The organism is Sphingomonas sp. GW821-FHT10C01 (assembly GCF_059415525.1).
The window spans coordinates 1,515,528-1,971,017 of sequence record NZ_JBWKNK010000001.1 but is presented as its reverse complement, the minus strand read 5'-3'; the positions used below and the strand labels follow the sequence as shown (position 1 = coordinate 1,971,017).

Below are 455,490 nucleotides of genomic sequence, written 5' to 3'. Positions count from 1 at the left end.
CATCGTCGACGATGACCCACATGCGTTCGGCGGCCCACTCGGCGGTTTCGTGGGGATATTCGAAGATGAGCTTGACGAGGTCCCCCTTGCCGAAAGCCGAGATCTCAGCAGCGCCCGGAAGGAAAAAGGTGTAGGGCGCATCTTTCGCGATTGGACGTGGATCGACCAGATCATAGGGCAGCGCGTGAATCATGCCCGCCGATCGTAGTGAGCGCGTCGCAAGCGGCAAGCGTCCTCTTTCGGACGCTGTCCTCGGGCGCGTGAAGCCGTCGGCCGAATTTATTACAAGCTCGAACGTCTGCAATGGGGTCGTAAGCAGACGCTCGACAAACCCTTCCAATGTTGGATTTCGTCTGATCTACCCTTGTCGATGGATCGACCACCTGTCCTCAAGCCGATACCCCGCCGCGTCGGTGGCGCAGCAGTGGCGGGTGGCCGGCGCGCAACCGGCGCGTGCGTGTCGCGTCAGTGGCGCGCGGACGGCGCGTCAGTGGCGCACAGGTGCGGCGAACCCGGCGCAAACGCGGCGCGTTTCCGTCCTGTTACCGGCGCGTCCAAGAAAAACCGCTGTTTTCTGTCAACTCTGTCAACTGGTCCGGCAGCAGACGGCAAATGAAGCATATGCCAAAGTGTAAAAATGGAGCGTGCATCCCTTCACTTTGGCGCGCGGTCTCACTCCGCCGCTTCGGCGACCGCCTCGAAATCGGCCTCGGCCAGGAAGCGTTCGGCATCGAGTGCCGCCATGCAGCCGGTGCCCGCCGCGGTGATCGCCTGGCGATAGACCTTGTCCATCACGTCGCCGCACGCGAACACGCCGGGCACGCTGGTGCGCGTGGTGCCGGTCTCGACCTCGATATAGCTGTCGCTGTCGAGCTTCAAATGGCCGCGGAACAGTTCGGTGGCCGGATGATGGCCGATCGCGACGAAGCCGCCCTCGACATCGATGTCGGACAGTTCGCCGGTCACCGTGTCCTTGAGCTTGAGGCCGACCAGCCCCTCGGGATCGCCGCCGCCGACGAACTCGACGACTTCCTTGTTCCACAGCGTCTTGATCTTGGGATTGGCGAACAGCCGCTGCTGCAGGATCTTTTCCGCGCGCAGGCTGTCGCGGCGGTGAATCAGCGTCACGTCATGGCTGTGGTTGGTCAGGTACAGCGCTTCCTCGACCGCGGTGTTGCCGCCGCCGATCACCGCGACCTTCTTGCCGCGATAGAAGAAGCCGTCACAGGTCGCGCACGCGGACGCGCCCTTCCCCTTCATCGCCTCTTCGCTGTCCAGGCCCAGCCACTTGGCCTGGGCGCCCGTCGCGATCACCAGCGTATCGCCCAGGTACACGGTGCCGCTGTCGCCGACCATGCGGAACGGGCGCTGGGTCAGGTCGACCTCGACGATCGTGTCGTACAGCATCTGCGCGCCGACATGCTCGGCCTGCGCCTGCATTTCGCCCATCAGCCAAGGACCCTGGATCACCTCGCGGAAGCCGGGATAATTCTCGACATCGGTGGTGGTCATCAGCTGCCCGCCCGGCTGGATGCCTTGCACCACGATCGGCGCCAGGCCGGCGCGCGCGCCATAGATGGCGGCGGAAAGCCCGGCGGGGCCGGAACCGAGGATCAGCATGCGGGTCGAGTGAGTGGCGGTCATCTTGTGTCCTGTAGGCCCCGAAATGGCGGTGGCGATACCGCATCTAGGGGAACGGCATCGCCTTTCGCAACATGGGTGGCGTCATGCCGCGTACCAGCAAAGTGATTCTGTTGTGGACGAAAGCCGGTTGAAGCGGTCCGCCGCTTGGGCGAAGCTGGCAGCATGATGATCCGCCGCACCCTGCTCGCCGCCGCCTTGCTGGCCCCGCTGACCGCCCTTGCCCAGAGTGTGCCGCCGCCGCCCGTCACCCCGGCGATCGTGGAGTCGACACCCAAACCGGCGACCCAGAAGGTGGCGATCGAGACCAGCCTCGGCCGTATCGTGCTCGAGCTGGAGACCGCGCGCGCGCCGATCACCGCGCGCAATTTCCTGCGCTATGTCGACCAGAAACGGCTCGACGGCATCGGTTTCTATCGATCGGTGAAGGTCGCGGACAAATTCGGCTTCGTCCAGTTCGGGGTCGAGGGAAACCCCAAGCGTATCCTCCCCCCGATCGCGCACGAGCCGACGACCAAGACCGGCGTCAAGCATGTCGATGGCGCCATCTCCACCGCCCGTCTGGCGCCGGGCACTGGGCGCGGGGAGTTCACGATCAGCGTCGGTGACCAGACCTCGCTCGACGCCAATCCCTCGGCGCCGGGCGACAATCTCGGCTATGCGGCGTTCGGCAAGGTGATCGAGGGAATGGACGTCGTCTGGAAGATTCTCGACGCCCCCACCTCGCCCACCGCTGGGGAGGGCGTGATGAAGGGGTCGATGCTGGCTCCGAAGATCAAGATACTGAGCGTGAAGCGACTACCCTAGCCGCTATTTGCCCTTGGCGGCGTCCGCGGCGCGCAGGATGCGCAGGACATTGCCCGACCAGATCTTGGCGATATCCGCCTCAGAATAGCCCGCGGCAACCAGCCGTTCGGTGACCTTGGGCAGCGCGGTGATGTCCTCGAACCCGCGCGCACCGCCGCCGCCATCCCAGTCGGCGCCCATGCAGACATGATCGGGGCCCGCGACCTTGAGCAGATAGAGCAGGTTGGTCATGAAATTCTCGAAGTCGGTGTCCTGAACCGGTGCCACCTTGTCCAGCGCCCGCACCTCGGCCACGAGCTTCGCCTGGTCCACCGGCGACAGCGTGCCGATCTTATCGACCAGCGCCGACAGCCGGTTGCGCTCGTCGGTGTAGGTCATCTTGGTCAGGAACACGCTGTTCATGCACACGGCCCCGCCCTTCGCCGCGAGCTGGCGGATACGGTCGTCGTCGATGTTGCGGTTGTGCCCCCACAGCGCCTTGGGACCGGAGTGCGAGAGGATGATCGGCGCCTTCGAAAGCTCGAGCAGCTGGTCGAACGTCGCGTCCGACGAGTGACTGCCGTCGATGACCATGCCGAGGCGATTCATCTCCACGACCCACTGTTTGCCCAGTGGCGACAGACCCTTCCACGTCCCCTGCCCCGTGGCGCTGTCTGCGAACTGGTTGTCCTTGGAATGCACCGGCCCCGCCATCCGCACGCCGCCGTCGTAGAAGGTCTTCAACAGCGACAGGTCCTCACCCAGCGGATAGCTGTTCTCGATGCTGATGAACCCGAAGCGCAGCCCAGCCTTGTCAGCGCGGATCGCCTGGTCGGCGGTCGTCACCAACTCGATCCGATTGGGATAGGCGCCAAGCGTCTTCTGGATCTCACCCAGCCGCTTGAACGCGAACGCCTTGGCGTCGGCAAAGCCCTGGGGCGTAACCTCCTTCTGGGCGGTGTAGATGACGAACATCCCGCCATCGAGCGCACCGCTGTCCATCCGCCCCAGATCGACCTGCGCCAGGTCGGTCTCCCAGGCGTGGCGGTCGCCGAACTTCCAGTTGGGGTTGGAGAACCAGACCGGCGTGTCGAGATGAGTGTCGAGCGTCAGCAGCCGCTGATGCAGCGTCGGCGCGGGCCCGGCCTCACGCGGCTTCGCCTGCGGCGTCGAACAGGAGGCGGCGGCAAGGGCGAGCAAAGGCAGGCTGATCAAACGCATCGAAGGCTCCATCCACTGGGAAGTGGACGGAACCTATCGAATACGCGCCTCAATACAAGGCGATGGAAGGGCAAGTCCTACTGGACGGGCTTGACGTCCAGCCCCGTCCACTTGGCGGCAAAGGCCCAGAGGTCGGAGGTTTCCTGGATGATCTTATCCGTCGGCTTGCCGGTACCATGGCCCGCGCGGGTCTCAATCCGCACCAGATGCGGCTTGGGACCGATGTCCGCCGCCTGCAGGGCCGCCGTGTACTTGAACGTATGGCCGGGCACGACGCGATCGTCAGTGTCCGCGGTGGTCGCCAGGATCGCCGGATAGGTCTTGCCCGAGGCGATGTTGTGGTACGGCGAATAGGTCCGCAGCACCTTCCACTCCGCTTCCTTCGACGGGTGGCCGTAATCGTCCACCCAATAGCGGCCAGCGGTCCAGCGATCGAAGCGCAGCATGTCCATCACGCCGACGGCAGGCAGCGCCGCCGCAAACAGGTCGGGCCGCTGGTTCACCACCGCGCCGACCAGCATGCCGCCGTTCGAGCCGCCCTGGATGGCAAGGCCATCCTTCTTGGTGATGCCCTGCGCGATCAGATATTCGCCGGCGCCGATGAAGTCGTCGAAGCTGTTCTGCTTGTTGGCGAGACGACCGCCATTGTGCCATGCCTTGCCATATTCGCCGCCGCCGCGAATGTTGGCGAGGACGAACACGCCACCCTGCTCCATCCAGGCGAGACGCGAGGCCGAGAAGGCCGGGCCGTAGCTGACATTGAACCCGCCATAGCCCCACAGCAGGGTCGGCGCAGGACCGGTCACATCCTTCCGCTTGACGATGAACATCGGCACCTTGGTGCCGTCCTTCGACGTGTAGAAGCGCTGTTCGACGCCGTATTTGTTCGGATCGAACGCGACCTTGGGCTGCGCCCATGCAGTCGCCTTGCCAGTCTTCACGTCGTAGCGATAGACGGTCGGCGGCGTGTTGAAGCTGGTGAAGGCGTAGAAGGCCTCGTTCGAATCCGGATCGCCGCTGAAGCCGGAGACCGCACCGATTCCCGGCGTCGCGACCTTGCCCAGCAGCTTGCCGTCGAGCGAGTAGCGGCGCAGTTCGTCCTTGGCATCAACCAGATAGCTGGCGAATAGCTGACCGCCGACGATGCCGGCCCCCTCGAGCGTCGCCGAATCCTCGGGAATCAGGTCGGTTGCGACCGGATTCGCCGACGCGATGTCCATCGACACCAGCTTGAGCTTCGGCGCGCCCTTGTTGGTCGTCCAGAAGAAGCGCGTGCCGATATTGCCGGCGAGGCTCCAGTTATTCTCCAGCCCCGCGATCAGCTTGCGCGGCTTGGCGCCCGGGGTCTTGAGGTCGATCAGTGTGATCTCATAGCGATCATCGGTGCCTTCGGTGGTGGTAATAACCAGCCAGCTGCCGTCGTCGGTGATCTGCGCGAAATGGCCCCGCTTCGGCGTTTCCGGAGTCGAATAGATCAGCCGGTCAGCGCTCTGCGGCGTGCCGATCTTGTGGAAATAGACCGCCTGGTTCTCGTTGAGCTGCTGGAACGCCTGACCTTCGACGGGCGCGGGGAAGCGGGAATAATAGAAGCCCGAGCCGTCCTTCGCCCAGGTAAGCGCGCTGAACTTCATCCACTTGACCTCGTCGTCCAGCGTCTTGCCGGTGGCGACGTCGAGCACCTTGACCGTGCGCCAGTCGCTGCCGCCGTCCTGAATGCCATAGACCAGCAGCTTGCCGTCCTCGGACGGCACCCATTCGGACAGCGCGGTCGCGCCGTCCTTGGCCCAGCCATTGGGATCGATCAGCACGCGGCCGGGGCCATCGACGCTGTCGCGAACCCAAAGCACCGCCTGGTTCTGGAGGCCGGTATTGTGGCTGTAGAAATAGCGGCTGCCCTTGTGCTTCGGCACGCCGAACCGCTCATAGTCGTACAGCTGCTTGATGCGGGCACGGAAGACGTCGCGGCCCGGCAGCGACGCGAGATAGGCATCGGTCAGCTTGTTCTGCGCCTCGACCCATGCCGCGACTTCCTTGTCGTTGCGCACGTCGTTCTCGAGCCAGCGATAGGGGTCGGCGATCTTCTGACCAAAGCTCTCGTCGGTCACGTCGACACGCTTGGTTTCGGGATAGGCGATCGGGGCAGGCATCGTGCTGGTCGACTCCGGGCTGGCATGAACGATGGGGGCTGCGAACAGCAGCGGAAGGGCGATCAGCGACGCGCGGCGCATTGGTATCTCCTGAAACGGGAACCGCGGCACCCTATTCCGACGGTGGCGCTGGTCAAGCACGCCGGTTGACGAACTTGACGCAAATGCGGGGATTTTCGGCGAACGCACCTGCGACGCGACAGGTTCGCGACCACGACGCGACACCCAGGCGCCACCGGCGCGCCGGAAACGGACAGCAGCGCGACACGCACGCGACCTGAGGATGACGGGTTCGGACAGATACGCGACGGGATCAGACCATTACGCGACCGCGACACGGCGGGTTCGCGACGGCATCGCACCCGCGTGGGGGTGAAGGAGTGAATGGCAGACCGGTTCATCGCACAGGATAAACCAGATGAATTCCTACATTGAAAGGGAGAGAGTTCAGTGCCTTCAGACAAGACCGCCGAGCCCGGTCGTCCAGCTGGCCCAGCCCACGACCAGCAGCGGCAAGGCGGCGAAGCCGATCGCCACCGCATTGCCCGCACTGTTGCCCGCCTTCGAACGCATCTCAACCTCCGGTGCGAGGAACCATCCTCGCCATCCTGCCGCAGAGATAGGAAGTCGTTGCGGTTTCGAAAGGTTCAGCAATTCTTTCGAGGCAAAAATACCCGCTTTGCACATCGCAAAAGGGCGGCCGCACCGGAGTGCGACCGCCCTTTCGATTTGGCTTGTGAGCGCGGATCAGGCCGCTTCGTCGAAGTCCTCGTCGTTCAGCACCGGACCCGAATCCTGGCCCTTGGCCGAGACGTCGCGATCGACGAACTCGATGATCGCCATCGGCGCCGCGTCCGAAGCGCGCGGACCAGCCTTGATGATGCGGGTATAGCCGCCGTTGCGGTCGGCATAGCGCGCGGCCAGAACGTCGAACAGCTTCACCAGCTGCGCGTCGTCGAGGAGACGAGCATGCGCGAGACGGCGGTTCGAAAGGCCGCCCTTCTTCGCCAGCGTCACCAGCTTCTCGACGTAGGGACGCAGTTCCTTCGCCTTGGCGACGGTGGTGGTGATCTGCTCGTGCTTGATCAACGCGGCCGACATGTTGCGGAACAGCGCGGCGCGATGGGCCGAGGTACGCTGAAGCTTACGACCGCCGTACTTATGGCGCATGGGTATTTCCTTTCAGTTCGTTCGGGGGCCGTATCAGGTACCCCGGACCAGGCAGCACTTGGGGTGGCTGCCGATAACCCATCTCTTCGGAGCCGGCCCGCCGCGGCAAAGCCGCGGCGTCGGACGGGTTCTGCGACCCGCCGGCCAGGCTGGTTTCGTCTCCGGCGCAGCATCGCTGCGCCGGTGCGAAATCAGCCCATGATCTCCTGCTCGAGCTTCTTGGCCATCTCTTCGATGTTCTCAGGCGGCCAGCCCGGGATTTCCATGCCGAGGCGCAGACCCATCGACGACAGCACTTCCTTGATTTCGTTCAGCGACTTGCGGCCGAAATTCGGGGTGCGCAGCATCTCGGCTTCGGTCTTCTGGACCAGATCGCCGATGTAGATGATGTTGTCGTTCTTGAGGCAGTTGGCCGAACGGACCGACAGCTCGAGCTCGTCCACCTTCTTGAGAAGGTAGCGGTTGATCGTCGCGGTGTCGCCCGAGCCACCTTCCGACGCGGCCGGAGCGGCCACGCCGATCGGCGCCGAACGGGTAACGGCCGAATCGTCGAAGTGAACGAACAGCGCCAGCTGGTCCTGCAGAATGCGCGCGGCATAGGCCACGGCGTCCTCAGGAGTCACGGTGCCGTCGGTCTCGACAGAGAGGCTGAGCTTGTCGTAGTCAAGCTCCTGCCCGACGCGGGTGTTCTCGACCTTGTAGCTCACCTGACGGACCGGCGAGTAAAGCGCGTCGACCGGGATCAGACCGATCGGCGCATCGGCCGGACGGTTCGCGGCGGCGGGGACATAGCCCTTACCGGTGTCCGCGACGAGTTCCATGTTGAGCGTCGCGCCATCGTCGAGGTGACACAGCACCAGATCGGGGTTCATCACTTCGATGTCGCCCGAAACGGCGATGTCACCGGCCTTGACTTCGGCCGGGCCGGTCGCGCTGAGCTGGAGGCGCTTGGCGCCCTCGCCCTGCATCTTGAGCGCGATCTGCTTCACGTTGAGCACGAGATCGGTCACGTCCTCACGCACGCCGGCGAGCGACGAGAATTCGTGAAGCACGTTCTCGATCTTGATCGAGGTCACCGCCGCGCCCTGGAGCGACGAGAGCAGCACGCGGCGCAGCGCGTTGCCGAGCGTCAGGCCGAAACCGCGCTCCAGCGGCTCAGCGACAAAGGTCGCCTTCCGCTTGCCGTCACCGCCCTTTTTCTCAAGGCCGTTCGGCTTCTTCAGTTCCTGCCAGTTCTTTGCGTTGACAGACACAGGCTTCCCCTGGGTTGGGCAGGACGGGGCTATCCTGCCAGGATTGGAGCCGCCTCCAGCCCGGATCCGGCATCCCGAATCCGCGGCGGAGGCGGAAAGTCAAATCAGACGCGACGACGCTTGCTGGGGCGAACGCCGTTGTGCGGGATCGAGGTCACGTCGCGGATCGACGTGATCTGGAAACCAACCGCCTGCAGCGCGCGCAGCGCCGACTCACGGCCCGAACCCGGACCCTTGACCTCGACCTCGAGCGTGCGGACGCCGTGCTCGGCAGCCTTGCGGCCCGCGTCTTCAGCGGCGACCTGGGCGGCGTACGGGGTCGACTTGCGCGACCCCTTGAAGCCCATCATGCCAGCCGACGACCAGCTGATCGCGTTGCCCTGCGCGTCCGTGATCGTGATCATGGTGTTGTTGAAGCTGGCGTTCACATGGGCGACGCCGGCGGTGATGTTCTTGCGCTCGCGACGGCGAAGACGCTGTGGTGCTTGTGCCATTATTCAGTAATCCTTCGAATCTGCGAAGAAAGGCGGGCCGCCGGTCAAGCGGCCCAGCGACTTACTTCTTCTTACCAGCGATCGGCTTCGCCTTGCCCTTGCGGGTGCGCGCATTGGTATGCGTGCGCTGGCCGCGAACGGGCAGACCCTTGCGATGACGCAGGCCGCGATAGCAGGCCAGGTCCATCAGGCGCTTGATGTTCATCGCGGTTTCGCGGCGAAGATCGCCCTCGACGGTGTAGGCGCCGTCGATGGTCTCGCGGATCTGAAGTACTTCCTGGTCCGACAGGTCCTGCACGCGACGCTCGGCGGCGATGCCCAGCTTCGTCGTGATTTCCTTGGCCTTCGCGGGGCCGATGCCGTGGATATACTGAAGCGCGATCAGTACGCGCTTGTTCGTCGGGAGGTTAACACCCGCAATACGTGCCATGAATCTTGTTCTCCCAGCTCCACGGGGCGTGCATGGCAGCAAACCCCATCTCGTAGCGTTGACCCGAAACGCAGTCGCGCGGCACACGCTCTAAAGCGCTGCCGGTCGAACGGGTTTCGGAAGATGCGCGACATATGCAGTCGCACCCGGACTGTCAAGCACCGGTGCGATGCGCGCTGGAATAGGCCTCGTATATAGTAAACGGGGCCGCGGGCCAAGGATGGTATCGCGATCAATCGGCGGGCAGCAGGATCGACGCGACAAGCCCCGGCGCGTTGTCGCTCAGATCGAGTCGCCCGCCGTGGAGCCGGGCGACGCTGTCGACCAGGGAAAGGCCGAGTCCGGCTCCCGGACGGCCGCGTGCGGCGTCGAGCCGACCGAAACGCGCAATCGCCTCGGCGCGCTCGCCCACGGCAATGCCCGGCCCGCGATCGGCGACCGCGAGGGCGATCTCGCCGCCGGGCGTCCGGGCGAGGCGCAGCGTAATAACGGTGCCGGGCGCATATTTGAGCGCATTGTCGATCAGGTTCGCCAGCGCCTGCGACAGCAGCTCGCGATGGACCGGGAGGCTGCCGAGCGGTTGCGCGGGCAACGCAACGTCCAGCACGCCCCCCGCCTCCTCCGCGACGGGCGCATAGAGGTCGCCCAGCTCGCCAAGCATCGCCGCGAGGTCGACTCGCTGAAAGGTCGCGGCGCCGCCGGCCTCTGCGCGCGAGATTTCGAGCAGGGTGCTCAGCATCCTCAGCATGATGTCCGCTTCGGCCAGGACGCCGGCGATCGCGGCGTCCCGCTGAGCCGGATCGCCACTCGTCGCCGCCTGCTCGGCCCGGCTGCGTAGTCGCATCAAGGGTGAGCGGAGGTCATGGCCGACGCTGTCGGTGACCACCCGCAGCTCACTGACCAGCCGCTCGATCCGTTCGAGCATGCCGTCGACCCGTGCGCCGAGCCGGTCGAACGCGTCCCCGCGCGCAGGCCGCAATCCCACGCGGCGCGACATATCGCCCGCGGCGGCGCCCTCGACCACCTGCGCGATCCGGTCGACACGGCGGGCGACATAGCGGCTAAGGATCACCCCGCCCGCGATGCCGAGCAGGACCGCCGCCGCGATGGCCCAGAACAGCGCGCGCTCGATCGCCCGCTGGGTCCGCTCCCAATCGTTGAGCAGGCGTCCGGCGACCAGATAGTCACGGCCGAGCGGGCGCAGTTCAACCCCGGCCTCGCTCTGCGACCAGGGATCGCCGCTGCCGATCGCACCGATCTCGAATCCCGGCCGCAACGGACGGGCGAGCCGGTCCGGGCCGACGCCGACCCGCCGTCTGCCCTGCGCATCGACGACCGCCGCGACCAGCGAATTGTCGGGATCGTCGGCACTGATCTCGGCGATGGCGGCGTCCAGCGCGCGGATTCCCCCGGTACGATAGACCGACGCGAGCGTGTCGGTCTGCTGCGCGGCATCGCGACGCAGCACGCCGATCGCGTCCTCATGTGTTTGCTGCCAGATCAGCGCGGCGAGCGCGATCGCGGTGGCGATCGATAGCAATGCCGCCAGCGCCGCGATCCGCACCGTGATCGGCAGGCGGTTCACCGCTCGATGGCCAGCCGATAGCCCGCGCCGCGCACCGTATGCAGGATCGGTGGCTCCATCCCCTCCTCCAGCTTGCGCCGGAGCCGGCCCATATGAACATCGACGACGTTCGATCCCGGATCGAAATGATAGTTCCAGACCTTTTCGAGCATCATCGTCCGCGTCACGACCTGGCCGGCGTTGCGCGCGAGATATTCCAGCAAGGCGAACTCGCGCCCGCCGATCGCGAGCTGGTGCCCCTGCCGGGTGACGGTGCGCGCGATCAGGTCGACCTCGAGGTCGCCGACCACCAGCCGGGACTGTGCCGTGCCAGCAGATGCCGCCGGGCCCGCTCGCCGCAGCAACGCACTCACGCGCGCGAGCAGCTCGGAGAAGGCGAATGGCTTGGGGAGATAGTCGTCGGCGCCGGCGTCGAGCCCCGCGATACGATCGTCAACGGTGCCGAGCGCCGACAGGACCAGCACCGGCGTCCCGACACCCGCAGCGCGGATCGCTGCGATCATCGCCAGCCCGTCGAGCCCCGGCAGCATGCGATCCGCGACGATCGCGTCGAACAGGCCGTCACTGGCCAGGAACAGCCCGTCGCGCCCGTCGCCCGTCTGCTCGACGGTGAAGCCCGCCTCGGCCAGCCCCTTGGCGACATAGGTCGCGGTGGCGGCATCGTCCTCGACGATCAGGATCTTTCGGGTCATCGTGCGCCTCGCCTTGCCGGGAAGCTAATCATGCGGAAAGCCGGCGGAAAGGGGGTTCCGCCGGCTTTCGACAAGGTTAGGGAAGACGGATCGTCCGGGCTTACGACGCCTTCTTCGCCTTGTGCGGCTTCTTCGCCTTGACCTGCTTGTGAACCTTGACCGACTTCTCGGCCTTGGGCGCGGCGGTAGGCGTGCTGGCCATCGCGAGCGTCGGGGCGGCGATCAGCGACAGGGCAACGGCAGGGAGCAGGAGTTTGCGCATAGCTTGAGATCCACTCGTTTGCGGGAGAGGCATTGCGCCTCGCCCTGCCCCCGCTTCTAGACCCCGCTACCCGTCGTGGCGGTGACGGGCAGATGAAAACTTCTTCATCTTGCGGCCTCGGCCGCCGCCTTCAGCCCCGGCATCTGCGCGCCGATCACCCCGTCCACGGCGCTGACGAAACCGGCGAGTCCGGACGGGTGATAGCCGCCGACGACATAGGTCACCGTCAGCTCGGTCCCCTGCCCCACCGGCTTGAGCGCGAAAGTCATCGTCGCGTTCACCGCGCCGCTCTGCAGCGGACCGAACGCGCCGGAGATACGCAGCGCCTTGCCGCGTACGGCATAGATGGTGCGGCCATGCTCGACGCCACCGCCGGGCAACTTCTCGCACCAGCAGCCACCGGGGTTGGTATCCCAGCTGATGTTGGCGCTGTCGCCCGAGTAGGTGTGGTCCTTGCTCCACCATAGCGACGGTTTGGCAACGGTATCCCACACCTTCTCCGGTGGTGCCGCGATGGCCAGCTTGTGCGTCGAGACGAACCCGCCCGGATCGGACTTGGTCACTTCGCCCGCCGCCGGCCATCCCGCCAGTACTGCCGCCGCCACGATCATCTTGCGCATTGTTCCGCCCTCCTCCCAGAAAGGCTGATCCTGCGGCGATGCCCCGTCAAATCATTTCGCGGACGCATCCTTCTTCGCGGTGCTGCGGTCGAGAAAGTCGAGGATCGTCTTCCAAAGATGGACGCTGACGCCCGGCCCGCCGACCTTGTGGGTCTGGCCGGGGTAGAGCATCACCTCGAACGGCACCGCCGCGCCCTGCAGCTTCGACATCATCACCGTCGAATGCTCCAGCACGACATTGTCGTCGGCCATGCCGTGGATCAGCAGCAGCGGATCGCTGATCTTCGTGGCGTCGGCGACGGTGTTGGCCTTGTCATAGGCGCCCTGCACCTTGCGCGGATCGCCCATGTAGCGCTCGGTATAATGGGTGTCGTACAGTTCCCACTTGCTCACCGGCGCGCCCGAGACGCCCGCCGCGAAGGTGCCCGGCGCGGCCTGGAGCATCTTGAGCGTCATATAGCCGCCATAGGACCAGCCATAGGTGGTGATCTTGGCCGGATCGACGAAGTCGAGCGTCTTCAGATACGCGGCGCCGGCGAGCTGGTCCTGAACCTCGACCCCGCCCATCGCCTGGAAGAGGTGATCCTCGAACGCCTTGCCACGGTTGGCCGCGCCGCGATTGTCGAGCACGAACCAGATATAGCCGCGATCGACGATATATTGCTGGAGCGCGCCGCCCCATTGGCGGCTGACCTGCTGTGAATGCGGGCCGCCATAATGCTGGAAGAACACCGGGTATTTCTTGCCCGGCTCCAGCTTGGGCGTGATCATCTCCCAATGCAGGACGGTGCCGTCGGCGGCCTTGATCGTCCCAAACTGCTTGGCGCGATGCGCGGCGAGATAGGGCGCATAGGGGTGATCGCCCGCGACCTTGTTCTCATTGACCCAGGCCAGGCGCTTGCCGGCCGCGTCGGTCAGCATCACCTGGGTCGGTTGATCGCCTTTCGAACGGGTGACGACGATGCGGCTCGCCGTGTCATTGGTCTTGGCGGCGTACCAGAAGCCCGGCTCACTGATCCGCGTGATCGCGCCGGGCTTGTTCAGGTCCAGCGTGTAGAGGTGCCGTTCGAGCACCCCGTCCTTGTTGCCGAGGAAGGTCACCCGCCCCTTCGCCTCGTCCACCCCGACCAGTTCGGCGACTTCCCAGTCGCCCTTGGTCAGCTGGGTCCAGTTGCCGTCCTTGAAGCGATAGAGATGGCCATGGCCGTCACGCTCGGACCACCAGATCAGGCTGCCGTCCTTGAGCGGGCGATAGGCGTCGGACAAATTGACCCAGCTGCGTTCGCCCGATTTTTCGCTGAACAGGATGCGCGACGTGCCGGTGGCGGGATCGACCGCAAGCATGTCGAGCACGCTCTGCGCGCGGTTCTGGCGCTGGACCAGCAGCGTCTTGCCGTCGGACGTCCAGTCGACACGGGCGAGATAGATATCGGTCTCGGTGCCGAGATCAACCTTCACCTTGCCGCTGCCGTCGGGGTTGATGACGTAGAGGTCGACCAGCACGTTGGCGGTGCCCGCCTTGGGATAGCGCTGGTCGTAGACTCGCGTCCCTTCCGCGCCGATCGCCGCGCGGCTGACGATGCCGACCGGCGTCTCGTCGAACCGCTGGACGGCGATACGCTTGTCGTCGGGCGACCACCAGTAACCGGTGCGGCGTCCCATCTCTTCCTGCGCGACGAACTCCGCCTCGCCGAAATAGACATTGCCCTTGCCCTCGGTCGTCGCCTTGCTCTCCGCGCCAGTGACGAGGTTGAGCACCACGAGGTTCTGGTCGCGAACATAGGAGGCGAAATGGCCGCCAGGGCTGATCTCGGGGTTCAGCTCCCCCGCCTCGCTCTTGGTCAACCGCCGCACATCGCCGGCCAGCGTCGCGAGGTAGAGGTCGCCGTCGAGCGGCACCAGGACCGACTTGCCATCCGGCGCCCAATCATAGGCGACGATCCCCCGCGTCCCGCCGACGCGCGCGCGCTCGCGCTGCATCTTCTCCGCTTCGGACAGTTCGGCGCCGGTACCGACCTTCTTGCTGTCGACCAGCATCCGCCATTCGCCCGATGTGGTGTCCATCGCCCACAGGTCATAGCGGTCGCGGTCCTCGGCGCGGTTGCGCAACACCGTTACATATTTGCCATCAGGCGAAAGTTTCAGTGTGCGCGGATTGCTGCCGGCAAGGTCGGGGCTGGCGAAGACGCGTTCCAGCGTCAGCTTCTGGGGTACCGCCTGTTGCGCTTCAGCCGGCATCGCCCACACGCCCGCCATCATCACACCCGCCAGCCATCGCTTCATCAAACCTCTCCGGAACAAGGGGTCGCTTATTGCGGAGCGTTCACGAGCGGTAAAGCGCCATGGCTGTTGAAGCGAAAACGGTTTGGGGAAATACCCCTTCACGGAACGGACGCGTAACAGTGCGAGTTGTCGCACGGTCCAGTATAACAAGGGAACGATCATGAAGCAGCGAATGACCAAAGGCGTCGCTACCCTGGCTCTCTTTGCAACGGTGTTCACACCGATCGCGGTCGCCGCGCAGGAGAATGACCTGCAGGGTATCCGATCGAGCCGGGGCGACTCCGAATTGCAGCGGCGCGGCTACAAGCTTGAGAAACGGTCGGGCGATTCGCAGTTCTGGTGGAATTCGCGCACCGACACCTGCATCCGCGTGAATGTGTGGCGGGGCCAGTATGAGTCGATCTCGAGCGCTTCCAAGTCCGATTGCGGCAAGGGTGGTCCCTCGGCCGGCGTCGTGGTCGGCGCGGCGGTCGCGATCGGCCTGATCGCGGCGTTGGCGAGCAAGAAGGACAAGGGTCCCGACTATAAGCGCGGCTACGACGACGGCCTGAACGGCAACCCCTATGATCGTAACGGCAACGACCGCTATCGCGAAGGCTATCAGGCCGGCGAGACCGAGGCGCAGAAGCGTCCCGATCCGCAACGCGATCCCGACTACAAGCGTGGCTATGACGATGGCCTCTACGGCAGAAATTATGACCGCCGGGGCAACGACCGCTATCGTGAAGGCTATCAAGCCGGTCAGAACGACGCGCGTCGCCCCGACCCCCAGCGCGACCCCGACTATAAGCGCGGCTATGACGACGGTCTCTACGGCAGAAACTATGACCGTCGCGGCAACGACCGCTATCGTGAAGGCTATCAGGCCGGCCAGAACGACGCGCGCCGACCCGATCCCCAGCGCGACCCAGAATACAAGCGCGGTTATGATGACGGTCTGTACGGCCAGACCTATGACCGCCGCGGCAACGACCGTTACCGCGAAGGGTATCAGGCCGGTCAGAATGACGCGCGCAACCGCCCGGATGACCGCAACTCGCTTCGCAATGTGCCGCAGGTCTCGCGCGACGCCTGCGCCCGCCGCGCCGACGACGACCTGAATGCGCGTCGCGGGACGAGCGTTCCGGTCAGCGCCCGCGAGCTCAACCGCAACGAGTGGGAAGTCGTGGTCGAGACCGGGCGCGAGCGTTCGCGCTGCACGGTCGATTCGCGCGGTTATGTGCGCAACCTGACCGCCTATTGACCCGGCTCGGGCCGCGCTTCGGACAACACGAAGCGCGGCCCGGGACCGTTGGCGGCCATCCGGTCGCCCGGATTGTACAGCCCACATGTCTTGAGCGACAGGCAGCCGCAGCCGATGCAGCTGTCCAGCGTCTCGCGCGTCCGCTCAAGCAGTGCGATGCGCCGGTCGATCTCGGCGCGGAAATGGCGGCTGATCCGTTCCCAGTCCGCCTGGGTCGGCGTGCGCCCATGGGGCAATTCCGCCAGTTCGGCGGCGATCTCCTCGATCTTCAGCCCGAGCTTCTGCGCGATCAGCGCGAAGGACAGACGGCGAATGTCCGATCGCAAGAAGCGGCGCTGGTTGCCGCTGGTGCGGATCGGCGACACCAGCCCCCGCTCCTCGTAGAAGCGGATCGCAGAGACCGACAGGCCGGTCCGCGCCGCCAGATCGCCAATCGTCAGCAGATCGCATCCACGCATGTCCGGCCCTCGAAACTTTGTGCTTGATCTCAACTTAAGTTGAGGTTGTACCGGGGACGGGCAATCACGCAACCGCAAAGGATATGTGGATGTCCGGCCCGATCATCGAACACGTCAACCTCACCGTCACCAACCCCGCCCGCACCGCAGAGCTGATGGAGCGGCTGTTCGGCTGGCACATCCGCTGGGAAGGTCCAGCACGCGACGGAGGCACCTCCATCCATGTCGGGGACGAACGCTTCTACATCGCCCTTTACGCGCCCCCGGGTGAACCGGAGGCGCGGTTTCCGAAAGGCGCGCCGCTCAATCATGTCGGCATCCTCGTCCGCGATCTCGACGCGATCGAGGACAAGGTCACGGAGGCCGGGCTGAAACCGTTCGCGCATGGCGACTATTCGCCCGGCCGCCGCTTCTACTTCCTCGACTATGACGGAATCGAGTTCGAGATCGTCTCCTATGGCTGAGGCCTAGGCCCCGCGCGGCAGCGGGTTGGCGCAGAGACTGAGCATCCGGTTCGCGATTTCGCGCTCGCCCATCACCACCTCGCCCGCGCCCGCAGCTTCGAGATGCTCGACCTCGGCATCCGAATGGGCGCGCGCGACGATCGCGATGTCGGGGCGGATCTTGCGGACCCCCTCGACCACCGCGCCGCCCTCGAACCCCTCGGGGATGGCGATCAGCAGCTTGCTCGCCCGTTCGATCCCGGCCGCCTCCAGCGCGGCGGGGTCGAGCGCGTTACCGCGCACGACGTTCAATCCGCCTTCCTTGGCCTCCTTGGCGGTATCGGCCTGATCCTCGATCAGGATGAACGCCCGGCCCCGCGCCTTCAGGTCACGCGCGATCAGCTTGCCGACGCGGCCATAGCCGATCAGCACGACATGGTCCTGCAGGTCGCCCGTATTGGCGGGCATCTCGACCGGATCGGTCTTTTCCTGCCGCTTAGGCACGCACCAGTTGAACAGGAACGGGTTGATGAAGATCGACAGCAGCGCACCCGCGAGGATCAGGTCGCGGCCCGCCGGCGGCAGGATCGCAAGGCTGGTGCCGAGCGTGGCGAGGATGAACGAGAATTCGCCGATCTGCGCCAGGCTCGCCGCCGCGGTGATCGCAGTGCGGTGGTTATGCTTGAGCGCGCGGACGATCAGATACGCCGCAACCGACTTGCCGAACACGATGATCAGCACCGTGGCGACCAGCGCCAGCGGCTGCGTGACCACGATCTGCGGATTGAACAACATGCCGACCGAGACGAAGAACAGCACCGCGAACGCGTCGCGCAACGGCAGCGTCTCCTCGGTCGCCTGACGGCTGAGCGGGGTCTCGCCCAGGATCATGCCGGCGAAGAAGGCGCCGAGCGCGAACGACACGTCGAATACGACCGCGGCACCAAAGGCGACGCCGAGCGCGATAGCGAGCACCGCCAAGCGGAACAGCTCGCGCGAACCGGTGTTGACCACCCAGTGCAGCGCCCAGGGGATCACCCGGCGGCCCACCACCAGCATCACGAAGAGGAAGCCGGTGATCTTGAACGCAGTCTGCGCCAGCGGCACCAGCAGCGCCGACCAAGTCGCGGGGGCATCGCCCTTCATCACCTCGGCGAGCGCGGGCAGCAGCACCAGCGCCAGCACCATCACCAGATCCTCGACGATCAGCCAGCCGACCGCGATGCGTCCGCGTTCGGTGTCGACGATGCCGAAACTCTGGAGCGCGCGCAGCAGCACCACGGTGCTGGCGACCGAGAGGGCGAGGCCGAAGACGAAGCCAGCGAGCGGATCCCAGCCCATCGTCCAGGACAAGCCCATGCCCATCAGCGTGGCGACCGCGATCTGGCCGATCGCGCCGGGGACCGCGACATTCTTCACCGACAACAGGTCGCGCAGCGAGAAGTGCAGGCCGACGCCGAACATCAGCAGGATCACGCCGATCTCGGCGAGCTCCGCGGCAAGGTCGCCGTCGCCGACAAAGCCTGGGGTGTGCGGACCGACAAGGATCCCCGCGAGCAGATAGCCCGCGATGGGCGAAACCTTCAGCCGATGGGCGACCGATCCCATGATGAAGGCGATAACGAGGCCGGCGACGATCGTGGCGATGAGCGGCGTATGATGCATAGGCAAAAATGTCCCTGTTTAGTGCCCGGGCCGTCAATGCGGCCCGGGTAACGGCTCACTACTCGGTCGTTGCGCCGACCAGTGCCGCGGCGATCGCGGCGCTACCGGCAATCCCGCTCCAGATCGCGGGTGCAAACCACCAGGGCGGCCGTTTGTTGCGTGGCGTTTCCATGACGTGTCTCCCAATGTCGCCGCCCGCGAGGGCGGGTTGGCTAGGGGGAAGTCAGGAAAGCGGCGGACCACGCGGACTGCCGTCCAGAACAGGGGGTAACGACAGCACAGGCGCCATCGCCAATGGTTCGGGAGAGGGAGGAAGGCCGTATTCGGGTGCCGCGGAAATGGCGGGCAGCGGTGCGATGGCGATCGTATCGCCCTGCCCGCTTGCCGGCTCATCGTCGCGGCGGATCGCCTCAGCCTGCTCCAGTGGCTGGGCGCGGCTGGGCTTGAGCGCGACCGCAGTGGTCGCGGGGTTGAATGCGGAGCCGAGCGCCGTGGTGCGCGGCACCCCAGCGAACATCAGTGAGGAGAGCAGCGCGGTAACGAGCGCCAGCCAGATCGACGCGAACTTGAGCGGCAACCGGGGCCGCTGCGTCTTCGCTGTCAGGATCATGCGGTTCGCCACAAGGCGAAAATAATGCGACTCGCCCGAAATTCAACGCACCGAAACGAAACGGGGCGCGGAAGTCATCACTTCCGCGCCCCGCGCTGTTCGTCTGGCGACGCGGCTTACTCGGCCGCGGCGACTTCCTTCGACGGGCGCGGATCGCGGCGCTCGGCGATGCGGGCCGACTTGCCGGTGCGGCCACGCAGGTAATAGAGCTTCGCACGACGCACGACGCCGCGACGGACGACTTCGATGCTGTCGATGTTCGGCGAATAGAGCGGGAAGACGCGCTCGACGCCCTCACCGAACGAAATCTTGCGAACGGTGAAGTTGCTGCCCATGCCCTTGTTGGCGCGGGCGATGCAGACGCCTTCATAGTTCTGAACGCGGGTGCGCTCGCCTTCGACGACCTTCACGCCGACCTTCAGCGTGTCGCCGGGGCGGAAATCGGGGATCTTCTTGTCGGCCAGGAACTTCGCGACGTTCTCGGCCTCGATCTGCTGGATGAGGTTCATCTCATTCGTCCTTCTTTTGCCGCGCGCCAGAGGGAGACTGGACCCGAGCGCCCTCATGGCGCTCCCAAAGATCCGGCCTCCTTAGCCGTGTATCGATCTCTGCCTGTTGCTTTCGCCAGGCCGCGATCTTCGCATGATCCCCCGATCGCAGCACTTGCGGGATCGTGCGCCCTTCCCATTCGACGGGCCGGGTGTACTGCGGATATTCGAGCAAGCCGCTTTCGAAGCTTTCCTCGACCCCGCTGGAAGGCGCGCCCATTACGCCGGGAAGCAGGCGAATGCAAGCGTCAAGCAGGACCAGTGCCCCCATCTCCCCGCCCGAGAGGATATAGTCGCCGATCGACACCGGCTCGATGCCGCGCGCCTCGAACAGGCGCTCGTCGAAGCCTTCGAACCGGCCGCACAGGATCGACACCCCTGGACCCGCCGCCAGTTCGCGCACGCGCTCCTGGGTCAGCGGCGCGCCGCGCGGGGTCATCGCCAGCATCGGGCGGACATAGCCGACGCTGTCGCAGGCGGCGGCGAGGATATCCGCCTTGAGCACCATCCCGGCCCCGCCGCCCGCCGGCGTGTCATCGACCGTGCGATGCTTGTCGGTGGCAAAATCGCGGATCTGGACGGTGTCGAGCGACCACTTCTCCTCCGTGAGCGCGCGCCCGGCGATCGAGGTGCCGAGCGGCCCCGGAAACATCTCCGGATAGAGGGTCAAAACGGTTGCGGCGAAGCTCATTGCGTCAAATGGTCCAGTCTTCGATGCGAAGCCCGGGCACATCCCGGAAGTCGCGAACATTGTGCGTCACCAGCGTTGCGCCCAGCGCCAGTGCATGCGCGGCGATCAGCCGGTCGAACTTGCCCCGCGCTTTCCGTGCCGCGGGGAAACGCTGCGCGGCAGCCGTGTCGAACGGCAGCACGCTTTCGGCAAAAGCGTCCGCCGAGGCAAGCCCGCCCAGCGCCAGTTCGGCGAACGAAATGGCGGAGATCGCGACTCCCTCTTCCCGCGTCGCCCGCAGCGCGACGCGGCAGCCGGGATCGCGCAGGATGCGGATGCAGATATCCGTATCCAGCAGGAACCGCGTCATTGCCGCGCCCTTACTTCCCCGGCTGCGGCGCGAAGCGCAGCGCCTGGATCGTCGGCGGGTTGGTCGGCGCCAGCAGGATCTGGCCGTCGAGCTTGCCCTTCTCGCAGTTCCAGCGGAAGTTGGCCGTCATGTACCCCTGCGGTCGCAGCGGTTCGGCGGTTGCGCAGGTGCCGACGATGTCCTTGATCCGCGCGAATTCCCTCGCCCAATTCTCCGCCGAGCGATCCATCAGGAAATTCATCGCGAGCCTGCCGTCGAGCGGCTTGAGATCAACCGCGGCATAGGCGGCACGGGCAGCGTCCTGCATCTCGCTGAGCACGGGCCGCAACGGGCCGCTTTGCCGCGTTACGGCATCGGCCTTCGCCAGCGCCCAGAGCGACTGCCATACCGGCAATGACGGCCCCTGATAGGTCCGGTTGGCGAATCCGAAGGCGGCGACGCCGCTTTCCGGCGCGAGCACCACGAAGCTGCCATAGCCCGGATAGCCCCCGCCATGCGCCAGCGTCAGGCCAAGGTCGCAATCGGGGGTGACGCGGAAGCCCATGCCATAGGCGCCGGCATGGACGCATTTGTCGTCCGGTCCAGCACCGGGCCGTGGCGTGATCCGCACGAAGTTCAGCCCCTGCGCCATCTCGCGCACCGTCGCGCGCTTGACCGGTCCGATCCCGGGTCCATCACGCGCCGGCCAGGCCGAAAGCAGGAAACCGACCCATTTCGCATAGTCGTTGGCGGTCGTGACGAGGCCACCCATCGCGCCGAACGCACCGTCGCGCATCCGCGGTTCCTCGACCCAGCGTTCATTCTCCCAGCGATAGCCGACCGCGAGCTTGTCGTTAGGCACTTCGCTCACCTCATAGGTCGAGGCGGTCATGCCGAGCGGGCGCAGGATCGTGTCACGGATATAGGCTTGATAGGGCTTGCCCGAGACGTTGGAGACGATGCGGCCGAGTAGAGCGTAGCCGAAATTGGAATATTCGTGGCGGCTTTGCGTCGGAAGCCCCCATGGCACGCCCGCCGCGATCATCCTGGTGAATTCGACCTCGGTCAGCACCTGCTGGCGGTCGCCCCACGGATCATCGGTAACGAAGCCGCCGACATGCTGGAGCAGATCACGGATGCGGATGCGCGGGCTGTCGCTGGTGGGATATTTCCAGCCGCGCATCTCGGGAACGTGCTTTTCGGCGAGATCGTCGAGCGACAGCTTGCCGTCATCGCGCAGCTTTAGGATGGCGAGCGCGGTGAACGCCTTGCTCATCGATGCGATGCGGAAGCGCGTGTCCATCATCACCGGCGCGCCACCGATCGTCTGCACACCCTGCGTCGAGGACAGGACGATTTTGCCGTCCTTCACCACGGCATAGACCAGACCCGGCACAGGCGTACGTTCCTGGAACTTCGCGAACGCATCTCCGACCTCGGCAATCGCGGCGGGCGGAAGCTGCGGCGCGGTCTGCGCGGCGGCGGGCAGCGCGACGGATGCGGCAAGAATGGAGAGCGGACGGATCAGGCGGTTCATCATCCGCCGAGGCAACCAGAGAAACTCCGATTCTGGAAGCGAAAATCAGCCGTTGCGGCCGCTGCGCAGCGCCTCGGCCCAATCCTCTCGCCCCTCGCGCTCAGCCTTGGAAGCAGCGGAAAGGTGATCATAGGGGATGGCGCACAGCTCGACCGTGGTGCCGCTCACCAGCGCGTAGCGGGCAAGCCGATCGCCATTCTCGACCGAATAGAAGGCTGGATGGTCGTCGGTATAGGCCTGAAGGCCGACGCTGCCGGGGTTGGCGAGGGTGCGGCCATCCGCGAGCATCACGACGCGTGCGACATGGGTATGGCCGCACAGGATCACCGGAGCCGCGGCGCCATCAAGACGCGTCTCGATCTCGGCGTCGGATGCATCGCGCAGGCCGATGCCTGCGACGCTGTGGATCAGATGCTCGACATCGCTGCGCGGGCTGCCGTGGACGCAAAGAATATCCCCCATTTTCGTCATCCCGGCCACCGTGCCGGGATCCACATCGCCACGAGCGATGCCATCGAGGCTCAAGCGCAGCGCCTGCGGGACCGTGGATCCCGGCACGGTGGCCGGGATGACGGTAAGCGCTTCAGGCTGATCGGCTAGCCAGGCGAGATGCGCATCGCTGAGGCATCCTCGAGCAAACCGGTCGGAAGCGTTCATCCGCTCCAGCGAATGCGTGAGCAATTGCCGCTCGTGATTGCCCGCAATCGTCGGCCAGCCCTCCCGCATCAGCAGATCGGCGGTCTCGGCCGGCCAGAGCGGCCCCGAAAGACTGTCGCCCAGATTGACGAAGCCGGTCGCTCCGGCGTTGCGCGCATCCGCGATGACCGCTTCGAGCGCGGGAAGGTTTCCGTGGATGTCGGAGAGGATCGCCAGCATGCGCCGGCTATTCCGCCCAGCCGTCGGCGACGGTCAGCGTCGCCGCGTCCCAGCGCGGAACCGCGGCGGGCCGCATCGGGATCATGAAGCGCTTCGCCCCCTGATTCTCGACCGGGGTCCGTTCGATCTCGACCACGTCGCCCGCGCCGAAATTCTCGACCGAAACGACGGTGCCGATCGCGTCCCCACCCTCGGAAACCGCGGCGAGCCCGATCAGATCGGCATGATAATATTCGCCCTCGCCCAGTTCCGGCAACGCGGTGCGCGGCACGGAAAGCTCGGTGCCGCGCATCTTCTCCGCGGCGGTCCGGTCGGCGATTTCGGCGAAACGGGCGATGGCGCCATTATTGCCATGACGCACCGATTTGAGCGTCAACGCACCGCCGTTGAAACTGCGGTGCGCGGACAGGTCATCGGCGAAGACCTTGAGACGGACCTCCCCCGTCACACCGTGCGCGCCGATGATGACGGCGAGCGTGACGGGGGCGTCCTTAACCAAGGGTCAGCCCTCAGCCTTTTCCTCGGTCGCGTCCGAAGCCGGAGCTCCCTCGGCGAGCGCTTCGACGACCTGCTCGGCTTCGGCGGTCGGCTCTTCGGTCGCGGCTTCGACTTCGGCGGCGACGACTTCGACGGCCTCGGCCTGAGCTTCCTCGACGGCTTCGGGCTCGGGCGCCGGAGCGGCAGCGGCGGCAGCGGCCTCAGCCTTTGCTTCCGCAGCGGCTTCCTCGGCGGCCTTCAGCTTCTCGGCGCGCTCTTCAGCGCGCTCGACGGCCTTCTCGCCCGGCTTGCCCTTGTTCGGGTTGTTCTTGGCTGCGCGCTCCTTGACGCCGGTGACGTCGAGGAAACGGGCGACGCGGTCGGTCGGCTGCGCGCCGACGCTCAGCCAATGCTTCGCGCGGTCGGTGTCGAGCTTGATGCGGTCCGCATTGTCCTTGGCGAGAAGCGGGTTGTAGGTACCGATCTTCTCGATGAACTTGCCGTCACGCGGGCTGCGCGCATCGGCAACGACGATGCGGTAATAAGGGCGCTTCTTCGAACCGCCACGCGACAGACGCATGCTGAGTGCCATTGGTAATCTTCCTTCTTAAAAGTCTGAAACTAAATTACTTCTTCTTGTTCAAAAGCTTTGCCAGGTCCGGCGGGATCTCACCGCCAGGCAGGCCGGGGATGCCGCCGCCAGGTCCACCCAGCTTGCCCATCATCTCACCCATCTGCGGGCCGCCCAGCGCGTTGCCGAGACCGCCCATGCCACCCTTGCCGAGCATCCCGAGCATACCCTTGAGGCCGCCCATCTTCTTGATGCGCTTCATCGCGGTGGACATTTCGAGGTGCATCTTGAGCAGCTTGTTCACGTCCTGAACGGTCGTGCCCGACCCCTTGGCGATGCGGATCTTGCGCTTGGCGTTGATCAGCTCGGGCTTGGTGCGCTCCTTGGGCGTCATCGACGTGATCATCGCATCCATGCGGAGCAGGATACGCTCGTCGACCGCGCCATTGGCCATCGCCTGCTGCGCCTTCTTCATGCCGGGAATCATCCCGGCCAGCGCGCCAAGGCCGCCCATGCGGCGCATCTGCGCGAGCTGGCCGCGCAGGTCGTTCATGTCGAACTGGCCCTTGGCCAGCCGTGCCGCCATCTTCTCGGCGTCTTCCTGCTCGATCGCCTGAGCGGCCTTCTCGACCAGCGAGACGACGTCGCCCATGCCGAGGATACGGCCGGCGACACGCTGCGGGTGGAAGGGCTCGATCGCGTCGAGCTTTTCGCCGACGCCGGCGAACTTGATCGGCTTGCCGGTGACGGCGCGCATCGACAGCGCGGCACCGCCACGGGCGTCGCCGTCCATGCGGGTGAGCACGACGCCGGTGAGCGCCACCTGATCGCCGAAGCTCTGCGCGACATTGACAGCGTCCTGGCCGGTCAGGCTGTCGACGACGAGCAGGATTTCCTGCGGCTTGGAGATGTCGGCGACCGCCTTCATCTCATCCATCAGCTGCTGGTCGACGTGCAGGCGGCCGGCGGTGTCGAGCATCAGCACGTCGAAGCCCTGGAGCTTCGCGGCCTGGAGCGCGCGGCGGGCGATGTCGACCGGCTGCTGCCCCGCGACGATCGGGAGCGTCGCACCCTCGATCTGCGTGCCAAGTACGGCAAGCTGTTCCTGCGCGGCCGGGCGATTGACGTCGAGCGACGCCATCATCACCTTCTTGCCCTGCTTCTTCAGCAGCTTCGCGATCTTGGCGGTGGTGGTGGTCTTACCCGAACCCTGCAGACCGACCATCATCACGACGGCGGGCGGGGTAACGTCGAGCGCGAGTTCGGCCGTATCCGGCCCGAGCATCGCGATCAGCGCGTCATTGACGATCTTGACGACCTGCTGCCCCGGCGTGACCGAACGCAGCACCTTTTCGCCGACCGCCTGCTCAGTGACCGTTTCGACGAATTGACGTGCGACCGGGAGTGCGACGTCGGCCTCGAGCAGCGCGATACGCACTTCGCGCATCGCGGTCCGCACATCGGCTTCGGTCAGTGCGCCACGGCCCTTGAGACGGTCGAATACGCCGCCAAGCCGCTCGCTCAGACTATCGAACACTCGCTTCTCCTTACATCCCAGGTCCGAAACGCATAAAACGCCGGCGGACGAAACCTCGTCAGCCAGCGTGCCCTTGGGCAACATGCGTCGCGTTCCTGGGAACGGTCGAGGGCGCGCTTAGCTGGAAACGAAGATAGGTGCAACCTCTCCTCACTTTAACTCCATCTATACCCTCAAGGTGGAATATCCCGCGATTACCAGGGGTGGGAGCTTTGCCGGCATGGCGCTGGATCTCGACAACAAGGACGAACTGAGGGGCGCAGCGCCCGGCGCCGATTTGATCACCGGGGCGATCAGCGTCGCCGCGATCCTGATGTTCGTCGGCACCGGCAGCTCGGTGTTGTCCAAGACGCTCAAACACTATTTCGAGGGCGGCGCGCCAGCGGATCGAACGCTGGTGATCGCGCTGCTGCTCAACGTCGCGCTGATCCTGTTCGGCTGGCGCCGCCACACCGCGCTGCGCCAGGAAGTCCGCATTCGCGCCGCCGCCGAAGAGCGCGCGCACATCTTGGCGAGTCGCGATCCGCTGACCGGATTCCTCAACCGCCGCAGCCTGAACGAAGAAGGCGCGGCGATGTTCGTGCGCGCCAACCATCGGCGCAAGGCGATGGCGCTGATGATCGTCGACCTCGATCACTTCAAGACGATCAACGACATGCATGGCCATGCGGTCGGCGACGCCCTGCTACGCGCCGTCGCGGGTGAAATCGCCACCGCAATGCCCCCGGTCGCCCTCACCGCCCGCCTGGGTGGCGATGAATTCGCCTGTGGCTTCCTGTTCGATCCGGCGCATCCCGAGACGGTCGAGCGGATTGCCGAGAAGCTGGTGGCGCGCCTGTCGCAGCCGATCGAAGCCGACGGGTTCCGGCTCCATATCAGCTGCTCGGTCGGCGTCGCGCGATCGGATTTTGACTGCCAGAGCATCGATGCCCTGCTGCGCTCCGCCGATATCGCGATGTATGTCGCGAAGAAGTCGGGGCGTAACCGCTATGCGTGGTTCGACCAGTCGATGGAACGCGAACTGCAGACGCGGAACGAGCTGGAATCGGGCCTGCGCGCCGCGATCCCGCGCGGCGAGATCGTCCCCTATTTCGAGCAGCAGATCGATCTAGCCACCGGCAAGCTCTATGGTTTCGAAGTTCTGGCACGCTGGGAGCACCCTACACGCGGCCTGATCAGTCCCGACCTGTTCATCCCGATCGCCGAGGAAACCGGCATGATCGCCGATATGTCGCTGTCGATCATGCACCAGGCGTTCACCGCCGCGCGCGACTGGGATCCCTCACTCAACCTGTCGGTCAACATCTCGCCCTGGCAGCTGCGCGACGCGTGGCTGGCGCAGAAGATCATCAAGGTACTGACCGAGACCGGCTTCCCCGCCCACCGGCTGGAGCTGGAGATCACCGAAAGCGCGCTGTTCGAGAATCTGGCGCTGGCCCAGTCGATCGTCGGCAGCCTCAAGAACCAGGGCGCCAGTCTGGCGCTCGACGATTTTGGAACGGGCTATTCGTCGTTGGCGCACCTGCGCGCCCTGCCCTTCGACCGGATCAAGATCGACAAGAGCTTCGTCATCTCATTGAACGAAAGCGCGGACTCCGCCGCGATCGTCAACGCGATCGTCAGCCTTGGCGAGAGCCTGAACCTGCCGATCACCGCCGAAGGAGTCGAAGACGCGGCGATCGAAGCGCGGCTGAAGGCGCTGGGCTGTGCCAAGGCGCAGGGCTGGTATTATGGCAAGCCGCTTTCCGTGGCCGGCGCGCGGCGCCTGCTCGCGGAGAAGCGCCTGCTGGTGGCGCATGACGAGCAACGGCCATCGGCGACGGTGACCCCCATCGTCGCGGATAGCGGGCGCCGCGCCGGCTAAGCCCTCTTCTCCCTGCCGCCGCCCTGTTCTAGAAGCCGAAAGGCACAGCCGGAGGGCGGAAGCGATGGGGATCGATCGACGCGTGATACTGACGGCACTGGCCAGCGGCGCCGGTGGGTTTCTCGCGATCCGCGGGCTCACGGCAGGACCGCGTCCGCCACAACCCGCGGCGAGACCCGATCTCTATAATTGCGAAGGGTGCGAAGCCGTGGGCGAGCGTCCGGCGCGCGCGCTGTCCGCGACCGTCGACCTAGCAGCGCCCACCGAACCCGGCGAGCGCATGATCCTGACCGGTCGAGTGCTGACGGCGGATGGCGCAGCCCCTGCCCCAGGCGTCGTGATCTATGCCCATCACACCAATAATGCCGGTCTCTATGCGAACGGATCGAACGAAAGCATGTGGAGCCGCCGTCACGGGCGGCTGCGCGGCTGGGCACGCACGGGAGCGGACGGGCGCTACACCTTTCGCACGATCAAGCCGGCGGTCTATCCCGACCGGTCGATGCCCGCCCATGTTCACCTGTTCATCGGTGAACCCGGCCGGCGGCCCTATTATATCGACGATGTGGTATTCGATGGCGAGTTCGGGGTCACTGCCGCCTATCGCAAGGCATGCGAATTACGCGGCGGGAGCGGGATCGTAAGGCTCGAACGGACCAAAGACGGGATGCTGCTCGCGCGCCGTGATATCCGGCTCGAGTCGCACCCGGCCTGATCACCAGCGCCCGTTACCAGCCCGCGTCGGGGCGCTTCAGATAGTCCAGCTCTGCGGGAGTCGAGATCCGCCCCAGCGCGACGTTGCGGCTGGGGAAACGACCGAACTGCTCGATCACCACCGCGTGCTCCATCGCGAACCGCAGATTTTCGGGCCGGCCCAGCGCGGTGAACTTGCGCAGGCACAGCCGCTGCGCCTCAGCATCCTCGGCATGCATCAGCGGCATGTAGAGGAAAGCGGCGCGCTCGGGCGGCAAATCTTCGTCCCAATGCTTGCCGATCGCCTCCAGCGTCAGCGACAGTGCCAGCTTGTCGGCGGCATAGGCCTTACCCGACCCCCGATGGATGTTGCGGCTGAACTGATCGAGCACGATCACCGCGGCGAGAAGATTGTCCCGCCGATCGCGCCAACCCGCCGCGCCGCTCGCCATCAGCAGATCGTGCAGGCGGGAGAAGCGCGTGCGAATGGCCGCGTCGACGGCATCGTCCTTCGCGAAATGCTGTTCAGGCGTGAGTTCGCCGAACCAGAAGCCGAGTACCGCATTGGCCTCGTCATGGACTTCGCCGTCCGCCAGCCCTAGATCGCCGCTCATGTCGTCCTCCATTACCGGACCAGAGGTAATCAGCCTGGGTTGCAGGCTCAACCTTGCTGAAAGCGAAACGATCCGGGCGTTGCTTGGGTCCGAGGATGTTGTCGTCGTGAATAGTTGCGCGGTGACCAACGAGGCCGTGCGCCAGACCCGCAAGGCGATCCGCCAGGCGCGGCGCGCGCGCCCGGAGGCAAAACTCGTGGTGACCGGATGCGCGGCGCAGATCGACCCCGAAAGCTTCGGCGACATGCCCGAGGTGGACCGGGTGATCGGCAATGCCGAGAAACTGATGCCGGCGGCCTGGGCTTCGGGCGAGGCCGCCCTGGTGCAGGACATCATGGCGGTGCGCCAGACCGCACCGCATCTGGCCGCGAGCTTCTCTGCCCATGCGCGCGCCTTTGTCGAGGTGCAGAACGGATGCGACCATCGCTGCACCTTCTGCGCCATTCCCTATGGCCGCGGGAACAGCCGGTCGGTGCCGGCGGGCGCGGTGGTGGAGCGGGTGCAGAGCCTGGTCGCGGCCGGGCATCGCGAGGTGGTGCTGACCGGTGTGGATCTGACGAGCTATGGCCCCGATCTGCCCGGCGCCCCGACGCTGGGAATGCTGGTCGAACGGGTGCTGGCGCATAGCGATGTCGCGCGGCTGCGGCTCTCCTCGCTCGACGGGATCGAGATCGACGACCGGCTGTTCGCGCTGCTGACGCAGGAGACGCGGGTGATGCCGCATGTCCATCTTTCGCTTCAGGCGGGCGACGACATGGTACTCAAGCGGATGAAGCGGCGGCATTCCCGCGCGCAGTCGCTGGAGCTCGTGGCGCGCCTCAAGGCGGCGCGGTCGGAGATCGCGGTCGGGGCGGACCTGATCGCGGGCTTCCCGACCGAGGACGAGGCGATGTTCGCCAACACACTGGCGCTGATCGACGATTGCGACATCGTCCACGCCCATATCTTCCCTTACTCCCCGCGCGACGGCACCCCTGCGGCACGGATGCCGCAGGTCGCGCCGGGCGTCACCAAGGCGCGGGCGGCGGCGTTGCGCGAACGGGCGGCGGTCCGGCGCGCGGCCTGGCTGGACTCCCTCGTCGGAACGCGTCAGTCGATTCTGGTGGAACGGCCGGGCGATCGGGGCCATGCGGGCAATTTCGCGGAAGTACTGCTTCCGCCACAGGAAGTCGGGACAATCGCGAACGTGAAGATCAAGACGGTACAGGACGGCAAGCTGATCGGGGTCGCTGCATGAGCGGGCCTTCGTGGCGCGAGCGGCTGCTCGGAGGGTTCAAGAAGACGTCCGACAAGCTGGTTGGCAACCTTGCCGGCCTGGGCGCCGCGCGGCTGGACGACGCGACGCTCGACGAGATCGAGGAAGCGCTGATCGCCAGCGACCTGGGCCCCGGCACCGCAGCGCGCATCCGCAACCGGCTGGCGGACGGGCAATATGAGCGCGGCATGGAGGATCTGGGCATCCGCCTGGTCGTCGCCGAGGAGATCGAGAAGGCGCTGGTCCCCGTCGCGAAGCCGCTGACCACCGACAAGGCGCGGCCGCAGGTGATCCTGGTGATCGGCGTCAATGGATCGGGCAAGACCACGACCATCGCAAAGCTGGCCGCGATCCTGAAGGATCAGGGGCTGAAGGTGATGCTGGCGGCGGGCGACACGTTCCGCGCGGCCGCGATCGGCCAGCTCAAGACCTGGGCCGAGCGGGTCGGCGTGCCGATCATTGCCGGCGCAGAGGGCGGCGACGCGGCCGGAATCGCATTCGAGGCGCTGAAACAGGCGACCGACCAGCGCGCCGACGTGCTGATCGTCGATACCGCCGGGCGGCTGCAGAACAAGCGCGAACTGATGGACGAGCTGGCGAAGATCCGCCGCGTGCTCGGCCGCATCGATCCGGGCGCGCCGCACGATGTGGTGCTGGTGCTCGACGCGACCACCGGCCAGAACGCGCTGAGCCAGATCGAAGTGTTCAAGGAAGTCGCGGGCGTCACCGGCATGGTGATGACCAAACTCGACGGCACCGCGCGCGGCGGCGTGCTGGTCGCGGCGGCGGAGAAATACGGCCTGCCCATCCACGCGATCGGCGTCGGCGAGAAGGTCGACGACCTGCGCGGCTTCGATCCGAACGAGGTCGCCCGGATCATCGCCGGGGTCGAGGCGTTCAACAAAGGCTAGACCTTCATTCGGGCCAACCCCGGACTCGACCCGGGGAAGATCCGCACCCTCAACTTGCCCTTCGACAAGCTCAGGGCGAACGGTAGACTGAGTGTATGACCTCCAACGAATCCTCGACCACGAAACCCGCCCCTGCCCCCGGCCTCCGCATGCTGATCGATTTCGGTCCGCTGGCGGTGTTTTTTGCCGTGAACAGCCTGATGGGCGGGCCGCAGCTTGCGCGAATGATGGCGGCGACCGCCGCCTTCATGGTCGCGATCTTCATCGCGATCGGCATTTCGCTGTGGAAGACCAAGCATGTTTCCCCGATGCTGTGGATCTCGGGCGCGCTGGTGCTGGTGTTCGGTGGGCTGACCCTGTGGTTCCACGACGAGACTTTCATCAAGGTGAAGCCGACCATCGTCTATTCGATGTTCGCTGCGGTGCTGGCCTATGGCCTGATCACCAGGAAGCCGCTGCTGCAGATGCTGCTCGAAAGCGCCTATCCGGGGCTGACCGCCAAGGGCTGGCGGTTGCTGACGATCAACTGGACGGTGTTCTTCGTCGTGATGGCGGTACTGAACGAGATCGTATGGCGCACGCAGAGCTGGGACTTCTGGGTCGGCTTCAAGCTGTGGGGCGTGGTGCCGCTCACCCTGATCTTCGCGATGGGCAATATCCCGATGCTGCTGCGCCACGGCCTGACGACCGACCGCGAGATCGTCGACAAGGCGCTGCCGCCGGAACAATAAACGCCACGGGACGGGCAAGAAAAAGGGCCGCGGTTCGGATGAACCGCGGCCCTTTTCGTTTACGCCGTGAGGCGATCAGCCGTTCTGGTCGGCCCGGCTCACGCCTTCACCGTCGAGGTTCGCCGCGACGAAATCCCAGTCGATGATCTTGGTGATCGCATCGAGATAGCCCGGACGCGCGTTGCGATAGTCGATGTAATAGGCGTGCTCCCACACGTCGATCGTCAGCAGCGGCTTGTAATCATAGACGACGGGGGTATCGGCGTCGTGGAGCGAGGTCACCTTGATCTCGCCATCCTCGAGTACCAGCCAGCCCCAACCGTTGGAGAAGTGATTGGTCGCTTCGGCAACCAGCTTCTTCACCAGCTCTTCCTTCGAGCCGAAGGTCTTCTCGATCAGCTCGGCGAGCTTGCCGGTCGGCTCCTTGGGCTCAGGCGTCAGGCCGAACCAGTAGAAGCTGTGGTTCCAGATCTGCGCCGAGTTGTTGAACAGCGCCTTGTCGCCGGTTTCCTTGGCGTGACGGATCACCTCGGAGAGCTTCTTCCCCTCAAGACCCTTGTCCGCGACAAAGCCGTTGGTCTTGTCGACATAGGCCTTGTGATGCTTGCCATAATGGAAATCGAGCGTCTCGGCCGAGATGGTCGGCGCGAGCGCGTCCTTGGCGTACGGCAGCGTGGGCAGTTCAAAAGCCATGGGAGACCCTCCTTGTTCTGGTGTCGCGCCCGCCTAACGCATCAGCGGGAGCTTCGCCGCACAAATTTTTCTCGATACGCCATCGAAATGGGCGATCAGTGGTGAAGCCACGCCCAGATGGGGTTGGCGGGATCGGACAGCAGCTTCACGGTGAGCGCGATCGACATGAGGACGAGCAACGGGCGGACGCCCTTGCCGCCATAGCGCATCGCCAATCGCGCGCCGATCTGGTTGCCGACGATGTTCGCGGCGGCCATGCCGAGGCCGATCATCCACAACACCTTACCCCCCGCGATCATCGCGAGCAGCCCGGCGACGTTGGTAGCGAAGTTGAGGAACTTCGCATTCGCGATCGCGCGGACGAGGCCAAGGCCGGCGAGCGCGACCATCATGGTGGTCAGGAAAGATCCGGCGCCAGGCCCGAAGAAACCGTCATAGAAGCCGAGCACCACCGACACCGCCGTGATCCCTATCGTACCAAGGCGGGCATGGCGGTCGGCCTCCCCCATCGGCGGGGCCAGGAGGAAGTAGATAGCCATCAGGATCAGCAGGATCGGAACGAAGGCGGTGAGGAAGCCGGGATCGACCCGCTGGACGGTATAGGCGCCCAGCGCAGATCCCAGGAACGCCCCCGCCGCGGGCATCGCGAAACGGCGCAGATCGAGATGCCCGCCGCGCCAATAGGCGATGCAGGCGGAGGCGGTGCCGAACGCGCTCTGGAGTTTGTTGGTGGCGATCGCCGCGACCGGCGGAACACCCACCGCCATCAACGCCGGAATGGTGAGCAGTCCGCCGCCGCCCGCCATCGCATCGATCGTGCCCGCGACAAACGCTACGGCAATGAGAAAGGCGACGATCTCGGCGGTGATCTCCATGCCGGGGGCGATAGGCCGCCCCTGCCCCGCATGGCAACCCGGCTAACCGCCAGCGTTGAGCAGTTCGTGACGCTTGAGCGCATGGCGGAGCTGATCGTAGCTCAACCCCAGCGCTTCGGCGGTCGAACGCTGGTTGAAGCGGTTCTCAGCCAGCGCGCGGCTGAGCAATTCGCGTTCGAAGCGGTTGACGCGGCTCTTGAAGTCGCCGGCAAAGTCGTCGTCGCGGCGCGGCAGCGGTCCCGGCTCCTCCGTGGTGAGCTGCACCGGCGCGGCATTGCCAGGAATGCCGTGCGGCATCGGCGCGGGACGATAGGGCGAGGCGAAAGGATCGATCTGGATCGCGTCGACCGGGCCATAGCCGTCCCAGCGATAGACCGCGCGCTCAACCACATTACGCAATTCGCGGACGTTGCCGGGCCAGCTATGATTGGTCAGCGCGTCGAGTGCGGTGGGCCCGAACCCCTCCCAATCCTTGCCGATCTCCGACGACATGCGCCGGCCGAAGAACTCGGCGAGAACCAGGATATCGCCCGCGCGCGCGCGCAGCGGCGGCAGAGTCACCACTTCGAAACTCAAGCGATCCAGCAAGTCGGCGCGGAAGGTGCCCCTTTCCACCCGTTCGGGCAGATGTTCGTTGGTCGCGGCGACGATGCGGACATCGACCTGGATCGGGCGCGAGGCACCGATCCGGGTGATCTCGCCATATTCGACCGCGCGAAGCAGGCGATCCTGCGCGGCCATGCTGAGCGTCCCGAGTTCGTCGAGGAACAGCGTGCCGCCATCCGCCTCCTCGAACCGGCCGGCCCGTCCCTTGGTCGCGCCGGTAAAGGAGCCGGCTTCATGCCCGAACAGCTCGGCTTCGATCAGCGTCTCGGGCAGTGCGGCGCAGTTCATCACCACCAGCGGCTGATCCCAGCGCGGCGACAGGCGATGAAGGCGCTCGGCCACCAGTTCCTTGCCGGTCCCGCGCTCCCCGATCACCAGTACCGGGCGATCGAGCGCGGCCGCTCGCGAAGCAAGCTCCAGCGCATCGAGAAACGCGCCGGATTGGCCAATCACCTGGGTCGTACGCTCCATATCCGAACCATTGGGGTATTTTCCCAACACTTGGCAATAGGGCAATTGCAACAGATCGCCGAAATGCTTTAAAAATGGCGGATTTCCGGGACTTTTCGGACTTGGCACGCACCCTGCAGTATACCATGCATGCCGCAGCGAGCGGCCAACAGATCAAGGGATGGAACGACAATGTACAAGGGCAAGAACAGCTTTCGCACCACGATGGCGGCGCTGGTATGTACCCTGGTCGTGAGCACCACCTGCCTCGCCAGCGTGGTCGGCCCCGCCGCCACCGCGACGGCAAATGTTTCCACTCAGGCCACGGTCTGAGCGGTCCCGCCGGGCGGGTAACCCCTAGCCCGCCCGGCGGCACGAAGTTTCAAGGAGCAAGTTGAAGATGGGCATTTTCTCTCGCACCCGCGATATCATCGCAGCCAACATGACCGACCTTCTCGACAAGGCGGAAGATCCGGCGAAGATGATCCGCATGATCATCCTCGAGATGGAGGAGACCCTGGTCGAGGTTCGCGCCAGCGCGGCGCGCACCATCGCCGACCAGAAGGAAATGCGGCGTCATATCGCGAAGCTGGAGAACCTGCAGGCGAGCTGGACCGAGAAGGCCGAGCTGGCGCTGAGCAAGGATCGTGAGGACCTGGCCAAGGCAGCACTGGTTGAACGTCAGAAGGCATTTGACATGTGCGACCAGCTGGGCGCCGAGATTTCGGTGCTGGATGATGCGCTGCGCGCCTCGGAAGAGGATATCGCCAAGCTGCAGACCAAACTGCGCGATGCCCGTGCCCGCCAGAACGCGATCACGACCCGCCTGGAAAGCGCCAACAACCGCGTCAAGCTGCGCGAGATGACCCACGGTTCGAAGGTGAGCGAGGCGTTCAGTCGCTTCGACCTGCTCGAGCGCCGCGTCGACTTCGCCGAAGGCCGCGCCGATGCGCTGACGCTGGGCGCGCCGAAGAAGTCGCTGGAGGAAGAGATTGCCGAGCTGCAATCGGCCGAGAAGGTCGATGCCGAGCTGGCCGCGCTCAAAGCGCGCCTGAACAAGGAGGGCTGAGCCGATGGAAGAGGTCCTGGTCCCGATCGTCATCGTCGGCATGCTCTTCATCGGCATGCCCTGGGTGATCCTTCATTACGTCACCAAGTGGAAGCAAGCGAAGACGCTGACCGGCGAAGACGAAAACCTGCTCGACGAGTTGCACTATACGGCCCGTCGCCTCGAGGACCGCCTCATGACGATCGAGCGGATCATCGCCGCCGACAATCCCGAGTTCCGCGTTCGCGGGCCTGAGTTGCCCCCGGCTCGCGAACTCCCCGACTATGAACGCGCACGGAGGAACTGAGAGATGTCTGCAAGCCGCACGCAACTCTATCGCGACAAGGTCAACGGCAAGTGGCTGGGCGTTTGCGAGGGTCTCGGTGAGTATACCGGCGTCGACCCGCTCTGGATCCGCCTGGGCTTCCTCGCCCTGCTGGTCGCTACCTTCCCGCTGATGTTCTTCGTCTACATCGGCCTGGCGATGGTCACCTCGCCCAAGCCGATCGGCCTCTACCACAATGATGAGGACGCGAAATTCTGGCAGGGCGTGCGAGCCAATCCGCGCCGTTCGACCCAGGAAGTCCGCTCCAAGCTGCGCGACATCGACCGCCGCATGGCCGACATCGAAACCTTTTACACGAGCCGCAACACGCAGCTCGCCGATGAGATCGAGCGCCTGCGCTGAGCCGCGGCGTTCAACAGGAGGGCATGAACGATGAACTGGGGTGGACCGAGTTTCGTCATCGCGATCATCGCGATCTCGACCATCGGCTGGCTCGTATCGACCTGGATCCGTGCGAAGCATGGCTATCCGATCGAGAATGAGTGGAGTGGCACGACCACCAAGGCGGATCCCGCCGCCGACCGCAAGATCGAGCTGCTGACGAACGAGAATGAGCGGCTGACGGGCCAGATCGGCCGGCTGGAGGAGCGGATCGCCGTGCTGGAACGCATCGCCACCGACCCCGCCGAACGCACCGCCCGCGAGATCGACTCGCTGCGCTGAAACCAGAACAGAATTCAGGAAACGAACAATGGACCAGCAGTTTATTCAGCCCTTCATCGTCCTGGGCGCGATCATGGGTGTTCTGGGTATCGGTGGCTGGGTGGTCACCACCTGGCTCCGCATCAAGCATGGCTATCCGCTCGATGGTGCCTGGGGGCAGGCGGTCTACCCGAAGAAGAATGAAGAGGCGATGGAGCGGATCAAGCTGCTGACCGGCGAGAACGCCCAGCTCCGCGCCGAGCTCGGTTCGATCAAGGACCGTCTGGCGAATGTCGAGCGCATCGTCACCGACGGCAGTGTAGCCTTGGATCGCGAGATCGAAGCGCTCCGCGTCACCAGCAAGAATTGAAGAGGCCAGGAACATGCCGACCAGTGTGCTCATCTTCTTCATGATCGTCGTGGGCATCCCGGTGATCGGCGGAATCGGCTCCAGCATGTTCGCACGCTGGCTGAAGCATAAGGAAAAGATGACCGAAGCACTTAACGCCCAGACCGCCGAGAAGGCCGCGCAATATGCGGCGCATACCGAGCGGCTGGAGCAGCGTGTGCGGGTGCTGGAGCGGATCGCGACCGACAAGGGTCTCGACCTCTCCGACGAGATCGAACGGCTGCGCGACCAGCGGCCGGTGAATTGAACAACTGACTGAACCAACCCCCGAGTATTAGGGAGTAAGAGCAATGTTGATCGGGTTCTTCGCGGTACTGGGAGTGATCGGCGCGATCGGCGTCACCCTCTCCGAAATGCGCGACCGCCCCGTCCGCCGTGCCGAGAAACTGGCGCGCGAACAGGCAAACGTAGTGAACTGAAACAACGCCGGACAACGGCACCGAAGCCAAGAGGAGGCTTTGAATGAATCCGTTTGAGATGGTGATCGGGATCGTGCTGATCGTGACGATCGGCAGCGTCATCCGGGCCAAGATGGGCGTGCGGAAGGACAAATGGGGCAATGAGCGCCACGTCAATGACGGCGCGAGTGCCGCCGAAGCCCGCCGCCTGCAGGAAGAGGTGCGTACGCTGAAGGACCGGATTTCCGTTCTGGAACGCGTGATCACCGACAATCACAGCGCAACTAACCTCGACCGCGAGATCGAGAAGCTGCGCGACGGCCGAAACTGAACCCAACGCGTCTTATGGAGGGCGTGATGAGTGATCCTAATTTCTACCTTGTCATGGCGACCGCAGGCCTTGCCGGCCTGGGCATGATCACCGCGGCGAGCCTTGCCGGATGGCGCGGCTGGCTGTCACTGAAGCGGCAAGAGCTGAGCCTGGCTCATACCGGCGACGTCCACCAGCCGGCGCCGAGCAACGCCGGGGCGCGGATCGAGATCGCAGATCTCAAGGAGCGTATCCGCAAGCTCGAGGCGATCGCCGCCGGCGTCGATCTGTAATGCGTAATCGGGAGCGCCCTTGCGGCGCTCCCGGACAGCACCGAGTCAGTGTCCGACGTGGTGCTTCCCGAGGAAGCGCACGGCATCCGCGTAAAGGCGGGCCTGGACATCATCTTCGAACTGGCCATGACCGCCGCCGGGCACGATGTGGAATTCGGACGGCACCGCCGCACGGTCCAGCGCTTCCTTCAACAGCGTCGACGACTGGATTGGCACGACATCGTCGGCGTCACCATGTACGATGAACACCGGCGGCTGCCCCTTGTGTACCAGTGTCAGCGGCGACATCCGTGCCGCCAGCGTAGCGGCATCCGCCCCCTCTCCGATCCATTTGGTGATCGACGGACTGTGCCACGCGCCAACCGATTCTGGACGCAGATCGCTCGGCCCATAGAAATCGATGATCGCAGACGCGCGCGGCACCGCCCCGCAAGCGGGCAGGTCGATATCCGACTTCGTCCCCATCATCCCGGCCAGCAGCGCCAGATGCGCGCCCGCGCTGCTGCCCATCACCACGACCCGACGCGGATCCAGCCGGTATCGGTCCGCCTCACGCGCAACCCAGGCCATGGCGCAGCGCGCGTCCTGCACCGCGGCGGGCGCCTTCGCGGTGCCCGAAAGCCGATATTGCACGCTGACCACCGCGTAGCCCGCCTCGACGAAGCGCTTGAATCCGGTCCAGCTCTTCGGCCGTTCACCGCGTGCCCAGCCGCCGCCATGCAGGAAGACCAGCACCGGCGCCCGCCCCTTCCCGGCCGGACGATGCAGATCGAGATGCACCGGACCGGTCGCATGGGTCGCATAGACGATGTCGGTGGTGCTGGTGACCGCTGCGGGCGCAACTGTCGGGGTTTTCGCGATGGCCGTTCCGGGCAATGCGAGCAGAAGCGCCCATGCCGTCACTCCCAATCGCCGCCGCGCTGTTGCCATGCCACTCTCCTGTACGTGTCGGCGTCCACAATGCCGGGCTGGCACAGCGACGCAACCCCGCTATAGGCGCGGCCATGTCGAACCTTGACGATATCCGCGACGAATATGAGTTTCTCGATGCCGACGATCGCTATCGCCTGCTGATCGACCTTGGTCGGGCGCTCGAGCCGATGCCCGACGCGCTCAAGACCGATGCGACGCTGGTGCGCGGCTGCTCGGCGGCGGTGTGGGTTTATCCGACGGTCCGCGACGATGGCGCGCTCCACTTCCTGGCTGACAGCAACGCCGCGATCACCAAGGGAATCATCGCGCTGGTGCTGCTCGCGGTACAGGACCGCGCCCCAGCGGGCATCCTGGCGACGAATATCGAGGAAGCGCTGGCGCCGTTCGACCTGCGCAATCAGCTCAGCTCGAACCGGACCCAGGGGATTCCCAACATGATCGCGCTGATCCGCGCGACCGCCGAGCGCTACGTCTAGGGATAGAGGCCCGCGGCGCGGGCAACATCGTCGAGGTCCGCGCCCTCAGGCACGATCAGCCATTCGCGGCTGGCGCTGCCATTGACCATCGTTACCGCCCCGCGCGGACAGACGCCCAGGCATTTGACGTCGATCACACCGGCTTCGGCCTTGCGCCCTTTCTTCAGGCCCAAATGCTTGCGGAGCGCCTTGCCCAACGGCTGTTTGCCCTTGGGGCCGAAACCGCCATCGAGCTTCTTCGAGCATTTGGCGCAGACCAGAACCGCGTTCGACCAGTTCGAGCGGATATGCGTCTTCAATCAGGCCGCCATTGGCGGCGCTCTTCGGCGGCCCGCAACACCTCATACGCCGTCTGGATGGCTTGGAAGCGCTTTGCAGCCTCGGCATCGTTCGGGCGGATATCGGGATGGTTTTCCTTCGCCAGCCGGCGCCATGCTCCGCGCACGCCTTCGAAATCGGCGTCCGGATCGAGCTCGAGTACGTCCAGCGCGCGCATCTCATCACGCGACCGGCTGCCGTCGCCGGGTCCTGCCCAGGCATTGTGACGGCTCGCGGTGAAACCGTCGGCGGTACGACGCTCATCGGCCTCACGTTTGGCCGCTTCCTCGGCGGTCAGACCCTCGAAATAGTTCCAGTTGCGGTTGTACTCGGCGGCATGGGTCTCGCAGAAATACCAGCGCTCAGGGCTGTTGGGCGATTTGGGCGCCGGGCGATCGCCGGGTTCCTTGCACCCTTCCCGGTCGCACAGGCGCACGCGCACGGCCTCGCGTTCGGACCCGTAGGGCCGCCAGCGGGGGAAGCCCCAATCCATCGAACGTGTCGAACGCGCCATCGCCCGCCAGATAGGCGCGAACGCCGCACATTTCCAGCATTGTGACACCTGAATCGCGAAGCGCGACTAGAGTGCTTGACGCTCCCTTCAGCCCCCTGTAATGCGCCGCTTCCCGCTTATACGGCCCCTTCGTCTAGCGGTCAGGACGTCGCCCTCTCACGGCGAAAACACGAGTTCGATTCTCGTAGGGGTCACCAGCGTTTTCACGCGCCTGGGAAGCGAAGCGGGCCATGTGGCCCGCCCGCAGCGTCTCTCAAATGAATGAGCAGCCAGGCCTATCGCGGCCGCAGCTGCGACGCGAAATCCCGGCTCGGCACGCCAAGCCGAACCGTGTCGTTCACCGCCGCGCGCATCCTGTCGAACGTCGCGCGTAACTCGGCGGTATCGAACTGATCGGCACGCACACTATAGCGACGCGGAAGCAGGTCGAACCCGGCATACATGCTGAGCCAGCTCGGATCCTGGAAGCTCTCCCACTCGTACCGTACCAATTCGCCCTGGGCGCGCCAGGCGTCGATCTTGAGCTGCAGTTCCTCAGGCAATTCCATCGACCGCATCCGGTCCCACATCGGCTCACCCTCACGGCGGTTCAGGCAATAATGGAGCAGCAGAAAGTCGCGGATACGCTCGAACTCAAGCCGCGACTGACGGTCGAATACCGCCGATAGCGCCGGATCGAAATCGCGGTCCGGGAATAGCCGGACAAGCCGTTCAAGGCCCGACTGAATCAGCGTGATGCTGGTCGATTCGAGCGGCTCCAGAAATCCGCCGGCCAGCCCGATCGCGACCACATTGCCCCGCCAAAAGCTTTCGCGATGCCCCGGGGTGAAGCGGATACGGCGCGCCTCTCCCATCACGGGTCCTTCGATATTGGCCCGCAATACCGCCTCGGCTTCATCATCGCTGATATAGTCTGAACAATAGACATAGCCGTTGCCGATCCGGTTCTGCAGCGGGATATGCCATTGCCACCCCGCCTGACGGGCGGTCGATGTCGTCACGGGGCGGTACGCGTTGACCGGCTCGCACCCCAAGGCGATCGCGCGATCGCAAGGCAGCCAGTTGCGCCAGTCGATATACGGCACCCCTAGCGCCTCACCGATCAGCAGGCCGCGAAAGCCCGAACAGTCGATCCACAGATCAGCAGCCACGCTGCGGCCATCGGCAAGCCGCACCGCGCGCACCTGGCCCGTGTCCGGCACCTGCTCGACGCCCTCGATCCGGCTGTCGATATGGGTGACACCCAGCGACAGTGAGAGGTCGCGGAGCACAGCAGCGAACTTCGACGCATCGAAATGCAGCGCGAAGTCAAAGACGCCGAGGTCGCTGCCCGGTTGTTCGGGAGGGGCCAGGAACTTGCCCTGCTCCGAGAGCTGAGTGCACAGGCAATAATCCGCCAACGACAGGTTATGGCCTGCCGCGCGCAACTTCAGCCAATATTGATGGAACGGCACGCCACGGGCCGACATGCCGTAGAGGCCGAACGGGTGATAGAAGCGATGCCCCGGCTCGGCCCAGTCCGCGAAATGGATGCCGAGCTTGATCGTTCCCTCGGTCGATTCAAGTACCTGGGCATCGGTGAGTCCGACCGTCGCCAGAAAGTCGCGGATCGCCGGAACCGTCGCTTCACCGACGCCGACGGTTCCAATCTCTGAACTGTCGATCAGGGTGATGTCGAGATTGGCGTGGCCCAGCATGCGGGCAAGATAGCTGGCGGCCATCCATCCGGCCGTTCCACCACCGACGATCGCGATACTGCGGATCGCCCGCCCCTGATCCACCGACTGCTCCATCACCACATTCTCCCCTCGTTTCTATTTTCTACCTCACCCCAACAAAAAACGCCCGCCGAACGCGCTGCGATCGGCGGGCAGTGAGGAGTCAGTTCAAGCGATCAGAACTTGGCGCGGACACCCGCGACGAAGCGACGCTCATAGATGTTGTCCCAACCGATCTGGTCTTCCCAGGTCAGGTAGTAGCGCTCTTTCTCGCCGGTCAGGTTGGACGCCTGCCCATAGAGCGTGAAGTTGTCGGTCACGTCATACGACACCGACGCGTCGAAATAGTTGGTCGCGCGCTGGTAAACCGACAGCCCGCGAATACCACTCCAGTTCTGGCTGTTCAGACGCTTCGAGCGATAGTTGTAGGCGATACGGGCCGAGAACGGACCGGATTCATACCACAGCGCAAGGTTTGCCTGATGCTTCGAGTTGTCCTGGAACGGCTGCTTGTTGCCAGCCAGATCCAAGGCACCCGCGTCGCTGAGCGACAGGGTATAGTTGGCGTCGATACCGAAGCCACCCAGGAACCCATTGACCCCGTAATCGGTCAGAGACTGACGCGCCGAGACTTCGATCCCCTTGAGCGTACCACCGGCACCCTGGACAATCGTGTTGACCGGCAGCGCCGTGTTGCGGACGACGCCGTCATTGTCCGGGATATCGCTGCGCAGGATGGTCGAGGCGACGATGAACTTATCCACCTTGAGGTAGAATGCGCCAATCGCCAGCATGCTGGAACGACCGGTGTAGAGCTCAAGGCTGGCCTCGAAATTGCTCGACCGCCACGGATCCAGGTTCGGGTTGCCGCGCTGCTGTGCCGACTGGGCACGGAAGATCGGCGGGTTGACCGAGGTATCGATCGCGTAGCCGACGTTCAGACCGCCACCCCACTGGATGAAGTCGAGCAGAGTCATCGACTTCGAGTAGGCCGCACGGAACTTCAGCTTCTCGCTCAGCTCGAACGTGATGTTCAAGGCCGGCAGGTAGTCGGTGAACTCGCGCTTGACGGTGAGATCGCCCGCATCGACGCCACCCACACCATAAGGCTGCGGCACACCGACGATGTTCTGACGCACGTTGAACTTGGTGTTGATCACGCGGAGACCCGCATTGGCGCGGAACGGCAATCCAGCAAACTCACCCTCACCGCTGACCTGCGCATAACCGGAAATCTGGCGCAGGTTCATGGCGAACGAGTCCGCCGGGTTCACGATGTTCTTGTTGCCCGGGTAGAACTTGTTCTGGAACGCCTCGGCATCGTCCATGGCTCGCGGGTCGAGAACCCAGATCGCCGGAACGCCTGCTGCGGGCGGCGAGTACTGCTTCACCTGGCCACCAAAGATCGCGTCGGTACCCGGACGCGGGAAGCCCGCAGTGTAGGCGTCACCAGCCGCGTTACGGACACCGCAGTTCGCGTTGTTCAGGTTGACGTCGAACGCCTTCCACTTGACCAAACAGCCGGCTGCCGGATTCCCCGGATTGTCCTTGTTGCCGGCATAGTAAGGCGAGACACGATCGAACACGAACTGCTCGACCGAACGCTCGCTGTAGCGGCCACCAGCGCTGATCTCGAGGCCGCCATCCGACTTCCATTTGAGGTCGCCACGGAGCGTCCAGATATCGCCTTCGCGGCTGTCATTGCCTTCCGACGAGATCGTCTTCAGCGCGTAGCGGCTCAGGTCCTTGGTCTGGTTCACGAAGTTCGTCGGGAAGACGAAGCCCAGTGCCCCGCTCGAATAGTCGACCGTCGCCTTCTGGCTGTAGACGCGATAGCCGCCCGGATTGAAGGCGCGATTGCCGCCCATGCTTGCCGGATAATATCCGACGCCCGAATAGGCCCACTGGAAGCCGTCGGTCATGTTGAGCTGCAGGTAGCTCTGGTCGAGATCGCGGCTGGCCTTGCCATAGGTTCCGCGGATCGTCGCCGTCAGGTTCTCGCCATTATCATAATCGAGCTGCAGGTTGTAGTTCTGCGATTCCGACTTGATGCGGAAGGTTTCCGCATAGCTGTCGAAGTTCGGCATGTCGTATTCGTAGGTCTGGACGGTGTGGATATCATACACACGCCCGCCGATCGCAGCGCTCTTGGCACCCGTGTTGCGCGACTTAGTCGGCTTATAGGGCGACGACATCCAGTTCACGTTCTGGAACTGGAAGCCCGCAGCGCGGTCATACTGGGTCTGCTTGGTGTAGAACGCGTCCGCCGTCAGCTTCAGCGAATCGCTGATTTCGAACTGAAGCGACAGGTTGCCACCGATACGTTCACGCGAAGTGATGCGGTTCCAGACCGTATGCGACTGGGCGGTGATGAACGCGTCATTCGCGTCGCCATCTCCGTTTACGTCGAAACCGATGATGGTGCCCGCCGCATTCCGCACCGGCGTACCGCGGCTGACGCCGCCATTGCCGATGGCAAAGTCGCCCTGATTCTGCGGCACTTCCGCCTGCTGGTCAGCGCTCAGACCTTCTTCGCTGAGACCCACGCCATAGCTCTGGATACCGCGATAGCTGTTGGACAGATCGACCTTGCTGTAGGCGGCCGAGAGGAGAAGGCCGAAGCGACCCGAATTGTAGGAGATCAGGCCGTTGAACGCCGGATTCCACTTCTTCGTCTTGTCACCATATTGCGCTTCAGCAGCAGCCGACACGGTCCATCCGGTAGGCAGGCTAAACGGACGGCGCGTCAGCAGATCGACGGTGCCCGAAAGACCGGCCTGCTGCAGCGAAGCGGTCGGCGACTTGTAGACGGTCGCGCCAGCGAACAACTGCGACGGAATGTCGGTGAAGTTCGGCTGGACGGTCGTGACCGAGTTGGCGCCAAGGAATTCTTCGCCGTTGAGGAGAGTGGTGACCTGCGGAAGGCCGCGGATGTTGATCTGGCCACCCTCACCCGCGTCACGGCGGATCTGAATGCCAGGAATGCGCTGAAGCGAATCGGAGATGGTGCGGTCAGGCAGCTTGCCGATATCTTCAGCGCTGATCGCGTCGACGACGCTGTCCGCTTCACGCTTCACGTCGATCGCGCGCGCCTGCGACGCACGGATACCGGTGACAAGAATCTCTTCTTCCTGACCGACCGCTGCGCCTGCAGCCGCATCCGCGGCGGCAGCCTGCTGCGCCTGCGCGATGCCGGGGACGCAGAGCGCTGCGGCTGATACCGCCGCAAGCAACACCGTCCGCGCACCAACCTTATGACTGGACATTTCCCTCTCCCTGTTCCGCGGCAGACCCATGTCGCCGCACTGCCGCACAACATACGCGCACGGTCAGAACCCAATTCAATACATTTATGAGACCAATAGTCAACTTGTATGGTACCAGAAAAACGCTCTTCCGATTGCGGTCAGCGCCGAACCGTTACGGGTTCGCTGGGCTCAATATTCCCGGCCCGGAACCTCGCTTCGAAACGCCTCGATCGCGCCGCGATCCTGCAGCGTGACAAAGACGGTTCGGCCATCCTTTCCGCCGAATGCGATATTGCTCGGCAAGCGGCCTTTCAGGCGCACCTCTCGCCGAAGCGAGCCATCGGGAGTCAGGATCGCCACGATCCCGCCACCATGACGGGTGACGTGCAGATTCCCGTCGCGATCACAGCGCATCCCGTCAAGGCCGTGCTCGGGGAAACTTGCGAAGAGGCGCTTGCCCGAGAGCGCGCCATTCGCGTCGATGTCATAGACCCAGATGCGGCGCTGCACGCTTTCGCCTACATAGAGGCGACGGCCGTCTGGGCTGACCTCGATCCCGTTGGCCGTACCCATTCCGTCTTCCAGGATCCGCGCATTGCCCTGCCGGTCGATTCGCCAGATTCGCCCGCCGCCATTCTTCCAATCGGGATCGCTCGCATAGATCGTCCCGTCGGGCGCGAGCGCAATGTCGTTGGGCTGATGGGCGCCTGGCAGATCGGCGTGAACCGACACGCCCCCCACTTTGCTCACCGCGAGAATACGATGCCCCTTATAGTCGGCGACCAGCATCCGACCGTCGGCGGTGAAGCGAATACCGTTGCCTATGCTCCCGGTCGGCAGAGTGGCGAACAGTCGAGCCAAACCGAGACCGTTGCGCCCCGCGACCACCCGGCCGATCGTGCCCTCGCGCGCGAAATTGACGACATAGAGCGCCCCGTCGGGACCGCTTGCGGGTCCCTCGATCCCCGAGGTGAACACGCCGTCCACGACATAATCGCGCGCCAGATAGTCACCATGCGCGGAGCGATTCGTGGCTACACAGCCCGCTAGCAGGAGCGTTCCCGCCAGCACCAGACCCGCGCGCATCACAGCACCGCACTCAGTGCCAGCGTCAGCAACAGCGCGACGATCGAGATCAATGTCTCGCACACCGTCCAGGTCTTGAAGGTCTGCGACAGGGTCAGGTTGAAATAGGTCTTCACCAGCCAGAAGCCGCCGTCATTGACGTGCGACAGGATCAGCGATCCCGCCCCCGTCGCCAGCACCAGCAGTTCCGGCGAAACCCCACTCCCGGCAGCGACCGGCGCGACAATTCCAGCCGCGGTCGCCATCGCCACCGTCGCCGATCCGGTCGCGATGCGCATCATCGCCGCGACCAGCCAGGCGAGCACCAGCAGCGGCACCTCCACCGACTGGGCCATCCCGACCACCGAGGTCGAGATCCCCGCCTCCATCAGGATCTTGCCGAAGCCCGCGCCCGCGCCGACGATCAGCGTGATCAGCGCGGTCGGCGCCAGACAGTCCTCGAGGAAGCGACCGATCTTCTCACGGTTGAACCCCCGCGCGCTGCCGAAGGTGAAGAAGCTCAGCAAAAGCCCCGCCAGCAAGGCGGTAACCGGGTGTCCGGAGAAGCGGATCGCGTCGTTGACGAGAGTCCCCTTTGCCGCGAACAAGTCCGCCCAGCTTCCCACCAACATCAACGCGACCGGCAACAGGATCGTCGCGACCGTAATTCCGAACCCCGGCAATTCGCGCGTGTCGTCCATCTTCCGTTCGGTCAGCGCCTCCGCCATCGGGTTCACACCCTCGACCTTGACATAGCGGTCAATCAGCGTGGCGAAGACCGGTCCGGCAAGCGCCGCCGTCGGGATACCGACAATCAGCGCATAGAGCACGGTGAGGCCGATGTCTGCCTTGTACGCGCCGACCGCGAGCAGCGCCGCAGGATGCGGCGGGATGAGGCCGTGGACCACCGAAAGCCCCGCGACCATCGGGATGCCGACTTTCAGGATCGACGTACCTGTCCGCATCGCCACCGTAAACACGATCGGCATGAGCAGCACGAAGCCGACCTCAAAGAACACCGGCAGACCGACGAGGAACGCCGCGGCCATCATCGCCCAGTGCACGCGCGACGGGCCGAACCAGCCGATCATTGTCTGGGCGATGCGTTCGGCGCCGCCCGACTCCGCCATCAGCTTGCCCATCATCGTGCCAAGGCCGACGACGAGCGCGATGTGGCCGAGCGCGTTGCCGACGCCAGCCTCGTAAATGACCAGCAGTTTGTCGAGCGGCAGTCCCGCCGCAGCGCCCAATGCCAGCGAGGTGACCAGCAATGCGATGAACGGATTGAGCTTCAACCGCGCGATCAGGAAGATCAGCCCCCCGACCGACGCGAGGCCGAGCAGAACGAGGAAGACCTCCCGGCTCATCGCGCGGCCTTCTCGCGCAGCTGGACCGACTTGATCGTCCAGAGCGGGTTGTTGCCGTTGCCGGTGAAGGTCATGCACAGGTCCTGCGCACCCTTTTGCGGCGCCACTGACACCGTCAAGCGAGTGAGCGCCGGGCTCGTCGCCCGTGCGAGTGAGACCCAGCCGATCCGCTCACCTTTGCACCCCGCCCGAATCTCGAACTCGCCCGCCGGCGTCTCGGGCTTGCCGCGCGGCGCGATGGGCCGGCCGTTGTTGAGCTGGAAGTTGTAGGGCACCTGCCCGACCTCGACCTCGACCGCCGTCACCGCATCCATCGGGGCGGCTTCATAGGTCCAGCACGGCTCGAGAATGTTGACGAGGAAGTCGGCGCGCGGCCCCTCGGCGGGCGCGTCATCGATCAGCGCGAGCGAGTGCGAGGCGCTGCATGCCTTGAGTTCGCGGTCGTCGCGGCGCAGCACGGCGGCGCGATCATAGCGTCTGTCCACCGCACCGGGCAATTGCTTGCCGCCACGGAACGCAACCGCGCGCAACCGGGTGGGGAACGCCACCTCGACCGGACCGGCATAGAGGCGCGACTTCGCATCCGGCGCACTGCCGTCGGTCGTGTAGCGGATCTCCGACTTGACCTGCGTCGCCAGCTCGACCGTCGCGCTCTTCGCGGCGACCGAGCGGACGCGGGCGGAGGGAATGAACGCGCTCTCCGCGGGCTTCAGCCCCATCGCCTTGACGCGATCGATCTGCGGGATCAGCCGGTCGACGAACCCCTCGAAATCGCGCCCCTTGCCCAGCCAGGCAACCTCGGCCAGCGCCGACAGCCGCGGGAAGATCATGTACGCCGCGCGCTCGTCGCCGCGGATATGCTCGCTGAACATGGTCGACTGGATGCCAAGGATGTGCCGCTGCTGATCGGCGGTCAGCGACGGGGGTAGCGGATCGAATTTGTAAATATCCTCCAGCGTGTTGGGCTTGCCGCGTCCCGGCCCTTCCGCGGCAGTGCTACCCTGGACATGATCGAAATAGAGATCGGGCGACGGCGCGAGGACGGTGTCGTGCCCGGCCTGCGCCGCGAGGACAGCGCCCTTGATCCCGCGCCACGACATCACCGTCGCATTGGGTGCAAGGCCGCCATCGATAATCTCGTCCCAGCCGATCAGTTTGCGACCACGCGCGGTGAGCAGTTTCTCGACCCGCTTCATGAACCAGGATTGCACCGCATGCGCGTCAGCCAGACCCAACTCGCGCATCCGCTTCTGCACCGCCGGGGCGCGTTCCCACTCGGTCGCCACGACTTCGTCCCCGCCGACATGGATATAGGCGGACGGGAACAGCTCGGTCACTTCGGCGAAGATGTCATCGAGGAAGGTGAAGGTCGGCTCCTCGATATTGAACAGCCACGTATAGACACCCCAATCCGAGTGGATCCCGTCGGGCACCCGGCCGCTATTGCCAAGCTCGGGATAGGCGCGGATCACCGACAGCACATGGCCGGGCATCTCGATTTCCGGCACCACGGTGATGTTGCGTGCTGCAGCATAGGCGACGATGTCGCGGATCTGCGCCTTGGTGTAGAAGCCACCGGTACGCGGCAGAGCCGGGGCGCCGGGCGCGCTCGCCGGAATGCGCCAGGCGCCGACCTCGGTCAGCTTGGGATATTTGTCGATCTCGATCCGCCAGCCCTGATCGTCAACCAGATGCCAGTGCAGTGTGTTGAGCTTGTGCGCCGCCATCGCGTCGATCAGCTTCTTGACGAATTCGGGCGACTGGAAGTGGCGCGCGCTGTCGAGCATGAACCCGCGCCATTTGAAGCGCGGCGCGTCCGAAACCGTGATCGCCGGAACCTGGCCACCAGGCGCCGTCGCCAACTGCCACAAGGTGACGGCACCATGGAACAGGCCGGCATCGTCGCTGGCGCTGATAACCGCACCGGTCGGCGAACTGGTCAGGCGATAACCTTCCTTCGGCAGACCGGCGACACGCTCGAACAGGACGGTCGGCGCGCCAGCCTTGGCCTTGGCCGGAAGCCCCAGCCCCTCCCTGAGCCAGAGCGCGGCCTTCTCGGCACCGGCGTCACCCGACGGCGTATGGATCGCCAGGCCATCGGCGATGCTGAAGCCCTTGCCGGTCGTTGATACTTCGAGTGGCTCGGGCAGCAGCGGCAGTGCCTGTTGCGCAAATGCCGGTGCGGTCAGCGCGATCGCCGAGACGGCCCCCGCAAGAATGTTCCGCGCACAAAACCATGCCGCCATGACTCACCTCTCCCTATACATAACATATCCAATCTAATACCTTTCGTGCATAAACCGCGTGGTATCGGGCACGAAACGACACCGGATCGGGCGTTCTGCGCAGCTTTCTAAGCATGAAATCCGCATTTTGCTAGCACCTTGGTATAAATTGGTTATGCTGTTTGCGTGACCAAAAACCCGCGCGACGATCAATACGCGCGGCCATTCGGGAGATGTGAAGGGATGCGTGCAGGCACCGGCGACGATCCGGTCATCGTCAAGTTCGAGTTCAACGAGGTGGTCGTTCCCGCCAAGCCGGGAATCATCAATTCCGAAACGCTGGCCAAGCCACTGCATATGCTGCCCGTCGCGGGGAAGGCGGCGTGGAGCGTCCAGTTCGATGCGCTGCCCAAGCTGGTCGTGCGGATGACGCTGGCCAACGGCGTGGTCGCGCTCGGTGAATTCTATCGCGATCACGAATGGTCGCGGATCGAAGCGATCAGCCAGGGCTTGCTCGGCGTCAACATCGCGGACCTGACGCTGCAGGATCTGCCGTTGCCGCTGGTGCGCGAGTTCGACGGGTTCGAACTGGCGATCTGGGACGGCTGGGCAAAGACATTGGGCGTTCCGCTACACCGCCTGCTCGGCGGACCAGTGCGCGACCGTGTGCTCTGCCATGCCTGGTCGAGCCACCGCACGCTCGACGAGGTCGGTCCCTGGGTCCGCGCCTATCAGGAGCAGGGCTATCAGGGCATCAAGCTGAAGGCCGATCTGGAGGACGATGTCGTCGGCATCTGTGAGCAGATCGCGTCGCACGCGCCGGGCATGAAGGTGGTGTTCGACCCCAATCAGCGTTGGGAGAATATGGCGTCGGCCAAGCTGCGTATCCGTGGCCTGGAGCAGGTCGGCAACGTCCAGCTGCTCGAGGATCCGATCCCGAAATGGATGATCCCCGACTATGCGGATCTATGCCGCTTCTCGTCGATCCCGATCACGCAGCACATCGCCCTGCCCTATATCTATCAGGGCCAACGCGTTCACGACATCATCGCGCTGATCCAGCAGCGCGCGGCCGACGGCTTCAACTTCAACGCCGGCCTTGCCAAGTTCGCGCAGCTCAACGCCATCGCAGAAGCCGCCAACCTCTATTGCTTCCACGGATCCGAGGTCGATCTCGGCATCCTCGAGGCGATGTATCTCCACCAGTCGATCGCGGCCAAGAGCTGCGTCTGGTCGAGCGACATCTTCGGGCGATTGATCCGCGAGCATGACCTGCTCGAAACACCACTCCACTTCGAGCCGCCTTACGCTTTCGTGCCCGAAGGGCCGGGTCTGGGCGTCTCGCTCGATGCAGCAGCATTGGAACGCTACGGCGTCCGTCACGAGGTTTACGCATGAGCAGCATCATCCCGGTCCCGTCGGAACAACATGTCACCGCCGGCCCCTATTCCCCCGTCCTCAAGATCAGCCGCGACGCCGATCTTGTCCTGATCTCCGGCCAGGCGCCGCTCAATCTGGCGGGCGAGGTGATCGGCGACACGATCGAGGAACAGGCGCGCGTCACGCTGGAGAATTGCGCCAAGCAGCTCGCCGCCGCGGGCGCGGACTTCTCCAACGTGTTCAAGGTGAATGTCTATCTGACTGACCTGGCCGACTGGCCGCGGTTCAACACCGTCTATCGCGAGATGATGCCCCAGCCCTTCCCGGCGCGAACCGCGATCGGCTGCGCGCTGCTCGACGAATTCCAGGTCGAAATCGAGATGTGGGCGGCGCTGCCGTGAAGTGGGAACAACTCACCAGTCCCAAGCTGGACGCGGTCGACCGCAACACCCCGGTGGTGCTCAACATCGGCGCGATCGAGCAGCATGGCCCGCACCTCCCGCTCGTCACCGACGCGCTGATTGGTCGCCACTTCACCGACCGGATCGACGCCGAGCTAGGCGACAAGGTGCTGATCCTGCCGCAGATTTCCGTCTGCTGTTCGCGGCATCACATGATGTTCGCGGGCACGCTGACCGTGCGGCACGAGACCTTCCTCGCCTATATCACCGATCTGCTGAGCGCGGTCGCGGCACATGGTTTCCGCAACATCGTGATCTTCAACAGCCATGGCGGCAACCTCGCCATCGGTCAGGTCGTACTCGAATCCTTCGGCAACGATCACCCCGAGGTCGAGCTGTTCATGCTGACCTGGTGGAAGATCGCCGCCGAGGAGCTTGCGAAGATCCAGGAGACCGAGTTCGGCGGCGTCGGCCATGCCTGCGAGTTCGAGACCTCATTGGTGCAGATCATCGCGCCGGAACTGGTCGAGATCGACACGGCGGTCGATCAGTTGCCGGTCCATGGCTTCCACTGGGCTGCAGCGGATCTGCTCAACGCGGGCCGTGCGGCACATCATCGCACGATGCATCAGCTGACCGCCGGAACCGGGGTTTCGGGCTGCCCGTCCAAGGCTTCGCCCGGCAAGGGCCAGGCCATCTCGGACGTGGTCACGCACGCCGCCATTTCGATGATCGAAGACATCCGTGAAGCGGGCGCTCGTCGTAGCTGACCGCGAACCCGGCGCCGGCGGCGGGGCTGCCACCGGCGCCGGACACCCCTGCCGTTTCCCACCCTTGCCGCCCGGCGTGCGTCCTGCCATACGCCCCGCCCCGCCGCGCGCCGTGCCGGTGGTCACCAGAACCGGCAAAGGAACCGCGCGTGGACAGCGCCACCCGCCCGAGCGCGCTCGGCCTCGATTTCGGCACGACCAATACCGTCGTCGCATTGGCCGACGGCCAAGGTGATTCGCGGCTGATCGAGTTTGCCGGAGACGCGGTGTTCCGCACCGCGCTGTGCTTCTGGGAGGAAGAGCGCGGCTGGAACGGCATCGCGCACGAGGCGGGGCCCTGGGCGATCGAGGAATTCCTCCAGTCGCCGCTCGACAGCCGCTTTGTGCAGTCGTTCAAGAGCGTTGCCGCCAGCCCGCTGTTCGAGCGCGCGCAGATCTTCGGCAAGCCGTTCCGGTTCGAGGACCTTGGGCAGAAGTTCCTGAGCAAGCTGGTGGCCCATGCCGACGGCGCACTCGACGATCGCCCGCGCCGCGTGATCGTCGGCCGTCCGGTCGAATATGCCGGCGCCCGCCCCGATCCCGCACTCGCTCGTCAGCGCTATGACGCGATGCTCAAAGGGTTCGGAGTCGAGCTCCACTATGTCTATGAGCCCCTCGGCGCTGCCTATAGCTATGCGTCGCGGCTGACCGAACCGGCGACGATCCTGGTCGCGGACTTTGGCGGCGGCACCACCGACTTTTCGATCGTCCGGGTCGCTGAACCGGGGGCGACCAGGCGCTGCGAGCCGCTCGGCTCATCGGGCATCGGCATTGCCGGTGACCGGTTCGACCAGCGCATCGTCGATCATCTGGTGCTACCGTTGCTGGGCAAGGGCGGCGAGTACCGCTCGTTCGGCAAGCTGCTGCCGATTCCAGGCGGCTACTTCACTGAATTCGCCGACTGGTCGCGCCTAGCGCTGATGCGCAATCGCCGCACGCTTGAGGAACTGCGCCGGCTCCAGCGCGATGCGATCGATCCTGAGCCGATCGGCCGGATGATCGCGCTGATCGAGCACGAACAGGGCTTTCCGCTCTATGATGCGGTGGGCAGACTCAAGCGCGCGCTGTCCAGCCAAGCCGAAGCGGAGTTCCGCTTCGAAGGCGGCGACGTCACTATTATCGAAACCGTGCACCGCGCCGCGTTCGAGCACTGGATCGCCGACGACCTCCGCCGGATCGAGGCCGCACTGGACATCGCGCTGGATCAGGCGGCGATGTCGCCGGACCGGATCGACCGCGTGTTCCTGACCGGCGGCTCGTCGCTGATCCCGGCGATCCGCGCACTGTTCGAACGCCGCTTCGGCGGTGAGCGGATCGCGACCGGGGGCGAGCTTACCTCGATCGCGCACGGACTGGCGCTGATCGGCGAACAGGACAATCTCGACCAGTGGGTGGCGTAACCCGCTAGAGCCGCTCAACGATGGTAACGTTGGCGATGCCACCGCCTTCGCACATCGTCTGCAGGCCGTAGCGAGCGCCCCGCGCCCGCAGCGCATGAAGAAGCGTCGACATCAGCTTGGTCCCGGTGCCGCCGAGCGGGTGACCGAGCGCGATCGCGCCGCCATTGACGTTGAGCTTCGCCGGATCACCGCCCAGCGCCTGTAACCAGGCCATCGGCACCGACGCGAAGGCCTCGTTGACCTCGAACAGATCGATCTCGTCCAGCTTCAGCCCCGACCTTTCCAGCGCGCGCTGGGTCGCGCGGATCGGCTCCTCGAGCATGATCACCGGATCACCCGCGGTAACGGTGAGATTGACGATGCGCGCGATCGGGTTGAGCCTAAAACGCTTCACCGCATCGGCGCTGGCTACCAGCGTGCCCGAGGCGCCGTCGGTCATCTGGCTGGCATTCGCGGCGGTGATCGAGCCGCCCTCGATCAGCGTCTTGACCGACGCCATCCCCTCCATCGTCGCGTCGAAACGCACGCCCTCATCCTGCGAGAACGGACCGTTCGCGGTTTCGACCGGGACGATCTCGGCCGCGAACATGCCGGCTTCGATCGCCGCGGCTGCCTTGCGGTGACTGTCGAGCGCAAAGGCATCCATCGCCTCCCGGCTGAATCCATATTTGTCGGCGATCATCTGCGCGCCGACGAACTGGCTGAACCCCGACACGCCGTAGCGGTCGCGGATGCTCTGCGGCCACGGCCCCTCGCCGATCCCGGCCTGTTGATGCAGCGTGAAGTTGGAGCCCATCGGCACCCGCGTCATGCTCTCCGTCCCGGCCGCGATCACCAGATCCTGCGTCCCCGACATCACCGCCTGCGCGGCGAAGTGCAGCGCCTGTTGCGATGAGCCGCATTGGCGGTCGATCGTCACCGCCGGTACGCTATCGGGCAGCTTCGAGGCGAGGACGAGGTTGCGGCCGAAAGCGAAGGCCTGTTCCCCCGCCTGGCTGACGCAACCGACGATCACGTCGTCGATCGACGCCGGATCGACGCCTGTACGATCGACCAGTGCATTCAGGATCGTCGCGCCGAGGTCGGCGGGATGGATGCCGACCAGCGCACCCTTGCGTGCGCGACCGCCTGCTGTGCGAAGGGCTTCGACAATAAAAGCTTCGGCCATGGTGAACGGACTCCAAGGAAATCAGGCCGGCACCACACGGCACTGGCGACGACGATAGGCCATATGCGGGGCCGTCCTGTCCAGACGTCCGACCGTACCCGATCGTCAAATTGTTGGCTTCGCGCAACAATATCGGCGTGATAGCGTTTCCCCGGCACCATCCCGTCGAGGAGACCCGATATGCAGAAGCCGTTGATGCTCGCTGCCGCCGCCCTGTGCATCGTCGCACCGGCGGTCGCCCAGACGCCGACCCGCAACGAACGCGTGCAGTTCGAACGCGGCGCCGATTCACAGGCGGTTCGCGGAACGATCCGCGGCTACGCCACAGTCGACTACATCGTTGGGGCCCGCGCTGGGCAGACGCTGCGGGTCAGCATGCGCTCCAACAATAGGTCGGCCTATTTCAACGTGATCGCACCCGGTGCGCAAAGCGCGATGTTCGTGGGCTCCAATGGCGGCAACAGCTTCAACGGGCGGCTTCCGCAAACGGGCGATTATCGCGTCCGCGTCTATCTGATGCGCAACGCCGCGCGACGCGGCGAGAGCGCAACCTACTCGCTCGATATCGGGGTGAGTGGCCAGATGGGTGGAGGTCCCAGCGGCCCAGGCGGCGTCGGGTCGGGCCGACCGATCTCGGCGGGCAATATGGGCGCCTATTGTCGCGGGGAAGCGGCCGGACTCTATGGCCTGCGCCCCGCCTATGTCCGCATAGGGCGCCTGACCGCCACACCGGGCGGCGGCACCCGGATCGATGGGACCGCGGACAAGGGCCGCGAGGGGATCAAGCGCTTCCGCTGCCGCTTCGACGCGCGCAACCGCTTCATCGAGGTGAGGCCGCTCGACCGCGACGGCGAGTGACCACGCTGCGCTAGGGGGTGCGCGCCGCGGCCTGGCGGGCAAGAATCAGTGCGCCCTCTAGACCCGCATGTTCGAGCGCGGCGGGCCGGATGAAGTCCGGCTCGCCAGCGGCGTGCCCCACGCCATAGCCGCCCAGCGCGGTGCGCATCCGCTCCCCCGCCGCGTCGCGCAATCCCCGTACATCCATCACCCCGCCGCCCACGACGATCCTGTGGGGTGACCAAGCGAGCACGATCGTTGCGAAGAACTGGCCGAGATAATCGGCAACCCCAGCAAAATCGGCGGGAGAGTCCGCGAGCGCCTTTCCACCGAGACGGCGTTGCAACGCAGGGCCAGCCGCCATCCCCTCGACGCAACTCGCGTGGAAGGGGCAGGCGCTGGGTGTTTGATCGCCTTCACACCGCAGCACGGGGACATGGCCCATTTCGGGGTGCAGCGCCCCCGTCAACGTCCGCCCGTCCCGCGCCAGTCCAGCCCCAATGCCGGTGCCGACGGTGACATAGGCGAGGCTGGCACATCCCTGCCCCGCCCCGGTGGCAGCCTCGGCGAGCGCTGCGGCATTGACGTCGGTATCGACCGCGACCGGCACGCCCAGCGCGCGTTCGAGCGCAGCGCGCAGATTGGCTCCGGTCCAGCCAAGCTTGGGGGTTGCCAGCACCTCTCCGTAATTGGCGGCGCCGGGATCGACGACGATAGGGCCGAACGCTGCGATCCCCACACCCGCTAGTGGGGTATGCCCGGCGAAGGCGAGCAGTTCCGCCTCCGCCGCGTCTGGCGTGGTCGTGGCCCAGCGTTGTTCGGCCACGATCGCATCGCCCTGTATGAGCCGCGCCAACAGCTTGGTGCCGCCGGTCTCGATCACCAGCCAGGTTCGCATGTCGTTCATGCGCGTCAGCCTATCCGGCCAATGCGGTCTGCGCGAGCATCCATATGCCGATGGCGAGGAACATGAGGGCAGCGCCGATTCGGACGGTGCGGAGCGGCACGCGCTTGACCAGCTCGTTGCCCAGGAACACCGCCGGGACGTTGGCGATCATCATGCCCAGCGTGGTGCCCGCAGTGACCCAGCCGACCTCGGCAAAGCGGGCGCCGAGCGCGATGGTCGCGACCTGGGTTTTGTCGCCCATTTCGACCAGGAAGAAGGCGATGACGGTGGTGACGAAGGCACCGAACTTCGCAGGCTTGTCCTCCAGATCATCGAGCTTGTCCGGGATCAGGGTCCAGGCCGCCATGGCAATGAAGGAGGCCGCGATCAGGTAGCGGAACCACGCGCCTTCAAGCCAGGCCGCCGCCTGCTGGCCCACCAGCGCAGCAAGGAAATGGTTGGCGAGCGTCGCGACGAGGATGCCGAGGATGATCGGTACCGGCCGCTTGAACCGAGTCGCGAGCACGATCGCGAGCAGTTGGGTCTTGTCGCCGATCTCGGCGAGCGCGACCAGCGCGGTGGAGGTGAGGAAGGCTTCCAAGACAGGTCTCCGGGCCGGGCGGTACGAATTCCAACGACACCATACCCTCCCGCCCGGCCTGAACGGAAAGCATGGCGCCATTGGTCTCGCCCGAACGGGACCGAAGTCCCCGCTCCCTTCGCGCCATGGTCTCTCGACCAAGTATGTTGACGCGGAGGCCCGTCCGAAGACGGCTGGCTACTCCCCAGATGACTGTGGCGGCCTCTACCCGCTTCACCGGCGGAACGCAAGTTGCCCTGCCCCGCCGCTTCGTGGCATACATACCGTAACCACGAAAAATGGAGAGGGTATCATGGCCACTGCCGCCGCCGAGACCAGCCGCGTCATGACCGACGCCGAATGGGAGGCGCGCCAGCAGCTCGCCTCCGCCTATCGTGTATTCGACATGCTCGGCTGGTCGGAGATGATCTACAACCACATCACGCTGAAAGTGCCGGGCGAAGACAATACCTTCCTGATCAACCCGTTCGGACTGCATTTCAGTGAGGTGAAGGCGTCGAACCTGGTCAAGATCGACATTGACGGCAACAAGGTCGACGGTAGCCCCTACCTCGTCAACCGCGCCGGCTTCGTCCAGCATTCGGTGTTTCACCGCAACCTGCCTGACGTGCATTGCATCATGCACACCCACACCACCGCCGGGATGGCAGTGAGCAGCCTGGAGGGCGGGTTGCAACCGATCAACTTCTACGCCTGCAACTTCGCGGGGCAGATCGCCTACCATGATTTCGAAGGCGTGACGGTGCGCGACGAAGAAGGCGAACGGCTGATCGAGAATCTGGGCGACAAGCGGATGCTGCTGCTGCGCAACCACGGCATCGTCGCGATGGGGCGTACCCTGCCCGAAGCCTTCGTCAAACATTGGGCGCTGCAACGCGCCTGCGAGATCCAGCTCGCAACCCTGTCGATGGGCAAGCCGCTGCGCGTCTCCGACGAGGTGGTCGCGGTGCACCAGCGCGACCTGCACATGGCGCAGGCATCGATCGCGCCCGGCGCGGCCGACTTCGCCGCGATGGTTCGGCTGGTCGACCGCATCGACAAGAGCTGGCGCGAATGACCAAATACCTCATATCCTTCCCCGCCGAGGCCATGCAGGTTTCCGACGCGGAGCTTCCGGCCGTGTCGATCGACTCGCATGCGGTGATCGAGGAGGCCAAGGCTGCGGGCGTCTATGTGTTCGGCGGGGGGATCGATGAGAGCGTCGCGCCGCTGCGGGTATCCGGCGACGGATCGGTGTCGAGCGAGACCTATTCTGGCAGCCGACTCAATGGCGGGTTCCTGGTGCTGGAGGTGCCGACGCGCGACGAGGCGGTCGAATGGGCGCGCCGGATCGCGGTCGCGTGCCGCTGCGCGCAGGAGTTGCGTGAATTCGGATACGATCCGGCGAGCTAGGACGCCATTGCAGCGCTAGACTGTCCGCACAAAATCCCGGATCAGGCTCAGCACCTTGTCGGGCATCTCGCGGTGCGGCATATGGTGGCAGTCCTTAAGGATCACCGCGCGGCCGCCGGCGAGCGCGGCGATGCGTTCGGGGTGCGCGTTCGAGCCATATTCGTCATGATCGCCATGCATCGCCAGCACAGGACAGCGTAGCCGGCGAAGCTCGTCGTCCAGCGACCAGGTTGCAAAGGCGGGCGTCCGCCAGGTCTCGATCCACGCGTCGAGCACCCAGCGCGCCTTGTCGCCATGATATCGGGCGACGCGCTCGACCTGGCCTTCCGACTGGAACGCGATCCGCGCCGCCTCGATACCCGCAAGCGTGCGGTCCTCGGTAAAGGCCTGTGCCGCGAGCGTGATCACCGCATCGGTTTCGATGAGGAATGCCGCGCCACTGGCAAGGGCCATGCCGCCGCCGACGCTGTGGCCGAACAGGACCATGTGATCGATCGCGAACGCGTCGCGGATATGGGCAAGGCCCGACTGCGCCTCATCCTGCACGAAATCGCGCTGGAGCGCGCCCGGGTGCGTGTCCGACTTCCCGAAGCCGAGCCGGTCATAGGCGATTACGTTCCGGCCGGTCGCCACGGCAAGCTGCGCGGGAAAGTCGCGCCATTGTTCGACCGACCCGAGACTATCATGAAACAGGATGAACGGCGCGAGGCTGCCGACCGCCGCCGCTTTCCATTCGCGGGCAAAGAGGCGACCGGCAGGGGTCCAGACATAGCTGTCAGAAGATGATGGGAGATCCATACCGAACGCATTCATACCGTTACTGTCGGGGAGAACAGGCCGCGGCCAATCCCGGAGCGACGGCCACTACTCAACCTTCGTGAGCAGTGCGAGAGCGTATCGACCTGATCTTGCGGCTGCGTGGCGCTGCCGGGACCTGCGCTGCGCCGCCGGAGGTTGGCCGAATGAGAGCTGAGAAGCCGATCTGCTCGATCAGGATCGAAAACAAGAGAGGGAAATGATTGTCTGGGCACCCCGACTTTCACGCCCGTATAACATTACGAATAAACCAGCATCTATTCTTATCAAGAGTGCGAACGCCCTTGATTAATTCCACAAACCACTCACACTTCTCAATCAAGATTCGATCTTGAAAAGGAGATGGAAATGAGAAGAACTTCCATTTTGGTTGCATTTGCACTCGCAACGACGGCGATCGCTTCAACACCCGCACTTGCCCAAACATCCAGCGCAGACGAATACGCCGAAGCACAATGCGGCAACGGCGGATACGTGGATAAAGGGTACCTATCCTATGAGGAATGCTATGATGCCGCTGTCCAATATTATTATTATATAACCGCTGGCGGTGGTGGCGGTGGCGGTGGCGGTGGCGGTGGCACTGACCCCGGCGGCGGCGGCGGCACCTGGATTCCCGATCTCGGCGGTGTGCGCGGATGCGCTTCGCGCCTGAAGTGCTACGACATCGAGGGTGAAGAGCAAAACGAAGCCCCACCGCCCTGAGGCGGTTGGCGAGACAGACTAACAGCGCTCCGCTACGCTCAGGCAGTCGGCGAGAAATCCTCGCCACGGCCAGAGCGTAGCGGGCGTGCCAGCTATTCCGCCTTCGCGACCTTCACCAGTAGCGCGTCGACATGGACCTGCGCGCCGGCGACGGCGTTGAGGGCTTCGATCGTGCCGTCGAACGGGGCGGTGAGCGCCTGTTCCATCTTCATCGCCTCGAGCACGAGCAGCTTCTGGCCCGCGGTGACCGCCTGGCCTTCGGTGACCTCGACCGAAACGATGCGCCCGGGCATCGGAGCGAGGATCGAGCCGTCGCCTGCCGCGGCACCCGCGGCGCCGTCGGTGCGGTCGGCACTCACCCGGAAGGTCGCGCCGCCATGGACCAGCAGCGCCGCGCCATCGCGTTCGTGATGATAGAAGTGCGACGCGATCTCGCCATGATCGGCCTTGAACACCACCCGCTCACCATTCACGCTGACCGCACGGGCGGTTGCAGGCGCACGGTTAAGACGGAAGCCCTCGAGGCCATGCGCCATGAGCAGCGTGTCGTCGGGCATGTCCTGCTCGAGCCAGTAGATCGCGCGCGTGAGATCGGCGGCGGTGGGAAGCGGGTCGATCGTCAATTCCTCGCCCCGGCGCTCGATCAAGCCGGTGTCGAGCTGCGCGCGAGCGAAGCTGTCGTCGCCGAGCAGGCGGAACAGGAAGCCGGCATTGGTGCGAACCGGCCAGACGGTGAGGTAGCTCAGCTCGGAGCGCAGCAGCGCGATCGCCTCCTCGCGCGTGTCGCTGTGGACGATCAGCTTGGCGATCATCGGATCGTAGAAGGGCGAGATCGTCGAACCCGCCTCGACGCCGGTATCGACGCGTGCATTGACCGAGAAATCGAGCACCTCGAGCTTGCCCGTGCTGGGCAGGAAACCGCGCGCGGTATCCTCGGCATAGAGCCGCGCCTCGATCGCATGGCCGTTGATCGAAAGCTGCTCCTGCCGCAGCGGGATCGGTTCACCACTGGCGACCCGGAGCTGCCATTCGACTAGGTCGACACCGGTGATCGCCTCGGTCACCGGATGCTCGACCTGAAGCCGCGTGTTCATTTCCATGAACCAGATGCGGTCGGCGTGGAGACCCTGCGACGCGTCGGCGATGAACTCAATCGTGCCGGCGCCGACATAGTTCACGGCACGTGCGGCCTTCACCGCCGCCTCGCACACCGCGAAGCGCGCCGACTTGTCCATGCCGGGTGCGGGCGCTTCCTCGATCACTTTCTGGTGGCGGCGCTGCATCGAGCAGTCGCGCTCGAACAGATGGACGATGTTGCCATGGGTATCGCCGAACACCTGCACCTCGATATGGCGCGGGGCGAGGATGTATTTCTCGATCAGCACGCGATCGTCGCCGAAGGAGGAAGCCGCCTCGCGCTGGCAGCTGACGAGGGCGTCGGCAAAATCCGCTGCGGCGACGACGCGACGCATGCCCTTGCCGCCGCCGCCCGCGACCGCCTTGATCAGCACGGGGTAGCCGATCTTGTCGGCCTCGCGCTGGAGGCGGTCGAGCGACTGGTCCTCACCGAGATAACCGGGGGTAACGGGGACGCGGGCGTCCTGCATCAGCTTCTTGGCGGCGTCCTTGAGGCCCATGGCGCGGATGCTGTCGGGATGCGGCCCGACCCAGATCAGCCCGGCGGTGACGACCGCCTCGGCGAACTCGGCATTCTCGGAGAGGAAACCGTAGCCGGGGTGGATCGCCTCGGCCCCGGTCTCCTTCGCGGCGGCGATGATGCGTTCGCCGACAAGGTAGGATTCGCGCGCCTGCGAGCCGCCGATATGCACCGCCTGATCGGCGCTGCGAACGTGGAGCGCGCTGGCGTCAGCGTCGGAGTAGACCGCGACGGTGCGGATGCCGAGCTTCCGCGCGGTGCGGATGATTCGGCAGGCGATCTCGCCACGATTGGCGATGAGGAGGGACTGGATCATGGCTTGCTTCCTGCTGGTACGCCGCATGTCGGGGGCCAGACTTCGCGGCTCCCGGGCTTGAGATCGGTCAGGTAGATTTCGCCAGAGCGGTCTTGCGATGCCTGGGCGAAGAGCAGTTTTTCCGCACCGGGCGAGAGTAGCGGGCCAACCTGAAAGACGTCGGCACACGCGGGTATGCGGCCGACTTCGCGCCATTCCCCGTCCTGCTTGCGGAAGTGATAGAGGTGCGATCGGCCGCCGCGATCGGCAACCAGGATCAGCGTGTTGCCGTCGCGCGAGACCTCCGCCTCATATTCGTTGGCGGCGGTGCTGACGGGCCCGCCGAGGTTGCGGACTCGCCACGCGCCGGCCTTTTGCTGCGCAACATAGATGTCGCTCTGGCCGTGCCCGCCGGCACGCGAGGAACCGAAATAGAGGTTGCCGGCGGCGTCGATGCGCGGAAGTAGCTCGGACTGGGGCGAGTTGACGGGTGCGGGCAAGCGCACAGGTGCGGCGAAGCTGCCGTCCGCTTCGCGCACCGCGTGATAGATGTCGAAATCCTCGCCCTTCGGATCGTGGCGGGTCGAGACGAAATAGACGCCGTTACCGTCAGGGGTGTAGCCCGCGTCGGCGTCGAAGGTGCCGGCGGGACCGGCGAAGGACGGCGGGGCGGGCTTGCTCCACGCGCCATCGACGCAGCGCGACATCAGCAGGTGCCAGCCGCGGAAGCCGGCATCGGCCGCAAGGTAGATCAGCTCGCGGCCGTCGGGGGAGAAGGCCGGACTGGCCTCGTACCCCGGCGTGGAGATGGCGTCGGGCGTCCAGCGCACGGGGCCTTGCGGCGCGGAGGCACCGGTGAGCAACAGCGCGGCCGCGGCGAGGCCCTTCCCCACGATCATTTCGCCGCCACCGCTTCGATTTCAAGCAGCCAGGCGGAGTCGTAGATGTCGCAGACGATCACGGTGAGCGCGGGCGTGTGGTCGCCAAGGATCTCGCGGCGGATCGCGGAATTTTCCTCACGATAGGCGCGATCGCTCAGGAAGGTGGTGACCTTGACGAGGTTGGAAAGGCTCATGTCTGCCGTGGCAAGCTGCGCTCCGATGTTGCGCCAGACGAGGCGGCATTGCGCGGCGAAATCGCAAGGGACCTCGCCGGCGGTATCGACCGGGATCTGGCCGCTGACGAACAGCAGCGACGCGCCCGGCTCGACCAACATCGCCTGGGCATAGCTGCCGCCGGGTTGCGGGGCGTCGGGGGCGCTGATGGGAGTCATGAGCGCGTCCAGAATCGAATGACACTCACAGCTGCACACCTCCCCAAAGGCCGAGTACAGCGGTGATCGCGAGCAAGTAGCTTGCCGGAAAGCGATGGATCGCGATGCGAGCCTTGATCGTGACCGCGACACTGGTGATGGAAATGCACGCGGCAAGAATCGAGCACAGGATAACCGCATCGCGATGCACCAGTTCAGCCGCGCCGCACGCGAAGAGCGCGGTCAACACCGCGAGCCAGACGGTGCAAACATGCCAAGTAAAATAGTTCAGCCAGATCGTCGCCTTGGGCAACACGCTGGAGGCCAGCAATGGCCGCGCGGCGAAACGACCGCCTACGAATGTGTACACGCAAAAGCTAACCGCCGTCGTCAGCGTAGCACCGATGAGAGCGGTTTTAGCCATCATCACATCCGGAACACGCCGAAGCGGGCTCCCTCCTCCACCGGCGCGTTGAGCGTCGCCGCAAAGGCCAGCCCCAGCACGTCGCGGGTCTGGGCGGGGTCGATAATGCCGTCGTCCCACAGGCGTGCGGTGGCGTGCCAGGGGTTGCCCTCGTCCTCGTACTTCTGGCGGATCGGCGCCTTGAAGGTTTCGGCCTGCTCGGGCGTCCAGCTGTCGGCATCGCGGTGGACGGTGGCGAGGACCGAGGCGGCCTGTTCACCGCCCATGACGCTGATGCGGCTGTTGGGCCAGCTGAACAGGAAGCGCGGCGAATAGGCGCGGCCGCACATGCCGTAATTGCCGGCGCCGAAGCTGCCGCCGATCAGCACGGTGATCTTGGGCACGCTGGCGGTGGCGACAGCGGTGACGAGCTTGGCGCCATGCTTGGCGATGCCCTCCGCCTCGTACTTGCCGCCGACCATGAAACCCGAGATGTTCTGGAGGAACAGCAGCGGGATGCGCCGCTGGCAGGCGAGCTCGATGAAGTGGGCGCCCTTGACCGCGCTCTCGCTGAACAGCACGCCGTTATTGGCGAGGATCGCGACCGGCATGCCCCAGATATGCGCGAAGCCGCAGACCAAGGTGGAGCCGTAGAGCGCCTTGAACTCGTGGAATTCCGAGCCGTCGACGAGGCGTGCGATCACTTCATGCACGTCATAGGGCGCGCGGACGTCGGTGGGGACGATGCCGTACAACTCGTCGGCGTCGAACTTGGGCGGGCGCGGGTCGAGGATCGCGACGTCCGGCGTGCGGTCGCGCGGCAGGTGGCTGACGATGTCGCGGACGATGGTCAGCGCATGCTCGTCATTCTCTGCGACATGATCGACCACGCCCGACTTGCGGCCATGCAGGTCGCCGCCGCCGAGGTCCTCCGCAGAGATCTCCTCGCCCGTGGCGGCCTTCACCAGCGGCGGGCCGGCGAGAAAGATCGTGCCCTGATTGCGCACGATCACGCTTTCATCCGACATCGCCGGCACATACGCGCCGCCCGCGGTGCAACTGCCCATCACACAGGCGATCTGCGGAATGCCCTTGGCCGACATGTTGGCCTGGTTGAAGAAGATGCGGCCGAAATGCTCCTTGTCAGGGAATACCTCCGCCTGATGCGGCAGGTTCGCGCCGCCGCTGTCGACGAGATAGATGCACGGCAACCGGTTGGCCTCGGCGATCTCCTGCGCGCGGAGATGCTTCTTGACCGTCATCGGGTAATAGGTGCCGCCCTTCACCGTCGCGTCGTTGCAGACGATCATGACCTGGCGGCCCGAGACGCGGCCGATCCCCGCGATCATGCCGGCGCCGGGGACCTCGCCCTCATACATGTCGCACGCGACGAGCTGGCCGATCTCGAGGAAGGGCGAACCCGGGTCGAGCAACCGCTCTACGCGCTCGCGCGGGAGCAGCTTGCCGCGCGACGTATGGCGCTCGCGCGACTTCTCGTTGCCGCCCAGCGCAGCCTGCGCGACATCGGCATGGAGCCGCTCCACCAGCGCGCGATTGTGCGCAGCATTGGTGCGGAAGCCCGCGTCGTCGGGCGACAGTGCGGACTTGAGGACCGGCGCGCTCATGCTGTTCTCTCCGTAATCAACATTATCATTCAGTCTCTGGGCAATTCGCGGATCTCGACGGTCCCGCCCGCTTCGTAGACAGGATTGCCTTCCAGAAGCGCCGCTGCGGATTCGGCGCTGTCCGCAGTGACCTTGATATAGCCCACCAAATGCGCCGAGACGCCGGCCGCATCGGCACCTTTGCGATAACTTCGCCCCGGCCCGATCGAACTTCCGCCCTGCAGCGCCCCGGCCTGCCGCAAGCGCGACAGATAGGCATCCCAAGCGCCCTCGCCGGCCGACGCATCATCGTGCATCAACAGAAGATATTCCGAACTCATCTTGTCACCCCACCGCAACGCCAGCACGGTGCCAGCGGAGATCCTTCATGACGACCATCCTGCTACTCATCGCATCCAACATCCTGATGACGATCGCCTGGTATTGGCATCTGGGCAAAGACGGGCTTGAAAAGCCGTTGCTCACCGTCATCCTGATCTCCTGGGCCATTGCCGGGGCTGAATATTGCTTCGCCGTGCCCGCTAACCGCGTCGGGTATCTGGCGGGCTGGACTCCCGGCCAGCTCAAGATCACGCAAGAGGCGATCGCGCTCATCGTGTTCGGGGTGTTCATGGTGGCGGTGCTAGGTGAGGCGCTCCACTGGCGCCACGCCGCAGCGTTTGTATGCATCATGGGCGGCGTCGCCTTCCTGTTCGTCGGGAAGTGACTCACGCCACCGTATCCACCGGCAGCCAGCGGTCCCGCATCCACGCCTCGGCGGCGGCGGTCACCCGTTCAGGATAGTCCGACAGCTCCGGCCCGACCAGCGGCAGCCCGAATTCGGCGACGGTCGTACGGATACCCTCGGCATCGATCGCACGTCCCGCGGCGCGGGCGTGACGCGCGATCTCCATCTCCTGCCCCCAGAAATAGACTGTGCCAGCCGCGACATTGGCCTGCATCCGCCGCACTTCCTCGACCCGGCCGTCGCTGACGAGCGGGAGCCAGATATCGGCCATGAGGATATCGACCGGCGCTTCCGGACGCCATTCCAGCGCATCGCCGGAGACGATCCGCACCTTGTCTCCCAATCCGCCCGGAAGCCGGCCAAACAGGTCGAGATCGCGATGGAGCGCAATGACTTCGGGATCGCGCTCGACCACCGTCACCGCGGTCACGCTCTCACGCAGCGCACTCGCCGCCGCCGCCCAGCCCATGCCGAGCCCGAACACCGCGACATGGCCATGGGCATGCTGCACGCCGATCGCCTGGCTCTCTAGCTCCATCGGAGACATCGACATCCAGGTTTCGCCATCGCGGACCAGCGCACGCAGCGACGTAACGAGGGCCGGCGGACTCCAATAGCCGCGCGTCAGAACCATTTCAGGGGGCAGCAGCGACCAGCTGCCGTGACTGACCGGGCGATACAATTCCTCGAACAGCTCGGTGCCGAGCCCCAGCATGGGATCGATAGGCGACGCGTCCGCGATCATGCCGCGCCGATCAGTTCGCGACCGATCAGCATGCGGCGTATCTCGTTGGTGCCGGCACCGATGTCGAGCAGCTTTGCGTCGCGCAGGAAACGCTCGACCGGCCAGTCCTTGGTATAGCCGGCACCGCCCAGTGCCTGAACCGCTTCGCCCGCGACCTTGAAGGCATTCTCGCTGGCCAGCAGGATGGCGCCCGCAGCGTCGAAGCGCGTGGTCTTGCCCGCGTCGCACGCCTGCGCGACGGCATAGACATAGGCCCGAGCCGAATTGAGCGCGACGTACATGTCGGCGACCTTGGCCTGCATCAGCTGGAAGCTGCCGATCGCCTGACCGAACTGCTTGCGCTCACGCAGATAGGGCAGGACGACATCGAGGCACGCCTGCATGATGCCGAGCTGAATGCCGGCGAGGACGGTACGCTCATAATCGAGGCCGGACATGAGGACGCCGACACCACCGTTGAGCGGACCCATGACGTTTTCTTCCGGCACTTCGCAATCGTCGAACACCAGTTCGGCGGTGGGTGAACCACGCATGCCCATCTTGTCGATCTTCTGCCCGATGCTGAAGCCGGGCATATCCTTCTCGATCAGGAAGGTGGTGATGCCGCGCGAGCCTTCGCCGGTCTTGGCATAGACGACGAGCGTGTCGGCATGGGCCGCGTTGGTGATCCAGAATTTGGTGCCGTTGAGGACGTAGCGGTCGCCCTTGTGCTCGGCGCGCAGCTTCATGCTGACGACGTCCGACCCCGCGCCCGCTTCGGACATGGCGAGGCTGCCGACATGTTCGCCCGAAATCAGCTTGGGCAGATACTTCGCCTTCTGCGCGGGCGATGCCCAGCGGCTGATCTGGTTGACGCAAAGGTTCGAATGCGCGCCGTAGCTAAGACCGATCGAGGCCGAAGCGCGCGACACCTCCTCACAAGCGATGACATGTTCGAGATAGCCAAGGCCAAGGCCGCCGAACTCCTCGTCCACGGTGATGCCATGCAGGCCGAGCTCGCCCATCGCGGTCCACAGCTCGTCACGGGGAAACCAGTCATCGGCGTCGATCTTCGCGGCGAGCGGCTCGATTCGCTCCTTCGCGAAACGCTGGGTGGTGTCGCGGATCATCTCCGCGGTCTCGCTCAGCGCGAAATCCATCTGGGGCAGGCTCATTCAGCTCTCCTGGGACTTTTGCGGTACTCTAGCGACGGAATGCGCCAGAGAAAAATTGAAAGGCGGCGCGGAACAGCATAGATGATATCTATGATAGACCGCTATCTTCTGCGCTATTTCCTTGCCGTTATCGATAGCGGTACATTCACCGCCGCCGCCGCACAGGCCAATGTCTCGCAGCCCACGCTCTCCGCCGGAATCGCCAAGCTCGAACGCGAGGCCGGCGCAAAGTTGTTTCGCCGTAACAGCCAACGCGTCGAGCTTACCGAGGCGGGCGCCCGCTTCGCGGTGCACGCGCGACGGATCGAGCGCGAATTCAACCTGGCACAGGCGTCGATCGACGGATTGGCCCCGGGCGGCACGCTGCGTCTGGGGGTACTGAACACGGTCGCCAGCGCGGAACTGGCCGCCTTCGCCACGCTGGCGGCGCGCGCGGCACCCGAACTTGCTATCGAACTGGTCGAGGGCAATGCGGCGGCGCTGACGCAGCATCTGTCACGCGGGCGAATCGATCTGGCGCTGACCGCGTCGCATGGCGAACCGGGCGCTGAAATGGAGCCACTGCGTACCGAGTCCTACGTCCTCGCCCTCCCAGCCTCGCATCCACTGGCCGGCGAGGCTGCGGTGCCCGGCGAGGCGCTGGCCGGCGAGACGATGATCGTCCGCCGCAATTGCGAGGCGCTGTCGGAGACCAGCCGCTACTTTACCCGGCGTGGCATCCGCCCCTTCTTCGCGCTGCGCACCACCAATGACGACCGCGCGCTGGAGATGGTCGCGGCGGGCCTGGGCGCGACGGTGATTCCGGAGTCGCATCGACACCCCGGGGTCGCGAGTCCAGCACTGTCCGGCTTCGCGATCACGCGCACACTTGCGCTGGCCTGGGGCGACGATACCGCTGCGATCCGCGAGGCGGCAACGGCACTGACGGATACGCTGCGCGGCCAATTCGGGGGCTGACAGGCGACGACGCGGCGCTATGTGAAGCGCGAAACAAGGGAGAGCAGGACATGGCCGGGCGCTATTTCGACGAGTGGCAGGTGGGCGACCGGATCGTGCACGACCTGCGCCGCACGGTTACAGAGACGGACAATTTGCTCGTCTCCACCCTCACCCATAATCCGCAACCGCTACACCTTGACGCGGAATATGCCGGCGCGACCGAATTCGGACGCATCGTCGTCAACGGCACCTTCACCTTCGCACTGCTGATCGGCATTTCGGTGAGCGACACCACGCTCGGCACGCTGGTCGCGAACCTCGGCTATGACGAAGTTCGGATGCCCAAGCCGGTCTTCATCGGCGACACGCTGCGCGCGGAAACCGAAGTCGTCGCGCTGCGACCGTCCAAGTCACGCCCCGGTCAAGGCATCGCCACCTTCCGTCATACGATGCTGAATCAGCACGGCGACTCGGTGTGCGCCTGCCTCCGCAGCGCCTTGTTACATGGACGAAGCTGAAAAGGACTTCTCCGAAACTAAAGTTAACCCGGCTCACGGTTAAGATACCCTGCTACCCGAAACGATAATTCGTTAACCGAATCGGCGTATGTACACTCCTGTAAACAAGGAGCAGTACTATGCACCTGGTTTCAGAACGACGCGGCACTGCGATAATCGAATTCGCGCTCCTGCTGCCTGTGCTTATAGCGTTGCTGACTGGGATGATCTGCTACGGCCTTTACTTTGGCGCGGCGCACTCTGTTCAACAATTGGCGGCGGATGCCGCACGACATAGTATCGCCGGCGAGACATTGGTCGAACGCCAGACGATGGTGACTGACTTCGTCAATACCAATGGCCCCTCTTACTTCCTGGTCAAACCGGAACGACTGAGCGAGGTCAGCACGACGACGCAGGCGGGCGGGCGGCTAAGGGTACGCATTTCCTACAACGCAACTTGGCTGCCAATCTTCGGCTTCTCCAACCTCGTGCCGTTGCCGCCAGCGACAATCACCCGCGACTGCGTGATCCTTGGGACCGCGACATGAGCCATTCGATCTGGCGCGACCGCGACGCATCCACCACGATGCTGGTCGCCGCGGCCTTCCCCTTCCTGCTCGCGGCGACCGCCGCGGCAGTGGATGTCGGCGCGGTCGCGTTGGAGAAGCGGAGGATGCAAGGCGCGGTCGATGCCGCCGCCCTCTCCGCCGCCCAGGACCTCGCCACGGCCGACGCCCGTGCCCGCAACGTGCTCAACGCCAATCACGCGGACTCGCCGGCGGCGGCGCAGGTCGCAACCGGGACGATCGCGGGTACCGGCGACTCACGGACCTTCACGACGAACGCGTCGGGCGAGGCGGTGCGGGTCACCGCGACCTACCCCAATCCCAGCTATTTCCTGCGCGCGCTCGGGCTGCGTTTCAACGACTCGCAGGTCAGTGCCGTCGCCAGCCGCCGCAATCTGGGCGCGATCTCGATCGGATCGTCGCTGGCGACGTTCGACAATGGGGTGGTCAACAACCTGACTCGCGGCCTCACCGGATCGAGCGTCGGCCTGTCGCTGCTCAGCTATCAGGGATTGGCGAGCGTCGACCTCAACCTGTTCAGCTTCCTCGATGCGGTCGCGGTGCGCGGCAATCTGGGCGTCATGACCTATGATCAGCTGCTCACCCAGAATATCGAGCTACCGGTTCTGCTGCGCGCGCTCGACGATGTGAGTGGGGGCCCAGGCCTGGGCGCGGTCGCCGCCGGGATCACCGGCACGCCGAAATCGATCCGACTGGGCGATTTGATCGGCCTTGACCTCGCCAATGCGGGAAACACGGGAAGCGCCGGCGCGGCGGCCCTGCTTGCCAAGGTCCGGGCGAGCGACCTGCTCGGCGCGATGCTGTCGGTCGCCAATCGCGGCAATATCCTCAACCTCGACCTGGGCACGAGCATCCCCGGTCTCGCCTCGCTGCGTGCCGAAATCAAGATCGGCGAGGCGATGCAGTCGAGTCCGTGGATGGTGATCAACGATCAGGGCGGAGTCGAGGTGAGCACCTCGCAGGCGCGCATCAATCTGATCGCCGAGGTCGGACCTCTGCTGGGCCTGGGCGTCAAGGTGCCGCTGGCGGTGGAACTGGCGTCGGCCCGCGCGATCCTGGATGCCGTGCCCTGCGCCCCACGCGACACCGCCGCGGCGCGCGCGCGCGGTGGAGTGGCGAAGCTCGCCATCACCGACCTTCCCGTCACCAGCGCGATCCCCGCAACCGCGGCCGCCCTGCCCCCCGCGCCGCTGATCCGCGCGCTGCTGATCTCGGTCGATGCCAAGGCGCTCGGCTCGCTCGAGGCATCCAACTGGCAGAATATCTCCTTCACCAAGGCCGAGATCGCCGCGCATCAGGCCAAGACGGTCGCGACGACCGACGGCGTCTCGACGCTGCTCGCCACCACGCTAGGCTCGGCCCAGATCGACGTGACGCTGCTTGGCGCGCTGAATCTGGGTATCGGCCTGCCCGGCCAAAGCCAGATCGCAGCGCGGTTGTTGTCAGTCGCCCCGGCGCTGGAGACGGCCTTGTTCCAGCTGCTCGGTGTCGCGGGCCTCAGCATCGGCAACGCACATGTCCGGGTCGACGGCTATCGCTGCGGCAAACCCGTGCTGATGGTATGAGCAAGGACGGGCAGACCGACGGAGTCAACAGCATCTATCCGTGCGACATCCGTTACTTTCGAGATCGCGCGCGCGAGGAACGGCGACATATCCGTCACGCGGATACAGAACCCGGCAAGCGGGTCCATGCCGAGATGGCCGAGCATTACGAACTGGTCGCCACCTTGCTTGAAGAGAAGGCGGGCCTGGTTCCCCATACGATCGGATCGTCGCTGCGGCGGGTGTTTCAACGATTGCTGGGCTGAGCGGGGTTGGGTTTCGCATCGCAACCACGCTAGGGTGCGGATCACATGACCCGCTTCACCGTCAACAACCAGCCCGTCCAGTACAAGCTCGACGCAAGCACGCCGCTGCTGTGGGCGCTGCGCGACGCATCGAATCTCACCGGCGCCAAATATGGCTGCGGGACCGGCGACTGCGGCGCATGCACCGTCGATATCGACGGCGCGGCGGTGCGATCCTGCCAGGTCACCATCGGCGCGATCGAGGGCAGCTTCGTCACCACGATCGAGGGGCTGGCAGAGAATCGCGCGCATCCGGTGCAGCGCGCATTCCTGGCCGCGAATGTCGGACAATGCGGCTATTGCATCCCCGGCATGGTGATGGCGGCGTCCGCATTGCTGCGGAAAAACCGCAACCCCTCGGATGAGGATGTTGCCGCGGCGATTACCAATCTCTGCCGCTGCGGCGTCTACCCCCGCCTGATCGAGGCGGTGGGCCGTGCTGCGCGGCTGGCGCGCGGCGAGGAGGATAGCGGACCGGAAGAGCAGAACGAGCAGGCGACCACGGTCGAGGAATGAATCCTTTCGCAATGCTGTCAGCGCAATTCAGACATGTGTCAGCCGACTCGGGGCATTAGCGGGTTATTCTGAACGCCGGCGCTCTGCCGGAGCGGAGGACCGAAATGAAGAAGTTTGTTCTGGCCGCGCTGATCGGTGCGACCATCCTGACCCCGACCATGGCGATCGCGCAGGAGCGCGGCCAGTGGCGTGGCCGTGGCGGCGGCGAGATGCGCGAACAGCGCCAGCCGGGCGTCGAACGCCCGATGCAGCAGCAGCGCGACGCCTTCCGGGCGCAGCGTGAGCAACAGCGCGAGCAGTTCCGCGCCCAGCGCGAACAGCAGCCGCAGTTCCAGCGTCCGGAACGGCCGGATCGACCGGACTTCCAGCGACCCGATCGCCCCGAGCGCCCTCAGATCCAGCGTCCAGAGCGGCCGGAAGGCACATCTCCGCAGTGGCGCCAGCGCCCTGACGGCGGCCAGGATTGGCGCCGCGACCGTGGCGAGGATCGTCGCGACTGGCAGCGCGATCGCGACAACCGCGGTCGCGACTGGCAGCGGAATCGCAACGACAACCGCCGGGACTGGCAGCGCGATCGTCGCGATGATCGCCGCGACTGGCGGGACGACCGGCGCAACGGCGATTGGCGTAACCGGGGCGGCAGCTGGAACCGCGGTTGGCGGCAGGATCGCCGCTATGACTGGAGCGACTATCGCGCCCGCAACCGGAACATCTACCGGCTGCCGCGCTACTACGCACCGCGTGGGTACAATTATGGCTATCAGCGCTTTTCGATCGGCCTGACGCTGGGCGCCATGCTGTTCTCGTCAAACTACTGGATCAACGATCCGTACGAGTATCGCCTGCCCCCGGCGGACGGCCCATATCGCTGGGTGCGCTACTATAACGACGCGCTGCTGGTGGATATCTACACCGGCGAAGTGGTGGACGTCGAATACGACATCTTCTGGTAAGATCGTCGACAAGCGTCACGCAGGGAGGCCCGGCCGGCAACGGCCGGGCCTCTTGCGTTTCACTGCGCCCTCGGCAAGTTGCAGGCCATGAGCATCTTCGCGAGACCGAAACCGAAACAGGGCGGTGCATCGATCGCACGCGCACGCGCCAGCCAACAAATCACCGCACGCCTTGAAGCCAACCCCGCGCTTCGCAAGGCGAAGGTCGATGCGGCGCAGATCTATTATTATCCCGGATTCCTGAGCGACGACGAGTGCGACACGCTGATCCGACTGATCGACATCAACCGCCGCCCGTCGACCCTGCTTGCGGCATCGGACGATCCCAATTTCCGCACCAGCGAGAGCTGCGACCTCGACCGCTGGTCATCCGATGTGCGCCCCATCGACGAGCGGATGGCCAGCCTGCTGGGCCTTCCCCCCGAAAATGGCGAAACGATGCAGGGCCAGCGTTACGCGCCCGGCCAGCAGTTCCGCCCGCATTATGACTGGTTCAGCGAGAATCAGGATTATTGGGAAGCGATGAAGGCATCCGGCGGCCAGCGCACCTGGACGACGATGATCTACCTCAACGATGTCGAGGAAGGCGGCGCGACCTGGTTCCCCCAGGCGGGCATTCGCGTGACGCCCAAACGTGGGCTGCTGCTCGCCTGGAACAACATGAAGCCCGACGGCGCGCCGAACCCGGCGACGCTGCATGAGGGCAGCCCGGTGGTGAAAGGCACCAAGTACATCATCACCAAATGGTTCCGGGAGCATGCCTGGATCAACATGCCGATCAAGACATACTGATTGGGTTGCGGCGCTAGCCAACCCAGAATCTAGAGCAGCATCCCATCGCCGCCGCTGCGGAGCGCGAGCACGCGGCCGATCGTGTCGAACAACGCATCCATCGCCACCGGCTTGAACAGCACCTCATCCGCGCCGGCGGTCAGACAACGCTCACGTAGATCGACGGCAGTGTCGGCAGTGACGACGATAATCGGAAGTTCCGCCTTGGCGTCGCCGCGCGCGCGGATACGTTCAATTGCCTCGATCCCGTCCATGCCCGGCATGCGCAGATCGACCAGCACGACGTCGAAATCCTCCGCGCCGATCTTCCGCAGCCCTTCCTCGGCATGCTCCGCCTCTTCCATCGACGCGCCAGCCACGTCGAGCATGTCGCGAACGACACGGCGGTTCATCGGATCGTCTTCGATAAACAGGATATTCATGTGCGGGCTGTGCCCATCTCGTTGGCGTCGCGAGGTGAGGATATCATATGTGTGCTATCGTCTTAAGCCGCTTGTGACACAAGCCGGGTTGCGGTGGATGACGTACTATTTTCTGCACGTCCGGCAACCAGCGCCTCGATCAGCGCGGCCCCCGCAACGGGCTTTGAAACAATCGTGCTCGCGCCCGCTTCTGAGAGCGTAGTGAGCATCGCCTCGTCGGGCTTGACCCACAGGATCGCGACCCGCGCGCCCTTGTCCTTTGCGGCAGCGGCCAATGTGGAAAAGACCGCGACCGCATCCTCCCCTGCCGCCTTGAGCGTGGCTTCCTCGGCGAGGAGCAGAACGGGGCCGGCGCCGGTCAACATGCCAAGTGCCTCGTCCGGAGTTGCTGCGAACTGGACCGCAGCAAAATGGGGTTCGAGCAGGGTGCGCAGCATACCGCGGGCGATCGGATTGCGATCGAGAACCACCACCGCTTCCCCCGGACCATCCGCCGCCCCGGCACCATCGGGCGCCGCCGCCTCGATCAGCGGCAGATCGACGGTGAAGGTCGCTCCCTCCCCTTCAACGCTCGCGACCGAGACGTCGCCGTCCAGCGCACGCGCAAGGTTGCGGACGATCGCGAGACCGAGGCCGGTGCCGCCGAATTTACGCGTGGTGCCGGCATCCACCTGACGGAAGGATTCGAAGATCTCTTCGTGTTTCTCGACCGGGATGCCGATGCCGCTGTCCGATACCGCGATGCGGAGCCGACCGTCTGCCGCATCGGCCTTGACCGCCACCGTACCCTTCTCGGTGAACTTGAGCGCGTTCGACAGCAGGTTGAACAGCAGCTGCCGAAGCCTTCCCGCATCGGTTTCAACCCAGAGTGGGGCGCCGTTCATTTCGAGCGAGAATTCGAGTCCCTTGCCGCGCGCCTGTTCCTCCCACATGCGCGTCACGTCCTTGAGCATCGCATGCAGATCGGTCGCGACAAGCTCGACAGAGAGGTTACCGGTCTCCATCTTTGCGACGTCGAGGATATCGTCGACCAGCGCGCGCATCGTCATGCCCGCGCCATGGACGATCCCGAGACGGTCGCGTGCCTGGGCCGGCATCGACGGGTCCCGCAGCATGATCTGGGTCATGCCGAGGATGCCGTTGAGCGGCGTGCGGATTTCATGGCTGGTGGTCGCGAGGAATTCGGTCTTCGCCTTCAGCGCCTTTTCGAGCGCTACGTTGGTCTGGCCGAGTTCGACGTTCGCCGCACGCACTTGGTTGCGGCTGCGGCGGATCGTGAACAGGCCGATGCTGAGCAGCGTAATGATGATCAGTGTCGCGCTGCCGACCCCGAACAACAGGGTGCGCTGGAATTCGGCCTCGCGCCGTGCCTCATCAGCCTTGAGGTTGGCGATACGCAGTTCCTGGTTCGCGTAATCGAACCGCGCCGCCATCAGTGCCGAGCTAGTGCCCGTCGCGAGCGTTGCCGCCTCTTCGTTCATCGCACTGACACGCTCGAGGTGCGGCAATGCCTTTGCCGGCTCGCCCATCGCGCTGTAGATTTCATAGGCGGCGCGATGCGCGTCCCGAAAGGCAATCGGGGTCTTCGCGATGTCCATGCCCGCGAACGTCTGCTCAATCAGACTGCGCGCCCGCGCAAAATGCTTGCGCTGAAAGGCCGCGATCGCACCGGTCGTCAGAAGGCGCGGATCAGCCCGCCTTCCGCTCCGCGCCGCAATCGTCAAACCTTCCTGAATGGCGACTTCGGCCGCATCGATCTTCTTCTGATCGACCAGCGAGCGGGCCAGGTTGGCAAGGATAAGCGGGAGCAGCTGATCGCTCCTCAGTTGTCGCGCAACGGCCAGGGCTCGGCGATACTGCGCTTCTGCTTCGGGCAACCGGTCCAGGCGCAGCAAGACGTTTCCGCGGTTGTTGTACAGGAAGAGCTGAAGCTGCGGATCCCCCTGGTAGACCTCGGATGCCTGCTTGAAATACTTATCGGCGCTGTCCAGGTCATTGGCCTGAGTATAGAGCGTGGCGATGGTTTGCAGCGCGATCGACTGACTGCGTTTCTCACCCACCGCGGTGAAGATATTGAATGCTTCCTGCAAAGACGCCAACGCCTCTGCGGGGCGGCTCTGCTCTTGCTGCACGCCAGCGCGCGCGAGGAGAAGGTCGCCGCGCAACTTGCTCGGCTCGGGATAGGCGCTGATCAGCTTGAGCGCTCGCGTGATCCGGGGAGCAGCCGCGCCCGCATTGCGTGAGCGGATCAATGCTTCGCTCTGCAGCCACAACGCGGTTGCGGTTGCGATCGCCTTTGCACGCGGATCGGAGATCGTGCCCGCACGGCGCTCCGCGTCGCCCGCCAGCTTCAGCGCCTCGCCAGGTTCGGCGATCATCGCAGCCTTGGCGCGATCGATCAGCGTGTCAGCGGCGCTCTGTTGCGCGAATGCCGGGGTCGAAAGCCCCAGCATCATGGCTCCGGCGAGGGCGAGAAGGCGGCGCATCAACCGCTCTTGCGCCAGAAGCCCTCCGGACGGGCGAAGGTCGGCCGGATCGCGGACGCGGCCTTGTGCCCTTCCTCGTCGAGGAAGCGGATAAACGCGTCCAGCGCCACGGGACGGCTGATCAGGAAACCCTGGACCATGTCGCAGCCCATCACGCTGAGCAGCGCCAGCGCGGCCGGGGTCTCCACCCCCTCGGCCGTCACTTCCATCTCCAGCGCGTGGGCAAGGTCGATGGTCGAGCGGACGATCAGCGGATCGCGGTTGCTGCTGGTCAGCTGCATCACGAACATCTTGTCGATCTTGAGCTCGGTCGCGGGAAGCTGCTTCAGATAGGCGAGCGACGAAAGGCCAGCGCCATAATCGTCGATCGCCAGCGGAATGCCGATCTCGGAGAAGGACTGAAGATGACGGATCGCGCTGTCGGGGTCCCTGATCACCGCGGTCTCGGTGATCTCGAACCCGATCTTGGCACCCGTTTCGCGGATGATCCGGCATGCCTCTGTCACGAACGCGCTGTCGGCGAGAAGGACTCCCGAAATGTTGATGAACACGGGCATGTCGTGCCCATGCGCCGCCAGGATACGCTGATCCGCAATCACCTGACGCAGCGTCCAAAGAGTCAGCCCGGCGATCTCGCCGCCTTCTTCCGCCGCGGAGATGAAGTCGCCGGGTAGGATCAAGCCGCGTACCGGGTGGCGCCAGCGCACTAGCGCCTCAGCGCCAGTGACGGCTTCCTTCCGGACATGGACCTTGGGCTGATATTGCAGGAACAGCTGGCCGGAGGCGATCGCACGCGGCAGCTCGCGGATCAGCGCCAGCCGGTCGAAGGCGACATCGGTCTGCGACAGATCGAGCATTACCACCCGCGATTCGGTCCGTGCCTGTGCCAGCGCGGATTCGGCGGCCTCGGTCAGACGCACCTCGTCATCTTCAATCGCCGGTGCTGCCGCGACACCCCAACGCAGCTGAATCACATGGCGTTCTCCGTCGAGATCGACGGTCCGGGTAAACTCCCGGGCAAGCCGCTCGACGACAGCGGTCGCCGATTCCGCCGAGTCGGCTTCGAACGAAAGTTCGAGCAGCGACCGGCCCGCAGGCGCGAGACGGACATCAGGTTCGAGCCGCGCGATATGGTCGGCGAGATCGCGCACCAGCGTATCGGCTCGCGGACGTCCGAGATGCCGGCGGAGCGATTGGAAATTGGCGATCTCACACAGGGAGAGCGCGCGCCAAAGGCCGCTCGGCGCCCCCTTGCCCGTCTCGATTCGCGAGACAGGTGAATGGCTATGCGAGAGAGTAGCCGGCACCAGCGCATCGAGCGTGGCCGGAAGCCCAGACGACAAGATCTCCCCCGCCTCGGAGGACGAGATCGTGGCAGCAGCGGGGTCGACACGCTCAGACATCGGATCCGCGAATAACCCCTACTCTTGAAGGAACTCTTAAGGACGAAACGACCGCCACAGGGGGCCGCTTTGTCCTCCGCTGTCATGAATTCTTGATTTAGAGTAAATTTTCTATTAATCATTCGAGAGTGCGCTCCATGCGCACGATGGGAGAAAATGAATGTTCGAGTTCCTGCTTCGGGACAGCTACGGCGAAGATCTTCGTCCCTGGTGACCCCGGATAGCCCGGGTGGGCGGCGCCGCGGATGGTCCGCGACCCTCGACCCGTCCGGGCTCTCTTCTCTTTGATGATAGTGCCGACAGCGATGCGCGCGTTCTTAAGAAGCGCGCTTTTTTTGTGCCCCGCCCCCGGGAGCCGTACGCCCCTCCCGGATCACCGCCATTTGCCACGCCCGGTAGAATGAGGACCAGCGGGAGCATCCCGACTCATATGTCGGACACTCGACACCAGCTGAGCAGATCTCGGTCCGCAAGCCCGTTCCTTCGCGTTCGAACATGACGTGGCCAATATGGACAAGCTTGCGAGTGGGGCCATACGCGGCCCCACCTATCGCGGAAGGCTAGTCCACCAACCTCACACTCATCGGGTTCGACAGACCACGGCAGGAAGGGCACGGCTGGCCGAATTCACCTGTCCCAATCCTGAAAGATGCGGCGTTTAATGACGTCCATCCAATGTAAGGATTTGCGTACATGAACATCCTTCAGCTTGCGCGCTGTGCGCTTGGCCAGCACCAGCGAGACCGTTCGACCGTGACAGTCGGGGCATTTTGTCACAGCGGCCGCTGCAAGGGATGCGGGGTATCGATGGTCAAGGACGCGACCGGTTGGCATCGCATACGCGGTCCCGCAAGCTGATCGGCGCCCCGCTCTCGCCTCAAGCGGCCTAAACTTTATCTAGATCGCAGCCGCCGGTTCGTGTGACTAAGTCGGCGGCCATGCAGTCGCTTACCCATCTTGCCCGGCTAGAGGCCGAGAGCATCCATATTCTGCGCGAGGTTGTCGCCGAGGCGGAGCATCCCGTGATGCTCTATTCGATCGGCAAGGACAGCGCGGTGATGCTCCACCTCGCCAAGAAGGCCTTCTACCCTGCCCCACCCCCCTTCCCGCTGCTCCATGTCGATACGACCTGGAAGTTCCGCGACATGTACGCGCTGCGCGACAAGGCGGCGCATGACGCGGGGATGGAATTGCTGGTCCACCGCAACCCCGAAGCCGAGGCACGCGGGATCAACCCGTTCGACCATGGCGGGCTCCACACCGATATGTGGAAGACCGAGGGCCTGAAACAGGCGCTCGACCACTATGGCTTCGACGCGGCGTTCGGCGGCGCGCGGCGGGACGAGGAGAAGAGCCGCGCCAAAGAGCGGGTGTTCAGCTTCCGCTCCGCCAGCCATCGCTGGGATCCCAAGGCGCAGCGGCCCGAACTGTGGCGGCTCTATAATGCGAAGAAGGCAACGGGCGAGAGCATCCGCGTCTTCCCGCTCTCCAACTGGACCGAGCTCGACATCTGGCAATATATCCGCGCCGAGAATATCGAGATCGTCCCCCTCTATTTCGCAGCGCCGCGCCCCACCGTGGTTCGCGGCGGGCTGACGCTGATGGTCGATGACGACCGCTTCCCGCTGGACGGCGAAGTACCGGTCGAACGATCGATCCGCTTCCGCACGCTGGGCTGCTACCCGCTGACCGGCGCAGTGGAGAGCGAGGCCGCGACGCTCGACGAGGTGATCCAGGAGATGCTGCTGACCACCACCAGCGAGCGCCAAGGTCGCGCAATCGATCACGATCAGGCCGCATCGATGGAGAAGAAGAAGCAGGAGGGCTATTTCTGATGACCTCCAGCTATCGCCCCGACGCGCTGATCGCGTCCGATATCGGTGCCTATCTGGCGCAGCACCAGTCCAAGTCGCTACTCCGCTTCATCACCTGCGGATCGGTCGACGACGGCAAATCCACGCTGATCGGCAGGCTCCTCTACGACAGCAAGATGATCTTCGAAGATCAGCTTGCGGCACTTGAGGCCGACAGCAAGCGCGTTGGCACCCAGGGACAGGAGATCGACTTCGCGCTGCTGGTCGATGGCCTCGCCGCCGAACGCGAACAGGGCATCACGATCGATGTCGCCTATCGCTTCTTCGCGACCGAGAAACGCAAATTCATCGTCGCCGATACGCCGGGCCACGAGCAATATACCCGCAACATGGTGACCGGCGCCTCGACCGCCGATCTCGCGGTGATCCTGATCGACGCGCGCAAGGGTGTGCTGACCCAGACGCGGCGGCACAGCTTCCTCGCCCATTTGATCGGCATCCGCCACATCGTGCTGGCCGTGAACAAGATGGACCTGGTTGGATATGATCAGGCGAAGTTCAACGACATCGTCGCCGACTATCGCGAGTTCGCGACAAGCATCGGCATCGACGACTTCACTGCGATCCCGATCTCGGGCTTCAAGGGCGACAACATTACCGCGGCGAGCGTCAATACGCCCTGGTACACCGGCCCCGCGCTGATCGCGCATCTCGAGGAGGTGCCGGTCGGCGACGACGGCACAGACCGTCCGTTCCGGATGCCGGTGCAATGGGTCAACCGCCCCAATCTCGACTTCCGCGGCTTTGCCGGGACGGTCGCGAGCGGGACGATCAAGCCGGGCGACACGGTGCGCATCCTGCCCTCGGGCCGGACCAGCAGCGTTGCGCGTATCGTCACCTTTGACGGCGACCTGGCCGAAGCCGGGCGCGACCAGTCGGTCACGCTGACGCTAACCGACGAGATCGACTGCTCGCGCGGCGACATGATCGTCGCGGCGGGCGATCCGCCCGAAGTCGCCGACCAGTTCGGCGCGACAATCGTATGGATGGACCAGCAACCGCTGCTGCCAGGCCGCAGCTACTGGCTCAAGCTCGCCACACAGACGGTAAGCGCGACGATCCGTGAGCCAGAGCACGCGATCGACGTCAACACGCTGGCCAAGCTCTCGACCAAGACGCTTGCACTCAACGATATCGGCGTCGCCGAAATCGCGACCGACCGCGGCGTCGTATTCGAACCCTATGCCGATGGCCGCGCGAGTCCGAACCGCGACTTGGGTGGCTTCATCCTGATCGACAAGATCACCAACGCCACCGTCGCGGCGGGGATGATCGACCGAGCCCTGCGTCGCGCGCAGAATGTGCATTGGCAGGCGGTCGAGATCACGCGCGAGGCGCATGCCGCGCAAAAGGGGCAGAACTCGCGCCTGCTGTGGTTCACCGGCCTATCCGGATCGGGCAAGTCGACCATCGCCAACCTGGTCGAGAAGAAGCTGCACGCCATGGGCAAGCACAGCTTCCTGCTCGACGGCGACAATATTCGCCACGGCCTCAACCGCGATCTAGATTTCACGGACGCCGGCCGGGTCGAGAATATCCGCCGCGTTGGCGAAGTCGCGAAACTAATGACCGATGCGGGCCTGATCGTGCTCACAGCATTCATCTCACCCTTCCGTGCCGAACGCGAAATGGTGCGTAACATGATTCCCGAAGGCGAGTTCTTCGAGATCCATATCGATACCCCTATCGAGGAGGCCGAACGCCGCGACGTGAAAGGTCTCTACAAAAAGGCGCGAGCTGGGGAGATCGCGAACTTCACTGGCATCTCAAGTCCATATGAGGCACCTTTGAATCCTGAAATCCATATCGACACCACACGAACAAGTCCGGAGGAAGCTGCGGAATTGATCATCGAATCCATTCTGGGTATCTGGTCTCCGATCTTGTGACGTGTATGTCAGCTGTATTTGCATTTGGAGTTGAGCCTTGGGGGAATTGGAGGTTCGCGAGTGGATCGCTTTCGGGATCGTCGCCGCTCTCGTTGTTGGCACGGCCGCTGCGGGGCTCGTTTACCGCCACCGTGCGCACTGGCGAAGGCTACGCATGGCCGGGAATTCTGAAGCCAAGCGGCGCGAACTACAGCGCCGCCGCTGAACTTGCTTCCAACACCGTAAGTGCCTCCTGCGCATGAACGACGCGACGCTGGCGCGTGAAATCGCCGAAGCAGCGGGCAAGCTGCTTCTCCATATTCAGTCGGTTGGCGCCGATGGAGCCCGCGGCGATCATGATGCCAACCAACTGATTCTCGACATGTTGCGTAGCGCACGGCCGGATGACCCGATCCTGTCGGAAGAGTCGGCGGACGATTCGCTTCGTTTGGCCTCGCGCCGTGTATGGATCATCGATCCGCTGGACGGGACGCGTGAGTTCGCGGAAGGTCGTGAGGATTGGGCGGTCCATGTCGCGCTCGCCATCGACGGTGTCGCCGCAGTCGGTGCGGTCGCGTTGCCCAGGCGTCGCATCACGCTGTCGAGCGATTCGCCCCCCCCTCTCGCTCCAGCCGCGATTCCGCCGCGGATGCTGGTCAGTCGTACGCGTCCTAGCGCGCTGTGCGCCGCCGTATCAGGCGCGCTGCGAGCCGATACGATCGGCATGGGTTCAGCCGGCGCCAAGGCGATGGCGGTGGTGATGGGCGAAGCCGAGATCTACCTTCATTCGGGTGGCCAACATCAGTGGGACAATTGTGCGCCGGTCGCGGTGGCGCTGGCGGCCGGGCTGCATGCCTCACGCATCGATGGCTCACCGATCGTCTACAACCAGCCCGAATCGAGCATTCCGGACGTGCTGATCTGTCGCCGCGACCTGGCTGAATCCGTCCTCGAACTAGTTGCCAGACACGAACTCTGATGAATGATTGATTCGATGCGACTCGCGGATTCAGCACGAGTCGCGCTTTGACGAAGGTTACCAGATAAGGTAAACAGCCCGTTGGCAAGGGGGCTGAATGACGACCGATTTCTGGTTCGTGACCGCGATGGGTTTCAGCTTTGCTGCCTATGCGGTCTATCTGCTCGGGCTGCGACGGGAAATCGTCCAGCCCAACCGCGCGTCATGGCTGATCTGGAGCGCATCGGCGGCAGTCGAGGCCGCGACCTATCACGCAGTCAATCCCGGATCGCCGCAAAGCTGGGTCTTCCTGCTCTCCGCCGCCTGTTGCGTTGTCGTGACGCTCGCGCTGTGGCGCCGGTCGAACTGGGCGCAGCCCAACACCATCGAATCGCTGTGCATGGCCGCATGCCTGGTCGCGCTGATCCTGTGGGTCGCATTCCGGGAGACCTTCTGGGCGCACATGCTGGTTGTCGCCGCCGTCCCGATCAGCTTCTGGCCGACCTGGGCCAGCGTGTGGAAGGATCGCAGCCGCGAGCGGTCACCGGCCTGGGGACTGTGGACACTGGGCGACTTGGCCACGCTGCTGGTCGCGGCGCGCGCGGGCGGTACCGGCGTGGACGAGCTGGCGTACATCTTTGTCGAGCTTGCCTGCCATGCCAGCATCTGGTTCATGATCGGTCTGGCGACGATCAACCCGCTGCGCTCGCTCGGCTGGACACGCGGCAACTTCCTGATCCTCGACCGCTACCGTCCCAACCGCAATCTGTTCGCGGTCGGCGACAACCATCTGGGCAAGGCGGTCTATGCTCGATGCCGCTTCGCCGAGGGAGCGGAACTGATGCGCTTCACCGGTCGCCGTTTCCACGTCACCCAGGTGCCAAGCCTGATGCGCGGCAGCGAGGATCGCTTCGTTCAGGTGACACCCGACCATTATATGGGCCCGTCGGGGCAACTCGACGATCTGGTCAATCATAGTTGCGACCCCAATGCCGGGCTGCGCTTTACCGAGGATGGCGTGATCCTGGTCGCGATCAAGAACATCGCATCCGGCGATGAGATCAGCTGGGACTATTCCACCACATTGGCACAATCGAACTGGCATATGATCTGCCAGTGCAGGTCGGAAGGATGCCGCCGCGTGATCGGCAATTTCGACACGCTCGATCCGGCCGCGCAGGAATTCTTCCGCGCCCGCAACCTCGTCGCGCCGTATCTGCGGCGGAAGGACGAACTGGCGCCGCCCAAGCGGGTTGGCTGGGGTCGCTAGGGTCGAAACCCTAGGCAGCGATCCCCGGCTTGACCGCATCCGACGCCTGTAGCGTCAGGATCGCGCGGGCACCGGTCCCCTTGCCGTCGCTGCGCAGCGCCATGCTGCCACCCATCGCCACCATCGAATTGGCGCACCAGTGCAAGCCGAGCCCACCCATCTTGCTTTCGCGGGTGGAGAAGCCACGCTGGAACAGTTTCGCCGCAGTTTCGGGATCAAAGCCCTCGCCATCGTCACGGATGACGATATCGACCTTACCGTCATGCTCGCGGATCGTGACCGAGATGCTGCCATTGTCACGCCCTGTGGCGGTGATCGCCTCCGCCGCGTTGGCGAAGAGGTTGCCGATCACCTGGCTCAGCAGCACCCGGTTCGCCATCGCCCATTGCGGCCGCGACGGGAAGTGGAAGGCGATCGAGCTGCCGCCCGAATAGCGCGCGATTGTGGCATTGCGCGCGACGATGTCGGTGACATCGCAAGTGTCGACGGGCGGCCGCTCATGTGCCTGTTCCTGCTGCCTGCCGATAATCTCGAGCACATTCTGCAGCGCGTCGCGGCCAATCGCCATCTGTTCGCCGCGCTCGCCGCGCGCGCGCGCCTCATTCTCGAAAGCGGCGGCAAGAAAGGCGACGAGCTTCTGCCGGCGCGCCGACGGAACCTCCCCGTCAACCAGTTCGCCCAGCGCGCGATCGATCAACGCGCGATCGGCGACCGGCACCTGCGCCAGCCCCTGGCTAAGCACGGTACTGACCGGGTTCAGCGCGTTGCGCACATTGTGCATCACCGCGACCGCACTCTCGGACTGGCCGAGCTTGAAGGACTGCGCCTCCACCTGCTCGCGCAGATCCTTGAGCTGGCTCAGCATCGCGTTGAAGTTGGTGACCAAGCTGCCGATCTCGTCGCCACGCGGCCTTTCGGTCAGCGGCACCAGGTCGCCCGAACGGCGCACCACACCCATATGCCGTTCGACCCGGTGGAGCGGTTGAAGCACCAGCCGCGCGATCATCAGGCTGAGCACCGCCATCACCACGAGCAGCAGCAGCACCGTGCCGCCGACCGCGAACAACAGCATGTTGCGTCCCAATGCCGAAAGGTCACGTGGAACCTGATAGACGGCGCTTGCCACGGGCACCCCGCCAGGGCCGCGAATGGGCACGGCAACGGCGAGGCCTTCCTCATGGCGCGTCACCGTCGCATCGGGAACCGGATGCGGGACGTCGAGTTGCGCCTTGACCTGCAATAGCGTCGACAGCTGTTTCGAAGTGATCAGGCGCGCCATCACCACATTGCCGCGCGGCTGGCCCGTGCCGTCGGTACGGCGCACATGCGCGATGCCGATCGCGGCGATCTGGTCGCCCAGGCGGACATAGAAGCTGGCGGAATTATCCTTGGCCAGAGCTTTCCGAAAATCAATCCGGCCTATCGCCTCGAGTAAGCGAGCACGCATCGCGGGCACATCGTGGCCCCTTTCGATATCGAGCCAGCGGGCGATCACGACTTTGCCCTGCGGCGTCACATAGGCCATGCCATTGACGCCGAGGTTGATCATCGCGGACGTCGCGAAACTATCCTCTTCGAACGCCTTGTTGGGCGTCCCCATATAATCGTAGCTCTCGCTCCAGTCGCCATAGTCGCGCACCGACGCCTCGACCTTGGACGCGTATTCGGTAAGCGCGGCACGGGTGCGTTCGACATGCCCGTCCACCGCTGCCTGTTCGAGCTGATCGAAGCCAGGCGTGATCACAAGCGCGAGCAACAATGTCACCGCGCCCGCACCCAGCAGCGCCACGCCGGTCAGGATCGCGACCAGCTTGGCGCCAAGCGAAACGGGAATGCGCCGTCGCAGCCGCGCATAGGCAATGCGCCAACGCAGCATCAACCGTGGGTGCCGTTGCCCGGCACCACCGCTTTGGGTTCCACGGTCTCGACCTCTTCGGATACCATGAACCGTTCATGCGCGAGTTCGGTAGCGAGATCGGCCTCAAGCGGCCGCGCAAGGTAATAGCCCTGATAGTGGCTGCATCCGGCAACCTGGAGCGCCGCGAGATGGGCGTCGGTCTCGACTCCTTCGGCGACCACTTCCAACCCCAGTGCACGACCGAGATGGATGATCGAGTGGACGATCGCCGCGCTCTCGCGCTCCTTGCCCATGCCGTCGATGAAACTGCGGTCGATCTTCAGGCAGTCGAGCGCGAACTTGCGGATGTTGTAGAGTGAGGAATAACCGGTGCCGAAGTCGTCCAGCGCGATGCGGAACCCCATCTGGCGCAGGCGGTACAGCGTGTCCGCCGCACGCTCGGCATTGTCGAAGATTGCGGTCTCCGTGATCTCGATCTGAAGTCGGCGCGGCTCGATGCCGGCGCGCTGCACGCGCTCGACGACATGGCCGACGAAATTCTGACGGCGGAACTGGCGCGGGCTGAAATTCACCGAGACATATTGCCCCGGCCATTGCTGAAGCATCTTGAGCGCCTCATCGAGCACCCAGTCGCCCAGTTCGTGGATCAGGTTCGATTCCTCGGCGATCGGGATGAACAGACCAGGTGAGATATGGCCATATTCGGGGCTGTTCCAGCGCAGCAAAGCCTCGAACGCGACCACTTCCAGTCCGTCTCGCGCGACGATCGGCTGATAAACCAGGCGAAGCTCGCCATTAGCGATCGCCTGAGAAAGCCCTCCTTCGATCTGGCGACGGAAGCGGATCGATTCGTCCATGCTCTCGTCGAACAGACGCACTACGCCCCGGCCCGACTTCTTGGATTCGTTGAGCGCCAGATCGGCACGACGCATCACGTCGATCGGATCGTGCTGCATCCCCGGCTGCACAATGACCAGCCCGGCCGATGCCGACCCCTGCACCGAATGACCGAACACGGTGAATGTCGTCGAACAGGCAAGTAGCAGCCGTTCGACCGCCATCACCGCTTCGTCTTCACCAGTCACCTTCATCAGCACCGCGAACTCGTCGCCGCCCAGCCGGGCGACAAAGCCGCCCTCGGGCACCGACTCTTGCACGACGCCGCAAACCATGCGGATCAGTTCGTCGCCCGCGAGGTGGCCGAAGGTGTCATTGACCAACTTGAACCGGTCGAGATCCATCATCGCCATCGCGAAGACGTCGGGTCCGCGCACGTGATCGGTCAGCGCACGCATGAAGGCGAGCCGGTTGGGCGCGTCGGTGAGGCTGTCGTGGTTAGCGAGGTGCGTCGCCTTGCTCTCGTTGGCTGCCAGCTCGGCCTTTTGCTCCTTGAGCAATGCCATCGCCGCCGCGAGCGCGCGATCGGCTTCCCAGCGCTGGCTCAGCGCGGTGGCGGTCTGCACGACTTCCTCCGCCTGGAACGGCTTGGCGATGTAGAAGATCTTGTCCGCTGGCCCCGCAGCACGACTGATCTCAAGCGGCGAGAAATCGGAGAATCCGGTGACGATGACGATATTGATATCCGGATCGAGCGCGCGGATCCGCTTTGCGGTCTCCTTGCCGTCGATCCCGGGCGGCATCCGCACGTCGATGAACGCGACCGCGAACCGCTCGCCGCGGGCAAGCCCGACCGCGACCTCCTCGACGCCCTCGGCGCCCTGCATGCAATGGATGGTGTCGAAACCGGCCGGCGTATCGACGGCCGAAGCGGGGGCATCGTCGCCGCCGAACAGCTCCGCCGCCATCGTGTCGAGCGCATTGTCGGCTCCCCCGCCAGCGCGCTTGAAGCACTGGCGATAGGATTCATGCATCCCCGGCTCATCGTCCACGATCAGAATGCGCAAAGCCTGCTCCCCTTCATCACCTTGCGATGGGGTAACCACACAGGGTTAAGGGGCGGTAAAAGGGTTAACACACCTAACGGTCCGCATCGCAGGCGCCCGCCTTCCGATCTGTTGCAGCGTCACCTTCCTGCAACACTTGCCGCCGATCCGCACATGAGAACGTTCTCAATTCCAGAATGGCTACCAACGACGAATGAAACCGGTTACATTTTTCAGGCGAAGAACATAAGAGCGCGCCGTCGAGTCGTTTCGAGTCGCGAGACGCCGACAAAGGTAAACGTTGTCACGTTAGTGTAACCATAGGGGGGATGCAGTGAATTCAGCACATATCGCCAAGGCTGGCCTTGTCCGTCGTTCGCGGGTTCGCGCCGTCGCGGTCGCGCTCGCCTGGACCAGCGGCACAGCGGCGCTCGCGGTCGGAGTCACCGCCCCCGCCCATGCGCAGGTCTCGTCGTCGCTGCGCGGCACGGTGAAAGCCGAAGGCGGCGTCAGCCAAGTCACGATCGTCAACGTCGATACCGGCTTTACCCGCGTCAGCACGCCGACCGCCGATGGCCGCTACCAGTTCGCCTCACTCCCCCCCGGCAATTACCGGCTCGAGGTGACGACCCCCAACGGTGTGCGCAACACCGACGAGTTCCCGCTCGCGGTCGCGCAGAACGCCGTGTTCGATTTCGATCTGTCGACGCCCGATGCAGCCAGCCCCGCCGACGGCGGTGAGGTCATCGTCACCGGCAGCCGGATCCGTTCGATGCAGGGTGGCGAAGTCGGCACGACGATCACCCCGCGCCTGATCGAGCAGCTGCCGCAGAACAACCGCAACTTCCTGGCCTTTGCCGACCTCGCGCCGGGCGTTCAGTTCATCACCAACGGCAGCGACCAGTCACGCCTGCAGGGCGGTGCGCAGAACTCCAACTCGGTCAACATCTTCATCGATGGCATCGGCCAGAAGGACTATGTCCTGAAGAACGGCATCACCGGCCAGGATTCCACCCAGGGCAACCCCTTCCCGCAGTCGGCGATCGGCGAGTATCGGGTCATCAGCTCGAACTACAAGGCGGAGTTCGACCAGGTCAGCTCGGTCGCGATCACCGCGGTGACCAAATCGGGCACCAACGAGTTCAAGGGATCGGGCTTCGTCGATTTCACGAACCAGGATCTGCGGGACGCGCGTCCAATCGAGTTCATGCCCGCCAACGCGACCGGCAAGGTGCGAACCCGGGATTTGCAGTTCGGCGGCACGCTGGGCGGCCCGATCGTCAAGGACCTGCTGCACTTCTTCGTGGCCTATGAAGGCAAGCGCCGCATCACGCCGCGCGATGTCACGCTTCCCGCGACGCTGAGCTCGGCCCGCCCCCTGATCCCCGCCGACCTCGCCGCGAACTACGGCGCGTACAACGAAGAGTTCAACGAGAACCTGTATTTCGGCAAGATCAACTTCACCCCGAGCGACCGCGACCTGTTCGAACTTTCGGGCAAGTATCGCGACGAGTCGGGCGAGACGTTCAACAGCGGTATCGCCGCCTATGAGACGCGCACGGTCGCTCGTGTGAAGGAAATTCGCGGCCTCGCCCGCTGGGAGCATACCGCCGACAGCTGGGTCAACGACTTCAAGGTCGCCTATGAAGACGTCGAGTGGAACCCGCGTCCATTTACGGAAGCGAACCGCAACGTCTATCGCGTCCGCATTCCCGACCCGGCCCGGCCCGGCTCCTTCCTCGACGGCAACATCCTGGAGACCGGTGGCGGCACCAACTTCCAGAACAAGGGCCAGAAGGGCTGGCAGATCTCGAACGACCTCACCTACACGGGACTTGAAGGCCATACCATCAAGGCCGGCGTCAAGGCGAAGTGGGTGACGCTCAACTCGCTGACGCGCAACGGCTTCAACCCGACGTTCCGCTACTTCACGCCGCTGGGCGCGTCGACGCTCAATACGACGCTGCCGTACCAGATGACCTTCCAGGCGCTGACGGGCAGCTTCACCGACGCGCAGATCAGCTCGGAGAACTTCCAGCTCGGCCTGTACGTGCAGGATGACTGGGACGTCACCGATCGCCTGACCGTCAACCTCGGCCTGCGCTGGGATTACGAGCGCACTCCGGCGTTCCTGAACTATGTCCACTCGGCGGCGCAGGTCGCGGCGGTGAGCCCGGCCAACTACCCGAACCTCAACGGCGCCAACTACAAGATCAGCGACTACATCTCGACCGGCAAGGAGCGTAAGGCGTTCACCGGCGCCTGGCAGCCGCGCATCGGCTTCAACTACAAGCTCGACGAAGCCGGCCGCTTCGCGATCTTCGGCGGTTTCGGTCGCTCTTACGACCGCACGCAGTTCGACTTCATCCAGCAGGAACTGGCACAGGGCCAGGCGGCAAACCGTACGTTCAACTTCAACGTCCCGGGCGATACGGTGAACGTGTGTGCGCCGAGCGTGACCTGCATCCCCTACAGCGCCAACTATCAGACGGCAGCTGGGCGCGCCGCGCTGATCGCGGGCCTGCCGGCGGGCGCGGGGCGTGAGCTGCGCTTCATCAAGAACGACATCAAGATGCCGTACTCCGACCAGTACAGCCTGGGTGTGCGCGGCAACTTCGACCTGCTCGATGTGGAAATCGGCTATTCGCATGTGAAGAGCCGCGACGGCTTCGTCTACATGCTGGGCAACCGCCGTCCGGGCGGCCTGTTCTTCCCGGCGACCGGCGCACCCGACGCACCGTTCACCTTCACGCCAGCACCGTTCGGGTCGATCATCATCGGCGACAACGGGCTGTCGACCAACGCCGACACTGCCTTCCTGAAGCTCATCAAGCGCTACACCAAGGCATCGCCCTGGAGCATCGACGCCACCTATACCTATACCAAGGCGAATGAGAACCGGCAGTTCGGCGAGACCTTCGCACTCGATTACGAGGACATCAGCGACTACCCCTTCCGTCCATCGGCGGGCGTGCGCAGCCATCGCTTCGTGATGGCGGGCACGGTTGATGTGCCGGGCGGCATCACGCTCGCGACCAAGTTCCAGATCGCCTCCCCGATCTGGCTGAAGCGCTTCGTGACGACGCCGGGCGTCGGCACGCCGGGCACGAAGGACGTCGTCGCGATCCAGGCGAACGGCAATGGCGACCGCTGGGGCTATCGCCAGATGGACCTGTCCGCGACCAAGGAGCTGAAGCTGGGCCTGCTGAACGATGACACGCGGATCTGGGTGCGCGTCGACATCATCAACCTGTTCAACGACTATAACTATAACGGCTTCAACGCCACGACCGGTCTACGCGATCCGAACAACTACAACATCGACGGTCCGCCGCGCACCGTGAAGCTGTCGACCGGCTTCTCCTTCTAATCACCCACCCCTTTCAGGGCGTGCGGCCGGGTACTCCCCGCCCGCACGCCCTTTTCTTTGCGCGCATGAGGTCACCATCGGCCGGCCACGCGTCATAGATGGCCAGAGAGGTGTCTGTAGGCATGGCGACGCCCAAAGCGCAGGCTTGGCGTTCACGCCCTCCCCGTCCGCTCCAGGGCTAATTCAGAGATATATAGGGTGCGCAGGCCGGTTTCCGGCGCGCCGCGCGCGCATTTCCATGCCTCGCGCCAGAAGCAACAAAGCCCCGCCGGGTCCTAAGACCTGGCGGGGCTTTGAGTGGCGCGCCCGGAACGATTCGAACGTCCGACCCTCAGATTCGTAGTCTGATGCTCTATCCAGCTGAGCTACGGGCGCACTGTGGAGGGGCGCAGATAGAAGCGCTTTTCGGTAAAGGCAACCCCGTTGCGCACAGTTTCTTCGCGGCATAGAAAAAACCTGATGCGACGCACCATTCCCCACTCCGCGCTGGCCCTTCCCCTGGGGTTGCTGGCCGCCTGTACCTCCACCACCACCGATGGGAGCTACCCCTCACTGCTGCCCCGCCCGATCGAGAGCCGCAACGATGCGGAGCCGGCTCGCCCCGATCCGGTGGCGATCCCCGATTCCACGCTAGACGCACGCATCAGCCAAAGGCGTGAGGCCGCCGCCGCCGCCGCCAAGCGCTTTCAGACCGCTATCGGTATCGCCGAATCGCGCGTCGCGGTCGCCCGTGGCGTTCCGGTGGGCAGCGAAGCCTGGGTCGCCGCACAGACCGCACTCGCCGATCTGGACGCGATCCGTGGCGAGACCGTCCAGCTGGTCACCGATCTGGAAGAGGAAGCCAGCGCGCGTGCGCTGGCGGGCAGCCCCGCCTACCCAGCGCTCAACGCCGCGATCGACGCGATCGCTCATCAGGCGCTCACCCAGGCCGATCGCGCCAAGACGCTTGAGGGCGCACTCGCGGGCTAAATCCGCAGCGCCGGGGAAACCCTGTGTTGGCGAATCGTTGTTTGACCGTCGTGCCCGGCGCGGCGACAGTCCGCACGGTTTTCCGATACAGGGGAGTATTGCCAATGCGTCTCGTCCTCGCCGCCTTCGCGGCTACCATCGCCATCGCCACGCCGATCGTCGCCCAGCAGATGCAGTTGCCGGGATCGAAGAACAAAGCCGCGATCACCGGCGGCAGCTACACCGTCGATCCGGGGCACACGCTGGTCCGCTGGGAAGTCGATCACTTCGGCTTCACCCCCTATTGGGGGCTGTTCGGCGGTATCACCGGCACCGCGACCTTCGACACGGCGAATCCCGCCGCTTCGAAGGTCGACATCACCATTCCGGTGTCGAAGGTGATCACCGCCAATGAAGGGCTGACCGCCCATCTGCTGCGTCCCGGCAAGGATGGCGGCAAGCCCGACTTCTTCGGCGCCGCCGCAGCCGATGCCAAGTTCGTCTCCACCCGTGTGGTCATCGACGAGGATGGCGACGAGGCCAAGGTGACCGGCAACCTCACGCTGAACGGCGTGACCAAGGCCGTAACGCTCGACGTTGACTTCTATGGCGCTGGCAAGACCCCGCCGCAGATGGGTGGCAAGGAGAATGTCGGGTTCGAGGCTGAGGCGACGATCCGCCGCAGCGATTTTGGCATCAACTATGCCCTCCCGCTGGTCAGCGACGAGGTCGACCTCAAGATCGCTGCGGCCTTCGTCAAATAGGTCAGACGGTCTCGCGCGCCGACACCAGATTGAGGAACGGCGCGCGGACCTCCTCGGAAGCATTGGCCATCATCCGCCGAACGCGCTGATCATGCACATCGGCGAGCCCGTCCGCGGTCCTGTGCGCCATCACCCAATAGCCGAACTCGCGCCGCTTCACCGTCCGTTCGACGATCGTCACGATTGCGCGATGCCTGGTATCGGCGTGGATCCGTGCATAACAGGCGTCCACCGCCTCATCGTCGCCCTCGACAACCTGCAGGAAGCGTTGGCCATCGGTCCACAACAGGCCGGTGATCCCATCCAAAGCGTTGTTATGCCGCGACTGTTCGAGGATGCCGGTGACATCCGCCGGTTGCCCATCAAGCCGCGCGTTGACGCTGGCATAGAGAATTTGCTTCATCTTTCAGGAACTTGCACTGCGGAAGCCGGGCTTGCAACCACTCAAGATGAAACCGCCTCACCATGAGCACGCCCGCTCTGGACATTTCCTGTCCGCACGGTCTATCTGCGGCTCCAGATGTTGCGCACGCTTCGCCTTCGCCTGCTTCGACTTACGCGCCCTTAGGCGCGTGCATTTTGCGTGGCCGCAGCGCCGCGCACACGGCCTAAGGGCAAACCGAACCCCGACCGCCACGACTATCGAAGCGAGATTCGCAAATGTTGCGCGACCCCAGCGTCAAATACCGCCCCTTTCCCCCGATCGCCCTGCCCGACCGGCAATGGCCGTCACGGACGATCACGCGTGCGCCGCGCTGGCTGTCTACCGACATGCGCGACGGCAATCAGGCGCTGATCGATCCAATGGACGCGGAGAAGAAGACTCGCTTCTTTGACCTGATCTGCCGTGTCGGCATCAAGGAGATCGAAGTCGGCTTTCCCAGCGCGGGCGCGACCGAGTTCGACTTCATCTCCGGCCTCGTCCGCGACAATCGCATCCCCGACGATGTGACGGTGCAGGTACTGACCCAGGCCCGGCGTGACCTCATCGACACGACGTTCGAGAGCCTGCGCGGCGCGAAGACCGGCATCGTCCATGTCTACAACGCCGTCTCGCCAGCCTGGCGCAAGATCGTGTTTGGCATGGACCGCGCGGAGGTGAAGCAGATCGCGATCGACGCGGCGAAGCTGCTGCGCGACAACGCCGCCGCCCAGCCCGACACCGATTGGCATTTCCAGTACTCGCCCGAGACCTTCTCGACCGCCGAGATCGACTTCTCGGTCGAGGTTTGCGCAGCGGTGATGGACGTGCTGCAGCCCACGGTCGAGCGTCCGATCATCTTCAACCTGCCCGCGACGGTTGAGTGCGCCACGCCCAACATCTATGCCGACCAGATCGAGTATTTCTGCCGCAACATCCCCAACCGCGATGCGGTGGTGGTGTCGCTGCATACGCATAACGACCGCGGCACCGGAGTCGCGGCTGCCGAGCTGGGCATGATGGCCGGTGCCGACCGGGTCGAGGGCTGCCTGCTCGGCAATGGCGAGCGTACCGGCAATTGCGACCTCGTGACCGTTGCGATGAATATGTACACGCAGGGTGTCGATCCGGGCCTCGATTTTTCCGACATCGACGAGATCGTGAAGACGGTGGAATATTGCACCAACATCCCGGTCCACCCGCGTACGCCCTATGCCGGGGACCTGGTCTTCACCGCCTTCTCGGGTAGCCATCAGGACGCGATCAAGAAGGGCTTCGCCGCGCAGGACGCGCGCAACGACCAGATCTGGGAAGTGCCCTACCTCCCGATCGACCCCGCCGATCTCGGCCGCAGCTATGAGGCGGTGATCCGCGTCAACTCGCAGTCGGGCAAGGGCGGGGTCGCCTGGGTGCTCGAACAGGACAAGGGCCTGAAACTCCCCAAGCGCTTGCAGGCCGATTTCAGCCGCCACGTCCAACGCGTCGCCGACGAGAGCAGCCGCGAGTTGAACGCACAGGATATCTGGGCGACCTTCGTTCAAACCTATCGCCTCGAACATCCGCAACGCTTCACCCTGGGCGCCTATGACGAGACGCGCGCGACCAACGGCGAGCGGATCTTCGCCGGCGTGATCGAGGTCGATGGCGTGCAGCAGTCGGTGAGCGGCCGCGGCAACGGCCTGATCTCCAGCGTCGTCGCGGCGATGCGCGAGGGCTTCGGCGTCGACCTCGACATCGCCGACTATGCTGAGCACGCCATCGGTCATGGTACCGGCGTGCAGGCGGCCGCCTATGTCGAATGCCGCACCGCCGACGGACGAACCGTCTGGGGTGTCGGCATCGACGAGGACGTCGCCACCGCCAGCGTCCGCGCGGTGCTCAGCGCCGCGGGTGCGGTTGAGTAACTCAGCTCGTCACCCCGGCCTTGTGCCGGGGTCCACCGCGCGGCAAATGCTGCGCTCCAGGTTTCAGGGCATTGTCTGCCCAGCCGTGGCCGCCGGCACAAGGCCGGGGTGACGGTGGAAATATTAGGACTGAAGATGCAGCGCTCTCCCCTCGCCCCGCTCGGTTTCCCCTACCTCCCCCCGATCGAAGGCGTCACGCTGCGTATCGCGCGCGCCCGCTACAAGACGTGGGACCGCTGCGACCTGACCTTCGTCACGCTCGATGAGGGCACCAGCGTCGCGGGCGTAACCACCACCAGCAAATGCCCCTCGCCGGAAGTCGAGTGGTGCCGCGAGGCGCTGGTGCTGGGCAAAGCGCGCGCGCTGGTGGTGAACGCGGGTAACAGCAACGCCTTCACCGGCAATCGCGGTCGCGCGGCGGTCGAGGCGATCGCGGCGCGGGTCGCGGGGCATCTGGCCTGCCAGCCTTCGGACGTGTTCGTCTCTTCGACCGGGGTGATCGGCGTACCGCTCCCGATCGACAAGGCCGAGGCCGGGCTCGATGCCGCCTTCGCCGCCGCACCGTGCGGCTGGGAGGATGTCGCCAAGACCATCGGCACCACCGACACGTTCGAGAAGGGCGCGGTCACCACCGCTGTGGTCGGCGGCAAGACGGTGAGCCTCGTCGGCGTCATCAAGGGCAGCGGGATGATCGCGCCCGACATGGCGACCATGCTCGGCTATGTCTTCACCGACGCGGCGGTCGATCCCGCCTTCCTGCAGCGCGCATTGTCCGAAGCCAACATGCGCAGCTTCTCGTGCATCACGGTCGACAGCGACACCTCGACCAGCGACACCGTCCTAGCTTTCGCCACCGGTGCAGCGGGCAACGCGCCGCTGACGAATGACGAAAGCGACGGCGCCGACGCCTTCCGCGCGGCCCTGTCCGACCTGTGCCTCCGCCTAGCCCATCTGGTCGTGCGCGACGGCGAGGGCGCGTCGAAATTCATCCGCATCGATGTCGAGGGCGCCGAGAGCGACGTCAGCGCACACCGCATCGCGCTCAGCATCGCCAACTCACCGCTGGTCAAGACCGCGATCGCGGGCGAGGACGCCAATTGGGGCCGCATCGTCATGGCCGTGGGCAAGGCCGGCGAACCCGCCGACCGCGACCGGCTGGGTATCACCTTTGGCGGCGTACAGGTTGCATCCGGCGGTCTCGCGGTCGAGGGCTATGACGAAGCCCCGGTCGCGGCGCATCTGAAGGGCGAGGAAATCGAAATCGGCGTCGATCTGGGCCTGGGCGAGGGCCGCGCGACGGTGTGGACCTGCGACCTGACGCATGGCTATATCTCGATCAACGCGGATTATCGCAGCTGAAGCCAGTGGCTACCTGAACCTAGGATAAGCCTGCCGTCGCCACGGGTTCAGACCCAACGGCGTACCCAGAGTCGTCGCCCGTCCCAGGACGGGCATGATCATGGAGAGCAGACATGCGAATCTTGATTCTTGCCGCGACGCTGGGCGCCAGCGTGCTCGCGACCACCGCCCCGGCCAACGCGCAATATTACGGCTCCAGGCACCGTGAGGTCCGCCAGGAGCAACGCGAGTGCCAGCGCGAACTGCGCCACGCCCGCAACCGCTACGAATATCGCCGCGAGCTGCGCGAATGCCGCCGTGAGATTTCACGAGCTCGCGCCGGCTATCGCGATCATGACCGCTGGAATCGCTGGGATGATCGCCGCGACCGTCACTGGCGCGACCGCCATGATCGGTACGATCGCGATGACCGCTACGGTCGCCGCTACTGACGGCTGAAACGAAGACGGGCGGGGCCGCAACGGCTCCGCCCGTTCTCATCTCGATACAGCGAGAAAACGGGGCCAGATTACCGGCCCCGCGAATGTTCAAACGACGCTTTCGATCCACGCCTTGAGCTTGGACTTGGTCGAGATGTCCTGGATTCCCACCTGCTGCGCGATCTTCTGTCCGTCCTTATAGACGAACAAGGTCGGGATGCCACGAATGCCGAGGCTGCCCGGCGTATCCGGATTTTCCTCGATGTTGAGCTTGGTGATCGTCACCTTGTCGGCCAGCTCCTCGGCCAGCTCTTCCAGGCTCGGCCCGATGATCTTGCACGGCCCGCACCACTCGGCCCAGAAATCGACGAGGACGGGCTTGTCCGACTGAAGAACGTCGGCTTCGAAACTTGCATCGGTTACGGCCTTGGCCATTTCAAAATCTCCTTTGTGTTGGCGATAACCTAGGGAGGCGCCCTCGCCCCCTCAAGCGTTTCAGATCAAGCTTTGCTCCGCCACGACGAAGCCGGGCTTGTGCGTGGCGAGAAGATCTTTCGGCAGCGCATAGAGCACCGGTCCGGCCGTGTAGAGCAGGCCCGCGACCACCTGTCGTCCCGGAAAGACCACTTCCAGCGCCGCGACATAGGCGGCCATCTGGCGGACATGATAGGGCGGCACGGCGTCGAGCGTTTCCGGCGCGCGGCGACCGGTCTTGAAATCGATAACCAGGACGCTGTCGTCGGTCACGAGCAGCCGATCGGCGGTGCCCGACACGACGTGACCGCCAGCGAGCACGGCCGCTATCGGCGCCTCGGCCAGCGCCTCCGGCCCGAACAACTCCGCGAAATCCGGATCAGAGATCACGCCCAGCGCGGCGGCGGCCAGCTCAACACGCATTGCAGGATCGGAAACGCCTCCTGCCCCCGTCAACCAGCGTTCGGCAACCTCAGCGCGCCGTCCGGGCACAACAGCCGGTAGGCGTTCCAGCAATGCGTGGATCAGCCTGCCCCGCTCCGCCGCCGCGCGCAGTGCCGGTCCGGGCGGCGGATCGCTGACCAGATCGTCCCCCAGCGACGATGGCGCAAGCGGACGCGGCGGACGCGCCTCGACCGGCGCAGACCGCGTCGCCCACGCCGGCAGCTCCGCCACGGCACCGGTCACCACAGCGTCACGCGGCTTGCGTGCCACCGGCGGCTGCGGACGGATGCCTGTGAAGGTACGCTCGTCCTCGCCCTCTGCCACGCCCAGCGCGTCGAACGCCGCACGCGAGGCCGCATACCAGCTCGCCCCCGGGGCCTCGCCCTTGGCCTTGGGGCCCAGCGCACCCGCGATCACCAGCCGCTCCTCGGCCCGCGTCGCGGCAACGTAGAACAGCCGCCAATGCTCCTCCAGCTCGCGCGCATCGACCAGTGCCACCGCTTCATCTACTGGCCCGCCACGCTCGGTCCTGCCAGGACGGAACACCGGGATCGGCGCGCCGTCATGCGCTTCGGGCGACCACTTCACGAAATCGCCGCGATTGCCGCCCTGCGGATCGGCGGTGGCGTCGGCCAGGATCACCAACGGCGCCTGAAGCCCCTTGGCGCCATGCGCGGTCATCACCCGCACCGCGTCCTGCGGTTGCGCGGCGTCGCGCACGATCTCGACGTCCCCCCGGTCGAACCAGTCGAGGAAGCGCTGAAGCGTCGGCGTCGCCAGCCCCTCGAAGCCCAAAGCGGCGGTCACTAGCTCCTCGACCGGGTCGAGCGCCTCCTTGCCCAGCCGCCGCAGCAATTTGCGCCGCCCGTCCATCTCGCCCGACAGAATCGTCTCGAGGAACCGGTGCGGCGTCATCAGGTCGGCGCGCGCGAGCAGACCGTAGAGCGGCGCAAGGCGTTCGTCCGGCTGAGTGGCGCGCAAATGCCGCCACAGACTTCCGCGCTCCCGCAAGGCCGCGTGCATCAGCTCGTCCTGGCTCCAGCCGATCAGCGGCGACACCAGCAGCGACGCGAGCGACAAGTCATCGTCCGGCTGGAGCGCGAAGCGCACAGCGGCAAGCAGATCCTGCACCGCCAGCGGCGCGTTGAGCCGCAGCCGGTCGACGCCCGCTACCGGCACTCCCTCGGCATGCAGCCGTGCCACCAGCAAGGAGGCAAGCTCGCCGCGCCGCTTGACCAGGATCATCACATCCTCGGGCCGCAGCGTCCGCCCTTTGCTCTCCAGTTCGAGCGTGCCGATCCAACCCTTGATCTGCCGCGCGACGCGATTGGCCACCTCACGCGTCGCGTCGTCGACCCAGCCTTCCTCGTCCTCGGGATCGCCGCCCGCGACCACCGGTGGCCACAGCATGACGGTGCCCGGTCCTGCAACGCGGCTGGCGTGAGGTTCCGCCTCAGCAAATTCGCCCATCCCAGGCACAGGAAGGGCAGCAATAGCAGCGTCGACAAATTCCAGAATAGGAGCAGTCGATCGGAACGAATGGACGAGAGACAAGGTGTGAAGCGGATTTAGAACAACATTCGGATCGTCGGGATCATCGGGTTTTGTATTACCCAGTCGTTCGAAATGCCGATGCGCCAGCGCAAAGTTGAACGGATCGGTTCCCTGGAAGCCGAAGATCGCCTGCTTGTAGTCACCAACGGTGAACAGCGTTCGAAGCTCACCCGGCTTAGCGCCATCGCCTGCGAAGAACTCGTCCGCAATCGCCCGAACAATTTCCCATTGTGACCAGTTCGTATCCTGCGCCTCATCGATCAGCACATGGCTGGTCGCCTGGTCGAGCTTGAAGCGAATCCAGTCGCCCATGCCCGGCTGATCGAGCAGCGCGACCGTCTTGCCGATCAGGTCGTCGAAATCGACGGCCCCGGCGCGGCGCTTGGCGGTCTGATAGGCTGCGGCATATTCACGCCCCGCGGTCAGCCCCTGCGCGAGCAGATCGGCGTAGCCCGCGCGCGCGATCATCCCGACGACCGCGATACAAGCCTCACCCAGCTCGGCGGCCAGGACTTCGTAATCCGGGTCGATCGCGGCGAGTTTGGGCGACACCTTCTTGGGCTCATCCTTGGCGGTCAGTACGATCTTGCGCAGGTCGCCGAGCATCGCGACGCGCGCCGCCGGCTCAGCCGCCAGCCATGCTCCCGCAACCGCCGCATTCTCCTGCCCCGTCGCAGTAGCCCATGCATGATTGGCGTCCGCGATCCGTCGCAGTCCTTCGACATCGAACGCGTCGTCGGCGCACCAGCGCGCGGCCTCCTCCAGCACATCGCCCTGCGGCAGATCCATCACCCGCCGCAGCCAGGGCTGCACCCCGGACGGCAATGCCGCCATCGCATCGGGCGCCTTGGCACAGGCGTGGAGGAACGCTTCCGCCCTGCCCTCACCCAGCCTCAAGCTTAGCGCACCGACCGCATCGATCAGCCCGTCGCGCCCCTCGCGTCCTGCATCCGCCAGCATCGCCGCCAGCGTATCGCGCGCGAGCGCGGTCTCTTCGCGCGCCTCCAGCGGCCGAAAGCCCGGCGTCAGCCCCGCCTCGACCGGGAAGGCGGAGAGCAGGGTCTGGCAGAAGCTGTGGATCGTCTGGATGCGCAGACCCCCGCCCGGGGCATCCAGCACCTTGGCGAACAGCGTGCGGGCAAGTGCGATCCGGGTATCGTCGGCGTCCTCGCCCAGAGCCTCCAGATCCTTGAACACCTCCATGCGCGGCGCACGCACCCAATGCGCCAGCCGCCCGCTCACCCGCGCCGCCATCTCCGCCGCGCCCGCTTTGGTGAAGGTCAGGCACAGGATCGCGCCGGGATCTATCCCGCGCAGCAACAGCCGGAACACGCGCGCCGCCAGCACTTGGGTCTTGCCCGTCCCGGCAGAGGCGGACAACCACACGCTCGCACCCGGGCTGGACGCCGCCGCCTGATTGCCCGCCAGCGGGGGTAGCGCGCCGGTGCTAACGCCGCTCACGGCCATACCATTCGTCGCGGCGCATCAGCTGATCGTAATCGGCATAGGGCGCATATTCGGGGTGCAGCTTGGCGGTGAAGGGCGCATCTCCGGTCAGATAGGCGCGCGCCGTCTCGGTGAAATTCTCGGCTACCGTGGGCACGAACTCGTCAGGGAGCATCTTGCCATATTTGCCCGCAGTATCGACCGGCGACTGGACATAGCCGAACTCGCCGCCCTTGCGTGCCAGCGACCAATATTCAAACGCGCTCGCCCGGCCGGAAATACCTTGAAACCCGCCACGCTCGGCGATCAGGCCGAGAAGCCCAAGCTGAAGGCTGTACCCTGCGCGCACCGCCTTCGTACTGGGCGGCTGGCCGGTCTTGTAGTCGACCACGCCCAGCGTACCGTCGCCCATCGCGTCGATGCGGTCGAACTTGCCCTTGAGCGTCACGCCCGCGAAGTCGATCGCGCCCTCCTGCTCCACCGCCAGCACACGCCGCTGGGGTCGGGCTTCGATCTCGCGCACGATCCAGCGCACCGCCTCGATCAGTCGAGGCTGCCATAGCGCGCGCATCATCGGATGCGCCTGGGCGAGCATGCCCAGTACGCGCGGCTCGAGCGCCGTGGGTTCACAGGCGTCGAGCTTCGCCCATTTCTCCAGCACATCGTGTACCGCAGTTCCACGCCACGCAGCGCTGGGATCGGCATCGACCGGATCGAGCTGGCGCAGCCGCAGCATGCGTTTGGCGTAAAAGGCGTAGGGATCAGCCTTGAGTCTGTCGACATCGGTGACTGGGATCGTGCGCGGCCGGATCGCGGCGGGCGGGCATGGCTCGGGCCGCGTTGCGGGCTCATATGCCCCCGGATCGTCGATCGCGCGTGCCCAGACCTCCAGCGCGTCCGCGCGATCCAGCCCGCCCGACAGCGCCTCCAGCCGCAGCCAGAAGCGCGAGGCGATCGTCGGGGACCCCGCGTCGCGCTTCGCCCGCGTCAACACCACCTGGCGCGCGCCAAGCCCCATCGCCAGATCATGCGCAGACAAGCCGATCCGCCGCTCGAGCCCCGGTAGCCCCAGATCGCTGCGGATACGCGGCGCCAGCCACGGGTCGGGCGCGGGAATCCCCGGCCAGACACCCTCGTTCAGCCCGCCCAGCACCAGCAGGTCGGCGGTCTGCAACCGCGCCTCGATCAGACCGTAGATGGCAAGCCGCGGATGCCCGCCCTGGGGCGGGCGCACCGCGATCTCGTCCATCAACGTGCGCAGCATCGCGGCCAGGCTTTCTGGTTCGACCAGCGCCGGGCCGTGCGCAGCCTCGCGCTCCAGGTCGTCGAGCAGCGCCGCCGCCGCACGTCCGTCGGCACGTGCCCATAGCCCGTCACCACATAGCGCCGTCGCGGTCTCGCGGAGCTGCGCCAGCAAAGCGGTCAATGGTGCCGCGCCGCCCGCATAGAGCGCTTCGAGTGGGACCAGCATAGGCGACACGTCCCGCCACCAGCCGAGCGCCGAGCGCCGGACGTGCGCGTCATAGCCCTCGTCATTCGCCAGATGCGTCTCGATCCCGGCCAGCCCCGCTGCCGGACGTGGGCCACGCAGCGCCATGTCGAGCGTCCTCGCTCCCTCCAGCCATGCCAGCCGATCCTCGCCCGCCCCGACCAGCGGGTGCTTGAGCAGCGCGAGCAGCGCGAGCGGCGCGAAGGCCTGCGCGCCCGCCTCTGCCAATGCGAGCAACAAGGTTCCGGGCGGCAGGCTGGCGAGCGCCACGCCCGCGGAATCGTCGATCGCCAGGCCCCAGCGCGCGCAATGCGCGGCCACCCGCTTCGCCAGCGCCCGGTCTGGCGTCACGAGCGCAGCGGTCCGACCTTCGGTCTCCAGCGCCTCGCGCAGTGCCAGCGCGATCGCCTGTGCTTCCTCTGCCGGGGTCGCGACTTCGAGTGCGCGCACTTCGGCGAGTCGGCGTTCGGCGGCGGGCAGATCGCTCCAGCCCTTGGTCAGTTCGGCCGGCATCATCGCACTGGCGATCGCCTTGCTGCGCGCGGGCGGTGCGTCCAGCTCGGTTGCGACGCGCCATGGCTCGATCTCGCCACGCTGCACGCCCATCCGGTCGATCAGCAGCTTCAGGTGGAATTGCGGATGAGTCTCCAGCGAACGCTTACGCCGGCCGGTCACCGGGTCCGCCTCGAACGGCCCCAGCATCCCCCACTCCGCATCACCCATCGCCAGATCGACCCCGGGGAAGACCACCATCCCGCCCGGTAAACCTGCGACAACCCGCAACAGCCGCGCGATCGCGGGGGCCGACGTCGTGATGCCCGCCGCGCAGATGAAGCGATCGGGTGGATCCCGCCGCCACCACGCCGAAACCCGGTCGAGCAGCCGGTTGCGCCGTTCCGCCAGATCGATCCGGCCAAACCTTTCAAGCTCCTGCGGCCATTTGCCCAATGCGATCTCGAACAAATCGAGCGAGCGTTGCCAATGTTCGGACAGTTCCCCCACCGCCACATCGCGCATCCGCCGAGGATCGATTTCCTCGATCAGCAACTGATCGAGCGTGCGTCCAAGGTCGCCTGCGAGCCGCACCGCCTCCGCCGCATCGATTCCCGGCTGCCCGGCCTGAACCAGTCGAGCAAGGATCAGCCGTCGCTGAAGCGGGTCAACAGCGGGCGGAACCGGGTCTTCATCGTCCGCCGGATCGAGGAACGGCCCCGCCGCCTCATCCAGCTCCGGGTCACCCATCGCCACCAACCGGGGCAGTAGCAGCCCGCCCCCGCTCGCACGGACGAACGCATCGGTGATCGCCTTCTTCGCGCGGTTGGTCGGCACCAGCACGATCCCGCGCGCCAGTCGCAGCGGATCGCCGCCGAAGCGACGGATCAACCCTTGTGCAAGTGCGTCGGCAAAGGCCCGGTGCGGCGGGATGGAGTAGAGGTGGAGGCCGCGCCCCTCACCCATCCGCCAGCACCGCTTCGGTCGCAGCAATGGCTGGCGGTGAGCCGACGTCGAACCACAGCCCCTGATGCACCACGCCATAGGCGCGGCCCGCTTCGATCGCACGTTCCCAGAACAAATTGGTCGAGAACGGCCCCTCGGGCCAGTCGCGGATCACCCGCGGCGAGAGAATCTGGACGCCGGTATAGACGAAGGGCGCGAGCCGCCCCGGGGCGCGGCGGCGAGTGATCTTGCCGAACGCGTCGATATGGAAATCGCCATTGCCGGGATGGCAATGCGCGCGGGCCAGCGGGACAAGCAGCAACAGCGCGTCCATCGTCTCATCGTCCCACGCCGCCGCGAGCTGGCGGATCGCGTCGATCGGGCCATCGATCCACAGATTGTCGCTGTTGACGCACAGGAACGGCTGATCGCCCAGCAGCTCGCGTGCTTGCACCAGCCCGCCGCCGGTTTCCATCAGCTGCTTGCGCTCGTCGGAGACGACGACCTCGACGTCCTTGATCCGGTGCGTGACATGCGCTTCCAGCGCATCGGCCAGATAATGGACGTTGACCACCGCACGCTTGACCCCGGCGCTGCGCAGCCGGTCGAACGCATGATCGATCAACGGCTTGCCCGCGACCTCGATCAACGGCTTGGGGCGCGTCGCGGTCAGCGGACGCATCCGCTTGCCCAGACCCGCCGCCATCACCATCGCCGTTTCCGGTACCGCCGCATTGGGCACCGGACGCAACGCGAGCGTCTTCTTTGTCGTCACGCGGTCACCGTCATCGGATCGCCGCGCAGATGCGCGGGAATATTGGCGTCGAACCACGCGGCGACCGGCGCCAGCGCGGAGTGCTTGAGATCACGCTCCAGATAGCCCCAGACACGCGGGCACAGGCTGGGATAGCGCGGCTTGCCGTCGCGCCTCCACAGGCGCGTGAAGATACCGATGATCTTCGCGTTCCGCTGGGCGCCCAGCACATGATAGGCGTCGAAGAAGCGTTCATCGGCGCCGGTGATCCGGCGATAGCGGTCCAACAAGGCGGCTTCCAGGTCCGGGTGTACGTCGCGTCGCGCATCCTGCAGCAACGAGACGAGATCATAGGCGGGATGGCCCGCCAGCGCATCCTGGAAGTCGAGCAGGCCGAAGGTTTCGCTGCCCTCGATCAGCATCAGATTTTCGGCGTGATAGTCGCGCAATACCGTCACCGGAGTCCCGTCGAGCACCGGCGCCAGCACGGCATCCCACGCCGCGACATAGCCGTCGATATCGACGTCCAGCTCCACGGCCGGGCAATACCATTCGGTCAGCAGCGCCGCTTCGCGCTGATAGACGTCGCGATCATAGGGGCCAACCTCGGCCGCCGCATGGTCGCGCAGGCGGACCAGCACGTCGATCGCCGCTTCGTAGAGGCGAAGCTCGCTCTCGGGCGCGGCATCGACGGTCTCGCGCAGCCGCGCATCGCCAAAATCCTCGATCAGCACCAGGCCGGTATCAAGGTCCTCGCCATAGATGCGCGGCGCGGCGAACCCACGTCCAACCAGCCAGCGGGCGACATCGATGAACGGTCGCGGATCTTCATGCGGCGGCGGCGCATCCATCAGGATCGCGCTGCGCCCGGGCGCCTGCACCCGGAAATAGCGGCGGAACGACGCGTCACCGGCCAGCGGCAGGATCTCTCCATCCCCCCAGCCCAGCTCGTCCAGAAAATACGGCGCCCGTGCGGGCGGATTCATGTCGGGAACCATCGGTCCTTCCATGACGCGGGCACCTGCGCTGTCAAGCCGCGCGCGCCATCCGGCTCGATCGTCAGGGTGAGCCACAGCGCATCGTTCCACGCGGATGCCGGCAACCGCTCGGGCCATTCGACGATCAGCAGCGAATCATAGCGCGCATCGTCCAGCCCCAGTTCCTCGGTCTCGTTCGGATCGTCGATGCGGTAGAGGTCGACATGCAGCACCGGAAACCGCACTTCGGGCGGGGCATAGGGCTGAACGATCGCGAAGCTCGGCGACGGCGCCTCCCCTTCCAGCCCCAGCGCGGCGAGCAGCCCGCGCGCGATGCTGGTCTTGCCCGCACCCAACTGCCCCGACAACGCGATCACGTCGCCCGGCTGGGCGAGTGCCGCCAGCCGCGCGCCCAGCGCTTCGCTCGCAGCCGCATCCGCCAACCGGATCATCCGCGCGGCAGCTCCACGATCACCATCGTCCCCTGCCCCGGTTCAGAGACCAGCTCGATCGTGCCGCCATGCGCCTCGACGAACTGCTTGGCGAGCGGCAGGCCCAGGCCCAGCGCGCGATCGCCGTTGCGGCTGATCCCCGGCTGCGCAAAGCGCTCGAACGCCTTGTCGGCCAGCTTCTTGGCCATGCCCGGCCCATTGTCCGAAACGACGATCCGCGCGCCCTTCGGGGTTCCGTCGATGTGCAGAAGGACGCGGCCCTTGTCGGGCGTATTCGCGATCGCGTTGCGCAGCAGATGTTCGATCGTCTGACGGATACGCCGTGCATCGCCCAGTGTCGTCCCGGCGCTGCCCTGCACCTCCACCGCCAGCTCGATCCGCTTGGCCTGCGCTGCCGGCGCGACCGCTTCGGCCGCCGCACCCGCGGTCAGCTCCAGATCGACCGTCCCGCGCGCCACCCCGTCATCCTCGCGGGTGAGGTCGAGAACATCGTCGACCAGTGCGCCCAGCCGCTCGACCGACGACAGGATCGCCTCGGTATATTCGCTTCCGCTCTGCGACAGGTCGCCCGCATAGCCACCATGCAGCATCTCCGCGAACCCCTGGATCGAGGTGAGCGGCGTGCGCAGTTCGTAGCTCATGTTCGCGACAAAGGCGGTCTTGACCCGGTCCGCTGTCTGAAGCGCGTCGTTACGCTCGCGCAGCGCGTTCTCGACGCGGCGTCGGTCCGAAACGTCGAGCATCGTGAACAGCGCGTTGCCGTCGGGCAACGGCACCGCTGCAACCTCGAAGAAGCGCCCATCCTTGAACTCGATCGTCGCGCCGCGCTGTTGCCGTTCGATCGTCGCGGCGCGGATCAGTTCGCCCATCAGCACGGCGCGGCCCGGATTGGCGAGCAGGCTGCCCGCCTGCTTCGCCAACGCATCGACACGCGGGTGGCTGGCGACATAGGCTTCGTCAAAGCCCCAGAGCTGACGGAAGCGGTTGTTCCACAATTGCAGCCGCCCGTCGGCGGTGAACACGCCCAGCGCTTCGAACAGATTGTCAAAGGTCGCGGTACGCACGCGCAGCAGCGTGTCGCGCGCACTGGCAAGCTGAACCTGCTCGGTCAGATCCTCAAAGATCACCAGCAGCCCGCCCTCGGGCAGCGGCTGGGCGACGACGCGCAGATGGTTGCCGCCCGCCAGCGCCCAATTCTCTTCACGCGCGGCATCAGCGCGGAACCAGTCGCGCCGCTCAGCCTTCCAGCCCGGGAAGTCGCGCACCACCGGCAACCGGTTCGCCTCGCGCATCCGCTCGAGCACGCGTTCGAACTCGGGCTTGTCGGCCAGCCATTCGTTGCGCATCGCGAACATGCGCCGGAAGGGCTGGTTGCAGAACACCAGGCTGCGATCGGCCGAGAACTGCGCCACACCCGCCGAAAGCCGATCGAACGTCTCGCGCTGCGCATCGTCGGCGCGCTTGATCCCGGCGCGCGCGCGTTCCAGTTCCTCGACATCGACCGCGAAGCCCGCGACGCCGCCGGTGGGCAGCGGCACGTCGTGGATATGGAGCATCCGCCGCGCGCCCGCGATCGTCGCGGGCAGCTTGACCATTCTGGGCCGCCCTGCTTCCCGCGCCTTGGCCGGGCTGGCCAGCGGCCCACCCGGCGCGGCCGCATCGACCAGTTCGATCCCGGCCTTGACCACCGCTTCGGCATCCTTGCCGTTGACCGCGGCGACATAGGCGCTGTTGACCATCGCCAGCCGCAGGTCGCGGTCGCGATACCACATCGGCATCGGCGCCGACTGGATCAGGCCGGTAAGCGATTCGAACGCCTCGCGATAGCGCGACGCGGTATCGGACAGGCGAGCCACCTCTTCCTGTGCCTCGGTGGCGTCGAACACCCACAGCACGACCCCGCCGGGCGCACGCACAGCGTCGGGCGCGCGCTGACCGATCACCAACAGCGTCCGCGACGATCCACGCGCGCGCACCGTCGCCCGGAACGGACGGGCGGCCCGTTGCGCGGCAGCAATATCCTGTTCCAACGCAGCGGCTTCCACGCGCTCGAACACCGCTTCATTGCCGGTGATCTCGGACAAATGCGTGGGCACGGCCTCCAGGCCCAGCAGATCGGCGAGCTTGTCGCCCAGTTCGACGCGTCCGTCGGCGCGCACCACCATCGTCTGCGCGGGAGCGCTGGCGGCCAGCGCATCGGCGCGCCGATGCGCATCGAGCACATCGGCGGCCCGCGACCGCGCGCGCAACCCCACGAACAGCATCGCCGCGCCCGTCAGGACGAGCAGCGCGACGACCGCGCCGGCGGTGACCGCCGCAGCGTTGGAGAGTTCGATCACCGCGTCGCGCCGTTCTTCATCCTACGGCTCTTAGGACATGCTTTCGCGCCCGCAAACCCGGACGGCGAAACAGAAGCGCGCTCGCGCCCGGTCGACACAAAAAAGGGGCCGGAACAGGTCCGGCCCCCAGATTTCACGGTGTCGTCTTGGCTCAGAACACCTTGGCCTTGACGCCCAGGAAGAACGAGCGGCCCACGGCGCTGATCGGATAGCCGCTGGCGCCCACATCTGGCTTGGTGTCGAACAGGTTGTTGACACCGGCATAGATGTTGAAACGCTCATCGACATCATAGCCGATAAACATCTCGTGCTCCCACTTCTCCTTGTACCAGATGTAGCCGGCCGGCACGTAATCGGGGTTCGCCGCTTCCTGCTCGCGGGTGACGCGGCGGGTCTTGGAGAACCAGTTGATCCCGTAGTTCAGCGTCAGCGGCCCCTTGGTCCAGGTCAGATCGAAATTGGCGGTGTACTTCGGCGCGGGGCGTAGCGACGAGTCCATTTCGTTCTCGGGATCCGCACCGAGGGTAGGTACGAACGTGAGCTTGTTCAGATAGTTGCCGTTCAGCCGGATATTGAAGGTTCCGGCATTCTCGAACGGCGTGAAGCGATAGGCGAGCGAGACGTCGAGACCAGCGGTCTCGTACGCGGCGACGTTCGCCGGGACGATCGAATAGTTGTTGATATAGCCGTTCGAACCACGCGAAATCAGTCCGCAATAGACGTTGGTCAGCGTCGGCTGATCGACGCACAGATCGACAATGTCCTGAGCGGTCGAATAGCGGATCGCCTGGGTCAGGCGAATGTCATACCAGTCGGCGGTGATCGACAGACCCGGAATGAAGGACGGGCGCAGCACGACGCCGGCCGTCCATGTCCTTGCCGTTTCTTCCTGCAGGTTCGGGTTACCGCCCTGAAGGCCGAGCAGGCTGCTGTTCTGCGGCGAGGTGAAGTCGTTCGCGGGGTTGAACGCCGCCTGCTGCGCGGGCGACAAACCGGCGGCGGTCAGCGCCGCCCTACAATTGGCTGCGCGGTACTGCGTGCCTTCCGCCAGCCGGTCCGGACCGCATGGGTCGGTGATGAACTCATAAGTGCCGCCCTGCGGTGCGAACAATTCGTTGATGTTCGGCGCGCGCACCGCCTCCGAATAGGTTCCGCGGAACGTGATGTCGCGCACCGGCGAATAGCTGCCGTTGACGTTCCACGTCGTCGTCGTGCCGATCGTCGAATAGTCCGACAGACGGACCGCGGCGCCGACCGACAGATTCTCCGCGAACGGCATATTGGCCAGGATCGGCAAATTGATCTCGCCGAAGATTTCCTTGACGTCGAAGCTGCCCTTGCTGACGGGCGACTGCGAGCTGTCCATCAGCTGCCCGTTCAGCGTCAGATCCGACGGGATGTAATGGCTCTTCTCCTTGCGATATTCCGCGCCGATCGCGAAACCGACCGGTCCGCCGGGCAGCTTGAAGAACGAACCGGTATCGCCCGAAATCGCGGCCGACACGACATGCTGCTGAAGACGGGCCCAGTCGCTATGATCGACCGTGACGAAATCCAGGGCAGCCTGCGACGGCGAACCATTGCCGAGCATGTTGATCGGAACGCACTGGCCCTTCGCGAAGGTCTTCGGTGCGCCGTTGTAGACGGGCTGGCCACCGTAATTCGCGCCACGGATCGTGGTTTCGCCAGGCAGGTTAATCCGGCAGGTGATGTTGCCGTTGACGTCCCGAACCGCATCCAGCGCCGCATAATAGCGCTCGGTGATACGGTCGTTCAGGTTGGTCGCCCTCTGCGTCGACTGACCAAAGACATAGGAGATGTCATAGCGCAGGTTCGATCCCAGCTCGCCCTTCGCGCCGACGACGGTCCGGAACAGCTCGCGCTCCATCGCCGAACCGCGAATTCCCAAGTCGAAATTGTCGCGGGTCATGACGGCGCCATTCGCGGCGGTGGCCGCACCGAAACGCTGGATCAGATAGGCGTTGTCGGAAAACAGCTCGGTCAGGAAGTCATAGGTCGGCTGCGAATCCGTGAACGCCTTTGAACGGACATACTTGCCTTCGGCATAGAGTTCGAACGCCGGGCTGAACTCATAGCGACCCATGACGTTGGCGATGTGGCGGCGGATATAGGGCGTATAGTCGCCATAATAGCTCTCGCGCGGGGTGCTCGACCCGCCCCGCGTGAACGAGGAGCCTGGAAGCAGGGCACCACGGTCGTAGATGCCGCCTTCGCCGGTACGATCGGGAACCCCGTCGCCGTCAAAGTCGATCGCGCCACCCATCGAGCTATCGGCCCAGCGCAGATCGGTGAACAACAGGCGATCCGGGACATTGGGATCGTCCGTCGCGCTGCCGGGTGCGCCATCGTTCGGGTTGCGCACGAACGCATAGGACGGGCCGGTCAGACCATAATTCAGACGCCGACGCTGGCTGAACTGGTCGGTTTCCTGGAATTCGTAGGAAGCGGTGATATTGCCGCGTCCATCGGCGAAGTTCTTGCCGAGGGTGACCGCGATGAAGCGCTCCCCCGCGTCGCCGCGCTGCGAAATATCGTTCTGCGCGCGCAGCCGCAGGCCGTCGAAATCCTTCTTGAGGACGAAGTTGACCACGCCCGAAACGCCGTCGGCGCCATAGATCGCCGAAGCGCCGCCGGTCAGGATGTCGATCTTCTCGACCAGGTCGGTGGGAATGGTGTTGATGTCGACCGCGGCGGTACCTGGGTAGCCGGCGACGTGACGACGCCCATCGACCAGCACCAGCGTGCGATCGGTGCCCAGATTGCGAAGATTCAGGTTGTTGACGCCCACGTTCTGCGAACCGCCAAGCAGCGCCGAGCCGGCTGCCTTGATGCCCGTCTGCGAGCCGAGCAGCGCGGGAGTCTCGGCAAGAAAGTCGGTCAGGTTAGTCTTGCCCGACTGCTCGATCGCCTCACCCGACACCACCTGAACCGGGTTCGGAAGCGCCAGTTCGGGGCGCGCGATACGCGAGCCGGTGATCACCACGGTCTCGCTGGGATCGGCTTCCGCGGTCGCCGCGTCCTGCGCGAATGCCGGAACGGCGCCCGCCAGAACGATCGCGGTGAACGAAGCGGCGAGACGATAGCCAGCCTTACGGGAGTGGAGCGAACTCATACCTGATCCCTTTTTGTGATTTGCCCTCAATGGTCTTGGATGCGCCCAACCGGTTGCATCGCGCAACCCTATGTTACCGTTTTCGGACAGAGTGTTGCGTTGGCACAACACGTGCCAGCATCCCCCTTCCCAACTGGTAAATAGCAGACATGAAAAAAGGCGCGTCCGGTGCCGGACGCGCCCTCTTCATTTCGACAGTCGCACTTTGTCGACTGTTGCGGACCTTAGTAGCGGTAGTGATCCGGCTTGAACGGACCTTCAACCGGCACGCCGATATAGTCGGCCTGCTTCTGGCTGAGCTTGGTCAGCTTCACGCCAAGCTTCTCGAGGTGCAGCTCGGCGACCTTCTCGTCGAGGTGCTTCGGGAGGACGAACACGTCGTTCGCGTACTCGCCGCCCTTGGTCCACAGTTCGATCTGCGCCAGCACCTGGTTGGTGAAGGACGAAGACATCACGAACGACGGGTGGCCGGTCGCGTTGCCCAAGTTCACCAGGCGGCCCTTCGACAGGATGATGATCTGCTTGCCGTCCGGGAATTCGACCAGGTCGACCTGCGGCTTCACTTCGGTCCACTTGTAGTTCGACAGGGCGGCGATCTGGATCTCGCTGTCGAAGTGGCCGATGTTGCACACGATGGCCATGTTCTTCATGCCCTTCATGTGCTCCGCGGTGATCACATCGGCATTGCCGGTCGCGGTGCAGAAGATGTCGGCGCGCTCGACCGCCTCTTCCATCGTCACGACCTCAAAGCCCTCCATCGCCGCCTGCAGCGCGCAGATCGGATCGATTTCGGTGACCAGGACGCGCGCGCCGCCGTTGCGGAGCGACTGGGCCGAACCCTTGCCGACATCGCCGAAGCCGGCGACGCAGGCGACCTTGCCGGCCAGCATCACGTCGGTGCCGCGACGGATCGCGTCGACCAGCGATTCCTTGCAGCCATAGAGGTTGTCGAACTTCGACTTGGTGACGCTGTCGTTGACGTTGATCGCCGGGAAAGGCAGCTCGCCCTTCTTCGCGATCGCATACAGGCGATGCACGCCGGTGGTGGTCTCTTCCGACACGCCCTTGATCGCCTTGACGGTCTCGGTGAGATAGCCGGGGCGCTTGGCGATGAACGCCTTCAGCGCGCGCTGCATCTCGACCTCTTCCTCATTCTCGGGCTCGGGCATGGCGTGGCCGGCTTCGAGCTTCGCGCCCCACAGCGCGAACATCGTGGCGTCGCCGCCATCATCGAGGATCATGTTGCAGGTCTGGCCTTCGACGTCGCCGTCCCAGCTGAAGATGTCGCCGACATAGTCCCAATATTCGGCCAGGCTCTCGCCCTTCACCGCGAACACCGGCACGCCCGACGCGGCGATGGCGGCGGCGGCGTGATCCTGGGTCGAGAAGATGTTGCAGGTCGCCCAACGGACCTCTGCGCCCAGCGCGGTCAGGGTCTCGATCAGCACCGCGGTCTGGATCGTCATGTGCAGCGAGCCGGTGATGCGCGCGCCCTTCAGCGGTTGTGCAGCGCCAAACTCGGCGCGCAGCGCCATCAGGCCGGGCATTTCGGTCTCGGCAATGTTCATCTCGGCGCGGCCGAAATCGGCGAGCGAGATATCCTTGACGACGTAATCGGTTTTTTCGAGCACGGTGGCCACGACAGGTTCTCCGGTTGTGAAGCATCGCGCCGGGAATCCCGGCGGCATCGCCGCGCCCCTAGCGAATTCGCCGCGCCTGCGCAAATGAAACATAAAGATATCTTTATATGCCACCCGCGCCAAGCGCCGCGACATTCGCATTTCACGCCGGCACGCGCGTGAAATCCATATGCCAGTTGGTCTCCCAGCTCTCGCCGCCATCGGTGGAGAAGGCCTGCTCCCAATGCGCCGATGTCGCGGTGATTGCCGACCAGCGGAACCGTGCCGTCACTGGGACACCCTTGTGCGAGTCAGCCCCCATGAAGGTGCCGACGCCGTCCCGGAACTCGCCCCAGACGGGCGGCTCCATTCGGGCAAAGCGGGAGTCGATCCACCAGATCCCCCACTTCCGCGTCTCCGGGTTGAAGCAGCGCACGCTGACGCCGTGATAATCGCCCGCTGGCAGCGCGATCACATTGTCGTCGACATTCGCCGCTCCGCCCATCAACGGCCAATTGACGCATGTGCCGTCGAACTCCTGCCACTCGGTGCTGCCGGTCAGCCGCGACGTGAGCCGGCGATGGCGCACCTTCCAGCTTCCCGCAAGCCACGCCCAGTCGGACGCCGGTCCTTCCGCAGCATCGGCACGGAAGCCCTGGACAAGCAGTCCACCAGCCGCGGCGAGACCCAGTGCCTGAACCAATGCGCCACGGCGCGTTTCGAGATGAGGGGTGTTCATATCGTCGATCTCCGGTCGATTGCGTGTGACCGGCTTATTGCACCCCTAAACCTGACACCTTTTGTCAGCTTTAATCTGCTAGGGAATCGAAATGCGCGCGAGCCGCCTCGTTTCGATTCTCTTGTTGCTGCAGGCGCGCGGCCGCATGACCGCGCAATCGCTCGCCGATGAGTTCGAGGTGTCGGTGCGCACCATCTACCGCGATATCGACGATCTGAGCGCATCCGGCGTGCCGGTCTATGCCGATCGCGGGCGCGAGGGCGGGTTCCAGCTGCTCGAAGGCTATACCACTCGCCTCACCGGCATGACTCCAGCCGAAGCGGAATCGCTGTTCCTCTCAGGCCTCGAAGGTCCGGCAGCAGAGCTGGGCCTCGGTGAATCCACCGCCGCCGCGCGATTGAAGCTGCTTGCTGCCCTGCCCTCCGCACGCCGCGCCGACGCCTCGCGCGTCGCCGCGCGCTTTCACCTCGACCCGATCGACTGGTATCGCGCGGCGAGCGACCTCGCCTTCCTGCCACAACTTGCCGCCGCCGTGTGGGGCGGCGAACGTATTCGCGTCCGCTACGAAAGCTGGAGCGCCACGGCCGAGCGCATGCTCTCCCCGCTCGGTCTCGTCCTCAAGGGCGGCATCTGGTACCTCGTCGCGACCGGTCGCTCGGTGCCGCGCACCTATCGCGTCGATGCGATCCGTTCGCTCGACCTGACCGGCGAGCGTTTCGAACGCCCCGCCGATTTCGACCTCGCCGCCCACTGGACCGCCAGCGTCCGCGCGTTCGAGGCCAGCCTGTATCAAGGCACCGCCACGCTCCGCCTCTCACCGCTCGGGCTGGAGCGGCTGCCCGTGCTCGCCGCCGCCGCGATCGAGATGGCGCGCCGCACCGCCTCATTGCCCGACACGGACGGCTGGGTAGAGGCGACGATCCCGATCGAGACGATCGACCACGCCACACGCGAATTGCTCAAGCTCGGGGTCGAGGTCGAAGTGCTGGAACCACCAGAACTGCGCGACGCGATGCGGGCGGCGGCGACAACGCTCGCCGCGCGCTATGCGGGCTAGGCTGTGCCCGTGCTCGGCGCGAGCAGCCGGGGGTCGATACCTTCCCGTGCGAAGCCCTGCTCCCAGCGTTTGAACACATCGACATCATAGAGAAGGTCGGTCGCACCCGGCACATTGAACCAGCCGTGGCGGGTCATCTCCTCGTCAAGCTGACCTTTACCCCAGCCGGCATAGCCCAAAGCGACCAGCCAGTGCGCCGGCCCCTTGCCCTCGGCGATGGCGCGCAGCACGTCGATCGTCCCCGACAATGCCCAGCGCCCGGCGACATCGACCGTGTCCTGCCCGCCCCAGTCGGTCGAGTGGAGCACGAATCCGCGCCGCGGCTCGACCGGCCCGCCGAAATGCACCGGCGCATCGGGCGCCTGACCCGGATCGATCTCGAACTGTTCGAGCAATTCGTGAAGGCCCAGCCCCGACACGGTCTGGCCGATGCCGATCCCCAGCGCGCCATGCTCGTCATGCGCGCACATCGCGATCACCGCGCGTTCGAACCGCGGATCGCCGATTCCTGGCAGCGCGAGCAGGATCTGGCCGGTGAGATACGCTGAAGACTCCATCTCCACTCAACATATCGGCAGCCGATCGGCTCCGCCACGCTTGAAAAAGTCGCGGCGTGGGCCAATTGAGGCGCGGGCCGCATGTCGCGGTCCGAGAGGAGATCCAGCATGACCATCCAGATCGGCGATCGCGTGCCTAGCACCACCTTCGTCAAGCCCACCGAAAACGGCCCGGAGCAGGTCACCTCGGACGATTTCTTCGCGGGCCGCAAGGTCGCGCTGTTCTCGGTACCCGGCGCATTCACCCCGACCTGCTCGGCGCGTCACCTGCCCGGCTATGTCGAGAAGGCGGCTGAGCTCAAAGCCAAGGGCGTCGACGAAATCGCCTGCACAGCGGTCAACGACGCGTTCGTGATGGGTGCATGGGGCAAGAGCGCCGATGCCGGCGACATCGCGATGCTTGCCGACGGCAATGGTGAATTCGCCAAGGCCGTGGGTCTGGAAATGGACGGCAGCAAGTTCGGCCTCGGCACGCGCGGCCAGCGCTTCTCGATGCTGGTCAACGACGGCGTCGTCGAGCAGCTGCATGTCGAGGCGCCGGGCGAGTTCAAGGTCAGCTCGGCCGAGCATCTGCTCGAGAATCTCTGACCGCTTTCACTATCGTCTGAACGTTTCGCGGGCGCGACGGCCCCCTCGTCCGAGGGGAACCGCCGCGCCCGCAATCGGTTCTGTCGATGGAAGGAGACGCGAGATGATCGACGAAATCGCCCCAACGACCCCCGAGATCGGGACCCAGGATTCGCTGCGCGACCGCACGAGAGACGCCCTCGCCGATGCGCGCGGCGCGGTCAGCGAGGCCGTGACCAGCGCAATCGAGACCGCGAAGAAGCATCCGGCCGCCACCGCCGCGGTCGCCGCGGGCGCCGCTGCCGCAGTCGCGGGGGCCGCCTATGGCATCAGCAAGCTGCGCGAGAAAGAAGAGACCAAGTAAGCCATCCGGGCGCGCGGGCCGCCCCCGCGCGTCACATTTCGGGCGTTTGCCGGTCTTGCTAATGTCATCTTGGCGCATTAGCCGTGGTAGATGACAACAGCAGAAAAGATCGTAGCCGAACTGGATCGGCTCTACACCGCGTCCGTCACCCGCCTTCAGGACGCCCTTACTCTCTATCTGACGCAGGGCACACCGCCCGATCCGGCGCGCCGCAAGGACGGCAGCTTCGCCTATCCCGAAATTCGCGTCAGCTATCGCAACGAGGTCGATCGCCCAACCCCGGCACGCAGCTTCGGCCGCCTGGTCACTCCGGGCGATTACGCGATCAGCGTGACCAAGCCCGCGATGTTCGCCGATTATCTGATCGAACAGCTCACCCTGCTGATCGAGGATTATGATGTCGAGGTGACCGCGGTCCCCGGGCGTCAGGAAATCCCCTTCCCCTATGTCATCGATCCCGGCCACGCGCTGCGGCTCGACGAGGTGTCGGCGCTCGAGCTGGCGCGGTACTTCCCCGCGACCGAACTGGCGCATATCGGTGACGAGATCGCCGACGGCACCTGGATCAGCCTCGACCAGACGCGCCCTCTTGCACTGTTCGACGGGTTGCGCACCGACTTCAGCCTCGCGCGGCTGCGCCATTATACCGGCACCCCGTCGGAGCACAGCCAGCAGTACATCTTGTTCACCAACTATCATCGCTATGTCGATGAATTCGTTCGCTGGGCCTGCGCGCAGCTTGGCGCGAACGAGGCGGGAGAGGACAGCCGATTCATCGGCGTTTCCGGCCCAGGCGGCATCGTCATCCGCGCCGGCGACGATCCCGAGACGCTGCTGACCGACGGCGCCTGGCGCCGGCACCAGATGCCCGCATGGCATCTGATGGCCGAAGACGGCACCGGCATCACGCTGGTCAATATCGGCGTCGGCCCGTCCAATGCGAAGACGATCACCGATCACCTCGCCGTGCTCCGGCCCGAGGCGTGGATGATGATCGGCCATTGCGGCGGCCTGCGCCCGAGCCAGCGGATCGGCGACTATGTCCTCGCCCACGCCTATCTGCGCGACGACCATGTCCTCGACGACGTGCTGCCGCCTGAAATCCCCGTCCCCGCCATCGCCGAGGTGCAGCAGGCGCTCGCGCGTGCGGCGGAGGTCGTCTCGGGCCAGTCGGGCGAGGAACTGAAGCGCCGCCTGCGCACCGGTACCATCGTCACCACCGACGATCGCAACTGGGAGCTGCGCTTCTCGCGCTCGGCATTGCGCTTTTCACTCAGCCGCGCGGTCGGCGTCGACATGGAGAGCGCGACCCTAGCCGCGCAGGGCTATCGCTTTCGCGTGCCCTACGGCACGCTGCTCTGCGTCTCGGACAAGCCGCTCCATGGCGAACTCAAGCTCCCGGGCCAGGCCAACCGCTTCTATGAGCGGGCGATCGCCGAGCATCTGAAGATCGGGATCGAGGCGTGCGAACAGCTCCGCCGCGAGGGCGCCAAGCTCCATTCGCGCAAGTTGCGCGCGTTCAACGAGCCGCCGTTCCGGTGAACGGCGGCGGCATCGCCCCGCACTTTCCGGTAAACATCCCGCATTGACCGTGGAAACCGAATTGCTTCACGGTGGTTACAGACACGAAACCACTGGAGGATCGTGATGGCCAAGGCGCCGACCAAGCCGACGACTGAAGGGGCCGAGACCGCGCCCGCCAAGAAGCCCGCCGCCAAGAAGGCGCCGGCGAAGAAACCCGCCGCCAAGCCCAAGGCAGCGAAACCTGCTGCCGCGCCCAAGGCGGAAACCACCGCCCCGGCCAAGGCTCCCGCCAAGGCGCCCCCCGCCCGGCGCAAGGCTGCGGCACGCAAGCCCGCCGCCGCAACGGCAAAGCCCAAGGCCACCGCCAAGCCCAAGGCCGCATCCACTGGCCCTCGCGCCGCCGCGCAGGCCGCGGCCGCCAAGGTCAGCGCCGCCGCGCAGTCGGCCGCGCACAGCGTCAGCGAGTCCGCCCCGGTCCAGTTCGTCGCGGAAAAGCGCGAGCAGATGGGTGACCGCAACTTCTTCGCATCGGTGATCGGCGGCGTCGCCGCGATCGGCGCGGCCGCAGTCGGAATCTTCTACGCGGTCAAGAAGGGTGCCGGTGGTCCCACCGACACCGCGGACGCCAAGCCGAAAGGCAAGGGCAAGGCCTGACCGGCCTCCGCCGGAAATAGCAACGGCCGCCGCGGGATGTCCGCGGCGGCCGTTTCCAATTCAGGCAGTAACCCGCCTTACCAGCCGGTCGGCTTGCCCTTGTTCTGCTCGTCGAGCCACGCCTTCAGCGGCGCGAAATACTCGACCATCGCCGCGCCGCTCATCTCGCGGCTGCCGGTGAAGGCTTGGAGGGCATCGGGCCAGGGCTTGGACGCGCCCATCGCCAACATCGCGTCCAGCTTCGTGCCGACCTCCTTGTTGCCATAGAAGGAGCAGCGATGGAGCGGGCCCTTCCAGCCGGCCTGATCGCACGCCGCCTTGTAGAACTGGAACTGCAGCAGACGCGCCAGGAAGTAGCGCGTGTAGGGCACGTTCGCCGGGATGTGGTACTTCGCGCCCGGATCGAACTTGGTCTCGTCGCGCTTCACCGGCGGGGTGATGCCCTGATACTGCAGCCGCAGCGCATCCCATGCGCCCTGATAGCCGGTCGGCTTGATCCCGCCCGAGAACACGCCCCAGCGCCACTTGTCGATCAGCAGGCCGAACGGCAGGAACGCGACCTTGTCCATCGCCTGGCGCAGCAGCAGACCGGTATCCTTGTCCGCGCTCGGCACCTTGCCCGCGTCGAGCAGGCCGATCGAGACGAGGTAATCCGGCGTGATCGACAGCGCGACGAAATCGCCGATCGCCTCGTGGAAGCCGTCATTGGCGCCGTTGCGATAGATCAGCGGCAGCTTGTTGTAGGCGCGCTGGTAATAGTTATGGCCCAGCTCGTGATGGATGACGGTGAAGTCGTCGCCATTGACCTTGATGCACATCTTGATGCGCAGGTCGTCGACATTGTCGAGATTCCAGGCCGAGGCGTGGCACTGAACCTCGCGGTCGGCCGGCTTCACGAACTGCGAGCGCTTCCAGAAGGTATCCGGCATCGGCGCCAGGCCCAGCGACGAGTAGAAGCCCTCGCCCGCCTTCACCATCTTGATCGCGTCATACTTCTTCGCGTTCAACAGGTCGGTGACGTCATAGCCCAGGTCGCCCGATCCCGGCGGCGCGACGACGTCATAGATGTTGCCCCATTCCTGCGCCCACATATTGCCGAGCAGGTCGGCGCGGATCGGTCCGGTCTTGGGCTGGACGGCGTCGCCATATTTCTCGTTGAGCTTCCAGCGGACATAGGTGTGCAGCGACTCATAGAGCGGCTTCACTTCGTTCCAGAGCTTGTCGGTGAGCTTGGCGAACTCCTCCGGCGGCATGTCGTAGTTCGACCGCCACATCGCGCCGACATCCTTGAAGCCCAGCTCGCGCGCGCCCTCGTTGAGCAGACCGGTGGCACGCTGATAGTCCCCACGCTGCGGCGCGCCGACATTGTCGTGCCAGCTCGTCCACATCTCCTTGAGCTCGGCCGGGTTGCGGTTGGTACCCATCGCCGCTTCGATGTCGCTGCCGTTGATCGCCTCGCCCTTCAGCGTGCCCTTGCCGGTGCCATAGACGGTCTGCATGTCGGTCTGCAGCTGGGACAAAGCCGTCGCCGCGCCCGCACGCGTCGGCGCGGGCGAGGTGATGCCGCTGCGCAGAATGTCGAGCTGGCGCTTGGTGTCGGGCGACAGGCCTGGCACCTTCTCATACTTCGCCGCCTCGAGCGCGAAGCGCACCGCCATCTCGGTGCCCTTGGCCCCGCTCTTGGCCACCAGCGCGGAGGTGTCGTCGTTGATATAGGTCGCGTAGAGCCACTGGATCCGCGCATCGTCCTGAGAGAACTCGTCATATTCCTTCGCGGCACGCTTCAGGAACGCGTCGGCAGCCGCCGGCGTCGCGGCGCCCGCGGCTGGAGCCGCTTTCTCTTGGGCGACGGCGGGCGCCGCCAGCAGCATCGCAAGCGCGATCGTCGAAATTCCGGTGCGGATCATGAGGCCCCTCTTAATGGCTTGGTCTTGTGATTGCGGCGGACACTGCTCCCGCCCTTGGAATGGGTCAAGCGGTCAAGAATGTTACGATCGCATCGCCCAGTTCGGCGCGCGTGACGGCACTCATATGGTTGCCCGGGATCTCGACGAAGCGGGCATCGGGAAGCATCGCGACCAATCCCTCGAACGATCCCACCTCGTCATCCGCCGCGCCGCCGACGACCAGCACCGGCAGGTCGAACCGCGCGACATCGGCCTCCGTCGTATCCACGAACGTGTCGAGAATGCCGAGCAGCGCGACCGGATCGCCGCCGGTCGTCTTGAGGAACGCCTGCGACATGAATTCCTTGTCGCCATGCTTGAAGCTGCCGAAGTTGGTCAGCACGCGACGGAAGAAGCCCGCTCGACGCCCGGTATCGACGACACCCTCATCGCCCAGTCCCGACAGCACCACGCGGCGCGGTCGCGGCGCGATCCCGCGCGCCAGCACGCGCACGCTGGTCCGCGCGCCCAGCGAATAGCCGCCCAGATCATAGTCGGTGAGGCCCAGATGGGCGATGAATGCTTCGGCATCCATCGCCAGCGCGTCGGGCGGATAGGCCTCAGCATCGTGTGGCCTGCCACTTTCGCCATGCGCACGCAGGTCGGGCATGATCACCCGGAACCCCGCCGCGACCAGCTTCGCCGCGGTCCCGTATTTGATCCAGTTGGTGTTGGCGTCCGAGAAATAGCCGTGGATCAGCACCACGGGCCGTCCCTCTCCCATCTCTCGCCATGCGATCGATGTGCCGTCGAAGCTCTCGAAAAACTGAGTCTGCATCGGCGCGGGATGCCGCACTTTGCGCCGCCGCGAAACCCTGACCGATTGCGCAATCTGCAATCGTTACGTTTTATAATGCAACTAATCTGCTGTCGTAATATATAAGCATGCTTATTATATGCCGCTCATGCCCGACTCTCTAGGATTCCTCCTCAACGACATCGCCCGCCTGATGCGGAAGCGGTTCGACGTGCGCGCCCGCCGCATCGGTGTCACTCGTGCGCAATGGCACACGCTCAGCATTCTCAAGCGCAACGAGGGATGCAATCAGGGCATGCTCGCCGATCTGCTTGAGGTCGAGCCGATCACCGTCGGCCGCATGATCGACCGGCTCGAGGATGCCGGTCTGGCCGAACGCCGCCGCGATCCCGCCGACCGCCGCGTCTGGCGCATCCACCTCACCGAAAAGGCACAGCCGGTGCTGATCGAGCTGCGCGCCATCGCCGATACGATGATCGACGAGGTGATGGACGGCGTCGATCCGGAAGATCGCGTCCGCATGCACGCCGCGCTCAAGGCGCTGCGCACCAACCTGCTTGCCGACGAACACGACAAAGCGAACGACAACAAGGAAACCGTCAATGGCTGACGCGGACCCCAAGCTCGACCCTACCGAAGCGATCGAGATCACCCCTCCCACCGCTCCCCGCAAGCGCAACTGGCTGCGCCCGATCTTGATGTTCGGGGTGCCCCTGCTGCTGATCGCGGCGGTCGGAAGCTGGTGGGCATTGTCGGGCGGGACCGTCTCGACCGACAACGCCTATGTCCAGCAGGACAAGGTCTCGGTCGCCAGCGACGTCGCCGGCCGCATCGTCGAGGTCGCGGTGAAGGAGAACCAGCCGGTCAAGGCCGGCGACCTGCTCTTCCGCATCGACCCCGAACCTTATCGCATTGCGCTGGAACAGGCGAACGCCGCGATCGCCAATGCGCAGGTCCAGGTCGGCACGCTGCAGGCGAGCTACCAAGGCACCGGCGCCGATATTCAGGCCGCGCGCGACCGCATCGCCTCCGCGCAGGAGGACTATGCCCGGCAAAAGGCGCTGATGGACCGCGGCTTCACCACCCGCGCCCGCTACGAACAGGCACAGCACTCGGTCGAGCAGGCCAAGGCCAGCTATCAGAGCGCCGTGGCCAGCGCCGCCGAAGCTCGCTCCAAGCTCGCCGACGGCGCCGCCGTTCCCGGCATCAACCCCGCCATCGCCGCCGCCCGTGCCCAGCGCGACAAGGCCGCGCTCGATCTGTCGCGCACCGCCCGCTACGCGCCCGTCGATGGCATCGTCAGCCAGGCCGACCGGCTCCAGGTCGGGCAGATGATGATGTCGGGGTTGCCCGCCGTCACGGTCGTCCGCGCGGGCGGCTCGTGGGTCGAAGCCAACTTCAAGGAAACCGATCTCGACAAGATGCGCGTCGGCCAGCCGGCCGAAGTCAGCTTCGACGCCTATCCCAAGCTCAAGCTCAAGGGTCATGTCGCCTCGATCGGCGCGGGCACCGGCAGCGAATTCTCGGTCCTCCCGGCCCAGAATGCGAACGGCAACTGGGTCAAGGTCACCCAGCGCGTGCCCGTCCGCATCGCGATCGACGACAAGAGCCCGCGCGAACTGATCGCCGGTCTTTCCGCCGACGTGAAAGTGGACGTGAGCAAGTAACTCCCCCCTCCCTGCAAGGGAGGGGTCGGGGGTGGGTGCGACGCGCAGCGTCGCTTCCCGCCCGAACCAAGCGCCACCTTACCGTGGCCTACCCACCCCCAGCCCCTCCCTTGCAGGGAGGGGAGCAAGAGCAGCCCAATGGCCACCGCCGCGCAAAGCCCCGCCGCTCCGCCCGCCCCGCCGCCCTCGGGTGCGGCGCTGCCGGTGCGCAACAAGGGGCTGCTCACTTTCGGTGTGATGCTGGCGACGATCATCCAGATCCTCGACACCACCATCGCCAATGTCGCGCTACCGCATATGCAGACCTCGCTCGGCGCGACGGCGGACACGATCACCTGGGTGCTGACCAGCTACATCGTCGCCTCGGCCATCGCGATTCCGATCACCGGCTGGGTCTCCGACCGGATCGGCTCGCGCAACCTGTTCCTGATCTCGATCGTCGGCTTCGTCGTCGCCTCCGCGCTGTGCGGCATGGCGCAGAATCTTGAGGAGATGGTGTTCTTCCGCGTGCTCCAGGGCATCTCGGCGGCGTTCATGAACCCGCTCAGCCAGACAGTGATGCTCGACATCAACGAGCCCAAGGACCAGCAGCGCGCGATGGCCGTGTGGGGCATGGGCATCATGATCGGCCCGATCCTCGGTCCCGTCCTTGGCGGCTATCTGACCGAGAATTTCAACTGGCGCTGGGTGTTCTACGTCAACCTGCCGCTCGGCGCGATCTGCCTCGTCATCCTGTGGTGGCTGCTGCCCAGCCGCCCGATCCGCAAGCGCGGCTTCGACGTGTTCGGCTTTTCCCTACTCGCCATCGGCATCGGCGCGCTCCAGTTGATGCTCGACCGCGGTCAGGGCGAGGACTGGTTCAGCTCGGCCGAGATCTGGATCGAGATGCTCGCGGCGGTCATCGCGCTGTGGATGTTCGTCGTTCACATGGCCACCGGCAAGAATCCGATGTTCGAACGCGGGCTGTGGAAGAACCGCAACCTCGTCACCGCGCTCGCCTTCATGCAGGTGGTCGGCGTGGTGATGATGGCGACGATGGCGCTGCTCCCGCCGATGCTCCAGACTCTCTACGGCTATCCGGTGGTCGACACCGGCCTGTTGCTGATGCCGCGCGGCATCGGCGTGCTGGTGACGATGGCGCTGTCGGCCCGGCTGATTCAGCGCGGCCTCGATCCACGCATCGCGGTCGGCCTCGGCTTCGCGCTCGCCGCCTGGTCGCTCTACGACATGACCCAATGGACGCTCGAGATGGGCAGCCGGCCCTTCATCGTCTCGGGCTTCATCCAGGGGCTGGGCATGGGCCTGATCTTCATGCCGCTGAACGGCATGGCCTTCGCCACTCTATCCCCGCATCAGCGCACCGAAGCCGCCAGCCTGCTCAACCTGTCGCGCAATATCGGCGCGTCGATCGGCATTTCGGCGGTGACGACCGTCCTCGCGCGCGGCAGCCAGACCAGCCATGCCGATCTCGCCCAGCACATCACGCCCGAACGGCTGCAGACGCTCGACCCCGGCCTGCTCGCCAATTTGGGCGGCGCGACCGACGCACTGCTGGCGATGGCCAATGCGGAGGTGACGCGGCAAGCGGCGATGATCGCCTATTTGAACGACTTCAAGGCGATGATGATCGTCACCGCATTGTCGATCCCGCTGGTGTTCTTCCTCAAGAAGCCGAAGGGTCCGGTCGAGAACGATCCGGCTGCGGCGGGACACTGAGCAGCCTGCGCCGCCACACCAGTGGCACCAGGCTTCCGATCAACGCCATCGCCATGTCCTTGGGCGCGTCGAACATGTCGCCCTGCTGCCCGTTATACTGGTCCGCCGCCTCGGCATTCATCCCGATGGTCAGCATCCATTCGAAGATCTCGTAAACCGCGCCGATCGCCAGCACCGCAAGCACCATGACGAATATCGCCATGCGCCGCGTCAGCCCGGCATAGCGGACGCCGACCTCGACCAGCGGCCGCGCGAAGCACAGGCCCGACGCGAAATGCACCAGCCGGTCGAACATGTTGCGCTCGAACCCCAGCGCTCTGTCGATGCTGAACCCGAACGCCGCTTGCCCCCAGGCGTCATAGGGCACGCTGCTATAGGTCCAGCGCGCCGCGAACAGGTGCAGCAGGATGAAGGCGCAGACCCAGCCCACGCTGGCGTTGCTCAGCGGCCAGCGCCGCAGCGCCCACCAGGCCAGGCCGACGCCGACGACGACCGGCCCGACCTGAAGCCAGGTATTGGGCGGATACACCGCCCCCACCGCGCTCAGCGGCACGCCCGCCAGACAGGCGAGCAGCCACCATCGCTGCGCGGCGGGAAGGCGCATCCGCCCGATGCTCACGCCTTCTTGAGGTGCCGGCGGCCGAGCAGTTCGGCGATCTGCACCGCGTTGAGCGCCGCGCCCTTGCGCAGGTTGTCGCTCACGCACCAGAAGGCCAGGCCGTTCTCGACGGTCGAATCCTCACGCACGCGGCTGACGAAGGTCGCATAGTCGCCGACGCACTCGATCGGGGTGACGTAGCCGCCGTCCTCGCGCTTATCGACCAGCATGATGCCGGGCGCCTCGCGCAGGATCCTCTGCGCGTCCTCGGCCGACAACTCGCGCTCCAGCTCGACATTGACCGCTTCGGAGTGGCCGACGAACACCGGCACGCGCACGCAGGTCGCGGTCACCTTCACCTTGGGGTCGAGGATCTTCTTGGTCTCGACGACCATCTTCCACTCTTCCTTGGTGTAGCCGTCGTCCAGGAAGCTATCGATGTGCGGGATCACGTTGAACGCGATCTGCTTGGTGAACTTCTTGGGCTCGGCGGAATCGCCGACGAAGATGTTACGCGACTGTTCGAACAGCTCGTCCATGCCTTCCTTGCCGGCGCCCGATACCGACTGATAGGTCGCGACGACGACGCGCTTGACCGTCGCGGCATCGTGCAATGGCTTCAGCGCCACCACCATCTGCGCGGTCGAACAATTCGGGTTGGCGATGATGTTCTTGGCCTTGTAGCCGTCGATCGCCTCCGGGTTCACCTCGGGCACGATCAGCGGCACGTCGGGGTCCATGCGGTAAAGCGAGCTGTTGTCGATCACGGTGCAGCCCGCCGCGGCGAAGCGCGGGGCGTGAACCTTGGTCGCCTCGCTGCCGATCGCGAACAGCGCCATGTCCCAGCCGGTCGGATCGAAATGCTCGATATTCTGGATCTTATACTGTTTCCCGGTCTCGCCGAAATCGACCATGTCGCCGGTCGAGCGCGAGGAGGCGAGCACCGCCAGCTCGTCGATCGGGAATTCCCGCTCGGCCAGAATGTTGAGCATTTCACGACCGACATTGCCGGTAGCGCCTGCGACAACGACACGATAACCCATGTGAGACCCTTTCATGCGGTCAAGCCGCCCGGAGTTCGGGCAGCGACATAGTCATTTTTCGGTGGGAAGTCAGCGGGCCGTTCGCCCGCCGGTTGAAGATGTTTCGCGGCATAACCCGAACGCCACGACCGGCTGGTTCAGCGGGTCGTGTTCCGGGTGGTCATAATGGGCCGTTTTCGAAACATGAGCGCGCCCCTAGCAGCGTAATTGCGTGGGCGATAGCGAATTTCTTCTTTCATTACGGTGAAGCGCGGGTTCATCCGGTGGACGCGGCGGCGAAGCGTCGCCTAGAACGGGGCAGTTCCTCAGGAGAAGACCCCTTGGCCGATCCCTATGTCCGTCCGGACGCCCGTGTCTTTCTCGACATGCTCGCCGCGATGCCTCAGCCTGAATGGCCGCCCCAGCCCGCGGTGTTTCGGGCGCAATATGCGGGGATGAAGGATCTGGTCGACCTGCCCGTCGGCGACCTCGCGGTGATGCGCGATCTCGAAATTCCCGGCCCCGCCGGCGTCATCCCCGCCCGCCTGTTCGACGCGCGCGAACGTCGCGAGCCCGGCCCGGTCATCGTCTATTTCCACGGCGGCGGCTTCGTGATCGGCAATGTCGATACCCACGCTTCGATCGCTGCCGAAATGGCACGCACGCTCGACCTGCCGATCGTCTCGGTCGACTATCGCCTTGCCCCCGAACACCCCTGGCCCGCAGCCTCAGACGATGCCGAGGCCACGGCGCGGTGGGTCGCCTCGGGGCCCGCCGAACTCGGCCGCGCCGTCACCTCGATCGCGCTCGCCGGCGACAGCGCGGGCGGACAGATGTCGGCGGTCGCCGCGATCGACCTGCGCGATAGCCCGGCCAAGGTGCCGGTGATCGCCCAGCTGCTGATCTATCCCGCTTCGGATCTGCGCACCGACTATCCCTCGCTCGACCGCTTTGGCGAGGGCTATATGCTCACCAAACGCAGCCTCGACTGGTTTTCCGATTGCTATGCCGCCGACATCACGCATCCGCGTGCCTCGCCGATGGCCAATACCTCGCTCGCCGGTGTGCCGCCCACGGTGATCGTCACCGCCAGCCTCGATCCGATCCGCGATCAGGGTCGCGCCTATGCCGCCGCGCTGATCGATGCGGGCGTACCGGTGGTGTTCCGGGAGGCCGCGGGCAACGTCCACGGCTTCATCACGCTGCGCCGCGCGATCCCTTCAGCGCAGGGAGACGTCGCGGGCATGCTCGCCGCGTTCAAGGACGTGCTGGTCGAGGCTGAGGGCAATCGCGTGATGATGCAGGCCGCGGCATGAAGGACCTGACGTCCCTCCCCTATCGCCCCTGCGCCGGGGTGATGCTGCTCAATCGCGACGGACAGGTGTTCGTCGGCCAGCGCCTCGATTCCACGCTCGAGGCGTGGCAGATGCCCCAGGGCGGAATCGACCCGGGCGAGGACGCGCTCGAAGCCGCCTATCGCGAGCTGTGGGAGGAAACCGGCGTCACGCGCGACGCGGTCGAGTTCGTCGCCGAGGCGCCCGAGGAGCTGCAATACGACCTGCCCGACGACCTGATCGGCAAGGTGTGGAAGGGCAAGTGGCGCGGCCAGCGCCAGCGCTGGTTCCTGTTCCGCCTCACCACAGGGGACGAGGCGATCGACATCCAGACGGCGCACCCCGAATTCCGCGCCTGGCGCTGGATCGCCCCCGCCGAACTTCCGCATGTGATCGTCCCGTTCAAGCGCGCGCTCTACGCCCGCCTGCTCGAACTCTTCGCGGATCCGTTGGGGCTCCCAGCCGAATAAACCGCTCGACAAGCCCCGATCTCGATTTTGCCGCATTGCGGCATTAACAGGACAAAGATGCGCCGGACGATCCCCCTGATCCTCGCCCCGCTGCTGCTCGCAAATGCGCAGGCGGACGAAGCCCCGCCCGAGATGCCTGACACGGTCAAGGCCATGCTCGACGCCGCGATGAAGGCGGGCGACGAGGCCGCGGTCAACGCGATCGTCAAATATGCCAAGGCCGCCGACAAGGCGAGCGTCGAGGTCGCCGAAAAGGCGGCGGGTTCATGGAAGCGCGAGCGCCGCGAAGCCGCCGAACGCCGCGTGCGCGAAGCACGCTTCCTCGATCTGGTGAAGGGTCGCGCCGAACTGGGCGGCTATGTCACCACCGGCAATTCGGAAACGGTCGGCCTCACCGGCGTGCTCGACGTCAAGCGCGAGGGGTTGCAGTGGCGCCACAAATGGCGCGCGCAGGCCGATTATCAGGAAAGCCTCAATGTCGTGGTGCGCGAACGCTACCTCGCCAGCTACGAACCCAATTACAAGGTCAACGACCGTTTCTATGCCTATGGCGCGGCGCTGTTCGAAAGCGACCGCTTCCTCGGCTTCAACCAGCGCTATTCGATCTCGGCGGGTGCGGGCTACACTGCGGTCAACGACGGCAAGCTACGCATCGATGTCGAGCTGGGCCCGGCCTATCGCCACACGGCCTTCACCGACAACACGATCGAAAGCCAGATCGCCGCGCGCGGCAAGCTCGACCTCGACTGGAAACTGTCGTCCGCCATCACCTTCAGCCAGGACGCCGCCGCCTATTTCCAGGAAGCGAACAGCACCATTACCACCAAGACCGCGCTGCGCGCCAAGCTGTTCGGCCCCTTCTCGGCGCAGATGTCCTATGCCGTGAACTATGAAAGCAAGCCCCCCGCAGGCCGCAAGACGATGGACACGACCAGCCGGGCGTCGCTGCTGATCGATTTCTAGGGCCGCCGCTCGCCCGCGCCGGTCATCCCCGTAGCGGCAACAGGATATCGGTGCGCAACTCGCTCTGCGGCACCTCGCGCGGATCGTTGAGATAGGCTTCGAGGATCGGCGCGTCATCCGGCTCGTGGCCCGATGCGGGCAACCAGGTTCCCAGCAGCCAGCGATAGGCCCCGGGCATGTCCGCATAGGGGCCGGTGTAGCTGAGCCGCGCATAGAGGCCGCCGCGAAGGACCGTCTCCACCATCGGAGCCGCGATGTCGGTACCGGGGTCCACCGGCAGACACGCCCGCGACCGCAAGCTCTCTTCCGCGCCGAAATCGGGATCGTCGAAGAACATCCCGAACATGGCCGGCTGCGCCGGAAGACCGCCGCTCATGGCCAGCGCGGAGAAGAGGCGGCCCATCGCCTGGTCGATCTCCATATAGGGTCCGCGATGATCCATCCCCGCGGCGCGGCGCTCGGGCAGATGATCCGTCGCGACTGGAAATCCGCGAGCGTTTCCGGCGGTGCTGGCGGCTTTGTAAGCGGCATGCGATCCCGTTTCGCGATAGGCGGCGGGCGGCTGGTCGAACGCACCGGAAAAGGCGCGAGCGAAGCTGTCGGTCGAAGCATAGCCCGCACGCTCCGCGATCACGGCGATGTCGAGATCGGAATTGGCCAGCCGGTCGGAGGCCCGCTGCAGCCGCAGCCGGCGAATGGCGGCAGCGATCGTCTCCCCGCGCATGGCGTGGAAGATGCGGCTCCAGTGATAGGAGGACAGGCAGGCGATTTCCGCCAGCCGGTCAAAGGACAGATCGTCCTCCAGATGCGCGTAGACATGATCCATCACGCGATCGATCCGATCCTGATAGCTCGCCTGGGTCTGGGGTCTCTGCATGGTGCGTCCTCGGTTGGTCCAACCTAACCGGCGTCGCACAAGCGGCACAGGCAAATCCTGCGATTTTGGGTCGAAGCCTCGCCCGGGACCACCGCCTTGCAATGTAGGATTTCGCCTGCTCCACTCTCTTCGCCGGGCAGGCCCGGCCGCTCTTTGAATCCGTCGATAGTCTTGCCCAATATGCACGGCTCGCCTGAAGGAAAGCGACTCGCGCGCGCGTAGGAGTGTGACTTTCGGGACTTTCCAGCCCGCTCCGCGCCCAAACCCGTATCGCTGGAAACTTTCCTTCGCCGGGGGTTCACCCGCCGCGTATCACCCGATACACAATCGCGAATGGGTCTTTCCGCAATCGAAACCGCCGCGATCGAGCATGCCCGCGCGGCACCGATGCTCGCTCAGGTCGAACGCTGGGTCGCGGTCAACAGCGGCACACGCAACCTTACCGGCCTCGCGACGATGGCGGATATGCTGGCCAGCGCCTTCTCCGCGCTTCCAGGTGCGCTGACATTGGTCGATCCCGCCCAGGTCGAGACGGTGGACACCACGGGCGAAGTCCTTCCCCTCGCCCATGGCCGCCATCTCCATCTGCGCGTTCGGCCAGAGGCCCCGGTCCAGATGCTGTTCACCGGTCATATGGACACCGTCTTCCCCGCCGATCACCATTTCCAGGCCGCGACCTGGCTACCCGATGGCCGCCTCAACGCCCCCGGCGCCGCGGACATGAAGGGCGGGATCGCCGTGATGCTCGCCGCCCTTCGCGCGGTCGAAACCACGCCCGCCGCCGAACGCTTCGGCTATGAGGTGGTGATCAACTCCGACGAGGAGACCGGCTCCTTCGCCTCCGCCGCGCTGATCGCTCAGGCCGCGAAGAGCAAGGTCGCCGCGCTCACCTACGAACCCGCTCTGCCCGACGGTACGCTGGCCGGCGCGCGCGGCGGCACCGGCAATTTCTCGATCGTCGTCCATGGCCGCAGCGCCCATGCCGGTCGCAACCCGGAGGAAGGCCGCAACGCCATCGTCGCCGCTGCCGATCTCGCGCTGCGCCTCGCCGCCGCGAAGGGCGATGGCCTGGCGGTCAACCCCGCTCGGATCGAAGGCGGCGGCCCGAACAACGTCGTCCCGGACCTTGCCATATTGCGCGTCAATTTCCGCCCGGCTTCCTCCGAAGCGATCGCCCGCGCCGCGGCGGTGATGGAAAGCGCCACGGCGGAAGTCGCCGCGCTCCACGACGTCCATATCCATGTTCATGGCGGCTTCAACCGCCCTCCCAAGCCCCTCGATCCCGGCGCCGAGCGGCTGTTCGGGCTGGTCAAGCAGGCCGGCGCGGATCTCGACATCCCCATCGCGTGGAAAGCCACGGGCGGGGTGTGCGACGGCAACAATATCGCCGCCTGCGGCGTGCCCGTGGTCGATACCATGGGCGCGCGTGGCGGCGCGATCCATAGTGCAGAGGAATTTCTTATCCCTGAAAGCCTGCCCGAGCGCGCCGCGCTCTCCACCCTCACCATCCTGCGTATCATCGAGAAGGGCAGCGTATGACCTTCCTGATCCGCCCCGCCCGCGAGGACGATCTTCAGGCGCTGTACGAGATGGCCAAGCTCACCGGCGGCGGCTTCACCAATTTGCCGCCAGAGAAGCCCGCCCTGCGCACCAAGCTTGAGCGCAGCGCGCTCGCCTTTTCCCGCACCGACGACGCACTCAGGGACGAGTTGTTCGTGCTGGTGCTCGAGAATACCGAGACCCGCGAAGTGCGCGGCACCTGCCAGATCTTCACCCAGGTCGGCCAGCGCTGGCCCTTCTACAGCTATCGCCTGGGTATCGAGACCAAGCATAGCGAAGCGCTCGCCCGCACCTTCCGCGCTGAAATCCTCAGCCTGACCAACGATCTGGAAGGCTGTAGCGAAGTCGGCGGCCTGTTCCTCCATCCCGGCGAGCGTGCCGGCGGCCTCGGCATGCTGCTCGCCCGCAGCCGCTATCTGTTCATCGCAATGCATCGGGCCCGCTTCGGCGACCGCGTCCTTGCCGAACTGCGCGGCGTGATCGACGAGGCCGGCGGTTCGCCCTTCTGGGATGGTGTCGCGGGTCGCTTCTTCGGCATGAACTTCCAGCAGGCCGACGAATTCAATGCGATCCACGGCAACCAGTTCATCGCCGATCTGATGCCCAAACACCCGATCTACACCGCGATGCTGACCGAAGGCGCGCGCAGCGTGATCGGCCTGCCCCATCCCTCCGGCCGCGCCGCGATGCGGATGCTCGAGCAGGAAGGGTTCGCGTTCGAGAACTACATCGATATCTTCGATGGCGGCCCGACCATGACCGCGCGCACCGATCAGGTGATGACGGTCCGCGATTCCCGCACCGACAAGGTCGCCGAAGTCGCCGATGGCGGCAGCGCCAGCATCATCGCCCGCGGCACGCTCGGCGACTTCCGCGCCTGCCACGGCCGGGTTGGCCTCAGCGACGGCGGCGTCACTGTGGACGCCACCTCAGCGGCAATCCTTGGCGTGGAAGCGGGGCAAGAGGTTCGTCATGCCCCGCGTTGAGATCAACTTCGACGGCCTGATCGGCCCCAGCCATAATTATGCGGGCCTCAGCCCCGGCAATCTCGCCGCGACCCGGAACAGCGGCGCGGTCTCGCAACCCCGTGCCGCCGCGCTTCAGGGCATCGCCAAGATGCGCGCCAATCTGGCGCTCGGGCTGACCCAGGGCATCCTGTTGCCCCACGCCCGGCCCGACCATCGCTGGCTGGAATCGCTGGCAACGACCTATGCCGATGCCGCGCCACATCTTCAGGCGCAGGCGCTGTCCGCCTCGTCGATGTGGGCCGCCAATGCCGCGACCGTCTCGCCTGCCCCCGATACCGCGGACGGCCGCTGCCACCTGACCGTCGCCAATCTCGTGACGATGCCGCACCGCAGTCACGAATGGCCCGGCACGCTGGCTCAGCTTCGCCTCGCCTTCGCCAACGATGCCTTCCACGTCCACGGCCCCGTCCCCGCCCCTTTCGGCGACGAAGGCGCGGCCAACCATATGCGCCTTTGCCCGGAGCATGACGCGCCCGGCGTCGAAGTGTTCGTCTATGGCGTCTCCGGCGGCCCCTTCCCGGCCCGCCAGCATCGTGAGGCCAGCGAAGCCGTCGCCCGCCGCCATGACCTCGACCCCGCCCGCACATTGTTCGTCCAGCAGTCGGAAGAGGCGATCGCCGCCGGCGCCTTCCACAACGATGTCGTCGCGGTCGCCAACGGTCGCGTGCTCTTCGCCCATGAACAGGCGTTCGCGGACAAGCAGGGCTTCTATGCCGACCTGCGCGGCCTGATGCCTGAGGTCGAGATCGTCGAGGTGCCTGCCTCCGCCGTCAGCCTCGCCGACGCCATTTCCTCCTACCTGTTCAACGCCCAGTTGGTGACCTTGCCCTCCGGTGAGACCGCGCTGATCCTCCCGACCGAGGCGCGCGACACGCCCAGCGTCTGGAGCTGGCTTCAAGCTCATGTCGCCGGCAACGGCCCGATCCGGCATCTGGAGGTGGTCGATGTCCGTCAGTCGATGGCCAATGGCGGCGGCCCCGCCTGCCTACGTCTGCGCGTCGTCGCCGATCCGGCCACAATCGATCCGCGCTTCCTGGTCGACGAGGCCAAGCTGGACCGGATCGCCGCGCTGATCGAGGCGCACTGGCCCGAGACGATCGGACAGGACGAAATCGGTGACCCGGCCCTGATCGCCCGGATCGAAGCCGCCCGGACCACGCTGTTCGACCTGCTCGGCACTGTCGAGTTAATTGACAGCTAACCATATCCGTTGACGCGGACTCACGGATTCCCGCCACTGGTCCGGTTCTTGCGTTAACGCGGACATGTTCACACGCGTCAAACGGCTGTTCACGATCAAGACCCGCTTCGAAGCCTTCATGGTGATCTACGCGCTCGGGGTCGGCGCGGTCGACCGCGGCTTGCACTATCTCGAGCAATATCCCGGCATGGGCGGCTGGATGCTCTTCGCCGCCTGTCCGATCGCGGTGTTCATGGCCGGCGCGCGAATCCTGGATTCGATCGACGCCGGCCTAGACTGAGCTATTCGAACTCAAGGATCGCCGCGTCGACTGCCAGGCTCTCGCCCGCCCCGAAATTCACGACCTTCACCACACCCGATTTCTCGGCGCGCAGGATGTTCTCCATCTTCATCGCTTCGACCACCGCGAGTGGCTGCCCGGCCTCGACCTTGTCGCCCACCGCGACCTCGACCCGCGTCAGTAGCCCCGGCATCGGCGCGAGCAGGAAGCGGCTCATGTCAGGCGGGATCTTTTCGATCATGTGCTTGGCCAGTTCGGCCACACGGGGCCGATAGACCTCGACGCGATGCGCGGCGCCACGCGTGGTCAGCACCCATCCCGTGCGGGTCTTCGTCACCTTCACGGCCAGTTCGCCGCCGTCACCGTGCGCCACCGCGATCCGGTCGCCCGGATTCCATTCGACGCTGTCCTCGACCATCTCGCCATCGACGATCGCGCCGTCACCCAGTGTCACCTCATGCGCAATCGAGCCAAGATGCACGACCCAGTCACCTCGCACCGGCAGCATCGAGCCAAGCTGGCCCGAGATCATCGCCGCTCGCTCGGCCTGGCGCCAGGTCAGCACCGCGGCCAGCGCCGCCAGTCGGCGGGTCAGCATCGCATCCGCAGGCGCGCCCACGAACCCCTCGGGATATTCCTCCGCGATGAAGCCTGTCGTGAGCGCGCCCGAGCGGAAGCGCGGGTGCTGCATCAATGCCGAAAGGAAATCGACATTGTTGCCCAACCCCTCCAGCTCGAACCGGTCGAGCGCCGCGACCTGCAGATCGGCCGCTGCGTCGCGCGTCTCGCCCCAGGTGATCAGCTTGGCAATCATCGGGTCATAGAACATGCTGACCTCGCCACCTTCGACAACACCGTCATCGACGCGGACATAGCCGTCACCGCCAACTTCACCGTACGGCGTGTCTTGCGCCGCAGGCGGGCGATAGCGCACCAACCGCCCGGTCGAGGGCAGGAAGCCGCGATACGGATCCTCGGCATAGATGCGGTTCTCGATCGCCCAGCCGGTAAGCTTGACGTCATCCTGCCCGAACGAGAGCTTCTCGCCCGCAGCGACACGGATCATCTGTTCGACCAGATCGAGGCCGGTCACCGCCTCTGTCACCGGATGCTCGACCTGAAGCCGGGTGTTCATCTCGAGGAAGTAGAAGCCATCGCCGGTCGTGTCGGCGCCGCTGACGATCAGCTCGACCGTGCCCGCGCTATAGTAGCCCACGGCGCGCGACAGCGCGACCGCCTGCTCGCCCATCTTGCGCCGCATCTCGGGTGAAACGAACGGTGAAGGCGCTTCCTCGACCACCTTCTGGTGGCGACGCTGGATCGAGCACTCGCGCTCGCCCAGATAGACGATATTGCCATGCTGATCGCCCAGCACCTGGATCTCGATGTGGCGCGGACTCTCGATGAACTTCTCGATGAACACGCGGTCATCGCCGAAGCTCGCCAGCCCTTCGCGCTTGGTCGCCTCGAAGCCCTCGCGGACATCCTGCTCGCTATAGGCCAGCCGCATGCCTTTGCCACCGCCGCCAGCCGATGCCTTCATCATCACCGGATAGCCGATCTCAGCGGCGATCTTTACCGCATGCTCGGTATCGTCGATCACCCCGACGAAACCGGGCACGACATTGACACCCGCCGCCTTGGCCAGCTTCTTGGACTCGATTTTGTCGCCCATCGCCGCAATCGCGCCCGGCGGCGGGCCGACAAAGGCGATCCCCGCCTCCGCGCACGCTTTTGCAAAGCTCTCGCGCTCGGACAGAAAACCATAGCCGGGATGGATCGCATCCGCCCCGGTCGCCTTGGCCGCGGCCAGGATCAGTTCTGCCTTGAGATAGCTTTCCGCCGCCGGCGCCGGCCCCAGCCGCACGGACTCATCGGCCATCAGCACATGCGGCGCGCGCGCATCGGCGTCGGAATAGACCGCGACGGTCGCGATCCCCATCCGCTTGGCGGTCCGGAATACACGGCAGGCGATCTCACCGCGATTGGCGACCAGGATCTTCTTGAACATTGCGGCCCCTATTGGCTCGGTTGCGGGTAAAGCTGGCGGATCGCTGCCAGAGCAGCGGCGTGATAGATGGTGGCGTGGGTTTCGTCGGGACGCGGCGCATAGGTCCAGAGCAGTGCGGCGGGCGCATCGTCCTTAAGGAGTTCGCCAAAGGGCGCGACGCCCATCCCCTGCTCGTTGGCGACGGTCAGCCATAGCCGTCCGTGCGCCTTGGGAAGCAGCGACGGCGCAGCCTTCACCAGCGCCTCGTTATCCCACCACAGGCTCGGACTGATCGCGATATACGTGTCGAACAGCCCCGGCGCGCGCAGCATCGTTTCGACCACGAACAGCCCGGCGAGCGACTCCCCGATCAGCGCATTCTCGCCGCTGGTGCGATAGGTCTTCTCGACCCATGGCTTCACCTCGCTCGCGATGAAGCGGCGGAAGCGTTCGGACTGGCCGGCAGTGGGATAATCCGCCTTGAGCTTGGCATCCGTCACGACCGGAAAGGCCAGCTCATTGCGACGATCCACGGTCTCGATCCCCACCACGATCACGTCGCGGGTGGTGCCGACGATCGTGCCAAGCTGCGCCAGCCCGGAGATATGGTGGAAGTCCTGATCCACGCCGCCGTCGAGCAGATAGATTACCGGATAGCGCTGCGTCCCCTCGGCATAGCGCGGCGGGAGCCACACATTGATGGTGCGCGTGGTGCCCATCGTGGCGGAGGTGAACTTGTAGGACTGACCGATGACGACAGGTTTGCTGGTGGTTTGCGCCAGCGCGGGCAGCGGAATCGACACGACCAGCAACGCGACGAGAAGTCGGATAATCACCGGCGGCTCCAGCGTGTGAAGAGGAAAAGTGTAACCTTGTACCCGGCGAGCGAACAGCAGATTGCGAGAATCAGCGCATAGAGCGCGGCTTCGTCACCTTTGCCGACAATCGGCAACAGCACGAGCCAAAGAACCGGGCCGCCGATCATGGCCCACAAAGTGGCAAGCGATGAGCGACCTAGATTGCCCCAGCTTCCCTGCTCGCGAGCGCGACGCTCAGCCCAATTTGCGAAGCCGACAGGCTTCACTCCGCCGCCTCCAGTTCGACCTTCACCTCGCCCTGCATTGCCCGCATGCCTAGGCGCGCGAACAGAGCCGCGTCCTTATCATCTCCGGCATTTCCGGTGGTGAGCAGCTTGTCGCCGGTAAAGATCGAATTGGCGCCGGCCATGAAGCACAATGCCTGAGTCGAATCGCTCATGCTCTCGCGGCCCGCAGACAGGCGCACCATGCTCTCCGGCATCGTGATGCGCGCCACCGCGACGGTCCGCACGAACTCGATCTCGTCGATCTTCGCCAGTGGGGTGTCGGCCAGCATGTTGCCCAGCACCGTACCCTTGACCGGCACCAGCGCGTTCACCGGCACGCTCTCAGGGTGCTTGGGCAAGGTCGCCAGCGCGTGGATGAAGCCGACGCGGTCGCCGCGCGTCTCGCCCATGCCGACGATCCCGCCACAGCACACGTTGATCCCCGCCTCGCGCACATGCTCAAGCGTGTCGAGCCGGTCCTCGAAGGTCCGCGTGGTGATCACCTCCGCATAGCGCTCGGGCGACGTGTCGATATTGTGGTTGTAGTAATCCAGCCCCGCGTCGGCGAGCATCTCGGCCTGCTTCTCGCTGAGCATCCCCAGAGTCATGCAGGTTTCCATGCCCATCTGACGCACGCCCTTCACCATCTCGACGATGGCGGGCATGTCGCGGTCCTTGGGATTGCGCCATGCCGCGCCCATGCAGAAGCGCGACGAGCCATTGTCCTTGGCCTGTGCTGCAGCCTGCAGCACGGCGCGCACGTCCATCAGCTTGGTGGCTTTCAGGCCCGTCTCGGCGCTGGTCGACTGGTTGCAATAGCCGCAATCTTCCGGACAACCGCCAGTCTTGATCGAGAGCAGGGTCGACAGCTGCACCTCTTCCGCCGCAAACTGCGCGCGGTGCACACTCGCTGCCTGGAACAGCAGCTCGGGGAAAGGCAGGTCGAACAGCGCAGCGATCTCTTCGCGAGTCCAGTCGGTACGCATGGTAACATTGGCAGTCATTCAGCCGCTTCCTCCTCGGGGGGCAAATTATGGCCGAGCAGCGTCAACACCTCTGCGGCGGCATTTACAAGGTTGGTTCCGGGTCCGAAGATCGCTTGCACCCCGGCATCGCGCAGGTATTGATAGTCCTGCGCCGGGATCACACCGCCTGCGACCACCTTGATATCTGCTCGGCCAGCATCGCGAAGATGCCCGATCAACTCTGGAATCAAGGTCTTGTGCCCAGCGGCAAGGCTCGATGCACCGACGACGTCGACATTCTCTGCCAGCGCCAGTTCGGCGGCCTCCTTCGGTGTCTGGAACAGCGGTCCTGGTACCACCTCGAAGCCGAGATCACCGAAAGCGGAAGAAACAAGGTTTGCACCTCGGTCATGCCCGTCCTGCCCCATCTTTGCGACGAGCATGCGCGGCTTGCGGCCTAGCCGCCGCTCGGTCGCGGCGACGCCGTCCTTCAGCCGCTCCCAGCGCGTGTCCTCGGCATAGGCGCCGCCGTAGACGCCCGAAACCGGGGTCGGCACGGTGCCATGGCGGCCGAAGATGTCTTCCATTGCCAGGCTGATTTCGCCCAGAGTGGCGCGTTGGCGGGCGGCTTCGACGGCGAGGGCAAGGAGGTTTTCGGTACCGCGCGCGCCTTCACGCAGCGCGTCGAGCGCCGCCTGGCACGCCGCCTCATCGCGCGACGCCTTGATCCGCTTGATCCGCGCGATCTGCGCCTCGCGTACCGCGTGGTTGTCGACATCGAGGATGTCGATCGGGTCTTCCTCGGCCTTGCGATACTTGTTGACCCCGACGATCACCTGCTCGCCGCGATCGATCCGCGCCGCTGTGGCGGCCGAGGCCTCCTCGATCATCGCCTTGGGCCAGCCCGCGGCGACCGCCTTGGCCATCCCGCCCTCACCCTCGACGCGCTCGATGATCGCCCACGCCTTGTCGACCAGCTCCTGGGTCAGGCTCTCGATATAATAGGAGCCGCCGAGCGGATCGACGACCTTGGTCATCCCCGTCTCTTCCTGGATCACGATCTGCGTGTTGCGCGCGATGCGAGCGGAGAAGTCGGTGGGCAGCGCGATCGCCTCGTCGAGCGCGTTGGTGTGCAGGCTCTGCGTGCCGCCCAGCATCGCCGCCATCGCCTCGATCGTGGTGCGGATGACGTTGTTGTACGGATCCTGCTCGGTCAGCGAGACGCCCGACGTCTGGCAGTGCGTGCGCAGCATCTTGCTGCGCTCGTCCTTGGCGCCCAGCTTCGTCATCACGCGATGCCACAGCACGCGCGCCGCGCGCAGCTTGGCGACCTCCATGAAGAAGTTCATGCCGATCGCGAAGAAGAACGACAGACGCCCGGCGAATTTGTCGATGTCGAGACCGCTCGCGACTCCGTATTTCACATATTCCATGCCGTCGGCGATGGTGAAGGCGAGTTCCTGCACCTGCGTCGCCCCGGCCTCCTGCATGTGATAGCCAGAGATGGAAATGCTGTTGAACTTGGGCATCTCGCGCGAGGTGTAGCCGAAGATGTCTGAGATGATCCGCATGCTCGGCTCGGGCGGGTAGATATACGTGTTCCGGACCATGAACTCCTTGAGGATGTCATTCTGAATGGTCCCGTCGAGCTGAGCGCGCGGAACGCCCTGCTCCTCGCCCGCAACGATGAAGAAGGCGAGGATCGGGATCACCGCACCGTTCATCGTCATGCTCACCGACATCTCGCCGAGCGGGATGCCGTCGAACAGGATCTTCATGTCCTCGACGCTGTCGATCGCCACGCCCGCCTTGCCGACATCGCCGGGCACGCGCGGATGGTCGCTGTCATAGCCGCGATGCGTCGCCAGATCGAAGGCGACGCTCAGGCCCTTCTGACCCGCCGCAAGGTTACGGCGATAGAAGGCATTCGATTCCTCGGCGGTCGAGAAGCCCGCATATTGCCGGATCGTCCAGGGGCGCCCGGCATACATCGAACCGCGCACGCCACGCGTGAACGGCGCCAAGCCGGGCAGGCCCGGATCGACGGTCACGTCGTCCGCCGTGTAGAGCGGCTTGACGTCGATCCCCTCGGGCGTGCGCCAGGTCAGGTCGCGGCCCTTCACTTCCTTGTCGGAGAGCGCCTTCCACGCGTCGAGAGTCGGCTTGTCGGTCATGATGCTACCTGTTCGAGCGCGGTCCATCCGAACAGATGACGGCGCTCCGCAATGGAAAAGGCGTGGACATTGCCCCCGCCGGGATGGCCCCCTTCGGCGGCCTGATCTGCCGAACGGGCGATCGCTTCGCCCTTCACATGGCATTTGAGCAAGGTGCCGACGCCGCCATGGCCGACGAACAGCACCGGCGCGACGTCATCCAACAGCACCGCATCGACCGCGCCGACGATTCGCGCTTGCGCATCCACCGCCGGCTCCCACCCGCGCACCGACTGATCGGGCGCAGCAAAGAACGCGTCGGCGGTCGCCTCGAACTCGGCGGGCGGCAGGAAGCCGGTTGCCGACCGGTCATTCTCGTGGAAGTCGGGCAATATCTCGACCCGCGCGCCATCGGTCATCGGCGCGAGCGCCTCCGCCGTCTCGATCGCCTTGCGTTCCTCGCTCGACACGATCCGCCGTACCGACGCGAGCCAGCCCGCACCGGCCAGCGTCGCCACCCGCTCGCGACCGGCATCCGACAGGCCCCATTCAGGCACCGGCATCGCGGGATCGACCTGCACCTGGGGGTGGGACAAATAATAGGCGATGGTCACCGACCCTTGAACTCCGGGGGCCGCTTCTGGAGGAACGCGATCACGCCCTCGCGGAAATCCTCGGTCTTGCCGGCGGCGCGCTGATTCTGCGCCTCAAGACTCAGCGACTCCGACAGGGTCGAATTGAGCGCCGCCTTCACCTGAGCGCGGATCAGGCCCAGCGCGACGGTCGGCTTGGCGGCGAGCTTCGCGGCGATCTCACCCGCAGTCGCCAGCAGCGTGTCGTCCTCGGCTACGCGCGCGACCAGCCCGGCATCCTTCGCATCGTCCGCGCCCATCTTCTCGCCGAGCAGCGCCATCTCCAGCGCCTTGGCACGGCCCGCAGACTTGGCGACCAGCCAGGTCGCGCCGCAGTCGGGCACCAGCCCGATGTTGCTGAAGGCGAGCAGCAGATAGGCGGACTTCGCCATGACGACGATATCGCCGGCAAGCGCGATGCCGACGCCCGCCCCCGCCGCCGGACCATTGACCGCAGTGACCACCGGGATCGGCAGCTTCGACAGCGTCTCAGCCAGCGGATTGTAGTGGAATTCGAGATTGTCGGCGGGATCGATCGGCTTGCCGTCCATCCGCCCGACCAGATCGGCCCCCGAGCAGAACGCCCGGCCCTCACCGGTCAGCAGCACCGCACGTGCGCCCTCGTTCACCGCGCGCAGCAGCGACGCACGGATCAGGTCGAGCATCTCGCCGGTCACCGCGTTGAGGCGGTCGGGCCGGTTGAGCCGCAGCGTCGCGACGCCGTCGGTCAGGTCGTACAGAACCGTGTCTTCGCTCATACCTAGCCCTCTCCGTCACCCCGGCCTTGTGCCGGGGTCCACTTCGCCACACCCGATGTCCTCACTCCAAGCGCCATCGCTGGCCACCCGATGGATCCCGAAACAAGTCCGGGATGACGATGGTGAGGATCAGTGCAGATCGTCACGCGGCGACTCCATGATCTCGGTCAGCACACCGCCCATGTCCTTGGGGTGGACGAAGAAGATCGGCGTCCCATGCGCGCCGATGCGCGGCTCGCCCAACACCTTCGCGCCCTTCGCCTCGAACCACGCCTTTGCTTCTTGGATATCAGGCACTTCATAGCAGACATGGTGCTGCCCACCCGCCGGATTCTTGGCGAGGAAGCCGTGGATCGGTGAGGCATCGCCCAGCGGTTCGATCAGCTCGATCTGGGTATTGGGGGTATCGACGAAGCACACCTTCACCCCCTGCGCGGGCAGGTCGAACGGCGTGTGGATCGTCTGCGCACCCATCACATCGCGATAGAAGGCGATCGAGTCCTCGATCGAAGGCGTGGCGACTCCGATATGATTGAGACGGCCGAGTTTCATCATTTCTGCTCCCAGCCCAGAATCGAAAGGCCCTTGCGCTGCCACTGGCCGTAATCGCCATAGCTGGTCACCCGGATGCTGCGGCGCGTGCGCGGATGGGCGAAGTTCGCCACGCAATAGCCATCACCCGAACAGGCCTCGATCTCGGGAAGCTCGCGGCAGATGTTGGACTGGCCCGGCTTACGCGTGCCGTCGCCGCCATAGACATTTTGAATGCAGTCCGGGTCGGCCTTGGTCTGCCATCCGGCGGCCAGGAGCGTGCGCCGGAACGCCGCATAGTCCATGCCGACGCGCACCGCGCCCTTCTTGAGGCCCGCCGGAACTGGCGAGGTGAACGAACGCTCGCTCGGCTGGGCCGCTGCCGGGAGCGTCACGGTAAGGGCTACGAACGCCGCCAGGATTGAAAGCCTCGTCATCTCAGCACGTCTTCATCCGGCTCTTGCCTTCCAGCTGGTACGTCCCGTCGGCACCGCGGACATAGCGTTCCGAGAAGCTGTCCGATCCCGCATAGGTCACCGTGAAGCTGCGGCCGCGTTCCGCCGCGGTGATCGTTCCGCGCAACGTCGGTCCGTTGTTGTGGGTGGCGTTGGAGTAGTAGACAGGGAAGCGAGCGATCTCGACCGGGCCCTTCGGCCCAAGCTCGGTCAGCACCGCGGTGTCGCAGCTATAGCCCTGCCAGGTCCCACCGGCCTGGGTGTAGAGCACCGGCGCGCCCGTGATCGCGTCGCTGACGCCCCAGCGCGCGGCGGGATTGCCCCAGGTGCCACTCACCCCGACATCGAGCCATTCGCCGGCCTTCACATAGCCGTAGCTGTCCTTGTCGCGCCGCAGATAGTGCACCGAATTGAGGCCCGCACAGGCATGCGCCTCGCAATCGCTGGCACCCGTGCTGACCAGCGCGGTGACATCGCTCGGCAACTTGATCAGCGTCAGCGGGACGAAGGTGATCTTCTGTCCCTTCACCTCGCGTTCGGCCTCGTTTCTCGGCGACTCCCCGAACACCGCCCAGAACGCCTCGGGGGTTCCGGCGGGCACGGTATCGCGGTCGACATCGGCCACGGGGAATAGCGGTTTAGCTTCCTCCGCCACTGCCGGAATCGTCAAAGCCCAACCCAGCAACATGCCAGCGAAGACCCGCATTCGCTTCACTCCCATTCCGCCGTCACAGCGGAATATTGTCATGCTTCTTCCACGGATTCTCGAGACTCTTGTTCCTCAGCTTCCGCAGGCCCAGCGCGATGCGGCGGCGGGTCGAGTGCGGCATGATCACCTCGTCCACGAAGCCCTTGCTCGCCGCGACGAACGGGTTGGCGAAGCGCGTCTCATATTCCGCGGTCCGCTCGGCGATCTCCTCGGGCGTCTTGCCGCGGAAGATGATCTCGACCGCGCCCTTGGCGCCCATCACCGCGATCTCGGCGGTCGGCCAGGCATAGTTCAAGTCGCCGCGCAGATGCTTGGACGCCATCACGTCATACGCCCCGCCATAAGCCTTGCGCGTGATCACCGTGATCTTGGGCACCGTCGCCTCGGCATAGGCGAACAGCAGCTTGGCGCCGTGCTTGATGATGCCGGAATGCTCCTGCCCGACGCCCGGCAGGAAGCCCGGCACGTCGACAAAGGTCACGATCGGAATCTCGAACGCGTCGCAGAAGCGCACGAACCGCGCCGCCTTCTTGGACGAGTTGATATCAAGCACACCGGCCAGCACCATCGGCTGGTTGGCGACGATGCCCACGGTGCGCCCCTCGATCCGGCCAAAGCCGATGATGATGTTGGCGGCGTGGGTCGGCTGAACCTCGAAGAAATCGCCCTCGTCGACCGTCTTCCGGATCAGCTCGTGCATGTCGTACGGCTGGTTGGCCGAGGGCGGGATCAGCGTATCGAGGCTGTCCTCGATCCGGTCCCACGGGTCGTCGCACGGCCGCTCGGGCACCGGCTCGCGGTTGCTGGCGGGAAGGAAATCCACGAAGTCGCGGGCCGCGAGCAGCGCCTCGATATCATTCTCGAAGGCCACGTCAGCGACCCCCGACTTCGTGGTATGCGTCACCGCACCGCCCAAATCCTCCTGCGTGACGATCTCGTTGGTAACGGTCTTCACTACATCGGGGCCGGTGACGAACATGTAGGACGAGTCCTTCACCATGAAGATGAAGTCGGTCATCGCGGGAGAATAGACCGCGCCGCCGGCGCACGGCCCCATGATCAGGGAAAGCTGCGGCACCACGCCGCTCGCCAGCACGTTGCGCTGGAACACCTCGGCATAGCCGGCAAGGCTGGCGACGCCCTCCTGGATGCGCGCGCCGCCGCTGTCGTTGAGGCCGATCACGGGCGCGCCGACCTTCATCGCCATGTCCATGATCTTGCAGATCTTCTGCGCGTGCCGCTCGGACAGTGATCCGCCGAACACGGTGAAGTCCTGGCTGAACACGAAGACGAGGCGGCCGTTGATCGTGCCGCTGCCGGTGACGACGCCGTCACCCGGCACGACCTGGTCCGGCATGCCGAAATCGACGCAGTTATGCTCGACATACATGTCGAGCTCCTCGAACGATCCCTCGTCGAGCAGCACCTCGACCCGCTCGCGCGCGGTCAGCTTGCCCTTGGCGTGCTGCGCGTCGATCCGCTTCCGCCCGCCGCCCAGCCGCGCCGCGGCGCGGCGCCGCTCAAGTTCCTCGATCGTCGAAGACATGCATGCAACTCCTTGGCTCGCGTCCCTGCACAGGACACGCCGCCCCATGCAAATGCAATGTTGCGAAGTTGCATCGTTCATATCTGCGGATATTGTGCACCCATGGATCAGCCCCGCCGCCGCCTCTTTGCCGGAACCCGTGTCCGCGACCTGCGCAAGCAGCTTGGCCTGCCCCAGGCGGCGATGGCCGCGCGGCTCGGCGTGTCGGTCAGCTACCTGTCGCAGATCGAGAATGAGGAGCGCCCGCTGACCCCGCCGGTGCTGATCGCGCTGACCCGCGAATTTCCGCAGGCCTGGGGCGATATCGGCGCGGACCATGGCGTCGGTGACCTTGTCCGCGCGATCGAAGCGGGCATGGATTCGAGCATCCCGGCGGCAATGATCGATGAGGCCGCGGTCCAGCGCGGGGTCGAGAAGCACCCCGCCCTCACCCATCGCATGGTCGCGCTGCACGAGGCGTGGCGCCGCAGTCAGGCGCAGCTGCGCGTACTCGACGACAGAGTGGAGAGCGGTGGTGGCGCCGCCGGCTCGCTCCCCTGGGAAGAAGTACGCGACTGGTATCAGGCCGAGGGCAATTACATCGACGTTCTGGATCGGGCCGCCGAGGCGCTGGTCGAGGAACTCGACGATCCGCGCGGGATCGAGGCGCGGCTGCGCGGATGGCATGGCGTAAAGATCGAGGAAGCGCGCGACGACGATACCCGCCTGTCGCGCTTCGCCGCCGACAGCCGCCGCCTGGTCATCAGCGGGGTGCTCCCACCCGAAAGCCGCGCCTTTCTGCTCGCCCACCGACTCGCCGTGCTTGAGTTCGGGAACGAGATGCGGGCGGTGAGCGAGAATAGCGGCCTCGCTTCCCCCGCCGCGCGCGATCTGTTGTCGCTGGGCCTCGCCAACTATGCCGCGGGCGCGCTGCTGATGCCGTATAACCGCTTTCGCGACGCCGCACGCGCGGTCCGCCACGATATCGACCGGCTGCGCCAGCGCTTCGGCACCAGCTTCGAGCAGACCTGCCACCGCCTGTCGACGCTCCAGCGGCCGGGCGCACAGGGCATTCCCTTCTTCTTCTGCCGCGTCGATATGGCTGGCAACATCACCAAGCGCCACTCGGCGACGCGGCTGGAATTCGCGCGCTTCGGCGGCGCCTGCCCGCTGTGGGTGGTGCATGAGGCGGTGGCAATTCCCGATCGCGTGCTGGTGCAGCTGGCGGAGATGCCCGACGGCGCGCGCTACGTCTCGATGGCCAAGGGGCTGGTCAAGCCGTCCGCCAGCTATGCCCGCCCGCCGCGCCGCTATGCCGTCGCGCTGGGCTGCGAGGAGATCCACGCGCCCGACTTCGTCTATGCCGACGGTCTACGCACCGGCGGCATCGCCACGCCGATCGGCACCAGCTGCCGCATTTGCCCCCGCCCCGATTGCGACCAGCGCGCCTTCCCCCCGGCGGCGAGCGAGATCCGCATCGACCCCGATGTCCGCGCGCCGGTGCCATACGCGTTCTAACGGCGCACTCGACGTCACGCCCTCGCCTCGGCACAATGGTGCGCTGAACCGCAAGGGAGTGCACGAATGACGGGTACGGACTCGGCGTTGGTACGGTATTCGCGCGGCGCGATCCTGCTTCACTGGCTGATCGCCGCGCTGCTGATCTTCAATCTCGTCTATGGCCTGGCGCATGACAGTCTGCCGCGAGAGTGGCGGATCATGCCGATCCATAAGGCGATCGGGATCACCGTCCTCGCCCTGACCCTCGCCCGGATCGGCTGGCGGCTCACTCATCCCGCGCCGCGCCTGCCCGCGCACATGGTGGGCTGGGAGCGGACCGCCGCCCATGTCTCCCACTTCCTGCTCTATGCCTTCATGCTGGCGATCCCGCTGTCCGGCTGGGCGATGGCCTCAGGACCCGAACCCCGGCCACTGACCTGGTTCGGGCTGTTCGACATCCCCTATCTGCCGGTGTCGGAGGCAATGTCGGATTTCGGGCACGAGGCGCACGAAATCCTCGGCTACGCCGCGATCGCGCTGCTGCTCGTCCATATCGGAGCGGCATTCCGCCACCATTATCTGATTCGCGACGAGGTGATGGCGCGGATGACGCCGGGGGTGCGAGCACCCGCCCCACGCGGCTGACGGTCGAAGGATCCGGCGAGCGCCGCTCGCCGGACCTTATTCCTCGCCCATCCGCAGCGCGGCGATAAAGGCTTCCTGCGGGATGCTGACCGAGCCGTACTCGCGCATCTTCGCCTTGCCCTTCTTCTGCTTTTCCAGAAGCTTGCGCTTGCGAGTGGCGTCGCCGCCATAGCATTTCGCGGTCACATCCTTGCGCATCGCGCTGATCGTCTCGCGCGCGATCACCTTGCCGCCGATCGCCGCCTGGATCGGAATCTTGAACAAATGGCGCGGGATCAATTCCTTGAGCCGCTCGACCATGCCGCGTCCGCGCACTTCGGCGGTGGCACGGTGGACGATCATGCTCAACGCATCGACCGGCTCCTCGTTGACGAGGATGCCCATCTTGACGAGGTCGCCCTCGCGATAGCCGATCTGCTCGTAATCGAAGCTGGCATAGCCCTTCGAAAGCGACTTCAGCCGGTCATAGAAGTCGAACACCACTTCGTTGAGCGGCAGCTCATAGGTCACCTGCGCGCGACCGCCGACATAGGTCAGGTTCTTCTGGATGCCGCGCCGGTCCTGACATAGCTTCAGGATCGAACCGAGATATTCGTCGGGCACGTAGATCACGGCCTGGATCCACGGTTCCGCGATGCTCTCGATCTTGTTCGGCTCGGGCATGTCGGCCGGGTTGTGCAGTTCGATATGCCCGCCACCGTGCGTCAGTTCGATCTGGTACACCACCGACGGCGCGGTGGTGATCAGGTCGAGATCATATTCGCGCATCAGCCGCTCCTGGATGATCTCCAGATGCAACAGGCCCAGGAAGCCGCAGCGGAAGCCGAAGCCCAAAGCCGCCGACGTCTCCATCTCGAACGAGAAGCTGGCGTCGTTGAGCCGCAGCTTCGAAATGCTCTCACGCAGCTTTTCGAAGTCGTTGGCGTCGACCGGGAACAGGCCGCAGAAGACCACCGGCTGGACTTCCTTGAAGCCCGGCAGCGGCTCGGTCGCGGGCTTCTTGGCGTCGGTCAGCGTGTCGCCGACGCGCGCCTGCGCCACTTCCTTGATCTGCGCGGTGATGAAGCCGATCTCGCCCGGCCCCAAGTCGGGCAGATTCTCGATCTTCGGCCGGAAACAGCCGACGCGGTCGATCAGATGCGTCGTGCCCGACTGCATGAACTTGACCTGCTGGCCCTTTTTGAGGGTTCCGTCGATCACGCGGACGAGGATGACGACGCCCAGATACGGGTCGTACCAGCTGTCGACCAGCATCGCCTTGAGCGGTGCATTGGCGTCACCCTTGGGCGCGGGAATGCGTTCGCAAACGGCGTTGAGGATTTCCTCGATCCCGATGCCCGACTTGGCCGATGCCAGCACCGCGTTCGACGCGTCGATGCCGATCACTTCCTCGATCTCGTTCCGGACCTTCTCCGGCTCGGCGCTGGGCAGGTCGATCTTGTTGATGACGGGCACGATCTCGTGATCATGCTCGATCGACTGATAGACGTTGGCCAGCGTCTGCGCCTCAACGCCCTGCGCGGCGTCCACCACCAGCAACGCGCCCTCACACGCGGCAAGGCTCCGGCTCACCTCATAGGCGAAGTCGACATGCCCCGGCGTGTCCATCAGGTTAAGGACATAGTCCTTGCCGTCCGCCGCCTTCCAGTCGAGGCGCACGGTCTGGGCCTTGATGGTGATGCCGCGCTCCTTCTCGATATCCATATTGTCGAGCACCTGGCTCGACATCTCGCGATCGGTGAGGCCACCGGTGCGCTGGATGAGGCGATCGGCCAGCGTCGACTTGCCATGGTCGATGTGCGCGATGATCGAAAAGTTGCGGATACGGGAAAGGTCGGTTGCCATGATTCCGCGCGCCTAGCAGGGGCGGCGGGACTTGCGAAGAGGCTTGCTAACCGTCAGCGTGCGACAATGCGCACCCTGCTCCTTATTTTCGCCTGTCTTGTCGCCGCTCCCGCGCTGGCCAAGGACCCGCCGATCTATGTCACGCGGCACTATGACACGCCCGCCGGCGAGCGGGATCCGGACTTGCTCGCACCGGGCAAGGCGCGCGCCGAAGCCCTGGCGAGATGGTTCAAGGGCAAGAAGCTCAAGGCGATCCATGTCAGCGACTTCAAGCGGACCCGCCAGACAGCGGGGCCACTCGCCGCCGAACGCGGCATCACGCCCGAGACCTACGATCCGCGCGACACGCCGGCGATCGTCGCGAACGCAAAGGCCGCCGGCGTTCCCCTCCTCATCGTCGGTCACAGCAACACCGTCCCCGACATCGTCCAGCAGCTGGGCGGCGATCGCCCCGCGGATCTGAAGCATGAGGATTTCGGCGACATCTGGATAATCAGCGACGGCAAGGCCGAGCGCAGCCGGGTCGATCCCTGAAACAACTTTTTGCATGACGTGCCCCCCGTGGCTTTGATAATGGCTTGCCCACAGGGGGAGGCATCAGCCTCCAAACAGTTTTTTTATTCCTTGTGCCTGCGGATTCGCTCCGACGGCACGTCTGCAATGCCGCGGGTGCGCATGCCCCGCCAGGGAGGACCAGTTCATGCAAATCGTTCGGAGTCTCGTTGCCACCACCGCGCTCGCGCTTTGTCTTGCCCAGCCGGCACAGGCGCAGCGGCTCGCCAAGCAGAGCGGCGGCCAGAAGCTACAGGAACAGACGATGCAGGATGTGCCGCGCTGCACGCGCAAGCTCGGCACCATCTCCGTCGTCGATGGCGATGACCCCCGCCCCTGGACGCAGTATTCGCTGGCCCCGCCGCAGAAGCTGATGAAGGTTCTGATCCAGCGTTCGGGCTGCTTCAACCTGGTCGATCGCGGCTCGGGCCTTCAGGCGGCCGAGCGTGAACGCGCCATCGGCGGCAATCTCGGTCACCAGCGCGGCGCGAATGTCGGCCAGGGCCAGATCAAGGCCGCCGACTATGTCATGGTCGCCGAAATTCAGGGCGCCAACAGCAATGTCAGCGGCAGCGGCGCCGGCGGCCTGATCGGCGGCCTGATCGGCGGCCGTCTGGGCGGGCTTGCCGCCGGTATCAGCAGCAAGAAGATGGAAGCCAATACCGTCCTCTCGGTCACCAACGTCCGCACGACCGAGACGATCGCGACGACGGAGGGCTATGCCGCCAAGAACAGCCTTGCCTTTGGCGGCGGCGCGGGCGCCGGCTTCCTTGGCGGCGGCGTGGGCGCGGTCGGCGGCGGTTATGACAACACCGATATCGGCCGCATCGTCACCCTGTCGTTCATTCAGGCCTATACCAAGCTGGTGACCGAGCTCGGCTTGGTTCGCCCCGGCGACACCGGCACCGCGCAGGCGACCCCGGCCAAGACCTTCACCGCCCAGCGCCCGGTCGCGATGCGCGCATCGGCGGCGGCAGGCGGGAAGATCATTCGCAACCTTCCGGCGGGCGCGATCGTCTATCCCACCGGCAACAAGAACGGCCTGTGGTGGGAAGTCGCCGACGAGAATGACAATGTCGGCTGGGTGCTCAACACCGGCCTCGCCCCGTCGCAATAAGCGGCGCCGGCCAAGTCTAGCGAAGGGCCCGTTCCACCCCGGTGGAGCGGGCCTTTTCGCTTGCGGGCCTCGCCCGAAATGACCAGTCTCCCGCCGCCAGAACCGGAGAGACCCATGCGCCGCCTGATCCTCGCTGCCGCCCTGTTTGCCACTGCCGCCGTCCCCGCCGCTGCGCGCGACTTGCTGCTGGTCGGCAACAAGGGCGAGGACAGCTTCGGCATCTACGATCTCGCCGACGGCAAGCAGCTGGCGAAACTCCCGACCGGCAGCCACCCGCACGAGATCGCGGTGATAGGCGACGGCACCCAGGCCGCGGTGGTCAACTATGGCGGCAGCACCATCGACATCATCGACCTCGACCCGCTGGGCAAGATCGCGACGATCGAGCTTTCGCCCAACAAGCGCCCGCACGGCCTGCTCTGGATGCCCAAGAGCGAACGCCTCATCGCGACGACCGAGGGCAGCAGCTCGGTCGCTATTGTCGAGCCCGACGGCAAGATCACCTCGATCGCTACCGGCCAGCGGGGCTCGCACATGGTCGCATTGCTCGGTGAGGAGCGCGCCTATGTCGCCAATATCGGGTCCGGCACCTTCAGCGTCCTCGACCTCAAGACCAATACCAAGCTGCGCGACGTCACCACCGGCGGCAAGCCCGAAGGGATCGCCGTCGCGGGCGGCAAGGTATTCGTCGGCGACCTGTCCGCCCCGCGCCTCGGCGTGTTCGATGCCTCGACCTATGAAAAGCTCGCCGAACTCACGATCGACGGCAACGCGATCCGCGTGATCGCCAGCCCGGACGGCAAGACCGTCGCGACCAGCCATGTCGACACGGGCAGCATCACCCTGATCGACGCCGCGACCCACAGCGTGCTGCGCAGCTTCCCCGTCTCCGGCAATTCCGCTGCCACGCAGGTCACGCTGATCTGGTCGGGCGACGGCAAGCGACTCTACGCCGCCGAAACCATGCGCAACCAGATCGCGGAGATCGACGCCGAAACCGGCAAGGTGCTACGTCGAATCGACGTCGGCAAGAACGGCGACGGCCTCGCGGTGACCCGCGTCCCCTAGGTTAGGACGCCGCTTCCACCGCGCGCAGCACGCTTTCCCAACGCGCCTCGCCATCGCCGCTGACTAATGCCCAGCGAACACCGCGCCGCTCCAGTTCGGCCTTCGAAAGGTCGAAGAAGCGCATGCGCTGCGCCGGTTCGCCGAACATCCGCGTCCCGTCGGCGACCCACGGCATGTCGATGTCGAACAGCAGGTACAGGTCCGCTGTCCCCTCCCATTTGTCGAACCATGGGTCGCGCACTCCGAACAGCATGTCCGCCCAGACCGCGGTCATCAGCGGATCGGTGTCCAGGATCAACGGCGTCAGCCCCGCCGCCAGCATCGTCCGCACGCCGGCGTCATGGGTACGGGCGATCTCCACCAGATCACGCATCGTGAAGTCCGTTCCGCGCGTCTCGGCATATTCGCGGCCATATTCCTCGACCACCTCGCCGCCCAGATGCGCGGCGAGCCGCGGCGCGAGCGTGGACTTTCCGGTGCTTTCGGGACCGTGGAGACAGATGGTGCGTAGCGTCATGCCGTCGCCCTACGCGCGGCGTTCGCACGATACCAGTCGATCAGTCCCCAGATCGAGAGACCGAGCAGGATCACATAGACCCCTGAGGTCAGCCACAGCCCGCGCACCGCGAACAATGGGATCGCGACGATATCCACGAGAATCCAGAGTACCCAATTCTCCAGGTAGCGACGGGAGAGCAGGATCTGCGCCGCAACACTCGTCATCGCCACACCCGCATCCCACCAGGGCAACGCCGCATCGGTCAACCGGTGCATCAGCCAGCCCCAGCCGCCGGTGAGCGCCGCGCATCCAGCAAGCCACCCGATCCGCGCCGGCCAGCCAAGCGTCAGGACGACAACCTCACCGGAATCCGCCTTCGACCTTGACCAGTTCATCCAGCCATAGAGATTGAGTGCGACATAGAAGAGCTGGAGCAGCATGTCGCTGTAGAGCTTGTTCTGAAAGAACAGCACGCCGTAGAGCGACACCGCCGCAAGCGCGAAGGGATAGTTCCAGATGCTGCGCCGCGCGACGAGCGCGATGTTGATGAGCAGCAACAGCGAAGCGGCGACCTCTAACGGGTTCATGACCTTGACATGCAACAGTAAATCGCGCGCGTCGAGAGCCGCTTGCCCTTGTTGCAATCCCCGCTAGGCTCGGCTCGTGGGTGCGGCACCAGCCCGCTCCGCCACCCGGCGCCAGCATTCCATGGGCGACTGGGTGGGAGAGCGGACTGGTGCCGTCTCTGCGCAGCTTTGAGCTGCGCCACAAAACATAAGAGGGTCGGCTATGCGGTATATCGCGGTGATCGGTTCGGGGCCGGCGGGCTATTACACCGCCGAAGCGGCGCAGAAGCAGTTCGGTGACGATGTGCGCGTCGACATCATCGATCGCCTCCCCGTCCCCTTCGGCCTGATCCGCACCGGCGTCGCGCCCGATCATCAGTCGATCAAGGGCGTCTCACGCCGCTATGAAGCAACCGCGCTCACCGACAATGTCCGCTTCGTCGGCAATGTCACAATCGGCGATCAGGTGACGGTCCCCGAATTGCTCGAACTCTATGACGCCGTCGTCCTCGCGACCGGCGCGCCGCGCGACCGACCGCTGGAGATTCCCGGTGCCGACCTGCTTGGCGTCACCGGCTCGGCGGCGTTTGTCGGCTGGTATAATGGCCACCCCGATTTCGCCGGGCTGAACCCCGACCTGTCGGGGCCGGGTGCGGTGGTGATCGGCAACGGCAATGTCGCGCTCGACGTCGCGCGCGTTCTTGCCAAGACCCAGGCCGAGTTCGCCGGATCGGATATCGTCAGCCATGCGCTCGCCGCGCTGGAAGGGTCGACGATCGACACCATCACCCTGCTCGGTCGTCGCGGCCCGCACCAGATCAACATGACCCCCAAGGAGCTGGGCGAACTCGGTGAGCTTGAGCGCGCCGCACCGGTGATCGACCTCGCCGACTTCCCACCCGACATCGACGACGCGATGCTCGAACCCGGCCATCGCAAGTCGGTCACCCATCTACGCAACTTCGCCGCCGCCCATGTCGAGAAGCCGGTCCACATCATCTTCGACTTCTTCGCCAAGCCCGTGGCGATCGAGGGCGACGGAAAGGTCGAACGCGTGATCGTCGAACGCACCGAGCTCGACTCGCGCGGTGCGGCGGTGGGCACGGGCGAGACCTATGCGGTTCCCGCCAGCCTGGTCGTCGCCTGCATCGGCTATCGCACACCGCCGATCGAGGGCGTGCCGTATGACGATCGCGCCGGGCGCTTCGCCAATGACGAGGGGCGCGTCCTCCCCGGCCTCTATGCGGTCGGCTGGGCACGCCGCGGTCCGACCGGCACGATCGGGACCAACCGGCCCGACGGATTCGCCATCGTCGAAAAGATCGCCGCGGACACACAACCCAACAGTCGCAAGGCCGGCCGTCCCGGCCTCGACGCGCTGCTCGCGTCGCGCAACGCCGATGTCGTCACCTTCCGCGACTGGCAGAAGATCGAGGCAGCGGAGACCGCCGCCGCCCGCGATGGCGCCCCGCGTGAGAAGTTCACCAGCATCGAAGCGATGCTCGCCGCGCGCGGCGCCTGAAAAAGCTTTTGCCCACCCGCTTGCGCAGCACGAAAGTGCTGGTTATAGGCGCCGCTCCAAGCGAAAGCCGGTCCGCCCAACCCGGGGCATTTTCAAGGACTCGGCACTCCGTCGGGGAGTAGCTCAGCCTGGTAGAGCACTGCCTTCGGGAGGCAGGGGCCGGAGGTTCGAATCCTCTCTCCCCGACCACAGTTCGATACCGCTAAACCACTGAAATCCGGATAGTCTCGGTATCCGGACGGATTTTCTCGCCCTTCGTCGAAAAAAATTCGTCGCGCGTGTCGATTCCGCGCAAGCTCACTCGTCGTCAGGATAGAAGGCCGATCCAGGCCCTCGCCAACAAAGGAGAATTCCGATGCGTGTGATGGTATTCGTCAAGGCGACCGAGGACAGCGAAGCCGGCATGAAGCCCTCGCCCGAGCTCAACCAGCTGTTCATCGACATGGGCAAGTTCAACGAGGAACTGGTCAAGGCCGGCGTGCTGGTCGCGGGCGATGGCCTCAAGCCTTCCTCCAAGGGAAAGCGCGTCGCTTTCGACGGCCCTAGCCGCACCGTGATCGACGGGCCGTTCGCCGAAACCCGCGAACTGGTCTCCGGTTACTGGCTGTGGGAGGTCAAGGACATGGACGAGGCGGTTGAGTGGGTGAAGCGTTGCCCGAACCCGATGTTCGGCCCGAGCGAGATCGAGATCCGCCCGCTGTTCGAAATGGCGGACTTCGCCGATATCATCCCGCCCGAAGCCGCCGCGATCAATGACGGCATCGGCGAGAAGCTCGCGAACAACTGATCCGCTTGCCCTTCCCCGCCATGCTCCCCTAACCCTTGAGCATGGCGACGGACAGGGAAACCCAGCGGGCGATCGAAGCGGTCTTCCGGATCGAGCGGGCGCGGCTCATCGCGAGCCTCGCCCGCATGACCCGCGACGTCGACCGGGCCGAGGAGCTGGCGCAGGACGCGCTGCTCGTCGCGCTCGCCGAATGGCCCAAGACCGGCGTTCCCCAAAATCCCGGCGCATGGCTCACCGCCGCGGCGAAGCGTCGCGCGATCGATGGCCTGCGTCGCGCGAAGATGCAGGAACGCAAGCATGCCGAAATCGCCCGCGACCTCGACGAAGCCGACAGCAGCGATGTCGAGGCGCTGGAGGCCGCCATGGACGACGATATCGGCGACGAGCTGCTCGGGCTGATCTTCACCGCCTGCCATCCGGTCATCTCGGCCGAGGCGCGCGCCGCGCTTACCTTGCGCCTGATCGGCGGCCTCACCACCGACGAGATTGCTCGCGCCTTCCTTTCGCCCGAGCCGACCATCGCGCAGCGAATCGTCCGCGCCAAGAAAAGCATCGGCAACGCCGCGCTGGCGTTCGAGGTGCCGCGCGGCGGAGAGCGGGGTGCCCGCCTCGCTTCGGTGTTGGAGGTCGTCTACCTCATCTTCAACGAAGGCTATGCGGCCACCGCCGGCGAAGACCTGATCCGCCCCGCTTTGTGTGCCGAGGCGCAGCGGCTCGGCCGTGTCCTTGCGGGCCTCATGCCCGGCGAACCCGAAGTCCACGGCCTGCTTGCGCTGATGGAGATCCAGGCCTCCCGCCTGCGCGCCCGCACCGGCCCGGACGGCGCTTTCGTACCGATCACGCACCAGAACCGCGCGCATTGGGACCAGTTGCTCATCCGCCGCGGCCTCAGTGCGCTCGCCCAGGCCGAGTCGCTGGGCGGCGCCGACGGCCCCTATGCGCTTCAGGCCGCGCTCGCCGCCTGCCACGCCCGCGCGCGCCGTTCGGAGGATACCGACTGGCCACGCATCGCCGGACTCTATGACCGGCTGCGCGAAGTGATGCCCTCCCCCGTGGTCGATCTCAATCGCGCGGTCGCGCATAGCATGGCGTTCGGGCCAGAGGCCGGCCTCACGCTGGTCGACCAGCTCGCCGAGGCGGCAGCGCTCCGCAACTACGCCCCGCTGCCCGCCGCTCGCGGCGATTTCCTGTTCCGCGCCGGGCGCCTGCCCGAAGCCAAGGTCGCGTTCGAAGCCGCCGCCGCGCTCACCCGCAACGAACGCGAGCGCGCCTTCCTGCTCGATCGCGCAGCGACCTGCGCTTCACACGACTGAAGCATAGCTTTCGTACCCCCAAGCGAAGGTCGTGCGTTCGCACCTTGCGCGAACGTCCCAAGTTTTGGCATTTTACGCGCAAGGGAGATTGCCATGACGCTCGCGCTTGCACCTGCCCCGCATCGTTTCTCCGTGATCACGATCAGCGAATCGCAAACCCCGGCCTGGAGCGAACGCTTCGGCTGGCCGGCCTATGGCGACACGCATCTGGCGCTGAATCCCGACGCCAACCGCTCGATCCTTGCGTCGCAGATCGACACTGCCGTGCTCCGCGCCGACCGCGCGGTGCTGCTGGTGGCCGAGGGGTTGGGCTGTTTCGCCGCATCCTGGTGGGCGCGGCTCTCGCCCTCGCATTATGTCGAGCGGGTCGCAGGCGCGCTGCTGTTCGATCCCGAAGCCGCGAGCAGGCCCGACCTCTTCGCGTCGCCGCGCACCGCGCTGCCATTCCCGTCGATGGTGGTGGCGGACCGCCTGCCAGGCAGCGACCCCGCCGATTTCACGCCGTTCGCGCAAAGCTGGGGCAGCCGCCTGATCGCCGGCAATCGCCACCGCGCGGCCGAAGTCTCGGCGTGGCGCAGCGCTCAGCGGTTGGTCGGCCGCCTCACCGCATCGGTGGTCGCCCGCGATATCGAGCGCGGCCTCGCGCTTCGCGGCGAAGGTTAGAGGCCTTCGCCGCCCACCCAGTGCGCATTGGATAGCCGCCGGGCGACGTCCCAGGTCTGGCGCCTGATATCGGGCACCGCGACGATCTCCCAGAAGGCGCCACGCGTCATCGGCCCAAGCGCATAGAGCAGCTCGCTCGGGCGCCCGTCCGCGCCGATCACCTGCCCCACGCCGTTGACGTCGATTCCCAGATGCGCCGCATCGGGCCGGATCGCCCCGCGCTCGCGCAGCGCGACCAGCAGCGGATCGGTCGTCCGGTTGAGGTCGCCGAGCGGCCCGGTGCAGTTGACGATCCGCCGCACCGCCATCGTCTCGTTCGCATCGGCTCCGCGCGGCCGCCAGGTCATCGTCACGCCGCCATTGGCGGGCGAGAATGCGATCGTCTTGCCCGCCAGCACGTGAAGCTGCCCGCGCTCCTGCATCGCCGCCAGCCGGTCCGCCACTTCGGGCGCCAGGCGGTGGCGGTGCACGTCCCACCAGGGCCGCAAATGCCGCAGGAAACGCGCGCGCTCCGCCTCGCTGGCGTTGGCCCACATCGGCTGGGTGAAGGGCCGCAGCTCGTCGACCGCGTTGCGCCAGCCCACGGCCTCGGCACGCTCGCGCACCCGTCGCACAAGCCCCGACGCCACCGTGGCGGGCCGGTCGCCGATCTTCGCCCAGTCGCTGCCGGCCTCGTGTCGCCGCGGCAGCAGCCCGCGCCGCGACAGCGCGACGATCCTTCCCTGAAACCCGCGCGCTTCCAGCATCAGAGCGACGTCGATCATGGTGAGGCCGGTGCCGATCACCAGCACCGTGTCGTCGGCGGTCAGCCCATCGGCGACACTACCGGCCCAGGGATCGCCCTTGTAGAGATCGTCGGGCAGCGCACCGTCGGACAGTCCGGGCGGATCGTGCGGTGGCAGATTGCCCACCGCCAGCACCGCCGCATCGGCGTCGATCGCCTCGCCATCGGCCAGCTTGAGCGCGACCCCGCGCCCGGTCTCCACCGCGTCGACGACCTCGCCATAGCGCACGGTCAACCGCCCGTTGCTGGTCGCCAGCGCCGCATCGAGCATCTCACGCAGATAGATGCCGTAGGTCACCCGCGACGCGAACGACTTGGCCGCGTCCGGCACGCCGCGCGCCTCCAGCCAGCGCGCGAAATGCCCGGGATCGTCGGGCAATGCGCTCATATTGCCGGCGCGCACGTTGAGCACATGGCTTGGATGCGCGGCGCCATAGGCCAGGCCCTCGCCCGCGCGGCTCCCGCGCTCGATCAGTGTCGCGCGCGGACCTTCATGGCGGAGCAGATTGATCGCCTGAAGCGTGCCCGAAAAGCCCGCGCCGACGATGGCGACATGTTCGACCGGCATTGGTGCCCCTTTGCTGCGGCGCCGGCCCGCTCTCCCACCCGGCCACCCAACGACAGTGATTCTATGGGTGGCCGGGTGGGAGAGCGGGCCGGCGCCGTCTCAATTCAAAAGCTTAGATTTCGTATTCCATCTGCCAGGTCGGCTCGGTGAAGGCCGGCGGCTTTTCGGCGAAGGCCGGCTGGCGAGCCTTCATCCGGCCGTAGAGGCCCTTCACCGTGTCGCTCGCCGTGCGCACGAACAGCGCCGGGATTACCCCATGGACGATGCAGGCAAGCCCGCCCACCACCATCCGCGCGCCAAACCCGGTCGCGGTCGCGAAATGCTCGCCATAGCTCTCGCCCACATCGCGCGGGTGCTTCAGGAAAACTTTGTCGAACATGTACGCTCCTTGGTTTCGACCGATACCATAGCCGCTTCCTTCAGCCTCTGGGGGTGAAATCTTCGACCAGTTGATAATGATCCGCCGGAAACACCTGCCGCGCCGATGTGACCGGTTCCTTGCCGCGCCACGTCCAGCGCTCGATCTGCAGGCACGGCGCGCCCGCGGCGATCCCCAGCTCCTTCGCCGCGACCGGCTCCGCGCCCACCGCGCCGATCCGGTGCCGCGCCTCGGTCCAGGGCACATTGGCGAGCAACCACGCGCCTGGCGCGTTGGCGGCGAAATCCGCATCCTCGGCACCCGGCGCCACCGCCAGATCGAGCCAACGCTCCTCCCAGCCGAACGGAGTCTTGCCCGCATGATGCACGCCGCTCAGCGCTAGCCAGCACCCACCGGCACGCGCGGGAAACCCCTCGGGGGCGCGGCGCTGCAGCTCGACCGACAGCAATTCCCAGCGATAGGGCTCGCCCCGCGCCTCGATCAGCGCGCCGATATCGGGCACGCCGACCACCGCGGTGCGGATCTGCGGCCGCGCGACGAAGCTCCCCGCGCGCCGCCTGCGCTCGATCAAGCCTTCGCGCGCCAACCGGCTCAGTGCCTTGTTCGCGGTCGCGCGCGCGCAACGATAGGTCGAGACCAGCTCATGCTCGGTCGGCACCCGCATCCCCGGCGCCCATTCGCCCGAGCGGATGCGCGTCTCGATGTCGTTGCGGATGCGCGCTTCGATGCTCACGCCATCAGCCTGTTCAGCGCGACGCGATAGCGCGCCTCGATCGCATCGCGATCCCGGTGGCGCCCGCCCTCGACCTGCTTCACCCCACCGCGCCACACGCAATCCACGCCCGCGTGGCTCGCGAACACCCAGCTGTCGATCAGCGCATCGCCATTGCGGTCGGCAAAGACCATATCGTCGCGATTGAGCGACACGATGTCGGCGGGCCGTCCCACCGCGAGTCCCGTCTCGACGCCGAGCGACCGTCCGCCGCCGCGAACCGACGCCGCGAACATCCGCGCGCCCGTGGCCGGACGGTCCTCGCCCGCCAGCACGTTGCGCGCGCGCCGGGTCAGCCGCTGGCCATATTCCAGCAGCCTCAACTCTTCCGCCGCGTCGATCCGCACGTTCGAATCGCTTCCGATTCCGATCATGCCGCCCAATGCCATGAACTCGGCTGCGGGAAACAGCCCATCGCCCAGATTCGCCTCGGTAATCGGGCACAGCCCCGCCACCGCGCCACTGGTGGCGATACCAGCGACCTCGTCCGGCTCGACATGCGTGGCGTGCACCAACGTCCAGCGCGCATCGACCGGCAGATTGTCGAGCAGCCAGCGTACCGGCCGCTTCCCGCTCCACGCCACGCAATCCGCCACTTCCTTCACCTGTTCGGCGATATGGATGTGCACCGGCCCGCGATCCGCCACTGCCAACAGGGCGCGCAGTTCCTCCGGCGTCGCCGCGCGCAGGCTGTGCGGCGCGATCCCGATCACACCGTCCGGCGCCAGCTTCGCCCCGGCGCGCTCGACCAGTGCGGCAAAACCATCGACATCGTTAAGGAACCGCGCCTGCGCCGTCCCCGCCGGCTGTCCGCCGAATCCGCCATGCGCGTAGAAGACCGGCAGCAAGGTCAAGCCGATCCCGGTTGCCTGCGCCGCCACCGCGATCCGGCCCGACATCTCGGCGATATCGTCGTAGCGCGCGCCACCGGGCGCATGGTGCAGATAGTGGAACTCACCGACTCGCGTGAACCCGCCCTCGAGCATCTCGGCATAGGCGAGCGCCGCGATCGCCTCGCACTCTTCTGGCCCGATCCGCCCGACGAAGCGGTACATCAGCTCACGCCACGACCAGAAATCGTCGTCCGCGCGCCCACGCGCCTCGGCCAGCCCCGCCATCGCGCGCTGAAAGGCATGGCTGTGGACATTGGGAATGCCGGGAAGCGCCACGAAGTGCCGCTCGTCTTCGGGAGCCGGATCGACCCCGGCCTCGACCGCCTCGACCCTTCCGTTCGCCAGCGTCAGCCGCACACGATCGGACCAGCCATTTTCGAGCAGCGCGGATTCAAACCACAGTTTCATGCCGATTATGTCTAGACATATTCACGCGCTTGTCCAACCATAAGGCGCATGACGATTCCCGCTGACACACTCTGGCGTAACGCCCGTCTGGCGACGATGACGGGCGACGGGCTGGGCATTGTCGAGCATGGCGCGATCGCCGCGACGGGCGGCATGATCAGCTATGTCGGCTCCGACTCGGACGCGCCCGACGCCGCCGAGATCGTCGATTGCGAAGGTCGCTGGATCACCCCCGGGCTGGTCGACTGCCACACCCATCTCGTCCATGCCGGCAATCGCGCCAGGGAGTTCGAGGCGCGCCTCGAAGGCGCGACCTATGAGGAGATCGCCCGCGCCGGCGGCGGCATCCTCTCCACCGTCACCGCGACTCGCGCCGCGAGCGAGGACGATCTGATCGCCAGCGCCCTGCCCCGCCTCGACCAGCTGATCGCGGAGGGCGTCACCACGGTCGAGATCAAGTCGGGCTACGGCCTCACCCTCGACGACGAGCTCAAGATGCTCCGCGCCGCCCGCCGCCTTGGCGAAGCGCGCGACGTTCGCGTCCGGACAACGCTGCTCGCGGCACACGCCGTACCGCCCGAGTATAAGGGCGACTCCGACGGCTATGTCGATCTCGTCTGCGAGCGCGTAATCCCCGCGGCTGTCGGCCATGCCGATGCCGTGGATGCGTTTTGCGAGGGCATCGGCTTCTCGCCCGAGCAGACCGACCGCGTCCTCGCCGCCGCCGTCGCCCACGGCCTGCCGGTCAAGCTCCACGCCGAGCAACTCTCGAACCTCCACGGCGCCGCGCTCGCCGCACGCCATGGTGCCCTCTCGGCCGATCATCTCGAGTATCTCGACGAGGCCGGCATCGCGGCGATGGCCGCCAGTGGCATGGTCGCCACGCTTCTGCCCGGCGCCTTCTACTTCACGCGGGAGGAACGCCGCCCGCCCATCGCGGCCCTGCGCGCGGCGGGCGTTCCGATCGCGCTGGCCACCGACTGCAACCCCGGCACCTCGCCGATGGCATCGATCCTGCTCGCGGCGAACATGGGCGCGACCTTCTTTCGCCTGACCGTCACCGAATGCCTGCGCGGCATCACCGTCAACGGCGCGCATGCGCTCGGTCTCCAGGCCGGCACGCTCGAACCCGGCGGGCCCGCGGATCTCGCCATCTGGAACATCACCGACCTTGCCGAGCTGGTTTACCGCATCGGCGCCAACCCCCTTCATATCCGGATTTACGCAGGCAAATGATCACTCCCGGCAACACCCCGCTTTCGACCTGGAACGCCATCTATCGCGGCGGACCCGCCCAGCTCGATCCGTCCTGCGCGGCCAAGATCCAGGCCAGCGCCGACGCCGTTCAGGCGATCCTGGCCCGACACGAGCCGGTCTACGGCATCAACACCGGCTTCGGGAAACTCGCCTCGGTCCGGATCGGCGACGAAGACCTCGAGACGCTCCAGCGCAACATCGTGCTGAGCCACGCCGCCGGCGTCGGTGCTCCAATGCCCGCTCCGGTCGTCCGGCTGATGATCGCGTTGAAGCTCGCCAGCCTCGCACAAGGGCATAGCGGCGTCCGCCCCGCGACGATCGCGATGCTGCAGGACATGCTCGATCGCGGCATCACCCCGATCATCCCGTCGCAGGGATCGGTCGGCGCCAGCGGCGACCTTGCTCCGCTCGCCCACCTCGCCGCCGCGATGATCGGCACCGGCGATGTGCTGATCGACGGCGTCGTCCGTCCCGCGCGCGACGTGCTCGCCCCGCTCACCCTCGGCCCCAAGGAAGGCCTGGCGCTTCTCAACGGCACCCAGTTCAGCACCGCTTATGCGCTGGCCGCCCTGTTCGAAGCCGACCGGCTGTTCCGCGCCGCGCTCGTCACCGGCGCGCTCTCGACCGAGGCGGCGAAGGGCTCCGACACCCCGTTCGATCCGCGCATCCATCAGGTCCGCGGTCATCGCGGCCAGATCGAGGTCGCCGACGCCCTTGCCGGTCTGATGTCCAGTTCCGCGATCCGCGCCTCGCACCGCGAGGGCGATGAGCGCGTGCAGGACCCCTATTGCCTGCGCTGCCAGCCCCAGGTGATGGGCGCCTGCCTCGACCTGATCCGTCAGGCAGCCGCGACGCTCGCGATCGAGGCGAACGGCGTCACCGACAATCCACTGATCTTCCCGGATACCGGCGAGGCCCTGTCCGGCGGCAATTTCCACGCCGAGCCGGTCGCCTTCGCCGCCGACATGCTCGCCATGGCGCTGTGCGAAATCGGCAGCCTGTCCGAACGCCGCATCGCGATGCTGGTCGATCCCGCGCTGTCGGGTCTCCCCGCCTTCCTCACCCCGCGTCCCGGCCTCAATTCGGGCTTCATGATCCCGCAGGTCACCGCCGCGGCGCTGGTGAGCGAGAACAAGCAGCGCGCCTACCCGGCCAGCGTCGATTCGATCCCGACCAGCGCCAATCAGGAAGATCATGTCTCGATGGCCGGCCATGGCGCCCGCCGCCTGATGGACATGGCCGCGAACCTCGCCAACGTCCTCGGCATCGAATATTTGGCGGCGGCGCAGGGCTGCGACTTCCACGCCCCGCTCACCTCCAGCGAGCCGCTCGAAGCCGCGCGCGCGCTGCTGCGCGACCAGGTCCCCCAGCTTGAGGACGACCGCCACTTCGCCCCCGACATGGCCGCCGCGACCGCGTTGGTCACCAGCGGAATGCTCGGTCTCTACCTGCCGGGGGTCGAGCGATGATCCATGTCGAACAGGGCACGGCCCCGCTGATCGTCAGTATCCCCCATGCCGGCACCGAGATTCCCGAGGGCATCCACGGTCTCGTCTCGCCCGAGCTCGCCCGCCACGACGCCGACCTCTATGTCGATCATCTCTACGCCTTCGCGCGCGATCTCGACGCCACGATCGTCCGCACCAATATCTCGCGCACGGTGATCGACGTGAACCGCGATCCGTCAGGCCACACCCTCTATCCCGGCCAGTTCACCACCGGTCTCTGCCCGATCCAGACGTTCGACGGCACGCCGCTCTACGAACCCGGCACCCTGCCCGACGCGCATGAGATCGAGCGCCGCCGCGCCGAGTGGTTCGATCCCTATCACACCGCGCTCGCCATCCAGGTCGAGCGCCTCCGCGCGCTCCATCCCGCGATCGTCGTCTATGACGCGCACTCGATCCGCAGCGTCGTGCCCAAGCTGTTCGACGGCGAACTGCCCAATTTCAGCATCGGCACCAATGACGGCGCCTCGTGCGCCCCGGCGCTTCAGCAAGCCGTCGAGGCCATCTGCGACGCCAGCCCGTACCGCCATGTCACCAATGGCCGCTTCAAGGGCGGCTGGATCACCCGCCACTACGCCCGGCCGGACGAGGGCGTGCACACCATCCAGATGGAATTGGCGATGCGCACCTACCTTGTCGAAACGCCCGACCACTGGCCCCCGCCCTGGCATGAGGAAACGGCGCAAGCCTGCCGGCAAGTCCTCCGCCCGATCCTCTCCGCAGCCATCGATTTCGCGAAAGCTCAAGCATGACCAACCGCATCGACAATAGCCGTCACATCAAGGCCCCCACCGGAACCGATCTCAGCGCCAAGAGCTGGCTCACCGAAGCCCCGCTGCGCATGCTGATGAACAATCTCGACGCCGAGGTTGCCGAGGCGCCGGAATCGCTCGTCGTCTATGGCGGCATCGGCCGCGCCGCGCGCGACTGGCAGAGCTATGACCGTATCGTCGACGCGCTGCGCAAGCTCGACGCCGACCAGACCCTGCTCGTCCAGTCGGGCAAGCCGGTCGGCGTGTTCCGCACGCATGCCGATGCCCCGCGCGTGCTGATCGCCAACTCCAACCTCGTCCCCCATTGGGCGACCTGGGAGCATTTCAACGAGCTCGATCGCAAGGGGCTGGCGATGTACGGCCAGATGACCGCCGGCTCGTGGATCTATATCGGCACCCAGGGCATCGTGCAGGGCACCTACGAGACCTTCGTCGAGGCGGGTCGTCAGCATTATGGCGGCGATCTCTCGGGCAAATGGGTCCTCACCGCCGGTCTCGGCGGCATGGGCGGCGCCCAGCCGCTCGCCGCGACGATGGCGGGCGCGTCGTGCCTCGCGGTCGAGTGCCAGCCAAGCCGGATCGAGATGCGCGTCAAGACACGCTACCTCGATCGTGCCGCGAACAGCATCGACGAAGCACTTGAAATCATTCGCACATCGGACAAGCCAGTGTCGGTCGGCCTGCTCGGCAACGCCGCCGAAGTGCTGCCCGAACTGGTCCGCCGCGGCATCCGCCCCGATATCGTCACCGACCAGACCAGCGCGCACGATCCCATCAACGGCTACCTCCCCGCCGGCTGGTCGCTCGACGAATGGTTCAGCAAGCGCGAGAGCGCCCCGCACGAGGTCGAGAAGGCCGCCCGCGCCTCGATGGCCACCCATGTCCGCGCGATGCTCGACTTCCACGACATGGGCATCCCCACGCTCGATTACGGCAACAACATCCGCCAGGTCGCCAAGGACGAGGGCGTCGAGAACGCCTTCGCCTTCCCCGGTTTCGTCCCCGCCTATATCCGCCCGCTATTCTGTCGCGGCATCGGCCCGTTCCGCTGGGCCGCGCTGTCGGGCAATCCGGAGGACATCTACAAGACCGACCAGAAGGTGAAGGAACTGCTCCCGGGCAACTACCACCTCCATAACTGGCTCGACATGGCGAAGGAGCGGATCGCGTTCCAGGGCCTGCCCGCGCGCATCTGCTGGGTCGGCCTCGGCGACCGCCACCGGCTCGCGCTGGCGTTCAACGAGATGGTCGCCAACGGCGAACTCGAAGCTCCGATCGTCATCGGCCGCGATCACCTCGACAGCGGCTCGGTCGCCAGCCCGAACCGTGAGACCGAGGCGATGATGGACGGCTCCGACGCCGTGTCCGACTGGCCCCTGCTCAACGCCCTGCTCAACACCGCGAGCGGCGCAACCTGGGTCTCGCTCCATCACGGCGGCGGCGTCGGCATGGGCTATTCGCAGCATTCGGGCATGGTCATCGTCGCCGACGGCACGCCCGAAGCCGCCAAGCGCCTCGAGCGCGTCCTGTGGAACGATCCCGCCACCGGCGTGATGCGCCACGCCGATGCGGGCTACGAAATCGCCCGCAACTGCGCGACCGAGATGGGCCTGGACCTGCCGGGGATTCTCTAACCTGTCGGGCGGCGGTCAGCCGCCGCCCGCGACATGGCGCATGGCGACATCGCATCGAGTATAGAGCGCGCCGTACGTCGCCATGATCTCCGCATCATGGCGAAAGCCCAACTTCTCGTACAAATGGATCGCCGCCGCGCATTTAGCATTGGTGAGCAGGTAGAGCGGGTCGGCCCCCAGGGACGCCGCCCGCTTGATCGTCGCAGCCAGTAGGAACTCGCCCGCCTTCAACCCGCGCGCCGACTCGCGCACGCCCATCTTGGTCAGTTCGTAGCTGCTCGGCCCGGTCTTCAGCAGCGCGCAGGTGCCGACGATGCCCAGTCCCTTCGCCTCGACGAACAGAATGATCCCGCCGGGATCGACGATCTTGGCGCGGGGGTTCTCCAGCACCTCACGGTCGATCGGTTCCAGACGGAACATCGCGTTGATCCACTCGGCGTTGATGTCGTGGAAATGCCCGGCAAGATCATCGCTATACTCGCGGATCGTCAGGGCTTCGGGAGCGGCCCGGCCGGCCAGGACATCGATCGGCGTTGCCTCAAGCGCGGCTTCCAGCGCGGTGATCTGGGCAAGAAACGCATCCGCCCGGTTGCCGAACAACGCATGCACCGCCTCCCCCACCTGCGGCCAGACGTGCAGCTTGGCCCGCTTCAACACGCTCACCCCTGCGGGCGTGAGCGAAATCGTCCGCTGCCGTTGATCCTCGCCCGGCTCGGACTGGACCATGCCCAGATCCACCAGCTGACCGATCGATCGCGTCACCCCCGGCTGACTGATCCCGACAGTCCGTACCAGCTGCCCGATCGTCAGCACCTGCCCGTCGAGCGCGGCAAGAAATTGCATATGGGAGGGCTGCACGGGCAGACCGGCATCCGCCGTGATCCGCGCTGCGCCCGCCTGCATCCGCTCGCCCAGTCGCTTGAGACGGCTGCCAAGGAACGCCGCACCCATCTGCTCGATCAGGTCCGTCACCCTACACCTCCGAAAACACGTTATATAACGCGATATATAACTACATGTAACGAAGTCAACGGACGCGAATGCTATCCTGCTAGGCTTGGCAGGCCGGCTTCGCCGCCCGCCGCCGCCAGTTCACGATATGCGCACCCGCGAGCAACAGACTGCCCGCCACGGTCACCCCCGTCTCGATCGCCACCATATTCTCGAACGCCAGCCCCGCCGCGAGCAGCACCAACCCCGCCAGACCAACGAAGAGCGGCGCCAGCCCGCGATGCCGCCGCCAGCCCTCGATCAGCGCAAATCCGCTCGTCGGGATCGCGAACAGCAGCACGCCAAGGTGGAAGCCCTCACCCAGATCGACCCGGCTGGCGATGGCGGGCAGCGCGGCGATCAGCAGCGGCAGGGCCAGGCAATGGATCAGGCACAGCGCCGACGCGCCCACCGCAAATCCATCAAACCATTTGCCGATCATCACCCGCATCACGCCGCTCCAAATTGCTCGCGGCTCACATGATACCTTGTATCATTGATTTCAACCCTGTGCTGAGCAAGATTTCCAACAGCCTGTCGCAATTGCGGCTGCGCCTTGGCCAGCGGCTTGCACCGGACAGTTATGCAATATATTGCACAATATATTGCATAACTGTCCGATGGTGGGAAAGATCATGCGTACCAGAGTGATGCGAACCGCCCTGCTGGCGGCAACCGCGTGGATCCTAAGCGTCGCCGCCGCGGACGAAGCGCCGCTGACCGCGGCCGACAAGCGCAAGGTCGTCGAACAGCTCAGCGCAACACTCGAATCGAACTATGTGTTCGCCGACAAGGCAAAGACGATCGCCGCGGCACTTCGCACGAAACTCGATGCGGGTCGTTATGACCGGGCATCCGACAAACGGGCCCTGGCAAGCGCACTCAGCGAGGATCTGGTTGCGGCGAGCGGCGATCTGCATTTCTTCGTCGGGGTGGACCCGGCCTTCGTCGCCGACTTCGCCGCGCGGAAAGATCCCGTTCGCGCGGCCGCCCTTCGCGAACAGGACCGCCGCGAGCAGGCGCGTGACAATTTCGGATTCTCGGATCTGCGCCGCCTCGATGGGAACATCGCCTATGTCAGCCTCTCGAATTTCGCCGATCCGGAGCTCGGCTACGATGCGGCGGCGGCGGCCATGCGCTTCATCGAGAATAGCGACGCGGTCATCTATGACCTGCGCTACAATAATGGCGGGCACCTCGAGATGGCGCAGTTGCTCGCGAGCCAGCTCTTCCGGGGCGACAAGGATCAGGAGCTGTTCGATTATTACTACATCGAGGACGGCCGCCGCGTCACACGCGGCCAATGGGTGTTACCCGCGCTCCCCGCGCGTCGGCTGACGGGCAAGCCAGTCTATGTCCTCACGGGATCGACTTCCTTTTCCGCCGCCGAATGGTTCGCCTACACCCTCAAGAAGCTCGGACGGGCGACGCTGGTCGGTGAGCGCACGGCGGGTGGGGCACATCCCGTCGATCGCAAGCCGGTCGGCACCGACTTCTTCGTGCAGGTTCCCATCGGACAGATTCACGATCCGGTCGATCGCGGCGATTTCGAGGGCAAGGGCGTGATCCCCGATCACGCCACACCATCGATCGACGCGCTGGCAACCGCGCATCGCCTTGCGCTTGCCGATCTCGCGCGCGCCGATCCGGCACGACAGGCCGATGCCGACTGGTTCTTGCCCCAGATCGCCGCGCAGGCACGACCGGTGTCCCTCACCCTTGCCGAACTGCGCGCGATCGCGGGTCGGTACGAAGGGCGACGGATCGAACTGATCGACGGAAAGCCCTTTTACATCTGGCGCGACCGTTTTCGGCTTGCGCTTGAGCCGCTCGGCACCGACTTGTTTGGGATTGAGGGCGTTCGCGATTTCCGCATGCGTGTCGTGCGCAAGGGGACCCGGATCGCGGCGCTCGAACGCGTCAACCGTGACGGAACCACGCAACGCTATGTCCGAACCGACTGATCTGAACGACATCTCGTTCCTAGGCCGGCTCAGCGAGATGCTGAGCATGCGGATCGAGGAGCAGACGCGTGAGCTGTTCGACGCCTCGGGCATCGTCATCCCGGTGCGCTCCTGCTCGTTCCTCACCGCGCTCGGCCAGGCGGGTGAGGCTTCGGCGGCGCAGATCGCGCGCGCGCTCGGCCACTCGCATCAACTCGTCATGCAAAAGGTCCCTGCCCTGCTGCGACTTGACCTGATCGTGGCGCGCGCCGACCCGGCCGACGCGCGCCGCAAGCTGTTTCGCCTGACGGATCGCGGCCGGGAACAGCTTGTCGCCCTCGATGCGTACAGTGCTCGCATTTCCGTGATCTACCGGCAGCTGTTCGATGAGGTGGGTGACGTCCACCGGGTCATCCTCGACACGCTCAAGGCACTGGAGGCGCGGCCGCTATCCCAGCGCACAGACAACTGAAACCGCTGAGAAGGCGGCGCCTTCCCGTTGCAATGTTGGATTTCGCATGCTCGACTTCCGGCACGGCGGCCATGGCCGCCCGCTCTTTGAAACGGTCGATACCCATGCCGCTCCAATCGACTCGCGCGCGCGTAGGAGTGTGACTTTCGGGACTTTCGGCGCCGTCAGCCGCCCACCACCGGCGCCTCGGGCGGCACCGCGGCGTTGCGCCAGCGCGCGACGGGCAGCACCTCGACCGTCCCGTCGTCCTCGCGCTTGCGCTGAATCAGCGTGGCGCCGTCCTGCGCCGTCCCGCCGATCGTCGCGCGTACCCGCACCCAGAAGGTGTCGGAGCGGAACGCGGTCCCCGGCGGCTGGCTCACTTTCTGGTCGGACAGGTCGCGCAGCGTGATCTGGCCGTTGCGCTTGCGGATCGCGACCAGCCGTTCCGCGACCACCGGATCGTCGAACAGGATCGCCAGCAGTTCCTGGTCCGCGGCGTTGAGGTTGATCTGCGTATTGCCTGGCAGCGCCGTCACCATCCGCTCCAGCCGCGCAATGGCGGCCTGATCCGCCCCCGGCAGCAACCGGATCGGTCGTACGTCGGTGACGGGCCCTTGCGAACGGACATAGGCGACGGCCTGCGTCATCTGCTCCTCGTCCAGCCCCGCGATGGTCGCCAGCTTCTGGAAGATCAGCACCGGCGCCACCTCGCCGCTGCGTAGCGCGTTGACGTTGAACCGCCCTTCGGCGTCGCTCACCGCCAGGTCGAAACTGCCGCCGTCGATCGCCACGCCCGCCGCCCCGATCGACGCCCAGCGCTCGCCTTCATGATCGACCTCCGGCGCCTCCCGCGCGTCTTTCCGCAGCGCACTGATCGCCGACAACTCGCCGCCCCGAACGATAGCCGCCGCGCGCGCCGCCTCGCGGCCCCGCAGCGACCGGTCGAGTGCCAGTTCCTCGCGGCTGATCATCAGCAGCACCAACCCGCTCGCGATCGCGACGAACATCAGCACGTTGATCAGGATCATGCCCTGTTCGTCCTGGCGCGGACGCATCATTTGTCCCTCGGCTGGGCTGGCAGCACCACCACACGGCGCAACGTCCCCTGCGGCCCCGGCACCCCGCCTACCTGCATCTCCACCGACACCGCGCGCGGCCATTCCTCCTTGCGCTCCTCGTTCACCGGCCAGCGGTCGATCCAGCGGTCACCGTCGCGAAAGCGCCAGGTTGCTTGCGTCACCCCCTGCAACAGCATCTGCGGCTGCGGTGCCGAACGGACCAGCACTCCATCCGCCGCACCATAGTTCACCGGCACTGGCGGCCCGCCCATGCCTCCGGCGATCCGGGTAAAGGCGATCCCGCTCCCCCCGCCGGAAACCGCGCCGCGGGTAATCTGGTCCAGGTCGCTCTGCACCACGAACATCGCCCGCTGTAGGTCGGCCAACCGGGAGAGCCGCGTCTCGGTCCGTCCCTGAACGTTGAGCACGCTGTCGAGCAGCCCCAGTCCCGCCACCGCGATCAGCGCGAACAGGCCGAGCGAGATGATCAGTTCAAGGAGCGTGAATCCGCCCTCCTCGGGGCGCGGCATCATGCCCCCAGGCTCACCGCGACCGGCTCATAGCCCTGCGGCCCGGCGAGCAGGATCGCCAGTTCGCGCGCCACGCTGCCATCGCTGCGGAAACGGGCATTGCCGGTGACACAGGGATAGCTGACCTCGCCGAGCAGTGCCTTCTCGCTGATCTCGCCCTTGCCCCGCAGCACCTTGACGATTCCGCCCGCGTCATAGGCCAGCGCCGCCAGCGCCCCCGGATCGCCGCCATGCCGCGCGCGATACTCTCCCGCGAATCGGCCGAACGCCGCCGGATCGGGACTTGCGAGCCAGGCGCCATCAAGCACTTCCAGCGCCGCCGGCCGGTGATCCAGTGCCTGCACCGTGCCCAGCAGCTGGATGCCCGTCGCCTTCAGGTTGCGCGCCGCCGCCAGCACCGCCTCGCCGCTGCCGGGCAACAGCACCGCGTCGGGCGCGTCGCCCGCCACTGGCAAGGGCTGCCCCTCGGTCACGGTCAGCACGCGAACATCGATGCCGATCTCGCCCTGTACCTTGCCCGCCGCCAGCGCCGCCGCCGCGCTCCACGGCGAAGCATCGTCGATCACCACGACACTCTTGATGCCGCGCGACCGGGCATAGCGCAGGATCGCGCTGGTCACCTGGCTCGGGGTGATGCCGAACACCCAGCTTCCTGGGCCGCGCGCCACCGCATTGTTGCTGAACGCCACGACCGGAATGATTCCCGCGACCTCGCGGGCCACCGCGGTCATCTCCTCGGCGGTCACCGGCCCCAGGATCATCGCCGACTTGGCCTTCAGCGCATTGCGTGCCGCCAGCGCCGCGCCCGCCGAGGTTCCGCCGGTGTCGTAGGCGGTGATTTCCGGCCCAGAATCCGCAAGCAACACCGCCTGCCGCATGCTAAGGCCCAGCGCGGCACGCGGCCCGGACAGCGGCAGCAGCATCGCCACCTGCCGCTTGTCGCGCTTGGGCTTCTTGTCCTGCACGGAAGCGGCGAGAACAGAGGGACTCGCAAGCAATGCCGGCGGCAGCAACAGGCCTGATTTCAACACATCGCGGCGGTGAAACGCCGGTGTCCGGATTGGCGTCTTGGTCGGCACGGCGGCGTCTTACCGTCTTCGTCGTGCTGGGCATAGCCGCTTATGCGCTGGCGATGTTCGCGACGATGCCCGCCAGCGTGTTTCTCAAGAACCGCCCGTGGCGCACCGGCGTCGCCGGTACGGTCTGGAACGGCGAGGTCGGCATCGCCGGCGGCAGCAAGTTCGAATGGAACTGGGCGCCGCTCCGCTCGCTCACTTCATTCGCCTTCGCCGCGGACTGGAAGGCGACCGGCCCCGATACCGATATGGGCGGTCGTGGGCTGATGCGGTTCGGCCGCACCGTGCTCGACGATGTCAGCGGCAGCGCGCACAGCTCGGTACTTCAGGCGCTCCAGCCCAATCTCCCGTTCACCTGCAATCTGGTGATGCAGCTTCAATTCACCCGGATCGCGATCGGCGGCGGCGATCAGTCGATCGACGGCAAGCTCACCACCACCCCCGGCACCTGCACCGCGAAGAATGGCGGCACCGCGACCCCGGTCCCGGCACTGCTGCTCACCGCCGAGAAGATCGGCACCTCGACCCGCATTCGCGTCGTTCCCGCCACCCAGCGCCGCCAACTCCTGATGGACGCGACGCTCGCCGAGGACGGTCAGCTCAGCGTCCGCATGACTCCTGACGGCGCGCGCATCCTCCCCTTCACCGGCATGCCCGCCGGCGCGACGATTGAAGGGGCGATGTAACGATGCGCTGGGTCCTTACCGCAATCGCGGCATTCCTCGTCGCGGCCCCGACAGCCGCTCAGTCCCCGGCCTCGCGCTGGCCGGTGCAGGAAGCCAATTACGAAATCGCCAAGTTCCGTTTCCACGATGGCGCTACCCTCCCCAGCATCCGCATCCATTATCGCACGCTCGGCAAACCGCACCGCGGCGCCTCAGGCGTGATCGACAATGCCGTGATGATTCTCCACGGCACCGGCGGCACCGGCGCCCAATTCCTGCAGCCGCAATTCGCCGATCGGCTCTATGGCCCCGGCCAGCCGCTCGACATCACCCGTTACTGGATCATCCTGCCCGACAATCTCGGCCATGGCGGATCGTCCAAGCCGTCCGACGGCCTGCGCACGCGCTTCCCGGCCTATGACTATGATGACATGGTCGCGGCCCAGCACCGCCTGCTCACCGACGGGCTCGGCATCCGCCGCATGCGGCTGATCATGGGCACGTCGATGGGCTGCATGCACAGTTTCGTCTGGGGCGAGACCCACCCCGATTTCGCCCGCGCGCTGATGCCGCTCGCCTGCGAGCCGATCGAGATCGCCGGCCTCAACCGCATGTGGCGCCAACTGCTGATCGACGGGATCAAGGCCGACCCCGCCTGGGCCAATGGCGAGTACACGGCACAGCCGGCGCAAGGCCTGCGCACCGCGGCCAGCATGTTGTTCGTCGCCGGCTCGGCCCCGCTCTACCTGCAGCAGCAATTCCCGACGCGCGATGCCGCCGTTACCTATGTCCGCGAGCGTGCGGAACGCTCGATCGCCGGGCTCGACGCCAACGACCTGATCTATCAGGTCGACGCCTCGCGCAGCTACAATCCCTGGCCCCGGCTCGAAGCGATCACCGCGCCGATGATGTGGATCAACTCGGCCGACGACTTCATCAACCCGCGCGGCCTCGATGTTCCCGAACGTGCGCTCAAGCGGATGCCAGATGCGCGCTTCCGAATGATCCCCGAGACCGCCGAGACGCGCGGCCATGGCACGCACACTTGGGCGGTCTTCTGGGAACAGGACCTGCGCGACCTGCTGGCCCGCACAGAGAAGTAGACCGCGTCAGGCGACCGCCTGCGCCGCCTCCACGATCAGTCCGGCGACTTCCTTCGGGCGCGACGCCAGCGACGCATGACCCGCGTCCAGCGTGATGATGTTCCGCGGGCTCATCCGCGCCGACATCATCTCCTGGTTCTCCGGGTTGATCATCCGGTCCTCGGAGGAGATCTGGTACCAGCTCGGCTTGTGCTTCCACGCCGGGTCGCTGATCGGGTCGCCAAAGGTCGAGCCGAGCGGCGCCTTCTGCGTGATCGCCATCACCAGCGAATCCCCGGCATCCAGATCCTGGCAGAAGCTCTCGTGATACAGATCGCGCTTGATCCAAAGATAGCCGTCGCTGTCGGGCGCGATATTGGGGAACGCCGCTGGGGGAACCGCCTGAGAAATGCCACCCGGGCTTTCCCCCGCATCGGGCGCGAAGGCGGCGATATAGACCAGGCCCACGACATTGGGCGCATTGCCGGCCTCGGTGATCACCGCGCCGCCATAGGAATGGCCAACGAGCAGCACATTGCCGTCCTGCTGATCGATCATCTGACGCAATCGTCCAGCATCCTCGGCGAGCGAGGTCAACGGCATCTCCACCGCGTGGAGATCGGTATAGCCGCGCGCCCACAGCTCCGGGATCACCTTCGCCCAATGGGCGGCACCGCCCCAGAAGCCATGCACCAGAATGATTGCGGGATTCGCCACGTCAGCCTCCTCAAGAACCGGCCGCTTGTGCAGCCTGAAGGCCGTAACGTTTCCCCTCCGGTAACGATCCGACCGCCCGGCATTCGACCACAGAAGCTTGACGGTTTCGGGTCAGTCGCGCGTCACAGGGTCACCAGATCGTTGAGGTTGATGATGGGCAACAGGATCGCCAGCACCATCATCAGCACGATGCCGCCCATGAACAGCAGCACCATCGGCTCGACCAGCGCCACCATCGTGCTCGTCACCGCGTCCAGTTCGCGGTCCAGCTCATCCGCCGCGCGCGACAAGGCCGGCCCCAATTGCCCGCTCGCTTCGCCCGACGCGACGATCGCGGTCAGCATCAGCGGAAACACCCCCGCCTCGGTCATCGCCGCGCGCAGGCTGATGCCCTCGCGCACCCGCGCCGCGACGTGCAATGCACGCTCGCGGACCCAGCGATTCGGCGTCACCGCCGCCGCCGCGTGCAGTGCCTCGACCAGCGGCACCGCGCTCGACACCAGCGTGGCCAGACTCCCGGCGAAGCGCGCAGCATTATGCTGGCGGCTGAAGCGCCGGAACGGCCAGCGTTCGGTAAAGGCGCGATGGACCTTCAATCGGTTCACGGGGTTCGCGACCCAGCGACCATAGACGACGAAGCCGACCAACGCCGCAAGTAGGATGTACAGCCCCCAGGCCTGCAGGAATCCGGAAATCGCGATCAGCGTCCGTGTCAGCAGTGGCAGATCCGTCCCGCGCGAGACGAAGACCTTGACGATATCGGGGATGACATAGACCAGCAGCAGCACGATCACGCCCAGCGACACCGTCGCCAGCAGCCCGGGATAGAGCAGGGCCAGTTGCAGTTTCTGGCTGTTCGCCTGCCGGTTCTCCACGAAATGCGCGAGATGCTCCAGCACCTGAGTCAGCTTGCCCGAGGATTCTCCCGCCGCGACCGACGCGCGGTAGAATTCCGGAAAAGTCTTGGGATGCGTCGCCAAGGAATTGGCGAAACTGCGCCCATCCAGGATCGCCGCGCGCACCTCGAGCAGGATCGACGAAACCCGCTGCGCCTCGGACTGGCTCGCCGCCAGCCGCAACGCCTCCTCGACCGGGATGTCCGATCCCACCAGCGTCGCGATCTGCCGCGTCGCCGTTGCCAGCTCGCGCGCACTCATGCCCGAGCGGCCAAGCGCGGGCAGCTTGATGCTCCCGATCGACCGCCGCTCCGACGCCGCGTCCACCGCCAGCGGTAGCAGCCCCTGCTCGCGCAGCATTGCGCGCGCCGCGGCGGCGCTGGTCGCCTCGATCACACCCTTCTTCGATGCCCCGCTTTTTTCCGCGGCGGTATAGACGAAAGCAGCCATATCAGTAGGGCGCGCCCATCCGCGCCGTACCATAGGTGAACTTGATCAGGTAACTGACTGACGGCGGACCGCCCGCGACATCACGATAATCGGGAATGGCGAAGGACGCGCCCTCGCCGCCATGGCTATGGCCGAGCGTGGCGAAGAGTTCGGGATAGATCGCGGCTTCGATCGTGCGACCGTCGCACAACATCCACCCGGTCTGTTCCATATACGTCAACGTCGAAGACGCGCCGGCATAGGCCACCACGCTGCCGACCGGCGCCTGCCCCGACGTCATTGCAGATTGCATTGGTGGCCGCATGTTACGCCTCTTCCCTCACAACCCGCGCCACTTCCTCGACCGTCGTCACCCCGGCCTTCGCCTTGGCCACTCCATCGTCGAGCAGCGCCGGACTCGTCTTGCGCGCATGCGCCTCGATCTCCGCCTCGGATGCACCGTCATGGATCATCGCCTGGAAGCGTTCGTCCACGGGCACGACCTCGTACAGGCCGGCTCGCCCGCGATAGCCGTCACCATGGCACTCGTCGCAGCCGACCGCGCGCCATACCGGCTCGCCCGCCTTGAGCGTGCCACCGAGCAGCATCGCGTCGCCCTCGCTCGCGACATCCTCGCGGCGGCAGCTCGGGCACAGCCGCCGCACCAGCCGCTGCGCTGCAAGGCCCACCAGCATCGGCGCGAGCAGGTAGCGCTCGACCCCCATGTCGATCAGGCGCGTCACCGATCCCACCGCGCTATTGGTGTGCAATGTCGACAGCACGAAATGACCGGTCATCGCGGATCGCACCGCGACCTCGGCGGTCTCCTGGTCGCGGATTTCGCCCACCATGATCACGTCCGGATCCTGGCGAAGAATCGCGCGCAGCCCGCGGGCGAAGGTCATGCCGGTACGTGAATTGACCTGGGTCTGCCCAATTCCTGCAAGTTCATATTCGATGGGATCTTCGACCGTCATGATATTGCGTTTACGGTCATTCAGCCGCTGAAGCGCGGCATACAGGCTTGTCGTCTTGCCCGATCCGGTCGGCCCGGTGACCAGGAGCATGCCGTGGGGGCGTTCGAGTAGGCGAGTGAATACTTCTCGGTCGCGAGCGCTCATGCCGAGATGTTCGAGATCGAGCTTGAGCGAGCCTTTTTCGAGCAAACGCATCACCACGCGCTCGCCATGCTGGGTTGGAAGCGTCGAGACGCGCGCATCGACGTCATGCCCGCCAATGCGCAGCGTCACGCGGCCGTCCTGCGGCACGCGCTTCTCGGCGATGTCGAGCTTGGCCATCACCTTGATGCGGCTGACCAGCAGCGGCGCCAATTCGCGCCGCGGCTCGAGCTTGTCACGCAGCACGCCGTCGACGCGGAAGCGCACCACGACGCGCTTCTCCTGCGTCTCGACGTGCACGTCCGACGCGCCCTCCTTGACCGCTTCGAGCAACAGCGCGTTGATGAGGCGGATCACCGGCGAATCGTCACGCGTGTCGAGCAGATCGTCGACCGCCGCCGCGCTGTCGGCCAGCGCCGCGAGATCGATGCCCTCCAGGTCGAATTCCGCCGCCGCCCCCGCGCTGCCCGAATAGCTCGCCGCCAGCGCCTGATCGAACGCCGCATCCTCGACCGCCACGAAGCGCGCCTCGGGTGCGATCCGCTGAACTTCCAGCAGCGCGTCGAGCGCCGCGTCGGGCCGGTGCACACATTCGAGCCCGCCGGATCCCGCGCGCAACACCACGCCCGCGCGGCGCGCGTAGGCGTATGGCAGCGTCACGTCGGCGTTCATTGCGAAAACTCCACGCTCGCGCTCACCCGGCCCGCCGCGCTCCCCTTGCGCAATTCCACCTTGCGCGCGCGAAGCGGCGTCGTCCGCTCGACATTCGCGATCCAGCCAATCACCGCCTCATAGGGCGCGTCGGCAATTTGAGCGGTCAATCCGGCCCCGGCCGGTGCAATCGTCGCGACGATCCCCGCTTCGCTCGCGGCCGCCTGGGCCGCGTCGCCCGGAGCGCCTTCGCGCATCTGCGGTTTCGCGCCCCGCGGGGTCAGAACCCCCGCCGCGCGTACCCGAGCGGTCAGCGTCTCGTAGGTGCGAATGTCCGCCAACGCATCGGCCCGCGCCGCTTGCAGCGGCTGGACCACCAGAAAGACCAGCGCCACGACGCCAACGATCGCGCCCAGCGTCCCGACCAGCCAGCGCTCGCGGCTGCTCAGCCCCGCCCACCAACCGCCGGCCTTCGCACCCCATGCGTCCAGCGTCGGGCTGCGGGTGATCCGGATCCCGCTCATGCGCGCACCGTCAGGCGCACCGCGCCATCCTGCCCCGCCGCCACGTCGGCGGTCACGCCAGCCGCGCGCATCGCCGCGCGCACCCGGTCGGCCAGGCCTGGTTCGCCCGGCTCGATCTCCATCACCAATGAACTCCCTTCGAACCGCATCGACCGCGCGATCACCGCGCTCGACAGCGGCGCCAGCGCGTTGGACGCGCGTGTGACCAGCGGCACGAACTGGCTTCCCGCCGGTCCCGGTACGGGCAGCATATCGGCGACGCTGGCGCGCAGATCCTCACCCAGATTGGCGCCCGGCGCGGCCTGAGCCACCGCCGCGCGCGTATCGTCGGCACGACGCTCAGCGATCGCGCGCAACATCAGCGTGTCCGCTCCGGCAATCACGACATGCGCCGCGATCCCCGCCGCGGCGATCCAGCCGAGCCGCTTGAGCCAGCTGCTCCCGCCAGCACCACCCCGACGCGCATAGACGCCCTGTCGCAGATCGACCGCGGGCGTCGTCAACCGCTCCGCCAGTCCGCCGCCACCGGCCGGGCGCGGTTCCTGCAGCAATTCGCCGATCGGTACCGCACCGCAATTCCAGATGCGCGGCCGCCCCGCCGCTTCCCAGATCGGCCCGATCAGCGTGGAGGACGCCGCGAACCCGGTGCCATCCGCACCGCGCACAAGCACGCGGCCATCCGCCGCCTCGGCCGACCAGCCCGTTTCGGGCACCGGCAGCGCCAGCGCGTCCGGCACCAGTGCCGCGTGACCAAGCCCTTCGGTCTCCGCGATCTCGACCCAATCGCGCATCAGCGCATGGCGGACCACCGCGACAAGATAATGCTTGGGCGCAATCTCCTCGCCCAGCGCCAGATGCACCGATTCGATCGAATCGGCGATCCGATCCTCGATTGCGAAAGGCAGCGCCGCGAGCCGCTTGGCGTGACTGCCCAGCGGCAAATCGACACCCAACAACAGCACCGATTCGCTCGGCACCAGCACGGTTGCAGGACCATCCGGCTCGGCTATGATCGCCCGCCCGCCGGACAGCGCCCAAACGCCGCCGGTGCGGAAGTCCGCGACAGACACGGATTGACCGGTCATGAGTGCTCCGCCGGATACATTGGTTGTAACATTGCTTTCACGAGAAGGACGCATGGGGCCGCGATGCGCATAGTTTTGAAACAGTTCCATGACACCGTGGCAGTTGGCACCCGCAAGGGCAAGCGCCACACCGTTCCCAACTCCGAGGTTGGCCTGACCCTGCTCGAGATGATCGTGGTGCTCGTCATCATCGCGATCGTCGCGACTCTGGTCGGCATGAATGTGATGGGCCGCCCCGATCAGGCGCGCGTCACCACGACCAGGGCCAATTTGGCGACGCTCTCGACCGCGCTCAAAACCTACCGCCTCGACAACGGTCAATATCCGACCACCGAGCAGGGGTTGAAGGCGCTGGCGGAAAAGCCGGTTACCCCGCCCATCCCGACCGCCTGGCCGGACGGCGGCTATCTGTCCGAGAATCCGGTCGATGCCTGGGGCAATCCCTATGTCTATGCGACCGACGGCAACAATTTCTCGCTGAAATCGCTCGGCAAGGACGGCAAGCCCGGCGGCGAGGGCCTCGACGCCGATATTGATTCCAGGTCCAGGTAACTCCGATGCGGGGGACCAGCACTAGCATTGGTGAGCGCGGAATGACGCTGATCGAGATGCTGATCGTGCTCGTCATCATCGGTATCGCCGTGGGCGGCATCACGCTGGGCGTCGGCGCCGCCACCCGTGCACCCTCGGTCGAAACCGAGGCACGCCGGCTCGCATTGCGACTTCAGGCCGCAGCCGATGACGCGATGATCGGCGACCGCGTCATCGCCTTCACCGCCGAGCGTCACGGCTATGGCTTCGCGGCGATCGGCCGTGACGGAAAACTGGCGCCGCTTGGCGACGCGCTCGCCTTTCACTCCCTGCCCGGCGGCATTGTGGTGACGCTCGACGCCCGCCCGCCGGTCGTGCTGGGTGTCGACGGTGGCGGCAAGCCGTTGACCGCAACGATCGAGAATGGCGAGCAGAAATGGGTCGTCCGCTATGACGGCATGACCGCCGTCGCGACGAAGGTGGAAGCCGCGTCGTGAAGAACGAGCAGGGCTTTTCGCTGATCGAGGCGCTGGTCGCACTCGCGGTGTTGGCCATCGCCGCCGTTGGTCTTGTCCGCGCGACCGAAAGCCATATCGATTCGACCCGCGCGATGGAGCGCCGGGCCGCCGCCATGTGGGTGGCGGAGAATCGCCTTGCGGAAATCCAGATCGCCGACCCCGCCGCCAACGCCCCGCAAGCCGAGCTGCTAGGCCAGCAGTGGAAGGTCGAGACCGCCCGTACGCGCACTGAAGATACCGGAATCGACAAGGTCCGCATTCAGGTATTCGCGGCGGGCGAACGGTCTCCGCTTGCATCGCTCGACGGGTTCGTTGAGGGCGGACGGACATGATCCGCTTGCCCGATCTCTCGCCACGCCAGGCCCGCACCGCGCTCGACATCGTCACCGCGGCGGTGGTCGTGTCGGTCGCCATCGCGCTCGCGGGCCTGACCTGGCGGATCGCGGGCCATGCCAGCACCGGCGCGGTCACCGTCCCATCGGGCGCCCGTTCCGTAGCCGCGCCCGCCGACATCACCGCGGCGCTCGCCTTCGCCCCGTTCGGCAAGGGCGCGATCAGCGACGCATCGCAGGCAACCGCACTCCCGCTCAAGCTGCGCGGCGTCTTCGCCGCATCGCCCGCCGACCTTTCGGTCGCCTATATCGAAGTCGGGGGCGAGCCCGCCAAGGCGTTCCGCGTCGGCGAAGCGCCCGGCGGTGGCACGATCGAGGGAATTTTGCGCGATCGCGTTCTGCTGCGCGTCAACGGCCGCATCGAATATCTCGCCTTTCCCGATCCGACCCTGACCGCAGATCAACAGGCCGATGCCGCGGCCAAGCCCGCCGCCCCGCAACCCGCAGGCGCACAGACCATTGCCGCCGCGCCGCCATCCGCCGCGTCGGCCGCGCTCGCGGGCCTCTCGCCCGCCCCAGGCGGTGGGCTTCAGGTCGGTGCCAGCGCGCCGCCGGGCCTGCAATCGGGCGACGTCATCACATCGATCAACGGTACCGCCATCTCCAGCCAGGCCAGTGCCGCTTCCGCCCTTGCCGCCGCGCAGCAGCGCGGCTCCGCCCAGATTCAGATCACCCGCGACGGAAAGCCTGTGACGCTGACCGTCCCGACCCGCTAGGTATTTCACCCGTGCCGATCCGCAATATCGCCCTCACCATCGCACTTGCTTCCATGGTCGCGCAGCCCGTGCTCGCCCAGCAGAGCGACGCAGCCGACATCGTCGTCAACATGCGCGGGGTCGAGATCGCCGATGTCGCCGATCAGATTTCGCGCCTCACCGGTCGCACGCTGATCCTCGACCCGGCGGTCAAGGGTTCGGTCACCGTCACCTCGGCCCAGCCGCTTTCGCCCAGCGGGGTGTGGGAGTTGTTCCAGTCGGTGCTGCGCGCCAACGGCTTCGCGGCGGTCCGATCGGGCCGGGCGTGGCGGATCGTGCCGCAGGGCAACGCCGTGCGCGACGGCGGCGTGCCCACGCGCGGCGCATCCGGCCAGGAGTTGGTCACGCGCATGATCCGCCTGTCGAACGTGCCCTCGGCCGAGGCGGCCCGCGTCGCGCGGCCGCTGGTCGCGAGCTTCGGCAGCGTCGAACCGCTTGCCCAGCCCAACGCCGTGGTCGTCACCGACTATGCCGACAATGTCCGCCGGATCGAGGCGATCCTGCGTTCGCTCGACGGCAATGGGTCGGGCCTTACCTTCGCCACCATTGCGCTGCGCAACGGCAGCGCGCCCGATGTCGCCCAGGCGCTGCAGGCGGTGCTGGGCGACCCCGCCTCGGGCGGCGCGCGCGTCGCCGCCGATGCGCGCAGCAACACCATCATCGTTCGCGGCACTCCCACCGCCGTCGCCGATGCGCGCCGGATGTTGGCCTCGCTCGATACGCCCGGCGGTGCCACCCCGATCACCCGCGTCTTCCGCCTGAGCTATGCCGATGCCGAATCGGTAACCGAGGTCCTGCGCGGCGTGCTGGGTCAGGAGGCAACGACCAACAACGCCGTCGCCCGCAGCCTTTCGGACAAGCGCGGCGGCAACTACCGCAGTCCCACCAGTGTTCTGGGCGGCATGGTCCAGTCGGGCGGCAGCAACCCCACGGACACCGCCACCGCCGCGGCAACCGCGGCGTTGCGGGCACAGCAATCCCAGCTCGGCCAGCAGAAGAGCGAGACGCCACAGGGCTTCTCCACCCCCGACATCACCGTCCAGCCCTCGCCCGACATCAACGCCGTGGTGGTGCGCGGGACGCCCACCGCCATCGCGGCGATCGAGCAACTGATCACCGATCTCGACGTTCGCCGTCCGCAGGTGTTGATCGAAGCCGCGATCGCCGAGATCAGCGGTGAGGAAGCCGAGGCTCTCGCGGTGCAGCTCGGCACCGGCGGTGCCGCGCTCAAGCAGATCGAAGGCGCGGCGACATCGTTCAACAGCCCGGGGCAGCTCTCGCTCGGCACGATCCTGGGCGCGCTCGGCGTACCGATGGCCAAGGCGCTCGGTCCGGGCCTCACCGCCAATATCGGAATCGGCAACGACTTCTCGATCCTGGTTCAGGCGCTCGGCACCTCGACCAAGTCGAACCTGCTCTCGACGCCGCAGATCACCACGCTCGACAACAAGATCGGCGAATTCGTCGTCGCTCAGGAGGTGCCGTTCGTCACCGGCTCGATCCTCCCGGGCAATGGCGGCAACGTGAACCCCTACACCTCGATCGAGCGCAAGGATGTCGGCATCACGCTCAAGGTACTGCCGCGCATCAATGCGGGCGACACGATCCGGCTCGAGGTCGCGCAAGAGGCCTCGACGATCGCCGCAACGCAGCTCAGCCAGGCGAGCGATCTCATCACCAATCGCCGCGCGATCAACACCACCGTGCTCGCCGACAATGGTCAGACGATCGTGCTCGGCGGACTCACCTCCGACGACTATGGCCAGATCAAGAGCCAGGTGCCGATCCTGGGCGACATTCCGATCCTGGGCGAGCTGTTCAAGAGTCGCCGCGAAAGCCGCAACAAGCGGACTTTGTTCATCTTCCTCAAGCCCACCATCCTGCGCAATGGCGAGGATGCGGCGGCGATGGCCAAGGCCAAATATGCCCGGCTGCGCAGCGAGGAACTGGACCTCAACGCGCCGAGCAACCTGCTGCTCAAGCCGCTCCGCCCGCGCCTGACGCTGGAGATCGACGGGATCTACTGAGCTGCGGTTGCGTCCGGGACCGGGTCGGTTTCGGGCGTTTCCATCGCCACCCGTACCCGCTCGCGCCCACGGGTGAAGAAAGCCGCGTCGATCGCCAGGCTCTCCAGCCGCCAGCCGTCGACGCTCTCACCGACCCCCAGGCTGCGCGCGCTGCCGTCGGCCAGACGCACCATCGCCACCGCATCCTTGTTGAGCCGCCCGGCAATACCGACCAAAGCGGGCGCGTCGGTGGGCAGCGCCTCACCGCCCTCCGCCACCGCGAACAGCGGCCGCTCATAGACTGCCGCGATCTCCGGCGTCGGCGGCGGGATCACGGCTCGTTCCGCCGCGGGCCCGGAAGAAGCGGGCCGCCCACCCCCCGGCCATAGCAGCGCCGCCGGCATCGCCAGTGCGAACCCGGCCGCCGCGCCCAGCGCGATCCAGTCCCGCCGTGTCAGCGCCATGCCGCCACCGCCTCGCCCTCGATCCGCAGCCCGCCGCCCGGCAACGCCGTCGCGCGCCAAGCGGCCAGACGCAGCAACGGCGCCTCGCGCTCAATCCGGTCGGTCAAGGCGAGCACGGCCTTGTCCGGCCCCGACAATCTCAATTGCAGCTTCACCAGCCCCTCGCCGGCCGAGACGCGCGCCGCCTGCTCCACGAGCACGCCTCCCTCCGCTGCCAGCTTCCGCACGCGTGCCGCCAGCACGGCCGCCGCCGCCGTGTCGTTCCCTCCCGGCGCGCGCAGTCCCGCTGCCGTCAGCGGCACCGGCGCGCGTGCGGGCGCACTTGCCATCGCACGCGCCTCCGCCACGGCATCGCGAGCGCGTTCCAACTTGCCCAGCGCGGTCCCGGTTGCGGGCGCCAACAGCGCGACCACCGCCAGCCCGCTCCCGATCCCGGCGATCAACGTTGCCCGGTTCATGCCGCACGCCTCAAGGTGACCGCGATCATCGCACCCGCGCGCCGCTGCCCGGTCTCGCGAAACCCCGCCAGCGCAGGATCGCGCCTTAGCGCAGCGCGCAGCAGGTCCGGGTCCGGCGCGGTAATCTCGATCTCGATTGCCCCGTCCGCGGCCTTGGCCATCCGTACGACCCGGGCGTCCGCCGGGATCGCCACTGCCAGCCGATCCATCCACACCGCAACCCCGGCATCGCGCACCGCGCCACGCAGCGCCGCCCGCGCCTCGCGCTCGTGCGTCTCCGCCTTCACCCGAGGCGCCGCCTGCACGGTCAGCCGCGTCGCTTCGGTCCGCGCGGTCCGTTCGAGCAATCCCGCACCGACGATCGTCAGCAACGGCCCCAGCGCGATCAGCGCGGCGAGCGCTCCCGCGCGCCGCCAATCCACCGGCGCAGCCCCAGGACGCGGCGCACGCGGTTCGCCCACGGCGAACCGCCGCGCCATCCGCTCGGCAAGGCTGTGCCCGATATCCCTGTCCGGCGTTTCCATCGCCGCCCCCTAACGCCCCCATGCCGCGCCGAACAGTCTGTCATGGAAGAGTCGTCAAACCGACACAGCTTCGTCAACGCTTGTCCATCACACCGTAAAGCGGCCCCGTCACAGCCCCCGGCAACCGCATCCCTTCCGGATTCGGATCATAAAGGGGGTCCCAGAACATGACCGAGAGCACCGATCTGGCCTTTGGCTATAGCGACGGCGACGTCGATACCAACGCCAGCACCACGCCCACCCTCAATGCACTGATCGACCAGCGCTATTCGCGCCGCCAGGCGCTGCGCTCGGGCGCTTCAGCCGCCGCCGTCGCGGTGTTCGGCGGTGGCGTGCTTGCCGCATGCGACAGCGCCAACGCCAATGCCGATCCCTATCCCCGACTCGCGTCAGTCGGCTCGTCCGGTTCCGCCAATTCGGGTCAGGTCGTCACGCTCACGTCCAGCGCGACCGACAACGGGCCGTTCAACTCGGCATGGGTCCAGACCGGCGGCCCGGCGGTCACGCTGCTCGGTGCGAGCACGCCGAATGCCAGCTTCATCGCGCCCAGCGTCGCGTCGGCCACCACGCTGACCTTCCAGTACACCGCCACCGACAGCGCAAGCCAGGCGGCTCAGGGCACGACCACGGTCAGCGTGCTGCCCGCCACGCTCGGCTTCGCCGCGGTCGCGAAGAACAAGAACGACGTCGTCACCGTTCCCGCCGGCTACACCGTGTCGGTGCTCTACCGGAAGGGCGATCCGCTCGCTTCGGGCGTGGCCGCCTACAAGAATGACGGCACCGACGCCGGCTATTCGCAACGCGGCGGCGACCATCATGACGCGCTCCAATGGTTCGGCCTCAGCGCCGCCGGCGCACGCAGCGACGCCAGCAGCACCCGTGGCGTGCTGGTGATGAACCACGAGAATATCGATCCTCAGTATCTGCACCCCAATGGTTCGACCACGGTCGGCGGCGCTCGGCCCGAGGGCGAAGCGCTGATCGAGATCGAGTCGCACGGCGTGGCCGTGGTCGAGGTGGTCGAAGGCGCCAACCGCGCCTGGACCTATGTCCAGAACAGCAGCTTCAACCGCCGCGTCACCCCCAACACGCCGACCCAGATCAACGGCCCGGTTCGCGGCAGCGATCTGGTCAAGACCGCCTTCTCGAACGACGGCACGCAGGGTCGCGGCACGATCAATAACTGCGCCAATGGCGTGACCCCCTGGGCAACCAACCTCACCTGCGAAGAAAACTGGGCGGGCTATTTCCGCCGCAGCGGCGACAATGCGTTGCGCACCGCCAAGGAACTGACCGCGCTCAACCGCTATGGCGTCACCAGCAGCAGCGGCAACTATGGCTGGTCGACGGTGGTTCCGGCCGACGCCTCCAACACGCTGTTCCGCAAATGGGACGCCCGCGCCACCGCCTCGAGCGCGCTCGGCGACTATCGCAACGAGCCGAACCAATATGGCTGGGTGGTCGAAATCGACCCCTATGACCGCACCAAGACGCCGCGCAAGCGCACCGCGCTCGGCCGCCTCGGCCATGAAGGCGCATGGCCCGGCAAGTTCACCGCCGGCCGCAAGCCCGCTTGGTATATGGGCGACGATTCGCGTGGCGAGTATATGTACAAGTTCGTGTCGGCGACCGCCTGGAACGCCGCCGATGGCGCTGAGAGCGTGGCGGACCGGCTCGCGATCGGCGACAAATATCTAGACGCCGGCACGCTCTACGTCGCGCGCTTCGATGCCAATGGCAGCGGCGTGTGGCTGCCGTTGGTGTTCGGCACCGGCCCTCTGACCGCGTCGAACCCGACCTATCCGTTCGCGGATCAGGCGGACGTGCTGGTCAACGCCCGTCTCGCCGCCGATGCGGTCGGCGCGACGCCGATGGATCGCCCCGAATGGACCGCGGCCAACCCGGTCACCGGTGAAATCTATCTGACGCTGACCAACAACAGCGCGGCGCTGCGTCCGCTCAATGGCACCAACGCCGCTAACCCGCGCCACTATAACGACCCCAAGGGCTCGACGAACCAGTATGGCAACCCGAACGGCCACATCATCCGCATCCGTGAGGCGGGCGACAACACCGAATCGCTGACCTTCACCTGGGACATCTGGCTGTTCGGCGCGGGTTCGGACCTCAACGCCGCCAACATCAACCTGTCGGGTCTCGATGCCACCAACGACTTCTCCAGCCCGGATGGTCTTTGGTTCGCTCGCTCGTCCAACCCGTCGGGTCTGGTGACGCCGATCGCGTGGCTGCAGACCGACGACGGTGCCTATACCGACGTGACCAACAACCAGATGCTGGCGGCGATGCCGGGAACCGTCGGCGACGGCGGCGCACGCACGATCACCAACACCGGCACGGGCGGCGCCACCGCGACCCAGGCAACGTTCGTCGGCAAGGCGCCCGCAACCACGCTCCGTCGCTTCCTGGTCGGACCCGTCGAGTGCGAGATCACCGGTGTGGACTCGACGCCCGACGGCCGCGCGCTGTTCGTCAATATCCAGCATCCGGGCGAAGGCGGCACGTCCGCAGCGCCCAGCAGCCATTGGCCGGACAGCCAGGCCACCGGCACCGCCGGCGCCACCGTCCGTCCGCGCTCGGCCACCATCGTCATCACCAAGAATGACGGCGGCGTGGTCGGCCTCTAAGCCTTGCCCCCGACCTCAAGGGGAGGCTGGGTTCGCCCAGCCTCCCCTTTCTTTTTTTGGGGTTACTTCGCGTCGGTCCGGCTGGTGATGTTGGCGGTGCCGTCGCGGGTCAGCGTGATGAGGTGCGGCGTCTTGCCGCAATAGATGCGCCAGGTCGGATCACCCTTCACCGGGTCCAGACGCTCGGTCTGCGTCACTTCCTGACAGTTCATCCCCGCGTCGCGCACCGCGCGCAGGAACACACCGTCCCGCGCTGCGGGCGGCAGCGCGATCACTTCGGCCTGGTAGTTCGTCGCCTCCGCCGAATTGGTGGCCACCACATTAGCCACCGCCTCGTTGGCAGCTTTCTCGCCGCCGCCGCATGCGCTCAGCAACAGCGCCGCGGTGATCGCCACACCTATGTTCCGCATTTCTCGCATCTCCTTCACAGCGACAACGCCGATCGTCACGGCTTCGATCCGACCATCTTCAGAAACAGCCGCGTCGCACGCTCCACGCGCGCGCGGATCGCCTCGGGGGCGGGCGCGGGCTCCAGGCCCAGCTTGATACCCATGTCCGAAATTCCCTGCCACAATCCGCACAGATCTTCCGCGGCGAGCCAGGGATCGTCGATTTCGATCTCCCCACTCTCCGCCGCATCGCCCAGCGCCGTGGCCAACCGGCCCAGGCACAATGCGGGGCCAGCCTGATAGAAGCGCTCGGCTAGCCGGCGCGACTGTGCGATCTCGTTCATCAGCACGCGGTCGACCGCGATATGCTCCTCGCTGTAGATGAACTCCATCAGCACGGTGCCATAGGCGTTGAGCCGCTCCTCCAGGCACCGGCCCGCGGCGACGCCATCATCGAACACTGCTGCCATCCGCCCGCTCTCGCTGCGGATCACCTCCTCGAACAGCGTCTCCTTGTCGCCGAAGCGGCTATAGACGGTGACCTTGGATACGCCGGCCGTCTGCGCGATGTCTTCGATCGTGGCGGCGTGGAAGCCGCGCGCGAAGAAAGCTGCGCGCGCGGCTTCGATGATCGCCCCATATTTCGCGGGATCGCGCGGGCGGCCGGCGCGCCGCGGTTCCACCGCGAAGCTGCCGGCTTCCTTTGCCATGCTCAGCGCTCGTACGCCTTGGGCAAGGCGCCTTCCTTGGGGTCGAAATAACGTTCCTTGAGTTTGTCCTGACGCGTCTTCAGGGGCTGCTCCACCCCGTCGATCCACACGCGCGTTGCCGCCGTGCCGATCTCCAGCGGATCGCCATCCCATACCACCACGTCACCGCGGCGTCCGGCACGCAGCGATCCGAACTCGCCGCCCATGCCCATCGCCTCGGCCGGCTTGGAGCTGATCGACGCGAACGCCTGCCCCCAGTCCAGTCCCGCCGCGCCCGGGATCTTGCCCAGCGCCACCAGATTGCCGGCATATTGCTTCACCAGCCGCGCCTGCCGCGTCTCGTCGTCATTGATCATGCCGATGCCGACGGTCACGCCCGCCGCCTGCAGTCGCCCGATGTTCGACTGGGTGGCCGCAAGCTGCTCGAACGAAGCCGGCAGGTCCGCCAGCGCCGACGCCAGCACCGGTACCTTCGCCGCCGCGATCTGCCGCGCCACGGTCCAACCCTCGGTCGCGCCGACCAGCACCAGCTTCAGCCCCGGCACCTCGCGCTTGAGGTCGAGGATGACGAGGATGTCCGACGCCCGCTCGACATGAACCAGCAGCGGCACGACGCCGTTGACCACCGGCACCAGCGCCTGCGCATCGGCCCGGGTCAGCAGCGCGTCCTTGCCGCGATCGGCGAAGCTGCCCGGCGCACGGGCATAGTCGCGCACCTCGAACAGGATGTTCTTGAGCATCGCATAGGCCGCCGGACGGCTGCCGCCGGCACGCGCGGCACCGGTCTCGCCATATTCCATGAACTGGAAGGCACGGGCCTTGGTCACCGCATCCAGGTCGGCGCCCAGATCGATGATCGCGCCCTGCCCGCCGAAGATCGATCCGCGTGCCTGCGGGGCGACCACGGCGCGGGTGATCCCTTCCGCGCGGTTGAGCGTGATCGCGCTCGTCTTCGGGTTCACCGCGGGCACCACGTCGATCGCGGCGTTGAAGGGCGAGCTGCCCGCCCCCGCGTCGTTGGTCTCGCTCACCCCGTCGACCTCGACGATGCCCATCCGCGTGAAGCCGGCGAAGATGCCGGGCGTCACCCAGCGACCGCCCGCGTCCACCACCGGCACGCCCGCCGGCACCGCGACGCCACGCCCGGCCGCGACCACGCGTCCGTCACGCACCACCACCGTGCCGCCCTCGACCGGCGCCGAGCCGTCGCCGATGACGAGCTTGGCATTGGTCACCGCCACGGTCTGCGCCGTCGCCGGAACCGCGACGCCCAGCGCCGCTGCTGCCGTCAGAAGGAGCGCCTTCATTTCACGTCTCCTTCACCCGGCTGGCCCAGTTCGAAGTCCGATACCGGCCTGCGTTTGGGATCAAGCGCATCGTAGAGCAACGCCCCGTCGATCCACACCTTTTCCGGCCGCGTGTAGACGCTGAACGGATTGCCGTTCCACAGCACCACGTCCGCCATCTTGCCCGCCTTCAGGCTGCCGGTGACCTTGTCGATCCCCAGCGCCTTGGCCGGCGTGATCGCCGCCCATTTCCAAGCGACGGCCTCCGAAACCTCGAAACCCGCACGCTTGGCCGACGCGCGCACCTTGGCGATCTCCTGATTGAGCCGCTGGATGCCGTTGGCATCGTCCGAATGGATCATCCCGCACGCGCCCTCGCGCTCGAGAATCGCGAGATTCTCGCCGATCGCGTCATAGGATTCCATCTTGAAGCCCCACCAGTCCGCCCACACCGCGGCGCAGGTGCCGCTGGTCTTGAGCAGATCGGCGATCTTGTAGGCTTCCACCGCGTGGTGGAACGTCCCCACCTTGTACCCGAACTCCTTGGCCATATCGAGGACGATGGCCATCTCGTCGGCGCGATAGCAGTGGTTGTGGATGATGATCTCGCCGTCGAGCACGCCGCGCAGCGTGTCCATCGCCAGATCGCGGGTCGGCGCCTCGCCGCCCTTCTCCTCATATTTGTCCCAGCGCTTCTTGTATTCCTGCGCCTTGGCCCAGGTCGCGCGGTCGACCGCGATATTGCCCATCCGGGTGGACGGCATCCGGCCCTTGCCGCCATAGACGCGCTTCGGGTTCTCGCCGCACGCCATCTTCAGGCCATAGGGGGCGCCGGGGAACTTCATCCCCTGCATGGTGCGCGCATAGACGTTCTTGAGCGTCACGCTGCGTCCGCCGAACAGGTTCGCCGAGCCGGGCAGGATCTGCAGCGTGGTGACGCCGCCATTGGTCAGCGCGCGGCTGAAGCCGGGGTCCTGCGGCCACACGCTATGCTCGGCCCACACCTCGGCGGTCACCGGTCCGGTCATCTCATTGCCGTCCGAATGCGCCTGTACGCCGGGGCTGGGATAATCGCCGAGATGGCTGTGCACGTCGATCACGCCGGGGGTCACATATTTGCCGCGCCCGTCGATCACCGTGGCGCCTTCCGGCGCCGCTATAGCCTGACCGACCTCGACGATCTTGCCGTCGCGGAACAGCACCGCGCCATTGTCGATCCGCCCGCCTTCACCGTCCAGGATGGTGACGTTGGTCAGCAGCGTCGGCACGCCCGGATACACCTTGTAGGTCGAAGGATAGGGATTGTGATCGAATCCCTTGCCCTTGCCCGGTCCCTTGGGTGCCGGCGCGTCCGATGCGGCGCTCTTGGGCTTGTCCTCCGCGCTGGCCGCACAGGCGGCCAGGCTCGCGGCGGCGGTGATGCCGATGATGGTGCGGATCAACTCGTACTGCTCCCCTGCTCGATTTATCCGGTATCGAAAGCCCCGGTTTCCCAACCGTTAGGAGCGAAAAGCGTTGCGCGCAATTTGGCTATTTGCTCCAACCGTCCCGATGGGGGGGAATCGCGTGACGACGGCGCCGGCCGTATCGGTCGTACAGAATGAGGCGGCGGTTCCAGCCGCCTCGACCTTTGGCGATCCCGCGCGCGTCGAAGCCGCGCAACGCGCGGTGCGCGGCGACCCCACGCTTCAGTTCGACCTCCCCTGGCAACAGATCGAACCCCGCAACCCGCCGCCCGCCTGGCTGACCGAACTCGTCTCGGCGCTCGGCCGCTTCATCGACTGGGTCGGCGGCGGATGGAAGGTGCTGATGTGGGTGGCCATCGCCGCCGTGGTGATCGCGCTCATCCTGGCGCTGTTCCCGGCAGTGCGTGAATGGTTCGCGGTGCGGCTGCTCCGCCGGAATGAAGCCGCGGCCGAGCCCCCGCGCTGGGCTCCCGACGCCGGCGCCGCACGCGCGCTGCTGGATGAGGCCGACCGGCTCGCCGCGTCCGGCCACTATGCCGAAGCCGTCCGGCTGATTCTCCACCGCAGCATCGAGGATATCGAAAAGTGGCGCGGCGATTCGCTCCGCCCCTCGCTCACCAGCCGCGACATCGCCGCGTTCGAAAGCCTGCCCGACACCGCCCGCGCCGTGTTCCGCCGCATCGTCGCCGATGTCGAACGCAGCCTGTTCGGCGGCAATGCGCTGGGTGAAGCCGACTGGACACGCGTGCGCGCCGACTATGCGGGCTTCGCGCTGGGCAGACGATGAGCGCGCAACCGTCCAACCCCTTCCGCGCACGGACCGTGCTGCTGCTGATCGTGGCGGGTCTTCTCCTGATGCTCGGCTTCCTGCTGGTCAGCGGCTATGGTGATCGCGTCGATCGCCGGCGCAGCAACGCCCCCAGCCCCACCTCCAGCTTCGCCACCGGCTTTCGCGGCCTGAGCGACCTGGTCGAGAAATCGGGGGGCACCGTCGAGCTGTCCGGGGACAGCACCACCCGTCCAGACCATGGACTGATCATCTTCACCCCCAATCCGCGCACCACCGGCACCGAACTCGACGCCGCGCTCACCGAGGCCGCCAGCGAAACCGCACCCGTTCTGATCGTCCTTCCCAAATGGGGCACCCGTCCCCAGAAGCGGCGCCCGACGCGGGAGGAGCGCATCAGCCCGGTTCCGCCCGACCTGATCGTCAAGATGCTGGCCTCCATAGCCAAGGTCGATGTGCGCATCACCGCAAAGGGCCAGCTGCGCTACCCCTCCAGCCTGGATCTCCGTCCGTTCAATACCCCGGAGGAAGTCCAGTCGATCAACGGCGAGAAGATTTTCCCGCTGATTGCGACAGCGGACGGCCGCGCCGTGCTGGGCGAGGTGCGAGGCAAGCATATCTACATCCTCGCCGACCCGGATCTGCTCAACAATTTCGGTCTCGCCGAACGCCAGAATGCCTTCGCCGCGATCGCCTTGCTCGCGGAGCTCGACCCCGACAATCCCGGCACGATCACCTTCGACACGATGCTTCCCTATGGCGCCGGCGACCGCAACCTCGTGAAACTGATGTTCGAGCCGCCGTTCCTCGGCGTCACGCTCGCCCTGCTCGCCGCCGCGCTGCTGGCGGGCATCGCTACCTGGGCGCGTTTTGGCCCGCCCCGCCGTGAACCGCGGGCGGTCGCGTTCGGCAAGCGCGCGCTGATCGAGAATATCGTCAGCCTCGCCCGCCGCGCGCAACGCGTACGCGAGGGCGGCGATGCCTATGCCGATACAGTCCGCGACTGGGCCGCGCGTCGCCTGGCGCTCCCCCGCACCTTGCAGGGCGAGGCGCTCGACGCGCATCTCGACGCGATCCAGACCGAAACCCCCTATGCCGCCACGATCGACCGCGTACGCAATGCGAAGACCGAGGCGGAACTGCTCCATGCGGCGCAGAAACTCGACGATTGGCGAAAGGAAGTGAAGGCATGAAGCTGGAAGACGTCCGCGCGCTTGGCGCGGCGATCGAGGCAGAGGTGGCAAAGGCGGTGGTCGGCCAGTCGACCACGACGCGCCTGCTCACCATCGCATTGCTTTCGGGCGGCCACGTCCTGCTCGAAGGCGCGCCCGGAACCGCCAAGACGCTGCTCGCGCAGAGCTTCGCACGCACCCTGGGGCTTGAGTTCGGGCGCATTCAGTTCACGCCCGATCTGATGCCCGGCGACATTCTGGGCACCAGCCTGTTCAACTTCCAGACCTCGACCTTCGAACTGAAGCGCGGCCCGGTCTTCACCGAATTGCTGCTGGCCGACGAAATCAACCGCACCCCGCCAAAGACCCAGGCCGCGCTTCTGCAGGCGATGCAGGAACGCGCGGTAACCATCGATGGTGACACGGAAAAACTCTCCGATCGCTTCACCGTCGTCGCAACGCAGAACCCGATCGAACAGCAGGGTGTCTATCCCCTGCCCGAGGCTCAGCTCGATCGTTTCCTGTTCAAGCTGGCGATCGATTATCCCGACGAAGAAGCCGAACGCGCGATCGTCGCTCAATACGGCACCCGCACCGGATCGCCCCGGCCCGAGGATAGCGGCGTCGAACAGGTCGCCGATCACGCCGCGATCGCGGCGGCGAGCGGGGTGGTGCACGACGTCCGGCTGGCGGAGGAGGTGATCGCCTATATCGTGTCGCTGATCCGTTCGACCCGCGGCCATCCTGACCTCGCCAGCGGTGCCTCGCCGCGTGCCGCCGCCGCGCTCGCCGCCGCCGCCCGCGCCGCCGCCGCGCTCGAGGGGCGTGACTATGTCATCCCCGATGACGTCAAGTTGCTCGCCCAGCCGCTGTTGCGGCACCGCGTCGTCCTGTCGCCCGCCGCGGAGATCGACGGGCGCCGCGCCGACGATATCGTCGCGCAACTGATCGACCGGGTCGAGGCGCCGCGTTGATCGTTCCAACCCAGCGCTCTGTTGCGCTGGTGCTGGCGGGGGCTCCGCTGGCGCTGGTGCTCGGCGTCCTGCGTCCCGACGGCTGGATGCTGGCGTTGCTCTGGGTGTTCGCGATCCTGGTCCTCACCCTGCTCGACGCCGCGCTCGCACCGCGCCTGCGCGAAGCCGATCTCGCCACCGACTTCCCCGGCTCGGTCGAGGTCGGCGATCGCGTCGAACTGACTCCGGCGGGAGGAGCGGGACTGCGCTACGCCGTGGATGTCAGCGCGCCGCTCGATCCCACCGATTCCCCTCTCGTCTTCTCCGCTGCACGCCGTGGTACCGCCGGCATCGCGCGCATCTGGAGCCGGGTGGCTGGCCCACTCGGCCTTGCCTGGCGCCAGCACAGCCGGTCCCTCGACGGTGAGGTCCGCGTCCTGCCCAGCCTTCGCCCGGTGCGCGAACAAGGGATGCGCCAGTTTCTCAGAAGCCGCCAGTTCGGCACGCGTATCCGTCCCGACAGCGGCGATGGCACCGAATTCCAGTCGCTGACCGATTTTCAGTCGGGGATGGAGCGCCGCGCGATCGACTGGAAGGCCACGGCACGACACTTCTCGCTGCTCGCGCGCGAATTCAGGACCGAACGCGACAACTCGGTCGTCTTCGCGATCGATTGCGGCCGCGCGATGAGCGAGCCGGTCGACGGCCAGCCCCGCATCGACCGCGCCGTATCCGCGGCCTTGCTCGCTGCCTTCGTTGCGCTCAAGTCCGGCGATCAGGTGCGACTGTTCGGCTTTGCCGGGCGCCCCAGCGCCGATTCGGGCAGCGTCAGCGGCACCGCCGGCTTCGCCACGCTCCACCGCACCGCCGCGGGGATCGACTATGGGACGCAGGAGAGCAACTACACCCTCTCGCTCGTCACGCTCGACCAGCGCCTCCAGCGCCGCAGCCTGATCATCCTCTTCACCGAATTCACCGATCCGACCGCCGCCGAGCTGATGATCGCCGCGGCAACGCGGATGCTCAAGCGCCACCGCGTCCTCTTTGTGCTGTTCCACGATACCGAGCTGGACTCGGTCCTCGACGCAAGACCCGAAGAGGCCGACGACGTGATCCGTACCAACATCGCCCACAGCCTGATCCGCGAGCGCCGCATCGTCATCGAACGCCTCCGCCGCCTCGGTATCGATGTCCTCGAAGCCGCGCCCGACGATCTCGCCATCGCGCTCGCCGAGCGCTACGTCCGGGACCGCGAACGCCCATGACCGCAACTCAGCCCAATTTCGGCGTCCGCCATTTCCGGGCCGAGCGCGAGGCCGACTGGCAGCGGCTCGAAGCGCTGCTCGATCTTGTCGAGAAGAAGTCGCCCAAGCGGCTTACCAACGACGACCTGATCGAGCTTCCCCGCCTCTATCGCGCGACGCTATCGGCCCTCTCGATCGCGCGCGAAACCTCGCTCGACGCATCGATGACCGCCTATCTGGAGAGCCTGTCCACGCGGGCCTATTTCATCCTCTATGGCTGCCGCGACCCGCTGTGGCGCCAGATCGGCGGATTCTTCACCCATGGCTGGCCCGCCGCCGTCCGTGGCGTCTTCGGCGAGACATTGCTGATCGCGGCGCTGTTCTTCGCCAGCGCGCTGGCGGGCTATTTCCTGGTGATCAGCGACCCCGCCTGGTTCAACGCGCTGGTCTCGCCCGAAATGGCGAGCGGCCGCGACATGAACGCGAGCGAAGGGTATCTGCGCAGTACGATCTATGGCCCGCCCGAGAAGGACGGGCTGGAGGTGTTCGCCACCTTCCTCTTCACCCACAATTCCCAGATTTCGATCATGGCGTTCGCGCTCGGCTTCGCCTTCGCCGTTCCGACCTTTTTCCTGATCGCCACCAACGGTGTGCTGCTCGGCGGCATGTACGCGGTCTTCATGTCCAAGGGGCTTGGCTTCGGCTTTACCGGCTGGCTGCTGATCCATGGCTCGACCGAGCTCAGCGCGATCATCTTGGCGGGCGCCGCCGGCCTGCATATCGGTCGCGCCGTCGCCTTTCCAGGACAACGCAGCCGCATGGCCGCCGCCGGCGAAGCCGGCCGCCGCGGCGCACTGGTGATGATCGGCGTGGTGATCATGCTGCTGGTCGCGGGCCTGCTCGAAGGGTTCGCGCGTCAGCTCATTACCGACGATTCCGCCCGCTACGCGATCGCCGCGACGATGTTCGCTATCTGGACGGTCTACTTCTCGATCGCAGGTCGCCGCAGACATGGCTAAACGACCGAAGGGCGTCAGGACGAAGTCCGATAGCCGTCAACGGCTGACGCGTGAACTGGTGACCCCGGAGGGGGTGACGCTGCACCTGCGCCTTGCCAGCGCCGGATCGCGCGCCGGGGCCTTCACGATCGACGCGGTGATCATGCTCGTCACGCTGATCCTGCTCACCGTCGCTGCGGTCATGCTGTTGGGCAGCACTCGTCACGACGGCGCGGCGATGATGATCTGGCTGCTCGGTTTCTTCCTGCTGCGCAACTTCTACTTCACCCTGTTCGAGAGCGGTACGCGCGCGGCAACTCCCGGCAAACGCGCGCTCAAGCTGCGCGTTGTCGCGCGAGATGGCGGACGTCTCACCGGCGGCGCGATTCTCGCGCGCAATCTGATGCGCGAGGTGGAGGTGTTCCTCCCGCTCATGTTCCTGCTCGCCGCGCAGGCGCAGGGCTTCAGCAGCCGCTGGATCGCATTGATCGGCCTTGGCTGGACCGCGATCTTCCTGTTCATGCCGCTATTCAACCGCGACCGGCTCCGGGCGGGCGATCTGCTCGCCGGGACCTGGGTGGTGGAGAATGAGCGACCCAAGATCGCGCCCGACCTGCTCGCCACCAACGACCGTGACGCGATCGACGCCTATGGCTTCACGCCGGAGGAGTTGGAGATCTATGGCCAGTTCGAGATCCAGCGGCTGGAGGAGGTGCTCCACCGCAACGACCCCGACACGCTCATCACCGTCGCGGGCGTCATTCGGCGCAAAATCAACCGCCGCGACGAAGGCGGAAACTGGACGCAAGATCAGGCCTTTCTCGAAGCCTATTACGCAGCCACCCGCCTGCATCTCGAGCGCCGCCTGCTGTTCGGCCAGCGCAAGCGCGACAAGTTCGATTCCGCCGGTTAAAGGACCGGCATGACCGACACCGCTCCCGAACCCAAATCCGACGCGCCTACGGAAACCGCGGGCGTTCTTGCGCCGCCGCCGCTGATCTATCTCGGCTTCCTCGCCATCGGCCTGGCGCTCGAATTCTTGGTGGTACGGACCCAGGGTCTCGACATGCCCGCCTCGCTGCGCTGGACGGTCGTCTCGGCCTTTACCCTTGCCGGCATCGCGGCCATCGCCGCCGCCGTGCTGGGCTTCCGGCGCGCGGGTACGCCCGCTCCGCCCTGGCAGCCGACCACCGCCTTTGTCGTTCAGGGTATCTACCGCTTCACCCGCAATCCGATGTATCTTGGGATGACGCTGATCTACTGCGCCGTCGCGGTTGCCGCGAATGCGCCGGTGGTCTTCTGGATGCTGATCCCGCTGTCGATGACGATCCATTATGGGGTGGTCCTGCGCGAAGAGCGCTACATGGCCGGCAAGTTCGGCGCGGCCTATATCGAATACATCAACACCGTCCCGCGCTGGCTCTGAGGGCTGGCGCCAGCGCATGGGTGCCGCCACCTGATTTGACGCGCGCGCGTGCCAGGCGGATAATGAGTGAATGACCCGACGTGACATGATCCAGGGGGCTGCGCTGCTCGTCGGCGGCGGCAGCGCGGTTGCGTGCACCTCGGCCGCGCCATCCAGCGACGCGCCATCGACGGCCCCGCACTATGAGATGCCGCTCGAAAGCGCGCCGCACAAACGCACGTTGATGCAATGGCCAGTCGCGGTCGGCGTCTATGGCGCGCGCGATCTGGCCGCGGTGCAATCGGTGATCACCAGCATCGCCAATGCCATCGCCGAGTTCGAACCGGTCGCGCTGCTCGCCGCGCCGGGCGCGCGCGGGCTGGATCGCGCCCGACTGAGCAAAGGCGTCGAACTGTGGGACATTCCGACCGACGACCTGTGGTGCCGCGACAGCGGCCCGACCTTTGTGCGCGCGCCCGACGGCAAGCTCGCCGTCGCGCATATCCGATTCAACGGCTGGGGGAATAAGCAGCGCCACGCCAATGACGGCAAGATCGCGGCGGCGGTTGCCACGCGCCTCGGCCTGCCCTTGATCGACAGTGGCGTGGTGGGCGAACAGGGCGGCGTCGAGCACGATGGTGCGGGCACGATGCTGGCGCACGCCAGCTGCTGGGTGAACGACAACCGCAACCCCGGCTTGTCCGCCGATCAAATCGCCGCGCGCCTTGGTACCGCATTAGGGGCGAAGAAGATGATCTGGGCGCCGGGGGTCAAAGGCGCGGACATCACCGATTATCATATCGACTCGCTTGCACGCTTCGTCAGTCCAGGTCGCGTCCTGATCCAGGTCGATGAGCAGGTCGACCGCGACGACCCCTGGTCGCTCGCGGCGCACCAGACATTCTCCGTCCTCAAGGGCGCCACCGACGCGCGCGGCCGCAAGCTGGAGATCGTACGCCTGCCCGATCCCGTGGACATCCGATCGGACGACCCGGATTTCGTGTCGAGCTACATCAACTATTATGTCTGCAATGGCGCGGTCATCGCGCCACAGTTCGGCGACAAGCCCGCCGATGACGAGGCGCGCGAAACGCTGGCGGAACTCTACCCGGGGCGGAAGGTCGTTCAGCTCGACATCGACGCGCTCGGAGCTTCAGGCGGCGGAATTCACTGCGCGACACAACAGCAGCCCGCATAGAAGCTAGTCCCGAGGAACCTTCGCCGAAACCCCGCGCCGCGCGCGCTGTTTCGGTGTCGGCGCGGTGCTCGCTCCGCCAACCTTCGGCTTGCTCTGGGCGAGCCGACCGAAGCCCGCGATGGTGACCCGTCCGGCGGCCACGACTTCAACTTCGACCCAGTCCTCGTTCGCGGCCAGCGCGAAGCTGTAGCTCTGCCCGACCTGAGCCATTCTGCCTGCGCCGACTTCCGCCGTGCCGAATGCAAGCTGGGCACGCCTGAGAAACGCCTGGAACAGGTGCGCCGCTTCTGGCCCGACCTGTCCGGCATAGCCGCCATCCGCCACGAACTGCTGAATAGCGAGCGAAGCTCTTGCGAACCCAAGCTGCCTGCCGGTCGAGAGCCAGTCGCGTATCGCGGCATGAACCTGTCGCGGGGGAGGAAACCCCTGAACCTCCAGACTATCAAGGGCAGGGAAAGCAAGCGGCAGTAGCGTTTGGACGGCGGTCAAGGCAGCCGCGGCACGCGCGACGGGCGTCGCGGCGCTGTGACCGGGCGTCTTCGCATAGTCGAGGTAGAAGCGCAGATAGTCGACGAATTCCGCGACGCTGCCCGCATTGGAAAGCGCGAAGCGAACCGCCTCCGCGGTAAGTGGGTCGGCTAAATCAACTTCACGTTGCAGGATCATCAATAACGACAGCTCAGTAAGATTGCGGAACTGGAAGATCGGCTCGCCATCCACGCCCAGCGCATTCAAGAACGTGCGGACCCGTTCGAAATCCGCCTCCGAGACCAAGCCATGGCGTTCCAGAACCGCAGTCAGCACGGGCCCTGGACCGCTCCCTCCCCTCGCCAGCGTCCGAAGGTCTTCCACGCCTATCGTCATGAGTTTGATCGGACTTATCAATAACCCAATGTCGCTCAGAAACGAGATTGGGGTTCCGTGCAAACCCGATTGCACTGCCACCAACATTTCGGTGGTGTCGCCGAAATCATACTGGCGGGTTGGGCTGGCACTTGCCCAGTTGAGCCATTGAACACCCCCATCGACAAGCGCAACGGCCAGACGCTCGCGTTCCAACATATCGCTGGGTCGAAACTGCCTGCCTGCAACCGAGATCGTCATGTCACGCCCCCTCAATGATCCAAGCGATCATGCCGGGGCAAAAGCGGGAGGCAAGCCGTTTCGCGGTTAACAAAATCCTGCCGGATCAATGAGATCGAGCGCTCTCTTCTGACGGCTCGATCCCGACCGGCGCTACCCGTCGCGTTTCCCGAAGAAATGCTCGACGATATGTTCGGCGATCCGCGCCGGGCGCAGCGTTTCCGCGTCGATGCAGCACCAGCTCGACTTCACCTCGGCCAGGACCTCGTCGCCGCGACGGATGACGGTTTCGTAGAAGGCGCGCACCCCTTGCACCTTCTCCAGCAGCACGGTCGCCACTACTTCGTCGTTCAGAAACGCGGGTTTGCGATAGGTGATCTCGTGCTTCAGCGCGACCCACAGGTGCTTGGCGACCTCCTCGGTCGGCGCCAGCTTCTGCCAATGGCTGAGAACCGCTTCCTGCACCCATTTGAGGTAACTGGCATTGTTTACATGCCCCATGAAGTCGATGTCCGCCGGATCGACGGGGATCGGAACATCGAACGGAGCGGAAGCATGGGTCATGACCTCACCCTAACGTAAAGCACGGAAGCACGCGAGAAGATTCGCCGTCAACACAGCGCTTGAAGAATTTTTAGAATTGACGGTATGCTGTTTTCAACCAGGAGGATTGCCCGCATGACCGACCTTCCCGCGCAGGCGCGCCAGCTCTTCTCGACCGTCACGCAGGACGGCCAGCTTCAGCTTTCCCTCCGCGACGTTCCCGTCTCCACCCCGACAGGTGATGAAGTGCTGGTCCGGATCGAGGCGACCCCGATCAATCCGTCCGATCTCGCCGTGCTGCTCAGCGCCGCCGACGGCAACGCCTTCACCGCCACCGCCGACGGCGCGAGCGCGCCGATCCCTGAAGCCATGCTTCGCGCGGTTGCCCCACGCCTTGGAAAACCGCTACCGATCGGCAACGAGGGCGCCGGCACCGTCGTCGCGGCGGGCGATGATGCGGCAGCCCAGGCCTTGCTCGGCAAGACCGTCGCGGCGGCGGGCGGCGCCTTCTACACGCAATATCGCCTGCTCCGCGCGCGCGACTGTCTCCCCCTTCCAGACGGCGTCAGCGCGGAGGAAGGGGCCTCGTCCTTCGTCAATCCGATGACAGCGCTCGCCATGATCGGCACGATGCGGAAGGAAGGTTTCACCGGCATCGTCCATACCGCCGCCGCCTCGAACCTCGGCCAGATGCTGGTCAAGCTGACACAGGGCGAAGGCGTACCGCTGATCAACATCGTCCGCAGCCAGACGCAGGCCGACCTGCTCCGCGGTCTCGGCGCCACGCATGTCATCGACAGCACCGCGCCCGACTTCATGACCGCCCTGATCAACGCGATCGCCGAGACGCAGGCATTCCTCGCCTTCGACGCGATCGGCGGCGGCAAGCTCGCGGGACAGATTCTCAATGCGATGGAGGCCGCTGCGGTCCGCACCAATCCCGCCAACGGCCCCTATGGCTCGAGCACGATGAAGCAGGTCTATATCTATGGCGGGCTCAACATGGCGCCGACCGAGATCAGCCGCGGCTTCGGGATGAAATGGGGCGTCGGCGGCTGGCTGCTCACCCCCTATCTCATGGAAGCCGGCGGCGAGGAGGTGATGCGGATGCGCGCCAAGGTCGCGGCGGAGATTCGCACGACCTTCGCCAGCGCCTATACCAGCCGCATAACCCTCGATCAGGCGGTCCAGCCCGACATCATCGCCGCTTACAACCGGCGCGCGACGGGAGAGAAGTACCTGATCCTGCCCAACGGTTAGGCCACCGCCATCAGGCTGGCATTGCCTCCGGCCGCCGTGGTGTTGACCGAGGTCGAAACCTCCTCGACCAGCCAGTCGAGCCGTGGCGTACCCACCTGTGCCAGCACGATCGGGCCAGACAGTGCGGCGATGTCCGTCAGCGCCGCGGTCCGCGCCGCCGCATCACCTTCGATCAGTGCGCCACTATACGGCCCCGCCTTGCGCCAGTCGTCGGCCCAGGTCAGTCGCGCGGCGACCCGTTCGGGCAGTCCGGCCAGTTCGCCGCGCAGCGCCGCATTGCCGATCACACCCCGATTGCCCGTTGCCAGCACCGCCGCGACCTGCGCGATCAGGCCTTCGCGTGCCTGAGGTAGCAACAGAACGTTGCCGCGCGGATGCAGCGAGTAGACGTTGCGCTCGCCCACTGGCCCGGGCAGCTCTACCTCGGCGCCGAGCAGCGACGCCTCGCCCGCCGCCCGCGCCGCCTCGCCTTCGTCGCCCAGCCACAGCGCGAAGTCGCGCAGCGCCGGATCGCTTCTGGCCGATGCCACACCGGTCGGCACCGTCGCCGCCTGGACCAGCCGGCCAAGGTAGAGCGGCCCGCCCGCCTTGGGTCCGGTGCCCGAAAGCCCGCGCCCGCCGAACGGCTGAACCCCCACCACCGCGCCGATGATGTTGCGGTTGATATAGAGGTTGCCCGCCTCGACCCGCTGGCTGACATGCGCGATCGTCTCGTCCAGCCGCGTGTGCAGACCAAAGGTCAGCCCATAGCCGGTGGCGTTGATCGCATCGATCACCCGGTCGAGATCGCGGCGCTTGTAGCGCACAACGTGCAGCACCGGCCCGAACACCTCACGCTCCAGATCGGCGATGCTCTGCAGCTCGATGATCGTCGGCGGGACGAAGGTGCCCTGCGCGGTTTCCCCCGCCAGCTCGATCTGTTCGACCGACCGGCCCATGCCCAGCATCCGTGCGATATGGCCTTCTATATTGGCCTTGGCCTCTGCGGTGATCACCGGACCGATATCGGTCGACAGGCTGTCGGTCCGGCCGATCGACAGCTCGTGCAGCGCGCCCTTCAACATCGCCAGGATACGGTCGGCCACATCCTCCTGCAGACATAGCACGCGCAGCGCCGAGCAGCGCTGGCCCGCGCTGTCGAAGGCCGATGCGATCACATCGCCCACCACCTGCTCGGCCAACGCCGAACTGTCGACGATCATCGCGTTCTGACCGCCGGTTTCGGCGATAAAGGGCACCGGCGCGCCGTCGGCGGTCAGTCGCTTGGCCAATTCCTTCTGGATGATCCGCGCGACCTCTGTCGATCCGGTGAACATCACCGCCTGCGTACCTGGCGCCGACACCAAGGCCGCGCCGATCCGTCCGTCGCCCGGCACCAGTTGCAGCGCGGCGACGGGAATTCCCGCTTCGTGCAGGATCGCGACGCCCTGCGCGGCGATCAGAGGGGTTTCCTCGGCGGGCTTGGCCAGCACGGTGTTGCCGGTCACCAGCGCGGCCGCGATCTGGCCGGTGAAGATCGCCAGCGGGAAGTTCCACGGGCTGATGCAGGTCACCGCGCCCAGCGGCCTGTGTGCGGTGCCCAGCGTCGCGCGCGCCTGTGCGGCATAGTAGCGCAGGAAATCGATCGCCTCGCGCACCTCGGCAATCGCATTGGGCGCCGACTTGCCCGCCTCGCGCATGATCAAACCCATCAGCACCTGCATCCGATCCTGCATGATGTCCGCCGCGCGATCGAGGCATGCGGCACGCTCGGCGGGAGCAACCGCAGCCCAGTCCGCCGCGGCCGCCTGCGCCGTCGCGACGGCGGTCTGCGCGGCCTCGGGGCTGACCTCGACCACCGTGCCCACCACATCCTTGCCGTCCGCCGGGTTGTACACCGGACGCGAGGTGCCGAGCCGGTCGGCCGGCTCCGCCGCCCAGCCCGCCGCCGCGCTCGCCTTGAGCGCCTCGGCCAGTTCCGCCAGCACCGTCTCATTCGACAGGTCGAGCCCGTCCGAATTGCGCCGCGCGCCATAAAGACCCTTGGGCAGCGCGATCAGCGGATGCTTGGCGCCGACCACATCCATCGACCGCACTTGATCGACCGGGTCGGCGACCAGCTCGGCGATCGACACGTCAGGATCGGCGATGCGGTTAACAAACGACGAGTTGGCCCCGTTCTCGAGCAGGCGTCGCACCAGATAGGCGAGCAACGTTTCGTGCGTCCCGACCGGCGCATAGATGCGGCACGGGCGGTTGAGCTTCGACGCGCCGACCACCTCGTCGTAGAGCGGCTCGCCCATGCCGTGCAGGCACTGGAATTCATAGTCACCGATCGCGAAGTCCGGCCCCGCCATCTGGTAGATCGTCGCCAGCGTCTGCGCGTTGTGCGTCGCGAATTGCGGAAAGATGCGGTCGCGGTTCGCCAGAAGTTTTCGCGCGCAGGCGATGTACGCGACGTCGGTGTAGATCTTGCGCGTATAGACCGGGAAGTCGGGCAGCCCGTCGACCTGGGCGCGCTTGATCTCCGCGTCCCAATAGGCGCCCTTGACCAGTCGGACCATGATCCGCCGGTCGGCGCGCTTCGCCAGGTCGACGATCCAGTCGATCACGAACGGGCAGCGCTTGCCATAGGCCTGAACGACGAAGCCGAGCCCGTCCCAGCCCTTGAGGTCAGGATCGAGCGCGAGGCTTTCGAGCAGGTCGAGCGACAGTTCGAGCCGGTCGGCTTCCTCGGCATCGATGTTGAAGCCGATGTCATAGCCCTTGGCGAGCACCGCCAGCGCCTTCACCTTGGGCAGCAGCTCGCCTATCACCCGCGCCGCCTGCGCGCGGGCATAGCGCGGATGCAGCGCCGACAGTTTGATCGAGATGCCAGGCCCGCCGACCACGCCGCGTCCCGCCGACGCCTCGCCGATCGCGCGCACGGCATTCTCGTAGTCGCGATAATAGCGGTCGGCATCGGCCATCGTCGTCGCCGCCTCGCCCAGCATATCATAGCTATACTGGAAGCCGCGTGCCTCCAGCGTCCGCGCACGTTTCAGCGCCTCGGCGATGGTCTCACCCGTCACGAACTGCTCGCCCATCATGCGCATCGCCATGTCGACGCCGCGGCGGATCACCGGCTCGCCCGCACGCGCAATCAACCGCGTCAGTGCCGCACCGAGACCGGCGTCGTTGACGCTCCCGGTCAGTTTGCCCGTGACCACCAATCCCCAGGTCGCGGCATTGACGAACAGCGAGCGTCCGTCGCCGATATGCGACTTCCAGTCGCCGTCGGCGATCTTGTCGCGGATCAGCGCGTCGCGCGTCGCATCGTCGGGAATACGCAGCAGCGCTTCGGCGAGGCACATCAGCGCCACGCCCTCCTGGCTCGACAGCGCATATTCCTGGACCAACCCCTCGACGCCCGTGCCCTTGTGCTTGGCGCGCAGCGCGGTGATCAGCATCGCCGCGGTGATCCGTGCCGCTTCACGTGTGCCCTCGGGCAGGCTCGCCTGCTCGACCAGCGATGGAAGGCACTCGGGCTCCGGCCGGCGATAGGCGGCGGTAATCGCGGCACGCAGCGGGGTCTGCGGGCGGATCGGCGGGGCGAAATCGGCGAAGGGCGCGGTCATCGAAAGAACCTCGTGGGCGGGATGGTTTCGTCACCTTATCAGCTTTGGACACCGTGATTGGACTTTTGAAACCCTTCCGGCATATCGCTTCGCCTTCATTTCGAGGCATCCTAAGGCAAATATGACCGACAAACCCACCGATCCGGTCATTCTGGACGCGTTCGACCGCAAGATCATCGACGTACTGCGTGCGGATGGGCGCATCGCCATCACCGACCTCGCGGCACGCGTGGGCCTGTCCAAGACACCATGCCAGGTCCGCGTGAAGCGCCTGATCGCCAACGGCACGATCCGCGGCTTCCGCGCGATCGTCGATCCCACACGGCTCGGTCTCGATCACATCGCCTTTGCCGAGGTGAAACTCTCCGACACGCGCGAGGAAGCCCTCGCCGCCTTCCGCCAGGCGGTGCTCAAGATCCCCGAGGTCGAGGAATGCCACATGATCGCGAGCAGCTTCGACTATCTGCTCAAGGTTCGTACCGCCGATATCCGTCGCTATCGCGAGGTGCTGGGCGAGCGGATCTCCAGCCTGCCACATGTCGCCAGCACCTCGACCTTCGTGGCGATGGAGACCATTCGCGACTCCGGAATGGGCGGTGCTTAAGCTGACCTTCAGGTCGGCCTTCCTATATATCTCATGATGACAGCGCCCGTCGCCTCTCCGCAGACCAGCCGCCGCGCCCCCTGGACGCTGTGGACGACGCTGCTTGCGATGCTGCTGGCGGTGCAGGTGTCGGCGGGTGCGATCCGGCCCGCGGCGCTGGTTGAATCCGGCGTAATCGCGGCAAAGCTCACCCTTCCCGTCCCGCTCGTCGCGCAGTTTCGCGAGACCGGCCAGGCGTTAAAGGCGGCCGGACAGCGGCTAAACACCACCCGGCCTCACGACGGACACGACGGCGCCAACCCGCCGCTTCCGTCTCACGGACTTGCCGTTGCCGCCCCTGCGGCAGCGGACGATCCCGGCTATTTCGCCACGATCGTCACCCCCGCCGGCATCGCGCCGGTCAGCGCCTATCGCGCCCGCGCCCCGCCGCTCCCAGCCTGAGCGGCCAGCCGCACCAATCCACCAGATACTGAAATCAGGCCGCCCCGCGCGGCCGCGGGCGCATGCGCCCGCCCGACGCAAGGAATACCCAATGGACGAACAGAATGGCACCGATCTGGCGCAACGCACCCGTATTGCCGGGCTGCTGGATCATCACCCCAACCTCGCACCCGAGGAAACCGCGGAAATCCTCGACTTCCTCAAGAACGGATCGATGATCGATATCGGCATGCTGCGCGGCGACCCCGCCTATCGCGCGAAGATCGAAGCGGTGAAGGCCGCGAACCATACCTCCTTCCGGCTGGGCATCGGCCGCTCGATCCTGATCGGGCTGGCGATCACTCTGCCCTTCCTGGCCGTCTGCTGGATGATCGCCGATTGGGGCGCATAGAGGCTCCAAACCCCGCCGCGTGATCGCGCGGCGGGGCTTTACGTCAAGGCGCAGCCGCAGCGTTCAACAACCGGGTTACGCCATTTCCGATCAACTTCCGTTTGAGCCCTCGCCAATCATACCGCACGCTTAACCTTGAACGCTTGCGCAACCCGCTCAATTACTTTGGAAACGTCAATACAACATAACATACGTAAAGACGAATTTTACAAAGCTCTAGCGCAAGCATTTAGCTGCAGAACGTAATTAATAATATTATTGATATTTCTCTGCTTGCCCCGAAGAAATCATCATATTAAGCATATCACATTCCCGAGTCGCGTTTGCATATTTGAGTGATATTCGGAAGGGCCTCCGAAATGACTTCAGAGACTGCGCCTGAAACGACGGACGATATTGGCTTCAAGCCGACTGATAGCGATCACACTGGTTCTGCGGAATTAACCCGGGACCTCCAGATCACGTCAGCAGAATCCCTGTTTGATTTCATTTCGAACACATTGTTCGACGATCCGGACGCTATTGAAGATCCAGAGGCGCGCACGATGCTTCGGGAGGTTGGAGTCGCGTTCCATCGGACCGATGCCCCGACTGAATCGCTCGCACAGCCCGTCCGGGTCGGTGATGCGCTGGTCGGGCTGCGACGCCTTCCTTTTCTGACGACCCGGATTGAGGGCGCCGCGCCGGCCTGGAGTTCCGGTCTCGCCGTCGAACGTCGGATCGGCCCCATCCTCGATGGGCTCGGCCGCAATATCTGGATCGACGTCTATCGCCGGGTACGCCAACTTCGCTTCGTCCGCAGCCCCGGCTCAGCTCCCTTTCTCACCCTGCCGATTGTGCAGGCGCGGTGGGCGGCGCGCGCGTCCACACTGCGCGCCGGCCAATCGCTCAACATCGCCGCCGGCAGTGTCTGGTTCGCGACCGGCCTGTTCGCTCCGGCGCCGGTCGGTGTCTATTCGGGCGTCCGCATCGCGCGCGGAACCCTGCGCCTTTCCGCGGATGTGATAGTCGACGGAGATGAAGTGATCGTACCGGCATCGGTATCGATCGAAATGGCACTTAAGCTCGCCCCGCCGACGCCCCCGACGACGGTGGCGGGCAGCGAGTTGGACCTGACCGACTTCGGCGCGCCCCAGGGCCTCGACATCGCGATCCGGCCAGCGGGTGGGACGATCGCCGTTCGAGGCCGTGCGCGGCTTGTCGCCTGGGGAGAGGAAGTCGCCCTCGCCCCCACCGGCGATGCCCCGCAATACCGCCCTGAGCTCCATCGGCTGGTGCTGCCGTTGAAACCGAACAAGACCGGTTTCGCCATCGATGCCGTCGCATCAACGCTGTTCATCCCGTCGGGGCAGGCGCGGATCGCGGCGGCAGGCCTCGCGCTTCCCGCAGCGGTCATCGCGCCCGCCGACCTCGGCCAGGCAAGCGGTGTCGGCGCGTTGATGCTCGAAATGCATCCGGGCCTCTCCGCCAGATGGCAAGGTGAACCACACCCGGTCCATCTCGGGCGAACGCTGCTGCTGCTCGATGAATCGCGCCTCGCCTTTACCGGCCATGCCGTTCGCGCGACGGGAAATCGCGTCCGCCCGGACATGCCCCGACTCTCGGCACCCGCAACGCTCGCCTATGCGCAGATCGACGAAACCGCGGTCCATTATCTCGCCGGCGCCGATGGAGGCGAGGCGGTGGCGTTCACCGCGGAAATCGACATCCGGCTGCCCAAGCCGGTGGACGTCACCGGCAACCGCGTTGGGGTGCGTCTGCCCGTCGCGCTCGTCGTGATCGCGGACGATCCGGCAGGCGTGCGCACAATGATGCTGATCGGCCTGGCGGCGACGCGCCCGCCTGAACGGCCGATCGCCTTCGCCCTCACCAACGCGGTAATCCGCGCGTCGCGTCCACGCGGATTCTTCCTCCTCGGCCGGATCGAGAGCGACCGCATCGTCGAAGCGCTCGCGCTCACCGCCTATGAATTGCGCGGTCTGCTCCCGTCGCTGCCCGATCCCTATGCCGCCAATTCGGTGCTGGGGCAGCGGTTCGGTGCCGCCAGCCAGGGCTATCTGCTCAGCCACTTCCACTTCAGCAACACCCAGGAGACGCTCGGCTTCCGGCTGCCGTCCGGCGTGGCCGTCGATCCGCCGGTCGCCGGCCCCGGCTTTGCTTCCGCACAACAGTCTAGCGCACCCGTGGGGATCAAAGCGGTCAGCGCCGCGGCGCCCCCCGCCTATGGGGACATCTTCGAATTCGAGACGCAACCCAAGATCGTACTGCTCGACGTTTCGACCAACGCCAGCCGCCTCGGCGTCGCGGTGCGTCCTCCGCACAGGACCGACATCAAGGGTTCCGCCGGTCAGCCGTACCGGCCGCCACAGGTGCAGGGACTCGATCTGTCAATCGACGGACGTTTCCTGACCCTGCTGACCTTGCCCGCGGTGCAGTGGGAACCGGTGCGCGCCCTGCCGGGACCCGAACCCTTCCCAGACGAAGTGCGTTTCGCCAACAGTGGCGTGCCCACGGTGATCGATGTGCCCAGCGTCCAGCTGGTGCCGATCAACCCGCTCAACGCCTATCGCACCATTGTCGATAATTTCGAACAGGCGAACTCGCGGCCGGCACGCGCTCGCATGACGCTTCCCTTCGGCATGGTCGCCAAGGCCAACCTTGCCGCGCCGTCGCCGGCTGGTCGCGGCGCAAGGGTCGGTGAGGTGCGCCCGGATACCCCCGATATGAAGGGCGCGCACCAGTTGCGTATCCAGGCCGAAGACCCCAGCCTCGCCCCCGGCGAAACGCCCGCGCTTCCAGGCTTCACCGCACAGCTGTCGGTCGCGATCCCGACGGACGGCAGCCCGGCGACCAGCATCCTTGGCTCGTCGCCGACGCTGATTTTCAACAGCTATCTCGGTTTCGGCGGTCTTTCTCCGCTGGTCCCGGTGACGCGGATCGACCTGTCCGGCCATGGCGAAAGCCTATTCAGCGCCTGGGCCAATCCCACGGATGACGGGGTCGCCGTCTCCAAGGCCGAATTCCAGGTGCTCAACGGCCGCGCCGCGCACGAGGTCGTCCAGGTCAGAAGCTTCCTCCTCCCCTACTTCATCCCAGTAGTACGAACCATCACCCTCGAACGGCGCGGCAATGCGGTGTTCACCCGTGAGGATAGCGGATGGATCGCAGTCCGCGATGGCCTCTACCGCGCCTCTGCGGCCAGCGGCGTCGTTACCCATCCCGGCGTCATCCAGCGGGCAACCCGCGTCACCAACATCCGTGAAACCGGCACCGCCTTCAAGGTCGCTGGCGTCGATTTTGTCGCGGCCTATTTCGACACCGATCTGATCCTCGACGGCGCCGCCGCGCCGGTGCCCGCACGCCGCCAACTCGGCTATATCCGACTGACCGCCGCGAGCCCGGATCTCACCCCCGCTCTCTATGCCGAGCTGATCGAAACCGCCGGGCCAATGGGCGGACCGATCGATGCCAGCATCCAGATCGGCGGCGGGCGGCAGCGGATGCGCCTGCACCGGGTCGGGGTCGGGGCGGCGGGTCCCGAATTCGCGATGACGGCGTGGGGCAGCCTCGCCTTTCCCGGCGGCGGCGAATGGTCGATCCTCGAAGCCGATGACGCGACCGACGCACCATCTTACGTCGCCGCCGATCGCGGCCTGCCGATCATCCGACAGGGTGCGGCGGGTGCCCCGACCTCAGCTCCCTATCGCTTCGCCGATCCTGAGGACCTGTTCGACGCCGCAGCGCCGCAGCGCGACTATGGCATTCTCCATTCGATGGGGACGCAGCGCGCCTTCTTCCGCCGTCCGCGCATCGAACCCGCCTCACCGCACCGGATCGTTTCGACCGAGCGGCCGGTGATCGCCGATCCGCTGATCCTCGCCACCGCGACGGGTCCCTTCCCGCTCCAAGGTGATGCGATCCCGTTCCCGTCAGCCGCCTTCGCGCTCGAAGCACGTGCCGACGGCACCTGGCGGCTCGACGCGCCCGGCACCTTCCCGGCGGGGATCGCGCGCCGCACGATCCGTACTGCAGGAACGGTACGCAGCGACCTCGACTATTCGGGGGCCACGGTCACTTACACGCTCGACACCGCCAGTCCCGCGCCGTGGTGCTTCCGGCTGCAGAACGCGGTCAAGATCATGGCGCACACGGCAATGGGCGACCTCATGTCGATGGCTGCCGATGTCGATGCGCAAGCAGGTCGAGCGACCAGCTTCGCCAATCCCAAGCTCAAGATCGGCGGCCCCTTCGACATCGTTCAGGACCTTCTGACGATCCTCGAGGATCTCGGCATTCCGGCACGGCCGGATGTGCGGATGACCAACAAATGGGGGCTGAGCGTCGGGCTCACGATCCCGTTCGTCGATGCGACCGGTGAGGACTTCAAGGTCATTCCGGGCGAACCGTTTCCGACGATCAAGTTCGCTGATACCGGCCTCAAGATCGAGCTTGCCGTCGCGCCCGAGGCCGACGAGGCCGTCATGGAACTCGGCGGATCGCCGATGTTCGCGATCAAGTCGATCCCCGGCCTCTATGTCGTCGCGATCATCAAGTTCAAGCTGCAGCTCTCGACAGAGAGCGGCACGACCTATGGCTTCCTGATCGGCGTCGGCATCGCCTACAGCCTCGAGGCGGGGCCGTTCGAGCTCAAGGGGCTGTTCGCGATCACCTTCTTCGCGGTGTTCGGCGATACGGTGCTGGGCTACGGCGTCGGCTTCCTGGTCAAGCTCTCGGCCGAGCTCCCGCCGATCGTCGCGATCGAGATCTCGCTCGAAGGCAAGCTCGCCCGCCTTATCGCCCAGAAGGATCTGCCGGACGAGACGGTCTTCCAGATCGCCAAGCTCGTCTTCGCGATCGAGGTGTCGATCTTCCTCGTGTTCAGCATCTCGCTCGAGGTCGAAACCAAGAAGGTCGAGGTCGTCCGCGGGCCGCTGCTCGAAAGCGACGCCCCCGATGTCCTCTGACCATTTCCGGAGCAGGAGCCGCCCATGTCGCTGCCGATCCGCCTGATCCTTCTTCCCTTCCTGCAGGGCTATGACGGAACCGATCTGTCGCTCCGCCTGCTGGTCGCGCCGCAGACAGATCCCACCGCGCCGCCCGCCGCTGGGCTGACGCCTTATGTCGCAACGGATTTCGATTTCGAGCTGCGCTTCATCCCCGACCTGTCCCAGCTGCCGACCTTCGGCGCCATAGCGACCAGCATCGACCGACCGTCGCCCGCTCCCGCCAGCGCCGCCGCGATCTGCGCAGCGCTCAATGCGCAATTCACCATCGACGCAGGCGCCGGTCCGATCGACGGTCGCATCGGCGCCCCGCGCATCCTCAAATACGCGCCGCCCGCCTATCGCCTCGCGACCGGCTATGGCGGCGACAATCCATTCCTCCTCACCGACGACAGCTATCGGTGCGCGATCAATGCGCCAATCCCGCCGGGCACCTCGGTCAAGGTCGAGCCGCCGGTCATGTCCTGGGGCAAGGTGCTTGCCCAGGCACTGCGCCAGCCACTGCTGGCGGAGACGATCGGCCTCGTCCGCCAGTTCACGGTCGCGCCGCCCACCGGCATCGTCGCCGATGGCGGCTGGCTCTACGTCACGCTGAAGCCGGGAAGCCCGTGGAGCGGCCTTGTCGGCATGCCCGGCGCGATGCGCTGTTACGCCGCGCGCATTCCTCCGCTCACCGAAGAACGTCCGCTGTTTACGCCGGTGCTCTTCCCCGTCGGCGCCACGCCGCCGCCCGGGGTCGCCTGGGACGATCTGTTCCGAGAATCGATCGAGTATGACGACGGCTTCGCCAAGGCCGTCTATGCGCGCCAGCCCGCCCAGGCCGATCCGATCGCGGACGAGGATGGCGAACGCCCCGCCGAGGATCGCGGCATCCAGCTCGGCTGGGACGACGAACAGATCGTCACCTGGTTCAATCGCCAGGTCGACAGCTCGCCCGGCGCCGCCGACGCCCCGATGGGCGTGATGGGCTATCGCATCGATGTGCGCGAAGCCGGCGCCACCGATTGGGACTCGCTGGTCCGCGCCAACACCGCCGTCCTTCTCGGCGGCAACAATCTGGGAAATGCCGAGCTCGACTGGCGGATCGAGGTCGCACCGAACCGGCTGATGGGCGACCTAGCCGGGCGCAGCTGGCTGCCCAGCTATTTCACCGCCTGGACCGGCCGATCGCTGATCGGGGTCGATGCGGTCGCCGCGCAGCTGAAGGGCCTGACCCCGGCGACCGGCGCGGTCGAAGGGCTGCCGCCGCTCACCTCGCTTCGCTACGGGCGCAGCTACGAGTTCCGCGTGCGCTTCAACGACTTGACCGGCGGCGGTCCGGCGGCGGATAGCGAGCGGCGCAATGGCGGCCCCCAGCCCGTCGCCACCCTCGACTTCCGCCGCCACGTCCGTCCGACCGGCGTTTCGATCGCGCCGATGCTCCCGCTCGAAGCGGACGAGGCCGATCCGCCCGCCAACCTCGACGTCTCCCGGCCCCTGCTCGGTTTCCCCGCCTGCCTGATGGCAGGAGGATCGGAGACCGATCTCCTTGCGGACATCGCCCCGGCCAAGCTCGCGGAGCGCGCGCCCGGGCTTCCCGACCCCGATGTCGACCAGCTTGAGATCGTCGTGGAGGTCGCCACGCCCGAACCCGGCGCCGCGACGCGCTATCGCCCGCTCTATACCGTCACCCGCGCCTATCCCGGCACGGGCGCACTGACGCTCGACTTCGACTGGACCGACATCGCCGATGCGCACGATCTCCCGATTGCGCCGGCAGGTCCGCTCGCCTTGCCCACATCCCGCAACGTTCGTCTCCAGCTGACGCCGCTCGCCGCCGCCAAGCCCGATTATTATGCGGGCGATGACGTTCGCCGCGGGCAGACGCGCATGGTGGTGATGCGCGCGCCGGCCAGCGACGAACGCGACCTGCTCCAGCAGGGTGGCGGATCGCTGATCGAAGGCTTCTTCCTGCAACCCGCCGAACCCGCCTCCCCGGCTCTGGCGGCGGCACAGAAGAGCGCCGGCCATGGCGCACTGTTGGGCGAGGACCCGCTCGGTCGCCTCGCTGTCGCACTCGATCTGGATCGCACCGGCACCACGCTGCGCGCGCGACGCGGCCAGCGCCTCATGATCGGGGCTAGCCCGCTGCTGCGCCATGTCATCGGTCCGGACGGCGCCAGCCTCAGCTTTGCCACCGCCAACGAGATGACGCGGCTCTGGCTGGTCGCGGTTGTACTCAAGCTCCGCCGCGACTGGAGCTGGGATGGGCTCGACCATCTGCGCATCGAACGCGACGGGCAGGAGGTCGGCCGCGTGGCCGGCAGCACCAGCGCCGGACATGAAGCCGATGGCGATGACGAACGCGATAGCTCGACCATCGTCTTCCTCGATGCGATCGACCCCAAACCGGCGGCCGGCGCCTTTCCACGTCCGCTGGACCCCGAATACCGGATCACGCCCGTCTTCCGCACCGCCCCCGGCCAGGAAGATGCCCCGATCGACGCGGATATCCTGCTCCCTGTGACTACACCTCCGGCACAGGTGCCCAAGCTAGTCTCGGCGGGGCTGGCGCTGTCCCCCTATCGCCGCGATCCCGCCTATTCAGCGAGCGAAGAGCGGCAAAAGGCGGTGTGGCTGGAATTCGATCGCCCGCCCGACGATCCCGAGGATCGCTATTATGCGCGCGTGCTGGCAAGCGCGCCCGATCCGGTGCTGACCGACCAGGCGCTCGGCGTCCCCGATGTCTGGGATCTGCCGCTTCCCATCGATCCCGAACCGATCCGCCGTGTCGTGCCCGGTCAGGGTGACGATCGTGCGGGTCAGGGGAGCATGCAGCTGTTGCTGCCGACCTCTAGTCCGATTCACTTTCTCCTGCCCCTGCCCCCAGGCCTCACGCCCGACGACCCACAGCTGTTCGGCTTCTTCACCTATGAATTCCGGGTCGGCCATTTCGGCATCTGGAGCACGGCGCAGGGATTTCCGGGGAGAGTCCTGCGGGTCGCGGGAATCCAACATGCTGCGCCGCCGCTTGCCTGCGCGGTCACTCGCACCAAGAGCAGGCTCACGGTCAGCGCTGCCTTCGCCGATCCAGTCCGCGACGGACGCTCGGTGCGTCCAACCCCGCCCGTCACCGATCTGTGGGCGCTGCTCTACGCCCGCGTCCACCAGGCCGACGATGCCGATCGGCGTAACATCCTGCTCGGCACGCGCCGCCTCGATCCGCCGCGACGACAGAAATATCCACGCGGCAGGCGACAGGCGGTTGCGGCCCTGAAGGCCAGCGACGGCAAGACCGACTGGTCCAGCGCCGAGATCACGGCCAGCCTGGCCTTGCTCACGCTAGGCCCGGACGCGCCGCTCAGTTGCCTTGTGGTCGAAACGCTGCCCGGCGAGGTCCCCTACCCCGACCCCGTCGCCGGTCAGCTTGGCTATGAACGCTTCCTCAGAACCTCGCCGCTGACGAGCATTCCACCCATCTGTTGAGCAAATATTCCGGGCGACCAGTTCCCCCAACTGGCCGCCCGGAGGCTCTAGCGAATAGTCGAGGCCGCAGCGTCCACCTGTACCGTAGCCACCTGTCGGATGTCGTCCGATGATGCGCCTGCCAGCACGCGATAGGTACCCGGACGAACCTGCCAGCCGCCGGCCTTGGGATCGTATGCGGAGAAGGCGCGCGGATCGAGCTTCAAGGTCACGCTCCGCCGTCCGCCCGCAGGGATTGCGACCTTCTGGAACGCGCGGAGTGTACGGGGCGGCTCACCCGGCTGCGGCTTGACCGGCTCGACATAGAGCTGGACAACCTCCTGCCCCGCGCGCTTGCCGGTATTACGCAGTGAGAGCTGCACATTCACCGCGTCGCTAGCCGCCACGCGCGCCGGCACGCTCAACGCCGAATAAGCGAAGCTGGTGTAGGAAAGCCCGTGCCCGAACGGGAACAGCGGCTTCACACCGCGTGCCTGATAGCCGCGATAACCGACCAGCAGCCCTTCCGAATAGGCGCTCTTCGAGGTCTTGAGATCGGCCAGATCGTCCCCGCTGCGCTGCGGGAAGGTCACCGGCAGCTTGCCCGACGGGTTGACCTTGCCGGTCAGCACATCGGCCAGCGCCGCCGCGCCACCCTCGCCCGGCAGCCACATGCTAACGATCGCCGGCGCCTTTTCGGACCAGGGCATCGTCATCGCGGCACCCGCATTGACCACGACCGCAGTCTTCGGATTGGCCGCGGCAATCGCCTCGACCAACCGGTTCTGCTCGCCGGGCAGGTCGATATTGGCGCGGTCATAGCCTTCGCCCTCGGTAGTCGAGGACGAGCCGACGATCACGATCGCCGCATCCGCGCCCTTCGCCGCCGCGACCGCGGCGTCGAACGAAGGCTGCGGCTCGCGCACGCCGAAGCTCAGATTCTCGTAGGGCGTACCGCCATTGGCGTAGTCGATGCGGATCGGATAGCCGCGTCCCGCCTCCAGCGTCACCTGCACCGTACGGCGCGGCACCGGGAAGCCGAGCACGTCGCGATTGTCGGGAACGACCTTGCTCGTCTTCTCCAGAATGACCTTGCCGTCGAGCGTCACCTGCGGGGTGCCGGTGCCACGCACGCTGAACTCGTGCACGCCACTGGTGCGTGGCCAGAACATCCCGTCCCAGCGGATCGCGGCATAGCCGGTCGCCTTGGGCCCGGCGACATTGCCGCTGATCCAGCGCACGAAGCGCGTGACGCGCTCGGTCTTGACCGGCGTGCCGCTCGCATCCGTGGTCATGAAATAGCTGCCGGTGAGGCCGGTCTCGGCGCGCTTGTCGTCCGGGCTGAACAGCTTGGCATCGGCGGCGGGCGGCGTCTCCTCATTGTCGACGCCCTTCTCATAGGTGATGCGCACGCCCGGCAGCGCCGCACGCAGCGCATCCAACGGGGTCTGCGTCTCGAACGGCACGACGTTCGAGCTGCCGCCGCCCTGCATTCGCACGACATCGGCATTGGGGCCGATCACCGCGAGCGACTTGATCGAGCGGTCGAACGGCAGCACGCCGTTGTTCTTGAGCAGGACCATCGCCTCTTCGGCCGCCTTGCGCGCGATCGCGGACTGACGGAGCGGCGTCGCCGCTTCCGGACGCGAGGCGCCACGCTCGATCACGCCGCTGCGCACGATCAGCCGGACCATGCGCCGGGCATTGTCATCGATCTGCGCCGGGCTGACCTTGCCCTCGGAGACCGCGGCCTTGAGCTTGTCGCCGAAATGTTTGGGCGGGCCGGGCATCTCCAGGTCCATGCCGGCATTGACCGCCTCGGCAGTGGTATGCGTCGCGCCCCAGTCGGAGACGACGAAGCCCTTGTATCCCCATTCCTTCTTGAGCAGATCGGTCAGCAGCCAGCGATTTTCGGCGGCAAAGACGCCGTTGATCTTGTTGTACGACGCCATCACCGACCATGGGTCACCCTCGCGTACCACCATCTCGAACGCGGGGAGGTAGATTTCGCGCAGCGTGCGCTGGTCGACGATCGAGTCGACGACGAAGCGGTAGCTCTCCTGGTTGTTCACCGCGAAATGCTTGAGCGAGACGCCGATCCCCTCGCCCTGCACGCCGCGCACATAGCCAAGGCCCATGCGCCCGCTCAGCCACGGGTCTTCCGAATAAGTCTCGAAATTGCGGCCCCAGCGCGGGGTGCGGACGATGTTGACGGTGGGTGCGAGCAGCACGTCGGCGCCATGCGCCTTGGTCTCGCGCGCCACCGCCGCGCCGACCGTGGCGGCAAGATCGGGATTCCAGCTCGCTGCCAGCGCGACGCCGACGGGGAAGACCGTCGCCGGCTTGCCGTCTGGCGAGCGCACGCCGGTCGGCCCGTCGGTCATCTTCACCGCCGGGATGCCAAGGCGCGGGATCGGATTGAGCGCCATCGAGGATTCACCTGCAAGCAGCAGGATCTTCTCGTCCAGCGTCAGCCGCGCCATCAGGTCGGCGACCCGCGCCTCAAGCGGTGCCTTCGCATCGCGATAGACCGGTGCGGCCTCCTGCGATCCGGCCGGCGCCGTCGTGGCGAGGGTCAGTGCAATTGCCGCACCCAATCTCATTTGATCGCAGCCAGGCTGGCTTCGGTCTTGGCGAGCAGCTCGTCGGTGAGCTTGCCGTCCGAATAGGGCTGGAGCTGCTTGAGGCCGAGGCCCTTGATCATCTCGAGCTGGGGCAACTGGGTCAGGCCCGGCAGCTCCTTGTCGAGCACCGCCTTGGCCGCTTCGTTCGCGAGCAGTTCGCCGATCGGCGTGTCGAGGTTGAACTTGGCGGCGGGCTTGGCGGCATCGGCAGCAGGCGCTGCGGGTGCGGTCTGGGCCATGGCGACGGCGGGAACGAGCAAAGCCGCCCCGAGCATGAGGTGAAGCTTCATCACGTGTTCTCCTTGGTTTCGGCGGTCTGTGCGCCGGATTGGCTGCCGAGTTCGGCGATCATCGCCTCCCGGATCAGAAACTTCTGGACCTTGCCGGTCACGGTGGTCGGGAATTCGGCGACGACGCGGACGTAACGCGGCACCTTGAAATGCGCGATCTGGCCGCGGCAGAAGTCGCGAATGCCCTCGGCATCGGCCTCCGCTCCGGCACGCAGCCGCACCCAAGCGCACAGCTCCTCGCCCATGCGTTCGTCCGGCACGCCGACCACCGCGACATCCTCGATCGCGGGATGGCTGTAGAGGAAACCCTCGATCTCGCGCGGGTAGATGTTCTCACCGCCGCGGATCACCATGTCCTTCAGGCGCCCGACGATGTTGGCATAGCCTTCGTCATCAATCACCGCGAGGTCGCCGCTGTGCATCCACCCATCGGCGTCGATCGATTCCGCGGTGCGTTCTTGTTCGTCCCAGTAGCCGTGCATGATCGAGTAGCCGAGTGTGCAGAGTTCCCCTGGCTGGCCCACCGGAACGATGTTGCCGTTGGCGTCGATCAGCTTGCTTTCGAGGTGCGGCTGCACGCGGCCGATCGATCCGGTGCGCCGATGGATCGGGTCGTCGAGCGCGGTCTGGAAGCTCACCGGGCTGGTCTCGGTCATGCCGTAGCCGATCGTCACGTCGCGCATGTGCAGCCGGTCGATCACCTCACGCATCAGCGGCTCGGGACAGATCGCCCCCGCCATGCAGCCGGTGCGCAGCGAGGTGACATCAAGGCTGTCGAGCACCGGATGCGCGAGCATCGCGATGAACATCGTCGGCACGCCGTAAAGCGCGGTGCAGCGCTCCGCTGCGACCGCGCGCAACGCCGCCTCGGGATCGAAGCCGGGCGCCGGATAAACCATCGCCGCGCCGTGCGTCAGGCTAGCGAGATTGCCCATCACCATGCCGAAGCAATGATAGAGCGGCACCGGAATGCAGATGCGGTCCTGTGCGCTCAACCCCATGCCCCGACCGACGAAATAGCCGTTGTTGAGGATGTTGCGGTGGCTGAGCGTCGCGCCCTTGGGCAGGCCGGTGGTACCGCTGGTGAACTGGATGTTGATCGGATCGCTGGCGTGCAGATCGTCGGGCAGCGCGCCGACCGGATGCGCCGCGATATCGGCGAAGCGCAGCCAGCCCGGCCGTGCGTTCCCGCCGATCAGGATTTGAGCACGCAATGTCGGCAGCCGCGCCGGTCCGAGCGTCTCGATCATCTCGGCATAGGCGCTGGTCTTGAAGCGCTCGGCCGCGACCAGCGCGGCAAGGCCAACCTTGTTGATCGTATATTCGACCTCGGACAGGCGATAGGCGGGGTTGATCGTCACCAGAATCAGGCCGGCGCGCGCCGCCGCGAACTGGGTCAGCGTCCATTCGGCGCAATTGGGCGACCAGATACCGACCCGCTCCCCGGGCTTGAGCCCCAGTGCCAGCAGCCCGGAGGCGAGCGCATCGCTCCGCGCAAGCAGTTCGGCGAAGCTCCAACGAATGCCCTGCGCGACCGAGACCAGCGCATCGCGCTCACCCCATTGTTCCGCCGCACGCACCAGCGCCTCGCCGATCGTATGCTCGATCAGCGGCGGCGTATCGGTGCCGCGAACATGGCTGAGTCCCGGAGTGACAAAGCTCATTTGCCCGGCACCTCACAGGTGAAGCTCGCGGCATCGTCGGTCGAACCCTTGCCGTCCCAGCGCGCGACCTTGGGCCAGGCGCAGAGCGGGCGCGTACGCTGCGCCTTGGCCGGGAAGCCGAGATAGCCGAACATGTCGTTGTCGAACTTGGTCGCGACGATCCGCTCGGGTGCGGGGCCGCCCTTGTGCCAGGTGTCGAGCGTGCCGAGCGCGTCGAACACGTTCGGGCCGGGTCCGGCAAGGCAGTGCGACATGCCCGGCGCCATGAAGAGGCGGATGCGATCGCGGGCCTGCGGATCGGCGGCGAGCACACGACCGACAAAGCCGATCGTGTTTTCCGGCGGGATCGCCGCGTCCTGCCAGCCATGATACATCAGCAGCTTGCCGCCACGGCGGAAGAACGCCTTGAGGTCGGCGCTCTCGATATCCAGCTCCTTGCCGAGCTTCGCCTTGGCCAGCGGATAGTCGCTGGCGAGGTTGAAGCGCGAGGCCGGCCAATCGGCATCGTTGTGGACGAAGTAGCGGAAGAACTCGCCCGAGAATTTCGCATGCTGGGAGTCGGCGGCGGTCAGCCACATGCCCCACGTACCCGGCTCACCCTCCGCGCCCGGCGCGAAGCCGGGGTAGAAGGCCTTGCCGTCGGGACCCTTCGTCCCCTGATAAAGATGGCGTGCCGCCGCGACCTGCGCCGGGGTCAGGCACTCGCCGCTCGCGTCCGGCTTGCACTGAAGCGCGGCCGGATCGAAGCCGCACTTGCGCGGATTTTCGATCACGCCATCGGCGACGCCGTCGATTTTGTCGCATTTGGCGAGCGATGCGGTCTGCAGCAGTTTGAGTTGGGCCAGGCCGAGTACGGCGCCCGGCTGGCGCAGCACTTGAGCGTTGCTGGCGAAGGCGCTGGCCATCCGCGTCCACGGGATCGCCGGGGCGCCCGCGATGATCGCGTCATAATCGTCGGGGAAGCGCTGAGCCTCCATCAACGCCTGGCGCCCACCGTCCGAGCAGCCATGGAAGTAGCTCGCGGAAAGCGGCGCCAGATAATAGGCCGAGATCACCTGTTTCGCGGTCTGCGCGGCGATATGGTTGGCGCGCCAGCCATAGTCCTTGATCTTCTCGGGTGCGTTGAGCGCCCAGCTGCCGTCGACGTCGCTCTTACCGAAATGGCCCATGTCGCTGCCGACCGAGGCATAGCCTTTCGCCACCGCACCGCGCATCAACAGCGCCGGGATGCCGAGATTGGCGCCGAAGCCGCCATTGCCCGCCCCCAGCAGCTTGCCGTTCCACGCCATGCGCTCGGGCAGCCACACCTCGACCTTGATCGATGAGCCGGGGACCGGGGTCATCACCGCCTGCACGCGACAAAAGGCCGCGGCGGCGGGCAAGCCCGGCATGCCCGGGCCGGTATCGACCGGGGTGCCGATCGTCAGCGGGGTCGCCGCCTCGATCTTGCCATTGGCGAGTACGCGGCCGGTCAGCGCGGCGCAGCTGGCAACGGCAGGCCCCGGTGGCGGGACCAGCGTTGGCGTCTGCGCGGTGGCCGATCCCATGACGAGCGCGAGCGCGCTCAAGGTTGCGAAGCGGATCGCTTTCATTTCTTGAGCACTCCCAGGGAATTCATCCATGCCTGCATGCGATCGGTCCACCCGTCGCTCGGCTTGTCCTGACGTTTCATGCCGAAGCCGTGGCCGCCGCTGGCGAAACTCTCGAACTGCGACCGGGCACCGGCGGCACGCCAGGCGGCGTCGAGTCGCGCACTGTCGCCACGCGAAATCTTGTCATCATCGGCGACCGCGACGAACAAAGGCGGCGCTTTCTTGGGTGCGACGATCGGGTCGGGCAGCAGGCCGGGGTAGATGGCGGCGGCGAAATCCGGGCGCGCATCCGGCTTGTTGGCCAGCATCGTCCACACCGTGACCGCGCCGCCCGCCGAGAAGCCCATCAGGCCGACCCGGTTCGGTTTGACGCCGTAGCGCGCGGCGTTGGCGCGGACATGACGCACCGCCTGTTCGCCGTCCGCCGTCGCCAGCGGCCGCAGCGGTTCGACCGCCTTGGACAGTTCAGGCAGGTTGGTCATGTAACGCAGCATCGCGAAGGGCAGATCGCCGCCGGTCTTGAGCAGACGATAGCGCAACACGAACGCAGTGATGCCACGTTCGTTGAGCCATTGCGCGACCGCCTCGCCCTCATTCTCGATCGACAGCAGGTGGAAGGCGCCGCCGGGTGCGACGATCACCGCGGTGCCGTTCGCTTTCTTGGGGTCGGGTCGATAGACGGTCAGCGTCGCATCCTGGACGTTGGTGACGACGATACCGAACGGCGCGCGCTTTTCCCGCTCGCCGGGCGATGCGGCGGGCTGATTCGGCCACAGCCGCACCACTTCCTGTGCCGAAGCGGGCGCCGCGACCGGCATCAGCGCAACGGTGGCAAGCGCGGCGACCGCAGCAAGCCCGGCCAGAATGCGCAGCGTGATCTTCTTCATTGCGAGTCTCTTACCTTGGCGATGGCGGCGATCGGCGGGGTTGCGGCGGGTGCCATCGCGGTCTGGTCAATGCCGATCACGAGCAGCGCAGGGCTTGCCGGGTCGAGCCGCTGCCATGCGGGCGCGCCCTTGCCGTTGGGGTCGCCGGTGCGGGCGAAGTAAGTCCAGTAGCTCATGAGCTGCGCTGCCGCTGCGCGATCGGCTACAGTGGCGTCTGCAGGAAGGTTGCCGAATTGGAACGGCACGTCGCTGGCGTGCGCGGCGCCCTTGCCGGCCTCGCGCTTGGCTTCCGTGACATAGCCGAAGCGGTAGAGCCAAGTGGGTGCCCCGCCCTTCGCATGACGGCTGGCGAGCGCGAGCGCCGGCTCGACAAAGATCGCGTCGCCGGCAAGATGACGCGCGGTCTTCTCTTCCGAGCCATAGGCCGCCTTCACCGCCTCCGCCCCCGAACCGAGCTGCTTGAGCAGCGGGCCATTGACCATCGGCAGGAACGGCGCGGGCACGAAGCCGAGCTCGTCGTCGTTGCTGCCCGCGATGAACGGGATGCGCGCCTGTTTGCCCAAAGCGAAGACCGCATCGGCGTGGCCGGGCACGATCGTCCCGTCGATGACCGGGCCGGAATAGAAACCCTCTTCCTTGTTGAGGATGGTGATGCCGCCGCGCACAGTGTCGGCCGGGAGCGCGCGGAGCGCGGCAAGGTCGGCGGCGGTGTTCTTAGCCGCGAAGGCACCGCCCTTGATCTGCGCCTCGGCGAGCGTCGGCCAGCGGTCGCGTCCGCCGCCCGACGCGGCGATCGCCTTGGCGAACAGGCCGGTGGCGGCGGGCGATGCCATCAGCCGCGCGACGGACTCCCCGCCCGCGCTCTCGCCGAAGAGCGTGACGTTGGCCGGATCGCCGCCGAATGCCGCGATGTTGCGCTTGACCCAGGCGAGCGCTGCGATCTGGTCCATCAGGCCCCAGTTCGCGCCCTCCAGCGCCGGATGCGCGAAGAAGCCGAAGCGGCCGAGCCGATAGTTGAAAGTGACGACGACGGTATCGCGCTTCGCCAGCTGCGCACCGTCGGTCGGCGCGAGCGCACCCGATCCCGCGACGAAGCCGCCGCCGTGGATCCAGACCATCACCGGGAGCTTGGCGCCCGCCGCAACCTTGGGCGTCCAGACGTTGAGGAACAGGCAGTCCTCGGCCATCGGCGCGCCGAGGCTGACATCGCCCGGCACCGCGTTCTGGACGCAGTCGGCGCCGAAACGGGTGGCATCGCGCGGAGTGGTCCAGCGGGTTACCGGTGCGGGCGCCGCCCAGCGCCCCTCGCCCACCGGCGCCGCCGCATAGGGAATGCCCTTGAACGAGGCGACCCCATCGGCGGTGGTTCCGGTCAGCGCGCCGCTGTCCATGGTCACCTGTTGCGCGGCGGCGGGCGCCGCGGCGAGCAGGGCAAGAGTGAGCAACCGGGTCATTGACCGCCTCCCGTGCGGAATTCGAAAATGCCGGGGCCAGTGCGATAGACCGCATAGCCGCCCTCCCGGCGCAACAGCTCGGCGCCCTGTGGCGCGGCGATGGTGCCGAAGCGTTCGGGCACGCGGATGTCGCCCACGGTGTTGGCGGGGATTTCTGCGGTGAGCGTCAGGCGGCGGCCCTCGACCTTCCAGCGCGAGGCGGCGCGGCCATGGACCGTCTCCATCACCGCTTCCGCCGAGGCGAGACCGGCCGGGATCGCGGGCTTGACCAGCACCGTCTTGTAGCCCGGCGCACCGGGGCGAAGGCCGGCAAGACGCTGGCGCATCCAGTCGGCGATCGACGCGAAATAATGATGGTCGCGCGAGCGGCTTTCGAGGCTCCAGCTTTCGAACATCGTCGAATGGCCGTTGGCGATCCACCAGCCCCAGCTCGGCTCGTCGGTGCGTGTCGCGACGCGATAGGCGAGATCGGCATGGCCGTAATCGCTCAGCATCTCTAGCAGATGACGCGTGCCGTAGACGCCGGTGCGCAGCCCCTGCTTGTCGACATCGCGCGCGATCGCGTCGGCGACACCCTGCTCGCGGCCAGTGGGCGTCATGCCGAAGGCGAGCGGAAGGACGTTCTGAATCTGCGCCGCCGGCCCCGCGACGCCCTTGGCATCGACGGTGCGGTACCAGCCATTGGCGTCGTCCCAGTAGCGGGCGTTGTAGGCGGTGCGGATCGCCTCGGCGAGCTGGCGGTAGCGCGCGGCATCCTCGGCCTTGCCGATCACCGCCGAGGACCGCGCGAGCAGATCGGCCTCGCGGAAGAAATAGGCGGTCGTCACCGCATCGACCCCGCCGCCGCGTGCGTTGAGAAAGTCGAGCGAGCCCGGCGGCATCCACTCGCTCAGCCCCGCGGCGCGGCGATAGTCAGGCGCCTTGATATAGGTCGCGGTATAATCGACCAGCCGCCGCTGCATGTCGTGGTTCTGCGCCAGAATGCGCGTGTCACCATAAGTGGTGTAGAGTTCCCACGGCAGGATCAGCGCGGCGGCATCCCAGGGCGTCGTCGGGCCCCAGATGATGCTCCAGCCCGGCGTGTTCTCATACCCGTAATAAGGGGTCGCGGGGACGATTTCGGGAATTTCCCCGTTCGATGCCTGTGCATCGCGGAAATCGGCGAGCCATTTGGTCCAGACGCGCGCGACGTCGAGGCTGCGCGCCGCCGCGCCCGCCGAAGCCTGGGCATCGCCGGTCCAGCCATTCTTCTCGAACGCCGGAGTGTCGGTCACGAAGCCGTGGAGGTTGTTGAGGATGGTGCCGGTCGCCGCCGCGTCGATCTTGCCGAGCAACGGGTTGGCGCTGGCGAAGCTGCCAGTGCGGGCGACGGCGGAATGGAGGATGCGCGCCTTGAGCTTGACGCCGGACGCGCCGCGCACCTCCACATAGCGGAAGCCGCGATAGCCGAAGCTCGGCTCCCAGCGCTCGATACCCCTGCCCGCCAGCGTGTAGCGGTCGGTCTGGAGCTGGGCGTGGATCAGGCCCGAGACCGGCACGACGCGACCGTCCGCCGCCAGCTTCTCGCCCGCCATCATCGAGACGGTGGCGCCGCGCGGGCCGCTGACCTCGAGCACCGGGCGTCCCGCGACGATGCGGCCGAAATCGTGCACCCAGACACCGGGGGCGGTTTCCTTGACGGATACGGAGTCGATCGTTTCGACCGCTTCGATCGGCTCGGCATTGGCGGCGGCGAACTTGCCGGCGGGGCCGGCGACGACCGCTGCGGGCTGCCATTTCGTGCGGAAACCTGGGCGGTCCCAGCCCGAAGGCAGCAGCCGTGCGTCATAGCGTTCGCCGCGATGGACGGAGTCGCCGCGCGTCGGGCCGTCGGCGGCTTGCCAATCCTCGCCGGTCGAAACCGTCTGGCGGGTACCGTCGGCATAGTCGATCTCGAGCTGCGCCTTGATCGCCGGCGCGCCGCGCCAGGGCGCCGCGTGGAAATACCATTCGTCGGGATCGGTCAGCGCATACCAGCCGCGGCCGAGTTCGGCGCCCAGCACATTCTCACCTGCGCGAAGCTGAGCCGTCACGTCCTGGGTATAGCTCAGCACGCGCTTGTCATAGGCGGTGAAGCCCGCGCCGAGCGGCGATCCGACCGGCGCGCCGTTGAGCAGGACACGGGGCATCCCCGCCCCCGCATAATAAAGTCGCGCACGCGCGATCGGCTTGCGCGCGACGGCGAAGTTGCGGCGCAGCAGCGGCGCGGGTGCCTCGATCGGGAGGACGAAGGCGACGCGGGGGACGCCCGCGGGAATGGCCAGCCCATCCGCTTCAACCGAGCCGCCGGTGAAGGGGTTTTCGTTCCGCGCAAAGCTCGTGCGAAACGGAGCGCTGCCGGTGCCGGTGACCGCGACCGAATGGATCGTCGCGGTCTTCGGCTCGGCGGCGGCGAAGCCGATCGTGCCGTGGCTGTGGGTGGCGTCCTCGAGCGTATCGATCGTCTTGCCGTCGAGCTGGGTGACGATACGCGATCCTTCGGCGCGGATCGTCAGGCGGCTACGCCGGTCCTTGAGCGGCGCGGCGAGTGGAATGCGCTTCAACAAGTCGGTCTTGACCGTTGAGCTCGATCCGCCGGGGTAGCGGCGCACACTTGCCGTCAGCGTGGCGCCCGCGGTGCCGTCGCTCAGCGTCCAGACATAGGCATCGCCATAGGTCTTGCCGCTGGGCAGTGCGCGGAACAGCACGTCGACCGACTTGCCGGTCAGCGTCAGATCGACGTCGAGCGTGAGGTCGCGCCAGTCATGCGCGTCGGGCGAGCGCCCGGCGATCCATTGCGCCCGCCAGTCGGCCGGGGCGAGCAGGCCCATTTCCCAGAAGCCAGGCGCGCTCCAGCCACTTGCCTGATCCTCGCCATCCCAGGCCTGGACGCGCCACCAGTAGCGGCCGCGCGACACGAGCGCGGGGCCGGCATAGGCGATCTGGACATTGTCCATAGACGCGACCTTGCCGCTGTCCCAGACGAACTCGCCCCGCTCAAACGCTTGCGGCGAATGCGCGACCTGGATGCGGTATGCCGTCTGGCGCGCGACCGGTGAGCGCCAGGCGAGCCGTGGCGCGGGCTCGTCGAGACCGATCGGTCCCGACGCATATTCGACGCGCAGCCCCTCCGGCACCTTCGCCGGATCCGCCGCCTGCGCGGGCGCCAAAGCGGCCAGCAGGAGCGCCCCGGTAAAAACCCGGAAGCGGCCGATGCAGTGGCCGCTTCCGGAAAAGGGGAGTGTACGCAACACGCCGATAGGCCTCTAGAATTTGGTTCGGACGCCGAACGAGACCAGCCGACCCAGCGAGAAACCGTTGGTGTAGCCGGTCGAGCTGTTGAGATAGGGCGGGTCCTGATCGAACACATTGTCGACGTTGATCGTCAGCATCGAGTTCTTGAGCGCACCGCCCAGATCATAGGCGAAGAACAGATCGACGGTGTTGAAGCTGCTCACCCGCGTCTGGGGCGCAACGCCCAGCATCGGATAGCCGCCGCGATGGTTCAGTGCCGCGCGCGCCGTGAAATCGCCGACCTTCGCCCCCAACGCGGCGGTGAAGCTCAGACGTCCGGTCCCGTTCTTGAGGTTATCGTCGAAACCCGCGCCCTGAACCGCTTGGGTCTTGCGGTTGAGCGTATAGGTGCCGGCGATGCTGGCATTGACCGATCCGAACCCCGTCTGGCGCAGATAGGCGAGGTTAAAGTCGATCCCATCGGTATGGATCGCGCCCAGATTGGTGCGGCGCGCGTCCATGATCACATAGGGCGACGTGCCGAAATAGAGGCTGTCGAGGCTGGGCGCTCCGTTGAGCGGCCTGCTACCCACCAGCGCCTTTACCTGCGCCAGCGTCGGATTGGTGATGTAGAAGCTGCGATAACCCGGGTCGGTGAAGAAGACCGGCGACAGGAACGGCGGCACCGAAATCGCATCGGTAAAACGGACATTATAATAGGTCGCGCTCACCACAAGGCCCTGAACCGCCTTGGGCGTCCAGTCGAAGCCAACCGACCACGTCTTGGCCTTCTCAGGCTTCAGGTTGGCGTTCCCGCCCGCCAGGATGATCGTCGGGCGAAGGATATCGAGCGGCGAGCCGCCCGGCGCCCGAAACGGGCTGAACAACAGGATCTGCGCGCGCGCGTCAGAGAGGCTCGTCGTGTCCGCTAGGCTCGGCGCGTGGAACGAGGTGCCGTAATTGCCGCGGATCAGCAGGTCGTCGAACGGCTTGTAGTTGACGCCGACCTTCGGGTTGGTCGAGCCGCCGACATCGTCATAGCTGTCATGCCGGATCGAACCCGAGATCTGAAGAGCGCGAAGGCCCGGCATGCCGTTTCCCGGCCCCACCAACGGGATCAGCGCTTCGGCGAACACCGATTTCACATTGCGGCTGGTCACCGACGCCATAGCGTTGGTGAAGACGTTGCGGCGATCGAACGAGGCGATCGAATCGAGCTTCTCGAAGAAATACTCGGCGCCGACGGCCAGCCGAATGTCGCCACCGCCGATCGTCGCGACGCGTCCGTCGAGGATCGCGCGCGTCTGGAACATCTCCTGATCGGCCTGGCCGTAATTCTCGAAGTCGCGGATCGCGGCGAGTACCGCGGGGTTGCTCGCGCCCGGATCATAGGGATTGAGCGCGGTCGCCAGCGAAGTACCGGCGAGCGCGGCCGTCGCAGCGATCGCGTTGATGGTCGGCTCGCGGATCAGCGAATAGCTGCTGCCGTAATTCGCCTCGGTACGCAGTTGCCACCGATCGCTCAGGTCGATCGAGAGGCTGGGCGACACGCCCCAGCTGTCGAAGCGCGCGCGGCTCTTCATGCTCTCGCCGAACGCGTCGGCGAAGGAGATGGCGACGCTCTGCACCGGCGAAAAGCCGATCGGGCGGAAATAGGGGTTGGTGAAGACCATCGTGCCGGTGAACCCCGGCGTAGCATTCAGCCGCGTCGTATCGCGGCGCGACCAATAGGCGGTTGCCTGGAAATCGACGCTGTCGCTGAGAGCCTGGGTCAGGCCGGCGAAGACCGAGTGGCGTTCTTCACGCGGATAGATGTCGGCATAGTCGGTCGTGTCACACTTGTTGACCGTGTTGGGCGCCAGGCCGGGCGCGGCATAGCTGATGCCGCCCACCGTGAAGTTTCCCGGCGAACAGGTCGTCGCGCGAAAATCCTGCCCGCCGCGCGCGGTATGATCGGCGCGCACATAATCACGGTCGATGCCCAGGATATTGTCATGCCAGGCATAGCTGTACGAGGCGAAGATCGACCCGCTGCCCCAATCCTTGCCGACGGTCAGATTGCCGTCGACCGACTTGTAATCGTCAGCGATGCCGTAGCGCACATTGGCGCCGATCCCGTCGAAGCGCTTGCGGGTGATGAAGTTGATGACGCCGCCGATCGCGTCAGAACCGTAGATCGCCGAACCGCCATCGGGCACCACTTCGACCCGATCGATCAGATCGGGCGGAACGATCGACGGATCGACCGAGGTCTGGAGCACGCCCGCGCCGACCATGCGCTTGCCGTTCATCAGCACCAGCGTGGTGGTACCGCCCGAAGCACCGAGATTACGGATATTGGGCCGCACGATCGGGATCGACATGTCACCGCTGCCGCTGGGCACGGTGTTGAAATTACCCACCTGGGGGATCGAGGCGAGCAGGTCGTTCGCCGAGGCCGCGCCGCTGGCGACGATCTCCTCACGCTTAACGCTCACCACATTGGTGCCGGTCGGCGCGACGCCACGCAGCAGCGTGCCGGTGACGACGACTTCACCCTCCGCCTGATCGCTAGTCGGCGCTTCGTCGATCGTGTCGGGTGCGACGGCCGAAGTCTGCTGCGGCCGTGCGGCCGTCGGCTCAATCACGAACGCGCCGCCCGAAGCGGCGCGGGCGCGCAGGCCATGGCCGGCAAGCAGCCGATCGATCGCCTCGACCACCGAATAATTGCCCTTGAGCGCGGCCGCGTGCTTGCCGCGCACCAGCGTGGGATTGAAGATGATCTCGGTCCGGGTCTGACGGCCAAGCTGGGTCAGCGCCGACGACAGGCTCTGCGCCTCAAGCTGGACCGGCGCGCGCACCGCCGCCTGAGCCGCAGCCGGCGCGACCACCACTGCCAGCGGCGCGAGACTGACAAAGGCCAGCAGGTGAAGCGCGGATTGACGACGGCGATTGTGACGCATGTGGTTCCCCTCCCTTTTCAAGCTGGTTTCCACCAGTCTTCAAAAGGGGAGGACGTGCGCTATTCAGTTTTCCACATCGGTCGCCGAAGTTTTTTTGTCCGACGTTGTCGGCGATGCTCGCGCGATCACCATGCTGCCATCTGCAAGCCGCTCGACGCGGACGGGAAGCAGCTCGCGAACCAGCCCCGTGAAGCGATCGGCATCCCCCGTGCGGAACACGCCGCTGATCCGCATCCGGCCCGTTTCATCGTCGAGCACGCGGATCGAAGTCGCGGTATAGCGGCTCATCTCGGCGGCCGCCGTCGCGAGTGGCGCGTCTTCGAGCGACACATAGCCCTCGCGCCACATCAGCTCGCTGCCGACATCGACCGCCGCGACGCGCTGCGGTACGCCCAGCTCCGCCACCAGCGCCTGACCCGGCTTGAGCAGGGTCGGCGCGGGATCGGCGAGCTCCGACGAGGAGGAAGCGCGATCGACCACGACGCGGCCCTCGACCAGCACCACCTTCATCCGGCCAGGATCGAGACGGACTTCGAAAACGGTGCCAAGCGCGGTCACCCTGCGGCCCGCCGCCTCGACCGTGAACGGCCGACTGGCATCCTTCGCCACCTCAAATAGCGCCTGCCCTCGGGTCAATCGGACGAGGCGACTGTTCGGGGTGTACGCGAGTGCCACCGCAGTGTCGGTGTTGAGGGTTACCCGCGTGCCATCGGGCAGCTGGACGGTGCGACGCTCGCCCTTTGCGGTCGAGAAGCGGATCGCCGCCGGCTGAGGCGCGCTGGCAGCAGCAACCTCATTGCCGGGCGCTTGCCCCGGGCCACTGGCGACCTGAAGTTGCCCGGGAAGCAGTACCGCCGCCGCGGCAAGACTGGCCGCCAACCCCGCCCCCACCGCCGGGATCCAGCGGCGGCGTGCGGGCTTGGTGGCGAGTGCCGCCTGGCGCAGGGCGGTCAGATGCGGATCGGCGTCAGCCTGGTCGAACACGTCCCACACGCCATTGGCCTTGCGAAAGGCGCGGACATGGGTGTCGCTCGCCGCGAGCCAGGCGTCGAAGCTGGCTTGCTCGGCCGGCGTCAGGTCACCCCGGTCGTGCTGCAGCACCCAATAGATCGCAGCCTCGTCCGGGCTCATGCCCAGCGTCGGATTGGTGCGCGCGAGCGAGATCATTGGTCGCCCATCCGCTGAACCAGATGCGCCATGGCGCGCGTCATATGCTTCTCGACCGCGCTGACCGAGATGCCCAGCCGCGCGGCGATGTCGAGGTATCGCATCCCTTCCAGGCGTCGCATCACGAAGACCATTCGCGTCCGTTCAGGCAGTTCGAGGAGCGCGGCGGTGGCATGCACCAACGCCTCCCTGCCCAGTAGGACGCGCTCGGGCGAAAAATCCACATCGCCATGTTGCTGGCCGTCAAAGGTTTCGTGTTCCGTCTCGAACCGGCTGCGGCGGCGGCGCAGTCGATCGGTCAGCACGCTGCTCGCGGTTTCGAACACATAACCGCCGACCTTGTCGATGTCGTCGAGGGTCCCGCGCTTGGCGAGCCGCAGGAACACCTCCTGGATCAGATCCTCGATCTCGCCACGGTCGCGGATGCGGCGCGAGAAATAGCGGCTGAGCGACGCGCGGAACCGCGCGTCGAGCGTCTGGAGCGACACGTCGCCACGGTCCGAAAATGGTCTTGGGTTCGCGTCAGTCATTCCATCTCGCCTCGCGCGCGAGGCTGCAACGGTTCAAACGGCTTCGCAATCCAGGTTATGCCAAGAACCGCAACCGTCCGCCAACGTTTCGGATACGCCACGAATATGGTAGCTTGCTCTGCCGCGGCGCTCGATGCGGCGCGCAACGTTCACGGCTTTCCACGATTTTCTCGCCGATTCCCCTTGCCCCTTTCCTGTCCCATTTTAGGATAGTCCGGGACGAATCAGGGGGATTCGTCTGTTGACTTGCGTCATCGGGGGACAAGCGTGGAAGCTGACCGCGCACTCAATCTGCTCAACGACATGTTGTGGAACTGCATGGTCGTGGGCGGACCAGTGCTGATCGCCACGCTGTTGGTCGGGCTCGCGGTCAGCGTACTCCAGGTCGCGACCCAGTTGCAGGAAGTGACGCTAAGCTATGTGCCCAAGCTGCTCACCGCCGCCTTGCTGCTGATCCTGCTCGGCCCATGGATGATCTCGCGCGTCACCGATTTCGCTCGCGCGCTCTATCTGTCCATCCCCTCGCTCGCCGCCTGAATCCGCAGCGTGGACGATTTCACCGATCAGATCGTCGCCACCCTTCTCGTGAGCCTGCGAATCGCGCCCACGCTCGCCTTTGCGCAGCCCTTCACGCTCTTGCGTGTTCCCGCCAGTATTCGGCTGATGCTGTCGATCAGCCTGGCAGCTTGGCTGGTGGCGGGAAACCCCGCTGCGACCTGGCAGTCCGATTTCTGGGGCGCGGGCCTGCCGGTCGTCATCTTGAATGAGTTGCTGCTTGGCATCTCGCTGGCGCTTGCATTGCAACTCGCCTTCGCGGCGCTGCTGGTCGCCGGCCGCACGATCGACATTCAGGCGGGCTTTGGCCTCGCTGTGCTGGTCGATCCCGCGACCCGCTCACAGATGCCGCTGGTCGGCACGGTCTTCGCCTATCTCGGCGCGGCGATTTTCTTCGCGATCGGCGGCCCAGCGGACCTCCTGGCGATCTGGGCCGCGTCGGTCGATCGTGTGCCGCTTGGCGTAGCGGCGATGGCCGGCGCCGATCCAGGCGTGCTGATCGACTATATGGGCGCGGTATTCCTGCTCGCGATCGGGCTGGCGGGGCTCGTGCTGCTTGTGCTGTTTCTGCTCGATCTGGCCATTGCGTTCCTCTCGCGCACCATGCCGCAGATGAACGTGCTGTTGCTCGGCTTCCAGGTGAAGGCGATCGCGACACTGGTTGCGCTGCCACTTGCGCTGCCGTTGTCGGGGGCCTTGTTCGTGCGGCTCCTGCGTCTCGCACTCGAAACCGCACCGCGGATCCTCTGACATGGCGGGCGAGCAACAGGATCAGGATCGCAGCGAAGCGCCGACTCCGTACAAGCTACGCCAAGCGCGCGAGCGGGGCATGGTCGCACGCAGTGTCGAACTGGGCTTTCTTGGCAGCCTGATCGCGTTTGCCGCCTTCATCGCAATCGCCGGTGACGATTTCGCCGCTCGCATCGCCGACATGACCCGGCTCACTTTCGCTGCGGGGATCGATCGCGCAGCAGACCCGCAACAGGCGGGCGAGCTGATCGGCATGACCTATTGGACGATGCTCCAGCCATTGCTGCTGCTCGGTGGAACGGTGATGGCGGTCGTGGTGCTGCTCGAACTCATCCAGCTTCGGGGCTTCATCTTCTCAACTCATCCATTGAAGCCTGATTTCACCCGGCTCAACCCCGCGCAGGGATTGAAACGGCTATTCTCGATGCGGCTGCTCAAGGAGACGCTGAAAACGCTGCTCAAGGCCGCGGTCTATGGCGTCGCATTGTGGTTGATCGTCGCCGACGCGATCGAACGCTATGCGATCGCGTCTGGCGAGGGCGAGCGGCTAGCCGGAGTGCTCGCCGCGGCGGGCATGCGGCTGGCGCTGGTCTTCATCGCGATCGCGGTGTGCTTCGCGATCCTCGATCAGATCCTGGTGCGCGGTGAGTTCACCAAGCAGATGCGCATGAGCCATCGCGAGGTGACCCGCGAGCATAAGGAACGCGAAGGCGATCCCCGCATCCGCCAAAAACGCAAACAGCTTCACCGGGAATATGCAAGCCAGAGTCAGGGTACGGGCAACTTGCCCGGATCGGACATGCTGATCATCAACCCCGAGCATTTCGCAGTGGCGCTACGGTATGACGTGGATTCTATGATGGCACCGACCGTTTCGGCCAAGGGCCGCAACCGGATGGCGCTAGCGCTCAGGGCCGAAGCCGCGCGACTTGGTATCCCGGTGCTGCGCCGCCCCGAACTTGCCCGCGCACTCTATCGCCACGCGACGTCGGGCCGGGAAATCCCGCCCGCGAACTACGAGGCGGTCGCCGAACTCTATATCCAGCTGCGGCGCGAGGCCGCTGCCCAACCTCCTGAAGGTCCGGTCGAGTGATGTTCCAGCGCTTCTACGACAACAACAAGGATCTGGTGCTGGTCGGCGCCACGATCGCGATCCTGGTGATCCTGTTCGCGCCGATCCCGCCGGCGTTGCTCGATCTGGCGATCATCCTCAATTTCGGTCTTGGCCTGTCGATCATGCTGCTGACCTTCTATGTGGCGAAGCCAGTCGATTTTTCGACGTTCCCGTCGCTGCTGCTGGTGGCCACGCTGTTTCGCCTCTCGCTGAACGTCGCGGCGACCCGCCTCATCCTTACCGGGGCGGACGCGGGCGAGGTGATCGGATCGATCGGCGAATTCGCGGTGCAGGGCAATTTCGTGGTTGGCCTCGTCGTCTTCGCGATTCTGGTGGTCGTCCAATATGTCGTCGTGACCAGCGGCGCGCAGCGCGTGTCCGAAGTCGCCGCGCGCTTCACGCTGGATTCGATGCCCGGTCAGCAGATGAGCATCGACGCCGATCTCAACATGGGCCTGATCGACCAGAAGGAAGCAATCCGCCGCCGCGAAGAGCTCGAGAAGGAGGCGAGCTTCTATGGCGCGATGGACGGCGCGTCGAAGTTCGTGAAGGGCGACGCGATCGCCGGGATCATCATCCTGCTGATCAACATCATCGCCGGCTGGATCGTCGGCGTTACCCAGATGGGAATGGACTGGGGCGAGGCGCTGCATCGCTTCACGCTGCTCACCATCGGCGACGGCATCGCGACGCAGCTTCCGGCGCTCATCATTTCGATCGCCACCGGCATCATCGTCACACGCTCCGCGGCCGACAACAAGCTCAGCACGGAAGTGTTCAAGCAGCTGTCGTCCGAACCCCGGATCCCGCTGATCGTCGCAGCCGTCCTGCTTGCGCTGCTGCTCATGCCCGGCATGCCGAAATGGCCGATCGCGCTCATTGCGATGATCGGGTTCGGTGTCTGGTGGCGAGGCCGTCGCCGTGGGGCGTTCACCAATCCGGTGTCGGAGTCCGCGCCGCTGGACGACCCCGCTGCAACGTCTGCGGTCGCACCGCTCGAAATCAGGCTGGGTGCCACATTGCGCGAAGCCTGGCGTGAACAGGAGCCGTTGATCCTCGAACGCATCGCCGGAGTCCGGCGCGCGCATGAGCAGGAGTTCGGGATGCAGCTTCCTGTCGTTCAACTACTGGAAGGTGATGGTCTGGGCAGCGATGAATATGAGATTCGCCTCTTCGGATCGCGTTACGGCGCGGCCGAGATCCATTCCGACCGCGTACTCGCCATATCCTCCAAGGAGAGCCGTGCCTCCCTTGACGGCATCAAGGCCCAAGATCCCGCCTTTGGCCTGCCGGCAACCTGGATCAAGGAGGAGAACGCGGAAGCAGCCCGTGCAGCCGGCCATACGATCGTCGATCCCGTCACGGTGCTGATGACGCATTTCACCGACATCGCACGGACCGAAGCGAGCGCCCTGCTCACTCGAGCCGCCGTCGCGGCATTGCTGGATGGCGTGCGCTCGCGCCAACCCGGGTTGGTCGAAGAGTTGCTACCAAACACGCTCACCGTTTCAGATGTGCAGCGGGTGCTTCAGAATCTAGTTGGCGAAGGTATCTCGATCGCCAATTTCGACCTGATCGTCGAACATCTTGTCGATCTTGCGCGGACGCAGAAGGATCCGGCGGAACTGACCGAACTGATCCGACAGCGAATGAGCTACGCGATCTGCAATCAGCTGCGCGGGCGTCACAATGACCTGGCCGTGCTCAGCCTTGATCCCAGGGTCGAGAATCAGATCGCGACCAGCATCAGCACCAATGCCGGCCGTTCCGGCATCGCGGTCGAGCCCAAACTTGCCGAGCAGATCATCCGCAAACTCATGCCGCTCTCGGAGGAAATGTTCCGCCAGGGCCGCGCCCCGGTGCTGCTGTGCGGTGGCGAGACGCGCCGCCACTTGCGGTCGCTCACGCGCCGGAGCATTCCCAAATTGTCGATCCTGTCGGTCGGCGAAATACCGATGCGTATCAACCTCAAGTCATTCGACGTCGTCCGTCTGGAAGGGTAAGTCATGCAAGCAATCGACGGACATTCCGAAAGCCGCTTCGATCGGCTGATCGCATTTCTCGAGCAGGATCCCGACAACCCCAATCTCGCGGGCGATGCGATCGAGGCCGCGATCGCGGAAGATCGGCTCGGCGAGGCGGATGCGCTGCTGAAGAGCCGGGATATCGGTGAACCGCGCGCGTCCTATCTCAAGGGCCTAGCGGCGATGCGCCGGCAGGATTGGTCCGGTGCTGCTGAACAGTATCGCGGGATGTTCGATGCGGGCGAAGGTGCGCCAGCGATCCGTTTCAACCTTGCCTGGTCACTCGCGATGGAGAAACAGTCGGACGAAGCCCTGTCCTTCCTCGACGAAACCACGGCAGCGGCACTGCCCCAGGCGGCCGAACTTGAGGTTCGCCTTCGGCATGAGTTGGGCGACTTCGAAGCTGCCGAAGCGCGCGCTCGCGCGCTTCTGGAACTTCATCCCGAGCATCGCGGCCTTAATGCGGCGGTCGCGACCCTCGCGATCGATATTGAAGATACCGCGCTTGCCGCACAGTGTGCGGGCAAAGCCGGCGACCATCCTGAGGCCCTCACTACCCTCGGCACGCTTGCGCTCGAAACCGAGGATAGTGAGCTTGCCCGCAGGTTGTTCGCACAGGCGCTGGAGCGCGATCCCAAATCGCCCCGTGCCTTGATCGGCCAGGGCCTTTCGAGATTGATCGACGCTGATCAGGTCGGCGCCGCCGCCGATCTCGATCGTGGCGCCGAGTTGTTCGAGACTCATCTGGGCTCGTGGATTGCCGCCGGCTGGGCGCATTTCACGGCGGGCGACCTCGCAACCGCGCGAACGCGGTTCGAGCATGCGCTGGCGCTGGATGACAGCTTTGCGGAATCGCACGGATCGCTGGCCGCGCTCGATGTTCTGGGCGGTGATATCGACAGCGCGCGACGACGTATTGCGGTCGCACGACGACTGGACCGCGCGAGTTTTTCGGCAGCATTTGCCGAGATGCTGCTGGCCGCGGGCTCGGGTGACACCGAGAAATCCCGACGAATCTTTGAAGCGGCGCTTGCGACACCACTCGATGCGAGCGGCCGCACGCTCGCCCAGTCGTTCGCGCGACTCGGTGCGCGGTCGGGCTAGTATTGCCCGCCGAGCTGCCGGATCGCGCGATCGATCAGTTCATCGCCGCCCGGCGTATCGTGGACCAGCGCCAGCACCCGATCGACCAGCGTCGTAAAGGCCGGATCGGCGCCCGCCTGATCGCCAAACTCCTCGAGCAGTAGCGTTCTCACGATGAGGCGTTTGCGCTCCTCGGGGTCGATCGCGTCGAGCGACGCCAGCGCGCGTGCGCGATCGAGTGGCCGCTGCTCGGCCAGTTTCTCCGCCCCCGCTTTTGTGCCGCTGGTCCGCACGCGGCCTTCACTTGCCAACCGCAACTGCTCACGCAGCAGGAGCAGGATCTGCTCCGCCTGTCCGATACGGGTCACGGCGCGGGCCTAGTGCGTCGTGCCAGGTGCCGCGAACTGGCCGAGCAGCAGCGAAGCAGCGGACGCCTCGTCGTCAGCCTCATGCGAACCGAGCTGCTTGCGGCATTCCGTAATGATAAGTTGCATATCGCCGTTCAGTGGCGGATTCTCGTCGTTGGCCGCAATTCCAGCTTCCAAACGAGCGATTGCAGCTTCGAAATGATCGTCGATCAGTTCACGCAACCCGTCCGCGAACCGCGACAGATAATGGTCAGGCGCCAGTTGCTCGTTGAGCGGTTCCCAGGTTCGACGCGCACGCGCTGGCTCGCCCGAGGTCAATTCAAAGAAGCCGAGCTGAAAACGGGCGAGCGCATAGTCGGGGGCAAGGGCCACCGCCTCGCTTAGAGCCGCATGCGCCTCGATCGCGCGCCCCGCGCCGATCAGTAGCGAGCCGCGTAGAAAATGCAGCCGCGCGTCGCCGGAATAGCGCGAGAGCAACCCTTCAAGCTGCGCGAACGCATCCTCTGCGCCGCTGCCGAGGACAGTCATCAGCGCCGTAATTTCGTCGTCGGGGCAATTGCCGATCATGTCACATTCCTCATTCGTCGCTTCAGCTTTGCCAGAGCGGCTCCGTGAAGTTGGGAAACCCTACCCTTGGAGAGTTGAAGTAGTTCGGCAATATGCGTGAAGCTCACACCATCCTCATAGTGCAGACGCACGATCATCGCCTCACGGCGCGGCAGGCGGGCAATCTCATCGCGTAACACCGCTTGGAGCTCGCGCATCGCAAGCGTTTCATACACATTCGCGCGGAAGTCGGCACCGCCGTCCGGGGCGACCAGGCCGGTATCTTCGAGCAGGATCCCGATCGCCAGCCCCGAGACCAGAGACGATAGCGCTTGAAGCGCGTCGGGTTCGCCGGCCGCCTCTCCACCCAGCGCTTTGAGCCGTTCGCGAACCGCACGGCTGCGTTGCCGGTTTTGCGCCGCAACCTCACTATAACCGACCACGCCGTCGGCAATGCTTCCGGTTATCCTGCGTCTGGCGAATGCGCCGAATGGGATGCCGCGTAACGGATCATAGCGGTCGATCGCCTGAAGCAGGCCCTCATAAGCGAAATGCTCGACATCGCCCGCATCAGCACCATTGATCGCTCGGCGCCGGTTCTGGCGTGCGATGCTGCGTGCCAGGGCCCGATAGCGCATGAAGATCGTCTCACGACAGCCGAAATCCGCCTCGTACCGCAGCCGCCGCCATAGCGCAGCCTCGACGCGAGGCGGCACTTCGATGAGCGCAAGGCCGGTGATGCGCTGGCGTTTCATCGAAAGCTGCCAAGAACCCCTCGCAGGATCAGACCCCAACCGTCGATCAGGACGAACATCAGGATCTTGATCGGCAATGCGATCGTCGCGGGCGGAACCATCATCATGCCAAGCGCGAGCAGGATGCTTGCGACCACCAGGTCGATCAGCAGGAAAGGAAGCAGGATGACAAAGCCGATGGTAAAGGCCACGCGCAGCTCGTTGAGGATGAAGGCGGGAGCCAGCTTGAGCAGTTCGACCTGCTCGGGCCGTTCAGGGAGTGGCGCCTTCGCAATGGCATAGATCGCCTCGATATCCTCGTCGCGTGTCTGTGCGAGCATGAAATCGCGCAGCGGCGCACTGCCGCGTTCCATTGCCTGCTCGACCGTGATCGTTCCAGCCATCAGCGGTTGCAGCGCTCGCGTATTCAATGCGTCGAGCGTCGGCGACATCGTGAACGCCGTCAGAAACAGCGCCAGAGCGACAAGGACCGGATTGGGCGGTGTCTCAGGCATGCCGAACGCGTGACGAACCATCGAAAGGACGACGACGATCCGGATGAAGCTCGTCATGCTGACGACGATTGCCGGCACCACCGCCAGCATCGTGAGGACGAGCATCGTGCGCACCGCGTCCGTCCCGATACCGGCGCCTGCCGGTGCCGCGGCGGCCGGCCCGGCCACAAGCAGCAATGTTCCCGCCAATGCCACCGCAAGCCGCCGATTCATGCGTCGGCGCTTCGAAGTACAGGTTGTTCGCGCAGCAGTTGCTGCTGCTGGGCCGAGCAGAGCACGACATATTCTGTCTCGTCACAGCGGACCAGACAGAGGTCCGCATGCGCGCTAATCCGGCGGGACTCGATGACTTGTATGCGCTGAACGCCAGCCGGCCCTCTCCTCAGTAGGCCTCGCAGCAGAGCCGGGTCAACGCGACCGCCGTTGCGCTTCAGCAGGATTATGACCGACACGGCTATGCCCAGGCAGAGCAGCAGCGAAATCACGATGCGGGTCAGCGAGAGATCGAGTCCGCCCCCTCCCCCTAGGCGCGGCGCGTTGGCGCAGGCGGGGCCGCTCCAAAGCAGGAACGCAGTGAAGCCGGCCGCGTCACGCCAGCGCTTCATTCGGGCCATTGGGCAATCTCGGTGAGGCGCACGCCGAACTTCTCTCCGACAGCCACGAGTTCGCCGCGTGCAACCAACGCGTCACCCAGTCTGAGCTCGACGGTCTCGTTCAGCACGGTGTCGAGCGTGACCGCGTCACCCGGTTGAAGCGCCGCTAGTTCAGCGACGGTAAGGCGGGCGGTGCCGAGAAGAGCCTCAAGCTCGACCCCCACATTCTCGATGATCTTGGCGCTCACTCGCCCTGACTGGTCTGCGGATACGCTGGACGCTACATTTTTGGTCACGGGTTTCTTCCGATGATGGGTGCGGTGATTTCGAGGTGGAGGCTGTCGGCTTCGCGCGCGACAGTACAGGTGCCCCCGGGAGCCGCTGCGCGATTGACGGTCAACGGCAAGGATGCGGAAAGGTCGCGATCGAGTACCAACACGTCACCGGGCGAAAGCGATCTGAGCTCGGCTAGCGTAATCGCGCAGGATCCAAGGCGTGCCGCCAGTTCGATTTCAAATGGCGCCAGGGCCAACCCGGGGGAAACCAGATTCGACCTGGACGAAGCCGGTGGAAGCAACCGCTGCAGCAACGCGATTCTTTCAGCCTCGGACATGACGAATGCCAGGCGAACGGATGTACGTCCGCAATCGATTGTCCAGCCGGCGCCGGCCGCGAGCGCCAGCGTCGCTCCGGCGGAATCCGCGGTCGTCGTGCTTTCCAGCTCGAGGTCCCTGACCAGAGCCCCACGCAACGCGGCGCGGCATTCCTCACCGATCGCGCCGAGCACAGCTTGATCGGCCTCGCCCTCCTGTCCGAGCGCATCCATGTGCAGCGCCCGCCTCGCCATCGCCCGCCCTGATTCCTCCGGGATGACGAGCCAGGCGCCGCGGGCGCACGATTGTGGCTTCGCAGCGTTCCAAACCGCGCCCCGCACGCCGGCGGAAACCACGACATCATCGTCACCAAACCACGCGCGCGACCATTCCCGCACGACACCGTCTATGCGCTGATCGACCTTCCCGAAGTTAGTGCCGGGCGGGAGCCAGGATCTCGCCTCGCTCATCCCTGGCCACGAATCCCGAAGAGCTGCTGGATCATGTCGTTGGACACGCTCACAATCTGTGAGGAGGCCTGGAAACCGCGCTGGATCAGGATGAGGTCACCGAACTGACGTGACAGGTCGACGTTCGAGGCCTCGAGCCGTTTGCCGACGACCTGCCCGACGCGGGCGTCTGTGCTCGACATGAATTCAACCTGCCCGCTACCGATCTTTCCGAACAGGCCAGCGCCCTTCTGCTCGAGCACCTGCGGATCACGGAAGTCGGCGATGGCGACTGCACCCATTTGTACTTTTTGCTCGTTCGAATAGCCCAGTTCGATTTGTCCCTGAGCGTTGACCCCGACGCTCGTCAGCGCACCGGTGGGATAGCCGTCGATCGACGCGGTCCCGAGTGTCGATACGTCGGCACCCGAATAGGATGTGACGCCGCTCGAAAAGTCGAAGGTCACGGACAATCCGGCGTTGGTGTCGGCGATGTCGAAGCGCGCCGTTGTCGGGTCGACGATCCCATTGACGAACTTCAGCGCCTTGGTGACCGACAGGGTTCCCTTGTCGTTGGTGACGGTCACTTTCCAGTTCCCCGCGCCGGCCGCCGTATCCTTCTCGAACTGTGCCTTCCACACATGCGTCGTCCCGCTGGGGTCATGCACCTTGATGTTGCTGACGCTGTATGCGGTGGTCGCGGTCGAGGAGAGGTTGTTGGTGAACTTGACGGTCGTCGTCTTCTTCGGCGCGCTCGTCCGCGAAACATCGATCGAAAGCGCGACCGGCTGGTTCGAGCTATCGAGGGTCGCCAGGCGATATTGAGTACCGGTAAGGACGATGAACCCCTCCTTGTCGATGCTGAAGCTCCCCGTCGTCGCGTAGAGCATCTCGTTGCCGTCGAAGAGCACGAGGAAGCCGGTACCGTCGACCGTCAGGTCAAGGTCGCGGTCCGTCTGGCGAAGCTCTCCCTGGCGCAGGTCGATCTGCGACTTTCCGGTACCGACGCCACCGCCAGTGGCTTGGCCCTCAAGTGAGAAGGACAGTCCGCCCTGATCGCTTCTGCCAGCGTAATTCTCGAACGTGACCGTTTGCCCCTTGAACCCCGACGTGTTGAGGTTGGTGACATTGTTGCTGACTTGTTTCAGCCCGTTCGAATAGGCGTTGAGCCCGCTGAGACCCACATAGATCGCGCCGAACATCTACTTCTTCTCCCTCACCTGGGTAATGCTTCCGATGGCGAGTCCGCTGATGGTTCGCCCGTCGCTGGTCTGAATCGTCACGGTCGGCGCGCCGCTCTGAAATGCGACGGCGGTGACCTTCCCCGAAAGCGTCGCATTTCCAGCCGGCACGTCGACCTCACGACCCAACAGCCCCGTCGCCTGATTGGTCGCCTGCGCCGAGACCAGCGCCTCAAGACGATCATTCATCGTCTGCGCCTGCTGAATCTGAGAGAATTGGGCGAGCTGCGAAACGAACTCAAAATTGTCCATCGGCTTCAGCGGATCCTGATAGGTCAGCTGTGTCAGGATGATCTTGAGCAACGCGTCGAAACTCAGTCCGAAAGCGTTCGTCGCCGCGTTTCCGGCAGCCGGCTGCTGCGCCTGAGCATCGATGGCACCAACCTGCATGTCACCTCTTCCCCGAATTATGAACATGCGCCGGACCCGCGACGCGCACGTCGCGCGGCACCAGCCCGTGACGTGAAAGGAGCGCCGCGATTTCATCGGCCAGCCGCTGTCGCTCCTCCACACTCAACGCCTGGGCCGTGACCAGAATCCGCATCCCCTGTTCGATGTCGCGAATGGCGACGTGTAGCGAAGACAGCGCACGGACATCGTGGAACCGCGTTCGTGTCGATTGCGCCGGGGCGGCTTCGGTTTCCGGCTCGGATAATGATCCGGCCTGAAATTCCGCGACTGGCACCGCACCATCCGGCACACTCAAGATGGTACTGTCGAAAGTTCGGTGAGGCGTTCTGGCGGATACTGGCACCCGGTTCGCGGACGAGCCGCGTCCGGGCAGGATCCCCAGGAATACCTCCAAATGAGGCTCATTGAACGACGGCGCGCGCGATATGGAATTCGTGGATTCACCTACGCTGAATTCAGGTAGGTCAGAGGCCACCGGATCAGCCGTTGTGGGCAGAGAAACCGCGCTATCCTGCGGCGCAGCGAAGAATCCATTCTGGTTGAAAATCCTGGCCTGGTCAGGAATCGGATGTGCGCTTTCGGGCGGCGGCGACCCATCGGGCATCACCGGCAGCTTTGGCCCGGTGCCCGCCACGCCGGCCAGCAGCGCCTGGAATCTGTCAGATTCCACATCGGCTCTTCGTTCGTCTCGCGGCGGCGGGGCCTTTTCGACGCGGGGAGAGGCCGGAAACTGATCAATCATGCTAGCCGCTCCTGATACGCGATCCGGTCCTCGATCCTCGCAAGCGCCCGTTCATCGCGCTTGCGCCGCAACTTGCGGAGGTACCCGGAAACAACCTCCTCGGTTTGCTGCACATTCGCTCGCGCCACCTGTCGTGCCTCTTCCCGTTCGGCCAAAAGGCGGCAGGCTTCATTCTCCTGATCGACGGCGATCCCCAGGGATGCCGCACAACCGACCAACCGGTCACCCAGTGCACTCGCCAGATCGGGGCCCAGGTCGGTCGTCTCCATGGCGCCCCGCCAATCTTGCTGCGCTTCGTTCACCGCCGTTTCGCTCTGGGCGCGTCGACGCTCCGCCGCACTTGCCTCGCGCCGCGCTTCCGCCTCGGCTTGCTGAGCCAGCCGATGCTGTGCTTCGCAAAGCATTGCGAGCCGTTGAAGGTTGAGGAAATCGGCGGATCCGGCCACGTTACCTCCCCGCCGTCGCCGCAACGAGGCCGGCGACCGTTGCCGCAAGCTCAGCATGCTCGTTCCGTTCCTGCCGCAGATAGGAAAGCAGCCGGTCACGGCACTCTATGGCCTGATCGACCTCACGGCTCGCGCCGGCCTTGTACATGCCGCTTTCGATCAGGATGCGCGATTCGTCGTAGATTCCGAATGCAGCGACGGCGCTTCGGGCGGCCGCACCATGCTCTCGCGTCATGAACCGGTCGGCAAGCCGGCTAATGCTGCGGCTGACATCAATCGCGGGGAAATGCCCCCGCTCGGCTAGCGTCCGAGACAGAATGATATGGCCGTCGAGCAGCGACTTCATCGTCTCAACGATCGGATCGTCAACATCGTCGGTTTCACTGAGCACGGTCATGATCGCGGTGATCGACCCGCCATCCGCGCGCGCACCACAGCGTTCGACGATACGCGGCAACGCCGCGAATACGCCTGGGGTATAGGCGCGGACGGTTGGCGGCTCCCCCGCCGCGAGACCGATCTCGCGCAGCGCCATGGCGTAACGTGTCGCGGAATCGAGAATGAGCAGGACGTCGCGGCCCTGATCCCGCCAGTCTTCCGCCAGGCAAAGCGCGGTGTCGACAGCACGCGCGCGTAAGCTGGGGCTTTCATCCGATGTCGCCGCCACCAGCGTTACCGGCGCGCCGCGCTGATCGCCGAGCATGCGCCACATGCCCTCGACCTCGCGACCGCGTTCGCCGACAAGGCAGAGGATGCAATGGTCGCACGCCGACTGAGCGGCGATCTGCTCGATCAGACTTGTCTTGCCGACCCCGCTCGCCGCGAAAATGCCGATCCGTTGCCCCGCACCAAGGGTAAGTAGCCCGTCGATAGCGCGAATCCCGGTAGGAAAGAGGCGTGCGGGCGTCGAACGCGCAAGTGGCGGCAACATCGTTCCGCTCGAACGCGCAAAGCGTTCTGGACGGATTGGCCCCTTGCCATCAAGCGGTCGTCCGACCGCGTCGATTGCGCGTCCGGCAAAGGACTCGCCCACGGCCACTCGCTCTCCACCACTACGGACACGGACCCTCGCTTCGAGCTGGACCGAGCTTCCATGTTCAAGCGGAACGAGCGTGATGCCTGTAGTGTCGATCGCCGCAACCTGAGCCAGAATGCTCCATTCGTTGTCCCGCTCCTCGATCTCGCACACGTCTCCCAACGTGCATGCGGGGCCGGTTGCGCGAACGTGGGTCGACGCGATCGCGGCGACACGGCCATGCGGTGCCACGAGTTCAGCATCGCGCAGACGGGTGACGAAGGGATGCTCCATCCGCTATCTCGCCATGTCACGCAGCAACGAAGCCAGCGACTGCCACTGCGTTGCGAGATCGAGATCGGCTTGGCCAAGCGCGCATTCGAGCCGGGCCTGCCCGGTCTTCAGGGTCGGATCGTGTACCACGTCAACGCCGGTGCCGCTCGCCTGCAGTCGTGCGACAAGCTCAGCGAGTGCGGCTTCGTCCCCGAAATCCGCGCCGCTCACACGCGCCCGCAGGACCTTCGCACGCTTGAGTTCTTGAACCTGCCGGGTGATGAACGACGCGCTCATCGCGCTGCGGGAATCGGAGTCGCCCAGCAATCTTTCCAAGGCGGAGTGTGCCAACTCGGCAGCCAACCGGTCGAGGCCATCCAATCTTTGTTCGAACAGACCTATGGCGGTCTTTAGTGCCGCGCCCAGCGCAGTGAGCCGTTCGGCTTCGCGGTCCTGGGCTTGCGCCCGACCTTCCTTCAGCCCCTCCTCCCGCGCGGCTTCGACCGCTAGCGCGGACTCGCGTTTGAAGTCCGTGATCGCGGCGCCCGCTTCAGCCAGCTCTCGCCGCAGCGCGGCACATTCCGCTTCGAGCGGGTGCACGGACGGTTCGGGGGGCGGCCTGACCCCGGCAAAGGCCCGCACCTCATCCGCCTTCGCTGCAGAGAGCAGCCCGGTCACTGTCGAGTCCGATTTCTGAGCAGGCCAGCCGCAGCATCCGCAAGCGACGAACCCCGTGCCGCCGATCGCCTCGGTGCAGGTGCGTCCGTGGTGATCGCCCGCCTCAGCGCGTCACGGGCCATTGGCGTCAACGGCGACTGGTCGCTGTCAATCTGCTCAATCCGTTCCGCCAGTTGTTGCGAAAATCCACTCGGCGAAGGTACGCGATGCCCCGCCCGCAAGGACGCGATCCGCTCACGCTGACGCGGGGACAAACGTTTGAGAATCGCCGCGCGATCGCCCCTTGGCAGCGCATCGAGTTTCTCGATGAGCAAGATGATCGGTTCATCCGTGCTGAGCATCACCCGGCTCCTCGGTGAGCGCGAGCTGGCGTTGCAGCTTTGCGGCAAAGGCTTCATGTTCGGCACCGGACATCTGGGTCCGGCGACGCAGCACAAGCAGGATGGCGATGGCGATGGCGCCTGCCAGAAGCGGGATCCACAGCCAGCTTGAGATGGAAGCCGATGCGGGTGGCGCGCCAGCGTCCTGGATCACGGGCCCGAATTCGGCGGAGGGTACGGCGCGAGGCGGCAGGGGCGGCGTTGCCATCGCCACAGGCGTCGTCAACGGCCCGGTCTCGAACTCGATGCTATCACCCCGGCCGGCGTCCGCCTTGATCGACTGCGTAATCGCATCGCGGATAGCGGCCTGCTCTTCGGCGACGATAGCGGTCGGGGTAATGATCAGGATACGCAGCGCGAAACCACGCGGCGCGCCATTGTCGCCGCCCGCAGTCGCAGGAAGGACCGCCGCGGCTCCTTGGGTTTGTACAATGGCGCGAACATTGAACTTGTCCGCGCCCAGAACCGGCTCGATCGCCGAGCGCGCGCGCGCCACATAATAGGCCTGTATGGCCTGCCGTTCGTCGAGCTCGTTCGCGATCTCCGGAGTGGCGGCGGCCGCACTGATGACCCTGCCCTGCCCGTCCAACACCACAACCTTGGTTTCAGGCAGATCGGGAACCGCAGCCGCCACGAGACGCTGGATCCCCATGACACGAGCCGGATCGGGAATTCGCCCCTGCTTCATCGTGACGGTGACCGCAGCCGAAGGCTCGACGCGTTCTCCACGAAACAGGCTTCGTTCGGGCAGGCCGAGATGGACTCGCGCTGTATCGACCCCTTCCATCGCGGTGATCGTACGGACCAATTCACCCTGGAGCGCGCGCTGATAGTTGATCTTCTGGGCGAAGTTGGTGAGGCCCATGTCGGATTTGTTGAAGAGCTCGAATCCGATCTGGCCGCGCGCGGCGGCGTCGGATCCGGCGATCGCGATCCGAGTCGCGTCCACCTCACCGGCGGGAACCCGTATCGTGCCGCCGCCATCCTCAATGCGGTAAGCGGTGCCGCGCTTGTCGAGCTCGGCAACGATCGCCGAAGCGTCCTCCGCCCGCAACCCGCTCGCCAGAACCGCATAATCCGCGCGCAGGAACAGAAAATAGCCGATTCCCAACGCGACGCAGATCGCTGCGAGAACCCCGCCAAAGACCAGATACTGCCTGCGCACCGCCGCTCCTGACATGGCGTCGCTCAAAGCTGCATGTTCATGAGTTCGCGGTAGCCTTCGACCAGCCGCGTACGGACCTGCATCGCGAGCTCAACGGAGAGCCGGGCCTGCTCAAGCGCGATCGTGACCTGATGAACCGGGATCGAGTCATCGACCGCGAACCGCCGCACCAGCTGCTCCGCGGTTTCGAGCTTGCCGTCGACGGTCCGAAGTCCCGACATCAGCATCTCGCCAAAGCCTGGCCCGGTCGGCCGAGCGGATGGGAGCGCGAAGCCTGGAAGGCCTTCCATACCCGGCACGGACATACCTAGCGCAGCCACAGGGTCGATCGCGCTCATGCCTTGTTCCCCAGATCGAGTGCGCGCGTGTACATTTGCTGCGCGATCGAGAATGCCGTGAGATTGGCTTCATACGCCCGTGCGGTCTTGATCATCAGCGTCATCTCCCCGGCATGATCGATCGCGGGATACGTTACGAAGCCATCGGCATCGGCGTGCGGATGATCGGGTTCGTGCACCCGCCGTCCTGCCGTCCCGGTCGCGGCGGTCCCTTGAACCTCCACGCCCTTGGGGCCGCCCTGCACGATGGCGGAGAAGCTTGCCTGCGGCCCTGAGAGCAGCCGCTGGGGCCGGTATGCGCCACCGGTCGCAATGCGCGTCGTATTTATATTGGCCAGATTCTCTGCAATCACCTGCAGCCGCTGCCATTCAACATCCAGCCCGGTCCGGCTTATCTCCATCGCGTCCATGGCTTATCTCCCGCCCGAAACAACGGCGCGGTGAAGCGCCATCTGACGGCCCAGGAAGTCGATCAGCGCGCCGTAGCGCATGCTGGTCTGTGCCGCGGTCGCGATCTCGAGATCGAGCCGCAGCTCGTCGGCGATCGCCGGTCGCGGTGCGAGATGCGTCCGAGGCTCGACCGATGCGATCGCATCGACGCCCTGCGTGGCCGCCGCTCGCAAACTCGCCTCGAAGCTGACGGCAAGCGGCCGGTAGCCCGGCGTACCGGCATTGGCGATATTCTCCGCCGTCACCTTCTGACGGGCATGCAGACCATCAAGCGCCTTGGCGATCAGAACGGGTGTGACTGAATCCATGGGAACCTACTGCACAATGATGTCGGCGTGCAGCGCGCCCGCTGCCTTGATCGCCTGAAGGATGGAAATGATGCGCCGGGTATCGACGCGCGCGGCGGTCAACGCCTGAACCAGATCGGCGACGCTGGTGTTCGGGAAACGGAACGCGCGGTCGCCTTCGCCCTGGCTGACCTCGAGTTTTGTATTGGTGACAATCAGGCTGCGGACGTCGCTCGCAAAGCCGGAGATGAAGCTTGGCTGTGACGCAAAGTTTTCCGCGGTTACGGTAACCTTGATGTCGCCCTGTGCGATCGCGACGCTGCTGATCATCACCTCGCTTCCGGCGACGACCGTGCCGGTACGCTCATTGATGACGATACGGCGAGCGCTGTCCGGCTCGACCAGCACATTCTCGATGTTCGCGACGAACGCGGTGAGGTCGTCGGCGCCCCCCGCGTAGCGGATCCGCACTTCATCCGCATTACGGGCGACGGCTGAACCTGAGCCGAGACGACCTGTGATCCGCTCCGCGATGCGCTGCGCGGTCGAAAAACTCGGATTGGCGAGCAGGAATGACAATTCGCCGTTGGTCACGGCAACGGCCGATTGCACCGCCGTCTCGATCGTCGCGCCGCCGGGCAGAACCGCACTGGTCGGGTAATTGCGCTGCTGCTGGTTCAGTTCGCTCTCGAACTTGTACCCGCCTGTCAGCAATGGCCCCTGTGCAAGCGCATAGGGGCGCTGGTCGGGTCCCAGCAGCGGCGTCATGATCAGGGTGCCGCCCGCCAGGCTGCGCGCGTCGCCGATCGACGACACGATCACGTCGATCCGGTCGCCGACGTTCGCGGACGGCGGGAGGACCGCGGTCACCATCACCACCGCGACGTTGCGGCTGCTGATGTCCTCTTCGCTGACCGTGGTGCCAAGGCGGCTCAGAACATTGCGCAGCGCCTGCCGCGTGACCACGCTGCGCCGTGTATCGCCCGACCCGGACAGGCCCGTGACCAAACCATAGCCTACGAGCGCGTTCTCGCGCCAGCCGGCGAACCGGCCGAGATTCTTGAGCGGCACCTGCTGCGCAAGAGCGGGTAACGGGGCGAGCAGGCACAGTGCGGCGATCGCTGAAACCAGATACCGCATCAGCCCAGACCCAGCAGGCTGAACAGCCGGTTGAGCAAGCCGGGCTTCGCGCTGCGCGACAGAAAGCCCTTGCCGTCATAGTCGATCTCGGCATCGGCGATGCGGCTCGACAGGATCGAATTGTCGCTCGAGATATCGGCGGCGCGAATCCGTCCGCGCACGGCGATCAATGTCGTTTCGCCATTCACCCGAATCTGCTGGCGACCGACGATCCGATAGTCGCCATTGGGCAGGACCTGCTCGATCACGACGCTGAGCTGCGCGAGCAGCCGTTCGCTGCGTCGTGCCTCACCGCGACCGGTATAGCCGCCGCCAAAGCTCAGCGCGCCGCCTTCATTGATGCCGCCGGCGCGCAGGCTGGCGCCGGCCTCAGTCGACTTGCGGGTGGCATTCTGGGTCGTATTCGAAGCCTCGGCGACCTGGTGCACGACAACGGTGATCGAATCCCCGACTTGCGTCGCCCGACGATCGGCGGCCATTGCCGCCCAGTTGCTTCCCTGGAACAGATCCTGTCCCGAAGCGCCGGTGGCAAGCATTACGATGGACAGCGCGACACTCATCGGGCTTCGGACTCCCGGTCCGAAACGACCAGCGCGACGGCGAAGACATTGCCGCCATCGTCACGCACGAACACGCGCTGCCCTGACCTGGCGGATTGAAGCATTGTAACCTGCCGCTCGACAATCGCCGGCCCCGACATCGCACGCAATGTCACCCGGGTGCCCTTGGGCAAGACGGGCTGTGCGGATACCGACAGGCGGTCGAGATAGGTGCCCGCGGGCAGTGCCTCGGCGGCTGTTACCGATCCGCTGGCCGGGTCGAAGCGCAATCGTGCCGCCGACCGATCCTCAATGCGGCAAGCTACCCGCTCAAGCAGGCCTGCGGACAGAGGCTCGCCCGCGGCGATATCGCGGATCGCGGCCACGCAGCCCGTCTCCGGCAGCGCGCCGGCCAGCAACGCCAATACCACAGCCGCTGTCGACATCAGCGGCGAAGCCCGTTGATGATGCCCATCAGCTGGTCCGCCGCCTGAACCACTTGCGCGCTCGCCGCATAGGCGCGCTGAACCATGATCAGCTGAACCATCTCATCCGTCAGCTCGACATTCGAGCGCTCGAGCGCGCCTTGGACGAGAAGACCCGCGCCATCATCACCAGGCTCGGCGTCGGTCCTGAGACGCGCTTCGTCGACGCGGTACAGACCGCCATCCAGCCGGGTCACGCCACTGACGTCCTCGAGGCGAACCAGCCGGATCTGGCCGATCTCCACCGGCTCGGCCTCGCCACCGACGCTGGCCCGTACCGTGCCATCCTTGCCGATCGAAAGCTCGGTCGCATCGCGGGGCATCGAGATCGCGGCTTTGAGGGCGATGCCGCTCTCTGTCGCGAGCATGCCGTCTTCAAGGATCTTGAGCCCGCCACCACGCCACAGCAACGTCTGCCCCGCCGGTCCCATCAGCTCGATGAACCCCGCGCCCTCGATCGCCAGATCCATCGGCCTGCCGGTACGCTGCACGTCGCCCTGCTCGTCCAAGGCGAGCCGCGGATCCATGGTCACGCCGGCGAACGCCGGTTGCTCAATGCGCGCTTCAGCCAACGCGGCCGCGTCGAGACGATTTGAAACGACGTCGGCATAGCGGAGCTGTGCCCGCTTGAATCCTTGCGTGTTGACGTTCGCGATGTTGTTGGCGAGCACTTCCAATGCGCGTTGCTGGGTGCGCATCGCGACTGCGCCGACCTCGAATGCCTCGCCCATCAGCCGCGCTGCCCGAGCGTCGTGAAGGCACGACCCATGAGCTCGTCATAGACCTGAACAAGGCGCGCGCCGGATTCCGCCTGGCGCGTCGCCGTCATCAAACTGAGCATTTCGTCTCCTAGCGACACATTGGCTCCTTCGAGCATTCCCTGCCGAATACTTGCCGTTGAGGCCTCGCTCATCGTCATGTCGGAGGCCGCGAAGATGCTGCCGCTAATCGGTGTAAGTTGAGCGGTCTCCCCAGGAACCATCAGCGCGATCCGGCCAACCGGCTGCCCACCGTCGACAACCGTCCCGTCAGCCAGCACGTCCACAAGATCGCTGCGCACGACAAGATCACCGCCTCCTGCCTGCTGCAGGAAATGACCCGCCGCGGCCTGAAGACGGCCGTCCTCCGTGCGCTGGAAATGCCCCTGGCGCGTGTAATGGATCTGGCCGCTCTCTGACGCAATCGCGAAGAACCCGTCCCCTTGGATCGCGAGGTCGAACTTGTTGCCGGTCGAACGCAACGGGCCTGGTGCGAAATTGGTCCGCACATCAGCGCCAGCAAGGCGGGCGACCGCCGCGTCCTCGGTGGACAGGCTACGGAAAGCGACACGCGCCTTGTAGCCCGGCGTAGACATGTTGCCGATATTGTCCGACGCAATGCGCGCGCGCTGCCCCGACCCTGTAAGGATCGCTAACGCTGATTCGACCAGTCCCGACATCCCACCCCCGGATATTGTCCCATAATGGGACACACTTAATCCTGCCGCGTCAACGGGGACGATCCGACAAAGAGCGATTATTTACGACATCGCTAATAAAATTAAATTATTACAGATAATTAGTTCAAATCCCTGAACCGTTTGAGCACTGAGTCGCACACGATGCCGTGGGTCGCTATTTATGACCTTAAACCTGTCAAGCGATTCGTCCGGCTTACCGCGCGCGCCGCCCTTCTCGACCAGCCATCCATGAACGGCGGAATGCGGCAATCATGGGCGAACGCGTCGCCGGCCAGCAAGATTGAAGGCCGCTGTCCGCGAGAGAAAGTCAAAGCACGCAAGCGCCTCGATGCGCCGCGTCCTATCCAGCATATCGAGCACCCCGGAATGGAGCGCTTCGCTGAAAAGGTTATCGATTGGACTCGTGGCGCTTAGCTTCCGCGCGGACTTGAATGAAGATCCGTGGACAGTCAGACAACAGGCATGAGATCAAAAGTTCGCCTTGCAGCGCTGACTGTCGGCATGTCGCTTGCCACCCCGCTCCCAGCCGCTGAACAGCAGTTCGATCCCAATGGCGTGGATATTGCGGATGCTATTGAGTGCCGCCTCGATGCGCCCGTCTATAACGGCTTTGCCCTGGCCCTTAATGGAGAAGAAAAGATCGCGGACCGGCGCCGCTGGATTCGGATAGACACCAAGAACTCGTTTATGAATGAATATGAGTTGCCTGCCCCGATCACGGTGGCCGGGCATTACAGCACGCGGCGCATCGCCTTCACCTCCAATGGCGTCCTCGCCATCCTCGATCTAGCCGATCCCACCGCAATCGCGCGGGAGCAGGGCATCGAAAACGCACTCGATCCGGAGCCGCTCATCGACGCCATGATCGCGTCGGGCAAGGCGACGGGCGAAGAAATCGATGCGATGAAATTCCGCAAATTCCTGGGCGAGAAAGTGACGGTCAATCGCACCGAGCAACCGGCAGCCGGCGAGACTTTCGGGATGCATACGGTGATCGCCCGCAACATATCGAATGCTACAACACATCCGGACAAGACATTCTATGGCTGCACCTACCGGATCGAGTTGATCGATAAGAACGGTAAACCGCTCTAGCCGCAGCGACTGCACATTTTGATATTTCACATAATTTGCTAGAATGAGGCCGGCTGTGGAAAAGGCGGCAGCGAGGCGCTGCGCCCGTACGATCGCATCGCCTGCGGGGGCGCGCGGGGACAAGCCGGGCCGTACCTGTTCAGGTGAAATCAGTTCGCTAGATGCCGGGTGACCTCCCGCACTACGGCAGGGACCCCGCCCTGCTCGACATATTGCGACAGCAGCAAGCCAAACGGCTTTCGCCAAGTCGCAGCGTGAGGGTCACCCCTACGTCATGGTGGTGCCAGAAAAGTGGCGGCCCATACCGCTAACAGAAGCGCTAAGTGGGCCCAGCTTTACAAGGTGGCTTAAACGGCTGCGGAGAGACCGACCATTGGGCCATCTGCGCAACAACTGCCTTGGCGACCGCATTGCGGACGCTCATGCGTCTACCGGACACTCCAGATGTAGGTCAATCTCGCCCGCCAAATCCGCAGAATGAAGCCGATCTGCCGTATCCGATGCGAGGCTCAAGAGTCGCCATCGATACCGCAGCAGCCACTTCTTTTCAGGGCCGAGCGTTGCGATCACTTCCCTACGAACAGCGAGCCGCCCATTCCCATGGACGGACGGGCACGTGCGAGACGGTTAGTAACCACCCTCACCGATCAGGACGAAAGGCGCCCAAGCGGAGGGATGTGCGAGGGTGTCGTCATCAAGATCCAACCGCAACTCGCGGATAGCCGCGCGCAGCGCGCTCGCCAAACTCCCGCGTGAACGACCGTGCAGCGCGATCATGCGATTGACGAGTCTTGGAGCAACATCATCGCGGACCGGCCAGTGCGATGCCAGCACACTACGAGCTCCGGCAAACAGGAAACCCTGGGCAATGCTGTCGAGGCCCTCGGTGGTCCGATCGCCATCGGCTGCCGAGTTGCAGGCCGAGAGGATGACCAGACGCGCCGCCAGATCGAGCTTGGCTATCTCGCTGATCGTAAGCAAGCCGTCATCGATCGCGTCTGGCACGGTGGGTGGAGTCAGGACTAGTCCGGACGGTACGCCGGGACCAAGCTGGCCAGCCAGTACGCCGTGCGTCGCGAACGCAACGATCCTTACCGCGCGCAGATTGAGCGCAGCCAACTCACGCTCAGTAGCCCGCCTGCCGGTATAGAGGGCACTGGGCGGCGCACCGAGCCATTCCGCAATGCTCCTGAGCTCAGCGTTCGAGCCACCCAGACGGGACAGGCCCAAGAGCGCGCCGGGATTGACCAGCATGCCCTCGGCAAAACGCGCCGGCTCATCCTCGGGTGTGGACGCAAGTCGCTTGCCACGCGCCACCGGAGCACCGTTCAGCGCCGGATCACCAAACCCTACGAACCCGCTGGCGGCAGATGGTGTGTCGCCAAGGGCACGCACCAATGACAGCGACTGCAAAGACGGCACATAGGCAATGGCAAAGGCGTCCGCCAGCCACGCGGTGCTCCGCAACGCTCCGGGGTCTCCATCGTCCCCTTCCGGTGCCTTGGTCACGAGCACGCCGAGCGGCACTTTTGCGAACGCGTCGTCAGCAACGATGGTGAGACGCTCTGCTCCAGCAAGACGGCCCGCGAGCGGCTCGAGAAATTCGACATAGAGATGATGGGCGAGCTTGCGATCGAATACCGCAAGGCCAAGCTGCTCGCCTTCTTCTCGCGATGGGGTAAGCTGCTGGCGTAACTTGTCGAGGCTCGCGACCACATCCGAAGCAGTGAGCTTCGAGCGATGCCAATCAAGGCCATGGCGGGTGATCGCCAGCACATGTGTGCCATTGACGGTTGGAACGATGATCACGATCGCTTCGTCGTCGCCGCGCAAGGCACTGGCCCGCTCGATCGACATGGGCGACGGACGCACCATATCGAAGAACGCCGGAAAGGCTTCGCGCAACTGCTTGTCGATCTGAGCGACCTCACTCGTCAATGCCTGTTCGCGCCCCACCATTGCCTCGAGCTTCGAGGAGCCGACAGACCCATCGGCTGCGAGGCGGGCGCGCTCTTGCTCCATCGCACGCCAGTTGGCGGCAAGTTGGCCGCGCCGAGCGATAAGTTTTCCCAGAGCGGGCGAGCGCGCGCTAGCGATCTCGCGCGCGGCCATACGAATGATACCTTCGCTCGAACGCCCAAGTAGCGCGTCCTGAAGGCTTTCGAATGCCTCGGGCGACAAGGTTGTGCCGGTCTGACCGCGCTGAGCTTCCCAGGCAGCATCGGCAAACAGCTCGAAACTCTCGCGCCGCGAAGCCCTTAGCGCCGGCAGATCATCGCTGATATTGGGCTCAAATCCGAGATTAGCGAACTCGGCGCGGGTGATATCGCGCAGGGCCCTCGCAACCGGCAGCGCGTCGTGTATGCGCTCGGGCATCTTGAGCCGGGTCGCGACGAGGTTCGCGCGCGCGTTCTGGGCGAAATGGCTGTCGCGTCCGCGACGAGTCTCGCCAAAGGCAAGCGACTGCTCGAACAATGCTTCGGCGTCACGATAACGGCCGGACCGCAGATATCCGATACCGAGATGGTCGAGGCGGAAATAATATTCCCAGTTCGTCTCGCCGGTCAGTTTGCGCTGATCGTCGAGATTCTGCCTGAATATCGCAAGTGCCTCGTCATATCGCTCTACGTCGAGCAGGATGAGTCCATAGACGCTTTTGGTGTTGATCGTGTCCTGATTTGAGGAACTGGCATTGCGCCTATCGGCGGGGAGCACGGCTTCGATTGCTGCCAGTGCCTCGAGCGGGCGGCCGATCATCGCCAGGCGCCGCGCTTCACGCACCTGACTGCCCATACTCTGCACCATGCCGCCGATCGCAACCTCGCGTTCGGTGAGCAACCGTCGAGCCGCCACCGCTTCATCGCCGCGGCCCAGACTCCCGAGCGTCGAGACATAGAAACCCTGCACCATCAGGGTCCGCCTTTCATAGGGCCCAAGATTGGCCTCGCGATGACGGAAGGCGTCGTGAAACAACGGCAGCGCTTCGGCGTTCCGCGCCGCCGAAGCATAACCGCGCCCGAGCTGCTCGTCGGCGTCAGCGATGTAGACATGCTTTGGCGGCAGGTACTTGCGGTAGGCGGCACGCGCACTTTGGGCATGGGCGATCGCCTTGCCGTTCGCGCCCAGCCGCCAGTACAGATGGCTCAGCATGTAGTGGGTTTCGCCGGCACGCAGATTCCCCGCGCCGAAGACCTGATCCTCAACCGCGAGCCGCGCTAGCAGAACTCGCTCCCGCGAACCATCCTCATCCTTGAGCGCGTCTCGGATAATCGCGGTTGTCGATGCGCGATAAGCCTCAAGCTGCGCCGCGGGAATATGCGACTCGGGAAAGTCCCGATCCACCAGCCGCTTGAACGATCGCGCACCGGCCACGGGGATCTGATTGGAATAGGAGATCTGCGCGTTGATCGAGCAGTTGTTGACCGGCCCGAAATTGGCGAGGCACAGGTCCCAGAGGTGGCGGTAGAATAGCAGCCCGTCCTCGCTTTGATCGAGATCAGAGTGAGTATAGGCGAGTAGCGCGATCACACCGATCTTGTAGTGGTGGCCTGGGCCATAGGCGGCGCTGAGCATGCGCATCGCGCGCATGAGCGGCGGCTGCGCGAGCCGCGGTTGCTTCGCCTTATAGGCCGCGATCCCTTCGCGCAGCGCGGCGGTGAGCGCCACCCGCTCGTCGGCATTCAGCTCACGGCACGCAGGCGGCTGCGGGTTGCTCGGGCGCGACATCATGAACCAGAAGGCAGCGATATCGAACTCATCGCTGAGATCGTCCGGATTGCCGAACAGGTCAGCGACCGGAGCAATCGGGTCAAACGACTCCTCGCTCGGCGGCTGGCATTGCGGGTTGCCGGGCTGCGCCGCAGGTGCTTCCTGCGCCGCGGCGGACATGCTCCCCGGCAAGGCCGCAATCAGGAACGGCGCCGCCACCCCCAAGGACCGCAAGCGTACAACGCTTCTCGCAAGTCGTCGCAAGACCATGATCGCCCCCCGCACGAAATCTAACGACAAACCTTGGGGTTGGAAGCCGAATTAGAACGATTCTGGTGGCAGCCGCTTGACTAGCCGGCACCCGTGGCCCGACAGGTTTTCCGGGGAGGAAGGCGCGCTTGCCGGGGATCTATCGCCGCCGCTGGTTCAGGAAGGGCGTGGCCCAGGGCCTCGCCGGGATCCTGGTCGGCCTCATTCTCACCGCGGTGCTTTCGGCACTTCTGGCCTTCGACATTGGCTGGGTGAAGGCCTTGGAGCGCCGCGGCCACGACCTGACCATGACCACCGCTATCGCCGTCCACGGATCCGCGCTGGAGGCGCTGCCGCCTCAAGTTGCCGCGCGCATCGCCCCGATCACATTCATCGACATCGACGAAGCCGGGTGCGAGCGCTTGTCTCCAGCAGCGCCGGTTTGCCGCACGCAAGGGGTCGGGCATCCCGCCATTCTGGTGCCCCTTGGCGAAGCGTTGGCCAAGAGCGGCGCGCGGCTCATCATTCTCGACATCCTCTGGCCCGCCGTTTCGACGGCAGAAGAAGCGGCAGCGATGCGCGCGGCCTGGGCACAGGCAGACGGGCCCAGGGCATTCGCTGCGCTCCCGGGAATTGCGCAGCACGACGGCAGCTTCAAGGTCGATTGGGATCGGACTCCGGCCTTGCGGGTGGGGCGCTTACAATTTCACCCGACGGCAACCTGGCTCGAGCCGGGCGAGGCGCAAGCACGCGCCTATCCGCGCACGGTGACGCTAGTCGCCGACGAGCGCCTGCCGACCGGCGCCAGGATCGCCTCACTCACGGTCGCCGCGAGCACCGAACTTGGCAGCGCAAGCTCAAGCGAGGGCCAGCAGGCGATCTTGTTCACCTTGCCGGCATTGTCGGTGAGCTCGGGCGACACGATGGCCAATGCCACGATCGGCAATTGGGAGCGTCGCGCGCTCAGCCAGATGATGCAGCCGGCGCAAGGCGCTTCACCCCAGATCGCCGTCGGCGGTTTGGCAGGGCAAATCATCATCGTCGGGTCGAGCACGCCGGCAGCGCAGGATATGCGCCAAACGCCGCTCGGCCCGATGACCGGCGCCGAGATCATTGCCAACGCCCTGCGCTCGAGCCAGCTGCTCCCGCAACTCACGCCGCCCACCGGTGCATCGGCATTTCTGGCGAAGGCCGGCGCGACCCTTCCCGCCATGGCGGTCAGTATCGTCGTCGCCTTTGCGATGAGCAGGATCGCGTCATGGCGCCCGCGCCGGCGCGGCAAACGCGCGCTGCGGACACTAGCGCTGATCGGGGTGTTCTGCGCGGGAATCGCCCTCTCCCTGTTTCTCAGCGTGTGGACAGCCCTGTCCGACTATCTGTTCTCTGCCCGCGCTGGCCTCCAGACCGACCTGCTGCTCCCATGCCTCTGTATCTACGCAGAGGGCTTCATTTCGGCTATGAAATGGGTGATCGGCCGCGCCGAAACGCTTGTTCTGCGCGGCTATGACTGGATACTGAAGGAGCGCGGTCAATCCTGATGTCGAAAGTCCGCACCACAGTCCTGGCGATCGCCCTTATTGCCAGTGGGCCATCGGCTATGGCGCAGCGCCCGGCCGATCAACCGGAACTACGGGTACTGCAGGCGCTAGCGCGGATCGAGGCGATTTCACGAAGTAAACCCAATGAGGTCCTGCTCGTTCGCAAGAATGGCTCGCGGCGCCCGGCCGCGCTCTACGACTATATCTATGCGGGCGATGCGATCGAGTTGGGCGGACAACAGAGCCGCGTGGGCGTACGGCATCGCAAGGGAGCCGGTATCACCACCTATCGTGGGGAGGACCGCAACCGGATCGCCTTTGGCGAGGATAGCGGGCGCGACGTCGGCACGCGGCTGCGGCGCCTTGCCGCCCGGCTTTCCTATTGGCTCAGCAAGGCGCAGCCAGTTGCCAATGTCCATGTCGGGCGCGATCCTGAAGCGATCGGCACGATCGGGACACCGCTCCGGCCGGCGCTGGGCAAGCTCCAATATGTCTCCGCCGCTCGCGGATCGGCCACCCTGGTGTGGAAAGGAAATGCGGCCAGTCTTGAACTAGCTTCACCGACCGACGAGCGGACGACGCGGATCGTCTACGGTAAACGCGCTACCCTGGTTGAGCTTGGCCGGTTAGGCCGCAATCTCACTGCCACGCTGCGCGACGACCAACGCGAGGTTCGCATGAAGCTGATCCAAACGGACAAGGGCCCGCCGCTACCACCCAATCTAGAACCCGCCGGCGCGGATGCCGACACGCGTCAGCTCACTGGGGCGCTGTGGCTGGCGCTGGAGGGACCCGAAGCCTGGCAGCTGGAGGGGGCTTCGCGCCTCGCCGAACTTGCGAAACGCGACCTTGCGGCTCGCAGCCTGTGGGAAGCTTATCTAGATCGTGCCACGCAATAGGTCCTCGCGAGCCAACTGCGAACCGCCATCTTGTCGCTTGGCGCAAGGGAGACTGCTTGCCGGACATAGCAATGCACTTTGTTTGGATGCGCGCCGATGAAATCCGCTGCCTGTCGCAAGTTCAGAAACCCGGCTGTATCGGTCATGGCGACAATCGGTTCGTCTCTCCCTGACGGCCAGAAATGGATGGGACCTAGGTCGCGTTGCAAACTGGGAACAGCGTTCCCGTCGTTTTGCGCGCAGTTACATATATGACTTCCAACTCCTCTTCTGGAGGGAACCGATCGCCAGGCGGAATTCATTGATCGTTGGTCGCTTACCCGCCATAGTGGCAAACTGCCAATGAGACGCCACTGCGTAGCCATGCTCATCAGTCAGCTTCAGGGTCCGATTGTCTGCGCCCAGCCGTTAGACGCCCTGTCGATGCGCTCCGACTGAACCGGCAACGCGGGGTTGATGGCCTTCACACATCGGCGGCACGCAACGCCGTCTAGTCCAGCTGTTTGAAGCGGATTGCCGCGCCTCCGCCGGGGCGAAGCGACAGTTCAAGGCGATCGGCACTGGTGACGACGCGCCGCTCGATCTCGAGTCCGAGCGGGTTGTGGCGAAAGTCGGCATCGGGTGCGTCGCGATAGATCTGCGCTTCATAGCGCCTGCCGGGGACGAGGAAGTCGAGCGGCTGGACGAGGCGGCGCGGGTTCTCGTCGGTCACCGCACCGAGGAACCAGTCCTGCCCACCACGCGGCTGGCGCGCGACCACGGCATAGTCTCCGATCTCACCCGCCAGTGTCTTCGACACTTCCCAGTCGGTCGGCACGTCGCGGATGAACTGGAACGCGTCGAGCCTTGCCTCGTAATTCTCGGGCAGGTCGGCGGCCATGTGTACGGGCGAGTAGAGCACGACGTAGAGCGCGAGCTGCGTCGCCAGCGTCGATTGCACGCGACGGGTCAATTCAGTCTTGCCCTGGACGAGATCGAAGATCCCCGGCGTATAGTCCATCGGCCCGGCCAGCATGCGTGTGAACGGCAGGATCGCGACATGCTCGGGGGGATTGGTGGGATTACCCCAGGCGTTGAACTCCTGCCCGCGCGCGCCCTCCCGGCTGACCCAATTGGGATAGGTGCGGCGCAGACCAGTGTCCTTGACCGGCTCGTGCGTGTCGATGGCGATGCGGTGCTTCGCCGCCTCCTCCACCACATGCAGATGATGGCGCACCAGATACTGATCTGCGAACCAGTGCTGGCCGCCCAGGGTGTCGACCAGCGTGCCGCTCGGACGGACATAGCCGGTCTTGATCACCGACACCCCGGCCCCCTCATAGAGTTTGAGCGCATCGGCAAGCTGCGCCTCGTAATTGGGGATCGCGCCGGCGGTTTCGTTATGGCCGATCAGCTTGACCCCGCGCGCCTTGCCATAGGCAGTGAGCCCGGGAAGGTCGAAATCGGGATAAGCCTGCGTGAAGCTGAATTTGTCGCCATTGGCGATCCAGTCACCGTCCCAGCCCTTGTTCCACCCTTCCACAAGCACGCCGTCGAATCCGTACTTGCCGGCGAAATCGATGTAGCGCTTGACGTTGGCAGTAGTCGCGCCGTGATAGGCGCCGCTGCCCCAGCTGGTTTTGTTGAGGTGCATTTCCCACCACACGCCGACATATTTCCCCGGCTTGAACCAGCTGACATCGCCGAGCTTGTTGGGATCGTTGAGGTTGAGCGTGATGCGGCTGTCGGCGAGCGCGGCGGCACTGTCGCCGATCAGCACGGTGCGCCACGGCGTGACGAACGGTCCCGTCCGCCGCGCCGCCACACCGTCCGGCAGCGGCATTAGCCATGCCCTGAGCGTACCCGCACCGTCGCCCTGCAGCAGCATGCTCGGGAAATCGACCAAGGCCGCTTCGTGGAAGGAGAGATGGGTGCCGTCCACGCCGCGCAGCGTCAGCGGTGTCTCAGCGAGGGTGATTCGGCGGGCCTCGGTCTGGGTGTAGAGATATTCGTCACGATCTGTGCCCAGCGCCTGGTACCACCAGGCCTGCCAAGCACCCGCTGGGCGGAACTCGGTCCGCTCGCCCGCGACCTCCACAGCCTGCCCGGCGGGGATCGCATCATAGGCGTAGCGGAAGCCGAAACCGTCATCGAACAGGCGGAAGATGACGCGGACCGCGCGATTGAGCGGCGTGTCGCCGGTGAGCGTGACGGCGAACTCGATATGATGGTCGCGGATCAGCCGCTGCTCGCCCCAGGGCTGTTCCCAGCTGGTGTCGATCGCCCGCCGCCCGGCCAAGGTCAGTGTCGTGAACCGGACGGCGGGCTCCCCCTTAAAATCGAGGCCGAGGCGCGCGGGCGCAAGTAGTTCCTTGCCGTTGCGGCGGACTTCGTAGCGAGCCTCCCCCAGCGCCACCGACACGCACAGCTCGATCACCTTGCCCGGCGATTGCGCGCACTCGGCGGCGCGAGCCGCGCCAGGCGCTGCGACAAAGGCCAGCAGGATCAGGATACGCAGGATCATCGGGCAGTCTCTTCCGTGGGAGGGCGGATGCAATCGTGTGGGGAGCCTCATGACAGCGGCTTCACCAAGATGCGGGCGAGATACTGGTCGTGGGTCGGTGCCTTCAGCACCTGTTCCCGCACGAAGCCGAGCATGCGCCGCAGCTGCACCTTCACCTCGTCGGGCGAGGTGCGGTCGATGGCGGGCAGATAGCTGTCGGGCACCACGCCATGACCGACGAGCAGCGCGCGCCAACTGTCGGGAAGGAAGCTCTCCTCCTCGAACGAGGCCACTTCACCGCGGGCCTGGAACAGATTGATGGCATGCACCACCGCGTCCGGCCGTGGTGCGGCCCGGCCCTCTGCCCAGAAGATTCCGAAATATCGGGCCAGCGCATAATGCGCCGACTGGAAATCGCGCACCCGATCGAATGCGGCGTGCATGGCGCGATTGTACTCGGCGCGCCGGGCTTCGTAACCGTCATTGCTGGCAGGAAAATTCGCCAGCAACCGAACCAGCCCGAGCTGAACCGCATGCAATTCGACCCCGAGCAACAGATCGAACACGCAGGCCGCCTCGCCGATCGCCACACAATTGCCGCGCCACGCCGTCCGCCGGCCGGGATCGAGCGGACGGATCACGGCGTCGTCCAGCGCAAGCCCACTCGCCGAGCGGGCGCGGTCGAGCGCCGCGTCGTCGCTGCACGCGGCGGAGGCATAGGCCTGTACCACATGCGTGTGGCCGATGGCGGGGTGAAGCGCGGTCCACCCGCCTTCCCAGGCGCGGATTTCGGCATAGGTCGGGATCGGCGCGATGCCCAGCCCGCGTGCGGCGAGCAGGCGATCAGCCGGGAAGTGCGCACGCCAGCTCTCGCGCGCCGGATCGATCACCGCGATCAGCCCCGCCTCCGGCCCGGTGGCATCGACGAACAGATCCCCGTCGATCCAGCCGGTTGGGGTCTCCAGCGCCACGATATCGCCGGTTTCAGGGTTCAGCACTGGCCGCAGGATCTGCGCTGGATGGATCGCGACGCCGGCCTTCTCCGCCAGCGATTTCAGACTTTGCGCATAGGCGACAGCGGGCAGATGATAGCCATAATCACTGCGGCCATAGAGTTCTGTCTCTTCGTTCGGGATCAGCAGCCGGCCCTGCCGCGCGGCCGCGGCGGCAAGCGAGAACTCCTCCAGCGGAACAGGCAACCCGTAACGGCGCGCTTTCAGCCAATAGGCGAAGAAGTCGCCACCCGCGATCGGCGCACCAGCGGCGCCATAGGCGTGTAGAAAGGACGGCAACCTACCCAAGGCGTCAGTGAAATTCTGCCCGAGCGAGAAGCAGCCGCCGACGGCACGCAGCAACGCCGCCTCGTCGATGCCGATGCGGTTGTGCAGCGCCTCAAGTGGCGGCAGCGCGGGATAGACATCGGCAGGTTCGCGCGTGCCGGGTAGCTCGACCGCGGCGACCGTGACACCGGCCGGGGCCAGAGCGCGCGCCAGCATCACCACGCTCAGCCACAACGCCGCGTCGCGCCCGGCGACCACGATGCGCGTCGGTGCGCTCATCGCGCGCGCTCCAGTTCGACTTCGCCGCAATAGCCGGCGAGGAAATCGGCGTGCGAGGGGGTGTCGGCAGCATTGGTGGCGATGCGCACGCGCAGCTCGTTCAGCCGCGCCTCGAGCTGATCGAGCGGAATGCGGTTCGCCAGCGGGTTCCAGGTGCGCGGGATCACCCCCTGCCCCTCCAGCACCGACAGCCAGCTATCGCGTGAGAACAGGCCGAGCGTGTATTCGGGCGCGGCGGCGCATTCCTCGAACAGTGCAATCTTATGCGCGAGGCTGTCGGGCAGCGTCATCGACCGGACATGATCCCATAGCGGTTCGCCGGCGCGCGCGTTGGTGGCGTAATGCAGCACGACGAAATCGCGCGCGCGATCGTAATGGATTTCGAACAGCCGGTTGAACTCGGCGGCGAGGCGCGGGTCGATTCCCGTCGCCCGCGTCGGCATCAGGCTGGCAAGATCGACGACCGCAGCCTGGATCAGGAAGATGCTGGTCGACTCCAGAGGCTCAAGAAACCCGCCGGCGAGACCAATCGCCACGCAATTCCCCACCCACGCCCGCGCACGGCGGCCCGCCTGAAACCGCAGCAGCCGCGGCTCGGCGAGCGCGGGACCGTCGATCGCTGCCATCAGCGTGGCGTGCGCCTCATCCTCGCTGCAATAGCCGCTCGAGAAGACATGGCCGTTGCCGGTGCGGTGCTGAAGCGGGATGCGCCAGATCCAGCCGCCGCGTTGCGCGGTCGCGCGGGTATAGGGGGTGAGCGGGGTGACACGCTCGCACGGTACGGCGAGCGCGCGATCGCACGGCAGCCAGTGGCTCCAGTCGCACCAGTCCACGCCCAGCGTCTGGGCGACGAGCAGCGAGCGGAACCCGCTGCAGTCGACGAACAGGTCGCCGGATACGGTCTCGCCGGACTTGAGCGTCAGTGTCTCGACGTTGCCAGCGTCCGCATCGCGGGCGACATCCATCACCTGCCCCTCGATCCGCTCCACCCCGCGCGCGGTCGCCCATTTGCGCAGGAACGCGGCATAAAGGCCGGCATCGAAATGATAGGCGTAGGAATAGGTCGAGCGGATCGACTTCGGATCGGGATCGGGCGGCTCGAACGCATTGGCGCGTGCGAGCGCGATCGCGTAGCTGTACTCCTGCAACGAACCGACGTCGCACCCGGCCAGCCGCGCACGCGCCCAACTATGCTGGAAATCCACTCCGGCCCAAGGCTCGCCGAAGGTACCGAACGGGTGGATGTAGCGGCTGCCCGATCCGGTCCAACCGACGAACTCGATGCCCAGCTTGATGCTGCCGCGGGTGTCGCGCAGGAACTCGGCCTCTTCGATACCGAGCATGTCGTTGAAGGTCTTGATATGCGGAAGCGTTGCTTCGCCGACGCCAACAGTGCCGATCTGGTCGGATTCGATCAGCGTGATGTCGTAGTCGACAGGGTCGAGCTGCCGCACCAATGCCGCGGCGCACATCCAGCCCGCCGTGCCGCCGCCCAGGATCACGATCCGGAGCGCATCGGGGGAAGACGGGCGGGACGACGAGCTCGTCTGTGCCAGCATGACTCGACCGATCAACAAGAGAAAAATGGCGCCGCCACGGCAGATCGCGGCGGCGCCAAGGGGAAAGTCAGAACTTGAAGCGGGCGCCGAACTGGATCCGGCGGTCGACGCGGTTCCAAGCCGAGTCGATGAACTTGGGCGCTGCGCCGGGCGTCTGTGGGGAATCCCCGAAGATCTGCTGCTGATAGGAGGTCGTGGTGTTCAGCAGGTTGGAACCCTCGATCGAAAGCTCGAGGAACCGGGTTGGCGAGACGCGGAGTGAGGCGTCGAGGAACCCGGCCGCCTTCTGGAATACCGGGAAGCCGATACAGCAGTCGAGATTCTGGGTCAGGTAGCGCGACCGCCAGTTATAGGCGACGCGCAGACCGATCAGCCCCTTCTCGTACAGCGCGACCGCATTGAACGTGTGGTCCGAAATGCCGGCGAGACGCCCTGAGTCGATCACGAACCCGGTGCCGCCCAGCGCCTGCTGGCCCGCGCCAAACGCCCCGATATCTCCGCTCGATGATGCGGTGATCAGATTGGAGTTCTTGATCCCGGACTGGTGGACATAGGTATAGTTGAGCTGCGTGCCGAACCCGCTGAGCCAGCCGGGCAGGAAATCGAAGAAGGTCTGGTAGCCCACCTCCACGCCCATCAGCTTCCCGCCATTCTTGATGTTGCTCGGCCCGTTGATCTGAACGGTCTGCGTCGAGGGGCCGTTGGGAATGGTGCGCAGGAACTGGCCATAGGAGATGGCGTTATGCAGCTGCTTGTAGAACAGGCCGATCGTCAGCGAGGTACTGGGTCCCATATAGCGCTCGAACGACAGGTCGAACTGATGCGCGCTCAGCGGCTTCAGCGCTGCGTTGCCCGAATTCGCTGCGAACACGAAATTGTAGCCCACGACATTCGCCGCGGTTTTCGGCGCGGTCGGCGAATTGAAAATGATGTAGGGCGAGTCGGGTGTAGTGTTGATGAGCAGGTTGTTGATCGCCAGCGTGTTGCGCAACAGGCCGATATCAGGCCGCGACATCGCCTTGGAATAAGCAAAGCGGATGAAGTTCTTGTCATCCAGCCCAAACCGCACGTTGAAGCTCGGCAACCAGTCCGTCCGTGAAGACTTGAAGGTATCGGGCGTCGCAGCACCGTTGGCATAGGCGCGGATCGCAGATGTCAGATAGCAGCTGATATTGACGATGTTGGTGGCCGAGAGCGGTGCGTTGCACGCTGGCAGGCTGTCGAACAGGTTCGTCGCCGGGAAGGCGATGTTGCCGATGCTGTCCTCTTCGGTGCGGACCACCCGCAGGCCGACATTGCCGACCACTGTGACACCGCCGAAGATGGCCTTGTCGCTGCCGCCGAAGCGCAGCATCGCATAGGCCGCCTTGGTCCGCTCACGGATCTGCATCACCTCGCCAGGGGTGAAGCAATCATCGACCGTCGCCTCTGCGCGGTCGCAGATGGCGGTGTATCCGGTGCCGAGCGGCGAGTTGGTGTTCGCGCCGCCTAGCGCCGAGATCAGGCGCGGGAAATCCTGGAGCGTCGCGCGGTTGAGATAGACCAGCGGCCCGTTGGGATAGGACTGTCCGTCGTAGAAGTCGCCGAGGCTCGCAGATTCCCAGATTCCCGCGCCATAGCCCTTGAAGGGCGCGTGGCCGGCATTGCCGCCGCAATTCCCGGTGCCGGTCGGATAGGCGCCGCCAGTGGTGTTGTCGATGTTGAAGCCCGGGCCGTTGCAGTTCCAGCTCGCCGCGATTGGGGTCCAGTTGAAGGTCGAGTAACGCACCTTCTGGCGACGGTTGGCATAGCGCACGCCGACCTTGAGCGAGTCGAGCCAGCCGCCCTCGTCGAATTCATATTCCGCGTCGGTGCGGAAGGCGAATTCCTTCGCGTCATTGTCCTCGACATGGCCCTGGATGAAAGGGAGCCAGTAATTGTGCGGATTGGCCAGCCCACCGGCCGCATAATTGACGTTGGCACCGGGCAGCAGTTCCACCCGCGGCGTGCCGTCCTTGTTCACGCTGTACTGCATGTTGGCCATCGACCCGGTCGCGACCAGAATGTCGTTATTGTAGGTCGAGGCGTCGATGAACTGCACGTCCGCGCTAAGGTGGAGCCGGTCGGTCGGATCCCATTTGATGTTTGCAGAGAGGTCGCTCGTCCCTTCCTTGTGCGCGAAATTGCGCGCCTCGTTCTGGAAATAGAGACCGTTGCGGGGATCGGCGCCGCAGATGCCGCCGCCGCAATAGTTGACGAAGGGCATCCCCGGAACGGCGGAGCCGGCGTTGATCGCCGCCTGCACGCTCTCATAGGTACCGCTGAAGCTACCATGCGGCTGAGTCAGCAGGCCGGATTGCAGCATGCCGTTCGACCCGAAGGTCAGTCCGCTGCTGCCGGCAAGGACCGAACCCGAGCGTGGGTTGAACGCGCGCGTGCCGAAGTAATTGCCATCGAAGACGGTATGGCTGGCGCGCTCTAGCCATGCATTGGTGTAGTGCGAGTCGATATATTGGACGCTCGCCTTGAGCGTGCCCGCGTTGTTCTCGAACTGGGCTGCACCGGCGATACCGCGGCGCTTGCGGTCGTAGTCGACCTGTGAATAGCGGATGCCGTCCGGCGCATAGGCCCAGCCGGTACCGCCAAACGGGTTGGTGGTGCACGGGATAGTGCCGTCGGTCGACACGATCGCGCGATCCACGGTGCCGAAGCCGGCGGTGCAATAGGTGTCGATCTTGTCCATGATGACGCTTTCCGTGCGCGTCACCACATGGCTTTCGGCATAGTTGCCGAGGATGCCGAAGCGGCCGATCCCGGTTTCGACCGAATAGCTGACCAGCCCTGAGAATTCGTGCGTCCAGCGCTCAGAACGGTCGCCATAGTTCGCCTTGACGCTGCCGGTCACCAACAGCCCCTTCTGATCGAGTGGCAGGCGCGTGCGCAGGTTGACGGTGCCGGCGATGCCGCCCTCGATCATCTCCGCGGTCTGGTTTTTGTAGGAATCGACACCCGCCAGCAGCTCCGGGGAGACGTCGTTGAACTGAAGTCCACGCGCGGAGTCGGCGGAGAAGCTGTCCCGCCCGTTGAATTCGGTGCGGACCTGGGTGAGGCCGCGGATCAGCACGCTGGTCGGCTCGCCCGACGGATGGGTGCTGTCGTCGGCGGACTGCAGTCGCCCGACGGTGATGCCCGGCACGCGCTGGAGCGCTTCGGCGGCGGACTTGTCAGGGAAGGCGCCGATATCGGTCGCGGTGATCGAATCGACAAAGGTATCCGCGTTCTTCTTGATGTTCTGCGCCGAGGCGAGTGCGCCGCGAACACCGATGACAACGATGTCGTCACGTGGCGCGTCTTCCTGAGGGATATCACCTGTGGACGATTGCCGCGCCGCGGGCGGGCCGTCCTGAGCCTGCACGGCGCCTCCCATTGCGATGATTGCGAGTGCTGCCAGCGATACCCCGCCGCGCAATGCGACATGACAGCCGCGACCCAAGTCCGTTCCCTTCATCCCCGTCCTCCCCATGACCGCCCCTTCGGGGTCGATCCGCTTTGATCAGCGGGATCAGGCGCAAGCACAGCCCGCCCCATCTGACTTGCGTAACTTTGCGTAAACTGCGCAAAGTGGCAAGCATAATTTTGCACGCCGCAGCAAAGCACCAAGTTTTACAGATATGTAAAATATTTTCAGTAATTTAATGAGCATGCTTGGGGCCGCATCGACAGTATTTGCACCCGCAATAGTCGATAGTTATTGCGCTTTATGCAAATATTTGCATAACTTGCAGCCATGTGGAGTCACTCCCCGCCCCCTGCACGCGCCGACTCGGGCGCGGCAACGGCCGTTTCAGACCGCGCCGCGCCTGGGGATCGTAAAGGTACAGAGCGCCGCCAGCGCCAGCGACCCGGCGGAGAGCAGCAAGGCCGCGATCGCCTGGCCGTGAAAGACCTGCCCGACCAGCGGGCCGAGCACGGTTGCCGCGATGAGTTGGGGCAGCACCAGGAACATGTTGTGGATGCCCATATAGACCCCGGCCTTGCCCGGCGGCACCGCGCTGGCGACCATCGCGTAGGGAATCGAGAGGATCGCCGCCCACGCGCAGCCGAGGCCGAGCGCGGACAGCCACAGCATCCGCGGATCGTCGATCACCGCAAAACTGAGCAGGGCCGCGGCACCGGCCAGCAGGGAGACGGCGTGCGTGGCGCGCCGGCCGATCCGCGCCGCCACCAGCGGCAGCAGGAAGGCCCCGACCGCGGCGACCCCATTATAGCCGGCGAACAGGATGCCGACCCAGTCGGCCGCCTCGTGATAGGCGGGCGAGGCCGGATCGACGGTGCCATAGTGACGCGCGGCGACGGCCGGGGTCGCATAGATCCACATCGCGAACAGGCCGAACCAAGTGAAGAACTGGACGATCGCGAGCCGCGCCAGCAGCCGCGGCATGTGCAGGATATCCTCGACGATCTCCAGCATGCCGAGCGAGCGCCGGCCGCGACGTCGCAGCCATACCGCCGCCAGTTGGGCGAGACCGAAGATCATCGCCATCGCGGCGAGCAGATAGATTTCACGCTTGCCCCCGGCGAGCCACGCGGCCAGCGCCACCCCCGCCCCGCCGAACAGCCATACCATTCCCCTGCGCGCCAGCCTCGCCGCGCCCGCCGCGCTCGGGATCACATGCGCCGCCGCGCGATCGGGGCCGGCGCGGACCGGGCATTCGGACGTGGTCAGCACCGACCATCCGACCGCCAGGAACAGACAGATACCGCCGATGTAATAGGCGACATGCACCGACATCGGCAGTGCTCCCGGCTCGGCATGCGCGCTGACGGCGAACCAGTTGGTCAGTATCCACGGCAGCGCGGACGCGAACACCGCGCCCAGCCCGATGAAGAACACCTGCATCGCGAAACCGGTGGTCCGGCGCCCCTCGGGCAATTTGTCGGCAACGAGCGAGCGGAACGGCTCCATCGCGACATTGATCGACGCGGTGAGCAGCCACAGCAACAGGCTCGCGGTCCACAGCGTCTGTGCGTTGGGCATTGCGAACAGCGCCACCGCGGCCAGCGTCGCGCCGATGAAGATGTACGGCCGGCGCCGGCCGAACCGCCCCGCAGTGCGATCACTCAGATGGCCGATCAGCGGCTGGACCAGCAGGCCCGCCGCAGGGCCTGCAATCCACAGGATCGCGAGCTCGTCGACATTCGCGCCGAGCGTCTGGAAGATGCGGCTCGTATTGACGTTCTGCAGGCCCCAGACGATCTGCACGCCGAACAGGCCGAGGCACATGTTCCAGATCTGAACGAAGCGCATGGGAAAAGGACCGGCGGCATCCGCACCGGCGTGCTCCCCACGCGCCGCTCCCTTTTCTTGCAAACTCACCCTTTCGGTGCGTTAACCCGCCGGTGCCGGCGAAGAGGTCAATTTGAGGCGAATGAACAGCACGGGCAATAACAATACGACGCTCGAGGATCTGGCGCGGCTCGCCGGCGTCTCGATCTCGACCGTGTCGCGCGCGCTCAACGATCACCCGTTGATCAGTACGCGGACCAAGCAGCGCATCTGGGCGCTGGCGCGCGATCACGAATATCCGTTTCGCCGCCACATGCCCGCCGCGCCGATCGGGGCCGAGGGATCGATTGCGATCGTCACCCCGCACATGCGCGGCGGCCCGCTGCCGCTCTCGCACCCCTTCTTCCTCGAACTGCTCGCCAATATCGGCGAGGCGGCGCGCGCGCGCAGCTGCGACTTCACGGTCAGCCACACCGCGCCGACCGATTATGACGACCTCGTCTCGGTGGTCACGACCAGCCGCGCAAGCGGGGTGATCTTCCTGGGCCAAAGCATGTTGCATGAACAGTTCAACCGGCTTGCTGACACAAATGCCCGTTTCGTGGTGTGGGGCGCGCGCATGCCAGGGCAGGCCTATGGCACTGTCGGCTCGGACAACCTGCTCGGGGGGCGCCGCGCCACGCTCCATCTCGCACGGTTGGGACGGAAGAAGATCCTGTTCCTCGGCGGCAGCGATCCCGAAGCCGAACAGCGCCGCCGTGGTTACCTCGAAGGTCTCAAAGAAAGCGGGCTAGAGGTCGATCCAAAGCTTGCCGCGCAAGTCGAGTTCGAGCTCGAATCGGCCGAAGCCGCCGTCACCCGCCTATTGCGCCGTCACGTCGTGTTCGACGGAATCATCGCCGCCAGCGACCTGATCGCACTCGGCGCCGTCCGCGCGCTGCGCCGTGCGGGGTTATCGGTGCCGCAGGATGTGTCGGTGGTAGGTTATGACGACATGCTGCTCGCACGCCTCAGCACCCCTGCGCTCAGCACGATCCGGCAGAACACCCAAGAAGCCGGACGCAAGCTTGTTTCGCGAGTGCTTGATCTGACGCCCGACCATCAGCCCGAATATCTTCCTACCGATCTGATCGTCCGTGAATCTTGCGGCGGTTAAGTGGCCGTAGTTTGGGCGGGTTGCGGGATGGCAGCCTTCGCACGAGAGCGTACCGACGCCGACATTCAGGGATGTCGTATTCAAGCGAAGACCGGCCGCCTCTACCGCCATCGCACCGCCATGCACCATGCACCATGCACCATGCACCATGCACATAAAGCGCGGCTTCGCTATTCAAAATCCAAAGCGTGTGTTGCGGCCTCCATTTCTCGTGGGAATGGAGTAAGGGTCAACTCGGCTAGATAGTCGCTTCGTTGGGAAAGAGCCGATGAAGTGAACGGGCAAGGTCAGCTTGTCGAAATGGCTTGGTCAGTTGCGGCAAACCGATATTGAGATCGCCCCCGGCATATCCTGTTATCACGAGAACCGGCAAGGTTTGCTTGAGCGCAGTAGCCCGTCGCGCTAGGGCAGCGCCATTCATGCTTGGCATCATATAGTCCGTGACTAGAAGATCTATGGGGAGCCCTCCCGCCAGCTTGCTCAGGGCCTGTGAGCCGCTGGCCGCCTCATGAACGACATGACCGAGGTCTCTTAGCATTTCGGCGGTCCCGGCGCGAACCAACTCCTCATCATCAACGAGCAGAACGTTGAGTGAGGACAGCGCTGGTGGGAGAGTGTCTGATGAGACATCGCTCGCCCTAGCCGCATCGCTAGCAATCGGTAGATAGAGATTGGCCTGCGTGCCCTGCCCCAATTCACTCGTTAAGACGAAGGCTCCGCCCAATTGGCCAGCGAGACCGTGCACCATCGACAGGCCAAGCCCCGTGCCCTTGCCTAGTTCCTTGGTCGAATAAAATGGCTCGATCGCGCGTGCGAGGGTTCCAGCGTCCATACCGGTACCCGTATCAGTCACTGTGATGCGCACATAGTCACCGGCCGCGGGCCCAGTCGCGTCCCCCCCATCTACTCGCACCTGCGAGGCAGCGATCGTCAGCGTGCCGCCTTGGGGCATCGCATCGCGCGCGTTGACACTCAAATTCAGTATTGCGAGTTCGAGCTGGTTGGGATCGGCGAGCGCCGCCGGCAATCCTTGCGGGCATTCGAGGTGGAGCGTGATGGAGGATCCAATCGAACTGGTTACGAGATCCTGGACACCAGTGAGCAAGCTGCAGACATCGGTTGCCCGGGTCTCCAGCGCCTGCCGCCGGGCAAAACCGAGCAGGCGGCTGATCAGCACGCGCGCGCGCTCGGCCGATTGCAATGCGCCATCGATCAACCGCGCCATACGAGGGTCCTGCCCTGCATAGCGTCGGCTTAGAAGGTCGAGTGCCCCGCTAATCGGGGTCAGAAGATTGTTGAAGTCATGCGCCACGCCACCCGTCAGCTGGCCGATCGTTTCCAGCTTTTGCGCCTCATGCAGCTGCTCAGCCGCGGCCTGCCGTTCGGCCACCGCCGCTTCTACGCGTCGTTCGAGTGTCTCATTTAACTCACGCAGCGCAATCTCGGCGCGCTTACGCACGGTCACGTCCTGGAAAATGACAGCGACCTCGTCGCGTTCGCGCGGCTCTACCCGGAATGCGGAAAGCTCGAGATGCCGCCCAGTGGCGACCAGTTCGCGCTCGAACCGAATCGGCTCGCCCGATATCAGAACGTCACGATATAGATCGACCCATCCATCCGCCTCATCAGGGACCATCTGCCGGACAAATTGCCCGACGACGTCCGAAATGCCCGTATGATGCTCATAGGCGGGGTTGGCCTGCACATGCACATAGTCGCTTTTGGGGCCATGTCGCCCATCGACGAACCGGATGATGCAGAAGCCCTCATCCATCGTCTGGAACAAGGTTGCGTAACGCTCTTCGCTCTCCCGCAACTCGATCAAGCGAGCACGCGCTTCATATTGCCGGCGGCGGCCGCGCAGCGCTGATTGCACCAAGCTGACCAATGTCGTGGGATGGAAGGGCCGTTCGAGGAAGGTGACGTTGCCAAGTACGTCCAGATGGCGCGCGGCTGCCGGATTTCGCTCAAGACCGCCACCACGGCTGGTGAGCAGCACGAACGGTAAGTCCGACCACTCTTCCTGGCTCGCCAGCCACTCGACAAGAGACCGCAGGTCGGCGGTCGCAAGCGCCTCTTCCGTTATCAGAACGCAACCCGCGCCAGACTCAAGACCCGCGATCATGCTTCGTAGCGAGCCATGCGCCTCTGCCTCGATCCCGGCTTCGGCGAGCATGGCGGTAGCGACCGAAGCGTCGCGTCCGCGGGGCGCTAATACCAGCACCCGTTCCGAGACTGTCGTCTGCTTCACGCCTGGTCGGACTTTAGCAGACCTGCCTCACCGACAAAGGTAGGCACCCCGCGCAAAATGCCTTGAAACCCGACAAGCGGCGGACCGAGCGTGAAACCTTGCGGGCCGATCTTATACTCACGGATGACATCCTCATGTGCACTCATTCGCTTCTTAACTATCGAGATCGCCCGTCGGACCCGTCCCACGGCCTCGAAATAGCGCAACAGAATGACGGTATCGGCGAGATAGGTGATATCGACCGGCGACTTCATGTCGCCAACCAGACCGTGCTGCGCGACCGTCAGGAAAGTGGTCGCGCCCTGCCGGTTGAGATACTGCAGCAATTCGTGGACGTGCAGGACGAGCGCATGCTCTCCTGGCATCGCTGCTTGGTAACCATTTAGACTGTCGATCACGATCGTTCGCGCGCCGTGTGTTTCGACACATTCGCGCACGCGCGTGGAAAACTCGCCAGGCGTGAGTTCAGCGGCATCGACCTGCTCGAGCACCAAATTGCCCGCATCGATCATTGCTTCAAGATCAATGTCGAGGCCCCGCGCACGCTGCATGAGCAGGCCGATCTCTTCGTCGAAGACAAACATCGCCGCGCGCTCGCCACGGTCGATGGCGGTCTTGACGAATGTAAGCGAGAGAAGCGACTTGCCGGTGCCTGCCGGTCCCAGCATGAGGACGCTCGATCCGCGCTCTACCCCGCCACCAAGCAGCGCAGTGAATTCGGGTAGATTCGTCTCCAGCACTTCGCGGTCGAAGCGGCGGTGATGCTCGCTCGACACCAAGCGGGGAAAGACGCGAACTCCGCCAGTATGAATGGCAAGGTCGTGATAGCCGCCGCGAAAGCGCCGGCCACGATACTTTATCACGCGCATCCGCCGGCGTTCCGCGCCGTATTCCGGTGCCAGCTCTTCCAGTCGAACGACCCCGTGCGCTACTGAATGGACAGTCTTGTCGTTGGCGTCGGTGGTCAGGTCATCAAGCATAAGCACGGTCGCGCCGCTGCGCGCGAAGTAATGCTTGAGTGCCAGAATCTGGCGGCGATATCGCAACGAGCTCTGTGCGAGCAGCCGGATCTCCGACAGGCTGTCCAGGACAACCCGGGACGGGCCGACCCGCTCGAACGCTTCGAAAATCCGCTTCGTTGTCTCGCCAAGCTCGAGATCGGACGAATAGAGCAGGCTCTGCTGCTGCTGTTCGTCCAACAAGCTCTCGGGGGGTACGAGTTCGAAAATATCGATATCCTGCAATGGCCAGCCATGTGAACTGGCCGTTGCGCGTAGCTCGTCCTCTGTCTCCGAAAGCGTGATATACAGACAACGATCGCCGGCCAAGGCGCCCGCGATAAGGAACTGCAGCGCAATCGTCGTCTTGCCCGTGCCCGGGCTGCCCTCAAGCAGATACGCCCGGCTTCGTTCGAAGCCCCCGGCCAGAACATCGTCAAGGCCGCGAATGCCGGTATCGGCGTGTTGAGACGGGGTTGTTTCCATTGATCACTCCTGAGACAACAGCGCGCGACTCTCGTTACGGTTCCGATCAACCCGCCAGAAAGGCTTGATTCAATGCGGTTTCCGTATTGCTCATGGCATTGCGCAGGCAAAGCCAGAGATCGCGAGCAACTAGCTGGAAGCCCTGCGAAGCACCGCGAATGGTGCTGGTCACCCAAGTTCAGAACCGAGGTGACGCAAGCCGGAATGGTGTGAGATTGCTCACCGCCAGTCTCTGTCCTCGACGATGGCAACGATGCACGAAAGCAAAGGCCAGCTGCCTTGTGCGTCGGGACGAAGCCAAGGGCCCTCACCCATTACGGCATACGCCTTAATCCAGGTCGTTGATCGAGCGCTGTCCGCTGTGATCCTGCTTATGCCTCGGACGCCCGCATAGTAGCGCCACCGACTGACAAATCTTGTGGAGCAACCTGGTAGTAGCTCGTGACGCGGTCGGCATACGCCTGATCGAAGATTGGGGGATTGGCAGCCCAGCTTGGGCCGCCCTCGAGAACGCGCCGGTCAATCGTCACAACATAAGCATCCGAGGTTGGCTCGAACTGCAAAAGCTGGAAGGGGATTGGGTAATAGGCTTTACCGATACCGAGGAAGCCACCAATCGAGAGGATCGAGTAGATCGTCGCCCCAGTCCGCTTGTTGATCATGAAGGCGTAGACCGATCCCAGCTTGTCACCGTCACGGGTCTTTACGGTCATGACATCGGCTTTGTTGGACTGGATCAGCAGTTGGGTGGGTTCATCGAGTTCGGCCATAGACCCTCCTTTTCGACCTATCACAACATGCGGGCACGGCACGGGTTCCGGATACACAGGCCGCGCACCCTGACAGCTACGCGGTGCCCTGCCCGGCTCCAACTGGTCTGGGGCCATCAGTCTCGACGACCTATGGACTGACATCCTCCGCAGCGGTGGAGCTGATTTCCCGAAGAGAAAATACGGCGATGATCCTTTTCCTCATTTGCTCGTTGTCGCTAGGTAGTTTGGAGTTAGAAAAATGAATCGAGACACCCTCGAAGGCGAAGGTCGCGACATTGTTGGTAAACTTAAGGAAACCGCCGGTGACGTGACCGGTGACCGATCCCTTCAGGGTGAAGGCCTGATCGATCAGTTGAACGGAAAGACGCAGAAGATCTTTGGCGCGGCGCGTGAAGTGTTGGCGACTGATGGTGCTCCACTCATCGACAAGGCCCGGCGGTTTGCTCGCGAGCAACCCTTAGCCTCGGCGGCGCTCGTAGGCGTCGTCGGCCTTGCCATTCTCAATACATTGCGCGGCAAGCGCTGAGAAGGGCGGCCTTGTAACAGGTAAGGCAGCCATCTCCAGACGACATATGGGAGAATAATAATGGGTTTGATTGTGTGGATCATCGTCGGCGGCGTCATTGGCTGGCTGGCTAGCATCATCATGCGCACCGACGCGCAGCAGGGAATCCTTCTCAATATTGTCGTCGGCATCATCGGAGCATTTGTCGGCGGCCTGCTGATAAGCGGCGGCTCGATCAATAGTGCGCCACTGACGATCACCTCGTTCCTCGTGTCACTGCTTGGCGCAATAGTTCTGCTTGGGATCGTCAACCTCGTTCGTCGCGGTAGAGTACGATAACCCAGCCAACGCGTCGCAGGTGTGAGCTGAGCTCGCACCTGCGACAACTCCCTTCGATAGCCGCGCGGCATCGCGTGCCAACTGCGCCAAACACGATCTGAAAGGCACGGCTAGACCTGTCGCCCGTTCAGCACCGACGCGGCGAACTTCGCTCGACGCATCAGTGATCTGGTTCGAAGGGCATCTTCTAACCAGCAGGAAGGCATTTCAGCGGCCGTCCGGCAGGGTGTATCAGACAAGAGGCTGGCGTATTGGTCCCTCGTCGAACTGCGATTAAGCGACGGGATACATCGCAAGAATATTCGCGTATCCCGGATCGGTAGCCCCTGATGCTCGTTCAGTTGGCGAGGCGAGCGTCGCACTCTCCGTCCGCATCAAACTCTCCAGTCATGCGTTCTAGCAGCGACACTCGCCACGCATCACTGCTTGCTGGCAGTTGTCCGTGTAACAGGCGACCAATGGCTCGTTAGTCGCCACCCGGCGAAGCTAGCGCTCGACGGTCCAGCGCACTTAACGTCATTGCTCAATTGCTCAGCGGCCCGCGCGCAATCCCCATAGCTGCCGTATCCGCCTAGTCGTGCTGGATCATCGGCATCCGCGCGAAGGAGCCCTCTCAAGGGCCGCGTCGGACAATATTGGAGGGGCCCGAGTAATTTCTCGGAAGAGTTTCGAACCGCGCCGGCCATAGAACGGGCTCACAGATATGGCCCTGTTCGCCCGTGCGAAACCCTCAAAGACCGCCTCAGCACACATCATCGGGCACACCCACACCACTTCGCGTACGCGAGGCTCTTGAAGGTGGATGCTAGGCGGCAATGGCCGTGAAGCCGCGGGCTTCGGACAACGCGACATGCCTTCTGGCGGCTTCGATATAAGCGAAGATGCCAATGACCGGGTCATCGGTCTCATGGAATGTGTTCCGGTTCTGCGCAAGCTTCCCGCCTTCCAGCAGCGCCTCAAGTGCAGCCCGGCCCCGCGAAACCCGGCTTTTGACGGTCCCGATCGCAACGCCAATAATCTTCGCCGCCTCCTCATAGGAAATCCCTCCAGCGCCAACCAGGATCAGCGCTTCACGCTGATCTGGCGGCAATTGCTGAAGGGCGCGCAGCATATCGCGAAGTTCGACCACATTATCCTGGTTCGCCGGGGCACAGAGCAGACGCTCGGCAACCAGATCGTCCCATTCGCCGACGAAACGCTTGCGGCGCTGGAGTGAGAAATAATGGTTTCGCAGGATCGTGAATGTCCAAGCTCGAAAATTGGTACCCGCCTCGAACACTGCCCTGGCACTCCATGCTTTGAGCATCGTCTCCTGCACCAAGTCGTCGGCAAGCTCGCGATCCCCGCACAGACCCCGGGCGAACCCACGCAACTGGGGAATCACATCCGCTAGCATTTGCTTGAAGTCGCGGTCAGCGATCAACGTTGAGCGGATACCCGACGATGGCGTGATGCCCATGGCATATTCCCGATTGCTAAAGATAAAAACACAACATTCCAGTAATGTAACGGTTCCAAGACCGATTCGGCTGAATCTGGTGAAACGATAGACGAGCATGTCTGGCCAGCGGCTTAGACCCGCTCGCACACGATCCCGAAATACGCCGTTCGTTCGGGCTCCCTTAATAGCAGCTCTTGGGTGGCAAGCGGGCATTGCGATTGGTCTAGGCGAGCGCGGCCCCGCCTCATGGATGACGACGCTGCAGGCATTTTCGCCTGCCCATCGGATCGAGTTTGAAGAGATCGCCAGTTTCGATGCTCGGCGGTCGCAACATCTTGTATCGACAAAATTATTATTGGAACATAAAAGGAACATATGGCTCAGCTTGATGTTCAGCAAAAGCTCGCGATCCTCGCCGACGCGGCGAAGTATGATGCGTCCTGCGCATCGTCCGGCACCAGGAAGCGAGACAGTTCGGGTGGCAAGGGGATCGGCTCCACCGAAGGCATGGGTATCTGCCATGCTTATGCCCCCGATGGGCGCTGCATCAGCCTTTTGAAGATTCTGCTGACGAACAGCTGCATCTTCGACTGCCATTATTGCATCAACCGCAAGAGCTCGAACATTCGCCGCGCCCGGTTCACGGCACAGGAGGTGGTCCGCCTGACGCTTTCCTTCTACCGCCGCAACTATATCGAGGGATTGTTTCTCTCATCCGGCATCATCCGCTCACCGGATTACACGATGGAGCAGATCGTCGAGGTCGCACGCTCGCTCCGCGAGGATCATGAATTCCGCGGCTACATTCACCTCAAAACGATCCCCGACGCCGACCCCGATCTCGTGCGTCGCGCCGGCCGTCACGCGGACCGTATATCGATCAATGTCGAGCTGCCCACTGTTGCAGGCCTGGAGCGCCTGGCTCCCGAAAAGAGTGCCGGACGGATCGAGGATGCAATGGGCGAAATGAATGCGGCGATCCTCGATCGCGCCGATGCCAGGGCGCGTTACAAATCGGCGCCCGACTTCGCCCCGGCCGGCCAGTCGACGCAGATGATCGTCGGCGCGGACGCGGCCACCGATACCGCAATCGTGACGCGCGCCGCAACGCTCTACGATCGCTATCGCCTCCGCCGCGTCTATTATTCTGCCTTCTCGCCCATTCCGGATTCAAGTGCGGTACTGCCGCTCGTCCGGCCGCCGCTGATGCGCGAGCACCGCCTCTACCAGGCAGACTGGATGATGCGCTTTTACGGATTCTCCAGTCGCGAGGTGGCGAGTTCGGCGGATGAAAGCGGCAATTTGCCTCTCGACATCGATCCCAAGCACGCCTGGGCGCTGAAGCATCGCGATTTCTTTCCGCTCGACGTCAACCGGGCGCCGCGCGAGGCGCTGCTGCGCATCCCCGGCCTCGGCGTCCGCGCCGTGGACGGCATCATCGCCGCGCGGCGCCATCGCCCACTACAGTTGGACGATATTGGCCGACTGACCGTGTCGATTGCGCGGCTGCGCCCGTTCCTGATCGCCGCCGACTGGCGCCCCACGGGCTTGGCAGACGCGATCCTTCACCCGCGCCAGCCAAGACCCGTACAGCTGGAATTATTTGGCGCATGAAACGCCGCACTACCGCGGTAATGGAAGGGATGAAGCCAGGAGGTGACACGCCTCACGCCCATGGCATCGGCGCCCACACGGTCCGCCTCGCCGCCGAGGATGATTTCGATGGCTGGCGAAGCAAAGCCCGCGCCCTGGCCCTTGTCCATGCTGCGCCGCACGAAGTACTTTGGCAAGTTGAAGGGGCAGCCGATCTTTTCAGCGGGCTCCCGGCCGCAGCGCCGACCGCTGCGGAAGGTGCATTTTCGGTGCCGCGCCCGTTCGTCGAACTCGCCCGCGCCGTCATTTGCCATCGCGATCCCGAGCGCTTCTCGCTTCTTTACGCCTTTCTCTGCCACCTACGCGACAATCCACGCGCAATAGAAGACAGCGCCGATCCGCTGCTACGCCGCCTCGAACTGATGGCGCGCGCGGTCCGCCGCGATATGCACAAGATGCGTGCCTTTCTCCGCTTTCGCGAGGTGAGCGAGGGCGCCACGCCGCATTATGTCGCCTGGTTCGAACCAGAACATCATATCGCGCGTGCCAACGCCGGCTTCTTCGTCCGCCGCTTCGCGAGCATGCGCTGGTCCATCCTGACGCCGGACCTGTCAGTCCACTGGGACGGCGAAACACTGTCCGAAGGTCCGGGCGCAAATAAGACCCAGGCCCCCGATGGCGACCCGGTCGAGGAGGTCTGGAAGACCTATTATGCGTCGATTTTCAATCCGGCGCGCGTGAAGGTCGGTGCGATGCTCAAGGAGATGCCGAGGAAATACTGGAAAAACATGCCCGAAACCGCGTTGGTGCCGGGCCTGATCGCAGGCGCGCAGACCCGGGAGAGGAAGATGGTCGCGACCTCGGCCGCCGAGATGACGGGCCGCAACGTAACGAAAGGCTGGGAATCGATCCGCGCCGAAGCGATGCATTGCACCCGCTGCAATCTCTACAAGCACGCCACCCAGACGGTATTCGGCGAGGGACCGCTTGGGGCCGACATCGTCTTCGTCGGCGAGCAGCCCGGTGACCAGGAAGATCTGGCCGGAACCCCTTTTGTCGGCCCCGCCGGTCAGCTGTTCGATCGCGCGCTCGAAGAGGCAGGCATCGACCGTCAGCGCGCCTACGTCACCAATGCGGTCAAGCATTTCAAGTTCGAGCGCCGCGGCAAGCGACGCATCCATGACAAGCCGCACGCCGGCGAGATTTCCGCCTGTCGTTGGTGGCTGGAACGCGAGCTGGCACTGATCCGTCCGCGGGTCACAGTTGCGCTCGGCGCCACGGCGGCGCGTTCCATCCTGGGCAAGGTGGTAACGATCTCAGCACTGCGCGGTGAAGCTCTGAGAATGCCGGAGGGCGGAGAAGCGTGGGTCACGGTGCATCCAAGCTTCCTGCTTCGCGTCCGCGACAACAAGGAAGAAGAATATGCCAAGTTCGTCGAGGACCTCCGCCGCATTCGAGAACGCACCAAGGAGTCCGTATGACGATGATTTGGCGTAGCATTGCCGCCCCGCGTCGGCAAAGGGCGTGCAGACGCGCCTTCAAGACGCCGGTCGCGGGTGTCAATCCGAAGGTTTGCACGCCGAGCCGTTCGCTTCATCCCGTTCAAGGGCACGCTCGACCAGCGGGGATCGCTCCGATTGCCATTCGCCGAAATTGTCGTTCACGCACATGACGGAAAGACCAGCGCGTTGGGAGGTCCGGACGACGCTTCTTCCATTGCACGCTCAGACAATCATGGTGCCGTGGCGGATTTCATGGTGACGGGGTCTTCCACCTCGTCAGGCAGAGGAATGATCGCAATATCGGCCCCTTGCCCTGGATACAGCATGGCCGCTGGGCGGCCAATGCTGGAGATAATCGCCGCAAAGCCATCGCGCCTGCCGACGCGCCCCGAATAAGCGCGACCGCGCCCCGCGCTCGCTCGAGCGATGAATATCTAATCTATGTTATGGAGTCCGGTCGGGCGCAGTTTAGGTTTGGAGCATCGCTGGCCCCTGGGCCTGCTGGCGACTGAGAGCCGCTGTGCTCCCGCCATCAACGGGAGATACGAATGCCGGCAGTTGCTCCGCTAGCCCCTTGGGTGCGAAAGATGGATTCCTGGGCCTTTCTGAACAATGAGGAACGTGAGGCCCTGCTTGCGCTGCCGTACACGCTAAAGACGATCGAAGCGCATCACTATATCGTTCGGGAAGGAGACAAGCCCACCCAGTCCTGCGTGATGATCAGCGGCCTGAGCTATCGCCATAAGGTGACGGCCAACGGTGCCCGACAAATCCTCTCCATTCATATGAGCGGCGATATCGTCGATCTTCAAAATTCGCTGCTGGGCATAGCCGATCACAATGTGCAGATCCTGACGGCTTCCCAGGTTGCGTTCATTCCGCGCGAGGCGATCGTCGAGCTTGCCTTCGACCGACCCGCGATCGGCAAAGCATTGTGGTACGACACGCTGGTCGACGGCTCGATCTTTCGCGAATGGATCGCCAATGTCGGTCGCCGGGATGCGCGGACGCGATTGGCCCATCTTTTGTGCGAGTACGCGCTGAGACTCGAAGCAGCGGGGCTAGGCAGCCACAGGGAATGGGAACTGCCGATGACTCAGGAGCAGTTGGCCGACTGCACCGGCCTGACCCCGGTTCATGTCAACCGGATGCTGAAGAGCCTGGCGAATGAGGGGCTGATCCGCCGCACCCGGCGCTCGGTCACGATCAATGATTGGAAATCCCTAGCCGCGGCAGCAGATTTTGACAGTAGCTACCTTCATCTGCCTGAGGAGAAGCTTGCTTTGGCCCAGTGAGGGTATGTGCCTGCAGGGGACCGAAGCGAACGCGAGCTGCTATCGACACATCGCTGCACGCCGACGATCCGCAGCCCATCGCGTGGATAGGCGACAGAACCCTGGCGCCGAAAGAGCGAGATCTGCAGAACAAAATGCGGCCGCTTCCAGGGAAGCGGCCGTACATGCTAAGCCAGTCGGGCCGATCAGTCGCGTTCGCGCTCGCCTTCTATGCGATCACGCTGCGGCCCTTCGTTTTGCTCCTCTTGCTCGGGCTGGCGCGCCCGACCGTCTGAATCTTCCTGCCGCTGGCCGCCTTGATCCTGCTGCCCCTGACCATCCTGGCCAGGCTGCCTCTGATCATCCTGGGCCGGCTGCTGTTCGATCCCACCGCCATGCTGGCCGGGGTAATTGTTTTCGTCGCTCATCGGAGTCTCCTGTGGTGTCCCGCGTCGCAACAGAACCGGTTGTGCACGGCGCATGTTCCACAAGATAATGCCAAGTTGATCTGGATCAGTAAGATTTATCAATCTGTTACGTAACGCTTCATCGCGCCTCGAGGTCGCGATCCTCATATCGTCATAGCCCTTTCCAATCTCAATCCGCCCCTCCCCCGCATGAGTAGCGTGTTCGACTGATGAGCGATCTATTCAACCATCCCGCCGTGCCCGGCCTTCGCTATGTCGAGGACTTCCTCGCCCGTGATGAAGAGGCCGCTTACATCGATGCGATCGACGCGTGCGATCGACGCCATTTTCGATTTTACCCGGATGCGACGCATTTCTATCGGCGAGCTATTCTACCATTCTTGCCAGTACTGGCATCTCGATCGGACTACTATGCCAACCTCTTTGGCAATGGGCAGGCTCCTCACGAAGCAACGAGGCTGACATGGGTTAGGACAATTGCCCGGGATCGACGGCTGCCTCACTCGGGTGTCAACTGGTGCCGAGAACCGCGACCAGCGCGCGGCGGAGCTCAGCCTGCCCGAACGGTTTGCCAAGGCGATGAACCGCCGAACCGATCTCACCCGGCGTCTCACCATAACCGGTCGCAAGGATGACAGGCAGTTCGAGGCGCTCTCGCCTGATTTCGGCAATGAGTTCGCTGCCCGTCATACCCGGCATGGCCTGGTCGGTGATCAACAGATCGATCTCCGGGTGGGTGCGATAGAGTTCGAGGGCTTCCACTCCCGACGTCGCCTCGAACACGCGATGACCAAGGTCCTCGATCATGATCGCGGTATTCATTAGCACCAGCGAATCGTCGTCGACGGCGAGGATCACCCGCGGCGAGATCGCGACCGCTTCCGGCGCCTCGGATGAAACGGCCTGCGCCGGGGGACTGCCTTCGTCCGAGCGGAGCCAGAGATGGACGCGGGTGCCCTTACCCGGCTCGCTTTCGAGTTGGAGCGTGCCGCCCATCTGCCGGGCAAAGCCATGGACCATGGAAAGGCCAAGACCGGTGCCCTTACCGATCCCCTTTGTGGTGAAGAAGGGATCAGCAGCCCGGCGCAGCGTGTCCGCATCCATGCCGCTGCCCGTGTCGGCCACGGTCAGCCGGACATAGTGGCCCGGCGCCAGATCCTCAACCTCGCCCTTCGCCACACGATGCTCGTCGGCGTGTATCGACAGGCGTCCGCCTCCCGGCATCGCGTCCCGCGCGTTCACCGCCAAGTTCAGTAGCGCCATTTCGAGCTGGTTGATATCGGTCGACACGGGCACGAGTCCGGCGGAGAAACTGGTCTCGATCAGGAACAACGGCCCCAGCGAACTCTGCAAGAGCTCGGTCATGCCCGCAACGAGCTGGGGGACGTTCACCCGTTCGGCGGTCAGTTCCTGGCGGCGCGCAAAAGCGAGCATCCGTTGCGTGAGCGCCGCGCCGCGCTGCGCTGCTTGCGTGGAATTGTCGAGTAGCTTCAGGATCTGCGGCTCCTCCGGCACGCGCCTGCGCAGCAGTTCGAGGCCGCTTAGAATCGCCGTCAGAAGATTGTTGAAATCGTGGGCGACACCGCCGGTCAGCTGGCCGATCGCTTCCATCTTCTGCGACTGGAACAACGCCTCTCGTGCGAGTTCAAGCTCACGCTGAGCATCCTCACGCTCAGTGACATCCCGGGTGATCTTGGCGAACCCGACCAGTTCCCCGCCATCATCATAGATAGGATCGATGACCACGCTCGCGCGGAACTGGGAGCCGTCCTTGCGGACGCGCCAACCTTCCGCGGAGAACCGCCCCTCGCGCCGCGCTGTCTCAAGCGCGCGTTCGGGTTCTCCCCGTGCGCGGTCCTCTTCCGGGTAGAAGGTACGGAAGTGTCGCCCGATCACTTCGCTGGGCGCAAAGCCCTTGATCCGCTCGGCACCGGCGTTCCAGCTCGATACCAGTCCTTCAGTATCGAGCATGTAGATCGCATAGTCGGTCACGCTCTGGACCAGCAGCCGGAACTGGGTCTGGCTGCGAGTGAGGGCCTCCGTCCGTTCTTCTACGCGGCTTTCGAGGGTTTCGTTGAGCTCGCGGAGACGATCCGCCGTGAGCCTGAGCTCTTCCTCGGCCGCCACGCGCTCGATATGCGCCCAGCTGCGTTCAGTGATCTCGCGGATCGTCGCCAGTTCTTCAACCGTCCAGTCATGCGGTGCGGCATGATGGATCGCCATCAACGCGGTCAACCGGCCTTCCTTGACGAGCGGCATGCAGATCGTCGCGCCGATCCCGATTGCCTGGAAGCTCGCTGCTTCCTCAGGGCCGATTTCTTCGAGATTGTTGTTGATCACGAGCGGCAGGCCGGCGCGAAGATTGCGTACCGCGAGCGTGCCGAAATCGGCGAGGCTGTAATGGCCCACGATGGAGCGCGAGCCCTGGCGTGCCCAGTCCCCGCGGATGGTGAAGCCGTCCTGATCCTCGTCCATGTCCGCATAGGCGCAATTGGAGACGCCGAGCTCCTTGCCGACCATCCGGGTCGTGATCGCGAGGATCGCGTCCGCGTCCGTCAGCGCCGCGGTGCGTTTGCCGAGCGCGTCAAGGAAGCGCAGCCGGGCCTCGCTTTCGCGCAGCGCCTTGGTAGCCTTCACAGCTTCGGTGGTCTCGACCACCACCGCGAGCACGCCGGCGGGACAGCCGTCATCCTCATAGACCGGAGAATAATCGAGGTTGAGCCAGACATCCTCGAACCTGCCGGTCCGATTGAGGCTAAGGACATGGTCCTTGTAGGCGAGCGTGCCTCCGGCGAGGCCGACCTTCATTACATTGTCGTTGAAATCGGCAACCTCGGGCCAGCCTTCGCGTACCTTGCAGCCGAGCAAGCGAGGGTGATTATCCGCCGCGAAGACCGAATAGCCATCATTGTAGATCATGATGCCGTCTTCGCCCCAAAGCATCACCAATGGGACGGGGCAATGGACGACGAAGGCGACAATCGCGCGCAGGCTTTGCGACCAGTCTGTGATCGGACCGAGCGGTGTAGTCGACCAGTCGAAGCCAGCGATCCGCTCGCCCATTTCTCCGCCACCCGCGAGAAAGGCTTCGCGGTCTCCGGTCGGTTCGATTGCTGAACTGGCCACGCCAATCTCCGTCGTTCACAAAGCCTACACTACGCACATTGGGAGAGACTGTTCCGGCACCACAATGAGATGGATTGCTATGACGCAGTCGGCGAATGCGTCCATCACCTATGTTCTATTCGTCGGCCTTTCTGAAACCGCTCAACCTCGAAGATCTCGGCCGGACGGTCGATGAGTGGGTGCTCAAAGGGCCCCAGGCTAGCGCTTTTACCAAGCGGAAGCGGAGATCTTCAGGCACGAAGTTGCCTCGCGGAACTGTGTCAGTGGCCGAGTGCGCGCTCCTGGCACTAGCCAACCTCGCCTCCGACGCTTGCTTGGTTGCAAAAACGGTCGGTTACCATCGCATCGACATTACCTCCCTGGTCGGCGACGGAGGCATTGGCGGCTTACGTCAGCTGCCCCCGAGGCGCTGATCCGTGAACAACAGTAGAGATCAAACCGATCCGATTCAGTTCTATGTGGAGAGAAAAGCTCTGATGCGGCTATCGGGTCGATGGCGGGCCTGACCAATTTGAGAACCAACCGGCAGAAGCTGCCATTCGTCGTTGAAGGCCGGAGCACTCCTTGTGTTTCCTCGCCCGCAGCTTGATGACAGGTCATGGGATCTGGAACGAAACGCGTCGGACAGACCGCACGCGCGACGCAAATGAGCGTCATCGTCGACGCCGATGACTATTTCCGTGTCGCGCACGCCGCGATGCTGGAGGCTCGCAAGCAGATCATCCTCATCGGATGGGATTTCGATGCGCGGATCAGGCTGATCCCGGAGGGCGAAGCGCAAGCCGCCGCTGCGCCCTCATCCATCGGCGATTTCATTTATTGGCTAGTCCAGAACCGGCCGGAGCTCGAAGTCTTCCTGCTTCGTTGGGATCTGGGCGCGATCAAGTCGCTGTTCCGGGGGAAGACCGTGTTCACCGTCGCGAAGTGGATGGCGCACCCGCGCATCACGGTGAAGCTCGACGCCCACCACCCGACCGGCGCTTCCCATCATCAGAAGATCATCGTGATCGATGATTGTTTTGCCTTTTGCGGCGGCATCGACATGACGGGCGATCGCTGGGATACGCGCGATCATCGTGACGATGAGCCCGGGCGCGTCCGCCCCAATGGCGCACCCTATGAGCCCTGGCATGACGCAACGACGGCCCTGCAAGGTCCAGCAGCAGCGGCGCTTGGCAAGCTCGCGCGAGATCGCTGGAAACGCGCCGGAGGGGCGCCGCTCTCAGCCGTGAGGACCCGGCAAGATTGCTGGCCCGACCTCTTGCCCGTCCAGTTTTCCAACGTCGATGTGACGATCACCCGTACGGTACCAAAGATGCCGGGGCAGCGCGCGGTGTTGGAAGTCGAACATCTCTACCTGGCACAGATCGCCCGAGCCAAACGCTTCATCTATGCAGAAAGCCAGTATTTCGCATCGCGACGCATCGCCGAAGCGCTGGCGCGCCGCCTTGACGAAGCCGATGGTCCCGAGATCGTCATCGTCAATCCGCAACGCGCGCAGGGGTGGCTTGAACCGCTTGCCATGGACACAGCGCGCGCGCGGCTGATTGCCGCGCTGCGTCAACGCGACAAGCATGATCGCCTGCGGCTCTACCATCCGGTCACACGGGACCGCGCGCCGATCTACGTCCATGCCAAGATCCTGATTGTCGACGATCAGATCCTGCGCGTCGGCTCGTCCAATATGAACAACCGCTCAATGCGACTCGACACCGAATGCGACGTCGCGATCGATTGCGCGACGGGAAATAACCAAGGCTGCGCCGAGAAGATCGCTGCGATCCGCAACGACCTCCTGGCCGAGCATCTCGGCGTCTCGCCAAAGGCGATTGCCACGAGCATCACCAGGACAGCCTCGATCATCGCGACCGTCGAGCGACTGCGCTTTACCGGCCGCAAGAATGCGCGCGACCGGCGGCGTACCCTCGTGCCCTACGAGATTCCGGATTTATCAGAAGTCGAGAGGTGGCTCGCGGACAATGAGATTCTCGATCCCGAGCAGCCCGACGACATGTTCGAAGGGTTGAGCAAGCCCGGCCTCTTCCGCCATTTCCATCGCCCGGGCAGCGGCGTCTGAGCCGCCACGATCGATCTGCGGTATCTCCCGCGTCCGACAAGCCGACGTGCACGCACCGGTACGGGCACCTACGACCCGAGCGATACAGACCAATCGCCGCCGTTAAGTGGGACCCGCGCTTCGAAGGTAGTCGAGACCAATCTGCACCCGACCGGCTGACCCGTGCCGAGATCGAATCGGAGATGCGGCTGGCGGGCATCGCCCATCTGGAGAAAGTCGTTTGGGCGATGCTCGCGCCGAAAGGGAGATAAGCTTCTCAAGTCAGGGCGGCTCGTAGACGCTATCTCACGAAAAACGATAGGGATCGAAACAAGCGGCATCGGGATCCAATCGCCCGGAAAGAGCCGCTGTTAGAATCTCGCTCGCCAATGCCGCGAAGGCAATGCCATTGCCGCCGAATCCGGCGCTCAGCCACACGCCTGGCAAGTTCACGGCGGGCCCGATGGCCGGTAGGCCGTCGGGCGAGCTTCCGAACATGGCTGACCAGCGACGATCAACCGAAAGCGGGGCATCAAGGCCCAGCAGCGCTGCGGCTTTGTGCGCGATGATCGAGGTCCGCTCGGAGGTTTCACGATCCCGGCGCGCCGGATCGAATGCGTCGATATCTTCGCCCCCGACAATAACCCGCCCATCGCGACTGGTGCGAATATACAGGTAGGGATCGGAAGCTTCCCAGATCATCGCATGTTCGCGCCATAGCGGCGCGGTCCGTGGTGGGGTTGCCATGACGAAGGTCGAGAGCAGCTCGAAAGCCGGTGGCAGAAGGAGTGGCGCTCGCTCGTAACCGCCGGCGAAGATCGCATGGCGCGCGCTGATCCGTCCGCCATTCTCCAAAGTAAGCACAACAGCGTTCTTTTCGGTTTCAAGCGCCACGACATCGCATGGCCAGCAGACTGTCGCGCCTCGACCAAGTGCTCGATTGAGCAAGCCCAAAGTGAGCTTGACAGGATCAAGCTCGAAGCCGCCCGTGGAGACCAACCCGGCACGCGGTGCAATGTTGAAGCGCGTCGCAATCGCGTCGGCCGTCAGGAGATCTGTCGGCAACCCGGCGCGCGTATGAAATGCAACCTCTTCAGCCAGCCCGCGAGCGTCGAGTGTGGTGCCTTCCAGGTAGAGGGTCGGTCGATCGGTGCGGTGACACGGTATCCCAATATCGTCGATCCGTGCAGCAAAGGCACGGGTTGCCTTGTAAACGCGCTGCCAGCGCCGCCTTGCTTCCGCTTCCCCGAGTCTGGCGGCGAGCTCGCGCATCGGCAAGTCCATCGCCCACATGATCTGCGCGGTAGAGGCCGCGGTGCTACCATGGGCCGGTGGGCGGCGATCTAGTAGCGCTACTCTATGTCCATCGACTGTCAGGCGCTCAGCAAGGACGGCTCCCATTACACCGGCGCCGATGATTGCCACATCGCAGTACCGCGGCGCCGGAGTGCTCGACGGAACGGAATAGTCCTCCTCGTCCCACGCGGGATCGCCACTGCGGAGGTCGTGCTTCTCGCTTAACGGCATGGGCAGGGCGATGAAAGACAGGATTGCATGTGACGAAGCCCCGTCGATCGGAGATGCACAAACCGGCGGCTCTATGACAAACGCCGCCCCTCGCAGGGCGGCGCCTGTGCGTGGCTAGATGCGGGCGTCAATCGGCGCCGCTGCCGACTGGTGCGGTCTTCGGCGGTTTGCCGTCCTCGACCCTCCCTTCATTGCGTAGAGCACGGCCTTCCTCAGCCCTTTTCTTTGCCTCGGGGCTGTCACCATGCTCGTTCAGCTCCTCTTCCACATACCCAGCGGCTTCTTTGAGTTTACCTTTGACACTCATCGATACTCTCCTTGAATGCTTCCGCCTCCCGACCGCGAAAAGATAAACTCCTTCAACTGCTTAGTGTTCCATGAATCTGCCGTTCGAGGGTACGTCGAACCGTTTCAAATGGGGCGGCTACCTGTTTCTGCGGGCGAATAGGAAACTTCCGATCCCTATCTGTATGTGAGCAACAGTCGCGATGAGCGGATAATTGTCGGGGGCGGAGATATCGACGTATTCGATCCGACACGCGGGAATCGTGAAACCTCCGAGCGGACGTCGATTATCGCGCACAAGGCCGCATCGCTGCCGAGCCTTGATGCCCCGTTTCGGTTGATCGCCGTTGGTCAGCAAGTTCGGAAGCTCGGCACACGCCGTGCGAGCGGCCACCGCGCCGACGCGCAAACTCAACCTCCGGCGTCTAGGCGGGCGACGCCAGACCAGGTTCGCTCGAGCCAGGCTGCGGCTTATGCTCGCTGCGGGTGGTCGAGCGGCAGCGCGGACAGGGTCTCGACCGCTATCGGCCGGTCGCGAAGCTGTCGCATCTCAAAGGCGAAGGCCTTGTCGAGATGATCGCGGAGCGATCGTCCAGCTACCGTCATGCTCGCGCTCGACACCCCGCATTCAAGCGCCGGTTCCCGAGCCTTGGAATCGAGCAATGCCATCACCGCGCCGCCGCCAAGCGGTGACCAGGCGAGAACTCCCCAATCTAGTACACAAGCCTAACGCCCAGCGAAAAGTATCGGCCGATCACATCATAGAAGGGTGAATAGAGCGACCCATTGGGGGCCGGTTTGTCGAGAAGGTTGGTCACGTTGCCGTAAACCTCCATCTTCGTTCGTGGACCGGTCGCGATGCGCGCGCGCGCGAAGAGGTCGAGATAGCTATAAGCGGGAATGTGATTGTTGAGCAGATTGATGGTGGAGTTGTAGTTGCCTGGAGAGATATAACGCGCGCGAAGCTGCGCGCCAAAATCCTCACTCTCATAGCCGATGCTGGCGTTCGCCCGCCATTTCGGCACGCCGAGGCTGAAGGAGTTGCCCTGAGACCGGACATACTCGATCATCGTTACACCATCATTGGTCTTGAGGCTGTTGACCCAGTGCGCCCGCAACCGCAGTGTGAATTCGCCGGGAAGATTGGCAAGGCGACGGGAGGACAGTGTCTGCGAGAGTTCGGCATCGATGCCGTCAGTCCTATACTCGAACAGGTTCAGATATGAGGTGAGCGTGCGGATAATGTTGCCGTCCGCATCCCGCTCGACATTCGCGCACAGCGTGTGGTTGCCATTGAAACAACGGATGACGAGGTCCTGGGCGGAGACCGTGGTGATCACATCGTCGATACGGATGCGATAATAATCAGCCGAAAAGCGAAGACCGCGGACCCCTGGCGGAGCATAGAGAAATCCCGCGGTGAAGGTCGTCGCCGTTTCGGGCCGCAGGCGGGGGTTGCCGCCGGTGTGGTTGATTACATAGACACTGACATTCCGCAGCGGATCGGTGAGCGTGTTGTAGCCCACCGTGAGCTGCGTGAAGAGTTCGGCAAGGTTGGCCGACCGGATGTCTCGTGAGCGCGTGAACCGCCCGCGAAAACCGGGAAAAAACTCGTTTGTGGCCCCCAACTTCCAGGACCAGATCGATCCCGTGGTGTCGTAATCGGACAAGCGCACCGCCGCGTTCAACTCCAGCTTGCGCAGCAGTGGTCGGTCGCGCACCAGCGGAACGAGTACCTCCCCAAAGGCCTCGTTGACGGTGAAACCGCCATCGATCGGCGCGAAGTTGAACGATCGGAACGCGCGGGCGAGATCGAGATCGCCCACGGCCTGCCGGATCGCCTCGCGCCGCACTTCGATCCCCGCCGCGACGGAAACGGCGCCGGCCGCGAGCGTCAACGGCTCGCCGCGTAGACTGATGCCACCCACATCCAATGTGGTCGTGGCGCGCTGGCGCGGCGTGCCGGTGATATAGGCGAGCGCTTCCGCCGACGGTGCGCCGTCGCCGAACAGGTTGATCGGCACGCAAGCGCTCGAGGGCTCGCTGAGCTTGATGCGGCAGACCGGCCGCCCGGTCACGGGATCGCGGACCGTATCCACAGCCTGGTTGAAGTTGGCACCGATCACGAAGCCGGGCGTGTCGATGTCGTTGCGATACTCGCCATGGCTGTAATAGCCGCTCAGACGCCAGCTCGGCCCTATCGTCGCGTCGAGCGCGATCGTTCCCTGCGTCGTCACCCGCTCGAAATCGATGCGGGGGAAAGGAAAATCGGAATTGAACCGGCCCATCGTGAAGCCAGATTCTCCCGCCGCCAGCAGCCGTGCGCCGATCTCAGACGACAGGAAGGCATTGTCCCGCGCGATGAAGATGTTGCCGCGATTATGGTCACCGAACCAGATATAGTCGTTCCACATGCGCGAATGGCGCAATTCCGCCGTGATCTTGACGGAGTCGTTCGGCTTGAAGGTAACGCGGCCGAGCGCGCTGTAGCGGCGTTGCGGCGTAACGAGCGCGCTGAGATCGTCGTTCGATGGCCCCTCCCCGCCGATCATCTCGGTGCCCACCACCGTGCCGTACCGGAAGTCGCGAAGCGACCCGTCGGGGTTGAAGACCTGACCCGCCAGGACGCCGCTCAGGATCAGCCCGCCGCGTGCGGCATTGGCGAATCCCACATCTGGGGCCAGCACGAAGTTGCCGTTCCCGGCAGCCACGCTGGCCCAGCGCCCGACGCTCGGACGGGAGCGCTTCGGAATGACCCCGTCATTGTCGAGATACTCGGCGCCCAGGGTTACCTGTCCGCGGCCGGCCGCGAATGGCATACCGAGCGCACCCTCGAACCGGCGTTCCGCCGCATCGCCTCGCGCCGAGATGCCCGCCTGGCCGCCGAGCCGAACTCCGCGCAGATCGTCGTCTAGGACGATGTTCACCACGCCGGCAACCGCACCCGACCCCCAGGCCGCGGACGCGCCACCAGTCACGATATCGACCGACTTGATCAACACCGTGGGGATGGTGTTGAGGTCGTTGTCGCTCGAGAAGCGGCGTCGGTCGAGCAGCACGAGCGTACGATTGATCCCCAGGCCACGAAGATCGACCGGCGCCATGCCGGCACTCGTATTGGTGCCGCTGGTCTGCGGTGAGATCGTACCTCGGAATTGCGGCAGATCGTTCAGCGCGGCGGCGACGTTGGCGCGGCCGCCCATTTCGAGGTCCAGACGCCCCATATGCGACGTCGGGGTCGGCGCCTCGAAGCCGAGCAGGTCGATGCGTGAACCGGTGACGACGACGTCCTGTACTTCCTCCGGCTTCTCCCGTGGAAGCGCGGGCGGTGCCGAAGGCGGTCTGGTCATGGCGAGCGGGCGCTGCGCACGTCGTTCGACCGCGCGCCTAGCGACCACGTAAGAGCCGCCTGCGGTCACGGTGAAATCCAGATCCGTCCCCCTGAGCAGGCGGCGCAACGCCTCGGCCGCGGTGTAAGTGCCGTCGAGCGCCGGTGCGACACGTCCCCTGGCGGCGGCCGGCAGGAAGATGATGTTGGTCCGGGTGATCGTCGCCACGGCCTCCAGCGAGAGCGAAAGGTCCTGGCGGGGCAGCGCGAACCGGAACCGGGCGGTGGATTGTGCTTCGGCGGCGGGCACGGCGATGCACGTGAACGCGCCTATCATCGCCAGCTTGCCGCCTTGAATCACGTCCCGCCTCTACGCCATTCCACCGGATCGTTCCGGCCGACGAAACGACGATAGGGGATGACGCGCTGTCGGTGGCAGGAAGATGTGGTCAAGGCGTCAAAAGCACCGCTTCGCCTTCCGACTGCACGTGCAGGCCGTGAAGCTGCGCCACCGCCGCGGCGAACTCTGCCGGATTGGCAGTCGCAAAGACGCCCGAGATGGGGAGTGAAGCGAGCCGCGCGTCATTCACGATCACGCGCCGCCCGCCATACCGGTTCACTTCGGTGACGGCCTCCGACAGGGGCGTATCGCGAAATCGCAGTTCGCCGTGGCGCCAGGCGGTGATTGAATCGAGTAGTGGACGATCAAGTACCGGGACCGCGTCGGGGGTTGCCGAGAGGCGTTCGCCGGGCGCGAGGACCGCGAGCAGGCCCCCCATGCGTGTGACCTCGACCTTGCCGGTGAGCAGCGTGACGCGGACGCGATCCCCATCCCGCCGCACGATGAAGCTGGTACCGAGCGCCCGGATCCGTTCGTCACCGGCCACCACCACAAAGGGCCGCGCGGCATCATGTGCCACGTCGAACACGGCCTCGCCACGGTCGAGCGAAACCTCACGTTCGTCGCGAGCGAACTTCACCGTGACGTGACTATCGGTGTTGAGCGAGACCCGGCTGCCATCGTCCAGCGCCGCCGTGCGCTGCTCGCCGACGCGGGTGTCGAAGGTCAACGGCCGGTCGAGCAAGGCCGTCATCGCGCCGACGCCGGCGACCACGGCCAGCGAAGCGGCGATCGCCAGCGGCACGAACCGCCGCGAAACCGATCGCTGCGGCGCTTCTTCTTCAGACGCGGCAACCGCGCCAGGCAGGAGGTCCCACATCTCGGTGGCGCGCTCGAACGCTTCCTGATGCGCCGGATCGGCCCTGAGCCAGTCCTGCAGCGCACCCCGCGCCTCACCGCCCCGCGGCCCCTGGATGCGGGCGAGCCAGGCCGACGCCTCAGCGTTCAGGCGCGTTCGCTCCTCTCTGGATCGCATCACCATTGTTCCATCCAGTTCATCATTTCCAGGGTCGCCCGGGCAACCTGTTTTTCAACGGCAGGGATCGACATCCCCTCTTCGCTGGCGATCGTCGCGTAACTGACCCCGTCGAGACGCCGCCGGAGCAGGATGCGGCGGGTGCGTTCGGGCAATCGCGCGAGCCCGGCAGCCGCGTGGTTCAGGCGCGCCTGGGATTGCAGCACCTGTTCGGGGTTGGGAGTGGCATCGGCGATACTGAACACATTTCCGCTGGAAAAGGGAGCGCGGCGCTCGCGCCGTTCCTCGTCGATCGAGAGGTTGACGGCGGCCTTGACCATGAGCGCTTCCTGCGACCGCACCGAGTGCCGCTGCTCGTAGCGCTCCACCTTCAGAAAGGCCTCATGGACCAGGTCCTCGGCATCCTGATCCGCCACGCCGCGTCGCCGCAGAACGGCCCGCACGTGCCGCAACATCTCGCTCAACTGGTTCATCGCGTTCCCTGCCCGTCCCCTACATGACCTCGCTGCCAGAATTCGACAGGATTCTTGCGCGGAGCGGCATGATCGGCGCCGGGCGTGTCATGGGCCCTTGTTGCGGGCGATCTGCCGCCATTCGGAGCGCGTCAACGGAAGGGCGGCGAGTCCGGCATAATAGACGCGGAGATCGCGCGCGAACGGCCAGTCCGATGCCGGCAGGAAATGCTCGATCCCGATCCTGCGCATCAGGCCGACCAGCGCCGCCTTGTTCTGCCCCGATGCGGCACCGGGCGTGATGGCGGCCAGGTCGAAATAGAGATTGGCGCAACGCGCGCGATCATGCTCGCAGGCGTCGGCGAACACGCCCAGCGCGTCGAGGGTCGCGGAATCGATGCCACCCCAGCCCGCCGCATGCGCGATCTGCACCGTCGTGCCGTGCGCGGCCGGCAGCACGTCGCTGAGGAATATCCGCGCCTCGTCCGCGCCATAGCCGGCTGCCCGGTTACGCATATGGATCATGATCCGCAGACGCGCCGCCGCCGCAGCGCGCACGGTCGTCGCCAGCGTCTTGACCTGATCGGACTGGTGATAGTCGAACCGCGAATTGGCGAGGTGAATCTTCACGCCGGCAACGTTGCGATCTCCATGCCAGCGGTCGATTTCCCATAATGCCGTCGTGGTGAGCGGATTGACACCGATATAGGCTTCGAGCCGCCCGCGATGCTCGCGCGCCAGCGCGACGGTGAAGTCATTCGCCTTGCGCACGATTGCCACATGATCCGGAGCCGGCGGCACCATCATCGGACTTTCCGCCAGATAGGCGGTCGACATCACCCGTGCGCGCCGAATTCCCGCCTTGTCCATCGCCAGCAGCAGATCGTCAGCGGTCAGCGGGTTGGAGAATTCGGGATCGCATGGGCTGGCCCGGCCCGGGCTGGCGCAATAGTCGGGCAGAATGGCGAGGATCGCCGGCGAATGGATATGGACATGATGATCCACCGCCACGGCGGGCGCCCTCCGTTCCGCCGCCTTCAAGGGGGCGACGGACAGGAGGACGGCCATGGCGACGGTAAGCACGAGCACTAGTGTCACCGAGGCGCGTCGCCGAGCAGCGTCTGTTTCCAGAACAACACGCTCGTCCAGAAATAATAGTCCTCATTCTCCTTCTTGCGGAAAACGTGCCCGTCATTCTGCGCGAGCAGATGCCACACCGTGCCGCCCTTGCCGCGGACCGCCTTGATGATCTGATCCGCCTCGCTGGCCGGAACGCGCGGATCGTTGCCGCCGGTCGCGATCAGCAAAGGCAGGTCGATCTTGTCGACGCTGGTCAGCGGCGAGATCTCGATCAGCTTGGCGCGCTGCTTCGGGTCGCGCTCGTCGCCATATTCGACGCGGCGCAGATCGCGGCGATAGGACTGGGTATTCTCGAGGAAGGTGACGAAGTTGGAGATCGCCACATAGCAGTTCGCGCCCTTGAGCCGCGCCGAATAATGGGTGGCGGTGGCGTAGCACATATAGCCGCCATAGGAGAGGCCGGTGACCGCGAACCGGGCAGGATCGAGCGTCGTATCGCCCGACAGCGTGTCGAGGAAGGCGCCGATATCCTTGACCGAATCCTCGCGCTTGAACGGCCCGTTGTCGAGGTTGACAAAGCGCTTGCCGAAGCCGCTCGAGCCACGGACATTGGGGAAGAACAGCGCGATGCCGAGCTCGTTGAGATAGTAGTTCTCAGCCCCGAGGAAATCGGGCCGGGTCTGCCCCTCGGGTCCGCCGTGGATGTTGACGACGAGCGGACGCTTGCCCGGGAAGCGCGCGGGATCGGGGCGATAGAGGAAGCCGGTCACCGCCTCGCCGTCGAAGCTCTTCACCTCGACAAGCTGCGGCTCGACATTCTTCGTCGGGTCGAGCCCGCCGGTCTCGCTCGCGGTCCAGCGCGTCACCGCCAGCGTCTTGGGATCGACGGCAAAGGCGTCGCCCGCGACGCGCGCCGACGACATGCTGAGGCCGATCGTGCCCCAGGGCGCGATCTCGATCGACGAGCCGATCGAGTAAGGGATCACGCCGGCGGGAAGGCCAGTGACATCGCGGGTCGCACCGGTCGCGGCGTCGAGCACGTGCAGCCGGCTAACGCCCGCCTCATTGGTCGCATAGGCAAGGAAGCTGCCATCGGGCGCGAGTGCATAGTCGGTCACGTCCCATTTCGGTTCCTTCGAGACCGCCGTGAACTTGCCCGTGCGCGGATCGAGCCGGCCCAGCCGGACGAAATCGGAATCGACATCCGACAACACCCAGATGCCGCCGTCGGGCGCGTAGCGCGGGGCGATGTGCGACACCTCGCGCTTCCCGTCGTTGAGCGCGCGCATCTTGCCGGTCTTGAGATCGAGCTCATAGAGATCGGCACGGTTGATCGACATGCGGTTGATCACCAGCGCCTTGGCCCCGTCGGCGGAGAAGTCGGCGATGTTCCAGCCGCCGCCCTTGACCGTCGCGACCAGCCGGTCGGACTTGGGATCGCGCGGATCGACCACATAGAGATCGGCGTCGGCGCCGTTGCGCCGCGTCGAGGAGTAGCCGAGCAGCTTGCCGTCGGGACTCCATCCGCCGAACCAGTTGCGGCTCTTGCCGTCAGTGAGCAGTTGAAGCCGCCCGTCGGCCAGCCGGAAGAGCTGGTAGAATTCGCCGCCGCCAACGTCCTTTTGCACCACGGTGACGTCGCCGACACCGGGCGCGATGCTCGCCATCAGGATCGGTTCGTCCTCGAAGCTCAGCTGGGTGCGATCGGCATTGGGCGCGCGCACCCGATGCACCTGATCGGTATTGGCGAAGCGTGTCTTGACCAGCATCGAGCGATCGACCGGGTTCCAGCCGAGGAAGTTCGCCTTGCGCGCCTGGAGATAGGGCAAGGTGTCGGCGGCGAGCGCCTCGGGAATGGCGGGCAAGCCGTCGGCAACGATCGCAGCGGGCTTGGCGACCTGAGCGATCGCAGTGGAGGGGAACAGCGCGAGCGCCGCGGCAAAGGCAGGGCGAAGGAACATCGGGCACTCTCCTAAGGTCAAACCCGCCGCGGCATGGCGCCGGGCGGGTTTGCCGAAACGGGGATCAGAAGCGGACGCGGGCGCCGAGGGTGAAGTAGCGGCCCAGCACGTCGTAATAGGGCGAGAACAGCGACCCCGGCGGGGGATCCTTGTCGAACAGGTTGGAGATGTTGGCGTAGACCTCCATCTGCCGCCCTTCCGCCACCGGCACCTTCATCTGCGCCTGCAGGTCGAAATAGGTGTAGGCGCCGATGTGGTTGTTGGTGAGCGGGACCTGGTTGTTGTACTCGCCCGGCGAGATGTAGCGGGCGCGGACCAGGCCCGAGAAGCTCTTGTCCTCATAGCCGATCGAGCCGTTCACCCGCCATGCCGGCACGCCGAGGCCGAACGAATAGCCCTGCGACCGGACATATTCGAGCTTCACGACGCCATCGTCGGTGGTGAGGCTGTTGACCCAGGTGCCGAGCACGCGGAACTTCATGCGCCCTTCGGACGAGGCGAACAGGCGGTCCAGCGGCAGGACATAGGAGATTTCCGCGTCGATGCCGTCGGTCTTGTAGTTCGCCAGATTGACAAAGGTCGAGACGGTACGGGTGATGTTCCCGGCCCCGTCGCGCTCGACGCGTGCACACAAGGCAGTGTTGCCGTTATAGCAGCGCGTCACCAGATCCTGCGCGGCGACGGTGGTGATGACATCGTCGACGTCGATGTTGAAATAGTCGACCGACAGGTTGAGGCCCGAAACCGCGGGCGGCGAATAGGTGAAGCCAACGGTCCAGGTATCGGCCTTTTCCGGATCGAGATTGGGATTGCCGCCGCCGTTGCTCAGCACATAGACGTTCTGCTTGGTGACCGGGTCGTAGATCGTGTTGTAGCCGGTCGTCGTCTGCGTATAGAGCTCGCTCAGATTGGCCGAGCGGATGTCGCGCGAGCGGGTCGCGCGGCCACGGAAGCCGGGGAAGAACTCGTTGGTGAGGCCGAGCTTCCACGACCAGATCGAGCCCGTCGTGCTATAGTCGCTGACGCGCACCGCGCCGTTGAACTCCAGCTTGCGCAGCAGCGGCGTGTTGTGGATCAGCGGCACCAGCACTTCGCCAAACGCTTCCTTCACATCGAAGCTGCCCGACATCGCCGAGAAGCTGAAGGTGCGGAACGCCTTGGCGGCATCGAGCGCACCGACGGTCTGGACGATGCTCTCCTTGCGCGCCTCGACGCCCACCGCGAACGAGACCGCGCCGGCAGGCAGCGCGAACGGCTCGCCGCGCAAGCTGAGTCCGCCCACATCCAGCTTGGTCGTCGCGCGCTGGCTCGGCGTGCCCGTGACATAGTCGATCGCCGCCTGAGACGGAGCGCCAAGGCCGAACAGGTTGATCGGCACGCAGTTGGTCGAGGGGTTGGTCAGTGCGATCCGGCAGATCGGTGTCCCGCCCGGCCCGGCCACCGCATCGACGGCATTGGCGAACTCACGCGTCAGCAGGAAGCCGGGCGTGTCGATGTTGTTCTGGTACTCGCCATGGCTGTAATAGGCGCTCCAGCGCAGGTTCGAGCCGATCTTGCCGTCGAACGCCAGCGTACCCTGGGTGACCTTCCGCTCGAAATCGATCGTCGGGAAGGATAGATCGCTGTTGAAGCGGCCCATATAGAAGCTCGTCTGGCCGGCATTGGCCAGCGCGGTGCGCACCTGATTCGAGAGGAAGGGATTGTCCGACTTGATCTGGATTCCGGAGGTCGCCGTGCCCTGCACATGCTCGCCGAACCAGATATAGTTGTTGTACATGCGCGAGTGGCGCAGCTCGGCCGTCACCTTGATCGACGGGGTGAGCTCATAGGTCAGGCGTCCGAGCGCGCTGTAGCGGCGCTGCGGGGTCATCAGCGGGCTGAGATCGTCGTTCGATCCGCCCTCGCCACCGGTCATGTAGCCGCCGACCACCCGGCCATAGTTGAAGTCGCGCAGCGAACCGTCGGGGTTGAACGCCTTGCCCTTGAGCACGCCCGAGGTGATCAGGCCGCCATAGGCCGAGGTCGAGAAGCCGACGTCGGGCGTCATCGCGCCGTCGAACGAGGCCCAGCGGCCGATCTTGTCGCGCGCGACCTTGGGCACGATGCCGTTGCTGTTGAAATACTCGCCGCCGATCACGAAGTGGCCGCGACCGTCGGCGAAGCCGAACCCGGCCTTCCCGTCGAAGCGGTGTTGCGCGGCATCGCCATAGGTCGAGAGACCGGCTTCGGCGCCGAGCTGGAGGCCGCTGAACTTCTCGTCGATGCCAATGTTGACGACGCCCGCGACGGCGCCCGAGCCCCATGCCGCGGATGCGCCGCCGGTTACCACCTGCGCGCTGCGGATCAGTACGTTGGGAATGGTGTTGAGATCATTGTCGCTGACGATACGGCGGCCGTCGACCAGAACGAGGGTGCGGTTGATGCCAAGGCCGCGCAGGTCAACCGGGGCATTGCCTGCGCCGGTGTTGGTGCCGGTGGTCTGAGCCGAGGTGGTCGCGCGGAACTGCGGCAGATCGTTCAGCGCCGCGGCGACGTTGGGACGTGCGCCGACCGAGAGATCCTCGGCGGTGACGGTGATCGTGGGGGTCGGCGTATCGAAGTTGCGATCGATACGCGAACCCGTGACGACGATCTCGCCGCCTTCATCGGCGATCGGCGCCTCTGCCGGAGCGGCTTGCTCGTGTGTTGCCGTCTGCGCCCAGGCGGCTGCAGGGATGAAGATTGCTGCGCACGCGCCAACTACACTGCCAAATCGCGTCATATGACCCTCTGTTGCAGCCGGCGGTCCATCGCCGCGGCTTTCACAAGGGAGACGAACGGATTTCACAAAACCGACATCGTTCTGAAATTTTTCCGACCGCAGATCTGTGGAGATGAGCAACGCCTCTTATTCGCGCTCGATCGCCTCTTCCCGATTTCGACATCAACTCGCGATCGAAGGCGGCTGGTACTGCTCGGCTTCGTTCGCCCAGGTCGACGCAAGCCCTCGAAAACCATGCACGGTCCGACGGCCGAGATACCCCATTCGATAGCAGGCATAGATCATGGTGTTCTCGGAGATCGGCTTCCCAGGCTTGGCTCCAGGAAACACATAGTCGCCCTTGGTTTCGCGGCGGCGGCGGCGCAAAAGTTCGACAGCCTGACGCGGCAAGGGCACGATATGTTCGCGATCCATCTTCATGCGTTCGGGTGACAGGCGCCAAATCGGTTCCGCACCTTCAAGTTTCTCGAACTCGCCCCATTTCGCGAAGCGCATCGCGCGTGATCTCACGCCGACGCGGCGTCTCCTCGCCGTCGTAATCCGTGATTGCCCGGACCAGTGCGGGGAACCCGCCGATGAAACCCGCGCCATGTGCTCAACCGGCGGCTTGGGTTTGAGCGCATCGCTCAAACTAAGGGTCGGATCCGACTTGGCCCAGCCGTTGGCGATTGCAAAGCGAAAGACCTGGCTGACGCCCTGCTTGACGCGCCTGCTGATGTCGAGGGCACCCCGTGCCTCAACTAGACGGATCAAACCCAGAATCTCGGGCGCATCGATTTCCGCAATCGCGCGCTTTCCGATGACCGGAGATACATCGCGCTCCATCCGATTGATGACACGCTGGGCATGCCCTGGATCGAGCCCTTCGACGCGATTGGCGTGCCAGGCCCGCGCAATTTCCTCGAACAGCATGAGTGCCTTCCGCTCGCGATTCTTCCGCTCCTTGACTTCTGCGGGATCTCTACCTTGATCGAGCGGCTGTTTGGCCTCTGTCCGCTTCTCGCGAGCGATCGCCAGGTTGACGACCGGATACTTGCCGAAGCTCAGCGGCTTTTCCTTGCCGTCGAAGCGGTATTTCAAGCGCCACAATTTCGAGCCGCTCGGCTGCGCGAGCAGGTGCAAACCATCACCATCCGACAGCTTGTAGGGACACTGTCGCTTGCCGGCATATTTTAGTTCGAGTTCCTTGTGCGGCGTCTGGGGGTATCGCCTGTTCTGGAAACAGGCAAAATCACCCCCAAAATACCCCCAACTCAAATTGACGTGGGCGACCGCAACAGGTCACAGCGGGACACTGCCGCGCACAACGGGCATCAAAAATATTTGATTTTACTTGGAAAAAATCCACCGGCGGCCAAAACGGATCGTCGACGGAAAATGAGGAATGGTAGCGGAGGAGGGACTTGAACCCCCGACCCCAGGATTATGATTCCCGTGCTCTAACCAACTGAGCTACTCCGCCCTACCAAGGCGGCCCGTCACCTGTTCCGGTTCGGGCGAGCGGCGCACATAAGTGGGGTTTTCCGGCCGGTCAAGCGAACATGTGACGCGAAAGCGCTTCCCAGGGGCCATCGCGATAATACCAGGTGGCAAGTCCCGCGATTTCCACTTCGCGCACCCGGAATTCCTTGCCCAACGCGCCCAGCAGCAGCTTCGCCATCGACGGCGCGACCTTGTTCTGGATCGTGACATGCGGCCGCCACGCGCCTGCGTCCTGCGGCATCATCAGCCCAGCGAACGCCCCCGCCAGTTCGCTGCGGATCGTCGCCAGCCCGGGCGATTCGATCTTCACGGCCACCCCTCGCCCTAGTGACATCAGCCCCGTCGCCCTGGCCACGGGCACGCGCACGCCACGCGTCGCGCCGGTCAGCCGGTGCTTCAACTCGTCCTCCACAGAAGGCGGAAGGTGATGGAACAGTGTCAGATGCGCCGCCAGGACGTTGCGCTCGGGCGGATAATGTTCACGCCGCAAAGCGTCAAACGCCGCCTGATCGGCACGGCCGAGCAATGCGGTGACGATGATCGGCGCAGCAGCCATTCCTATCCGTCACCCCGACCTTGCGCCCGGGGTCCACGGAGCCCCGGCAATGCTCTCAACGCGCCACACCATCGCCTGCCGCCCGGTGGATCCCGGCACAAGGCCGGGATGACGGAAGGCACCGCTCAAATCTCGACCTGGCTGCCCAGTTCGACGACACGGTTGGTGGGCAGGCGGAAAAACTCCATCGCGCTTTCCGCGTTGCGCAGCATCCAGGCGAACAGCTTCTCGCGCCAGATCCGCATCCCGGGCCGCTCGGACGGCAACAGGGTCTGGCGGGACAGGAAGAAGCTCGTGTCCATCATGTTGAACACGCCACCGCACTTGCCGCCGCACGCCCCCACCGCCTTCAGTGCGCCGGGCACGTCGGCCTCCTGCATGAAGCCGTAATAGAGCAGCATCCGGTGGAAGCCCTGCCCCAGATCGTCGACCTTCACCCGCGCCTCCTCGGCGACAAAGGGGACGTCGGCGATCTTCACGGTCAGCAGGATCACCCGCTCGTGCAGCACCTTGTTGTGCTTGAGGTTGTGGAGCAGCGCGTGCGGCACGCCCTCGGGGGTCGAGGTCATGAACACCGCAGTGCCGCCCACCCGCGTCGCGGAGCCCGCGGCGGACTGGATGAAAACCTTGATCGGCATCGCGCCTTCACGCATCCGCTCAACCATCAGGCGCCGGCCCTTCGCCCAGGTGGTCAGCAGCGTAAAGATGATCACACCGGCGAACAGCGGGAACCAGCCGCCATCGGGTATCTTGGTCAGGTTCGCGCTGAAATATGCCAGATCGATCAGGAAGAAGACCGCCAGGAACGGGATCGCATAGCGCTTCTTCCACTTCCACAGGCTGAACAGCACCACCGCCAACAGGCAGTTGTCGATCAGCATCGCCCCAGTCACCGCAATGCCATAGGCCGCAGTCAGGTTGGACGAGGTCTGGAAGGTCAGCACCAGCAGGATGATCGCAACCATCAGCGCCCAGTTGATGAGCGGGATGTAAATCTGTCCCGCAGTCGATGCGCTGGTATGCGAGATGCGCAGGCGCGGGATGAAACCGAGTTGGATGCCCTGCTGCGTGACCGAAAAGGCACCGGTGATCACCGCCTGCGACGCGATGATCGCGGCCATCGTCGCCAGCCCCACCAGCGGCAGCCGCAGATATTCGGGGGCGAGCATGTAGAAGGGGCTCTGCAGCGCGGAGGCGTCGCGCATCAGCAGCGCGCCCTGCCCCATATAGTTGCACATCAGCGCCGGCAGCACGAACCACAGCCACGAGATGCGGATCGGCTTGCGCCCGAAATGGCCCATATCGGCATAGAGCGCCTCGGCGCCCGTCACCGCGAGCACGACCGCGCCGAGCGCGAGGAACGCGGCAAGCCCATCACTCAGGAAGAACTGCACCGCATAGTGCGGCGAGAAGGCCCACAGGATCTCGGGCGTCTGGATCGCGCTCAGCACGCCCAGCGTCGCGATCGTCGCGAAATAGGTCAGCATGATCGGCCCGAACATGGCACCGACACGCGCGGTACCGGTCCGCTGGATCGCGAACAGCCCGACCAGCAGGCCCACGGCGATCGGCAGGATCCAACCCTTGGCCGCCGGCGCGGCGACCGCGATGCCCTCGACCGCCGACAGCACCGACACCGCCGGGGTGATCATCGAATCGCCATAGAACAGCGCGGTCGCGAACACGCCGAGCAGTACGATCCCCGCAGTCCAGCGCTTCTGTCCGCTGGCGGCATTGATCAGCGCCAGCAACGCCAGGCTACCGCCCTCGCCCTTGTTGTCGGCGCGCATGATGACGGTGACGTATTTCAGCGTCACGATCAGCAGCATCGACCAGAACATCAGGCTGATGACACCCATGATGTGCGCTTCGTCGAGCGTCAGCGGATGGTGCCCCGCAAAGGCTTCGCGAAACGCGTAGAGCGGGCTGGTACCGATATCGCCGAACACGATCCCGATCGCACCGACGACCAGCTTCGCGATGGCCGCCGGGCGGCCATGTCCGTGATGCTGATCATGGGTAAGATGAGAAGACGAGTCGTCGGCCGGCTCGGGGCTTCCGTTGGCCTCGCTCACGGGAGAAACTTGCGTACCGTGGCGAGCAATGCAGTGGTCATGTCAGACCGGCTACCTGTCCGTTGAAACGGCGGCGCAGTTAGCACGCGCAGCATCGGGGTGCAATTGCAGTGAAATTCACCGTCCCGTGGTGGGAAATAGTGCGTTGGCTTCGCTCCGCGTCGGGACCGCGCGCAGGACGAAGCTGGAACTGATCTTCACCACCCCGGGCAGCCGCCCCATCTCTTCCCGGTGCAGCCGTTCATAGTCGTCGAGGTCGCGGCACAGTATCTTCAGGCGATAGTCGTATCCGCCGGAAACCAGCGCGCATTCGACGATGCCGTCGATCTGCGCCACCGCCGCCTCGAATCGCGCCAGATCCTCACCCACTTCGGTGCCCAGCGTGATGTCGACCATGGCGGTGACGCTGTATCCCAGCCGCCGCAGCCCCAGCCGGGCATTGTAGCCCAGGATATGCCCCGACGCCTCCAGCGCCTGGATGCGACGCGTGCACGCCGATTGCGACAGGCCCACCTGCCCCGCGATCTGGCTCACCGGCGCTCGCGCGTTGATTGCGAGCTGTTTCAGTATCGCCTCGTCAATTCGGTCCATCTTGCATGAATTCCACAATTTTGCGCTAACATCACAATATTCATGCAACCTGCCCGCGCAAGTCACATAAGTTTGCAGAGATTCGCGGCGGCTTCCTGCGTTAGGCTGCGCTCCGAAACAAAACCAAGTTCGGAGAGTGCATGATGCGTGTCGGCGTCCCCAAGGAAATCAAGAATCACGAATATCGCGTCGGTCTCACGCCGTCGCTGGTCGCGGAACTGACCGCGCATGGCCATGACGTGGTCGTGCAGACCAATGCGGGCAGTGGCATCGACATCCAGGACGCCGACTATGTCGCCGCCGGCGCGCGCATCGTCGCCACCGCTGCCGACGTTTTCGCGCAGTCCGACATGATCGTGAAGGTCAAGGAACCGCAGGCCCAGGAAGTGGCGATGCTCGAACCGCGCCATACGCTGTTCACCTATCTCCACCTCGCGCCCGATCCCGAGCAGGCGGCGGGCCTGATCAAGTCGGGTGCGACCTGCATCGCCTATGAGACCGTCACCGCCAACGACCGCTCGCTCCCGCTGCTCAAGCCGATGAGCGAAGTCGCGGGCCGCATGTCCGTGCAGGTCGGCGCGCATTATCTCGAGAAGGAACAGGGCGGCCGCGGCGTGCTGCTCGGCGGCGTCCCCGGCGTCGCGCCGGCCAAGGTCGCGATTCTCGGCGGCGGCGTGTCGGGTATCAACGCCGCGCAGATGGCCACCGGCCTACGCGCCGACGTCACCATCTACGACATCAGCAATGCCCGCCTTGCCGAGCTCGACTTGCACTTCGGCAGCCAGATCAAGACCGCCTATGCCAGCAAGGCAGCGATCGCGGCGGCCGTGACAGAGGCGGAACTGGTGATCGGCGCGGTGCTCGTGCCGGGCGCCGCCGCGCCCCAGCTCGTCACCCGCGACATGCTCAAGACGATGAAGCGCGGCTCGGTGCTGGTCGATATCGCAATCGACCAGGGCGGCTGCTTCGAGACCAGCCGCGCTACCACGCATGAGGACCCGGTCTATGAGGTCGACGGCGTGATCCATTATTGCGTCGCCAACATGCCAGGCGCGGTCGCGCGCACCAGCACCTTCGCGCTTAACAACGCGACGCTGCCGTTCGTGATGAAGCTCGCCAATCTCGGCGCGGAGGCCGCGATGGCGGCCGATGCGCACCTCGCCGCGGGCCTCAACGTCTACAAGGGTGCGATCACCCATGAAGCGGTGGCCGAAGCGCTCAACCTGCCCTTCACGGCCTGGAAGCCGTAACCGGCACGCTCGCCGCCGCTCTTCCCTTTCCCGGGCGGCGGCGGGCAATTCTCAATCGAGTGCGGTCAGCCAGGTCTCGGCGGCGCTCGGTGACAGGAAGATGTTCTGATATTCGACCAAGGTGCGGCGCAGCTGCATCTTGAGCAAGCTGGACTCGACGATGAGCGCGACCCGGTCGCCCTCCCGATAGAGCGCCAGATTGCCCAACCGCATCCGTTCTGCGGCTTCCTGGGTACGGATCGGCGAATTACGCAGGTCGGCGAGCACGCGGACCCTGCCGAAACGCAGCCGGGCATCGCGCACGACGTCACCCACCGCCGAAAGATAGCGGTCGACATCCGCGAGCTGTTGCACGGCGATGCGGTTGATCCGCAGGATCTTGATCCGATCGTCTCGGATGATCTCATACAGGCCGGGCTCCGACGCCACGATCTGACAATCCCCGTCGACCGCCGATGGTACCACCGGTGCCACAGCCCCTCCCCCGATATTTGCTGGGCGGGTGGTTTGCCGTGCTTAGGTAAATAATCCGTATTGAGTAGCGGGCTGCCCTGAAACCGGGGGATTTTCTTGCCTTTCGCGCCCGCTGCGGCTAAGGCGCGCCCCGTCCGACGAGTGGTGCTCACGGAGGGGAGGCGCGGAGAGATGATCTCACGCGCCATTTTCGCTTTGGATGCAAAGCGTTCCGCCTCCCGCCGCAACCGCCCAGCGGATGCCGTGACCGGCATGCGGCCGCCACGGCATTTCGGCCTTCAAGACCGCTGGATCCAACCAGCCGGCCGGAAAAACGATAGTTAGGACTGAACCCTTTATGGCCACTTCGGCAAACCCCACGCGCGACGATTTCGCCGCGCTGCTCGATCAGACCCTTGGCGGTGCTGAGAGCTTCGAAGGCCGCGTCGTCATCGGCACCGTCACCGGCATCGAAAACGATCTCGCCATCATCGACGTTGGCCTCAAGAGCGAAGGCCGCGTGCCGCTGCGCGAATTCGCGGCGCCGGGCCAGCCCGCTGACCTCAAGGTCGGCGACGAAGTCGAGGTCTATGTCGACCGCGTCGAGAATGCGAACGGCGAAGCGATGCTCAGCCGCGACCGCGCCCGCCGCGAAGCCGCATGGGACAAGCTCGAGCTCGAATTCAGCCAGGGCAACCGCGTCGAGGGCGTGATCTTCGGCCGCGTCAAGGGCGGCTTCACCGTCGACCTGTCGGGCGCCGTGGCGTTCCTGCCGGGTTCGCAGGTCGATATCCGTCCGGTGCGCGATGTGCAGCCGCTGATGGACCTGCCGCAGCCCTTCCAGATCCTGAAGATGGACCGCAAGCGCGGCAACATCGTCGTGTCGCGCCGCGCCGTCCTTGAAGAGAACCGCGCTGAGCAGCGTTCGGGCCTGATCCTGAGCCTGGCCGAGGGCCAGGTGATCGACGGCGTCGTCAAGAACATCACCGATTACGGTGCGTTCGTTGACCTCGGCGGCATCGACGGCCTGCTGCACGTCACCGACCTCAGCTACAAGCGCGTCAACCACCCGTCGGAGATGCTGAACATCGGCGACACGGTGAAGGTGCAGATCATCCGCATCAACCGCGACACGCAGCGCATCTCGCTCGGCATGAAGCAGCTCGAGAGCGATCCGTGGGATGGCGCCGGTTCGAAGTACCCGGTCGGCGCGAAGCTGTCGGGCCGCGTGACCAACATCACCGAATATGGTGCGTTCGTCGAGCTGGAAGCCGGCATCGAGGGCCTCGTCCACGTTTCGGAGATGAGCTGGACCAAGAAGAACGTCCACCCGGGCAAGATCGTCTCGACCTCGCAGGAAGTCGAAGTCGTCGTGCTCGAGGTCGATCAGGACAAGCGCCGCATCTCGCTGGGCCTCAAGCAGGCCCATCAGAATCCGTGGGAAGCCTTTGCATCGGCACACCCGGTCGGCACCGAAGTCGAGGGCGAAGTCAAGAACGCCACCGAGTTCGGCCTGTTCATCGGTCTGGACAACGACGTCGACGGCATGGTCCACATGTCGGACATCGCTTGGGGCATCTCGGGCGAGGACGCGCTGGCGCTCCACCGCAAGGGCGAGATGGTCAAGGCCGTCGTTCTGGCCGTCGAGCCGGACAAGGAGCGCATCTCGCTCGGCATGAAGCAGCTTGAGCGCGGTGGCGTCCCCACCGGTGCGGCTGCTGCCGGCGCCAGTGCACGCGTCAACAAGAACGAAGTCGTCACCGTCACCGTCCTCGAAGTCCGCGACGCGGGTCTCGAAGTGCAGGTTGGCGACGATGGCGCGACCGGCTTCATCAAGCGCACCGACCTCGGCCGCGACCGCGACGAGCAGCGTCCGGAGCGTTTCCAGGTCGGTCAGAAGTTCGACGCGATGGTCACCGGCCTCGACCGTTCGAAGAAGCCGACCTTCTCGGTCAAGGCGATGCAGATCGCCGAAGAGAAGCAGGCCGTTGCGCAGTATGGCTCGTCCGACTCGGGCGCGTCGCTGGGTGACATCCTCGGCGAAGCCCTCAAGGCTCGCGAAGAGAAGAAGTGATTGCGTGCGGGGCGGGCGTTTTTTTTCCGCCCGCCCCGCCAATCATTTCAACGGCTTCGCTGCCATGCCTCCTAAAACGGGATTCCCGCCTCAAGATTTTATTGATGCAGGTAAGGAATCGGGCCTAGAATCCGCTCGAGCCAAGACCCCGCGATAGGGCGAGGCGCGTTTCCCGGCACGATTAGCCGGATATTTGGGGATACGCGATGATCCGATCGGAACTCGTGCAGATGCTGGCGGCAGATAATCCCGGCCTCTCCGCGAGCGAGATCGAACGTATCGTAGATACTTTCTTCGAAGAAATTACCAACAGACTGGTCTCCGATGGCCGGGTCGAGTTGCGCGGCTTCGGCGCCTTCTCCACCCGCTCTCGCGATGCGCGCACAGGCCGCAACCCACGCACTGGCGAAACCGTCGATGTCGACGCAAAGCGCGTGCCCTATTTCAAGCCAGGCAAGGAAATGCGCGGACGCTTAAACGTCTGACGCGCTTGGCACTTACCCTTTGAGCCGATAGAGCCGTCCGATGCGCGCGGGCGTGGCGGAATGGTAGACGCACCGGACTTAAAATCCGTTGGGCTTTGGCCCGTGGGGGTTCAAGTCCCCCCGCCCGTACCAGCAACCTGGTTTCAGCGACGGCGCTGCCCTGTCGACTGACGCACCGTCAGCGTCGGCGCAACAACCACCGGTCCATCCGGCACGTCGTGCCCCCCCCGTTCGGCAATGATCAGTTCGACCGCACGCGCGGTTACGTCGGCGATCGGTTGGGTAACCGCCGTCAGCGGCGGGTGATTGAAGCGCGCGATCGGCGTATCGTCAAAGCTCACCAGCGAAAGGTCACCGGGCACTGCCAATCCGCCTTCGCGTGCGATCTCCAGCGCCCCCAACGTCATCTGATCGTTACTGGCGATGATCGCCGTCGCGCCGGCATCCAGCAACAGCGGTGTGGCGGCGCGGCCCGACTGGCGCGAGAAATCCCCTTGTGCAAGCAAGCCGTCCGTCGGCAGCCCCGCTTCGGCCATGGCTGCCCGCCAGCCATCCACGCGCCAACCGCTCAGTTCATACTCGTCGGGCCCGGCGATCAGTCCGATCCGTTCATGGCCAAGTTCGATCAGATGCCGCGTGGCTAGGCCCGCGGCGATATCGTCGCCCATCGTCAGCCGGAATCCCGGTCCTTCGGCGAGCGAACCGATCCGCGCGAGCCCGATATGCGCGTCGTCGAGCAGCGCCAGGATCGCGGGATTGGCCGAGTGCGGCGGCGTCAGGATCACCCCGTCGGGCTGCAGTGCCGCCAGTGCCGCGCTCAGTTCGCGTTCGATATGATCGCTATGCGTATCGACCAGCTCGACGATCAGGCGATAGCCATGCTCGGCGCAGGTCAACATCCCGCCCAGAAGCATCTGATCGACCCAGTCGGTGCCGTCGCGCGCGCGCCAGCCGTCGATTGTACGTTCGCGATCGTTCAACGCCATGATGAGGTAGGATCGCGATCCGCTCATCCGCTGCGCGGCGATCGATGGCACATAGCCGAGCTTGGCAATCGAGGCGCGGACGCGCTCAGCCATTTCGGGCCGAACGTTCGGCTCCTTGTTGATGACGCGACTTACCGTCTGGAGCGACACTCCAGCGTCGGCGGCGACGTGCCGGATCGTAACGGCCTGTTTGCGGCGTGCCATGCGTCAGTCCGTTCCTTCAGGCCACCAGCGGGTCGGCCGAGCCGCAATATTGTGCAACATAGGCATGATGATCGGGCAGCGTCGCGACGGTGCGCGTCACATCCTCTCGCAGCGTCGCCATCAGCCGCACCAGTTCCTCGTCCGACAGCTTCTCCGCGATCGGATGCCAGCTGCGCGGATCGATCCCCTGCCCCATCATCACCTGCACCCAGCTATTCTCCGCGAACAATTCCTCATTCTTGCGGAAGGTGCGACCAGTTTCGCGGAACAGTTCGATCTTCTGCGCCAGCGAATCCGGCACCGGCATGTTCGCGACGTGCCGCCAGAAGGCGCTGTCGCGCCGGTCGGTAGCCTTGTAGTGCAGGATCACGAAGTCACGGATCTGCTCGATATCCTGACGTTGCTGCTCGTTGAACTCTGCGGCGTCGCGCTCGCTGACCCGGCCGTTGGGCATCAGCCGTACGAAGCGCAGTACCGCGCGCTGGATCAGATGTACCGTGGTGGCCTCCAGCGGCTCGACGAAGCCGCCTGACAGGCCGATAGCGACGCAGTTGCGATACCATTGCTTGCGCCGCACACCGCCGCGGAACTTGATGTCGAACGGCTCGATCAACGGCTCCCCCACGGTCGAGATCAACCGGTGATGCGCCTCGTCGCGCGACAGATAGCCGCTTGAATAGACGATGCCCGCACCCATGCGATGTTGCAGCGGAATCCGCCATTGCCAGCCGGCATCGTGAGCGATCGCCTGGGTATAGGGCTGAGGCGGTCCCAGATGCTTCGCCTGCACCGCGATGGCGCTGTCGTTGGGCAGCCAATGTCCCCAATCCTCGAACCCGGCGTGCAGCGCGCCCTCGATCAACAATCCGCGAAAACCCGTGCAGTCGACGAACATGTCGCCCTCGATCCGCCGTTCGCCGTCGAGATGCAGCGCGGCGATGTCCCCGGTCTCACCATTCAGTTCGACACGCTGGATTTTTCCCTCGACGCGCTTGGTGCCCGCCTCTTCCGCCAGCTTGCGCAGATAGCGGCCATACAGCGTCGCATCGACGTGATAGGCATAGTTCATCCGGTCGTGCGGCAGATGCGCGAACTTGCCCTGCATCGCCGCCGCCAGCTCAAGGCAATAGTCGTCATAGGGCTCGGGGAAGCCGCGCGAGCGGGCGTAGAGCCAGAAATGCTGGAACCCGGCCGACCAGTGATCCTTGCCCGACAGGCCGAAGCTGTGAAAATAGCTGTGCCCGTCATGCTTCCAATTGTCGAACAGGATGCCGAGCTTGAAGGTCGCCTGTGCCGCCGCCATGAACTCGGCCTCGCCGATACCCAGGATGCGGTTGAAATTGACCAAGGGCGGGATGGTCGACTCCCCCACGCCGATCGTGCCGATCTGTTCGGATTCCACCAGGGTCAGGTCGATCGTATGGCCCAAGGTCCGGCTGATCGCGGCGGCGGCCATCCAGCCCGATGTGCCGCCACCGGCAATGACGACGCGCGTAGGACGCTTCCCGCTCATTGGCTGAGCTGCCGCAACAGATAGGCGCGGATGCGCGAAGCGGTCTCGGGTGTCAGCGGGTCCAGGATACCCCGGGTTCCTTCGGGCAGATGTTCCGTCACGTCATCCCCATTGGCAAAGACATAATGGTCGAACAGCGCGTGCCACCGCGCCTTCTCGCTCGCCGGCAAATCACGGATCGCGAGCAGGGCATGATGCAGCGCGTCTTCGGGCTGGCCGAGCCAGCCCGGCGTCTCGCGCCACCAGTAATTGATCAGCACATTGAACGGCGCCAGCCCCTCGACATGGTGGTACCACATCGAAGGGATGAAGATCGCGTCGCCCGGCTCCAGCTCGGCGACCTGCCCCTGAGCGAGCGCGTCACGGAAGTTCGGGTGCGCGGCGAAGTCCGGCGCCGCGAAATCGACCATGCTTACCGGGCGCCCCGCAGGCGTGTTGTCGAGCGGCCCCAGATAGAGGTTGCGGAACTGATCGGGCGGAAACAGCGTGAAACGCCGGCGTCCGACCGCGACACAGGCGAGATTGTCGGGAAAGTCGTTGTGCGCTGCGATCCGTGTGTACGTCCCCATCCAGATGCCTGCGCGGCAGCGGTGTTCACCCAGCTCGACATGGTTATCGGCGTGCAGCCCGTCGAAATAGTCATGCACGTCGGTCGAGGCGACATAGATGGGCGCGGCCATGGGGTCGCCTTCAGCTGTATCGATGTCTGCGAAGATGTCGGTCAGCCGCCCACGCAGGGTGCGAAAGTTCACCGCCATCGCCGGATCGTAGAATATACGCTCATCGCCCGCCGCATTGCCGACCGCGACCGTGAAGGGGACATCGCGGTGCTTGCTCAGCAGATAGGCGCGAGCTTCCTGCGCCGATCGCCTGCCGGCAGCGACCAGCGGCCAGTCGAAAGCCAGTCCACGTACCACGAAGGGTGCCTTCGCTTCACGCAGCCGTGCGTCGAGCTCAGCGTCATTCGCGACAGCGACCTCCCGTATGGCGGCAAGTCCGCTCAACGAGCCTGGATCGGCCTCAGCCATCGCCCAACCGCTTGTTCTTGCGCGCAACCAATGCGTTGAAGTTGCCGACCGAGGCCACCGCCATAAAGATCGGCATCAGATGCCCGTCAGCATGCAATGCGCCGAGCGAAGCGGCGTCGAGCGCGGCCAGCCGCGCCTCGTCGATCACATGAAAGCCGACCAGCCGATTGACCGATCCGTCGTCCAGCGTAATCTCCAGCGTCAACGGCTCAAGCAATTCGTGGCGCCGCAGCGCCGTGAAGAAGTCGCCCGAGGCGCGCCAACCTTCGTCCAGTTCGCCCAACTGCTCCGCGACGGATTCCAGATAGGGAGTCGGTCGCCCCGCATCGTCGAACACTTGCTCGCCATCCGCGCCGATCCGCGGGCTCGCCAGATCGACATGCACCTGCTTCGCTCCATCCGCGCCGCCGATCAGGAAAGGCTGGATATTGATCGCGAGCGGGACATAATCCGCATCCCAGACCCCGCGCTCCAGAAACAGATTCTCCCCTTCCTGAAAGCCGAACAGCGCGAGCGCTGTGAACGCGTCGCGCTCGGCATTGCGCCGGAACAGGATCGGATAATGGACCTGCACGCGCCGGAACTCGGCAGGCATCGTCACACAGCTCATCACCCCGTCGCCCAGCGCGACACCGTGGTCGCGGCGGATGCGGAGATCGCGATGCGCCTCCGCCGTCAGCATTGCATGACTCGTCGTCGTCACCGTTTCGTCCATTGCCTCTCCAGCTCTATCCTACCCCGTAACAAAAAAAGGCCACCCTCCGAAGAGGGTGGCTACAGGGAGGCTTAGAAATTGAAGCGGACACCCGCCGCGTAGCGCGCATAGCCGGGAGAGGCGAAATAGACGTTGTTCTCGGATCGGCGATGTCCGCGGCGGCTTTCGCCCGTCAGGTTGATCACCTCTCCGAACACCGTCAGCCCCGACTTGAACTCGTAGCTCGCGCTCGCGTCGATCTGGCCATAATCCTCGACATAGAAGGGGTTGGCCCCCGTTCCTGCCAGGAACTTCTGACGCCAGTTATAGGCAACGCGTGCCTGGATACCGTTCTTGTCATAGAATAGCACCGCGTTGGCACTGTCGCTGAGACCGGTCAGCGCGAACTGGGTCACCGACGCCGGTTTGGTGTTGTCGTAGGTCGCGTCGCCCCGGACGATCGTATAGTTCAGGATCGCACCGAAGCCGGTATCCCAGAAGCTATGCTGCACGGCGAATTCGAAGCCGTAGAGATTGGCCGTCTGGTCGCTGTTGACCGGCGTGTTGACCTGGAACGGCACCAGCGGGTCTTCCGGCAGCGCGAAGATCTTGCCGGTGATGTAGCCCGCCGGATCGACACCCGTCCGCTGGGTCGAACCCGGGAAGTTGGTGAAGATATACTGGCGGATGTCCTGCGTGCTGGCATTCGCCCCCAATGCCGCCAGCGCCGCCTGGTAACGCGGCCCGCCAGCCACCGTGTGCAGGCCGAACGCGTTCTGGGTCACGCGATCCTGCGAGATGAAATTCTGGACATCCTTGTTGAAGAAGCCGACCGAGATGTAGCTGCTGGGTCCGTAATACCACTCGGCCGACAGATCGATATTCTTCGACTTGTAGGGAAGGAGGCCCGGATTGCCGCGGCTGCCTCCGCCAAAGGCAATGCGGAATTGCGTGTCGAGCGTCAGGCCGCCCTGAAGGCTGGCATAGTCGGCACGGGCGATGGTGTGGCTGTACGACGCGCGCAGCTTCACATTGTCGAACGGCGAGATGTCGAAGTCCACCGCGGGGAGCCAATTCTGGTAGCTGCCCTTGAAGCGCGAGAAGTCGGAGCGACCCGAATAAGAGATGTAGAACTCGTTCGCCGCATCCCATGACGTGCCGTTCGGGATCGGCACCAGCGCCATGGAATCGATATTGGTGTGATCGTAGCGTACGCCGGCCACGACATGCGCGTCATTGCCGAACGCGCTGAACTTGCCCGCGACCTGAATATAGGGCGACAGCGTCTTTTCGGTGATCCGCCGGTCGATGGTGTAGTCGGCTAGGCAGCTTCCCGCTGGCGCCTTGCCGGTCTGCGGCCGACTGCAGGTGCCGTAGCGCTGCTCAATGATCCCCACCATCCGCTCGAAGTCGAACGCGTAGAGGCTCGGGATGATGTTGGCCGCGCCATTCATGCCCCGGAACTTGTCGGGCAGGCTAACCAGCTTGAAGATATCGTCCGGGATATCCGACGCCGGGCCGGCGCCGCTCCACGTCTCGTTCTGCAGGAAGCCATAGGCCGACCGCACCTTGTTCTCGACGTACGAGACGCCGAAATCGATGCTGTCGAGCAGCCCGCCATCATGATCGTAACGCGCCTTCAACTGCGCCTGGTTGATCTCGTCGCGGAAATAGGCGTTCCGGAAGGCGTTGCCGGTCGGCATGATCTGCCCGGCATCGAGCGGATTGTTCCCGGGGTGGAAGGCCGTCGAAATGACCGGCAGATAGCTGTCGAAGCTGATCTTCTGGTTCGACAGGCCGACCACCGCATTGCCCACCGACACGCTCGAGCCGTATTTGTTGGTCGGCTTCGACGTCGCGGTCGAATGGTGGAAGTCGAGCTGCGCGGTAACCCCACCCGGCGCGGCCCAGGTCAAATTGCCGCCAAACGAATGGTTCTCGCTGCGGTTGGCGGTCAACGCCCCGCTGTAGGACAGGTCCTTGCGCTCGGCCGCGCCGAACGCTTCGGAATAGAAGACCGGGGCCGCGACGGGCCCGTCGGTCCAAGCGCTCGAGGTGTTGTTGTGGTTGAACCAGATGCCGACGCTGCTGGTACGCACCTCGACCGTGTTACGCGAATAGGTGTAGTCGAGCGTCGCGGTGAGCGATTCGATCGGGCGGAATTGCAGGACCAGCTGCCCGTTGATCCGCTCACGCTCGATATCGTTGAGGTTATACGATCCGTTCTGCGCGACCTCATACACATCAGTCGCATCGGGCCGGTTCTGGATCTGGCCGTAGCGCGGATCGCCCGGATTGGCGAGCGAACCCCAGTTGTTCTCGTTGCCGAGATAGCCGTCGCGCCAGTCGGTCTTGTAGTCGTTATTGCTCGCCTTGCGCTTCTGGTACGAACCCGCAAGCATGATGCCGATCTTGTTGTCGGCAAAGGTCGTGCTGAAGATGCCCGAGACCTCGGGCGTGATCTCGTCACCGTGATTGTATGAGCTGTCAAACACGCCCTTGACGGCGATGCTCCCGCGCAGGCCCGGCCGGTCGAGCGGGCGCGGCGTCTTGATGTTGATCGACGATCCGATGCCGCCCGACGGGATCGCGGCGCGACCGGTCTTGTAGACCTCGACACCGGCTATCCCCTCGGACGCGAGATTGGCGAAATCGAACGAACGGGTGGCCGGCGCACTCGCGCCGTCGCCAAGCCCCGATGTCGGCATCTGACGCCCGTTGAGCGTCACGAGATTGAATTCAGGACCGAAGCCGCGGACCGTGACGAACGACCCCTCGCCGTTCGAACGGTCGATCGACACACCGGTGATGCGCTGGAGCGATTCGGCCAGGTTGGTGTCTGGGAACTTGCCCATATCTTCGGCGGAGATCGCATCGACCACGCCCTGCGCGTCACGCTTGATCGTCATCGCCTGAGCAAGGCTGGCACGGATGCCGGTAACCAGAACCTCTTCGGCTTCCTCGGTCGGCGCCGCTGCGTCCTGAGTGTCTTGTGCAAGCGCCGGAGTCGCGGCCATCGCCAGCGTCGAAGCCCCGATCACAAGCCGCGAAATTGCCAGTCGTGAAACTGAGCGAGTCGTGCCCCGCATCCTCATCCTCCCCTTCAGCGGCGCGTGAATCCGCGCTCGTTGAGAACGTTCACTTGAACCGATTGTACAACGTTGTCAAGCTTCAGCCATTCATTGCCAGAAGCGATGCGAACGGCGGAAAACCGTTATTGTGAACGTTCTCAATATATGCTGTTGTCCCCCGCAGACAGGCACGGCGGACAGGCCGGGAATTAGGAGAGGGAAACGCATGAGTCGGACTATCGCCGCATTGCTCGCGGCCAGCGCGATCACGGCATTCACGCCGATTTCGACACTCGCGCAGCAGGTTCCAGCGGCGACCGACGTTCGCGTCCGCGCCGAATCCATCGTTGCCCGGATGACGCTCGACGAGAAGATCGCGCTGGTCCACGGGCTGTTTCCGCCGTTGACCAAGGTGACACCACCAAACCAACTGGTGCCGTCGGCGGGGCATATCGAAGGCAATCCACGCCTTGGCGTGCCGCTCGTGCGAGAGAGTGACGCGTCACTCGGCGTCGCCAACCAGGTCGAACAACGCAAGGGCGATGTTGCCACCGCCCTCCCCTCCAGCCTCGCAACCGCCGCAACCTTCGATCCGGAGATCGCGCGAGCGGGCGGCGCGATGATCGGGGCCGAAGCGCGCGCCAAGCGTTTCAACGTGCTGCTCGCGGGCGGCGTGAACCTCAACCGCGATCCCTGGGGCGGCCGCAACTTCGAATATCTGGGCGAGGATCCGCTGCTCGCCGGCGAACTGGGCGGCGCGCATATCGCCGGGGTCCAGTCGAACCACATCGTCTCGACCATCAAGCATTTCGCGCTCAATTCGCAGGAAACCGGCCGGATGGTGCTCGACGCGCGCATCGGCGAGGCGGCGCTGCGCGAGAGCGACCTGCTCGCCTTCCAGATCGCGATCGAGAAGGGCAAGCCCGCCTCGGTCATGTGCGCCTATAACAAGGTCAATGGCGACTGGGCGTGCGAGAATGATTTCCTACTCAACCAGGTGCTCAAGCGCGACTGGGGCTATCGCGGCTGGGTGATGAGCGATTGGGGCGGTGTCCATTCGGCCGAGAAGGCGGCGAAGGCGGGACTCGACCAGCAATCGGGCCAGGAACTCGACCGCGCGATGTATTTCGACGCGCCGCTCAAGGCCGCGGTCGAACAGGGCCGCGTGCCGATGGCGCGGCTCGACGATATGGTCATCCGCTACCTCACCGGTCTGATCGAAAGCGGCGCCTATGACACGCCGATGCCGGCGGCGGCGCAGACGCCCGACTATGCCCGCAACGCGCTCGTGGCCCAGCGCGCGGCCGAGGCGGGAATCGTGCTCCTCAAGAATCAGGACGGCATCCTGCCCCTCGCCGCCACCGCGAAGAAGATCGTCGTGATCGGCGGCGGCGCGGATGTCGGCGTGCTGTCAGGCGGCGGGTCGAGCCAGGTGCGCTCGGTCGGCGGCGCGCCGATCGAGATCCCGCTGGCGCATGGCCCCGCCGCTTCGTTCGTGCGCGTGACCTATCACGCCTCCTCGCCGCTTGAGGCACTGCGCAAGGCGCTGCCGGGTGCGCAGGTCAGCTTCGTCGATGGCCGCAACCTCAATGCCACCATCGACGCGGCCAAGGCCGCCGATCTCGCCATCGTCTTCGGTACGCAATGGACGACCGAGGCGGAGGACGTGTCCGACCTCAAGCTCCAGAATCACCAGGACGCGCTGATCGCGGCGGTCGCGGCCGCTCAGCCGAAGACGGTCGCCGTGCTCACCACCGGCGGCCCGGTGACAATGCCCTGGCTCGATCGCGTGCCCGCCGTGGTCCAGGCTTGGTACCCCGGTCAGCGCGGCGGCGAGGCGATCGCCAATATCCTGACCGGTAAGGTCAATCCCTCGGGCCGCCTCCCGATCACCTTCCCCGCGCATGAGGGGCAGGCACCCCGCCCACAACCAGTCGGCCTCGACACCTTCACCTCGCTCCAGGCGGCGGCCGCGGCCAACCCCGCCAACCCCGGCGGCTACGAGCTCAAGAGCTTTCCCGTGGAGTATGTCGAGGGCAGCGACGTCGGTTATCGCTGGTACGAGAAGAAAGGGCAGAGGCCACTCTTCGCCTTCGGCCACGGCCTCAGCTACACCAGCTTCGCCTATGCCAAGGCGACCGTCACCGGCGGTAAACGCCTGACGGTCTCGTTCGACGTCACCAACACGGGCAAGCGCGAGGGCGCTGACGTGCCGCAAGTCTATGTCACGCGCGAAGGGTCACACGTCCCGATGCGCCTCGCCGCGTTCAAGCGCATCGACCTCAAGCCTGGCGAGACGCGCCGCATCACTCTAATCGCGGAACCGCGCATCCTGGCCGATTACGACACCAGCTTGCCCGGCTGGCGTATCCGGGGCGGTACCTATCGCATCGCGATCGCGCGCGATGCGACCGACCGTTCGATGCTGCTCACAACCAGCCTCGACCCGGCGACGATGAAGCCCTAGCGTCCCTGCTCCCCGGCGGCGCCCGCGATCAACGCGGGCGCGACGGCCGGGGTGTGCGGGGTGCCTTGTGGGGAGCAGTATCGAGCCGGATCAGCCGGTGCGGCGGTCGCTGCGCTTCATCCTGCTCGTCGCGCTTGCCAATGCCGGCGGGGTGATCGGTTTTCTACCGCTGCTCACCCTGCTGCTGCCGCTCAAGATCGCCGAGGTCGCGGGCGATGATCGCATCGCGGTGTTCACCGCCACCGTCATCGCGGGTTCGGTCGCGGCAAGCGCATCGAATGTCCTGTTCGGCTGGCTGAGCGACAGATCGGTCGCGCGTGGCGGCGGGCGCCGGAAGTGGGTCGGACTTGGTCTCGCCGGTCTCGCAATATCCTTCGCGGCGGTCGCGGCCGCAACGACTCCATTGCAGATCGTCCTGGCGGTAGTGCTGTTCCAGACTGCGGTAAACGCTGTCCTTGCCCCGATGTTTGCGGTCATGGCCGACGAAATCCCCGACGCGCAGAAGGGCTTGTCGGGTGGCTTGATCGCACTCGGCGCGCCACTCGCCTCGGCGGTCGCAGCGCTGATGATCACGATGGGCGTGACCGGCGAGCCGGCTCGCCTTGGCTTCGTCCTCGCGGCTGTGCTGCTATGCGTCGTCCCGCTGCTCGCCGTTCCGTCCCGGATCGCGCCTGTCACCGTCGCGCCCGAAGAAGCGCCGCTGCTCGGGCGGGATCTCGCTGTCGCCTGGGCCTCTCGCCTGCTGGTGCAGGTCGCCGGCAATGTGCTGTGGCTGTATCTAGTCTATTATTTCGCCAGCATCGATCCGCACACCCCCACTTCGAAGAGCGTCGGGCCGCTCGGTCAGTTGATGACCGTGGCCTACCTGATTTCCGTACCCGTGGCGGTGCTCGCGGGCCGCTGGTCGGACCGGATCGGGCGGCGCAAGCCGTTCCTGATCGCCTTCGCGCTTCTGGCCGCGCTGGGTCTAATCGGCCTCGCCGTGGCGCGCGACTGGAACATGGCCGCCGGGGCGTTTGCCTTCTACGCGCTCGGCTCGGCGGCGTTCCTGTCGCTTCATTCGGGGTTCGCGATGCAATTGCTGCCCGATCCGCGCCACCGCGGCCGCGACCTGGGGCTCATCAATCTCACCAACACGCTGCCGGCGCTGATAGGCCCCCTGCTCACCTGGGCGCTCGCCAAGCCGCACGATTTCCGCGCGGTGATGCTGGTGCTGGCCGGGCTTACTCTGCTGGGCGGGCTGCTGGTCCCGGCGATCCGGCATCGGCGCTAGCCCAGTAGCGGACATAATCGACCGACATGCGCTGCGGCAGCGCCGCATCATCGACGCCCTTCTGCCCGCCCCAGTCACCGCCGACCGCCAGGTTGAGGATCAGTTCGTACGGCTTGGTGAACGGCCACGCCGCCACACCGCCCGGCTGATCGTCCTTCACCCGCATATGCCCGCGCCCGTCGATGCCGATCGTGATCGAATCCGGGCGCCAGTCGAGCTGATAGCTGTGGAACTGCGTGCACGCCGTCGGCAGCTTTGTCTGCGCGCCGCGCTGCGTTCCCTTGACGTGGTAGAATGCGGAGCTGTGGACGGTCGCGTGGATCACGTTCGCGTCCCAGCCGACCATTTCCATGATGTCGATCTCGCCGCCTTCAGGCCATTTGCCGTCGGTCGGCAGCATCCAGATCGCCGGCCACATGCCGCGTCCGCATGGCAGCTTCGCGCGGATCTCGTAGAAGCCGTAGCCGTAGCGCTGGCGCGTCACGAGCTTGGCCGATGTATAGGCCTGCCCGCCCCAGTCGGCGACCTTGCCCTTGAGCGACTCCTGCCGCGCCTCGATGACGAGCACGCCCTTTTCGATCCGGGCATTCTGCGGCCGGCCGTCGGCGTAATATTGAAGCTCGTTATTGTACCAGCCGGTCTTGTTGCGGTGCATGTCGAACAGCCATTTGGCGGCGTCGATGCGGGGGCCGTTGAACTCATCGGCGAAGCTTGGCCTAGTCGTCGGCGCGGCCATCGGCACGTCGGCGGAGACGTTGGTCGCGCTCAGGGTCGACTGCAGCATCAGCGCAAACGTGACGAACATCGCCTACTCTCCCATCGGCCAATGTGAACGTTCACAAGATGCCAGATCGCAGACGCTTTGCAAGAGCCGGAAGCGCCGATCAGGCTGGCGGCGCGACCAGCCGGTAGCCCACGCCGGGTTCGTTGCGGATCAGTGCGGGGCGGCTGGCGTCGGCCTCAAGCTTCTGACGGAGGTTGCGGACGACGATGCGCAGATAGTCGACGCGGCCCTCGTGCGCCGGGCCCCAGACGGTGCGCAACAGTTGGGCGTGGCTGATCACCCGGTCGGGGCGTTTCGCCAGTTCGGCGAGCACCTCATATTCCTTGGGCGAGAGGTGGACTTCCTCCCCCGCCCGCTTCACGCGGCGATGGGTGAGGTCGATCTCGACCTCGCCCAACGACACTGTCGCCTGCTCGGCATCGCTCGCCAGCCGATGACGCAGCGCGGTGCGGATACGGGCGAGCAGTTCGTCGGTATCGAACGGTTTGGTCAGATAATCGTCGGCGCCGAGGTCGAGCGCAGCTACCTTCTCCGCTACATCCTCGCGCGCCGAAACCACCAGCAGCGTCGCGGTCGAGCGCGCCTTGATCGGCTGGATCAGTTCCAGCCCGTCGCGGTCGGGCAGGCCGAGGTCGAGCAGCACTGCATCGGGCTTGTCGATGTCGAGCAGCGACAGCCCTTCGCGGGCCGTCGCTGCCTCGACCACCGCATGCCCCGCGCGCTGAAGGGCGGCGCGGAGCAGGCGACGGATATGGACATCGTCCTCGACGATCAGAACCTTGGTGGGCAACGCCATCCCCGGGGCTTAGCGCCCGGCCGTCATCTGGTCGAGCGCGCGGTTCAGCGCGAGGACGTTCACGCGCGGCTCGCCAAGGAAGCCGAGCAGCGCGCCTTCGCTGTGCTGCTCAACCAGCGCCCGCAACTTCTCCGGGGCAATCGCGCGTGCCTTGGCGACGCGGTCCACCTGGAAAAGAGCCGCCTCGGGGCTCACATGGGGGTCAAGCCCCGAGGCGGAGGTTGTCACCAGATCGGTTGGGACCGAAGCGGCTGGTGCATTGCGGAGGGCGTCGGCATCGGTCTTCACGCGATCGATCAGCGCTTGCGATGTCGGGCCGAGATTGGAGCCGGCAGAGGCGGCGGCGTCATAGCCGTCACTGCCCGCCGCAGAGGGGCGACCATGGAAATAGCCCGCGCCCGCGAATTTCTGCCCGATCAGCTCGGAGCCGATCACGCGGTCCCCGTCGCGGATCAGGCTGCCATTGGCCTGATGCGGAAAGATCGCCTGGCCGATGCCGGTGAGCAGCGCTGGATAGGCGAGACCGAGTAGCGCACCGAATAGCAATGTCAGCACGATCGCGGGACGCAGGGCGGATTTGAGGTCGGTGAGCATTTCTGTTGTCCTCAGGCGAGGTTGAGAGCGGTGACGGCGAGGTCGATCAGCTTGATGCCGATGAACGGTGCGATCAGGCCGCCAAGGCCGTAGATGGAGAGGTTGCGCGCCAGCAGCGGCCCCGCCCCCATCGGCGTGTAGGTCACGCCCCTGAGCGCCAGCGGCACCAGGCACGGGATGATCAGCGCGTTGAAGATGATCGCCGACAGGATCGCGCTTTCGGGCGAGCTGAGACCCATCACATTGAGCACGCCGAGGCCCGGATAGAGGGTGACGAACATCGCCGGGATGATCGCGAAATACTTCGCGACATCGTTGGCGACCGAGAAGGTGGTCAGCGCGCCGCGCGTCATCAGCAGCTGCTTGCCGAGCCCGACGATCTCGATGAGCTTGGTCGGATCGCTGTCGAGATCGACCATGTTGCCCGCCTCGCGCGCGGCCTGGGTGCCGGTGTTCATCGCCACGCCGACATCGCTCTGGGCGAGCGCGGGCGCGTCGTTGGTACCGTCGCCGCACATCGCGACGAGCTTGCCGCCCGCCTGTTCCTTGCGGATCAGCGCCAGCTTGTCCTCGGGCGTCGCCTCGGCGAGGAAGTCGTCGACCCCCGCCTCGGCCGCGATCGCCGCGGCGGTGAGCGGGTTGTCGCCGGTGATCATCACCGTGCGGATGCCCATGCGGCGCAGCTCGGCGAAGCGCTCGCGCACCCCGGCCTTGACCACGTCCTTGAGCGCGACCGCGCCGAGCAGACGACCGTCCTTGGCAACCGCGAGCGGGGTCATCCCGGCACGCGCGATCTCGTCCGTCAGCTTGCGCAGCTCGGCCGCAGCGGGTGTGTCGCCGAGGCCGGGATTGGCGCGCAGCACCGAATCCACCGCGCCCTTCTGGATCAGCGTCCCCTCAACCTTCACGCCCGAGATGCGGGTCTGCGCGGTGAACGGGATCACCTCGGCACCCGCGGGCAAATTCGGTACCGAGATGCCGAATTTCTCCCGCGCCAGCGTCACGATCGAGCGGCCCTCGGGCGTCTCGTCGGCCAGGCTGGCAAGCAAAGCCGCGCGGGCAAGGTCATCGACCTGAACGCTGGCGAGATGGCGGAATTCGCTCGCCTGACGGTCGCCGATGGTGATCGTGCCAGTCTTGTCGAGCAGCAGCACGTCGACATCGCCCGCCGCCTCAACCGCGCGGCCCGACTTGGCGAGCACGTTGAAGCGGACCAGCCGGTCCATGCCCGCGATGCCGATCGCCGACAGCAAAGCGGCAATGGTCGTCGGGATCAGCGTGATGAGCAGCGCGGCGAGGATCGCCACCGGGATGCTGCCGCCCGCATAGCTGGCAAAGCCGGGAATGGTCGCGACCGCGATCAGGAAGATGATCGTCAGGCCGACGAGCAGGATCGTGAGGGCAATCTCGTTCGGGGTCTTCTGGCGCTCGGCGCCTTCGACCAGCGCGATCATGCGGTCGAGAAAGCCCTGACCTGGTTCCTGCGTCACGCGCACCTTGATCCGGTCGGAAATGACGCGCGTACCCGCGGTGACGGCCGAGCGGTCGCCGCCCGCTTCGCGGATCACCGGCGCGCTTTCGCCGGTGATCGCTGCCTCGTTCACGGAGGCGACGCCCTCGATCACCTCGCCATCGGCGGGGATCAGGTCGCCGGTCTCGACCAGCACGATTTCACCGCGTGCGAGCCGGGCGGCGCCGACCAGCTCCCACACCTCGCCCGTGCCGATCAGGCGCTTGGCCTGAAGTTCGGATTTGGTGGCGCGGAGCGAGGCGGCCTGCGCGCGGCCCCGGCCCTCGGCCAGTGCCTCGGCAAAGGTGCCGAACAGCACGGTCAGCCACAGCCACACGATCAGCTGCGCCTGGAAGGGAATCGAGAGCCTCTCCCCGCCCATCGCCAGCAGGACGGTGAGCAGCAGCGCCACGATCGCGGTGGTGAACAGCACGGGGTTCTTGATCAGATCCCGCGGGTTCAGCTTCTTGAAGGCGTCGCCGATCGCCGGAAGGATCAGCTCGCCCGAGAACATGGTCTTGGTGGTCATGATGGACCTCAATTGAAAGCGTTTCCGTCACCCCGGCCTTGTGCCGGGGTCCACGGTGCAGCGGGGGCTGGTGGCGAGGTGCGTGCGCGAACTTCGCCAACATGGTCGGTGGAGGGGTGGCCCCCGGCACAAGGCCGGGGTGACGAACCAGCGGGGCGCATCAGAACAACTGCCCGTTGATCATCGCGAGATGATCCGCGATCGGGCCGAGCGCGAGGCTGGGAAGGAAGGTCAGGCCGCCGACGATCAGGATGATCCCGACAAGCAGACCCACCCACAGCGGCCCGGTGGTCGGGAACGAACCCGCGGTCGCTGGCGTGTACTTCTTGGCGGCGAGGCTGCCTGCGATGGCCAGCACCGGCACGATCATGAAGAAGCGGCCGAGCCACATCGCGACGCCGAGCAAGCCATTGTAGAAGGGCGTGCCCGCGGTAAGGCCAGCAAAGGCCGAACCGTTGTTCCCGGTCGCCGAGCTATAGGCGTAGAGGATCTCGGTGAAGCCGTGCGGCCCCTTGTTGAGCGGCCCGGCAAGGCCCGCCGGGAGGACCGACGAGAGCGCGGTGAAACCGAGCACGCAGAGCGGGACGATCGCGATCGCCAGCACCGCGAGCTTGACCTCTCGGCTTTCGATCTTCTTGCCGACATATTCGGGGGTGCGGCCGACCATCAGGCCCGCGACGAACACCGCGAGGATGGCGAACAGCAGGAAGCCATAGATTCCCGCGCCGACACCGCCGATCACGATCTCGCCCAGCTGCATGTTGAACAGCGGGATCATGCCGCCGAGCGCGGTGAAGCTGTCGTGCATCGCGTTGACCGCGCCGCATGAAGCCGCCGTGGTGACGACCGAGAAAAGCGCGCTCGCGGCGATGCCGAAGCGGACTTCCTTGCCCTCCATGTTGCCGCCCACGACGCCCAGCGCATGCAGGTTAGGGTTGCCCGCGGCTTCGGCCCAATAGGTGACGCCGACGCCGACAAGGAACAGCACCAGCATCGCCGACAGGATCGCCCAGCCCTGACGCGGGTTGCCCACGGCCTTGCCGAAGGTCCAGGTGAGACCCGCGCCGATCACGAAGATCGACAGCATCTGGACGAGGTTGGTGAGCGCCGTCGGATTCTCGAACGGGTGAGCGGAGTTGGCGTTGAAGAAGCCGCCACCATTGGTGCCGAGCATCTTAATCGCTTCCTGCGAAGCGACAGGGCCGAGCGCGATCGACTGCTTGGCGCCCTCAAGCGTGGTCGCGTCGATCATGGCGGCGAAGGTCTGCGGCACGCCGCTGGCGATCAGGAAGGTCGCGTAGACGATGCAGATCGGGAGCAGCAGATAGAGGGTGACCCGGGTGAGGTCGGCCCAGAAATTTCCGACCGTGCCCGTCTCGCGCCGGGCGAAACCGCGGAAGATCGCGAACGCGATGGCGATGCCCGTCGCGGCCGAGAGGAAATTGTGGATCGCGAGGCCGAGCATCTGGCTGAGATTGCTCATCGCGACCTCACCGGAATACCATTGCCAGTTGGTGTTCGCGACGAAGCTGATCGTGGTGTTGAACGCTCCGTCCGCGCCGATCGGCGCGAGATCGCGCGGGTTCATCGGCAGCACATGCTGAAGCCGCAGGATCGCGTAGGTGAACAACGCGGTCGCGATCTGGAACATCAGCATATGGACGGCGTAGCGGCGCCAGCCCTGCTCGGCCGCGGGATCGATCCCGCCGAGCTTATAGAAACCGCGTTCGACCGGCCCCAACACGACGTGAAGCGGCGTGCGGCGGCCTTCATAGAGTGCGAACAGCCACATCCCGACCGGCTTTGCGAGCGCGACGAGGATGGCAGTAAAGACGAGGATCAGCCCCCAACCCTGGATGGTCATGGCGGTTCTTTCAGAACTTCTCGGGCCGCACGAGCACGGCCAGGAGGTAGAGGAGGAGGCCGAGCGCGGTGAGCCCGGCGAGCGTCAGGTGAAGGCTCATCGCATCAGGCCTCGTCACAGAGGCGGAGATAGGCGAGCGTCACGAGGAAGAGCCCGCCGAGCACGGCGAGCCAGATCACGTCCTGCATGGGGCAGACTCCGAATGGTTTCGGAGGCTCAATTAGGCGTGCATGCCGTTAAGGTTCGCCGGTGAAAGCCCAGCCGGAGCATTAAGAAAGCATATGGATCGCGCGCCTTTGGTGGCGTTCACCGATGCGCGCGCGTAATTATCCCGTGATGGAATCCCGCCCCTCACCCGAAGCCCTGCTCCGCGCCGCCAAGCGCGAGGCACGCGGCAAGCTCAAGATCTTCCTCGGCGCCGCGCCGGGCGTCGGCAAAACATTCGAAATGCTGCGCGAGGGCGCCGAGCGGATGAAGGCCGGCACCGATATCGTCGTCGCGGTCGTCGAGACGCATGGCCGCGCCGAGACCGCGGCGCTGCTCGAGCCGTTCGAGGTGATCGCCCGCCGGACGATCGACTATCAGGGCCATGCATTGCCCGAGATGGATCTCGACGCGGTGCTGGCGCGCCGCCCGACACTCGCGCTGGTGGACGAGTTCGCCCACACCAATGTCGAGGGCAGCCGTCATCCCAAGCGCTGGCAGGATGTGCAGGAACTGCTCGACGCCGGGATCGACGTCTACACCACGCTCAACGTCCAGCATGTCGAGAGCCTCAACGACGTCGTCGCCAGCTTCACCCGCGTGCGCGTGCGCGAGACGGTGCCCGACAGCGTGTTCGAGGGCGCCGAGATCGAGGTGGTCGACCTGCCCCCCGACGAGCTGATCGAGCGGCTGAAGGACGGCAAGGTCTACATCCCGGACGAGGCGACGCGTGCGCTCGGCCATTTCTTCTCCAAGGCGAACCTCTCGGCATTGCGTGAGATGGCGCTGCGCCGGGCCGCGCTCAGCGTCGACCGGGCATTGCTCGACGAGCTCGACGCGGGCGCGGTGCCCGGCACGTTCGCGGGCGGCGAGCGGGTGCTGGTCGCGGTGAGCGAGCTGGCGGGATCGGACACGCTCGTACGCGCCGCCAAGCGGCTTGCGGATGCGCTGCGCGCGCCGTGGCAGGCAGTCTATATCCGTACCCCTCGCGCGGAAGGGTTCGACGAAGCGCAGAAGCGCCGCATCGCCGATACGCTGCGGTTGGCCGCCAGCCTGGGCGCGACCATCGCCACCGTTCCGGCGGAAAAGGTGATCGACGGACTGGCCGAACATATCCGCATGACGCGCGCGACCCAGCTCGTCATCGGCAAGTCGGTGCGCAGCTGGTGGTTCGAGCTGCGTCACGGATCGGTGGTCAACACGATGTTGCGCACGGGCGACGGCGTCGCCGTGCATGTCATCCCAGCGGTCGTCTCGGGCGAAAGCTCGTCACGTGCACCGCGCCTGCCCGGCCGCTGGGGCAGCCCGGCCATCTATGCCGCGGTTGCCGGACTCGTCGCCGCTGCCACCCTACTCGGCAAGCTGGTCGAGCCGCTGATCGGGCGCGGCGGGGTCGATCTCATCTACCTGCTACCCGTCATCCTCGCCTCGGGCCGCTTCGGTCTCCGCCCCGGCCTGCTCACCGGCATCGCGTCGGCGCTGGCGTATAATTTCTTCTTCCTCCCGCCGGTCCACAGCTTCACGATCACCGATCCGCAAAGCCTGCTGACCATGTTCGTGCTGATGGGCATCGCCGCCTTCACCGCGAACCTTGCCGGGCGGCTGAAGGCGCGCGCGACGCTCGGTGCTCGCAGCGCACAGGAGAATGCCGCTGTCGCCGCCTTCGGTCAGACGCTCGCACGCGTGTCGGACTGGCAGACCACGAGCCAGCTGGTGTGCGAGGAGATGGCGCGGCTACTTGAGGTGAATGTCATCCTGCTGCGCGAGAAAGGCAGCGAGCTAGTGCGTGCCGGTGCCTCACCCGAGACCGGCCCACTTGGCCCGGTCAACCAGGCCGCAGCGGAATGGACAATGAAACGCGGCGAGCCAGCCGGTGCGGGCACCGCGACGCTCAACGCCGCCGACTGGCAGTTCCACCCGCTGAGGACCGCGCTCGGCGTGCTCGCGGTGGTCGGCCTGTCGCGCGAGGACGGGCGCGAGCCGGTGACCGCGGACCGCGCGGTGCTGCTCTCGACCCTGCTCGGCCAGGCCGCGCTCGCGCATGAGCGGTTGAAGCTCGAAAGCGAGGTGCGCGAGGTTTCGGTGCTCAAGGAGCGCGACCGGCTACGCGCCGCCTTGCTCTCTTCGATCGGGCATGATTTGCGCACGCCGCTGACATCGGTCGCGACCGCGATCGAGGGGCTCGGCGTGGAGCAGCCGGACTCCCCCGCGCTCCCGGTCGCGCGGATGGAGGTCGCGCGGCTGCGCCGCTTCCTCGACAATCTGCTCGACATGGTCCGCATCGATTCCGGTGCGCTCAAGCTCGCCCCAGAGCCGATCGACCTGACCGACGCGGTCGGCAGCGCGGTCCATGATCTCAAGGATTTGTTCCGCGGTCGTCATATCGACTTGAAGGTGCCCGCGAACCTGCCCTTCGTCACCGCCGACCCGACCTTGCTGCACCACATCCTCATCAACCTGCTCGCCAATGCTGCGCAGCATGGCGGAGAGGCCGGACGAATCACGATCGAAGGATCGCGCACTCCCGACGCGGTGCTTCTCGCGATCCGCGATCAGGGGCCGGGACTTGAGCCGGGGATGGAAGCACGCATCTTCGAGACCTTCGCGCAAGGCCGCGGCAGCGACCGCCAGGGCGGCAGCGGCCTGGGTCTGGCCATCGTCAAGGGCTTCGCCGACGCGATGGAGATCGGCGTCAACGCGAACAACGGCGCGGACAGCGGCGCGGTCTTCACCCTGACCTTCCCCAACCGGCTGGTTCATTCGGGCATCCAGCCCATGGAAGACTAGCCGAACAGCCGCTCGGGCAGAATCTGCTCCGGCGCAACGCCTTGCGCCCGAAGCGCTTCGGGCCAGTGCAGGTCGAACATCAGCGCTTCAGTCGCCATCGCCATGGCGGGCGCGGTCTGCAGGCCATAGCCGCCCTGCCCCGCCAACCAGAAGAAGTCGTCCGCATCGGGCGCGAACCCCGCAGTCGGCACCTTGTCCGCGACGAAGCTGCGCAGGCCCGCCCAGCGCGTGCTGACACGGCCGACATTGAGGGTAGTCGCCTCTTCGACCCGCCACGCCGCCAGTGCGATCTCATATTCGTCGGGCTGAACGTCGCACGGCTCGACCGGAGTCACGTCCATCGGCGAGGCGAGCAGAAGGCCCGCGTCGGGCAACATGTAGAAGCCCTCATCGGCGACGGTCTTGAGGAACGGCCAGCCGGACACGTCAAGCTCTGGCGGCGGCGCGAAGCCGATGATCGTGCGGCGCAGCGGCTGAAGGCCGAGCGGACGAACCCCCGCCAAGCCCGCCACCACATCGGCCCAGGCTCCCGCCGCATTGACGATGATCCGCGCGGCATAGGAACCGGTCGGTGTCTCGACCTCCCAGTTGCCGCCCGACCGCACGATCGATGTCACCGGCGCATCGAAGACCACTTCGCCCCCGGCGCGGCGGAACGCGCGCGCATTGGCCTGGAGCAGTGCGTCGGCGTCGAGCTTGCGTCCGCCGGTATCGAGCAAGCCGGCGACGATGCCCTCATCCCCCGTCTTCAGGACAGGAACGATGTCCAGCATCTCTTCCGGTCCCACGCGCGATATGGTGGTGGTAAACCGGTCCATCTCGACGTGCAGCGCCTCAAGCTCGGGCATGGACTGCCGGTCGGCGATGAACAGCGCGGGCTTGGCGGTCCAGAGTGGGCCGTCATGATAGTCAGCGGGCGGTGCCGCGAAAAAGTCGCTGCTCGCCGCGGTCATGCCGCGCACGGCGTCGTTGCCGATCCCGAAATGATAGAAGGTCGCGCTACGCCCGGACGAATGATAGCCAAGCGCGGATTCGCGTTCGAGGACGATGGTTTCCGCATGTTGCGCGATCCGCGCCGCCGCGGAGATGCCCGCGATACCACCGCCAATCACAAGAACTTCGACACTTCTGCGCATTGAGGCGGTCTCTCCAGCGTTGCCGTTCGCGGCACCGATTAGCATTCGCTTCCTAAGACGCGCGGTTTGCCGTTAAGCGAACCTGACGAACAGTGACGCGTCGGGGAAAAATCAATGGACCTCAAGCATCTCGAGGATTTTGTCAGCCTGTGCGAGACACGCAGCTTCTCCCGATCCGCAGCCGCGCGCAACGTCACCCAATCGGCATTCAGCCGCCGCATCCAGGCTCTGGAACTGTGGCTCGGCGTATCGCTGATCGACCGTAGCACCTTTCCCACCTCGCTCACCGATGAGGGACGCCTGTTCCGCGAGACCGCGGACGAAGTACTCAACATGCTGCAGGACGCACGCGCCGACATGCAGGCGCGCCGCTTGCTGTCGCGCAAGACGGTCAGCTTCGCCGCGCTGCACACACTGGCGCTCAGCGTCTTCCCCGAATGGCTCAAGGATATCGAGCGAACCCTTGGGCCGCTCAAGACCGATGTCCTCGCCGACAATTCGCACAATTGCATCCAGTCGCTGGTCGAGGGGAAGAGTGACTTCCTGCTCACCTTTCACCATGATGCAGTGCCGATGTCGCTCGATCCCGAGCGGTTTCCGTTCATCGTGCTGGGCGAAGACCGGCTCCTCGCCACGTCACGCTGCGAGGACGGCAAGCCGCTGTTCGCGCTCGATGGCGAAGCCTCGCTGATGGCCTATGGCCCTAACTCCTTCCTTGGTCGCCTCAGCAATCATGCGGCGCGGGTCTTCGGCGTCCAATTGCTGACCAGCCATGTCAACGACAATGCCGTGGCCGAGATATTGAAGGCGATGGTGCTGGCAGGACACGGCATCGCCTGGCTGCCCGAAAGCTTGATCCGCCGGGAACTGGCGAGCGGCTATCTCTGCGACCTGGGCGCGGACGTGCGGATGCAGATCCGCATGTACCGATCGGCCGATCGCACGCGGCAATCGGTCGACCAGGTGTGGAAGGCCGCGAGCGCACTGCCCGCGATAGGCGGCAGGTAACGCCGCAGCTACGCTACTCTGCCCTGCCGCCCGGCGCGGTGAGACGAATCACCCCCACGCCATTCTCGATCCGGATTGTCGTGCCCAGTGGCGCCGACAGTGTACGCAGCCGTTCGAGAATCTTGTCGCCGTGCGCGCGTGAAGCCATGCGCGGCACGCCGCGATCCGCACCCTTGATCTCCACCCCCAAGTCGATCGGGTAGAGCTTGATCTCGACCACCTGCCCGCCCGAATAGCGCGATACGGCGATCACCGATTCATAGAGGTTAGGGTCGGAGAAGGTCCGCGTATTGCGCGCCTGGAGAAGTTCCGGGACGGTGCCGGCTTCAGGCGAAACTCCGAACTGATCGTACATGTCGGGCGCGACGACATCGAGCGAGTTGTTCATCATCGCGAAGTTGCCGAGCGAGTAGAAGATCGGCTTGCCCTTGTAGATCTCGATCCCGCGCAGCTGGTGCGGGCCGTGCCCCATATAGGCGTCGGCGCCCGCATCGATCGACTTGCGCGCCAGCTCGATCGCGAAGTCGGCAGGTTCCTGGAAATCATTGCCCGGCTCGTGATTATGGACCGAGTAGATCACGAAATTGCCGTTCTGCTTCGCCTGTCGGATCGAGCGCAGATTCGCGGTCAGATCAGCCGCATTCATCGAATAGCGATAGTCGAGATGCTTGCCGCCGGTCGCGCCGGGCGCGAAGCGGTTGCCGAACAGGGTTACCGCATCGCCCTTGCGCCCGTCGGTGCGCAGCGGCGACTTGGCGGCGACGGCCGCAAGCGCGTCGAACTGCTCGGGCGTGACCAGCGCTGTACGGACGGTACGGAGGGTGTTGGCGCCGGGGCGGCCGGCGACTTCGCCATAGCCGTCGCTCGCCCGCGACATGGGGGTGAAGGTCGAGGTTGCCGAGACGATCGCGACACGCCCCTTGGGCGCATCAAGATAGCGCGGCGCGCGCGCGGCACTCATGCTCGGGCCGGTGCCTGACCAGACCAGCTTTGCGTCGGTCAGGCGCCGACCGGTCTCCGCCATCCCTTCCACGCCCCAGTCGGTCGAGTGGTTGTTGGCATGGCTGACGATATCGAAGCCGAGACCTGCGACGTCCTGCGGAACACCCGGATCGGCGAGGATCCATGTCCCGCCCGATTCCGCCTGGGCCACCCCCTTGGTGGTCGCGAGATCGAGCACTGTCATCTCGAAATTGCCGAAGGTCACATCGGCTCCGCGCAACAGACGCACCATGTCGGGGCTGCGCGCCTCCAGCGTCGCCAGCATCGGGCGCAGGTAGATAAGGTCGCCGACCGCGGCGAGCGTGAACTCGCCCGCGATCGGCGTGGTCGGAACCGGCGCGGTGACCAGCGGCTCCTGTGCCGAAGCGGCGTTGAGCGGAAGCATGGCCGCAGCGGCCAGCAGCGCGATGCGGACCATGCCCGAGCTCACTTGGCGCCAGCCGCCGCCAGGAGGATGCCGAGGCCGACCGACATGCCTTGAACGCTCGCGCCCTTCTCGACATCGATCCATTCGTCGAGCGAATGGGCGCGATCGCCCTTACCGCCCGAACCGATCGTGATCGCGGGGATCCCCAGGCTCATCGGCAGGTTGGAATCGGTCGAGGAATAGGATGCGCTTGGGGTCATGCCCTTGGCGGTGATGACGCCGTTGGCGATCCCGACGATTTCGGCGGTGGCGGGCGTGCTGCCCGCGGGCCGATCGCCGATCATCTTGAGATCGGCCGAAATCTTGCCTTCACGCGTATCACGCGCGGCATTTTCGGCATCGACGCTCGCCTGGACGATCGTCTTGAAGCGCGCCTCGACCTTGGCGAGCTCGGCAGGATTCTCGGAGCGCATATCGAACTCGACGAAGATCTCGTTCGGGATCGAGTTGACCGAGGTGCCGCCGCCGGTGACGCTGGCGGCATAGGTGGTCTTGGGCGACTTCGGCACAGGGATGGTGTAGAATTCGGTGACGGTGCGACCCGCCGCGACCATCGGGTTGACGAGGCCAAACGCGCCATAGCTGTGTCCGCCCGGCCCCTTGAAGGTGACGCGATAGCGCTTCGATCCGACGCCACCGGTGACGATGCGCTGCGGATTGGTGCCGTCCATCGAGATGAAGGCCCGCACCCGATCCTTGTACTTGCCCTTGGTGAAGAGATAGCGGACCCCGCGCAGATCGCCCGGGCCTTCCTCTCCGACATTGCCGACGAACAGGATGTCATATTTGGTCTTGATCGCATTCGTCTTCAGCGCGCGCGCATAGGCGAGCAGGACAGCGAGGCTGCGCGTGTCGTCGCCGATACCGGGGGCGTGAAGGCGCGTTCCCTCGCGCCGGACCTTCACATTGGTCTCTTCCGGGAACACCGTGTCGAGATGCGCGGCGAGCAGGATGACGGGGCCGCCCGCCGGGCCGGTACCGCGATGGAGGCCCATCGCATTGCCCTCGGCGTCGATCTCGACATCGGTCAGGCCAGCTTCCTGCAGCATGTCGCGATAGGCCGCGGCGCGCTTCGCCTCCTTGAACGGCGGCGCCGGAATCTCGGTCAGCTTGATGATTTCCTCGACGATCCGGTCATGCTCGCGATCGAGCTGCGCGGCGGCGGCGCGATAGGATGCGCTCGACAGCGTCGCCTTGACGGCCTTGTCCCCCGGCGTAGCCGAAGCCGGCGCGCTTCCTGCGGCCAGAAGAAGGGCGAGGGTTGCGAGAGAAGACATGATAGAACCTTTCGTGAAGTCGGTCGGCACAGTGCTAGAGCACCGGCTAGAATATTTCCCGCGCGAGTTCGCAACCACCGAGCGCATCCGTCTAATCAGAATCGACGCGGTGAAAGGCGCAGCATATGCTGAGAGAGACAGGTGAGGACGGAGCCGCGTGATCGATCCCGAAACCTTTGAGCGACTGGTCGCACGCATCACAGCGGACACGCCGTTGCCCGATGCCGCGCTCCCGGACCTGACAGACGACCCCGAAGCCTATGCATGCGCTTGCGAACTCGACGTCATCTGGCGCCTGACCGGCGAGTTGACCCCGCCGTCATCGGACACCACGTCAGCCTGATCGCCGTAGAGGAATGGGCTGAGCCGCTCCTGCAGATGCGCCATCGCGGTGACCATATGCTTCTGCACCATCCGCGTTGTGATCGACAGGCGCTCGGCGACATCCGGCGTTGCCATTCCGTGACGGCGGCGAAGCAGGAAGACTTCCGCGCACCGCGGTGAAAGCTCGGCCAGCGCGGCATGATAGGCGTGTTCCAGATCGGCGAGGCGGCGCCCCTGCTCCTGCGACGCTTCCATCGCGAGACAGCTTTCGGCCACCCCGTCGATATCCACCGAATTGGTCAGCGGCGTACGCCGCCTCCCCTGATCGATGATCACGTTCAACGCAACGCGGCACAGATAACCCAATGGATTGACGATCATCTGATCCCGAGACGCCGAGTGAAACTTCAGGAATGATTCCTGAACCACGTCATCGACATCGCCCCGGTTACTGACCCTGGCCGCAACGAATAGACGCAACCGCACTTCCAGTTCTTTGAAAGATTGTTGCGCGTACTCCATATTCAGATGCTGCCGCGTTGCGGCGGAAGCGTCCAATGCCGATGTCGAAAGGGGTATTCGGAATTTGCATAACGTCAATGCCCTTACGGAATCCTGGAGAATCTGACGTTGCGCGCACGTTCGACGCTGACCGTGAGCGAGACCACCCGGCCAGCCGCATCGCGCTGGAACCGGAACGTGGCTCCCTCGCCCTGAAAGGCGTCGCGATAGGCGGGTTTCAGCGCCTGCTGGAAATCGGGACGACCGCTGATACGCCAGGTCAGTCCCTCGGTGCGGGACTCGATCCGGTAGGCCGCGCCGACCTCGTCGCTTGCATAGGTTCCGGCATAGTCGACGAGCTTTACCGCGCCCGCGGCGATCGGCTCGGTCCGTAGATACACGGCGATATTGCCATCGCGCCCGATCAGTTCGATCCGGTCCTTCGACACGATCCGGCTCTCATTCGCGCGGAAACGCCCGGCATCGAGCGGCGTGCCCGATGCCTGATCGACGAACAGTCCCTCCGGCATCGGCTTGGCGATTTCCGTGTCGGGCGGGCCGGGCAGGAACAAGGCCGCGACCTTGCGCCCCATGCCGGTATCGGCGTTGGCGGCATTGCACAGCAACGCCACAGACAATTTCTGCGACGGATAGCGGCCCAGCCAGGCGCGGTAGCCGGCGGTCGCGCCCGAATGGGCAATCTCCTCCGCCCCGTGGAAGCGGTAGTTGAATAGCCCGCGGCCATAGGTGATCTTGCGCCCGTCGCGCAGCGCACTGCGCTCGGACAGCTTGGTCGTCACGAACTTGCCGAGCTTGCCGCTGTCAAGCGCGTGGTTCCAGATCTGCAGGTCGCCGACCGTCGTCAGCAAGCCGCCATTGCCGTACGCATCCTCGAACGGCATGTCTTGTTCGTAACGGTCGCCCTTCCGGTCATAGGCTGGCGCGCGGCCCGGCACGATGCGGCGGAAATTGTCGCGCCACTGGGTATGCGTCATCCCGAGCGGCACGAAGAAAGTTTCGCGGCTATACTCGGCAAGCGATTTGCCGCTGATCCGCTGCACGATCTCGGTCAGCAGATTGTAGCCGGTATTGGTGTAGCTCGATTCCGCACCCGGCTCATAATTGAGCGCTTTCTGCTTCACGGCGATGGCCAGGAAGTCATTCTGGGTGTTAATGCGAGTGCTGCGGGGCCAGCCGGCAAGCGCCAGGATCGCGCCCCAGTCGCGCAGCCCGCTGGTGTGGTTGAGCAGCTGGTCGACCGTGATGACCTGGCCGTAGTCGGGCAGTTCGGGAATGATCGTCCGCACATCGGTGTCGAGCTTGAGCTTGCCTGCATCGACCAGCGCCAGCACCGCCGCCGCCGTGAACTGCTTCGACACCGACCCCGCCTCGAACACCGTGTCCGCCGAATTGCGGATGCCATGCTCAAGGTCTGCCATGCCATAGGCGCGAGTCAGCACCCGCTGCCCGGCCTGGTCGACCGCCACGGCACAGCCCGGCGCCGTGTCCGAATTGAACGTCGCGAAGATCGGATCGACCTGCGCGGCGGTGACCGGCGTCGCGGACTGGGCGGTGGCGGGCAAAGCTGCCAGCACCGCGACGCCGGTCGCGAGGGCGACGCCCCCGCGGATGGATCGGGTCAGGACAGGGTCGGTCAAGTTCATGGCAATTTCCCCTGTGCGTATCAGAACCGGATTTTCGCCGTGGTCGAGAAGTAGCGGCCGATCTGATCATAATGGATCTGTCCGGTCGTCGTCAGCGGCGGATCAACATCGAACAGGTTGTTGACATTGAGCGACAGCGTCAGCTTGTCGATCGTCACCCGTGCGCCGAGATCGACATAGGTGCGGGCCGAAATCCGGTTGTTCTCCAGATCCTTCAGCGCGCTGTTCCACATGCCGCCAGCGACATGGCGCACGCGCGCATCGACGCTCAGCGTCTGATCCTGATAGGTCAGGCTGCCGCTTGCGCGCCATTTCGGCGTGCCGAACGGAAGCGCCTCGCCGACCTCGCCAGCATATTCGATCTTGCTGACGCCGTCGTCGGTGGTCAGGCTCGGGACATAGGTCGCGAGGCCACGGAATTTGAGCGTGCCCGGCCAGGAAGCCGACAGCTTGCTGAGCGGCAGGTTGTACGACGCTTCGAAATCGATCCCATGCGTCTTGTATTCGGCGAGGTTCACGAACGTCGCGAAGATGTGGCTGATCTTATTGTCGGTGCCGCGGACGATCTGTCCGCACAGCGCGGTATTGCCGTTGGCGCAGCGCGTGATGATGTCCTGGCCGCTCAGCGTCGAGATCGCGCCCTTGATGCGGATATCAAAATAGTCGACCGACAGGCTCAGGCCCGGAATGAAGGACGGCGACCAGGATGCGCCGACCGTGGTCGTCTCGCCGATCTCGGGATCGAGCGCCTGGTTGCCGCCGCCATAGGTGATGATCTCGTAGCTTCCGTTGCTCCCGTCGGCGACGGTCGACCGGGTGGTCGAGCGGTTGGTGAACAATTCGCTCAGGCTGCCCGAACGAATGTCGCGCGACCGCGATACCCGCAACAGCAGCTCGCTGTAGATGCGGTTGGTCAGGCCCAGCTTCCATGAGTTCACGCTGCCGGTGTTGCTGTAGTGGCTGTACCGGCCAGCGGCGCTGAATTCGAGCTTGCTGAAATCCTGGTCGAGCAGCGGCACCGCGACTTCGGCAAAGCCCTCCTTGACGTTGAAACCGCCGTTCAGCTCGGAGAAGTTGAAGGTGGTGAACCCGCGCGCGGCGGAGATTGGGTCTAGTCCGCTGGACTCGATCGATTCCCAGCGCGCTTCGGCACCGATCGCGATCGAAACCGGCCCCGCCCACAGCGAGAAGGGATCGCCGCGCAGGCTGACCGCCGCCGTATCGAGCTTAGTGGTGTTGCGGACGTGCGCCGTGTTCGAGAAGGCGTAGGCGACCGCCGCCGGATCGGCATTGCCCTCACCGAAGACATTGAGCGGACGGCATGCGGTGGTCGGATCGGTCAGCGCCACCCGGCAGATCGGCGCCCCGGTCACCGGGTGTGCGACGACATCGATCGCGCGCGTGAAGTTCGCGTCCACCTTCTGGTTCAGATAGCCGCGATCGTCGATCAGCTGGCCATGGCCATAATAGGCGCTGTACCGCCATTTCCCGCCGCCGAACGATCCGTCGATGCCGATCGCGGCGTCGATGGTCTCGCGCGTGTAGCCGAAGGTGCGATAGCCATAATCCTCGAACACGCGGCCCATGCGGAAACTGGTCTGGTTCGCCGCGATCAGCCGGTCGCGCACCGCCTTGGGCAGGAAGGGATTGTCGCGCGACACCGTGATGACGCTGCCCCCGCGATTGCTTTCAGCGTAGAAGGGATATTCCGCCCACATCCGCGAATAGCTGCCATCGACCCACAGCTTCGCGTCGCCCAGTTCGAAGCTGGCGCGGGCATAGCCGTTCAGCCGCTGATAGGGCGCCGACAATGCGGTCTCGTCGCGAAGGCTGGTGCCCTCGCCGCCGACCATCGAAGACCCGTCGTTCGGGCTGCCGAAGCGGAACGGGCGCAGCGTGCCGTCACGCTCGAAGGTCTGCCCGGCCAGGACACCCGTAGTGATCAGGCCGCCGACGCTGGCGTTGGAATAGTTCACGTCCTGCGCGATGACCCGTCCGCCGCCCGGCTTGGAGAACAGCGTGGTGCTGCCAAGATTGGGGCGAGAGTCGCGGTCGAGCACGCCCTCATCGTTCAGATACTGGATGCCGATCATGAAGTGGCCCGCGCCACCGGCGAACCGCGTCCCGAAGGTCGCGTCGAAGCCGTAGCGGAACGCGTCCTCGCGCGACGAAATGCCGCTCTGCGCACCAATCGTCAGCCCTTCGAGCTTCTCGTTGAGCATGATGTTGACTACGCCGCCGACCGCGCCCGATCCCCACGCCGCCGACGCGCCGCCGGTGACCACCTCAACCCGGCTGATCAGCCCCTGTGGAACGGTGTTGAGATCGCCGGCGCCGGTGAAGCGACGCCCGTTGAGCAACGTCAGCGTGCGCGTGGAGCCAAGGCCGCGAAGGTCGGCCGGCGACGAGCCCGATGCGGTGCCCGAGAAGTTGGTGACCGGCGTGGTCGATGCGCGGAACTGCGGAAGGTCGTTCAGCACCTGCGCAATGCTGGGGCGGTCGCCCTGCAGTAGCGATTCGCCGCTCAGCACCGTGGTCGGCGTCGGCGCATCGAAGCCCGCGCGGTCGATGCGCGAACCGGTGATAACCAGCTCGCCCGGTTCCGAAGCGTCCTCCTCCACGGCAGGCGCAGCTTGCGCGCTCACCTCGTCGCTCGCTTGCGCCCATGAAGGCACCGCGCTGAAGACCAGACCATTCGTCGCCGCGGTGAGCAGCAACAGACCCCGAAGACCCCGAGTTTTCATGTTATCTCCCTGTGTGGCGGGGTCGAACGCCCCTTCGCTTGAGAGAAAGACGCCAGGTGACCGGCTTTCCGAATGTCCGGACCGAAACTTTTTTGTCACCGGTAACAATGCGGCGACGGTTCAGCTCATGCGCAAGCGAAACTCTCGGCCTCTGCCGGCGCTTCCATCTCCACCAGCATCCGCCCAAAAGCGCGCGCAGCAGGCGACGCCGCACCCCGGCTCTGGATCAGGACGAAGTCGGCACTGGGCAGTTCGGGCAGACCATAGTCGCTGTCCAGCACGCGCATTCCCGGCTCGATATCGCCGCGCATCAGCACCGCGACAGCTAGGCCCGACCGGACCGCCGCGCGAAGGCCCGTCTCGCTCGGCGAGGTGAAGGCGATGTGCCAGTCGACCGGGGTCGCCTCCAGCGCCGCCACACCGACCTGCCGGTTGATGCAATTGGGGGGATGGAAAGCGAGCGGCAGCGACGCGTCCGGCTGATGCACGAAACTGTCCGCCGCGACCCACACGAACTCCGCCCGGCGCAGCCTGATCCCGCCCTTCTCGCCCCCGGCGGTGGAGAGCACCACGGCAAGGTCCAGTTCGTCCGCCTCGATCATCGTGCTGAGGTCGAGATAGGTGCTGACATGGACATCCAGCCGCACCGCCGGAAAGGCACGCGAGAAGCGGCAGAGCAATTTCGGCAGCCGCTCACCCATGAATGCCTCGGGCGCGCCAAAACGCACCGCGCCCGCCACCGCGGAGGGACGAAAGCGCTGCGACAGCGCGTCGAGCCCCGCCAGGATCTGCCGGGCGTGGTTCAGGAAGTCCTCCCCATCCTCGGTCAGCGTCAGGCTGCGTGTGGTCCGGCGGATCAGCGGGCTGCCGATCTGCTCCTCCAGCCGCCGGATCTGGTGGCTCACCGCCGGCTGAGTCAGGTTGAGCCGTCGCGCGGCGCGCGTGAAGCCGCCGGTTTCACTCACCGCGACAAAGGCGCGCAAAAGCCCAGGGTCAATGTCCATACCGCAACATTAATTATCAACTATCATGAATACCAGAAAATATAATCATTTCCGTTATCGCTTGCCGCTCTTCAGATAGTGCGCCTGCCGTGGCCAGTGCCCCGGATAGTCGAAAGGCGCTTCCATGACCCTCCCCTCCGCCCGCAGGAATATGCTGGCCCTGCTCGCCATCTGCCTCGGCGCATTGATGTTCGGGCTGGAGATCACCAGCGTGCCGGTGATCCTGCCCACGCTCGAACGCGTCCTGCATGGCGACTTTCAGGACATGCAGTGGGTGATGAATGCCTACACTCTCGCCTGCACCACCGTACTGATGGCCACCGGAACCCTCGCCGACCGCTTCGGGCGCAAGCGCGTGTTCGTGGCCAGCGTGATCGCGTTCGGCGCCACCTCGGCACTTTGCGGGCTGGCGCCGAGCATGGACATCCTCATCGCCGGCCGGTTCCTTCAGGGCCTTGCCGGCGGGGCGATGCTGATCTGCTCGATCGCGATCCTCTCGCACCAGTTTCAGGACGCGCGCGACCGCAGCCGGGCCTTCGCGACCTGGGGGATCGTGTCGGGCATCGGCCTCGGCTTCGGCCCGCTGGTCGGCAGCGGCCTGATCGCGCTGGCTGGCTGGAAATGGATATTCCTCGTCCACTTGCCCCTCGCCCTGATCACACTGGCGATCACCATCGGCGCTGTGAGCGAATCTCGAGATCCTGAGGCGAAGCGCCTCGACATCGCCGGGATTGTCACCCTCTCGCTCGCCGTCTTCGGTCTGGTCTATTGCATCACCCAAGGGCCGGCGCTCGGCCTGCACGGTGCGGCCATGATCGCCGCGACCACCGCCGCCTGTTTCGCGATCTTCCTGATCGTCGAACGGCGACAGGCGCACCCGATGTTCGACTTCACCGTGTTCCGCAACCGCGCCTTCTCCGGCGCCATCCTCGGCTGCATCGCGATGAACATCAGCTATTGGCCCTTCATGATCTACCTGCCGATCTATCTTCAGATCGGCCTCGGCTACGATCCGCTCACCACCGGCCTGTGCCTGCTCGCCTACACCCTCCCCGCGCTGATCTTCCCGCCTTTGGGCGAGCGGCTGTCGCTGCGCTACGGGGCCGGTACCGTGATTCCGCTCGGGCTGTTCACGATCGGCCTCGGCTTCGTGGCGATGAAGCTTGGCACCGACGCCGCACAGCCGGGCTGGCTCACCCTGCTCCCCGGCCTGCTGCTCGCCGGAATCGGCCTGGGCATCACCAATACGCCGGTGACCAACACCACGACCGCTTCGGTTCCTCCAAGCCGCGCGGGGATGGCGTCAGGCATCGACATGAGCGCACGCCTCATCACGCTCGCGGTGAACATCGCGGTGATGGGCCTGCTCCTCGTCGAGGGGATCGCGGCGGCGTTGCAGCGGGGAGTCGTGAACGTCGATTCCAGCCAACTCCGCGCCATGGCCGAGGGCATTGCCGCCGGTGACGCCACGGCGCTTTCAGGTGGCGTGCTGGGCAACATGACAGACCTATTCGTCGGGCGAGCGCTGGGCGACGGCTTCGGCCTCGTCATGCTCTATGGCGGGATCGGAGCGTGGATCCTGGCCGGACTCAGTTTCACGCTGTTCCGGCCTGACAAGGCCGGCGCGCCGGTACCGTGCAAGGCAGGATGAACTCCGGTCTCAGGCCGGGTCGAGCACCCCGGCCACCATCGGCGCCACCTTCCCCACGATCGCGTCGATCCCCTTGGGGTTGGGGTGAATGCTGTCGGGCAGCATCAGCGCCCGATCGGTCACCACCCCCTCGAGGAAGAAGGGGTAAAGCGTCGCGTCGTAGCGCTTCGCCAGTTCGGGATAGATCGCGTTGAAACGATCGGCATAGTCGCGGCCCATGTTCGGCGCGGCGATCATGCCCGTCAGCATGATCGAGATACCCCGGCGCTTCAACTCCTCGCAGATCGCGGTGAGGTTGGCGCGCGTCTCCTTGGGGTCGATCCCACGCAACATGTCGTTGCCGCCGAGATTGACCATGACCAGGTCCGGCTTGCGCTCCAGCCCGTCGAGCGTGAACGCCAGCCGCCGCAGCCCGGCAGAGCTGGTATCGCCCGAAACCCCGGCATTGCGCACGGTTGCCGGAACCCCACGCGCGGCCAGCGCCTTCTGCAGCCGCGCCGGAAAACTCTCCTGCGGCAGCACGCCATAGCCGGCATAGAGGCTGTCGCCGAACGCCACGACCAGCCTGCCATCGGCAACGTCCGCAGAGGCTGCGACGTTCGTCTGCGCCGCCGGCGTCTCCGCGATCATTTGGTTTGCGGAATTATTCTCACCCGAACAGGCCGCCAGCCCTTGGAGGAGCAGCACTGCGCCCGCATATGATGCAAGTCTGTTGGCCAAGGGTGTCTTCTCCAAGCATGTCGATCGATCCGGCGGCGGATATCGCAATCCGCGCACGCAATGTCACCCTCACCCTCGGTTCGCGCGAAGCGCCGACAGAAATCCTCAAGGGAATCGATGTCGATATCGCGCGCGGCAGCAGCGTCGCCATCCTCGGCCCATCCGGCTCGGGCAAGTCGTCGCTGATGGCGATCCTGTCAGGCCTCGAGCGCGCCAGCGGCGGTGAGGTCAGCGTGGCCGGGGTCGCATATAGCGCACTCGACGAGGACGGGCTGGCCCGTGCCCGGCGCGGCCGGGTCGGCATCGTGCTCCAGGCGTTCCATTTGCTCCCGACAATGACCGCGCATGAGAATGTCGCGGTACCGCTCGAACTGGCCGGAGCGCCCGACGCCTTCGCCCGCGCCGGGGCGGAGCTGGAGGCTGTCGGCCTCGGCCACCGCCTCACCCATTATCCGGTCCAGCTTTCGGGCGGAGAACAGCAACGCGTCGCCATCGCTCGTGCGGTCGCGGGGCGGCCCGAAATCCTGTTCGCCGATGAGCCTACCGGCAATCTCGACGGCAGCACCAGCGACGCGATCGTCGACCTGTTGTTCGAGCGCCAGCGCGCCGCCGACGCGACCCTGCTGATCATCACGCATGACCCAGCGCTGGCCGAGCGTTGCGACCGCGTGCTGACGATGCGCGACGGCTTGATCGTAGCGGACAGCGCCGCTTGAGCGCCGGGAACGCGCTGGGCTGGCGCGCGAGCTGGAAGATCGCGCGGCGCGATCTCCATGCTGGGTTTCGCGGGCTGCGACTGCTGCTGGTCTGCCTGTTCCTGGGTGTCGCGACGCTCGCCACGATCGGAAGCCTGACCGCGTCGATCACCAGCGAATTGTCCTCGCGCGGTCGCGTGCTGCTCGGCGGCGATGTCGAGGTGGCGATGACCCAGCGCCAGGCCTCCGCGCCGGAACATGCCGCGCTCGCCGAGCTGGGAACCGTCGGCGATACGATCCGCACCCGCGCCATGGCCCGCCGCGCGGCCCCCGTCGCCGGCGCGCCCGACGCCGTCCTGACCGAACTCAAAGGCGTCGACACGCGCTATCCGCTCTATGGTAGCCTGACGCTCGCCGCCGGCGCCTATGCCCCGCTCGCGCAAGACGCCGTGCTGATCGGCAAGCCCCTCGCCGAGCGGCTGCTGCTCAACCCCGGCGACCGCCTCCGCTATGGCGAGGCCGAGTTCCGCATCGCCGGGATCATTGCCGACGAGCCGGACCGCGTCGGTGAGGGCTTCACCCTCGGCCCGGTCGCCATCGTCTCGCTCGACGGGCTGGCGCGGACCGGGCTGCTCCAGCCGGGCGCGCTCTACGAGACCAAATACCGCATCCGTCTCAACCCCGGCATCGCGCCCAAGGAAGCCGTCGACCGCCTCAAGGCGCGGTTCCCGACGGCGGGCTGGGAATATAAGGACCGTGACCGCGCCGCCCCCGGCGCCGTGCGCTTCTTCGAGCGGATGGGGCAGTTCCTCTCGCTGATCGGCCTAGCCGCACTGGTGATCGCCGGGATCGGCGTCAGCAATGGCGTCGCCTCATATCTCGGGCAGAAACGCACCAGCATCGCGACATTCAAGATCCTCGGCGCAACTTCCGCCGACATTAGCCGCATCTACCTGCTCCAGATCGGCGCGGCGACGGCGATGGCGGTGATCGCTGGCCTCGCGGTCGGTGCGCTGCTCCCCGTCGCGTTCGTAACGCTGGCTGGCGACCTTCTGCCCGTCGCCCCGGGCATCGGCCTGTTCCCGCTGCCGCTCGCGACAAGCGCCGCCTATGGCGTGTTGATCGCGTTCGCCTTCGCGCTTCCACCGCTCGCCCGTGCGCGCACCCACCCCGCCGCCGCGCAACTGCGCAGCGGGGTCGAGGGAGCACGACGGATCGATTGGCGCAGCATCACGCTGGTCGCCATAGCGGGCGCATTGGTCGTCGCCCTCGCCCTCCTCACCGCGCGTGAGCCGATGTTCGCCGCGGCCGTGCTCGGCGCGGTCGCTGCGGTACTGCTAGTGCTGCTCGGTATCGGTGCGCTGATCCGCTGGTTCGCCGCGCGCATCCCACGTCCGCGCCGGCCGCTGTTGCGGCTTGCCATCGCCAGTCTCTACCGACCCGGTGCCCAGACGGTCGCGCTGGTGATCGCGCTCGGGCTCGCGCTCACCCTGTTCGTCACGCTGGCCGCCATCCAGACCAGCCTCGATGCCGAGATCAGCCGCGCCGTGCCCGAACGCGCGCCCAGCCAGTTCGTGCTCGATATTCCCTCGGAGTCGCGCGACCGCTTCACCGCTCTGGTTAAGCGCGAAGCCCCCGAGGCGAAGCTGAACATTGTTCCTTCGCTGCGCGGCACGATCACCGCCTATGGCAAGCAGCGTGTCGCCGATCTCGAGACTCTCCCCGAAGGCGCCTGGTTCCTGCGCGGCGAGCGTGGCGTCACCTATGCCGAGAGCCTTCCGCAAGGCAGCGAGTTGGCCGCCGGCCGATGGTGGCCCAGGGACTATACCGGTCCACCGCTCGTCTCGCTCGACCGCGAAGCCGCACGCATCCTCAACCTGCGTGTCGGCGATACCATGACGGTCAGCATCCTCGGGCGCGAGATCAATTCCCGCATCGCCTCGCTGCGTCAGGTCAACTGGGACACCATGGGGTTCAACTATGTCCTCGTCTTTTCGCCCAACACGCTGGCCGCCGCGCCCCACAGTCTGACCTCGACGATCGACATGGACGCAAAGCACGAGGGCGCAGTCTCGCGCGCGCTGCTCTCAGCCTTCCCCTCGGCATCGATCATCGCAGTGAGCGAGGTGATCGGTCAGGTCCGCACGATCCTCGAGCAGATGGCGACCGCGATCCTGCTTTCGGCATCGGTCGCGATCCTCGCCGGTATCGCGGTGCTGATCGGCGCCATCGCCGCCGCGCGTCAGGCGCGCACCTATGACAGCATCATCCTCAAGACGCTGGGCGCGACCCGGCGCCAGATCCTCGCGGCTCAGGCGCTCGAATACGCCCTTCTCGCGCTGATGCTCGCGGCGCTCGCGCTAGGCCTCGGCACGCTCGCGGCTTGGTATGTGATTACTGGCGTGTTCGAATTTCGTTGGGCCCCCGACTGGGGCGTTGTGCTGGCGACGCTCGGCATCGGCAGTCTGCTCACGCTCGGCATCGGTCTGCTCGGATCGCTTCCGGTGCTGTCGGTGCGGCCGGCACAAGCTTTGCGTCGATTGTAAGGCCTATCCAGCGCAACGCAGCCGCTCCGGTCAGCAGGCAATGGACCAGGCAACCGTCCGAGCTACAAGGCTCGAAGTCGCGTCGCCCGGTCCACGTCGTTGCTTTAGAATGTATAGCCGAGCTTGACGCCGATCGTCCGCGGTTTGGTGCGGCTCGATTGGTGCCACGACCAGAAGGGGTCGAGCGCCTTGTTGGCATTGGCGATGTTGGCCGCGAACAGCTCCGCCGTCACCTGGCTCCACCGCGCACCGATGCGAGCGTTCAACAGCCCCACGGCGTCGGACGACTGTACCCGGAACGGTTCGAGATAGATGTTGCTGTCGGTATAATAGACCTTGTCGCGATAGTTGAAATCGACATGCGCAAAGCCTTCGACCATTGAGCTCCAGTTGAAGTCCGCGTCTGCCGCCAGGGTAAAACTGAATTTGGGGATATAGTCGCTCCGGTCGCCGACGCGGACCGCCGACGACCCGCCATTGCCCAGCTTCAGCGACTTGACCTCGCTGTCGGTATAGGCGCCCGATGCGCTCAGCCGCACCCGCGACGCCGGCTTCCAAGTCAGCCCAAGCTCGACGCCTTTGACATCGACCCGACCGATATTGCTGATGACATTGCGAAAATCGTGCAGCGAATCGATGTAGATCAGCCCGCGCCGCAGCATGTTGGAGTAACGCGTGTAGAAGGCCGCGATTTCGAAGTGGAACCGGCCGTCGGCGGTGCTGCCCTTGGTGCCGATCTCATAGTTCCACAGCTCTTCCGGGTCGAACGGCGGATTGCCGTTCAGATTGAACCCGCCGCTGCGGAAGCCCTTCGAGACATTGGCATAGACGTTCCAGCGATCGGTCAAGCCATAGGTCAGGTAGAAGCGCGGATCGACCGAGGTGAAGGTTCCGCTCTCGAACGGCGCGGCATCTTCCCGCATTCGCGCCTTGTCGCGGAAATAGCGGACGCCGACCCCCGCCTCTAGCCGGTTCGCCAGCTTGTAGGACACATCCGCGAAGACCGAGAAGGACTTGGACGCGGAATCGCGGCTGTAGGTGTAGGGATAGGTCACGCCGTTATAGATGTTGACGCCGTCCGGTACCTCCAATCTGCTGCTGACATCGCGATAGAAGAAGCCGAGCGTGTAGTTGAGCGAGCCGGTGCCGTCGGAAACCAGGCGCAGTTCCTGTGCGAACTGCCGCGCCTTGTCGTTGATGATGTCATAGCCTTCGTTCTGCACGCCATACGTCGTGATGGCGGGGTTCGAGACATAGGTCAGGTGATAGTCGCGGCGCAGGTTGGTCAGGCTGGTTGAGCTGATGATATCGGCAAACCCAACATCGAGGCTGGCGGTCAGATTATTGACCTGAAACCGGTCGTACCGTTCCGGAAACGCGCGCTTGGGATCGCCGGGAACGTGGTTGGTTCGGTCCGCATCCTCATAGTTCAGGCCAAAGCGGCTGCGATTTTCGTAGCGGATGACGTTCGCCTGAATCTCCAGATTGTCGGACGGTTGCCACAAAAGCTTGGCGTTGATGTTCGACAGGTCCTGGTTGTTGCCGTCGCGGATGCCCGCTTCAGGTTGGTCGATCCAACCGCCGCCCGTCTCAAGCGCGGCGGCCACGCGCAGCGCCAGCTTATCCTTGACCAGCGGCACGTTGATCACGCCGGTCAGCTTCTCGTTTGAGCTGCCCTGATCAATGAACGACAGCTCGCCCTCGACGCTGCCGCTGATCCGAGTGAGGTCGGGTTTGTGGGTGATGAACCGGATCGCACCCGACGCGGCGCCCTGGCCATAGAGCGTGCCCTGCGGCCCCTTCAGCACCTCGATCCGCGCGATGTCGAGCGTGCGGACGTCGAGCTGGCGAAACGCCTCGCCCAGCGTCATCGGAATCTCGTCCAGATAGACCGAGACGAGCGGGTTCTGTCCCGCAAGGTTTCCCGATCCGCGCATGAACACCTGAAGTGACCCCGGCCCTTCGGAACGGAGGACGACACCGGGGACCGACAGCGACAGATCCTGGATATCCTGGATCCCGCGCTCCTTCAGCTCCGCGTCGCCCATCACGGTCATGCTGATCGGCACGTCAATGCTGCGCTGGGCGCGCTTCTGTGCCGTAACCAGGATTTCCGCTTCCGGCACCTCGGCCTGCTCCTGGGCCGCATGTGCGGCCGACGACACAGCAAGGGCCAGCATCGAGACCGGCGCAAATATTGCGATTCTCACCTTGTTCATCCCCCCGAATTTTCTGTTCTAAGGTGAGATGATCCTGACGCCGCCCCGCGCCGAAACCAGATGTCAAAGCCGCATAAAGCGGTGTGCGGAACGCACCAGTCCCTATGGGCGGGTTCCGGTCTGCTGCCACTGGCCCGGGTTGACGATCAGCTTGCCGCGCTCGGCGAAGCTGAGCGTCAGCGGGTAGCGTCCGGGCAGGGTGAAGAGGGTATTGCTGACCGGCTTCAGTTCGACCGACGCCTCGCGGGTGATCTCATAGGCGTCACGCTCTCCCCTCGCCTGGGCATAGAGCTTCCCGTCTTTCTCGGTGATGCCGATGCTGACGAACGAGCTGAAGCGGTAGCTGCCGGAATAGCCGCGCAGCACGGGCGCCGCGACCGTCAGGCCCGAGGTCGGCGCGACCAGCTTGGGCTGTTCGGGGGTCGAGGCGAGGACCGCGTCCCACATCACCTCGGATGCGATCGTCCCGATCTGCATGCTGTTGAACGGTTCCTTGCCTTCGGGCGGATCGAACTCGGCGGTCGAGACGGCATAGAGCATGTCCCCGTCGACAATCGTCGCATAGGGCTGCAGCGCGCGCGACATCGATGTGTGAACCTGCGCGGCCAGACGGGCCAATTGCGCGCGGTCCAGCTTCTGATTGATCACGACCAGGCTGATCGTGGTGTTGCCGCTCTGCAGCTTCTGTCCGCTCCACCCTTCGCCGAAGCTGTCGGGAAGCCCGGCCATCAGGTCATTGATCTTGACGTCCTTGGGCCAGGCCGGATCATTGTAACAGGCGGCTAGCGCGCCCTTGCGGTCGACGACCGCGCCAAACGCGTTCACCACCGTGAACGCCGCGATCTTGAGCTCGCCGATCTGGCGGAAAGCGCCGCCCTGTCCGCCATGCGCGCGGCAATTGAACACCGCGCCAGTCTTGGCCATACGTCCGGCCCCCGTCGCCCCCATGCGGAACACGCCGGGCTTCGCCGCGCGGAAGGCCGCCTGCGCCAGGCGCTTGTCGGGATAGATTTCGTTGAAGCGGCGCGGACCCAAATCGTAGATGATCGAGCCGGGCGTCAGCGCGATGCTGTCCCAGTGCCCATCGCGCAGGCCGTCATCCTTGATCGCCGTGCCGACCGCTGTTGCCGATTCAAGCCCGTACCAGGAACCGCCGGAGAAGACGATCGCATCGAGTTCGGCCTCGTTATAACCCAGCTCGATATGCTTGGCGTTGACGTCGCTCGGCCCACCGCCCCGGGCATCCACCGCGACATAGGCCTTTTTGGGGAAGTGGAAGACGGTGACGCCGGTCGGCCCACCGGGATATTCGGCGGTGCCGATCTTGAACGCTGGCCAGTCGAAGGTCAGTTCGCTGCCTCCGGAATTGACGATCAGGGGTTCCTTGTCCTGCGAATCGGGACCCGGCGATGCGTGCCCTGCGGACGCCAGCGTGAGCGCCAATAGCGCGAAGGCGGGTTTCCGGATCGTCATTTTCTTCCCTTCACAGAGCGCTTCGATGGCAATCAGCCTAGCGATTTCAGCGCGCCCAGCGAGATGACAACGACGAAGCCGTTGGTGCAGCCCAGACACCATCCGCAACGCAATTGGCATCTGCGCTCGAGGGAGAGGCGACAGGAAGGCTCCGCGTCGTTCCAAACATGCTCGACGCCGAATTGGGGCAAATAACCCTAGCGAACATCAGCAGCCTTCGCGCTCTATCGTTGCGCGGCCGTCATTGCGGCCTTCGAACAGGTACCGGCACTTCAACGCGCTGCCCGGAATATCTGGCGCGCGCGATGCTTGCCTAGCCCACCGCCCGGCACAAGGCATCGGTCGCCAGCGCGACACGTGACTCGGCGGTGGTTCGATTCGAGGGATCGTTCCGCACGCCCCGTGTTTCGGTGTTGAACGCCAGCAGCGTGGCGATCCCCTGGTCGGGGCATAGGCTCAAATAGGCGCGGAAGCCATTCTGGTCGCCATTATGGCCGATCACGCGGACGCCTTCGACCCGGTCGATGAAGAAGCTGAGGCCGACCTGTGTGGTGGGCGCCATGCGGCCCTGGCTGAAATCCTCACCGGCGGAATGTTGGGGCTGCCACATCTCCTCGAGCGAGGCACGCTTGAGGATGAGGTCGTAGTCCGCCTTGCGCACTGGGTCGCCGAGCAGGAACGCGGCGTATTTCACCATGTCCGGCATCGGGGCGTTGAGGCCGCCATTGGAGACGGTGATGCCGGTGTCCGCGTCGAACGGCGCGGCGCTGCGCTTGCCCTCGCGCAGATAATAGCTGTGCGAGCGATGGCGGAGCAGGTGCGGCGGGGTGCGGTCGAAATAGCTGGCGTGCATGCCGAGCGGCCGCAGGATGTTCTTGTCGATGTAGACTTCGTAATCCTCGCCGCTGAGGCGCTCGATCACTTGGCCGAGATAGACGATGCCGGGGTTGGAATAGCTGTAGCGACTGCCCGGTTTGAACTGGACTTCGGTATAGGGGAGCATCGCTTCGAGCTGCTTCCAGCCGGGCGGCTCGAACGGCTGCCAGTCCTTGTCGCGCCACGGCCAGGTGCCATTGCGGAAGCCCGCGCTATGGCTGAGCAGCTGGCGGATCGTGATCGCGCCGGTGTCGCCGAAGGGGTTGTGCACCCGGGCGAGCTCGGGGACATACTTCACGATCGGATCGTCGAGCTTGAGCAGGCCGCGATCGCGCAATTGCAGGATCGCGATGCCGGTCATCGTCTTGGTGACCGATGCCCAGTGGTAGATGGTGTTCGCGTCTACCGGGACATGGGCGTCGGCGTCCTGCTCGCCGAGATGGTCGGCGGCGAGCGTGCGGCCGCCTCGGATCAGATAGAAACTACTGCCCGCGATATTGGCGCGCTGAACCTCGGCGCGGTGGAGCTTGCGGAAATCCGTCAGCGCCTTGTCCAGCGGGGCGTCCTGCGCCGCGGCGGGCGCAGCGAGGAGGAGGCAGGCGGCGATGTGACGGAGCATGGTCCCCCTCAGGACGGTTTGAGCGTGGTGCGCGAAGTCGTCGCCTTATCCACCGCGGCCCGGCTGTAGAGCAAGGGCAGCGTGTCGCCTGCGATCCACGAGCCATATTGGTCGCGATAATGCGGCGAGCGCGGGTCGATCGACTGGCCGGGGATGATCAGGATCTGCGAATTGTCCCATGCGCCGACATCGATCACCTGCTGGTAGCTCGATCCACCGCCGACATTCCAGCTCGGGCCCGAACCCAGCCAGCGCGCCATCACGGTGAAGCCGTCGCCGCCCGAACCCTGTCCTTCGATCGCCGGGAATGCCTTGGCGATGGCGGGAATGGCGGAGAGTGGGTGGCGCAGCTTGACCTGATGCAGATTGCCCCAGCGCCACGCGGCGGGATCGGGCCCAAGCAGTTGCTGTGCCGAGGCCCAGCCCGCGGCGAGCGCGGCGTCGAGGATCGCGTCGCGCGTGCCCTTGGGGTCAGTGCCGAGGCGGGCGTCGGGCTTGGCGAGCAGGCCGATCAGAACCGAGGGCGAGATTTCGGTCACCAGGTTCTTCGCGCGCTCGGGCACGATCGCGGCGAGCATCCGCTTCGAAAGGTCGCGCCAGACGACCTCGAACAGCGCGGCGGGACCGCTATTGGCGTCGAGATGAGCGTTCCAGCCGCGCAGCAGGTCGACGGCGGGCTTCGCGGTAGCGGAGGGATTGGCGGGCAGCTGGGCGAGGAATTGCTGCGCCGGCTTGGACAGCGTGTCGTGCTGGAGCGCGACACTGTCGGCGATGCTGTGCTTCGGCTGTGACGCGAGCACCTCGGCACAGCGGTCGTAGCGATAGGGCTCACGGAACGAGAAGGCCGGAATGCGGTCGCGCGGCCAGTCCGTTGGGAGGTTGTTCTGGTTGGCGGAAGCGAACCAGCCCTTCTTGGGGTTATACTCGCTGGGCAGTGTGCTGAAGTTGCGCAGGCCGGTCCAGTCATGACTACCGTCGCCCGGGACGGGGAGCAGGCCGTCGCCGTCCTTGCGCACGGGCACGAAACCGATCACTTGCCAGCCGGTATTCCCCTGAACATCGGCATAGTGGAAGTTGGTCGGCGACGGGTGCAGCGCGAACGCCTTGCGCAGGCTGACCCAGTCCTTGGACAGATTGATCGCGATCATCGCGAAGCAATCGGCCGAGCCGGGCTGCATCGCGACGGTGGTGAGCACGCTGGCGCGGCGGCGGGCGGGATCGTGCGCGATCACCGGGCCCTGCACGGCATAGCGGTGGGTGACGGACTGTGCCGGGCCGCCCTTGACGGGGATGGTCTCGGTCACCGTCTCGAAGCGCTTCCAGCCACCATTGTGGCGATATTGCTCGGAATCCGCGGGGTTGAGCTCAAGGATGAACAGGTCGCTCTGGTCGATATGGAAATTGGTGCGGCCAAAGGCGAAGCGGTCGGTATGGCCCTGCATGATCCCGGGCTGGCCGGGTGAGCCGCCGCCGATCACGTCGAGGCCTGGCGCGGTCAGATGCGCGACATGGCGCGGGCTGAACCCGCCAATGCCGAGATGCGGATCGTTGGCGAGGATGGGTCGGCCGGTGGCGGTGCGCGAGGGCGCGACGGTCCAGGCGTTGCTGCCGGCATTGTTGCGCTCGGCCGACACGGCATGATCGAGCGAGGACACGCGTGCAGCCGGCGCGGCGGGATCGGCGGCGGGCGGCGGACCGCCAAAGGGCAGCCGGCCGATGCGCAGCACGCCGAGATCGGCATCGGTGACGGCGGCGGCGTCGAGGCCCTTGGGCACGCTCATCGTCCAGGCCGGGCGCAGCGGCGCGACCACGGCGTCGAGATCGAGCAGGCCGAGCGCGGCAAGCTGTGCGCGGCGGACGCTGTCGTCGGTATTGCCCTCCGACGCCTCACGCTGGCGCACCAGATCCTCGAAATCCCATTTGAGCGGGGCGATGCCGAGGATGCCATATTCGAGCGGGAGCTGGCTGGGATCGGCGGTCACCTCGTCGATCCGGGCATTGATCCCGGCGACATAGGCGCGGGCGCAGGCGATCACGTCGGCGGGGACGCGCGCCAGCTCGGCATCGAGGTCGCCGCGATAACGGAACAGGCGCGCGACGCCGTCATGCTTGGCGAATTTGGGTCCGAACGCCTCAGCGAGCCGGCCGAGATCGCGGCGATAGGACAGGTCGATCTGGAAGAGCCGATCGCGCGCGACGACATAGCCCTGACCGAAGAACGCATCGGGGACGGTGGCGGCGCGGATATGGGGGATGCCGTAGCGGTCGTCGACGATGTCGATGGGCGCGGACAGCCCTGCCACGCTCCGGGTGCCCCCGGTCAACACGGGTGCGAGCCGAAGCGGTGCGCCGACGGCTGGGAGTGCGGCGAGCGCGGCGGTCGAGCCCAACAGAAAGCAACGTCGGTTGAGCATCGGCAAGTTTCCCCCAATATCCGCATGAACGGGAAAACTGGCCGTGCGTCCGCTGGGTGTCCATGGCTCAAGCGTTGGACGCCAATAGACCGGGGTTATGGGTGCAGCGTCATTCGCGCGGCGCGTCGGGGCGAGGATGCGCGGCGGCCTGGGCGGCGAGCAGCGCCTCGATGCGGTCGAGGCGGGCGAGGATCAGCTCCTGCTCCTCATGGGTAAAGGCATCTCGATTCTCGTTCAGGCGGTCGATCAGACGGACGATGATCATCGGGGCGACGCCGAAGATCGAGATGTGCATCAGCGCAAGCGCCAGAATGCGCCCGCCCCCGGTCTTGGGCGAGATGTCGCCATAACCGGTCGATGTCGCCGTGGTGCCCGCCCAATAGAGGCTGTCGAGGAACGGCGCGCTTTCGAGATACATGAACAGCGCCGCTGCGGCGAATATCAGCACCAGATACGCCGCCGCCAGCTCACGCAGCGTGTCGGTCGCGGCCTTCAGATTACGCATCCCCTACCCCCTGATGACATGCGGAACGAAGCGGGCGCGGTTGCCGGTGATCAGCCCGTCCTCACGGATCCCCATCCCCGCCGCCGCGCCATCGACCACCCAGCAGCCCAGCACCGGATAGCCATTGCCGAAATCGCGCATCGGATAGAGTTCCTGGTACATGGTCAGCCCATCGCGATACTCGCCCTGCGAGCGCGCGAGAGTCTCGCCGTGCCGGACGACCTCGATATTCGCGCCTTCGCGCGCCAGGAACGGCTTGGCGACATAGCTGTCGCCGATCCGCTCGCGCACCACCGACGCGGCGAGCAGATTGGGATGCCCGGGGAACATCGCCCATAGCACCTGCAGGATCGCCTTGTTGCTCCACAGCATCTTCCAGATCGGCTCGATCCAGACGGTTGTCGGCAAATGCCGGATGACGTCCTGCGCATAGCTTTCGCGGACGATCCATTCCCAGGGATAGAGCTTGAACATCGCCGAGATCAGCTGATCCTGCTGATCGACGATGCGGCCCTGCGCGTCGACGCCGATATCGTCGATCAGCACGGCATGCGTCTCCAGCCCCGCCTGCGTGGCGAGGTCGCGCATATAGGTGGTGGTGATCGTATCCTCATGCGCGGCGTCGGCGACATGGGTGAACCAAACGCGCTGCCCGGGCAGGCGCGAGCGGATCGCGGCCCAGCGGCCAATCAGCTTTTCGTGCAGGCTGTTATACTGGTCGAGTTGGGGGAAGCAGGCTTCCTTCCAGTCCCATTGCACCACCGCCGCCTCGAGCATCGAGGTCGGGGTGTCGCAGTTGAATTCGAACAGCTTGGGATCGCCGTCGCCGTTATAGCCGAAGTCGAACCGGCCATAGTTGAGCGCGGGCGGTTCGTCCTTCCACGCAGCGCGGATCGCCTTGTGGCAGTAGTCGGGAATGCCGAACTGCTCGAGGACGTCATTGTGGCCGACGATCCAGTCCCCAGCCTCGAGGAACAGCTGATAGACGGTTTCGCTCGCCGCCTCGAACCGCTCGATCTCGTCGAGCGTGAACGAATAATAGGCGCTTTCATCCCAATAGGGGCCGTCGGCATCGCTGTGCCAGATCAGCCCCTGTTCCTCGACGGCGCCCTGCCAATTGTCGCGCGGGGCGATCGTGTGTCGTTCCATCCGGTCAGGACCTACCGCCGCCGAAGCTCCGGCCGCTCGATCCGAAGCCGCCGCGCGACACCGCCGCCGAACGGGTCATCCGTGTGCTCGCGGGTGCGGTGGAGTAGCTGGCACCGGGGCGTGGTTGATAGGAACCGTAGCCAGCGTACCGCTTGTCCCGGATCGAATCCCCATAATAGGGAACCGCCGAGCTGCGCCCGAGATAATACCAGAGGAAGGCGCTGGACCCGCCCCCGCCCGAATAATGGACGCGATCTTTGCTGCACTGATCGTCGTCGACGCGCTTGCCCTCCTGGTCGACGCAGATTGCGGTGTCACCCGAGGCATAGACATCCTCGTTCCAGTCGTCCCCTCCCGAACAGCCGGGCAGCGCCAGCATCGTCGCGGCCATCGCGGTCGTCATGGTGAGATGCTTCTTCATGTCGGATCTCCTCGCCCAGCCGATCAGGGGACCATGCACGCGGCCTGGAGGATGCCGACGCCAAGCCCCATGCCGCCGACGAAAATGCCCGAGGAGACGCAGTCCTCGGCGATCTTGTCGGAGATCGATTTGAACAGGAGCCGCGAGATGACGAAGAACACCGCGAGCTGGACGATCGCGGCAACCGCGCCCCACAGCAGCATGTCGGGGATGCTCACCGAATTGCCGATCACGATCGCGACGGGAATGGCGAAGCCGAGAAAGGTGCCGGTGAGCTGCGTCGCGGCGGCGCTGTTCCCTTCACGGATCAGCTTGAATTCGCGGTGCGGCGTGACCGTCACATAGAGCAGCAGGAACACCACCGCGAGCGCCACGGCGGCACCGAAATAGGCCAGAAAATGCGGTACCGTGGCGATGAAATAGTCGAACATGCTTCCCCTCCCCGTCGCGCGGAACCTCCGCGGCGGCGCCTGTCTATCAAGCGATTTACGGCCGGGGAAGCAGGGACTTATCGCCCCGTGTCAGCGTCCCGGATCGGTCATCGACGGCGGGTCGCTGGCGGGGAAGCTGTCGTCGAGCGCATCGTCCAGCTCCGCCTCGCGCCGGTTGCGGGCGATGCTCGCCTCCATCCGCGCGATCTGCTCGGGCGTTGCGTCCTTCTGGTTCAGCGCCTTCCACTCGGCATAGGGCATGCCGTAGATCGCCTGGCGCGCGCCGTCCTTGTTGAGCTGACCGCGGCTTTCCTCTTCCAGCCAGTCGGCAAGGCAGTTGCGGCAAAAGCCGGCAAGGCCCATCAGTTCGATATTCTCGGCGTCGGTGCGATGACGGAGGTGGCGGACGAGGCGACGAAAGGCTTCCGCGGCGATTCGATCGTCGATACGGTCCAACGTTGTCATTGTTTCGCCTCCACGGTTGTATCGTCTGCATTTGGCGCTAGGGAACGGCCCGCACAAGCCCGTGTTACGACGATCCGCTCGAGACGGATCGCGAGCGCGGGACGGCGGAACGATTTCGATCCAGCAGCCGGCGGAACCCCCTCCGCCCCCGAAATCGAGTGAGGAGACAAGAACGATGTCGAAGGCGATCCATCCGCGCTCGCGCAAGGTGCGCATCCTGGCGACGCTCGGCCCCGCGAGCAATTCGCCCGAGATGATCGCCGCGCTTCACGCCGCGGGCGCCGACGCCTTCCGCATCAACATGAGCCATGGCGACCAGGAGTCGAAGATCCCGGTAATCGCGGCGATCCGCGAGCTGGAGAAGTCGACCGGGCGCCCGTCGACGATCCTGGCCGACCTTCAGGGTCCCAAGTTGCGCGTCGGCAAGTTCGCCGAGGGCAAGGTGATGCTGGAAACCGGTGCCAGCTTCCGCCTCGACCGCGACGCCGCGCTGGGCGACGCCACCCGCGTCGAACTGCCCCACCGCGAGATCTTCGAAGCGGTAACCGAGGGCGCCCGTCTGCTGCTCGACGACGGCAAGATGGTGCTGCGCGTCACCGGCTATGGCGATGGCTGGATCGACACCCGGGTCGAGGTCGGCGGCACGCTGTCCAACTCCAAGGGTCTCAACGTCCCCGACATGATCCTGCCGCTGGCGGCGCTGACCGAAAAGGATCGCAGCGACCTGGCGTTCGCGGTCGAGCAGAAGGTCGACTGGATCGCCCTCTCCTTCGTCCAACGCCCCGAGGACCTGGCCGAGGCGCGGCGCCTGATCGGTGGCGGCGCGGCCTTGCTCGCCAAGATCGAGAAGCCGAGCGCGGTGACCCGGCTGGAAGAGATCGTCGAGGCATGCGACGGCGTGATGGTCGCGCGCGGAGACCTGGGCGTCGAGCTGCCGCCGCAGAATGTGCCGCCGATGCAGAAGCGCATCGTCGAGACCGCGCGGCGCCTCGGCCGGCCGGTGATCGTCGCGACGCAGATGCTCGAATCGATGATCACCTCGCCCTCGCCTACTCGCGCCGAGGTCTCCGACGTCGCGACCGCGGTCTATGACGGCGCCGACGCGATCATGCTCTCGGCCGAGAGCGCGGCGGGCGAGTGGCCGATCGAATCGGTGACGATGATGGATGCGATCGCGGATTCGGTGGAGCGCGACCCGGCGCATGGCGACCGCGTCCACTTCACCGTCACCCGCCCTGATCCCACCACCGCCGACGCGCTGGCGGAGGCGGCCAAGTCGATTGCGGCAACGGTGTCCGCGACGGCGATCATCTGCTTTACCATGTCGGGTTCGACCGCACGCCGCATCGCGCGCGAGCGGCCCTCGGTGCCGATCCTGGTGCTGACGCCGAAGATCGAGACCGCGCGGCGCATGGGACTGCTCTGGGGTACCCATGCCGTCCACACCAAGGATGTCGATTCATTCGAGGACATGGTCGCCAAGGCCAAGCGCATGGCGCTGCGCCAGGGTATCGCCAAGGCCGGCGACCGCGTGATCGTGTGCGCGGGCGTTCCGTTCGGCACGCCGGGTTCGACCAACGTGCTGCACGTGGTGCGGATCATCGGGGATGAACTGAAGGGGCGCTGAGGGGCTTGGCGCCGTCGCCTACCCCCGTCACCCCGGCCTTGTGCCGGGGTCCACGGCGCCTCACCGTTCGACCTTCGACCTATTGCCCATGGCTCGTCTCCCGGTGGATCCTGGCACAAGGCCGGGATGACGGGTTAACTACGGCGTAATGGGTGGATTCAGGCGGCCAGCAGGCCCGCGTCCGCCAGTTCGCGGCGGGTGGCCTCCACGTCCTGAAAATGCACCGAGCGGATACCGAGCGCGCGGGCGGCCAGCACGTTCGCCTCATTGTCGTCGATGAACACCGCCTCGTGCGGCTGCAACCCGAACCGGGCGAGCGAGAGGTGGTAGATGGCGGGATCGGGCTTCACCAGCTTCTCGTCGCCCGAGACGACGATGTCGCGGAACCGATCGAACAGCCCGGTCCATTCGGCGCGGAAGGGCGGGAAGAATTCGTGGCTGAAGTTGGTGATCGCGAACAGCGGCACGCCCGCCGAATCGAGATCGGCGACCAGATCGTGCATACCTGGCACCGGGCCGCCGATGCTCTCGTTGAAGCGTGTCTTCCACGCCGCGATCAGATCGGCGTGCTGCGGATACAACGCGACCAGCTCCGCCGAGGTGTCGGCGAAGTCGCGACCTTCGTCATGCTGGAAGTGCCACTCGATCGTGACAACATCGTCCAGAAACGCCGCGAGCGCCTGATCGTCGCCGATCAAGCGCTCGTAGAGAAAACGCGGGTGCCAGGTGAAAAGGACGTTGCCGATATCGAAGATAGCGGCTCGGACCCCTCCCATGGCCGACTTCAGCCCTGGCGGGCCTTGAAGCGACGCTGCGTCTTGTTGATGACATAGACGCGACCGCGACGGCGGATCACGCGGTTGTCACGGTGGCGTCCCTTGAGCGACTTCAGGCTGTTCACGATCTTCATGACCGGTCTCTACTATCTCGAATTGTGTGGCTGGTGCCGGAAAGAGCGGCTCGCCTAGAGGTGGATGCTGGGGAAGTCAAGGCGAGCGAGGCGGAATCCCGGGTAAATCGGGCCTTTGCCGATCATCTGGGGCTTGGCAGTGGAACCCCCTCGCGCGTAACGATGTTGACCGCGTTAGGCCGTTCGTTGCGGACGGCAGGAGGAGTACGTCCGATGAAGACCCGCGTCCTGATCGCCCTTACCGCCGTCGCCGCCTTGGCCGGCGGCTGTTCGACCACTGGCGGCGGGCGTGCAGCGCCGGTCGAGGCGACCCGCTATCACCTCTCTCAGCCGATCCCGCCCGGGACCGTCGCCGTACAGGCGGGCACGGGACAGCTCGCCGGGCCGGAATTCGGCATCTATTCCAACGCCGTGACGACTGAACTGGAACGGCTTGGCTTCGCGCCGGCAGCCCCAGGCGGTAGTACCGATTATGTCGCGGCGGTCGGCTTTACCCGTACCGATCGCGGTCAGGTCCGCACGCGGCCGCCGCTGACGATCGGCGTCGGTGGTGGCAGCTTCGGCGGCAATGTCGGGGTCGGCCTCGGCACCAGCGTGGGCGTCGGCGGCAAGACCCGCACCGTCTATGGCATGGAATTGTCGGTGCAGATCCGGCGGCGCGGCGACAACACCGTGGTTTGGGAAGGCAAGGCCGTCACCGAGACGCTGAGCGGCGCACCGGGCGCACAGCCAGGCGATGGCGCGGCCAGGCTCGCCGCCGCCCTGTTCAAGGAGTTCCCCGGTCAATCCGGCATCACCACCACGGTGAAGTAATCCCCCTCCCTTTTCTCCAGACCAGCAACGGTGACATGACCATTCAAATCAACGCCGCGTTCGACAGCGGCAACATCCGCCTGACCGGGATCGACGGCGATACCGTCGACCTCGAGATCGTTCCGGACCACCTTTCGGAATTCTACCAGTGGTTCCATTTCCGTGTCGCCGGCGCGCGCGGGCGGCGGCTGACCTTCCGTATCACCAATGCGGGCGGATCGGCCTATGCCTTCGGCTGGCCGGGCTACAAGGCGCGGGTGAGCACCGATCGTGAAGCCTGGCGGATGACCGATGGCGACTATGCCGACGGGGTATTCAGTTTCTCCTATCAGTTCGAGGGCGACATCGCCTGGTTCGCCTATTTCGCGCCCTATTCGATGGAGCGCCACGCCGATCTGATCGCGCGCATGGCCGCGCAGCCGGGCGTGACCCATCGCGAGATCGGCCAGACGCTCGACGGCCGCGCGCTCGACCTGCTGACCCTGGGCGAAGGCCCCAAGCAGGTCTGGCTCTATGCCCGCCAGCATCCCGGCGAATCGATGGCCGAATGGTGGATGGAAGGCGCGCTGGAGAAGCTGGCCGACCCGAACGACGCATCGGCGCAGGCGCTGCGGGCCAAGGCCACCTTCCACATCGTCCCCAACATGAACCCGGATGGCAGCTTCCGGGGACATCTGCGGACCAACGCGGCCGGGGTGAACCTCAACCGCGAATGGCATTCGCCGACGCTGGAGAAGAGCCCCGAGGTCCTGTACGTCCGCAATGCGATGGACGCGACAGGCGTCGACTTCGCGATGGACGTTCACGGCGACGAGGCGATTCCCGCCAATTTCATCGCCGGGTTCGACGGCATCCCCAGCTGGACCGAGGAACTGGGCGCCAAGTATGACGAATTTGGCAAGCGGCTCGCCGCGGCGACCCCGCTGTTCCAGCTCGAAAAGGGTTATGAAAAGTCGGCGCCGGGTCAGGCGAACCTGTCGATGTCGACCAACCAGCTCGCAGAGCGGTTCGGTGCGGTGTCGATGACGCTGGAGATGCCGTTCAAGGACCACGATCCCAGCCCCGACGCCGAGTTTGGCTGGTCGCCGGAACGGTGCAAGGCACTGGCGCATGCGTGCCTGGATACGCTGGCGGGGTTCATCGACGAGGTGTGACGATGCGGTGGGGGGCGACAGCATTGATCCTGGCCGTCTCCCTGCCGGCCGCCGCGCAGGCACAGGAAGCGCGCACGCGGATGCTGGGCGAGGAATGGATCGGCGCGGACGGGAACCGGCGAATCGCGAAAGTTGGGCTGGGATTCGATCAGCCGGCCCGCGCGGATGCGAAACAGGTGCGCCGGCTAGAGATCAACTGGCGGGACTTTCCCTATCAGAAAGGCCCCTTCCCGGTCCCCGTCGGAGAGAAGGACGAGCGCGCCCAACTGCGCGTCACACTCGATATCGATGATGCGGGCTTACCCCGCGATTGCCGGATCGCAGAACCGAGCGGCACGGCCGCGTTCGATATTGCCACCTGCCCGTTCCTGCTGAATTACATCCGCCTCTATCCGGCATTGACCCGCGAGGGAAAGCGGGTGGGGGGCACATTGGGCGTTCGCGTCACCTATTCGGCAGGACGTATCACAAGCTATGCGACCGGCGGGACGCTACCGACCATCTGGCGGCCCAAACCGACGCCGCTCAAACCGATCGATGCCGCCGCCATGGGTTTCTCATCGAAGGACGGCCTGTCCGCGCATGTCGGCGGGGCGAGCGGCTGGCTGCGTGTCGAGGCCGACGGGTCGGTAGGCGGCTGCACGCTGGCGGCACCGACCCAGGACGACCGTTTCGACCTTAGCATCTGCGAGCGGCTGCGCAGTTGGCCGTTCAAGCCCGCAGTGGATCAGGCAGGCAAAGCCGTGGCGGCGGACTATGGATTTGGAGCGGCGCGGCGATGATCATCCATGAAGGCAAGCTCGACGATCCCCAGGTGATCGCGCTGCTCAAGGTTCATGCCGGCGGCATGGTCGCCAACTCGCCGCCGGGGACGACGCATTTCCTGGACCTGTCGAAGCTGAAGACACCCGACATCACCTTCCTCTCAGCATGGGATGGCGACGCGCTGCTGGGGATCGGCGCGGTCAAGCAGCTCGATCGCGAGACCGGTGAGATCAAGTCGATGCGGACCGCACAGGCGGCGTTGGGGCGCGGTGTCGGCACCATTATCCTGCGGCATGTCATCGGGCTGGCACAGCGGCGGGGCTATACCGCGCTCAAGCTGGAGACCGGGACCGGGGCGGCATTCGATGCGGCGCATACGCTCTATGCGCGGCACGGTTTTGTCTCCTGCGCACCCTTTGCCGATTACGAAGCGACAGACTTCAACCGCTTCTTCGTGCTGCCGCTCAGCTCCTAATCACCTGTTAGGGATAGTTCTTGGCGGGCGATTGACGCCCCTCGGCTATTCGCCTCGATGAACCATCGGGGGTAGCGATGAAGGAAATCATGTTCGGCGGGGCCGCGATCGCATTGGCGACGGGCGCCTATTTCCATGGGCCGCTCAAGACCGGCGAGACCTATAACCGCTCGGCCACCGAAGTGTATCGCATCGTCGAGGCGAGCCCCCTTCCCTCGGTCTTCGACAAGATGGTGTACAATCAGCGCGGCGGCGCGGTGACCCGCGGCGGCGAACCCGAAAAGTCGATGATCTGGTACTTCCATGCCAACGGGAAGCAGGTCGCCAAATACACGGTGAACATCACGCCGTCGGGCGCGGACAAGACGCGGGTCCAGACCAGCTTCGAAATGGGCGAAGGCGCCGAACAGGTGCTGGACAAGGGGTTCGCGATCGCTGGCGCCGATCAATATGCGGTGATCGGCCGGGTTTCGATGAACGAGCAGATCGATTCACGGCTCGACAAGCGCCCGTTCGATTCGGGGAAGATCGCCGAAGCGATGTCCGCCTATGTCCTCACCAACATGAACAAGATCCAGGGCCAGGCTATCGAGTCGATGGACAAGGCCGCGACCGAGTTCAAGAAGATGGACGCCGAACGCGACTATCAGCGCGCGCAAGCGGAGAACCGCAAGTACAAGCCCGGCGAGCCGATGGTGCGCTGAGCCCCGCTCAGTTCCAATAATCGAGCATGTCGGCGGTGATCCATCCGCTGACATAGTTGAGGTAGAACAGCGAAAACAACACGGTCGCGACCGCCGTGGTCCGCAGGGCGATCTTCACGCCCGGGAAATGCTGCGGCGCGCTTTCGGCCTGGCCCTTCACCAGCGGTTCCCCCGCCTCCACGCTGGTGCGCGTATGGAAGGGCAGCACCAGGAACAGCGCCAGGAACCAGAACAGGAAGTAGATCGCCAGCGCGCTGGGCCAACTCATTGCCTTAGACCTCGATCAACAGGACATCGACGACCGGTTTCTTCCCGGTCCACTTCACGGCCACACGGCGGGTGGCGAGACGCACGGCCTCGCGCAGTTTCTCGCGGTCCCCGCCCTTGAAGCCCGACACCGCCTTTGCGGCCGCCTCCGCGGCCTCCTCCAGATAGGGTTCGCGATCTTCCTCGACCGGGACCCCCTGAATCCGAATTTCAGGGGTCGCCGCCAGTTTTCCGCTCACCTTGATCGCGACCGCGACCGACATTTGGCCATAGAGGCCGAGCTTACGGCGCTCGTTCATCGTCGCGCCATCCGCGGGAAGGATCACATCGCCGTCGAGCACGAGGCGACCGGCAGGGGCATGGCCGAGCTTCTCCGGCTTGCCGGGGGCAAGCCGGATGATCTCGCCATTGGTCTGCACCACGGCGCCCGGAATGCCCTGTTCGATCCCGAAGCGTGCCTGTTCGGCGATGTGGCGCATCTCGCCATGGACTGGGACTAGTATCTCGGGGCGGATCCAACGATACATCTCGGCCAGTTCGGGGCGGCCGGGATGACCGGAGACATGGACGAAGGCCTGACGGTCGGTGATCATTTCGACGCCCTTGGTCGCAAGCGCGTTCATGATCCGGCCGATCGCCAGTTCGTTGCCCGGGATTTGCTTGGACGAGAAGATCACGCGATCGCCCTTGTCGAGCTTGAGCGCGTGCGTGTCCTCGGCGATGCGCGCTAGCGCGGCGCGCGGCTCGCCCTGCCCGCCGGTGGCGACGATCATCACCTTGTCGCGCGGCAGCGTCATCGCCGTGTCGAAATCGACCGTCTCGGGGAAATTGCGGAGATAGCCGGTGGCCTTGGCAACGCGCAGGATGCGGTCGAGCGAGCGGCCGGCGACGCACATCGCGCGGCCGGTGTCGCGCGCCGCCTCTCCCAGCGTCTGGAGCCGCGCGGCGTTGGACGCGAAGGTGGTGACGAGGACGCGGCCCTTGGCGCCAGCGATGACCTTGTCGAGGCCTTCGCGGACCTCCTGCTCCGACCCCGATGCCTCGGGGTTGAAGACGTTGGTGGAATCGCAGACCAGCGCGAGGACGCCTTCGTTGCCGATCGCGGTCAGTTCCTCGGCGGTCGAGGGGGAACCCATCACGGGCGTGTCGTCGATCTTCCAGTCGCCGGTGTGGAACACGCGGCCATGGGGCGTGTCGATCAGGACGGCATTGCCCTCCGGGATCGAGTGCGCCAGCGGCACGTAGCGGATGCCGAACGGGCCAAGCTCGAACGTCTCGTCCTCACGCACCACGTTCAGCTCGACCCGATCGGTCAGGCCTTCCTCGTCGAGCTTGCCGTGGATCAGGCCGGCGGTGAACGGCGTCGCGTAGAGCGGCACGCCGAGATCGCCGGCGAGATAGGGCAGCGCGCCGATATGGTCCTCATGCCCATGGGTCAGCACGATGCCGAGCAGATCGTCGAGCCGCTCCTCGATGAACTGGAGGTCGGGCAGGATCAGGTCGATGCCAGGATAGTCGGGATTGCCGAAGATCACCCCGCAATCGACCATGATCCACTTGCCGCGGCAGCCATAGAGATTGACGTTCATGCCAATCTCGCCGGAGCCGCCGAGCGCGAGGAAGAGAAGTTCGTTACCGGGGTTCATCTGGTCTTTCGTCATTTCAAACTGCCGACGCGTGCCGCATGGGCACCGCCATCCGTTCCTTATCCGTCACTCCGGCCTTGTGCCGGGGTCCACCGGGAGGCCAGCGATGCGCAAGAGGCTATGGGTCAGCGCGTAAGGACAAGTGGCCCCCGGCACAAGGCCGGGGTGACGGTTGGGATTCTCTACGCGGGGCGCTGCCGCTCCCACAGGATCGCCAGGCCCTGAATCGTCAGATCCGGCTCGATCACGTCGAACGCATCGGTATGCTTTTCGAACAGCACGGCGAGGCCGCCGGTGGCGATGACCTTTACCGGGCGGCCGATCTGCGCCTTCACGCGCGCCAGCAATCCCTCGATCATTGCGATATAGCCCCAATAGATGCCGATATGCATCTGGTCCGCGGTGTTGAGGCCGATCACGCTGGTGGTCTTCGGCGCCTCGATCGCGACGCGGGGCAGCTTCGCCGCGGCGTTGACCAGCGCGTCGAGCGAGAGGTTGATGCCGGGCGCGATGATCCCGCCCTTGTACGCACCCTCGTAATCGGCGACCTCGAACGTCGTCGCGGTGCCGAAATCGATGACGATCAGATCGCCGGGATGCTTGTCGTGCGCGGCGATGATGTTGAGCGCGCGATCGGCGCCCATGCTTTGCGGCTCCTCAACATCCAGCCGGATCGGCCAGCCATCCTTGCCCGCGATCACAGCGTCGGTCTTGAAATATTTGCTGGCGAGGACCTGAAGGTTGTGGAGCGCGCGCGGGACGACGGTGCCGACGATCACGCCGGTAACATCGCCACGCTCGAACCCCTCGAGCGCGAGAAGCTGGCTGAGCCACACGGCATATTCGTCGGCGGTGCGGCGCGGATCGGTGGCGATGCGCCAGCGCGCCTTGATCTCCCGCCCCTCAAGCAGCGCGAAAACGACATTGGTGTTGCCGGCGTCGATGGCGAGCAGCATCGCGGAGCCTCTTTCAGATAAGGAACACGTCGCCGGCGTGAATGACACGACGCGTGCCGCTCGCCAAGCGCAGGATGAGCGCGCCATCGCCAGTGAGGCCGTCGAACAGACCGTCGACCGCCTCGCCATCGGGCAGGCGCGCGGTGAGCGCGGTGCCGGGGGCATGCGCGCGATCGAGCCAGCGGAGGCGAAGCGGATCGAGCCCTTCCTGCCGCCAGCGGGACAGCCAGCGCGCGAAACCCTCTGCAAGGACGTCGAGGAAAGTGCCCGGGTCAACCGGGGCGCCTTGCGCCGACAGGCTCGTGGTCGGGCGGTCCGGCAGGTCGGGATGGTGCGCGAGGTTGACGCCGATGCCGATCACGATCGCGTCATTCGCGCGTTCGAGTAGTATACCGGATAGCTTTGCGCCGGCGATCAGCAGGTCGTTGGGCCATTTGATCGTCGCGCCGGACGGCAAAAACACGCGAACGGCCTCTTCCAGCGCGACCGCGGCGACCAGAGCGAGCGTCGCGGCGGGCGGATCGGCGGGGCGCAGGCGGACCAACGTGCTGGCGTAGAGATTGCCGGGAGGCGAGTCCCACGCCCTGCCCTGGCGCCCCTTGCCGCCGGTCTGGCGCTCGGCACGGAGCCAACTGCCCTCACCCGCGCCCGCCGAAGCGAGCGCGAGCATGTCGGCATTGGTCGAACCGGTCTGCGCGACCGTGCGGATCAAGCCTGTCAGAACAGCGTCCGTGCCGCAGCGAGCGACCAGGCGCCAATCGCCGGGATCAGCAGATAGCCGAGCGGCGAGACGAACAGCGCGGCGGCGGCAATCAGGCCGCCCTCGACGGGGTTGGTCTCACGACCATATTCCGGCGCGGGCGCGTCGAAGTACATCGTCTTGATGATCTTGAGGTAATAATAGGCGCCGATCACCGATGCCGCGATGCCGATCACAGCAAGCGGAAACAGTCCGGCACGCGTCGCCGCCTCGAACACCGCGAACTTGGCCCAGAAGCCGAACAGCGGCGGAATACCCGCGAGGCTGAACATGAAGATCGCGAGCGCCGCCGCCAGCGCCGGACGCGTGCGCGACAGGCCCGACAGGCTGGCGATGGTCTCAACCGGGTGACCGTCCTTGTCGCGCATCTGGAGCACGACGAGGAAGCTGCCCAGCGTCATCACGACATAGATGGTGAGATAGGTCAGTACGCCCGCCACGCCCTCAGCCGTACCCGCGGCAAGGCCGATCAACGCAAAGCCGACATTGTTGATCGACGAATAAGCAAGCAGGCGCTTGATGTTGGTCTGGCCGATCGCGGCGACCGCGCCGAGCACGATCGAAGCGAGCGCGGCGAAGATGACGATCTGGCGCCAGTCACTGGTCACCGGACCCATCGCGTCGATCGAGACACGAACGGCAAGTGCGACGGCGGCAACCTTCGGCGCCGAAGCGAAGAAGGTGGTCACCGGGGTCGGTGCGCCCTCATACACGTCCGGGGTCCACATATGGAACGGAACCGCCGACATCTTGAACGCGAAGCCCGCGAACATGAAGACCAGGCCAAACAGCAAGCCGATCTTGGCGCTGCCCGCCGCACCGGCATAGGCAGTCGCAATGTCGCCAAAAATCGTGGTGCCGCTAAAGCCATAGACCAGCGAAATGCCGTAGAGCAGGATGCCCGAGGCGAGCGAACCGAGGATGAAATACTTCAGACCCGCTTCGGCCGAACGCACGTCACGGCGCATGAAGCTCGCCAGGACGTAGGACGCCAGGCTGTTGAGCTCGAGGCCGACATACAGCGTCAGCAGGTCGTTGGCCGACACCATCATGCCCATGCCCGCGGTCGCGAACAGGATCAGGATGGGATATTCGGGACGCAGATCCTCACCCGAGGTTCGCGCGAAGAAGCGCGGGGCGATGATGATCGAGATCGCCGCAGCGAAGAAGATCAGCGCCTTTGCATAGGCGCCGAACAGGTCGGCATTATACAGCTCGTGGAAGGCGAGGCCGCCGGACGAGGCCGGGCCTGTCAGCGCGATACCCGCGCCCATCAGCACCAGGACCGCGACCCAGCTCACCAGACGTGACACCGCCTGGCCGCCCCAGGCGGCGACCATCAGCAGCGCGAGACCACCGACCGAGAGAACGACCTCGGGCAGGACCTTCGTGATTTCAGCTGCGTAATCCATCAGTGCGCCGCCCCCTTGGCAGCTTCGCCGTGTCCGGCGGATTTGTGTTCAGCGGCGTGCGCGGCGGCCGGGTTGCCCGGCGTCGGCAGGCTGTCGCCCGCCGGCTTGGCGCGGTCGATCCGCTCCAGCAGCAGCGCGACGTCGTTGCGCATCGGCGCCAGGAAGCTTTCGGGATAGACCCCCATCCACAGCACCACCGCGGCGAGCGGGGCGAGCAGCGCCATCTCACGCTTGTTGAGGTCCGGCATCGCCTTGACGTCGTCCTTCACCAGATCGCCGAACACGACGCGCCGGTAGAGGTAGAGCATGTACGCGGCGCCGAGAATGATGCCGGTGGTGGCGATCAGCGTGACGAGGGTCGATACCTGATACGCGCCCATCAGCGCCAGCAGTTCGCCGACGAAGTTGCTGGTGCCCGGCAGGCCGACCGAGGCCATGGTGAACAGCATGAACAGGATCGCGTATTTGGGCATGTTGATCGCAAGGCCGCCGTAACGGTCGATCTCACGCGTGTGCAGGCGATCGTAGATCACGCCAACACACAGGAAGAGCGCGCCCGAGACCAGACCGTGGCCCAGCATCACCATCATCGCGCCTTCGATGCCCTGACGGTTGAAGGTGAACAGGCCGATCGTGACGATCGCCATATGCGCGACCGACGAATAGGCGATCAGCTTCTTCATGTCGTTCTGGACGAGCGCGATCAGGCTGGTGACCACGACGGCGACGCACGACAGACCGAAGACCAGCCAGATGAGCTGCGCCGACGCTTCCGGGAACATCGGCAGGCTGAAGCGCAGGAAGCCATAGCCGCCGAGCTTCAACAGCACGCCCGCCAGGATCACCGAACCCGCGGTCGGCGCCTGAACGTGCGCGTCGGGAAGCCAGGTGTGGACCGGCCACATCGGCATCTTGACCGCGAACGAGGCGAAGAAGGCGAGCCATAGCCATGTCTGGACATGCGCCGGGAAGTCGTACGCCATCAGATCGGGGATGTAGGTCGTGCCGGCGGTGATGGTCATGTACATCATCGCGATCAGCATCACGACCGAGCCGAGCAGCGTGTAGAGGAAGAATTTGTACGACGCGTAGATGCGGTTCGCCCCGCCCCAGATGCCGATGATCAGGAACATCGGGATCAGGCCGGCTTCGAAGAACACGTAGAACAGGAAGATGTCCTGCGCCGCGAAGGTGCCGATCATCAGCACTTCGGTGATCAGGAACGCCGCCATATATTCCTGGACGCGATCAGTGATCGCTTCCCAGCTGGCACCGATGCAGATCGGCATCAGGAACACCGACAGCAGGATCAGCAGCAGCGCGAAGCCGTCGATGCCGAGTGCCCAGGCGAAGCGCCCGAAGACCGGCGTGTATTCGACGAACTGCCACTGCGGCCCGCCAATCTCGAAATTGGCCCAGAGCACACCGCCCAGCGCGAGATCGATCAGCGTCGCGCCGAGCGCGATCCAGCGCGCCTGGTTGGCATTGACGAGCAGGCAGATCAGCGCCGCGACGAGCGGCACGATGAGCATGAGGGAGAGAATACCGCTCATCGCGCGATCACCCAGGTAACGGCTGCGGTCAGGCCGATCAGCATGACGAACGCATAGCTATAAACATATCCGGACTGGAGCTTGCCGGTGAGGATGCTGCCGAACTTGACGGCCGCCGCCGAGCCGTTCGGCCCGAAGCGGTCGATGATCCCCTCGTCGCCCTTCTTCCAGAAGATGCGGCCGAACCAGAAAGCAGGCTTCACGAAGAGCGCGTTGTAGAGCTCGTCGAAATACCATTTGTTGAGCAGGAACTTGTAGAGCAGCCCGAAGGTCGCGGTGAAGCGCGCCGGGATGCTGGGCGACTTGATGTACGCCACCCATGCGCCGAACAGGCCGAGCAGCATCACGATCGTTGCCGAGAGTTTCACCCACAACGGCACTTCGTGCATCGCATGGGCGAGATGCTCGTCGAACGCGACGGCGCCCTTCCAGAAGATCTCACCAGCCTCGGGCTGGATGAAGAACTTGTTGAAGGCGAAGCCGGCGAACACCGCACCGACCGACAGAACCAGCAGCGGGACCAGCATCGGCAGCGGGCTTTCGTGCGGCTTGTAACCGCCGGTGCCGTCGCCGTGATCCACATGGCCGTGAGCGTGCGCGTCATGGGCGTGGTCATCGTGACCGTGCGCATGGTCGTCATGACCGTGCGAGTCATGCCCATGTGAATCGTGGATCGCGTGCTGGATATGCTCCGACTGGGTCCAGCGCGGCTTGCCCCAGAAAGTGAGGAACATCAGGCGCCAGCTGTAGAAGCTGGTGAGCAGCGCGGCGAACACGCCGACCCAGAAGGCGCCCTGCCCGCCCCCGCCGGCGGCATAAGCCGCCTCGAGGATCGCATCCTTCGAGTGGAAGCCGGCAAAGCCCGCATGGAGCCAGTAGATGCCGACGCCAGTGATCGCGAGCGTGCCCGCCATCATCGTCCAGAAGGTGATCGGGATGTGCTTACGCAGGCCGCCATAATAGCGCATGTCCTGCTCGTGGTGCATCGCATGGATCACCGAGCCGGCACCCAGGAACAGCAGCGCCTTGAAGAAGGCATGGGTGAACAGGTGGAACATCGCCGCGCCGTACATGCCGACGCCCGCGGCGAAGAACATGTAGCCGAGCTGCGAACAGGTCGAATAGGCGATGACGCGCTTGATGTCGGTCTGGGTCGTGCCCACCGTCGCAGCGAACAGACAGGTCGCGGCGCCGATGAAGGTGATGAAGCCCAAAGCCACCGGCGACTGTTCGAACAAAGGCGACAGGCGACAGACCATGAACACGCCCGCGGTGACCATCGTCGCCGCATGGATCAGCGCCGACACTGGGGTCGGGCCTTCCATCGCGTCGGGCAACCAGGTGTGGAGGCCGAGCTGCGCCGACTTGCCCATCGCGCCGACGAACAGCAGCAAGCAGAGCACGGTCAGCGTGTCGAAGCGATAGCCGAGGAAGCCGATGGTGCTGCCGGCATGGTTCGGGGCGGCGGCGAGAATCTCGGGGATCGAGATGGTGCCGAACACCAAGAACACGCCGAAGATGCCGAGCATGAAGCCAAGGTCGCCGACGCGGTTGACGACGAACGCCTTGATCGCGGCGGCATTGGCCGAGGGCTTCTTGAACCAGAAGCCGATCAGCAGATAGCTCGCCAGGCCCACGCCTTCCCAGCCGAAGAACATCTGAAGCAGATTGTCGGCGGTCACGAGCATCAGCATCGCGAACGTGAAGAGCGACAGGTAGGCGAAGAAGCGCGGCTGATCCGGATCCTCTTCCATGTACGACCACGAATAGAGGTGGACCAGCGCGGAGACGCTCGTCACCACCACCAGCATCACCGCCGTCAAGCTGTCGACACGTAGTGCCCAGTCGACGTTGAGACTGCCCGAATGCATCCAGGTCAGCACCTGAACCACGTGAGGTTCGGCAGTGCCGCTGAGATACGGGATGAAGGTCATCCAGCTCAGCAGCGCGGCGACGAACAGGCCACCGGTGGTAACGATCTTCGGGAAGAACGTGCCGAACGCGCGGTTGCTAAAGCCCGCGACGATCGCTGCCAGCAGCGGCAGAAAAACGATGAAATGGATCGAAGACATCAGCCCTTCATCCGATTGACGTCGTCGACCGAGATCGTGCCGCGGCCGCGGAAATAGATGACGAGGATGGCGAGGCCGATCGCGGCCTCGCCCGCGGCGACGGTCAGCACGAACATCGCGAAGATCTGGCCGACCAGGTCGCCAAGATAGGACGAGAACGCGACCAAGTTGAGGTTCACCGACAGCAGGATCAGCTCGATCGCCATCAGGATGACGATGAGGTTCTTGCGGTTCAGGAAGATGCCGAGCACCCCCATGGTGAACAGGATCGCGCTGACGACCAGATAGTGGGTCAGGCCGATCACAGCTCTATCCCCTGCCCAACGGGCTGATTGACCTTGCGGATGGCGTCCTCCGAACGGCGATTGATCTGTTTCCAGACGCTCTGCTTCAGCACGCCGCCGCGCTGACGGTGAGTCAGGACGATCGCACCGATCATCGCAACGAGCAGGATGAAACCGGCGGCTTCGAACACATAGAGATAACGGCTGTAGAGCAGCAGCCCCATCGCCTTGATATTGGGAACCTGACCCAGCGCGGTACCCGCGTCGGTGGGTGCGATGCGGTTGGCGAGATCGACGCCGCCCGCGCTCCACGCGCCGACGCCGATGACGACCTCAGCCAGCAGTACGACGGCGAGCGCGAGGCCGAACATCGCGTAGCGGACGAAGCCCGCGCGCAGTTCGGCGAAGTCGATGTCGAGCATCATCACGACGAACAGGAACAGCACCGCGACCGCGCCGACATAGACGATGACGAGCAGCATCGCGATGAACTCGGCACCAGCGATGACCATCAGGCCCGCGGCGTTGAAGAAGGCGAGGATCAGCCACAGCACCGAATGGACCGGGTTGCGCGAGCTGATCGTCATCGCGGCGGACAGGATGACCACCGCGGCGAACATGTAGAAGGCGATTGCTTGGATCACGGAATCATGTGCCCCTTTGGTGCGCGCGCTTACCGGTACGGTGCATCGGCGGCAAGGTTCGCGGCGATCGCGCGCTCCCAGCGGTCGCCGTTCTCGAGCAGCTTTTCCTTGTGGTAGATCAGCTCCTCACGGGTTTCGGTCGCGAACTCGAAATTCGGTCCCTCGACGATGGCATCGACCGGGCAGGCTTCCTGGCACAAGCCGCAATAGATGCACTTGGTCATGTCGATGTCGTAGCGCGTGGTGCGGCGGCTGCCGTCCTCGCGCGGCTCGGCCTCGATCGTGATGGCGAGCGCCGGGCAGATCGCCTCGCACAGCTTGCACGCGATGCAGCGCTCCTCGCCATTGGGATAACGGCGCAGGGCATGCTCGCCGCGAAAGCGGGGCGAGATCGGGTTCTTCTCGTACGGGTAGTTGATCGTCGCCTTGGGCTTCCACAGGTATTTGAACGTCAAGGCGTGCGCCTTCACGAACTCCCACAGGGTGAACGAACGGACGAGTTGGGCGACGCTCATGCGGGGACTCCAACACGGGTAAGCATGAGATACCCGGAAACGAGGAACACGAAGATCAACGACATCGGCAGGAAGACCTTCCAGCCCAGGCGCATCAACTGGTCATAGCGGTAGCGCGGGACGGTGGCCTTCACCCAGCTGAAGACGAAGAAGAAGAACAGGATCTTGGCGAACAGCCAGATGATGCCAGGAATGTCGAACCACGGGATCAGATCGATATCCATCGGCGGGAGGTAGCCGCCCCAGAACAGCACCGCGTTGAGCGTGCACATCAGGATGACGTTGGCGTACTCACCGAGCCAGAACAGCGCGAAGGCCATCGACGAATATTCGGTCTGATAGCCCGCGACGAGCTCCGATTCCGCCTCGGTCAGGTCGAACGGCGCGCGCGCCGTCTCCGCCAGCGCCGAGATCAGGAACACCACCGCCATCGGGAACAGCAGCGGGTTGAAGCCGAAGCCGTTGAACAGCCCGAGGACATGGCCCTTCTGCGCATCGACGATGCCCGACAGGTTGAAGGTGCCGGCCCACAGCACGACCGAGACCAGCACGAAGCCGATCGCGACTTCGTAGCTGACCATCTGCGCCGCGGCGCGGATCGCCGAGTAGAAGGGATATTTGGAGTTGGACGACCAGCCCGCGAGGATGATGCCGTATACGCCGAGCGACGAGGCCGCGAGGATGTAGAGCAGGCCGAGGTTGATGTTCGACAGCACCACGCCGGCCTGGAACGGGATCACCGCCCACACGATCAGCGCGACCGTGAAGGTAATGATCGGACCGATCAGGAACAGGCCCTTGTTCGCGCTCGACGGAATGATGGTTTCCTGAAGGAAGACCTTGAGACCGTCGGCGAAGGACTGGAGCAGGCCGAGCGGGCCGACGACGTTGGGGCCGCGGCGCAGCGCGATCGCCGCCCAGATCTTACGATCGGCATAGATGATCATCGCCACCGCCAGCATCAGCGGGAGTGCGATCAGCAGGATGCCCGCGATCGTCGCGACGAACCACGCCCATTCGAAGGGCAGGCCGACAATGTTCTGGAAGAAGTCGGTCACTCTGCGGCCTCCGCGAAGTCCTGGCCGTGGATCAGTTCGGCCGAGCAACGCTGCATCGTCGGCGAGGCGCGACAGATGGCGTTGGTAAGGTAGAAGTCGGCGATCGGGTAAGCGACCTCGCCTTCGCCCTTGGCGTCAAGCGCCGGCGGGTTCCAGTCGAAGCTGGCAAGGCCTTCCTGGCCCAGGGCCGGGGCGTCGACGGCCATCGCGGCACGAAGCTGCTCGAACGTATCGAACGGCAGCGTCTTGCCGAGCTTTTCCGACAGCGCACGCAGGATCGTCCAGTCCTCACGCGCATCGCCCGGTGCGAACACGGCCTTGTCGCCGCGCTGCACGCGCCCTTCGATGTTCACATACGTCCCGGCCTTTTCGGCATAGGTGGAACCGGGCAGGATCACGTCTGCTGCGTGGGCGCCCTTGTCGCCATGATGGCCGATATAGACGTTGAAGCTGTTGGCGAACTTGCTGAAATCGACCTCGTCAGCGCCGAGGAAGAAGGTCAGCTTGGGCTCCGCCGCGACGATGTCGGCGATGCCGCCCTTCATCGCGAAACCGAGCATCAGCCCGCCCATGCGGCTCGCCGCCATGTGCAGCACGTTGAAGCCGTTCCAGCCATCGCGGACCAGGTTGAGCTTCTTGGCGAGCGCAAGGCTGGCGCCATGGCCGTTCTTGAGCGCGGCGCCGCCGACGATGACCATCGGACGCTGCGCGTCCTTGAACGCATCGACCGCAGCCTTGGGCAGCTTGCCGAGCAGCGACAGATCGTTGCCGAGCCACTCGACCTTGTAGGTCAGGTCGGTTTCGGGGCCGATCGCGAAGACCTTGGCGCCCTTCTTGATCGCCTTGCGGACGCGCGTGTTCACCAGCGGCGCTTCCCAGCGCAGGTTGGTGCCAACGAGCAGCACGACATCGGCGTCCTCGACACCCGCGATGGTGGTGTTGAAGTTGACCGCGGCCATATTGCTGGCGTCATAGGCCATGCCGGTCTGGCGGCCTTCGAGCAGGTCCGAGCCGAACGACTTGACCAGCGCCTTGGCGGCGAAAATGGTTTCGCAATCAAGCAGATCGCCATGGATCGCGGCGACCTTATCGCCTGCCCCGGCTGCGGCGACCGCAATCGCCGAGAAGGCTTCGTCCCAGGTCGCTTCGACGAGCTTGCCGTCGCGACGGACATAGGGCTTGTCGAGGCGGCGGAAGCCGAGGCCGTCGACATGGTGGCGCGTCTTGTCGTGCGCCCATTCCTCGTTCACGTCTTCGTTGATCCGCGGCAGCGCGCGCAGCACGCCGCGACCGCGGCTGTCGATGCGAATGTTGGTGCCGACGGCATCCATCACGTCGATCGCGAGGGTCTTTTTGAGCTCCCACGGGCGGGCTTCGAAGGCATAGGGCTTCGAGGTCAGCGCGCCCACCGGGCAGAGGTCGACGACGTTGCCCGACAGCTCCGACGTGACCGCCTTCTCCAGATAGGAGGTGATCTGCATATTCTCGCCGCGATAGATCGCGCCGATTTCTTCCACGCCGGCGACTTCCTCGGCGAAGCGCACGCAGCGGGTGCACTGGATGCAGCGGGTCATCACCGTCTTGACGATGGGACCCATGTACTTCTCGGTCACCGCGCGCTTATTCTCGGTGTAGCGGCTGTGCCCGCGCCCGTACGCGATCGACTGGTCCTGCAGGTCGCACTCACCGCCCTGATCGCAGATCGGGCAATCGAGCGGATGGTTGATCAGCAAGAACTCCATCACGCCTTCGCGCGCGGCCTTGACCATCGCGCTGTCGGTGCGGATTTCCTGATTGTCGGCGGCGGGAAGCGCGCACGACGCCTGGGGCTTGGGCGGCCCCGGCTTCACCTCGACCAGGCACATGCGGCAATTGCCGGCGATGCTCAGGCGCTCATGATAGCAGAAGCGCGGGATTTCCTTGCCGGCAGCCTCGCACGCCTGCAGCACGGTGGCGCCTGCGGGGACTTCGACTTCGATCCCGTCTACGGTAACCTTGGGCATTACTCTGCTGCCTCTTGCATCGTGCTCAGCCCGCCACCCTGCTTCTCAAGGATGCGGCGCTCCATCTCCGGACGGAAGTGCTTGATCAGACCCTGGATCGGCCACGCCGCCGCGTCGCCGAGCGCACAGATGGTGTGACCTTCGACCTGCTTGGTGACGTTGAACAGCGTGTCGATCTCGCTGATGTCGGCGTCGCCGGTGCGCAGCCGCTCCATCACGCGCCACATCCAGCCGGTGCCCTCACGGCACGGGGTGCACTGGCCGCAGCTCTCATGCTTGTAGAAGTACGAGATGCGGCTGATCGCCTTCACGATGTCGGTGGACTTGTCCATCACGATCACCGCCGCGGTGCCGAGGCCCGAGCCGACCGCCTTTAGACCGTCGAAATCCATCGGTGCGTCCATGATCTGCGCCGCCGGGACCAGCGGAACCGACGAACCGCCGGGGATCACCGCGAGGAGATTGTCCCAGCCACCGCGGATGCCGCCGCAATGCTTCTCGATCAGCTCGCGGAACGGGATGCTCATCGCTTCCTCGACCACGCACGGCTTTTCGACATGGCCGCTGATCTGGAACAGCTTGGTGCCGCGATTATTCTCGTTGCCGAAGCTGGCGAACCACTCGGGCGAGCGGCGCAGAATCGTCGGCGCGACCGCGATCGATTCCACGTTGTTGACCGTGGTCGGGCAGCCATAGAGGCCCGCGCCTGCCGGGAACGGGGGCTTGAGGCGCGGCTGGCCCTTCTTGCCCTCCAGGCTCTCGATCATCGCGGTCTCTTCGCCGCAGATATAGGCGCCGGCACCGCGATGGCAGAAGACGTCGAAGTCATAGCCCGAGCCGCAGGCATTCTTGCCGAGCAGACCCTTCGCATATGCTTCCTCGATCGCCGCGAACAAAGTCTCGGCCTCGCGGATATATTCGCCACGGATGTAGATGTACGCGGCACGCGCACGCATCGCGAAGCCCGCGACCAGAGCGCCTTCGAGCAGCAAATGCGGATCGTGGCGGATGATCTCACGATCCTTGCACGAACCCGGCTCGGACTCGTCGGCGTTGATGACAAGGAAGCTGGGGCGTTCGGGCGTCGGGTTCTTGGGCATGAAGGACCACTTCATGCCGGTCGGGAAGCCCGCGCCGCCACGACCGCGCAGGCCCGACGCCTTGATCTTCTCGATGATCACATCGGGGCCGAGTTCGAGCAGCTTCTTGGTGTTATCCCACGCGCCGCGCTTGATGGCAGCCGCCAGGTTCCACGGCTGATAGCCGTAGAGGTTGGTGAAGATACGATCCTTGTCAGCGAGCACTTACTTCGGGCCCCCGATACGCTTGTTGTTCTGGACCGCGATGTACACGGCCACGCCGACGCCGACCAAAAGCAGCGGAATGAACAGCTTGACGGCGAGCTTGAGCACCCAGCCGAGGACGACAAGACCGCCGATGACGGCGAGGATCGTGTAGATCGTGCTCTTGTTCACCATTCGCTCCTGTAATCGTGGTTGCCGGAGACCATTTCCTTGAGCGTGGTCGGTCCACCGGTCGGCTCGACGGTGTGGCGGCCCGGCTCCTGCGTGCCCGTCTTGGGCTGCTGTCCGTTGGCCAGCGCGTCGAGGATCGCGACGGTGCGGTCGTAATCCAGATCCTCGTAATTGTCGTCGTTGATCTGGACCATCGGCGCGGACGAGCAATTGCCCATGCACTCGACCTCGGTCAGCGTGAACAGGCCGTCGGGCGTGGTCTTACCCTTGGCCATGCCGCGGTTCTTGCACGCGGCGAAGACGTCGTCCGACCCGCGCAGCCAGCACGGCGTCGTGCCGCACACCTGGACATGGTATTTGCCCACCGGGTGCAGGTTGAACATGGTGTAGAAGGTCGCGACCTCGAGCACGCGGATCACCGCGAGGTCGAGTTCCTTCGCGACGAACTCGATCACCGGGATCGGCAGCCAGCCCTGAGTATCGGTCTCCGCGCCAACCTGACGCTGGGCGAGGTCGAGATAGGGGATGGTGCAGCTCTGCTGCCGCCCGGCGGGATAGCGCGCGCGGATGGTCGCGGCCTTGGCCGCGTTCTCCGCCGTCCAGGCGAACCCGCCCCAGCGCGCCCGCAGTTCGGGCGTGTCTTCGATTGCTTTTGCGTCGGCCATTAGCGGATGAACTCCACGCGGTTCACTTTGTCGCCGCTGAAGGTGTAGATGGACATGACCTCGAACTGCTCGCCATCGGGCGCGCGCGAGACCGTTTCGTGGAGCAGCACCGTCTCACCCAGCTCATAGCTGGCGAGGATCTCGGCGCGGTTCTGCGGGAACTGAGCGAACATCGCCGCAAGACCCGAACGGACGCCTTCCCTGCCCTCACGCAGCACAGCGCCGCGATAGCCCGCTTCGCAGGCATCGTCGGTCATCAGCGCGACATAGGCGTCGGCGTCCTGCGCGTTGTAGCGCGCGATCATCTCGTGCGCGGTGGCGATGCGGGTGCTCACCGGTCGCACTCCCCGAACACGATATCCATCGCGCCGAGAATCACGGTGATGTCCGCGAGCATGTGGCCGCGCGACATGAAGTCCATCGCCTGAAGGTGGCTGAACGCGGTCGGGCGGATCTTGCAGCGGTACGGCTTGTTGCTGCCGTCGCTGACCATGTAGATACCGAACTCGCCCTTGGGGCTTTCGGTCGCGACATAGACTTCGCCCGCGGGGACGTGGAAGCCCTCCGTATAGAGCTTGAAGTGATGGATCAGCGCTTCCATCGACTGCTTCATCTCGGCGCGCTTGGGCGGCACCACCTTGCGGTCGAGCGAGGCGATCGGGCCGGTCGGCATCTCGTTCAGGCACTGACGCATGATGCGTGCGGACTGATAGACTTCCTCGACACGGACCATGAAGCGGTCGTAGCAGTCGCCGCGTGTGCCGACAGGGATGTCGAACTCCATGCGGTCGTACACGTCATAGGGCTGCGACTTGCGCAGATCCCAGGGCAGGCCGGCGCCGCGGATCATCGGGCCGGAAAAGCCCCATTTGATCGCGTCTTCGCGGCTGACGATGGCGATATCGACGTTGCGCTGCTTGAAGATGCGGTTTTCCGCGACCAGGCTGACCGCGTCGCCGAACAGCTTCGGCAGGCGGGTGTCGAGCCAGTCACCGATGTCGGTGAGCAGCTTCAGCGGCACGTCCTGATGGACACCACCGGGGCGCAGGTAATTATGGTGCATGCGCGCACCTGACATGCGCTCGAAGAAGTTGAGGCAATCCTCGCGCAGCTCGAACATCCACAGGTTCGGCGTCATCGCGCCGACGTCCATCACATGCGCACCCAGGTTGAGCATATGATTGCAGATGCGAGTCAGCTCGGCGAAGAACACGCGCAGATATTGAGCACGGACCGGCACTTCGAGGTCGAGCAACTTCTCGACCGCCAGCACGAAGCTGTGCTCCATCGCCAGCGGCGAGCAATAGTCGAGGCGGTCCATGTATGGGAGCGCCTGGGTATAGGTCTTGTACTCGATCAGCTTTTCGGTGCCGCGATGGAGCAGACCGACATGCGGATCGAGCCGCTCGATAATCTCGCCGTCCAGCTCGGTGACGAGGCGGAGCACGCCGTGCGCCGCAGGGTGCTGCGGGCCGAAGTTGATCGTGTAGTTGGCGATCATGGTATCGCCGACAGTCGGATCGGCGTCGTCGGTGATCCCCGCGATTTCGTCGAGATACTGGGACATTACGCCTCACCCTCCCCCTTCTTCGCGCGCGGAGCCTTGGGCTTCGCGGCGGCCTTGCGGGGCTTCTTCACAACATCCGGATCGGCGGGCTTGGGACCCGCATCGGGCGATGACTTGCCGATGCCGGTATCCTTCGGGCCGTCACTGGTCTTGGGCTTACGCACGCGCGCCTTGACCGGCTTGGCGGCATCATCGGCCTTGACGATCTGATCAGCGGTGAGCGGCGTCGGTGCGCCCTTTGCCTCGGGCACCGCGGCGACGGGCTTGGCCTCGGACACCTTGGCGGGCGCGGGCGGCGGCGGCGCGGCGGCCGGAGGTGCTGGCGGAGCCTTCTCGTCGCCCGGGAGGACGTATTGCGCGCCTTCCCACGGGCTCATGAAATCGAAGTTGCGGAAATCCTGAGCGAGCTGGACCGGCTCGTACACGACCCGCTTCGCCTCTTCCGAGTAGCGCAGCTCGACAAAGCCGGAGAGCGGGAAGTCCTTGCGCTGCGGATGACCGCGGAAGCCGTAATCGGTGAGAATGCGGCGCAGATCCTCATTGCCCTCGAACAGCACGCCGTACATGTCGTAGACTTCACGCTCGAGCCAGCCGGCGACCGGCCAGATGCCCGTCACCGACGGCACCGGCTGAACCTCATCCGTCGTCACGCGGACGCGGATGCGGTGGTTCCGCGTGTAGCTGAGCAGCATGTAGCAGACGTCAAAGCGCTCGGACCGGGCGGGATAGTCCACGCCCGCGATTTCCATCAGCGCCTGATATTCGAGGCCAGCGGTGTCACGCAGCGCGATCATCGCATCGACCAGCGAGTCGCGCTTCACGGTCAGGTTGACCTCACCGACCAGGTCGGTCGCCTCGACCAGCTTGTCGCCGAGCGCCGCCTGCGCAGCCGCGATCACGCCGTCATTGGCGGCGTATTTCGGAGCAGGCGCCCTCACCGGGTCACCGTGCCCGAACGGCGGATTTTCCGCTGAAGCTGCATCACGCCATAGAGCAGCGCTTCAGCGGTCGGCGGACAACCAGGGACGTAGATGTCGACCGGCACGATGCGGTCGCAGCCGCGCACGACGCTGTAGCTATAGTGGTAATAGCCACCGCCATTGGCGCAGCTGCCCATCGAGATGACGTATTTCGGCTCCGACATCTGATCATAGACGCGGCGCAGCGCCGGGGCCATCTTGTTGCAGAGCGTGCCCGCGACGATCATCACGTCCGACTGGCGCGGCGAGGCGCGCGGGGCGGCACCGAAGCGCTCCATGTCGTAGCGCGGCATGTTCACATGGATCATCTCGACCGCACAGCAGGCGAGGCCGAAGGTCATCCACCAGAGCGAGCCGGTGCGCGCCCACTGGAACAGCTCCTCGGTCGAGGTGACGAGGAAACCCTTGTCGTTGAGCTCGCCGTTGAGGTCGGTGAAGAAGCCCTGATCGGGCTGGACCACGGAGCCGCCCGCAGGCGGCATGAGGATGGAGGAAGTCTGGTTCACGTTGGTCATTCCCAATCCAGCGCCCCGACCTTCCACGCATAAGCGAGGCCGAGCGCCAGTTCGCCGATGAAGATCATCATGGAGATCCACGCCGCCCAGCCGAGGTCGAACACGCTGACCGCCCAGGGGTAGAGGAACGCCGCTTCAAGATCGAAGATGATGAAAAGGATCGCCACCAGATAGAAGCGCACATCGAACTGGCTGCGAGAATCCTCGAACGCGGGGAACCCGCACTCATATTCGGTGAGCTTTTCCGGGGTCGGCTGATGCGCCCCCGTGAAGCGCGCCGCGATCATCGGCAGGAACACGAAGGCACTCGAAAGCACCAAGGCGACCCCCAGGAACAAGAGGATCGGCAGATATTGCGTCAGATCGACCAAGACGGCTCTCGCGGTTGCGGAATCTTCGGGCCGCTTTAGGCCGATGGATGGGGGGCTTCAAGGCGGAAACCCTTGAGAATCACTCGCAACTAAGGAGTTGGCGCGCGCCCCTGATCTGTCGCTATGAATAGGCAGTACGAATCAAATTTGGGGGACTAGAATGAACTGGCTTCGGATTGCAGCGCTGGCTGCCGCGACAACCGCCGCCGCCCTTCCCGCCTCTGCCCAGATCATAAACGCCCGCGACCCCGAGGCGGTCGCCGAGCTGCTGCGCAAGGAAGGCTATCAGGCGAAGGTGGACCCGAAGAAGGAAGGCGAGGACCCGGTGATCACCAGCGGTGCATCGGGCAGCACCTTTGGCGTCTATTTCTACAATTGCGACAAGGGCAAGAATTGCCAGAGCGTGCAATTCTATGCCGGGTTCCAGAAGCCGAAGATGGACCTGAAGCGGGTGAATGACTGGAACCGGGACAAGCGTTTCGGCCGTGCCTATATCGACAAGGACGGCGATGCGGCGATCGAGATGGACGTGAATATCGAACCCGGCGGGATGCCGCGTGAGCTGTTCGCGGACAATCTCAGCATCTGGTCTGACTTGGTCGGCGAGTTCCGCACCCGCGTCTACGCTGCTGAGTAAGCGGACTTCGCCCCCTGGAAATTGTCCATCACTGGACACCGACCACGTGAATGCGTATTAGCTAGCTAATACAGTTCTCGGCACGGATTTCCAGGGGGAGGAAAATCGATGTTCCTGACGATCGCGGCGGCGATGCTGGCCGCTCAGAGTCCGGCGCAGGAGCGCCCGGCCCCGCCCGCCACGCAGCCGGCCGCGCCCGCGGTGACCGAATCCGCGATCGCGGGCTTCCCGCGCGCGAAGCTGTACAGCCTGCCCGGCGTGGAACGCCGCCCCGTCCTGGTCATCCTGCCCGGCGCCGAGGGCGGTGACGGCGCGGGCAAAAGGTTCGGGCCAATGCTGGCACGGCTCGGCTATGCGGCGGTAAGTTTCCCCTATTACTCCCCCAATTGGGGACCGACGATGCCGCCGCCGCAATATTCCGATCTGGCGGGCAGCTTCGTCGATATCCGGATCGACCAGCTCGCGACACTGCGGAATGCGCTCGCGAAGATGCCGGGCGTGGATATCGAGCGGTTCGGGCTGTTCGGGGGGTCCAAGGGGGCTGAGTTCGCGCTGATTGCTGCGAGCCGCTATCCGTGGATCGACGCGGTCGCGGCATTCGCGCCGTCGGACCTGGTGTGGGAAGGCTGGGGACTCGAGACGATCGAGGCGGAGGGTACGCGATCGTCCTTCGCGGTCGATGGCAAGCCCCTGCCCTTCATGCCTTATCGCGGCTTCACCGAAGGGCTGCTGAACCCCACCAAGGCCGATCTGCGTGCGATTCACGAGAATGGCCGCGCCGACCATCCCGACCGCGAGGCGGCGGCGCGCATCCCGGTCGAGCGCTATCGCGGCAGACTAATCCTGATCGCGGGCGACCAGGACCGGCTATGGAACTCAGGCCGAATGGCCCGAAACATGGTCACCGCGCGCACTAAGGCGGGCCTCAAGACCGAAGCCCTGATCTATCCCGAAGCCGGACACGATCTGGGCGGTGGATCGGCCACCCCGCGCGAAGATCCGCGCGGCGGCGGCACACCGGCCGCCAATGCCGCCGCCAGAGGTGATGCCTGGCCGAAGGTTGTCGCGTTTCTGAAGGATGCGCTCAAACCCTGAAGCTGGCTGGAGCCGGCGTCAGCGCAGCGAATTCGCCAGCAGCTTGTGCAGCTTCGAGTGGAGCTGGTCATTGGCGGCGAGCACTTGCCCCTTGTCCAGCGTCGCGTCCTGGCCGCGATAGTCGGTGACGAAGCCGCCCGCTTCCTTGACGAGCAGGAGGCCCGCAGCGATGTCCCACGGTTTGAGCTGGCTTTCCCAGAAGCCGTCAAACCGGCCCGCGGCAACCCAAGCGAGGTCAAGCGCCGCCGAGCCGAAGCGACGGATACCGGCCACCTCAGGCGCGACCGCGCCGAAGATGCGGCTCCACTCGGCAAAATTGCCATGGCCCATGAACGGAATGCCGGTGCCGATCAGCGAATCCGCCAGATCCTTGCGCGCCGAAACGCGAAGCCGCTGGCCCTGAAGCCAGGCGCCCCGGCCCTTTTCCGCCCAGAAGCTTTCATCGGTGACCGGCTGATAGACATAGCCGTGCGTGATCTCCGGCTTGCCCTGCGCGCCGAACGGATCCTCGACCGCGATCGACATGCAGAAATGCGGGATGCCGTGGAGGAAGTTGCTGGTGCCGTCGAGCGGATCGATGATCCAGCGCGGCTTGTTCGGATCGCCCTCGATCACGCCGCGTTCCTCGACCAGGAAACCCCAGTCGGGCCGCGCCTTCTGCAGCTCCTCGATCAGCGTGTCCTCGGCGCGCTTGTCGGCGATCGACACGAAGTCGGCCGGTCCTTTGCGGCTGACTTGGAGGTGCTGGACCTCGTTGAAGTCGCGCCGCAGCCGCGGACCCGCCTTGCGCGCGGCGCGCTCGATAACGGTGATGAGGCCGGAATGCGAAACCATCAGACGGAGCCTTTACGTTCAATCACGAGGATACGGGCCTCGCCCCGGGGATGCGCGACATGTTCGTCGCCGACATCGGCGGCGAAGATTTCGCCGCTGTTCAACAATGCGCTGTGCTCCTCACCCGCCACCCGGTATCGCATCTCCACGATACCATCGAGAACGAGGAACACTTCCGCGCCGTCATTCACATGCCATTGATAGGGCTGGTCCGTCCAATGCAGGCGGACGCTCGCCCCTTCGATCTCGGCGATGTCGCGCGCCCCCCAGGCGCGGTCGGCGCGGAAGCTGCGCGCATCGCTGATGATCGTCGGCATATGCCTTAGTCCGCGCGGCGGACGTAGGTCTGCTCGTACACGTCGACGACGATACGGGTGCCCGCGCCGATGTGCGGCGGAACCATGACGCGCACGCCATTTTCGAGGATCGCGGGCTTGTAGCTCGACGAGGCGGTCTGCCCCTTCACCACGGCGTCTGCCTCGACGATCAGCGCCTCGATCGTGTCGGGCAGCTGAACGCTGATGGCTTCGTCGTCATAGAGTTCCATGACGACGTCCATGCCGTCCTGAAGGAACGCAGCGGCGTCGCCCAGCAGGTCGCGCGGGAGCGTGGTCTGGTCGTAGGTGACCTTGTCCATGAAGACGAGGCCATCGCCCTCGGCGAACAGGAACTGGAAGTCCTTGGTGTCGAGGCGAACGCGCTCGACCGTCTCGGCCGAACGGAAGCGGACGTTGTTCTTGCGGCCGTCGCGCAGGTTCTTCATCTCGACCTGCATATACGCGCCGCCCTTGCCGGGCTGCGTGTGCTGGATCTTGACCGCGCGCCAGATGCCGCCTTCATATTCGATGATGTTGCCGGGACGGATGTCCACGCCGCTGATCTTCATGGGATCGAACCTACCAGTGCTGAGAAAGAACAGGCGCGCGCCTTAGCGGGGAGACGGCTCGCCCGCAAGCAGCGGATAGGGATCGACCGGCGTTCCCTGCCACCACCCCTCGCCCGGCGTCATCCGCGCGACCCCGAAATGGAGGTGGAAGTTGCCCGCCCCGGCGTTGCCGGTGTCGCCGACATAGGCGAGCGTCTCGCCCGCGCGGACCGATCGCCCCTCGGCGATGCCGGGCGCATAGCCGCGTAGATGAGCGTAGTAGAACATCCAGCGCCCATTGTCCGAACGCTGGTAGAGCGCGATGCCACCCCCGCCTTTCGAGAAATAGAGCTTCTCGACCCGGCCGTCCGCGGCGGCGATCACCGGCGCTCCCGATGGCGCCATGACGTCAAGACCCTGATGCCCGCGCCGACCGCCTCCCCGCGCATCGCCCCAACTGCTGCGGATCCGGGCCATGCCCACCCCCTCGACCGGGACGATCAGCACCGGAGCGTCGGCGTCGGGCAGGGGCGATCGCTCGTGCCGTGGCTCGATCACGCGGACCGTTGCGGCGAGGAAGCCAATCGCCCCGGCAAGGCAGGCGAGCAGCGACCAACCGACGATCCGGGGGACATTCATTCCTGGAAAATCACCACCGTCCCCGGCTCAACCATCAGCGCGAGCCGCGCGGCGTCCCAGTTGGTGAGGCGAACGCAGCCATGGCTCTGGGTCCGACCGATCAGATGGGGCTCGGGCGTGCCGTGGATGCCGTAATGCGGCTTGGAGAGGTCGATCCACACCACCCCGACAGGACTGTTGGGTCCTGGCGGAAGAAGGACTTGAGGTTTCTTGTCGGAAACATCCCAGAACAGCTTGGGGTTATAGTGAAATTCCGGGTTAGTCGCGATGCTCAGGACCTTCCAGCTGCCGATCGGTAGCGGGTCGCGGGTACTGCCGGTGCTGACGCTGAACTGGGCGGCAAGCTTGCCCTGCTTGTCGAACACGCGCAGCACCTTGTCCGACTTGTCGACCACGATCCGCCCGGCCTTGGGCTGGACCGCGCTGACGTTGAGGTCGTTCAGCGTCTTGCGCCATTCGGGCTTCAGGTCGGCGGGATAGTCGCGAGAAACGGGGATCGCGTTGGGCACCTGAACCGGCACACCCGGCGCCAGCTGAGTATCGGGGCTGTTGAGTTCGATCAGCACCTGCGGCGTGGTGTGGAACATCTCCGCCAGCTTCTCGATCGCCGAACGATAACCCAGCGCCCTGAGCTTCGCCTGCGCCTGCGGGTCCTTCGGCCAGGGCCGGACGAAAGGGCCGGCGAGCGAGTCGGCGGTGAGGCGAAGCGTGCGGGTCGGGCGGATCGCGCGGTGCGGGTACAATGCCTCAAGCGTGCGCGCATCCGCCTTTCCCGTGACGGGCAGCTGGCGCGAGATCTGGAACCCCTGGAGCGCCGCGGTGAGCGACTGCCCCTCCCGCCCGTCGAGGATGCCGGGCGAGAAGCCGAGCTGATCGAGGATCACCTGAACGTGCAGGATATCGCGGCTGAGCGCCGGAGCGGCGGACGGACTCGCGGGTGCCGCCGGCTGGACCTGGTTCTGCGCGACCGCAGCCGCCGCCCCCAGCGCCACAACACCGATCATCACCGCAACCGCCCGATTCACGCACGCTCTCCACATGGTTTTCAATGGGATAACGACGAAACGCGCCGCGGGTTTCCCGTCAATAGCGATCGCGCAGCCGTTCGATCGCGGCGATCGGGTGCCCATCGTCGCCATGTCGGCACTCCGCCTCGATCTCAGCGCGGATCTTCTCGATCTCGGTATCGCTGCGATGCTCGATGCCGATGAACTCGATACGGGCGCCCTCGAGCGCGCGGATCAACTCATCGAGCTTGGCCTGCATCGCCGCTGCATCGCGGTTCTGCGAATTCTGGATCAGGAACACCATCAGGAACGTGACGATGGTCGTCGAGGTGTTCACGATCAGCTGCCAGGTGTCGGAGTAATCGAATAGCGGACCGGTAAGCCCCCACACCAGGATCAGCAGCACCGCGACGATGAAAGCGATCGGTTGGCCCGTGACCGCGGCGATGCGGCCGGCGACGACGGTGAAGATACGATCGAGCATCTGGCCTCCTGACTATCGGGCAAGCAACTCCGTAAAGCGCCGGACCGCATCGGCTTCGTCGCCATTCCACACCGCGCCCGACACCGCGAGGAAGTCGGCACCGGCGGCAACCAAGGGCGCCGCATTGTCCGGGGTGATCCCGCCAATCGCGACGCACGGAATCTCGAACACCGTGGTCCACCACGACAGGATCGAGGGATCCGGGCGGTGACTGGTGTCCTTGGTCGTGGTGGGGTGGAAGGCGCCGAACGCGACATAGTCGGCGCCGGCTTCCCCCGCTTCCATCGCGAGGTGGCGACTGTCATGACAGGTCACGCCGATCTGCGCCGAGGGGCCGAGGATTGCGCGCGCCTCGCGCGGGTCGCCATCCCCCTGCCCCAGATGCACACCGTCGGCGCCGAGGCGCTTGGCGAGGCTGACGCTGTCGTTGACGATGAATGCGACCTCACGGTCCGAACAAACGCGCAGCAGCGGTTCGGCAAGGCGCGCCGCCTCATGCTGGTCGACATCCTTGACGCGAAACTGGAAGGCCGCGACCGGCCCGGCGTCGAGCGCGCGCGCCAGGCGACCGGAAAAGGCGCCCGATACGTCGAGTGGGGAAACCAGGTAAAGCTGGCAGGGCGGGCGTTTGCCGTCATGCTGGAAGCGCTCCGCGAATTGAGGATCGAGCGCCAGTTCGTCGTCGGTGAAATCGGTCATCCGCGCCTTATAACCACTCACGCGCAGGACGCGAGAGCACTTGCGCGATGAGCGCGAACCGGCAGGATGCGCCGCGAATCTTCCCCGGAGACCGAACCCATGCGTGTTGCCCTTGCCATCCTGTTGTTGCTGTCCGAAACCTCGGCGATGGCGCAGGAGAGTGCACGGCCACGGGCGCGCGAGGCGGGGGTAAGCGTCGGCATCCTCCAGCCGGGGCCGCTCAACGCGATCACCGACGTCGCGGGCGTGAAGGTGGGTCAGGTGACGCTGCCGCGCAGCCGGGAGGTGAATACCGGCGTCACGGCGGTGCTGGCGCATGGCGGCAACCTGTTCCAGGACAAGGTGCCGGCCGGGTTCGTCGCCTATAACGCGTTCGGCAAGTTCATGGGATCCACGCAAGTCGCCGAACTGGGCGAGGTCGAAACGCCGATCCTGCTGACCAATACGCTGAGCGTCGCCGAAGCCGCGGGCGGGGTGATCGAATGGACGCTGGCACAGCCGGGGAACGAGAATGTCCGGTCGGTCAACGCCGTGGTGGGCGAGACCAATGACGGCGAGCTCAACGATATCCGCGCGCGCCGGGTAACCATCGCCGATGCGCGCCGCGCGATCGAAACCGCCAAGGACGGACCGGTCGCCGAAGGCGCGGTCGGTGCCGGCACCGGCACGATCGCGTTCGGCTACAAGGCCGGGATCGGCACCTCGTCACGCAAGCTGCCGGACTCGCTCGGCGGATGGACCGTGGGCGTACTGGTCCAGTCCAATTATGGCGGAGTACTCACCATCGCCGGCACGCCGATGGGCACCAAGCTTGCTCATTACGACTATCGCGAGCAGGTCGAGGCGAGAAAGGCCGACGGGTCCGTGGTGATCGTGATCGCGACCGACGCGCCGCTGTCGGACCGCAATCTGCGCCGCGTCGCCGAGCGCGCCTTTGCCGGGATCGCGCGGACGGGGTCGAGCTTCTCCAACGGGTCGGGCGACTATGCCATCGCCTTCTCGACGCATGAGGCGGTGCGACGGACTCCGGCGCGGCGCGGCGCGGCCGCCAATGTCGCGGACCTACCGAATGACCGCATGTCTCCCCTGTTCCAGGCGACGATCGAGGCGACCGAGGAAGCGGTGCTCAATTCGTTGTTCAAGGCCGAGACCGTCGTGGGGCATCGCGGTACCGCCAATGCGCTGCCGCTCGACACGGTGCTCCCGATGCTGAAATCAGAAGCGAAGAAACCACGCTAATAGCCTGATTTATCGAATGTGTGCCCGCCGGGATCGAGATCGCGCAGGTCGCGGCCCCGCGTCTCCTTACCGTAGCGCCAGACCAGCAGGAGCGCGAGCGCGGTAGGCAGTGCGATCACCCAGGCCGAGGTGCCGAGCGCAGGTATCATCGCCACGATGCTGAGGATCTGCGCCAGCACCCCGCCAAGCTTGCTGCACGCGGCGATCCAGCCGGTCGCGCGGCCACGGATGCGCAGCGGAAAGCTCTCGGCGGCATAGGGCAAGAGCATCGCGATGATGCCGTTGCTCCCGACGATCAGCAGCGCGACGGGCAGTACCGGGCTGCCCCCACCCGAGCGGTCGAGCCACAGCACGCCGGCCAGTCCGGCCAGCGTCACGCCGATCGCGACCATCAGCGAGTATTTCGTACTCCAGGCATGATAGATCCACGCGACGAGGAACACGGTAGGCAATGCGATCAGGGACGAGGCGGCGAGCAGCCCGCTCGACACCTTCATGCTGTAGCCGCGCGCGACCAGTTCGACCGGCAGCCACAGCAGCAGCCCGAAATTGACCAGCCCCCAGCAGATCGCGAGCAGGCTCAGCGCGGCGAGCTTGCCGGCGAAGGCCCGGCCGGTGAGCGGCATGGCGGTGCCGCGCGCGATGGCGGCAACCTGGACCGGCGCGACCTTGCGAACCGCCGATCCGAACGCGACCATCACCCGCTGCGCCTCGGCGGTACGGCCGCGCGCCATCAGGAATTTGGCGGATTCGGGGATCAGGCCGCCGAGCAGGACGAGCATCAGCCCGCTCGGCAGATTGGCGAGCCACAGGATGCGCCAGCTGTAGATTGGCTCGAGCCAAGTGGCGATCAGGCTGGCCGCGGCATAGCCACCGACCGCGCCAAGCCCGCCGACCAGGACCAGACTCCAGCCGCGATGGCGGCTCGGCATCATCTCGGCGAGCAGGGCATAGGTGACCGGGAGCATCCCGCCGGCCGCCGCGCCCATCAGGAAGCACATGCCGATATTCCAGTGGAGCGACGGCATCGCCCCGCAGATCGACGTGCCGACGAACATCACGGCGGAAAGCAGGATCGACGCCTTCCGCCCATAGATGTCGGCAACCCAGCCCCACAGAAACGAACCCACCACCGTGCCGCACAGCGCGAAGAAGGGCACCAGCGACACCGTCTGGCGCGGCACGCCATATTCACGGATCATCCCGGGAATGGTGAAGCCGAGGCTCGCCGGCTTCATGATGTCGATCACCAGCGCGACGACCAGCACCAGCATCAGCCGCCAATGCGCGGCAGATAGCGGCGCATCCTCCGGCGCCGCGACGATCAGGGCGTCCGATGCGGCCTTCTGTGCGGCGAGGTTGCGCGGGAGCAGACCATAGGCGGCGACACCGATCCCGGCGACGATCAGCCACATCCCCGCGATCATGCCGTCGTCCATCGGCATCCCGGCCATATGGAAGCCCATGTCGCGGCCCATCCAGAACATCGGAAGATGCAGCACCACCCCGATCGTCACCGCGATCACCCCGATCACGAACGCCCATATCCGCCGATCCGCCAATGCGATCCCCGCCATGTCGCCCCCCTTTTCCACCCGATGGCGACCCATTCATGCGCGCGTCAGCCAGTGGTGGCTAGCCGGTTGTCATGTCATCCAAGATCGCCCTCGCCGTCTTCGCTTCCATCGCCCTTGCGGGCTGCACCGCGACCGCGGCCAATCCCCAGCCGCCCTCGGGTCCGGCCCGGCTTGGCCAGACCGTGTTTGTCGACGGCCCGCACGTCACCCCGATCAAGGTGATCGAGGACAGCCGCTGCCCGATCAACGCGCGCTGCGTGTGGGCAGGCCGCGTCGTGCTGCGTGTCAAGGTAACGGGCGGCGCGTGGCAGCGCGAAATCGACCTGACGATGGGTGAGCCCATGCAAGTGGCGGACGGCGGACTGACGCTGGTTTCGGTAACGCCGGACAAGCGGACCGACCTGGCGATCAAGCCGCGCGACTACCGCTTCGCCTTCACCTTTCACGGTGGATTCTGAGCCGTGACGGCGCTAGGCTTGATTTTCACAGCAAATCCGGCCACTTGCCCTGCTCCTCGAACAGGAGATTGATGCGCAGAAGCTGAAAATCCGGCCGCATTGAAGCGGCGATTGCACGGTGCCTCCCGGCGCCGTGTCTGCGCATATTCTGTTTTCAGGAAATCAACATGACATATTCGGATCTGACGATCCGCGGCTATCGCGCCGCGGACATGGAAGCCCTGTCGGCCATCTGGTTCGACGCATCGCGGATCGCCCATCCCTTCATCGGCGAAGCGCGTCTGCGCGAGCAGCGCACGCTGATCGAGACGATCTACCTGCCGCAAGCGGAGACGCTGGTTGCGGTCCGTCGCGGCGAGCAGGCGGGCTTTATCAGCCTGATGGGCGATTTCATCGGGGGCCTGTTCGTCTCACCGAACCATCAGGGCGCCGGCATCGGGCGCACGCTGATCAAACACGCGATCGAGTCCAGGGCACAGCTCCAGTTGGAGGTGTACACCGCCAACTCGGGTGCTTGTGCCTTCTACCGGTCGCTGGGTTTCGTCGAAACCGGGCGGCGGCCGGTCGACGATCAAGGCCTGCCGTTCGAAAACGCGCAGATGACGCTGACGCGCTGATCACCGGGCCGTACGGCCACCCGCGCGACGCCAGGCGTCGCGCGGGTTTATCACAGCGTCAGGCCGCGACGGCGACCTTGGCAGTGGACGCCGCATGGATCTCATCGATCGCGCCGCCGAGCGATGCGTCGAACTCCGCATCGGTCATGCCGTGGCGCAGATCCTCGAGCAGCGCGCGGCTGAAGCTCGCGATCATGCCGCGGTTCTTGGCCAGCTCCGCGCACGCCTCCGGGCGCTTGAACCCACCCGACAGCGCAACGACGCGTAGCACGCGCGGATGATCGACCAGCGCGTCGAACAAACCGGGCTCGGCGGGGATCGACAGCTTGAGCATCACCTTGTCGTCGCCGGTCATCGCGTCGAGCGCCTTGAGAATCTCGTCACGCAGGATCGCGTCGGCCTGCGCCCGCTCGGGCGACTTGATGTTCACCTCGGGCTCAAGGATCGGCATCAGCCCGGCGGCGAGCACCTGACGGCCCACTTCGAACTGCTGCGCGACGATCGCGGCGATGCCCTCGGCATTGGCGAGGTTGACGACCGAACGCTCCTTGGTGCCGAACACGCCCAGCGCCTTGGCGCGGGCGAGCAGCGCGTCGAGCTCAGGCATCGACTTCATCAGCTGAACGCCGTTTTCCTCAGCCTCGAGCCCCTTGTCGATCTTGATGAAGGGCACGACGCCGCGCTCGACCAGTGCCTGAGGGGTCGGCTTGCCGTCGACCTGGCCGTCCATCGTGCGCTCGAACAGGATCGCGCCGATCACCTTGTCGCCGTTGAAGCTGGGCGCGGTGATGATGCGGCTGCGCATCGCGTGGATCAGGCCGAACATCTCCTCGTCGCCCGAATAGGCGTCTTCCTCGATGCCATATCCCTTGAGCGCTTTGGGCGTCGAACCGCCGCTCTGGTCGAGCGCGGCGATAAAACCGTTTCCTTCCGCGATCTTCGCGGTCATCCCGGTGAAATTCATTGTGGCTAGTCTCCAGCTTTCGGCTTTTTTCGTGCCGCGACTTCGTTGAGTCGTTTGTAGCAACCCGGCCTATTGCAGTGCGGCACGCGGCTGAAAAGCCTGACAACGGTAGTCAGGCCCGCAAACGCCCTGCTTGACGTGTCGCCGGGCTGCCGCCACCCTTGCCGCAGGGGGAAACGAGAATGGTCGATCGGCGCGCGATGGTCAGCCAACTGGCCGCCCTGCCCTTCGCGGGGCTGCTGGCCGGGGCGATGGCGCCGCCCAAGCAACCCAAGGTGGGCGAAGTGGCGCCCGAATTCACACTGAAGATGATCGACAACAGCCAGGTCACACTCACCGAGCTGCGCGGTCGCGTCGTCGTCCTCAATTTCTGGGCGACCTGGTGCGTGCCGTGCAAGCGCGAGCTACCCTTGCTCGACCGCTATTATGGTCTGCAGAGGGACGCGGGGTTGAGCGTCTTTGCAATCACCACCGAAGGATCGCTGCCGCTCTACAAACTCAAGCCGCTGTTCGCGGCGATGCAGATGCCCTCGGCGCGCTCGATCCGTGGCCCCTATGGACCGATCGGCGGCGCGGTGCCGACCAACTTCGTGATCGGCCGCGACGGTGTGCTCCGCTATGCGAAGGCCGCCGCGTTCGATCTCGACGATCTCAACCGGCTTCTCGTGCCGCTGCTGCGCGAACGGGCCTGACGCTATCGCGTCAGCGCCGCGACTCCCGGTAGCGCCTTGCCTTCCATCCACTCAAGAAACGCGCCGCCCGCGGTCGAGACGAAGGTCATGTCGCCCGACACGCCCGCCTGATTGAGCGCCGCGACGGTGTCGCCGCCGCCCGCGACCGAGACGAGCGACCCTTCCTTGGTCAACGCCGCGACGGTGTGGGCAAGGGCCATGGTAGCGGTGTCGAACGGCTTGGTCTCGAACGCGCCAAGCGGACCGTTCCACACCAGGGTGCGACAGTTCTTGAGCACATCCGCCAACGCCTCGCTCGCCGCCGGGCCGACGTCGAGGATCATCTCGTCCTCGGCCACCTCGTGGACGTTGACCGTGCGCAGCGACGGCGGGTTGGCGGCGAATTCCTTCGACACCACCACGTCATAGGGCAGATGGATCGTGCAGTTCGCCTTCTCTGCCGCATCGAAGATCTCCTCGGCGGTACCGGTCAGATCATGCTCGCACAGCGACTTGCCGACATTGACGCCGCGCGCGGCGAGGAAGGTGTTTGCCATGCCGCCGCCGATGATCAAATGATCGACCTGGCCGACCAGATGCTTGAGCACGTCGAGCTTGGTCGAAACCTTGGCCCCGCCGACGACTGCGGCGACCGGATGCTCGGGCTTGCCCAGCGCCTTGTCGAGCGCATCGAGCTCGGCCTCCATCTGGCGACCGGCAAAGGCGGGGAGCCGGTGCGCAAGGCCCTCGGTCGAGGCGTGGGCGCGGTGCGCGGCGGAGAAAGCGTCATTGACGTAGAAGTCGCCGAGCGCGGCGAAGCGGTCGATCACGGACGGATCGTTCTTCTCCTCGCCGCCGAAGAAGCGGGTGTTCTCAAGCACCGCGATGTCGCCGGGCTGGAGCGTCGCGGTCGACTCGATATCGCCTTCCCAGTCGATATAGCGGACCGGGCGGCCGAGCACCTGGCTGAACGGGCGGACCAGCTGTGCCGTCGAAAGCTCCGCCGAGGGGCCCTTGGGGCGACCGAAATGGGCGAGGACCAGGACGATCGCGCCCTTGTCCGCGAGTTCGCTGACCGTCGGCACGGCGGCGCGCAGGCGGGTGTCGTCGGTGACATGGCCGTCGGCCATCGGCACGTTCAGATCCTCACGGACCAGCACGCGCTTGCCGGTGACGTCGCCCATGTCGTCCAGCGTCTTGAAAGCCCGAGTCTTCTGCGCTTCGCTCATTCTTCGATCCTGATCTCGTCGCCCACCGCGATTTCGCCGGGGGCGATCACCATCGTACATATGCCGCCGCGCCAGTCGGGCGTCAGCGCGTCGCGCAACCCGTCGGCCAGCGCGTTCATCCGCTCGCACGGCTCGGTCTCGACCGTCACCTCGAGCACCACGTCGGCACCGATGCGCAGTCGCTTGCCCGCGACCTGCGGCAGGTCGAGTCCCTCGACCAGCAGATTGGCGCGGCGCTGTTCCCAGGGGAGGTCGCCCCCCACCTCGGCCATCGCCGCGGCCCAATCCCCGGCCTCGATCAGCGAGACCTGGCGCTTGTAGGGCTTGCCCTTAACCCCGCCGCGGAAATCGCCGCCAATGCCGCCCTCCAGCGTCACCGCGGCGCGATCGATCGTCTCGATCGGCGCCTTGGCGAACGCGTGGCGGGCGATGCCGGCGATCCGGCCCATTATCCCAGCTTCGCCATCGTCGAAGCGGTGTCGACCATGCGGTTCGAGAAGCCCCATTCATTGTCGTACCAGCTGACGACGCGAACGAGCTTGCCGTCGATCACCGCGGTCTCGAGGCTGTCGATCGTCGACGAGGCCGGAGTATGGACGATGTCGATCGAAACCAGCGGTTCGTCCGAATAGACCAGCACGCCCTGGAGCGGGCCTGCTTCCGACGCCGCCTTGAGGATCGCGTTCACTTCCTCGACGCTGGTGTCGCGCTTCGGGGTGAAGGTCAGGTCGATCAGCGAACCATCGGGAACCGGCACGCGAACCGACGAACCGTCGAGCTTGCCCTTGAGCTCGGGCAGAACCTCACCAACCGCGCGCGCGGCGCCGGTGGTGGTCGGGATCATGTTCATCGCCGCGGCGCGGGCACGACGCATGTCCGGGTGGATCTGGTCGAGGATCTTCTGATCGTTGGTGTAGGCGTGGATCGTGGTCATCAGGCCACGCTCGATGCCGACCGTGTCGTTGAGCACCTTGGCTACCGGCGCGAGGCAGTTGGTGGTGCACGACGCGTTCGAGACGATCGTCATGTCAGCGGTCAGCTTGTCGTGGTTGACGCCATAGACGACGGTCAGGTCGACATTCTTACCCGGCGCCGAGATCAGCACCTTCTTGGCGCCGGCATCGATATGCTTTTGGCAGCTCTCACGGTCGGTGAAGAAGCCGGTGCACTCCAGCACCAGGTCGATGCCCTGCTCGCCATGCGGCAGGTTGGCGGGATCGCGCTCCTTGGTCACGCGAATGCGCTTGCCGTCGACGACGATGTCGTCGCCGTCCGCTTCGACCGTGCCCGGATACTTGCCGTGCACGCTGTCGCGGCTGAACAGCCAGGCGTTCGACTTGGCGTCGGCCAGGTCGTTGATCGTCACCAGTTCAAGACCGCTTTCGGGGCGCTCGAGAATGGCGCGCGCCACCAGCCGGCCGATACGTCCGAACCCGTTGATCGCAACTTTCGTCATCAGTGTCTCCTAAGACCTTAGAGTCGTGCAAGAATCTGGGGCGTGATCGCGGCAGCGGTCAGCCCGAAATGTTCGTAGAGCTTGGGTCCGGGGCCCGAGGCGCCAAAGCGGTCGATGCCGAAGCGCAGCCCCTGGATGCCTGTATAGCGCTCCCAACCGATCGTCGTGCCCGCCTCGATCGAGACGCGCAGCACGCCCTCGGGCAGCAGGTTGGCGTGATAGGCCGCATCCTGCGCGTCGAAGCGCGACCAGCACGGCAGCGAAACGACATCGGCGCCGATGCCCTGCGCTTCCAGCTCGGCGCGAACCGCGACCGCGATCTCGACTTCCGAACCGGTGGCGATCAGCACGACCTTGCGTGCAGCCTCGGCCGCCTGGAGGCGGTAGCCGCCCTTCGCGGCGCCGCCCGAGCTGAGCTGCGGCAGGTTCTGGCGCGACAGCGCGAGCAGCGACGGCCCGTCCTTGCGCGCGACCGATGCGCCCCAGGCCTCGGCGGTCTCGACCACGTCGCACGGGCGCCACACCTCAAGGTTCGGGATCAGGCGCAGCGACATGACATGCTCGACCGGCTGGTGGGTCGGGCCGTCTTCGCCCAGGCCGATCGAATCGTGCGTCATCACATAGACGACACGCGCATTCTGCAGCGCCGAGAGGCGGATCGCCGGGCGGGCATAGTCGGAGAAGACCAGGAAGGTGCCGCCATAGGGCAGCACGCCGCCGTGCAGCGCCATGCCGTTCATCGCCGCGGCCATGCCGAACTCGCGGATGCCGTAGCGGACATAGCGGCCCGCGCGGTTCGCCGCGGTGAAGTCCTGCAACCCCTTGGTCAGCGTGTTGTTCGACGGCGTGAGGTCGGCCGAACCACCGATCGTCTCGGGCAGCGCGGCATTGATGACGTCGAGCGCCATCTGGCTGGCGGTGCGCGTCGCGACCTTCTTGGGATCGGCGAGCAGGCCCTCGATATAAGTGTCGAGCGCGAAACCGTTGGGGAGGTCACCGGCCATGCGACGCTCGAATTCGGTACGATCCGAGTGATTTGCAAGGCGCTCATTCCACGCGGCGTGAGGCGGCGCCCCGCGCTTGCCGGCGTCGAGCCAGGCGGCGCGGATCTCGTCAGGCACGACGAAGGGCGGGTAGTTCCAGCCCAGCTCCACGCGCGCGGCGGCGACTTCCTCGGCGCCCAGCGCAGCGCCGTGCGTGGCCGAGGTGCCCTGCTTGTTCGGCGCACCCTTGCCGATGATGGTCCGGCAGCGAACCAGCGTCGGACGCTCGTCTGCCAGCGCGGCGTCGAACGCAACCTTGATGCTCGCCGGATCATGTCCGTCGCATTCAACGACATGCCAGCCGGTCGCGACGTAGCGTGCGGGGATATCCTCGTTCGACGACAGTTCGACCGCGCCGTCGATCGTGATCTTGTTGTCGTCCCACAGCACGATCAGCCGGCCGAGCTTGAGATGCCCGGCAAGGCCGATCGCCTCATGATTGATGCCTTCCATCAGGCAGCCATCGCCCGCGACCACCCAGGTGCGGTGATCGACAAGATCGTCGCCGAAGCCGGCATTCAAGTGGCGCTCGGCGATCGCCATGCCCACCGCCATCGCCAGACCCTGGCCCAGCGGGCCGGTCGTGCATTCAATGCCCGGAAGCTCGAAATTCTCGGGGTGGCCGGCGCACGGGCTACCGACCTGCCGGAAGCTGGCGATGTCCTCGATCGTCGGGCGCGCATAGCCGGTGAGGTTGAGCAGCGCGTAGATCAGCATCGAGCCATGGCCAGCCGACAGCACGAACCGGTCGCGATCGGCCCATTTTGGATCGGTGGGATCGTACTTCAGATAATCGCTGAACAAGACGGTCGCGACATCGGCCATGCCCATCGGCATGCCGGGGTGGCCCGAATTGGCGGCTTCAATGGCATCCATCGCGAGCGCGCGGATGGCGTTGGCGCGATCACTGAACGAAACGGTCACGGCGAGTCCCCTGATGCCGGGCCCGCATCCCGCCTGACCCGGCGAATCGAATGTGGCGTGCCAATGGGGCGAGCGGGCGCAGAGGTCAACACCGAGGGGTTGCGGTACCCATAAACCGTGCCTATCCACCCACTATGGTGGAGGCGGAATCCCCTGCGCTCGGGAGGATCGAGCGTGCACTCGCGCGGATCGAGGCAGCGGCGGCAAAGCGTGCGTTCGATGCGGACGCGCTCCAGCGTCGCCATGCGATTCTGCGCGAGAAGGTCGAGGACGCGATCGAAGCGCTCGACGCGCTGATCGAACAGCAGGCCGCCGAATAATGGGCCAGATCACCCTGACGATCGCTGGACGCGCCCACAGCATCGCCTGCCGCGATGGCGAGGAAATTCACCTTCAGCGGCTCGAGGCCATTCTCAACCAGCACGCCGAGACCGCGCTCGCCGCGTCGGGCGGGCTATCGGGCGAGCGCACCTTGTTGTTTCTCGCACTGATCCTGGCTGATCTGTACGACGAGGCGGAGCGTAATCCCCCGGGCGGCGTCTCCCCGGTCTTGCTCGACAATCTTGCCGACCGGCTCGAGGCGGTTGCCGCAGCCCTTGAGGATCGCGGCGAAAATCCCTAAATCATCCGGTGGCGGTTCTGCCCGGTACGAGCTTTAGCGATTATCCCTGAGGCGATTCATCATCCATGGGGACTGTCCCTGTGCAGATTCAGGTCTGTCGCACATGGTTCCCACCTGACGTACTTGGCGTCAGAGGATATTCAGGCAACCGGCCCATGGTGGTTCCGCCACACGAGTTTTTGTCAGCGATGCTGAAGCGGTGCTGGCACCGTAACCGCTTCGCGAATAGCGAAGCGTGGAATGGCTGACGACAAGAAGACCCTTCGCGCCCGCATGCGCGCGTTGCGCGACGAGTTCGCGATGACGATCGGCGGCGTGATCGAACCACCCCCCGCCCTGCTTGCCCACTTTGCGCCCGGCGTGATCGCTTCCAGCTACATCCCCATCGGCAGCGAGGCCGATCCAAGCGGAATCGCCTTCGCGGCCCGTGAGCGCGGCTGCACGATCGTGCTACCGCACGTCACCAGCCGCGAATCGCCGGTGCGCTTCTTCGCATGGGATCCCGACCAACCGTTGATCGACGGCCCGCTCGGGCTGCGCCAACCCTCTACCGACGCTCCCGAAATGGACCCCGACATCGTGCTGACTCCCCTGCTTGCTTTCGACGCCACGCTCAACCGACTGGGGCAAGGCGCCGGCCACTATGACCGAGTATTCGAGCGGTTGCCCAATGCGTGGCGGATCGGGATCGCCTGGTCGATCCAGCAGGTCGAGTCGCTCGCGACCGATCCATGGGACATGCCGCTTCATGGCGTCGTCACCGAAGCAGCGGATTTCGGCGCGGTGGCGGCATGAGCAGCGGCCCGTCCTGGCGCCAGCCCGTCGGCGCACTCGCGATCATCGCGCTGATCGTGATCTGGTGCGTGGCCGTCGCCAGCCTCTCCGCCATCGTCGGCCAATGGCATGCATTGGTTCAGCTGGTCTTCTACGTCTTTACCGGCATCGTGTGGATCCTGCCGTTGAAGCCGGCGCTCCGCTGGATGGAGACCGGGCGCTGGCGCCTGCCCAAGGCCGACTAGAGGTAGGGAAAGCCGTAATAGGTATAGACCTGCTCCTGATAGGCGCGGTCGTATTTCGGCTCCTCACCCTGCGCGTCATAGCCCGGGGCGCCATCGATCTGGTCCTTGGTCAGATCGACGACATAGCCGCCCTTCTCCGGCTCATAGTCGAGCGCCTTCCAGGGCAGCGGATAGTGGCGGTTGCCGACCCCGAACAGGCCGCCGAACGACATCACGGCGTACTGAGCGTGGCCCGAAACCTTGTCGACCATGAAGCGCTCGACCCTGCCGAGCCGTTCGCCGGCGCGGTTGAATACCAATGTTCCTTCCACGCGATCCGACGCGATCATCGGATGGCCGGTCTCGATCATCTCGTTCATCACATTTCTCCTTACCGGAGAAGAACGCATGAGGCGCGCGTAAGTGTCAGCGCCCCAGCGCGGCCCGCGTTGCCGCGTCGGCGGGATAGAAGGCCTCGATCGCCAGCTCAGACAGCGTCACATTCTGCGGCGTGCCGAACACGGTGGTGGTCGAGATGAAGGAGAGTTCGCCAGCCTCGGTCCGCAACTTGAGCGGGACCACGGGACTGGCGGCCACCACCGGCGGCTGGCGGCGCTGTTCGAGCGAGGGCATCGCCTCCAGCTCGGCCAGCACGGCTTCGATGGTTGCGTCGCCCGTCGCCTTTGCTTCATGCCGCAGCCGCGACAGGATATGCGCGCGCCACTCGCCATAATTGACGATGCGCGGCCCCAAACCCTCGCGATGCAGGCTGAGCTTGAGGACATTGCACGGCCGCGCGAGCAGCCACGGCGCGACCCCGACCAGCAGCGGCGCCAGCGCATCGTTATGCGCGACCAGGTTCCAGGCGCGATCGACCACCAGGGCGGGGAACGGCTCATGCCCCTTGAGGATCATCATCATCGCCTCGCGCACATCGGCCATGGCGTCGTCCTCCAGCCCATGCTCGGCGAAGTGCGGTGCGTGCCCCGCGCCCAGCAGCAACCGGTTGCGCTCGCGCAGCGGCAGCTCCAGGCTCTCGGCGAGCAGCAGCACCATGTCGCGCCCCGGCCGGGAGCGTCCGCTCTCGACGAAGCTCAGATGCCGTTGCGAGATTCCCGCCTCCATCGCGAGATCGAGCTGACTGAGGCGACGGCGCGAACGCCAGTGGCGGAGCTGGTCGCCCACCGGCTGGATGGACTGCTGGGCGGCGTGCTGGATGACGTGCTGCATGTGCGGAACCTAAGCCGCCTTCCGCGAATAGAAAACCATTCGCTTGGGCGGTTGCGGAGGATACCAACCCGGCCTAGCAACACGCTCCATGCGTAACCTTGCCCTCGCAGCCCTGCTGCTCGCCACCGCCGCCTCCCCCGCTTTTGCACAGAAGGTCGCGCCGATCCTCACCACGCCGGAAGCGAAGGATGCATGGACCCATGCCCGCCCCGCCGAGGCGCGGGTGACGCATGTCGATCTCGACCTTGACGTCGATTTCGACAGCAAGACGATTGGCGGGGTCGCGACGCTCGATGTGCTGGCGGCGAAGGGCGCGAAGGAGATCGTGCTCGACGTGCTCGACCTCGATATCCAGTCGATCACCGACGCCAAGGGCGGCAAGCTCGCCTACACCGTCGGCGCCAAGGACAAGGAGCTGGGCAGCGCGCTGACGATCCAGCTCGGCACCGCGAAGAAGATCCGCATCGCCTATCGCTCCAAGCCCGGCGCGCAGGCGCTGCAATGGCTCACGCCCGAACAGACGCTGGGCAAGGCCAAGCCGTTCCTGTTCAGCCAGGGACAGGCGATCAACAACCGCAGCTGGATTCCCACGCAGGACAGCCCGGGCATCCGCCAGACCTGGTCGGCGACGGTGCGTGTGCCCGAGGGGCTGGTCGCGGCGATGAGCGCGCGCGCCGATACGCCGGCCGGAACGCCGGAGGCGGGCGGCAAGCGCGCCTTCCGCTTCACCATGGCCAATCCCGTCCCGCCCTATCTGATCGCGCTCGCCGTCGGCGACCTCAAGTTCAAGGCGATCGGCCCGCGTTCGGGCGTGTGGTCGGAGCCGGGGATGCTCGACGCGGCCGTCGCCGAGTTCGGCGATGTCGAGAAGATGATCGACGCGGCGCAGGCGCTGTACGGCCCCTATCGCTGGGGTCGCTACGACATGCTCGTCCTGCCGCCCTCCTTCCCCTATGGCGGGATGGAGAACCCCAACCTCACCTTCCTCACCCCGACGCTGCTGACCGGCGACCGCTCGAACACCGATGTCGTCGCGCACGAGCTGGCGCATAGCTGGTCGGGCAACCTCGTCACCAACGCCACATGGGCGGACGGTTGGCTCAACGAGGGGTTCACGACCTATTTCGAGAACCGCATCATGGAATCGCTCTACGGCAAGGAGCGCGCGGCGATCTATTCCGACCTCGACTATGCCGGGATGGTCCGCGACGTGAAGAATGCCGGCGGCGACGCGGCGAAGAGCACAAGGCTGCGCGGCGATCCCGGCGACGGTGCTGGGCAGCTCGACTATTTGAAGGGCAGCACCTTCCTGCGCACGATCGAAGTCACAGTCGGCCGCGCCAAATGGGACGTGTATCTCAAGGGCTATTTCGATCGTTACGCCTTCCAGCCGCAGACCAGCGCGGGCTTCCTCGCGGATATCCGCAAGCATCTGATCAAGGGCGACAAGGCGCTCGAGACCAAGCTCCAGCTCGATCGTTGGGTGTTCGAGCCGGGCATTCCGTCCAACGCCGTGCATGTGCAGTCGGATACACTGGCCCAGGTCGACGCGATGCTCGCCGCGTTCAATGCCGGCGGGCCGGCCAGCGCGATCAAGACTCAGGGATGGCAGACCCAGCAGTGGCAGCGCCTGATCGGCGGCCTCCCACGCCAGCAGAGCACGGCGCGGCTCAAGGAGCTGGACGACGCGCTGGGCCTGACCAAGTCGACCAACGCCTATATCCAGTCGGCCTGGTTCGATCTCGCCATCGCCAACCGCTATGACCCGATCGTCCCGGCGCTGGAGGAATATCTAACCCGCGTCGGGCGCAACCTGCTGGTGACGCCGCTCTACCGCAGTCTCAAGGCGCAGGGCGACTGGGGCATGCCGATCGCCCGGCGCATCTTCGACAAGGCGAAGCCCGGATACCACCCGGTCACCGTCGGTGCGGTGACGCGAATCCTGGGCGGCAATTGATCAGGCCATCGGCATCGCGCGCTCGATCAGGGCGCGCGTGTCGATGACCGCATCGAAGGCGCCATAGGCACTGCCGCACGGGGTCAGCCGCAGCCGGCAGAACGCCTCAGCCGCCGGACTTTCCCAGCCGAGCAACACCGCAGCCTGCGCCGCGAGCGCGAGGCGCTCGACCAGCAACCGGGCATTGCCCTCATTCGCCACCTTGAGGTCGATCGCGTCGATCCACGCGTCATACGCGGCATCCTGCCCGCGCTGTGCCATCAGGAAGCCCTGCATCGCCTCAACACCCTCCGGCTCGCGGCCAATCGCGCGGAGCAGGTCGAGCGCGATGACGTTGCCTGAGCCTTCCCAGATCGCATTGAGCGGCGATTGACGGAACAGGCGCGGCATCGGCCCCGCCTCGATATACCCAGCGCCGCCATGACACTCCATCGCCTCGTAGACATGGCCAGGCGCGCGCTTGCACACCCAGTATTTGGCGATCGGGGTGAGCAGGCGGGCAACCGGGTCGCCTTCGTCGAACGCCTGGGCAAGCCGCAGGCCGAGCGCGGTCGCGGCCTCGCTCTCCACCGCAAGATCGGCGAGTACCGCGGCCATGGCAGGCTGATCGATCAGGCGGCGCTGGAAGGCTGAACGATGCGCGGTGTGCCACAGCGCCTGCGCCAGCGCGCCGCGCATCTGCTGCGCGGATCCGATGACGCAATCGAGCCTTGTGTGCTGCACCATCTGGATGATCGTCGCGACACCGCGCCCTTCCTCACCCAGCCGCTGCGCCAGTGCGCCATGATACTCGACCTCGGACGAGGCGTTGGAGCGGTCGCCCAGCTTGTCCTTGAGCCGCATCACGCGGAATCCGGCGTTGCGTGTGCCATCGGGCAGCCAGCGCGGGACGAGGAAACAGGTGAGACCACCCTCCGCATAAGCGAGCGTCAGAAAGGCGTCGCACATCGGCGCCGAGCAGAACCACTTATGGCCGGTGAGGCTGTACCAGCCCGCCTCGCCCGCCGGTTCGGCACGCGTCGTGTTGGCACGGACGTCGGAGCCACCCTGCTTCTCGGTCATCGCCATGCCGATCGTCACCCCGGCCTTTTCGAAGGCCGGCCGGACGGACGGATCGTAGCGACCTGCGGTGATGCGCGGCACCCATTCGTCGGCGACGTCCGCCTCAGCTCGAAGCGCGGGAACCGACGCATAGGTCATCGTCATCGGGCAACTCGTCCCCGAATCCGCCTGTCCGGTCAGGAACAGGATCACGGCATGCGCGACATGGCCTGCCGGTGTCCCGTCCCACGCGACCGACGCCAGCCCGCTTTCGAGGCCCAGCCGCATCAGTTGGTGATAGGCGGGGTGGAAGCGCACTTCGTCGACCCGCTGACCGTAGCGATCGAAACTCTCCAGCACCGGGATGTTGCGATTGGCCTCGACGCCCCAGTCGATCACTTCAGCCGAACCGCAGCGCGCGCCAAGCGCGGACAGCCGCTCTCCATGCCCCGCCCCGCCTGCCAGCGCCACGGCGTCAGCGAGCGCGCGGTCGCCGGTGAACAGGTTCGCATCCTCGAACGGCGGCGGCTGGTTCAGCACCTCATGCGTGTCGAGCTGGACGATCGGGCGGATACTGGACATGGCGTGGTTCCTCCGGGAGGCCCAGCCTATCGTGCCGCCTTCGCCGCCTCCAGCGCCTTTGCCTTCTCCTTCGCCGCCTTCCTGGCCCGCCGTTCGGCGACCAGTTGAGCGGCCCGGCGCGGATTGTGGGTCATCGCCGCGGTCGCCGTAGCGTCCGCTTCGACCAGAAAGCCTTCGGGCGCGAGGCGGACATCGCGAATCTCGGCGCGGCCCATATCACCCTTGAACACAAAGCCCTCGAACGGCTGCTCCGCCAGCCAGGCATCCGCCTTGGCGAGGCCGTCGTCATAGTCCTTGGTGAAGTCGTAGCGGATCGCCGCGATCATCCGGTCGCGCAGCGTCGTCTGATTGACGACCTCAAGCAGCAGGTTAAACGCCTTGCTGTCGGTGTCGCCCGCCACCACCAGATCGCGGATGCCGACGATGCGCTTGTCGATATCGACTACCGGCTTGGCGACGAACCAGACGGTTCCCTTGGTCGTCAGCGCCCGCCCCTTCAGCGTCATGTCGACGCCCACCGCCACCTGATTCTGCGGCGTGCCATAGATGGTGACACGGTGATAATCGGCGGTCGCCTTTAGCCCACCCTTCAGCTCCACCGCACGGAACTCCGGCTTCTGCAGTTCGGCGAGCGCGGTGCGCTCAAGCAGCGGATAGAGCACCAGCACCGGCACATGAACGTTGATCCCGCGCCCGGGCAGATCGCCCATCAGATTGGGAAGCGGCGTCACCGGCGGATCGGCAGGCCGCTCGCCCAGCACCGTCTCGGTCTTCGCTTGCCCGGCAAAGCCGATGACGAGATTGCCGCCCTGAACCGAATAACCGGAAAAGCCGACGCGTTCGGGCGTGAAGCGCGCCCAGATCTGCGGCTCGGTCTTGACCCGGACCGAGGTGAAGCCCTTGGCCCAGATGCGCTGAACCTGCGCGCGCGCCTGGACCTTGTCGAGATGGCGCGGCAGCGTGCGTTCCAGGCCTGACAGGATCTGCCGCAACTTGGGATCGACCTTGGACGCAAAGGTGATCCGGCGCCCGAGAAAGTCGATCCCGATCTTGTTGGTCCAGTTATAGTCCGCCGCGACCTTGGCATGCGGGCGCCAGTCGCGGCTGAGACCCAGCGTGACGCGCGCGGTGACGTTCATCGCGCCGGTCGCGGTCTCGCGCTTGATGATCTTCCCAATATTCTCCGCGCGCACGGTGGCACTGACCGGCATGGTCAGGCGGAGGACATTGCCCGATCCCGTCAGACGGATATGCCCACGGCGGACGGTACCGACCAGCCGGCAGCTGATGTCGGGCAGCAGCTTGCTCTTGGTCTTGATGCACGCTTGTTGCGGTTCGTCGATCCGCTGCAGCACCTGCGGCACTTCGGCGTTGATCGCGTCCTCGATCTCCTTGAGCGGGATTGCGACCGGGATCCGGATGGTCGACGCCTGTTCCTTGAGAACCAGCGGCTCCTTCAATCGCGGCGGCGCAGGATTGGATGCCTGATCGGTGCACGCTGCCAACGGCGCGAGCGATAGAATAGCAATCCCTGTCAGCCCCCGTGGCATTCAGCCCCCCTAGCCTATCGCCTCATGCTCCATGCAAGCCATAACCACCCGATAATCAAGGCGGTTCCACCGAGCGGGGTAATCGCGCCCAGCCAGCGTGGTCCGCCCAGCGCCATCGCATAGAGCGTCACCGCAAAGAGCGCGCCGCCCGCGACGAACAGCCAGCCCGGCCCCTTCGCTCCCATCCGCGCTGCCACCAGCGCCGCAACCGCGTGGATCAATTGATACTGCCCGCCGGTCCTGAGCCATTCCTGCGCCTCGCCCGTGGCGCCGTGCGCGCCGAACGCCCCCGCGCCCACCGCCAGCGCACCCGACAGTGCGGCGAGGATCACCAGCCAGTTCACGGCCGGTCCTCATCCGACACCTGCTCCGACGGCAGCGGATCGGGCTGTTCGCGCCGCACCGCGAAGCCCAGGTCGGGCCGCTGCTTGATCGCCTCACGCGCGGCCAGCATGTCGCCCGCCTCATGCTGGATGCGCAGCCGCTCGCGATCACGCTTGCGATAGAAATCCTCGGTCTTGTCGATCTCGCTTGGGTCGACGCCGACCGCCTCCATCGCCAGCCGCGCCATCTTGACCGCGGACTCGAGCACTTCGCGCACCACTGCTGTCGCTGGGGTCGCCTTGAGCTTGAGCAACGCGCGGCGATCATAGGCGCGGATGAAGATCGACGCCTGCGGGAACGCCTCATCCACCGCCTCGACCAGTTCGGGCGAAACCTGATCCTGATCCATGCAGAACAGGATCAGCTGCGCCTCACCCGCGCCTGCCTGGCGCAGCAGATCGAGCCGCGTGCCGTCGCCATAGTAGACCTTGGCACCGAACTGGCCGGCGATGTCGATCATCTCGATATCGGTGTCGATCATCGTCACCTCGATGCCCTGCGCGTTGAGCATCTGGCCCACCGTCTGGCCGAACCGGCCATAGCCCACGATCAGCGCGGTCGATCCGTCCGCCACGGGCCCGTCGCGCTCGCCCTCCGGCCCGACTTCCTCGGTGCGGAAGCGGCGGGTGAACATCATCAGGAACGGCGTGCTCGCCATTGAGAGGGTGACGACCGCGCTGAAGATGCTCACGGCCTCGGGCGCGATCAACTGCGCGCCCTGCGCCTGCGCGAACAGCACGAAGGCGAATTCGCCGCCCTGGCTCAGCAACAAACCCAGCGCCAGCGCCTGGCGCCAGCCCATGCGGAAGGCAAGGCCAAGCCCGGTGATGACGATCGCCTTGGTCGCGATCAGCGCGATCGCCATCGCGATGACGAAGAACGGCCGCTCGGCGATCGCGGACAGGTCGAGCAGCATGCCGACCGACAGGAAGAACAGGCCGAGCAGGATCGAACGGAACGGCTCGATATCCGCCTCCAGCTCGTGCCGGTACGGGCTGTCGGCGAGCATCACGCCCGCGACAAACGCGCCCAGCGCCGTCGAGAGGCCCAGCGACTGCATCAGCGCCGCGCTGGCGACAACGGTGAACAGGCCCGCGAACACGAACAACTCGCGTTCGCCCCAATTGCCGATCAGCCGGAACAGCGGCCGCAGGATGTAGCGGCCAGCAAGGACCAGACCGGTGATCGCGAGGACGGTGTAGAGTCCCAACAACCAGCCCGGCGGTCCTGCGGCATCGGCGGGGTTGCGGCTCATCACCGCGATGATCGTGATCAGCGGGACGATCGACAGATCCTGAAACAGCAGGATCGAAAAGGCGCGCTCGCCGAACGGGGTGCGCATCCGTCCCGCCGATTGCAGCATCGGCAGCACCTGTGCGGTCGACGACAACGCGAGCGGCAGGCCGAGCGCGAGCGCCGCTTCGGGCGAGAATCCCGCGCCGAACGCGACCACCGCGCTGATGACCAGGCCGCACAGCACGACCTGAAGCAGGCCGAAGCCGAAAATGTCCCGCTTCATCCGCCACAGCCGCATCGGGCTGAGCTCGAGACCGACCAGGAACAGGAGGAGCGCAATGCCGAACTCGGCAATGCCCATCTTGGTCTCGGCCTCGCCAACCAGATTGAGCAGTTGCGGCCCGACCAGGGCGCCGGCGACAAGATAACCCAGTGTCGCGCCCAGCCCCAGGCGGCGGAAGATCAGCACGAACAGCAGCGCAAAGCCGAACAGCGGCGCATATTCGGCGATATAGGTGTGGGCGGCGGTGGCGGCCTCGTGTTCCATCAGACGCGCACCTTCGCGGCATTTCGCGCGGCCTCGGCCACCGCCTCGAACCCCAGCCGGATCGACGGGTGTCGGGCGCTGTGCGGCAGTGCGGGCGTGAAGATGTCCATGCCGGGCCAGTCGGGGGGCGTGGCCCGGCTACCGGCGAGCCAAGCGGTCAGTTCGTCTCGCGCCGCTTCCAGCTCTTCCAGCGACCGCCCCACGACATGTGCGCCCATCAGCGATGCCGATGCCTGACCCAATGCGCAGGCATGGACGATCATCCCGATCGCCCCGATCCGCCCATCATCGTCCAGATCGACGTCCACCGTCACCCGACTTCCACAGACCGGTGAGCGCTTCTCGATGCTTGCCATCGGGTCCGCGAGCCGCTCGTGAAAGGGGATCGAGGCCGCGAGCCGCAGGATCTGAGTGTTATAGAGCGGCGCGTTCATTCGCCCGATGTATCGCGTGAGGCCCGGTTCGCAAGGCTGTCGTTACCCGCTTCCTCCCCAAACACCGGCTCCCCGCGGCGGCGCTTATCGACGAATTCGGCGATGCTCGCGCTCGTCGCATTGAGCAGCGGATAGGTGCGCGACCGGGTCATCCACTCGGGCCGCTCCGATGGACCGCCGCCGACCGTGTCCACCGCCAGCGTGACGAGCAGGAAACCAAGGCTCACCAGGATCAGCCCCTTGACCGCGCCGAAGCCGAAACCGAGCGCGCGGTCGACCGGTCCCAGCAGCCCGCTGCGCGTCCGCGATCCGATCGCATTGGCCACCAGCCGTCCACCGAAAAAGGTGATGCCCGCGATCAGCGCGAAGGCCAGCACCGCCGCCCCCTGAACCGTACCGACCGCGTCGGCGAGGATCGCGGCGAGCGGGGTGTGGAGGAACTTAAGCGCCACCACCACGAGCAGCCACGCCATCAGCGAGAGCACTTCGGTGACGAAGCCGCGCATCACCCCCAGCACCGCCGCGCCGCCCACTGCGATCAGCACGATGATATCGATCGCGGTCAGTCCCATGAGTCCCCCGTTGTCATCGGCTTCTCATACCGGGCGGGCGAGGCTTGTCGAAGCCTCGTTTTGCTATAGGCGGCGATCCCATGCCCGAACTGTCCGCGACGCACACCAATCACACGGTTCGGGGCCTGTCCTTGTTCATGGCCGGGCTGGTGCTGTTCGCGTGCATGGACACGACCATCAAATACCTCACCGCCAGCTATCCGGTGCCGCTGATCGCGGCGGTGCGCTATGCCGTGAACCTCATCCTGATGACCGCGCTGCTCGCACCGTTCCACGGGCGGGAGATCGCGCGTACCCGCCGCACCGGCCTGGTCATCGTGCGCGCCCTTACCCTCGCGCTCGGTACGCTTGCCGCGTCCTTCGCGCTCCAGCGCATGCCGGTGGCGGAGACGATCTCGATCATCTTCGTCGCGCCGATCATCGTGATCCTCGCCTCGGGCCCGTTGCTGGGCGAGCGGGTCAGCCGCAGCGGCTACCTCGCCGCCGCCACCGGGTTCGCGGGCATCCTGCTGATCGCGCGGCCGGGTAGCGGTCTCGACCCGATCGGCATCGCCTGCGCGCTGGTGGCAATGATGACCACCTCCGCCTACCAACTCCTCTCGCGCGTGCTCACCGCGAGCGAGAGCACGACCGCCCTGCTCTTCTACTCCGCGCTGGTCGGCACCATCCTCTACGGGATCGCCGCGCCCTGGTTCCTGGGCGGACCGGCGCCGGGCTGGTTCGATACGCTGCTGCTGATCAGCGTCGGCGCCTATGGCGGGCTTGGCCATTTCCTCTTCACCGCCGCCTATCGCTACGCCCCGGCATCGATCCTCGCCCCCGCCAATTATGCGCAATTGCTCTGGTCGGCACTGCTCGGCTGGCTGGTGTTCAGCCACATCCCCGACGAATGGGCGCTGACCGGCATGGCGGTGATCGCCGGATCGGGCGTGATCGCGGCGCTGGGCACACGACGTCCACCGGTCAAGCGGAGCGTCTGACCGAAGAGCATATCGTTTTTCAATAAATCCGATTGACCGACCGGCGAGTCGTATATATCGATATTCGATATTGACTATATCGGAGGTCGATAATGAACAACATTCCACGCAGTGACCCGCTTCTCGCGGTCACCCAGCTGATCCTGCGGATCGGCATGGTCATCCTCGGGCTCGGGATCGCCCTCGCCGCCGGCGCAGTGATCGCGCTGGTCGTCATCCCCGATCAGCAGTTGATGCCGCGCCTGTCCGACGGCAACACGATCTGGCTGGTCATCGCCGGCGCCGCCCTGGTCGGAGCGATGATGACGCTCTATCTGTTCTTCCTGCGTCACCTCAGCCGCATGGTCGCCACCGTCGGCACCGGCGACCCCTTCCAGCCCGAAAATGCCGACCGGCTCCAGAAGATGGCCTGGCTCACCGTGGCACTGCAGGTCTGCATGTTCATTCTCGCCCCATTGGTCTCGAAGATCGCGGAAGGGATCGGCGAGCCGGGCGGCGGGATCGACCTGACGTTCGACGGTCTGCTCCTGGCGCTCGTGCTGTTCGTGCTCGCCCGCGTCTTCCGCCGGGGCACGGAGATGCGCGACGATCTTGAGGGGACGGTGTGATGGCGATCAACGTGATGCTCGACGATCTGCTGCACGAACGCCGCATGACCCTCACCGAGTTTGCCGAGCGGATCGACCTGACCCTCGCCAACGCCTCGATCCTCAAGACCGGCAAGGCCAAGGCGATCCGCTTCACCACGCTGGAGGCGATGTGCCGCGTGCTGGAATGCCAGCCCGGTGACCTGCTCCGCTACGAACCCGAAGCTTGACCCCGGCATCGGGCGGTCCTATCTGACCGCCCGAAGGCCACGTCCTTCCCTGCATCGCGCAGGCATCATGCCCGGGACGGCCCGGCAGCTTGTTCAAGGAAGCTGTCATGCCCTGGATCTATCTCACCATTGCCGGCCTGCTCGAAATCGCTTGGGCGTTTCTGATGAAACAGTCCGACGGGTTCACCAAGCTCGGCCCCTCGATCGCCACGCTCGTCACCATGGCCGCAAGCTTCGCGCTGCTCTCCCTGGCGATGAAGTCGCTGCCGCTCGGCACCGCCTACACCATCTGGACCGGTATCGGCGCGGTCGGCGCATTCATCGTCGGCATCGCGGTGCTGGGCGAGCAGGCGACCCCGATGCGCATCGTCGCCGCGACGCTGATCGTCGGCGGCTTGGTGCTGATGAAGCTCTCCTCGCAGAGCTGATTCCCAAACCAGAAGGAGGCCACGCCCTCCCCTGCTCCGATGCAGGCCCAAGCCCGGGACGGCCCGGCACCCCTTTCATCCAAGGAGTGCCCATGCCCCCTGCGCTGCTCGAATGGCTGCCGATCCTGCTGTTTCTCGGGGTCGCCCTGCTGCTGTCGCTGGGTTTCGTGCTGGCACCCATCGTCGCGTCGCGCTTCACCGGTACGCATCAGCCGACGCCGGAGAAGCTCACCGAGTACGAGTGCGGCTTCCCCGCGTTCGAGGCGCCGCGCAAGGGGTTCGACGTGCGCTTCTACCTCGTCGCGATCCTGTTCATCATCTTCGACCTCGAAGCCGCCTTCCTCTTCCCCTGGGCGGTCAGCGTGTTCGATGTCGGATGGGAAGCCTGGATCGGAATGATGATCTTCCTGTTCGTGCTCACCTGCGGACTGATCTACGAATGGAAGATGGGCGCGCTCGACTGGGAGTGAGCGTTACCGCCCGAGCATATGCTCGACGAACCCACCCAGGCTCTTGAAGCCGGTCAGCGCGACATTGCCCTGCGCGGCGGGGGCAAGCGCGCGGGTGAAGCCGAGCTTGCCCGCCTCCTTGAGCCGCAGCGCGCCATGCGCGACCGGACGCACCTCACCCGACAGCGCGATCTCGCCGAACACGACCGCATCGGCGGCGAGCGGGCGTTCGGACAGGGCGGAAACCAGCGCCGCCGCCACGGCCAGGTCCGCCGCCGGATCCTGCACACGATAGCCGCCGGCGATATTCAGATAGACTTCGCTGGTCGAGAAGCTGAGCCCGCAGCGCGCCTCCAGCACCGCCAGGATCATCGCCAACCGTCCGCTGTCCCAGCCAACCACCGCGCGCCGCGGCGTCGCGCCCGATGCGAGCCGCACCACCAAAGCCTGGATCTCGACCAGTACCGGCCGCGTCCCTTCCAGCGCCGGGAACACCACCGTGCCTGTCACGCTCTCATCGCGGCTGGTGAGGAACAGCGAGGATGGATTGCCGACTTCCGCCAGCCCCTCGGTCTGCATCGCGAACACGCCGATCTCGTCGGTGCCGCCGAAGCGGTTCTTGACCGCGCGCAGGATGCGATACTGGTGGCTGCGCTCGCCCTCGAACGCCAGCACGGTATCGACCATATGCTCCAGCACGCGCGGGCCGGCCAGGCTGCCATCCTTGGTGACATGCCCCACCAGCACCACCGCCGTTCCGCGCTCCTTGGCGAAGCGGATCAGCTCCTGCGCCGATGCGCGGACCTGGCTCACCGTCCCCGGCGCGCCTTCGATCAGGTCGCTGTGCATCGTCTGGATCGAATCGATGATCAGCAGCCGCGGCGGCGCGGCGCCGCCCAGCGTGGTCAGGATATCGCGGACCGAGGTTGCCGCCGCCAGTTGGACCGGCGCGTTGCCCAGCCCCAGCCGCCGCGCGCGCAGCCGCACCTGATCGGCGGCCTCCTCGCCCGAGACATAGGCCACGCCATGCCCGGCCAGCGCCATCTTGGCAGCCGCCTGCAGCAACAGCGTCGACTTGCCGATCCCTGGATCGCCGCCGATCAGCGTGGCGCTGGCCTCGACGAAACCGCCGCCCAATGCGCGGTCCAGCTCGGCGATCCCGGTCGCCATCCGGTCGGGCAGCGGCACGTCGGTGTCGAGGCCCGACAGCAGGATCATCCGCCCGCCGCCCTGCAGATTATGCTTGGCCTGGAACGGCGTCACCACCGCGCCGGCATCCTCCACCAGCGTATTCCAGTCCCCGCAATCAGCGCATTGCCCCGCCCATTTGGACGACACCGATCCGCATTGCTGACAGACGTAACGCTTCTGAAGCTTGGCCATGCAGCCCGCTTAGCAGCGGAAGAACGAATTGGGAACATTCATTCGGGTAGTAGTGCGCCTATCTCGCATCATCGTACTTGGCTTCCTGCATCTTGACCCACCGACTCTTCAATGCGGCGGGCCGATCCGGATAGCGTTCCTCGCGGAACTCCGCGCTCTCGATCCGGTCGATGCGGAAGCTCCGGTAATCCTGCCGTAGCTCGCACCAGGCGAAGAGCATGCGCACCGCGTCGCGATAGCCGATCAGGAAGGGCCAGATGGTCCGTTGCGACCGCCGCCCCTCGCCATCGCCATAGGCCAGATCGAGCTTGAACCCACGCCGACACCACATGCGCAACTGGGTCATGTCGATCGGCTCTTCCTGCGCTTCCGCCCAGCGCGGCGGAGTCGCCACCACCGGCTCGAGGATCAGCGCACGCAGATTTTCGGGCACGGTGGCGGCCAGCTTGGCGAGCAGATCCTCGGCCGCGCGCGCCAGCACGCGATCGCCCTGCGCCTTCACCCATTGCGCGCCCAGCACAGCGGCTTCGACCTCGTCGGTGGTCAGCATCAGCGGCGGCAGGTCGAACCCGCTGTCCAGGACATAGCCGATCCCCGCTTCGCCCCGGATCGGCACGCGCTGCGCCATCAGCGTCGCGATGTCGCGATAGATGGTGCGCTTCGACGTCTCCAGTTCCTCCGCGATCGCATCGGCGGTGACGGGGCGGCTGTGCCGCCGCAGCAGCTGGATGATCTGAAAGAGACGGTCGGCGCGGCGCATGGGGCGATTCCTGTTCAATCCCACGTCACCCCGGCCTTGTGCCGGGGTGACGGATATGTCGGGCTGCGTTGCCGCAACCTCATTTCGAACCCTACTGCCATACTACTGACAGCATGTTGGCAGCAGGGTGGCAGTATCAGGGTTTCAACGACGGCGACACCCGCCGGCCGGAACCTGAAAGGACACCGCGATGATCACCTTCTACCACTCGCCCGAAACCCGCTCGGGCCGCACCATGTGGCTGATGGAGGAAAGCGGTCTCCCCTTCGAGACGCGCTATGTCACGATCGAGCATATGGACGGCCGCGGCGCAATCGATCCGGCGAATGTCCATCCCGACGGCCGCGTCCCGGCGATCGTCCATGACGGTGTGATGATCTCCGAAAGCTACGCCATCGCCATCTATGTCAGCGACCTTGCCCCCGCATCGAACCTCGGCGCGCCCGAAGGCTCTGACGAACGCGGCCCCTTCCTCGCCTGGCTGCTGTGGCTCGCGACGGAGATGGAACCTTCGGTCTTCGGCCGCCTCTATGGCGGCGGCGGCAACCCGCGCACCGAACGCAACTATAATCAGGTGATCCAGCGTCTCGAAACCGCGCTCGCCAGCGGTCCCTATCTGATGGGCGATCGCTTCACCGCGGTCGATGTGATGGCCGGCGCGACGATCGCCTGGGCGCGCCATGCTTTCCCCGAAAGCGCCGCGATCGACGCCTGGCTCGCCCGCATCGCCGATCGCCCCGCGCACCAGCGCGCCTGCGCCAATGACGCGGAGCTCGTCGCGGCCTGATGCCCCCGGTGACGGTGGAGGCTACCCCTTCGCCGTCACCACCAGCCCGCGCTGCACCGCCGGGCGCGCCAGCCCCCGCTCGAGCCATGCGGCAACATTCTTGAAGTCGTCGAAGCCGACCAGATCGCGCGCCTCATAGAAGCCGATCAGGTTGCGCACCCAGCCGAGCGAGGCGATGTCGGCGATCGAATAGTCGCCCATGATCCAGTCGTGGCTTTCAAGCCGGCCATCCAGAACGCCAAGCAACCGCTTGGATTCGCTGACGTAGCGCTCCAGCGGACGCTTGTCCTCAATCTCCCGCCCGGCGAATTTGTGGAAGAAGCCGACCTGCCCGAACATCGGCCCGAGCCCGCCCATCTGCCACATCAGCCAGGCGATCGTTTCGTAACGCTGCGCCGGGTCGAGAAACAGGCCGGTCTTCTCGGCGAGATAGATCAGGATCGCGCCGCTCTCGAACAGTGGCAGCGGCCGTCCGTTCGGCCCGTTCGGGTCGATCAGCGCGGGGATCTTGCCATTGGGGTTCAGGCTCAGGAACTCGGGAGTCTTCTGATCATCGGTCGCGAAATCGATCAGATGCGCCTCATAGGGCAGCCCCGTTTCCTCCAGCATGATGCCGATCTTCACGCCATTCGGGGTGTTGAGCGAATAGAGCTGGATGCGGTCGGGATGCTGCGCCGGCCAGCGGCGGGTGATCGGGAATTGCGACAGATCGGTCATGCGGGGCACCTCCTGCGTTGAGGCGGCGAGATAGTCATGCCACGTTCGCTGCGCTATGGGCGCGGCGATGAAAGCTTCCGACCTTCGCGTCGCCCTCTTCAGCGGCAACTATAACTATGTCCGCGACGGCGCCAATCAGGCGCTGAACAAACTTGTCCGTCACCTACTCGACGCGGGCGTACAGGTGCGCGTCTATTCACCGACCACCGATACGCCCGCCTTCGAACCGCAAGGCGATCTGGTCAGCGTTCCCGCCTTCGCCATGCCCGGCGGACGCGGCGAATATAAGGTCGCGTTCGGCCTGCCCAAGGCACCGCGCGCCGATCTGGAAGCGTTCCAGCCCAACCTCGTCCATGTCTCCGCGCCCGAATTCCTCGGCCACGCCGCGGTCGCCTGGGCGCGCGACAACGGGGTTCCCAGTGTCGCCTCGCTCCACACAAGGTTCGAGACCTATCCGCGCTACTACAAGCTCGGCTTCCTCGAACCCTGGATGATCCGGCGCCTGACACGCTTCTACAACAAGTTCGACCGCGTCGTGGTGCCCGGCAACTCGATCGCCGCGCTGATCAAGGACTGGGGCGTCCGCACCCCGATCAGCATCTGGTCGCGCGGGGTCGATCACGCCCGTTTCAACCCCGGCCGCCGCGACGATGCCTGGCGCCGCGATCTCGGCATCCCCGACGACGTGCCCGCGATCGGCTTTCTTGGCCGGCTCGTGCTGGAAAAGGGCCTCGACATCTTCGCAGAGGTCGCGCGCGTGCTGAAGCGCCGCGAAGTGCCGCACCGCATCCTCGTCATCGGCGAGGGTCCGGCGCGCGACTGGTTCGCCGAGCGTGTGCCGGACGCCATCTTCACCGGCTTCCAGTCGGGCGACGATTTGGGCCGCGCGGTCGCGGGGATGGACGTCTTCTTCAACCCCTCCGTCACCGAAACCTTCGGTAACGTGACGGCGGAAGCGATGGCATGCCGTGTCCCGGTCGTCGCCGCCCGCGCGACCGGCGCGCTCGACCTGGTCGACGAAGGTGTGACCGGCTTCCTCGTCCCGCCCCGCGATGTCACCGCCTATGCCGACGCGATCGAACGGCTCGCTCGCGACGCCGATATGCGCCGCAGCTTCGGCGAGGCGGGCCATGCCAAGATGCAGGCCTATGTCTGGGATCGCATCAACCAGGCGGTGTTGGACGCTTATCTCGAAGTGATGGCGGCGCACGGCAAGCCATAGGGCGCCCCGCAAACCGCGCGGCGCCCTTCGTTGGTCAGCAGCTGCAGCCGAAGCCCTTCTGGATGATCCGCTGCCCGGCGACCGACACCGTCACCTCGACGCCGCAGGGGATGCCCCACTTCGTACAGATGTCGAGGCAAGCCTGAGCCGCGGTGCCATTGGGGATCCACGACGGGATCGGCAGGCAGACATTGCCGATGCCGAGCGGCAGATTGAGGCAGACCTGCCCGTTTTGAACGGTCACGCTGATACACTGCGCACTGACCTTGAGCGCGCCATCGGCGAGCGGCGATTCATGGTTTGCCGCTGCTGCCTTCAGCGACTTGCCATGACGTTGCGCCGCCTCGAGCGACTGATCGATCACATTCGCGTCGAAACCCGGAAGATTTCCCTTCGCTTCCATAACACCCCTCCTGTTGATTTCCGGAAAACCCGGCGAATGGATGCTATGTTGACTCCGAACATCACTCAAAACCCATTGGGTTTATACTTGAGACAATACGGCAACGAAACGAATGATCTTCATACGTTTCGGACCATGTTCGGACTATTATTCTTCGATCTCGACGATTCCACTCAAACGCCCCAGACATAGGGCAACGGTGCTTCGCGAAACGCGAACCGGTCGACATGCCGCTCAACCGCGCCCTTCAGCCCTTCGAGCTGCCCTTCGGCGCTGGCATCCACACGGATCGCCAGCCCGTCGGGCTTCGCGTCGAGCGTGACCAGCCCGTCACCGGGCCAGTCCGCACCGCGCGCGTCCTTGGGAAACACGATCGTGCCGTGATCGGCCGAGAATTCGACCTTCAGATTATGCTCCCAATGCTTGCAGAGCTGCTGGAGATAGCGGCTCGCCTGCTCCGTCTTCGCAAATCCGTTCGCGGTTACGCTCATTTACAGCCTCTCGATCTTGCGCGCCGCCTCGTCGATCAGGTCGGCGACCGCATGTAGGGTTTCCTGGCTCACCTCGCCATCGCCCAGCCGATGCTGGAGCACTTGGCGGAGGTTGCCCATTGCGCGCCGCACCGGGCTGCCATGGCTCCGCGAGCGCATCGTACCGATCTGGGTGAGACGCTCCATCAGCGCCTCGACCTCTTCCTCGCGCTCGGTCAGATGCGCCTGGCCGGCGGTGGTGATCGCGAACACCTTCTTGGCATCGTCGCTCGCCTGTTCGGCGATCAGTTCCATGTCGGCGAGCATGGTCAGCGTCGGATAGACCACGCCGGGGCTCGGCGCATAGGCGCCACCGGTGCGCTCCTCGATCTCGCGGATCAGGTCATAGCCGTGGCGCGGCGCCTCCTCGATCAGCTTGAGCAGCACCAGCCGCAATTCGTCGCCCTGGAACATGCGCCGGCGCCCGCGGCCGCCGCCCATGCCGTCGGCACGCACGTCCCATTCCACGGTGAACGGCCCCCATTGGCGCCGCCCGCGCGGTCCGAAACCGCCGCCAAAGTGCATCTCTCCACGCGGTCCGCAGCCGCGATGATGATTTCCTCGAAACATTCTTGAACCTTTCATATTCGAGTCGTGATGCGCTTAAGATATATCTTAGAATGCATCTCACAACCCCCTTCGCGAAATTTGCGCAAGTTCCTATATCGTTCCGCATGGCCGATCTGTTCGGCGGTCTCGAGTCCGCCATTTCCCCTGACGACACCGCTACCGGCGGGCCCCTTGCCGACCGTTTGCGCCCGCAGCGGCTCGAGGATGTCGTCGGCCAGGACCATCTGACCGGCCCCGAAGGCGCGATCGGCCGCATGGTCGCGGCGGGCAAACTGTCGTCGATCATCCTCTGGGGCCCGCCCGGCACCGGCAAGACCACCACCGCCCGGCTGCTCGCCGATGCGGTTGGCCTGCGCTTCGTCTCGATCAGCGCGGTTTTCTCCGGGGTTGCCGATTTGAAGAAGGTCTTCGCCGAGGCGAAGGACCATGCCCGCCTCGGCAAGCGCACGCTGTTGTTCGTGGACGAGATTCACCGCTTCAATCGCTCGCAGCAGGACGGCTTCCTGCCCTTTGTCGAGGACGGCACCGTCACCCTGGTCGGCGCGACCACCGAGAATCCCAGCTTCGAACTCAACGCCGCGCTGCTCAGCCGCGCGCAGGTGCTGATCCTGCGCCGCCTCGACCATGCCGCGCTCACCCTGCTGCTCGACCGCGCCGAAGCGATGGAAGAACGCCCCCTCCCCTTGACCCCAGAGGCGCGTGACGCATTGGTCGCCAGCGCCGACGGCGACGGCCGCTTCCTGCTCAATCAAGCGGAAACCTTGTTCTCGGTGAGCTTCGAGGCGCCGCTCGATCCTTCCGCGCTGGGCGACTTTCTCCAGCGCCGCGTCGCGGTCTACGACAAGGACCGCGAGGGGCACTACAACCTCATCTCCGCGCTCCACAAATCGGTGCGCGGCAGCGACCCCCAGGCCGCGCTCTACTATCTCGCGCGCATGCTGACCGCTGGCGAGGAACCGCTCTACCTGCTCCGACGCCTCATCCGCATGGCGGTCGAGGATATCGGCCTCGCCGATCCCAACGCGATTACCCAATGCCTCGCCGCCAAGGACACCTATGAGTTCCTGGGGTCGCCCGAGGGCGAACTGGCGATCGCGCAGGCCTGCCTCTACGTCGCCACCGCGCCCAAATCGAATGCGGCCTATGTGGCGCAAAAGGCAGCGTGGAAGAGTGCGAAGGAAACCGGCAGCCTGATGCCGCCGCAGAACATCCTCAACGCCCCCACCCGGCTGATGAAGGACATCGGCTACGGCAAGGGCTACACCTATGATCACGATGCCGAAGGGGGCTTTTCGGGCGACAATTACTGGCCCGAGGAGATGGCGCCCCAAACCTTCTACACCCCCACCGATCGCGGCGTGGAGAAGCGCATCGCCGAGCGCATGGCATGGTGGGACGAACGGCGGCGGGCGTTGAAGGAGGATTAATCCCCACAGGTCATCCCGGCCTCGCGCCAGGATCCACCGGCCCACAAGTGAGTTCGCTGAGGCTCAGCGCCAGGCCCGTAATGTCAGGGTCCTACACAAGGCCGGGGTGCAAAGGGAAGGCGCTGCCGGCCCTTCCAATGTTGGAGTTCATCTGCTCTCATCGACGGATGACCGGATCCAGCCTCCCCGCCGCCCGCCCTCGCTTCAGCCTACACGGGATCGGGCGCATATCGCGCGCGTTAGGCCGTGACCTTTGGGACCTTCCGGTATCAAGGTACCTGCTAGCCGCACTTGCACTGACCGCCCCCGCCGCCGCCCAGCAGGCGCCACGCGAACTCACCCCGCATCAGCGCGCCATCGCGGCGGGCTACAAGGCCCTGACACTGTGCGAAGGCCAGTTCGGAGGCGGTCGCACGCCCGAGCAGATCGCGGAAATCGAGCTCAAGGGTATCTATCCCGACTATCAGGCGCTGGTGGCGGAACTCCCGGCGACCAGCGACCGGCTGGACCGCAGCGTCAGCGTGCCCTTTGCGCCGGACATGCCGCCACGGATCGCCTATCATATGCCGCGCTTCGGCTGCTCGCTCGCGCCGATCGGCGGCAAGCGCGGAGCGCCCCCGGCGCTCCACCCCAATCCGTCGATGCCCATCCCCGCCGATCCGCGCCCCTGGCCGATGGGCGATAGCGGGATCGCGCCCAAGCCCTCGCAGGCTCTCAGCGCCGCCGTCGCCACCGCCTTCGACCCAGCGACATCGAAAGGCCGTACCACCGGCGTCCTGATCCTGCGCGACGGCAAGGTGATCGTTGAGCGCTATGCCGATGGCTTCGGCCCACTGGTGCCCAATCGCACCTGGTCGGTCGCCAAGAGCATCGCCGGCACGCTGACCGGGATCGCGGTGGCCGACGGCAAGATCGATCCCACCAAGCCCGCACCAATCCCCGAATGGCGCGGACCTGGTGATCCGCGCGCCGCGATCACGCTCGACCAACTGCTGCGCATGACGTCGGGCCTGGGCAGCGACACCGCGGGCAACCGCACCGACGCCATCTATTTCGGCGGGACGTCCGTTACCGAACAGTCCGTGGCCTGGCCGCTGGTCGCGCCGCCCGGAAGCATTTTCCGCTATGCCAATAACGATACGCTGCTCGCGGTCCGCGCGCTGCGGGCGGCATTGGGCAATGACGACGCCTATCGGGACCTGCCATACGCCAGCCTCTTCCGTCCACTCGGCATGATGCACACCACCACGGGCATCGACTGGCAAGGCAATTTCGTCCTGTCCTCGCAGGTCTGGTCCACCGCGCGCGACTTCGCCCGGCTCGGCGAGTTCTGGCGCAACGATGGCGTCTGGCAGGGCAAGCGCATCCTGCCTGAAGGCTGGATGAAATACATGACCACCCCCAGCGGCCCGCAGCCCGCCATGGGTCCCGGCTATGGCGCTACGCTCTGGCTCTATGGCGCCAAACAAGGGCTGCCCGGCGGCACCTATGCCGCACATGGCAATCGCGGCCAGTTCATCTTCGTCATCCCCTCCGCCCGTCTCGTCGTCGTCCGTCGCGGCGAGGATCCGACCGGCGAGACCTTCGACGCGCGCAGCTTCGTCGCGGAGGTGCTGAAGGCAATGCAATGAAGGACTGGGACGAAGCCTGCGCCTATGCCCTCTCGCTCCCCGATGTCGAGATGGCGTCGTGGTGGGGAACCCCCTGCCCCAAGATCAACGGCAAGGGCTTCATGTCGCCGGGCCGGGAGTCCGGCAGCTTCGCGCTCAGCGTCACCCACCCCGAGAAGGAAATCCTCTTCGAAACCGATCCGGAAACCTTCTGGCAGACCGATCACTATCGCAACTACCCGATGTTGCTCGTCCGTTATGACGAACAAGCGCGCGAGCGGATCGAACTCTACATTCAGCGTGCGTGGTGGGATCGCGCCAAGCCCGCCCAGCGCAAGGCGTTTGGCGACCGGCCCTGACGATGGACGGTATGCAGTTCACCCGCTTCGCCGCGATCGATTGGTCCGGCGCCAAGGGCCGCAGCCATCCCGGCATCGCGCTTGCGATATGCGAAGCCGGCAACGCAGCGCCTTCGCTCGTTCACCCGCCCGGGCGATACTGGTCGCGTGAAGCCATCCGCGACTGGATCCTTGCTCGTGCCGCGGAGCCGCTGCTGATCGGCTTCGACATGAGCTTCTGCGCCCCGATCCTCGACCGCGGCGCCTATCTCCCCGGAGAAAGCACCGCCACCGACGCCCGTGCCTTCTGGAGCTGGGTCGATGCGCAAAGCGATGACGAGGATCTTGGCGCGGCATCGTTCATCCAAGCCCGGCGCGGCCGTCACTTCTACCTTGGCGCCGCCGACGGCACGAAGGCGGATTTCATCCATTTCCGCCGCTGCGAACAGCATTTCAACGCCGCCGGCGGCGGCAAGGTGACGACGGTCTATGACGCCATCGGCGCGGCACAGGTCGCCAAGGCGAGCTTCGCCGGGATGCGCCTGCTCCACGCGCTCGATGGACGTGTGACGATCTGGCCATTCGACCCCTTGCCCAAATCCGGGGCCGCGGTGGTCGAAATCTACACCGCGATCGCCGCCCGCGCGGCGGGCTTGCCCAAGGGCCGTTCCAAACTGCGGGATGCCACGTCGCTCGACCAAGCCCTCGCCGTCCTTGGCTCACATCGCCATAGCCGGCTACCCCGCTATGACGATCATTCGACCGACGCGATCCTCACCGCCGCGTGGCTCCGTGCCAGCGCCAATCGCGCCGATCTGTGGCATCCACCCGCACTCACCCCCGATATTGCCGGAACCGAGGGATGGACGTTCGGGATCGCATGATGGCGCCGCTCGCCATCCCAGAATCGGCCTTGACCAAGCCCATGGTTCGGATCAAGAGGCCTCGCCCGCGTCATTTCACGGCGCAGGCCACGGATGGGTTTCGCTGGTGAAACGGCGGTATCGTGGAAGCGGATCGAAGGGGATATGCCCCTTTTATTGATTGCCCTTCGGCGCAATCATATGACGATCGAGTGCCGGCTTAGCTCAGCTGGTAGAGCACCTGATTTGTAATCAGGGGGCCACGGGTTCGACTCCTGTAGCCGGCACCATCGTCAACGCCTCGCATTGGCAAGTTGCGTTGCGGCGGATGAGGCATGAGATGAAGCAGTTAATGCTGCCGTCGCGCGACGAGCGCTTCGCCGATCCACGAATTTTGGGGGCATTCGTGGTTGTTGGCGGTTAGCCGCCAGATCGGTCATCCAGGTTTCCAACCTCAGCTCACGACGCCATTTTGGATGTTCAGCGCATCGGATCGAGCACTTCAAGGATTGTGCCCACTGCCGCCAACAGCAATGCGGGCGCATGACCGCCAGCCCCTCGACTAGATGCTGCCAGCGAAGAGCCCATAGAATCATGGACCGCTCGATCCGCCAATGGGGTTTGGAATGAACGGAAGTCGCTTGAGCGATTCTCCCTATGACGGCGATCCGCTGGGGTCGCCATAGGGCGCGCTATCTGGCCAGACGGATCGTGTGCAATCCGCCGGGATAGGGTGTGAGCCTGAGGCGCTCACCTTTGCGCAGCGCAAGTTCGACGATGGCGTCACCGCTTCGCACACGCGCAGGGCCGCCACTGTCCGCAGTCAGGACCGCTTCCACAAGGCGGCCACCCGCCCAGCGCAGGTCGATACCGATATTTCCCCGCGCACGCAGGCCTGAAACATGCCCGCTCGGCCATCTGCGCGGCAGCGCCGGCAGAAGATGTATGGTTCCCGAATGGCTCTGCATCAGCATCTGACCGATACCGGCCGCACCGCCCAGATTGCCGTCGATCTGAAACGGCGGGTGCGCGTCGAACATGTTGGGATAGGTGCGGCTGGGCTGCAGCAGCATCTGCAACACCTTGTACGCGCGTTCGCGCTGCTCGAGCCGTGCCCACAGGTTGATCCTCCAGCCGATGCCCCATCCCGTCGCATCGTCGCCCCGGACCTCCAGTGTCCGGCGCGCCGCCGCGGCAAGCTCCGGCGTTCGCTGCAACGTGATCTGCTCGCCGGGGTACAGCGCATAGAGATGGCTGACATGGCGATGATTGATCTCGGGCGCGTCCATGTCCCAGTCGTCGAACCACTCCTGCAGCTGGCCGGCCTTGCCGATCCGGTCGGGCGGGATCTTCGCCAGCTTCGCGGCGATCTCGCCTCGCAGCACCACGTCGGTGTCCAGCAGTTCGGACGCCGCGATGGTTCGCGCGAACAGGTCCCGCAGCAGCTGGCTGTCCATCGCCGGTCCAGCGCAGATCGACACCCCGGGCCGATGCGAGTTCTCCGGCGAGTTGGAGGGGTTCATCACCAGCTCCCCGGTGCGCGGATGCGGCACCAGCGCGTCGAGATAGAAACGGCACGACGACGCCATCAACGGATAGAGTTCGGCCAGGAAGGCGCGGTCACGGCTATAGTCCCAATGGTCCCACAGCGTGTTGAGCAGCCAGGCGCCGCCCATCGGCCACATGCCGTAGAGCGCCGAGGAATTGACCGTCGCCTGCCGCCAAAGGTCGGTGTTGTGATAGGCGACCCATCCGCGTGCGCCCCAATCGTTGCGGGCGGTGCGCTGGCCGGTGATCGCCAGATCCCTGGTCATCCGCAACAGCGGTTCGACCAGTTCCCCCAGATTGGCGGCATCGGCCAGCCAGTAGTTCATCTCCGCATTGATGTTCAGCGTCCACTTGGATTCCCATGGCGGTGCGGTCCGCTCGTTCCAGATGCCCTGAAGATTGGCGGGTTGCGTGCCCGGCCGCGACGAAGCGATCAGCAAATAGCGCCCAAACTGGTAGTAGAGCGCGGCCAGCGCCGGATCGTCGAGTTCGGCCGAGCGCGCAATCCGCTGATCGGTGGCCAGATCGGCGGCCGGGCTTCGTCCCAGATCGATGGCGACCCGGCGGAACAGCCTGCGATGATCCGCCTGATGCGCGGCGAGCAGCGCATCCCAGCTCTTCGCGCTCGCCGCTTCGATATCGGCGCGCACGATCGCTGACGGATCGCCGCTGATGTCGTCGAAGCGGCGATAGCTGGTTGCGGTCGCCACCAGCAGCACGACCTCCTGCGCATCTTCGATGCGGATACCGTCGCGCCCGGTGGTCTGCCGCCCGCCCGTACGGCGCACCTTCACGCGCGTTTCGAACCGGATCCCGCCTGGAACGCCATGCTGCGCGGGGCCGATGCCGCGCATGACCAACGTGTCGTCGCCCTCCACGGCGATCTCTGCGTCCTGCGGCGTCGACATCCCGATATTGACGCTCACCGATCCCGTGGGGGCGTCGGTCGACAGACGGATCGCGATGACGCGGTCGGGCGCGGAGGCGATCACCTCGCGCAGATGGGTGACGGTGCGGACCTTGAACCGCGTCGCAGCGATCGCGCCGTCAAGGTCAAGGCTGCGCCGGTAGCTCTGGCTGTTCTCGATGCCCTGGAACAGCAGCATCAGATCGCCGATCGGCTGGTACGACATCTGGCGCTGCGGACGCGCGACCAGCACCTCGTCGGCCAGGTCCTGCGCTTCCTTGTACTTGCCCGCCCAGATCAGCTCGCGGACGCGCGGCAGCCCGGCGCTGGCCTTGGGATTGGTGCCGTCATAGGGCGATCCGGCGAAGAACGTGTCTTCGTTGAGCTGGATGCGTTCGTTGGCGATCCCGCCGAACACCATCGCGCCCAACCGGCCATTGCCGAGCGGGAGCGCCTGAACCCATTCGTCCGCGGGGCTGTCGTACCACAGGGTAGTACCGCCCTCTCCGCCCTCACCCGCCTGTACAGGCAGCGCCGTCGCAAGCGCGAGACCCGCGCTCCCCTTCATCACGCCACGGCGCGAAACCCGCGTTGGATCACCCATCAGCGCCGTGCCGATCGAGCGAGCGTGAACAGCATCGCGGTCACCGGCGGCACGGTAACCGTCCGGCTCGGGCGGCGGGAAACCGTCGTCAGGGTCGTCGCGTCCTTCGCCGCCGCCGACGGCCCGGTCAGCATCACCACGCGCGCTTCCTGCAGGCCAGGCAGTTCGACCGTCACCGGCGCGTCCCCCTGATTGACCAGCGTGATCCGGTCGCGCCCGTTCTGGCGCAGCGCGTAATAGCCGAGATAGGGATCGGGCACCGCAGTCGTTTCGAGGAAGGTCGCGCCGTCGAGCTGCTGCGCGAACTGCGTTCCGTAATAAAGCGGGCGGCGCGAATAGCCCTTGGACGGCGTGCCGACGATCGGCGAATAGTTTCCGTACCCCCCGCCATGCCAGTTGACGCCGATCCAGCCGCGACGCGCCCAGTCGAGCATCCGGTTCGCACCCCAGACCGATGCCGCGTGCACGTCTGACACGCCGATCTTGCCGCCGTCCCAGCAGCTGTTCCCCTCCGACATGCGATAGGGCAGACCCGACACGCGCCGGGCATCCTCGACCACCGCATAGCCGGTCTGCTTGAACGTCGCCGTCTTCGCCTCGGGCAGCTTGAGCTGGTCGAGCGTCGCTTCGGGTGATCCGGCCGGCCCCATCGCGTAATAATGGCCGGTCAGCATCACGACGTCGGGATAGCGCCGCGCGACACCGGCAAAGGCAGTCAGATACTCTAGCTTGTTCGAGATTCCAGGGCCAGCGAATCGCAGTCCCGGCGCGACAGCGGTTATCGCTGCGTGGAAACGATCCCACTCGGCAACAGAGTCGGCGGCAGTCCAGGTCGCGGGGCGGTAGCGGTTGCGGAACACGTCGGGCTCGTTGCCGATCTGGATCGCCGACAGCCGCGGCCCCAGGATACGGTGGACATCCGCGGCTTCGCGCGCGGCCTGCTCGGGCGTCGCATGCGCCATGTTGAGACCGTAGAGACAGCTCCACCCGGTTGCGTCGAGGAACCCGCGCAGGTTGCGCAACGCGGCGGTGGAGACATTCAGCCCCTCCCGATTGAGCTTGTTATGCTCCGGCCCGTGAATCTCGAATGCCGGTGCGATCACCTTGTCGCCGACATAGGCGGTGTGCTCGCCGGACGATCCGCCCAGCCGAATGCTTCCCGACGGCGACAGGCCACGGATCAGCTTGACGAACGCCTTGTTGTCCGCGGAGAAATAGCCGGGGTTGGACAGCTGCGCGCGCTCGAACGAGAGCCCGACATAGTCGCGCGGGATCGTCGCCCCTGTCCGCGACGGATCATAGCCGAGTTTTACCGCGCGATCGGCCGCCACCGCGATACGGGGAAACGCCGCAACACCGCCCGCAACCGCCAGCATCTCAACGAAATCACGGCGCTTCATGCGGCACTCTCCCTATAGTTCGCCGCGCTTCAGCACGAACATATGATTATCATATGTTTTCAAAACCTGTATGACAACAATGATCGCATTGTAAGCAGCAAGGGTTGGGAAGAGGGGTGATGCGGCAGGCCGGAAGCATGATCCTCGGTTTCGCTACGGTAGCCGCGCTCGTCTGGTCAGCGCCCGCCACCGCGCAACTCGACGGCAATTCGGACGAGGCAAAGATTGCCCCCTACCGGCTCCCCGATCCGCTGGTCGCCGCCAATGGCCGCCGCGTCCAGAACGCACGGGACTGGCGCAAGCGCCGCGCCGAGCTGATCGCGTTGTTCGAGGCGAACATCTATGGCACCGCGCCTCAACCGCGGCAGCAGCGCTACATCATCGACGAACAGGACCCGGCGGCGCTGGGCGGCCTCGCAATACGGCGGCAGGTGACGATCCTGCTCGACGGGCGGCGCGACGGGCCGCAGATGCGCGTTCTGCTCTATCTGCCCGCAACGGCGCGAGGCCCGGTGCCGGTGTTCGTCGGCCCCAATTTCCACGGCAATCAGGCGATCCATTCCGATCCGGCGATCCACATTACCTCAAGCTGGGTCACTCCGGCGCCCGGGATCCGCAAGGGCAGCGCGACGTTTCATTCGCGTGGCATCGATGCATCCGAATGGCCGGTCGAGGCGATCCTGAAGTCAGGCTACGGCGTCGCCACATACTTCACAGGCGATCTCTACCCCGATGGCGATAACAAGGTCGCGGAGAGCATACAGCCTTTCTTCGGAACCAGTCCCTCGGACCCGCGGCATTGGGGTGCGATCGCGACCTGGGCCTGGGGTCTCAGTCGCGTCCGGGACTATCTCGCGACCGACCGCGCCGTCGATGCGGGCAGGGTCATCGCGTTCGGCCACTCCCGATACGGCAAGGCCGCGCTCTGGGCCGGGGCGCGTGACGAACGCTTCGCAATGGTGATCGCGAACAATTCGGGCGAAGGCGGCGCGGCCCTTTATCGCCGCAATTTCGGCGAGACGATCCGGGTGATGAACAACTACTGGTTTGCACCGCGATTCAAGACCTTCGCAGAGCGCGAAAGCGAGCTGCCCGTCGATGCCCATATGCTGATCGCGCTGGTCGCTCCCCGCCCCGTCTATATCGCAAGCGCGACCGAGGATTGGTGGGCCGACCCCAAAGGCGAATTCCTCGCCGCGAAAGGTGCCGACCCCGTCTACCGCCTGCTCAGCCCGGGTGGGTTCGATGCGCAGGCAATGCCGCGGCCCGATCGCTCTATCCAGTCACGGATCGGCTACCACATCCGCACCGGTCCCCATGCCCTTACGTCGAGCGACTGGAACCACTTCATCGCCTTTGCCGATCGCTGGCTCAAACCCCATTAGCTGCTCCGCTTTCCGCCGATGTTCACACCGTATCGCGGCCATTCCGGACGGATCAGGTGGTGGCGGACATAGGGCGTCCCCTCGCAGGTCAGCTCGATCACCGTCGTGGGGTCGTCCGGCGCTTCATCGGGAAGGCCGGTTAGCCTCAGCGCGATATCGTCCTGCGTGAACTGAACCGGCTGTCCGGTCTTGAGCAATCGCGCCGACAACACCTTCGTGCGGACACCGCCGACCGCGACGACCGTCTCCGGGCGCAGCACGTCGAGGGCCTCCGCCGCCGGACTCTTCGACGGCCAGAAATAGACATGGATGTAGAGCTTGTTCCCGGCCTTGGTGAAGTTGGTGTAGTTGCCGAACGCCCCCGCCGCGCGGCCATCGGCATCGTAGATCGCGGCACCGTTGGTGCGTAGCCACGTCCCGACCTGCTCCAGCGTCTCGACCGATGCGCGCGGCACCGATCCGTCGGCTTCCGGCCCGATGTTGAGCAGGTAGTTCCCGCCCTGCTGCACGCACAAGGTCAGGTCGTTGACCAGCCGCCGCGTCGGCTTCCATTCCTCGTCGTTACGCTGGTAGCCCCAGCCATAGTTCATCGTCGCGCAGGATTCCCACGCGCGGTCCGCGGCCGTGATCCGATGCTCGGGCGTCGCGAAATCACCGTCGAGGCCGTTGCGGTTGTTGACGATGATTTCGGGCTGAAGGTCGAACACCATCCGGTTCATCGCGTCCGCGCGCCATTGCTGTGGTGTCAACGGCCAGTCGACATCGTACCAGAGGATGTCGATCTTGCCGTAATGGGTCAGCAATTCTCGGATCTGCGCATGGGTATAGGCGACGAAGCGTTCGCGCGCCGCGGGATCGTCCTTGCATCGCGCGCCGTCGGGATGATGCCAGTCCATCAGCGAGAAATAGAGCCCGACCCCCAGCCCTTCCGCCCGCGCCGCTTCGACAAACTCGCGCACGATATCGCGCTTCACGCCCTGCTTCACCGAATTATAGTCGGTCTGCGCCGTGTCCCACAGGCAGAAGCCTTCGTGATGCTTGGTCGTCATCACCATGTATTTCTGTCCCGCGCGTTTCGCGAGGCGCGCCCATTCGCGCGCGGCAGCGGGTTTGGGCATGAACTTCGCCGCCAGCCGCTCATAGTCGGGGATCGGAATCCCCTCCGATTCCATCACCCACTCCTGATGCCCGATGATGCTGTAGAGGCCGTAGTGGATGAACATCCCGAACTTCGCCTCGTGCCACCAGCGCATGCGGCGCACGCGGCTTTCCTCCTGATAGTCGAGCTTGAGATTGGCGGTGACCGCACTGCTGCCGTCCGCCTCCTGCGCCGCCGCGGCGGTCGCGAGCAGCACGCCGGCACCGCCTGCAGCGCCCAGAAATACGCGCCGGTCGATCGAATGGGTCATCGTCTGTCCCTTGCTTGCGGACACGGAAAAGCCCGGCCTGTCGCCAGACCGGGCTTTCCTGTTCAAATCACATGCCGCGTCAGAACTTGAACGCGACGCCGGCGGAGAATTTCCGGCCCGTGAACGAGGTGTAATAGGGATCCTGGCGGACCGAGTCGTAGTAGAATTCGAGCGCCTCGTTGGTCAGGTTCTGCGCCTCGAGACGCAGCTGGATCTGCGGCGTGATCTGATAGGAAGCGGCCATGTCGACGAAGAGCGTCGAGCGCGCACCCTGTACGTCGCTGGGCAGACGCGAGGTCGGCACGGTCAGCAGATATTTGTCGCGCCAGGTCGCGGTGCCGCGGATGCTGAACTTGTCGTCCTCATAGTAGAGCGTGCCGCTCACCGTATGCTTCGACAGGTTCACCAGATCGCGAACGATGGTGTTGGTGCCCGTGCAAGGTGAACTCGAGGTCAGGCAATAGGTGATCTGCGAGTCGACGAACGTGTAGTTCGCCAGCATGCCGAAGTTGCGGAACGTGTCGCCCAGGAAATCGAAGCCGCTCTGGATATTGACCTCGACGCCCTTGAGCGGGCCGCCCGGGGTGTTTTGCCGGCCGCTGACAGTGAACTCGGTGCTCGCGTCCCAGGGTGAGCCCTGGATCAGTGAGAGCGGCAGCCCGGTCTGGCCGAACGTCATCGTCTCCGACAGCGACTGGATATAGCTGTCGATGTCCTTGTAGAAACCGCCCACCGCGATCAGCCCGCGTCGCCCGAAATAATATTCGAGGCTGGCATCCACCGTCTTGGCGCGGATGGGGTCGAGGTAAAAGTTCGGCCCCGAGATGGTGCGCGTGTTGAGCGCGATGTTCACGCCGGCCGGCAGGATGTGGTTGAGCTCAGGCCGTGCCATCACCTTCGCCGCGGCGAAGCGCAGGATCAGCTTGTCGGTGAGATCCATGGTGAGCGTCGCCGAGGGCAGCCAGTCATCATAGGAACGCGACAGCACGCGCGACACACCCGCCACCGTGCCCTGACCGCTCTGGTTGGTATGGACATAGCGCACGCCGATATTGCCGCGCAGGCCTATGCCGAGCGCATCGGTGTTGAAGTCGATCATGCCATAGGCGCCGGTGACCGCTTCGTTGAGACGGTCGCGCACCGGGATCGCCGCGAGCGCATAATCTCCACTGTCGTCGTTGGTGAAGTTGATCAGCTTGTCGATCGCGTCATAGTCCGGCGCCAGCCAGGATCCGCCAACGTCGCCCGGCATAGACTTTCCGAAGCCGTCGATCAGCGTCATGACCGAGCTCATCGCAGTGCCGGCAGGAAGCGCACCCGTGGTCAAATTGCCCGCGCGGCTGCGCGTGTAGCGCTTGTAGTTGCCCTCGCGATACTGGATGCCCGCGCGGACCTTGAAGCCGTCGAACAACGCGTAGGTGGCGTTGAACTCGGTGGTCAGGTTTTCCGTGTCTTCCTTGTTGTCGCCCTTGTTGAGCAGGTTGCGGAAGATGGTCACGCCGCCCGCCGTCACGTTGGGCGCGAACAGGTAATTGGCCGCGTTGGTGGTGTCGAAACCCCAGTCGACCTTCGGAACGCTGCCGCCGTCGCGGAAGTCATAGGAGAAGTTGTTGACGTCGTTGGCGAAGAAGCTGATCTGCGTCGAGACGGGATTGTGCATGGTCGAAAGCGACAGGCCGACAAAGCCGTCGATCGTCAGCTTGCCCAGCTCCTGCGAGAAGGTCGCGTTGATCTGACGGAATGTGGTCGTGTATTTCCGCAGCGCGATATCGTTGGAAATATCGATCCCGTTGAACTTGCCATACTGGATGCTGCCCAGCGAATCGACGGCGATATCGGTGACCGAGGTCATCGGCTGGCCATGGTTGCCGGTGCCGCGCGCAAACGAGTTGGCGGCGAAGCTGTAGTCGCGCCGGGTCACATCGTACCACGAGTACAAGCCGTCGATCGCGAACTTGGTGCCGTCGGCCGGCTCAGCCTCGAGCGTGACCGTCGCACCAAGCCGCGAGTAATCCTGGTCGGACCGGAGCCAGCGCGGGCTGCGATAGATGAACGCGTTGCGTGCGGTTTCGTAGTTGGTGACGTTCTGTGCGGTACCCGGCAGACGCGGCATGCCCGTCGCGCAGTTCAGTGCATCGGTGCCGATCGCGGCATTGTTGCCCGGGTTCTGCGTGGCGTAGCCGACCGGCGAGCAGAAGCCGCCCTGCTGGGTGCCGCGATACACCTCGACCGCGGACCACGCCTCCTCGCGCGTGTAGCGTTTCGTGTACGCGATCGACGCGGCGACGCCGAAGGTGCCGTCGAGGAACTTCTTGGAAACGAGACCCGTGACGCGTGGGCTGAACTTGCCGCGCAGGTCGTCATAGGTGCCCTGCGCGCTCGCCGCGAAGGTGAAGTCGTCGGCATAGGACAACGGCCGCGGGGTCTTGAGGTCGACCGTTGCGCCGAGCGAGCCTTCCTCGACATCCGCCGAATAGGTCTTGCGTACGGTCAGCTCGCTGAACAGCTCCGACGCGAATACGCTGAAGTCGAACGAGCGCGAGGAGTTGAAACCGGCACGGATGTCCGACGAGTTGGTCGAGCTCGAACCCTGCATGCCGTTGAGGCGCACGCGGGTGAACTGCGCACCGAGACCTCGGACCGAGATGGTCTTGCCCTCGCCGCCATCGCCGCGCGCAAGCGCGACGCCGGGAAGACGCTGCATCGACTCCGCCAGGTTCGAGTCGGGGAACTTGCCGACATCCTCGGCCGAAATCGAATCGACCACGCCTGTCTCGTTACGCTTGGTGGCGAGCGACTTCTCCAGCGATCCGCGAAACCCCGTGACCGTGATGTCGGTCACGTCGTCATTCGTTTCCGGAGTGGGTGCAGGTGTATTCTGCGCGGCGGCCGGATTCACCCAGGAAAGGCCGACCGCCAACGCGACGACCGACAGATTCAATCCGAGACTCCGAGCGCCTTTTGCCATTTCATCCTCCCCGTAACGCAGCCTTTGGCTTGCTTGACGCCAAACCTGTAAGACAGATATACCTGTATGACAAGTGATGAATCACACACTGCCTCCGACGGGTACGCCGAGCGGGGAATCGGCCGGGAGAGAGGAATGCCAAAGATAGGAACACGTCGGGACTTTCTGACACACGGGGCGACGGTTGGATTGCTGACGCTGCCTGCAGTTCCGGCCTTTGCCCGCACGCGCGTCGTCGATATTCGCAGCCATGGCGCGGTCGGCGACGGGCGGACCATGAACACGCGCGCGATCCAGAACGCGATCGACGCCTGCGCAAAGGCGGGCGGCGGGATGATCGCGGTTCCCGCCGGCGTGTTCGTCAGCGGATCGATCTGGCTCAAGCCCGGCGTCGGTCTCGAGCTGCGCAAGGGCGCGGTGCTGCGTGGCTCGCCCAACCTCTCGGACTATCCGCTGGTGCTGCGCCGCTTCGTCGAGGCGTTTCCGGAGGCACTTCGCCTCGGTCTGGTCAACGCCCAGCACAATCACGGTCTGCGCATCGTCGGCCCCGGGACGATCGATGGCGGCGGCGACCCGTTCTGGCGGATGTTCTTCAGCGCGCCCGACGAAAGCGTGCAGGGCGTCACGGTCCACTACCACTTCCCGCAGCTCTGCTCGATCGAGGATTGCGACGATGTGCTCGTCAGCGGCGTGACGTTCAAGGACGCCGCCTTCTGGAACCTGCATATGTATCGCTGCCGCCGCTCGGTAATCGAGGATTGCAGCTTCGAGGTGCCGCACGAGATCCGCGCGCCGAGCTCGGACGCGATCGACCTCGACAGCTGCCAGGACATCGTCGTCCGCCGCTGCCGCTTCTCGGTCGATGACGACTGCATCGCGCTCAAGGGCACGCAGGGGCCGGGCGCGGCCGCTTACAAGGAAGCCCCACCGGTCGAGCGCATCCACATCCATGATTGCGTGTTCGAACATGGCCTGGGCTGCGTCACCTATGGCAGCAACGCGACGATCGTGCGCGATGTGCGCGTGGAGCGGATCACCAATGTCGGCGACATTCCCACGATCCGCTTCAAGGTGCGCCCCGACACGCCGGGTCAGGTCTATGAAAAGCTGCGGGTCAAGGGCGTCCGGCTGGCAGAGGCGCCCACCCCCTACGGCACCGATTGGCACAATCGTGAGGTCTTCCACGGCTACGGCAAACCCAATTTCGGCGCCGACGATCCCGCTGTCGGGCTGATCGTCAACGCCCGGCTGGTGCACGGCACCAAGGTCGAGCCGCGAATGCCCGGCGCGATCATCCGCGATGTGGTGATCGAGGATGTGACCGGCACAACGCGCCGCTTCGGCAACATCTCCGGCAATCCGACGACGGCGATCTCCGACTTCCTGCTCAAGGATATCGATGTGCGGCTGACCGATCAGGGCGAGCGCACCAAGCTGATCGCGCGCGATACCCGCAACATCCGGATGGAGAATGTCCGCGTGAACGGCGCGCCGGGCGAGATCGTCACCTGACCCTCTCCGCCGAAACCGACCACCACCCCGGTCCGGGGTGGCGGCAGCTTGCAATGTTGGAATTCAGTTGCGAGCCTTCACCGGCTCTTTCTCATCGTCAGTCGGCAACGGTCCCATGCCTCGCGCACGCGTAGGAGTGGGACCTTTGAGACTTTCCGGTGCCTCGGCGCGGCTCAAAGCCGATAGGCTTGCCGCACCAGATTATACGCCAGATCCTGCGCCACCGCGAACGCCTCGTCTTTCTCTAGCCGGTGCTCGGCGACGAGCCGGGCGAGGAACGAACAGTCCACCCGCCGGCTCATGTCGTGCCGCGACGGGATCGACAGGAACGCGCGGGTGTCGTCGTTGAAGCCGACGGTGTTGTAGAAACCGCCAGTCTCGGTCACCTGCTCGCGGAAGCGACGCATGCCCTCGGGGCTGTCGTGGAACCACCATGCCGGGCCGATGCGCAACGCCGGATAATGGCCGGCGAGCGGAGCGATCTCGCGCGCATAATTGCTCTCGTCGAGCGTGAAGAGGATGATCGTCAGGTCGCGCTCATTGCCATAGGCGTTGAGCAGCGGCTTCAGCGCATTCACATATTCGGTGCGTGACGGCCAGTCGTCGCCCTTGGCTTCGCCGAACGTATCGGTGACCGCGGGGTTCTGGCTGCGCAGCGCGCCCGGATGGATCTGCATGACCAGCCCGTCGTCCAGGCTCATCCGCGCCATCTCGGTCAGCATCTGGCCGCGGAAGCGCTCGGCGTCGTTGGCGTTGCCCTCGCCGCGGACGATCTTGCCAAACAACGCCGCCGCCTCGGTCTGCGGCAGATTCTCGGTATGCGCGGTCGGATGGCCATGGTCGGTCGAGGTGCAGCCGCCATGCTCGATGAAATAGCGGCGGCGGTTGCGCAGCGCGGCGAGATAGCCGTCCCAGGTCGTCACGTCCTCGCCCGTGATCCGGCCAAGCTCGGGTAGCGCCTCGCGGAAACGCGGATGCTCGGGATCGGTGACATTGTCGGGGCGGAAGGCGGTGACGACCCTGCCCTTCCATCCGCTCGCCGCGATTGCCCGGTGGTGGCGCAGATCGTCGAGCGGATCCTCGGTCGTCGCTAGCAGCTCGATCCCGAACCGCTCGAACAGCGCGCGCGGACGGAACGCGTCGGTCTTCAGCTTGGCGTCGATCTGGTCATAGATGCGGTCGGCATTGGCGGGCGACAACCGCTCGGTAATACCGAGGATCGCGTGTAACGCATGGTCGAGCCACATCCGGCTCGGCGTGCCGCGCAGCAGGTGGAAATTCTCGGCGAAGCGGTGCCAGATCTTGCGCGGATCCGTCTGCGTCCAGCCGCCGTCGATCCGCGGCACGCCCAGCTCCTCGAGCGGCACGCCCTGCGAGTAGAGCATGCGGAAGACATAATGGTCCGGGATGATGAACAGTGCCGCCGGGTTGGCGAACGGTTCGTCGCTCGCAAACCAGGACGGATCGGTATGGCCGTGCGGACTCACGATCGGCAGGTCCTTGACCGAATCATACAGCTCCCGCGCGATGGCACGGGTCTCGGGATCGGCGGGGAACAGGCGGTCGGGATGCAGCGAAAGCGGCATGATATCGGTCATTGTAGATCAGAACCCTTGGGAAGCGCCGCCGTCGATGGGCAGCAGGACGCCGGTGACGAAGCGCGCGGCGGGGGAGCAGAGATAGACGGCGGCCAGCCCGATATCCTCGGCCTCGCCGAATCGGCCCATCGGGGTGCGCTGCAGGATGCGGTTGGAGCGCGCCGGATCGCCGTCGAGCGCTTTCCGCAGCATCGGCGATTCGATCCATCCGGGTGCGATCGCGTTGACGCGGACGCCTTGCCCCGACACCTCGGTCGCCAGCGCACGGACCATGCCGACATAGGCCGATTTGGCCGCCGAATAGGCAATCACCTGCGGCATGCCGAGCAGCGAGGTCATCGAGGCGGTGAACAGGATGCTGCCGTGCTTCGCTTCGAGCATGGCCGGCAGCACCAGCCGCGTCAGGTTGTGCGCGGCCAGGACATGCGTGTCGAGCATCCCGGCGAAGTCTTCGACGCTGGTATCGACCGCGAGCTTCTTGAAATTATGCCCGGCATTGTTGGCCAGGATGGTGACGTCGCCCACTTTCTCCCGCACCCGCTCCAGCATTGCCGGCATGGTGTCGAACGCGGTGACGTCTGCGGCTTCCCAATAGGCTCCCGCGCCCAACTCGGCTGCTGCGGCTTCGACCATGTCCGGACGCCGGCCGACCAGCACGACTTTGGCGCCGGCATCATGCATCGCCTTGGCCATGCCGAGGCCAAGGCCGCTGCCACCGCCGGTGATCAGCGCGACTTCGCCGTCGAGACGGAACGCCTTTGCAGGATCAAGCGACATTGCGGCACCCCCGGTCCAGATCCGGCGTGTCCTGGTGCTTGTACATCACGAAATACTCCCGATGCCCGAGCGCTTCGGGCTTGCTTGGTTGTCCGGCGGCGACGTCGGCGACGAGTCCGCCGAGCTCGTCCGCACACTGGTCGAGCGTCAGCTGCCCCGCCAGCACCCGGCCCGCGTCGAAATCCATATCCTCTTCCATCCGGGCATAGGTGCGGCTGTTGCCCGTGACCTTGACCAGAGGCGCGACCGGCGATCCGATCACACTGCCGCGCCCGGTGACGAACAGCACGATCTGGCTGCCGCCCGAGATCAGATCCATGATCCCCTCGGTATCGTTGGGGTTGGTGTAGCCGAACTGCATGAAATGCGGATCGGGCACCGAATCCATCACCCACAGTCCTGGCCAGGGCGGCGCCTCGCCAACCTTGATCACGCCCTGGATCGGGCGCGATCCGCTCTTGGCGAACGCGCCCATGCTCTTTTCCTCGATCGTCGTCAGCCCGCCCGCGAAATTGCCGGGAGACACCGAATATTGCCGTACCTCGCGGCAATAATGCTCGGCCTTGGCGTAGGCGGCGGCGAGTTCTGCGCTGGCGCGCTCATTGGCGGCGCGGGCGAGAATGATATCCTCGAGCCCGATCATCTCGACGATTTCCTCGACGATCGCCGATCCCCCGGCATCGACCACCCGGTCGAACAACCGTCCGACCGCGGGGTTGCCGACCAGCCCGCTGGTGCCGTCCGATCCACCGCATTCGGCGCCGAGCGTGAGATCGGCGAAACCCATCGGCACGCGCGGCGTCTCGCGGTGGATGCGGTTGCGCAGCTCACGGACGATCGCCTTGCCCTTTTCGGTCGAGGATCGCGTGCCGCCGACATCCTGTATGAAGAAGGACGCCGAAGGACGGCCGCTCTTCTCTACCGCCTCGGCGATCTTCGCCGGCTGGGTATATTCGCAGCCGAGCCCGACCGAGAGCACCGCCCCGACATTGGGGTGGCGCGCCAGGCTCAGCACCAGCCGGATCGCATACTGGTTGTCGTAGCAGCCGGGGAAGCCGATGACCTGCACATCCTCCTCGCCCGCGGCGATGGCGTGCGCGACATGCGCGGCGCACTGGACAGTGTAGATGACGAGGACGAGGTTGCGGATGCCCTTGCGCCCGTCGGGCCGCAGCCAACCGGTCCATTCGCGGCTGAAGATCTCAGTCATAGGTCATGTCCTTGGCCGCTCCGGTGACGACGTCGAACGCGCCCGAACGTTCGTCGAACCGGCTCGTGCAATTGTGGAGATGCACCCAGTCGCCAGCGCGGATCGCGACGCTAGCGGTGCCGATCGGAATCCCGAACTTCACCACCGCTTCTCCCAAGGCGATGTCCACAAGCGCGACCTTGTGTCCCATCACCACCGGGGCGTTGAGCGCAACCACATCCCCGCCGATCAGCGTCATCGCGTCCTCGCCATCGCCGAGCAGCGTCGCGACATTGTCGTGCGGGTGGATGCGGAACGCGTCGGTCATGCCTGCCTCACAGGATCCCGTATTTGGCGAAAGCCTGGGTGCTCGACATCCCCGCCTCGATCTCCTGGCGCACCAACTTCTCGCCGCGCGCCTTCTCCAACGCACGCTCAATCACTTCGGCCTCATGTGCACGAGGGATCACGACAACACCGTCGAGGTCCCCGAACACCAGGTCTCCCGGCTGCACCGCGACAGGCCCGACTTCAATCGGGCAACGATAGTCGATGACTTTGGTGCGCACGCTCGAATCCTGCGCAAAGCGGCCGCGGCTGAACACGGGCCAGTCCTGCGATAGTACCTGCGGTGTATCGCGGTGATAGCCGTTGACCACCGCGCCATTGGCGCCGCGCGACCGTGCGGTCGCAGTGAGGATTTCCCCCCAATAGGCACAGCGCATCTCACCACCGCTGGCTAGGTAGATGTCGCCCGGTTCAAGCTGATCGAGCGCCTCGGTCAGCTTGCCGAAGGGCTGCGCCTGCTCGCCATAGACGTCGATCATCAGCACCGGCATCGATCGCCCGATCAGCTTCATGTCCGTAAGCATGGGCTGGATCGGCTGGGGCAGGAACTGGTGGACACAGCCCAGGGTGTCGAGGATGTCGCCAACCACAGGCGTGTACAGCTCGGCACGGAACAGGTCGAAAATCTCGTTGTCGGTCATCATGACTCCAGGGCTATTGCAGCGCGCGGGCGGCGCAGGATCAGCGCCATCGCCAGCACGGCTAGCGGATAGGCGAGCGCGGCGCCGAGGAAGAGCGCGGCATAGTTGCCGCCAGTGGCGTCGAGGATGCGGCCCACCGCCATCGCGACGAACATCCCCATGATCCCTGCGGCGAACCCGCCGATGCCGATCACCGAGCTGACCCCGCGTAACGGCACCGTATCCGACGCCAGCGTATAGAGATTGGCGGACATGCCCTGATGCCCCGCGGCGGCGAGCGCGATCAGCGCGACGGCAGGCCAGAGGCTCGAGACCCCGGCGATGAACGCCACGGGGATCGGGCACAGCGCCATCAGTAGCATCGTCGTTAGCCGCGCCGGCACCGGTCGCATCCCGCGCTGGATCATCCGCGACGAGAGCCAGCCACCCGCGATGCTGCCCACGTCGGCGATCAGGTAGATCGCCACCAGCGGTCCGATCGAGCCCATCATGTCAATGCCGAAGCGATCATGAAGGAAGCCCGGAACCCAGTTGAGGTAGAACCACCACACCGGGCTGGTCATCAGCATGCCGACAACATAGGCCCAGGTGCCGCTGTAGCGCAGTAGCGAGAGCCATTTGACCGGCTCCGCAGGCGTATCGTCGCCCTGCCTGATGTACGCGAGCTCACTGGCCGAAAGGCGCCTCTGTCGCTCAGGCACCTCGTAGAAGCGCAGCCACAGCACCAACCAGATGAGGCCCAGACTGCCTGCGATCAGGAACGCGGCACGCCAGCCAACCAGAGCGACAATAAACGGCAGCGAGAGCGGTGTGACGATCGCGCCGATATTGCTGCCCGCGTTGAAAATACCGGTGGCGAAGGCGCGTTCCTGCGGTGGAAACCATTCACGCACTGCCTTGATCGAAGCTGGGAAATTCCCGCCCTCGGTGATACCGAGCGCGCCCCGCGCGATCTTAAAGCCGAGCACGGTGGACATCAGGCCATGCGCCGCTGCGGCGATGCTCCAGCCGAATACCGCGATGCCCAACCCGGCGCGCACGCCGATCCGATCCATCAGCCGCCCGCCGAGCAGGTAGCCGAAGGCGTACATCAATGAGAAGGCGGCGATGATGTCGCCATAGGCGGTTTCGGACCAGCCGAACTCGGTGTCGAGGACCGGCTTGAGCAGACCGAAAATCTGGCGGTCAATGTAGCAGATGGTGGTCGAGGCGAAGAGCAGCGTGCAGATCACCCAGCGATAGCGGCCTCGTGCGGGCTCAGACCCGGCGGTTTCGGCAAGAGTGGTCGGCATCGGCATCCTCAACGGCACGCCTTGCTGGCGGCTCGATCGCAAATCCTGTATGACAGGTTAGTAGCGGTTTGAATGGCGAAGACAAGCGTGATTTTGCTAAGGTGTCGGGTCAGCCGCCGCAGGGGCGTTTGGATTGCAGGGGATTTCGCGTGGGGACGAGGGCGGACGAATCGACAGGCAGCGGCGCGAAGACGAGCGGCCTCGTCGATCACGTCATCGACTATATCTATCGCCACGTTGCCGACGAACGGCTGCGACCCGGCGCGCGCCTACCGAGCGAGACGACGATCAGCTTGACACTGGGTGTCAGCCGCCCGGTAGTGCGCGAGGCTATGCGTACGCTTGCCGCTACTGGGCTGGTCGAAATGGCGGTCGGTAAGCGCGCGACGATCGTCCCAGTCGATGGCGAAATGCTGTCGCGTGTGATCGGCAATGCACTGCTCACCGGCCAGGCGGATACGCGCAACATCCTGGAGATGCGTCGCGGAATCGAAATCACGATGGTCGCGCTCGCTGCCGAACGGCGCAGCGACGCGGACGCCGCCCAGCTGGAGAAGATCGTACGCGACATGGCGACCAAGCTCGGTAACGCCAAACGCTATGCCGAACTCGATCTGGAACTTCATGCGCTGTTGGCCCGCGCGACCGGAAATCCACTCTATACGCTGCTGATCGACGCCTTCCGCCAGCTTATCGCCGCATCGATGCAGGAAGGAATCGAACGCTGGGCGGCCAGCCCTGAACTCAAGCACGTCCAAGACTTGCACGAGAATATCGTCGCGGCGGTGATGGCGCGCGACCCGTCTGCGGCCGCCGGTGCTATGGCACAGCATTTCGACGACGCGCTGATCAAGATCCTTGCACCGATCGTCGCCGGCGAACCGACAGCCTGAACTTGCCAGTAGCCGCGCCCACGCCTAATCCTGTAAGACAAGTTTGATGCAAGGAGAGGCGTGAGGATGCGCGTCGAGAAGTTCGAGACCTGGATGTGCAAGCGGCCCGCAGGGTTGTTCGATGAGGAGCGCGAGGGCGCCGCGCCCATGCCGTGGAGCTATGGTGTCGGCCGCATCACAACCTCGGACGGGGTCGAAGGGATCGCGACTTTCTGGGCGGCGCGCTCGGCAGCTGTGACCGACGCCTATCTTTCCGACGTCATCGCACCGGTCATCATGGGCCGCAGCATCCATGATCGCGAGCGCATCTGGCAGGATTTCTGGAACATCGACCGGCACGGTGCCTTCTTCCCGGTGTTCTTGCCCGGTCCGATCGACGTCGCACTGTGGGACGCGGCGGCGCGCACTGCGGAACTGCCGCTGCACCGGTATCTAGGCAGCTACCGCACCAGCCTCCCGGTCTATGCCAGCAGCCTCTGGCTGCCTGACATCGACGCCTATGTGCGCGAGGCGCTGGCTTACAAGGAACGCGGGTTCAAGGCGTATAAAGTGCATCCGTGCGGGCCGAGCGCGTTCGACATGGAGATCCATCAGGCGGTGCGCGATGCGGTCGGCCCCGACATGATCCTAATGACCGATCCGGTCGCCGAGTATTCGCTGCATGAGGCGATCAAGGTCGCGCGTCATCTGGAGCAGCTGAACTATTATTGGTTCGAGGAGCCGTTCCGCGACTACGAACTCGACAAATATGCCAAGCTCAGCGCCGCAGTGGACATCCCGATTGTCGGCACCGAGACGACGCGCGGCGGCCCGTGGGGCGTGGCGCAGGCGATCAAGGCCGACGCGCTCGACATGGTCCGCGCCGACGTCTCATGGAAGGGCGGGATCACCGGCACGCTCAAAGTCTGCCACCTCGCCGAAGCGCATGGCATGAATTGCGAGCTGCACACCACGACAATGGGGCCGATGGACGTCGCTAACATCCATGTCGCCTGCGCGGTCAGGAACTCGGAATATTTCGAGCTGTTCGTACCCGAGGACACGTTCCAGCTACCGATGAAGCAGAGCCTGCGCGATCTGATGGACGCCGATGGCAATATTCATGCGCCGGAAGGCCCCGGTCTTGGGATCGAAATCGACTGGGATCTGGTCGAGGACAATTGCACTTCTAAACACACGTTTCGCGCCTGAGTATGCGGAGCCATACTCACCACCAGATGCGAAACAAGGTCGCCTGATCCTGCGCCGCCCCCAGGGTCGGTGTTGCCGCGAACAGCTATCCTCTCGGACGGCGTGAACGCACGCTCCCGGTTGTTCGACGGGTGCCTGCTCATCCAGAGGCGTGGCGTAAGCAACTCGCCTTGGCCTTCCACTCAATAGCGGTCCGAAGTTATCGCTGAGCAAATGGCGGCTTTCGCGATATCCGGCCCATGGCTGGAAAGTCCGCCTTGAGGACGCATTGCGGACCAGCAGATTAGGCTGGGTGCCTCGAGCGGGTTGTGGGTCATTGTGCTGATTGACAGCTTCAGGAATAGCCTCGGAAGGCCGACGCTTGCCCAAATCGCGAAAGCCAGATGTCCCTGTCGCTCGCGAATGCGTCTATGGGTTCATGCCCGTGATTTTGCAGTCGATGATGCAGCACCATGCAGCCAGCTAGGGATCAGCTCGATTTCGGTCGCCGATGGCGTCCCGCGTTGCTCGCCTATTTCCTGCGGCGGGTACGCGACCATGCCGAGGCCGAGGATCTGACCCACGAGCTAATCGCGAAGCTGCTCAAGCACCGCAACGACGACCTGGCTTCACCGGAAGCCTATATCTTCCAGATGGCGTCCAACCTGCTCGCCGATCGCGCCCGCCGCCTGAAGGTCCGGACGCACTATCGCGACCTGGTCAGCCGGTCCGAAGATCTGGGAATCGACCCGCTCGACCCGTTCCGGATCACGGCCGGGCGCGGAGAGCTCACGGTGCTCGAGAACGTCCTCGCCTCCCTGCCCGATCGTACGCGGACCATTTTTATTCTCTATCGACTGGAGAACCTGGGACAGGACACGATCGCTGAAACCTTTGGTATTTCGGTGAGCGCCGTAAAGAAACATGTCGCGCGCGCGATGGCGAGCCTGATGAAGGAAATGAGAAGCGCGCTATGACCGACACCCTGCCCGCCGCGCTTACCGCGAACGAGATCATGGAGGAGGCCGCACTCTGGTGCATCCAACTGTCCGAGGGCAGCCTGCACGAAGACGAATGGGCCGAGTTCGAGGCATGGCTGGAGAAACCCGGCCACGCCGACGTGCTGCAGGAAGCGATCGCCGTCTGGCAGGCATCCGGCGCCATCGGGGACCGGCCGCGGATCATCTCGCTGCGGACCGAGGCTCTGACCGAATTCCGGAACAAGAACCGGCGGCGCTGGCTGGTCGCATCGCGGCGAATCTGGTGGCCGCTCGGCTACGCCGCGGCGCTGCTTCTGCTCCTTGGGACGGGCGCCTACTGGTATCTCAACCAGCCCAGCAGATATGAGACGGGCATCGGCGAACGGCAGGTGGCGATGCTCGACGACGGTTCGCGCGTTTCGATCGACGCCGTGACCGCGATGACCGTTCGCATGAAGGACGAGGCGCGCCAGGTCGAACTGGTCGAAGGGCGCGCCAAATTCGATGTCGCCAAGGATCCGCTGCGCCCCTTCACCGTTGCCGCGGGCGACAAACTGATCGCTGCCGTCGGCACCTCCTTCAGCGTCGAGATGATCGACGGCGAAGTGCGCGTCATCCTCTACGAAGGCCAGGTCGAGGTGCGCGACCGGAGCGACAGCGCGCCTGTGCCGACCGCGTCGTCCCAGCGCCTGCTCATGACGCCGGGCAGCGAGTTCATCGGCTCCGCCGGCTCGGGGAAGCCCGGGCAGGTCACGCGACCGGACCTGTCGCAATCGTTGAGCTGGGAACAGGGGCTGATCAATTTCGATCAGGAGCCGCTGGCCCGCGCCGTCGAACGCATGAATCGCTACGCCACGAAGCGCATCGTGCTGGCCGATCCGGCCATCGGCGGCATCACTGTCGATGGCGTCTACAAGGCGGGCGATGTCGATGCCTTTGTCGAAGGGATCGTTGCGCTGCACCCTGTCCGTCAAAGGCGCGGCAACGGCGAGATCATCCTCGAGCGCGAATGAGGTAGATTCCAGCGTTAGGTGTCCCCCGCTACGCGTCGCGCGTCTTTACCCGGTGACCGCCTGCAAGAGGCGGCGTAGCAGGGGGGATATCATGCACTTTTCCAGATCCGCGCTTCATGGCTCGATCGCCGTCACCGCGCTTGTCGCATCGGTCGTCGCGGTGCCCACGATCGCGCAGGAACGCACCTACCGCTTTTCGATCCCCGCGCAGGATATGAAGGCGAGCTTGCGCGCGCTGGCCCGCACATCGGGGCAACAGATCAGCTTCGACAGCGGCACGCTGAAGGGCAAACGCGCACCGGCCCTCAACGGGACCTTCACGATCCGCGATGGCGTGGCGCGGCTCCTCGCGGGATCGGGTCTCGAAGCGAGCTGGGGGCGATCGGGCGTGCTTGTCATTCGTGCCGCCGCGCAGGTCGAGACCGCGTCCAGCGCGAGCGGCGCGGCCGCACCGGACGATCAGGATGATGCCGGCGATGTCGTCGTTACCGGCAGCCGCATCGCGCGGCAGGTGGTCACGGATTCCGCCGTGCCGATCGTCCAGGTCAACGAGGAGGATATCCAGTCATCGGGTGCGACCGAACTGTCCGAAGTCCTCGCCGACTATCCCGCCGTTACCCCGAGCCTCAACCTCGCCAATTCGAATTCCCAGATCAATGCCGCCGGCACCTCTTCGGTCAGCCTGCGCGGCCTTGGCGCCGATCGTACGCTGACCCTGATCGACGGACGGCGCACGGTCTCGAACCGGATCACGTCGAGCGCGGTCAGCCTGAGTTCGATCCCGGCGATGTTCGTGGAGCGTGTCGAAGTCATCACCGGCGGCGCGTCCGCCGTTTATGGCTCCGACGCGATCGCCGGCGTCGTCAACATCATCACCCGCCACAAATATGACGGCGTCCGTATCGGCGGTCGCTCCGGCATTTCGAGCGAAGGCGACAGCCAGCGGCTCAACCTCGACGTGCTCGTCGGCGAGAAACTGTTCGACGATCGTGTCTTGCTCGTGCTCGGCGCAAGCTACGAGAAAGAGGACGGGGTCATGGGCTACCAGCGGGCCCGCGCGCTCGAATCGGTCGCCTACAGCCTGAGCGCGGATTCCAACCCGCTCAACCAGGGCGAGCTCGGCATCACGCGACCTTCGAAGAGCAGCAGCACGCCCGGCGGCCGCTTCCTTTCGAGCTCGACCGCCGGCGGCGGCTATTTCGTCTATGATGCGAACGGGAGCCTGTTTCGCAGCACCAATACCGCGGTCTATGGCTGGGAAACCCGCCCGGACCTGCAGATCAGCGCGCCGCGCACCTCCTATCTCGCCGCCGGAAAGATCACGGTCGACCTGGGAAGCGACATCGAATTCTTCGGGCATGTGCAATATTCGAAGGTGAAGACCTCGGCCGAACGCGGCGGGGCCGAGACCGCCGCCTATGACGAGGAGTTCGGCGACCCCCTGGCCCCGGACGTCGTCGGCCGGATCGCCCGCAACAACCCCTATGTCCCCGCCGCCATTCGCGCGGCCGCTTCATCATCGGGCATCCAGTGGTCGCGCCGCTTCAACGAGCTTGGCCACTATCGCATCCTCAACGACCGCGAGACCTGGCGCGCCTGGACCGGGTTGCGCGGCAGGATCGGCGAGAGCTGGAACTGGGAAATCAGCTATGGCTATGGCCGTTTCCACCAGGAGCAGAACCGCGTTAACCTCCTGAACTTCAAGAATCTGAAGAACGCGATCAACGCCGAATTCGACCCCGCGGTGCCGGGCGACCTGTCGCGGGTGCGGTGCGTCGATGCGGCCGCGCGCACGGCGGGATGCGTTCCGGTCAACCTGTTCGGGCCGAACTCGATCACGTCGGCGGCGGCAAACTATATCCGCGCCGACCTGAAGCTTGACGGCCTGATGCAGCAGGACGTGGTGCAGGGCTTCGTTAGCGGATCGCTGTTCGAGCTGCCGGCGGGACCGGTCTCGATCGCGCTGGGCGGCGAATATCGCCGCGACTGGCAGCGTTCGGTGACTGACGACACCACACGGCGCGGCTTTGGATCGGCATCGTTCATCGCCGAATATGAAGGCGATATCAAAGCGAAGGAGGCGTTCGCCGAACTCAAGGTCCCGCTGTTCCGCGACCAGCCCTTCGCGCACAGCCTCTCCTTCGACGCGGCGGTGCGTTACGGCGACTATAACATCAGGAATGTGGGTTCGGTCCTGAGCTATCGCTTCGGCGGCGATTGGGCGCCCGTCCGCGATATCCGTTTCCGTGGCCAATATTCGCGGGCCCAGCGCGCGCCGACCGTGACGAACCTCTACTCACCGGCACGCGACGATTCGGATTCGGTGGTCGATCTGTGCAGCGGCGTGACCGCTACGACGACGGGTACGATTGCGACCAACTGCCGGTCGATTGCGGGCGTTGCCGCCGAGATCGCAGCCAATGGCGTGTTCCTTCAGGACACGACCAGCATCGAAGGGCCGGCGGCGGGTAATCCCAACCTCAAGGAGGAAACCGCCGATACGGTCTCGTTCGGCGCCGTGCTGACGCCGCGCTTCATTCCCGGCCTGTCGATGACGGTCGACTATTTCCGGATCAAGATCCGCGACGTGATCTCCTCGCTCGAGGCGATCGACCTGCTGCGCGAATGTCTGGGCAACCCGGGCGGGCTGACCGACAATTTCTTCTGCAACGAGATCACGCGCAACACGGAAGGACAGATCACCCGTATCGTCAACCGCGACCTCAACCTCAGCCAGACCGTTCGCTCGGGTGCCGATGTCGCGGTCGACTACCGGTTCGACGCACCGCAATGGCTGTCGTCGAAGGGCAAGTTCGACATCCGCTTTCTCTATTCGCGCCTGTTCGACTATTACACCGTATTCGATGGCGTGGATGGTGTCCGGCGCACCGACTACAAGGGTGAGATCGGTGCGTGGGTCAATAGCGGCCAGGCCCAACTCGGCTATCGCGACGGCGGCCTGCGGTTGCGCTGGAAGCTGCGCTATACGGGTGACGCGGTCGACAGCAATGTGCGCCGCGCGGCGGCCGAGGCGGCGGGAGCCAATCCCCCCTTCCTGCACATCGAGGATCGTGTGCGTCACGATTTCTACGCCAGCGTCGACGTCCCCGCCGCGAACAAGGACTTCCGCCTCTATGCCGGCGTGAACAACGCGTTCAACAGCACGAGCCCCTTCCTGCCGTCGGGAACCGCGTCGGGCAGTTCGCAGAATGTCGCGGGCGAGTACGACGTGATCGGCCGCTACTTCTATGTCGGATTCGAAGCGAAGTTCTGACCCCGCATGCCGTGCCCCGTCGCCGAACGGCGGGGCACGGCGCTCATTCCCGGAGCGATAATTGATGATCACCCCCCGTTCTGCGACCGGTCTCGCCGCGCTCTTGCTTATCTGTCCGGCCCTGGCGCCCGCCGCCGCGCAGTCACTCGAAGGCGTCAAGCGGCCCGAGGGCGAGGCGAAGCCGGAGGGCTATCTGCCCAAGGGCAGCGTGGATTACCGCCTGCTCGTCGGCCCGCCGCCCGTGCCGGACTCGGTGCTCGATCAGGTCGACATGGCGATCTCGCGGTGGTTCCAGGCCGACGTCCCCGCCGATCGGTGGGAGACTGCCGGCCTGGACAACAAAAGCGTCTATCCGCGCTTTGCCACGGCGTTCGGCAAGCCGATCGATCGCGCGCATAGTCCGCGCCTCGTTCAGCTGCTGAACCGCGCGATGCGCGATGCCGCGGACCCGGTCTGGAACGGCAAGGAAAGCTTCCAGCGCCCGCGCCCCTATCAACGCTACCAACTGGTCCGCCGTTGCGGCAGCAGCCCCATTCCGGCTCCCGATCGTGAGCCGCGCGGCGGATCCTCCTACCCGTCGGGGCACACCGTCTATGGCTGGGCCACCGCATTGCTGCTGGCCGAAGTCGCGCCGGCGCGCGCGTCCGAGATCCTTGAGCGGGGCCGGGACTATGCGCTGAGCCGGGTAATCTGCGGCTACCATTTCCCCAGCGATACCGACGCGGCACGCGCGATCGCGGCGGCGGTTCTGACCCGGCTGAATGCGGATCCCGCATTCCTCGCCGACCTCAAGGCCGCGCGAGACGAATATGGGATTGCCCCCGCTCCGGCAGCCGAGGTCTCCCCAGCCACGGCCCGCAAGCCCGCCGAGGCGCAGGCCGAATGACAGCAGGATGGTTGCACGGGAAGGCTTGGTCTTGACGGACACTGAGCGGCAGTCGCACCTGAGCTTTGATGGCACGGCTTTAAGCCGCTGAGAGATTTGACCATGACAAGCTGAGGTCGTTCCTCTGCGTGCAAAGAGACTGCCAGGTACAAGCGTTGGGCGCACCCGCAACGAGCTAGAGACTTGATGTGCTGGCGAAGGCGGCCAGGCTCCGGGATCGATCCAAGTCGCGCATCGATCAATGGCGGCTTTGGTTTGGACGCCTACGCGCCGACCCAATAATGACACCCTCGAAGCGTTTCGCGCATCGATGCGGAACTGCGACTTGGGAGACGCATGTGACAATGATGAGCCCGGCCGATATGGGCCGCAGCCTTGGCCAGGGCCTTCTCTCCTTCCCCGTCACGCATTTCGACGCCGACGGCCGGTTCGACGAGGGCGCCTATCGTGCGCATTGCGCATGGATGCTCGAGCACGACCTGGCCGGACTGTTCGCGGCGGGCGGCACCGGTGAGTTCTTCTCGCTGACCCCGGTCGAGGTGGTGGAGGTAGTCAAGGCCGCCGTCGCCGAGGGTCGGGGCAAACTCCCCGTCATCTCCGGCTGCGGCTATGGCACCGCGATCGCAACCGACATCGCGCGCGGCGCCGAGGCAGCGGGTGCCGACGGCTTGCTTCTCCTGCCCCCCTATCTGGTCGGATCGAGCCAGGAGGGCCTTGCCGCGCATGTCGAGGCGGTGTGCCGCTCGACCGGGCTCGGCGTGATCGTCTACAACCGCGACAATGCCGTTCTGAACGACGAGACCCTCGCCCGGCTGTGCGAGCGCAACCCCAATCTAGTCGGCTTCAAGGATGGCGTGGGCGATATCGAGCTGATGACGCGCATCTTCCTACGGATGGGCGACCGCCTCACCTATATCGGCGGGCTGCCCACCGCGGAGACCTTTGCCACGCCGTATCTGACGATGGGGGTCACCACCTATTCCTCGGCGATCTTCAACTTCATGCCGCAATGGGCGTTGACCTTCTACGCCGCAGTGCGCGCGGGCAACCATGAAGAAGTTCAGAAGCAACTGCGCGACTTCGTGATGCCCTACCTTACCCTACGCAATCGAGGGCGCGGCTATGCGGTGTCTATCGTCAAGGCGGGGATGCGGGCGATCGGCCGGGACGCCGGCCCGGTGCGCAGCCCGCTCACCGACCTGACCGCGCAGGAGCAGGACGAACTGCGGGTGCTGATCGAGCAGGCGTCCGGCGCGCTCGCCAAAGCCGCCTGAGGGCGCGGTGAGCCTCGGCGTGACAGGACTTGCCGCGCCGCGCTACACCGGCGCCATGTTCGAATTGAGCCAGCTCCGCTGCTTCGTGGCTGCGGCCGAGGAACTCCATTTCGGCCGCGCGGCGCAGCGGCTCAACATGACCCAATCGCCGCTCAGCCGGCAGATCCAGTTGCTCGAACGCATCCTGGGCGTCACCTTGCTCGAGCGCACCAGCCGGCAGGTCAGCCTGACCCCCGCTGGCCATGTTTTTCTGATCGAGGCGCGGCGAATCGTCCGCCTGGCCGAAAGCGCATCGCTCTCCGCACGCCGCGTCGCCAAGGGTGATGCGGGCAAGGTCGCGATCGGCTTCACCGCCGTCTCGGGTTATAGCCTCGTCCCCCAGATCGTGGCGCAGGCGCGTGCGAGCCTGCCCAATATCGATCTCGAGCTGCGCGAGATGGTCAGCGGCGATCAGGTCGATGCACTGCTCACGGGGCTGATCGACATCGGCTTTGTCCGCCCGCCGGTCGACCGGCACGAATTCGACACGTTGTGCGTGCTGCGCGAGCCGCTGTTGGTTGCCCTGCCCCCCGGCGATCCGCGGCAGGGCGAGCCGGCGCTGTCGCTCGGCGACTTCGATGGCGAACCGCTGATCATGTATGCGCGACAGGGTGCGGGCTATTTCCACGACATGCTCGTGCGCCTGTTCGACGATGCCGGGGTGACGCCGAGCTATGTCCAGCATGTCACGCAGATCCATTCGATGCTCGGCCTTGTCCATGCAGGGCTTGCCGCGGCGATCGTGCCACAATCGGCCGCCGGGCTGCACCTGATGAACGTCCAGTTCCGCGCGCTGCGCACCGAGCCAGAAACGCCGGTCGAACTGCACATGGCGTGGCGCCGCGACAACACCAATCCGGCGCTCGAGCCGATGCGCCTGCTCTGCGCGCAGATGGCGTCGGCGTGATCGCCCGCCGCGCGCTGCTCGGCGCGCCGTTGCTGATCCCGGCAGCGGCGTGGAGCGCGCAGCGCCGAGATCCGATCGCGGCGACCCGCCATGGCCGTGTGCGCGGGGCGAGCGAAAGCGGCGTGCTCGTCTTTCGCGGCATTCGCTACGGCGCCGATACGCAGCAGCGGCGGTTCGAACGCGCGCTACCGCCCACGCCGTGGAACGACATCGCCGACGCCGTCCGCCACGGCCCCGCCGCACCGCAGACCCGCGCCGAGGAACCGAACAGCGAGGATTGCCTGTTCCTCAACCTCTGGACCCCGGCGCTGGATCGTGGGCGGCGGCCGGTGATGGTCTATCTTCATGGTGGCGCACACGCGCATGGATCGGGGTCGGACCCGCTCTATGACGGCGCCAGCCTCGTCCGCCGCGGCGATGTGGTGGTGGTGACGCTCAACCACCGCCTCGCGGGGCTAGGCTATGCCTATCTCGCCCAGCTCGGCGGCCCGGCGGAATCGGGCAATGTCGGCAATCTCGACATCGTCCTCGCGCTGATATGGGTGCGAGACAATATCGCAGCGTTCGGCGGTGATCCGGATCGGGTGATGATCTTCGGCCAGTCGGGCGGCGGGGCCAAGGCGGTGACGTTGATGGCGATGCCCGAGGCGCGACCGCTGTTCCACCGCGCCGCGACGATGAGCGGACAGCACGTCACCGCCGCCGGACCACGCAATGCGACGATTCGCGCGCGGGCGTGGATGGAAAAGGCAGGCGCCAGGACCATCGCCGAGCTCAAGGCGCTGCCCGTCGAAAAGCTGGTCGAAGCGATGGCGATGACCGACCCGATCGAGCGCAAGGGCGAAATCGGCTTCACCTCGACACTCGACCACTATGTCCTGCTCCGCCACCCCTTCGTTCCCGATGCTCCGCGTGAGGCGGCACATATCCCGCTCATCGTCGGCAACACGCATGACGAGACCGGGCTGTGGATCGCCGATTGGCTCAAGCGGGGCGACACCAGCTGGGGCAATCTGCCCGAACGCATCAGTGCACAGATCACCAAGGATGTCGCACCCGACTGGGTCGTCCAGCGCTACCGCCAGCTCTACCCCGATAAGACGCCCGGCCAGATCCTGCTCGCCGCGACCACCGCAGGCCGCTCCTGGCCCGGCCACTTGATCCAGGCGGAGGAACGCGCCAGACTCGGCGCGCCGACCTGGATGTACCAGCTCGACTTCCCCGCGCCCGAGGCCGGCGGCGTGCTCGGCGCCTTCCACACGCTCGATATCCCGCTGGTGTTCGGCAACGTCGCGGCGAAGGGTTCGCGCACCGGCGACAGCCCAGCCGCGCACCGCCTGGCGGGATGCATGGCCGACGCCTTCATCGCCTTCGCCCGCACCGGTGACCCCAATTGCGCGAGCGTGCCGATGTGGCCGAAGTTCACGCTCGAGCGACGGCAGACGATGATTTTCGACACCACCACCCACGTCGTCGACGACCCGCGCCGCGAGGAACGTCTGCTCTGGTCAGTCGCGCCCTATATCAAGCCGGGCGGGTAACACCGGTTGATGACCGCCAGCATCCGGTTAGGATGCTGACATGACCATTGGAACGTTAATCCTGTTCGGCGCGATCGCAGGACTGCTGGTCGGTCTCTTCATTCCCAGTCAGCGGCTCGGTTGCGTCATCCTGCTGGCGGTGCCGGTTGCCATGTTCATGCATGTCAGTCGTTGGCAGGACGCGCATCCGGACGCGCTTAGATCGACGAGCGGGCTCGAGTTTCTGTTCGGTCCCTTGTGGCCAAGTCTTGGCGCGATTGCCGGTTTCGTGGCGGGCAGGATGCTCCATAAGACACTCTTCAAGTAGCCGACGCTACCGGTCCCAAGGAAACGCCAGCGTCGGGGCATTGGCGTAACGCCGCATCGCAAGCCTCAGCCGCGCCCCGCACCCCGGCTCCAGCCGCAGGGTGAAGTCGCGCCCGCCGATGGCCATGTTCCGCCCGTCGAGCGTCACCGACTCGATCTGATGCTCGGCATAGGCGCCGCCCTGTACCGTCACCGTCCGCGCTACCTTGCCAAGATTGACCAATGTCACCTCGGTCGACGCATCGCCCAGCGCGTGCACCAACGCCGCGACATCCCGCGGGACACCCGCCCGCCGCTGCTCGGGATCGAAATAGCGCAGCCGGCAGTGCAGCACGACACCGCCCTGATTGGGCGAGGTCGACGACCAGGGCGGGCGGGCAATGTGCATGCCCCCGGTCATCAGCTGGATCAGACTTTTGACGCTCGCCGGGGTCTTGTCGAGCGGCCAGTCGGCGAGCCGCGTGTCGCGCGTTGTGTTGTCCTCGCGCATCCGCTTCTCGCGTTCGGCGATCCGCGTGAGGTCGGTGTTGAGCGCCTCGACCGGATAGGCCTCGTTCCTGCCGTGGAGGAACGACACCCACTGATTCTCGCCCGCCAGCTCGAGATCGTCAGCGCGCTGCGTCACATACCAGATCTCGAACCCGTTGGTGCGATAGGGCCCAGGCTTCCACCCGTACCAGCCATCCGCACCATACATGGTCGGGGTTTCGAACCGGCCGTCACGTTGGCGCCCGGCGTCGTTGATCCGAGCGTTCTGCCGTCGCCACACTTCGATGTACGCGCTGTCGCCGGTGAGCAGCGTGCCGTTCAGGAACGCGGTGATCGATCGCGGTACGCGGTTGCGGTCCTCGCGCTTGCCGGTCTGCGGCACTACGGGGGAGAAGCCCCAGCCATAGACCCCGCCCCACCAGTCCCGCGCGGCCTTGCCGTCGAGCCCGACCTTGCTCGGCACGATGCCGTCATTGGCTCTGGCGCGGCTCACCCAGGCATCGAGATAGTCGAGCGCCCAGCGCCGGTAGCGCTCGCCCCCGCCCAGCGCATAGGCGTTGAGCGCCAGCGTCGTCGCCTGCAGGTTGAGCGGATTGTCGCCGACCACATCGGTGTACTCGACATAATGGTCGAGCGTCTCCTGATAGGTCGATTCGCCATGCTCCATATGGAAGCGCTCCCCCGCCTCGAATGGGTCGCCCGCCCAGTCCAGCGCGGTCGCAGCGCGCAGCATCGGCCCGCGGCTGCCGTTCATCACGCTGCGGATGATGCGGTGCGCGGGGTCGTAGTTGCGGACGCTCGGGTCGTGCCCGGTATAAAAGTCCGCGAAGCGCCGGGTGCGCGCGATCAGCGCGGGGTCGCGGGGGGCGGAAAGGCCCAGCACGTTGAACGTCGTCAACCCCTCGGCATTATGCTGCCAGTCCATCTGGACCGGAAAGTCGCGGTGATACATGCCAGCCCTTGCGATCGGCACATCCACCGTCCGCATCGCCGCATATTGCCTGAGGTGCCCTTCCCAGAACCGCTGGGTGAGCGTCAGGATGCGGTCGGGCGCACCGAGCGCGTGAAGGATCGCCCAGTCGTTGGTCGCTTCCGCCGCATCGTCGGGGCCGTCATTGGCGCCCCAGCGTTCGAACACCAGCAGGTGATCGCGCTTGTCGACATATTTGGCGTAGAAGGCCTCGCACGCCTCGGTGTTCCG

Annotated in this window: 419 protein-coding genes, 6 tRNA genes, 1 pseudogene and 1 riboswitch (2 of these 427 running past the window's edge); of the genes and pseudogenes, 168 read left to right on the top strand and 258 right to left on the bottom strand. The window is 65.3% G+C overall.

From position 1 onward, the window contains the following. Both AC07M1_RS09545 and trxB read right to left on the bottom strand, forming a co-directional pair. A protein-coding gene (locus tag AC07M1_RS09545) for an immunity protein Imm33 domain-containing protein (RefSeq protein WP_495162308.1) crosses the window boundary here: on the bottom strand, nt 1–193 show its start. It extends 458 nt beyond the left edge of the window; 193 of the gene's 651 nt are visible here — the first part of the coding sequence; its start codon is at nt 191–193; its stop codon lies beyond the left edge, outside the window. A 479-nt stretch (nt 194–672) separates the two neighbouring features. Next, nucleotides 673–1,644, bottom strand: a complete 972-nt coding sequence (gene trxB / locus AC07M1_RS09540) for a thioredoxin-disulfide reductase (RefSeq protein ID WP_495162307.1) — start codon at nt 1,642–1,644, stop codon at nt 673–675. 162 nt (nt 1,645–1,806) lie between these two features. On the opposite strand from trxB, the gene AC07M1_RS09535 reads away from it, so the two are divergent. Further along, nucleotides 1,807–2,448, top strand: coding sequence for a peptidylprolyl isomerase (locus AC07M1_RS09535; protein ID WP_495162306.1), 642 nt, complete (start codon nt 1,807–1,809; stop codon nt 2,446–2,448). A 3-nt stretch (nt 2,449–2,451) separates the two neighbouring features. On the opposite strand, the gene AC07M1_RS09530 is transcribed toward AC07M1_RS09535, so the two are convergent. The 11 genes from AC07M1_RS09530 to AC07M1_RS09480 all read right to left on the bottom strand — a co-directional run bounded on the left by AC07M1_RS09530 (nt 2,452) and on the right by AC07M1_RS09480 (nt 14,584). Next, complete coding sequence (locus tag AC07M1_RS09530) at nt 2,452–3,648, bottom strand: dipeptidase (protein ID WP_495162305.1); 1,197 nt, start codon at nt 3,646–3,648, stop codon at nt 2,452–2,454. 77 nt (nt 3,649–3,725) lie between these two features. After that, nucleotides 3,726–5,876 carry a prolyl oligopeptidase family serine peptidase gene (locus AC07M1_RS09525; protein ID WP_495162304.1) on the bottom strand — a complete coding sequence of 717 codons (2,151 nt, stop codon included), beginning with the start codon at nt 5,874–5,876 and terminating at the stop codon, nt 3,726–3,728. Nucleotides 5,877–6,542: 666 nt separating this feature from the next. Next, nucleotides 6,543–6,965 (bottom strand): 50S ribosomal protein L17, encoded by a 423-nt coding sequence (gene rplQ / locus AC07M1_RS09520; RefSeq protein ID WP_495162303.1) that lies wholly within the window; start codon nt 6,963–6,965, stop codon nt 6,543–6,545. A gap of 191 nt (nt 6,966–7,156) precedes the next feature. Next, nucleotides 7,157–8,218: a DNA-directed RNA polymerase subunit alpha gene (locus AC07M1_RS09515; protein WP_495162302.1), complete on the bottom strand. Its 1,062-nt coding sequence runs from the start codon at nt 8,216–8,218 to the stop codon at nt 7,157–7,159. Between the two features lie 104 nt (nt 8,219–8,322). Further along, nucleotides 8,323–8,712, bottom strand: a complete 390-nt coding sequence (rpsK, locus tag AC07M1_RS09510; protein WP_066579261.1) for a 30S ribosomal protein S11 — start codon at nt 8,710–8,712, stop codon at nt 8,323–8,325. A 61-nt stretch (nt 8,713–8,773) separates the two neighbouring features. Next, the gene (gene rpsM, locus AC07M1_RS09505; RefSeq protein WP_495162301.1) at nt 8,774–9,142 is read right to left on the bottom strand and encodes a 30S ribosomal protein S13; all 369 of its coding nucleotides are present in this window, start codon (nt 9,140–9,142) and stop codon (nt 8,774–8,776) included. Between the two features lie 232 nt (nt 9,143–9,374). Next, entirely contained in the window at nt 9,375–10,727 is a 1,353-nt protein-coding gene (locus tag AC07M1_RS09500) for a sensor histidine kinase (protein WP_495162300.1), read from the bottom strand. Next, nucleotides 10,724–11,419: a response regulator transcription factor gene (locus AC07M1_RS09495; protein ID WP_495162299.1), complete on the bottom strand. Its 696-nt coding sequence runs from the start codon at nt 11,417–11,419 to the stop codon at nt 10,724–10,726. The genes AC07M1_RS09500 and AC07M1_RS09495 overlap by 4 nt, the downstream gene beginning before the upstream one ends. Before the next feature lie 100 nt (nt 11,420–11,519). Continuing rightward, nucleotides 11,520–11,681 carry a hypothetical protein gene (locus AC07M1_RS09490; protein ID WP_495162298.1) on the bottom strand — a complete coding sequence of 54 codons (162 nt, stop codon included), beginning with the start codon at nt 11,679–11,681 and terminating at the stop codon, nt 11,520–11,522. A 104-nt stretch (nt 11,682–11,785) separates the two neighbouring features. After that, entirely contained in the window at nt 11,786–12,301 is a 516-nt protein-coding gene (locus AC07M1_RS09485; protein ID WP_495162297.1) for an SRPBCC family protein, read from the bottom strand. A gap of 51 nt (nt 12,302–12,352) precedes the next feature. Next, complete coding sequence (locus AC07M1_RS09480; protein WP_495162296.1) at nt 12,353–14,584, bottom strand: S9 family peptidase; 2,232 nt, start codon at nt 14,582–14,584, stop codon at nt 12,353–12,355. Nucleotides 14,585–14,744: 160 nt separating this feature from the next. On the opposite strand from AC07M1_RS09480, the gene AC07M1_RS09475 reads away from it, so the two are divergent. Then, the gene (locus AC07M1_RS09475) at nt 14,745–15,827 is read left to right on the top strand and encodes a hypothetical protein (protein ID WP_495162295.1); all 1,083 of its coding nucleotides are present in this window, start codon (nt 14,745–14,747) and stop codon (nt 15,825–15,827) included. Here AC07M1_RS09475 and soxR read toward each other — a convergent pair. Further along, nucleotides 15,821–16,285, bottom strand: a complete 465-nt coding sequence (gene soxR / locus AC07M1_RS09470) for a redox-sensitive transcriptional activator SoxR (protein ID WP_495162294.1) — start codon at nt 16,283–16,285, stop codon at nt 15,821–15,823. The genes AC07M1_RS09475 and soxR overlap by 7 nt on opposite strands. 89 nt (nt 16,286–16,374) lie before the next feature. Between soxR and AC07M1_RS09465 the strand changes: the two genes are divergently transcribed. Then, nucleotides 16,375–16,749 carry a VOC family protein gene (locus AC07M1_RS09465; RefSeq protein WP_495162293.1) on the top strand — a complete coding sequence of 125 codons (375 nt, stop codon included), beginning with the start codon at nt 16,375–16,377 and terminating at the stop codon, nt 16,747–16,749. A 3-nt stretch (nt 16,750–16,752) separates the two neighbouring features. On the opposite strand, the gene AC07M1_RS09460 is transcribed toward AC07M1_RS09465, so the two are convergent. The 10 genes from AC07M1_RS09460 to ffh all read right to left on the bottom strand — a co-directional run bounded on the left by AC07M1_RS09460 (nt 16,753) and on the right by ffh (nt 25,568). After that, nucleotides 16,753–18,393 carry a cation:proton antiporter domain-containing protein gene (locus tag AC07M1_RS09460; protein ID WP_495162292.1) on the bottom strand — a complete coding sequence of 547 codons (1,641 nt, stop codon included), beginning with the start codon at nt 18,391–18,393 and terminating at the stop codon, nt 16,753–16,755. Nucleotides 18,394–18,616: 223 nt separating this feature from the next. Further along, nucleotides 18,617–19,003 (bottom strand): hypothetical protein, encoded by a 387-nt coding sequence (locus tag AC07M1_RS09455; protein ID WP_495162291.1) that lies wholly within the window; start codon nt 19,001–19,003, stop codon nt 18,617–18,619. Between the two features lie 116 nt (nt 19,004–19,119). Continuing rightward, nucleotides 19,120–19,512 carry a 50S ribosomal protein L19 gene (gene rplS, locus AC07M1_RS09450; RefSeq protein WP_495162290.1) on the bottom strand — a complete coding sequence of 131 codons (393 nt, stop codon included), beginning with the start codon at nt 19,510–19,512 and terminating at the stop codon, nt 19,120–19,122. Nucleotide 19,513: 1 nt separating this feature from the next. Beyond that, nucleotides 19,514–20,242 carry a tRNA (guanosine(37)-N1)-methyltransferase TrmD gene (gene trmD / locus AC07M1_RS09445; protein ID WP_495162289.1) on the bottom strand — a complete coding sequence of 243 codons (729 nt, stop codon included), beginning with the start codon at nt 20,240–20,242 and terminating at the stop codon, nt 19,514–19,516. 4 nt (nt 20,243–20,246) lie between these two features. Further along, a complete protein-coding gene (locus tag AC07M1_RS09440; RefSeq protein WP_495162288.1) occupies nt 20,247–20,591 on the bottom strand; it encodes a type II toxin-antitoxin system VapC family toxin in 345 nt (114 codons plus the stop codon). A 10-nt stretch (nt 20,592–20,601) separates the two neighbouring features. Beyond that, complete coding sequence (locus AC07M1_RS09435; protein WP_495162287.1) at nt 20,602–22,107, bottom strand: serine hydrolase domain-containing protein; 1,506 nt, start codon at nt 22,105–22,107, stop codon at nt 20,602–20,604. A gap of 45 nt (nt 22,108–22,152) precedes the next feature. Beyond that, entirely contained in the window at nt 22,153–22,983 is an 831-nt protein-coding gene (locus AC07M1_RS09430; protein ID WP_495162286.1) for a metallophosphoesterase family protein, read from the bottom strand. 7 nt (nt 22,984–22,990) lie between these two features. Further along, nucleotides 22,991–23,482 (bottom strand): ribosome maturation factor RimM, encoded by a 492-nt coding sequence (gene rimM / locus AC07M1_RS09425; RefSeq protein WP_495162285.1) that lies wholly within the window; start codon nt 23,480–23,482, stop codon nt 22,991–22,993. A gap of 3 nt (nt 23,483–23,485) precedes the next feature. Next, nucleotides 23,486–24,052, bottom strand: a complete 567-nt coding sequence (gene rpsP / locus AC07M1_RS09420; RefSeq protein ID WP_495162284.1) for a 30S ribosomal protein S16 — start codon at nt 24,050–24,052, stop codon at nt 23,486–23,488. Between the two features lie 34 nt (nt 24,053–24,086). Beyond that, complete coding sequence (ffh, locus tag AC07M1_RS09415) at nt 24,087–25,568, bottom strand: signal recognition particle protein (protein WP_495162283.1); 1,482 nt, start codon at nt 25,566–25,568, stop codon at nt 24,087–24,089. Between the two features lie 220 nt (nt 25,569–25,788). On the opposite strand from ffh, the gene AC07M1_RS09410 reads away from it, so the two are divergent. Together AC07M1_RS09410 and AC07M1_RS09405 are read left to right on the top strand one after the other, a co-directional pair. Continuing rightward, nucleotides 25,789–27,432, top strand: a complete 1,644-nt coding sequence (locus tag AC07M1_RS09410; RefSeq protein ID WP_495162840.1) for a putative bifunctional diguanylate cyclase/phosphodiesterase — start codon at nt 25,789–25,791, stop codon at nt 27,430–27,432. Between the two features lie 64 nt (nt 27,433–27,496). Further along, nucleotides 27,497–28,147 (top strand): dioxygenase family protein, encoded by a 651-nt coding sequence (locus AC07M1_RS09405; RefSeq protein ID WP_495162282.1) that lies wholly within the window; start codon nt 27,497–27,499, stop codon nt 28,145–28,147. 13 nt (nt 28,148–28,160) lie between these two features. Here AC07M1_RS09405 and AC07M1_RS09400 read toward each other — a convergent pair whose 3' ends face one another. Next, nucleotides 28,161–28,739 carry a DUF924 family protein gene (locus AC07M1_RS09400; protein ID WP_495162281.1) on the bottom strand — a complete coding sequence of 193 codons (579 nt, stop codon included), beginning with the start codon at nt 28,737–28,739 and terminating at the stop codon, nt 28,161–28,163. Between AC07M1_RS09400 and mtaB the strand changes: the two genes are divergently transcribed. From mtaB to AC07M1_RS09385, 3 genes are all read left to right on the top strand, one after another. After that, nucleotides 28,738–29,976, top strand: coding sequence for a tRNA (N(6)-L-threonylcarbamoyladenosine(37)-C(2))-methylthiotransferase MtaB (mtaB, locus tag AC07M1_RS09395; protein ID WP_495162280.1), 1,239 nt, complete (start codon nt 28,738–28,740; stop codon nt 29,974–29,976). The two genes, AC07M1_RS09400 and mtaB, sit on opposite strands and share 2 nt — an antisense overlap. Continuing rightward, nucleotides 29,973–30,905, top strand: a complete 933-nt coding sequence (ftsY, locus tag AC07M1_RS09390) for a signal recognition particle-docking protein FtsY (RefSeq protein ID WP_495162279.1) — start codon at nt 29,973–29,975, stop codon at nt 30,903–30,905. The genes mtaB and ftsY overlap by 4 nt, the downstream gene beginning before the upstream one ends. Before the next feature lie 95 nt (nt 30,906–31,000). Beyond that, nucleotides 31,001–31,636, top strand: coding sequence for a septation protein A (locus AC07M1_RS09385; protein ID WP_495162278.1), 636 nt, complete (start codon nt 31,001–31,003; stop codon nt 31,634–31,636). 75 nt (nt 31,637–31,711) lie between these two features. On the opposite strand, the gene AC07M1_RS09380 is transcribed toward AC07M1_RS09385, so the two are convergent. From AC07M1_RS09380 to pspF, 3 genes are all read right to left on the bottom strand, one after another. After that, nucleotides 31,712–32,329: a superoxide dismutase gene (locus tag AC07M1_RS09380; RefSeq protein ID WP_495162277.1), complete on the bottom strand. Its 618-nt coding sequence runs from the start codon at nt 32,327–32,329 to the stop codon at nt 31,712–31,714. A 95-nt stretch (nt 32,330–32,424) separates the two neighbouring features. Further along, a complete protein-coding gene (locus AC07M1_RS09375) occupies nt 32,425–33,204 on the bottom strand; it encodes a TSUP family transporter (protein WP_495162276.1) in 780 nt (259 codons plus the stop codon). A gap of 42 nt (nt 33,205–33,246) precedes the next feature. Beyond that, on the bottom strand, nt 33,247–34,281 hold the full coding sequence (gene pspF, locus AC07M1_RS09370; protein WP_495162275.1) for a phage shock protein operon transcriptional activator: 1,035 nt from the start codon (nt 34,279–34,281) through the stop codon (nt 33,247–33,249). 171 nt (nt 34,282–34,452) lie between these two features. Here pspF and AC07M1_RS09365 point away from each other — a divergent pair, with 171 nt between their 5' ends. The 10 genes from AC07M1_RS09365 to AC07M1_RS09320 all read left to right on the top strand — a co-directional run bounded on the left by AC07M1_RS09365 (nt 34,453) and on the right by AC07M1_RS09320 (nt 37,706). Further along, entirely contained in the window at nt 34,453–34,593 is a 141-nt protein-coding gene (locus AC07M1_RS09365; RefSeq protein WP_495162274.1) for a hypothetical protein, read from the top strand. A gap of 67 nt (nt 34,594–34,660) precedes the next feature. Continuing rightward, the gene (pspA, locus tag AC07M1_RS09360) at nt 34,661–35,329 is read left to right on the top strand and encodes a phage shock protein PspA (RefSeq protein ID WP_495162273.1); all 669 of its coding nucleotides are present in this window, start codon (nt 34,661–34,663) and stop codon (nt 35,327–35,329) included. Between the two features lie 4 nt (nt 35,330–35,333). Further along, nucleotides 35,334–35,615, top strand: coding sequence for an envelope stress response membrane protein PspB (gene pspB, locus AC07M1_RS09355; protein WP_495162272.1), 282 nt, complete (start codon nt 35,334–35,336; stop codon nt 35,613–35,615). A 3-nt stretch (nt 35,616–35,618) separates the two neighbouring features. Further along, entirely contained in the window at nt 35,619–35,996 is a 378-nt protein-coding gene (gene pspC / locus AC07M1_RS09350) for an envelope stress response membrane protein PspC (RefSeq protein WP_495162271.1), read from the top strand. Between the two features lie 30 nt (nt 35,997–36,026). After that, complete coding sequence (locus AC07M1_RS09345) at nt 36,027–36,317, top strand: hypothetical protein (protein WP_495162270.1); 291 nt, start codon at nt 36,027–36,029, stop codon at nt 36,315–36,317. Between the two features lie 28 nt (nt 36,318–36,345). Beyond that, nucleotides 36,346–36,666: a hypothetical protein gene (locus AC07M1_RS09340; protein WP_495162269.1), complete on the top strand. Its 321-nt coding sequence runs from the start codon at nt 36,346–36,348 to the stop codon at nt 36,664–36,666. Between the two features lie 13 nt (nt 36,667–36,679). Then, complete coding sequence (locus AC07M1_RS09335; RefSeq protein WP_495162268.1) at nt 36,680–36,952, top strand: phage holin family protein; 273 nt, start codon at nt 36,680–36,682, stop codon at nt 36,950–36,952. Nucleotides 36,953–36,995: 43 nt separating this feature from the next. Beyond that, entirely contained in the window at nt 36,996–37,124 is a 129-nt protein-coding gene (locus AC07M1_RS09330) for a hypothetical protein (protein ID WP_495162267.1), read from the top strand. Nucleotides 37,125–37,167: 43 nt separating this feature from the next. After that, nucleotides 37,168–37,434: a hypothetical protein gene (locus AC07M1_RS09325; protein WP_495162266.1), complete on the top strand. Its 267-nt coding sequence runs from the start codon at nt 37,168–37,170 to the stop codon at nt 37,432–37,434. 26 nt (nt 37,435–37,460) lie between these two features. Then, complete coding sequence (locus AC07M1_RS09320; RefSeq protein ID WP_495162265.1) at nt 37,461–37,706, top strand: hypothetical protein; 246 nt, start codon at nt 37,461–37,463, stop codon at nt 37,704–37,706. A 45-nt stretch (nt 37,707–37,751) separates the two neighbouring features. Here AC07M1_RS09320 and AC07M1_RS09315 read toward each other — a convergent pair whose 3' ends face one another. Beyond that, on the bottom strand, nt 37,752–38,636 hold the full coding sequence (locus tag AC07M1_RS09315) for an alpha/beta fold hydrolase (RefSeq protein WP_495162264.1): 885 nt from the start codon (nt 38,634–38,636) through the stop codon (nt 37,752–37,754). Between the two features lie 74 nt (nt 38,637–38,710). Between AC07M1_RS09315 and AC07M1_RS09310 the strand changes: the two genes are divergently transcribed. Continuing rightward, nucleotides 38,711–39,115: a SufE family protein gene (locus tag AC07M1_RS09310; protein WP_495162263.1), complete on the top strand. Its 405-nt coding sequence runs from the start codon at nt 38,711–38,713 to the stop codon at nt 39,113–39,115. On the opposite strand, the gene AC07M1_RS09305 is transcribed toward AC07M1_RS09310, so the two are convergent. Continuing rightward, complete coding sequence (locus AC07M1_RS09305; protein ID WP_495162262.1) at nt 39,112–39,414, bottom strand: (2Fe-2S) ferredoxin domain-containing protein; 303 nt, start codon at nt 39,412–39,414, stop codon at nt 39,112–39,114. The genes AC07M1_RS09310 and AC07M1_RS09305 overlap by 4 nt on opposite strands. Next, complete coding sequence (locus AC07M1_RS09300) at nt 39,411–39,947, bottom strand: J domain-containing protein (protein WP_495162261.1); 537 nt, start codon at nt 39,945–39,947, stop codon at nt 39,411–39,413. Before AC07M1_RS09300 ends, AC07M1_RS09305 begins: the two co-directional genes overlap by 4 nt. 122 nt (nt 39,948–40,069) lie before the next feature. On the opposite strand from AC07M1_RS09300, the gene AC07M1_RS09295 reads away from it, so the two are divergent. Then, a tRNA-Glu gene (locus AC07M1_RS09295) sits at nt 40,070–40,144 on the top strand. Between the two features lie 78 nt (nt 40,145–40,222). Here AC07M1_RS09295 and AC07M1_RS09290 read toward each other — a convergent pair. The 5 genes from AC07M1_RS09290 to AC07M1_RS09270 form a co-directional block, all read right to left on the bottom strand. Continuing rightward, on the bottom strand, nt 40,223–41,740 hold the full coding sequence (locus tag AC07M1_RS09290; RefSeq protein ID WP_495162260.1) for a tryptophan halogenase family protein: 1,518 nt from the start codon (nt 41,738–41,740) through the stop codon (nt 40,223–40,225). A 101-nt stretch (nt 41,741–41,841) separates the two neighbouring features. Next, nucleotides 41,842–44,931 (bottom strand): TonB-dependent receptor, encoded by a 3,090-nt coding sequence (locus AC07M1_RS09285; protein ID WP_495162259.1) that lies wholly within the window; start codon nt 44,929–44,931, stop codon nt 41,842–41,844. A 171-nt stretch (nt 44,932–45,102) separates the two neighbouring features. Further along, nucleotides 45,103–45,999, bottom strand: a complete 897-nt coding sequence (locus AC07M1_RS09280) for an SMP-30/gluconolactonase/LRE family protein (protein WP_495162258.1) — start codon at nt 45,997–45,999, stop codon at nt 45,103–45,105. After that, nucleotides 45,999–47,345: a GntT/GntP/DsdX family permease gene (locus tag AC07M1_RS09275; protein ID WP_495162257.1), complete on the bottom strand. Its 1,347-nt coding sequence runs from the start codon at nt 47,343–47,345 to the stop codon at nt 45,999–46,001. Before AC07M1_RS09275 ends, AC07M1_RS09280 begins: the two co-directional genes overlap by 1 nt. Continuing rightward, nucleotides 47,342–49,591: a beta-N-acetylhexosaminidase gene (locus AC07M1_RS09270; protein WP_495162256.1), complete on the bottom strand. Its 2,250-nt coding sequence runs from the start codon at nt 49,589–49,591 to the stop codon at nt 47,342–47,344. The genes AC07M1_RS09275 and AC07M1_RS09270 overlap by 4 nt, the downstream gene beginning before the upstream one ends. 222 nt (nt 49,592–49,813) lie before the next feature. Here AC07M1_RS09270 and AC07M1_RS09265 point away from each other — a divergent pair, with 222 nt between their 5' ends. The 4 genes from AC07M1_RS09265 to AC07M1_RS09250 all read left to right on the top strand — a co-directional run bounded on the left by AC07M1_RS09265 (nt 49,814) and on the right by AC07M1_RS09250 (nt 53,560). Continuing rightward, complete coding sequence (locus tag AC07M1_RS09265) at nt 49,814–50,968, top strand: mandelate racemase/muconate lactonizing enzyme family protein (protein ID WP_495162255.1); 1,155 nt, start codon at nt 49,814–49,816, stop codon at nt 50,966–50,968. After that, a complete protein-coding gene (locus AC07M1_RS09260; RefSeq protein ID WP_495162254.1) occupies nt 50,965–51,351 on the top strand; it encodes a RidA family protein in 387 nt (128 codons plus the stop codon). The genes AC07M1_RS09265 and AC07M1_RS09260 overlap by 4 nt, the downstream gene beginning before the upstream one ends. Continuing rightward, complete coding sequence (locus AC07M1_RS09255) at nt 51,348–52,121, top strand: creatininase family protein (protein ID WP_495162253.1); 774 nt, start codon at nt 51,348–51,350, stop codon at nt 52,119–52,121. The genes AC07M1_RS09260 and AC07M1_RS09255 overlap by 4 nt, the downstream gene beginning before the upstream one ends. Nucleotides 52,122–52,270: 149 nt before the next feature. Beyond that, nucleotides 52,271–53,560 (top strand): Hsp70 family protein, encoded by a 1,290-nt coding sequence (locus AC07M1_RS09250; protein WP_495162252.1) that lies wholly within the window; start codon nt 52,271–52,273, stop codon nt 53,558–53,560. Nucleotides 53,561–53,564: 4 nt separating this feature from the next. On the opposite strand, the gene AC07M1_RS09245 is transcribed toward AC07M1_RS09250, so the two are convergent. Continuing rightward, entirely contained in the window at nt 53,565–54,728 is a 1,164-nt protein-coding gene (locus AC07M1_RS09245) for an acetyl-CoA C-acetyltransferase (protein WP_495162251.1), read from the bottom strand. Nucleotides 54,729–54,908: 180 nt separating this feature from the next. Here AC07M1_RS09245 and AC07M1_RS09240 point away from each other — a divergent pair, with 180 nt between their 5' ends. After that, complete coding sequence (locus AC07M1_RS09240) at nt 54,909–55,586, top strand: hypothetical protein (protein WP_495162250.1); 678 nt, start codon at nt 54,909–54,911, stop codon at nt 55,584–55,586. A gap of 10 nt (nt 55,587–55,596) precedes the next feature. On the opposite strand, the gene AC07M1_RS09235 is transcribed toward AC07M1_RS09240, so the two are convergent. Together AC07M1_RS09235 and AC07M1_RS09230 are read right to left on the bottom strand one after the other, a co-directional pair. Continuing rightward, entirely contained in the window at nt 55,597–56,472 is an 876-nt protein-coding gene (locus AC07M1_RS09235; RefSeq protein ID WP_495162249.1) for an ROK family protein, read from the bottom strand. A gap of 10 nt (nt 56,473–56,482) precedes the next feature. After that, entirely contained in the window at nt 56,483–57,052 is a 570-nt protein-coding gene (locus tag AC07M1_RS09230; RefSeq protein ID WP_495162248.1) for a TMEM165/GDT1 family protein, read from the bottom strand. An 11-nt stretch (nt 57,053–57,063) separates the two neighbouring features. Then, a riboswitch (yybP-ykoY riboswitch) is annotated at nt 57,064–57,251 on the bottom strand. Nucleotides 57,252–57,344: 93 nt separating this feature from the next. On the opposite strand from AC07M1_RS09230, the gene AC07M1_RS09225 reads away from it, so the two are divergent. Together AC07M1_RS09225 and AC07M1_RS09220 are read left to right on the top strand one after the other, a co-directional pair. Continuing rightward, the gene (locus AC07M1_RS09225; RefSeq protein ID WP_495162247.1) at nt 57,345–58,109 is read left to right on the top strand and encodes a class II aldolase/adducin family protein; all 765 of its coding nucleotides are present in this window, start codon (nt 57,345–57,347) and stop codon (nt 58,107–58,109) included. After that, nucleotides 58,106–58,444, top strand: coding sequence for a YciI family protein (locus AC07M1_RS09220; protein ID WP_495162246.1), 339 nt, complete (start codon nt 58,106–58,108; stop codon nt 58,442–58,444). Before AC07M1_RS09225 ends, AC07M1_RS09220 begins: the two co-directional genes overlap by 4 nt. Before the next feature lie 15 nt (nt 58,445–58,459). Here AC07M1_RS09220 and AC07M1_RS09215 read toward each other — a convergent pair whose 3' ends face one another. Next, the gene (locus tag AC07M1_RS09215) at nt 58,460–59,242 is read right to left on the bottom strand and encodes an alpha/beta fold hydrolase (RefSeq protein WP_495162245.1); all 783 of its coding nucleotides are present in this window, start codon (nt 59,240–59,242) and stop codon (nt 58,460–58,462) included. A gap of 366 nt (nt 59,243–59,608) precedes the next feature. Between AC07M1_RS09215 and AC07M1_RS09210 the strand changes: the two genes are divergently transcribed. After that, nucleotides 59,609–59,965 (top strand): hypothetical protein, encoded by a 357-nt coding sequence (locus AC07M1_RS09210; protein WP_495162244.1) that lies wholly within the window; start codon nt 59,609–59,611, stop codon nt 59,963–59,965. 92 nt (nt 59,966–60,057) lie between these two features. Here the strand turns inward: AC07M1_RS09210 and AC07M1_RS09205 are convergent, their stop codons facing one another. From AC07M1_RS09205 to AC07M1_RS09180, 6 genes are read right to left on the bottom strand one after another with little or no spacing between them, the layout of a single operon-like run. Next, on the bottom strand, nt 60,058–61,938 hold the full coding sequence (locus AC07M1_RS09205; RefSeq protein WP_495162243.1) for an acetyl/propionyl/methylcrotonyl-CoA carboxylase subunit alpha: 1,881 nt from the start codon (nt 61,936–61,938) through the stop codon (nt 60,058–60,060). Beyond that, nucleotides 61,935–62,816, bottom strand: coding sequence for a TolB family protein (locus AC07M1_RS09200; protein WP_495162242.1), 882 nt, complete (start codon nt 62,814–62,816; stop codon nt 61,935–61,937). The genes AC07M1_RS09205 and AC07M1_RS09200 overlap by 4 nt, the downstream gene beginning before the upstream one ends. Next, on the bottom strand, nt 62,813–63,190 hold the full coding sequence (locus AC07M1_RS09195; RefSeq protein ID WP_495162241.1) for a RidA family protein: 378 nt from the start codon (nt 63,188–63,190) through the stop codon (nt 62,813–62,815). The genes AC07M1_RS09200 and AC07M1_RS09195 overlap by 4 nt, the downstream gene beginning before the upstream one ends. A 25-nt stretch (nt 63,191–63,215) precedes the next feature. Continuing rightward, the gene (locus AC07M1_RS09190) at nt 63,216–63,593 is read right to left on the bottom strand and encodes a hypothetical protein (RefSeq protein WP_495162240.1); all 378 of its coding nucleotides are present in this window, start codon (nt 63,591–63,593) and stop codon (nt 63,216–63,218) included. Nucleotides 63,594–63,595: 2 nt separating this feature from the next. Further along, on the bottom strand, nt 63,596–65,197 hold the full coding sequence (locus AC07M1_RS09185; protein WP_495162239.1) for a carboxyl transferase domain-containing protein: 1,602 nt from the start codon (nt 65,195–65,197) through the stop codon (nt 63,596–63,598). Nucleotides 65,198–65,226: 29 nt separating this feature from the next. Further along, a complete protein-coding gene (locus AC07M1_RS09180) occupies nt 65,227–65,517 on the bottom strand; it encodes a YciI family protein (RefSeq protein ID WP_495162238.1) in 291 nt (96 codons plus the stop codon). Nucleotides 65,518–65,564: 47 nt separating this feature from the next. Here AC07M1_RS09180 and AC07M1_RS09175 point away from each other — a divergent pair, with 47 nt between their 5' ends. After that, entirely contained in the window at nt 65,565–65,903 is a 339-nt protein-coding gene (locus AC07M1_RS09175) for a DMT family protein (protein WP_495162237.1), read from the top strand. A 1-nt stretch (nt 65,904) separates the two neighbouring features. On the opposite strand, the gene AC07M1_RS09170 is transcribed toward AC07M1_RS09175, so the two are convergent. After that, nucleotides 65,905–66,669, bottom strand: coding sequence for a polyamine aminopropyltransferase (locus AC07M1_RS09170; RefSeq protein WP_495162236.1), 765 nt, complete (start codon nt 66,667–66,669; stop codon nt 65,905–65,907). Then, nucleotides 66,666–67,817: an isovaleryl-CoA dehydrogenase gene (locus AC07M1_RS09165; RefSeq protein ID WP_495162839.1), complete on the bottom strand. Its 1,152-nt coding sequence runs from the start codon at nt 67,815–67,817 to the stop codon at nt 66,666–66,668. The genes AC07M1_RS09170 and AC07M1_RS09165 overlap by 4 nt, the downstream gene beginning before the upstream one ends. Before the next feature lie 96 nt (nt 67,818–67,913). Here AC07M1_RS09165 and AC07M1_RS09160 point away from each other — a divergent pair, with 96 nt between their 5' ends. From AC07M1_RS09160 to AC07M1_RS09125, 8 genes are all read left to right on the top strand, one after another. After that, complete coding sequence (locus AC07M1_RS09160) at nt 67,914–68,780, top strand: LysR family transcriptional regulator (RefSeq protein ID WP_495162235.1); 867 nt, start codon at nt 67,914–67,916, stop codon at nt 68,778–68,780. Next, complete coding sequence (locus AC07M1_RS09155) at nt 68,777–69,280, top strand: MaoC family dehydratase (RefSeq protein WP_495162838.1); 504 nt, start codon at nt 68,777–68,779, stop codon at nt 69,278–69,280. The genes AC07M1_RS09160 and AC07M1_RS09155 overlap by 4 nt, the downstream gene beginning before the upstream one ends. Nucleotides 69,281–69,399: 119 nt before the next feature. Continuing rightward, nucleotides 69,400–69,810 (top strand): TadE/TadG family type IV pilus assembly protein, encoded by a 411-nt coding sequence (locus tag AC07M1_RS09150; RefSeq protein ID WP_495162234.1) that lies wholly within the window; start codon nt 69,400–69,402, stop codon nt 69,808–69,810. After that, the gene (locus tag AC07M1_RS09145) at nt 69,807–71,414 is read left to right on the top strand and encodes a pilus assembly protein TadG-related protein (protein WP_495162233.1); all 1,608 of its coding nucleotides are present in this window, start codon (nt 69,807–69,809) and stop codon (nt 71,412–71,414) included. Before AC07M1_RS09150 ends, AC07M1_RS09145 begins: the two co-directional genes overlap by 4 nt. Further along, a complete protein-coding gene (locus tag AC07M1_RS09140; protein ID WP_495162232.1) occupies nt 71,411–71,659 on the top strand; it encodes a hypothetical protein in 249 nt (82 codons plus the stop codon). Before AC07M1_RS09145 ends, AC07M1_RS09140 begins: the two co-directional genes overlap by 4 nt. A gap of 45 nt (nt 71,660–71,704) precedes the next feature. Beyond that, nucleotides 71,705–72,214: a (2Fe-2S)-binding protein gene (locus tag AC07M1_RS09135; protein ID WP_495162231.1), complete on the top strand. Its 510-nt coding sequence runs from the start codon at nt 71,705–71,707 to the stop codon at nt 72,212–72,214. Nucleotides 72,215–72,318: 104 nt separating this feature from the next. Next, nucleotides 72,319–73,167: an RcnB family protein gene (locus tag AC07M1_RS09130; protein ID WP_495162230.1), complete on the top strand. Its 849-nt coding sequence runs from the start codon at nt 72,319–72,321 to the stop codon at nt 73,165–73,167. 87 nt (nt 73,168–73,254) lie between these two features. Beyond that, a complete protein-coding gene (locus AC07M1_RS09125) occupies nt 73,255–73,959 on the top strand; it encodes a 2OG-Fe(II) oxygenase (RefSeq protein WP_495162229.1) in 705 nt (234 codons plus the stop codon). A 29-nt stretch (nt 73,960–73,988) separates the two neighbouring features. On the opposite strand, the gene AC07M1_RS09120 is transcribed toward AC07M1_RS09125, so the two are convergent. The 3 genes from AC07M1_RS09120 to AC07M1_RS09110 all read right to left on the bottom strand — a co-directional run bounded on the left by AC07M1_RS09120 (nt 73,989) and on the right by AC07M1_RS09110 (nt 78,270). Further along, nucleotides 73,989–74,381 carry a response regulator gene (locus AC07M1_RS09120; protein WP_495162228.1) on the bottom strand — a complete coding sequence of 131 codons (393 nt, stop codon included), beginning with the start codon at nt 74,379–74,381 and terminating at the stop codon, nt 73,989–73,991. Between the two features lie 62 nt (nt 74,382–74,443). Further along, nucleotides 74,444–76,867: a sensor histidine kinase gene (locus AC07M1_RS09115; protein WP_495162227.1), complete on the bottom strand. Its 2,424-nt coding sequence runs from the start codon at nt 76,865–76,867 to the stop codon at nt 74,444–74,446. Next, nucleotides 76,867–78,270, bottom strand: coding sequence for an EAL domain-containing protein (locus tag AC07M1_RS09110; RefSeq protein ID WP_495162226.1), 1,404 nt, complete (start codon nt 78,268–78,270; stop codon nt 76,867–76,869). Before AC07M1_RS09110 ends, AC07M1_RS09115 begins: the two co-directional genes overlap by 1 nt. Before the next feature lie 938 nt (nt 78,271–79,208). Between AC07M1_RS09110 and cysD the strand changes: the two genes are divergently transcribed. The 4 genes from cysD to AC07M1_RS09090 all read left to right on the top strand — a co-directional run bounded on the left by cysD (nt 79,209) and on the right by AC07M1_RS09090 (nt 84,240). Beyond that, nucleotides 79,209–80,105: a sulfate adenylyltransferase subunit CysD gene (cysD, locus tag AC07M1_RS09105; RefSeq protein WP_495162225.1), complete on the top strand. Its 897-nt coding sequence runs from the start codon at nt 79,209–79,211 to the stop codon at nt 80,103–80,105. Further along, a complete protein-coding gene (gene cysN, locus AC07M1_RS09100; protein ID WP_495162224.1) occupies nt 80,105–82,033 on the top strand; it encodes a sulfate adenylyltransferase subunit CysN in 1,929 nt (642 codons plus the stop codon). The genes cysD and cysN overlap by 1 nt, the downstream gene beginning before the upstream one ends. A gap of 238 nt (nt 82,034–82,271) precedes the next feature. After that, entirely contained in the window at nt 82,272–82,991 is a 720-nt protein-coding gene (locus AC07M1_RS09095; protein ID WP_495162223.1) for a 3'(2'),5'-bisphosphate nucleotidase CysQ, read from the top strand. A gap of 97 nt (nt 82,992–83,088) precedes the next feature. Then, complete coding sequence (locus tag AC07M1_RS09090) at nt 83,089–84,240, top strand: SET domain-containing protein-lysine N-methyltransferase (RefSeq protein WP_495162222.1); 1,152 nt, start codon at nt 83,089–83,091, stop codon at nt 84,238–84,240. Between the two features lie 10 nt (nt 84,241–84,250). On the opposite strand, the gene AC07M1_RS09085 is transcribed toward AC07M1_RS09090, so the two are convergent. Continuing rightward, the gene (locus tag AC07M1_RS09085) at nt 84,251–86,116 is read right to left on the bottom strand and encodes a sensor histidine kinase (protein ID WP_495162221.1); all 1,866 of its coding nucleotides are present in this window, start codon (nt 86,114–86,116) and stop codon (nt 84,251–84,253) included. Beyond that, complete coding sequence (locus AC07M1_RS09080; protein WP_495162220.1) at nt 86,116–88,002, bottom strand: putative bifunctional diguanylate cyclase/phosphodiesterase; 1,887 nt, start codon at nt 88,000–88,002, stop codon at nt 86,116–86,118. The genes AC07M1_RS09085 and AC07M1_RS09080 overlap by 1 nt, the downstream gene beginning before the upstream one ends. A 313-nt stretch (nt 88,003–88,315) precedes the next feature. On the opposite strand from AC07M1_RS09080, the gene AC07M1_RS09075 reads away from it, so the two are divergent. Beyond that, the gene (locus tag AC07M1_RS09075; protein ID WP_495162219.1) at nt 88,316–91,351 is read left to right on the top strand and encodes a TonB-dependent receptor domain-containing protein; all 3,036 of its coding nucleotides are present in this window, start codon (nt 88,316–88,318) and stop codon (nt 91,349–91,351) included. A gap of 298 nt (nt 91,352–91,649) precedes the next feature. On the opposite strand, the gene AC07M1_RS09070 is transcribed toward AC07M1_RS09075, so the two are convergent. After that, a tRNA-Arg gene (locus AC07M1_RS09070) sits at nt 91,650–91,726 on the bottom strand. A gap of 84 nt (nt 91,727–91,810) precedes the next feature. On the opposite strand from AC07M1_RS09070, the gene AC07M1_RS09065 reads away from it, so the two are divergent. Continuing rightward, the gene (locus tag AC07M1_RS09065) at nt 91,811–92,320 is read left to right on the top strand and encodes a hypothetical protein (protein WP_495162218.1); all 510 of its coding nucleotides are present in this window, start codon (nt 91,811–91,813) and stop codon (nt 92,318–92,320) included. 104 nt (nt 92,321–92,424) lie between these two features. Next, complete coding sequence (locus tag AC07M1_RS09060) at nt 92,425–93,063, top strand: YceI family protein (RefSeq protein ID WP_495162217.1); 639 nt, start codon at nt 92,425–92,427, stop codon at nt 93,061–93,063. Nucleotide 93,064: 1 nt separating this feature from the next. Here the strand turns inward: AC07M1_RS09060 and AC07M1_RS09055 are convergent, their stop codons facing one another. Continuing rightward, complete coding sequence (locus tag AC07M1_RS09055) at nt 93,065–93,466, bottom strand: BLUF domain-containing protein (protein WP_495162216.1); 402 nt, start codon at nt 93,464–93,466, stop codon at nt 93,065–93,067. A 257-nt stretch (nt 93,467–93,723) separates the two neighbouring features. On the opposite strand from AC07M1_RS09055, the gene leuA reads away from it, so the two are divergent. The 3 genes from leuA to AC07M1_RS09040 all read left to right on the top strand — a co-directional run bounded on the left by leuA (nt 93,724) and on the right by AC07M1_RS09040 (nt 97,178). After that, on the top strand, nt 93,724–95,388 hold the full coding sequence (gene leuA / locus AC07M1_RS09050; protein ID WP_495162215.1) for a 2-isopropylmalate synthase: 1,665 nt from the start codon (nt 93,724–93,726) through the stop codon (nt 95,386–95,388). Between the two features lie 135 nt (nt 95,389–95,523). Then, nucleotides 95,524–96,747 (top strand): bifunctional glutamate N-acetyltransferase/amino-acid acetyltransferase ArgJ, encoded by a 1,224-nt coding sequence (gene argJ, locus AC07M1_RS09045; protein ID WP_495162214.1) that lies wholly within the window; start codon nt 95,524–95,526, stop codon nt 96,745–96,747. Between the two features lie 113 nt (nt 96,748–96,860). Beyond that, on the top strand, nt 96,861–97,178 hold the full coding sequence (locus AC07M1_RS09040; RefSeq protein ID WP_495162213.1) for a hypothetical protein: 318 nt from the start codon (nt 96,861–96,863) through the stop codon (nt 97,176–97,178). 96 nt (nt 97,179–97,274) lie between these two features. Here the strand turns inward: AC07M1_RS09040 and trxA are convergent, their stop codons facing one another. The 10 genes from trxA to AC07M1_RS08990 form a co-directional block, all read right to left on the bottom strand. Next, nucleotides 97,275–97,601, bottom strand: a complete 327-nt coding sequence (trxA, locus tag AC07M1_RS09035; protein ID WP_066581138.1) for a thioredoxin — start codon at nt 97,599–97,601, stop codon at nt 97,275–97,277. Nucleotides 97,602–97,661: 60 nt separating this feature from the next. After that, nucleotides 97,662–101,099: a double-strand break repair helicase AddA gene (gene addA, locus AC07M1_RS09030; protein ID WP_495162212.1), complete on the bottom strand. Its 3,438-nt coding sequence runs from the start codon at nt 101,097–101,099 to the stop codon at nt 97,662–97,664. Further along, nucleotides 101,086–104,031, bottom strand: coding sequence for a double-strand break repair protein AddB (gene addB / locus AC07M1_RS09025; protein WP_495162211.1), 2,946 nt, complete (start codon nt 104,029–104,031; stop codon nt 101,086–101,088). The genes addA and addB overlap by 14 nt, the downstream gene beginning before the upstream one ends. Continuing rightward, the gene (locus AC07M1_RS09020; RefSeq protein ID WP_495162837.1) at nt 104,024–104,722 is read right to left on the bottom strand and encodes a nucleotidyltransferase family protein; all 699 of its coding nucleotides are present in this window, start codon (nt 104,720–104,722) and stop codon (nt 104,024–104,026) included. The genes addB and AC07M1_RS09020 overlap by 8 nt, the downstream gene beginning before the upstream one ends. Before the next feature lie 59 nt (nt 104,723–104,781). Further along, the gene (locus AC07M1_RS09015) at nt 104,782–105,762 is read right to left on the bottom strand and encodes an aminoglycoside phosphotransferase family protein (protein WP_495162210.1); all 981 of its coding nucleotides are present in this window, start codon (nt 105,760–105,762) and stop codon (nt 104,782–104,784) included. Then, nucleotides 105,747–106,193 (bottom strand): tRNA (adenosine(37)-N6)-threonylcarbamoyltransferase complex ATPase subunit type 1 TsaE, encoded by a 447-nt coding sequence (gene tsaE, locus AC07M1_RS09010; protein WP_495162209.1) that lies wholly within the window; start codon nt 106,191–106,193, stop codon nt 105,747–105,749. Before tsaE ends, AC07M1_RS09015 begins: the two co-directional genes overlap by 16 nt. Next, a complete protein-coding gene (locus AC07M1_RS09005) occupies nt 106,190–108,532 on the bottom strand; it encodes a PAS domain-containing sensor histidine kinase (protein ID WP_495162208.1) in 2,343 nt (780 codons plus the stop codon). Before AC07M1_RS09005 ends, tsaE begins: the two co-directional genes overlap by 4 nt. A 151-nt stretch (nt 108,533–108,683) precedes the next feature. After that, complete coding sequence (locus AC07M1_RS09000) at nt 108,684–111,665, bottom strand: TonB-dependent receptor plug domain-containing protein (RefSeq protein ID WP_495162207.1); 2,982 nt, start codon at nt 111,663–111,665, stop codon at nt 108,684–108,686. A gap of 224 nt (nt 111,666–111,889) precedes the next feature. Next, complete coding sequence (gene ahcY, locus AC07M1_RS08995) at nt 111,890–113,305, bottom strand: adenosylhomocysteinase (protein ID WP_495162206.1); 1,416 nt, start codon at nt 113,303–113,305, stop codon at nt 111,890–111,892. Between the two features lie 142 nt (nt 113,306–113,447). Continuing rightward, on the bottom strand, nt 113,448–114,023 hold the full coding sequence (locus AC07M1_RS08990) for a DUF1579 domain-containing protein (protein ID WP_495162205.1): 576 nt from the start codon (nt 114,021–114,023) through the stop codon (nt 113,448–113,450). A 91-nt stretch (nt 114,024–114,114) separates the two neighbouring features. Here AC07M1_RS08990 and AC07M1_RS08985 point away from each other — a divergent pair, with 91 nt between their 5' ends. After that, on the top strand, nt 114,115–115,080 hold the full coding sequence (locus AC07M1_RS08985) for a helix-turn-helix transcriptional regulator (protein ID WP_495162204.1): 966 nt from the start codon (nt 114,115–114,117) through the stop codon (nt 115,078–115,080). Here AC07M1_RS08985 and AC07M1_RS08980 read toward each other — a convergent pair. Continuing rightward, on the bottom strand, nt 115,077–115,637 hold the full coding sequence (locus AC07M1_RS08980) for a YqgE/AlgH family protein (RefSeq protein WP_495162203.1): 561 nt from the start codon (nt 115,635–115,637) through the stop codon (nt 115,077–115,079). The two genes, AC07M1_RS08985 and AC07M1_RS08980, sit on opposite strands and share 4 nt — an antisense overlap. 108 nt (nt 115,638–115,745) lie before the next feature. On the opposite strand from AC07M1_RS08980, the gene AC07M1_RS08975 reads away from it, so the two are divergent. The 4 genes from AC07M1_RS08975 (at nt 115,746) to AC07M1_RS08960 (ending at nt 118,746) form a co-directional block, all read left to right on the top strand. Further along, nucleotides 115,746–116,225 carry a peroxiredoxin gene (locus AC07M1_RS08975; RefSeq protein WP_495162202.1) on the top strand — a complete coding sequence of 160 codons (480 nt, stop codon included), beginning with the start codon at nt 115,746–115,748 and terminating at the stop codon, nt 116,223–116,225. Between the two features lie 103 nt (nt 116,226–116,328). Beyond that, nucleotides 116,329–116,568, top strand: a complete 240-nt coding sequence (locus AC07M1_RS08970; protein ID WP_495162201.1) for a hypothetical protein — start codon at nt 116,329–116,331, stop codon at nt 116,566–116,568. 90 nt (nt 116,569–116,658) lie between these two features. After that, nucleotides 116,659–118,110: an AMP nucleosidase gene (locus AC07M1_RS08965; protein WP_495162200.1), complete on the top strand. Its 1,452-nt coding sequence runs from the start codon at nt 116,659–116,661 to the stop codon at nt 118,108–118,110. 105 nt (nt 118,111–118,215) lie between these two features. Beyond that, on the top strand, nt 118,216–118,746 hold the full coding sequence (locus tag AC07M1_RS08960; RefSeq protein WP_495162199.1) for a hypothetical protein: 531 nt from the start codon (nt 118,216–118,218) through the stop codon (nt 118,744–118,746). A gap of 77 nt (nt 118,747–118,823) precedes the next feature. On the opposite strand, the gene AC07M1_RS08955 is transcribed toward AC07M1_RS08960, so the two are convergent. Together AC07M1_RS08955 and AC07M1_RS08950 are read right to left on the bottom strand one after the other, a co-directional pair. Then, the gene (locus tag AC07M1_RS08955; protein ID WP_495162198.1) at nt 118,824–120,653 is read right to left on the bottom strand and encodes a M2 family metallopeptidase; all 1,830 of its coding nucleotides are present in this window, start codon (nt 120,651–120,653) and stop codon (nt 118,824–118,826) included. Between the two features lie 64 nt (nt 120,654–120,717). Continuing rightward, complete coding sequence (locus AC07M1_RS08950) at nt 120,718–121,470, bottom strand: alpha/beta fold hydrolase (RefSeq protein ID WP_495162197.1); 753 nt, start codon at nt 121,468–121,470, stop codon at nt 120,718–120,720. Nucleotides 121,471–121,597: 127 nt separating this feature from the next. Between AC07M1_RS08950 and AC07M1_RS08945 the strand changes: the two genes are divergently transcribed. From AC07M1_RS08945 to AC07M1_RS08935, 3 genes are all read left to right on the top strand, one after another. Next, nucleotides 121,598–122,059: a MarR family winged helix-turn-helix transcriptional regulator gene (locus AC07M1_RS08945; protein ID WP_495162196.1), complete on the top strand. Its 462-nt coding sequence runs from the start codon at nt 121,598–121,600 to the stop codon at nt 122,057–122,059. Next, entirely contained in the window at nt 122,052–123,116 is a 1,065-nt protein-coding gene (locus AC07M1_RS08940) for an HlyD family secretion protein (RefSeq protein ID WP_495162195.1), read from the top strand. The genes AC07M1_RS08945 and AC07M1_RS08940 overlap by 8 nt, the downstream gene beginning before the upstream one ends. Nucleotides 123,117–123,254: 138 nt before the next feature. Then, nucleotides 123,255–124,832 (top strand): DHA2 family efflux MFS transporter permease subunit, encoded by a 1,578-nt coding sequence (locus AC07M1_RS08935; RefSeq protein WP_495162194.1) that lies wholly within the window; start codon nt 123,255–123,257, stop codon nt 124,830–124,832. Here the strand turns inward: AC07M1_RS08935 and AC07M1_RS08930 are convergent. Both AC07M1_RS08930 and AC07M1_RS08925 read right to left on the bottom strand, forming a co-directional pair. Continuing rightward, nucleotides 124,780–125,436 (bottom strand): DUF2238 domain-containing protein, encoded by a 657-nt coding sequence (locus AC07M1_RS08930; protein WP_495162193.1) that lies wholly within the window; start codon nt 125,434–125,436, stop codon nt 124,780–124,782. The genes AC07M1_RS08935 and AC07M1_RS08930 overlap by 53 nt on opposite strands. An 11-nt stretch (nt 125,437–125,447) precedes the next feature. Beyond that, on the bottom strand, nt 125,448–126,473 hold the full coding sequence (locus AC07M1_RS08925; protein WP_495162192.1) for an aspartate-semialdehyde dehydrogenase: 1,026 nt from the start codon (nt 126,471–126,473) through the stop codon (nt 125,448–125,450). A 320-nt stretch (nt 126,474–126,793) separates the two neighbouring features. Between AC07M1_RS08925 and AC07M1_RS08920 the strand changes: the two genes are divergently transcribed. Genes AC07M1_RS08920 through AC07M1_RS08910 form a run of 3 tightly spaced genes read left to right on the top strand, consistent with a single transcriptional unit; the run spans nt 126,794 to nt 129,219 of the window. Then, entirely contained in the window at nt 126,794–127,768 is a 975-nt protein-coding gene (locus AC07M1_RS08920; protein WP_495162191.1) for an alpha/beta hydrolase, read from the top strand. After that, nucleotides 127,765–128,256 carry an RNA pyrophosphohydrolase gene (locus AC07M1_RS08915; protein WP_495162190.1) on the top strand — a complete coding sequence of 164 codons (492 nt, stop codon included), beginning with the start codon at nt 127,765–127,767 and terminating at the stop codon, nt 128,254–128,256. The genes AC07M1_RS08920 and AC07M1_RS08915 overlap by 4 nt, the downstream gene beginning before the upstream one ends. Before the next feature lie 57 nt (nt 128,257–128,313). Further along, nucleotides 128,314–129,219: a DUF481 domain-containing protein gene (locus AC07M1_RS08910; RefSeq protein ID WP_495162189.1), complete on the top strand. Its 906-nt coding sequence runs from the start codon at nt 128,314–128,316 to the stop codon at nt 129,217–129,219. 22 nt (nt 129,220–129,241) lie between these two features. On the opposite strand, the gene AC07M1_RS08905 is transcribed toward AC07M1_RS08910, so the two are convergent. Next, on the bottom strand, nt 129,242–130,096 hold the full coding sequence (locus AC07M1_RS08905) for an AraC family transcriptional regulator (protein WP_495162188.1): 855 nt from the start codon (nt 130,094–130,096) through the stop codon (nt 129,242–129,244). 333 nt (nt 130,097–130,429) lie between these two features. Between AC07M1_RS08905 and AC07M1_RS08900 the strand changes: the two genes are divergently transcribed. From AC07M1_RS08900 to AC07M1_RS08885, 4 genes are all read left to right on the top strand, one after another. Next, nucleotides 130,430–131,635 carry a hydrolase gene (locus AC07M1_RS08900; RefSeq protein WP_495162187.1) on the top strand — a complete coding sequence of 402 codons (1,206 nt, stop codon included), beginning with the start codon at nt 130,430–130,432 and terminating at the stop codon, nt 131,633–131,635. Continuing rightward, nucleotides 131,632–132,642, top strand: a complete 1,011-nt coding sequence (locus AC07M1_RS08895) for an arginine N-succinyltransferase (RefSeq protein ID WP_495162186.1) — start codon at nt 131,632–131,634, stop codon at nt 132,640–132,642. Before AC07M1_RS08900 ends, AC07M1_RS08895 begins: the two co-directional genes overlap by 4 nt. Next, nucleotides 132,629–133,885, top strand: a complete 1,257-nt coding sequence (locus AC07M1_RS08890; protein ID WP_495162185.1) for an N-succinylarginine dihydrolase — start codon at nt 132,629–132,631, stop codon at nt 133,883–133,885. The genes AC07M1_RS08895 and AC07M1_RS08890 overlap by 14 nt, the downstream gene beginning before the upstream one ends. A gap of 64 nt (nt 133,886–133,949) precedes the next feature. After that, the gene (locus tag AC07M1_RS08885; RefSeq protein ID WP_495162184.1) at nt 133,950–134,165 is read left to right on the top strand and encodes a hypothetical protein; all 216 of its coding nucleotides are present in this window, start codon (nt 133,950–133,952) and stop codon (nt 134,163–134,165) included. 1 nt (nt 134,166) lies between these two features. On the opposite strand, the gene AC07M1_RS08880 is transcribed toward AC07M1_RS08885, so the two are convergent. From AC07M1_RS08880 to AC07M1_RS08830, 11 genes are all read right to left on the bottom strand, one after another. After that, a complete protein-coding gene (locus AC07M1_RS08880) occupies nt 134,167–136,176 on the bottom strand; it encodes an ATP-binding protein (RefSeq protein WP_495162183.1) in 2,010 nt (669 codons plus the stop codon). An 8-nt stretch (nt 136,177–136,184) separates the two neighbouring features. Next, a complete protein-coding gene (locus tag AC07M1_RS08875; RefSeq protein ID WP_495162182.1) occupies nt 136,185–136,991 on the bottom strand; it encodes an alpha/beta hydrolase in 807 nt (268 codons plus the stop codon). Then, nucleotides 136,988–137,239 carry a hypothetical protein gene (locus AC07M1_RS08870; protein WP_495162181.1) on the bottom strand — a complete coding sequence of 84 codons (252 nt, stop codon included), beginning with the start codon at nt 137,237–137,239 and terminating at the stop codon, nt 136,988–136,990. The genes AC07M1_RS08875 and AC07M1_RS08870 overlap by 4 nt, the downstream gene beginning before the upstream one ends. Then, nucleotides 137,236–138,243, bottom strand: coding sequence for a biotin synthase BioB (gene bioB, locus AC07M1_RS08865; protein ID WP_495162180.1), 1,008 nt, complete (start codon nt 138,241–138,243; stop codon nt 137,236–137,238). Before bioB ends, AC07M1_RS08870 begins: the two co-directional genes overlap by 4 nt. Further along, nucleotides 138,240–140,378 carry a methylmalonyl-CoA mutase gene (scpA, locus tag AC07M1_RS08860; RefSeq protein WP_495162179.1) on the bottom strand — a complete coding sequence of 713 codons (2,139 nt, stop codon included), beginning with the start codon at nt 140,376–140,378 and terminating at the stop codon, nt 138,240–138,242. Before scpA ends, bioB begins: the two co-directional genes overlap by 4 nt. Next, nucleotides 140,375–140,971, bottom strand: a complete 597-nt coding sequence (locus AC07M1_RS08855; protein WP_495162178.1) for a histidine phosphatase family protein — start codon at nt 140,969–140,971, stop codon at nt 140,375–140,377. The genes scpA and AC07M1_RS08855 overlap by 4 nt, the downstream gene beginning before the upstream one ends. Next, nucleotides 140,968–141,747, bottom strand: coding sequence for an enoyl-CoA hydratase-related protein (locus tag AC07M1_RS08850; RefSeq protein ID WP_495162177.1), 780 nt, complete (start codon nt 141,745–141,747; stop codon nt 140,968–140,970). Before AC07M1_RS08850 ends, AC07M1_RS08855 begins: the two co-directional genes overlap by 4 nt. Before the next feature lie 129 nt (nt 141,748–141,876). Further along, complete coding sequence (gene mce, locus AC07M1_RS08845; RefSeq protein ID WP_495162176.1) at nt 141,877–142,299, bottom strand: methylmalonyl-CoA epimerase; 423 nt, start codon at nt 142,297–142,299, stop codon at nt 141,877–141,879. Continuing rightward, entirely contained in the window at nt 142,299–142,715 is a 417-nt protein-coding gene (locus tag AC07M1_RS08840; protein ID WP_495162175.1) for a hypothetical protein, read from the bottom strand. The genes mce and AC07M1_RS08840 overlap by 1 nt, the downstream gene beginning before the upstream one ends. A gap of 1 nt (nt 142,716) precedes the next feature. After that, nucleotides 142,717–143,439 carry a hypothetical protein gene (locus AC07M1_RS08835; protein ID WP_495162174.1) on the bottom strand — a complete coding sequence of 241 codons (723 nt, stop codon included), beginning with the start codon at nt 143,437–143,439 and terminating at the stop codon, nt 142,717–142,719. 22 nt (nt 143,440–143,461) lie between these two features. Beyond that, nucleotides 143,462–144,988 (bottom strand): acyl-CoA carboxylase subunit beta, encoded by a 1,527-nt coding sequence (locus AC07M1_RS08830; RefSeq protein ID WP_495162173.1) that lies wholly within the window; start codon nt 144,986–144,988, stop codon nt 143,462–143,464. 102 nt (nt 144,989–145,090) lie between these two features. Here AC07M1_RS08830 and AC07M1_RS08825 point away from each other — a divergent pair, with 102 nt between their 5' ends. Both AC07M1_RS08825 and AC07M1_RS08820 read left to right on the top strand, forming a co-directional pair. Next, nucleotides 145,091–146,485 carry a helix-turn-helix domain-containing protein gene (locus AC07M1_RS08825; RefSeq protein WP_495162172.1) on the top strand — a complete coding sequence of 465 codons (1,395 nt, stop codon included), beginning with the start codon at nt 145,091–145,093 and terminating at the stop codon, nt 146,483–146,485. Nucleotides 146,486–146,551: 66 nt separating this feature from the next. Continuing rightward, a complete protein-coding gene (locus AC07M1_RS08820; RefSeq protein ID WP_495162171.1) occupies nt 146,552–147,112 on the top strand; it encodes a cytochrome b in 561 nt (186 codons plus the stop codon). A gap of 36 nt (nt 147,113–147,148) precedes the next feature. On the opposite strand, the gene lepA is transcribed toward AC07M1_RS08820, so the two are convergent. Further along, nucleotides 147,149–148,957 carry a translation elongation factor 4 gene (gene lepA, locus AC07M1_RS08815; protein WP_495162170.1) on the bottom strand — a complete coding sequence of 603 codons (1,809 nt, stop codon included), beginning with the start codon at nt 148,955–148,957 and terminating at the stop codon, nt 147,149–147,151. Between the two features lie 66 nt (nt 148,958–149,023). Between lepA and AC07M1_RS08810 the strand changes: the two genes are divergently transcribed. The 3 genes from AC07M1_RS08810 (at nt 149,024) to AC07M1_RS08800 (ending at nt 151,694) form a co-directional block, all read left to right on the top strand. Beyond that, the gene (locus AC07M1_RS08810; RefSeq protein WP_495162169.1) at nt 149,024–149,491 is read left to right on the top strand and encodes a phosphoglycerate mutase family protein; all 468 of its coding nucleotides are present in this window, start codon (nt 149,024–149,026) and stop codon (nt 149,489–149,491) included. A gap of 166 nt (nt 149,492–149,657) precedes the next feature. Then, nucleotides 149,658–150,626: a CsgG/HfaB family protein gene (locus tag AC07M1_RS08805; RefSeq protein ID WP_495162168.1), complete on the top strand. Its 969-nt coding sequence runs from the start codon at nt 149,658–149,660 to the stop codon at nt 150,624–150,626. Between the two features lie 114 nt (nt 150,627–150,740). Next, a complete protein-coding gene (locus tag AC07M1_RS08800) occupies nt 150,741–151,694 on the top strand; it encodes a YncE family protein (RefSeq protein ID WP_495162167.1) in 954 nt (317 codons plus the stop codon). A gap of 1 nt (nt 151,695) precedes the next feature. Here the strand turns inward: AC07M1_RS08800 and AC07M1_RS08795 are convergent, their stop codons facing one another. After that, complete coding sequence (locus AC07M1_RS08795) at nt 151,696–152,211, bottom strand: AAA family ATPase (RefSeq protein ID WP_495162166.1); 516 nt, start codon at nt 152,209–152,211, stop codon at nt 151,696–151,698. Beyond that, the gene (gene pnuC / locus AC07M1_RS08790; RefSeq protein WP_495162165.1) at nt 152,208–152,780 is read right to left on the bottom strand and encodes a nicotinamide riboside transporter PnuC; all 573 of its coding nucleotides are present in this window, start codon (nt 152,778–152,780) and stop codon (nt 152,208–152,210) included. The genes AC07M1_RS08795 and pnuC overlap by 4 nt, the downstream gene beginning before the upstream one ends. A gap of 202 nt (nt 152,781–152,982) precedes the next feature. Here pnuC and AC07M1_RS08785 point away from each other — a divergent pair, with 202 nt between their 5' ends. From AC07M1_RS08785 to AC07M1_RS08765, 5 genes and pseudogenes are all read left to right on the top strand, one after another. After that, a complete protein-coding gene (locus tag AC07M1_RS08785; RefSeq protein WP_495162164.1) occupies nt 152,983–154,281 on the top strand; it encodes an FAD-dependent oxidoreductase in 1,299 nt (432 codons plus the stop codon). A gap of 112 nt (nt 154,282–154,393) precedes the next feature. Next, nucleotides 154,394–154,470 (top strand) — tRNA-Pro (locus AC07M1_RS08780). Between the two features lie 166 nt (nt 154,471–154,636). After that, nucleotides 154,637–154,996, top strand: a pseudogene (locus tag AC07M1_RS08775) (YciI family protein); the annotation flags it as partial. A gap of 113 nt (nt 154,997–155,109) precedes the next feature. After that, nucleotides 155,110–156,381, top strand: coding sequence for an RNA polymerase sigma factor (locus AC07M1_RS08770; protein WP_495162163.1), 1,272 nt, complete (start codon nt 155,110–155,112; stop codon nt 156,379–156,381). Nucleotides 156,382–156,474: 93 nt separating this feature from the next. Further along, nucleotides 156,475–157,044: an alpha/beta hydrolase gene (locus AC07M1_RS08765; RefSeq protein ID WP_495162162.1), complete on the top strand. Its 570-nt coding sequence runs from the start codon at nt 156,475–156,477 to the stop codon at nt 157,042–157,044. Here the strand turns inward: AC07M1_RS08765 and AC07M1_RS08760 are convergent. From AC07M1_RS08760 to AC07M1_RS08745, 4 genes are all read right to left on the bottom strand, one after another. Next, a complete protein-coding gene (locus AC07M1_RS08760) occupies nt 157,041–158,396 on the bottom strand; it encodes an FAD/NAD(P)-binding protein (protein WP_495162161.1) in 1,356 nt (451 codons plus the stop codon). The two genes, AC07M1_RS08765 and AC07M1_RS08760, sit on opposite strands and share 4 nt — an antisense overlap. 112 nt (nt 158,397–158,508) lie before the next feature. Beyond that, nucleotides 158,509–158,775 carry a DUF6356 family protein gene (locus AC07M1_RS08755; RefSeq protein ID WP_495162160.1) on the bottom strand — a complete coding sequence of 89 codons (267 nt, stop codon included), beginning with the start codon at nt 158,773–158,775 and terminating at the stop codon, nt 158,509–158,511. A gap of 40 nt (nt 158,776–158,815) precedes the next feature. Then, on the bottom strand, nt 158,816–159,508 hold the full coding sequence (hutC, locus tag AC07M1_RS08750; RefSeq protein WP_075152350.1) for a histidine utilization transcriptional repressor HutC: 693 nt from the start codon (nt 159,506–159,508) through the stop codon (nt 158,816–158,818). After that, entirely contained in the window at nt 159,505–160,848 is a 1,344-nt protein-coding gene (locus AC07M1_RS08745) for a formimidoylglutamate deiminase (protein WP_495162159.1), read from the bottom strand. The genes hutC and AC07M1_RS08745 overlap by 4 nt, the downstream gene beginning before the upstream one ends. Before the next feature lie 54 nt (nt 160,849–160,902). Here AC07M1_RS08745 and hutI point away from each other — a divergent pair, with 54 nt between their 5' ends. The 4 genes from hutI to hutU are packed head-to-tail and all read left to right on the top strand — an operon-like array spanning nt 160,903 to nt 166,020. Then, nucleotides 160,903–162,084, top strand: a complete 1,182-nt coding sequence (gene hutI / locus AC07M1_RS08740; protein ID WP_495162836.1) for an imidazolonepropionase — start codon at nt 160,903–160,905, stop codon at nt 162,082–162,084. After that, nucleotides 162,081–163,574, top strand: a complete 1,494-nt coding sequence (hutH, locus tag AC07M1_RS08735) for a histidine ammonia-lyase (RefSeq protein ID WP_495162158.1) — start codon at nt 162,081–162,083, stop codon at nt 163,572–163,574. The genes hutI and hutH overlap by 4 nt, the downstream gene beginning before the upstream one ends. Next, nucleotides 163,571–164,365, top strand: a complete 795-nt coding sequence (hutG, locus tag AC07M1_RS08730) for an N-formylglutamate deformylase (RefSeq protein WP_495162157.1) — start codon at nt 163,571–163,573, stop codon at nt 164,363–164,365. Before hutH ends, hutG begins: the two co-directional genes overlap by 4 nt. Further along, nucleotides 164,362–166,020 (top strand): urocanate hydratase, encoded by a 1,659-nt coding sequence (hutU, locus tag AC07M1_RS08725; protein ID WP_495162156.1) that lies wholly within the window; start codon nt 164,362–164,364, stop codon nt 166,018–166,020. Before hutG ends, hutU begins: the two co-directional genes overlap by 4 nt. A gap of 15 nt (nt 166,021–166,035) precedes the next feature. Here hutU and AC07M1_RS08720 read toward each other — a convergent pair whose 3' ends face one another. Continuing rightward, nucleotides 166,036–166,992 carry a bifunctional helix-turn-helix transcriptional regulator/GNAT family N-acetyltransferase gene (locus AC07M1_RS08720; RefSeq protein ID WP_495162155.1) on the bottom strand — a complete coding sequence of 319 codons (957 nt, stop codon included), beginning with the start codon at nt 166,990–166,992 and terminating at the stop codon, nt 166,036–166,038. 79 nt (nt 166,993–167,071) lie between these two features. Beyond that, a complete protein-coding gene (locus AC07M1_RS08715; RefSeq protein ID WP_495162154.1) occupies nt 167,072–167,461 on the bottom strand; it encodes a MerC domain-containing protein in 390 nt (129 codons plus the stop codon). A 184-nt stretch (nt 167,462–167,645) separates the two neighbouring features. Between AC07M1_RS08715 and AC07M1_RS08710 the strand changes: the two genes are divergently transcribed. Both AC07M1_RS08710 and AC07M1_RS08705 read left to right on the top strand, forming a co-directional pair. Continuing rightward, a complete protein-coding gene (locus AC07M1_RS08710; protein WP_495162153.1) occupies nt 167,646–168,974 on the top strand; it encodes a S41 family peptidase in 1,329 nt (442 codons plus the stop codon). After that, nucleotides 168,958–169,425 carry a MarR family winged helix-turn-helix transcriptional regulator gene (locus AC07M1_RS08705; RefSeq protein ID WP_495162152.1) on the top strand — a complete coding sequence of 156 codons (468 nt, stop codon included), beginning with the start codon at nt 168,958–168,960 and terminating at the stop codon, nt 169,423–169,425. Before AC07M1_RS08710 ends, AC07M1_RS08705 begins: the two co-directional genes overlap by 17 nt. Nucleotides 169,426–169,589: 164 nt before the next feature. Here the strand turns inward: AC07M1_RS08705 and AC07M1_RS08700 are convergent, their stop codons facing one another. Genes AC07M1_RS08700 through AC07M1_RS08690 form a run of 3 tightly spaced genes read right to left on the bottom strand, consistent with a single transcriptional unit; the run spans nt 169,590 to nt 171,960 of the window. Then, nucleotides 169,590–170,462 (bottom strand): type II secretion system minor pseudopilin, encoded by an 873-nt coding sequence (locus AC07M1_RS08700; RefSeq protein ID WP_495162151.1) that lies wholly within the window; start codon nt 170,460–170,462, stop codon nt 169,590–169,592. Further along, entirely contained in the window at nt 170,462–170,995 is a 534-nt protein-coding gene (locus tag AC07M1_RS08695; protein WP_495162150.1) for a type II secretion system protein GspJ, read from the bottom strand. The genes AC07M1_RS08700 and AC07M1_RS08695 overlap by 1 nt, the downstream gene beginning before the upstream one ends. Then, nucleotides 170,995–171,960, bottom strand: coding sequence for a penicillin-binding protein activator (locus AC07M1_RS08690; RefSeq protein ID WP_495162149.1), 966 nt, complete (start codon nt 171,958–171,960; stop codon nt 170,995–170,997). The genes AC07M1_RS08695 and AC07M1_RS08690 overlap by 1 nt, the downstream gene beginning before the upstream one ends. Nucleotides 171,961–172,046: 86 nt before the next feature. Here AC07M1_RS08690 and AC07M1_RS08685 point away from each other — a divergent pair, with 86 nt between their 5' ends. Together AC07M1_RS08685 and AC07M1_RS08680 are read left to right on the top strand one after the other, a co-directional pair. Beyond that, nucleotides 172,047–172,757 (top strand): hypothetical protein, encoded by a 711-nt coding sequence (locus AC07M1_RS08685; RefSeq protein ID WP_495162148.1) that lies wholly within the window; start codon nt 172,047–172,049, stop codon nt 172,755–172,757. A gap of 2 nt (nt 172,758–172,759) precedes the next feature. Continuing rightward, the gene (locus AC07M1_RS08680) at nt 172,760–173,839 is read left to right on the top strand and encodes an alpha/beta fold hydrolase (RefSeq protein ID WP_495162147.1); all 1,080 of its coding nucleotides are present in this window, start codon (nt 172,760–172,762) and stop codon (nt 173,837–173,839) included. 6 nt (nt 173,840–173,845) lie between these two features. Here the strand turns inward: AC07M1_RS08680 and AC07M1_RS08675 are convergent, their stop codons facing one another. The 6 genes from AC07M1_RS08675 to gspL form a co-directional block, all read right to left on the bottom strand. Then, complete coding sequence (locus tag AC07M1_RS08675) at nt 173,846–174,535, bottom strand: alpha/beta hydrolase (protein ID WP_495162146.1); 690 nt, start codon at nt 174,533–174,535, stop codon at nt 173,846–173,848. A 122-nt stretch (nt 174,536–174,657) separates the two neighbouring features. Continuing rightward, nucleotides 174,658–175,881 carry a type II secretion system F family protein gene (locus AC07M1_RS08670; RefSeq protein ID WP_495162145.1) on the bottom strand — a complete coding sequence of 408 codons (1,224 nt, stop codon included), beginning with the start codon at nt 175,879–175,881 and terminating at the stop codon, nt 174,658–174,660. A gap of 1 nt (nt 175,882) precedes the next feature. Then, nucleotides 175,883–176,161 (bottom strand): phage tail protein, encoded by a 279-nt coding sequence (locus AC07M1_RS08665; RefSeq protein ID WP_495162144.1) that lies wholly within the window; start codon nt 176,159–176,161, stop codon nt 175,883–175,885. A gap of 25 nt (nt 176,162–176,186) precedes the next feature. Continuing rightward, nucleotides 176,187–177,650, bottom strand: a complete 1,464-nt coding sequence (gspE, locus tag AC07M1_RS08660) for a type II secretion system ATPase GspE (protein WP_495162143.1) — start codon at nt 177,648–177,650, stop codon at nt 176,187–176,189. Beyond that, nucleotides 177,647–178,153 (bottom strand): type II secretion system protein M, encoded by a 507-nt coding sequence (locus tag AC07M1_RS08655; protein WP_495162142.1) that lies wholly within the window; start codon nt 178,151–178,153, stop codon nt 177,647–177,649. The genes gspE and AC07M1_RS08655 overlap by 4 nt, the downstream gene beginning before the upstream one ends. After that, the gene (gene gspL / locus AC07M1_RS08650; protein WP_495162141.1) at nt 178,150–179,238 is read right to left on the bottom strand and encodes a type II secretion system protein GspL; all 1,089 of its coding nucleotides are present in this window, start codon (nt 179,236–179,238) and stop codon (nt 178,150–178,152) included. Before gspL ends, AC07M1_RS08655 begins: the two co-directional genes overlap by 4 nt. 96 nt (nt 179,239–179,334) lie before the next feature. On the opposite strand from gspL, the gene gspG reads away from it, so the two are divergent. Genes gspG through gspD form a run of 5 tightly spaced genes read left to right on the top strand, consistent with a single transcriptional unit; the run spans nt 179,335 to nt 183,461 of the window. Beyond that, entirely contained in the window at nt 179,335–179,790 is a 456-nt protein-coding gene (gspG, locus tag AC07M1_RS08645; protein WP_495162140.1) for a type II secretion system major pseudopilin GspG, read from the top strand. Nucleotides 179,791–179,795: 5 nt separating this feature from the next. Further along, a complete protein-coding gene (locus tag AC07M1_RS08640; protein WP_495162139.1) occupies nt 179,796–180,266 on the top strand; it encodes a prepilin-type N-terminal cleavage/methylation domain-containing protein in 471 nt (156 codons plus the stop codon). After that, entirely contained in the window at nt 180,263–180,619 is a 357-nt protein-coding gene (gene gspI, locus AC07M1_RS08635) for a type II secretion system minor pseudopilin GspI (protein WP_495162138.1), read from the top strand. The genes AC07M1_RS08640 and gspI overlap by 4 nt, the downstream gene beginning before the upstream one ends. Continuing rightward, complete coding sequence (locus AC07M1_RS08630; RefSeq protein WP_495162137.1) at nt 180,616–181,395, top strand: type II secretion system protein N; 780 nt, start codon at nt 180,616–180,618, stop codon at nt 181,393–181,395. The genes gspI and AC07M1_RS08630 overlap by 4 nt, the downstream gene beginning before the upstream one ends. 11 nt (nt 181,396–181,406) lie before the next feature. Next, nucleotides 181,407–183,461 (top strand): type II secretion system secretin GspD, encoded by a 2,055-nt coding sequence (gene gspD / locus AC07M1_RS08625; RefSeq protein ID WP_495162136.1) that lies wholly within the window; start codon nt 181,407–181,409, stop codon nt 183,459–183,461. Here gspD and AC07M1_RS08620 read toward each other — a convergent pair. Genes AC07M1_RS08620 through AC07M1_RS08610 form a run of 3 tightly spaced genes read right to left on the bottom strand, consistent with a single transcriptional unit; the run spans nt 183,455 to nt 184,886 of the window. Then, nucleotides 183,455–183,904 carry a hypothetical protein gene (locus AC07M1_RS08620; RefSeq protein ID WP_495162135.1) on the bottom strand — a complete coding sequence of 150 codons (450 nt, stop codon included), beginning with the start codon at nt 183,902–183,904 and terminating at the stop codon, nt 183,455–183,457. The genes gspD and AC07M1_RS08620 overlap by 7 nt on opposite strands. Further along, on the bottom strand, nt 183,895–184,362 hold the full coding sequence (locus AC07M1_RS08615) for a hypothetical protein (RefSeq protein ID WP_495162134.1): 468 nt from the start codon (nt 184,360–184,362) through the stop codon (nt 183,895–183,897). Before AC07M1_RS08615 ends, AC07M1_RS08620 begins: the two co-directional genes overlap by 10 nt. Further along, nucleotides 184,359–184,886 (bottom strand): hypothetical protein, encoded by a 528-nt coding sequence (locus AC07M1_RS08610; RefSeq protein WP_495162133.1) that lies wholly within the window; start codon nt 184,884–184,886, stop codon nt 184,359–184,361. Before AC07M1_RS08610 ends, AC07M1_RS08615 begins: the two co-directional genes overlap by 4 nt. Before the next feature lie 167 nt (nt 184,887–185,053). Between AC07M1_RS08610 and AC07M1_RS08605 the strand changes: the two genes are divergently transcribed. Further along, the gene (locus AC07M1_RS08605; protein ID WP_495162132.1) at nt 185,054–187,531 is read left to right on the top strand and encodes a PhoX family protein; all 2,478 of its coding nucleotides are present in this window, start codon (nt 185,054–185,056) and stop codon (nt 187,529–187,531) included. A gap of 62 nt (nt 187,532–187,593) precedes the next feature. On the opposite strand, the gene AC07M1_RS08600 is transcribed toward AC07M1_RS08605, so the two are convergent. Genes AC07M1_RS08600 through AC07M1_RS08585 form a run of 4 tightly spaced genes read right to left on the bottom strand, consistent with a single transcriptional unit; the run spans nt 187,594 to nt 191,358 of the window. Then, the gene (locus tag AC07M1_RS08600) at nt 187,594–187,926 is read right to left on the bottom strand and encodes a hypothetical protein (protein ID WP_495162131.1); all 333 of its coding nucleotides are present in this window, start codon (nt 187,924–187,926) and stop codon (nt 187,594–187,596) included. A gap of 50 nt (nt 187,927–187,976) precedes the next feature. After that, on the bottom strand, nt 187,977–188,630 hold the full coding sequence (locus AC07M1_RS08595; RefSeq protein ID WP_495162130.1) for a TetR/AcrR family transcriptional regulator: 654 nt from the start codon (nt 188,628–188,630) through the stop codon (nt 187,977–187,979). A gap of 2 nt (nt 188,631–188,632) precedes the next feature. Further along, nucleotides 188,633–189,937, bottom strand: coding sequence for an amidohydrolase family protein (locus tag AC07M1_RS08590; RefSeq protein ID WP_495162129.1), 1,305 nt, complete (start codon nt 189,935–189,937; stop codon nt 188,633–188,635). Beyond that, the gene (locus AC07M1_RS08585; RefSeq protein WP_495162128.1) at nt 189,934–191,358 is read right to left on the bottom strand and encodes an amidohydrolase; all 1,425 of its coding nucleotides are present in this window, start codon (nt 191,356–191,358) and stop codon (nt 189,934–189,936) included. The genes AC07M1_RS08590 and AC07M1_RS08585 overlap by 4 nt, the downstream gene beginning before the upstream one ends. Nucleotides 191,359–191,482: 124 nt before the next feature. On the opposite strand from AC07M1_RS08585, the gene AC07M1_RS08580 reads away from it, so the two are divergent. From AC07M1_RS08580 to AC07M1_RS08545, 8 genes are all read left to right on the top strand, one after another. Beyond that, a complete protein-coding gene (locus AC07M1_RS08580; protein ID WP_495162127.1) occupies nt 191,483–192,169 on the top strand; it encodes a DUF4129 domain-containing protein in 687 nt (228 codons plus the stop codon). Further along, nucleotides 192,166–193,362 (top strand): hypothetical protein, encoded by a 1,197-nt coding sequence (locus AC07M1_RS08575; protein WP_495162126.1) that lies wholly within the window; start codon nt 192,166–192,168, stop codon nt 193,360–193,362. Before AC07M1_RS08580 ends, AC07M1_RS08575 begins: the two co-directional genes overlap by 4 nt. Further along, the gene (locus AC07M1_RS08570; protein ID WP_495162125.1) at nt 193,359–194,315 is read left to right on the top strand and encodes an AAA family ATPase; all 957 of its coding nucleotides are present in this window, start codon (nt 193,359–193,361) and stop codon (nt 194,313–194,315) included. Before AC07M1_RS08575 ends, AC07M1_RS08570 begins: the two co-directional genes overlap by 4 nt. Continuing rightward, nucleotides 194,312–195,559, top strand: coding sequence for a DUF58 domain-containing protein (locus AC07M1_RS08565; protein WP_495162124.1), 1,248 nt, complete (start codon nt 194,312–194,314; stop codon nt 195,557–195,559). The genes AC07M1_RS08570 and AC07M1_RS08565 overlap by 4 nt, the downstream gene beginning before the upstream one ends. Continuing rightward, a complete protein-coding gene (locus AC07M1_RS08560; RefSeq protein WP_495162123.1) occupies nt 195,556–196,557 on the top strand; it encodes a stage II sporulation protein M in 1,002 nt (333 codons plus the stop codon). Before AC07M1_RS08565 ends, AC07M1_RS08560 begins: the two co-directional genes overlap by 4 nt. Further along, a complete protein-coding gene (locus AC07M1_RS08555) occupies nt 196,550–197,449 on the top strand; it encodes an RDD family protein (protein WP_495162122.1) in 900 nt (299 codons plus the stop codon). Before AC07M1_RS08560 ends, AC07M1_RS08555 begins: the two co-directional genes overlap by 8 nt. A 9-nt stretch (nt 197,450–197,458) precedes the next feature. Further along, nucleotides 197,459–197,962, top strand: a complete 504-nt coding sequence (locus AC07M1_RS08550; protein ID WP_495162121.1) for a methyltransferase family protein — start codon at nt 197,459–197,461, stop codon at nt 197,960–197,962. Nucleotides 197,963–198,032: 70 nt separating this feature from the next. After that, on the top strand, nt 198,033–199,139 hold the full coding sequence (locus tag AC07M1_RS08545) for an agmatine deiminase family protein (RefSeq protein ID WP_495162120.1): 1,107 nt from the start codon (nt 198,033–198,035) through the stop codon (nt 199,137–199,139). A gap of 3 nt (nt 199,140–199,142) precedes the next feature. Here the strand turns inward: AC07M1_RS08545 and AC07M1_RS08540 are convergent, their stop codons facing one another. Together AC07M1_RS08540 and AC07M1_RS08535 are read right to left on the bottom strand one after the other, a co-directional pair. Next, nucleotides 199,143–200,243 (bottom strand): hypothetical protein, encoded by a 1,101-nt coding sequence (locus AC07M1_RS08540; RefSeq protein WP_495162119.1) that lies wholly within the window; start codon nt 200,241–200,243, stop codon nt 199,143–199,145. 132 nt (nt 200,244–200,375) lie between these two features. Next, nucleotides 200,376–200,786, bottom strand: coding sequence for an acyl-CoA thioesterase (locus AC07M1_RS08535; protein WP_495162118.1), 411 nt, complete (start codon nt 200,784–200,786; stop codon nt 200,376–200,378). A gap of 114 nt (nt 200,787–200,900) precedes the next feature. On the opposite strand from AC07M1_RS08535, the gene AC07M1_RS08530 reads away from it, so the two are divergent. Beyond that, the gene (locus tag AC07M1_RS08530) at nt 200,901–202,025 is read left to right on the top strand and encodes a zinc-binding dehydrogenase (protein WP_495162117.1); all 1,125 of its coding nucleotides are present in this window, start codon (nt 200,901–200,903) and stop codon (nt 202,023–202,025) included. Here the strand turns inward: AC07M1_RS08530 and putA are convergent. Continuing rightward, nucleotides 202,022–205,621, bottom strand: coding sequence for a trifunctional transcriptional regulator/proline dehydrogenase/L-glutamate gamma-semialdehyde dehydrogenase (putA, locus tag AC07M1_RS08525; RefSeq protein WP_495162116.1), 3,600 nt, complete (start codon nt 205,619–205,621; stop codon nt 202,022–202,024). The genes AC07M1_RS08530 and putA overlap by 4 nt on opposite strands. A gap of 121 nt (nt 205,622–205,742) precedes the next feature. Between putA and AC07M1_RS08520 the strand changes: the two genes are divergently transcribed. The 5 genes from AC07M1_RS08520 to AC07M1_RS08500 all read left to right on the top strand — a co-directional run bounded on the left by AC07M1_RS08520 (nt 205,743) and on the right by AC07M1_RS08500 (nt 215,525). After that, a complete protein-coding gene (locus AC07M1_RS08520) occupies nt 205,743–206,225 on the top strand; it encodes an Lrp/AsnC family transcriptional regulator (RefSeq protein WP_495162115.1) in 483 nt (160 codons plus the stop codon). Nucleotides 206,226–206,261: 36 nt separating this feature from the next. Continuing rightward, nucleotides 206,262–206,666 carry a hypothetical protein gene (locus AC07M1_RS08515; protein WP_495162114.1) on the top strand — a complete coding sequence of 135 codons (405 nt, stop codon included), beginning with the start codon at nt 206,262–206,264 and terminating at the stop codon, nt 206,664–206,666. Between the two features lie 91 nt (nt 206,667–206,757). Continuing rightward, nucleotides 206,758–207,057 carry a hypothetical protein gene (locus AC07M1_RS08510; RefSeq protein WP_495162113.1) on the top strand — a complete coding sequence of 100 codons (300 nt, stop codon included), beginning with the start codon at nt 206,758–206,760 and terminating at the stop codon, nt 207,055–207,057. A 545-nt stretch (nt 207,058–207,602) separates the two neighbouring features. Continuing rightward, entirely contained in the window at nt 207,603–212,021 is a 4,419-nt protein-coding gene (locus tag AC07M1_RS08505) for a hypothetical protein (protein WP_495162112.1), read from the top strand. 24 nt (nt 212,022–212,045) lie between these two features. Then, nucleotides 212,046–215,525 carry a hypothetical protein gene (locus tag AC07M1_RS08500; protein ID WP_495162111.1) on the top strand — a complete coding sequence of 1,160 codons (3,480 nt, stop codon included), beginning with the start codon at nt 212,046–212,048 and terminating at the stop codon, nt 215,523–215,525. A 47-nt stretch (nt 215,526–215,572) separates the two neighbouring features. On the opposite strand, the gene AC07M1_RS08495 is transcribed toward AC07M1_RS08500, so the two are convergent. From AC07M1_RS08495 to AC07M1_RS08450, 10 genes are all read right to left on the bottom strand, one after another. Continuing rightward, nucleotides 215,573–218,107 (bottom strand): glycoside hydrolase family 3 C-terminal domain-containing protein, encoded by a 2,535-nt coding sequence (locus tag AC07M1_RS08495; RefSeq protein WP_495162110.1) that lies wholly within the window; start codon nt 218,105–218,107, stop codon nt 215,573–215,575. Beyond that, entirely contained in the window at nt 218,104–218,418 is a 315-nt protein-coding gene (locus AC07M1_RS08490) for a hypothetical protein (RefSeq protein ID WP_495162109.1), read from the bottom strand. The genes AC07M1_RS08495 and AC07M1_RS08490 overlap by 4 nt, the downstream gene beginning before the upstream one ends. Next, nucleotides 218,418–220,082, bottom strand: a complete 1,665-nt coding sequence (locus tag AC07M1_RS08485; RefSeq protein ID WP_495162108.1) for an AMP-binding protein — start codon at nt 220,080–220,082, stop codon at nt 218,418–218,420. Before AC07M1_RS08485 ends, AC07M1_RS08490 begins: the two co-directional genes overlap by 1 nt. Continuing rightward, entirely contained in the window at nt 220,079–221,674 is a 1,596-nt protein-coding gene (locus tag AC07M1_RS08480; RefSeq protein ID WP_495162107.1) for a tannase/feruloyl esterase family alpha/beta hydrolase, read from the bottom strand. The genes AC07M1_RS08485 and AC07M1_RS08480 overlap by 4 nt, the downstream gene beginning before the upstream one ends. Next, complete coding sequence (locus AC07M1_RS08475) at nt 221,671–222,561, bottom strand: alpha/beta hydrolase (protein ID WP_495162106.1); 891 nt, start codon at nt 222,559–222,561, stop codon at nt 221,671–221,673. The genes AC07M1_RS08480 and AC07M1_RS08475 overlap by 4 nt, the downstream gene beginning before the upstream one ends. Next, nucleotides 222,558–224,015, bottom strand: coding sequence for a carboxylesterase/lipase family protein (locus AC07M1_RS08470; protein ID WP_495162105.1), 1,458 nt, complete (start codon nt 224,013–224,015; stop codon nt 222,558–222,560). Before AC07M1_RS08470 ends, AC07M1_RS08475 begins: the two co-directional genes overlap by 4 nt. Then, nucleotides 224,012–227,287 (bottom strand): family 78 glycoside hydrolase catalytic domain, encoded by a 3,276-nt coding sequence (locus AC07M1_RS08465; protein ID WP_495162104.1) that lies wholly within the window; start codon nt 227,285–227,287, stop codon nt 224,012–224,014. Before AC07M1_RS08465 ends, AC07M1_RS08470 begins: the two co-directional genes overlap by 4 nt. Before the next feature lie 12 nt (nt 227,288–227,299). Continuing rightward, nucleotides 227,300–230,209, bottom strand: coding sequence for a TonB-dependent receptor (locus AC07M1_RS08460; RefSeq protein WP_495162103.1), 2,910 nt, complete (start codon nt 230,207–230,209; stop codon nt 227,300–227,302). Nucleotides 230,210–230,272: 63 nt separating this feature from the next. Further along, entirely contained in the window at nt 230,273–231,376 is a 1,104-nt protein-coding gene (locus AC07M1_RS08455; protein ID WP_495162102.1) for a FecR family protein, read from the bottom strand. Continuing rightward, nucleotides 231,373–231,906: an RNA polymerase sigma factor gene (locus AC07M1_RS08450; RefSeq protein ID WP_495162101.1), complete on the bottom strand. Its 534-nt coding sequence runs from the start codon at nt 231,904–231,906 to the stop codon at nt 231,373–231,375. The genes AC07M1_RS08455 and AC07M1_RS08450 overlap by 4 nt, the downstream gene beginning before the upstream one ends. 267 nt (nt 231,907–232,173) lie before the next feature. On the opposite strand from AC07M1_RS08450, the gene AC07M1_RS08445 reads away from it, so the two are divergent. From AC07M1_RS08445 to AC07M1_RS08425, 5 genes are read left to right on the top strand one after another with little or no spacing between them, the layout of a single operon-like run. Beyond that, on the top strand, nt 232,174–232,443 hold the full coding sequence (locus tag AC07M1_RS08445; protein ID WP_495162100.1) for a flagellar biosynthetic protein FliQ: 270 nt from the start codon (nt 232,174–232,176) through the stop codon (nt 232,441–232,443). Nucleotides 232,444–232,452: 9 nt separating this feature from the next. Then, nucleotides 232,453–233,211, top strand: a complete 759-nt coding sequence (locus tag AC07M1_RS08440; RefSeq protein WP_495162099.1) for a flagellar biosynthetic protein FliR — start codon at nt 232,453–232,455, stop codon at nt 233,209–233,211. A 1-nt stretch (nt 233,212) separates the two neighbouring features. Further along, nucleotides 233,213–234,304 (top strand): EscU/YscU/HrcU family type III secretion system export apparatus switch protein, encoded by a 1,092-nt coding sequence (locus AC07M1_RS08435; protein ID WP_495162098.1) that lies wholly within the window; start codon nt 233,213–233,215, stop codon nt 234,302–234,304. Continuing rightward, nucleotides 234,304–236,328 carry a flagellar biosynthesis protein FlhA gene (locus tag AC07M1_RS08430; protein WP_495162097.1) on the top strand — a complete coding sequence of 675 codons (2,025 nt, stop codon included), beginning with the start codon at nt 234,304–234,306 and terminating at the stop codon, nt 236,326–236,328. Before AC07M1_RS08435 ends, AC07M1_RS08430 begins: the two co-directional genes overlap by 1 nt. 3 nt (nt 236,329–236,331) lie before the next feature. Continuing rightward, the gene (locus tag AC07M1_RS08425) at nt 236,332–237,453 is read left to right on the top strand and encodes a tetratricopeptide repeat protein (protein ID WP_495162096.1); all 1,122 of its coding nucleotides are present in this window, start codon (nt 236,332–236,334) and stop codon (nt 237,451–237,453) included. On the opposite strand, the gene AC07M1_RS08420 is transcribed toward AC07M1_RS08425, so the two are convergent. The 23 genes from AC07M1_RS08420 to AC07M1_RS08310 are packed head-to-tail and all read right to left on the bottom strand — an operon-like array spanning nt 237,450 to nt 252,258. Further along, on the bottom strand, nt 237,450–237,800 hold the full coding sequence (locus AC07M1_RS08420) for a hypothetical protein (RefSeq protein ID WP_495162095.1): 351 nt from the start codon (nt 237,798–237,800) through the stop codon (nt 237,450–237,452). The two genes, AC07M1_RS08425 and AC07M1_RS08420, sit on opposite strands and share 4 nt — an antisense overlap. A 9-nt stretch (nt 237,801–237,809) precedes the next feature. Beyond that, the gene (locus AC07M1_RS08415) at nt 237,810–238,367 is read right to left on the bottom strand and encodes a tetratricopeptide repeat protein (RefSeq protein WP_495162094.1); all 558 of its coding nucleotides are present in this window, start codon (nt 238,365–238,367) and stop codon (nt 237,810–237,812) included. Beyond that, complete coding sequence (locus tag AC07M1_RS08410) at nt 238,364–239,101, bottom strand: sigma-70 family RNA polymerase sigma factor (protein WP_495162093.1); 738 nt, start codon at nt 239,099–239,101, stop codon at nt 238,364–238,366. Before AC07M1_RS08410 ends, AC07M1_RS08415 begins: the two co-directional genes overlap by 4 nt. Next, nucleotides 239,098–239,808 (bottom strand): flagellar type III secretion system pore protein FliP, encoded by a 711-nt coding sequence (gene fliP, locus AC07M1_RS08405; RefSeq protein WP_495162092.1) that lies wholly within the window; start codon nt 239,806–239,808, stop codon nt 239,098–239,100. The genes AC07M1_RS08410 and fliP overlap by 4 nt, the downstream gene beginning before the upstream one ends. Further along, nucleotides 239,805–240,200, bottom strand: a complete 396-nt coding sequence (locus AC07M1_RS08400) for a hypothetical protein (protein ID WP_495162091.1) — start codon at nt 240,198–240,200, stop codon at nt 239,805–239,807. Before AC07M1_RS08400 ends, fliP begins: the two co-directional genes overlap by 4 nt. Next, the gene (locus AC07M1_RS08395; RefSeq protein ID WP_495162090.1) at nt 240,197–240,436 is read right to left on the bottom strand and encodes a FliM/FliN family flagellar motor switch protein; all 240 of its coding nucleotides are present in this window, start codon (nt 240,434–240,436) and stop codon (nt 240,197–240,199) included. Before AC07M1_RS08395 ends, AC07M1_RS08400 begins: the two co-directional genes overlap by 4 nt. Nucleotides 240,437–240,480: 44 nt before the next feature. After that, complete coding sequence (locus AC07M1_RS08390) at nt 240,481–241,251, bottom strand: FliM/FliN family flagellar motor C-terminal domain-containing protein (protein WP_495162089.1); 771 nt, start codon at nt 241,249–241,251, stop codon at nt 240,481–240,483. Continuing rightward, the gene (locus tag AC07M1_RS08385) at nt 241,248–242,432 is read right to left on the bottom strand and encodes a flagellar hook-basal body complex protein (protein WP_495162088.1); all 1,185 of its coding nucleotides are present in this window, start codon (nt 242,430–242,432) and stop codon (nt 241,248–241,250) included. The genes AC07M1_RS08390 and AC07M1_RS08385 overlap by 4 nt, the downstream gene beginning before the upstream one ends. Beyond that, entirely contained in the window at nt 242,433–242,861 is a 429-nt protein-coding gene (locus tag AC07M1_RS08380; protein WP_495162087.1) for a flagellar hook assembly protein FlgD, read from the bottom strand. It abuts the gene before it with no gap. 1 nt (nt 242,862) lies between these two features. Beyond that, nucleotides 242,863–243,624 carry a hypothetical protein gene (locus AC07M1_RS08375; RefSeq protein WP_495162086.1) on the bottom strand — a complete coding sequence of 254 codons (762 nt, stop codon included), beginning with the start codon at nt 243,622–243,624 and terminating at the stop codon, nt 242,863–242,865. Next, nucleotides 243,621–244,070 (bottom strand): hypothetical protein, encoded by a 450-nt coding sequence (locus AC07M1_RS08370; RefSeq protein ID WP_495162085.1) that lies wholly within the window; start codon nt 244,068–244,070, stop codon nt 243,621–243,623. Before AC07M1_RS08370 ends, AC07M1_RS08375 begins: the two co-directional genes overlap by 4 nt. Before the next feature lies 1 nt (nt 244,071). Beyond that, nucleotides 244,072–245,379 carry a FliI/YscN family ATPase gene (locus tag AC07M1_RS08365; protein WP_495162084.1) on the bottom strand — a complete coding sequence of 436 codons (1,308 nt, stop codon included), beginning with the start codon at nt 245,377–245,379 and terminating at the stop codon, nt 244,072–244,074. A gap of 3 nt (nt 245,380–245,382) precedes the next feature. Then, a complete protein-coding gene (locus AC07M1_RS08360) occupies nt 245,383–246,036 on the bottom strand; it encodes a FliH/SctL family protein (protein WP_495162083.1) in 654 nt (217 codons plus the stop codon). Further along, nucleotides 246,033–246,377, bottom strand: a complete 345-nt coding sequence (locus tag AC07M1_RS08355) for a hypothetical protein (protein ID WP_495162082.1) — start codon at nt 246,375–246,377, stop codon at nt 246,033–246,035. The genes AC07M1_RS08360 and AC07M1_RS08355 overlap by 4 nt, the downstream gene beginning before the upstream one ends. Beyond that, the gene (gene fliF / locus AC07M1_RS08350) at nt 246,361–247,581 is read right to left on the bottom strand and encodes a flagellar basal-body MS-ring/collar protein FliF (protein WP_495162081.1); all 1,221 of its coding nucleotides are present in this window, start codon (nt 247,579–247,581) and stop codon (nt 246,361–246,363) included. Before fliF ends, AC07M1_RS08355 begins: the two co-directional genes overlap by 17 nt. A 23-nt stretch (nt 247,582–247,604) precedes the next feature. Next, nucleotides 247,605–247,919, bottom strand: a complete 315-nt coding sequence (gene fliE, locus AC07M1_RS08345) for a flagellar hook-basal body complex protein FliE (RefSeq protein WP_495162080.1) — start codon at nt 247,917–247,919, stop codon at nt 247,605–247,607. Continuing rightward, nucleotides 247,916–248,329: a flagellar basal body rod protein FlgC gene (gene flgC, locus AC07M1_RS08340; RefSeq protein WP_495162079.1), complete on the bottom strand. Its 414-nt coding sequence runs from the start codon at nt 248,327–248,329 to the stop codon at nt 247,916–247,918. The genes fliE and flgC overlap by 4 nt, the downstream gene beginning before the upstream one ends. Nucleotides 248,330–248,332: 3 nt before the next feature. Next, on the bottom strand, nt 248,333–248,677 hold the full coding sequence (locus AC07M1_RS08335) for a flagellar basal body rod protein FlgB (RefSeq protein ID WP_495162078.1): 345 nt from the start codon (nt 248,675–248,677) through the stop codon (nt 248,333–248,335). A gap of 6 nt (nt 248,678–248,683) precedes the next feature. Beyond that, nucleotides 248,684–249,796, bottom strand: coding sequence for a flagellar basal body P-ring protein FlgI (locus AC07M1_RS08330; protein ID WP_495162077.1), 1,113 nt, complete (start codon nt 249,794–249,796; stop codon nt 248,684–248,686). Next, nucleotides 249,796–250,356: a flagellar basal body L-ring protein FlgH gene (locus AC07M1_RS08325; protein WP_495162076.1), complete on the bottom strand. Its 561-nt coding sequence runs from the start codon at nt 250,354–250,356 to the stop codon at nt 249,796–249,798. The genes AC07M1_RS08330 and AC07M1_RS08325 overlap by 1 nt, the downstream gene beginning before the upstream one ends. Continuing rightward, entirely contained in the window at nt 250,353–250,781 is a 429-nt protein-coding gene (locus tag AC07M1_RS08320) for a hypothetical protein (RefSeq protein WP_495162075.1), read from the bottom strand. The genes AC07M1_RS08325 and AC07M1_RS08320 overlap by 4 nt, the downstream gene beginning before the upstream one ends. Continuing rightward, nucleotides 250,781–251,551: a flagellar hook basal-body protein gene (locus tag AC07M1_RS08315; protein WP_495162074.1), complete on the bottom strand. Its 771-nt coding sequence runs from the start codon at nt 251,549–251,551 to the stop codon at nt 250,781–250,783. The genes AC07M1_RS08320 and AC07M1_RS08315 overlap by 1 nt, the downstream gene beginning before the upstream one ends. Then, on the bottom strand, nt 251,551–252,258 hold the full coding sequence (locus AC07M1_RS08310) for a flagellar hook-basal body protein (RefSeq protein ID WP_495162073.1): 708 nt from the start codon (nt 252,256–252,258) through the stop codon (nt 251,551–251,553). Before AC07M1_RS08310 ends, AC07M1_RS08315 begins: the two co-directional genes overlap by 1 nt. 162 nt (nt 252,259–252,420) lie before the next feature. Between AC07M1_RS08310 and AC07M1_RS08305 the strand changes: the two genes are divergently transcribed. Beyond that, entirely contained in the window at nt 252,421–252,693 is a 273-nt protein-coding gene (locus AC07M1_RS08305; RefSeq protein ID WP_495162072.1) for a hypothetical protein, read from the top strand. A 27-nt stretch (nt 252,694–252,720) separates the two neighbouring features. Continuing rightward, on the top strand, nt 252,721–253,374 hold the full coding sequence (locus AC07M1_RS08300; protein ID WP_495162071.1) for a hypothetical protein: 654 nt from the start codon (nt 252,721–252,723) through the stop codon (nt 253,372–253,374). A 627-nt stretch (nt 253,375–254,001) separates the two neighbouring features. Here the strand turns inward: AC07M1_RS08300 and AC07M1_RS08295 are convergent. Then, nucleotides 254,002–257,262: a CHAT domain-containing protein gene (locus AC07M1_RS08295; RefSeq protein ID WP_495162070.1), complete on the bottom strand. Its 3,261-nt coding sequence runs from the start codon at nt 257,260–257,262 to the stop codon at nt 254,002–254,004. A gap of 218 nt (nt 257,263–257,480) precedes the next feature. Between AC07M1_RS08295 and AC07M1_RS08290 the strand changes: the two genes are divergently transcribed. After that, nucleotides 257,481–258,869: a CHASE2 domain-containing protein gene (locus tag AC07M1_RS08290; RefSeq protein ID WP_495162069.1), complete on the top strand. Its 1,389-nt coding sequence runs from the start codon at nt 257,481–257,483 to the stop codon at nt 258,867–258,869. After that, nucleotides 258,869–259,768 carry a hypothetical protein gene (locus AC07M1_RS08285; protein ID WP_495162068.1) on the top strand — a complete coding sequence of 300 codons (900 nt, stop codon included), beginning with the start codon at nt 258,869–258,871 and terminating at the stop codon, nt 259,766–259,768. Before AC07M1_RS08290 ends, AC07M1_RS08285 begins: the two co-directional genes overlap by 1 nt. A 490-nt stretch (nt 259,769–260,258) precedes the next feature. Here the strand turns inward: AC07M1_RS08285 and AC07M1_RS08280 are convergent, their stop codons facing one another. The 5 genes from AC07M1_RS08280 to AC07M1_RS08260 form a co-directional block, all read right to left on the bottom strand. Then, nucleotides 260,259–262,271: a glycoside hydrolase family 97 protein gene (locus AC07M1_RS08280; RefSeq protein WP_495162067.1), complete on the bottom strand. Its 2,013-nt coding sequence runs from the start codon at nt 262,269–262,271 to the stop codon at nt 260,259–260,261. 47 nt (nt 262,272–262,318) lie between these two features. Further along, a complete protein-coding gene (locus tag AC07M1_RS08275; protein ID WP_495162066.1) occupies nt 262,319–263,809 on the bottom strand; it encodes a tryptophan 7-halogenase in 1,491 nt (496 codons plus the stop codon). Beyond that, on the bottom strand, nt 263,806–265,368 hold the full coding sequence (locus AC07M1_RS08270) for a tryptophan halogenase family protein (protein WP_495162065.1): 1,563 nt from the start codon (nt 265,366–265,368) through the stop codon (nt 263,806–263,808). Before AC07M1_RS08270 ends, AC07M1_RS08275 begins: the two co-directional genes overlap by 4 nt. A 67-nt stretch (nt 265,369–265,435) precedes the next feature. Further along, on the bottom strand, nt 265,436–268,855 hold the full coding sequence (locus tag AC07M1_RS08265) for a TonB-dependent receptor (RefSeq protein ID WP_495162064.1): 3,420 nt from the start codon (nt 268,853–268,855) through the stop codon (nt 265,436–265,438). 336 nt (nt 268,856–269,191) lie between these two features. Then, nucleotides 269,192–270,655: an MFS transporter gene (locus AC07M1_RS08260; RefSeq protein WP_495162063.1), complete on the bottom strand. Its 1,464-nt coding sequence runs from the start codon at nt 270,653–270,655 to the stop codon at nt 269,192–269,194. A gap of 121 nt (nt 270,656–270,776) precedes the next feature. On the opposite strand from AC07M1_RS08260, the gene AC07M1_RS08255 reads away from it, so the two are divergent. Next, on the top strand, nt 270,777–271,790 hold the full coding sequence (locus AC07M1_RS08255) for a LacI family DNA-binding transcriptional regulator (protein ID WP_495162062.1): 1,014 nt from the start codon (nt 270,777–270,779) through the stop codon (nt 271,788–271,790). A gap of 238 nt (nt 271,791–272,028) precedes the next feature. On the opposite strand, the gene AC07M1_RS08250 is transcribed toward AC07M1_RS08255, so the two are convergent. The 3 genes from AC07M1_RS08250 to AC07M1_RS08240 all read right to left on the bottom strand — a co-directional run bounded on the left by AC07M1_RS08250 (nt 272,029) and on the right by AC07M1_RS08240 (nt 276,295). Further along, complete coding sequence (locus tag AC07M1_RS08250) at nt 272,029–274,041, bottom strand: hybrid sensor histidine kinase/response regulator (protein WP_495162061.1); 2,013 nt, start codon at nt 274,039–274,041, stop codon at nt 272,029–272,031. Next, the gene (locus AC07M1_RS08245) at nt 274,038–275,525 is read right to left on the bottom strand and encodes an ATPase domain-containing protein (RefSeq protein ID WP_495162060.1); all 1,488 of its coding nucleotides are present in this window, start codon (nt 275,523–275,525) and stop codon (nt 274,038–274,040) included. Before AC07M1_RS08245 ends, AC07M1_RS08250 begins: the two co-directional genes overlap by 4 nt. A gap of 371 nt (nt 275,526–275,896) precedes the next feature. Beyond that, nucleotides 275,897–276,295 (bottom strand): PRC-barrel domain-containing protein, encoded by a 399-nt coding sequence (locus tag AC07M1_RS08240; RefSeq protein WP_495162059.1) that lies wholly within the window; start codon nt 276,293–276,295, stop codon nt 275,897–275,899. 241 nt (nt 276,296–276,536) lie between these two features. Here AC07M1_RS08240 and AC07M1_RS08235 point away from each other — a divergent pair, with 241 nt between their 5' ends. Both AC07M1_RS08235 and AC07M1_RS08230 read left to right on the top strand, forming a co-directional pair. After that, complete coding sequence (locus AC07M1_RS08235; protein ID WP_495162058.1) at nt 276,537–276,824, top strand: CsbD family protein; 288 nt, start codon at nt 276,537–276,539, stop codon at nt 276,822–276,824. Between the two features lie 60 nt (nt 276,825–276,884). Then, nucleotides 276,885–277,142 (top strand): GlsB/YeaQ/YmgE family stress response membrane protein, encoded by a 258-nt coding sequence (locus AC07M1_RS08230; protein ID WP_495162057.1) that lies wholly within the window; start codon nt 276,885–276,887, stop codon nt 277,140–277,142. A gap of 805 nt (nt 277,143–277,947) precedes the next feature. On the opposite strand, the gene AC07M1_RS08225 is transcribed toward AC07M1_RS08230, so the two are convergent. After that, nucleotides 277,948–278,601, bottom strand: coding sequence for a sigma-70 family RNA polymerase sigma factor (locus AC07M1_RS08225; protein WP_495162835.1), 654 nt, complete (start codon nt 278,599–278,601; stop codon nt 277,948–277,950). Between the two features lie 357 nt (nt 278,602–278,958). On the opposite strand from AC07M1_RS08225, the gene AC07M1_RS08220 reads away from it, so the two are divergent. The 3 genes from AC07M1_RS08220 (at nt 278,959) to AC07M1_RS08210 (ending at nt 282,973) form a co-directional block, all read left to right on the top strand. After that, complete coding sequence (locus AC07M1_RS08220) at nt 278,959–280,197, top strand: putative DNA modification/repair radical SAM protein (protein WP_495162056.1); 1,239 nt, start codon at nt 278,959–278,961, stop codon at nt 280,195–280,197. Between the two features lie 29 nt (nt 280,198–280,226). Continuing rightward, the gene (locus tag AC07M1_RS08215; protein ID WP_495162834.1) at nt 280,227–281,657 is read left to right on the top strand and encodes a UdgX family uracil-DNA binding protein; all 1,431 of its coding nucleotides are present in this window, start codon (nt 280,227–280,229) and stop codon (nt 281,655–281,657) included. Nucleotides 281,658–282,265: 608 nt separating this feature from the next. Next, complete coding sequence (locus AC07M1_RS08210; protein WP_495162055.1) at nt 282,266–282,973, top strand: Crp/Fnr family transcriptional regulator; 708 nt, start codon at nt 282,266–282,268, stop codon at nt 282,971–282,973. A gap of 185 nt (nt 282,974–283,158) precedes the next feature. Here AC07M1_RS08210 and AC07M1_RS08205 read toward each other — a convergent pair whose 3' ends face one another. Both AC07M1_RS08205 and AC07M1_RS08200 read right to left on the bottom strand, forming a co-directional pair. After that, entirely contained in the window at nt 283,159–283,380 is a 222-nt protein-coding gene (locus AC07M1_RS08205; protein WP_495162054.1) for a hypothetical protein, read from the bottom strand. Between the two features lie 510 nt (nt 283,381–283,890). Continuing rightward, complete coding sequence (locus tag AC07M1_RS08200) at nt 283,891–286,506, bottom strand: PAS domain S-box protein (RefSeq protein WP_495162053.1); 2,616 nt, start codon at nt 286,504–286,506, stop codon at nt 283,891–283,893. A gap of 598 nt (nt 286,507–287,104) precedes the next feature. On the opposite strand from AC07M1_RS08200, the gene AC07M1_RS08195 reads away from it, so the two are divergent. Further along, on the top strand, nt 287,105–288,583 hold the full coding sequence (locus AC07M1_RS08195) for a phospholipase D-like domain-containing protein (RefSeq protein ID WP_495162052.1): 1,479 nt from the start codon (nt 287,105–287,107) through the stop codon (nt 288,581–288,583). Between the two features lie 285 nt (nt 288,584–288,868). On the opposite strand, the gene AC07M1_RS08190 is transcribed toward AC07M1_RS08195, so the two are convergent. From AC07M1_RS08190 to AC07M1_RS08125, 14 genes are all read right to left on the bottom strand, one after another. Next, entirely contained in the window at nt 288,869–290,089 is a 1,221-nt protein-coding gene (locus tag AC07M1_RS08190) for an NAD(P)/FAD-dependent oxidoreductase (protein WP_495162051.1), read from the bottom strand. Nucleotides 290,090–290,216: 127 nt separating this feature from the next. After that, the gene (locus tag AC07M1_RS08185) at nt 290,217–290,396 is read right to left on the bottom strand and encodes a hypothetical protein (protein WP_495162050.1); all 180 of its coding nucleotides are present in this window, start codon (nt 290,394–290,396) and stop codon (nt 290,217–290,219) included. A gap of 449 nt (nt 290,397–290,845) precedes the next feature. Beyond that, nucleotides 290,846–290,980 carry a hypothetical protein gene (locus AC07M1_RS08180; RefSeq protein WP_495162049.1) on the bottom strand — a complete coding sequence of 45 codons (135 nt, stop codon included), beginning with the start codon at nt 290,978–290,980 and terminating at the stop codon, nt 290,846–290,848. 107 nt (nt 290,981–291,087) lie between these two features. Beyond that, nucleotides 291,088–294,063 carry a TonB-dependent receptor domain-containing protein gene (locus tag AC07M1_RS08175; protein WP_495162048.1) on the bottom strand — a complete coding sequence of 992 codons (2,976 nt, stop codon included), beginning with the start codon at nt 294,061–294,063 and terminating at the stop codon, nt 291,088–291,090. Between the two features lie 88 nt (nt 294,064–294,151). Continuing rightward, entirely contained in the window at nt 294,152–295,078 is a 927-nt protein-coding gene (locus tag AC07M1_RS08170; RefSeq protein ID WP_495162047.1) for a FecR family protein, read from the bottom strand. Then, nucleotides 295,078–295,551 (bottom strand): RNA polymerase sigma factor, encoded by a 474-nt coding sequence (locus AC07M1_RS08165; protein WP_495162046.1) that lies wholly within the window; start codon nt 295,549–295,551, stop codon nt 295,078–295,080. Before AC07M1_RS08165 ends, AC07M1_RS08170 begins: the two co-directional genes overlap by 1 nt. 87 nt (nt 295,552–295,638) lie before the next feature. Continuing rightward, nucleotides 295,639–296,598, bottom strand: coding sequence for an amidohydrolase family protein (locus AC07M1_RS08160; protein WP_495162045.1), 960 nt, complete (start codon nt 296,596–296,598; stop codon nt 295,639–295,641). A 26-nt stretch (nt 296,599–296,624) separates the two neighbouring features. Beyond that, nucleotides 296,625–298,571: a S9 family peptidase gene (locus tag AC07M1_RS08155; RefSeq protein ID WP_495162044.1), complete on the bottom strand. Its 1,947-nt coding sequence runs from the start codon at nt 298,569–298,571 to the stop codon at nt 296,625–296,627. A 64-nt stretch (nt 298,572–298,635) separates the two neighbouring features. Continuing rightward, nucleotides 298,636–301,332 (bottom strand): TonB-dependent receptor domain-containing protein, encoded by a 2,697-nt coding sequence (locus AC07M1_RS08150; RefSeq protein ID WP_495162043.1) that lies wholly within the window; start codon nt 301,330–301,332, stop codon nt 298,636–298,638. A 162-nt stretch (nt 301,333–301,494) separates the two neighbouring features. Further along, nucleotides 301,495–302,589 carry a tyrosine-type recombinase/integrase gene (locus AC07M1_RS08145; RefSeq protein ID WP_495162042.1) on the bottom strand — a complete coding sequence of 365 codons (1,095 nt, stop codon included), beginning with the start codon at nt 302,587–302,589 and terminating at the stop codon, nt 301,495–301,497. A gap of 128 nt (nt 302,590–302,717) precedes the next feature. Then, nucleotides 302,718–302,794, bottom strand: a tRNA-Met gene (locus tag AC07M1_RS08140). 69 nt (nt 302,795–302,863) lie between these two features. Beyond that, nucleotides 302,864–303,370 (bottom strand): 2'-5' RNA ligase family protein, encoded by a 507-nt coding sequence (locus AC07M1_RS08135; RefSeq protein WP_495162041.1) that lies wholly within the window; start codon nt 303,368–303,370, stop codon nt 302,864–302,866. A 125-nt stretch (nt 303,371–303,495) separates the two neighbouring features. After that, a complete protein-coding gene (locus AC07M1_RS08130; protein ID WP_495162040.1) occupies nt 303,496–305,445 on the bottom strand; it encodes a potassium transporter Kup in 1,950 nt (649 codons plus the stop codon). A gap of 117 nt (nt 305,446–305,562) precedes the next feature. Next, complete coding sequence (locus AC07M1_RS08125) at nt 305,563–306,036, bottom strand: Lrp/AsnC family transcriptional regulator (protein WP_495162039.1); 474 nt, start codon at nt 306,034–306,036, stop codon at nt 305,563–305,565. A gap of 143 nt (nt 306,037–306,179) precedes the next feature. Here AC07M1_RS08125 and ald point away from each other — a divergent pair, with 143 nt between their 5' ends. Then, on the top strand, nt 306,180–307,286 hold the full coding sequence (ald, locus tag AC07M1_RS08120) for an alanine dehydrogenase (protein WP_495162038.1): 1,107 nt from the start codon (nt 306,180–306,182) through the stop codon (nt 307,284–307,286). 51 nt (nt 307,287–307,337) lie between these two features. Here the strand turns inward: ald and AC07M1_RS08115 are convergent, their stop codons facing one another. After that, entirely contained in the window at nt 307,338–307,715 is a 378-nt protein-coding gene (locus AC07M1_RS08115) for a hypothetical protein (protein WP_495162037.1), read from the bottom strand. Between the two features lie 382 nt (nt 307,716–308,097). Here AC07M1_RS08115 and rpsA point away from each other — a divergent pair, with 382 nt between their 5' ends. The 3 genes from rpsA to AC07M1_RS08100 all read left to right on the top strand — a co-directional run bounded on the left by rpsA (nt 308,098) and on the right by AC07M1_RS08100 (nt 310,430). Next, complete coding sequence (rpsA, locus tag AC07M1_RS08110; RefSeq protein WP_495162036.1) at nt 308,098–309,813, top strand: 30S ribosomal protein S1; 1,716 nt, start codon at nt 308,098–308,100, stop codon at nt 309,811–309,813. A gap of 206 nt (nt 309,814–310,019) precedes the next feature. Further along, nucleotides 310,020–310,298 carry an integration host factor subunit beta gene (locus AC07M1_RS08105; RefSeq protein WP_495162035.1) on the top strand — a complete coding sequence of 93 codons (279 nt, stop codon included), beginning with the start codon at nt 310,020–310,022 and terminating at the stop codon, nt 310,296–310,298. Between the two features lie 46 nt (nt 310,299–310,344). Beyond that, nucleotides 310,345–310,430, top strand: a tRNA-Leu gene (locus tag AC07M1_RS08100). An 11-nt stretch (nt 310,431–310,441) separates the two neighbouring features. On the opposite strand, the gene AC07M1_RS08095 is transcribed toward AC07M1_RS08100, so the two are convergent. The 5 genes from AC07M1_RS08095 to AC07M1_RS08075 form a co-directional block, all read right to left on the bottom strand. Next, nucleotides 310,442–311,488 carry a LacI family DNA-binding transcriptional regulator gene (locus tag AC07M1_RS08095; RefSeq protein ID WP_495162034.1) on the bottom strand — a complete coding sequence of 349 codons (1,047 nt, stop codon included), beginning with the start codon at nt 311,486–311,488 and terminating at the stop codon, nt 310,442–310,444. 16 nt (nt 311,489–311,504) lie between these two features. Continuing rightward, on the bottom strand, nt 311,505–313,001 hold the full coding sequence (locus AC07M1_RS08090; RefSeq protein WP_495162033.1) for a tryptophan halogenase family protein: 1,497 nt from the start codon (nt 312,999–313,001) through the stop codon (nt 311,505–311,507). Further along, nucleotides 312,998–314,029: a cupin-like domain-containing protein gene (locus AC07M1_RS08085; RefSeq protein ID WP_495162032.1), complete on the bottom strand. Its 1,032-nt coding sequence runs from the start codon at nt 314,027–314,029 to the stop codon at nt 312,998–313,000. Before AC07M1_RS08085 ends, AC07M1_RS08090 begins: the two co-directional genes overlap by 4 nt. Beyond that, a complete protein-coding gene (locus tag AC07M1_RS08080) occupies nt 314,022–314,744 on the bottom strand; it encodes a SapC family protein (protein ID WP_495162031.1) in 723 nt (240 codons plus the stop codon). The genes AC07M1_RS08085 and AC07M1_RS08080 overlap by 8 nt, the downstream gene beginning before the upstream one ends. Before the next feature lie 71 nt (nt 314,745–314,815). Beyond that, nucleotides 314,816–317,812, bottom strand: coding sequence for a TonB-dependent receptor (locus AC07M1_RS08075; protein WP_495162030.1), 2,997 nt, complete (start codon nt 317,810–317,812; stop codon nt 314,816–314,818). A 208-nt stretch (nt 317,813–318,020) separates the two neighbouring features. On the opposite strand from AC07M1_RS08075, the gene AC07M1_RS08070 reads away from it, so the two are divergent. Together AC07M1_RS08070 and AC07M1_RS08065 are read left to right on the top strand one after the other, a co-directional pair. Continuing rightward, nucleotides 318,021–320,261 (top strand): beta-glucosidase, encoded by a 2,241-nt coding sequence (locus AC07M1_RS08070; RefSeq protein WP_495162029.1) that lies wholly within the window; start codon nt 318,021–318,023, stop codon nt 320,259–320,261. Between the two features lie 67 nt (nt 320,262–320,328). After that, nucleotides 320,329–321,534, top strand: coding sequence for an MFS transporter (locus AC07M1_RS08065; protein WP_495162028.1), 1,206 nt, complete (start codon nt 320,329–320,331; stop codon nt 321,532–321,534). Here the strand turns inward: AC07M1_RS08065 and AC07M1_RS08060 are convergent. The 6 genes from AC07M1_RS08060 to AC07M1_RS08035 all read right to left on the bottom strand — a co-directional run bounded on the left by AC07M1_RS08060 (nt 321,485) and on the right by AC07M1_RS08035 (nt 327,729). Then, a complete protein-coding gene (locus AC07M1_RS08060) occupies nt 321,485–322,339 on the bottom strand; it encodes a glycoside hydrolase family 16 protein (protein WP_495162027.1) in 855 nt (284 codons plus the stop codon). The genes AC07M1_RS08065 and AC07M1_RS08060 overlap by 50 nt on opposite strands. 79 nt (nt 322,340–322,418) lie before the next feature. Then, nucleotides 322,419–323,114 carry a response regulator gene (locus AC07M1_RS08055; protein WP_495162026.1) on the bottom strand — a complete coding sequence of 232 codons (696 nt, stop codon included), beginning with the start codon at nt 323,112–323,114 and terminating at the stop codon, nt 322,419–322,421. A gap of 9 nt (nt 323,115–323,123) precedes the next feature. Beyond that, entirely contained in the window at nt 323,124–323,708 is a 585-nt protein-coding gene (kdpC, locus tag AC07M1_RS08050) for a potassium-transporting ATPase subunit KdpC (RefSeq protein ID WP_495162025.1), read from the bottom strand. Nucleotides 323,709–323,719: 11 nt separating this feature from the next. Further along, complete coding sequence (gene kdpB / locus AC07M1_RS08045; RefSeq protein ID WP_495162024.1) at nt 323,720–325,747, bottom strand: potassium-transporting ATPase subunit KdpB; 2,028 nt, start codon at nt 325,745–325,747, stop codon at nt 323,720–323,722. Between the two features lie 160 nt (nt 325,748–325,907). Beyond that, on the bottom strand, nt 325,908–327,611 hold the full coding sequence (gene kdpA, locus AC07M1_RS08040; RefSeq protein WP_495162023.1) for a potassium-transporting ATPase subunit KdpA: 1,704 nt from the start codon (nt 327,609–327,611) through the stop codon (nt 325,908–325,910). 10 nt (nt 327,612–327,621) lie between these two features. Then, a complete protein-coding gene (locus tag AC07M1_RS08035; protein WP_495162022.1) occupies nt 327,622–327,729 on the bottom strand; it encodes a potassium-transporting ATPase subunit F in 108 nt (35 codons plus the stop codon). Between the two features lie 194 nt (nt 327,730–327,923). Here AC07M1_RS08035 and AC07M1_RS08030 point away from each other — a divergent pair, with 194 nt between their 5' ends. Continuing rightward, a complete protein-coding gene (locus AC07M1_RS08030; protein WP_495162021.1) occupies nt 327,924–330,602 on the top strand; it encodes a DUF4118 domain-containing protein in 2,679 nt (892 codons plus the stop codon). Here the strand turns inward: AC07M1_RS08030 and AC07M1_RS08025 are convergent. Then, on the bottom strand, nt 330,599–331,738 hold the full coding sequence (locus AC07M1_RS08025; RefSeq protein ID WP_495162020.1) for an NAD(P)/FAD-dependent oxidoreductase: 1,140 nt from the start codon (nt 331,736–331,738) through the stop codon (nt 330,599–330,601). The genes AC07M1_RS08030 and AC07M1_RS08025 overlap by 4 nt on opposite strands. A gap of 114 nt (nt 331,739–331,852) precedes the next feature. Between AC07M1_RS08025 and AC07M1_RS08020 the strand changes: the two genes are divergently transcribed. Continuing rightward, nucleotides 331,853–332,746: a LysR family transcriptional regulator gene (locus AC07M1_RS08020; protein ID WP_495162019.1), complete on the top strand. Its 894-nt coding sequence runs from the start codon at nt 331,853–331,855 to the stop codon at nt 332,744–332,746. Nucleotides 332,747–332,759: 13 nt separating this feature from the next. Here the strand turns inward: AC07M1_RS08020 and AC07M1_RS08015 are convergent, their stop codons facing one another. The 6 genes from AC07M1_RS08015 to AC07M1_RS07990 all read right to left on the bottom strand — a co-directional run bounded on the left by AC07M1_RS08015 (nt 332,760) and on the right by AC07M1_RS07990 (nt 341,689). Further along, nucleotides 332,760–334,166, bottom strand: coding sequence for a CapA family protein (locus tag AC07M1_RS08015; RefSeq protein WP_495162018.1), 1,407 nt, complete (start codon nt 334,164–334,166; stop codon nt 332,760–332,762). A gap of 8 nt (nt 334,167–334,174) precedes the next feature. After that, on the bottom strand, nt 334,175–335,452 hold the full coding sequence (locus AC07M1_RS08010) for a M20/M25/M40 family metallo-hydrolase (RefSeq protein ID WP_495162017.1): 1,278 nt from the start codon (nt 335,450–335,452) through the stop codon (nt 334,175–334,177). Between the two features lie 258 nt (nt 335,453–335,710). After that, nucleotides 335,711–336,334, bottom strand: coding sequence for an RNA polymerase sigma factor (locus tag AC07M1_RS08005; protein ID WP_495162016.1), 624 nt, complete (start codon nt 336,332–336,334; stop codon nt 335,711–335,713). A gap of 47 nt (nt 336,335–336,381) precedes the next feature. Beyond that, nucleotides 336,382–337,941: a serine hydrolase domain-containing protein gene (locus AC07M1_RS08000; RefSeq protein WP_495162015.1), complete on the bottom strand. Its 1,560-nt coding sequence runs from the start codon at nt 337,939–337,941 to the stop codon at nt 336,382–336,384. Between the two features lie 20 nt (nt 337,942–337,961). Beyond that, a complete protein-coding gene (locus tag AC07M1_RS07995) occupies nt 337,962–340,685 on the bottom strand; it encodes a TonB-dependent receptor plug domain-containing protein (RefSeq protein WP_495162014.1) in 2,724 nt (907 codons plus the stop codon). Between the two features lie 125 nt (nt 340,686–340,810). Next, a complete protein-coding gene (locus tag AC07M1_RS07990) occupies nt 340,811–341,689 on the bottom strand; it encodes a LysR family transcriptional regulator (RefSeq protein WP_495162013.1) in 879 nt (292 codons plus the stop codon). 124 nt (nt 341,690–341,813) lie between these two features. On the opposite strand from AC07M1_RS07990, the gene AC07M1_RS07985 reads away from it, so the two are divergent. Further along, on the top strand, nt 341,814–343,340 hold the full coding sequence (locus AC07M1_RS07985; protein WP_495162012.1) for an MFS transporter: 1,527 nt from the start codon (nt 341,814–341,816) through the stop codon (nt 343,338–343,340). Nucleotides 343,341–343,349: 9 nt separating this feature from the next. On the opposite strand, the gene AC07M1_RS07980 is transcribed toward AC07M1_RS07985, so the two are convergent. Beyond that, a complete protein-coding gene (locus AC07M1_RS07980) occupies nt 343,350–343,970 on the bottom strand; it encodes an arylesterase (protein ID WP_495162011.1) in 621 nt (206 codons plus the stop codon). Between the two features lie 107 nt (nt 343,971–344,077). On the opposite strand from AC07M1_RS07980, the gene AC07M1_RS07975 reads away from it, so the two are divergent. Together AC07M1_RS07975 and AC07M1_RS07970 are read left to right on the top strand one after the other, a co-directional pair. Beyond that, nucleotides 344,078–344,776, top strand: coding sequence for an ABC transporter ATP-binding protein (locus tag AC07M1_RS07975; protein WP_495162010.1), 699 nt, complete (start codon nt 344,078–344,080; stop codon nt 344,774–344,776). After that, complete coding sequence (locus tag AC07M1_RS07970; protein ID WP_495162009.1) at nt 344,773–347,301, top strand: ABC transporter permease; 2,529 nt, start codon at nt 344,773–344,775, stop codon at nt 347,299–347,301. The genes AC07M1_RS07975 and AC07M1_RS07970 overlap by 4 nt, the downstream gene beginning before the upstream one ends. Before the next feature lie 104 nt (nt 347,302–347,405). Here AC07M1_RS07970 and AC07M1_RS07965 read toward each other — a convergent pair whose 3' ends face one another. The 9 genes from AC07M1_RS07965 to AC07M1_RS07925 all read right to left on the bottom strand — a co-directional run bounded on the left by AC07M1_RS07965 (nt 347,406) and on the right by AC07M1_RS07925 (nt 357,873). Further along, the gene (locus tag AC07M1_RS07965; RefSeq protein ID WP_495162008.1) at nt 347,406–349,481 is read right to left on the bottom strand and encodes a TonB-dependent receptor; all 2,076 of its coding nucleotides are present in this window, start codon (nt 349,479–349,481) and stop codon (nt 347,406–347,408) included. A gap of 141 nt (nt 349,482–349,622) precedes the next feature. Continuing rightward, entirely contained in the window at nt 349,623–350,993 is a 1,371-nt protein-coding gene (locus AC07M1_RS07960) for a P1 family peptidase (protein WP_495162007.1), read from the bottom strand. A 313-nt stretch (nt 350,994–351,306) separates the two neighbouring features. Then, the gene (locus tag AC07M1_RS07955) at nt 351,307–352,488 is read right to left on the bottom strand and encodes a serine hydrolase domain-containing protein (protein ID WP_495162006.1); all 1,182 of its coding nucleotides are present in this window, start codon (nt 352,486–352,488) and stop codon (nt 351,307–351,309) included. Between the two features lie 8 nt (nt 352,489–352,496). Further along, nucleotides 352,497–354,902: a penicillin acylase family protein gene (locus AC07M1_RS07950; protein ID WP_495162005.1), complete on the bottom strand. Its 2,406-nt coding sequence runs from the start codon at nt 354,900–354,902 to the stop codon at nt 352,497–352,499. A gap of 109 nt (nt 354,903–355,011) precedes the next feature. Next, entirely contained in the window at nt 355,012–355,407 is a 396-nt protein-coding gene (locus tag AC07M1_RS07945) for a potassium channel family protein (protein ID WP_495162004.1), read from the bottom strand. Between the two features lie 3 nt (nt 355,408–355,410). Then, complete coding sequence (locus tag AC07M1_RS07940) at nt 355,411–356,556, bottom strand: glutathionylspermidine synthase family protein (protein WP_495162003.1); 1,146 nt, start codon at nt 356,554–356,556, stop codon at nt 355,411–355,413. Between the two features lie 4 nt (nt 356,557–356,560). Then, complete coding sequence (locus AC07M1_RS07935; RefSeq protein WP_495162002.1) at nt 356,561–356,977, bottom strand: hypothetical protein; 417 nt, start codon at nt 356,975–356,977, stop codon at nt 356,561–356,563. Nucleotides 356,978–357,000: 23 nt separating this feature from the next. Beyond that, nucleotides 357,001–357,408 carry a DUF350 domain-containing protein gene (locus AC07M1_RS07930; protein ID WP_495162001.1) on the bottom strand — a complete coding sequence of 136 codons (408 nt, stop codon included), beginning with the start codon at nt 357,406–357,408 and terminating at the stop codon, nt 357,001–357,003. A gap of 90 nt (nt 357,409–357,498) precedes the next feature. Then, nucleotides 357,499–357,873, bottom strand: a complete 375-nt coding sequence (locus AC07M1_RS07925) for a DUF1244 domain-containing protein (protein ID WP_495162000.1) — start codon at nt 357,871–357,873, stop codon at nt 357,499–357,501. Nucleotides 357,874–358,048: 175 nt separating this feature from the next. Here AC07M1_RS07925 and pyk point away from each other — a divergent pair, with 175 nt between their 5' ends. Then, entirely contained in the window at nt 358,049–359,500 is a 1,452-nt protein-coding gene (pyk, locus tag AC07M1_RS07920) for a pyruvate kinase (protein ID WP_495161999.1), read from the top strand. Nucleotides 359,501–359,658: 158 nt separating this feature from the next. Here the strand turns inward: pyk and AC07M1_RS07915 are convergent, their stop codons facing one another. Together AC07M1_RS07915 and ykgO are read right to left on the bottom strand one after the other, a co-directional pair. Next, complete coding sequence (locus AC07M1_RS07915) at nt 359,659–360,276, bottom strand: HAD family hydrolase (RefSeq protein WP_495161998.1); 618 nt, start codon at nt 360,274–360,276, stop codon at nt 359,659–359,661. Nucleotides 360,277–360,284: 8 nt separating this feature from the next. Beyond that, a complete protein-coding gene (gene ykgO / locus AC07M1_RS07910; RefSeq protein ID WP_066575973.1) occupies nt 360,285–360,410 on the bottom strand; it encodes a type B 50S ribosomal protein L36 in 126 nt (41 codons plus the stop codon). A 213-nt stretch (nt 360,411–360,623) separates the two neighbouring features. Between ykgO and AC07M1_RS07905 the strand changes: the two genes are divergently transcribed. From AC07M1_RS07905 to AC07M1_RS07885, 5 genes are all read left to right on the top strand, one after another. Next, nucleotides 360,624–361,223, top strand: coding sequence for a DUF4136 domain-containing protein (locus AC07M1_RS07905; protein ID WP_495161997.1), 600 nt, complete (start codon nt 360,624–360,626; stop codon nt 361,221–361,223). A 35-nt stretch (nt 361,224–361,258) separates the two neighbouring features. Beyond that, nucleotides 361,259–362,377 (top strand): M14 family metallopeptidase, encoded by a 1,119-nt coding sequence (locus AC07M1_RS07900; RefSeq protein WP_495161996.1) that lies wholly within the window; start codon nt 361,259–361,261, stop codon nt 362,375–362,377. After that, a complete protein-coding gene (locus AC07M1_RS07895; RefSeq protein WP_495161995.1) occupies nt 362,374–363,159 on the top strand; it encodes a hypothetical protein in 786 nt (261 codons plus the stop codon). Before AC07M1_RS07900 ends, AC07M1_RS07895 begins: the two co-directional genes overlap by 4 nt. Next, the gene (locus AC07M1_RS07890; protein WP_495161994.1) at nt 363,156–363,617 is read left to right on the top strand and encodes a GNAT family N-acetyltransferase; all 462 of its coding nucleotides are present in this window, start codon (nt 363,156–363,158) and stop codon (nt 363,615–363,617) included. The genes AC07M1_RS07895 and AC07M1_RS07890 overlap by 4 nt, the downstream gene beginning before the upstream one ends. A 77-nt stretch (nt 363,618–363,694) precedes the next feature. Further along, a complete protein-coding gene (locus tag AC07M1_RS07885) occupies nt 363,695–364,321 on the top strand; it encodes a hypothetical protein (protein ID WP_495161993.1) in 627 nt (208 codons plus the stop codon). A 7-nt stretch (nt 364,322–364,328) separates the two neighbouring features. On the opposite strand, the gene AC07M1_RS07880 is transcribed toward AC07M1_RS07885, so the two are convergent. From AC07M1_RS07880 to ndhC (AC07M1_RS07785), 20 genes are all read right to left on the bottom strand, one after another. Beyond that, nucleotides 364,329–364,589, bottom strand: coding sequence for a DUF1467 family protein (locus AC07M1_RS07880; protein WP_495161992.1), 261 nt, complete (start codon nt 364,587–364,589; stop codon nt 364,329–364,331). Between the two features lie 4 nt (nt 364,590–364,593). After that, a complete protein-coding gene (locus AC07M1_RS07875) occupies nt 364,594–366,234 on the bottom strand; it encodes a ribonuclease J (protein WP_495162833.1) in 1,641 nt (546 codons plus the stop codon). A 182-nt stretch (nt 366,235–366,416) separates the two neighbouring features. Beyond that, the gene (locus AC07M1_RS07870; protein ID WP_495161991.1) at nt 366,417–367,190 is read right to left on the bottom strand and encodes a type III pantothenate kinase; all 774 of its coding nucleotides are present in this window, start codon (nt 367,188–367,190) and stop codon (nt 366,417–366,419) included. A 13-nt stretch (nt 367,191–367,203) separates the two neighbouring features. Next, nucleotides 367,204–367,902 carry a biotin--[acetyl-CoA-carboxylase] ligase gene (locus AC07M1_RS07865; protein WP_495161990.1) on the bottom strand — a complete coding sequence of 233 codons (699 nt, stop codon included), beginning with the start codon at nt 367,900–367,902 and terminating at the stop codon, nt 367,204–367,206. Between the two features lie 5 nt (nt 367,903–367,907). After that, a complete protein-coding gene (nuoN, locus tag AC07M1_RS07860) occupies nt 367,908–369,362 on the bottom strand; it encodes an NADH-quinone oxidoreductase subunit NuoN (protein WP_495161989.1) in 1,455 nt (484 codons plus the stop codon). After that, a complete protein-coding gene (locus tag AC07M1_RS07855; RefSeq protein ID WP_495161988.1) occupies nt 369,362–370,915 on the bottom strand; it encodes an NADH-quinone oxidoreductase subunit M in 1,554 nt (517 codons plus the stop codon). The genes nuoN and AC07M1_RS07855 overlap by 1 nt, the downstream gene beginning before the upstream one ends. Further along, on the bottom strand, nt 370,912–372,987 hold the full coding sequence (nuoL, locus tag AC07M1_RS07850) for an NADH-quinone oxidoreductase subunit L (RefSeq protein WP_495161987.1): 2,076 nt from the start codon (nt 372,985–372,987) through the stop codon (nt 370,912–370,914). The genes AC07M1_RS07855 and nuoL overlap by 4 nt, the downstream gene beginning before the upstream one ends. Then, nucleotides 372,987–373,292, bottom strand: a complete 306-nt coding sequence (gene nuoK / locus AC07M1_RS07845) for an NADH-quinone oxidoreductase subunit NuoK (RefSeq protein WP_066575999.1) — start codon at nt 373,290–373,292, stop codon at nt 372,987–372,989. Before nuoK ends, nuoL begins: the two co-directional genes overlap by 1 nt. After that, nucleotides 373,289–373,915 (bottom strand): NADH-quinone oxidoreductase subunit J, encoded by a 627-nt coding sequence (locus AC07M1_RS07840; RefSeq protein WP_495161986.1) that lies wholly within the window; start codon nt 373,913–373,915, stop codon nt 373,289–373,291. The genes nuoK and AC07M1_RS07840 overlap by 4 nt, the downstream gene beginning before the upstream one ends. A gap of 29 nt (nt 373,916–373,944) precedes the next feature. Next, on the bottom strand, nt 373,945–374,430 hold the full coding sequence (gene nuoI, locus AC07M1_RS07835; RefSeq protein ID WP_495161985.1) for an NADH-quinone oxidoreductase subunit NuoI: 486 nt from the start codon (nt 374,428–374,430) through the stop codon (nt 373,945–373,947). Further along, nucleotides 374,427–375,488, bottom strand: a complete 1,062-nt coding sequence (gene nuoH, locus AC07M1_RS07830; protein WP_495161984.1) for an NADH-quinone oxidoreductase subunit NuoH — start codon at nt 375,486–375,488, stop codon at nt 374,427–374,429. The genes nuoI and nuoH overlap by 4 nt, the downstream gene beginning before the upstream one ends. Further along, nucleotides 375,485–377,491 (bottom strand): NADH-quinone oxidoreductase subunit NuoG, encoded by a 2,007-nt coding sequence (gene nuoG, locus AC07M1_RS07825; RefSeq protein WP_495161983.1) that lies wholly within the window; start codon nt 377,489–377,491, stop codon nt 375,485–375,487. The genes nuoH and nuoG overlap by 4 nt, the downstream gene beginning before the upstream one ends. After that, nucleotides 377,491–378,795 carry an NADH-quinone oxidoreductase subunit NuoF gene (gene nuoF, locus AC07M1_RS07820; protein WP_495161982.1) on the bottom strand — a complete coding sequence of 435 codons (1,305 nt, stop codon included), beginning with the start codon at nt 378,793–378,795 and terminating at the stop codon, nt 377,491–377,493. Before nuoF ends, nuoG begins: the two co-directional genes overlap by 1 nt. Further along, nucleotides 378,796–378,966 carry a hypothetical protein gene (locus AC07M1_RS07815; protein ID WP_495161981.1) on the bottom strand — a complete coding sequence of 57 codons (171 nt, stop codon included), beginning with the start codon at nt 378,964–378,966 and terminating at the stop codon, nt 378,796–378,798. Then, nucleotides 378,963–379,631, bottom strand: coding sequence for a complex I 24 kDa subunit family protein (locus AC07M1_RS07810; protein ID WP_495161980.1), 669 nt, complete (start codon nt 379,629–379,631; stop codon nt 378,963–378,965). The genes AC07M1_RS07815 and AC07M1_RS07810 overlap by 4 nt, the downstream gene beginning before the upstream one ends. Further along, nucleotides 379,631–379,936, bottom strand: a complete 306-nt coding sequence (locus AC07M1_RS07805) for a nuclear transport factor 2 family protein (RefSeq protein WP_495162832.1) — start codon at nt 379,934–379,936, stop codon at nt 379,631–379,633. The genes AC07M1_RS07810 and AC07M1_RS07805 overlap by 1 nt, the downstream gene beginning before the upstream one ends. A gap of 26 nt (nt 379,937–379,962) precedes the next feature. Next, on the bottom strand, nt 379,963–381,198 hold the full coding sequence (locus AC07M1_RS07800) for an NADH-quinone oxidoreductase subunit D (protein WP_495161979.1): 1,236 nt from the start codon (nt 381,196–381,198) through the stop codon (nt 379,963–379,965). Continuing rightward, the gene (locus AC07M1_RS07795) at nt 381,198–382,136 is read right to left on the bottom strand and encodes an NADH-quinone oxidoreductase subunit C (RefSeq protein ID WP_495161978.1); all 939 of its coding nucleotides are present in this window, start codon (nt 382,134–382,136) and stop codon (nt 381,198–381,200) included. Before AC07M1_RS07795 ends, AC07M1_RS07800 begins: the two co-directional genes overlap by 1 nt. Next, a complete protein-coding gene (locus tag AC07M1_RS07790) occupies nt 382,133–382,693 on the bottom strand; it encodes a NuoB/complex I 20 kDa subunit family protein (protein WP_495161977.1) in 561 nt (186 codons plus the stop codon). Before AC07M1_RS07790 ends, AC07M1_RS07795 begins: the two co-directional genes overlap by 4 nt. After that, nucleotides 382,690–383,064, bottom strand: a complete 375-nt coding sequence (gene ndhC, locus AC07M1_RS07785; protein WP_066576035.1) for an NADH-quinone oxidoreductase subunit A — start codon at nt 383,062–383,064, stop codon at nt 382,690–382,692. Before ndhC (AC07M1_RS07785) ends, AC07M1_RS07790 begins: the two co-directional genes overlap by 4 nt. Nucleotides 383,065–383,224: 160 nt before the next feature. On the opposite strand from ndhC (AC07M1_RS07785), the gene AC07M1_RS07780 reads away from it, so the two are divergent. Next, nucleotides 383,225–383,701 carry a YbjN domain-containing protein gene (locus AC07M1_RS07780; RefSeq protein ID WP_495161976.1) on the top strand — a complete coding sequence of 159 codons (477 nt, stop codon included), beginning with the start codon at nt 383,225–383,227 and terminating at the stop codon, nt 383,699–383,701. A 108-nt stretch (nt 383,702–383,809) separates the two neighbouring features. Beyond that, complete coding sequence (locus tag AC07M1_RS07775; RefSeq protein ID WP_495161975.1) at nt 383,810–384,796, top strand: dienelactone hydrolase family protein; 987 nt, start codon at nt 383,810–383,812, stop codon at nt 384,794–384,796. 18 nt (nt 384,797–384,814) lie between these two features. Here AC07M1_RS07775 and AC07M1_RS07770 read toward each other — a convergent pair whose 3' ends face one another. The 7 genes from AC07M1_RS07770 to thiE form a co-directional block, all read right to left on the bottom strand. Further along, nucleotides 384,815–385,630, bottom strand: a complete 816-nt coding sequence (locus tag AC07M1_RS07770) for an inositol monophosphatase family protein (RefSeq protein ID WP_495161974.1) — start codon at nt 385,628–385,630, stop codon at nt 384,815–384,817. Next, nucleotides 385,630–385,947 carry a cupin domain-containing protein gene (locus AC07M1_RS07765; RefSeq protein ID WP_495161973.1) on the bottom strand — a complete coding sequence of 106 codons (318 nt, stop codon included), beginning with the start codon at nt 385,945–385,947 and terminating at the stop codon, nt 385,630–385,632. The genes AC07M1_RS07770 and AC07M1_RS07765 overlap by 1 nt, the downstream gene beginning before the upstream one ends. Before the next feature lie 5 nt (nt 385,948–385,952). Then, a complete protein-coding gene (efp, locus tag AC07M1_RS07760) occupies nt 385,953–386,516 on the bottom strand; it encodes an elongation factor P (protein ID WP_495161972.1) in 564 nt (187 codons plus the stop codon). Nucleotides 386,517–386,558: 42 nt separating this feature from the next. Next, a complete protein-coding gene (locus AC07M1_RS07755) occupies nt 386,559–387,134 on the bottom strand; it encodes a M23 family metallopeptidase (protein ID WP_495161971.1) in 576 nt (191 codons plus the stop codon). Further along, on the bottom strand, nt 387,131–388,138 hold the full coding sequence (locus AC07M1_RS07750; RefSeq protein ID WP_495162831.1) for a L,D-transpeptidase family protein: 1,008 nt from the start codon (nt 388,136–388,138) through the stop codon (nt 387,131–387,133). The genes AC07M1_RS07755 and AC07M1_RS07750 overlap by 4 nt, the downstream gene beginning before the upstream one ends. 79 nt (nt 388,139–388,217) lie before the next feature. Continuing rightward, nucleotides 388,218–388,625, bottom strand: a complete 408-nt coding sequence (locus AC07M1_RS07745) for a low affinity iron permease family protein (RefSeq protein WP_495161970.1) — start codon at nt 388,623–388,625, stop codon at nt 388,218–388,220. A 12-nt stretch (nt 388,626–388,637) separates the two neighbouring features. Beyond that, nucleotides 388,638–389,324 (bottom strand): thiamine phosphate synthase, encoded by a 687-nt coding sequence (thiE, locus tag AC07M1_RS07740; RefSeq protein ID WP_495161969.1) that lies wholly within the window; start codon nt 389,322–389,324, stop codon nt 388,638–388,640. A gap of 99 nt (nt 389,325–389,423) precedes the next feature. Between thiE and AC07M1_RS07735 the strand changes: the two genes are divergently transcribed. Next, nucleotides 389,424–390,563 (top strand): DmpA family aminopeptidase, encoded by a 1,140-nt coding sequence (locus AC07M1_RS07735; protein ID WP_495161968.1) that lies wholly within the window; start codon nt 389,424–389,426, stop codon nt 390,561–390,563. Here the strand turns inward: AC07M1_RS07735 and AC07M1_RS07730 are convergent. Continuing rightward, on the bottom strand, nt 390,560–392,140 hold the full coding sequence (locus AC07M1_RS07730; RefSeq protein WP_495161967.1) for an MFS transporter: 1,581 nt from the start codon (nt 392,138–392,140) through the stop codon (nt 390,560–390,562). The two genes, AC07M1_RS07735 and AC07M1_RS07730, sit on opposite strands and share 4 nt — an antisense overlap. A 71-nt stretch (nt 392,141–392,211) precedes the next feature. Here AC07M1_RS07730 and AC07M1_RS07725 point away from each other — a divergent pair, with 71 nt between their 5' ends. Together AC07M1_RS07725 and AC07M1_RS07720 are read left to right on the top strand one after the other, a co-directional pair. After that, nucleotides 392,212–392,598 (top strand): hypothetical protein, encoded by a 387-nt coding sequence (locus tag AC07M1_RS07725; protein WP_495161966.1) that lies wholly within the window; start codon nt 392,212–392,214, stop codon nt 392,596–392,598. A gap of 167 nt (nt 392,599–392,765) precedes the next feature. Further along, a complete protein-coding gene (locus AC07M1_RS07720) occupies nt 392,766–393,215 on the top strand; it encodes a GNAT family N-acetyltransferase (protein ID WP_495161965.1) in 450 nt (149 codons plus the stop codon). Nucleotides 393,216–393,273: 58 nt separating this feature from the next. On the opposite strand, the gene AC07M1_RS07715 is transcribed toward AC07M1_RS07720, so the two are convergent. Beyond that, a complete protein-coding gene (locus tag AC07M1_RS07715) occupies nt 393,274–394,179 on the bottom strand; it encodes a fructose bisphosphate aldolase (protein ID WP_495161964.1) in 906 nt (301 codons plus the stop codon). A gap of 182 nt (nt 394,180–394,361) precedes the next feature. On the opposite strand from AC07M1_RS07715, the gene AC07M1_RS07710 reads away from it, so the two are divergent. Next, nucleotides 394,362–394,871, top strand: a complete 510-nt coding sequence (locus AC07M1_RS07710; RefSeq protein ID WP_495161963.1) for a TlpA family protein disulfide reductase — start codon at nt 394,362–394,364, stop codon at nt 394,869–394,871. Between the two features lie 2 nt (nt 394,872–394,873). Here the strand turns inward: AC07M1_RS07710 and AC07M1_RS07705 are convergent, their stop codons facing one another. The 4 genes from AC07M1_RS07705 to tkt are packed head-to-tail and all read right to left on the bottom strand — an operon-like array spanning nt 394,874 to nt 399,502. Continuing rightward, nucleotides 394,874–396,079, bottom strand: coding sequence for a phosphoglycerate kinase (locus AC07M1_RS07705; protein WP_495161962.1), 1,206 nt, complete (start codon nt 396,077–396,079; stop codon nt 394,874–394,876). Further along, nucleotides 396,076–396,528 carry an MOSC domain-containing protein gene (locus AC07M1_RS07700; protein ID WP_495161961.1) on the bottom strand — a complete coding sequence of 151 codons (453 nt, stop codon included), beginning with the start codon at nt 396,526–396,528 and terminating at the stop codon, nt 396,076–396,078. Before AC07M1_RS07700 ends, AC07M1_RS07705 begins: the two co-directional genes overlap by 4 nt. Next, a complete protein-coding gene (gene gap / locus AC07M1_RS07695; protein ID WP_495162830.1) occupies nt 396,528–397,538 on the bottom strand; it encodes a type I glyceraldehyde-3-phosphate dehydrogenase in 1,011 nt (336 codons plus the stop codon). The genes AC07M1_RS07700 and gap overlap by 1 nt, the downstream gene beginning before the upstream one ends. Before the next feature lie 14 nt (nt 397,539–397,552). Continuing rightward, on the bottom strand, nt 397,553–399,502 hold the full coding sequence (gene tkt, locus AC07M1_RS07690) for a transketolase (RefSeq protein ID WP_495161960.1): 1,950 nt from the start codon (nt 399,500–399,502) through the stop codon (nt 397,553–397,555). Between the two features lie 134 nt (nt 399,503–399,636). Here tkt and AC07M1_RS07685 point away from each other — a divergent pair, with 134 nt between their 5' ends. The 4 genes from AC07M1_RS07685 (at nt 399,637) to AC07M1_RS07670 (ending at nt 401,143) form a co-directional block, all read left to right on the top strand. Next, entirely contained in the window at nt 399,637–399,822 is a 186-nt protein-coding gene (locus AC07M1_RS07685; protein WP_495161959.1) for a hypothetical protein, read from the top strand. Then, complete coding sequence (locus tag AC07M1_RS07680; protein WP_495161958.1) at nt 399,822–400,124, top strand: cell division protein ZapA; 303 nt, start codon at nt 399,822–399,824, stop codon at nt 400,122–400,124. The genes AC07M1_RS07685 and AC07M1_RS07680 overlap by 1 nt, the downstream gene beginning before the upstream one ends. Before the next feature lie 240 nt (nt 400,125–400,364). Further along, nucleotides 400,365–400,919, top strand: a complete 555-nt coding sequence (locus AC07M1_RS07675) for a 5-formyltetrahydrofolate cyclo-ligase (RefSeq protein ID WP_495161957.1) — start codon at nt 400,365–400,367, stop codon at nt 400,917–400,919. Next, entirely contained in the window at nt 400,916–401,143 is a 228-nt protein-coding gene (locus AC07M1_RS07670) for a DUF2842 domain-containing protein (RefSeq protein ID WP_495161956.1), read from the top strand. The genes AC07M1_RS07675 and AC07M1_RS07670 overlap by 4 nt, the downstream gene beginning before the upstream one ends. Here the strand turns inward: AC07M1_RS07670 and AC07M1_RS07665 are convergent. Then, entirely contained in the window at nt 401,140–401,502 is a 363-nt protein-coding gene (locus tag AC07M1_RS07665; protein ID WP_495161955.1) for a PRC-barrel domain-containing protein, read from the bottom strand. The genes AC07M1_RS07670 and AC07M1_RS07665 overlap by 4 nt on opposite strands. A 46-nt stretch (nt 401,503–401,548) precedes the next feature. Beyond that, on the bottom strand, nt 401,549–402,352 hold the full coding sequence (locus tag AC07M1_RS07660) for a helix-turn-helix domain-containing protein (protein ID WP_495161954.1): 804 nt from the start codon (nt 402,350–402,352) through the stop codon (nt 401,549–401,551). Between the two features lie 88 nt (nt 402,353–402,440). On the opposite strand from AC07M1_RS07660, the gene AC07M1_RS07655 reads away from it, so the two are divergent. Beyond that, nucleotides 402,441–404,309: a M1 family metallopeptidase gene (locus AC07M1_RS07655; protein ID WP_495161953.1), complete on the top strand. Its 1,869-nt coding sequence runs from the start codon at nt 402,441–402,443 to the stop codon at nt 404,307–404,309. On the opposite strand, the gene AC07M1_RS07650 is transcribed toward AC07M1_RS07655, so the two are convergent. The 6 genes from AC07M1_RS07650 to AC07M1_RS07625 are packed head-to-tail and all read right to left on the bottom strand — an operon-like array spanning nt 404,310 to nt 410,655. Beyond that, nucleotides 404,310–405,932 (bottom strand): acyl-CoA dehydrogenase family protein, encoded by a 1,623-nt coding sequence (locus AC07M1_RS07650; RefSeq protein WP_495161952.1) that lies wholly within the window; start codon nt 405,930–405,932, stop codon nt 404,310–404,312. Nucleotides 405,933–405,958: 26 nt separating this feature from the next. Further along, entirely contained in the window at nt 405,959–407,437 is a 1,479-nt protein-coding gene (locus AC07M1_RS07645) for a DUF4403 family protein (protein WP_495161951.1), read from the bottom strand. A gap of 59 nt (nt 407,438–407,496) precedes the next feature. Continuing rightward, a complete protein-coding gene (locus AC07M1_RS07640) occupies nt 407,497–407,826 on the bottom strand; it encodes a DUF423 domain-containing protein (RefSeq protein WP_495161950.1) in 330 nt (109 codons plus the stop codon). Continuing rightward, nucleotides 407,823–409,649: a cation:proton antiporter domain-containing protein gene (locus AC07M1_RS07635; RefSeq protein ID WP_495161949.1), complete on the bottom strand. Its 1,827-nt coding sequence runs from the start codon at nt 409,647–409,649 to the stop codon at nt 407,823–407,825. The genes AC07M1_RS07640 and AC07M1_RS07635 overlap by 4 nt, the downstream gene beginning before the upstream one ends. Then, complete coding sequence (locus AC07M1_RS07630; protein WP_495161948.1) at nt 409,649–410,083, bottom strand: iron-sulfur cluster assembly scaffold protein; 435 nt, start codon at nt 410,081–410,083, stop codon at nt 409,649–409,651. The genes AC07M1_RS07635 and AC07M1_RS07630 overlap by 1 nt, the downstream gene beginning before the upstream one ends. Further along, complete coding sequence (locus AC07M1_RS07625) at nt 410,080–410,655, bottom strand: CvpA family protein (protein ID WP_495161947.1); 576 nt, start codon at nt 410,653–410,655, stop codon at nt 410,080–410,082. The genes AC07M1_RS07630 and AC07M1_RS07625 overlap by 4 nt, the downstream gene beginning before the upstream one ends. A gap of 80 nt (nt 410,656–410,735) precedes the next feature. Between AC07M1_RS07625 and AC07M1_RS07620 the strand changes: the two genes are divergently transcribed. From AC07M1_RS07620 to ndhC (AC07M1_RS07600), 5 genes are all read left to right on the top strand, one after another. Then, nucleotides 410,736–411,635 carry a DMT family transporter gene (locus tag AC07M1_RS07620; protein WP_495161946.1) on the top strand — a complete coding sequence of 300 codons (900 nt, stop codon included), beginning with the start codon at nt 410,736–410,738 and terminating at the stop codon, nt 411,633–411,635. 92 nt (nt 411,636–411,727) lie between these two features. Further along, nucleotides 411,728–412,243 (top strand): DUF2975 domain-containing protein, encoded by a 516-nt coding sequence (locus tag AC07M1_RS07615; RefSeq protein WP_495161945.1) that lies wholly within the window; start codon nt 411,728–411,730, stop codon nt 412,241–412,243. Continuing rightward, a complete protein-coding gene (locus tag AC07M1_RS07610) occupies nt 412,243–412,452 on the top strand; it encodes a helix-turn-helix domain-containing protein (protein WP_495161944.1) in 210 nt (69 codons plus the stop codon). Before AC07M1_RS07615 ends, AC07M1_RS07610 begins: the two co-directional genes overlap by 1 nt. Nucleotides 412,453–412,559: 107 nt before the next feature. Next, nucleotides 412,560–412,880, top strand: a complete 321-nt coding sequence (locus AC07M1_RS07605; protein WP_495161943.1) for a DMT family transporter — start codon at nt 412,560–412,562, stop codon at nt 412,878–412,880. A gap of 92 nt (nt 412,881–412,972) precedes the next feature. Continuing rightward, entirely contained in the window at nt 412,973–413,350 is a 378-nt protein-coding gene (gene ndhC, locus AC07M1_RS07600) for an NADH-quinone oxidoreductase subunit A (RefSeq protein ID WP_495161942.1), read from the top strand. A gap of 3 nt (nt 413,351–413,353) precedes the next feature. Here ndhC (AC07M1_RS07600) and radA read toward each other — a convergent pair whose 3' ends face one another. After that, nucleotides 413,354–414,712, bottom strand: a complete 1,359-nt coding sequence (gene radA / locus AC07M1_RS07595; RefSeq protein WP_495161941.1) for a DNA repair protein RadA — start codon at nt 414,710–414,712, stop codon at nt 413,354–413,356. A gap of 58 nt (nt 414,713–414,770) precedes the next feature. Continuing rightward, entirely contained in the window at nt 414,771–415,472 is a 702-nt protein-coding gene (locus AC07M1_RS07590; RefSeq protein WP_495161940.1) for a helix-turn-helix transcriptional regulator, read from the bottom strand. A 190-nt stretch (nt 415,473–415,662) separates the two neighbouring features. Here AC07M1_RS07590 and AC07M1_RS07585 point away from each other — a divergent pair, with 190 nt between their 5' ends. After that, nucleotides 415,663–416,259, top strand: coding sequence for a glutathione S-transferase family protein (locus tag AC07M1_RS07585; protein ID WP_495161939.1), 597 nt, complete (start codon nt 415,663–415,665; stop codon nt 416,257–416,259). A 21-nt stretch (nt 416,260–416,280) separates the two neighbouring features. On the opposite strand, the gene AC07M1_RS07580 is transcribed toward AC07M1_RS07585, so the two are convergent. After that, complete coding sequence (locus AC07M1_RS07580) at nt 416,281–416,976, bottom strand: glutathione S-transferase N-terminal domain-containing protein (protein ID WP_495161938.1); 696 nt, start codon at nt 416,974–416,976, stop codon at nt 416,281–416,283. A 67-nt stretch (nt 416,977–417,043) separates the two neighbouring features. Between AC07M1_RS07580 and AC07M1_RS07575 the strand changes: the two genes are divergently transcribed. Continuing rightward, nucleotides 417,044–418,198 carry a glycosyltransferase family 4 protein gene (locus AC07M1_RS07575; protein ID WP_495161937.1) on the top strand — a complete coding sequence of 385 codons (1,155 nt, stop codon included), beginning with the start codon at nt 417,044–417,046 and terminating at the stop codon, nt 418,196–418,198. A gap of 34 nt (nt 418,199–418,232) precedes the next feature. On the opposite strand, the gene AC07M1_RS07570 is transcribed toward AC07M1_RS07575, so the two are convergent. The 3 genes from AC07M1_RS07570 to AC07M1_RS07560 all read right to left on the bottom strand — a co-directional run bounded on the left by AC07M1_RS07570 (nt 418,233) and on the right by AC07M1_RS07560 (nt 419,656). Continuing rightward, entirely contained in the window at nt 418,233–418,601 is a 369-nt protein-coding gene (locus AC07M1_RS07570; RefSeq protein ID WP_495161936.1) for a hypothetical protein, read from the bottom strand. 173 nt (nt 418,602–418,774) lie between these two features. After that, the gene (locus AC07M1_RS07565) at nt 418,775–419,092 is read right to left on the bottom strand and encodes a DUF2218 domain-containing protein (RefSeq protein ID WP_495161935.1); all 318 of its coding nucleotides are present in this window, start codon (nt 419,090–419,092) and stop codon (nt 418,775–418,777) included. Next, nucleotides 419,093–419,656, bottom strand: coding sequence for a PadR family transcriptional regulator (locus AC07M1_RS07560; RefSeq protein WP_495161934.1), 564 nt, complete (start codon nt 419,654–419,656; stop codon nt 419,093–419,095). A gap of 149 nt (nt 419,657–419,805) precedes the next feature. Between AC07M1_RS07560 and AC07M1_RS07555 the strand changes: the two genes are divergently transcribed. From AC07M1_RS07555 to AC07M1_RS07535, 5 genes are all read left to right on the top strand, one after another. Then, entirely contained in the window at nt 419,806–421,128 is a 1,323-nt protein-coding gene (locus AC07M1_RS07555) for a replication-associated recombination protein A (protein ID WP_495161933.1), read from the top strand. 167 nt (nt 421,129–421,295) lie between these two features. Then, a complete protein-coding gene (locus AC07M1_RS07550; RefSeq protein WP_495161932.1) occupies nt 421,296–422,759 on the top strand; it encodes a serine hydrolase domain-containing protein in 1,464 nt (487 codons plus the stop codon). Beyond that, nucleotides 422,756–423,097 carry a hypothetical protein gene (locus tag AC07M1_RS07545; protein ID WP_495161931.1) on the top strand — a complete coding sequence of 114 codons (342 nt, stop codon included), beginning with the start codon at nt 422,756–422,758 and terminating at the stop codon, nt 423,095–423,097. The genes AC07M1_RS07550 and AC07M1_RS07545 overlap by 4 nt, the downstream gene beginning before the upstream one ends. Before the next feature lie 2 nt (nt 423,098–423,099). Then, nucleotides 423,100–423,960, top strand: coding sequence for a hypothetical protein (locus AC07M1_RS07540; protein ID WP_495161930.1), 861 nt, complete (start codon nt 423,100–423,102; stop codon nt 423,958–423,960). A 193-nt stretch (nt 423,961–424,153) separates the two neighbouring features. Next, nucleotides 424,154–424,229 (top strand) — tRNA-Thr (locus AC07M1_RS07535). Between the two features lie 402 nt (nt 424,230–424,631). Here AC07M1_RS07535 and AC07M1_RS07530 read toward each other — a convergent pair. Together AC07M1_RS07530 and AC07M1_RS07525 are read right to left on the bottom strand one after the other, a co-directional pair. Next, nucleotides 424,632–426,998: a glycoside hydrolase family 95 protein gene (locus AC07M1_RS07530; protein WP_495161929.1), complete on the bottom strand. Its 2,367-nt coding sequence runs from the start codon at nt 426,996–426,998 to the stop codon at nt 424,632–424,634. Next, nucleotides 426,998–428,398: a hypothetical protein gene (locus tag AC07M1_RS07525; protein ID WP_495161928.1), complete on the bottom strand. Its 1,401-nt coding sequence runs from the start codon at nt 428,396–428,398 to the stop codon at nt 426,998–427,000. Before AC07M1_RS07525 ends, AC07M1_RS07530 begins: the two co-directional genes overlap by 1 nt. Before the next feature lie 119 nt (nt 428,399–428,517). On the opposite strand from AC07M1_RS07525, the gene AC07M1_RS07520 reads away from it, so the two are divergent. Next, nucleotides 428,518–429,783: an alpha/beta hydrolase family protein gene (locus AC07M1_RS07520; protein WP_495161927.1), complete on the top strand. Its 1,266-nt coding sequence runs from the start codon at nt 428,518–428,520 to the stop codon at nt 429,781–429,783. Here AC07M1_RS07520 and AC07M1_RS07515 read toward each other — a convergent pair. Continuing rightward, complete coding sequence (locus AC07M1_RS07515; protein ID WP_495161926.1) at nt 429,780–431,192, bottom strand: alpha-L-fucosidase; 1,413 nt, start codon at nt 431,190–431,192, stop codon at nt 429,780–429,782. The two genes, AC07M1_RS07520 and AC07M1_RS07515, sit on opposite strands and share 4 nt — an antisense overlap. Nucleotides 431,193–431,271: 79 nt before the next feature. After that, nucleotides 431,272–434,160 (bottom strand): TonB-dependent receptor, encoded by a 2,889-nt coding sequence (locus AC07M1_RS07510; RefSeq protein WP_495161925.1) that lies wholly within the window; start codon nt 434,158–434,160, stop codon nt 431,272–431,274. Nucleotides 434,161–434,349: 189 nt separating this feature from the next. Here AC07M1_RS07510 and AC07M1_RS07505 point away from each other — a divergent pair, with 189 nt between their 5' ends. Then, a complete protein-coding gene (locus AC07M1_RS07505) occupies nt 434,350–435,672 on the top strand; it encodes a glycoside hydrolase family 28 protein (RefSeq protein WP_495161924.1) in 1,323 nt (440 codons plus the stop codon). A 173-nt stretch (nt 435,673–435,845) separates the two neighbouring features. On the opposite strand, the gene uxaC is transcribed toward AC07M1_RS07505, so the two are convergent. Genes uxaC through AC07M1_RS07475 form a run of 6 tightly spaced genes read right to left on the bottom strand, consistent with a single transcriptional unit; the run spans nt 435,846 to nt 441,517 of the window. Then, nucleotides 435,846–437,261 carry a glucuronate isomerase gene (uxaC, locus tag AC07M1_RS07500; RefSeq protein WP_495162829.1) on the bottom strand — a complete coding sequence of 472 codons (1,416 nt, stop codon included), beginning with the start codon at nt 437,259–437,261 and terminating at the stop codon, nt 435,846–435,848. A gap of 15 nt (nt 437,262–437,276) precedes the next feature. Next, the gene (locus AC07M1_RS07495; RefSeq protein ID WP_495161923.1) at nt 437,277–438,047 is read right to left on the bottom strand and encodes an SDR family NAD(P)-dependent oxidoreductase; all 771 of its coding nucleotides are present in this window, start codon (nt 438,045–438,047) and stop codon (nt 437,277–437,279) included. Beyond that, nucleotides 438,037–439,257 (bottom strand): UxaA family hydrolase, encoded by a 1,221-nt coding sequence (locus AC07M1_RS07490; protein ID WP_495161922.1) that lies wholly within the window; start codon nt 439,255–439,257, stop codon nt 438,037–438,039. Before AC07M1_RS07490 ends, AC07M1_RS07495 begins: the two co-directional genes overlap by 11 nt. Next, nucleotides 439,250–439,564 carry a UxaA family hydrolase gene (locus AC07M1_RS07485; protein WP_495161921.1) on the bottom strand — a complete coding sequence of 105 codons (315 nt, stop codon included), beginning with the start codon at nt 439,562–439,564 and terminating at the stop codon, nt 439,250–439,252. Before AC07M1_RS07485 ends, AC07M1_RS07490 begins: the two co-directional genes overlap by 8 nt. A gap of 7 nt (nt 439,565–439,571) precedes the next feature. Then, nucleotides 439,572–440,225, bottom strand: a complete 654-nt coding sequence (locus AC07M1_RS07480; protein ID WP_495161920.1) for an RraA family protein — start codon at nt 440,223–440,225, stop codon at nt 439,572–439,574. Next, nucleotides 440,225–441,517, bottom strand: a complete 1,293-nt coding sequence (locus AC07M1_RS07475) for an MFS transporter (protein WP_495161919.1) — start codon at nt 441,515–441,517, stop codon at nt 440,225–440,227. The genes AC07M1_RS07480 and AC07M1_RS07475 overlap by 1 nt, the downstream gene beginning before the upstream one ends. A 149-nt stretch (nt 441,518–441,666) precedes the next feature. Here AC07M1_RS07475 and AC07M1_RS07470 point away from each other — a divergent pair, with 149 nt between their 5' ends. The 10 genes from AC07M1_RS07470 to AC07M1_RS07425 all read left to right on the top strand — a co-directional run bounded on the left by AC07M1_RS07470 (nt 441,667) and on the right by AC07M1_RS07425 (nt 453,801). Further along, the gene (locus tag AC07M1_RS07470; RefSeq protein WP_495161918.1) at nt 441,667–442,410 is read left to right on the top strand and encodes a FadR/GntR family transcriptional regulator; all 744 of its coding nucleotides are present in this window, start codon (nt 441,667–441,669) and stop codon (nt 442,408–442,410) included. A gap of 66 nt (nt 442,411–442,476) precedes the next feature. Further along, nucleotides 442,477–443,601, top strand: coding sequence for an enolase C-terminal domain-like protein (locus AC07M1_RS07465; RefSeq protein ID WP_495161917.1), 1,125 nt, complete (start codon nt 442,477–442,479; stop codon nt 443,599–443,601). A 452-nt stretch (nt 443,602–444,053) separates the two neighbouring features. Next, nucleotides 444,054–444,557 (top strand): RNA polymerase sigma factor, encoded by a 504-nt coding sequence (locus AC07M1_RS07460; protein WP_495161916.1) that lies wholly within the window; start codon nt 444,054–444,056, stop codon nt 444,555–444,557. Then, complete coding sequence (locus AC07M1_RS07455; RefSeq protein ID WP_495161915.1) at nt 444,554–445,573, top strand: FecR family protein; 1,020 nt, start codon at nt 444,554–444,556, stop codon at nt 445,571–445,573. Before AC07M1_RS07460 ends, AC07M1_RS07455 begins: the two co-directional genes overlap by 4 nt. Before the next feature lie 91 nt (nt 445,574–445,664). Further along, the gene (locus AC07M1_RS07450; protein ID WP_495161914.1) at nt 445,665–448,847 is read left to right on the top strand and encodes a TonB-dependent receptor domain-containing protein; all 3,183 of its coding nucleotides are present in this window, start codon (nt 445,665–445,667) and stop codon (nt 448,845–448,847) included. Between the two features lie 64 nt (nt 448,848–448,911). Further along, nucleotides 448,912–449,733: an acid phosphatase gene (locus tag AC07M1_RS07445; RefSeq protein WP_495161913.1), complete on the top strand. Its 822-nt coding sequence runs from the start codon at nt 448,912–448,914 to the stop codon at nt 449,731–449,733. Nucleotides 449,734–450,080: 347 nt separating this feature from the next. After that, nucleotides 450,081–451,007 carry a 5-dehydro-4-deoxyglucarate dehydratase gene (gene kdgD, locus AC07M1_RS07440; RefSeq protein WP_495161912.1) on the top strand — a complete coding sequence of 309 codons (927 nt, stop codon included), beginning with the start codon at nt 450,081–450,083 and terminating at the stop codon, nt 451,005–451,007. Nucleotides 451,008–451,026: 19 nt separating this feature from the next. Further along, nucleotides 451,027–451,953 carry a LysR substrate-binding domain-containing protein gene (locus AC07M1_RS07435; RefSeq protein ID WP_495161911.1) on the top strand — a complete coding sequence of 309 codons (927 nt, stop codon included), beginning with the start codon at nt 451,027–451,029 and terminating at the stop codon, nt 451,951–451,953. Continuing rightward, nucleotides 451,950–453,494, top strand: coding sequence for a carboxylesterase/lipase family protein (locus AC07M1_RS07430; protein ID WP_495161910.1), 1,545 nt, complete (start codon nt 451,950–451,952; stop codon nt 453,492–453,494). The genes AC07M1_RS07435 and AC07M1_RS07430 overlap by 4 nt, the downstream gene beginning before the upstream one ends. 40 nt (nt 453,495–453,534) lie before the next feature. Then, nucleotides 453,535–453,801: a hypothetical protein gene (locus AC07M1_RS07425; protein WP_495161909.1), complete on the top strand. Its 267-nt coding sequence runs from the start codon at nt 453,535–453,537 to the stop codon at nt 453,799–453,801. Nucleotides 453,802–453,807: 6 nt separating this feature from the next. Here AC07M1_RS07425 and AC07M1_RS07420 read toward each other — a convergent pair whose 3' ends face one another. After that, nucleotides 453,808–455,490, bottom strand: the 3' portion of a protein-coding gene (locus tag AC07M1_RS07420; RefSeq protein ID WP_495161908.1) for a DUF8034 domain-containing protein. 147 nt of this gene lie beyond the right edge of the window; the window shows 1,683 of its 1,830 coding nt (coding positions 148–1,830); the start codon falls outside the window, past its right edge — the gene reads right to left on this strand; the stop codon is at nt 453,808–453,810.

Bases quoted from the DNA above. Each gene is read 5' to 3' on its own strand.
- trxB (WP_495162307.1), bottom strand. From the start codon at position 1,644: ATGACCGCCACTCACTCGACCCGCATGCTGATCCTCGGTTCCGGCCCC.
- AC07M1_RS09535 (WP_495162306.1), top strand. From the start codon at position 1,807: ATGATGATCCGCCGCACCCTGCTCGCCGCCGCCTTGCTGGCCCCGCTG.
- AC07M1_RS09530 (WP_495162305.1), bottom strand. From the start codon at position 3,648: ATGCGTTTGATCAGCCTGCCTTTGCTCGCCCTTGCCGCCGCCTCCTGT.
- AC07M1_RS09525 (WP_495162304.1), bottom strand. From the start codon at position 5,876: ATGCGCCGCGCGTCGCTGATCGCCCTTCCGCTGCTGTTCGCAGCCCCC.
- rplQ (WP_495162303.1), bottom strand. From the start codon at position 6,965: ATGCGCCATAAGTACGGCGGTCGTAAGCTTCAGCGTACCTCGGCCCAT.
- rpsK (WP_066579261.1), bottom strand. From the start codon at position 8,712: ATGGCACAAGCACCACAGCGTCTTCGCCGTCGCGAGCGCAAGAACATC.
- rpsM (WP_495162301.1), bottom strand. From the start codon at position 9,142: ATGGCACGTATTGCGGGTGTTAACCTCCCGACGAACAAGCGCGTACTG.
- AC07M1_RS09495 (WP_495162299.1), bottom strand. From the start codon at position 11,419: ATGACCCGAAAGATCCTGATCGTCGAGGACGATGCCGCCACCGCGACC.
- AC07M1_RS09490 (WP_495162298.1), bottom strand. From the start codon at position 11,681: ATGCGCAAACTCCTGCTCCCTGCCGTTGCCCTGTCGCTGATCGCCGCC.
- AC07M1_RS09485 (WP_495162297.1), bottom strand. From the start codon at position 12,301: ATGCGCAAGATGATCGTGGCGGCGGCAGTACTGGCGGGATGGCCGGCG.
- AC07M1_RS09480 (WP_495162296.1), bottom strand. From the start codon at position 14,584: ATGAAGCGATGGCTGGCGGGTGTGATGATGGCGGGCGTGTGGGCGATG.
- AC07M1_RS09475 (WP_495162295.1), top strand. From the start codon at position 14,745: ATGAAGCAGCGAATGACCAAAGGCGTCGCTACCCTGGCTCTCTTTGCA.
- soxR (WP_495162294.1), bottom strand. From the start codon at position 16,285: ATGCGTGGATGCGATCTGCTGACGATTGGCGATCTGGCGGCGCGGACC.
- AC07M1_RS09465 (WP_495162293.1), top strand. From the start codon at position 16,375: ATGTCCGGCCCGATCATCGAACACGTCAACCTCACCGTCACCAACCCC.
- AC07M1_RS09460 (WP_495162292.1), bottom strand. From the start codon at position 18,393: ATGCATCATACGCCGCTCATCGCCACGATCGTCGCCGGCCTCGTTATC.
- AC07M1_RS09455 (WP_495162291.1), bottom strand. From the start codon at position 19,003: ATGATCCTGACAGCGAAGACGCAGCGGCCCCGGTTGCCGCTCAAGTTC.
- rplS (WP_495162290.1), bottom strand. From the start codon at position 19,512: ATGAACCTCATCCAGCAGATCGAGGCCGAGAACGTCGCGAAGTTCCTG.
- trmD (WP_495162289.1), bottom strand. From the start codon at position 20,242: ATGAGCTTCGCCGCAACCGTTTTGACCCTCTATCCGGAGATGTTTCCG.
- AC07M1_RS09440 (WP_495162288.1), bottom strand. From the start codon at position 20,591: ATGACGCGGTTCCTGCTGGATACGGATATCTGCATCCGCATCCTGCGC.
- AC07M1_RS09435 (WP_495162287.1), bottom strand. From the start codon at position 22,107: ATGAACCGCCTGATCCGTCCGCTCTCCATTCTTGCCGCATCCGTCGCG.
- AC07M1_RS09430 (WP_495162286.1), bottom strand. From the start codon at position 22,983: ATGCTGGCGATCCTCTCCGACATCCACGGAAACCTTCCCGCGCTCGAA.
- rpsP (WP_495162284.1), bottom strand. From the start codon at position 24,052: ATGGCACTCAGCATGCGTCTGTCGCGTGGCGGTTCGAAGAAGCGCCCT.
- AC07M1_RS09410 (WP_495162840.1), top strand. From the start codon at position 25,789: ATGGCGCTGGATCTCGACAACAAGGACGAACTGAGGGGCGCAGCGCCC.
- AC07M1_RS09405 (WP_495162282.1), top strand. From the start codon at position 27,497: ATGGGGATCGATCGACGCGTGATACTGACGGCACTGGCCAGCGGCGCC.
- mtaB (WP_495162280.1), top strand. From the start codon at position 28,738: ATGTCGTCCTCCATTACCGGACCAGAGGTAATCAGCCTGGGTTGCAGG.
- AC07M1_RS09400 (WP_495162281.1), bottom strand. From the start codon at position 28,739: ATGAGCGGCGATCTAGGGCTGGCGGACGGCGAAGTCCATGACGAGGCC.
- ftsY (WP_495162279.1), top strand. From the start codon at position 29,973: ATGAGCGGGCCTTCGTGGCGCGAGCGGCTGCTCGGAGGGTTCAAGAAG.
- AC07M1_RS09385 (WP_495162278.1), top strand. From the start codon at position 31,001: ATGACCTCCAACGAATCCTCGACCACGAAACCCGCCCCTGCCCCCGGC.
- AC07M1_RS09380 (WP_495162277.1), bottom strand. From the start codon at position 32,329: ATGGCTTTTGAACTGCCCACGCTGCCGTACGCCAAGGACGCGCTCGCG.
- AC07M1_RS09375 (WP_495162276.1), bottom strand. From the start codon at position 33,204: ATGGAGATCACCGCCGAGATCGTCGCCTTTCTCATTGCCGTAGCGTTT.
- pspF (WP_495162275.1), bottom strand. From the start codon at position 34,281: ATGGAGCGTACGACCCAGGTGATTGGCCAATCCGGCGCGTTTCTCGAT.
- AC07M1_RS09365 (WP_495162274.1), top strand. From the start codon at position 34,453: ATGTACAAGGGCAAGAACAGCTTTCGCACCACGATGGCGGCGCTGGTA.
- pspA (WP_495162273.1), top strand. From the start codon at position 34,661: ATGGGCATTTTCTCTCGCACCCGCGATATCATCGCAGCCAACATGACC.
- pspB (WP_495162272.1), top strand. From the start codon at position 35,334: ATGGAAGAGGTCCTGGTCCCGATCGTCATCGTCGGCATGCTCTTCATC.
- pspC (WP_495162271.1), top strand. From the start codon at position 35,619: ATGTCTGCAAGCCGCACGCAACTCTATCGCGACAAGGTCAACGGCAAG.
- AC07M1_RS09345 (WP_495162270.1), top strand. From the start codon at position 36,027: ATGAACTGGGGTGGACCGAGTTTCGTCATCGCGATCATCGCGATCTCG.
- AC07M1_RS09340 (WP_495162269.1), top strand. From the start codon at position 36,346: ATGGACCAGCAGTTTATTCAGCCCTTCATCGTCCTGGGCGCGATCATG.
- AC07M1_RS09335 (WP_495162268.1), top strand. From the start codon at position 36,680: ATGCCGACCAGTGTGCTCATCTTCTTCATGATCGTCGTGGGCATCCCG.
- AC07M1_RS09330 (WP_495162267.1), top strand. From the start codon at position 36,996: ATGTTGATCGGGTTCTTCGCGGTACTGGGAGTGATCGGCGCGATCGGC.
- AC07M1_RS09325 (WP_495162266.1), top strand. From the start codon at position 37,168: ATGAATCCGTTTGAGATGGTGATCGGGATCGTGCTGATCGTGACGATC.
- AC07M1_RS09320 (WP_495162265.1), top strand. From the start codon at position 37,461: ATGAGTGATCCTAATTTCTACCTTGTCATGGCGACCGCAGGCCTTGCC.
- AC07M1_RS09315 (WP_495162264.1), bottom strand. From the start codon at position 38,636: ATGGCAACAGCGCGGCGGCGATTGGGAGTGACGGCATGGGCGCTTCTG.
- AC07M1_RS09310 (WP_495162263.1), top strand. From the start codon at position 38,711: ATGTCGAACCTTGACGATATCCGCGACGAATATGAGTTTCTCGATGCC.
- AC07M1_RS09300 (WP_495162261.1), bottom strand. From the start codon at position 39,947: ATGGCGCGTTCGACACGTTCGATGGATTGGGGCTTCCCCCGCTGGCGG.
- AC07M1_RS09290 (WP_495162260.1), bottom strand. From the start codon at position 41,740: ATGGAGCAGTCGGTGGATCAGGGGCGGGCGATCCGCAGTATCGCGATC.
- AC07M1_RS09285 (WP_495162259.1), bottom strand. From the start codon at position 44,931: ATGTCCAGTCATAAGGTTGGTGCGCGGACGGTGTTGCTTGCGGCGGTA.
- AC07M1_RS09280 (WP_495162258.1), bottom strand. From the start codon at position 45,999: ATGCGCGCGGGTCTGGTGCTGGCGGGAACGCTCCTGCTAGCGGGCTGT.
- AC07M1_RS09275 (WP_495162257.1), bottom strand. From the start codon at position 47,345: ATGAGCCGGGAGGTCTTCCTCGTTCTGCTCGGCCTCGCGTCGGTCGGG.
- AC07M1_RS09270 (WP_495162256.1), bottom strand. From the start codon at position 49,591: ATGGCGGCATGGTTTTGTGCGCGGAACATTCTTGCGGGGGCCGTCTCG.
- AC07M1_RS09265 (WP_495162255.1), top strand. From the start codon at position 49,814: ATGCGTGCAGGCACCGGCGACGATCCGGTCATCGTCAAGTTCGAGTTC.
- AC07M1_RS09260 (WP_495162254.1), top strand. From the start codon at position 50,965: ATGAGCAGCATCATCCCGGTCCCGTCGGAACAACATGTCACCGCCGGC.
- AC07M1_RS09245 (WP_495162251.1), bottom strand. From the start codon at position 54,728: ATGGCCGAAGCTTTTATTGTCGAAGCCCTTCGCACAGCAGGCGGTCGC.
- AC07M1_RS09240 (WP_495162250.1), top strand. From the start codon at position 54,909: ATGCAGAAGCCGTTGATGCTCGCTGCCGCCGCCCTGTGCATCGTCGCA.
- AC07M1_RS09235 (WP_495162249.1), bottom strand. From the start codon at position 56,472: ATGAACGACATGCGAACCTGGCTGGTGATCGAGACCGGCGGCACCAAG.
- AC07M1_RS09225 (WP_495162247.1), top strand. From the start codon at position 57,345: ATGGCCACTGCCGCCGCCGAGACCAGCCGCGTCATGACCGACGCCGAA.
- AC07M1_RS09220 (WP_495162246.1), top strand. From the start codon at position 58,106: ATGACCAAATACCTCATATCCTTCCCCGCCGAGGCCATGCAGGTTTCC.
- AC07M1_RS09215 (WP_495162245.1), bottom strand. From the start codon at position 59,242: ATGGATCTCCCATCATCTTCTGACAGCTATGTCTGGACCCCTGCCGGT.
- AC07M1_RS09210 (WP_495162244.1), top strand. From the start codon at position 59,609: ATGAGAAGAACTTCCATTTTGGTTGCATTTGCACTCGCAACGACGGCG.
- AC07M1_RS09205 (WP_495162243.1), bottom strand. From the start codon at position 61,938: ATGATCCAGTCCCTCCTCATCGCCAATCGTGGCGAGATCGCCTGCCGA.
- AC07M1_RS09200 (WP_495162242.1), bottom strand. From the start codon at position 62,816: ATGATCGTGGGGAAGGGCCTCGCCGCGGCCGCGCTGTTGCTCACCGGT.
- AC07M1_RS09195 (WP_495162241.1), bottom strand. From the start codon at position 63,190: ATGACTCCCATCAGCGCCCCCGACGCCCCGCAACCCGGCGGCAGCTAT.
- AC07M1_RS09190 (WP_495162240.1), bottom strand. From the start codon at position 63,593: ATGGCTAAAACCGCTCTCATCGGTGCTACGCTGACGACGGCGGTTAGC.
- AC07M1_RS09185 (WP_495162239.1), bottom strand. From the start codon at position 65,197: ATGAGCGCGCCGGTCCTCAAGTCCGCACTGTCGCCCGACGACGCGGGC.
- AC07M1_RS09180 (WP_495162238.1), bottom strand. From the start codon at position 65,517: ATGAGTTCGGAATATCTTCTGTTGATGCACGATGATGCGTCGGCCGGC.
- AC07M1_RS09175 (WP_495162237.1), top strand. From the start codon at position 65,565: ATGACGACCATCCTGCTACTCATCGCATCCAACATCCTGATGACGATC.
- AC07M1_RS09170 (WP_495162236.1), bottom strand. From the start codon at position 66,669: ATGATCGCGGACGCGTCGCCTATCGATCCCATGCTGGGGCTCGGCACC.
- AC07M1_RS09160 (WP_495162235.1), top strand. From the start codon at position 67,914: ATGATAGACCGCTATCTTCTGCGCTATTTCCTTGCCGTTATCGATAGC.
- AC07M1_RS09150 (WP_495162234.1), top strand. From the start codon at position 69,400: ATGCACCTGGTTTCAGAACGACGCGGCACTGCGATAATCGAATTCGCG.
- AC07M1_RS09145 (WP_495162233.1), top strand. From the start codon at position 69,807: ATGAGCCATTCGATCTGGCGCGACCGCGACGCATCCACCACGATGCTG.
- AC07M1_RS09140 (WP_495162232.1), top strand. From the start codon at position 71,411: ATGAGCAAGGACGGGCAGACCGACGGAGTCAACAGCATCTATCCGTGC.
- AC07M1_RS09135 (WP_495162231.1), top strand. From the start codon at position 71,705: ATGACCCGCTTCACCGTCAACAACCAGCCCGTCCAGTACAAGCTCGAC.
- AC07M1_RS09130 (WP_495162230.1), top strand. From the start codon at position 72,319: ATGAAGAAGTTTGTTCTGGCCGCGCTGATCGGTGCGACCATCCTGACC.
- AC07M1_RS09125 (WP_495162229.1), top strand. From the start codon at position 73,255: ATGAGCATCTTCGCGAGACCGAAACCGAAACAGGGCGGTGCATCGATC.
- AC07M1_RS09120 (WP_495162228.1), bottom strand. From the start codon at position 74,381: ATGAATATCCTGTTTATCGAAGACGATCCGATGAACCGCCGTGTCGTT.
- AC07M1_RS09115 (WP_495162227.1), bottom strand. From the start codon at position 76,867: ATGCGCCGCCTTCTCGCCCTCGCCGGAGCCATGATGCTGGGGCTTTCG.
- AC07M1_RS09110 (WP_495162226.1), bottom strand. From the start codon at position 78,270: ATGTCTGAGCGTGTCGACCCCGCTGCTGCCACGATCTCGTCCTCCGAG.
- cysD (WP_495162225.1), top strand. From the start codon at position 79,209: ATGCAGTCGCTTACCCATCTTGCCCGGCTAGAGGCCGAGAGCATCCAT.
- cysN (WP_495162224.1), top strand. From the start codon at position 80,105: ATGACCTCCAGCTATCGCCCCGACGCGCTGATCGCGTCCGATATCGGT.
- AC07M1_RS09095 (WP_495162223.1), top strand. From the start codon at position 82,272: ATGAACGACGCGACGCTGGCGCGTGAAATCGCCGAAGCAGCGGGCAAG.
- AC07M1_RS09090 (WP_495162222.1), top strand. From the start codon at position 83,089: ATGACGACCGATTTCTGGTTCGTGACCGCGATGGGTTTCAGCTTTGCT.
- AC07M1_RS09085 (WP_495162221.1), bottom strand. From the start codon at position 86,116: ATGCTGCGTTGGCGCATTGCCTATGCGCGGCTGCGACGGCGCATTCCC.
- AC07M1_RS09065 (WP_495162218.1), top strand. From the start codon at position 91,811: ATGCGACGCACCATTCCCCACTCCGCGCTGGCCCTTCCCCTGGGGTTG.
- AC07M1_RS09060 (WP_495162217.1), top strand. From the start codon at position 92,425: ATGCGTCTCGTCCTCGCCGCCTTCGCGGCTACCATCGCCATCGCCACG.
- AC07M1_RS09055 (WP_495162216.1), bottom strand. From the start codon at position 93,466: ATGAAGCAAATTCTCTATGCCAGCGTCAACGCGCGGCTTGATGGGCAA.
- leuA (WP_495162215.1), top strand. From the start codon at position 93,724: ATGTTGCGCGACCCCAGCGTCAAATACCGCCCCTTTCCCCCGATCGCC.
- argJ (WP_495162214.1), top strand. From the start codon at position 95,524: ATGCAGCGCTCTCCCCTCGCCCCGCTCGGTTTCCCCTACCTCCCCCCG.
- AC07M1_RS09040 (WP_495162213.1), top strand. From the start codon at position 96,861: ATGCGAATCTTGATTCTTGCCGCGACGCTGGGCGCCAGCGTGCTCGCG.
- trxA (WP_066581138.1), bottom strand. From the start codon at position 97,601: ATGGCCAAGGCCGTAACCGATGCAAGTTTCGAAGCCGACGTTCTTCAG.
- addB (WP_495162211.1), bottom strand. From the start codon at position 104,031: ATGGGTGAGGGGCGCGGCCTCCACCTCTACTCCATCCCGCCGCACCGG.
- AC07M1_RS09020 (WP_495162837.1), bottom strand. From the start codon at position 104,722: ATGGTGATGGCGGCGGGTCTGGGCAAGCGGATGCGTCCGCTGACCGCG.
- AC07M1_RS09015 (WP_495162210.1), bottom strand. From the start codon at position 105,762: ATGGTTCCCGACATGAATCCGCCCGCACGGGCGCCGTATTTTCTGGAC.
- tsaE (WP_495162209.1), bottom strand. From the start codon at position 106,193: ATGATCCGGTTGGCGGATGCGGCTGCGAGCGAAGCGCTGGGCGCGCGG.
- AC07M1_RS09000 (WP_495162207.1), bottom strand. From the start codon at position 111,665: ATGAGTTCGCTCCACTCCCGTAAGGCTGGCTATCGTCTCGCCGCTTCG.
- AC07M1_RS08990 (WP_495162205.1), bottom strand. From the start codon at position 114,023: ATGAACACCCCTCATCTCGAAACGCGCCGTGGCGCATTGGTTCAGGCA.
- AC07M1_RS08985 (WP_495162204.1), top strand. From the start codon at position 114,115: ATGCGCGCGAGCCGCCTCGTTTCGATTCTCTTGTTGCTGCAGGCGCGC.
- AC07M1_RS08980 (WP_495162203.1), bottom strand. From the start codon at position 115,637: ATGGAGTCTTCAGCGTATCTCACCGGCCAGATCCTGCTCGCGCTGCCA.
- AC07M1_RS08975 (WP_495162202.1), top strand. From the start codon at position 115,746: ATGACCATCCAGATCGGCGATCGCGTGCCTAGCACCACCTTCGTCAAG.
- AC07M1_RS08970 (WP_495162201.1), top strand. From the start codon at position 116,329: ATGATCGACGAAATCGCCCCAACGACCCCCGAGATCGGGACCCAGGAT.
- AC07M1_RS08965 (WP_495162200.1), top strand. From the start codon at position 116,659: ATGACAACAGCAGAAAAGATCGTAGCCGAACTGGATCGGCTCTACACC.
- AC07M1_RS08960 (WP_495162199.1), top strand. From the start codon at position 118,216: ATGGCCAAGGCGCCGACCAAGCCGACGACTGAAGGGGCCGAGACCGCG.
- AC07M1_RS08955 (WP_495162198.1), bottom strand. From the start codon at position 120,653: ATGATCCGCACCGGAATTTCGACGATCGCGCTTGCGATGCTGCTGGCG.
- AC07M1_RS08950 (WP_495162197.1), bottom strand. From the start codon at position 121,470: ATGCAGACTCAGTTTTTCGAGAGCTTCGACGGCACATCGATCGCATGG.
- AC07M1_RS08945 (WP_495162196.1), top strand. From the start codon at position 121,598: ATGCCCGACTCTCTAGGATTCCTCCTCAACGACATCGCCCGCCTGATG.
- AC07M1_RS08940 (WP_495162195.1), top strand. From the start codon at position 122,052: ATGGCTGACGCGGACCCCAAGCTCGACCCTACCGAAGCGATCGAGATC.
- AC07M1_RS08935 (WP_495162194.1), top strand. From the start codon at position 123,255: ATGGCCACCGCCGCGCAAAGCCCCGCCGCTCCGCCCGCCCCGCCGCCC.
- AC07M1_RS08930 (WP_495162193.1), bottom strand. From the start codon at position 125,436: ATGCGCCTTCCCGCCGCGCAGCGATGGTGGCTGCTCGCCTGTCTGGCG.
- AC07M1_RS08925 (WP_495162192.1), bottom strand. From the start codon at position 126,473: ATGGGTTATCGTGTCGTTGTCGCAGGCGCTACCGGCAATGTCGGTCGT.
- AC07M1_RS08915 (WP_495162190.1), top strand. From the start codon at position 127,765: ATGAAGGACCTGACGTCCCTCCCCTATCGCCCCTGCGCCGGGGTGATG.
- AC07M1_RS08910 (WP_495162189.1), top strand. From the start codon at position 128,314: ATGCGCCGGACGATCCCCCTGATCCTCGCCCCGCTGCTGCTCGCAAAT.
- AC07M1_RS08905 (WP_495162188.1), bottom strand. From the start codon at position 130,096: ATGCAGAGACCCCAGACCCAGGCGAGCTATCAGGATCGGATCGATCGC.
- AC07M1_RS08900 (WP_495162187.1), top strand. From the start codon at position 130,430: ATGGGTCTTTCCGCAATCGAAACCGCCGCGATCGAGCATGCCCGCGCG.
- AC07M1_RS08895 (WP_495162186.1), top strand. From the start codon at position 131,632: ATGACCTTCCTGATCCGCCCCGCCCGCGAGGACGATCTTCAGGCGCTG.
- AC07M1_RS08890 (WP_495162185.1), top strand. From the start codon at position 132,629: ATGCCCCGCGTTGAGATCAACTTCGACGGCCTGATCGGCCCCAGCCAT.
- AC07M1_RS08885 (WP_495162184.1), top strand. From the start codon at position 133,950: ATGTTCACACGCGTCAAACGGCTGTTCACGATCAAGACCCGCTTCGAA.
- AC07M1_RS08880 (WP_495162183.1), bottom strand. From the start codon at position 136,176: ATGTTCAAGAAGATCCTGGTCGCCAATCGCGGTGAGATCGCCTGCCGT.
- bioB (WP_495162180.1), bottom strand. From the start codon at position 138,243: ATGACTGCCAATGTTACCATGCGTACCGACTGGACTCGCGAAGAGATC.
- scpA (WP_495162179.1), bottom strand. From the start codon at position 140,378: ATGACCGACAAGCCGACTCTCGACGCGTGGAAGGCGCTCTCCGACAAG.
- AC07M1_RS08850 (WP_495162177.1), bottom strand. From the start codon at position 141,747: ATGAGCGAAGACACGGTTCTGTACGACCTGACCGACGGCGTCGCGACG.
- mce (WP_495162176.1), bottom strand. From the start codon at position 142,299: ATGAAACTCGGCCGTCTCAATCATATCGGAGTCGCCACGCCTTCGATC.
- AC07M1_RS08840 (WP_495162175.1), bottom strand. From the start codon at position 142,715: ATGACGAGGCTTTCAATCCTGGCGGCGTTCGTAGCCCTTACCGTGACG.
- AC07M1_RS08835 (WP_495162174.1), bottom strand. From the start codon at position 143,439: ATGCGGGTCTTCGCTGGCATGTTGCTGGGTTGGGCTTTGACGATTCCG.
- AC07M1_RS08830 (WP_495162173.1), bottom strand. From the start codon at position 144,988: ATGTCTTCGACGATCGAGGAACTTGAGCGGCGCCGCGCCGCGGCGCGG.
- AC07M1_RS08825 (WP_495162172.1), top strand. From the start codon at position 145,091: ATGGATCAGCCCCGCCGCCGCCTCTTTGCCGGAACCCGTGTCCGCGAC.
- AC07M1_RS08820 (WP_495162171.1), top strand. From the start codon at position 146,552: ATGACGGGTACGGACTCGGCGTTGGTACGGTATTCGCGCGGCGCGATC.
- lepA (WP_495162170.1), bottom strand. From the start codon at position 148,957: ATGGCAACCGACCTTTCCCGTATCCGCAACTTTTCGATCATCGCGCAC.
- AC07M1_RS08810 (WP_495162169.1), top strand. From the start codon at position 149,024: ATGCGCACCCTGCTCCTTATTTTCGCCTGTCTTGTCGCCGCTCCCGCG.
- AC07M1_RS08805 (WP_495162168.1), top strand. From the start codon at position 149,658: ATGCAAATCGTTCGGAGTCTCGTTGCCACCACCGCGCTCGCGCTTTGT.
- AC07M1_RS08800 (WP_495162167.1), top strand. From the start codon at position 150,741: ATGCGCCGCCTGATCCTCGCTGCCGCCCTGTTTGCCACTGCCGCCGTC.
- AC07M1_RS08795 (WP_495162166.1), bottom strand. From the start codon at position 152,211: ATGACGCTACGCACCATCTGTCTCCACGGTCCCGAAAGCACCGGAAAG.
- pnuC (WP_495162165.1), bottom strand. From the start codon at position 152,780: ATGAACCCGTTAGAGGTCGCCGCTTCGCTGTTGCTGCTCATCAACATC.
- AC07M1_RS08785 (WP_495162164.1), top strand. From the start codon at position 152,983: ATGCGGTATATCGCGGTGATCGGTTCGGGGCCGGCGGGCTATTACACC.
- AC07M1_RS08770 (WP_495162163.1), top strand. From the start codon at position 155,110: ATGGCGACGGACAGGGAAACCCAGCGGGCGATCGAAGCGGTCTTCCGG.
- AC07M1_RS08765 (WP_495162162.1), top strand. From the start codon at position 156,475: ATGACGCTCGCGCTTGCACCTGCCCCGCATCGTTTCTCCGTGATCACG.
- AC07M1_RS08760 (WP_495162161.1), bottom strand. From the start codon at position 158,396: ATGCCGGTCGAACATGTCGCCATCGTCGGCGCGGGCTTTTCGGGCACG.
- AC07M1_RS08755 (WP_495162160.1), bottom strand. From the start codon at position 158,775: ATGTTCGACAAAGTTTTCCTGAAGCACCCGCGCGATGTGGGCGAGAGC.
- AC07M1_RS08745 (WP_495162159.1), bottom strand. From the start codon at position 160,848: ATGAAACTGTGGTTTGAATCCGCGCTGCTCGAAAATGGCTGGTCCGAT.
- hutH (WP_495162158.1), top strand. From the start codon at position 162,081: ATGATCACTCCCGGCAACACCCCGCTTTCGACCTGGAACGCCATCTAT.
- hutG (WP_495162157.1), top strand. From the start codon at position 163,571: ATGATCCATGTCGAACAGGGCACGGCCCCGCTGATCGTCAGTATCCCC.
- hutU (WP_495162156.1), top strand. From the start codon at position 164,362: ATGACCAACCGCATCGACAATAGCCGTCACATCAAGGCCCCCACCGGA.
- AC07M1_RS08715 (WP_495162154.1), bottom strand. From the start codon at position 167,461: ATGCGGGTGATGATCGGCAAATGGTTTGATGGATTTGCGGTGGGCGCG.
- AC07M1_RS08710 (WP_495162153.1), top strand. From the start codon at position 167,646: ATGCGTACCAGAGTGATGCGAACCGCCCTGCTGGCGGCAACCGCGTGG.
- AC07M1_RS08705 (WP_495162152.1), top strand. From the start codon at position 168,958: ATGTCCGAACCGACTGATCTGAACGACATCTCGTTCCTAGGCCGGCTC.
- AC07M1_RS08700 (WP_495162151.1), bottom strand. From the start codon at position 170,462: ATGCGTCCGCGCCAGGACGAACAGGGCATGATCCTGATCAACGTGCTG.
- AC07M1_RS08695 (WP_495162150.1), bottom strand. From the start codon at position 170,995: ATGCCGCGCCCCGAGGAGGGCGGATTCACGCTCCTTGAACTGATCATC.
- AC07M1_RS08680 (WP_495162147.1), top strand. From the start codon at position 172,760: ATGCGCTGGGTCCTTACCGCAATCGCGGCATTCCTCGTCGCGGCCCCG.
- AC07M1_RS08670 (WP_495162145.1), bottom strand. From the start codon at position 175,881: ATGGCTGCTTTCGTCTATACCGCCGCGGAAAAAAGCGGGGCATCGAAG.
- AC07M1_RS08665 (WP_495162144.1), bottom strand. From the start codon at position 176,161: ATGACGTCGGGGCAGGCGCCGGTCGGCAGCGTGGTGGCCTATGCCGGC.
- gspE (WP_495162143.1), bottom strand. From the start codon at position 177,650: ATGAACGCCGACGTGACGCTGCCATACGCCTACGCGCGCCGCGCGGGC.
- AC07M1_RS08655 (WP_495162142.1), bottom strand. From the start codon at position 178,153: ATGAGCGGGATCCGGATCACCCGCAGCCCGACGCTGGACGCATGGGGT.
- gspL (WP_495162141.1), bottom strand. From the start codon at position 179,238: ATGACCGGTCAATCCGTGTCTGTCGCGGACTTCCGCACCGGCGGCGTT.
- AC07M1_RS08640 (WP_495162139.1), top strand. From the start codon at position 179,796: ATGCGGGGGACCAGCACTAGCATTGGTGAGCGCGGAATGACGCTGATC.
- AC07M1_RS08630 (WP_495162137.1), top strand. From the start codon at position 180,616: ATGATCCGCTTGCCCGATCTCTCGCCACGCCAGGCCCGCACCGCGCTC.
- AC07M1_RS08620 (WP_495162135.1), bottom strand. From the start codon at position 183,904: ATGGCGCTGACACGGCGGGACTGGATCGCGCTGGGCGCGGCGGCCGGG.
- AC07M1_RS08615 (WP_495162134.1), bottom strand. From the start codon at position 184,362: ATGAACCGGGCAACGTTGATCGCCGGGATCGGGAGCGGGCTGGCGGTG.
- AC07M1_RS08610 (WP_495162133.1), bottom strand. From the start codon at position 184,886: ATGGAAACGCCGGACAGGGATATCGGGCACAGCCTTGCCGAGCGGATG.
- AC07M1_RS08605 (WP_495162132.1), top strand. From the start codon at position 185,054: ATGACCGAGAGCACCGATCTGGCCTTTGGCTATAGCGACGGCGACGTC.
- AC07M1_RS08595 (WP_495162130.1), bottom strand. From the start codon at position 188,630: ATGGCAAAGGAAGCCGGCAGCTTCGCGGTGGAACCGCGGCGCGCCGGC.
- AC07M1_RS08590 (WP_495162129.1), bottom strand. From the start codon at position 189,937: ATGAAGGCGCTCCTTCTGACGGCAGCAGCGGCGCTGGGCGTCGCGGTT.
- AC07M1_RS08575 (WP_495162126.1), top strand. From the start codon at position 192,166: ATGAGCGCGCAACCGTCCAACCCCTTCCGCGCACGGACCGTGCTGCTG.
- AC07M1_RS08570 (WP_495162125.1), top strand. From the start codon at position 193,359: ATGAAGCTGGAAGACGTCCGCGCGCTTGGCGCGGCGATCGAGGCAGAG.
- AC07M1_RS08560 (WP_495162123.1), top strand. From the start codon at position 195,556: ATGACCGCAACTCAGCCCAATTTCGGCGTCCGCCATTTCCGGGCCGAG.
- AC07M1_RS08555 (WP_495162122.1), top strand. From the start codon at position 196,550: ATGGCTAAACGACCGAAGGGCGTCAGGACGAAGTCCGATAGCCGTCAA.
- AC07M1_RS08550 (WP_495162121.1), top strand. From the start codon at position 197,459: ATGACCGACACCGCTCCCGAACCCAAATCCGACGCGCCTACGGAAACC.
- AC07M1_RS08545 (WP_495162120.1), top strand. From the start codon at position 198,033: ATGACCCGACGTGACATGATCCAGGGGGCTGCGCTGCTCGTCGGCGGC.
- AC07M1_RS08540 (WP_495162119.1), bottom strand. From the start codon at position 200,243: ATGACGATCTCGGTTGCAGGCAGGCAGTTTCGACCCAGCGATATGTTG.
- AC07M1_RS08535 (WP_495162118.1), bottom strand. From the start codon at position 200,786: ATGACCCATGCTTCCGCTCCGTTCGATGTTCCGATCCCCGTCGATCCG.
- AC07M1_RS08530 (WP_495162117.1), top strand. From the start codon at position 200,901: ATGACCGACCTTCCCGCGCAGGCGCGCCAGCTCTTCTCGACCGTCACG.
- putA (WP_495162116.1), bottom strand. From the start codon at position 205,621: ATGACCGCGCCCTTCGCCGATTTCGCCCCGCCGATCCGCCCGCAGACC.
- AC07M1_RS08520 (WP_495162115.1), top strand. From the start codon at position 205,743: ATGACCGACAAACCCACCGATCCGGTCATTCTGGACGCGTTCGACCGC.
- AC07M1_RS08515 (WP_495162114.1), top strand. From the start codon at position 206,262: ATGACAGCGCCCGTCGCCTCTCCGCAGACCAGCCGCCGCGCCCCCTGG.
- AC07M1_RS08510 (WP_495162113.1), top strand. From the start codon at position 206,758: ATGGACGAACAGAATGGCACCGATCTGGCGCAACGCACCCGTATTGCC.
- AC07M1_RS08505 (WP_495162112.1), top strand. From the start codon at position 207,603: ATGCTTCGGGAGGTTGGAGTCGCGTTCCATCGGACCGATGCCCCGACT.
- AC07M1_RS08500 (WP_495162111.1), top strand. From the start codon at position 212,046: ATGTCGCTGCCGATCCGCCTGATCCTTCTTCCCTTCCTGCAGGGCTAT.
- AC07M1_RS08495 (WP_495162110.1), bottom strand. From the start codon at position 218,107: ATGAGATTGGGTGCGGCAATTGCACTGACCCTCGCCACGACGGCGCCG.
- AC07M1_RS08490 (WP_495162109.1), bottom strand. From the start codon at position 218,418: ATGAAGCTTCACCTCATGCTCGGGGCGGCTTTGCTCGTTCCCGCCGTC.
- AC07M1_RS08485 (WP_495162108.1), bottom strand. From the start codon at position 220,082: ATGAGCTTTGTCACTCCGGGACTCAGCCATGTTCGCGGCACCGATACG.
- AC07M1_RS08480 (WP_495162107.1), bottom strand. From the start codon at position 221,674: ATGAAAGCGATCCGCTTCGCAACCTTGAGCGCGCTCGCGCTCGTCATG.
- AC07M1_RS08475 (WP_495162106.1), bottom strand. From the start codon at position 222,561: ATGAAGAAGATCACGCTGCGCATTCTGGCCGGGCTTGCTGCGGTCGCC.
- AC07M1_RS08470 (WP_495162105.1), bottom strand. From the start codon at position 224,015: ATGACCCGGTTGCTCACTCTTGCCCTGCTCGCCGCGGCGCCCGCCGCC.
- AC07M1_RS08460 (WP_495162103.1), bottom strand. From the start codon at position 230,209: ATGCGTCACAATCGCCGTCGTCAATCCGCGCTTCACCTGCTGGCCTTT.
- AC07M1_RS08455 (WP_495162102.1), bottom strand. From the start codon at position 231,376: ATGATCTCGCTCGCGCGCACCAATCCGACGCTGGGCATGAGCCCGGAC.
- AC07M1_RS08450 (WP_495162101.1), bottom strand. From the start codon at position 231,906: ATGACTGACGCGAACCCAAGACCATTTTCGGACCGTGGCGACGTGTCG.
- AC07M1_RS08435 (WP_495162098.1), top strand. From the start codon at position 233,213: ATGGCGGGCGAGCAACAGGATCAGGATCGCAGCGAAGCGCCGACTCCG.
- AC07M1_RS08430 (WP_495162097.1), top strand. From the start codon at position 234,304: ATGTTCCAGCGCTTCTACGACAACAACAAGGATCTGGTGCTGGTCGGC.
- AC07M1_RS08425 (WP_495162096.1), top strand. From the start codon at position 236,332: ATGCAAGCAATCGACGGACATTCCGAAAGCCGCTTCGATCGGCTGATC.
- AC07M1_RS08415 (WP_495162094.1), bottom strand. From the start codon at position 238,367: ATGATCGGCAATTGCCCCGACGACGAAATTACGGCGCTGATGACTGTC.
- AC07M1_RS08410 (WP_495162093.1), bottom strand. From the start codon at position 239,101: ATGAAACGCCAGCGCATCACCGGCCTTGCGCTCATCGAAGTGCCGCCT.
- fliP (WP_495162092.1), bottom strand. From the start codon at position 239,808: ATGAATCGGCGGCTTGCGGTGGCATTGGCGGGAACATTGCTGCTTGTG.
- AC07M1_RS08400 (WP_495162091.1), bottom strand. From the start codon at position 240,200: ATGAAGCGCTGGCGTGACGCGGCCGGCTTCACTGCGTTCCTGCTTTGG.
- AC07M1_RS08390 (WP_495162089.1), bottom strand. From the start codon at position 241,251: ATGAGCGAGGCGAGATCCTGGCTCCCGCCCGGCACTAACTTCGGGAAG.
- AC07M1_RS08385 (WP_495162088.1), bottom strand. From the start codon at position 242,432: ATGTTCGGCGCGATCTATGTGGGTCTCAGCGGGCTCAACGCCTATTCG.
- AC07M1_RS08380 (WP_495162087.1), bottom strand. From the start codon at position 242,861: ATGCAGGTTGGTGCCATCGATGCTCAGGCGCAGCAGCCGGCTGCCGGA.
- AC07M1_RS08375 (WP_495162086.1), bottom strand. From the start codon at position 243,624: ATGATTGATCAGTTTCCGGCCTCTCCCCGCGTCGAAAAGGCCCCGCCG.
- AC07M1_RS08365 (WP_495162084.1), bottom strand. From the start codon at position 245,379: ATGGAGCATCCCTTCGTCACCCGTCTGCGCGATGCTGAACTCGTGGCA.
- AC07M1_RS08355 (WP_495162082.1), bottom strand. From the start codon at position 246,377: ATGCTCAGCACGGATGAACCGATCATCTTGCTCATCGAGAAACTCGAT.
- fliE (WP_495162080.1), bottom strand. From the start codon at position 247,919: ATGAGCGCGATCGACCCTGTGGCTGCGCTAGGTATGTCCGTGCCGGGT.
- flgC (WP_495162079.1), bottom strand. From the start codon at position 248,329: ATGGACGCGATGGAGATAAGCCGGACCGGGCTGGATGTTGAATGGCAG.
- AC07M1_RS08335 (WP_495162078.1), bottom strand. From the start codon at position 248,677: ATGGATTCAGTCACACCCGTTCTGATCGCCAAGGCGCTTGATGGTCTG.
- AC07M1_RS08330 (WP_495162077.1), bottom strand. From the start codon at position 249,796: ATGCGGTATCTGGTTTCAGCGATCGCCGCACTGTGCCTGCTCGCCCCG.
- AC07M1_RS08325 (WP_495162076.1), bottom strand. From the start codon at position 250,356: ATGAGTGTCGCGCTGTCCATCGTAATGCTTGCCACCGGCGCTTCGGGA.
- AC07M1_RS08320 (WP_495162075.1), bottom strand. From the start codon at position 250,781: ATGTCGACAGCGGCTGTGGTATTGGCGTTGCTGGCCGGCGCGCTGCCG.
- AC07M1_RS08315 (WP_495162074.1), bottom strand. From the start codon at position 251,551: ATGGGCGAGGCATTCGAGGTCGGCGCAGTCGCGATGCGCACCCAGCAA.
- AC07M1_RS08310 (WP_495162073.1), bottom strand. From the start codon at position 252,258: ATGTCGGGACTGGTCGAATCAGCGTTAGCGATCCTTACAGGGTCGGGG.
- AC07M1_RS08305 (WP_495162072.1), top strand. From the start codon at position 252,421: ATGCCGTGGGTCGCTATTTATGACCTTAAACCTGTCAAGCGATTCGTC.
- AC07M1_RS08295 (WP_495162070.1), bottom strand. From the start codon at position 257,262: ATGTCCGCCGCGGCGCAGGAAGCACCTGCGGCGCAGCCCGGCAACCCG.
- AC07M1_RS08285 (WP_495162068.1), top strand. From the start codon at position 258,869: ATGTCGAAAGTCCGCACCACAGTCCTGGCGATCGCCCTTATTGCCAGT.
- AC07M1_RS08280 (WP_495162067.1), bottom strand. From the start codon at position 262,271: ATGATCCTGCGTATCCTGATCCTGCTGGCCTTTGTCGCAGCGCCTGGC.
- AC07M1_RS08275 (WP_495162066.1), bottom strand. From the start codon at position 263,809: ATGAGCGCACCGACGCGCATCGTGGTCGCCGGGCGCGACGCGGCGTTG.
- AC07M1_RS08270 (WP_495162065.1), bottom strand. From the start codon at position 265,368: ATGCTGGCACAGACGAGCTCGTCGTCCCGCCCGTCTTCCCCCGATGCG.
- AC07M1_RS08265 (WP_495162064.1), bottom strand. From the start codon at position 268,855: ATGAAGGGAACGGACTTGGGTCGCGGCTGTCATGTCGCATTGCGCGGC.
- AC07M1_RS08260 (WP_495162063.1), bottom strand. From the start codon at position 270,655: ATGCGCTTCGTTCAGATCTGGAACATGTGCCTCGGCCTGTTCGGCGTG.
- AC07M1_RS08255 (WP_495162062.1), top strand. From the start codon at position 270,777: ATGAACAGCACGGGCAATAACAATACGACGCTCGAGGATCTGGCGCGG.
- AC07M1_RS08245 (WP_495162060.1), bottom strand. From the start codon at position 275,525: ATGGAAACAACCCCGTCTCAACACGCCGATACCGGCATTCGCGGCCTT.
- AC07M1_RS08240 (WP_495162059.1), bottom strand. From the start codon at position 276,295: ATGGCCGAACTCGATGAACCCACCCAACTGCTGATCCAGTCCAACAAA.
- AC07M1_RS08235 (WP_495162058.1), top strand. From the start codon at position 276,537: ATGAATCGAGACACCCTCGAAGGCGAAGGTCGCGACATTGTTGGTAAA.
- AC07M1_RS08230 (WP_495162057.1), top strand. From the start codon at position 276,885: ATGGGTTTGATTGTGTGGATCATCGTCGGCGGCGTCATTGGCTGGCTG.
- AC07M1_RS08225 (WP_495162835.1), bottom strand. From the start codon at position 278,601: ATGGGCATCACGCCATCGTCGGGTATCCGCTCAACGTTGATCGCTGAC.
- AC07M1_RS08220 (WP_495162056.1), top strand. From the start codon at position 278,959: ATGGCTCAGCTTGATGTTCAGCAAAAGCTCGCGATCCTCGCCGACGCG.
- AC07M1_RS08215 (WP_495162834.1), top strand. From the start codon at position 280,227: ATGAAGCCAGGAGGTGACACGCCTCACGCCCATGGCATCGGCGCCCAC.
- AC07M1_RS08210 (WP_495162055.1), top strand. From the start codon at position 282,266: ATGGATTCCTGGGCCTTTCTGAACAATGAGGAACGTGAGGCCCTGCTT.
- AC07M1_RS08205 (WP_495162054.1), bottom strand. From the start codon at position 283,380: ATGAGCGACGAAAACAATTACCCCGGCCAGCATGGCGGTGGGATCGAA.
- AC07M1_RS08195 (WP_495162052.1), top strand. From the start codon at position 287,105: ATGGGATCTGGAACGAAACGCGTCGGACAGACCGCACGCGCGACGCAA.
- AC07M1_RS08190 (WP_495162051.1), bottom strand. From the start codon at position 290,089: ATGCCGTTAAGCGAGAAGCACGACCTCCGCAGTGGCGATCCCGCGTGG.
- AC07M1_RS08185 (WP_495162050.1), bottom strand. From the start codon at position 290,396: ATGAGTGTCAAAGGTAAACTCAAAGAAGCCGCTGGGTATGTGGAAGAG.
- AC07M1_RS08180 (WP_495162049.1), bottom strand. From the start codon at position 290,980: ATGACGGTAGCTGGACGATCGCTCCGCGATCATCTCGACAAGGCCTTC.
- AC07M1_RS08170 (WP_495162047.1), bottom strand. From the start codon at position 295,078: ATGCGATCCAGAGAGGAGCGAACGCGCCTGAACGCTGAGGCGTCGGCC.
- AC07M1_RS08165 (WP_495162046.1), bottom strand. From the start codon at position 295,551: ATGAACCAGTTGAGCGAGATGTTGCGGCACGTGCGGGCCGTTCTGCGG.
- AC07M1_RS08160 (WP_495162045.1), bottom strand. From the start codon at position 296,598: ATGGCCGTCCTCCTGTCCGTCGCCCCCTTGAAGGCGGCGGAACGGAGG.
- AC07M1_RS08155 (WP_495162044.1), bottom strand. From the start codon at position 298,571: ATGTTCCTTCGCCCTGCCTTTGCCGCGGCGCTCGCGCTGTTCCCCTCC.
- AC07M1_RS08150 (WP_495162043.1), bottom strand. From the start codon at position 301,332: ATGACGCGATTTGGCAGTGTAGTTGGCGCGTGCGCAGCAATCTTCATC.
- AC07M1_RS08135 (WP_495162041.1), bottom strand. From the start codon at position 303,370: ATGGCTGCTGCGCCGATCATCGTCACCGCATTGCTCGGCCGTGCCGAT.
- AC07M1_RS08125 (WP_495162039.1), bottom strand. From the start codon at position 306,036: ATGGACCGAATTGACGAGGCGATACTGAAACAGCTCGCAATCAACGCG.
- ald (WP_495162038.1), top strand. From the start codon at position 306,180: ATGCGTGTCGGCGTCCCCAAGGAAATCAAGAATCACGAATATCGCGTC.
- rpsA (WP_495162036.1), top strand. From the start codon at position 308,098: ATGGCCACTTCGGCAAACCCCACGCGCGACGATTTCGCCGCGCTGCTC.
- AC07M1_RS08105 (WP_495162035.1), top strand. From the start codon at position 310,020: ATGATCCGATCGGAACTCGTGCAGATGCTGGCGGCAGATAATCCCGGC.
- AC07M1_RS08095 (WP_495162034.1), bottom strand. From the start codon at position 311,488: ATGGCACGCCGCAAACAGGCCGTTACGATCCGGCACGTCGCCGCCGAC.
- AC07M1_RS08090 (WP_495162033.1), bottom strand. From the start codon at position 313,001: ATGAGCGGGAAGCGTCCTACGCGCGTCGTCATTGCCGGTGGCGGCACA.
- AC07M1_RS08085 (WP_495162032.1), bottom strand. From the start codon at position 314,029: ATGGCTGAGGCCGATCCAGGCTCGTTGAGCGGACTTGCCGCCATACGG.
- AC07M1_RS08080 (WP_495162031.1), bottom strand. From the start codon at position 314,744: ATGGACGAAACGGTGACGACGACGAGTCATGCAATGCTGACGGCGGAG.
- AC07M1_RS08075 (WP_495162030.1), bottom strand. From the start codon at position 317,812: ATGCGGGGCACGACTCGCTCAGTTTCACGACTGGCAATTTCGCGGCTT.
- AC07M1_RS08070 (WP_495162029.1), top strand. From the start codon at position 318,021: ATGAGTCGGACTATCGCCGCATTGCTCGCGGCCAGCGCGATCACGGCA.
- AC07M1_RS08060 (WP_495162027.1), bottom strand. From the start codon at position 322,339: ATGTTCGTCACGTTTGCGCTGATGCTGCAGTCGACCCTGAGCGCGACC.
- AC07M1_RS08055 (WP_495162026.1), bottom strand. From the start codon at position 323,114: ATGGCGTTGCCCACCAAGGTTCTGATCGTCGAGGACGATGTCCATATC.
- kdpC (WP_495162025.1), bottom strand. From the start codon at position 323,708: ATGCTCACCGACCTCAAATCCGCCCTGCGTCCCGCGATCGTGCTGACA.
- kdpB (WP_495162024.1), bottom strand. From the start codon at position 325,747: ATGACCACCAAGACCATGTTCTCGGGCGAGCTGATCCTTCCGGCGATC.
- kdpA (WP_495162023.1), bottom strand. From the start codon at position 327,611: ATGACCATCCAGGGTTGGGGGCTGATCCTCGTCTTTACTGCCATCCTC.
- AC07M1_RS08030 (WP_495162021.1), top strand. From the start codon at position 327,924: ATGCGCGCGCGTAATTATCCCGTGATGGAATCCCGCCCCTCACCCGAA.
- AC07M1_RS08025 (WP_495162020.1), bottom strand. From the start codon at position 331,738: ATGCGCAGAAGTGTCGAAGTTCTTGTGATTGGCGGTGGTATCGCGGGC.
- AC07M1_RS08020 (WP_495162019.1), top strand. From the start codon at position 331,853: ATGGACCTCAAGCATCTCGAGGATTTTGTCAGCCTGTGCGAGACACGC.
- AC07M1_RS08015 (WP_495162018.1), bottom strand. From the start codon at position 334,166: ATGGTCCGCATCGCGCTGCTGGCCGCTGCGGCCATGCTTCCGCTCAAC.
- AC07M1_RS08010 (WP_495162017.1), bottom strand. From the start codon at position 335,452: ATGTCTTCTCTCGCAACCCTCGCCCTTCTTCTGGCCGCAGGAAGCGCG.
- AC07M1_RS08000 (WP_495162015.1), bottom strand. From the start codon at position 337,941: ATGAACTTGACCGACCCTGTCCTGACCCGATCCATCCGCGGGGGCGTC.
- AC07M1_RS07995 (WP_495162014.1), bottom strand. From the start codon at position 340,685: ATGAAAACTCGGGGTCTTCGGGGTCTGTTGCTGCTCACCGCGGCGACG.
- AC07M1_RS07990 (WP_495162013.1), bottom strand. From the start codon at position 341,689: ATGGACATTGACCCTGGGCTTTTGCGCGCCTTTGTCGCGGTGAGTGAA.
- AC07M1_RS07985 (WP_495162012.1), top strand. From the start codon at position 341,814: ATGACCCTCCCCTCCGCCCGCAGGAATATGCTGGCCCTGCTCGCCATC.
- AC07M1_RS07980 (WP_495162011.1), bottom strand. From the start codon at position 343,970: ATGATCGCGGAGACGCCGGCGGCGCAGACGAACGTCGCAGCCTCTGCG.
- AC07M1_RS07975 (WP_495162010.1), top strand. From the start codon at position 344,078: ATGTCGATCGATCCGGCGGCGGATATCGCAATCCGCGCACGCAATGTC.
- AC07M1_RS07965 (WP_495162008.1), bottom strand. From the start codon at position 349,481: ATGCTGGCCCTTGCTGTGTCGTCGGCCGCACATGCGGCCCAGGAGCAG.
- AC07M1_RS07960 (WP_495162007.1), bottom strand. From the start codon at position 350,993: ATGACGATCCGGAAACCCGCCTTCGCGCTATTGGCGCTCACGCTGGCG.
- AC07M1_RS07955 (WP_495162006.1), bottom strand. From the start codon at position 352,488: ATGCTCCGTCACATCGCCGCCTGCCTCCTCCTCGCTGCGCCCGCCGCG.
- AC07M1_RS07950 (WP_495162005.1), bottom strand. From the start codon at position 354,902: ATGCTCAACCGACGTTGCTTTCTGTTGGGCTCGACCGCCGCGCTCGCC.
- AC07M1_RS07945 (WP_495162004.1), bottom strand. From the start codon at position 355,407: ATGCGTAATCTGAAGGCCGCGACCGACACGCTGCGTGAGCTGGCGGCG.
- AC07M1_RS07940 (WP_495162003.1), bottom strand. From the start codon at position 356,556: ATGGAACGACACACGATCGCCCCGCGCGACAATTGGCAGGGCGCCGTC.
- AC07M1_RS07935 (WP_495162002.1), bottom strand. From the start codon at position 356,977: ATGAAGAAGCATCTCACCATGACGACCGCGATGGCCGCGACGATGCTG.
- AC07M1_RS07930 (WP_495162001.1), bottom strand. From the start codon at position 357,408: ATGTTCGACTATTTCATCGCCACGGTACCGCATTTTCTGGCCTATTTC.
- AC07M1_RS07925 (WP_495162000.1), bottom strand. From the start codon at position 357,873: ATGACAACGTTGGACCGTATCGACGATCGAATCGCCGCGGAAGCCTTT.
- pyk (WP_495161999.1), top strand. From the start codon at position 358,049: ATGTCGAAGGCGATCCATCCGCGCTCGCGCAAGGTGCGCATCCTGGCG.
- AC07M1_RS07915 (WP_495161998.1), bottom strand. From the start codon at position 360,276: ATGGGAGGGGTCCGAGCCGCTATCTTCGATATCGGCAACGTCCTTTTC.
- ykgO (WP_066575973.1), bottom strand. From the start codon at position 360,410: ATGAAGATCGTGAACAGCCTGAAGTCGCTCAAGGGACGCCACCGTGAC.
- AC07M1_RS07905 (WP_495161997.1), top strand. From the start codon at position 360,624: ATGAAGACCCGCGTCCTGATCGCCCTTACCGCCGTCGCCGCCTTGGCC.
- AC07M1_RS07900 (WP_495161996.1), top strand. From the start codon at position 361,259: ATGACCATTCAAATCAACGCCGCGTTCGACAGCGGCAACATCCGCCTG.
- AC07M1_RS07890 (WP_495161994.1), top strand. From the start codon at position 363,156: ATGATCATCCATGAAGGCAAGCTCGACGATCCCCAGGTGATCGCGCTG.
- AC07M1_RS07885 (WP_495161993.1), top strand. From the start codon at position 363,695: ATGAAGGAAATCATGTTCGGCGGGGCCGCGATCGCATTGGCGACGGGC.
- AC07M1_RS07880 (WP_495161992.1), bottom strand. From the start codon at position 364,589: ATGAGTTGGCCCAGCGCGCTGGCGATCTACTTCCTGTTCTGGTTCCTG.
- AC07M1_RS07875 (WP_495162833.1), bottom strand. From the start codon at position 366,234: ATGAACCCCGGTAACGAACTTCTCTTCCTCGCGCTCGGCGGCTCCGGC.
- AC07M1_RS07870 (WP_495161991.1), bottom strand. From the start codon at position 367,190: ATGCTGCTCGCCATCGACGCCGGCAACACCAATGTCGTTTTCGCGCTG.
- nuoN (WP_495161989.1), bottom strand. From the start codon at position 369,362: ATGGATTACGCAGCTGAAATCACGAAGGTCCTGCCCGAGGTCGTTCTC.
- AC07M1_RS07855 (WP_495161988.1), bottom strand. From the start codon at position 370,915: ATGAGCGGTATTCTCTCCCTCATGCTCATCGTGCCGCTCGTCGCGGCG.
- nuoL (WP_495161987.1), bottom strand. From the start codon at position 372,987: ATGTCTTCGATCCATTTCATCGTTTTTCTGCCGCTGCTGGCAGCGATC.
- nuoI (WP_495161985.1), bottom strand. From the start codon at position 374,430: ATGAGCGTCGCCCAACTCGTCCGTTCGTTCACCCTGTGGGAGTTCGTG.
- nuoG (WP_495161983.1), bottom strand. From the start codon at position 377,491: ATGCCCAAGGTTACCGTAGACGGGATCGAAGTCGAAGTCCCCGCAGGC.
- AC07M1_RS07810 (WP_495161980.1), bottom strand. From the start codon at position 379,631: ATGGCCGACGCAAAAGCAATCGAAGACACGCCCGAACTGCGGGCGCGC.
- AC07M1_RS07805 (WP_495162832.1), bottom strand. From the start codon at position 379,936: ATGATCGCGCGCTACAACGCGCAGGACGCCGACGCCTATGTCGCGCTG.
- AC07M1_RS07800 (WP_495161979.1), bottom strand. From the start codon at position 381,198: ATGTCCCAGTATCTCGACGAAATCGCGGGGATCACCGACGACGCCGAT.
- AC07M1_RS07790 (WP_495161977.1), bottom strand. From the start codon at position 382,693: ATGACCAACGTGAACCAGACTTCCTCCATCCTCATGCCGCCTGCGGGC.
- AC07M1_RS07780 (WP_495161976.1), top strand. From the start codon at position 383,225: ATGAACTGGCTTCGGATTGCAGCGCTGGCTGCCGCGACAACCGCCGCC.
- AC07M1_RS07775 (WP_495161975.1), top strand. From the start codon at position 383,810: ATGTTCCTGACGATCGCGGCGGCGATGCTGGCCGCTCAGAGTCCGGCG.
- AC07M1_RS07770 (WP_495161974.1), bottom strand. From the start codon at position 385,630: ATGGTTTCGCATTCCGGCCTCATCACCGTTATCGAGCGCGCCGCGCGC.
- AC07M1_RS07765 (WP_495161973.1), bottom strand. From the start codon at position 385,947: ATGCCGACGATCATCAGCGATGCGCGCAGCTTCCGCGCCGACCGCGCC.
- efp (WP_495161972.1), bottom strand. From the start codon at position 386,516: ATGAAGATCAGCGGCGTGGACATCCGTCCCGGCAACATCATCGAATAT.
- AC07M1_RS07755 (WP_495161971.1), bottom strand. From the start codon at position 387,134: ATGAATGTCCCCCGGATCGTCGGTTGGTCGCTGCTCGCCTGCCTTGCC.
- AC07M1_RS07750 (WP_495162831.1), bottom strand. From the start codon at position 388,138: ATGATCGGTGTTGTGGCGCTGGGGGCGGCGGCTGCGGTCGCGCAGAAC.
- AC07M1_RS07745 (WP_495161970.1), bottom strand. From the start codon at position 388,625: ATGCTCGATCGTATCTTCACCGTCGTCGCCGGCCGCATCGCCGCGGTC.
- thiE (WP_495161969.1), bottom strand. From the start codon at position 389,324: ATGACCGATTTCACCGACGACGAACTGGCGCTCGATCCTCAATTCGCG.
- AC07M1_RS07735 (WP_495161968.1), top strand. From the start codon at position 389,424: ATGCGTGTTGCCCTTGCCATCCTGTTGTTGCTGTCCGAAACCTCGGCG.
- AC07M1_RS07730 (WP_495161967.1), bottom strand. From the start codon at position 392,140: ATGGCGGGGATCGCATTGGCGGATCGGCGGATATGGGCGTTCGTGATC.
- AC07M1_RS07725 (WP_495161966.1), top strand. From the start codon at position 392,212: ATGTCATCCAAGATCGCCCTCGCCGTCTTCGCTTCCATCGCCCTTGCG.
- AC07M1_RS07720 (WP_495161965.1), top strand. From the start codon at position 392,766: ATGACATATTCGGATCTGACGATCCGCGGCTATCGCGCCGCGGACATG.
- AC07M1_RS07715 (WP_495161964.1), bottom strand. From the start codon at position 394,179: ATGAATTTCACCGGGATGACCGCGAAGATCGCGGAAGGAAACGGTTTT.
- AC07M1_RS07710 (WP_495161963.1), top strand. From the start codon at position 394,362: ATGGTCGATCGGCGCGCGATGGTCAGCCAACTGGCCGCCCTGCCCTTC.
- AC07M1_RS07705 (WP_495161962.1), bottom strand. From the start codon at position 396,079: ATGAGCGAAGCGCAGAAGACTCGGGCTTTCAAGACGCTGGACGACATG.
- AC07M1_RS07700 (WP_495161961.1), bottom strand. From the start codon at position 396,528: ATGGGCCGGATCGCCGGCATCGCCCGCCACGCGTTCGCCAAGGCGCCG.
- AC07M1_RS07685 (WP_495161959.1), top strand. From the start codon at position 399,637: ATGGTGGAGGCGGAATCCCCTGCGCTCGGGAGGATCGAGCGTGCACTC.
- AC07M1_RS07680 (WP_495161958.1), top strand. From the start codon at position 399,822: ATGGGCCAGATCACCCTGACGATCGCTGGACGCGCCCACAGCATCGCC.
- AC07M1_RS07675 (WP_495161957.1), top strand. From the start codon at position 400,365: ATGGCTGACGACAAGAAGACCCTTCGCGCCCGCATGCGCGCGTTGCGC.
- AC07M1_RS07670 (WP_495161956.1), top strand. From the start codon at position 400,916: ATGAGCAGCGGCCCGTCCTGGCGCCAGCCCGTCGGCGCACTCGCGATC.
- AC07M1_RS07665 (WP_495161955.1), bottom strand. From the start codon at position 401,502: ATGAACGAGATGATCGAGACCGGCCATCCGATGATCGCGTCGGATCGC.
- AC07M1_RS07660 (WP_495161954.1), bottom strand. From the start codon at position 402,352: ATGCAGCACGTCATCCAGCACGCCGCCCAGCAGTCCATCCAGCCGGTG.
- AC07M1_RS07655 (WP_495161953.1), top strand. From the start codon at position 402,441: ATGCGTAACCTTGCCCTCGCAGCCCTGCTGCTCGCCACCGCCGCCTCC.
- AC07M1_RS07650 (WP_495161952.1), bottom strand. From the start codon at position 405,932: ATGTCCAGTATCCGCCCGATCGTCCAGCTCGACACGCATGAGGTGCTG.
- AC07M1_RS07635 (WP_495161949.1), bottom strand. From the start codon at position 409,649: ATGGAACACGAGGCCGCCACCGCCGCCCACACCTATATCGCCGAATAT.
- AC07M1_RS07630 (WP_495161948.1), bottom strand. From the start codon at position 410,083: ATGAACGCGCCGCTCTATAACACTCAGATCCTGCGGCTCGCGGCCTCG.
- AC07M1_RS07625 (WP_495161947.1), bottom strand. From the start codon at position 410,655: ATGGGACTGACCGCGATCGATATCATCGTGCTGATCGCAGTGGGCGGC.
- AC07M1_RS07620 (WP_495161946.1), top strand. From the start codon at position 410,736: ATGCCCGAACTGTCCGCGACGCACACCAATCACACGGTTCGGGGCCTG.
- AC07M1_RS07615 (WP_495161945.1), top strand. From the start codon at position 411,728: ATGAACAACATTCCACGCAGTGACCCGCTTCTCGCGGTCACCCAGCTG.
- AC07M1_RS07610 (WP_495161944.1), top strand. From the start codon at position 412,243: ATGGCGATCAACGTGATGCTCGACGATCTGCTGCACGAACGCCGCATG.
- AC07M1_RS07605 (WP_495161943.1), top strand. From the start codon at position 412,560: ATGCCCTGGATCTATCTCACCATTGCCGGCCTGCTCGAAATCGCTTGG.
- ndhC (WP_495161942.1), top strand. From the start codon at position 412,973: ATGCCCCCTGCGCTGCTCGAATGGCTGCCGATCCTGCTGTTTCTCGGG.
- radA (WP_495161941.1), bottom strand. From the start codon at position 414,712: ATGGCCAAGCTTCAGAAGCGTTACGTCTGTCAGCAATGCGGATCGGTG.
- AC07M1_RS07590 (WP_495161940.1), bottom strand. From the start codon at position 415,472: ATGCGCCGCGCCGACCGTCTCTTTCAGATCATCCAGCTGCTGCGGCGG.
- AC07M1_RS07585 (WP_495161939.1), top strand. From the start codon at position 415,663: ATGATCACCTTCTACCACTCGCCCGAAACCCGCTCGGGCCGCACCATG.
- AC07M1_RS07580 (WP_495161938.1), bottom strand. From the start codon at position 416,976: ATGACCGATCTGTCGCAATTCCCGATCACCCGCCGCTGGCCGGCGCAG.
- AC07M1_RS07575 (WP_495161937.1), top strand. From the start codon at position 417,044: ATGAAAGCTTCCGACCTTCGCGTCGCCCTCTTCAGCGGCAACTATAAC.
- AC07M1_RS07570 (WP_495161936.1), bottom strand. From the start codon at position 418,601: ATGGAAGCGAAGGGAAATCTTCCGGGTTTCGACGCGAATGTGATCGAT.
- AC07M1_RS07565 (WP_495161935.1), bottom strand. From the start codon at position 419,092: ATGAGCGTAACCGCGAACGGATTTGCGAAGACGGAGCAGGCGAGCCGC.
- AC07M1_RS07560 (WP_495161934.1), bottom strand. From the start codon at position 419,656: ATGCACTTTGGCGGCGGTTTCGGACCGCGCGGGCGGCGCCAATGGGGG.
- AC07M1_RS07555 (WP_495161933.1), top strand. From the start codon at position 419,806: ATGGCCGATCTGTTCGGCGGTCTCGAGTCCGCCATTTCCCCTGACGAC.
- AC07M1_RS07550 (WP_495161932.1), top strand. From the start codon at position 421,296: ATGACCGGATCCAGCCTCCCCGCCGCCCGCCCTCGCTTCAGCCTACAC.
- AC07M1_RS07545 (WP_495161931.1), top strand. From the start codon at position 422,756: ATGAAGGACTGGGACGAAGCCTGCGCCTATGCCCTCTCGCTCCCCGAT.
- AC07M1_RS07540 (WP_495161930.1), top strand. From the start codon at position 423,100: ATGGACGGTATGCAGTTCACCCGCTTCGCCGCGATCGATTGGTCCGGC.
- AC07M1_RS07530 (WP_495161929.1), bottom strand. From the start codon at position 426,998: ATGGGTGATCCAACGCGGGTTTCGCGCCGTGGCGTGATGAAGGGGAGC.
- AC07M1_RS07525 (WP_495161928.1), bottom strand. From the start codon at position 428,398: ATGAAGCGCCGTGATTTCGTTGAGATGCTGGCGGTTGCGGGCGGTGTT.
- AC07M1_RS07520 (WP_495161927.1), top strand. From the start codon at position 428,518: ATGCGGCAGGCCGGAAGCATGATCCTCGGTTTCGCTACGGTAGCCGCG.
- AC07M1_RS07515 (WP_495161926.1), bottom strand. From the start codon at position 431,192: ATGACCCATTCGATCGACCGGCGCGTATTTCTGGGCGCTGCAGGCGGT.
- AC07M1_RS07510 (WP_495161925.1), bottom strand. From the start codon at position 434,160: ATGGCAAAAGGCGCTCGGAGTCTCGGATTGAATCTGTCGGTCGTCGCG.
- AC07M1_RS07495 (WP_495161923.1), bottom strand. From the start codon at position 438,047: ATGTCGCTTGATCCTGCAAAGGCGTTCCGTCTCGACGGCGAAGTCGCG.
- AC07M1_RS07490 (WP_495161922.1), bottom strand. From the start codon at position 439,257: ATGACTGAGATCTTCAGCCGCGAATGGACCGGTTGGCTGCGGCCCGAC.
- AC07M1_RS07485 (WP_495161921.1), bottom strand. From the start codon at position 439,564: ATGACCGACGCGTTCCGCATCCACCCGCACGACAATGTCGCGACGCTG.
- AC07M1_RS07480 (WP_495161920.1), bottom strand. From the start codon at position 440,225: ATGACCGACAACGAGATTTTCGACCTGTTCCGTGCCGAGCTGTACACG.
- AC07M1_RS07475 (WP_495161919.1), bottom strand. From the start codon at position 441,517: ATGCCGACCACTCTTGCCGAAACCGCCGGGTCTGAGCCCGCACGAGGC.
- AC07M1_RS07465 (WP_495161917.1), top strand. From the start codon at position 442,477: ATGCGCGTCGAGAAGTTCGAGACCTGGATGTGCAAGCGGCCCGCAGGG.
- AC07M1_RS07460 (WP_495161916.1), top strand. From the start codon at position 444,054: ATGCAGCCAGCTAGGGATCAGCTCGATTTCGGTCGCCGATGGCGTCCC.
- AC07M1_RS07455 (WP_495161915.1), top strand. From the start codon at position 444,554: ATGACCGACACCCTGCCCGCCGCGCTTACCGCGAACGAGATCATGGAG.
- AC07M1_RS07450 (WP_495161914.1), top strand. From the start codon at position 445,665: ATGCACTTTTCCAGATCCGCGCTTCATGGCTCGATCGCCGTCACCGCG.
- AC07M1_RS07445 (WP_495161913.1), top strand. From the start codon at position 448,912: ATGATCACCCCCCGTTCTGCGACCGGTCTCGCCGCGCTCTTGCTTATC.
- kdgD (WP_495161912.1), top strand. From the start codon at position 450,081: ATGAGCCCGGCCGATATGGGCCGCAGCCTTGGCCAGGGCCTTCTCTCC.
- AC07M1_RS07425 (WP_495161909.1), top strand. From the start codon at position 453,535: ATGACCATTGGAACGTTAATCCTGTTCGGCGCGATCGCAGGACTGCTG.